We start from the raw sequence: 461,373 nt of genomic DNA, 5'->3' as shown, positions 1-461,373 counted from the left end.
TACAATTTAATTAAAGGCGTTGACAGTTACCCGACTGCGCCTTCCGTCACCGGTAACGCCGGCTGGACTTTCTCTGCCTGGACGCCTGCTTACGGTTTAAGCGGTGTTGTTCCGACCAGTGCAAGTGACGCCTCTTTCACGGCCACTTATGTCGAAAACGCAGCTGACCGTATCACCGTCACATTTGATTTGGACGGCAACGGCACAACAAGCGACGCGCTCAGTTACAATTTAATTAAAGGCGTTGACAGTTACCCGACTGCGCCTTCCGTCACCGGTAACGCCGGCTGGACTTTCTCTGGCTGGACGCCTGCTTACAGTTTAAGCGGTGTTGTTCCGACCGGTGCAAGTGACGCCTCTTTCACGGCCACTTATGTCGAAAACGCAGCTGACCGTATCACCGTCACATTTGATTTGGACGGCAACGGCACAACAAGCGACGCGCTCAGTTACAATTTAATTAAAGGCGTTGACAGTTACCCGACTGCGCCTTCCGTCACCGGTAACACCGGCTGGACTTTCTCTGCCTGGACGCCTGCTTACGGTTTAAGCGGTGTTGTTCCGACCAGTGCAAGTGACGCCTCTTTCACGGCCACTTATGTCGAAAACGCCGCCGATCGTATCACCGTCACATTTGATTTGGACGGCAACGGCACAACAAGCGACGCGCTCAGTTACAATTTAATTAAAGGCGTTGACAGTTACCCGACTGCGCCTTCCGTCACCGGTAACGCCGGCTGGACTTTCTCTGCCTGGACGCCTGCTTACGGTTTAAGCGGTGTTGTTCCGACCAGTGCAAGTGACGCCTCTTTCACGGCCACTTATGTCGAAAACGCCGCCGATCGTATCACCGTCACATTTGATTTGGACGGCAACGGCACAACAAGCGACGCGCTCAGTTACAATTTAATTAAAGGCGTTGACAGTTACCCGACTGCGCCTTCCGTCACCGGTAACGCCGGCTGGACTTTCTCTGCCTGGACGCCTGCTTACGGTTTAAGCGGTGTTGTTCCGACCAGTGCAAGTGACGCCTCTTTCACGGCCACTTATGTCGAAAACGCAGCTGACCGTATCACCGTCACATTTGATTTGGACGGCAACGGCACAACAAGCGACGCGCTCAGTTACAATTTAATTAAAGGCGTTGACAGTTACCCGACTGCGCCTTCCGTCACCGGTAACGCCGGCTGGACTTTCTCTGCCTGGACGCCTGCTTACGGTTTAAGCGGTGTTGTTCCGACCGGTGCAAGTGACGCCTCTTTCACGGCCACTTATGTCGAAAACGCAGCTGACCGTATCACCGTCACATTTGATTTGGACGGCAACGGCACAACAAGCGACGCGCTCAGTTACAATTTAATTAAAGGCGTTGACAGTTACCCGACTGCGCCTTCCGTCACCGGTAACGCCGGCTGGACTTTCTCTGCCTGGACGCCTGCTTACGGTTTAAGCGGTGTTGTTCCGACCAGTGCAAGTGACGCCTCTTTCACGGCCACTTATGTCGAAAACGCAGCTGACCGTATCACCGTCACATTTGATTTGGACGGCAACGGCACAACAAGCGACGCGCTCAATTACAATTTAATTAAAGGCGTTGACAGTTACCCGACTGCGCCTTCCGTCACCGGTAACGCCGGCTGGACTTTCTCTGCCTGGACGCCTGCTTACGGTTTAAGCGGTGTTGTTCCGACCAGTGCAAGTGACGCCTCTTTCACGGCCACTTATGTCGAAAACGCCGCCGATCGTATCACCGTCACATTTGATTTGGACGGCAACGGCACAACAAGCGACGCGCTCAGTTACAATTTAATTAAAGGCGTTGACAGTTACCCGACTGCGCCTTCCGTCACCGGTAACGCCGGCTGGACTTTCTCTGCCTGGACGCCTGCTTACGGTTTAAGCGGTGTTGTTCCGACCAGTGCAAGTGACGCCTCTTTCACGGCCACTTATGTCGAAAACGCAGCTGACCGTATCACCGTCACATTTGATTTGGACGGCAACGGCACAACAAGCGACGCGCTCAGTTACAATTTAATTAAAGGCGTTGACAGTTACCCGACTGCGCCTTCCGTCACCGGTAACGCCGGCTGGACTTTCTCTGGCTGGACGCCTGCTTACAGTTTAAGCGGTGTTGTTCCGACCAGTGCAAGTGACGCCTCTTTCACGGCCACTTATGTCGAAAACGCCGCCGATCGTATCACCGTCACATTTGATTTGGACGGCAACGGCACAACAAGCGACGCGCTCAGTTACAATTTAATTAAAGGCGTTGACAGTTACCCGACTGCGCCTTCCGTCACCGGTAACGCCGGCTGGACTTTCTCTGCCTGGACGCCTGCTTACGGTTTAAGCGGTGTTGTTCCGACCAGTGCAAGTGACGCCTCTTTCACGGCCACTTATGTCGAAAACGCAGCTGACCGTATCACCGTCACATTTGATTTGGACGGCAACGGCACAACAAGCGACGCGCTCAGTTACAATTTAATTAAAGGCGTTGACAGTTACCCGACTGCGCCTTCCGTCACCGGTAACACCGGCTGGACTTTCTCTGCCTGGACGCCTGCTTACGGTTTAAGCGGTGTTGTTCCGACCAGTGCAAGTGACGCCTCTTTCACGGCCACTTATGTCGAAAACGCAGCTGACCGTATCACCGTCACATTTGATTTGGACGGCAACGGCACAACAAGCGACGCGCTCAGTTACAATTTAATTAAAGGCGTTGACAGTTACCCGACTGCGCCTTCCGTCACCGGTAACGCCGGCTGGACTTTCTCTGGCTGGACGCCTGCTTACGGTTTAAGCGGTGTTGTTCCGACCAGTGCAAGTGACGCCTCTTTCACGGCCACTTATGTCGAAAACGCAGCTGACCGTATCACCGTCACATTTGATTTGGACGGCAACGGCACAACAAGCGACGCGCTCAGTTACAATTTAATTAAAGGCGTTGACAGTTACCCGACTGCGCCTTCCGTCACCGGTAACGCCGGCTGGACTTTCTCTGCCTGGACGCCTGCTTACGGTTTAAGCGGTGTTGTTCCGACCAGTGCAAGTGACGCCTCTTTCACGGCCACTTATGTCGAAAACGCAGCTGACCGTATCACCGTCACATTTGATTTGGACGGCAACGGCACAACAAGCGACGCGCTCAGTTACAATTTAATTAAAGGCGTTGACAGTTACCCGACTGCGCCTTCCGTCACCGGTAACGCCGGCTGGACTTTCTCTGCCTGGACGCCTGCTTACGGTTTAAGCGGTGTTGTTCCGACCAGTGCAAGTGACGCCTCTTTCACGGCCACTTATGTCGAAAACGCAGCTGACCGTATCACCGTCACATTTGATTTGGACGGCAACGGCACAACAAGCGACGCGCTCAGTTACAATTTAATTAAAGGCGTTGACAGTTACCCGACTGCGCCTTCCGTCACCGGTAACGCCGGCTGGACTTTCTCTGCCTGGACGCCTGCTTACGGTTTAAGCGGTGTTGTTCCGACCGGTGCAAGTGACGCCTCTTTCACGGCCACTTATGTCGAAAACGCAGCTGACCGTATCACCGTCACATTTGATTTGGACGGCAACGGCACAACAAGCGACGCGCTCAGTTACAATTTAATTAAAGGCGTTGACAGTTACCCGACTGCGCCTTCCGTCACCGGTAACGCCGGCTGGACTTTCTCTGCCTGGACGCCTGCTTACGGTTTAAGCGGTGTTGTTCCGACCAGTGCAAGTGACGCCTCTTTCACGGCCACTTATGTCGAAAACGCAGCTGACCGTATCACCGTCACATTTGATTTGGACGGCAACGGCACAACAAGCGACGCGCTCAGTTACAATTTAATTAAAGGCGTTGACAGTTACCCGACTGCGCCTTCCGTCACCGGTAACGCCGGCTGGACTTTCTCTGGCTGGACGCCTGCTTACGGTTTAAGCGGTGTTGTTCCGACCGGTGCAAGTGACGCCTCTTTCACGGCCACTTATGTCGAAAACGCAGCTGACCGTATCACCGTCACATTTGATTTGGACGGCAACGGCACAACAAGCGACGCGCTCAGTTACAATTTAATTAAAGGCGTTGACAGTTACCCGACTGCGCCTTCCGTCACCGGTAACGCCGGCTGGACTTTCTCTGCCTGGACGCCTGCTTACGGTTTAAGCGGTGTTGTTCCGACCGGTGCAAGTGACGCCTCTTTCACGGCCACTTATGTCGAAAACGCAGCTGACCGTATCACCGTCACATTTGATTTGGACGGCAACGGCACAACAAGCGACGCGCTCAGTTACAATTTAATTAAAGGCGTTGACAGTTACCCGACTGCGCCTTCCGTCACCGGTAACGCCGGCTGGACTTTCTCTGGCTGGACGCCTGCTTACGGTTTAAGCGGTGTTGTTCCGACCAGTGCAAGTGACGCCTCTTTCACGGCCACTTATGTCGAAAACGCAGCTGACCGTATCACCGTCACATTTGATTTGGACGGCAACGGCACAACAAGCGACGCGCTCAGTTACAATTTAATTAAAGGCGTTGACAGTTACCCGACTGCGCCTTCCGTCACCGGTAACGCCGGCTGGACTTTCTCTGGCTGGACGCCTGCTTACGGTTTAAGCGGTGTTGTTCCGACCAGTGCAAGTGACGCCTCTTTCACGGCCACTTATGTCGAAAACGCAGCTGACCGTATCACCGTCACATTTGATTTGGACGGCAACGGCACAACAAGCGACGCGCTCAGTTACAATTTAATTAAAGGCGTTGACAGTTACCCGACTGCGCCTTCCGTCACCGGTAACGCCGGCTGGACTTTCTCTGCCTGGACGCCTGCTTACGGTTTAAGCGGTGTTGTTCCGACCAGTGCAAGTGACGCCTCTTTCACGGCCACTTATGTCGAAAACGCAGCTGACCGTATCACCGTCACATTTGATTTGGACGGCAACGGCACAACAAGCGACGCGCTCAGTTACAATTTAATTAAAGGCGTTGACAGTTACCCGACTGCGCCTTCCGTCACCGGTAACGCCGGCTGGACTTTCTCTGCCTGGACGCCTGCTTACGGTTTAAGCGGTGTTGTTCCGACCGGTGCAAGTGACGCCTCTTTCACGGCCACTTATGTCGAAAACGCAGCTGACCGTATCACCGTCACATTTGATTTGGACGGCAACGGCACAACAAGCGACGCGCTCAGTTACAATTTAATTAAAGGCGTTGACAGTTACCCGACTGCGCCTTCCGTCACCGGTAACGCCGGCTGGACTTTCTCTGCCTGGACGCCTGCTTACGGTTTAAGCGGTGTTGTTCCGACCAGTGCAAGTGACGCCTCTTTCACGGCCACTTATGTCGAAAACGCAGCTGACCGTATCACCGTCACATTTGATTTGGACGGCAACGGCACAACAAGCGACGCGCTCAGTTACAATTTAATTAAAGGCGTTGACAGTTACCCGACTGCGCCTTCCGTCACCGGTAACGCCGGCTGGACTTTCTCTGGCTGGACGCCTGCTTACGGTTTAAGCGGTGTTGTTCCGACCGGTGCAAGTGACGCCTCTTTCACGGCCACTTATGTCGAAAACGCAGCTGACCGTATCACCGTCACATTTGATTTGGACGGCAACGGCACAACAAGCGACGCGCTCAGTTACAATTTAATTAAAGGCGTTGACAGTTACCCGACTGCGCCTTCCGTCACCGGTAACGCCGGCTGGACTTTCTCTGCCTGGACGCCTGCTTACGGTTTAAGCGGTGTTGTTCCGACCGGTGCAAGTGACGCCTCTTTCACGGCCACTTATGTCGAAAACGCAGCTGACCGTATCACCGTCACATTTGATTTGGACGGCAACGGCACAACAAGCGACGCGCTCAGTTACAATTTAATTAAAGGCGTTGACAGTTACCCGACTGCGCCTTCCGTCACCGGTAACGCCGGCTGGACTTTCTCTGGCTGGACGCCTGCTTACGGTTTAAGCGGTGTTGTTCCGACCAGTGCAAGTGACGCCTCTTTCACGGCCACTTATGTCGAAAACGCAGCTGACCGTATCACCGTCACATTTGATTTGGACGGCAACGGCACAACAAGCGACGCGCTCAGTTACAATTTAATTAAAGGCGTTGACAGTTACCCGACTGCGCCTTCCGTCACCGGTAACGCCGGCTGGACTTTCTCTGGCTGGACGCCTGCTTACGGTTTAAGCGGTGTTGTTCCGACCAGTGCAAGTGACGCCTCTTTCACGGCCACTTATGTCGAAAACGCAGCTGACCGTATCACCGTCACATTTGATTTGGACGGCAACGGCACAACAAGCGACGCGCTCAGTTACAATTTAATTAAAGGCGTTGACAGTTACCCGACTGCGCCTTCCGTCACCGGTAACGCCGGCTGGACTTTCTCTGGCTGGACGCCTGCTTACGGTTTAAGCGGTGTTGTTCCGACCAGTGCAAGTGACGCCTCTTTCACGGCCACTTATGTCGAAAACGCCGCCGATCGTATCACCGTCACATTTGATTTGGACGGCAACGGCACAACAAGCGACGCGCTCAGTTACAATTTAATTAAAGGCGTTGACAGTTACCCGACTGCGCCTTCCGTCACCGGTAACGCCGGCTGGACTTTCTCTGCCTGGACGCCTGCTTACGGTTTAAGCGGTGTTGTTCCGACCAGTGCAAGTGACGCCTCTTTCACGGCCACTTATGTCGAAAACGCAGCTGACCGTATCACCGTCACATTTGATTTGGACGGCAACGGCACAACAAGCGACGCGCTCAGTTACAATTTAATTAAAGGCGTTGACAGTTACCCGACTGCGCCTTCCGTCACCGGTAACGCCGGCTGGACTTTCTCTGGCTGGACGCCTGCTTACAGTTTAAGCGGTGTTGTTCCGACCGGTGCAAGTGACGCCTCTTTCACGGCCACTTATGTCGAAAACGCAGCTGACCGTATCACCGTCACATTTGATTTGGACGGCAACGGCACAACAAGCGACGCGCTCAGTTACAATTTAATTAAAGGCGTTGACAGTTACCCGACTGCGCCTTCCGTCACCGGTAACGCCGGCTGGACTTTCTCTGCCTGGACGCCTGCTTACGGTTTAAGCGGTGTTGTTCCGACCAGTGCAAGTGACGCCTCTTTCACGGCCACTTATGTCGAAAACGCAGCTGACCGTATCACCGTCACATTTGATTTGGACGGCAACGGCACAACAAGCGACGCGCTCAGTTACAATTTAATTAAAGGCGTTGACAGTTACCCGACTGCGCCTTCCGTCACCGGTAACGCCGGCTGGACTTTCTCTGCCTGGACGCCTGCTTACGGTTTAAGCGGTGTTGTTCCGACCAGTGCAAGTGACGCCTCTTTCACGGCCACTTATGTCGAAAACGCAGCTGACCGTATCACCGTCACATTTGATTTGGACGGCAACGGCACAACAAGCGACGCGCTCAGTTACAATTTAATTAAAGGCGTTGACAGTTACCCGACTGCGCCTTCCGTCACCGGTAACGCCGGCTGGACTTTCTCTGGCTGGACGCCTGCTTACAGTTTAAGCGGTGTTGTTCCGACCGGTGCAAGTGACGCCTCTTTCACGGCCACTTATGTCGAAAACGCAGCTGACCGTATCACCGTCACATTTGATTTGGACGGCAACGGCACAACAAGCGACGCGCTCAGTTACAATTTAATTAAAGGCGTTGACAGTTACCCGACTGCGCCTTCCGTCACCGGTAACACCGGCTGGACTTTCTCTGCCTGGACGCCTGCTTACGGTTTAAGCGGTGTTGTTCCGACCAGTGCAAGTGACGCCTCTTTCACGGCCACTTATGTCGAAAACGCCGCCGATCGTATCACCGTCACATTTGATTTGGACGGCAACGGCACAACAAGCGACGCGCTCAGTTACAATTTAATTAAAGGCGTTGACAGTTACCCGACTGCGCCTTCCGTCACCGGTAACGCCGGCTGGACTTTCTCTGCCTGGACGCCTGCTTACGGTTTAAGCGGTGTTGTTCCGACCAGTGCAAGTGACGCCTCTTTCACGGCCACTTATGTCGAAAACGCCGCCGATCGTATCACCGTCACATTTGATTTGGACGGCAACGGCACAACAAGCGACGCGCTCAGTTACAATTTAATTAAAGGCGTTGACAGTTACCCGACTGCGCCTTCCGTCACCGGTAACGCCGGCTGGACTTTCTCTGCCTGGACGCCTGCTTACGGTTTAAGCGGTGTTGTTCCGACCAGTGCAAGTGACGCCTCTTTCACGGCCACTTATGTCGAAAACGCAGCTGACCGTATCACCGTCACATTTGATTTGGACGGCAACGGCACAACAAGCGACGCGCTCAGTTACAATTTAATTAAAGGCGTTGACAGTTACCCGACTGCGCCTTCCGTCACCGGTAACGCCGGCTGGACTTTCTCTGCCTGGACGCCTGCTTACGGTTTAAGCGGTGTTGTTCCGACCGGTGCAAGTGACGCCTCTTTCACGGCCACTTATGTCGAAAACGCAGCTGACCGTATCACCGTCACATTTGATTTGGACGGCAACGGCACAACAAGCGACGCGCTCAGTTACAATTTAATTAAAGGCGTTGACAGTTACCCGACTGCGCCTTCCGTCACCGGTAACGCCGGCTGGACTTTCTCTGGCTGGACGCCTGCTTACGGTTTAAGCGGTGTTGTTCCGACCGGTGCAAGTGACGCCTCTTTCACGGCCACTTATGTCGAAAACGCAGCTGACCGTATCACCGTCACATTTGATTTGGACGGCAACGGCACAACAAGCGACGCGCTCAGTTACAATTTAATTAAAGGCGTTGACAGTTACCCGACTGCGCCTTCCGTCACCGGTAACGCCGGCTGGACTTTCTCTGGCTGGACGCCTGCTTACGGTTTAAGCGGTGTTGTTCCGACCGGTGCAAGTGACGCCTCTTTCACGGCCACTTATGTCGAAAACGCAGCTGACCGTATCACCGTCACATTTGATTTGGACGGCAACGGCACAACAAGCGACGCGCTCAATTACAATTTAATTAAAGGCGTTGACAGTTACCCGACTGCGCCTTCCGTCACCGGTAACGCCGGCTGGACTTTCTCTGCCTGGACGCCTGCTTACGGTTTAAGCGGTGTTGTTCCGACCAGTGCAAGTGACGCCTCTTTCACGGCCACTTATGTCGAAAACGCCGCCGATCGTATCACCGTCACATTTGATTTGGACGGCAACGGCACAACAAGCGACGCGCTCAGTTACAATTTAATTAAAGGCGTTGACAGTTACCCGACTGCGCCTTCCGTCACCGGTAACGCCGGCTGGACTTTCTCTGCCTGGACGCCTGCTTACGGTTTAAGCGGTGTTGTTCCGACCAGTGCAAGTGACGCCTCTTTCACGGCCACTTATGTCGAAAACGCAGCTGACCGTATCACCGTCACATTTGATTTGGACGGCAACGGCACAACAAGCGACGCGCTCAGTTACAATTTAATTAAAGGCGTTGACAGTTACCCGACTGCGCCTTCCGTCACCGGTAACGCCGGCTGGACTTTCTCTGGCTGGACGCCTGCTTACAGTTTAAGCGGTGTTGTTCCGACCGGTGCAAGTGACGCCTCTTTCACGGCCACTTATGTCGAAAACGCAGCTGACCGTATCACCGTCACATTTGATTTGGACGGCAACGGCACAACAAGCGACGCGCTCAGTTACAATTTAATTAAAGGCGTTGACAGTTACCCGACTGCGCCTTCCGTCACCGGTAACGCCGGCTGGACTTTCTCTGGCTGGACGCCTGCTTACGGTTTAAGCGGTGTTGTTCCGACCGGTGCAAGTGACGCCTCTTTCACGGCCACTTATGTCGAAAACGCAGCTGACCGTATCACCGTCACATTTGATTTGGACGGCAACGGCACAACAAGCGACGCGCTCAGTTACAATTTAATTAAAGGCGTTGACAGTTACCCGACTGCGCCTTCCGTCACCGGTAACGCCGGCTGGACTTTCTCTGCCTGGACGCCTGCTTACGGTTTAAGCGGTGTTGTTCCGACCGGTGCAAGTGACGCCTCTTTCACGGCCACTTATGTCGAAAACGCAGCTGACCGTATCACCGTCACATTTGATTTGGACGGCAACGGCACAACAAGCGACGCGCTCAGTTACAATTTAATTAAAGGCGTTGACAGTTACCCGACTGCGCCTTCCGTCACCGGTAACGCCGGCTGGACTTTCTCTGCCTGGACGCCTGCTTACGGTTTAAGCGGTGTTGTTCCGACCGGTGCAAGTGACGCCTCTTTCACGGCCACTTATGTCGAAAACGCAGCTGACCGTATCACCGTCACATTTGATTTGGACGGCAACGGCACAACAAGCGACGCGCTCAGTTACAATTTAATTAAAGGCGTTGACAGTTACCCGACTGCGCCTTCCGTCACCGGTAACGCCGGCTGGACTTTCTCTGGCTGGACGCCTGCTTACGGTTTAAGCGGTGTTGTTCCGACCGGTGCAAGTGACGCCTCTTTCACGGCCACTTATGTCGAAAACGCAGCTGACCGTATCACCGTCACATTTGATTTGGACGGCAACGGCACAACAAGCGACGCGCTCAGTTACAATTTAATTAAAGGCGTTGACAGTTACCCGACTGCGCCTTCCGTCACCGGTAACGCCGGCTGGACTTTCTCTGGCTGGACGCCTGCTTACGGTTTAAGCGGTGTTGTTCCGACCGGTGCAAGTGACGCCTCTTTCACGGCCACTTATGTCGAAAACGCAGCTGACCGTATCACCGTCACATTTGATTTGGACGGCAACGGCACAACAAGCGACGCGCTCAATTACAATTTAATTAAAGGCGTTGACAGTTACCCGACTGCGCCTTCCGTCACCGGTAACGCCGGCTGGACTTTCTCTGCCTGGACGCCTGCTTACGGTTTAAGCGGTGTTGTTCCGACCAGTGCAAGTGACGCCTCTTTCACGGCCACTTATGTCGAAAACGCCGCCGATCGTATCACCGTCACATTTGATTTGGACGGCAACGGCACAACAAGCGACGCGCTCAGTTACAATTTAATTAAAGGCGTTGACAGTTACCCGACTGCGCCTTCCGTCACCGGTAACGCCGGCTGGACTTTCTCTGCCTGGACGCCTGCTTACGGTTTAAGCGGTGTTGTTCCGACCAGTGCAAGTGACGCCTCTTTCACGGCCACTTATGTCGAAAACGCAGCTGACCGTATCACCGTCACATTTGATTTGGACGGCAACGGCACAACAAGCGACGCGCTCAGTTACAATTTAATTAAAGGCGTTGACAGTTACCCGACTGCGCCTTCCGTCACCGGTAACGCCGGCTGGACTTTCTCTGGCTGGACGCCTGCTTACAGTTTAAGCGGTGTTGTTCCGACCGGTGCAAGTGACGCCTCTTTCACGGCCACTTATGTCGAAAACGCAGCTGACCGTATCACCGTCACATTTGATTTGGACGGCAACGGCACAACAAGCGACGCGCTCAGTTACAATTTAATTAAAGGCGTTGACAGTTACCCGACTGCGCCTTCCGTCACCGGTAACGCCGGCTGGACTTTCTCTGGCTGGACGCCTGCTTACGGTTTAAGCGGTGTTGTTCCGACCGGTGCAAGTGACGCCTCTTTCACGGCCACTTATGTCGAAAACGCAGCTGACCGTATCACCGTCACATTTGATTTGGACGGCAACGGCACAACAAGCGACGCGCTCAGTTACAATTTAATTAAAGGCGTTGACAGTTACCCGACTGCGCCTTCCGTCACCGGTAACGCCGGCTGGACTTTCTCTGCCTGGACGCCTGCTTACGGTTTAAGCGGTGTTGTTCCGACCGGTGCAAGTGACGCCTCTTTCACGGCCACTTATGTCGAAAACGCAGCTGACCGTATCACCGTCACATTTGATTTGGACGGCAACGGCACAACAAGCGACGCGCTCAGTTACAATTTAATTAAAGGCGTTGACAGTTACCCGACTGCGCCTTCCGTCACCGGTAACGCCGGCTGGACTTTCTCTGGCTGGACGCCTGCTTACGGTTTAAGCGGTGTTGTTCCGACCAGTGCAAGTGACGCCTCTTTCACGGCCACTTATGTCGAAAACGCAGCTGACCGTATCACCGTCACATTTGATTTGGACGGCAACGGCACAACAAGCGACGCGCTCAGTTACAATTTAATTAAAGGCGTTGACAGTTACCCGACTGCGCCTTCCGTCACCGGTAACGCCGGCTGGACTTTCTCTGCCTGGACGCCTGCTTACGGTTTAAGCGGTGTTGTTCCGACCAGTGCAAGTGACGCCTCTTTCACGGCCACTTATGTCGAAAACGCCGCCGATCGTATCACCGTCACATTTGATTTGGACGGCAACGGCACAACAAGCGACGCGCTCAGTTACAATTTAATTAAAGGCGTTGACAGTTACCCGACTGCGCCTTCCGTCACCGGTAACGCCGGCTGGACTTTCTCTGCCTGGACGCCTGCTTACGGTTTAAGCGGTGTTGTTCCGACCAGTGCAAGTGACGCCTCTTTCACGGCCACTTATGTCGAAAACGCAGCTGACCGTATCACCGTCACATTTGATTTGGACGGCAACGGCACAACAAGCGACGCGCTCAGTTACAATTTAATTAAAGGCGTTGACAGTTACCCGACTGCGCCTTCCGTCACCGGTAACGCCGGCTGGACTTTCTCTGGCTGGACGCCTGCTTACAGTTTAAGCGGTGTTGTTCCGACCGGTGCAAGTGACGCCTCTTTCACGGCCACTTATGTCGAAAACGCAGCTGACCGTATCACCGTCACATTTGATTTGGACGGCAACGGCACAACAAGCGACGCGCTCAGTTACAATTTAATTAAAGGCGTTGACAGTTACCCGACTGCGCCTTCCGTCACCGGTAACGCCGGCTGGACTTTCTCTGGCTGGACGCCTGCTTACGGTTTAAGCGGTGTTGTTCCGACCGGTGCAAGTGACGCCTCTTTCACGGCCACTTATGTCGAAAACGCAGCTGACCGTATCACCGTCACATTTGATTTGGACGGCAACGGCACAACAAGCGACGCGCTCAGTTACAATTTAATTAAAGGCGTTGACAGTTACCCGACTGCGCCTTCCGTCACCGGTAACACCGGCTGGACTTTCTCTGCCTGGACGCCTGCTTACGGTTTAAGCGGTGTTGTTCCGACCAGTGCAAGTGACGCCTCTTTCACGGCCACTTATGTCGAAAACGCAGCTGACCGTATCACCGTCACATTTGATTTGGACGGCAACGGCACAACAAGCGACGCGCTCAGTTACAATTTAATTAAAGGCGTTGACAGTTACCCGACTGCGCCTTCCGTCACCGGTAACGCCGGCTGGACTTTCTCTGCCTGGACGCCTGCTTACGGTTTAAGCGGTGTTGTTCCGACCAGTGCAAGTGACGCCTCTTTCACGGCCACTTATGTCGAAAACGCAGCTGACCGTATCACCGTCACATTTGATTTGGACGGCAACGGCACAACAAGCGACGCGCTCAGTTACAATTTAATTAAAGGCGTTGACAGTTACCCGACTGCGCCTTCCGTCACCGGTAACGCCGGCTGGACTTTCTCTGCCTGGACGCCTGCTTACGGTTTAAGCGGTGTTGTTCCGACCAGTGCAAGTGACGCCTCTTTCACGGCCACTTATGTCGAAAACGCAGCTGACCGTATCACCGTCACATTTGATTTGGACGGCAACGGCACAACAAGCGACGCGCTCAGTTACAATTTAATTAAAGGCGTTGACAGTTACCCGACTGCGCCTTCCGTCACCGGTAACGCCGGCTGGACTTTCTCTGCCTGGACGCCTGCTTACGGTTTAAGCGGTGTTGTTCCGACCAGTGCAAGTGACGCCTCTTTCACGGCCACTTATGTCGAAAACGCAGCTGACCGTATCACCGTCACATTTGATTTGGACGGCAACGGCACAACAAGCGACGCGCTCAGTTACAATTTAATTAAAGGCGTTGACAGTTACCCGACTGCGCCTTCCGTCACCGGTAACGCCGGCTGGACTTTCTCTGGCTGGACGCCTGCTTACAGTTTAAGCGGTGTTGTTCCGACCGGTGCAAGTGACGCCTCTTTCACGGCCACTTATGTCGAAAACGCAGCTGACCGTATCACCGTCACATTTGATTTGGACGGCAACGGCACAACAAGCGACGCGCTCAGTTACAATTTAATTAAAGGCGTTGACAGTTACCCGACTGCGCCTTCCGTCACCGGTAACACCGGCTGGACTTTCTCTGCCTGGACGCCTGCTTACGGTTTAAGCGGTGTTGTTCCGACCAGTGCAAGTGACGCCTCTTTCACGGCCACTTATGTCGAAAACGCCGCCGATCGTATCACCGTCACATTTGATTTGGACGGCAACGGCACAACAAGCGACGCGCTCAGTTACAATTTAATTAAAGGCGTTGACAGTTACCCGACTGCGCCTTCCGTCACCGGTAACGCCGGCTGGACTTTCTCTGCCTGGACGCCTGCTTACGGTTTAAGCGGTGTTGTTCCGACCAGTGCAAGTGACGCCTCTTTCACGGCCACTTATGTCGAAAACGCCGCCGATCGTATCACCGTCACATTTGATTTGGACGGCAACGGCACAACAAGCGACGCGCTCAGTTACAATTTAATTAAAGGCGTTGACAGTTACCCGACTGCGCCTTCCGTCACCGGTAACGCCGGCTGGACTTTCTCTGCCTGGACGCCTGCTTACGGTTTAAGCGGTGTTGTTCCGACCAGTGCAAGTGACGCCTCTTTCACGGCCACTTATGTCGAAAACGCCGCCGATCGTATCACCGTCACATTTGATTTGGACGGCAACGGCACAACAAGCGACGCGCTCAGTTACAATTTAATTAAAGGCGTTGACAGTTACCCGACTGCGCCTTCCGTCACCGGTAACGCCGGCTGGACTTTCTCTGCCTGGACGCCTGCTTACGGTTTAAGCGGTGTTGTTCCGACCAGTGCAAGTGACGCCTCTTTCACGGCCACTTATGTCGAAAACGCCGCCGATCGTATCACCGTCACATTTGATTTGGACGGCAACGGCACAACAAGCGACGCGCTCAGTTACAATTTAATTAAAGGCGTTGACAGTTACCCGACTGCGCCTTCCGTCACCGGTAACGCCGGCTGGACTTTCTCTGGCTGGACGCCTGCTTACGGTTTAAGCGGTGTTGTTCCGACCGGTGCAAGTGACGCCTCTTTCACGGCCACTTATGTCGAAAACGCAGCTGACCGTATCACCGTCACATTTGATTTGGACGGCAACGGCACAACAAGCGACGCGCTCAGTTACAATTTAATTAAAGGCGTTGACAGTTACCCGACTGCGCCTTCCGTCACCGGTAACGCCGGCTGGACTTTCTCTGGCTGGACGCCTGCTTACGGTTTAAGCGGTGTTGTTCCGACCGGTGCAAGTGACGCCTCTTTCACGGCCACTTATGTCGAAAACGCAGCTGACCGTATCACCGTCACATTTGATTTGGACGGCAACGGCACAACAAGCGACGCGCTCAATTACAATTTAATTAAAGGCGTTGACAGTTACCCGACTGCGCCTTCCGTCACCGGTAACGCCGGCTGGACTTTCTCTGCCTGGACGCCTGCTTACGGTTTAAGCGGTGTTGTTCCGACCAGTGCAAGTGACGCCTCTTTCACGGCCACTTATGTCGAAAACGCCGCCGATCGTATCACCGTCACATTTGATTTGGACGGCAACGGCACAACAAGCGACGCGCTCAGTTACAATTTAATTAAAGGCGTTGACAGTTACCCGACTGCGCCTTCCGTCACCGGTAACGCCGGCTGGACTTTCTCTGCCTGGACGCCTGCTTACGGTTTAAGCGGTGTTGTTCCGACCAGTGCAAGTGACGCCTCTTTCACGGCCACTTATGTCGAAAACGCCGCCGATCGTATCACCGTCACATTTGATTTGGACGGCAACGGCACAACAAGCGACGCGCTCAGTTACAATTTAATTAAAGGCGTTGACAGTTACCCGACTGCGCCTTCCGTCACCGGTAACGCCGGCTGGACTTTCTCTGCCTGGACGCCTGCTTACGGTTTAAGCGGTGTTGTTCCGACCAGTGCAAGTGACGCCTCTTTCACGGCCACTTATGTCGAAAACGCCGCCGATCGTATCACCGTCACATTTGATTTGGACGGCAACGGCACAACAAGCGACGCGCTCAGTTACAATTTAATTAAAGGCGTTGACAGTTACCCGACTGCGCCTTCCGTCACCGGTAACGCCGGCTGGACTTTCTCTGGCTGGACGCCTGCTTACGGTTTAAGCGGTGTTGTTCCGACCGGTGCAAGTGACGCCTCTTTCACGGCCACTTATGTCGAAAACGCAGCTGACCGTATCACCGTCACATTTGATTTGGACGGCAACGGCACAACAAGCGACGCGCTCAGTTACAATTTAATTAAAGGCGTTGACAGTTACCCGACTGCGCCTTCCGTCACCGGTAACGCCGGCTGGACTTTCTCTGGCTGGACGCCTGCTTACGGTTTAAGCGGTGTTGTTCCGACCGGTGCAAGTGACGCCTCTTTCACGGCCACTTATGTCGAAAACGCAGCTGACCGTATCACCGTCACATTTGATTTGGACGGCAACGGCACAACAAGCGACGCGCTCAATTACAATTTAATTAAAGGCGTTGACAGTTACCCGACTGCGCCTTCCGTCACCGGTAACGCCGGCTGGACTTTCTCTGCCTGGACGCCTGCTTACGGTTTAAGCGGTGTTGTTCCGACCAGTGCAAGTGACGCCTCTTTCACGGCCACTTATGTCGAAAACGCCGCCGATCGTATCACCGTCACATTTGATTTGGACGGCAACGGCACAACAAGCGACGCGCTCAATTACAATTTAATTAAAGGCGTTGACAGTTACCCGACTGCGCCTTCCGTCACCGGTAACGCCGGCTGGACTTTCTCTGCCTGGACGCCTGCTTACGGTTTAAGCGGTGTTGTTCCGACCAGTGCAAGTGACGCCTCTTTCACGGCCACTTATGTCGAAAACGCCGCCGATCGTATCACCGTCACATTTGATTTGGACGGCAACGGCACAACAAGCGACGCGCTCAGTTACAATTTAATTAAAGGCGTTGACAGTTACCCGACTGCGCCTTCCGTCACCGGTAACGCCGGCTGGACTTTCTCTGCCTGGACGCCTGCTTACGGTTTAAGCGGTGTTGTTCCGACCAGTGCAAGTGACGCCTCTTTCACGGCCACTTATGTCGAAAACGCCGCCGATCGTATCACCGTCACATTTGATTTGGACGGCAACGGCACAACAAGCGACGCGCTCAGTTACAATTTAATTAAAGGCGTTGACAGTTACCCGACTGCGCCTTCCGTCACCGGTAACGCCGGCTGGACTTTCTCTGCCTGGACGCCTGCTTACGGTTTAAGCGGTGTTGTTCCGACCAGTGCAAGTGACGCCTCTTTCACGGCCACTTATGTCGAAAACGCCGCCGATCGTATCACCGTCACATTTGATTTGGACGGCAACGGCACAACAAGCGACGCGCTCAGTTACAATTTAATTAAAGGCGTTGACAGTTACCCGACTGCGCCTTCCGTCACCGGTAACGCCGGCTGGACTTTCTCTGGCTGGACGCCTGCTTACGGTTTAAGCGGTGTTGTTCCGACCGGTGCAAGTGACGCCTCTTTCACGGCCACTTATGTCGAAAACGCAGCTGACCGTATCACCGTCACATTTGATTTGGACGGCAACGGCACAACAAGCGACGCGCTCAGTTACAATTTAATTAAAGGCGTTGACAGTTACCCGACTGCGCCTTCCGTCACCGGTAACGCCGGCTGGACTTTCTCTGGCTGGACGCCTGCTTACGGTTTAAGCGGTGTTGTTCCGACCGGTGCAAGTGACGCCTCTTTCACGGCCACTTATGTCGAAAACGCAGCTGACCGTATCACCGTCACATTTGATTTGGACGGCAACGGCACAACAAGCGACGCGCTCAATTACAATTTAATTAAAGGCGTTGACAGTTACCCGACTGCGCCTTCCGTCACCGGTAACGCCGGCTGGACTTTCTCTGCCTGGACGCCTGCTTACGGTTTAAGCGGTGTTGTTCCGACCAGTGCAAGTGACGCCTCTTTCACGGCCACTTATGTCGAAAACGCAGCTGACCGTATCACCGTCACATTTGATTTGGACGGCAACGGCACAACAAGCGACGCGCTCAGTTACAATTTAATTAAAGGCGTTGACAGTTACCCGACTGCGCCTTCCGTCACCGGTAACGCCGGCTGGACTTTCTCTGGCTGGACGCCTGCTTACAGTTTAAGCGGTGTTGTTCCGACCAGTGCAAGTGACGCCTCTTTCACGGCCACTTATGTCGAAAACGCCGCCGATCGTATCACCGTCACATTTGATTTGGACGGCAACGGCACAACAAGCGACGCGCTCAGTTACAATTTAATTAAAGGCGTTGACAGTTACCCGACTGCGCCTTCCGTCACCGGTAACGCCGGCTGGACTTTCTCTGCCTGGACGCCTGCTTACGGTTTAAGCGGTGTTGTTCCGACCAGTGCAAGTGACGCCTCTTTCACGGCCACTTATGTCGAAAACGCCGCCGATCGTATCACCGTCACATTTGATTTGGACGGCAACGGCACAACAAGCGACGCGCTCAGTTACAATTTAATTAAAGGCGTTGACAGTTACCCGACTGCGCCTTCCGTCACCGGTAACACCGGCTGGACTTTCTCTGCCTGGACGCCTGCTTACGGTTTAAGCGGTGTTGTTCCGACCAGTGCAAGTGACGCCTCTTTCACGGCCACTTATGTCGAAAACGCAGCTGACCGTATCACCGTCACATTTGATTTGGACGGCAACGGCACAACAAGCGACGCGCTCAGTTACAATTTAATTAAAGGCGTTGACAGTTACCCGACTGCGCCTTCCGTCACCGGTAACGCCGGCTGGACTTTCTCTGGCTGGACGCCTGCTTACGGTTTAAGCGGTGTTGTTCCGACCAGTGCAAGTGACGCCTCTTTCACGGCCACTTATGTCGAAAACGCAGCTGACCGTATCACCGTCACATTTGATTTGGACGGCAACGGCACAACAAGCGACGCGCTCAGTTACAATTTAATTAAAGGCGTTGACAGTTACCCGACTGCGCCTTCCGTCACCGGTAACGCCGGCTGGACTTTCTCTGCCTGGACGCCTGCTTACGGTTTAAGCGGTGTTGTTCCGACCAGTGCAAGTGACGCCTCTTTCACGGCCACTTATGTCGAAAACGCAGCTGACCGTATCACCGTCACATTTGATTTGGACGGCAACGGCACAACAAGCGACGCGCTCAGTTACAATTTAATTAAAGGCGTTGACAGTTACCCGACTGCTCCGACTGTTGTCGGAAATACAGGTTGGATCTTCAACAGCTGGTCTCCGACTTACACCTTAACAGGTCAAGTCCCAATAGGCGCAACCGATGCAACTTTCAAAGCATTGTATGTTCCTGACACAGGCGGACATGTTTTGACCTACTGGTCAGAAACGGCAGGCAATTATCATCTGACATCTTTACTGGCAGGTGAAACCCACCAACTCCTCAACCAAACAGAAGTCGGTTTCTCAAAACTCGGCAGTATCTTAATCGGTTGGTCTACAACTCCGTCAGCAACTACTCCGGAATATCACATCGGAAGCATTTTCACAATGCCTGCCAATAACGAAGACCTGTATGCTGTCTGGGATGACCCGACAACTTACGACTATTCAATAAACTACTATCCGAATGGCGCTGATGTTCCGGCAGGAAATCCGGGTACACCGGTTGTTGTTTATTACACCGCCAAAACAAATGTTAATATCATCAATGCCGCAGATGCGGGCTTTGTTAAAACAGGTTACTTCTTGAAAGGATGGAATGATGATCAATCTTCGATTGTCCAATACGATTCCGGCGAACAAGGCGTTGACATGAGTCTTGAATCCGCTGCAACCAATTTATACGCAGTTTGGGAAGAAGGCGAATACAAGGTCACTTACACGACAGATGCGCCGAATGATGTCATTGGAACTTTGCCGGCAGAAGTCAGATATAGCGAAGATGATCTTCTGCCTGTTGAAAATGGTACTGATTTGATTAGAGTCGGTTACGAATTCGACGGTTGGAAATCAAATGTCGTTGTTGATGTTAACGGCGGTTCTTCGACTGACACATTTGTAGGCGACGGGTCAGAGTTTATCTTTATGCCGGATTCTGATCTTACTTTCGAAGCGATTTGGATTGACAGATCAATGGAAAGCTTCACAATTGCGTATGACGGCAACGGTTACACAGGGTCAGGCATTCCGCCGACAACATCCAGTTACAGTTACAATTATGAAACTTCCGTTCTTTCCAACACAATGGATTATGAAGGCCACATCTTCAAAGGCTGGACTATGGATCAAAACGGAGCCGGAACACTTTACAGAACCGGTGATTTGTTCAGAGTTACCGACGATATCACTTTCTATGCGCAGTGGTACAGAACAGGATCCGACGGCGGCAGCGGAACCGGCAACGCAACCGTTGTCGACCCGATGCCCGGAATTCCGGAAGAGCCTGAGCCGCCCGGACCCGGACCGGATCCGAGCCCCGGACCCGATCCGGAACCCGAGCCCGAGCCGATGAACAACGCAATATTGTGCTTGGTGTACATCATTTCAATTTCAGTTTACGCCTTCTTCTACAGAAGAGCAGACGAAATTGACAAAGATTACGACGCAGAAATGGAATCCGAATAAGCGGATTTCATTTCTTCTCTATTTTTTAAAACAGAATCTTTTAAATCTCAATTTAAAGAATTTTTTATTTGGAAATATTTAAAAATCTTTGAAAACGGATTTGAAATTTTAATTTGATTTTAAAATTAAAACGAAACATCTTCTTTTCTTCAAATAAATCAAAAATCGAACTCCGTTTTTCATTCATCAAAAAAAGTGTTTGAATTTTAACGGGAGTTCGGGTTTAAGAAAACAAATTAAAACCGATGTTTCGGTTTAAACAAAAATAGAAACAAAGCAAAATGATTTGTTTATTACATGAAGTCTGTCAATGAAGTTTTTTTAATTTTATGATTCTCAAACGTCTGAATGATATCCTGTTCCAAAAGTTCAATCCGCTCCAGCGTGTATTCCGAAACGTGATACTTAATCGCGACTTCTTTTGAAACTTCAACGTATTTTCGAACCGCGCCTTCGTGAACCGTTAAAATAATGTTTCCGCCGCCGCATTTCGGGCATGTTCCGGTCAGCGGCGGGCGCCGGTATTTCGCTTCACATTTGATGCAGCGGAAAGTTTGCTTTGAAAACGCGCGCAGATTGCCCATAATATCCGGCAGGAAATGCGATTTTAAAACCAATTCCGCGACATTCGATTCATCGACCGCGCGGATTTTCTCGGCCAGCTGAAGCTGCGCTTCCATTTTGTCCGTCATCGAATCAAGCGTTTTGTACGCGGAAAATGCGGGACCTTTTGCAATGTCCGTCGTTCCGTGCGTGAACATGAAATTTTCGTATTGATCCGGCGTTTTCAAACGACCGCTGACCAAATCCATAATTTTTGAAATTTCGGCCGGATTTTTGTATTCTTCCGTCGCCAAGTAAAATTCATGCGGATAACGCGCGCACATATCAATATTATGCGCTTCCTTATCGATTTCATTCGGGTCAATCCGAATCGTTAAAACAAGCGGCGCATCCATTTGACCGCCGCGTTTGTCCGGCAAATATTCGCGCGAAAAGTTGAGCATGCCGTCTAAGAGAAGCATCACGCAGTCCTCGTCACCGTCACAGTTTCTGCGCTTAGACGCGTGGAAATACGGGTGGGCAAAGCCGACAGACGCCTTCGTGAAGCCGACAATGCGCCCCAAAACGCCTGCGGACGTGTGCGGCGCAAGACCGATGACCATCACGCCCAGCAAATCTTTGATGGTTTCGCAATTGTAATACGGTTCAACCCCGTAATACCGTTTCAGAAGATCATCGACATACTGCGTCGTTTTCAGCAAATATTCGGCGCAGTCAACGGAAATGACCAAATCCTGAACAAACAGGCAAACCACCTGATCGTCAGACACCAAATCTTTGCCGTAAATGTCTTTTTCATAGCCGAGATTCTTTAAATCCGCCGCCGTGATGCCAAGCTCGTCGGCGCGGATGTGCGTGAGCGGAATGTCGGACATGTCGTAGCGAACCGTTCCGTCTTTGAAAATATAAACTTCATGAAGCGCGCGCAAAATTCCTTTTTCAAGCGGCTCAGGCGTTTTGGCCCGGCTCATCAATTCTTTGACGCCTTTAATCAAATCGAAATTATCGCGAACGCCGAGCCGTTCGATGGCTTCTTTGTAAATCGGCCGGAATTCGATGGATTTCTTTCGGCCGCCCATCGTTGGTCTTTCACATTTCGGGCATTTCGGGGCGGATGTTTCAATCGCGCAGCGCGGACAAAACAGCCGCTCAATCGTGAACTCGCCGCAGCCGCAGCGCCATTTGTGCGTTTCCCGGCCGCAGCGCGGACAGACGCGCATGCCGATTTTAATCTCAAACTTTCCGGTTTTAGCGTTCATGTCCTCGCGGTATTCGGAAGCGTTGACGAGGTTTCTTGTTTTTCCGCCGTGCTCTCCGATCGGGAAAAGAACTTGAGCCGCCGGCGACATTTTTCGAAGCGCCGATTTTTCGGGGCGACCCATACGCGCGCCGATTCGAGAAGGCGCGCGCGGTTTTACCGGCATTCCTGAAATCCGGCTGACGGCATCAACCGTTAATTCAATGCCGGCGGCTTTGATTTCATCAATTTCCCATGTTTTTCTCAGCGTTCCGTCTTTCTCAACATTCAAGCCGAGACATTTTAAAATATGAGTCGGCGGCGCAATTAACAAATGTTTTTCATCGCCGATTGTTCGAACGATGTGCAAAATCAAAATGTTTTCAAGCAGCGGCTTAATTCCTTCATCGATTGATTTTTCGTAAGGCAGCGCCAGCCATGTTTTTTCTTCGGCTTCGCCTTCGGAGTTGCTGTTTACGGATTCTGTGTCCGCGTATTCGACCAGCCGGCCGTTTTCGGCGGCAAATGCCGCGATTTTGTCAAGCTCTTCTAAATACAAATCGTGCCATAAGTAATTGTAATCGGGATGAAGCGGAATCCCGTTTTCCGCAAATAAAAGCGCGTTCTCTTCCGAGACGTGTTTTAATTCTTCGGCGTTTTTCGGGCTCGGGAAACGGGAGAGATCCTTTTTTTCCTTTTTCAAACGGTTGTATTCGTTTTCATAATCATAAAGCCACCATTCAAAACAATAAGGCGACGGCATTAATTGATGATTGTTTTCCAAAAAGTCGCCGTAATTGAACAAAATTTCGCCGACATCAATGATTAAATCAATGTCGGGTTTGACGGCGAGCGCGGTTTTTTCATCATCTGCGCGAAGCACGTCGCCGTTTGTCAGGCGAACGGTCGGACCTTCGATTGAGTCAACGGCGGCCATTCCGGCTGCTTTTCCGGGACGCTCCACTTTCAATTGCGTTCCGTTTGTGATGAAATCACCGAGAATGAACATCGAAGCGGGGCTGATTCCTGCGGCGGCAAACGATGTGTTTCGGGAGCGGCCGTATCTGAGACGAAATCCGCCTTCACGCGACGGGTGGGAAAAAAGAGGGCGGCCGGCAATCAAATCCTGAATGTATTTGGTTTTGGGTTTGATTTTTAACGTGACGGCTCCGGGCTTTCCGGCGGCGGCCGGGGAATCATCGCCTTTTTTATCTTCCGTTTTCGTTCCGGCGATTAATTTATCCAGAAATTCCCAGCCGTCCATTTTCAAATTATCGACGTGCTTTTTCACTTTCGGCGCCTTTAAAATCATGCCTTCGGCAATCACAAGAGCCATGCCGCCGCGAAGGCGGTTTCCGGGGATCTCCGGCATATTTCGATAGCCTTCGACTTCCGCTTCTTCCGTCGAATCACCGTCAACGCAAACCGGACAGTTTTCGACAATGAGACGGATTTCATCATCCGTCGGCGAATATTGAAGCGACGCCGTTCTTTTGTAAATTCGAATTTCTTCGGCGTAACGTTCCACCAATTCTTTGCGCGGTTTAAAACGGTCCAAGCCGAGACTGCGGCGCACATAATCGCCGACCAAAACAGAAAGCGCTTGCGCGGTTCCGCCGGCGCTTCGAATCGGGCCGGAATAGTAAATTCTTAAAAATTCGGAACCGTCGCTGTTCTTATCAATTTTAACTTCGGCAATCCCTTCAATGGGCGCCGCGACGACGCCTTCTGTAATAACCGCCATTGACACGCGAATCGCGGCATCAACCGCCTGTTCTCTTGTCGTAAAGCCGCCGACCTTTCCTTCCGCGATTTCCTTGCCGATTAAAAGCGCGGCTTCTTCACGGTTTTTTCCTTCGTCTTCGATTTCGCGAAGACGTTTTGCGACACCCTTGACGCCGATTAAATTCTCGACACGGTCCGCCAAGTCTTTCGCAAGCGGAATCTCAACAGCCGGGTGCGGATCTTCGCCTCGGGCGCGCGCAGCGTTCGCTATTTCCATTTCTTTGGTTAATTTCTCTTCCAGCGAATCGAAATATTTTTGCATAAACGCGCTTTGCGCCGGTTTTTTTTCCATTTCTGACCCGAACCGATAAAAAAGTAAAAATAAAATTATATGTTAAAGTTTGCCGCTTCTCATTTTGCTTGCCAGCATCAGCTGAAAAACAATTGTCAAAACGATCAGAAACGCGCCTGCCATGATTAAGCCTTGGCCGATTTTTGTCATCAGCGGACTGAGATTTAAAATCATTAAAAAAAAGCCGCCGACGATAATCACCAAATTGATGATGTTAATGGTTTTGACGGTTTCCGTAATCTGTTTTCCTTGCGATTTGCTTCTGACTTTCGCTTTTTTCTCAGCATTCATTCTGTTTCCCCAATCCATTCTTTAATTTCTGATATATCTAATCCGCCTTCTCTTAAAATTTTCGGCGGCTGAACTGTTAAGTCAATGATTGTTGACGGTTTTTGAATCAAAGTGTCGCCGCCGTCAATTAAAATGTCAATTTTTCCGTCCAAGTCTGCCAAAACATCTGCGGTCGATTTCGGCTCTCGGCTGCCGGATAAATTCGCGCTCGGGCATGCCAGCGGTCCGCTCAGGCGAACGATTTCAAGTGCTGCCGGGTGCGCCGGAACGCGCAGTCCGACGGTTTCTTTTCCGGCCGTAATTTTGTTTGAAATTTCAGCCTTTTTCTTTAAAATAATTGTCAGCGGTCCCGGCCAAAATTTTTCCGCGAGGATTCTTGCGGTTTCCGGGATTTCAGCCGCGATTTTTTCCATGTCATCCACGGATGAAATTAAAATGCTGAGCGGTTTTTCGGGGACGCGCCCCTTTGCTTTATAAACCTTTAAAACAGCGTTTTCATCGGAAATGCGCGCGCCGAGACCGTAAACCGTTTCCGTCGGAAATGCCGCGATTTTTCCGTTTAAAAGCGCGTTTGCCGCCGTTTCCGTCGCGGTTTTAAAATCGTTCAAAGAATAAATTTCGGTTTTCGGCATTTCATCACGATTCGTGTTTATTCGGCGAAAAACCGGCCTTAAAGGCCGGTGTTGTATCTTAAAACAGCGACAATGCCGCCGAAAGCGGACATCAGCTGATTGCCTTCATCAAAGTCGGTTGAAATGAAATGAACAACCGCGTTGGATTTGTCCGCAAGCTCGGAGAGCTCGTCAACAACATCTCTGATTTCAACGTCGGACAATTCCGCGCCGCACTTCGTACACGTTCCCAAATCAGGAATGTGTTCGCCCGGGCGCCATGTACGCGTTTTCTGGTTCAGCTCGCCGCAGCTTTGGCACGTTGCCGTCATTCTTTCCGCTCTCAAATCTTCGGACAAAATCAGCATTTCAACAGAGTTAATTTCCAAATTCGCGCGGACGCTTTTTTCACCGTAAGACGCGCGTCCGGATTCGGCAATCAATTCCTTGAAGAATTGCTTCATGATGTTTTTCTGCTCCATCAGCTCTAAATCCATGAGCTTTTCGGCAGCCGCGTTCACAAGTTCGTGAAGGCCGGATTCATCGGTGTAAGCGATATCGAAAAGACCGAGAACTTTTCTTTGAAGTTCGTGGTGGAAAAATTCACCGTCATAAAACTCTTCTTTGGTCGGCGACGGGCCGCCGATGAGAATGCCTTTGAAATCCTTCGGATCAATCGTCAAATAAATTTCACTGGCCGCGTCACCGATTCTTTTGTAGAAATCATGAATCGCAATCAATCTCAAACTCTGGAAACGCTGGGCACTCTGACCGCCTTTGCGCTGCTTTCCCGGAACTGTTGACGTCAGCCTTCGCTGCGCCTCAATCTTCTTGCCGACCAGTGTTCCGATCGTCGCTTCTCTTCTGTCCATTACAAGAAGACCAAACGTTCCCTTTTCTTTGAGCATATACTCAAGCGGCTCTAAATAAAATTCGGAATTGCAGTGATATTTATAAGTAATAATCGGCTCGGGCGGATGAATGACGTAACTTTCCATGTTCGTTTTGTTCGCGCCGATGTCAACTGCGCCCGTAAAATAAACAATGCCGTTTTCGGGAACTTTGTCCAAATATCTGAGCTTCGCAAGAAGCGAGTCAATCGCGCCCTGCACATTCGTTTTCGTTAATTTGGATTTGATGTTTGACGCCTGACTGTGTTCTTCTCTTAAGTCCGCTGCCACGTCTGAAATCTGTTTGTCCGCCGGAATATAAAGCGAAACCAATTCCGTGCTTCTTCCTTTTTTGTCACGGATTGTTTCAAGCGTTTTTTTAAATTCATATTTGTCATGCGCTGACGTTTCTGCCATAATAAATGTACTCCGATAATTATTTGATAATTTTAAAATTCTAATTTGTAAAAAATAATACAGTTAAAACTCAGTATTTAAATTCCTTTGACAGCTTTTTCCGATCAGCTGTCCTGAGTCTGTCAACCGTTTCTGAAATAATTTTGCGTCATAATTTCATCAATTTGTTCTTTTGAATTTGAAACTTAAAAGAACTCATAAATTATAAACTAATCTGAAAAGCAATTTGAAATCTCAAAAGTGAATCTAATTTAAAAATGAAACAATTCAAAACAAATAAAAAATCTGTTAAAAAAGCGCCCCGACTGAGACTCGAACTCAGGTCGAAAGCTCCGGAGGCTCTCAGGATATCCGCTACCCTATCGGGGCTTTTATATATTTTTTAAAATTTTGTAAAAGAATTGTTTGTATATAACAAAAAAGGCGGTCATTTCATAAAAACGACCGCCTTTCTTTTTTAGCGTCCCGACTGAGACTCGAACTCAGGTCGAAAGCTCCGCAGGCTTCCAGGATATCCACTACCCTATCAGGACACGCTGAGATTCATGAATAGCTGATATAGAATATAAACCTTATTATCGGAGTCAATGAGTACATCAATCGGATTTTGTATTTCAAATGCATTCATGATTTTTATCGCAAACCGCATTCATCCTTCGTCTAAAATCGCTTCGTTCGGGTCGGTCGGATCGGGATACATGGAAACTAACATTCTGTAACAAGCGGTCAATATGATTTTACAGAAAATATACAGCGGGACTGCGAAGATTAACCCGAAAACGCCTGCGATTTTCAATCCGGCAAGCGTTAAAATAACAGCTGTAAACGATCCGATTTTGACGGTTTTCATAACCATATTCGGCAGAATGAAGAAATAATCGAAAAACTGAATCACAACAATGATGCCGATGACGGCGAGCATCACTTCCGTTCCGAGCGTGTACGCGTAAACGGTGACCGGAATCGCGGGCAAAACAAAGCCGACGTACGGGACAATGTTAAACAACCCCATTAAAATTCCGGCAAAAAGCCAATGCGGAATGCCGACGACATAAAATCCGGCGCAATAGAGGAAAATAATCACAATCGCTTCCAATATTTTCATAATAGTGTACGCGCCCATGTCGCTGACAACGGTTTGAATCGTCGTGCTGACCGATTCTTTGTATTTGTCCGGGACGACAACAATGACTTTGTTGCGGATTTTTCCTTTTTCTTTAAAATAATAGCCGGCCATGATCGGGATAATCAAACAGGACGCGAACAACGTTGTTCCGATGAATGAAATCGTTCCCGTCGTTGATGTCATGATTCCGCCGCCGGATGTTAAAATCGATTGGATGATACTTGTCGTACTCATATCAAAACCGAACATCGTTGTGTTCGCGGCGTTTGTTGTATTTGAAGCGTCAGGCGGCGGGTCTGACGCGTCCGGATTGGAATCGCTTTCCGGATTGGGGCGCGCTCCGCCTTCTCCGATGATAATCTGGCGGTCATCAAACGAAATATTCGTAATGTCTTCGGCCATGTTTTCAGCGGTTTCATTGTACTGTCCGGTAAAATCTTCCAGAGAAGCAATCACCGCGTTAACGTTTGTTAAAAGATTCACGGTGCCGGCAAAAGCCAAAATGCCGATAAAAAGAATTATTGAAACGGTGCTGATAAGCGCGATTCCTTTTCGCTTTGCGGTTGAACAGTTTTTCGTCACTTTATTGAAAATTTCAAAAATTCTGTCCAAAAGAACCGTTGCTAAAACACCAAGAACAAGCGCGATAAAAACGGGCTTGATGTAGAAAAGGAATGAAATAACAAGAAGGAGGAGTGCAGTTGCAATCAGCATGTACTGCCACACTTTTTTATTAATTGACAAACCCATTTTATTCTCAAACCTTAATATTCGTTTTCCGTTTTATCTTACTGATTCTCTTATTGAAATGGATTAGGGTGTTAATCCTTTTATAGTTTTCATATGATAAAAACAATTTACATTTTAATTTTTTTATCCCCGTAAAAACTTTAAATCTTACAACCCCTATTCATCTTTTATGTCAATGACTTTAGGGCTTGCAGGAAAACCCAACGCCGGTAAATCTACGTTTTTTAAATCCGTCACCATGGCGGACGTTGAGATTGCAAATTATCCTTTTACGACGATTCACGCCAATCACGGTGTCGCCTACATCCAAACGCCCTGTCCGTGTACGGAACGCGAAACGCGCTGCGGCAAATGCAAAGACGGCATTCGTTATGTTCCGATCGACATTATCGATGTGGCCGGTTTGGTTCCGGACGCGCACAAAGGAAAGGGTCTCGGCAATTCGTTCTTAGACGATCTCAGGCAGGCGCAGGCAATTATTCATGTCGTCGATGCATCCGCGTCAACCGATGCCGAAGGAAATTCGATTGAGCCCGGCTCCGGCAACCCGGTGGCAGATATTGAATTTTTGGATTACGAACTTGAAATGTGGATGTTTGAAATTTTAAATCGCAATTGGGCAAAACTTTCCCGGAAAATCCGCGCGGAAGGTTTGAAATCCGAAGAAGCCGTCGCCGATCAGCTCAGCGGCGCGGGCGTAACAGTCGAGCATGCGAATTACGCGCTTCATGAAACGGATTTGTATTCCGTTGATCCGGCGAAATGGACGGAAGAAGATATGATTCGTTTGTGCCAAAGCATTCGAAAAGAAAGCAAGCCGATGATTATTGCAGCCAACAAATTTGACGCGCTCGAAGGACTCGGCATTTCACCGGTTGAGTCGGAAGACAAAACAATTATTCAAACCAGCGCCGCCGCCGAACTTGCATTAAAATCCGCGGCGAAGGCCGGTGTTATTCATTATACGCCGGGCGCCGAGAATTTTGAAATCGCAGGCGACATCAGCCCGGCGCAGGAAAAAGGACTTAACGCCGTGAAACAGCTGCTTGAAACGCACAAGAGCACGGGCGTTCAGGAATGTATCAACCGCGCGGTTTTCGAGCTTTTGGATATGATTGTGGTTTATCCGGTCGAAGACGAAGGCAAATGGACGAACAAAACCGGTGACATGCTGCCGGACGCTTACCTGATGAAGCGCGGTTCGACCTGCAAGGACATGGCTTACAAAATCCATTCCGACATCGGCGACCATTTCTTGTACGCGGTTGACGCGCGAACCAAGATGCGCCTCGCGGAAAAGCACGAGCTTCAAAACGGCGACGTAATTAAAATTGTTTCAACGGCGAAATAATTCGGCGGCACTGCGCGCAATCACGACGAATCACAACAAAATCACAACAAAATCATTTTCTTGATGATTGAATATGAAAACGGAATCCGGAAACAAACTTGAGACGCTTCTTCTGATTTTGAATGAAAGCGACCTTTTGGACGCGGGAAGCATTGAAAATCTGTTTTCCCGATTTTCCGTTATTGAAAATGAAGGCGTTTTGAATTTGATTATTTACGTTGATTTCTTAAAAACAATCAGCACCGAAAGGAAAAATGATTTGATTCAATATTTTAAAAACCAAATTCAAACGGTTTCAAAAAAAATAGCTTTCGATTCCGAAAGGCTTGCGATTGTTGAAAATTATGACAATTCCGATTCGGTTCAATTCGAATCCGGATCCGAATCCACATCCAAATCCGGTCAATTATCGGTTCTTTTTGTTTTCGATCTCGGCGGCCGTGATGAATTGAAACGCATTCTTTCTGATTTCATTGTAAAATGTGAAAAAAATGAAGCAAATCCGAATGAAATGACTTCAAAATACATTTCGTCTCAATTGAAATTGCCGTTCGAACCTGATTTTGTGATGTCTCACACCAAAAACACGCTGACGGATTTTATGCTTTGGCAAACTGTTTATTCCGAATATTATTTCTTTGAAAAAGATATTCGCCGTTTGACAGACGCGGATTTTAAGAAGGCTTTTGACAGTTTTTATAAACGGGAGCGTCGTTACGGCGCCTGATTGGTGATTTAATGTCTTGGTATGTTTTTATTTGTCCGAAATGTCAGTCTCAAGCGCAGCTGTGGCAGCCCGGACACAAAACGGTCGCCTGTCAGAAGTGCGGCGCCAAACTCCAAACGGACAGCCTGCGTTTCTTCGGCCCGTTTGAAACACAAGCGGAAGCAGTTGAAAAACGCTCCGTTCTTCAAGCCGAACTCAGCCAAACACCGGGCTCACTTTCGGCTTCCGCTCTGACAGCGCCTGTCGATAAAGAAGTTTTAATCAAGCCGATAAAAGTTAAGAAACCGCAGCAAATCATTTTGGATATTCTCAAAGAAAACGGCACAATGATTGTCGCCGATTGTGAATTTTACTGCGGCGAGCGCGGTGTTGACGGCGACGATTTTCATAAAATATTAGATAAATTAATTCAGGCCGGTGAAGTTTATCGGCCGGATAAAGGATTAATCGCGCTTGTTTGACGGATGCGCCGTCGCGCGCGAGTTGCATCGTTTTCAAAAATGATTTGAAATTACGAGCTCGGGTTAATTATTCATTTTTAACAAGAAGCGTTTCTCCCGTCATTTCTTCCGGAATTTCCATTCCCATTATTTCTAAAAGTGTCGGCGCGATATCGCAAAGCCTGCCGCTGTCTCTTAAACTCATTTTCGGCTTTCCGGCCTCGTCCAAATTATCTTTATCGGCGTAAATCATTTTGACAGGATTGGTCGTGTGCGCCGTGCAGGGCGAGCCGTCCGCCTCTTCCATTTGTTCCGCGTTTCCGTGATCCGCCGTGATGAACAACGCGCCGCCTGCAGCAAGCACTTTGTCCGCCAGCTTTCCGACGCATGCGTCCACCGCTTCGACTGCCGCTTTTGCAGCGGCAATATCGCCGGTGTGGCCGACCATGTCCATGTTGGCGAAATTGAGGACAATGAAATCGTATTTGCCGCCGTCGATTTTTTCAAGCAGCGCATCGGTGACTTCATACGCGCTCATTTCCGGTTTTAAATCATATGTCGCGACTTTCGGCGACGGAATCAAAACGCGGTCTTCGTTAATGTTGGGCTCTTCAACGCCGCCGTTAAAGAAAAACGTCACATGCGCGTATTTTTCCGTCTCGGCAATTCGAAGCTGGCTTTTGCCGTTTGCCGCCAAATATTCGCCGATTGTGTTTTTCAAATCTTTCGGCGGATACGCGACCGGAATATCTAATTCTTCATCATACGGTGTCATGCCGACAAAATGCGTTTTCGGGAAATTTTTCCGCTTAAATCCGATTTTTGAATCCGGCTCGACAAACGCGTAAGTCAGCTGACGCGCGCGGTCGGGGCGGAAATTGAAGAAAATGACGGAATCGCCGTCGCCGATGAATCCGACTCTTTTTCCGCCGTCATCTAAGAGCACAATCGGCTTGACAAATTCGTCCGTTTCGCCTTTTTCAAACGAATCCGAAAGCGCGTTTTCCCACGAATTTGTTAAAACGATGTCGGGATCCCGTTTCAAATCTCCGGTTTCAAGCGTTAAAGCGTCATACGCTTTTTCCGTCCGGTCCCATCTTTTGTCGCGATCCATTGCGTAATATCGGCCGGTGACGGTCGCAAGTTTTCCGATTTTCTCATCGCTCATGAATTTTTCAAGATCTTTAAGATCGTTCATCGCGGATTTCGGTGAAACATCTCTGCCGTCTAAAAACGCGTGAACGTAAACGTGATCTAAGCTTTCTTTTTTCGCCAGCTTCAAAAGCGCTTTTAAATGATTCATATGGCTGTGAACGCCGCCGTAAGAAACGAGCCCCATCAAATGAAGCGCTTTTCCGTTTTCCTTAGCGGCCGTTACCGCTTGGAGAAGCGCGGGATTTTGATAAAAAGTTCCGTCTTCGATTTCTTTGTTAATCAGCGTCAAATCTTGATACACGATTCGGCCGGCACCCATATTCAGGTGCCCGACTTCGGAATTTCCCATTTGACCCTCGGGGAGCCCGACATCTTCTCCCGAAGTTGCGCCAAGCGCGGTCGGATAATTTTTTTCAAGGCGATCCAAATTCGGCGTATTTGCTTCAAATACGGCGTTTCCTTCCGTTTTCGGGTTGTACCCCCAGCCGTCAAGAATCATTAAAAGAAGAGGTTTTTTAGAAAAATTTGTTTTTTGATTATTCATGGGATAATTAAAAGAAAAGAAATGATTAATATTTTTGGTTATATGCAGTATTTTTGCGGCAGTGCGCCGCGCGCAAGCCGCACAAACTTTACAAAAAATAAAAAACCCAATTGCGTTTTTGAAAAAATGCAGAAATTTATTCCTGCATTAATTTTTCAATATCAAAATCCAAATATTTGGCGTTACTCTTTTGAATCAGCGCGCTGCAAACTTCGGCAGGGTCGCCGTCCATCGCAATTGCGCCGCTGTCAATTAAAATCGCTCTGTGGGAAGCTTCTTTGACGAAATCCATGTGGTGGCTGACCATGACGATGGTTGTTCCGAATTCTTTGTTGATGCGCTTGAGTGCGTTTGTCACATCGCGCAGCGTGACCGGATCCAAGTCGCCGAACGGCTCGTCCAAAAATAAGTAATCGGGTGATGTTACCAAACTGAGCGCGATAAAGGCGCGAACGTGTTCGCCGCCGCTGATTTGGTCGGGTTTTTGATCCAAAATTTCAAGCGGCAAGTCAAGCGCTTTGAAAATCGGCGCCGCGTATTCATCGACATTAGAAGACGGGAAGACGGGGAAAAGCTGAGAAAAAATGTCTTCGGGAATTCCGAGTTCGCTCATGACTGTGTCTTTTTCTTCCGTTGTCATGTCGGGCAAACGATAAATGATGTCTAAAACCTGCGGCGGAATTCCGAATTCGGCGGCGCGGTCTTTCGCGACATCAATGGAATGTCTCGTTTTCATGCTCAAACGGAATCGAATCTGGTCGCGAACGGTGGAGTTGACCGACATTGAAAATTCCTGATTCATGATGCTGATGACGCTTCGTAAATAAATGCGGTTTTCGTTGTAAGCGCCGATGTCAATCCATTTGCCGTCCGATTTTGCGCTGCCGTTTTCATGCTCGCGATAAAGGATTTCAATCGTTCCCGATGTCGGCGGCACCATGCCTTCAAGCAGCTTCATCACGGTTGTTTTGCCGGCGCCGGAACTGCCGATAAAAGTCGTAATTTGTTTTTCATAAATCTCAAAATTCAAATTCTGAATGTTTAAAACTTCGCCGACGCGAATCAGGCTGTAGCGCTTGGAAACGTCTTTCGCGCGAACGCACGGCGCAAGCTCAGAAACGTTGAGCAAAGGCTCTTTCGGTTCCATGTCTTTCAGGAATGATTTAAGAACCGTTGCGGGGTCGCCTTCCATTGCGATTTTGCCGTCTTCTAAAAACAAAACGCGGTCGGCAAGGTATGCGTGAACTTCGGGGAGGTGAGAAACGACGAGAATCGGAATGTTAAGCTTTTCTTTTAATTCCAAAATCACGTCTAAAATTTCCTGTTTCGTGTCGGGGCCGGTCATCGTGACGGGCTCGTCCAAAAGCATAATTTTCGGGCGCGCGGCAATCTGGCGAGCCAAAACGAGACGCTGTTTTTCGCCGCCGCTGAGATGGTCGGTCGAATGGAGCGCTTTGTCTTCTAAGTGAACCATTTTCAAAATGGAAAGCGCCTCATCGTAAAGGTCTTGATAAGTATAGTGATCGGGAAGCGGAAGGGCTTCGGTGCCGACAATATGAAAATTCAATCTGCGGATAATGTTTTCAATGGCGGGGCCGCTCCAAAGTCCGAAATTGCGCTGAAGATGAATTGCGGTCGCCTGGCGAAGAATTTTCTCGCCCTCTTTTCCGGAATCGGGCAAAATGGTTTGACCATCGATTTCAATCGCGCCGCCGTCAAAAGATTCAACGCCGCGCAGAATTTTTAAAAGAGTTGTTTTGCCTGCGCCGCTTTTTCCGGTAATTCCGACAATTTCGGCAGCAGATACTTCAAAAGACAAATCATTCAAAACACGTTTTTCTCCGTGAGCCGTCTGATATTCTTTAACGAGATGAGAGACCTTCAGCACACTAAAACCTCCGCAAAGGAAAAGTAAATGTCAAAAAATAAAATTAAATAAAAAAAGCCGCGAAAGCGGCGAATATTAATGATAATAAATAATTTTTCGGCAAAATTAAGCTTTTTTGCCCATTTTGGCACCCATGACGATTTCAGCCGTTAAGGCTTTGACATCATCGGCTTTTTCAATCGCCGTTCCGGTCACGATGATATCGGCACCGGCTTTCGCGCAGATTGCTGCCGCTTTACCGTCGCGGATTCCGCCGCCGACGATTAAAACGCTGTCTTTTAAGACGTGTTTGACCGTTCCGATCATTTCGGGGGGAAGCGGTGAGTCTGCGCCGGATCCTGCTTCGAGGTAGGTGTAGCGCATGCCGTAGTATTTGCCGGTCAAAGCGTAGGCCGCGGCGAGTTCCGGCTTGGCGCGCGGAAGGAGTTTCGCGTCTCCGACCCAGCCGACTGTTCCGCCGGGCTCGCAAACGAGGTACGCCATCGGAATGGATTCCATGCCGGTTTTGTAAAGCGTTAAAGCGCCGAGCATTTGGTTGCCGACGATATAATGCGGATCGCGGGAGTTCAACAGACTCATGAACAAAACGCAGTCCGCGTTGGTTGTAAAGCCGGACGTGCTGCCCGGGAAAAGGATGATGGGGACTGAGACGTTCTCTTTGATCATCTTGGCGGTAAGGTCCAAAAGCTGGCCGCCGGCATCGGTTGAGCCGCCGAGCATAATCGCGTTTGTTCCGCCGGCAACAGCTTCGGTTGCCAAACGCACCGCCTCTTCGGGTTTTTGGGAGGCCGGATCGATCAGTGTAACGTGAGCGATGCCTTCCTTTTGGATGATTTCCGAGAGGTACTCTTCCACCGTCATTACGCAATCACGCTCCGCTCTTGTCCTTTGCCTTCAATCTGAGGTTCGGATAGTTGCATTTTCTGCAGCGGGTTGCGCGGATAGAATTGCGCGCGTTACATTTCATACAAATCTTTTTCTTTAATAAGCGTTCGTCTGCTTCCGGAAATTTTCCCATAATAATTCACCTGAATAAATTGAATAATTGTAAAATTATGAATTTAAGTTAAAATGCATCAGCTGAACCGCAAAACCGATTCAATAAAATATCAATTAACTTGTTGTTCAAAGGAATGATAACTATCACTTAATACATATAAGAGTTTTGGATATTTTCCGTTGAACACATTAAATTTATATCTGTATTAAACATCAAGGCTATTTTCACTATTATCATTTACTATCAATATTATTATCAAATTATGATAACGGAGCAAAAGAAATGCCTATCCATCCGATTGAATTCCGTTACGGAACAAAGGAAATGAAAGACGTTTGGACTCAAGAAAAAAGACTTCAAACGCTTGTTGAAACAGAAATCGCGCTTTCCCGCGCCGAAGCCGATCTCGGAATGATTCCCAAAGACGCCGCGCTTGAAATCGGAAACTCTCTTCCGCATGTCAAATGGGACCGTGTCGATGAAATCGAAAACGAAATCAACCACGATATGATGGCTGTTGTCAAGGCGATTGCCGAACAATGCCAAGGCGATGCCGGCAAATGGGTTCACTTCGGCGCGACTTCCAATGATATATTAGACACGGCAACCGCGCTTCAATTCAAGGAAGCTGTCGCTGTCATGGAAGACAAACTTTATCGTTTGCTTGCCATTTTGGTCAAACAGTCGGTAGACCACAAAAACACCGTCTGCTGCGGTCGAACGCACGGACAAATCGGCGTTCCGACAACTTACGGTCTCCGCTTTGCGATTTGGGCGTCCGAAGTGGACCGCCACATCGACCGCCTCGGCGAACTCAAACCGCGCCTCTTGGTCGGCCAGATGAGCGGCGCTGTCGGAACGCAGGCGGCTTTCGGCAAGAACGGCATTGAAATCCAAAAGAAAACGATGGAATATTTGGGCCTCGGCTCGGTTGATGTTTCCAACCAGCTGATTCAAAGAGACCGCCATGCGGAATTTGTGATGTGGATGGCCGGCGTTGTGACAACGCTCGACAAAATCGGAACCGAAATCCGCTCCATGCAGCGCAGTGAAATCGGCGAGCTTGAAGAAGGATTCGGCAAAAAACAAGTCGGCTCTTCAACGATGCCGCACAAAAGAAATCCGATTAAATCCGAACAGATTTGCGGTCTTGCGCGCATTGTCCGCGGATTTGTTGAAACGGAACTTTTAAACAACACGCTTTGGGACGAACGCGACCTGACGAATTCGTCGGCCGAGAGAATTGTTTTCCCGGAAGGCTGCATTTTGGCGGATCATATTATTAATCTCGGCATCAATGTTTTGGAAAATTTGAGATTCAATCAAGCCAACATTGAAAGAAATTTAAACCTTCTCAACGGCTTGAATATGGGCGAAGCCATCATGATCGAACTCACGCTTCGCGGTGTCGGCCGCCAGGAAGCGCACGAAATTGTCCGCTCGGCCGCCATGAAGTCCGTTGAAGAAAACGTTCACTTCAAAGATGCGCTGCTCTCGGACAAAGAATTGGCCGCCGTTTTAACCGGCGATGATATTGAAAACTTGGTCAACCCGTACAAATACATCGGAACGGCGGTGGAACAGGTTGACAATTTGAATCAAAAATTAAAAGCGAAATACGGAAATAAAATCTGATTTTATCTTCCGTTTTATATTTATTTCTTTTTTTACAGGTTTTATCTTGCTGTTTTTGTGTTTGCCGTCTCGCAGCAGTTGCGCTGCCGCCGCGCGCGAGTCGCACCGGTTTTAAAAATTTGAAAAAACAATCCCTGTTTTTTTAAAAAAAGTATTGAAAAAACAAGCTGCCGTTTTTAAAAAAAGTGAAAAGACGAATTTCGCCTTTTCATTTTGTGTTTTTAAAAATCAACTCAATCTTTGTCTTCTTTTCGCCTGTAACAATACGATGCGATTGCAAGCGGGAACAGCAAAACAATAATAATCGGCGTTTCAACTTCCGTTTTAAATCCTTCCGGTGTTTCTTCAACGCCGCCCATCGGCGAACTCGGATTGATGGTCTTGCCGCCGCCGGAAGATGTCGACGTATTATTTCCGGGATCTTTTTCAAAAAGCGTGTACGGGAACAAATAAATCGGACGGCTTGAATCATCCACTTCAACGATTCCGTATCTTAAAAGCTGACCGTATCTGATAATTCTCAATTCGGCATTCGAAAGTGAATCTTCATCAAAATAATACCAGTAATCTTTTGTTTTTAAATCGTGAAGATGAATGAAAACCTCGTCAACAGTGTCGGTTTCCATCTCGCCGGTGCCATAAATTTTGCCGCCGGTAATCGCGGTTCCCGAAAGTTTCAAAACAGAATTGACAACATTTGAAACATCCGTCGGATTTGCAATATTGTGATATCCGCCGAGATACAAAACATCAATTTCTCCGCCGGAAGCGTTGATTGTTGAATTGTTGACGGTAGAATTGTAACCGCCGCCGTATAATGTGTTGACGGTGCCGTTTATCATTTCTATGCCGGCATTGTTGACTTCCGATCCGGAAGGTCCGCCTGCTCTTAATTTTGTGACCTCGGATCCGTTCTTAATTATGACAGACGAAGAATTTGTATAACCAAAACCGCCGCCGAAAACATCATTCAGATGTGCGCCGTCTATGATAATTTCAACACTCCCGGTGCGAGAGCCTGCTTGAGCGCCACCGCCGTAAATGATCGGAATAGTTGAGCCCGGATCTTTTCCGATGTTCGGCCCGACATAAACCGTGGATTTATTTATCAAAACCGTAGAGAAATCATTACCGCCGGAAAATACATAAGAAATGTTGCCGCCGTTGAGATAAATAGTCGTGTTTTCCGTGTGGGAATGGTCAAAACCGCCCCCTCCGTATAATGCAAGAATGGTGCCATTGTTTATAATCACCTCAAAATTTCTTAAATAGCCTTTCTGATTGCTGAGGAGGTAATCAATTGTTCCGTTTTCGACAATAACGGTTGCTTTTGTATCGGTTGTTTCATCCGGGGCATTGTAATTATTCCACCAATAATGCGTTGATGTACCGCCGTATACTGTATACGATTTTGCGTTTTCTTTGATTATTGTTGTAATTTCACCGCCGACACCGCCAAATTCACCGCCGCCGTTATATTGATATGAATCCGTGTTGCCGCCAAGGATGGTATTCACATTTCCTTCGGCAACCAAACCTTTGTAACTGTAATAACCTGCGGCGCAGCTCCAGTAAAAGTAAGTTTTTCCTTTAACAATTAACGTTACATTGCCGCCGTCTTCGGTCGGATTTCCAAGTCCGTCAAGAACTTTTCGAACATTTCCTTGACGTCCGCCGCCCATCAAACGATAATCAATTCGTGTCTCTCCGGCAACAACAAGTTTTGTGTCACCGTAAACGTTGGCGTAATTGATTTCCGGATAACGCGTCGCACCGATGTTGTCTCCGCCGCCGCCGATAACCGTATTATATGTATGAACGATTCCCGGTGTTGAGTTTAAGCAAATGTGCGGTGCCACGTCTTTTTCACCTTCGTCGCAAATCGGACAAGCGTTGAGGTGGAAGACAACGTTTCCGAAAACTTCACCGTATTCGGAAGCGCCGAATGCAACGTTTCCCGATGTGTTTTGGAAATGAGAATTGATGTTGCCGTAAATGTTTCCGGTGTGACCGAAATGAACAACACCCGTTCCGCCGCTTTGGAAAGCGCCTTTGCTGCCGCCGTGGAATAATGAAATATTTGAATCAATCGCTGAAACAGAAATGTTCCCTGTAATGTTGCCGGCTTTACTGCCGCCGTAAACTGTGGGGATTATTGAATTTCTGACGTTAACGTTGATTTCGGAATTTCCGGCTCCGCTTTCAAAAATGTGCCCGTGGTCGCTGCCGCCGTAAATTATTCCGATTTTTGAAGTTGCAGTGTTAGCGACATTGTTTGTCGTTACGGAAAGGTAGCTGTTTAAAATGTCTCCCGTGTCGCTGCCGCCGTAAATCGCGTTGACTGCGCCGTTTGTATAAACGATATGAAGCATGCTGTTGTTTAATGTCCCGTCCATATTGCCGCCGTAAACGGTGTCGGCATTACCGCCGGTAATCGTTATGACTGTATTCAAAACGGCTTCGCCGGATGAGGGGATTCCTCTGTTGCCGCCGTAAATGTTGCCAACGGTTCCGCTTTGAAGCGTGATGAGTGTCATCTCTGCCATCCAGCCCGCGCCGTAAGAATTGTCTTCGGAGCCGCCGAAAATTGCGTAACCGTCAATTGCGAGTCCAAATGTTTTTGAATCGTATGCAGGATATCCGGGGGCGGTTTTGACATAAGTGCTGCCGCCGTCTTCGTAAATGATGATCGGGTTTCCATTCGCGTAAACAGCTGAATCCATTTGGTTAACGTCAACGGGATCCGCAGCGATTGCCGGGAGTGTTAAAAAAGTCAAAATTATTGTAAGTAATATAATGTATTTAATGAAACCATTTTTAGTTTGAAACATAGAATCTAATGTAATCAATTATTAGTTTATAATCATTTGCATTTATTAATATTAAAATATATGATTGGACTTAAAATTTATACTTTATTTACAAATAGTTTTATAAAAATGTGAGTTTGGCGGCAGCACATTTTTATTTTCAATTTCGGTTGGTGTCTTTTTCAAATCTTGTTTTATTTTCAATTTTATAGAAACATATTTATTCTAATCTCTGTTAAAATTATAACAGATAAGCGCGGAAATCAATTGTAATTTTTGAAATCAAAAATTTAAATCAAAAATTATAATAATTTCAGGATTTCAGCAGAAACTCTTATCAACAATTACTCCTATTAAGGAGTTTGTTTGAATAAACGTTTTATTCTGAAAATTCAAATCGAATTTTCGGTATTCAAACAAAAAAAATTAATAAAAACTCAAAAAGTGATTCTAATGACAGAAGAATACTGTGATTGCTGGGAATATGAAGAACCTGTATCCCTTCCTTTAATCGGCGATGACGCGCCCGAATTTGAAGCGCAGACGACAACCGGATTTGTTAAATTTCCGGCGGATTACAAAGGAAAATGGGTCATCTTGTTCAGTCACCCGGCGGACTTCACACCGGTTTGTACAACCGAGTTCATTACATTCGCAACCATGCAAGACGAATTTAAAAAATTGAACGCCGAATTAATCGGTCTTTCAATTGACAGCATCACCTCTCATATCGCATGGCTCAAAGATATCAAAGACCATGTCGAATACAAAGGTCTCAAAAACGTTGAAATCAAGTTCCCGGTGATCGCGGACATTAAAATGGAAGTTGCCAAGAAATACGGCATGCTTCAGCCCGGCGCATCCGACACAAAAGCGGTTCGCGCAGTTTTCATGATTAATCCGGAAGGTAAGATTAAAGCGATTCTTTACTATCCGCTTTCCGCCGGCAGAAACATGGAAGAAATCAAGAGATTGCTTCAGGCGCTTCAGGTCAATGAAAAAGACGGCGTTTCAACGCCTGCCAACTGGATGCCCGGCGACGATGTCGTGATGGGCGCGCCCGAGACATTTGCCGGCGCGCAGGAAAGAGACACCTGGGGAAGCGACGGCGAAAAGACTGTCCATTCTTGGTTCCTTGTCACAAAAAAGCAAAAGTAATATTTGATTAAAATCCTGATAAATTTCAGACATTAAAAAAACAGGTAGCAAACAAAATCAATTTTGCTGCCTGTTATAAATTTTATTTTAGAAATACAATTCATTTGTCTTCGATTTCTTTTATCTTACAGTCGTTTTGTAATACATGTCGCTGCTAGATTTTATTTTCTGTTGGTTACAATTTGTAACGAACTGACTTCTTTCACAAAAACAATCCCGATATTTCAAAAATTTTCATCAAAACACAAGCTAAAATCCCGAACACAATCGGAATAACCAAATTATCATCAATTTTAATCTGCTTGCTGTAAATTTCAGCGACGGCAACAACCGGGATTGAAATTAATGAAGCAACCGCAAAAGCTGTTCCGGCATCCGGCAGCAGCAAAACAAATCCTGCTAAAAACAGCCACGAAACGGCGATGAAACCGAGCGTTCCTTCCAATGATTTTCCGTTTTTAAATTTGTGTTTCCCGAATCGCATGCCGATGAGCGCGGCAAACGCGTCGCCGAAAATCAAAACGGTGATTCCGAGCATTGCCACATATTTCGGGAAGAGCAAAACGGAGAGAAAACAGCCGAGCAAAAACCAATTGGAGCTGATGTATCCGTATTTTTCATCGTCGCGCAAAAGGAATGAAAAATATTTGACTTTGATGTCGTTGATGAGCGTGAATCGGGAAGATAAAATCAAAGTGTTGCCGATGAAAAGCAGTGCCAAAAGCGCGCCGATGACAATGCAGGCGGTCAGCCGATTCGCGAAATAAATGAAAATGACAATCAAAAACGAACACATATGAAGAATTTTGCGCGCGATTTCATTTCTGTATTTTTTTTGAAAAGCTTCATCTGCCGGCATTTCACACCTCTTTTAAATTTGAGGTGAGTACGAAGCCGACACATAAAAAACCTCTGTTGCGGGAAAGCGGCGGTGGCCGCTGCCGGCAGCACCGCCGCCGTGCCGTACCGTGCTGCGTCGCGCGTGTGTCGCACCAACTTTCAATTTTGTCATAAACAAATCCCGATTTTTAATTTTTATTGAAAATCGTTTTTGGATCTTATTTATTTTTTTTGAAAATGAATCGTTGTATGAATCATTTAATTTGCAAAATCTTTTTTTTTAAAATTGGTATGCGCTGCCTTTTCAACTCAACTAAAATTGTGTTTGGCGCAACTAAAATTAATGAAACATTTAAATGAATTTAAACGCATTTTCCAACATTCACATTCAAACATGAGGAATTGTGAAAGGTTGTTTTTTGGCATTTTCAATTGATTCAAAAGAACAGCCCTTAAAAACGGGTTATTTTAATCTCAATTGTAAAAAAAATACAGGTGAATTTTTATGAATATGTTATCTATGTTTGGTATTTGCCTGGCAATTTACATTTTAGTGTTGCTTGCCATCGGCTGGTACTACAGCAAAAAACAGAAATCCGTTGTTGATTTCTGGCTTGCCGGAAGAAAAATCGGCTACATCCCGATCGGTTTCTCCGCAGCGGCCTCCTGGATTACGGGCGGCGGCATTTTAGCGGTGACAGCGTCTTATTTGCTCGGCGGTCTCGGTTCAATCTGGACATTCGCAGCACCCAACGTTATTGCTCTTTTCGTCATCGGTCTTTTGGTTTCCAAAATCAAAAGTTTGCCGGCGATTACACAGCCCGAACTTCTCGAACAGAGATATGCCGGCTCCATTCGTTTACCGGTTGCAATCATTGTTGCAATCGTCATGATGCTTTTCGCGGCGGCTGACGTTTCCGGTTTAATGTTGATCTTCAACGTTTTCTTCGGCTTAGACCCGATTTACGCAGCGATTTTAATCGTCGTTGCCGTTTCCGCTTATGTTTTGCTCGGTGGTTTATCCGCTGTCGTTTGGACAGATATTATTCAGTATCTCCTCTTGGCAACGGTTGTCATCGTCTTGACAATTGCCGTTTTGTTCACAGCATCCGACATCAGCGCGCTTTCCATCGGTGACTTTGTCGCCTCCTCTCAGTCCGGAACCGGATGGTGGAATCCGTTCTCAATTGGTATCCCGCTTGTGCTCATTTTCTGTATCGCAATCATTCCCGGATGGATTTCCGAACACGATCAGTGGCAGAAAGTTTGGGCCGCAAAAGATGAAAAGAACGCCAGAAACGGTTTCTTCTTCGGCTCATTCTTGATCTTCCTCATTTTCGGCGTTTGCTGCTGTCTTTTGGGTCTTGGTCTTCGCTACCTCTTCCCGGAGATTTCAAATATGGGCGAAGCAGAAATCGCTCTTTTGAGTTATTCCTTAAACAACTTCTCAGGAATTGTAATCGTTTTGATTTCACTCGGTTTGACCGCTGCCGCAATGTCTTGTATGGACACGTTTGCGACATCCGGCGGTTCCACGATTTCTCGTGACATCTACCAGAGATACATCAAACCCGACGCAACAATGAAAGAATTGAAAGTCGTCAACAGAATCGCCGTTTTGATTATCATCTTCGGCGCAACGGGAATTGCGTTTACCAGCATCAACATCATCGAATACATCCACATCGCAACCTACATTGCCAGTGCCGCTTACTTCTTCCCGCTCATGGTGGGATTGTTCTGGAAGCGCGCGACCAAAGAAGGTGCTATCGTCTCCTTAGTTGTCGGCGGTGTCTGTCAGATCGGCATGGTTTTAATCGACATGTACATGGGAACAAACGCAGCAGGCGTTTACTACCTTGAAACATTCAGTCCGATTTTGACCTGCCACGGTGTGATTGTCAGTATGGCGCTCAGTGCCGCAGCAATCATTGTCGTTTCTTTGATGACGAAGAAATCTTCCGTTTACAACTTGGCACCCTTCTTCGAAGACGAAGCCAAAACGCTTGAAACCGATGAAGTTTCCCGCGTTGACACGCTTTCTAACGAATACGGCGGCTACAAAGATGTTCTCCAAGCGGAAGTCAACGGCGAGCGCGAACACTTGCAGTTGGATTTGAAAGCATCTGTGCCTTTGAACTGGGACCGCTTCATTGAAGAGCTCAGAGCAAAGAACACGGCTTGGTTCACTTCATCCGGAACAAACGCCGTCTACCGTCTCACCCACGCAGACTTGTTGTCCTGCCCGATGATTTCACGCGGCAACAACGAACAGGAAGTTTGGATTTCCGCTGAACCGCGCGTTGAAAGCACAACAACCGCACAAGTTGAAATTTACTTGGCTTACAAAGAAATCATGGAAACACTTCAATCCATGGGCATTTTGACCGACTTTATCAAGCCGGAAGAAAAGACAGCCATTTAAATTGAAATAAACGATTAAATTAAAACAGAAAATAGAACGAATTCTTCGTTCTATTCTTTTTTTATTTTTCAATTTGCGTTTTTCTAATGTTTTTTTTCATTTGTTTTTTCACTTAATCTTTTCATTTGTTCTTTTTTTGATTTACTCTTCGTCTTCTTCTTTCGTAACCGCTTTTTTAATCATATAAACAATCGGTATCGCCAAAAACGGAATACCGAGGAAAAACTGGAACAAGTTTTCCGAAGGCATGCCGTTTTCAATGGCTGTGCCGCCGTTCATTATGGAATAAATTGAAACGCTGATATTGAACAAACCCAAGATCGCAAAGAGAACAAGCGACCAAGTGTAACTTTTCATTTGCGCGGAGAAATAAGCGCCTTTCCAAACGGCGCGAATCAAGAAATAAGTTGTCGGAATCGCAAGCAAAATCATCATCTCGGTATTTTCCGCTGCCCACGGGCCGTAAGCGAGTTTAATCATGCCGTTTGCAAAGATGAGAACAAAAGTCAGCATCAAAGTTTCAAATGAGATTCTGTATCTGTCAATCAGCTGTCTTTCATCATAATGTTTTGAATTATAAGAATTATTTTTCGAATTTGTTGTCATTTGTTTTATTCCTCCCAGAAGAGTTCGTCCAATGTTTTATCGAGCGCTTTGCAGATAGCAATGCACAAATTGAGCGTCGGATTGTAATCGCCCGCCTCAATCGCGTTCATCGTTTGCCTTGTCACGCCGACCGCTTCCGCCAAATCTTTTTGCGTCATGTCTTTGGCGGCGCGCGCGGCTTTGATTTTGAGATTTTTTGTCATGTTTTCACATTCTTTTCGAAATATTTCAATGAAAGTTGTGTCACATATACGACAACAAATGTCAAATATATAAGACTTTTTGTTTGAAAAAGAAGACATTTTGTCGGAACAGAAAAACCGGAATGACAATTATATAAACAACTGACGGCGGTTTCAAATACTATTTATAAGGAGATGTAATACGTGAAAACATATGATACAGACCACACTCATGAAAGAATGTCAAAACGGTATCGTCGGCGAAACAATCAAAGCGGTTGCAGAAGCGGAAAAAATTGATCCTGAAAAACTCTGCTCTCTTGTTGCCAAAGGGCTCGTGACGATTCCGAAAAACGCGAATCGCGACACGCTTCCGACAGGAATCGGCAAATTCATGAGCACAAAAATTAACGCAAACATCGGCACCTCTCGTGATTATATTGATGCCGAAGATGAAATCAGCAAGGCGAAAATTGCCGTCAAATATGGTGCCGGTGCAATTATGGATTTGTCAACCGGCGGTGATTTGGACGCGATTCGAAAACAAATTCTGTCCGAAATTTCCGTTCCTGTCGGAACGGTGCCGCTTTACGATGCCGCCGCAACCGCGCCGATGGTTGTCGAGATGACTGCCGATGACATGTTTAACGCGGTTCGCCGCCATGCCGAACAGGGCGTTGATTTTGTGACGGTTCATGCCGGAATCAATCAAAATACGGTTGACAAACTGATGAAAGCCGGCCGGATTACGGATGTCGTCAGCCGCGGCGGTTCTTTCACCGTTGCCTGGATGAGCCACAACGATGCCGAAAATCCGTTTTACGCCGAATTTGATTATTTGCTTGAAATCGCGCAGGAATACGATGTGACGCTCAGTCTCGGTGACGGCATGCGCCCCGGCTGCATTCACGATGCGGCCGACGCGCCGATGTTTGAAGAAATTCTCGTGCTTGGCGAACTCGTTAAACGCTCGCGCGAGGCTTTTGTTCAATCTTTCGTCGAAGGCCCGGGGCACGTTCCGCTCGATAAAATTGAGATGAGCGTTAAATTCATGAAAGAAACATGTCATGACGCGCCGCTTTATCTGCTCGGCCCGATTGTGACGGACATCGCTCCCGGATTTGATCACATCACCTCCGCAATCGGCGGCTCCATCGCAGGCGCTGCCGGAACGGATTTTTTGTGCATGGTCAGCCCGTCCGAACACCTGGCGCTGCCGACGGCGGATGACATTAAAGTCGGCATGCAGGTCGCGCAGATTGCCGCGCACGCAACGGACTTGGTCAAAGACGGCGTGAAAGATCGGGCAAGAGAGCGCGACAACGCGATGGGTCTTGCGCGCAAAAATCTGGATTGGGAAATGCAGTACAGTTTGGCGCTTGATCCCGAACACGCCCGCGCCGTCAGAGAAGCGCGCAGTTCCGGGTCGGAAGCGTGTTCCATGTGCGGCGATTTGTGCGCGATGAAAATTGTTGAAAGGGAACTTGAAAAAGGGAGGCAGAAAGCGGCAAGGAAGATTGAAAATGTAGAGTGAAACTTTTGAGGAAATTTTTACTTATGTCGGGCAAGCACCTGAACGAACGCCTGAAGAAAAAGCCGAACTTGAAATCCAATTAGAAAGAATGCGCAAAGCATTCGATTTACAAATTGAAAGAATTCAAAAAGGATTGAGCGGAGACGGGATCGAATATAGTGAAGAAGAAATAAAAAGATCTGATGAGAGAGCTCGCGAAATCATGACAAAACTGAGATCTGAAGTCGATATTGAAGGTGAACTTAAAAGAAAAATGATGAAAAATGAATTTAAAGACGAATAATGAAAAATCATTTGAAATTTTACAATTTCGTCTGCATTAAAATTTAAAAAACATTCAGAGATTTAACTGAAAATAAATCACAATTTGATCTCATTTCTCAAAATTGAAACCGTTTCATTCAAATTTTCATCTTCCGGTTTCAATTTTTGAAGCTCTTCAAAAACAGAGAGTGCTTCTTTGAATTTTCCGATATTTTGAAGGGAAACGCCGTAAAAATCCAAAACTTTGGCGTAGGAAATGCCGTTTTCTTCGGCAGCCGTTTCCTGAATTTTGGAAAGTGCTGCCGCTGCTTCTTCATATTTTTCTTCTTTCATGAAAATCAGCGCTTTGTTGTAATGCGCTTTCGGAGACGAGGGGTCTAACATTTCGGCGCGCGTCAAACATTTCAATGCGAAATCGTTGTCACCTTTTTTGGAATAAATTACGCCGGTTAAATTCATGATTTCGTAATTGAACGGGTCTTTGATTTGAGCGTCGGATAAGAAAGAAAGCGCGGCTTCAAAGTCGCCGGCGTTAAATTTCATTTTCGCCAAATGTTCAAAGACCGGGACAAATCCAGAGTCTAAACGGAGAACTTCGTTAAAAGCGTTTTCAGCGTCGGCGAGGTCGCCGAGCGTCAGGTAAATCTTGCCGATTTCGTAAAGAACGCTTAAATTTTCAGGCTCAATCGCTAAAACGTCGTTCAGCGTTTCAAGCGCTTTTTTGAACAAATCGTTTGCGGTTTCGGTGACTTTGCCGGCAGTTTTGACTTCCGTCTCGGCGGCTTTTGTGTAAACCAATCCCAAATTGATGCGCGCGGCCGTAAAGTCCGGCTCGTGTTCAAGCGATAAGTTGTAAGAAGAGGCGGCTTGCTCGTACTTGCCGAGTGCGTTTTGGACCAAGCCGAGGTAATAGTAAACGCGGGATTTCTCGTAATCGAATTCAAGCTCTTTTTGTAAAATGTCTTCCGCTTGGCGGAACGCGCCGAGTTTCATGTATGAAAAGGACAGGTAACTGTAAAGGCGCCAGATATCTTCTTTTTGAATCATTTCGGATTCTTTGCCGAAGAGCTCGCCGCCACGTTCAAAGTACTCCGATTCGGTCGGCTGCGCGTGGTCTGTGAAATCTTTGAAACGGTCCAAATATTCCAAGCAGGATAAAATAAGCTCGTCATAAATGCCGAGCGTCATCAGGCAAAGGCATTTGTAATCGGCTGCGGCAAAGAAGAACGGGTCGATGTCGAGTGCTTTGTCAAACCAGCCGATCGCTTCGTTCAATCTTTTTTTGCGGTAAAGGACAAATCCTTTGGAGTAAAGGAATTCGGCGTTTTCCGGCTCGTATTTGAGCGCTTTTTCAATGGAATCAAGCGCCGCATCAAGCTGTCCCGTCTTTTCTTCTAAAACGGATTTTTGATATAATGAGAAAGCGTCTTTCGGGTATCGAATTAAAATTTCTTCGTAACAGCGCGCGGCATCGGCGGAGCGGCCGGCCGTGACGTAAGCGTAGGATAACTTCTCCCAGGCTTTTTTAAATTTCGGCATGTCTTGCGTCAGCGATTCTAAAATCGTAATCGCTTCATCAATTCTGCCTTCCGACAAAAGGGCCTTTCCCTGTTCATACCGCTTATCTGTGTGATTCATTTTTAAGAAACCTTAATCGTTGAAATGATAAAGTCTGCCGCGCGGGCAACGCGCAAGCATTTGGAAAATCTTATTTAATCAGAGTCATGCAAGATTGATAAATTTTTTTGTCGATTTTCTTCCTTTCAGTTCAACCGAATCTTTTTGTTCAAAAGGTATTTATTTTTCAAGCAGCTCTTTAACGAGGTTTAATCCAAAATATTCAATTTATTATATTTCAAAATTTAAGGTGATTTTTTTGACCAAAAGAGCACTGATTAGTGTTTCCGACAAAACAGGCATTGCAGAATTCGCAAAAACGCTTATTAAAAACGGTTTTGAGATTATTTCAACGGGCGGCACATCCGCGCTTTTGAAAAAGGAAGGAATCGACGTCAAAGACGTGTCAGACATCACGGGATTTCCCGAAATGATGGACGGCCGCGTGAAAACGCTTCATCCGAAAGTGCACGGCGGACTTCTTTATCTGCGCGAAAATCCTGATCATGTCAAACAAGCCGAAGACAACGGCATTACGGCAATTGATATTGTCGCCGTCAATTTGTATCCGTTTAAGGAAACGGTGGCAAATCCGAATGTGACGCTGGAAGACGCGATTGAAAACATTGACATCGGCGGCCCCACGCTTCTTCGGTCCGCCGCGAAAAACTTCGCGTCGGTGACCGTCATTTGCGATCCGGCCGACTACGTCGCTGTCGCAAACGAACTCAATCAGGACGGCGACGTTTCTTATGATTTGAAGAAAAAATTGGCCGTCAAAGTTTTCCGCCACACGGCGGATTATGACAGCGCGGTTGACACGTTCCTCAGCAAAGCGCTTTTGGGCGAAAAAGTCAAGCGCCTCTCTTTTGTCGGCGGCGAAAAACTGCGCTACGGCGAAAACTGGCATCAGGAAGCAACGTTTTATAAAGATTTAAACGGCAGCGGCCCGAACATTTCAAACGCCAAGCAGCTTCACGGCAAAGAACTTTCCTACAACAATTATATTGACATCGACAACGCGCTTTTGACGCTCAAAGATTTGAACAGCAAAGACCCGTCGGTTGTCATCGTTAAACACAACAATCCGTGCGGCCTCGCGACTGGCAAGACGCTCAAAGACGCGTTTCTCGCCGCGTGGGACGGCGACCCGATTTCCGCATTCGGCAGCATTGTCTGCGTCAATCGCGTCTTCGATGTCGAAACGGCCAAATTGCTGGACAAAAAATTCATTGAAATTATCGTTGCGCCGGGATTTGATCCGGCCGCGCTTGAAATGTTGAAAAACAAAAGCGAAGGTCTTCGCCTTTTGGAACTTGAAGGATTCGATCAGCCGTTTGGCAGCGAATTTGTTTACAAACATGTCACCGGCGGTCTTTTGGAACAAACCCGTGACATCGGTCTTTTCGAAAAATGGGATGTTGTGACAAAAGCGCAGTTCCCCGATTCCAAAAAAGGTCTTTCCGAATTCGCGATGAGCGCGTGCAAATGCATCAAATCTAATTCGATTTCAATCGCCTACGAGTACGAGCCCGGCTGCTACATGCTGCTCGGCATGGGCGCGGGCCAGCCCAACCGCGTCGACTCTATCGGCAAGTTGGCGGCGCCGAAAGCGCGAAACAACTTAAAGGAAATATATGATCGAAACGAAGCGCTGCAAAGCGCGATGACTTACGAAGAATATGTGACGCAGGTTTTCTCCGAGTGTGTCATGGCGTCCGACGCGTTCTTCCCGTTCGATGACAGTGTCGTTTACGCGAATGAATTCGGCCTTCGGTATATTTTGTCTCCGGGCGGCTCGATTCGTGACGCAGAAGTCATTGAAACGGCGGACCGGCTCGGGGTTTCGTTGGTGTTTACGGGAATGCGGCATTTCTTGCATTAATTGAACAAAAAAAGCTAATGAAGCCATGAAACAGACTTTTGCATAAAGCAATCTTGAAGAAAGTTCAACGATTTCCAAAATGGAAATAGTTCAACATGAAGGAAACAGAGCAAGGGACAGTGACCACAAAACATGGCTGACAAACACGCCTTAATGGGCAGCGGCAGTATCAACAAAGCCTTGGCCTGGCTGGCGGCGCCGGCAATAATCGGCCTCGTCATTCAGACACTTTACGGTTTAATTGATTCCGTTTTTGTCGGGCGCGGTCTCGGTGATGACGGCGTTTTAGGGCTTGCCGCGCTCGCGGTCGCCTTTCCGGTCTCGCACTTGCTGCTCTCGGCAGCAGCCGGTGTCGGTGTCGGCGGCTCGTCTTTCATTTCTCGCGGCTTCGGCGCGGCGGACTCGGCGCGCGTCAAAAAAGGTGTCGGCAACATGCTGATTATGGCGTTTGTCGTCGGAATCATTTGCACCGTTCTCGGTCTTGTTTTTTTAAAGCCGATTTTACTCGTCTTCGGCGCGACAGAATCAACGATGCCGTTTGCTTATGATTACATGTATTGGATTATTCTCGGCTGCACGTTTCAAATTTTAACGGTCACGATTAACGCGATTGTGATGGCGGAAGGCAATTCTTTTTACTCGATGGGCATGTACACGATTTCAAGCGTCACAAACATCATTTTAGATTACATTTTCATTTTTGAATTCGGCTGGGGCATTCAAGGCGCCGCAGTTGCGACGATTCTGTCTCAAATGCTGAGCGTCGTCATTTTGATTTTTTATCTTTACAAAATCAGTAAGCTTGATTTCGGTTTGAAATGGCTGAAATTCGATAAACCGGCGTTTTTGGAAATCGGCAAAGTCGGCATTTCCGAATTTCTTCGCGAAGGGTCGCTTGCGATTATGTTTATCATCGTCATTTTCAATGTCAACCTTTACGGCGACGACTCTTCCGTTGCGATTTACGGTTTAATCAACCGCATTTTCGGATTCGTGATTATTCCGGCGATGGGCGTCGTCCAAGGCATGATTCCGCTCACCGGCTACAATTACGGCGCGAAAAATTATGAGCGCGTCAGAAAAATCTTAAAAACCGCGTCGATTTGGGCGATTGCGATTTCATTCGTTCTCGGCGCGCTGACTTACATTTTCACGGCGGAACTGTTTTCTTTGTTCATGACCGACACCGCGTTGATTGATGAAGCCGTCATTGCTTATTGGATTGCCGATCTCAGCATCCCGATTGTCGCGTTTCAAATCGTCGGCTCCGCTTTCATGCAGGCGCTCGGCCAAGCGCGCGCGTCTTTCATTTTGGCGCTCATCCGCCAGTTTTCAATCATTCCGGTGCTGGCAATCATTCCGTATTTCATGGGACTGATGGGTGTCTGGGTTGCGTTTCCGATTGCAGATGTCCTCGCAACCGCGATTACGCTTTGGTTCGTTTGGCGGCAATTGAAATCGCTGAAAAAAGAAGAAAAAATGCACGCAGTGTATGATAAAAATCCTGCGGCATTTTAAACGCCTTTTTCTTTTTCCCCAAAATCGAATCTGCCTTTTCAATTTTCTGCCGCTGCCGTTTCTTCTCATTTTCTCTCTTTTTTTACTCGGCTCGGCAGAGAAACATTTTAATCTTTTTATCTCCTCATGAATGAACAAGGTGAAACTTATGAGTTCGGAATTATCCCCTCAAATTCAAAATCAAATTGCACAAATTCAACAAGTACAGCAGCAGGCGCAGGCGCTTGCAATGCAGAAATCACAAGTCGATGTCATGGTTAAGGAAACGGAAATGGCAATCGAAGAGCTGGCAAAAGCAGCTGACGATGCCGTCGTTTATAAGTCCGTCGGCGAATTGATGATTAAATCCGACAAAGCGTCTCTTTTGACTTCTTTAAAAGAGCGCCAGGAATCATTTTCTTTAAGAGTTCAGTCGATTGAGCGCCAAGAAGAGCGTTTAAACTCCAGGTTTAAACAGCTTCAGGAACAGCTTCAAAGCATGGTCGGAAATTCCGGCGGCGGCGAGGACGAAGATTAATCTCAGCCGTGACATCTATGAGGGTCAACGATTTAGAATTCTTCAATCGCCTCCTGGATTATCGGAACATACTCTACATTTGCCACAGAAACGCGGATCCTGATGCGATCGGCAGCGCTTATACGCTGGCGGAAGCTGTCGGCGGAACCATCGGAGTCGTTGATGACTGCAACCGAGTGGCTGCAAATCTCATCGACAAATTGAACATTCCGGTCGTTCTTTGCCCGGATCCGAATGACTACGACATGACAGTCGTCGTTGACACATCGACGCGCGGTCAGCTCAATGATTTAAAGCTTGAGAAGTTTTGTCTCATTGACCACCACGCGACAACGGCGCTTTTGGATGACGCAGAATTTTATATTCACGAAGAAACCACGTCAACCGTTGAGATTATTTTCAGAATTCTCAACGCGGCGGGCATTCACATTTCCCCGAAAATGGGTTTAGCCATGATTACGGGAATTATCACGGATACCGGTCATCTGAAACACGCCAATTCGAGCACGTTCAAAACGCTTTCAGGAATTATGGAAGTGAGCGGCGTTGATTATTTCGACGCTTTGGAATTGATGGCGGCAACGCCGCAGGATATTTCAATTCGCATCGCGATGCTCAAAGCGGCAATGCGTTGCGAAGTTGAGCGTGTCGGTGACTGTTTGATTGCGACCACGAATGTCAGTTCGTACGGCGGCGCGGCAGCGTCCATGCTGACCAACATCGGCGCGGACATCGCTTTCGTCGGCTCCTCCAAGAGCGATTCAAGCGTGCGTGTCAGCGGTCGGGCAAAAAGAGATATGATCCTATCCGGCGTGAATCTCGGAAAGCTGATGGAAGACGTCGGCGACAAATACAACGGAACCGGCGGCGGTCACAGCGGCGCGGCAGGCATTGATGCCAACTGTCCGCTTGAAACGCTGATGGGCGACTGTAAAGATTATGCCAAGAAACTTCTTGCCGGCGATGACAATGTGTCGCTCCCGTGCAAAGGAATCTCAGCCGACCAGCCCGACGAAGAGTCGGAGTATTTGTCCGATGTCAGTGATTGAATGAGTTTCTCATTTAATCCTTCTTTTTTCTTTTATGATAAGCGATAGCTTTTTTATTTTCATTTTTAAAATCAAGGCCGCGTTTTCAAGTTCTTTCAAAAGGTGTGGTTCATTTTTCAAATTTTTAAAATTGAGGCAGCTCGCGCGCGACGGCTGCAGAATTTTTCAGCGAACTGTTTCTTTAATTCGTTTCTTTTCAATTCGTTTCTTTTCAATTCATTTTTTATATTCGCGTGCCATTTTTTAGCATACAGAAATCTATTTTTAGTTTCGCAATATTCTCTCAATTTCCCGTCGGCGGCAAACAGGAGGAATATTTATCGAAAATTCAAACTCAATCGAAAATCAAAATCCGTTTGCAAACTGGAAACAAAAAACCGCTCTCTTCTTTGGGAGCCAGGCGATTACACTTTTCGGATCGTCTCTCGTTCTTTATGCAATTATTTGGTATATCACGCTGACAACAGAATCCGGCGTTATGACGATGATGATTGTCATTTGTTCTTTTGTCCCGCAGTTTCTGATTTCATTTTTTTCAGGCGTTTGGGCGGACAAATACAATCGGAAAACACTTATTATACTCGCGGACGGCGGCATTGCAATTGCAACACTTGCGCTTATCGTTTACATGATGGCCGGCTACACGTCCGTTGCCGCGCTTTTGTTCATCGCGGCGGTCAGATCGGTCGGCGCAGGTATTCAGATGCCGGCCGTAAACGCTATCATTCCGCAAATTGTTCCGGGCGAAAAGCTGATCAAAGTCAACGGCATCAACGGATCGCTTCAATCTATTGTCAACTTAGCAACACCCGCCGTTGCCGGCGCAATTATGATTTACGGTGAAATTTACAATCTTATGATGATTGATGTCATTACTGCAGTCATCGGCATTTCAATTCTGCTTTTGATTTCGATTCCGAAACATAAAAGAGCGGAAACGCCGGTCAAAACAAGTTATTTTGCAGATTTAAATGAAGGATTCAAATACAGCATGCATCATCCTTTTTTGAAACCGCTTTTCATCATTTATGCATTTTTCACGATTTTGTGTGTTCCTGCATCTTTCTTGAATGTTTTGATGGTCACGCAGGTGTTCGGCGGCGATTATTTGTATCTGACGCTGAATGAAATGTCATTCTTTATCGGAATGCTCATCGGCGGCCTCCTCATCGGAACATGGGGCGGATTTAAAAACCGCGTCAAAACAATGTGGGTCGGTCTGTTCTCTTTCGGCGCTTTAACAGTCGGATTCGGTCTCACAGATACGCTTTGGATTTATCTGATTTTAATGATGCTTGTCGGATTAACGATGCCATTTGCTAATTCACCGATGATGAGTATGATTCAGGAAAAAGTCGAGCCTGACAAACAAGGACGTGTTTTTTCACTGATGCAGATTCTCTTCTCATCGCTTATGCCGCTTGCTATGCTGTTCTTCGGGCCGCTGGCGGATTATGTTCCTGTTCAAACAATTGTTGTTTACTGCGGCATCGGCATCGTGATTATTTCAATCGCTGTCCTGTTTGACAAAAAATTCTATCGGCAGGGTTTGTTTGAAGCAAAAACAGGAAATGAATTTGAAGAAAAGAAAGAGGAAGTTTTAGAATAAATTATGTTTTTTGAAGAGCTTTTAAAGCTCTTCTTACTGTTAATAAAGTTGAAAATTCAAATATTAAAAATTGAGAAAGTTAAAAATTCAAATATTAAAAATTGAGAAAGTTGAAAAATGAAAACTCAAATGAGTTTTCAGTTTAATTTTTTAAATTTGCTTCCAAATCCGTTTCTCAAAAGAGCACTTAACTCTTCGGGCGTTCCTTCAATAATATCTTTTTTCGGCAAAAGAAACACCTGCATTTTCGTCACATAAATTATGAATTCATTTTTCTTTTCTTCGGCGCTGTCAAGCATCGAATATTTGTATACTTTTGTTTCAAGAGCGCCGTTTTGCCGCGTTACATTTTGAATCAGTTCGGTTTCTGTCAATTCGTATTCAATAACGGTATTGTTTTCTTTTTTCATCAAAAGGTTCCGCATATTTTTTTGAATAATCGGCGCTGTAATATATGAAAATGGAATCAGTAAAATTCCGAGAACGATTAACAATATTGACATTCTTCTGACAACGCTGATATTATAAAACAGAAACAGGAATATTATTCCCGGAAGAATTAAACAAAGCGAAGGTATGACAACAGCGCCGATTAAATGAATTTTGTACTTTTCGGCCATGAATGTTTCCATTTCCCCGACATTTAATCCCGTTTTGACTTTAATACTCATGTTAATCGTAATGATTTGCAATTATTTATATGTTCAGAATTCTTTTGATTTTATTTTTTATCTCTCGGGAATCATTTGGTTTTTATATCTCTTCTTTCATTCTTTTTTTGCACTTGAATTTGATTCATTTCCAAATTCATTTTGCCGAATACAAAGGAGTTTAATTTATGCCTTACCGAAATCAAGAAATTGAGACGATGGATCCGAGAGATCTGCGTCAAATGCAAAGCGAAAAGTTGGTCAAGCTTGTGAAATACGTTTATGACCGCTCCCCTTTTTACAAAAAGCGCTTTGACGATTTTGGCGTCAAACCCGAAGACATTAAATCAATCGACGATATCGGCAAGCTCCCGTTTACCAAAAAACAGGATCTCCGCGACACTTATCCAAACGGCATGTTCTGCGTGAAAAACACGGATGTCGTTCGCTATCACGCATCTTCCGGCACAACCGGAAAGCCGACCGTTGTCGGCTACACGCAAAATGATCTCGACGCTTGGGCGGAATCACTCGCGCGAGGAATGACTGCGGCGGGCCTGACTCAGGACGATATTATTCAAGTCAGCTATGGCTACGGCTTGTTCACCGGCGGCCTCGGCGTTCATTACGGTTCCGAAAAACTCGGCGCGACAACTTTGCCGACGAGTTCCGGAAACACAGAGCGTCAAATTACGCTCATGAAAGACTTGGACGTGACCGCGATTTGCTGCACGCCGTCTTATTTCTCTTATCTGATTGAAGCAGCCGAACACATGGGCTGCAGCATCAAAAACGACACCAAACTCCGCGTCGGCATTTTCGGCGCCGAGCCGTGGTCGGAATCTCTCCGAAAACGCATTGAAGAGCGTTCCGGAATCAAAGCGTTTGACGTTTTCGGCACATCCGAACTCAGCGGACCGCTTTTCATCGAATGCGAAATGCAGGAAGGCATGCACATTTGGAGCGACATGTTCTTGTTTGAAATTTTGGATCCCGAAACGAACGAGCCTGTTCCCGACGGCGAGATCGGTGAGTTGGTTGTAACGACGCTCGTTAAAGAAGCGCTGCCGCTCATCCGCTACCGTGTCGGCGATTTGGCGTCGCTTGATGCGTCCGTTTGCAAATGCGGTCGAACACACCCGCGCCTGATGAGACTTAAAGGCCGGTCGGACGACATGGTGATTGTCCGCGGCATTAATGTTTTTCCGGGGCAGGTGGAATATGTTTTGGTTAAATTCCCAGAAGTGTCGCCGCATTTCATGATTCTCATCGATCGCGACGGTGAAATGGACAGTATGAAAGTTCAAGTGGAGCTCGCGGATATGGCATCGGACAAGCTTGATGATTATTACAAGCTCAAATCCCGAATCGAGCACGAACTCAAATCCATTCTCAACCTTTACGCCGAAGTCGAATTTGTCGCGCCCGGAACCATTCCGAGATCGGAAGGGAAGGCGAAAAGAGTGACGGACAACCGTACGTTTTGAAGAATGATTGAATATTTATTGAATTACGGTGTATTGAATTTATTGAATTATATTAAATTTCATTAATTACGAAATAAAAATCAAGGAGTGATTCCATGACAAAAACAATCAAACAGATTTCCCTGTTTTCTGAAAACAAGCCCGGCCGTTTGGCAAAAATCGCCGACGTTTTGGGAAAGGAAAAAATCAACATTCGCGCGTTTACGATTGCAGAATCCGGCGATTTCGGCATTGTCCGCCTTGTCGTGGATCACCCCGAGCAAGCGCATGATGTTTTGAAAAAGGAAGGCTTTACGGTTTCTGAAACCGATGTCATCGGCGTTGAAATTAACGACGAGCCGGGAAGCATGAAAGATGTCGCCGAACTCTTCGCGGAAGGCAGCATCAACATCGATTACGCTTATGCGTTTATCGGCCGAAATCAAAAAGCGGTTTTGATTGCGCGCGTCAGCGATTTGGAAAGCGCGCTGGATTTCCTCAAAAGCAAAGGCGTTTCTCTCTTGGAAATTAATGATTTGCTTTAATTTTTGAAAAATAAAAAATGAATTTTGAATTTTTTATTTTCAATTTATTTTTCAATTTTCATTTCTTTTTTGATTTTTATGTCTCCTCAGCCTGACTCTTGGAAAAGCAAACGCGGCGGTATTCACACGACAATTATCGGTGAGCGAAAAGGCCGCAAGGTTGCGTCTTTGGTCGCGTCGCATGAGGCGGTTAAAAAAATAATTCCCGGAATCATTCAAAGCAAAGGCCCTTCCGGCGGCTCTTTTCGGGCGAAAGTTCTTCGGCCGGACGCGCGCGGAAACCTTCGTCTTTTGTTTACACAAGGGACGAGTTATCAGGAAATTATTTTGGTGACGACAGCCGCCGATTTGGCGGAAGGCGAAGCGATTTCGGATGCTCTGAATGCTTTGATTGAAAAAGAATTGGGCGAACAATGAACAGAAAAGAGGGGACGATTTGATTTTTTTAGGCGTTGATCACGGGACAAGCGCGATTCGGTTCGCGGTCATGTCTGATGATTTGGTTCGGCTGTTTGAAATTCCGAGAGCGAAAGCCGGCGCAATGACGCTTGATGAGCTTCAGCGGTTTATTGAAAACAATCTCGGAATGTCGCTTTCTGAAATTGATTTGGCATGTTTGACTTATTCGATGGGCGACGGCATTTCTGAAATTTGTGATTTGCGGTTTGTTCAAAATCGCGGCGTTCTTGAAACGTCGGGCGTCGGCGAAAAAACAAATGCAGGGACAAAGGTTTTTGATTTGTTTGCGAAAGACTTGTGTCCCGCGATTCTTTTGCCGGGTTTGCATCAGAATGTTCCGGTCACCGACGCGCGGATGCAGCATTTTTCGCATCAGGCCAGTCCCGAAAAAATCGGCATCGCGTTTCATGCATATTCTCTCGGCCATCGGCGTTTCATTCTCTCCGACATCGGCTCAAACACGGTCACGATGGCGGTTTTAAATAATCAGATTCTCGGCGCCGTCGATGCCGCGATTTTCGCGCCCGGAACACGCCACGGACCGTTGGATGTCAACGCGATTCGCGCGGTCGATTCGGGAACACAAACGGCAAACTACGCGTTTTCATCGGCCGGCGTCGGCGATGATAAAAAGGCGCTGGCGTTTTTTGTCGCGATGGAAATTTCCGCGCTGGACGTTTTAATGAAAGATTACAGCGCGAGTGATTACGATATTTTGGTTGCCGGCAGCGGCGGCGAAGAGATTGAGGTTCGCCGCGAAATCAGCCGTTTGCTTCAAAAACCGGTTGAATCTCTCGGAAATCGGGCGGCGGCAATCGGGTGCGCCGAAATTGCGCGCGCGGTCATTTTCGGCGAAAAAAGCATTTTCGGAATTCCCGTTAATTTCGATTTGACGGCGTGGGAAATTCGGCAAGGGTACGGGCTTGAAATTTAAATCAAAAGCCGTTTTCTCGTTTTTGATTTGTTTTTGATAAAATCAAACATCGTTTTTTCATAAATATTTTTAAAAACCCGAACCCCCTTTCCTTTCTTTTTTTAAATGAAGGCGGGGTTCGGTTTTTTATTAAATTTAAATAAACCGATGTTTAGGTTTTTGAAAAAAATAGAAAACAAATCCGGAATTAAAAATAAAATAAAACAAAATAGAAAAAAGTTAAAAAGTTTTAAAAATTGAAAAAAACAAAATGAATCTCAATTTCATCAAATATCATCTAAATTGAGATTGTCGTCTTTGCTTTTAATGACTTCAAAGCGGCGCTGCTTCGGCATTTCGATGGCATGATCGTCATCTTTTTTACTGATCTCAATGTCTTCCGCATCGATTTCTTCATCGACCGTCAGCAAATGAACTTCGCCGTCTTCGTCTTCATACGCCATTTTCGCGTCTTTGAGTAAAATCACATAATCGGCGGAATTTTTCAAGGCGATTGAAAAGCCCGGCTGAATGCCGAAAATAATTGTTTCTTTTCCCTTTTCATTCGCTTTGTTGAGAAGCGGTTTAAAATCGGCATCACGCGTGACAATTGCAATCGTGTCGATGTTTTCGTTGTAAACCAATTCCATGCCTTCAACGGCGAGGCGAACATCCACGTCGCTGGAACAAATAATCGGCTCCAAACCGTGATTTTCGATCGCTTCAATCAATTTGTTAGACGCGTATTGGTTAATGAAAACCTTTCCGATTTTCACGTTGCCGTATTCTTTAAGAGCGTTTTTAATTTCATAAAGGTCAACGTTAAACTCCTTGCGAATCACGTTCGGGCCGTCAACCAAGAGGCCGATCCGTTTTCGTTCGTTTTCCTTTTTTGAAGATAAGTATTTTGTAATAGATCCGAATCCGGATTTTGTATTTGCCATAATTTCAAGACCCGTATAATGATTACTTGCCGGTCTCGCCTGACAGTGGCACAGCCGCACAATTCATATAATGACAACAATAACCGCAAAAGCGGAATGACACATAATAATAACTCAATATTTCCGTTTTCTTAAATATTGATAAAAAGATAATTGTTATTTTTCTTATTTTAATTGTTCCGTTTAAAAAATCCGATTGAAGAAGAAAATCTTCAAATTAAGTCTGCCGCCGAATGTTTTCGAACCGGTGCGCCCGTATTTTTTTTCGGCCGGAAATCAAAATATTTTTTCATCCGCCGCCCTTCTTTTCGCCGATAAAAGAAAAGTTCGCCGCCGTACGTTGAAAACAACGAATAAGCCGTTTCGAATTCTTTAAAATCCTCATCAACCAGCTCAATTAAATATTTCGCGTCAACGCTGAAAACTTCCAGCAAAACAACCTCACGAATGCGTTTTAGTTCTTCCGTCTTCGGTTCGTCTTCAAAATAAAGCGTATACCGAAGGCCCGGAAGCCAGCAGGCATACGTTCTTTTGAAATCCAAAACCACAATCGGAACACGAACGTCCTCAGGCGGTTTTAAATAACCTCTTCCGATATACGGCGACTCTGTCATTTCAGCATCACGAATGATAATTTTGTTTCATTTGATTTCTTAAACGGTTGCGGTAATAATAGCCGAATGCGAGGCCGACCAAGAGTCCGCTGAGATGCGCCGCGTGCGCAATCATGCTGCCGTCGCCGATGAACAAAACGCTGATCAGCGCGTAAAGCACGACCATGTATTTGATTTTCATCGGAATAACAAACACAAGAACCTGAAGATTCGGATTTATGACGGCAACCGCGCCCAAAACACCGAAAACCGCGCCGCTTGCGCCGACCAATCCGACGCCCGTATTTCCTTCAATTAAGACAAATCCGAGCGCGGCAACAATGCCGGATATCAAATACATCATCACGAAAGATTTGTTTCCGATTAACTTTTCCAAATATCGGCCGAAAGAATACAGCACAATCATGTTAAACAGAATGTGGAAAATATCCGTTGCGCTGTGGAGGAACATGTGTGTAATGAGTGTCCAAGGCCTTGCGATAATGTAGCTCCAATCGGAATACAAAACCATTGAATTATAAATGTATATGAGAATCGGATTGTCAAAAATGACCGCGCCAAGCGCAATCATCTGCATGAATGCGCAAATGAGAATAATTATGTAAGTCGGACTGCTTATGATTTTTTTCCAAAGCGGCGGTGATCGGGTTGCCGTGTAGCCGAAACGATGTTCGAACTGATCGTTATCGTAATAGTCCGCTTTCGGCGGATTTGTTTCTTTGGCGGCACCGCTGCCGTAAGTTTTTGTATAAACGCGCGTTCCGCCCATATTCACACCGCGCGGGTCGACAAAACAATTGTGATTTTGTCTTGAAATGTGATCGGAACAATATGTTTTTCCGCAAACGCTGCAAATTGACTGCGCCGTTTCCTCTTTTCCGCATGCTTGGCATCTTGTCATGATAAAACTCCGTTATTTGAAATCGGATTTGTTTAATCCGTTTCGATTTTAAATAAAACGCCTGTTCCTGCTAAAGTCAAATGCGTTTTGTCGCCGAGTCTTAAAACGTCGTCAAGCGTTGCGGTTGATTCCCAGTCGTAAACATAATCGTAAGGGCCGCGAACGAGATTAAATCCAAGCGACATCAGACGGCTGTTCACTTCCGACGGCGGAGAACAGTTTCCGTCACTGTTGTACCAGATTTGGAGATAAGTTTTCATGCTTCTTTATTTGCCCTCTTTATTTATTATCTTATTCTTCAAAATTAAAAAATAAAAAGACAGCCGAAACTCCGATTTATCGGCAGTTCGGCGGTTTTATTTAATTTTAGTTTAATTCAATTCGCTGAAATCGCGTCAAGCGCCTGAACAATCATTTTCCGATATTCCGAAAATTCCGGCATATAATGTTCGATCGCGTTTTTGATGTTTTCATTTGTTTCCGTCTCGGGTTCAGCGGCTCCGGCCGCTTCGACTGCAACAATCCGCTCATACGTTTTTTCAGCCGTTTCAAGCGTCCAAATGTTGCGGTCCTTTTCATCCGAATTTTGAATGTATTCCGGGCGAATCGAAAGAATCGTGTTGCCGTCATCCGTTTTAAACGACGTTACTTTTCCGACAATCGTCACAAACGACGGTGTTTGGGCTTCCGACAAAAAGCGGGCAGCTTCAGCTTGGTATTGCCCGGCGTAAACCGTAAACGTTCCGGTCGGATCCGAAATTCTGGCACGGTAATATTCCGCGCCTGTTCCGATATTTTCAACTTCCGTCAAAACGCCTGAAATCAGGATGCGGTTTGCTTTCGCGCCGGTCGGCGTCAGCACATACTGCGGCGCGTATTGTTCCTCTTCTTCGCGATAAACCAAATCTGAATCTTTCAATTCTTTCGCAAACATTCGAACGGCAATTTCTCTGAAATATCCCGGCATTTTAGATCACCTTGATTTCTTCAATTTCAAATTCATTTGTTTCAAACTCGGTTCCATTCTCGGTATCATCAAATGAGTTCAGCATTTTTTCAAACTCTTCAAAATCCGAATTTTTCAACTCATCGATTTTTTCATCAACACTCTCGCAATCATTTTCAAATTTTTCATCATTTTCATCAATTTCTTCTTTTTGATTTGTTTCCCGAACGAGTTCTTTCAGCCAAAAAATCTTCTCAACATCCGCGGGTTCCGCGCGTTCAACATTTTCGGCGATGATGTAGCGGTCGGTTTTCGCGCCTCTGACGCTGTAATATTTGCCGATGAATTCTTGTTTTATAATATCGTTAATACATTCGGGATCCAAAGTTTCCGTCGTCATTGAAACGGCGCTTTCCAAATCCAAATTCAAGAGTTTTTGCGTTAATTCGCAATTGATAATTGTTTCATACGCTTCGATACCGTCATCGAATACGGCTTTGATACGCAAATCATATTTTCCTTTGACTTTGCCGTGTTCGGCGCATATGCCTTTTGACATGACTTTATTGCATTCCGGACATCTTCGAATCAATCCCGATCCTGCCTGAATGTCAACGGCGCAGCCGCGCACTTCAAACGAAGACGGCTTCGCAATGATTTCTTCATCAATTTCTTCGACTTTTCCGGCGCGGTTCACTTCAACGGAAAAATTGCCGTTCCATTCTTTTGTGATGACATTTTTGAATAAATATGACTTTCCGGCTTCGATATTTTCAATTTCCGCCGTTTTCCAAACGGTAAAACGCATCGTTCCGGTTTCGTCACCGAGAACGCCGGCAAACGAGATGCTTTCATGCGTTTTTTCAAAAATTTGAACGACATTCGCTTTCAAATCCGTCCAAATTCCGCCTTCCCGAAGTTCGGCAACCGTTCTGATTTCGTTTGTTCTGTCTTTTGCATCGCCGGCTGCGTTTTCATTTGATTTGACGGTTTCAATTTCTGTTTCCGAAACCGAGATTAAAGACGCTTTGTTCAATGTAATTCCGGCTTTGTCGTTCCATGATTTAACGACCACGTTTTTGAAATCATATGTTTTGTTGAGTTCGAGCGGCTCAATTTCCGTGTTGCTCCAAATCGTAAATTTAACAATTCCTGTTTCGTCTCCGACCAAACCGACTTGCGCGATGCTTTCATGGCTTTTTTCCCAGATTTGAATGACTTTTCCCTTCAAATTTACCCAAGTGTCGGGCATGTTAATCATTTCCGAAATCTCGGCAATCTTTTTGGTTGCCGCCGTTCCTTTTCCTGCGAAAACTTTGGTTTTTGAAATGTCATACTTTTTCAAGAACGCGTTTGTAACGCTTCGCTGAGCTTCCGCGGCCGGAACTTTAAAAATATTCATCATTTCTTTTAATTTCGTTTCGATTTCTTCGGCGGAAACCTCCGCTCCGTTTTCTTCAAGAAGTTTGTGAATTGCGGCCGCGCGTTCAGAAATATCATTTGAAATATTGTTGTCGTTATTGTTTTTGAATTGAATTGATTCCTGCGAATCCATGAGTCCTGTTTCGTTCATGTCTGTCACCTTTTAGACCTCCGGTTATTTTCGATTTATTTGACAGTTTTTGGGAGGCAGGACACTTTAAAACTCGAAAATATAAAGGGAGGAGCGAAGCCGAGTGAAAGTATTAATCAAATTTTGCTCGCTGCGCTCGCAAAATTTCAGGGGCGCGTTGAGGGTGGTGTTTGCAGAAAATTGTTCGCTTCGCGAACAATTTTGATGGCTTCGCCGTCGATTGGGGGCGGTGTCGGCAGAAAAACCGACTTGCTTCGCTCGCGGTTTTTTATGGCTTCGCCTTGTAAAACAGTTACGGATTAGCAGCCTTGGCAGGACGGGCAGAAAAGACAGTTGCAGAATGAGACTCGGCAGGGACAGAATGAAATAAAACAATCAGTTTTCCGGGTCGTATTCCGCTTTTTTGATTCGCATTTTTTCTTTTTGTTTATAATATTCTCGGACGATTGCATAAATGCAAATCGGAATAATCAAAAGATGAATCAGCGGCAAATGCGTTATTAAAATTAATATCGCCATCAGTATCGCAAATAAAAGAATGAAAATGCGCTTCGGATTTTGGAGGAATTTTTTCCATCTCTGTCCGAGCGGATTTCGTGCGGCTTCAAGTCCGTCTTTTTTCGCTTCTTTTATTATTTCATAAATAAATAAAATAAAAAGAAAAACAATGACGGCAACGATTAATATTAGTATAGCAATATCAGTCGTCATCGTTCTCATCTTCTTTTGACGGCGGTGTTTTTATTTTTTCATTTTCCGCTTCCAAAATTCCTTTTTTGACGGCATTCTTTACAATATAGTAAAGCACAATCATAAAAATTGCAACCGGAATCAAATACAAAAGCAGTACCAGAAATATTAACAAAATTTCAGCAACGGCAAACATTTTTACACATCTTTTTCTTTTTCAATTTTTAATTCGATTGCTGCGGTTTTCATCGCTTTTTGAACAGCTTTCCCGATTATAAAATAAAGCGGAATCAATGATAACAAAAACGGAATCATGAATGACAGATATTGTTCCGGATCGAATCCTATATGTTCTGTAATCGGAATCATTTTATCAGTTTCATTTAATTTAACATGTTATATTAATCATTCGTGCTTCACAACACAATTCGAAAGCCCCGTAATTTCAACAATGTCGCCGTTGTCCGGACTGTGAATAATCATTTGACCTTTCTTTAAATAAGGCACTCTTTTTTCATATTCAAGCGGCACTTTAACGGCGTTAATCGCCGCGTCGTTATTGAGATTCAAAACGATTTTTGTATTGACCTGTTTCAAAATTTCGGTTTCAATGTCCTGCGGATCTTGCGTAATCAGGAACAAGCCGAGTCCTTCTTTTCGACCTTGTTTCGCGGCTTCGGCGAATTTCGAAATGATTTTGCCAGACAGTGTTCCCGCGGAACTTGAAAGGTAGCGGTGGGCTTCGTCGAGCACCAAAATAATCGGCGTGTTTTTCACGTCTTCGTCGCCGGATGTGCTGAGTTTGTTGTCAACGATTACCGTCATCATCGTGAGAACAATCAAATCGCGGATGCGGGAATTGTTGATGTATTCCGTCGGGAAAACGGAGACTTGTCCCGGTTTGAAAACGGTTTTGAACAATTCCGAAATCGGTTTCGCGTCTTTATCGAAAATGCGCTCGTAAGTTTTGTTGAGCGCTTTTCTGACAATTCCGCCGTAGGAGGACTCGTGAATCTTGTCGGTTTCTTCGGTATAATGTTCTTTATTGAACGGATCTTCAACGAATTCCTTAAAACCGACATATGTCGGCGTTTGGTTTTTGGCTTTCGCATTTTTGAAATAATCGGCGATGAGAATTTCAAGACCGTTGCGTTGGTTTTCCGTGAGTTCTGCCGATTCCAAAATCCACGGATTGTACTGAACAAACGAAAACGGAATCGTAAATTCAACCTGCTCCGCCCTTGATTTTCCGGCGTAGCGCTCGCCGTCGACTTTCGCGGTAAACGTTTTTGTATTGCGGATGCCGCCGTAAGCGACTTTTTCGGAATCGAAATTAAATCTGTCGGCATCAGTCAGCGTATTGTCTTCATACAATTGAGAATATTCATCCTGCGGATCCATGACCACAAGACACGGCATATTTTGAATGCTGTGATCGCTGCGCTGTCTGTAACGGCTGTTTTCCGTCTCAAATTGGCGCAAAATATTTTTGGTCAAAAACGTCTTTCCCGTTCCGGTGCTGCCGCAAACGAGCATGTGGCGGAAAATGAGCGGGTCGCCCGAGGAGTAATCGTTTCTCATGTAATAAGCCACCGTCGGCGGAGATGATCGGGTTTTGACAAGTTCGCCGCCGACACTGAGATGACCCAAGAAAATTCCTTCTTTGGGGATATTCAAGCCGGTTTGAACCATTTCTTTATCAAAAACAGGGAGAATCGGCGTTGTCGGTTTCGGGATTCTGTCCGCCATCCGTCTTTCGAGTCCGCCGTTTTTCTTTTCGTATAAAATGCAAATCGGATCAATTTGAGCAAGCAATTTATAATCTTCTTCATGAATGCGCCTCGCGCTTGTTTTATCCGAAAGCATTCGGCCGGCATGAATTTCCGTCGCGTCATCAACGGTAAATTCCTGGCGGTATTGAAGTTTCGTGAATTTGGCGAACAAATTTTCATTCTCGTAAGGCACAATTACATACGTTCCGAGGCGCACTTTTTCTCTTTGAGCCGCGGCGATGTATCCGATAATTTTTGACCCGGTTCCGGCAATTTCAATCGGCTCAACGCCGGTTGTGACAATTCCGTACGCTTCTTTTATTTCATCGGATTGCCCGGCTTGTTCAGCTTCCGTTTTGGTTGAATTTTCCGAAACGCTTCCATTTTCATTCCTTTCATTTCCGGATTCCATATTTTCCAAATCTTTTTCAAACTGATTAAAATCAAATTCATCAGACTTTTTTTCAAACTGCTCAAAACTCATCTAAATCTCCCCATCGAATTTCGTTATATGATTTTTCCGCCATATCTTTCGTGAATAATTCTTTAATTTCCCTTTTCTCATCGACGCTGATTTTCGCAATCGAATCCGCTTTTAAAAGCGTTTCCGGAATCTTTCCGACAGCCAATTCAAACAATATTTTTTTCGTTATCTTTCGCCTCATGTCGTCGTCTTTGACGAGGCCGTATAAACTTTCAATCTTAAACACAATTTTATTTCCGTCCACAGGAACGCGAACCATAAAGAAAACCGGCAGATAATCGTCTTTTTCAAATTTACCGTTCAACGATTCGTCAACAAGCGGCGAATTGGTTTTCATTTCATTGTCATAAACCTGATTCGGCTGAATGAACCAATTCGAATACGTTATTTTGAATCGGCTTTCACCGTTCTCCTTTTCAGGCTTCAGGAACGATTTGAACAGCTGCGTGTCGGTCGCCCACGGCAGTTCCGTAAATATTTTTTCGTCCTTTGCTTTTTCCCGAAGCAAATTAATAACCTGAGTCTCCGCCGGATTTTTTACAAAACCGACGACCGGCATTTTATTTTCCAAATGAAAATCCATGATGTCAATATAATTCTGAAGAATCTTTTTCGCATTCCGATCATGCCGAATGAGCACTTTATCGGAATTCGTCCCCATCCAATACATCAATTGTTTCGGATAAATCGGGCCGTCCATAATCATAAAACCGGATTTGTCCATGTCCGGCTGCGTCCATAAAATATGTTCGGATTCGGACGCGTAAATCGAATAATCATGAACCATTCGGCCGGCTCTGATTTTTAACATCGACGGATCGATTTGAATCACTTTGCTTCGCCCGAACCCTTCGTCAAACGTTTTCCAGCCGGTGCTTTCGGGAAGTTTCGTCTTATTTCCCGACGAAAATCCCGCGCAGACAATCGTTCGTTTGCGGTGCAGATTTAAATCCGTCGGCGTGGACGCCATTGCCGAGTGGCAGATGTCTAAAAAAAGTCCGCGCTCGAAAAGAATCGGGTTCGTGCTGCCGCTGTCCGAAGAATAAGTCATTTTGAATTCGTCTTCCGTCAAACTCATTTTCCGGGTGTCGACCGCGGATCTGAAAAGTTTGCCGATTGACTTTAAGATAATTTTATCGTCTCTTCGAAGTTCCGATAAAAGTTTGAAAATTTCAAAAATATCCTGCGACTCTTTTTCCGTGTTTGAATACTCAATTTCTGAAACAATGTCAGAGATTTCTTTCATGTGAACAGGCTCAAGAGTCATATGAAAGGACAAACGCTGTTTAAATATAAAAGTTCTTCAAGCGCGGTGAAAGTGGTTTCCGGAATGGCCGGGTTTTAAACTTTTTTAATAATTGTTTTTAAAATAATTTCTTTAAAAATTATGTAAATCTATTTATAAAAATAACCCCTTTCTATTTTAACGGATTATCCGGAGGATTAAATATGGCTGTAAATTATATTGAATTGCCTTATGAAACAGACGCGTTGGAACCCGTTATCACAAAACGGACGATTGAATTTCACTACGGCAAGCACTTAAAAACTTATGTCGACAAAACGAATGATTTAATCAAAGGCACCGAATTTGAAAATATGTCTTTAGAAGACATTGTCAAAAAAGCGGACGGCGCGCTTTTCAACAACGCCGGCCAAGTTCTCAATCACAATTTATATTTCATGCAGTTTGAGCCGCAAGGCAGCGGAAAACCCATCGGCAAACTGGAAAAAGCGATTGATGAAACCTTCGGCTCGTTTGAAAATTTCACCAAAGAATTTGAAGCCGCAGGCATCAGTCTGTTCGGCTCCGGCTGGGTCTTTTTAATCAAAGACAAAGACGGCAAACTCTCAATAGAAAAAGGACAAAACGCCGAAAATCCGATTACAAAAGGCATGAAAACCGTTTTAGTCATTGATGTCTGGGAACACGCCTATTATTTAGATTACCAAAACAGACGCGCTGATTATTTGAAGCTCGTTTGGAATATTATTGACTGGGACGAAGCCGAAAAAAGATTTGAAGTTTAATTGCCGAAATATCGGCAATTCTTTTTTTGTTTTAGATTTATTTTTTGTTTATTTTTGTTTTAGTCATTATATTTCCAAAGAACATATGCCGCAAACAATCCGAATGCTGCAATCATCAAGAAAAAAAGATAATCTGCAAGCGGAACGCCGCCGGCATTCAGGTTTTTCCATGTGATATATTCATGTCCTGAAAGTTCTTCCGTTATGTCATTTTTATCGGCGTCAAATATTTTGATATGGCCAAACCAATGTCCGCCGAAATAATAATCTTCGTAATTGTAAACATCAATGAAATTCGGCTCTTCAATCTCTTTTTCAAAATATGTTTCCGGGTCAACAGTTGAATACGCGACATATTCGTAAGATGCAGCAGGTTCCGTGCAATTGATGCCGCCGATTAAGATGTATATTCTTTTGTTTTCGACCGTCACCGGAAAATTTCCGATCGGCGCGGTTTTTTCAAATGTTATGTCTGAGACGCGCCATTTTTGATTCATTCCCTTGGAAAGCGCCGCCATTCCGACAACGGATTCGTCATTTTTATCCGTAAACAAAACAGCCGTATATTTGTCAAATCGTTTTGTTTCAATGACTTGAATCTGAATTTCTCCGTTCGCGTAGTCGGTTAATTCATTTTCCAAATTACTGAAATTATGCCGAATCGGATAAATCGAAGAATACAAAAAGACCGCCGAAACAATAATTGCAGCCGTTATGAGAATGGAAACAATTTTGCAGGTGTCAAGTTTCATGATTTTCATTCCTCTTCTTCTTTCTTTTCAGGCGCAATCCAAAACGCCCACGCGATAAAAAATCCGAGAATCAAAATTGCCGATGCCGCGAATAATGTATGCCGTCAGCTTATTCCAATTGAGTTTTTTGCGAGTTTTTGATTCTGCCATTTCAAATTCGTTCCTTTTTTATTTTTTTAAATGTAATTGCCGAATCTATATAATCTTTTTTTGTTTATCGTTCTGATTCAAAAGCAATATATAATATCTCAGCGGATTATATACATCTTAAATCTGTATTATTTCACTGACAAATTTGGTTACATGAGGTCGACCCTTATATGAAAATTGAAGAATGGGATGAATATCAAACTTTTATAAACGCGATCAGCGAAGCGGTTTCGAATATCTCTTCGCTGCCGTCTTTAACAAAAATAACGAGCCATGTGTTTAATGCAAGCGGCAAGAAGCTGCGCCCGTTGGTTATTACACTTTCATGCGGTGCCTGCGGCGGCGATTACAAGGAAGCAATCAACGCCTGCCTCGCGATTGAAGGCATTCACACGGCATCGTTGGTTCACGATGACATTTTGGACGAAGGCATGATGCGCCGCAATCAGCAGACGCTTCACACGCTTTACGGTCCGGCCGCGGCGATTTTGTGCGGCGACTTTTTGATTGCGAAAGCGATTGAATGGATTTCCGTTTACGAAAAGCAAATCGTTTGGGACTTTGGTCATTCCGGCGCGCTTCTTTCCGAAGGCGAAGTTCTGGATGCCGGAATCAAACGCGGCGAAATGACAATGGATGAATATACCGACTGCATTTACCGAAAGACCGCCGCGCTTTTTGAAATCAGCGCAAAAATCGGATCGCGCATCGCGATTCCGGGTGATGAGGAAACGATTGAAAAATTCGGCCGTTTCGGTTACGAATTCGGCATGGCTTACCAAATCATTGACGATTTGCTCGAAGATTTCGGCGTTTACGAAGACAAAGAATCAGGTGTCTTGTCCGACAGTCTTTTTTCCATTTACCTTCGTTCGATGGACGCGGATGACGCGGCCAAAGAAACGGTCGGCGTTGCCGAAGCTTACCTGCTTCGCGCCAAAGAAGAATTGTCAGGCGTTGCCGACTCGCCGTCCAAAGAAAAATTGTTCGCGCTTGTTGATTACGTGAACGATTTAATGGACAGCGTCAGATTTGCGCCGTCTCAAAGCTGATTTTCCCTTCTTTTTTATTTTCTTTTTTTAACGCCAGGCGCGTTTTATTGTTTTTGAAAAGCTGTGCGGCTCGCGTGCGGCGGCGCTGTCGATAGGCGCAGTAGTGCAATTTCCTCAGTTCCATTCCTCTTTTTTTATTTATTTCATTTTACTGTTTCTTTTTGCAACAGTTTTTATATGTGAAGTTTGACAATTTACGTTCACATTCAACGAGAGGTTTATTATGCAAATTTATGATTACAAAGTCGTTAAAATCAACGCCGATGTCGTTAACGGAAAAGTTGTTCTTGAAGCGACCGGTCCGCTTTCAATTGCGGCAAAGCCGATGATTAATAAAATCAACGCGGTTTTTCAGGAAGAAAAACCGATTGCTGTAACGGATGACAAGATTCTTTTCTCAACCTGGATTCCGGAAATTCCGAGCCCGGCTTTCAGCCGAATGATTAATTCTCAAATCGGATTTTCATTGCTCAACAAAAGAACACCGGACCAGCTTTCCGTCGGTGTGACACCACGCTGCCCGAACAAATGCATTCACTGCGGCGCCGCGGACATGATGGCGCCAAACAATGAAATGACGGTTGAAGAAATCAACAACGTCATTAATCAAGCGCTTGACATGGGCACTTATCTCATTACAATCGACGGCGGCGAGCCGATGGTTCGAAAAGATCTGCCGGAAATCATCGCAAACATTGACAAAACAAAGACAACGGTTTCCATGTTCACATCCGGCTTCCGCCTCAACGACGAGCGCGCCGCAGCGCTCAAAGACGCCGGCTTAACTTCTGTGAAAGTCAGTTTTGACAGCGCCGATCCCGAAATTCACGATAAATTCCGCGGCCGAAAGGGCGCGTTTGACGATGCCGTCGCCGCTGTGAAATCCGCGAAAAACGCAGGCATCCTGACGGACATGTATCTTACGATTTCACCGTACAACATCGACAACATTGATGATTTGTATCAAATGGCAACCGATCTCGGAATGGATGAAATGTCCATGACCGGAATCATCGCCGTCGGCAACTGGAAAGAGCACGAAGACGAAGTGATGACGCGCGTTGACGCAAAACGCTTAGAAGCCTTCCACAAAAGCAAAAACGCCGCCCTCGAAGGCCCGCGCGTGACTGCGCTGCCCTACCTTCTCGGCCCGGACATGTTCGGCTGCTTTGCCGGCAACCGCTGGATGCACGTCGCGTCCACAGGCGACGTTCTGCCGTGCCCGTACACGCCGCTTTCATTCGGAAACATTCGCGATGCGCCGCTTTCCAAAATCTGGTCCGACATGGGCAAATTCCCGGCTTACAAAAAACAGTCGATGGTTTGCCTCATGAGAGACCCCGAATTCCGCAAACAATATATTCATACAATTCCGAAAGACGCGCAATTGCCGTATTATTCGGGACCGAGAAAGAATTAATTCTTTCTCAACATTCTTTTTTTTAGGTGTTTCGATGAATAAATTAATCTTGTTTATAATCATCTTGGTGCTTTTTTCGATAAATTTTCCGATATGTGGTGCGGATTATGTTCGCGACCCCGAAATCTATCAATTTCAGCAGCTTCATCCGGCGGATTTCGGAGAGCCGCTTTGGTCTGAATCCGGGATCGACATCAATAATGTGACCGTTTACCGAACAGAAGATCCCGAAATCATTCGTCAAATGATTGAAAAAGGATTGGTTGACGTTCCCGAAGAATACGGTCAGATCCAAATAAATTCCGACGGGTATACCGATCGGGTTTTCATTGAAGCGCCGGAAATATCTTATGAAATCGTTTGGGTTGAAACCGTTTTTATTGAAAATCATAATGCGCCGAATATCGTTTTGTCGGAAAACCGTTATCTTCAAAATTTAAGTTCAAGCGAAAATTGGCGCTTCAAATTGTTAACATCCGGCGCTGTTCGGGCAAACGGACCTGGAACCGTCGGCACATATATTGATGAAACCGTTCATCTGCAAATCATATCAGATGCTTTTCTCCTGAACCGGACGGTTTCTAAAAGCGTCGATTTTAATGTTTCTGAATCATATTCTATGAAAACAGATTCTTTTTCTTATGATATTTCGGAAAATCAATGGATTGACATTACAAAATGGGAATTGTACGATCAAATCACGTTTGACGCTTACAATTATTTCGGATTTTCAAAAGGATCGGGAACAATTTTAGTTCCTTCCGGATATCTGATTCAAGTTGTTGAATTTAAAGAAGTTTGATTCTGATATTTCAGTCAAAACATTTTTATAAACTCCCTGCTGATTTAACGCTATGGAAATCTCGCAGGAAAAACTTCTCCGGTATCTCGGCATCGGTCAAATCTTGGCAGCTTTATTGTTTTTCGTTTATTTTGAACATCTCGGATACAATGTTTCATTTTCCGAATTGATGATTGCAGGCACATGTTTTGCAATCGGTATTGAAAAAACGGTTTTGCCGAATTATTGGAATAAATTATTTCTTGCGCTTTCCGCTTTCTTTTACATTTACGCCGTCGCAACGACATTTTTGAATTTCGGAATCCTTATTGACAGGTATGTCGGATTGGTTTCAGTTCTGTTGGTAGTTGTTTTGTCTTTCGTTTATTTGTATGTCAGACACAAAGCGGAAAAGAAAGCAGGCATTAAAAAAACACCGGAATTTAAGAATTTTTAATTTGCCATAGCTTCGGATTGAACATTTTAATCAGCCTGTCCTTCGCGCGCGCCGCCGCGACCTTCGCCGGCAAAAGACATTTTTATCATCAGCGCCATGTTGTTGTGAGGTGTGATGTTTTATGGAGATTAAAAAAGAATCCAAAATTTCTGCGGCAATCTTTCTAATATTGGTTGCGGTTGGCTTCGCCGTTAATTATTATTTCGAAATTGTTGCCGAAGGCTTCAGTTATTTTTCGCTCGGCATTATCATTATCGTTCCCGTTCTTATCGCGTTCGCGTATTCCGGCTTGAAATATTCGACAAAATGGATGACCGGTGCGATTGCGTTTTCTATCATTTTGTACGCCATGTATTTGTTCGGTGCGGATTGGCCGAATTGGATTCAAATGCTGGTCATTTTAATGTCAGGCGTTTATTTAATCGGCATGGCTTATTTGAAATCGAAGGCTGAAAAAGAATTTGGTCAGACGGAATGATTTATTTTAATCATTTCATTTGATTTTTTGATGATTTCATTTATTTTTTTGGTGATTTTATTTGCTAATCTCATGATTTGAAAATTTTATTTTTCGGCCGAACCGATACCTTTATTTAATATACATTTGAAAGATATTTGTTATGACATCTCCAAAAAAACAGAAACCCGATCTTCCGACATTGTTCATTTTAATGGCTATCGGTGTTCTTGTTGTTTGTTATCATTCTTTTTATTTGGGTCACTCTGTGGAATTTGTCGTCTTGCCAATCACGCTTGCGCCTATGCTTATTGCATGGGCGATGATACCTTCTAAAACTTCTCTTTGGTGGAATTTCGGATCGATTTTAGCAGCGGTCGGAGCTTATGGAATTTACTTCTTCGGACAAAATTTGAGTTTACGATACTTTCTCATTTATTGTATTATCGTTATCATTTTCGGTCTTTTTTTTGATATGCAAAATAATGCAGCTTATTGGAAACGTTTTAAAAATTGGAGCTCTAAAAAATCTAAACTTGAGAAAGAAGAATAAACAAAAAAGAAAAGATAAAGTATAATGAAAATGAAAGATTTTTACAATGAAAAAAGATTCAAAAATCAGATTACTTTTTTTAATTCCGCTTCTGCTTATTCTTGTTCAGCTTTTTTGCAGTTGGCATTTGGATATTTACGTGCCTTTCAGTATACCTTTGGTAGGTATTTGGGGCATTTTGCTTCTTCTTTATGTTGTTCTTGATCCTAAAAAAACCCGAAGCCCTGATTATTCTAGAATTTTGAGTTTTGTCGGATTAATGATCTCATTTTGTTCTCTCGGTGTTTATTTTTCTTATTATTTGGGGGTCTCTTTTAACGATGATATTTTGTTTTTAATTTTCTTAATCGCAGGCGTTTACGGTATTTTTTTGACTTGGTATAAAAACGGTGTGTGGGGTTAACGCTCGAATCTGTTTTTCAAAGTGAAATCTCTTTTTCTTTTCGAATTCCTCACGATTTTAAATGACCGTGTCAATCGTTTACATTTCATCTGGCCGTTGCTGTTTCTTCAAAATTGGCAAAACCTTTTTAATATAGTCTTTCTTTATTCGTTTTGCATTTTGGAGCTTTTTGCTTAAAACATATGTCAGAGGCATAGTTCCTGCCGCAGGATTTTATCACGATTGTTCATGGTTGAGTCCGGCAGCAGTTCAAAACCGGTTTAAAAATCATTATAAACCAATTGTTTTAACCAATTTGCTTATATATGGGGTAATGAATTGACTACTTTACCCTTTATCTGACGCGTAATTATTGCAATTGCAGTGATTATTCGTTAAAATAATATAGAGACGGTATTCGCATGGCTAATAATGAAATCTTATCTGAAATTAAAAAGGCAGAAGAAGATGCAAAAAAAGCGGTAAGCGAGGCCACCGAATCCAAGAATCAAAAAATTGCGCAGGCACGCACAGAAGCACGCCAAATCATCGAAGACGGTGAAGAAGACGCGGTGAAAACCGCTCAGAACGCCCTTCGTTCCGGCGAAGCTGAAATTGATGCCAAACGCAATGAGATTGTTGAAGAAGGTGTTCGCGAAGCCGAATCTGTAGCTATGAAATCCCAATCAAATATTCCAAAAGCCGTTAATTTTTTACTCGAGGAATTTGAAAGGGAGATACGCGTATGAGTTACCCGAAACGAATGACAAAGGTTTTGGTCGCCGGTCACAAGAGACATCTTGAGGCGACTGTTGACGCTTTATATGAGGCGGATTTGCTTCACGTAGAGGATTTTGTCGAAGGTGACAACTCTGATTTTGAAATCGGCATGCCGATTGAATACGGTGAAGAAGTCTCAAGAAAGCTCGTTAAAGTCCGTTCGATTGCAAACGTTTTAAACATCAAGCCGACCGCAGATACCGCGCCTTTAGCGGCGTCCGATATCTCAAAAGAACTTGATGCGAAATTGGAAGCAATGGACAGAGAAATTGACCGCAATTCAGAAGAATTAGCGAACCTTGATGCTCGCGTCAAAGATATCGAATCCGCTGAGAAAGAGCTTGCGCCTTTCCTTGCGTATGACATTGATTTGGAGTATTACAACGGTTACAATAATTTAGCTGTTTTTTCCGGTACGGTTTCCTCTCTTAACGAATCACGCATTCTTGAAATTACGGATGCCTACCAGCTTTTCACTGACCCGAGCTCTAAATTCTTCGTTTTGTTTGTTTCGAAGGAGTTCGAAAAGGACATTCAATCCGTCCTTGCCGACATGGGCTTTAGGGAAATGAAAGCGCCCGATAAATCCGGCTATCCTGCCGACATTTACGCCGCGCTTGAAGCTGAAAAATCAGAAATACAAGCACAGATTGAATCTTTAATTGCAGAGCGTGCGGCTCTTAACGAAAAATACGGAAACTTCATCCTTGCAAGCGATGAATTCCTCAGTATTTTGAGTGAGAAGGCCGAACTGCCTTTAAGAATTGCCACGTCCGAACACACGTTTGTCATTGAGGGGTGGGTCCCGACGAACAACTTTGATGAATTCACCGCGGCGGTTTCTGAAAAAACCGGTGACGGCGTTTACATTACAACACTTGAGGTTGACATGCATGACGAAAAAGAGATTGCAAAGATCCCGGTGGAGTATGAAAATTCAAAGTTTGCAAGTCCGATGGAAACGGTCGTTGATTTATATTCAAGACCGAGGTACAATGAAATTGACCCGTCATCTATTTTGGCCATTTCCTTCCCGTTAGTCTATGGTATGATTCTCGGCGATATCGGTTATGCGCTCGTTTTGATGGCCTTATCTCTTCTCGTGATGAAGTTCATGAAGTCGGACGGTGTTAAAAAATTAATGTACGTACTTATTTATTGTCAAATCTCAGCTTTGTTCTTCGGTATCATTTATGGTGAGTTTATGGGCTTCCCGCTTGCGGGGTTGATGTCTCACGGCGAGTATATTCCCGGTCTAATCCCCGGTCTTGAAACAATCGTCTTTGATTTCGGCTTGTTCCCGGATGAACCGTTTACGTTCCCGATTCACAGAACACACATGATTATGACATTTTTGATCGCAACAGCGGCGTTCGGTTTCTTGCATCTTAACGTCGGCTTTATTGTCGGATTCTTCGACATCAAAGGCCAGCACGGTGTTAAGCACGCGGTTCTCGAAAAGCTCAGCTGGATCGTTCTTGAAATTGGTGTCATCGCAGCAATCGTTGCATGGTACCTTGGACTCGGTACGGTCGGCATTGCCGTCGGTGCCATTATTGCAGTTATCGGTGTCGTTATGCTCGCTAAGGGCGAAGGTATCAAAGGACCGATTGAAATTCCGGGTCTTCTCGGAAACATTTTGTCCTATACGCGTATTATCGCGGTTGGTCTTTCTTCTATCTACATCGCATCAACTGTCAACGACATCGCCTTCGGCGGTCTTATTTGGACCCCGGCGGATGGTTTTAGTGTCATGATGTTTATCTCTATTTTGATTTTCATTCTTGGACACGCATTAAACTCTGTTCTGAGTATCATTGCTCCCGGTTTACACGCACTCAGATTACAGTATGTCGAATTCTTTGGCAAATTCTATGCCAGCGGGGGCAAAATTTACAAACCGTTTGGTCATTTAAAGAAATATATTTTGGAGGAATAAAATCATGGAATTTACAACAGAAGGTCTCGCAGCATTATCAAAAGCAATCGCAATCGTCGGTACAGGTTTCGCATCCGCATGGGCTGAAAAAATCATCGGTACAGCAGCGGTCGGCGCAATGGTCGAAAACGAATCCCTTTTCGGTAAGGCACTCGTTTTGACCGTTCTCCCTGAAACAATCGTTATCTTCGGTCTTGTCGTTGCAATTCTTATCTAAATTCAAAAAGTTAAGAGCGGGGACTTTATGTTCTCGCCCTTAATTTTTAAGGTGTTAGCATGGGATTGGAAATCGTATTAAATGATATTACTGAGGGCGCCAAAGCAGATGTCCGACGTATTAACGAAGAAGCAGAATCCGCTTCTGAGTTGATTATCGGAGAAGCTCGCCAGGCTTCCAAGGAAGCTCTGGGATCCCGTCTTGCCGAGGTTGAAGAAAAACTTGAACAACAACGCCAACAAGTATTATCAAGTGCCAATTTAGAGGTAAGACGCATTGCTTTAAACAAGCGTAAAACCTTGTTGGATCAAGTTTATGATCAAGCCCTTGAACAGATTAAAGAATTGCCTGCAGACAAAAATGAAGAATATCTCAAAGTCTTGATTGAAGCGAACGAAAAAGACGGTCATAGAATTTATTCAAACAAAGAATCTGAAAAAATCGTTAAGAAACTTTCTTCTTTGGAATACGGCGGAAACATTGATTGTATCGGCGGTATTGTCATCGAAAGCGAAGACGGAACGATTCGCTTGGATTTCACATATGATTTGATTGTTAAGAATACTTATGACAAATCATTAAAGTCTATTTCCGATATACTGAACGGGTGATTGCTGATGCTGAATGCGCAAAAGATTCGGGAATGCTCTGAATATGTCCAGGGGAAACTTCCTCCGCAAATTTCAAAGTATGTTCCTTCTCGTCTTCCGACATTCGGAAAAAGCTCTTCCAATTATCCGTACGCTGTGACACGTGTTCGTGCAATGAGAATCAAACTTTTCCCCCGCGATGCTTATCCCAGATTTTTAAACATGAGTTTGGATGAAATCACGCGTAAAATCGGTGAATCCGAATACAAGCGTGACATTGATGAACTCTCCCGGGAATACAGCGGCATTAATTTGATTGAACATGCATTGAACAGAAATATGGCAGAATCTTTCCAAAAAGTTTTGCAGATCACAGAAGGTGAACCGCATGAACTCGTTATGGAATATCTCCGTATTTTCGATATTGAAGATATTAAAACCATTCTCAGAGGAAAAGTGCACAACATTCCCGAAGACCAAATCTTACAGACTTTGGTGACGGGCGGTGTTCTCAGATACACTTTCTTGTCCGGTTTGGTTTCTAAATCTGTTGAAGAAATTATTGCATCATTCAAAGATTCTCCGTACGGACCGATTCTCAGTAAATTTGACGGAACAAACCTTCCGGAAATTGAAAACGAATTGGACAAATTCTATTATGAGAGTCTTTTTGAAGCTATCGGAATGCCGAGTTCTGCAGACCGTAAACAGTTCGATCAGTTCGTTCGAAGAGAAATCGACATCAAAAACTTAAATTTGCTTCTTCGCGTTAAAAAATACGAAGCCTTTGAAAACGCAGAAAACGCTGACACTCAGTGTATTGTTGAAGACGTTTCTTCAATGATGATTCCGCACGGTCTTTCATTGGACACGGACAAGCTGAAAAATTTATGCTATGATGATTTCGTTGAAGCGCTGCGCAAAACTCCTTACTGGGAAGTTGTCGGCACTGTTCTTGAAAACAAGGATCTTAAATCCGTTTCCTTGACAGACGTTGAAGCGCGCCTCTTGAAATACAATTTAACAATCGTGACTGAAAATTCTCGTCGTTTCTTAATCTCAATTATTCCGATTTTGGAATTCATCATTTACAAATCCAACGAAGTCCGCAATTTAAGAATTATCGTTCGCGGAAAATCGGTTGGCATGGACAATGAGTTAATCAAAGACCGGTTGGTGATTCTTTAATGGAAATTTCAGTTGTTGGAAGCAGTGATTTCGTTACGGGTTTCCGGCTTGCCGGTATCCGTAAAGTTTATGAAACGGATACGACAGGGGTAGAACCTGTTGTCCGCGCCGTTTTGGAAGACAAAGATGTCGGCATTCTTGTAATGCACAATGACGATGTTTCGAAACTGCCGGAGTCATTAAAAGCGTCTTTGAACGCTTCCGTTCAGCCAACCGTTGTGACGCTTGGCGGATCGGGTGAAGGCTCGACGAATTTAAGGGATAAAATAAAACAGGCGGTAGGTGTTGATCTTTGGAAGTAAAAGGTAAAGTTTATCGAGTGGCGGGACCTGTGGTTACCGTGGTCGACTTAGACACAAAGATGTACGATGTGGTTAAAGTCGGTCATGAAGGACTCATGGGCGAAGTCATTAAAATTGTTGGAAACAAATCCGTTGTCCAGGTTTACGAGGAAACCTCCGGTATCAAACCCGGCGAACCTGTCGAAAATACAGGCCTTCCTCTTTCTGTCGAACTCGGACCGGGTTTGCTTGAAAGTATCTACGACGGTATTCAGAGACCTCTCAGCGTCTTAAAAGACGAAATGGGCAACTTTATTAAAAGAGGTGTGTCCGCTGACGGTCTTAACCACGACAAATTCTGGGAATTTAAAGCATGCGTCAAAAAAGGCGACACTGTGAAGCCCGGAGATGTCATCGGTACCGTTCAGGAAACCGAAAACATTGAACACCGTATTATGGTGCCCCCGAACATGGCAGGCGGCGAAGTCGCTGAAATCAAGAGCGGCAAATATACGGTCGAAGATGTTGTTTGTAAATTGAAAGACGGAACGGAACTTAAAATGTCACACAAGTGGCCGGTTAGAGTTCCGAGACCCGTGACGAAAAAATTAGCTCCGAAAATCCCCTTGATTACCGGTCAGCGTGTCCTTGACGCAATGTTCCCGGTCGCAAAAGGCGGTACGGCAGCTATCCCCGGACCGTTCGGTTCCGGAAAGACTGTGACGCAGCAGCAGCTTGCAAAATGGTCTGACGCAAACATTGTGGTCTACATCGGCTGTGGTGAACGCGGCAACGAAATGGCGGAAGTTTTGAACGAGTTCCCGGAACTCGAAGACCCGCAGACCGGACGCCCGCTCATGGAACGTACGGTTTTGATTGCCAACACGTCCAACATGCCTGTGGCCGCTCGTGAAGCATCCGTTTATACCGGTATCACAATTGCCGAGTATTTCCGTGACATGGGTTACGACATTGCTTTGATGGCCGACTCAACTTCCCGTTGGGCCGAAGCTATGAGAGAAATTTCATCCCGTCTTGAAGAAATGCCCGGTGAAGAAGGTTATCCGGCTTACTTGTCCGCTCGTTTGGCAGAATTCTACGAACGTGCCGGTGTCGCTCAGTCCTTGAACGACGCGGAAGGTTCGATTACCGTTATCGGTGCGGTTTCTCCGGCCGGCGGTGACTTCTCCGAACCTGTGACGCAGAACACGCTCCGTATCGTGAAAGTGTTCTGGGCTTTGGATGCAAAGCTTTCTCAGAAGAGACACTTCCCTGCGATTAACTGGCTCAACAGTTACACGCTTTACATGGACACACTCGCTCCCTGGTACACGGAAAACGTGGCGCCTGACTGGAACGACCTCAGAGGAAAAGCAATGGAAATCCTCCAGCTTGAAGCAGAACTTTTAGAAATCGTTCAGTTGGTCGGATCCGACGCATTGCCGGAATCTCAGCAGGTTTCAATGGAAGCTGCTCGTATGATTCGTGAAATCTTCCTTCAGCAGAACTCTTTCCACCCCGTTGACACATACTGTTCATTTGACAAACAGTACAAGCTCCTCAAGAGCATCATGAGATGGAACGAACTTGCCGAGAAGTATTTGACAGACGGCGCGCCCATTAAAGACTTGGTCGCAATGGATTCCAAAGCAGAACTTGCCAAGATCAAGTACGAAGAAAACTTCGATGCAATGTTGGCTGATGTCATGAACAAGATGGAAGCGGAATTCGCAGAAATCGGTAGCGGAGGTTATTAAAATGGTCAAAGAATACAAGACGATTACACAAGTCGCAGGTCCGTTGATTTTCGTTGAGAAAACAGAACCTGTCGGTTACGGTGAATTCGTGAACATCCGCTTGGCTGACGGCACAATCAAAAGAGGAGAAGTTTTGGACACCTCCGAAGATGTCGTCGTTGTTCAGGTTTACGAAGGTACCGGCGGTCTTAACAAAGACTGCGCTGTGACTTTCACCGGTGACAGTTTGAAACTTCCGGCATCTATTGACTTGCTCGGAAGAATCTTGTCCGGTTCCGGCCAGCCCAGAGACGGCGGTCCGCAGATTGTCCCTGAAAAGATGATGGACATCTACGGCGCTGCAATGAACCCGTATTCCCGCGCACAGCCGGAAGAGTTCATTCAAACCGGTATTTCTACTATTGATGGTACCAACACTTTGGTCCGCGGTCAGAAACTTCCGATTTTCTCAGGCGCAGGTCTTCCCCATATGGAAATCGCCCTTCAGATTGCCCGTCAGGCACAGGTTCCCGGTTCCACCGAGAAGTTCGCTGTCGTTTTCGCGGCAATGGGTATTACCAACGAAGAAGCGCAGCACGCAATGGCTGACTTTGAGAAAACCGGCGCTCTTGAGCGCGCAGTCGTTTTCCTCAACCTTGCGGACGACCCGGCTGTCGAGCGTTTGATTACGCCGAAAATGGCCCTCACAACTGCCGAATATTTGGCTTATGAGCACGATATGCACGTTCTCGTTATCTTAACGGACGTGACAAACTATTGTGAAGCTCTCCGTCAGATGGGCGCAGCGCGTGAAGAAGTTCCCGCAAGACGCGGTTACCCGGGTTACATGTACACTGACTTGGCCGGTATCTATGAGCGTGCCGGTGTTATTAAGGGCAACAAAGGATCCGTTACTCAGATCCCGATTTTAACAATGCCCGGCGATGACATCACACACCCGATTCCCGACTTGTCCGGTTACATTACCGAAGGCCAGATTGTGGTTTCTCAGGAATTGCACAGAAAAGGCATTTATCCGCCGATCAACGTTTTGCCGTCCCTTTCCCGTTTAATGAACTCGGGTATCGGTAACGGTAAGACCAGAGAAGATCACAAGGCGGTTTCCGACCAGCTTTATGCCGGTTACGCCGAAGGCCGTGACCTCAGAGGTCTCGTGGCAATCGTCGGTAAGGAAGCTTTGTCTGAACGCGATAAGAAAATTTTGGAATTCGCTGATTTGTTCGAAGACCAGTTCGTTCGTCAGGGACGTACCGAAAACAGATCTATTGAAGACACTTTAAATGTCGGTTGGAACATTCTTTCCAGTTTGCCCAAAGCTTACCTTGGAAGAATTGATAACAAGTACATTGACAAGTATTATCCGGAAAACAATGCTGAGTGATGGCAATGGCAGTTCAAGATGTAAAGCCGACTCGTTCCGAACTTCAGGATCTCCAAAAGAGAATTAAGCTCTCTCAGAACGGTTATAAACTGCTCAAAATGAAGAGAGACGGTTTGATTTTGGAGTTCTTCAAAATCCTGAATCAGGCGCGAGGGGTTAGAGAAGAGTTGGATGCAGCGTACACAAACGCTGTTGAAAAAGTCAACTTGGCCTCAGCCGTAGACGGGTCTTTTACCCTCAAATCGGCCTCTTTCGCTGTCGACGCCGTTCCGACCATTGAACTCAAAAGCACGAACATTATGGGTGTCGTGGTTCCGAAAATTGAAGGATCCGACGTCCACAAGGCAATCCACCAGCGTGGTTACGGTCTTGTCGGTACCGACTCCTATATTGACGATGTGGCTGACGCTTATGAAATTCTCGTCGAGAAAATCATCGTCGCCGCCGAACTTGAAACAACCATGAAAAGACTCCTTGACGACATTGAGAAAACCAAGCGCCGTGTTAACGCCTTGGAATTCAAAGTTATCCCCGAGTTTCAGGAACAAGTCAAGTTCATCCGTCTCCGCCTTGAGGAAATGGAAAGAGAAAGCATGTCAAGTTTAAAGAAAATTAAGAAGAAAAAAGCCGCTCAGGCTTAAACGCAGAAGAATTTTATTCTTCTGTTTTTCTTTTCTCTTTTTTGGATTAATTTTTCGTAAGCATTTTTGTTTGAACTTTTTTCGTTTTTAATCAATTTTATTCTTGATTAATCTATTCAAAAATCATTTTTAATAAAGATTTGTTTCAGGACAATTTCTGCCGTTCTTTTTTTGATTATTGTTCTTTCTAAAAAATTACTTGTTTCTTCTCCAGAGCTTTTATATAATATTGGACAAATGATTGACTGTGTGAAATATTTTTTGAAAATGCAGTTTGACAGGTATCGGGTAAAAATGACAGGTCTTTATAACCAAAGCGAAAAAACCAATACAATTGTTTTCATAATCCTCGCAGTTGTTTACGTTATTTGTTTTTCCGTTTATTTCAAATCATATCATTTTTCTCATACTTATGAACGGGTTGCTCTTGGAATTTTTACAACAATTTTGATTTTCGGACCGGTATTGTACGGATTGTATTCTCAAAATGTCAAAAAATCGTTTTTATTCGCTATCTTGACAGCCTGTCCTTTTTTAGTGTCGGCTTTCTTGGGATTATTGGCAATGATAAACGGTGATTTTTTTAATAATTTTTATCTGTTTGTCGGCTCTTATCTGTTTTCTTTTGCCGTTTTTTTAGTCACCGGTATTTTGACGGCTTGGCTTGGCGCAACTTATCAGCCGGGAAAAGTCATTGAGATTGGCTTCAGCTCTTATAAACTTCCGGTTTACAGTTTGTTATTCTTGGCAGGGCTGATTGTTTTTTCATTTTTATTTTTAATCACGGGATCGCTTTCTTTCGGCATTCATATTCATTAATTGCGGAGAAATTTTTATGGCAGGGCTATTCAATCAATCGGAAAATCGAAATAATTTGATTTTTGCCGGACTTCTTTTACTGTTAATTTTATGTTTTTTGATATTGCCGTATTTGTTTTTCTTTGTTCTTTTTTTCGGGAGTTTGGGCTATGCCGTTTACTCTCAAAATCGTTTGAAATCTGTGCTGCTTACAATTTGCATGCTTCTGCTTTTCTATTCTTACATTGTTGTTTTAGGAACTTCCGAACGGTCTGAAATATGGATGTTTGCCGAAAATTTAATTTCAGTGTCTCCTTTCGTGATCCCCTTTTGCCTTGCAGTTTTTTTTGCCGCCGATGGAAATTCGGACGGCAGAAAAAAAGTTTTTAATTATTTGTTTACCGCCGGAATGATTGCATTTATTGGGATTGTTTTCCTTTCGGGAATTAATTGACAACAATGGATGATACAGAATACAATCAATGTACTTTTAGACATTTTTCACATATTCTTTTAATTTCTACACTTTTGTATTATTATTTTGCCGAGTTGCACAACTCTTATATAACATTTGAAAAATCTTTAACGACAAGGGTTGTTTTTAGAAAAAGGAGCTGTTTCATCACTCAGTTTGACAATTTAAATTCGTTTTTGGTGATTTCAATGAATATTCAATATTTAAAAGAAAATAAAAAATATTTTTTTGCAGGACTGGTATTTCTCTTCCTTGTTTTGTATATTCCTCTTTATTTTATTCATTCCGAGATTTTTGTTTTAATTATATTATTGTGTTCAATTTCTGTTGTTCTTTTTGGCGGAGCCCTTTACGGACTTATTACAAAAGATAAATATGGGGCGGCATTGCTCGGGTTTTTATTTCCAGCAATGCGCGGCATTTTTGATTTATTGACTTTCGAGCCTGGAATTGATTCTTACGTGCGCGATTTTCTAATTTATTGCATTGCTTTGTCAACTGCTCTTCATTTCTTTGTCATAGCTTTACTATGCGCTGCTGCCGGGTGGTTCGCTTCGGTGACAAGTGAAAATAAAAATTATCGCATTCTTTGTTATGCTGTTACGATTTTGTTATTGGCAGGATCAGTTTATTTTGTTTTCAATCCTTTGGATTCTTTCTTTTTTTCGATATCTGAAATGATTTTGATACGCATTGGAGTTCCATATTGAAAAGTATAAAATATTAGATTTATGAGATTTTTCTCAAATTTTTAATTTTTTTAGTTAAAGGCAATTGGTAATTATGAGTCTCTATAAAATTTACACAGTTATGGCATTTCTTTTGCTCTGTTTCGTCATTTACATAGCGTTAAGTGACGAATCTGCCGTTCACAATTTACCGCATTTGGCAAATTGGTCTATTCTCTTTGTCTCTACTTTCTTCTTTAAACCGGCTGTCGAGTTATTAAACCAAAAAGACAAAGAGTTGTCTTTCTTTGTCCGAACATTTCTTTGCAGCGTCGTTGCTGCTTTGTGGGGCATTTTCTTAATTTACGTTAAACGCTCGGATCTGTTGGACTACAATGAAGCTTACTCTGTCGGACGGTTTGTTTATGTTTTCGGAACCGTTGCAGTGAGTTGTTTAATTGCTTTTGTACCGATGAAGATTTTATTCGGTTCAAATGTCAAAAAAGCCGTTTAAATGAATAATGGAAGAGGTTTTAATGATTGATTTAACAACGGAATTTACGATTGCTTTAATCAAAGCTTTCGTTATTCTTTTTGTTCCATGGATTCTTGCCGCCGTTTTTTTAATCCTTTTGTTTTTCATCATTAAAAAAATGAATCAAAAAAACCTTGAAAAAATACGCTCAAATTTGATTGTTTTCCTTTTAGGAGCCGCAGCGTTTTGCCTTTTTATCTTTCTCAAAAGCGGAATCATTCTTCTGTTTGTCATTCTCGGGCCGCTTTTATACGGTCTCTTTTCAAGAAACAGAATTCTTTCAGCTTTGTTCGGCGCGTTACTGCCTTCGATTTGGATTCTTTCTTATTTATTCATCAGCGTTGATGAATTCAAAAGAGCGTTTATGCCTTATTTTTTCGTGATTATTGTTTTGTCCGGTCTTTCCGGATTCTTTGCCGGCGCGTCTTTCATCGAAAATGATGATCTCTTGAAATTCAATTATTTGGCGGCGATTGCGTGTACGGTGGCCACCATTTTTTGGATACTGACAGGAATTAATTAAAGGTGAATTCAATGAAAATTTCAAAAAATAAAGAAATGTTTAATCTTTTGCTTTTCATCAGCTTGCTCTTTATTCTTTTCATTCTGTCATATCTTTTTGTTACGTATGAGCTCATCATTCTGTTTGTTTTTGGTCTTATCATTCTGCTTTTCGGAAGCTTTCTTTACGGCTGCTTCTCAAAAAATCAAATTTTTTCAGCACTTTTCGGATTTTTAATTTATCCTGTTTTTTTGGCAGGAGGCGAATTCAACAATTTGCTCAACACCAATCTGGATTTTGAATTTATTATTTCCTGTATCTTCTCAGAAATTATGCTCATGTCGATTCTAAACGCAGCAATCGGATGGCTGGCAGCGTCAGATCTCGAAGATCGCGATAAACAAATGTTTCGATATATGACAGCAGTGTTCCTGTTTGTTTTTTATTTGATGATTTTTACGGGCGCGTTTCATCCGAATTAAATGAAAACAGTCATATAAGATTGAAGAATTGATGAAAACATGGAAACCGCGTTTAAAAATAAAGATTTGAAAAACTTTGTATTGTCTGTTGTGTTGGTTTTGGCTTGTTTTTTGGGATATGTTTCTCATTCCGTCTTTTTCTTTGGCCAAATTATTTTTTTGATATTGCTTGTCGTCAATCCGCTTTTGTTCGGCTACGTATCAAAACGCCCAATCATGTCTTTTATTGTCGGTTTTCTGCCGCTTTTCCTGATGATTCTTTATCGTCTTCCGTTCGCGGCTGTTTTCCCTTCTCAGCCTCTTGATGATTTCATTCTGCTGATGCCCGGCGCTTTGTTGTTGGGCGCCGCCGGATATTTTGAGGCGCAGCAAAAGATCGAAAAGAAAACACAAAATTTGTGTTATCTCCTTTCCGTTTTATTGGTTTTAGCCATGATCGGTTTTTATTTGTTTATCTTTTTTAAATAAACAGGATTAAAGGATGATTTTATGGAACTCAAAACAAAAAAATTCATTGCCCTTTTTGTAAGTCTTGCCATATTTTTAGTGATTTGTATTTCAAGCGTTTACGCTTATTCAAATCCTGATGATACGTTCTTTGCAACATCGTTTTCCGTTTTTGCAGCTCTTTTCGTTCCGTTTTATTATATGTGGAAAGGTAAAAAAGAAGAACGACAAAAACATTTCTTGATTTCGATTCTGATTTTCGTTTTCATTCCGATTATTCAAATTATCATTACAACATATCGTTGGTATGTCGGCCTTCCTTCAATTTTGATAGCCGACGGTCCGATATCCGCGTTTTTGATTGTTTGGGCAGATGCGTTTGTTAATTTTGTGTGGGGTATAACGTTCGTTATTGCCGCTTATCATACGGATGAAATTGTTGAAAAACTGACGAAATCAAAGAATTGAATTGAATTTTGATATTTTATCCGATTTCATCCGTATCCCACTTTCATTTTTTTTATTTTTCATTTTTCTTTCTTTTTCCGATTCGTATTTTCTTTCGTTTTTATTTTTTCTTTTTCATATCTTCTCAAAAAATTTAAAAACGCATTTATCTGACTTGTTTCTTTCTTATTTTTGTGACTCTTTTTAAAAAACAAAGTCATCTGTTTTTACAACTGTCAAACGATTGTTTAATATACTTTAAAAAATACTTAGGAAGTGAAGTTAGATGAAAAATAGTCTCTTCAAGTCAATGTCCGTTTTTTTCGTGATGTTGATGATCAGTTTGGCTTTCGCGCCGATTGTCAGCGCGCAGGCCGACCAACAAAAAAATGTATTGATTGAAAATGAAATTGCTGACATTATGGACGCCGCTGTCATTTTAAAAGATGATGCCGAATCCAAAATTGCCGCTGTCGAGTCCGACGGTTTCGTTCTTTATGCCATGAGCTGGAACGATTCCGAAGTCGAAGGCAGAGTTAATTTCGCTCTCATTTCTGAAGAAGATTTGATTTCGAAAGGATATTTGAACGCTCAGGCTTCCGAGCTTGTTTCAAACGCTGATCTCATTTCTGCCGTCACGCGCGCTTCCGCATCTTTTTGGTACGGCAGCTACGCGCAGACATATGGTAATTCGTTGACCGGCGGTGTTCAAATTCACTTCTCTCAAAGAGATGCGTTAATGGTGACAACCGTTGCTCCAGGAGTCGCCGGCCCCGTTATCGGTGCCGCAATCGGATCAGTCGTTCCCGGATTGGGCACCGGCGCAGGCGCTGTTGTCGGCGGTTTGATTGCATCTTTAGTTCCGATTTATTACTGGCGCGCTCAAAACACAGACGGAAGTTTGGATGTGACAATTTCGTACGTTACAATTAACGCAATCGCATACGGTATTCCCGGCGCCGGGCATTTCATAATGCTTGGCAGAATTTATCATTACTTTAAATAAGTTTGATAATCGAAAAAATCAATACTCTCAAATCTATAGGTAAAAAAGTCAAATAAAATCAATCAAAAAGATTCAAAGGCGGACATTTGTCCGCCGATTTTATTTTTTAATGCAATGGTGATTGAAATGAATTCAAATTACAAAAAATATACAATTCTCAGTTTAGTCGCGTTTTTGGTTATTCTTTGCGCCGGCGCGTATTCGGCTTATGTTATGACCGAATCTCTCTTCTACATCTTTATGTTCACAACAATCGCATCGGCGGTCGCAGGCGGATTTATTTTCGGCAACTGCAAAGTCAAACCGAAAAACACAGGCGTTCAAATTATTCTTCTTGCCGCGGTTACAATTGTTTATTTGTCAATCATAATCGGATTCCTTTGGACGCATCCGCTTTTAGAAATCGCCGACTCAAAAATTGCTGCTTTAACTGTTGCCGGTTTCGGATTGCTGACATATATTATAGTGTCTTCGTTTTCCTTCATTTCAATTTATACCGATAAAATTGCCGGAATTATTTTGCCGAATGCAAAATAATTCTGATTTATTTCAATTTTTAAGCGGTTAATTGTTAACCATTAATCATCCCGAAATCTCAAAAAACCAAAATCCCATAACTCTCAGGTTTACAATACCGTGACAGATTCATATCTTTGAAACATTGTAAACGATTAAATTTATTAACAATAAAAAAATTCAATGTTTTGAGGTTATAATTATGGACGCCAAAAATTACGTCGAAAGGGTTTTGGAAGATGTTAAAAGAAGAAACCCCGGTGAAGTTGAGTTTTACAATGCGGTGGATGAAGTTCTCCACTCTTTAATTCCGGTTCTCGAAAAGAAACCCGAATTAATCGAAGCGGCAATTTTAGACAGAATCGTCGAGCCCGAACGAATGATTTATTTCCGTGTCCCCTGGATGGACGATTCCGGAAAAATTCAAGTGAACCGCGGATTCCGCGTTCAGTTCAACGGCGCGATCGGCCCTTACAAAGGCGGTATTCGCTTCCACCCGACTGTGAATCAAAGCATCGTGAAATTCCTCGGCTTTGAACAAATTTTCAAAAACTCCTTAACCGGCCTTCCCATGGGCGGCGGCAAAGGCGGTTCCGATTTTGACCCGAAAGGCAAATCCGACGCGGAAGTCATGCGCTTCTGCCAATCCTTTATGTCCGAATTATACAAACACATCGGCCCCGACGTTGACGTTCCGGCCGGCGACATCGGTGTCGGCGGCAGAGAAATCGGTTACATGTACGGCATGTACAGAAAAATTTCAAACTCCAGCAGCCAAGGCGTTTTGACCGGAAAACCGCTCACATTCGGCGGCAGCCTCGGAAGAACTCCCGCAACCGGCTACGGTCTTCTTTATTTCACAAACGAAATGCTCAAAGACAAAGGAACGTCTTTTGAAGGCAAAACAGTCGTCGTTTCCGGCTCCGGCAACGTTGCCATCTACGCGATTGAAAAGGCGCAGCAGTTCGGCGCGAAAGTCGTCACCTGCAGTGACTCCGGCGGATACATTTACGACGAAGAAGGCATCGACTTAGCCGTTGTCAAACAGCTCAAAGAAGTCGAAGCTCGCAGAATTAAAGATTATCTCGAATTCAGACCGGGCGCCAAATACGTCGAAGGCAGCACCAAAGTCTGGGAAGTCAAGTGCGACGTCGCGCTCCCCTGCGCCACGCAGAACGAGCTTGACAAAGCGTCCGCTGAAATCCTTATCAAGAACGGCGTGAAGTTTGTTGCCGAAGGCGCCAACATGCCGACAACGCTTGACGCGGTCGCAGCATTCCAAAAAGCCGGCATCTATTTCGGCCCCGCCAAAGCCTGTAACGCAGGCGGCGTCGCCTGCTCCGGTCTTGAAATGACGCAAAATGCGCTTCGTTTGGCTTGGACTTTTGAAGAAGTTGATGAAAAGCTCCAAAGCATCATGAAAAACATTTTCACGGCAGCCAAATCGGCCGCCAAAGAAATCGAAGATGAAGACAACCTTTTGGCCGGCGCAAACATTGCCGGATTCTTAAAAGTCGCTGATGCGATGGTGAAGCAAGGCCTCATCTGAAAAATTATAACTCCAAAAAACATTGCCGGATTTTTTGCGAAATCCGGCTTTTTTTATTTGATTTTTTTAAAAACAACTCTGCTAATCTCGTTTCTCAAAGCAGATCCATTTATTCTTTGAAATTCAGCGGCCGCGTTTCTTTCAATTTTTCAGGTTCATAAAGCCGCTTCCCTTCTCTAAAAAAGTCCGGAAGCCGTTTATTTTTTGATCCGAGAAGCTGAACGCAATACGAAATGCCGCCGATTCTCTCGCCTTGCAAACCGTGAACGCGGTGAACCCCGATTAAATTAATGTAGTCTTCCAAATCATCTTTTTCCGTTTTCATGTGTTTGACAACTTCGCAAAGCGCTTTGACATCGTCAATCGCGCGGTGAGAATTTTCAACCCCGACAATTTCATAATAAACAATTGCGTCTTTCAAAGAATGCGGGTAAGCCTTCCGATCTTTTAAAACGGTAAACGTATCCAAAATATCAAACGAAACGGGAATGCTTTTCTCGTATTTTTCAAGCATTTTCAAAACAAAAGACAAATCAAATTGCGCGTTGTGCGCGATAATCAGCGTTTTTTCCGCCGGATAAATGATGTCTAAAAATGCGTCAACCGCTTCATTTTCAGAAATTCCTTCGCTCTCAAGCATTTCATCAGTTATATGCGTCAGCTCAACGATTTCTTCGGGATTTTTCTCGCCGGCGGGCAGTTTCACCAAAAGATCAATTTCTTTTTCATCCGCGAGGCTGCCTGATTCAAAACGGCGGACGGCGGCAAGTTCAATAATTTGATTTTCTTTAACCGAGAGGCCTGTCGTTTCAACGTCAATAAAAATAATCTGTTCGTATCCCGAAAAAACAGTCGGAATATCGCAATTTTGTACGGTCATGGGAGATTTCCGTAAATATTTCAAATATTTTTAACTTTTTTGTATCTTAATCTTTTTTGAAATTAAAGCCATTTCGGCCATTTCACGCCAAACGATTCCGCCATTTCAGAAACCGTATCATGAATGGCTTTATCAACTTTGAGCATAATCAATCCGTAAAGCAAACCGCCGACGGTAAATGCAATCAAAAGCAAAATGACATTGTCAATCGGCAGCACATATTTAAATCCCAAGAGGAAAACGCACATCAAAAGAGACGCGATAACCATTTTTGAAATGGATTTCCAATTGTAGCGGACAGCAATGACTTTTCTTAAAAACAAATACGCCAAAACCGAATTCAAAAGCATCGCGATGACTGTTCCAAGCGCCGCGCCTTCCATTCCGTAAATCGGAATCAGAATCATGTTTAAAATGACGTTTGCGATAATGCCGACAGCGATCGACAAAAACGCATATTTCGGGTGGCTGATCGCGTTTAAACAAATGCCCTGCAAATACATGAAAACCGTGATGATTTGGATAAACGAAAGCAAAAACAAAGCCGGAACACCGGCAACATACGCGCCGCCATAGAAAAGATTGATGAAATCATATCCTAAAATCAAAAAGCTGAAGAAAATCGGAATTGCCAGCATTAAGGAAAGAGATGTTCCGCTTTTGAGTCCTTCGGTAATGTTTTCAAATTGCTTTGACTCGTTCCACGCGCTGAATTTCGGATACAAAACCGCTTTAACAGACGTTGCCGCAAGTCCGGCAAGCATTGAAAATTGGTACACGATTCTGTAAATGCCGGCATCGGCTTCGGTCATGTAGCGGCCGATGAAAACAACGTCAATATTCTGATAAACCAAATAGCTGCTCATCACTAAAAATATCAGAATTGCATACGTTGAAAGGCGTTTGAAGTTTTCATTTGAAAATTTCACCAATTTCAATTGGTTGTATCGGTGCGCGAAAATCGCGGCAAAAATCATGCCGATTAAAAATCCGCCCATCAAGCCGAACGAATGGTAGCCGAGGTAGACAAAAACGATTTGAAACAAAGAGCGAACCGCCGTGTTTAAGAAAAGCGAGACCTGAAACGCGTTCACTTTTCCGTCGGCGTAAGCCGCATAAATCCGGCTGTTGTAAAAATAATCAATCAGAAGCGCCGCGACAATCCACCAAAAAATTCCGGTTTCCATGACGGTTGACGACGGGAAGAGAATCGCGGAAACGAACAGCAGCGCAACGCACAAAATCAAATAAACGGCGCGAAGCGTCATTGACGCGGTATAATATTCGTTTCTTTCTTTTCCTTCGCTGATCAGTTTGACGCTTGACTCTCCGATTCCGCTTTCAGAAAACAGATAGAAAAGCGCGCTGTATGAAAAGAATAAAAAGTAAACGCCGACGATAGACGGGTCAACGGCGCGCGTAAAATAAATCGTGCTCAAAAAACCGATGGCGGTGAGTCCAAATTGAGACAAAAGGGAGACGAAAGTTTGAGAATGAACGGCGTCTTTATCGCCGCCTTTGCCGTCGCCTTTCTTTTTTCCGATATTTGAAAAAATATCCGCCGTTTGAGCCATACTCCTAAAAAGTATCGGCTGTATTTAAAATCTTCATTTGTTAAAAAACAAGAACCGTTTTTCATTCTTAAAAAAAGTGCAGCTCGCGCGCGCAAGCCGCCGCAAAAAATTAAATTTCATAAAACGGCTTTTTAAACAATTCGGAATAATTTTGCGGATTCACCAAAAAGTCCAATTTTTCCAAATCATTTACCAAACCGTACATGTCAACGCCGGAATACAATCCGATTTCAGGATAGCTTTTCGGTTTTCCGTAGGACACCGGCGGCATTTTATCGTAATTTCCGTTTTGCGCGATTCCGTCTTCCGTCATGTAATACGCGAGACCTGCTTTGGCGCGGATTGGCTCGTACTCGGAATCAAACGCGTCTGACACCCAATTGGCCATGACAAGCTCATCGCTCTCGGCGTTTACCGTGACGTGCCCGTAATTCGGCGGAATTAAAACAACATCGCCTTCGCCGGCTTCAACGATGATGAAATCAGATAAATCGGATTTTTGAAGCAAATAAGTCGCGGTTCCGCGAATCACTTGATAAACTTCCGGATATGAAATCATCTCGGCCGCGCAATATTTCGGGCACGGATGATAATGGCCGGCGGTTTTGACATATTCCGGGCCGAGCATCGCCGGCGGAATCACCGTTATGTCATAGCGGAGCTGCGCTTCTTTCATTTTTTGAAGCTCGTCGCCGGATAAATGAACCTCGCGGTACATGTCGTAAAGGATTTTGTCCGGATACGTTATCCAGGTCTGATCCATCAAAACATCCGTCATATCTTTGATTTTTCGAGTGCTGTGGGCCGTTGAGACTTTTGAAAAGTCGGGGTGCGCAAACATGTGTTTTCTCCAACTTCGTTTGAATGATTTATAATTCTTAAATTCTAAATCTGTATCTCTGTATGTTTTGATTTTTATAAATATTTACTCTTCAACATTTTACTCTTCGAAACGCTTCCGAATCGCTTCCGCGTGTTCAAAAAGTCCTTCCGTTTCCGCCAAATCAATGACGGCGTCTTTGATTTCACTTAATCCTTCCTTGCTGATTCTTTGGATTGTAAACGACTTCAAAAAATGCGCCGTGTTCAGTCCCGAATACATTCGAACGTATCCGGAAGTCGGAAGAACGTGATTTGTTCCCGACGCGTAATCACCGGCCGGAACGGGCGCGTAATTGCCGACGAAAACGGACCCGGCATTTTGAATCTGATTCAAAACGGAATCTTCGATTTCGGGATTGACCATAATTTGCAAATGTTCGGGTCCGAATTTGTTTGAAAACGAAATGCATTCATTCATATTTTTCGTCACCAAAATCGCGGAATTTTCAAGTGACGCGTCAATAATTTCTTTTCTTTCGGCGCTTTCAGCTTGGTTTTTCACTTCTTCCATGACGGCTTTTGCGAATGCTTCTGACGGCGTCACCAAAACGGAAACCGAATTCGGATCGTGTTCCGCCTGCGCCAAAATGTCGGCGGCGGTCATTTTCGGATTCGCGAAATCATCGGCGATAATTAAAACTTCACTCGGGCCGGCCGGGAAATCAATTTCGGCGTAATCGCGAACTTTCATTTTTGCGTAAGTCACAAAAACATTTCCGGGGCCGACGATTTTATCCACTTGCGGAATGCTTTCTGTTCCGTAAGCCATTCCGGCAATCGCCTGGGCGCCGCCTGTTTTGAAAATTTTGTCAACGCCTGCAATCTTGCACGCGGCAAGCGTCAGCGGGTGAACAGTTCCGTCCGCGCGGGAAGGCGTGCAGACAATCACTTCCGAGACGCCTGCAACTTTTGCCGGCAGCGCCGTCATCAAAACCGTTGACGGATAGCTGGCGCGTCCGCCGGGCACATAACAGCCGACTTTTTCCAAAGGAATCGTTTTTTGTCCCAAAACGATTCCGGGCGTATCTTCAATGTACCAGATTTCCTTGGGCAGCTGAGCCGCGTGGAAGCGGCGAATATTTTCCGCCGCCTGACGCAAGTGTTTCAGCAAATTCGAGTCGAGCGACGCAATCGCCTCTTCCGTTTCGGCAGGCGTCACCAACAGCGTTTCCAATTCCGCTTTGTCAAACTGTTTGGCATATTCCAAAATCGCCGCGTCACCGTTCGTTTTCACATTCTCTAAAATCGCGTCAACGGACGCGCCGACATCCGCCAGCCCTTTTCCGCGCGAAAGCAATTGGTTTAAATCCGAGTCGGAAAGCTCGGATAAATTTTTGAAAATCATAATTGAAACAATGCCTGAACTTTCATAAACTTTACTCTTTTTTCAAAAACGAAAAACTTAAAGGGGAGGCGAGACAGGTTAAAATTAAATAGCTTGTATAGAATTATTGTTCTATTTATTTATGGTGTTTGATTCACTTTTGCCGCTTTGCATTTTCAAACGGCGTGAATGAATGCTTTTATCGTATCATTGAGGTTATTATCTTGGCGAAAAGAACTATCCGTAAACAAACTTCTGAACGCCGCGCTTCTGATGATTCAATTACGGTTACGGAAGAATGTACCGTTGAAACAACCGCGGATGCGGATTCCGTAACGACAGTCGAATCATGCGAAGTCAGCGTCACAGGAGCGGCAGCGTCGCCGGAAGACGTGAAAAAAGAGTCCGAGAAAAAAGGATTCTTAGATGAGTATAAGGACAAAAACAATTTGATAAGAAGTGCGCTTTACGGCATCGGCGTTTTGATTTCCGCATTGCTTGCTTTTTACATCCGTATTCTTCCCAAAGACGGCGTTTTCCTCTCAAACGGCTTTATCCGCTTCGGCGAAAACGATCCGTGGTATCACTGGAGAAACGTCGAATATTTGCTTGAGAATTTCCCGAGTTATCTTTGGTTTGACCCGGCAACGACTTATCCGTACGGAACGCCTCAGGCATTCGCGCCTCTTTACGATATGATTCTGGCCTCCGTCATTAAAATCCTTCAAGCGATTACAGGAAACGCGACCGAAGAATTCGCGATGACGATTGCCGCTTACTGGCCCTGCGTTCTCGCAGCAGTTTGTGTCGTTATCGTTTACTTTGTCGCGAAGACACTTTTCAACAGCAGAAACATCGGTTTAATGTCCGCTTTCCTTTTGGCAGTCGCGCCCGGTCAGTTCCTGTCCAGAAGTATCATCGGCTTCAACGACCACCACGTCGCCGAAGTTCTTTTCAGCTCACTCGTGATCTTGTTCTTGGTTATGACGCTTTTGAAAGCGCGTGATAAAATCATCACCTTTGAAGACATTTCCAAAGGAAAGCTTTCCGCGTTCAAACCCATTTTGCCCTATGCGATTTTAACCGGTCTTGCCATGGGAACTTACACTCTCATTTGGGAAGGCGCACTTTTGTTCGCGTTTATCATCGGTGTTTTCATTACCGTTCAGATGATGATTAACCACCTCAAAGGCGAAGGAACGGCTTTCATCGCCGTAACCGGTTTGATTATTTTCATCATTGACTTGTTGTTCATTTTCGTAACGCCACAGATTGGTGAATACAAATCGCTTCACTTAATGGCACTCGGCGCAGGTATCCTCGCAATGGTTTTCATGGCGGTTCTCTCCTACGCGCTCGAAAAGAAAAACATGAACAAACTCTATTATCCGGGCATTCTCGCAGGAATCGTCGCAATCGTTGCGGTTGTCGGCAGTTTGGTTTCATCCACCGTTAAAAATGCGCTTCTCGGTTTGATCGGTTTCTTTACAAGAACCGGCGGCGCTTTGACAATCGGCGAAGCATCTCCGTATTTCGGAAACAGTGTCAGCCCGTTATTGTTCACGATCCTGATTGCAATTTTCCTGATTCTTTTGCCGTTTATGGCAACCTCTTACATTCAAAAAGCAAGCACCAAAAAATACTTGCTCATCGGCTGGACGGTTATCTTTTCCTTGCTGGTTTTGGCTTCCGGAAGCGCATTCAGCTTATTCACGACATTCTCTGTCATGGGATACATCTGGATTATCGCTTTGCCGATCATGGCTTATGTTGCCGTTAAAAACAACAGCATGGAAAAAATCCTCTTGGTCGTCTGGACGGTTATTCTGCTTTGGGCTTTGGTTCAGCAGAACAGATTCAGTTATTACTTCGTCGTCCCGGTTCTCATTTTGACCTCCTGGCTCTTCATGGAACTCGCGCGCGCTGTTAAAGCCGACGAAGCATGGGATCTTTTGAAGAAAAATTTCCTCTCCAAAGACGCTCGTGCAAAGAAAGACGAATCTGCGCCGGTTTATTCTTCCAAACAGGACAAAGCACAATCACGCCGCGATTCTTCAAAAGTCAAAGCAAAAACAGCGGACAACGGCAATGAAAAAATCGTCGTTGCAGCGGTTGTTTTGGTTATCGCGTTCGGTTTCCTTTTGGGTCCGACTTTCTTTATGACAAACCAATATATCGGCGGCACAGGCGGTCCGAATGAAGCTTGGATTGACGCGTCACTCTGGCTCCGCGACAACACGCCCGAAATCGGTTTGGACTGGGCCGGCTTCTACGAAGAACCGCTCCAAGACCTTGACGGCGACGGTGTTGCCGATTCGACATCGGGTATCGGTATTGAACACTTCGAAAATCAGGCCAGTGTTGTTCCGTTTGATTATCCGGGCACCGCTTACGGTGTTCTGTCTTGGTGGGACTACGGTCACTGGTTAGAAGTCATCGGCGAGCGCATGGTCAACGCCAACCCGTTCCAATTCGGTGTCGGCGGCCGCCGCGGCGACATTAATGACGACATGATCCCGGGCGCTGCACCGTTCTTCGTTGCAGAATCCGAAAAGGAAGCCACCGGTTATTTGATTGACATCGACCCGCGCGACGACAAAGTCGGCGCTCGCTACATTGTGACAGACATTGAAATGGCATCCGGTATGAGCAAATTCTATGCGATGACCGCGTGGACTTTGGACACTGAAGACTATTATGTCACGTACAATTTAAGCGGCCAGCAGTCAACATTCATCGGCAGCGACCGTTATTTCGACTCGATGGTTTACCGTTTGCATATGTTAGACGCTGTCGGTATGGAACAGTACCGTATGGTTTACGAATCCTTAACTTACAGCCCGAACGACTCTATGTCAAGACAGGAAATCTTCTACAAGCAGCTTTACAACCAGCTTTATTCCAAGAATCAGGTGGAAACAAACACCGGTTACGTTAAAATCTTCGAATATGTGGAAGGCGCTGTGATTTCCGGAACCGCTGCTCCGAATGAAACGGTTGAAGTCGTTTTAACGCTTCAGACCAACCAAAACCGTGTCTTCAACTACAACCAAACGGTGAAGGCAGGCGCTGACGGGCAGTTCTCCGTCACAGTTCCGTATTCGACAACCGGCCCGAAGTCCGGCGAAACCAATTTCGCCGTTAAACCGATGGGCAGTTACACTGTCAAATTCGGCGGCATCGAAAAATTAGTCGAGATCAGCGAAGATGATGTTTTGAACGGCAAAACCGTCAAAGTCTGAACTGATTCGAAATCAATCAAATTAAAATAAAATCGAAACGGAAAAATTTTCCGTTTCTTCTTCTTTTTTTAAAAACAATAAAAATAGTCAAAATAAAATCAAATCGCTTTTTAAGGACTGATTTGAGCCGTTAATTTTTCATTCATGAATTTCCAAAATTCTTCATTTTGAATTTCCGCGATTTCTTTTTCTCTTAAAACGTTATAGCCGTTTTTCATTGAATCACGAATGTGCCGCCCCAATGCGGCTTCTTTGAAAATCATGTCTTCAATCAAATATTCGGCCGTTTTGTATTTTCTCGGGACTTCGGCGACATACCTTTCATTTTCAATCGCGAATGAAAACGTGGCCGGGTTATTTTTGTATTTTTTACAGAACGACTCCGCATTATTTTCATTCCAAACCGGCGGCCCGACTCTTTTTTGAAGCGGCGGAAGCACGGTATTTAAAAGTTCGACAAAAACGATGCTTTCTTTGTCATCTTCCGACCACGAAAAAGTGTTGACAACTGTAAACTCGTTTCGCGCAAGCAATTCTTCCAATGACTTTTCCATTCGAAAAAGCTGCGGATAAAGCGTGTCCTCGGCTTTGTCCGGCGTTTGAAATGAAATGCCGATGAGTTCCGTTCCGCGTGCCGCCATTGTTCTTTCAAATCCGTCAGCCGTCATCGGCAGATATTCCTTTGGCGTGAAATATTCCAAATTCGGATTTTTTAAGAACGCGCGCGCACGGTCAATGAAAAGCGCGAATTTGGTAAGCGACAAAGCGGCGGCGACGTTTCGCTTCGGATCCGTCGGGTCGACGACGACAAGCGGATTGTCATGTTCCAAAGACTGATGATCCGCCAAATCAATTACTACGCCGTATTTCCAATTCGAGGCGTGTTCTAAAACGCCTTCAAAACCGCCGTAATAAATCGTTAAAATTTCCGTCAAATATCCGGAAAAACCGCCGGTTCGGACTTCCGATCCGTAAACGCCGATGCCTTTCATAAATTGCTTTAAAATTAAAACGTCGTTTTCCAAACCGTTGATGTTTTCTTTAATAAAAGCGCAATGAAACGGCGTTCTGTCAACGGCGGATTTAATTTCCGCGCCGCTTTTCACGCGGAAGCAGGGAACCAAATCCACTTCGAATCCTTCCTTCTGAATGTGAATGTAAGGGTGTTCTGAGTGACGGTCTTCCCAAGTGTCGCCGGTTTTTGCCATTTCCGTTAAAATCATGCGGCTTCTTTGGAAAAATTCATCTTCGGGAATGTCTTCCGGATATGAAATGAAAACGTCGATGTCGTGGTTGCCATGAAGCCAGGTGTTTCGCTCGGCAGAGCCGACGGAAAGCGGCAAGATGTCGCATTGTCCCTGCGCGTCGGCGATTCTGACAATGTCGTCAATAATTCCTTTTCGAACCGATTCAAGTTTTGTTTTTTCTTCGGCGGTCGGACGAACGCGTTTTAAAACTTCGGCGCGAATTTCCGCAATTTTTTCTTTTTTTGAATCGGCAGTCATAATTTATCCTTTTATTTTTAAAAATTTAATTTCAATTGGGTTTGAAAAATATTTATAATTAGTTGTCGGTGCTGACACGCTGCGCCTCGCGCGAGCCGTGCAATTTTTTCAAGAATGAATCAAAACCGGACTTCGTTTTTTGAATTTTTTTCAAATGATTTGAAACGCTTTTATAGGATTGAATATTTAGGTCAGTCGAGGTTTTTATTCATGGACTATAATCTTTTGTTCGTTTTTGTTTTTTGGATGATTGCAATGACAATCGTCACAATTTCTTCGGTTCAGATTGTTAAAAAATATCCGGCCTACGGGTTTGCGGCGCTGACGGCGTTTTACGTTGCTTACCTGCTCAGCTCCCAAGTAATTGCAACAAAGCTTGCGACATTTAATTTCGGAACATGGTTCGGCTACAGTATCATCTTATCAACACCCGCCGCCGCGATTTTGTATCCGTTCATCGCGCAGGTTTTGGATATGATTAATGAAGTGTACGGCAAAAAAAGAGCGGTTGCAGCGGTTATGATTGCTTTGGCAACACAAGTTCTTTACGTCATGTTTATCGCGATGGCCGTTCAGATTCCGGCCGCGCCGTTTTACGAATTGGACGAAGCTTGGACTTCTATTTTCGCGCTCAGCGTCGGTGTGACTTTTGCAAGCTGGATCTCCTTCTTGGTTTGCTCGCTGCTCGACACTTATATGTTTTCCTACATCAAGCGCAAGCTTCGCCCGAGAGAATTGGCTTTCAAAGGCGACGCATTCTTGAACCCTTACATTTGGCTTCGCTCGCTCTTGACTGACGCGTTCAGTTTAGCGATTGATTCCGTTATTTTCGTGTTCATCGCGTTTTACTTAGTCGGCGGCATGCCATGGGAAGTCGTCACAGGCTTAATTGTCGGACAACTCGTTGTAAAGGTGGTTATCGGTGTCACCGACACGCCTTGGTTTGTTCTTTACAAGCGCATGCTCGGAAAAACCGATTTGTCTGACACGAAATTTGTTGAAGAAAAGTCTGTTTGATTTTTCTTCCTTTTTTAATTTTATTCAAAGCCGTTGCTTGTTTTTAACAATAAACTAAAGCCCGGCATATTCGCGCGTGTCGGCTCGCAAGCACTTTCATACTTTCACCCTGCTTGTCATAGATTTATATACACTTTTGCCGATTCTTCTTTTATGATTTCGGACGGAGAAAGCACGGCGGTTGAAACAAACATACGCCTTCGGGATATTTCGGGAATCGGCTCGATTTTGGAGAAAAGATTGGTCACCTGTTTCGGCAGCGAAGAAAAAGCGCTTGAAACGTTAGTCAAAGGTGACGTTCACGAATTGTGCCGCGTGGAAGGCATGACGCGCAAGTCGGCGCAGTCTTTGATTTTGAATGTTTCAAGAGAGCAGAACGGCGTTTCAGTTGACGATTTTTTGAAAACGAAAGAAGCGGAAGCGCTTTATTCCGGCATTCAAAAAATCATGAAAAAGCATTGCTGCACCGAATATTCCGCCGATTTCATTGAACGTTTGGTTCCGTATCCGAAAAGAAGATTGGATTTGGCGTTTGATATTCGTGAAAAAATCGAAGGGCATTTGGCGATTCTTCAATCGTTTTCACCCGACGAGCGCGAAACGATTCAATCTTTGCTGTCCGCTGTTTCTCCGGCAAAAGAAGGCGCGGCTCAAAAGATTCGTGATCGCGCTGTTTTGGCGTTTTCAGAAAATGTTTATCTTGAAGCTCGCGAAAAATTCGGCAACCTTCTGCCGGTTCATTTGGTTTCGGATCAGCAGGAATGCGCGGATTTCTTTTTCTCCTATCACTCCGTTATTTTATTTGATTATCCCGATTTTGATTTGCCGGAATCCGGCTACGATTATTTCCGCGACATCGACGCGGTTGAAATCGAACAATTGGTTCCGGAGCTTGCGCTTTCTTATTTCGTTAAAAATTTGAAAAGCTTTGACGCGTCTCTTTGCCTTGCGGAAATTCTGGCGGCAGGATCGGCCGACGGGGTGTTTTCTCAATTTTCGGCAGAAGGCGCGCTTGAACTTCGAACACTTCTTAAAAAACTGAACGCCGACGGAAGTATCAATCCCGGAACGGATCCTGAATCCGATCGGTTGAAAAACATTTCCGTCTCATGTGACGAAACGCTTCTTAAAAAAGCGGCGGAACTTTCCGATAAACTCAAAAACGTTCTGACCGGAAACACGCTGACGCTTGACGGCGACCAGTTGATGCACATTTTGTCGGGCGCGGATCTCAAACAAATCGTGACGGCAAACGTTTCAAAGCCGTATCGCGAAATTTTAAAGGAAACGCTTGCCGAAATTACGGAAACGCTTTCGCTGAAAAAGGATGAAGAAATGATTTTATCCGACATTTACGGCGACGAAATCGCATGTCCTGTAACTTTAAATTTGGATTCTTTAACGCGCTTCAAAAGAGAAATTTCTTCAAAAGCACTTGAGATTGAACAGAAACAAAAAAAGCAGCTTTCAAAGGAATTGGCCGGCAAAAAAGAAGCTGTTTCCGTCTTGGTCAGCGACTGCCTTGAATTTGATTGCTGGTATTCGGCGGCAAGCTTCGCAAATGCTTATCAAATGACGTTTCCGGTTTTCGCAAAAGCGTCGTCTCAATTGAATTTAGATTTAAATTCTGATTCGGTTGGCGCGACAGATTCTGTTTATTTCAACCTCGAAAACGGCCGAAATCTTTTCCTGTCATCAAAATACGGTTTTGATGAAATCACGCCGGTTTCTTATGACGTTGAAAACACCGTTCTTTTGAGCGGTGTGAATTCGGGCGGCAAGACGACGGTTTTGGAGCTCATCGGCCAGTGTTTGATTTTGGCGCACATGGGGTTCCCCGTTCCGGCCGAGCATTTTGAATTTTCGCCGATTGAAGAGTTTTATTATTTCGGAAAATCCAAAGGAACGTTGGACGCCGGCGCGTTTGAAACAACACTTCGCAACTTCTCAATCGTTTCCGAAAGCAACGGATACGAACGCGCGGTTTTTGCCGACGAGCTTGAATCAATTACAGAACCCGGCGCGTCCGCCAAAATCATCGCCGGTCTTCTGGAAACATTTTGCGAAAACGGCAAAACGCTTTCCCTTTTCGTTTCCCACTTGGCCGAAGCAATCATGGAAAACTGCGACATCCCGATTCGGGTTGACGGCATTGATGCCGACGGGTTGGATGAAAATTTGAATCTGATTGTAAACCGCAATCCGATTAAAAATCATATTGCGAAATCGACACCGGAATTGATTGTTGAGAAATTGTTCTTGACATCGACGGGAGTTGAGAATGCGTTTTATGAAAAGTTGAAGAAGAAGTTTGAAGGGAAGAATTGAATCAAATTTTTAAAAAACCGATGGTTGGGTTTGAAATTAATACAGCAAACCCCACTTCAAATTACGAATTTTGGGTGGCGCGAAGCGGCGAACAAAATCGGAATTTGGAGAGGTTTTTCAAAAAAAAGAAAATTTAAATGAATCAAATCCTCCTTTTTGAAATTCAAATTAATTAACTATGGTTTTTCATTGAATTTTTGGGGTGAATCTCCAACGTCTCATTTCACTCGCTGCGCTCGAGAAATTCGTCGTTGGAGGATGTTGTTTTGGTTTTCCAATCATTTTCAAAAAGAGAAACATCGTTTTTCTTTAATTTTATGAAAAACGAACTCCGTTTTTTCTTAAAAATTCAAAAATTTTTAGGATTTTATCGGAGTTCGGGTTTTCAATATTTTCTTCAAAAAACCGATGTTTGGGTTAAATCGGCAAAACCAATAAACCCAAAGCAATCGCCGCCATCAAAACAATAATTGCCAAAACCGCAGCAATCATCAAAATATCGGCGGCCTTGTACTTGATTTTTCTTTTATTCTCCGACGCTTTCCGATACCCGCGCATATCAATCGTCAATCCGAGCGTATCCGCTTTTGACAATGAATTGAGCATCAGCGGAAGCATCACGGGCCCGGTTTGCTTAATCTTTCCGATTAAACCGCCGCCGGGGTTGTATCCTCTTGAAAGCTGCGCCTCATTAATTCGAACCCCTTCGCGCTGAAGCGTCGGAATAAAGCGAATCGCAATCAAAAACATCAAAGCGTAATCGCTCGGCACGCGCAGAATGTAAAGCGCGTTGACAAGTTCGCTCGGCTGCGTTGAAATAACCAGCATCTGGAATGATGAAATCAAAACCGCGAATCGAAGACTCATTGTCACGGCGAAGAGAATCGCGCCCGTCGTCACCGGAATATAGCCGTCACCGATCGGAATCAAATTAAAGAGCGTGTTCCCGTCTTTCATCGTCAAAACCGTCAGCAGAACCAAGAGAACGCTGAGAATGATTAAAATCGGAAGCTGTTTTAAGAGCGCTTTTCCGAGTCCCGAAACCGCTGCAAGCGCGACAATAAAGACAATCATCGCCGCCAAAATGTATTGGTTTTCAGTCATCACAGCCGCAATCAGCATGCCGACGGCAAAAATAATCTTTGTCATCGCATTCAGGCGGTGGAACAAACCGTTGCCGGGCGTGTACTGCATAATGTCGTCCATTTCAGACACCCCCTTCTGTTTCGGTTTCTGCAAGTTCGATGTCGGTGCTTTCGATGATTTCGCCGGTCAAATATTTTGTTCCGTCAATGATATTCGTAATCTTGCCGCCGACCATTTCAATAATTCTGTCCGCCGCAATTTCCGCGATTTTCGGGCTGTGCGTCACCATCAGAATTGTTTTGCCTTCGTTTCGAATCTTCATCAAAAGTTCCATGATTTCAAAAGATTCCTGCAAATCAAGGCCGGTCGTCGGCTCATCTAAAATCAGAATCGGCTGTCCCATCGCCAAAACACAAGCCAGCGCCAAACGTTGACGTTCGCCGCGGCTGAGATAGCGCGGATTGATGTTTTCTTTATTTGAAAGACCAACCTCAAAAAGCGCTTTTGAAACCGCCGCTGAATCGTTTTTACCGATATTTTTCAAACCGAATTCGACTTCTTTTCGGCAGGTATTTTCAAACAGCATCGTATCCGGATTTTGAAAAACCAATCCGACGTTTTCGGCAATTTCCGGAACGCGCATGCCGTCAATATTTTTCCCGAATATTTCAACCGCGCCCGAAGTCGGGCGAAGCAAACCGTTCAAGTGTTTAATCAAAGTCGTTTTCCCCGATCCGTTTTCTCCGACAACGGCAATAATCTCGCCGGCGTACAAATCAAGAGAAACATCATCGAGCGCTTTTAAATTGTTGCCGCCGTAAACGTGAACCAAATTCCGAACCGATGCAATCGGTTTTTTTGAATTTGATTCCTCTGGTTCTGAATATTCCGCCCTTTCAAAAGCCGGAATTGTCGCCGAATCTTTAACAGGCTTGCCGTCATAAACGACTTTTCCGTGTTCCAATCGAATTTGGCGCGTCGCGTAATCGACGGTTTCATCGACCATATGCTCGACCAAAACAACGGTTTTGCCGCTGTCCGCCAATCCTTTCAAAACGGAATAAACTTGTCTTCGGGCGTTTTTATCAAGTTCGGAAGTCGCCTCGTCCAAAACCAGAATCGGCGTTTCCTTTGAGAGCGCCGCCGCGAATGCGACGCGCTGCTTCTGGCCGCCGGAAAGCGCGTGAGGCGCGCGGTCTTTAATTTCGCCCGTATTCGTCAGCGCGTACAAATGATTCAATTTCTCGGAAATTTCCGCTTCCGATAATTTTCTTGTTTCAAGCCCCGTTTTGATTTCCTCTTCGACCGTCGTAAAAATCAATTGCGCGTCGGCGTCATCAAAGACCATGCCGACTTCAAGGCTGAGCTCTTCCATGTCTTTATAATCGTCCGCGTATTTTCCGCAAACGGTAATGTCACCCGAAACCGTTCCGCCGTAGGAATGCAAAATGATTCCCGTCACGGTTCGGCAGAATGTGGTTTTTCCCGAACCCGACGGACCGGTCACGACAACAAATTCGTCTTTTCCGATTTGAAGAGAAACATTGTCAATCGAAGGGTCCAACGCCGTTGATTGAGCTGAGGTTTGATTGTCTGCCGTCTCCGTTTGACCTTGTGCCGCGCCGTATGTAAAACTGACATTTTCAAGTCCGATGATTGTTTCGGAATTTGCCGGCTTATCGTGTTTTCCTTTCAAAATCGGCTGCGTTTTTTGCATCACGGTTGTTGCCGGCATCGCAATCACCTGAACGATGATTGAATTAACAATTGTTGCGACAAGAACAATCGGCGTGAGCGAAATTGCAAACGAAAGCATCGTCGCAGGCGTTGCGTCTGTTGTTGCAATCATCACCAAGCAAGTGATTGCGACAAATGACAAACCGCTCGCGGGGGTTGCAATCGCTGTTGTAATTCCCGGCGCGAGTTTTGTTTTATTTTGAATGACTTTGTAAACCAAAAGACAAACGAACGCGCCGATTGGTTCTGATATTAAATTTCCGAGCGGGAAAATGGAATGGCTGAAAACGGCGCAAATGATACCGGCCACCAACCCGATTCCGAGCGTTTCCTTGAATTTTGGGACCACCAAAATGATTGCGAGGCAGTAAAAAGCGATTGTCAGATTCGCGACAATCGCGCCCGGAATGAAAAGTGAAATGTATCTGGCAATGGCGCCCGCGGCAAGCAAAATGCCGACAAGCGCAATATCTCTGGATTTCATGTAAGATCTTAATTCCTAAAATGTTCCTTCATTTTGATTTTTAATGTTTTGAAATGAAATGAATTTGAAATGAATCGTAAAATTTCATAAGCGATGCTGTCCGATGTTTAAAATCACAATGGGGAAATATTGCCGATTTTCTTTTTTCAATATTTTATTGAATTTGTTCAATTTTTTTGATCTTGGAAAATCGGTTCATATTTCGCCCGGAGTTCCCTGCGGAGCAGTTTCCATCCGTTGACGCGCGGCAATTCGCTCACGCTCAAGATGTGTTTCGGAACTTTGTAACCGGCCAAATGCTCTTTTGCAAAGTCTGAAAGCTCTGCAGGGCTCTCGCAGCCCGCGCGCCAGATGATTGCGGCAACAGGCATTTCACCGCGGTGCGGATGCAAAACGCCGAAAACGGCTGCATCGGACACATCCGGGTGCTGAAGCAAAACGTCTTCGACTTCCGTCGGGTAAATTTTCCAGCCCGACATGACAATCATATCTTTTTTCCGGTCCGTCAGACAAAGGCGCAAATCCGCGTCCAAATAGCCGATGTCGCCGGTCAAAAACCAGCCGTCGGCTAAGAAAACTTGCTTCGTCTCTTCCGGCATGCCGTAATATCCTTTGGCGACAGCCGGCCCGCGAAGCGCGATTTCGCCGATTTCGCCCTGTTCAAGTTCGCGGTCGGAATCGTTCTCATCAACGATTTTGACTTCCGAGAAACAAACCGGATGTCCGACGCTTTGGAATTTGTCGGCGGTCGCGTAATCGACCGGACGAATGACGGTTCCCGTTCCGATCACAATCGTTTCGGAAAGGCCGTAAGCGTTGACGACGGGAATATTGTAGCGGTGGTGAAACGTTTTCCAAACTTCATTGTGAAGCGGGCCGCCGCCGGAAATGATTTCGCGAACGGTTTTGACGCGCTCTTCCGTTCCTGCGGGGCAGTTGACAAATGAATGAATCACCGGCGGCATTCCGGAAAGTGCCGTCACTTTATGCGTTTCAATCAAATGCAGATAATTTTCAAGCTCGTAGCGCTCCATCATGATGTAAAGCGCGCCCGATCGAAGTGCCGCAATGCCCCAGCTGAGACCGACGTGTCCCATCGGGTAAATGCCCAAATAGACATCGGATTCCACGAATTCCATGACGTCGACTTCATTGGAAATGGCGGCCAACCAGTTGCCGTGCGTGAGCATCGCGCCTTTGGGCTTTCCGGTTGTTCCCGACGTGTATTGAATCTGGCACAAATCTTCGGGATCCGTTTCCGTCGGCGGCAAAATCGGATGATTTCTCATCTCTTCAATGCCGGCCGGAACAAAAACCGAGCAGGACGAATTGTCTTCAAAAAAATCAACGCCGTCTTCATCGGTAATAACAAGGCGAACGCCGGCGTTTTGAATCATATAATCCAATTCGAATTTCGTGTAAACGCGATTTGTCGGGACAACGACGGCACCGAGTCTCCAAATCGCGAAATAAGAAAACAAATATTCCGGCGAATTGTTCAAATAAATCAAAACACGGTCGCCTTTTCCGATTCCTTTTTCTTTCAGTTTCTCTGCAAGTCCCGAAGCGATCGAAAGAATTTCGGCGGAGGTGTAATATGTTCCGCGCTCCGGCGAATGAAAGACATTTTTAGAAAGGCGGCGCATGTTTGCGTCCAAAAATGTGGTAATGTTTAACATAGTTAATGTTCCTTTAAGCTCTATAATGGACAAATATGTGCATTGTATATAAACATTCTCATTTTATTGGCAATTTAATTGAAAATAAAAAAAGTTTAAACAATCCTTTCAGATTTGTTTTTATGATTTGTTTTAATCAAGTCTTAAATTTCTTTTATCAAAGAAACAGAATTGCAGTCCGGATATTTGGAACAATTCACGCAGTCTGCCCAGATTTTCCACGGAAGTTCTTCTCTTTTGATTTCCGTAAAACCTTTCTTTTTGAAAAACTCGGGACTGCTTGTTAAAACAAATAATTTCCGGAGACCGATTGTTTTTGCGTCTTCAACACAGGCATCTAAAAGGAGCGTTCCGTTTCCCTTGCGCGTGTACGGTTTTGCGACCGCGAAGGAGACAACTTCTCCCAAATCTTCCCAATCCGGATGCACGCCGCAGCAGCCGACAACTTTTCCGTCGTCTTCCATGATTGCGAAATCACGGATATTCGTGTAAAGGCTGTCTAAGGAGCGCGGAAGCATACAGCCGTCCGTCGCATAGGAATTAATCAATTCCTTCATTTCAAAAACGTCACTCATCTTTGCTTTTCGAATCAAAACGCCACCCCGGCAGAATTGGTTGAGTTCAAATTATCTGTGAGGATAAAAAACAATCGGTAATATCGGTTTTAAAATGACAAAATGCAAGAAATGAAATAAATGAAAAACAAAAAACCGAAAAACAGAACAAAATCAAAAAATGAAACAAACAGAAAAAAACAAACAGAAAAAAACAAACAGAAAAAAAACAACAGAATGAAACAAAATAAAGCTAAAAATAAAATGAAATGCGAGCGCGGGAGGATTCGAACCCCCGGCCTGCAGCTTAGGAGGCTGCTGCCATATCCGCTAGGCCACGCGCCCGGTGTGAGTATTTCTTTAATGTTTTGTCTTACATATTAATATTATGTTTTGCTGACGTTCATTCATATTTTTTGTTTTTAATGTCTCTCTCTACGTTTTTTAATTCTCAAATATTTTTATATACGTTTTGCTCATTCATATTCATTAATTATGTCGGATTTTTCCCGATGTATCTGTTTATCGTTTTAACAAAGTAGGTTATTTTACAACGAAATTTTATAACGAAAATTTAGGGGATAAAGATGCATTCCAAAATTGCAAAAACACTTATCTTATCCGTTTTGATTTTGTTCCTTTTCACAAGCGTTGCGGCCGCCCAGGAATGGGTTGTGACGTCCGCGGGCGACACCGGAAAAGTCAATCTCAGCACGGTTGATCTCAGTAATATGACGCTGCGTGAAGCAATCGCGAAAGCCAATTCCGGCGACACGATTGTTTTCGCGGACAACATCACCGCCGTCTCACTCATGAACGGTTCTTTAAACATTTCTAAAGATTTGACAATCGGCGGCAGCTCAAAAGTCACCGTCAAACGTGATTCCAGTCCGGTCACGCAAGACATGACGATTTTTACCGTCTCAGGCAGCAATGTTGTTCTCAGACAGCTGACCATTGAAAACGGTTACACAATGAACGGTACCGGCGGCGCCGTTACGGCTGACCGCGCAAATGTCACGATCGAATCCTGTACGATTCAGAGAAACAAAGCCGATTTCGGCGGCGCGGTTTATGTCTCAAACGGCAGCAATGTGAAACTCGTTTCCTCTTCCGTTTACAAAAACAACGCGACTTCCGAAGGTTCCGCAATTTATGTCAAAAGCGGCAACGTCGAGCTTCAAAACTCTGTGATTGACAGCCATTCCGACAAATACAATGTTATCCAGCTGGATCAGGGAAAATTGATTGCTTCCCAATCTCGTTTCATTAACAACGAAGTTACTTCCAAAGGCAGTCCTGTTACCGCTTCTTCCGGAACGATTGTTGAAATCAGAAACAGCACCTTCTCCAACAACACAGCAACGGAAAGCGCAGGCATTACCGCTTACGGCACGCTTCTCGCGGAAAATTGCGCCTTTGACGGCGGCAAATCTTCCGGCAGCGGCGGCGGCATTTCTTTGAAGAACGGTTCTGTCGGCAACATTAAGTATTCCGTTTTCTCAAATGCGAACGTTACGGATGACGGCGGCGGCGTTCACATCGATGTCGGTGCAACGGCAACGATTGACACCTGCACGTTCCTCAACAACATCGCAAATTACGGCGGCGCTTTCTTCAACCGCGGTACGTTGGACGCAAAATCCGTCACAGCCGTCAACAACACGGCAAAATTCTTCGGCGGCGCAGCTGCTTTGTGGAATGACGGCAATGTGACATTGACGAAATCCGTTCTTGCCGGCAACACCGCAAAATCCAACAACACTGCAAAGGATGTCGGCGGCGGCGGAATCAACGTTTCCAACAGTCAGGCAACGCTTTCAAGCAACGTTATTGTCGGCAACACCGATCCGAGAGAAATTGATTTCGGCGAAGGAAATGCGACTGTCAGAAGCGGCGGCAACAACCTTGTCGGAACTTACAGAGGATCCGGCAGATTCCCGATTGAAGCAACCGATGTCGCAGGCATTCAGATGTCTGACGTTTTCGTCATTGAAAACGGTCTTCCGGCTTTGACAAAATCAACCGGGTACACAGCCGGCTACGACAAAGTTCAGGTTTACACCGTTGCTTTAAACAGCAGCGCAAACAATCCTGCGGCAGGCATTCTCGGCGACTATACGCCGGCACCGACGCCGACGCCTGAGCCGTCTGAGCCCGGAACTGTCACGCCCGAGCCCGAACAGCCTTCCGCCGGATCCGGAAGCAGTTTGGTGACCTATTTGGTTTACGGTGTCATCGGCATCGTTCTCTTGGTTATCCTTGCGGTTGTCGCGGTTCTTTTGTGGAAATACAATGAAAAGAGAAAATACAAATTCGGATAATCCGAATTTCTTTTTTTCATTTAATCGTTAAGGGCTTTCGCCTTTAACGCTTCTCTTTTATTTCGTGTTTTTCGGCGGTCGGGGCGCCGCGCGCGTGTCGCTTCATTTTTTCAAAAACGAATTGAAAATTTGCACTCGTTTTTTCGTTTTTAATTTTAAGAGTCGAATTTTTAAATCATTTGTTTTATTCATATTATTCTTATCAAATTCAGGTGAAATCAATGACAGAATTAAATGTTGTAAACAAAACGCAAAAACAAAATCAGCCGTCTCGCGCTGTTCCGGGAATTGACATGAGCCGCATTAAAAACGTATTTGTCGTCATGAGCGGCAAGGGCGGTGTCGGCAAAAGCACTGTCGCCTGCGCGCTTGCAGCCGGTCTTGCTGTTCGCGGCAACCATGTCGGTTTAATGGACTGTGACATTCACGGGCCGAGCGTTCCCGCAATTTTCGGAATCGGTCAGGAAGATTTGCAAGTCGTCGATGAAAAAATGATTCCGGCAAAACCCGAGGCGAATTTGAATCTCGGTGTCATTTCAATCGGTTTGCTTTTGCCCGATGACGATACGCCGGTGATTTGGCGCGGTCCGGCAAAAGCCGGCGCGATTCAGCAGTTTTTCACCGATGTCGATTGGGGAAATTTGGATTATTTAATTATTGACCTGCCGCCGGGAACCGGAGACGAGCCGCTTGGAATCATGCAGCTTTTGCCGAAAAACAACGGCGCAATCATTGTTACAATTCCGCAGGACATCGCGCTGACAAGCGTCCGCAAATCTTTGACTTTCCTTCAAAAAATGGACGTTCCGCTTGTCGGAATCGTCAGCAACATGGACGGTTTGATTTGTCCGCACTGCGATGAAAAAATCGATCTTTACGGTGCGAGCGGTCTTGACAAGGCGGCAACTGATTTCGACGCGTCCATTCTGGCGCGCTTGCCGATGGACCCGGCTTTCTCACAAGCCCAGGAAAATGGGAAAATGGTTGAATGGATGATGAAAGAATCCGAATGGACGAAGGAGTTCCAAAAAGTTTTGGACACGGTTGAAAAGAACAGTTTAAAACAGTAAAATCTCAGATTTTTTCTGTTCTTTTTTTGTTTTTATCTATTTATACTTCTCTATTTAATCGCATTCGGGAGATTACTTTTTTTGAAATTGCACTTTTCATAAAATATTTATAGCTGAATGTAATTGTTTACTCATTGGGAAATTTGGGTTTACAATGGTTTCTTCTGATGACTTTCCGATGATTTTTTCTGAACGTTTGTCGGATGATTCTTTCTGATGATGCATGATTTCGAATATTTTTTGATATTCGTTGTGTTTTGTTTGTTTATGGCTGTTTTCAGACAAACGGTGTCGGGTGAATGAAGTTTGTAAATCTTTGGGTTAAATGTGATATGTTATGGACGAAATTTCTGATTATAATTCTGATCCCGTCAAAATCAAAAAAATGGTGTTGGCCGCGCTTTTTGCAGCTTTGATTGCCGCCGGCGCGTTTATTAAAATTCCGCTGCCGTTTGGCGTTCCGATTACGCTTCAGACATTTTTTGTTCTGCTGGCGGTGGTCACGCTTGGCAGAAATTGGGGAACGCTCAGCATTATTGTTTATCTTCTTGTCGGATTCATCGGCATTCCTGTTTTTGCAGGCGGTGCCGCCGGAATTCAAATCCTTGCCGGACCGACTGCCGGCTATTTGTATTCATTCGTTGTCGTCGCGTTCATTGTCGGCTGGCTGAGTGATCTTGTTTCAAAAAAAACGCCGCCTGTCATGTTCGGGCTTGCCGCGCTTGGAAGCATTTTAATTCTGACAATCGGCTCTCTCCATTTGGCATTCTTCAGCTCGATTTCTTTGCCGGCGGCATTCTTGGGCGGTTTTGCGCCGTTCTTTGTCGGTGACATGATTAAATCAATCGCAATCGGTTTGGTTGCGCCGGCGCTCATTCGCAAAGTTAATTTCAAAGCGATTTGATTTCAAATCGCAATTTTTTATATTTCATGAAATCAAAATAAAATTAAATCAAAAACGAGTATCTTCGGGGATACAATCGAGGGGACACAAATGACAAACGACGCGGAAATATCCGAAACGAAAGTTTCCGAACAAAATCCGGATTTAAAAGTAAATGCGGATTCGGATAATTCTTCAAAAGAATCTTCAAACGAAAATTCAAATGAGAAATCGAATGAAAACTCAAACGAGAAATCAAGTGAGAACTCAAATGAAAATCCCGTTGACAATTCCGTTGAGCCTGAAATTGCTTTTGAAGCGGATGCTCTCTCATTTGCCTATCCCGGCGGTTCCCCGATTCTTAAAAACATTGATTTGAAAATTTATAAAGGCGATTTTACAATTATCGTCGGCTTGAACGGTTCCGGGAAATCGACATTCGCTTACCACTTAAACGGTCTTTTGCGCCCGACATCCGGCAAAATGAAAGTTTTCGGCAAGGATACGAAAGAGCGAAAGAACGCGTCTGCCATTCATCGTGAAGTCGGCATTGTTTTCCAAAATCCTTACACGCAATTTGTCGGAAATACGGTTGAAGAAGACATCGCGTTCGGGCCCGAAAATTTAGGATTGGACCGCGAAGAAATTAAAACGCGCGTCTCCGGTGTTTTGGAAGCCGTTCACCTCAAAGAGCTCGCTTACCAAGATCCGTCGACGCTCAGCGGCGGTGAAGCGCAGGCGGCAGCGATTGCAGGCGTGCTTGCGATGGATCCTGAGTGCATCGTCTTTGATGAAATCACGTCCATGCTGGACATGGCGGCAGAAGACCGCATTTTAAAATTAATCGACCGCCTTTACGAGCGCGGCAAAACGATTGTTTACATCAGCCACAACCCGAAAGACCTTTTAAAAGCCGACAGGATTATTGTTTTCGATAAAGGCGAAATCGCTTTTGACGGCGACCTTTCCGGATACATCGCGTCCGGCAAATACCGCCTGCCGGATATGGTTGAGCTTCTCAAACATCTTCGCGAAGGCGGCGTTGAAATTTCTGAAACAATTTCAGATCCGAAAGCGGCGGCGGATGAAATTTTAAAACAAATTCAGCAATCAAATCAACAATCCGGTCAACAATCAAATCCGCAATCAAATCAACAATCAAATCTATAAAATACAAAAACGGACGGTAGAGATGTATAAACAGTTCTTGAGTTACGTCAGCGGCAATTCTTTTTTGCACAAATTGGATCCGCGGACAAAAATTATTACTTTGATGATTTTAAGCATCATCATTTTCAATATTAACCGCATCTGGAGTTTACTCTCTCTTCTTGCTTTATTTGCGATTGTTGCGCTGGTCGCTCGAATTCCGATTAAAAAATTGGTTTTATCCGTTAAACCGCTGCTTTTTTTCATCGTCGTTGTCTTTTTGCTGCATTTCCTGTTCGCGCCGACGCCTGTTTTTTCGGACATTTCACTCTCCGTCAAAATCATGGACGATCAAATTAACAATCTGGATCCGCAATACATGTTCGCGGCAAAAGAACTCGAACATGAAGTTCAATTTTATCAGCTTCAATATTTCGAAGGATTTTACGAATATCCGCCGGCTGATTTTCACAATAACGGCGATTATCATTATTTAATTCTCTCAGGACCGCCGCCGAACGGCTCTTTTGATGTCGAAGGTCCGGCTCGGTTTGAAGTCGGCAGTTTCAGAATCGAGCGCATTCCGTACGATCAGATTCCGGAAGATCATTTCAATAAACATTATTTTGAACCGATTCCGGCGGATGATCCGAACAGGCGCGTTCATTTAAGCAAGCCTGCGATTTATGAAATTAAAGTCACGCCGGAGACGAGTTTTTCAATCTACCCGAGCATGTACAGTTTCATGACCGGCCTCGGCGTCGCTTTGAAATTCATTTTATTGATTTTGTTCGCGTCTTTGATGGCGGCGACAACCAAACAGTCCGCGCTGATTCAGGGCATTGAACGAATGGTTCGTCCGATTCCGCTGAAATGGGCGAATATCACATCTCAGGACTTGGCGCTTATGGTTCTCTTGACCATTCGGTTCATTCCGCTTTTGACTTCCACGTCCTCTCAAATCAAAGTGTCGGCGCAGTCCCGCGCTTTTAATCCCGGCAAACACCCGTTCCGCTCGATTAAAATCGTTTCAACATCGCTGATTAATTCCATCATTGATTTCGCCGATGACGTTTCAAAAGCTATGATTAATCGCGGATATACCGGCATCGGCAAGACTTCCATGAGCGAATTGAAAATGACGCGAAAAGACGGCGTTTTCTTCTGCGCCTTCCTTTTTGTCATGTTTTTCATCATTGTCAGTGTCGGCTGGATGCAGATTTCACTCGGAACACACATTTGATTCGTGTTCCTTTTCTTCATTTTTATTCTGATTTTTCCAAATCTTTTTATAGAAACGCATTAATCATTTCAGTATCTTTTTGATACTAATCTGTTTTATAGAAATATGTCCAAATAATGACAAATAGAACAGTTTTTCAGAATCTTTTTATTTCTCAAATCATTTGGGATTACATTTATGGTTTATTCAGAATATTTCAGGAGTCAAAACGATGCTTCAAATTGAAGATTTATATGTGGAGGTGGCAGGGCGGCCGCTTCTCAAAAATGTATCACTGACGGTGGAAAAAGGCGAGACGACGATTTTGTTCGGCCCAAACGGTGCCGGAAAATCCGCGCTTTTGAGCACGATTATGGGTTATTCCAATTTTAAAGTGATTTCCGGGAAGATTTTTTTCAAAGGAAAAGACATCACGGAAGCGCCGATTAATGAGCGCGCGAAAATGGGAATCGGCATCATGTCTCAGCGTCCGCCCAATATCGCAGGCGTTAAGCTGCGCGATTTGGTGGAAATTGAAGCCGGCGGCAAATCTTTGGATTTAAACGAAATGGCGCGCGCAATTGACATGGAACGCTTTTTGGATCGCGATATCAACGTCGGTTTTTCGGGCGGCGAAATCAAACGCTCGGAACTGCTTCAGCTCAGTGTTCAAAGTCCCGATTTTTATTTGTTGGACGAGCCGGAATCCGGCGTCGATCCGGTCAACATGGCGCAAGTCGGAAACACGATTAAAAAGCTGATCTGCAATCACAAAGCCTGTTCTCACGCGCCCGATCGCAAATCCGCGCTCGTAATCACGCACACCGGCGAAATTTTGGATTATTTGGCCGCCGACAAAGCGTATATTTTGTGCGACGGAACGGTCATGTGTTCCGGAAACCCGGCGCGTCTGCTTGATGAAATCAAGACGCAGGGCTATGAAGAGTGCATTCGCTGCAAAGTCAATCCGATACAGCTGGAGTGAGGGAAATGACGGACAAAAGCACAATCAATAAAGAAACCGCGGAACGCGCAAAAAAATCATTGGATAAAGAAGCGATGTACGGCGGTCATGTGGATTTGAAACAGTATCATATCCCCGATGAATCTTTGGAAGTCAAAAAAATGACTGATTTGGATTCCATGATTAAATCATCACTCACGAATGTCGGAATCTCAGCCGACGGCGATGCCGGCGGAAATTTCTTGATGTTTAACAACAAAGTTTCCCATCGCTCGTCTTCCGAAGATGGTTTGGAAATCATGTCGGTCAAAGAAGCAAAAGAGAAATACGACTGGCTGGAAGAGTATTGGTGGAAGCTTGTCAGCCCCGAAACCGACAAATACACGGCGGAAAGCTATTTGGAAGACTCCGACGGCTATTTCATTCGCGTTCTTCCGGGCGTGAAAATCACGTCTCCCGTTCAATCTTGTTTGATGATCGGGTCCGATGCCGCGCTTCAAACGGTTCACAATATTATCATTGTCGAAGAAGGCGCGGAGCTTGAAGTCGTGACCGGCTGCCTGACACACGACGATGTCAACCGTGCGCTTCACATCGGCGTTTCTGAAATGTATGTCAAAAAGAACGCCAAGCTCACGTTTTCCATGATTCACGATTGGAGCGAATCGGTCGAAGTTCGGCCGCGAACAGGCGTCCGCGTTGAAGAAGGCGGTCAGCTGACGAACAATTACGTTTGCATGAAACCGGCAAAATCCATTCAAACAAATCCATCGACTTATTTGGAAGGCGAAGGCGCTGCCGCGTACTTTAACACGATTGCGGTCGCTCATCCCGGTTCCGTTTTGGACATGGGCAGCAAGGTTTACTTAAACGCGCCGAACACCAAAACCGAGATTATTTCCCGAACGATTACAATCGGCGGCGAAGTGATTTCTCGCGGCGACATCATCGGAAACGCGCCGCAGGTTTACGGTCATTTGGAATGCAACGGTTTGGTTTTAAACGAACACGGCTCTCAAAAAGCAATCCCTGCTCTTGAAGCGCACGCAATGGACGTTGAGATGACGCACGAAGCGTCTATCGGCAGAATCGCACGCGACCAAGTGGAATATTTGATGACGCGCGGCTTAGATGAAAACGAAGCGACCGGTTTAATCGTTCGCGGATTTTTAAGCGCCGGCATTGAAGGGATTCCGGAGATCTTAAAAGAAGATATTGATGAAATTATTAAGAAAACGGCGGATGCTTCTTAATCCGCTTTCTTTTCTGTTTTTTCTTGCGAGCATTTGCGCGCGCGAGCGGGCAAGTTTTAATTTCATTGGATTTTTCCGGGCTCGAATTTTAATTTTTGTTTTAAACCATTGATTCGAAATCATTAATATTCGTGACAAATCTGTGGTTCGCCTCATCTCTTTTTTGATTTACAGCGCGTCAATATAAGCAAAACCCTTTTATACATTTTCCATAAAGGTTGGAACTGCATACTGGTTTCGAAATTCTTCGAATCATGTATGAATCAAATTTGTAACTCGTTTTGTTTTTGAACAAGTGAAATTTTTGATTTTTAATATAAACGAGGTTAAAAACTATGTTAAAAAGAGAAACTGCAACCAAACTCTGTATGGTATTTTTCATGTCGTGCGGCATGTCTTTGATTGAAATGATTTTCAACACAAGGCAAATTCCGACATTGTCCGCTTGGCTTGAAGCGTGGGCCATCGCATTCGTCTTCGCTTTCATTTTGACGAGCTTTGTAACGCCGCTGGTGCTTACAAAAATCATTCCCTCGCTTTATAAAAACAATATGCAGAATCACGGAAGTATGCAAACTCCGGAAACAATCTCTTCAGCTGTCGAATCTGCGGAATAATTCCGGCGGCAGCGTATAATCGATTCAATGTTTATTTTACATTGTTATAAAATAGAATTAAAGAATAGAATTAAAAAAGGAGTTTTAAAAGAGAGGATTTTTATTCCTCTTCTTTTTCTTCTCTTTGTTCTTTTATTTTTTCGCGTCTTTCGTTTTTCTCTTTTTCTTTTTCCATTTGCTTCTTTTCAGCCACTTGCTGCTCATAAAGCGCTTTCTTTTCTTCGTTTGTCAAAACGATGTCCGTTTGGCCGATGAATCTGTTCAAAGTGTTCGCAGTCGTAAAAACTTTCTCACGCGCGCCTTTTTGGTTCACCATCACGCCTAAGAAGACGAGCGCCAATCCGAGAAGGTTCATTGTCGGAATCAAAAACAGGCCGACTAAAACGAGTGAGGACGCGATGATTCCTTTAAACGCGCCTTTTCTGTAAGAAATGTAGCCGGTTCTTCTGAAAATACGCATGTCCCGAAATGTCAGGAATAAAATCGAAAAGTAGGCGAAAACGCCGATTCCGAGATATATGAGTGTCAAAGTATCATAATCGAATGCCATATTTTTCCTCTTTTGCTTTTTATTAAACCGTTCCCTAAACTAAGTTAAAACCGTCTTGATTCTATTAAAATATGGTGCAAGAATTTTTTCCAAAACTGTTCGTTCGAACCGTTCTCAAAAAATTGTTTCCAAATCTGTTTTTTAAATATATTTATATCAAATGGGATTCCTTTTACGTTTATAAAATTACAGTTTTTTATTTTCAAAACAGAATCCCGATTGAGATTCTTTTTTAAGAGTTGCGTAAATTATGGAAATTCCTTTGGCATTTTGGTACATCCTGCTTTTTATTTTGCTGGTTTTGTCTTCTTTTTTCTCGGCAACCGAAACGGCTTATTCAACAGCGAACAAACTTCGATTAAAAGCGATGGCCGAAGACGGAAACGCAGCCGCCAAGCGCGTCTTGAAGCTGACGGCGGATTATGATAAATTCATTTCAACCGTTTTGGTCGGCAATAATATTGTCAACATCGGATCGGCATCAATTGCCACGATTCTTTTCAGCAGGCTGCTTCCGGAAGAGACGGCTGCCGCGGTTTCAACCGTTGTCATGACAATCGTTGTTTTAATTTTCGGCGAAACGCTTCCAAAAAGCATCGCGAAAGCGAATGCCGAAAAATTCGCGATGGCAACATCCGGAATTGTCAGCTTCTTTATGATTCTGTTTTCTCCGATTGTTTACGTTTTGGTTAAATTGATCGGGTTTCTTAGCCGCAACAAAGAACCCGAAGGACCGTCAGTCACGGAAAACGAATTGAAATACATTATTGAATCCATCGAAGAAGAAGGCATTTTGGAAGAAAACGAAAGCGATCTCGTTCAATCCGCTTTGGATTTCGATGAGACAACTGTTCAGGAAATCATGACGCCGCGCTCGGATATTGTTGCAGTCGGCATTGATGATTCTTTGGATTCGGTTGTTGCTAAAATTGTTCAGGAAGGGTACACGCGAATGCCGGTTTTCAATGAAAATCTGGATAACATTTTGGGTTTTGTCAACGCGAAAGACGTTTTGATTCGCGTGGCAACGAACCGGCGCTTTAATTTAAAATATTTAATGAAACCGGTTTCATTCGTTTACATCACGAAAAATATCTCTCAATTGCTTTCTGAAATGCGCCAATCCAAATCGCATTTGGCAATCGTGGTTGACGAATACGGCAGCACCAAAGGCATCGTGACGATGGAAGATATTTTAGAGGAGCTTGTCGGCGAAATTTGGGACGAGCATGATGAAATCGTCAGCGAGATTGATGAGGTTGGTGCGGATGTTTATGAAGTCAGCGGCAACATGAATTTAGACGATTTGTTTGATTATTTGGATATTGACAATCGGGATTTCGAATGCGATTACAATACGGCCGGCGGTTGGGCGCTGGATGTTTTTGAAAGGATTCCGAAAGTCGGCGACGCGTTTTCTTATAAAAATCTGAGAGTGACAATTTTAGAAGCGGACGAGCAGCGCGTCACGAAGCTTAAAATCGAAAAAATGAATGAGCCGATTTCAGATGAAGAAACAAAATGCGGCATTGAAGAAAAATCGGAAGATCCATTCGAATAATTTCTTTTTTTCAAATTAAATTTTTCTTTTTATTGCTTCCTTTTGTTGCTTCGTTTTATTGCTTCGTTTTATTGCTTCGTTTTTGTCCTCTTGCTTCTGTTTTTATAAATCTTCTTGGGGGAACTTTTATATAGAAGCGTTGACATTAGTTTAATTCCAAATCTGAGTTACAGATGCGTAAAGCAGCCCCTCTCAATTATGATTTTGTATCGGCTGTTTTATGAGTTTTAGAAACGGCTTTATTTTGATTTTTTTCAAAATGCCGCTTGTTACACTTATTTGTCAAATGACGTTCATCTTACAATTTATTCAAGGAGGATTTAATTTTGTCTGGACAACCCATCTTTATTTTAAGTGAAGGCAGCAAAAGAACAAGAGGTTCCGATGCCCAAAACAACAACATTATGGCTGCAAAAGCAGTCGCTGAAGCGGTCAGAACGACGCTCGGTCCCAAAGGAATGGACAAAATGCTCGTCGATTCCATGGGCGATGTCATCATTACAAATGACGGCGCCGCGATTTTAAGAGAAATGGATATCGAACATCCGGCTGCAAAAATGATTGTCGAAATTTCCAAGACGCAGGATGCCGAAGTCGGTGACGGTACAACAACCGCCGCTGTTTTGGCAGGCGAGCTTTTGGCAAACGCCGAAGAGCTTTTGGAAGACGGCATTCACCCGACTATCATTTCCGCAGGCTACCGCTTGGCTTCTGAAAAGGCGCAGGAAATTGTCAACTCAATCGCGCTCAGCGCATCCGTTGACGATGTCGAAACTTTGAAGAAAATCGCAGCAACCGCAATCACCGGCAAAGGTGCAGAAGCCCACAAAGACAAATTATCCGAACTCACAGTCGAAGCTGTCCGCTCCATTACAAAAACCGATGCGCACGGCAAAATCGTTGCCGACACCGACAAAATTAAAGTTGAAAAGCGTGCCGGCGGCAGCATTGACGATTCCGTTTTGATTGACGGCGTTATCATTGACAAAGAGCGCGTTCACCCGAACATGCCGACAAGCATCAAAGACGCGAAAATTCTTCTTCTCGGCGCGCCGATTGAATACAAAAAGACGGAAACCAAATCCGAAATTAAAATTACTTCTCCGGACCAAATGCTCAGCTTCATCGAACAGGAAGAAGCCATGCTTAAAGAACTCATCAATAAGGTTCTCGCCTCCGGCGCAAATGTCGTTTTCTGCCAGAAAGGCATTGATGATTTGGCTCAGTATTATTTGGCAAAAGCAGGCGTTTTGGCCGCGCGCCGTATCAAACAGAGCGACATGACCAGACTTTCCGAAGCAACCAACGCGAAGATTTTGACAAACATTGACGAAATCAAAGCGGAAGACCTCGGCGCAGCTGACCTTGTCGAAGAAAAAGAAACAACCGGCTCTAAAATGATTTACGTCACAGGCTGCCCGGGCACAAAAACCGTTTCACTCTTCCTCCGCGGCGGAACCGACCACGTCGTTGACGCTTTGGACCGCGCAATCGAAGACGCAATCCGTGTCGTCGGTGTCGCGATTGAAGATCAGAAAGTTGTTGTCGGCGGCGGTTCACCCGAGATTGAAATCTCACTCCGCCTCCAGGAATACGCGGCAACGCTTTCCGGCAGAGAACAGCTCGCTGTCGCTAAATTCGCTGACGCGCTTGAAATTATTCCGCAAACGCTTGCCGAAAACGCAGGTCTTGACCCGATTAATATGCTTGCCGAAATGAAAGCGCAGCATGAAAAAGGCAACAAGAATGCCGGTCTCAACGTTTACGAAGGCAAAGTTGAAGACATGTATGAAAACAGTGTTCTCGAACCCTTGAGAATTAAAACACAGGCAATCAATGCCGCAACCGAATCCACCGTCATGATTCTCAGAATCGACGATGTGATCGCATCCGCAAAAACAATGCCGATGCCCGGTGGAATGCCCGGTATGGGCGGAATGCCGCCCGGCATGATGTGATGTAAAAAAATTTTGCTCATCTCGCCTATCGGCGAGATTCACAAAATTTCAACGGACTGCGTTGGGGCGGTGTTTGCAGAAAAATTGTTCGCGAAGCGAACAATTTTTACGGTTTCGCCGTCGATTTCATCAGGCGTTTGCTAAAAATCGCTTCGCGATTTTTGGCGGCTTCGCCGCTTTTTTTTGGCCTGCGCGTAAACTGCGTTTGTTTTGGCGCGTTTGTTTTTTCAACCTTTTTAACTCTCTTTATCACCAACACTCTCCATTCTAAAAAGGCTGATTTTTCTTTTTTATTTCATCATTTTTCAAAAACGCAGGGTTTGGATTTTTTTCATTGTAATCTTTTATGGTTCAACATTTTCTCCATTTTGTTTTTATATTCTTTTTTTTGATTTTTAATTTAGTTTATTTTATTTTTTATTTGTTATCCTCTTGTTCTTTTTTATTTTTTGGTTTTGCCGCTTCTCTTTTTGTTTTGCAATATCTTTATATATTTTATTTCACTTTATTTAATTCTACACAATTTTACTTGTTTTGAACTTGGTGTCTGTGCGTGGCGGCGAGTCTCTGCTTTTGGCAGAATTGCTCAAAGGCTTCGCTTTTCATCTCAAAATGAATGGTTGTGTATGCCTGAATCAAAAACATACAATCCTTCGGGAATCTGAAAAAATGTTTCTCCGAAAGTTCAAATCGCGAAATACTCGCGAGACAAATTTGAAACCATATTTGTAAACAAAACACACAAACATAAACTTCGTTTCGATCTGAACGAACAAAAAACTTAAAACAGGTGATGTCGGCCGCCTTACACTCGGCCGGCATCAATGCCTGAATTTACCGTACGCGAAAGTAAAGCAAACAAAGGCAACAGTGGAATGTCTCTGAAATATAAAAGGATTTTCAGGATTCCCGGCTCTTTTTTGCTTTTCTTAAAAAACGGCCGACGGCTCGGCAATTTCAAAGCCGCGATGCAATCGATCAATCCATTATCACAATGTCGCCTGACGGCCGAAAAATCATTGATTTTTCAGGCTTGTTCCCTTGGAACACTTTTCGGTTCAATGCCGACAGGCGGCAAGGAAGCAGAAACTGCGTGCAGTCTTGCCTGTCTTACAGAGGCAGGACTGCCGCTCTCCGTTTCAAAATCAGCAAATAATCAAAAGGTTTGGGTGAAACCCGTACTCCAAAAAAGAAACCCTGTCTTTTGATTGCTGCCTCACCCATTTGACAAACCCGAAATTCAAATCATAAATTCAAACCCGAATTTCGGTTTTTTGTCTGTTTGCCCCCGCGAAAATTCCAAACAGCCGAGGAATTTTCATAAGCCACCTCTCGTATCCCAAAAAATTCAACCATTAAAACGGGGGCAAACAAAAAACGGTGACGGTTTGCTCATAAATTAAAAAATCAAGTTCAAACGAAACTAATAATCGAAAATAAAACAAAATCCATCATGCCGCTTTTGCTTTTATGAAGCAAAGCGATTCTTCAATTGAATCAAGCGGCTCAATCTGTAATAACAGAATCAATCCGATAAAAAAGAAATGCTTCGACCATGTTCCAGCATGGCCGAACCGAAATTCAAGGTTTGCTTGAGCGAAAAATTGTTATTGTAATAAAGAACGACTCTCAATAAGGATTTGTATTTTATAAATCTTTTCCTGAATTTCGTTTTTCCGATTGCATTTTTCTTTCAATTTTCTAAAAGTTTCGGTTTCATTTTCCTCAATTTGGGGAAAATTCGGGGCATTTCCGCCCCTATCATCCCTTGTGGGTTTTGCCGAGATTCCTTCGGGAATCTCGGTGAAGTCCTTGAGGGGAAAAGGGACTCGCGATGCGGTTTTGTTTTTGGATTGGATTATCTAAAAATTAAATTTAAGGAGAAATTTAACTATGAAATATAGTAAAATGTTATTGGCTGCACTCGCAGTCATGATGATCTTCGCAGTTGCTCCTTTAGCAAGTGCAGAAAAAGGTGATATTAACGATCCGTATACCGTTCTTTATGTCGGATACAATATGCCTGGGGCATATACAGACATGCTTGGTGGACCTGTTGTTCTTAGTAACGTTATCAGTGACATTACTGGAAATCCTGTGTACTATACTACGGCTTATGTAGCAATTGAGTACAACGCATCTTATATCCCCACTTCGGCCAGCATTAACGCTGCGGCTGATGCGGTTAATAATTCCAGTGCTGACATTCTCATCGCTGATATGGCTTACACAGACTATGATTACGGTGGTGCCATCAGCACAGCCCAGGCTAATTTCAAAAATGCCTCCTGTTCATCAAATATTACATATAAGGCATCTATCTACAGCGATAATGGTACTGCTTCTCCCGCACCGCCATGTTTTGACTTCAAAGACAAAATGGCCTATAGCAACCCTCTCAATTCGTTTGCTGTCAAAATGAATAATGGTTTAGAAGCTCTGAGTGATGATCCTTATTATTATCCCTCATCCGTTGATGATTACGAAATCATATTGTCTTATTTGAACTGATGAATTGGAGTTGTGATATAACACCGTCTTATTCGGCTGTTTTTCTCACAGACACCATTAACAATTTAGATGATGCTTTTGCATCATCTTTTATTTTTTAAAAAATATGAGGGATGTTATTATGGGATATCATATTAAGAAAATAAATTTTAATTTGTCATTTTTTACTCTGTTATTTCTATTATTGGTTTTTTCAGTTTCTGCAGCTTCCGCAGCTGTTCCTGAAATGAGCGAATCTGTAAATATTACTTATGTCGGTTTTAATGATTCTGACAGTTTTGCGATTGAAGTGTTGATGGAAGACTATCTCGGTCCGGAAAGGGATTATTTAAATCGGAATACATTAAATCATGCGAATTCTCAAATTTTTAAAGTAAATTATCACTATATTAACAACAGTTATGGGACACCTTATGATACTTCTGAATTGAAAGTGTTTTCCAATCCTGATACTGGGAATATTGAGGATCAGGATATTGTCATCATTGACATGCTTTGGGTTTATGAAAATCCGGATCTTGTGAGTAATTTAAAAGCAGCTAAAATAGCCAATCCCGATTTAAAATTAATTCAAATTCGCAGCGATGAGGTGGATCGTGATGGTATTTTTGATTCACAGGAAGATGCTGAATTAATAGCTTTAATTAAACAAGATTTTATTGCATATGATCTTATGAGCGATACAGATTATGCAATATTTGTAGAGGCTTTGACTTATAAAGATGATTGGACTAATCCTTCAAATCCTGCTTTCGGATCGTTTCCTACATATGAAGGTTTTTTAACTTATCTGTATGATGAGGCAATAGGATCTCGTGAGTCAGATGCTGCCAGTTTGGCAATGCTTATCACCTGTCATCTTTTGAAAGAATATGCTCCGCCTGAACGAATTGAGGAACTGAATTTTGAAAAAACAAGAATTTTGTATGTCGGATTTGATCCTGGGACTGAAACATCAAATTATTCCGGTGTTGTTGCCTTTGATACGGTAAAAAATCTTCTTGAAAATTCTATTTACGGGAATTATGTGGAAATTGATACAGTTTCTTTTGGAAAAGTTCCCGATTCTTCTTCAAATGTTTATCCTCAACTTTCTAATACTGATTGGTATTCCCCTGATATTCTTTATGATAACATGGAAGAAAAAGGTATTCAATTTGAAAATTATCATGTTATTTTATTTGACGGGTTCTTTACAACCGAAATAATTGACATGTTTGATGATGTTTTTACGGATGCATCTGATGCAGGTGCAGCTCTTCTCTTCCAGCTAAGATATCTTAATACGGCTGATGGTACGACTACTGCTAACTTTCCGAAAAGTAATTTGCCGGCCGGTGCTTATGATATCTCTTCTTCTCGCTTTGTCTTGAAAAGTGAATCTGCTTTCTTTGGTTCGACAATTAATGATGTCGTAAAGACTGGGGTAAAAGTCAAACATATAGGTACCCCATTTCTCTATAATTTCATTTACAATCCGTCATATGCAACTCTTGGGTTCGGGGGCGTTCTTTATCATCCGACTGAACCTATAAGACAAAGTTCAATTGAAGATTATATGGATGCCCATGAAAAATTTGAATCTATTCATAATCCCGGAGCACCTTATGTTGCTATAATTGGTTTTCAAGATTATACAAAAAACATGCACGAATTGTCAAAAATTATTGAAGACCAAGGGTATAATACAGTCGTGGTTGCCAGCAATGGTTTTGACTTCTATTCAAATATGGATCAATATTTGAATAAAACGAAATTCAACTCCGATATTTCTGATATTGATAACGGACGTTACGTTACTTCTATTATTTCTTATAAAAACTGGGCGTTGGATTATGCCAATCAGGCAAACGGTGTTTACAATTTAGAACAGTTGAATGTACCGGTCATCAAAGCCGTTGGCAGCTATGCAGACCCGGCCAATGGTGAAGTTTATGACACCGGTTCCGGCGTTATTTCTCAGCATTTTACATGGATGGGTTCGTCTTCAAATTTGGAAGGTATGATTGATTTTATTGGTACGACTGATGCGCCGATGCATTCCAAGAATTTAGAATGGGTGGCAGACAGGGCAATGGCATGGGCAAAATTAAGTGAAAAAGATAATATTGCCAAAAATGTCGCGCTCATGTATTACAACTATCCGCCGGGCAAAGAAGAAATCGGTGCCAACTATCTCAATGTCATGAGAAGTTTGGCAGGCGACGGCGCAAAAAGTTATGTTGCCGATCCCTCTTTGTCAATTGATTCAATCGGCAGATACACGTCTTATCCGGGAATTATTCGTGAACTGAGAAGCGAAGGCTACAATGTCAGTCTTGATGATTTGCCGGTCGTTACAATCGGCTCGGGCGGTGAACATATTTTTGACTACACCGTTTCAGATGAAGATTTAATTCTCAACGAAGTGAATTTGGTCAATCTCATCTATACGCAAGGTATCAATGTCGGTTCTTATGCACCCGGTGTTTTGGACATGATGGTTCAGGAAAGAATTGATTATATCAACGATGATAATCCGCGCCACAATTCAAGCAGTTGGTGGGGCAGTGAATTGATTCCTGTTTCCGATTACTTGAAATGGATTGACCATGAAATTAACGTCAACGAAACAATGAACGCTTCCCTTTGGGAAGAAGCCGTTAAAGTTTGGGGCGAACCTCAAGTGTTTGGCGTCATTGACGACGAGACATATTGGGGCGGAATGATCTGGACAGACACAAAGAACCAGATCGGCGGCGGTCAAAACCGCAACTACATTGTTGTCCCAATGATTAAATTCGGCGATGTCCGCATTATGCCCGAGCCCAACAGGGCGTTGGCAAGCGACAAAGCATTAAGTTCTGCTGATTACCACGGCGATTTGCCTCCGACACACCAGTACATTGCGACCTATTTCTGGCTGAATCGGGGAACCGATGACAGCACAGGCAGCGGCACAACCGGCATTGTCGGCGGTGATGGCAGATGGAAAGCAGATGCGCTCATTCACTTCGGAACGCACGGCACACAGGAATGGCTTCCCGGCACATCTCTCGGTTTGTCCCGAACGGATGACTGGGGGCCCGTTTTGCTTCCGACACTTCCGAATATCTACCCCTACATTGTTGCCAATGTCGGAGAAGGTTTAACGGCAGAATACAGAGGCAATGCGCTCATTATCTCGCACATGACACCGCCGATGATTAAAACGCAGTTGTATGATGATCTCATTGAAATGGAAACCGCCATTCGCGGTTATCAGAAAAATGTCGCCGCCGGCAGCAGCGTCGAAGAACTTCTCGGTGCATATCGTTCCATTATCATCGGATACACCTTTGATTTTGGCTGGAACGATGCATTTGTTGATGTCTTTGAAAGCTACAGAAAACAAATTGTTGCCGATACGGATTACCCCGCGATTACCAAAACAAGCGATGTCACCGATAAAATTCTTCAGGAATATTTGATTTCCAACAAGAACGGCGTGTTTGACAACTTCTTGGAAAACCATTTGCATAATTTCGTTGAAGGCATCCGTGAAACCAGTTTATCATATGGTACACACGTTTACGGGGCTTTTGAAGATAAACAAGTTATTCCGATGGTTTGGAATATGTGGAGTCGTCAAGGCTTTGATGACATTATGCTTGAAACTTACTTCGATGATCTTCCAGACGGATCAAGCATTCCCACAGGTCAAACAGCGACAATTACCTTTGACAATGGGGGAACTGTTATTACAATCACTCCGGCAGACAGCGGTGAATACAAATACAGCGAAGATGACATTTTAGAATTTGTCACGTTGGTTGTGAATCACGGTGAAGGAATTACGGCAACCGATATTCGCAGTTACTTGGACCAAGTCTTTACAGATGATGTAGGAAACGCAGCTTATCAAAACAAAGTTGTTCTTTTCCTTCTCGGTCCCGGATACATAATGACGGATGATATTATCAATTTCAGCGGTACCAACAACAACAGCGTAGCTAAATTGAATAATACTTTACAGAATACAGCTGACCCTGAATTGCAGGCAATTGTTGACGAAATGGCGGAACAGTTATTTGACTTCTATTATTACTATAGTGTTCCTACATCTTTGCGATCTGCAACACCGACAGAATACAAAGCGGCAGATGGAACGTATATCACTAAAGCGAATATGGTTCTAAAAATTGCCAATACAACATTTGAAACCCGCAAGTATATGACGGCGAACGACGGCATTTATTCTTATGAAGCCGTTGAATCGGGATTAGGAACTGCATTTGCAACCGGAATCAGCAGACCTTGGTATAATGAAGACATGGTTCATTACATACGCGGAAATGATCGTATTGATTATGCTCAAAAAATATTGGAGTGCGGCGATTCTGAAATGAACGCGCTGAAAAGCGCGCTTTCGGCAGGGTATATCTCTCCGTCTTCCGGAAATGACCCTGTTTTGAATCCGTATGTGCTTCCGACAGGACGTAATTTCTACGGCATTGATCCGTCAACTTATCCGACGCCGGCCGCATGGAAAGTCGGTCAGGCAATGGGTGAACAAATGCTTGTTCATTATTATGAAACTCATGGATCATGGCCTGAAACGATTTCAATGATGCGTTTCGGTGTTGATTTCATTCAGGATGAAGGCACGCTTGAGGCATGTTTGTTCTATCTTCTCGGCTGTGAACCTGTATGGGGTTCGGGCGGTAAATTGGACGGCACAAATATTGTCACATATGGAACCGGTGATGATGACAAGTATAACGATATGTTTTTGCTGACAGTCAATGGGGAACAAAAATATCGTCCGCGTGTTGACGTTGTTTACAACAGTGCCGGCATGCGTGACGGTTTCGGTACAATTCTTGTCAAAATCGATAAGGCCATTAAAGAGGTTGCTGCTTTAAAAGACGGTGATCACCCTCAAGTTTCCAACAGCATCCGAAAGAATTCTTTGGAGCTTGTTGAACTTTTAGGCGGTGATGAAAATGATGCCGTTCTTTGGGATCTTGCAACATCGCGTATCTTTGCTCAAGCATTGGGAACTTATGAAATCGGAACCGGCAATCTTGTCAGCGCCAGCGGCTATTTAGATCCCGATGACCAAGACAGCATCAAAGCAATTGCGGATTTGTATCTGGAAAAAATGTCGTATCTGTACTCTCAAAATACGTGGGGTGCCAGTTCTGAAGATATTTCGAAACTCTTGACGGCTCTTCTCGGCAGAACGGATGCTTCTGTCTTTGCCAGCGCGGGTAATCTCTATGATTCCCTCGACAATGACGATGTCTACCAGTATTTCGGTATCATGAATATGGTTTCTTCAATGTATGACAAAGATGGAAATTATATCGAGAACAAGGACGACTGGAAAACGCCGCAGATGTATATTGCCGATACAAGCAATGTTGACACCTATAAAACAGGCACAAAAATCGTTTACACGGCAAGCGAATACATTCAAAAAGATTTGGCTGCCCGTTACTTGAATCCCGAATGGGTTCAGGGACAAATGGAAGCCGGGTACAGCGGTGCTGCGTTGATGGCCGAGTTCATTGAAAACCTCTACGGTTGGTCAATTGCGACAAACGGTGAAATCATCAGTTCGGCAACTTGGGACAGAGTCTTTGAAATGTATACAAGCGGCGAAGTGAGCGAATGGCTTTCACATACTTCTCCCTATGCGTTGCAGTCAATTAATGCCAGAATGGTTGAAGCGATGCGAACCGGTGCATGGTCTCCGAGTCTTGCTGGATTGCCGTCACTCGAAGTTGATGCCGCTTTGAAAGCGCAGCAGGAGAAACTGGATCAACTGGCTGAGAACTATGCCCGTTCCGTTATCGAATCCGGCGTCGCATGCTGTCACCACACTTGCGGCAATCCGGTTTATGACAGTTTTATTGAAGGATTGATTTCTTCACCGTTGTTTACGAAATTAACAGAGGAAGAAAAAGAAACCTATCGCAATATTGTCAAAGCCGCAACGGAACCGCCGAAAAAACTAACCGAAAGCAAGTCTTCCGGATCCGGTGTCGGTATGGCTTCGGTTGTCGAACTCAGCACCGATCCTGATGCCGGTGAAGATGAAGACGGCGAAGAAGCGCAGTCTGCCCAAAGCCCCGGTGTCGGTGTCGATGGTACGGAAACCGGAACGCCGACAGATGTTTCAGGGTTTGAAATGACCGTTTCAAGAGTGGCTTCTTCAGTCAGAGATTTCATTAACGATCCGACTTTCTCAACCTCAAGCATCATCGCCATCGCTTTTGTGATATTGGTGGTCGGCGCAGTCTTCTACGGCTCAAGAAAGAGAAATCTGTAATGAAATGAATTCGTAAAGTAAAATCAAAATGAATTGCCGGTTTTTCGGCAATTTTATTTCTTTTTTTATTTCATATTTTTTTGTTTTTTATGTCCGTTTATTTTGTTTTTATATTTCTTGTTTTTATGTTCCGTTATTTCGTTTTATGTTTCGTTTATATTTCATTTTAGAGTTCATCTTTTAAATTAAATCCATTTTACATTATTTTTAATTTAATTATTTCATTTTCTTTTATTTTCCCATGGTTATATCTTTCGTTTTGTTTGAAAAAATAAACTTTATATATGATTGGATTATATTCATTTTTGCACAATTTTACTTGATTTAAGTTCGATTCAACTTACCTCCATTCGAATTGACTTAAATCTTCTCGATTTATTATCGGTCGGAAGAGGCAGTATTCTGTTTTTTTCTTTTTTTCAAAAATTGTGCCGGATTTACATTCATCAAATCCGTACAAACCACAATACACACACAAAAACTTTCAGGTTTTGTCCCCACGATATCGCATCCCCCCTGTAAATGCGCCTGGAAGCAAAAAAACGATTAAAAGGCAACGGCGGTTTTTCAATTTCCCCGAATATGAAAACCGCCGAATTGCCGGATTTTTGGTTTTGTTTTTTATTTCGTTTTTGTTTTTGTTTTTACTTTTGTTTTTGTTTTTACTTTTGTTTTCATTTAACTCCTCTTTTTATTTTCATTTCCGGGGGCGGAATCAGAGCTTTAAAATAAGAATAAGGTCTCATTGTTTGCATGAAATACATTGTTATTATCGGGGACGGCATGGCTGATCTTCCGATTCCCGAACTGGGCGGAAAAACGATTTTGCAGGCTGTTGAAAAACCCAACATTGATTATCTTGCCGAAAAAGGGCGGACGGGACTTGCGATTACTGTTCCGGACGGCTATCCGCCGGGAAGCGATGTCGCCAACATGTCCATTTTCGGCTATGACCCTGCCGTTTATTACACGGGGCGCTCGCCCTTGGAAGCGCTCAGCATGGGTGTTTCGCTTCACGGAAATGAGTTGGCTTTTCGAACGAATCTGATTACAATCGGAAACGCCGACGGAATGGTCGGGGCGGACGGGCCTGTTTTGGATGACGCATATATTGTCGATTACAGCGGCGGCCACATTACTTCCGAAGAAGCCAAAGAATTAATTGAAGCGGTGGATCGGGAACTCGGAAACGAGCGATTCAAATTTTATCCGGGAATCAGTTACCGCCATTTATTGGTCGCGCAGGAAAATTACGGCAAAGAGCTTTCGTTTACGCCGCCTCATGATATTACGGGGCAGAAGGCATCGGATTATTTCCCGAAAGGAAACGGCGGCGCGCAGGACGCGGCGGCTCAAACGTATTTGGATTTGATGGCGGCATCTTACAATATTTTAAAAGATCATCAGGTGAATCAAAAACGCGTTTCTGAGGGCAAACTTCCTGCAAACTGTATTTGGCTTTGGGGGCAGGGAAACGCGCCTCAGTTTGAATTGTTTGAAAAGATTCATCATAAAACGGGCGCGGTTATTTCCGCAGTCGATCTTCTCAAAGGCATCGGCATTTGCGCCGGGCTGGATGTGATTGAAGTCGAAGGCGCGACCGGTTTTCTGGACACGAATTATAAAGGGAAAGCGGATGCTGCAATTGGGGCGCTGAAATCGCATGATTTTGTTTTCGTTCATATCGAGGCGCCGGATGAATGCGGACACATCGGCGATTATCAAAAGAAAATGCAGGCGGTTTTCGATTTGGATTCAAAAATCGTCGCGCCGCTTTTGAAGTTTGCGCAGTCGCTGGACGAGCCGTGTCAAATTCTGATTATGCCGGATCATCCGACACCGGTTGCTTTGAAAACGCATACGAATGATCCGATTCCGTTTGCGTTGTATGATACGCGCGAGACAAATGCAGATGACGTTCCTTGTTTTGATGAAGAATCTGTCAAGTGCGGCAGTCTCGGGACGGTTTACGCGCCGGAATTAGCGGCTCTCATGATTAAAAGCGAGAGAGAATAATATAAAATGAATAATTTGAAGCATGTTTTGAAATAGATTAATATATTTCAAACTCTTCTTTATTCAAAAATAATATGAAAATTATTTTTTTGGTTTATTCATAATTACAAAAACGTCCGTAACAGGAGGGATGAGGGGAAATGAATCCGTTCCATAAAAAACAATCTAAAGAAAAGGACATCGAACAAGAGCCTGAATCTGACGGCAAATCGTCAATGAATCAAATTTTCAGCAAAATTACGTCGCTTGGAAAGAACACCAAAGAAAACGCTTTCGGTGAATTCCGGCAGACACCGCTGATGGATTTGATTGAGCGCAAGAACGATATTGTTTTAAAAGCCGATCTTCCGGGCGTGACCAAAGATGATGTCACGCTTGAAATTCAAGACCGCTTGCTGACGGTGCGCGCCGAATGTTTAACCGATATTGAAGAAGGTATTTACATCCGCCGCGAAAGGTTTTATCGCAAATATGAAGGTTCTGTCAACATTCCCGTTCAAATTGATGAAGAAAAAGCAACGGCGAAATTGGCAAACGGCGTTTTGACCGTTTTCCTTCCTAAAAAAATCGACACGATTGAAGTCGAAGATTAATTTTATTTTAAAATTCATTTCCCATTCTTTTTTTTGTTATTCGATTTTCCGAACATCGGGTTTTAATAATATAATCAAATCCGAACTCCCTCTTTTATTCTATTAATAAAGAAAAGGCGGAGTTCGTTTTTTCAAAATATTATGAAAAAACGATGTTCGGGTTAAAATAATCGTTTTCATTTCTTTTTTATTTTTGAATTCAATTGAATATAATTTAATAGTTTCACTTCGCGGGCTGATTATTTATAAGAATAAGCATCATAGAGCTATAACCTAAAAATCAATAAACCGTTCGGAGACAACCATGTCGGAAGAGACCGCCGCCAAGCAATTCATCAAACATCCGCTGATCTTGGAAAACGCCGTTGAGCAGCGTTTGTATCAGCTTAACATCGTTTCGGGATGCACGATGAAAAATTCGCTTGTCGTTTTGCCGACATCTCTCGGAAAAACCGTCGTCGCGCTTCTTGTCATGGTGATGCGCCTTGAAAAAATCGGCGGCAAGGTTTTGCTTTTATCGCCGACAAAACCGCTTGTCGAGCAGCATTTTGATTTCTTTTCCCGCGTTATGAAACTGCCCGAAGGCAAAGTCAAAGCGTTCACCGGAAGCATCTCTCCCGAAAAACGAAGTCATATGTGGGAAGGCGCGGACATGATTATCGCAACGCCGCAAGTCATTGAAAACGATCTCCTCAATTCCCGAATTTCTTTAGAAGACGTTTCATGCATCGTTTTTGACGAAGCGCACCGTTCGACCGGCAATTACGCTTACACTTACATCGCCGAAAAATACGCGGCAACGGCAAATTCGCCTTTGATTCTCGGAATTACAGCAAGTCCCGGCAGTGAAAAAGAAAAAATCGATGAAGTCTGCGGCGCGCTTTTCATTGAAAACGTCGTCGTGAAAACGGAAGACGACGCCGACATCAAACCTTACGTTCATAAAAAAGAGCTTGAATGGATGACTTTGGATCTTCCGAAGGAGCTTGTTGAAATTCGGGAAGCGCTTAAAAAAATCTTAAACGAGCGGCTGATTAAACTGGCTGATTTCGGTTATCCGCTGGATCAAAAGTTTTTGGCCAAACGCGATTTGCTCGCGCTTCAATCGGGGTTGATGGCTGAATTGAAAAACGAGACGGCCGATCCGAATGTTTATCAAGCCGTTTCCGTCATGGCTGAAATTATGAAAATCGAGCACGCCGTTGAATTGATTGAAACGCAAGGGACGAAAGCGCTTTTGGCGTATCTGAAAAAGATGGATGAAGAAGCCGGAACATCGGGGGCGAGCAAGGCCGTTAAACGAATTTCCGCCGATCTTTATTTCAGGCAGGCGCTTCACTTAACCGAAAAATGCGTCACCGAACACCCGAAATTTTACGCGGTTCAAAGAATTGTCGGCGAACAGCTTTCTAAATTTCCCGATTCCAAAATTATTGTTTTTACGAATTTCAGAGAAACGGCAAACATTGTCAAAAAAGCGCTTTCCGATGTTTCTGATGTCCGTCCGGTCCGTTTTGTCGGGCAAGGCTCGCGCCATAAAGACAAAGGCTTGACGCAAAAACAGCAAACGGAAATCATTGAACAGTTCCGCGCGGGCGTTTACAATGTTTTAATCGCGACATCCGTTGCCGAAGAAGGATTGGATATTCCCTCAACCGATATGGTTTTGTTTTACGAGCCGGTCCCGTCCGAAATTCGAAGCATTCAGCGAAAAGGACGAACCGGCCGTTTCCAAACCGGCCGCGTCATCATGCTTGTCACGAAAGGAACGCGTGACGAAGCTTATCGCTGGAGCAGCCAAAATAAAGAAAAGCGGATGCTTTCCGAAATGAAAAGCCTTCAAAAAGCATATTCAAACAATTCGGATTCGTTTTCAAAAAGCGGCGAAAATCAAAGAACCTTTTCGGATTTTGAAAAGGATTTTAAAAGCAAATATGAAAACAAGCGTTCGACACCGGCTTCAAACATCGAACTTGAAGCAGAGTCCGATTTTGTTATTCCGATTGCAGCCGATTCTCCTTCAAATAAGCTGCCGGCCCGGTCTCATACTTTTTCGGAAAATTTCGAAGATTCAAGCGCCGAAGAATCTAAATTAAAAATTTTAGCCGACACGCGCGAAATCAAAAGCGGCGTTTTGAAATGTTTGGACAATTTCGGGATTGAACTCAAAACGATGAAGCTTGACGTCGCCGATTACGTTGTCAGCGACGACATGGCAATCGAACGAAAAACAATCGCCGACTTTAACGCATCTTTAATTGACGGCAAACGAAATTTGTTTTCACAATTGGTTGACCTTTCGCGCACTTATAAAAAACCGGTTTTAATCATCGAAGGCGACGAAGCGCTGGCATCCGGAAACATGAACGAAAATTCCATTCGCGGCGCGCTTCTTTCTATCGAAATTGATTTAAACGTTTCGATTTTCTATACAAAATCTGAAGAAGAAACAGCGCTGCTCTTAAAAATGATGGCCAAAAAAGAGCAAATTCATGAAAATAAAACGGTCAATCCGCACGGCAAAAAACCGGCGAAAACAACGCACGAGCAGCAGGAATACATCCTTTCATCAATTTCAGGCGTCGGCCCGCACGCCGCGCAAATTCTGCTTCACGAATTCGGCTCACTTAATAATATTTTTAATGCATCCGAAGATGATTTGTGCCGCGTCAAAGGCATCGGCAAAGTGACGGCAAAACGCATTCGGGAAGTCTTGGGCGCCGAATATAAAAAGTAATTTTTTGAAAAAAGATTTGAAAAAACAAAAAATAAACAAAATTACAAAAAAATAAAAGATTAAAAAAGCTCAATAGAGCCTTTCAATCAAATCCAAGCCTTTTTCAATCATTTCCAAATATTCAAAAACGCGGCGCGGATCGTTTTCATTTTGCATATCTTCGGCAATCGCGGTGAGTTTGAGAAGAATTAATTCGCGCAATTGTTCTTCCTCAACGGAATAAACGGTCGGCTCAATCGTATAATTTTTCAAGTCTTCAAGGGGAGTTCCTGATGCGGTTTGCTTTTTGCTTTCTTTTTTGTATTTTTGAGGCGCATTCGCTTTTTTGGCAGGAACGCCGGGGGAACAAAATACGGGCGCGGCTTCATTTGAAACCGGCGCAGGTGTTTCATTCGTTTCAACGCCGCTGCAAAGCGGGCAAATGATTTCTCCTTTAAATCTGAATAAAGGCGCGCCGCAATTGTCGCAATGGTTGGCAAGCATCGTGCCGCCGTTTTCAAGGAAACGGGCAATCTTTTTTACACTCTCGTCTGACATTTTTTCACCTGATTTAATAATGATAATTTTAATTGAATTGAATTTTCTGAAATAATAATTGGAGTAAAATTGGGCTTTTTTCTAATTAACCTTTCTAAATGTTTTATTTTTTATTTTCGATTTTTCGACAACTGTTTTTATTGCGTTTATAGGTTAAATTTAAATGAGAGTTCTCTCTACTAAAGTTAAGTCCAAAAGACGATATCTATACATAAAGTAATTAATCCATGAAGTTTTATTTTACTTTATTAAATCTAATCTAAATTTATTAAGAGTTCGAATCGGATTTTCATAAACAAGATGTTTGGATTGAAAAAACCGACTCGCTGAGTTCATTTTACCTTCATTTGGTTCTCTTGCTTGTTTTTAAAATCTGTCAGGGGCTAACGGCAGGTTTTCTTGGTTCGACTCTGATTCAGGTGATATTATGGCAGCCGATGAATACCAAAAAACTATTGATCAATGTATTGCGGAATTAGATATGATTGCAAACGACACATCCGTTCCGAGAAATATCAGACGTTCCGTTACGGAAATTATTGAAGTTCTTAAGGACGGAAATCAGGAACTTTTCCTGCGCGCCGCATCCGCGCTCAAAACGCTTTCCGATGTCAGTTATGATCCGAACCTTCCGATGCACACCGGAACATACATCTGGAGCATCCTCGGAAAGCTCGAAACCATTCCGCCGGAAGCTTAAATTCCGGTAATTTTCATTTTTCTTTTCATTTTTTTCTTTTTCATTTCGTTTTTTTCTGTTTTGTTTTTGATTTCAGCTTTTTTTTCAATTTTTCATCTTTAATCTGTTTCATTTTTATTTTTCATTTTTATTCCTGTCTTTTGTTCCGATATCATTACCTTGTTTTTGAAAATCATTATATAGTTTCGGCTCTTCTTTTTATTCGCGGTTGAATATGTTTTTTCAGCCGGTTACTCTAATCATTTAAAAACGGGTGGTTAAATGAGTTTAGGAAAACGATTATTTCATAAATCGAATCTGAAAATGAAACAGTTTACAGGCGATAACGGCGGCAACGCAATGGTCGGGATTCCGGAAAACGCGGAATTTGAGCTGATTAACGGCACGTTTGTTTCGTCAAACACGTCGGCTCATTTGGAAATTACTTGCCGGAAAGATCCGTATCAGGATTTTCAGGCGGTTGACAACGAATTGAAAAAAGATTGTCCGATTCTTCAAGTTAAAAAACTTCGGGAAGGCGCGATTGTTCGTGTTCTTCCGATGAAAAGCGGATATGAAGCCGATATTTACAACGAGCGAAACGATCAAGCCATTTCGATTTTGGCCGGCCCCGAAAACCGGGATCATTTGGATCTGCTTCTTGAAATGATTAAGTCCGCCAAATTCATTTAAAATCATTTAATATGTTTCAATTTTATATTTATAAAATGGGAGATATTATAATAAAATATTATTTATATGAGTTGTGAAAATTATTCTATATTGTTGAGAAATCAACACTCCAAATTAAATTTCTAAAAAAAGGTGATTCAAAAATGAAAAAATTACTTGAGCTCTTGCTTATTATTACAATCCCTATCGCCATCATTGCTCTTCTGACACACCACCGCGACGGCAAAGGCTGCTGCTTATGCGGAAAAAAGAGTAAAAAGGACGGCAAGAAAAAGAAACATCACATTTGGTAATCCGATTACCGAATTTTATTTTCTTTTAAATTATCTTTAAAATTTCCTTTTAATTTTCATGATAAATGCGGAAAATGAAAGTCATTTTCCGATTCATCTCTTTTTCATTCTCGTTTTTAAAATTTAATGCTGAATTTTCAATTCGTTACTCTTTATTTTTTAGACGCTTCGCGCGCAAAAATAAATTCACGCATTAATTTTGTCGCCAAAATTGCGGATTGTCCGTTGTCATATTCCGGCGCGATTTCAACCACGTCAAAGCCAATTGTTTTTGGCGCAAACGCGCGCAGCACTTCACGCACTTCGCGGTCGGTCATTCCAAACGGCTCGGGCGTTCCGAGTCCCGGGCAAAATGCCGGATCAATCGCGTCCATGTCCAGTGACAAATAAATGTGGTCGCTGTCTAAGTATTCCATCGTTTCTTTGATGACTTCTTTAATTCCCATGTCAAAAACGTCATCGTTGGAATAGAATTTTACGCCTTCATTTCGCGCGTATTCCCATTCTTCCTGCGGGCCGCTGCGAATGCCGATGGAAACATATTTTTTGGTAATATTTTCAAGAATGTGGCGCGAAACGCAGGCGTGATTGTTTTTCAGGCCGCGGAATTCGTCTCGAAGATCAAAATGCGCGTCCAGCACCAAAACGGCGAAATCGTCTTTTTCATCGCACGCGTCATAGCACGCTTTGACCGGCGCGTATGAAAGCGAATGTTCGCCGCCGATCATAATCGGAAATTTGCCGTCGTCAACGATTTGTTTCGCGTCTTCGTAAATCCATTCCAATGTTTCGTCGATGTTGACGGAAACATAGGAATTGCCGGCATCATGAACCAAAATGTCGGTCATGTCCAAATTATATTTCGGGCTGTACGTTTCAAAATTTATTGCCACTTCTCTCATTCTGTCCGGCGCCCAGCGGCTTCCGGCTCTAAAAGAAGATGTGTTGTCAAACGGCGCGCCGAAAATAACGTATTCGGCGTCTTCATATTCGTAAATCGCATCAAAGAAAGTAGTCGGTGCAAACATTACTTATGTTCCTCTTAAATATTCAAAAACCGAAATCACAAAAATATGTAATTTGCGGGTACTAACAAATGAGTAAAGAAAAGTTCTCTATTTAAAAATTCGTTTTTTAAATTTTGTTTGGTTTTTCCCGTTTGTTCAAAAAACAGGATTTGTTTTTTAATTTTTTCAAAAAATGAGGGTCATTTTTCGTTTATTTTTGAAAAACCCGGCAGCTCGCGCGCGGCGGCCGGCGCGGCAGCGGCAGCAAACGGCTGCTCTAAAAAGAGGCAGAGACACGCGGAAAACACAGGAGGCGCCGGACATAAACGACACAACAAAAGCGGAAGTTCCGGTTTGCAGCGCAGTAATGGAATAAGGAGCTGAAACGAAATGAAAAAAAGTAAAAGTAAAATTTAAACTTGAAATTATTGAAAAATAAAAAAGAAAAGAATCGGCTGAATCAAAAATGATTACAGCCTGTCTTCTTTATGAACCACTTTCAAAATGGAATGGTTGACAGCGTTTTTCGGACAATTCGTGATGCAGCGTTTGCAGCTTGAGCCGAGACATTTTTGGCTGTCAATGACGATATAATTGTCGGGCTCACTCTTGTGAACCGTAATCGCGTTCTCCGGACAGGATTTCTCGCATTTGTGGCAGAAAATACAGCCGTATGCCGGCGCTTCTAAGAACACGCCGATGTGTTCGACCATTTTAACGCCTTCTTCACCGACATCATCAATGTCGCGCACGACACGGCGTTCGACATTCGGATCCGGTTCGTTATGCGGGAACGGTTTGAGTTTGAACATTCTCAGCATTTCGTCATACATTTCCATCGGCATGCCCTGTTCCCAATAAGAAAGTTCGCAAACGTAAATGTCTTTGAATGTCTGAGAGGTCGCCATCATTAAGTGGTCGGCCTGAATCTTTTTCGCCATTTCTTTGATTTCATCAAGCTGTTCAGGGTGAATCGCAAGTTTGCGCGCAAGACCGATTGAGGTGTTTCCGAATTGAATGACATTTTTTGCGTAACTCGGAACCGATCCGAGATAAGCTGCTTTTTTGCCGTCGACGTACGTGCCGGTCGCGCCTGAAATGTAGGCGTATTCGAGCTGGTCGTAGTTGAGGCCTGCCGCTTCCATCAGCGTCAGCTGCGCCGCGCGAATCGCGCCGATTGCTTTTCCAATCTCAACGACATCTTTTTCTGTAATTTCAATGCCGTCACCGAGAACGACTTTGCCGTTCGGGAGTTTTGGAATTTTCGTCATCAATCCGCTTTTTAACATGATTGACATGCAGGAAATGACACCGGTTCCGGTAATGCCGACCGCGTCAATTTCGCCTTTCTCAATGATTTCGCCGGTGACAGGGTTGACCAAATCGCCTTTCCCGGATTGCATCATCTCATCCAAAACCGTTAAACGCCAGTAATCGCCTTCGATGTTGACATCGCTGATGGCGCCGGGCGCGGCTAACATGCCGCACGGAATGCCCTGCCCTTCAATGGACGGGCCGGCAGCGGCACTGGCAGTAATAATCTTGTCGCCGACTTTAATCGCCATTTCCGCGTTGGTGCCGTAATCCGTTACCAAACACGGTTTTTCCTGCGTGTAAAAATCGGTTTCCGTCATCATAGCGAGCGCATCGGCGCCGATTTCGTGTTTAATCGCAGGCGGAACAATGATTTGACAATTCGGCAAATCCGCGACGCCTTCAAATAATTCGTTTGCCGGGAAAATACGCGCGTCGCGCTGAACATTCTCAACGCCGAGCTTTTTCTGTTTCGTCTCGCCGGCGTAAGCCAAGTCGCGGATTTCGATATTCTGAAATAATGAAAGCTGAATCGGGTTGCCGCAAATTGAAATGTATTGGATGTCTTTTAAATCGACTTCTAAAGCGTCAAGAATCTTTTTGACTGTCTGAAGCATGACTTCGTTCGCCACATCTTCGCCGGTAACAATCGCGAATTCCAAATGGTCAATCACATTGCCGCCCGGAAGCGGGTGTCCCATCGTAATGACGGTTTTCAATGTTTCGTTTGTCTTTTGATCGATCAGCTGAGCCCGAAAGCCGCTTGTTCCAAGGTCAAGTGCAATCACATACATTCTTTTTAATCCACCATAGTGCATTTATTAATGCATTTTTTTGTTTTTATTTTGTTTTTTTAAGTACTCATATAATCTTTCCGAATCAGTTTAAATCTATCGGATAAAGGCGGGGACAGAAAGCTTGCAAAAATCAAGCCAATTGTATTTTTACAACGACTTTATAATTTTGCTTTCCCCTCTCGATTTCATTTGTCTTTTCCTTCAAATTTAGGATAAATTATAAGAATCTTTAATGTTATTATGAATTAAGTTTATCCGTTCGATTGGGTTTTTGAATTTTTGATTCCAATTTTTGTGAAATCAATTTAATTTGAAAATCGCGATTTAATCGTAAAATGTGCCGGATGAACACAAAAACACGACATTTTGACGGTTAAATCGTCGAAACGGTTTACTGCTCGATCTTTATTTTAAGATCCGGGCCGGCAATCGTGTCTAAAACGATACATGTGAATTATGTAATTTTCAAAACTTTGACCTAAAATCCATTTTGGGGGAGATCAAGTTATGACAGAATACACACCTAAAGAAAGATTATACCGCGCGTTAAAGAAAATGGATGTTGACAGAATGCCTGCAGTTTGTTTCACACAGACTGCAACTGTCGAACAAATGGAAGCATGCGGCGCCTTCTGGCCCGAAGCAAACGAAGAACCTGAATTAATTGCAAAATTGGCAGAAGCAGGTCACACCGTTATCGGTTACGAAGCAATTCGTGTTCCGTTCGACATCACAGCAGAAGCAGAATTCTTCGGCTGCCAGATCAAAGAAGGTACACGCGAGCAGCAGCCCTCTGTTGTCGGCCACGTCGCAGCAACACCCGAAGATGTTGACAGATTGAAAGACTTCGCATTCGGCGGCACAGCACGTGTTGACAGAATCGTCAAGTCCATCGCCATCCTCAAAGAAAAATACGGCGACGAAATCCCGATTATCGGTTCCATGATCGGTCCTTTCTCCCTTGCACAGCACCTCAACGGTGACAACTGGTTCATGGGACTCATGACCGACGACCCCGTCATCCAGCCCTTGATTGACATGACCACCGACTTCTGTGTCAGATATGCACAGGAAATGGTCAAAGCAGGCGCAAGCTGCATGGTCATCATTGACCCGACAGCCAGCTACGAGCTTCTCGGCGACGACTTCTATGCAAAATTCGCAATCCCCTACCACAAGAAGATTGCAGAAGCAATGAAAGCAATGGACGTCCCGACTGTTCTCCACATCTGCGGTGACACAACAAAAGGTATCTATTTAATGGACCAGGCCGGCGTTGAAGGTATCAGCGTTGACCAGAAAGTCGATGTCGCAAAAGCAGCAGAAACCGTTAAGGAAGCTGTCATTGTCGGTAACCTCGACCCGGTTCAGCTCTTGTGGAAAGGCACACCTGCAGAAATCAAAGAAGAATGCGCAAAAGTCTATGAAAGAGGCGCAAGAATCGTTACTGTCGGCTGCGGTACTGTTTCCGCAACTCCGACCGAAAACTTGAAAGCACTCGTTGAATACGCTCAGGCTTCAAAATACTGATTTTAAAATTCGTTTTAAAATTAACACATAAAGATTCGGAATGATTTTCATTCCGATCTTTTCTTTCTCTTTTTACGTTTTTTCGGCTTTGCATACCCATTTCATTTTATTTTTGTGTTCGCTGTTGTTGGGGCTTCTATTACTATTTGTGTTGTTACCATCTGCATCGTTACCACCTGTATCTCCATCGTTACCACCTGTATCTCCATCGCTTGCATCGTGTACTGTTTGTTTTCCGCGTGCATCTGCTCTTTTTCATCACATCCGTTCGCTTCGCGAACGTGGCGCAGCTACCTTGCCGGGTCTGTTTGCGGCCGTTACCTTCAGGTTTGCATTTTCCGGTGTCACCTCCAGGTTTGCCGGTCCGCCACCGTGTCTGCGCCGGTCGCCGCGTGCGAGTTGCCCGGTTTTTCAAAAAATAATTGAAAACGACTCTTCATTTTTCAAAAAATTATTAAAAACGACCTTTCGTTTATCAAAAAAATATCGGAATTTATCGGTTGTTTTTCAAAAAAATAATCAAATTTCGACACAAAGTATCTTAATTTAAGATTCAATTGCTGTCGTCTTGTTTCATCATTAAATTATTTTCATTTGCGGCGATAGATATCTATATAAAATTTATGCCATAACGGCTGACATAAATATTTCAAAAATTTTGATATGATGTTTTTGCGGGTTTTTTTCGGTTTTTTATTTTTTTCAAAAATGTTTCGAAAATGATTTTTTCTTCATTTTTTTCGCTTTTTTTGACTTTTTTATTTGATGTTTTTCTTCGCCGATTGCGTTTTTCTTCGTTTTGATCTTTGTTTTTTTAAAGAACCATGTCTGTTTTTCATCGGGTTGTATCTTTTCTAATGCTTTGTTATTTTATAAACATCTTGTTAATTGTATAAAGGGTTTGAAAATTTCTTTTAGATTTAAGTTATATATGAATTTCTCCCATTTAGAATGAGTGGATTACTATCGTAATTCATACAAAAAGCAGATTGAAATGGGGATTTTAGTCTGTCAAAAATTTTGTGTCATTTTGCATAAACCGATATAATGGAGTAGATTTTCAATATATTCTGTTATATGAATGATATGCGAAATGAATGTACGAAAATTACGTACATGTTTTGTACGGAGGTAAAAAATATGTCAGATATCTTTAAGGAATTAGCAGACGCCGTTATGACTCAGAACATTAACGGTACCGTTGAGAAAACCAAAGAAGCACTTGCAAACGGAACACCCGCTCTCGATATTATTCAGAAGGGCCTTTCCGAAGGTATGAAAGTCGTCGGTGAAAAATTCGAAACCGGAGAACTTTTCTTACCCCAGATTATGATGTCCGCAAAAGCAATGAACGGCGCAATGGAAATCCTCCAGCCCGAACTTGCAAAAGGCGACGGCTCTGAAAGTGCAGGTCTCTGTATCTCTTTCGTTCAGGCAGGCGACATCCACGACATCGGCAACAGACTTGTTTCCACAATGCTCGGCGCAAACGGCTTTACAGTCAAAGTCCTCGGTGTTGACATCGAAAACGAAGTCGTCGTTGAAGAAGTCAAGAAAGCAGACGCTGACAAAGTTCTCCTCGTCGGCTCCGCATTGATGACCACATCCATGCTCGGCCAGAAAGACTTAATGGTTATGATCGGCGAAGAAGGCATCCGCGCAAAAGTTAAATGTATGTTCGGCGGTGCACCCGTTTCCCAGGGCTGGATTGATGAAATCGGCGCTGACGGAACAGCCGAAAACGCAGCAGAAGCAGTTATTGTTGCAAAGAAAATTATGGCCTGAGGTGGTTATAAATGGCATACAAGAGATCAATTGATGCATACGAATTCTACAACCGCGCAAAGACCGGTGAGAAATGTTCACAAGACGACTGGGACTTAATGCACATCCCGATGAAAGCAATGGAATTGAAGCAAAAATACGGTCTTGACTTTAAAGGCGAGTTTGTTCCGACAGATTCCGACATGATCGAAAAACTCTTCAAAGCCGGTTTTGACATGCTTCTCGAAACTGGTATCTTCGTTACAGATACCAACAGAATCGTCAAATACACAGAAGATGAAATCTGGGATGCAATCCGCAACCCCATGCCCGAATTCCAGCTCGGTACCGGCAGAGACGCCGTTACAATGAGAAAGAGAAACATCGGCGACAAGAGAGGCCCCTTGATTCAGGGCGGTCCGACCGGTTCCCCGATTTCAGAAGACATCTTCTACGAACTTCACATGTCCTACGCACTTGAGAAGGAAGTCGACACCATCGTTAACGGTGTTATGATGACCGTCCGCGGCTACCCGCCGGTTCCGAAGACACCCTTCGAAATTCTCGCAGCAAAGACAGAAACAAGACTTATCAAACAGGCAGCAGCAGTCGCAGGCCGCCCCGGCATGGCCGTTTAGGGCCCCGAAACCTCACTCTCCGCACAGGGTAACATCAGTGCAGACTGTGCAGGCGGTATGATCCCCTCCGACAGCCACGAAGTTTCACAACTTAACGAATTGAAGATTGACCTCGAAGCAATCTCTGTTATCGCTCACTACCACGGCAACAGCGACCTTATCATGGACGAACAGATGCCGATTTACGGCGGTTACGCCGGCGGTCTCGAAGAGACAGCAATCATCGATGTCGCATCATCCATCAACGCATTCGTCATGTCCGGCGCAAGCTGGCACCTTGACGGTCCGGTCCACATCAGATGGGGTTCCACCAACACAAGAGAAACCCTCGCTGTCGCAGGATGGGCATGCGCTGCAATTTCCAACCACACTGACTTCATGATGGGTAACCAGTACTACCCGTGCGCAGGTCCGTGTACAGAAATGTGCTTCCTCGAACTTGCCGCACAGGCAATGACCGACTCCGCATCAGGCAGAGAAATCCTCTCCGGTGTTGCAGCCGCAAAAGGTGTCGTGACCGACAAAACAACAGGTATGGAAGCCCGTATGATGGGCGAAGTCGCAAGATCCGCAGCAGGCGTTGACATTGCCGAAATCAACAAGATTTTGGACAAACTCGTCGCAAGCTACGAGGGCAACTACGGCAACGCTCCTGCAGGCAAGACCTTCCAGGAATGTTACGACGTCAAGACCGTTACACCCACTGACGAACACGTCAAAGTCTATGAAGGCGCAGTTAAGAAACTCGAAGACTTCGGTCTCGTCTTCAAATGATTTTGCCAAATGCTTATTTCTTAAAAATAAGCTTTCGGTAATCGTCGTCGGCGATTTATTTCGCCGGCAAAATTGCCGTAAGGTGAAATACCTGACATAAAATTCATAAATCAAAGCCGACCCGATTTTTCGGGTCGGCTGCAATTTTGCATGATCTATGAATCGGTCAGGAATTTGTAACGGCTATCAAATCAATCGTTTTAACGATTATCAAATATCGAAATGTTAAATTCGTTTCATTGAACATTTAAGTGGTTAGATGTTCGCCGGTTTTTTGTGGTTCCGGCTTGACGATTTAACAGCATTTCGATTCTTTTTCCGAAAGGAAAATGAGTACAGAATAAAATCGATTCGTAAAAATCGGGGGTTTGTTGTCAATTTATTGACGGTTGTGTGTGTCAATTTTGAATATATGGGAATAGTTTTTCAGCGTGTGGTTTAATCATCAAAAGTCTTTGCACTTTTATCGAATCTCAAGTTTAAGAGATGGTAAATATTTCACAGTGAGTGGAGAGTATCGTTAAATGCGATTTGAAATGTCGTAAATGCGATTGAGAAGATTTGTAAAATCTTTGGAAAAAATCGTTTAATTCGATACCGGTTTATTTTGTGAAATGCTTTCATCGTGATTTCGTGTTGCAATTTTGTATTTTGATGATGCCTTTTTATTTTCAATTTATTTCCCTTTTATTGATGCGACTGCTGTATTTGCCAACCCCCTCATTTCGAAATGAGGTGCATATGATGGATACAGGAACTATCATTAACTTATTGATTTACTTATTAGCATTCGCCATCATCGGCTACATGTGCTTGGATGCGTACAGAGTTTCGAAACTGAAAAAATCAGGAGAGTGAAGTCGTATGACAGAACTTGAAAAGAAACTCCGTCCGTATCACGTTTGGGCACTCGGTGTCGGTATCGTGTTGGTCGGCGAATATATGGGCTGGAACTTTACGGTTGCAAAAGGCGGTATTATCGGCGCTCTTTTCGCAATGCTTGTTGCCGGTTTAATGTATATCGTTGTCTCAATTTGCGCCAGCGAACTGGGATCTTCAACTAAATTGGCCGGCGGTCCGTACGACTGGGTCCGACTTTTCGTCGGTCCGGGCGCGGCTGCGATTGTCGGTCTGGCGGTATATATGGAATATATCGCACTATCGGCCGGTGACGCCATTGTCGTCGGTCAGCTGCTCACGGCTTACGTCGAATGGATCGACGTGAAAGCGGTTGCACTATTAATTCTCGCGATTTTGACGCTTATCAATTATCGCGGCGCGGTTACAGCTTTGACGCTGAACTTCTTCCTCACTTTCGTCGCGGCTGCGGCTATCGTGATTTTCTTCCTGTCCTCTGCGACGGGAATCGGCGTTGTCAATTTCAATTACGAAAACATGTTCCAAGGCGCAATGCCTTACGGTTTGGTCGGTGTGTTTGCCGCCATGCAATTTGGTCCGTGGTTCTATTTGGGTATTGAAGGCGCTGCGATGTGTGCGGAAGAATGTAAGAGACCGACGCGTGCCGTCCCCTTGGGTCAGCAGGCCGGTATGATTACACTTCTGTTGATGGCCGGTATGACACTCTTTATCTGTTCCGGTTTGATTGGTGTCGAAGAACTCGGCGCATCTGTTTACCCGCTCTTTGAAGCGGCGCAGAACAGCGGTGTCGGCATCATCGTCTTGCTGCTTGCGGTCGGTACACTCTTTACCTGTCTTGCAAGTTCCAACGGCTGTATCAACGACTCTTCCAGATCTTGGCTGGCGCTGTCGCGTGACGGTTTCATCTCGGACTGGTTTGCGGATGTCCATCCCAAATACAAGAGCCCGTACAAAGCGGTTATCTTTACCATCCCGGTTTCTGCCGGTTTCGCATTCAGCGGTTATCTTGACCAGGTGATTACGTTCTCCATTATGTCGGGACTTGTCTGCTACGTGCTGATTCCGTTCGCATTGATCCGGTTCAGAAAGATGTATCCGACAACGAATTCCTTGGTTCGCCCGTACTTCGGTCCGCTCCAACCCTGGATTTCCTACCTCGCAATGGGTATCGCAATTCTGATTATGTCCACTTTCTTCTGGGCATATATGCTGAATTTGCTCTTCGCATTGGTCTTCTACATCATCGCCTACTTCTACTTCAGCTGGCGCTATAAGAAGATTAAGCAGGAACGTGCAAAAGAATTCAGCTGGCAGGACAGACTCGGATGGCCGGACCCGGAAGTCGCGCACGGTCAGAAAGGCGCAGCAGCACAAGCAGGAGGCGGCAGCAATGAGTAACATTGACGAAGCAAAGTACAAGAAATGGTTCACATTGGACTCCATCTTGATTCTTTTCATGTGGAGTTTCCTTGTTGTTTCCGAAACGTTTGTCACGTACACGATTCTGAATGCCGCGATTTCTCGCGGTTTGGAAATTCCGACGGTTCTGCTTGCCGCATTCGTCATCATTCTGTGTCTGATGTTCTTCATCAACGGCATGGCTTGTTTGAACGTGTGGAAATCCATTAAGCAGCACATGTATGAATTCGAATATTACGACTGAGGTGAGAAAAAATGACAGAAAAAGTTTCAGAAAAGCAAGGCCTTGCAATGAAAGTGTTTGACATTGTCTTCATTTTCGCATTGGCTTTCGCTTGTGTCGTTATTCCCGTCTTTATTAAAGGCGCCACCATTGTCGGTGAAGGCGGTTCCGGTATCGGCGACCAAATCGTTTGGAACGCACCCGGCTACTTCGGAACCCTCTTGGTAATCCTTGTCTTCTTCATTGTGATTCTTTATCACTCTGTGAAGAATTATGATTACTGAGTCTCCGATCGGTCACGACTGATTACAACTTTGACGAATCCGCCGGCTTGGCGGGTTCGTCTTTTTTTTGGCATGCCGCATTGCTGCGCCGGCTTCTGCGCGCGAGTCGCTTCGTTTTTTCAAAAAGTTTGAACAAAAACCGTGATTAGGTTATTCTTATATTTTCAATTTTTTCCATATTGTTTTATTCAATCGGCTCTTTTTATTCTCAAATGCAAAAAGGGAAATTATGAAATTTTCAGAATTTAAACCGGAACACATTCCGGAAGTTTCGGATTTGTTTATCAAAGCGTTTAACGCGCCGCCGTGGAATGATACTTGGACCTCAGAAACCGCTGCAAAACGGCTGGCGCAGCAAACAAGCTCGCCTTACACTTACGGTCTCATTTGCGAAATCGACGGGCAAATTGCAGGCATGATTGTCGGAAATGAAGAGCAGTATTGCGACGAACTTTGTTTTGAGATTCGGGAATTTTGTACAAGCGTTGATTATCGCGATCGCGGTGTCGGCAAAAGTTTGATTCGTGAACTTGAAGCTCGGCTCAAAGAACGCGGAATTACAAAAGTGACGCTTGCAACGATTCACGGCGAAAATACCGTCGGCGTTTACCAAAAAATGAATTATGAAATTTCGAATGATATTGTTATGATGGAAAAAAAGATTTGATTTTTATATTATTTTTAAATATTTATGGTAGGAATATTCTTATTAATTACAGTCATTCAACAAAGTTAAAGGTGTAAAAATATGAGTAAAGTAATTACTTTCTATAACCACAAAGGTGGTGTTGCAAAAACAACAAATGTTTTCAATTTAGCTCAATTCATTGCAGATTCCGGAAACAAAGTGTTAGTTGTAGATGCTGACCCTCAATGCAATGCGACTGAGTTGTTATTAGCTGAGAGATTGAATGAAATGGATGAAAAAGAATCTACAACACATGAAGAGCAAATATTGCCAGGTACGAGTTTATTAGATATTATGAAACCACGAATAGAAGGGGCAGTTCCTGAAATTAATATTGAAGAAATAGAGGTCATCAATATACGAGACAATTTAGATTTAATCAAAGGGGATGTGGCTTTAACGAGTATTGAGGATGCCCTTTCAGAAGCTCATTCGCAAAGACATGCTACAAAAACTCATGAAAGACGTACATATTGTGCATTTGGTGATTTATTAACTCGGTTTGGAGATAAAAACAATTATGATTATATTCTAATTGATTTGGGTCCAAGTTCTGGTGCTCTTACACGCAGTTGTTTTTTGGCATGTGATGCATTTTATATTCCTGTAAATCCTGATAGGTTTGATGTTCAGGCTATTTCGACATTATCGGAAATTATTGATCGATGGATGGCTGAACATGCTGAAATCTATGGAACTTATAAAAATGTGGGACTTCCTATTAAACACGGGAAACCTCAATTTTTAGGATTAGCAATTCAAAATCTTAAAATGGTTAATGGAAGACCCAAACCAGGTTTCAAAATGTGGGTTGATAGAATTCCACAAAAAGCAATTTCTAATCTTTTTCCTGTGTTACAAAATCATTCTGATAGTGATCATGATTTATTATTTAATATTGACAGTAAATCTTTAGTTGCAGCTGAAGTTCCAGATTTTGGAAGTTTAGCACCACTTATGCAAGAGTTTGGAAAAGCAGTTTATTCAATCACAAGGGATGATACTAAAAGGGCAACAGAAACGGGAATCTCATGGGGTGGGGCGACATGGAATGATGCCCAACGCCGCATGGAGAAATACAAAGGGGTATACTCAAAAATGTATGACCGTCTGGAATGGATATAATGCAAGTGAGCCTAAGTAATTTAAAAGATCATTTTGTAGCTTATATTGATATATTGGGTTTTACTGATATGGTGAAAAATGATTTTTTAATAAACCCTAAAAATCCATTATATATTACGAAATTATATGATTTTCATAAATCCATGCAATCATTAATCACAAATGAGTCGGAAGATATTGGATTTATTCAATTTTCAGACTCAATTGTCATAAGTACTGAATATGATAAATCAAAATTTGTAAATTTTGTTAAATTAATATCTAAATTTCAATATGATTTATTTTGTGAAGGTATATTCTGTCGGGGTGGAATTGCTTATGGGAAACATTTTTTTGAAAATAATTTTATGTACAGTCATGGTTTAATTGAAGCTTATATTATTGAAAACGAGATTTCAATAAACCCCAAAATTGTAATTTCTTCTGACCTTTTTGAATTATTATATCCTTATAACAATGTCGATTCAAATCTCTGTGTTTTAAAAGATGAAGATGGTACAATTTTTATTGATTATTTAAAAAATTATGACTCTGCGGATTGTGATAAAATACTTTCAGCTGTTACTCTTCGTAAAAATACTAATCCTAAAGTTATTTCGAAATATCGATGGTTAAATCGATATATTAATTTTAAACAAATCTCAACACAGAACACAAATGTGAGTACATTTGAAGAAGTATGATTGAATCTCAAAGATTATTCATCAAAATTCGCAATCAAATTCTCAAGCTGAATTCTTTCATTCGACGCTTGTGAAAGCCGGCTGTCGCATTCAGCGATTTGAATCAGCCGTTTCGCGGTTTTGATTTCATCGCCGCTCTTTTTCTCATCGGCGATTGCGGCGGTTTCAAATCCTTCCAGAATTTCGCTGCCGGTCATGCCGTCGTCAATTAAAAGCGTGTCCAAATGATTGCGCGCCTCCGCGAAATTTTTGGTTTGCGCGGCGTTGAATAATTCCGTCATTTCGCTTTCTTCTTCCAATTGGAATTGCATCTGAATCATGGAAACGGTGAGTTCCGTTCCGATTTCCTGCGCTTCCAAAAGCGCGGTTTGAAGGGTTTCTAAAGATTTTCCGACATTGCCGCGTGTTTGATACGCAATTTCATAAAGAACGTCTTCTTTGACGCTGAATCCTTCCTTTTCAATGACGGATTGCATGAACGGCACGAGTTCTTCGGGCGTTACCGGGCTGAAAAAGAGCGTGACGCCTCTTGAGCGCAGCGGCGGAATGATTTTTGAAACGCTTTTTGAAGATAAAATGAAGCGGCAGGTTTTGGAATATTTTTCCATGATCCGGCGAAGGGCTTGCTGCGCTTCCATTGTGAGCGCTTCGGCCGAGTCGATGCAGATGATCTTGTAATCCGCGTTCATCGGCGCGATTGCCGCGTATTCGTTAATGATGTCTTTAAAAATGTTAATCACGCTTTTTTGAATCTTTTTCGGATCATCGGTTCCGAGAATCCGATAGAAGCGCGGATCTCTGACGAGATAGTTTTTGCCTTGTTCAAAAAAGTCGGACGCGTTGAAATAAACAAAATTCAGCTCGGCTTCGTTGCCGTAAAGCTTTTTTGAAAGCGCGAGCGCAGCCGTCATTTTGCCTGAATTTTCAGGGCCGAATAAAATCAAATGAGGCAAGGAACCTGCCGCCGTCAGACTGTTCAGCGTCTCAAGGGTTTGACGGTTTCCGAGAATTTCATCAAACGAGTCGGGGCGGTATTTCAAAGTCCAAACGTCTTTCATTTTTATTCTCCGTCAAAATCAAAAAGCTTTCAAAAAGTGAAAATTAGGAAAAATCAGATAAACGAATGATTTGATTCGTTTTGAATCTTTTCATTCGTTTAATTTATATTTCGTTTTTTGTTTCGTTTTTGTTTCATTTTTATTTTACTCAGTCAATTTTTCATCAACCATTCCGCGCTTTGTCAAGATATATCTTAAAATCGCGGAATAAGCCGGACGCGCGATTAAAACGCCGATAAAGACGCCGGCAATCGTTACAATCGCGAAGCCTTTCAGCGTTCCGAATCCGAGAGAGGCGAGCGGCACCATTGCGATAACCGTTGTCGCCGCCGCGCCGAAAATGATCATGAACGCTTTTCCGATACGCGCCGAATAAACTTTGTCCGACGGCGTTTTGCCTTCGTGAACGACTTCTTCGGTAATAATCACCAAATGGTCAATTCCCGTGCCGATCACCGCGATAATACCGGCAATCGCCGCCAAGTCCAAATCTTGCATGATCAAAACGGAAAAACCGACCAGCATCACGACTTCACTGAGAGATGTCGCAATCATGGGAATCGCGATTTCCGCGCGTCTGTAACGGTTGTAAATGATAAGCGCAACCGCGATGAGCGCGAGTGCGCCTGCCAAAATCGCGCCTCTTAAGAAGCCTTGACCGAGCGCCGCGTCAATTTGTCCGGCACTGACGATTTCAACGTTGACCGGGAGTGCGCCTGCACGGAGGTGAATCTGAAGCGTTCGCGCTTCGTCCTGTGAACTTGTTCCGGCTTGCCAGGAGTAAATCGGCGCGCTGTTCAGCTGCCCCGCCGCGCCCGAGCTGAGCGGGGCTGCGTACACGACTTCGTCGTCTAACATCATAATCAGTTGGTGCATGTTCGGATTGACCGTCGCGCCTGCGCCGATTGCAGCTTGCTGAAGCGCTTTTGCGCCGCCTTCGTTTAACGTAAACGGCACATAATAAACGCCGGTTTGCGGGTCGTTTCCGACAACACCGACACTTTCAATCGCGTCTCCGTAAAGCACGTGCGCGGTTTCTTCACCTGTCGTCTGGATTCGAATTTCGAATTTGCCGGGGCTTGAAACCAATTCTCTCGCATCCGCCAAATCAACGCCGGCAAAATCAACCTGGATGTATTCATCACCAATCGCCCGAATCGGAAGGTCTTTGACACCCAAACCGTTTCCGAGTTTGCTGTTCAAAACATCAATTGTGGTTTGCATTGTCTCTTTCGTCGTTCCGTCTTTGTAAAGCGGTTGTCCGGAATTATCCGTTAAAATCTTGCCGCCGATGGCTTTCATGTAATCGGAAAGTTCTTCTTCGGTCGTTGCCATCCGAATTTCATATTCAATTCCGGAAGACGTCGGATACGGGACAACTTCCGTTCCGTAAACCTGTTCCAAATATGAAATGATGAAGCCGGCTTGGCTTGATGAAATATTGACTTGGGACACGTTATTGGCAGTGCTGATGTGAATGTCGCTTGTGCCGAACATGTATTCCAATTTCGTTTTGTTGACGGAATCGGCGGTTCTGAACGCAACGTACGCGGAACCGTCGTCTCTCACGGCGGAGCCTGTGATTTCAATGCCGCTTGGGAATTCCGATTTTGTCATATCGGTGACAATATCTCGGGGCGCGGCATCAACTTGCGCGACGGCGCCGTTTAATTTCAAATAAATGGTTGAGCCGCCTTTAATGTCAAGGCCGTAGTGAATATTTGTCAATCCGCCGTCTTCTTCGAAATAGCCGAACGGGCTGAAAATCGCGAAAACGGAAATGAGAAGCGCGACCGCTAAGAGAATAATTCTGTAATCCTTGTAAAGAGGCTGTTCTTTCTTTTCTTCAATCATGCGCGTCTGCCTCCTTTCTTAGCTTTCGATCTTGTTTTCGGATTTGTCAAATATGTTCTGAGAATGCCGACGTTTAAGAACCAGGTGTTTAAAATGTCTGCCAAGAGACCGATTAAAACAATCAGGGAAATCTGAGACATCAGCGGAATCGGCGGGATTCCGGGAATAATGTAATGCGCGAATGTGGAAACCAAAAACATCACCAAAAACGCGGCGGCAGTCGTTGTTGTCATCAACATTCCGGTTCGCATGACGCCGGAAATTTTGTCGTCAAGGTTGCCGCTCCTTTTTAAAACTTTGTTTGTCAGCAAAATATCGCTGTCAACGGAATAACCGATGAGCATCAGGAGTGCTGCGACCGTTCCGAGTGTGAGTTCAATGCCGAAAATGTTCATAAATGCAATCGGGATAATAATGTCCGCCGCTGCCGATAAAATAACCGCGAGTGACGGAATAATCTGCCGGAAGATGATGAATACGACAATGGCCATGCCGATGAACGATAAACCAATCGCAAGCAACGCTTTCCTTTGAAGGTCTTCGCTGTAAATCGGAGAGACTTGCTGCTCTTCAATGTCTTTGAAAGCCGAATTGCCGCGTATTTCTTTTTCAAGCGCGTTCAGCTCGTCCGTTTCCATCAGGCTGAATTGAAGGACGGCGCGGTTTCCCGAAATGCGTATGTCGTTTAACGGATATGCCGAAAACATATCCTCAAGCTGTTCCTCCGTCAGGGTGGTCGTTACCGAAAATTGCGTTCCTCCGACGAAGTCCATACCGAGAGCAATCGGGCTTCCGGTTTTTATTGTCGTAAAAGCGATAATTAAGAGCGCAACGGCCAAAACCGCCAACGGGATTGCGATTAATTTTTTATTCTCCGTTTTTTGAATAAACGGATGAAGATAATTGTAGAGTTCAAATCTCATGGTCAATCCCATTTTCTATTTTGCTAAAGAATTAATAAATTCAAATTAAATCCAACTCAAAATAATATTATTAAAATACTAAAAATGAACGTAAAAAGAATGTTTCAATTATTTTCAAGTAATTTATATATCTTTGTCTTCCTTTTTCTTTTATTATGTCTGATGAGAGTTTGAATGATGAGAGGTTAACGGCGGATGAATATTTCGTTGAAATTGCAGAAACCGTTGCCAAGCGAGCGACTTGCCTTCGAAATAAAGTCGGCGCCGTGATTGTCCGCGACAATCGGATTTTGACGACCGGCTACAACGGCGCGCCGCGCGGACTGGCGCACTGTTTAGACATCGGCTGCATTCGCCAGCAGGAAAACATTCCGTCGGGAACGATGCACGAAAAATGCCGTGCTGTCCACGCCGAACAAAACGCCATCATTCAAGCAGCTGTCCACGGCGTTCAAACATCCGGCGCAACGCTGTACTGCACGCACCAGCCCTGCATTCTCTGCACGAAAATGATTATCAACGCAGGCATCAAACACGTCGTTTATGTCAACGCTTATCCCGATCCGAATTCGATGGGATTCTTTGAAGAAGCCGGCGTAACGATTGAGCAGTATAAACAAAAATAATTGAATCCGATTTTTGAAATTTGGGATATTGTTTTGAGATTATTTTTTAATTATTTTTTAATTATTTTTTGAAATTGTTTTGAAATTTGAAGATTATTAATTATTTTTGAAATCTGATTTCTCATTCATAACTCTTTTTTTATTTTCGCGGTTCTATTTCTTGTTTTTATATTCTTTTAATTTAAGAACCGTAAACGTTTTTATAGAACGGTATACATTTATTCGCCAAATACTGTTTCTTATTCAATTGCAGGAAGGTTTGGAGGCGAATTTATGGGTGTTGCCATCGGTGATTTACTGGAAAGGGATGAAATTTCCCGCTCGGATTTAAAAGGCAAAATCGTTGCGTTTGACGCGTATAATGTCATTTATCAGTTTATCACAACCGTTCGCGGCCGCGACGGAAAACCGCTGACGGACTCCAACGGCAATTTAACTTCTCACCTTTCGGGCGTTCTTTACAGAACCTCCGGCTTCGTCGAAGACGGCATCAAACCCGTTTTTGTTTTTGACGGCATTCCGCCGGAATTGAAAGCGGAAACGCTTGATAAGCGCCGGGAAATTCGCGAGGCGGCGCACGAGAAATGGGTGCTTGCGGCAGAGCGCGGCGACTCGGCCGACATGCTCAAATATTCGCAAGCCGCCGTCAAAATCGATCCTCAAATTGTTGAAGAATCGAAAATGCTGCTTTCCATGATGGGCATTCCCGTCGTCGAAGCGCCGTCGGAAGGCGAAGCGCAGGCGTCGTACATGGCGGACAAAGGCGACGTTGATTTCGTTTCATCTCAAGATTACGACGCTTTTATTTTCGGCGCGAAAACCGTCATTCGAAATTTAACGGTTTCGGGCAAGCGCAAACTTCCCGGAAAAAGCGTTTACGTCGATGTTTTGCCGGAAAAAGTGAATTTGAATCAAAATTTGGAACGTTTGGGGCTGACTCAGGATCAGTTTATTGATCTCGCGCTTTGCGTCGGTACCGATTTTAACAAAGGTATTGACCGCGTCGGCGCGAAAACCGCGCTCAAACTGGTTAAAGAATACGGCAGCTATGAAGCGATTTTAAAATCCAAGGGGATGGAAGATCAAATCGAAAGGTACGCCGCGGCAAAAGATTTCTTCAAAAACCCGCCGACAACCGATGATTATACGATTCAGTGGACGAAGCCCGACAAAGAAAAAATGATTGAATTTTTGTGTTCCAAACGCGATTTTTCAATCGAACGCGTGACATCCGCCTGGCAAAAAGTAAATACGGCGTTTGAGACAAAAACAAAACAGCCGACGTTGGATCAATGGTTCTGATTTATTGATTGATTTATTATGATTTGGTTTATTGATATTTATTATTTGATTTAATTCGATATTGTTTTTTATCATTTATTATTCATTTATTTATTATTCATTTTATTGATTTTTTAGAGGAAAAAAATGTCAAAAGTTTTTGAAATTATTGAAAAAGATGCGGCCGGAAGAATCGGTCGGCTGAAAACGCCGCACGGTGTTGTTGAAACGCCGACCGTGATGCCGGTGATTAATCCGAATCTGCGGATTGTCGACCCGGCGGAAATGCGCGCGTTCGGCGCGGAAATTTTGATTACCAATTCTTATATCATTTACAGCAAACCCGAACTTCGGGAAAAAGCACTCAAAGACGGCCTTCACGATTTAATCGGTTTTGACGGTCCGATCATGACGGATTCCGGCTCTTTTCAGTTGTCGGTTTACGGCGATGTGAATGTTGAAAATCATGAAATTATCGCTTTTGAGCAGGCGATCGGCACCGACATCGGGGTTCCTTTAGATATTCCGACGGCGCCCGATGTCCGGTTTGATCAAGCCAATGAAGAGCTTGACATCACAAACGAAAGACTCGCGGAAGCGCGCAGGCTCGTTGAAGAACGCCGGGCTCTGGCGGCTGAAAACGCGGCAAACGGACTTGAAAAACAGCGCGGCGATGACATGCTTTTAGCCGGCCCGATTCAGGGATCAACTTATTTGGATTTGCGCGCAAAAAGCGCCGCATTCGTTTCCGACTTGGATTTTGATGTTTATCCGATCGGCGCGGTCGTGCCGCTCATGGAATCCTACCGCTACGAAGATTTGGTCAACGTCGTCGCCGCGGCAAAATCAACGCTGGACCCGACGGTTCCGGTTCATCTGTTCGGCGCGGGCCACCCGATGATGTTCGCGCTCGCCGTTGCGCTCGGCTGCGACCTGTTCGACTCCGCCGCATACGCGCTTTACGCGAAAGGCGGCCGCTACATCACAGTCAACGGCACTTATCCGCTTGAACGCCTCAAATATTTGCCCTGTTCCTGTCCGGTTTGCGCCAACAACACCGCAGAAAGCATGCAAAAAGCGGCGAACAAAGAAGAGCTGCTGGCGCGCCACAATTTGTATGTCACGTTTGAAGAAATCCGTTTGATTAAGCAGGCGATTCACGAAGGAAAATTAATGGAGCTCGTCGAGCTGCGCTGCCATTCTCACCCGCAGATGGTGAGCGCGCTTTCCGCACTCTATAATCATGTCGATTGGCTTGAAAAGTGTGATCCCGCCGTTAAATCCACGTTCTTTGAATGCAGCGCCGAGTCCGCGCGAAGGCCGGAAGTTTTCCGCTACGGCAAACGCCTGAATCGCTTTTTATTGTCGGGCAGAGTTCTCATTCGCCCGGCGAAATACAACAAAAGTGGTCTCAAAGATGCCGATTTCGATCACGTTCTTTATTTCAAACCGCCGTTCGGCGCTTTTCCGGCCGAACTTGAAGAAAATTATCCGTTCAACGCGGAAGTTCAAAACAGGCCGTCTGCGCTTTCTTTAAAAACAGCGCTTGAAAACACCGCCGCGCTGATTCGCGAAAATCCGAACGCAGAATTTACTTTCATAAAAGGAAAACGATTGAGCGCGTTCGAAGATTCGTATTTCGAAGAGCTCGCGGAAATCTGTTTGATTGAAAATTCGTTTGATAAAATCGTTGATGAAAATGTCGATGAACTCGCCGATGAATTCGTCGATGAAAACGCCGGCGAAACTTTTGATTAAAAGCGTCGAAAAAAAGCCGAGAAACAGCTGAATCCTAACGACAAATGCCTGAAAAATAATTTGCAAAACAACGCGGTTGCAAATAGATTTAAATAATTCAGCTGTTACTTTGGTTTACATACAGTTTACATTTCATTATTTTTGTGGTTTCAAAATGTTTTTTTCACTTGGGAAACCGGTTCAGGTGATACTTTGTCAATAACGAGTAAATTTAAAGCTTATATTACGTTTCTCAGGCCGCCCATCATGTTTATGGATATTACGCTTCCGGCGGCCGCGGCAATTCTTGCCGCTTATTTTGCAACCGGCGCGTTGCCTGAGTTTTTGCCTTTTGTTTTAGCGACAATCGGCGGTTTTTGCGCGATTACCAGCGCTTACACTTTCAATGACGTTATTGATATCGATATTGATGCCATCAACTTGCCGAACCGCCCGCTTCCGTCCCAGGAAGTGACGCAGCGTTCCGCTTTCTTTTACGCGCTTCTTCTCGGACTCATTTCGGCCGCTTGCGCGCTTTACCTGAATCCCGAAGCATTTGCGGTTTTGATTATCGCAACGGCGGTCATCACGCTTTACACGGTTTATTTCAAAAGACACACGCCTTTCAGTTTCATTCCGGTCGGCATCGCTTACGGTTTGGTCCCGATCGGCATTTGGCTGGCAATGGATCCGGCCGGCATTCTCATGCCGTCACTCAGCCCGTATTTCCTGCCGATTCCCGGGATTTTGTTCGGCTTGATGATTTGTATGACCGACTGGGGTTTTACGCTTGCAGGCGTCTGCCGCGACGTTGAAGGTGACCGCGCGAAAGGCGCGCCGACGCTTCCCGTCACTTACGGCATTCCGATGACTTCCAAATTCATTTTAGCGATTTGGATTATCGGCGTTTTGATTTCGCTTGCCATCGGATACACTGCAAATCTCGGCCCGATTTATTTCATTGTCGCGTCGGTTTCCGGTATTTGGATGATTTGGCGCTGCATTCATTTCATTAAAAATCCCGAACCCGAACTCGGCGGCAAATTGTTCGTCGAAGGTTCCAATTATCGCGGCGTTATGTTTTCGGCGATGATTATTGACGTTATTTTGCTGATTTACGTAAACGGCTACGGCGGTTTGGTCAGCATGATTTTCGGATGATGATGCCCGATTAAAAAATAATAAATAACAGTAAAAACGATTTTAATTATCAATTTTATTAAAAACAATAAAACCAAAAACGATACAAGAAACACATTTTTAAAGGCGATTTATATGGCGATAAAAACTGATATTGCGGTTATCGGCGCGTCTCCTGCCGGTTTGATGGCAGCCCGACACGCGGCGCTCGGCGGCGCGAAAGTGACGCTATTTGAAAAGAAAGAAGAAATCGGCAAAGACCCGCACCCGGCCAATTCCGTTTACAAGGGAATGATGAACGTGACGGGAGAGCAGGTCGATTCTTCCTATGTTGTTCATGAAATCAAAGGCATGAAACTGATCTCACCCGGCGGTCACAAGATTAAAGTCAAAACACCCGGCTACGCGCTTGACAAAGGCGCATTCGATCGCTTTTATGAAAAGAAGGCGCTTGCAGAAGGCGTTGAAATCAAAACCGGGACGGAAATTGTCAGCTTGCGCCGCAAGGATTCCGGCGTTGTCTTAAAAACATCCGACGGCAATTCCGAAAATACAGACCGCATTAAAGCAAAAATCGTCATTATCGCCGACGGCATTCTTTCTAAAAACGCGCAGGCGGCGGGGCTTCAAACAATGAAGCATCCCGACGACATCGCTTGGGGAACGGAATTAACAATCCGCGCGCCCGGAATCGGCGAAGCAGACTACGCCGACTATTTCGTCGGAAGCCATGCCCCCGGCTGGAAATCCACTTATCTTCCGCGCGGCGGCGACGAAGCGGCCATCGGTGTTTATGTCCGTCACCACGGTCAAAATGTGGCGCCCTTTTTAGATTCCTGGGTCGCGCGCTTTAAGGATTTAAAGAATATCGCCGATGACGAATTTGAAATTATCGAAAGCAAAAGCGCCGGCGATCCGATTGTCACAATCCCGAACAAAACTTACACCGACAACATTATGGTTGCGGGCGGCGCTGCCGGACAATCCGGAATCGGCTACGCGATGCACGCCGGACAAATCGCCGGAAAAGTCGGCGCAATGGCAATCGCGAAAGGCGATTACTCCGAAAGAACGCTTTCCAAATACAGATCCGATTGGCGCAGCTCCCTTTACACCGAACACGTTTTCGGCCGTATCGGTCTTGAAACGCTTCGAAAAATGGAAGACGACGAAATCGACGAGCTTTTTGAAATCTTTGAAGACGAGGACGTTTCTTCTTTAATCAAAGGAAACACGGTCAATCAAGGCTTATCCGTTCTTTCGTTGATGCTTCAGAAAAAACCGTCCTCGATTTTAAAAGCGGGCGCGTTCTTCAGAAATAAATAATTTTATTTTTTTGGTGACAGAATGAAATATCCGATTTACAAAAATCCTGTTTTTCGAGTCGATATCGAACCCGCCGCAGGCAAAACGAAAGTGACGGCCGGCGGCATTCTGTCTCCCGTTCTCAGAAAAGCGGTCACGCAGGAAATGGCGTTTTTTGATAATCAAAAATACATCGCCGAATTGAATGAAAATTCAAAATCAGGGCCGTTTTCAAGTTATTACGACAAATACGGTGACTCTTTAATCTATTCGACATGGATGCCGCCGATTCCGTCTCCAGCTTTCAGCCGAATGGTTAAAAGCCGTATGAATGCGGTCTTCGGAAAATATCAGCCTGAACAGGTCACGATTTCAATCACGGAAGAATGTCCGAATCGCTGCCTGCACTGCGCGCTTCCGAATAAAAACAATCATTCCAAATTGACTGTCGCGGAAACAAAAGACGCGATTGGCCAAGCAATTCGCGCCGGCGCGACAAATATTATTTTTGACGGCGGCGAACCTCTCGGCTATGCCGGCTTGGAAGAATTGATTTCTTACGTTGATCCGAAAAAAGCAATCGCCTGCATGTTTACATCCGGTGTCGGTTTAACCGAAGAAAAAGCGAAATCATTAAAGGACGCCGGTCTTTATTCCGTCAGCATCAGCATTGACAGCCCGATTGAAGAAAAGCATGATTACATGCGCGGCGTTTCCGGCGTTTTTAAAAACGCGGTCGCCGGTATTCAAAATGCGCTTGGGGTCGGTCTTTTGGTAAATGTTTATGTGGTTTTGGCGCCGCATAATGTTTATGATTTGGACGCGGTTTACGAATTCGCGAAATCGCTCGGCGTTCACGAACTTTCGTTTTACGAAATTGTTCCGACAGGTCGCTGGATTGACAACACGACGGAAATTTTAACGGCCGAGCAGCATGACATTTTCAAAACGTTTGTCGCGAAATGCGATGCCGATTCGTCCGGGCCGAAATTGTTTTCGGGGCCGCTTGTCATTGACGAGTTCGGCTGCATGGCCGGGCGGCAATGGATGCACATCACGCCGGAGGGCGATATTTTGCCGTGCTCGTGCGTTCCGATTCCGTACGGAAATGTCAAAACCGGATACGATGCCGTTTCAGCCGCTTGGAAAAAAATTCGAAAGGATTCGGCTTACAAAGGCGGCGGCTGTCTGATGCGCGATTCAGAGTTTCGGGAAAAATACGGAAATCAATTCCGATAACCGTAAATATCGGGAGATTTAATTTTAATTTATCAAATCAGGGGAATGAAAATGGAGCCGTCGGAATTATTGGATATTTTGGGAAATGAGAACCGCCGTAAAATTCTTGCGCTTCTCGCCGACCGTCCTTATTTTGTCAGTGAAATTTCGGCGCGCCTCGGCGTTGCCCCGAAAGCCGTCATCGGGCATTTGTCATTGCTCGAAAGTTCCGGTTTGATTGAAAGCAGCGTCGATGACCAGCGCCGCAAATATTACAGCATTTCTAAAAGTTTGCTTTTGGAAGTTTCTGTCTCGCCTTACTCTTATTCCGTTCACGTGAACAACATTAAATTGGAAATTCCCGACGAGCCGGTTTATTCGCTTTCGGTTTCATTCGGCGCCGACCAAAAAAAGTCGGGCCGCCGCAAAAAACGAAGAAAAGACAGAACGCTTCCGACAAGTCCTGTGATTCATTTGGCTTCTTCTTATTCGAGTTTGCCCGATGGCGGATTTAAAATTGAAATCACCGGTCCGAACAATTTGGATTACGGTCGGCTCGGTTTGCTTTCCGGAATCGAGAACAAAAAATTCCTGTCTTCCGGAAAGGACGAAACGGTTTTTGATGCCGAAAGCGAGCGGTATTACGAAGAGGAATTAAACACCGTTTACGAAGATTCCAAAAATGAGAAAAAAATCGAGCCGGAATTTATTTTCCCGGATTCAAACGGCAATTCCGATGAAATGCCTGAATCCGACGGCCAATTAAAAAGCCGCGAAGGCTATTTCTTGTCCCGAATTTTCCAAGTCCGCGATGATTTATCGGATTTGTGGGAAGAGCAGGAAGAACTTTCCCGAATGCAGGAAAACATTTCCATTCGGCAAAATAATTTGATGCGTTCTTTTGTCCACTACGCGACACAGCTTTCCGAAGACAAAGTCGATTTGGACATTTTATTCCGCTTATTAAAAGAAGACATGAACACCGCCGAATTGTGCCACGCAACAGGACATCCGCCGGCTTCCGTTCTTCCGCGATTGAAAGCGTTTGAAGATCAGAAAATGGTCGAAAAATACCTCCAAGACGGAGATTTTGTCTGGCGTTTAAAAGACGGCAGCGATGTTTAATTTTTGAAAAGCCAATCATCGTTTTTCATATTTTTTTTGAAAAATCAATCCTATTTTTCAATATTTTTTAAAATTGGTGCGGCTCGCGCGCGGCGCAGCGGCCGGCAGCGCAGGTGGCAACCAGAGCGGCGCACAAAAATTGTTCCTGTTAAAGCTGCGGCAAAAATGAATTATTGCAAGTTCCGCTTTGAAAATCATAAAAAAGATAAGCTACACTCTTTGTAAAATTAAGTTAAAATAAATAAAAAAAGTTGTCAGAATAATTATTCTGCTTTTCTTTCTTTGGGAACGTTTGTGAATTTCCGGTCGAAGTCCGGGAAATTATCATAATTCGTGGCCAATTCTTCATAAATGTGATCGTGGCGCGGACTGATAATTATGATATGCGCCGGCGGATGGATTTTCTTTAAGTTGCTGATTGCGGCGCCCGGGGGTGTTTCTAATCTGACCAGCGAAGCTGCGCAGCATTCTGTTTTCAGCGTCACGCTCATGACGCTTGTTAAAATCTGGTCCGCGTATTTGGTCGCGATATTTTTCGGATTTTCACTGAACTGCATATGACCGTACGTTTCTAAATCGTGTAAAGCAATTTTGACTTTGTCAGGGTCATCTGCCCGAATTAAAGCGAAAGATTTCATTTTTTCCACCATATTTTGTGCACTGTTATTCTACCAAAATAACCACTAAACGATGTTTCTGTTTTTTGATTGCGGTGCATTTGATTAAATATTGTTTATCCCTTTGAACAAAGGTTTACGTTTTCCGTTATGTTTTTTCGTTTTTTTCTATCCCCATTTTTCAAATGGTGGCTTTGAAAGTTTTTGAAATACACATTTATAATGTTCGGCAAATAAATGACACAAAGAAATTTAAACTTTTTCCGTTTTTTTAATCTTTTTTCTGTTTATTTGTCATTCTTTTATTATTACAAATCTGCTGTTATCTTGACGGTTAATTAATTTATAAAGATTACTCTCAAATATTATTGGGATTTTTTATTTTATCTATTTAAATACAATTTCATTGAAATCAAAAGGTATATTTAGCGTTGTTGTTTTTCTTTACGCATATTTAAATAACTGTTCATTTCGACGAATTGAGGATTATTTATGGAAAATCAAATGCAGGAAAAAGCGTCTGCCGCAAAGGCCGCATCCGTTTTGCTGGCAAACGTTTCAACCGAGGCGAAAGACAAAGCGTTAGAAGCGATGGCGCAAGCGCTTGAAAAGAACAAACAGCTTATTTTCGATGCCAATCAAAAAGACTTGGATGCCGCAAAAGCGATGACTGAGGCCGGCGACATGTCAACCGCGCTTTATGACCGCCTGAAATTAAGCGACGCGAAATTCAAAGACATGGTTTCCGGCATCCGCGATGTCGCAAAGCTTGAAGACCCCGTCGGAAAAACGCTTTCAACGCTTGTTTTGGACGACGGTTTAACGCTTTATCAAGTCAGCTGCCCGATCGGTGTCATCGGTGTGATTTTCGAAGCGCGCCCCGATGTCGTTCCCCAGGTCATGTCGCTTTGTTTAAAAAGCGGCAACGCAACCATCTTTAAAGGCGGCAGCGAAGCGAAAAATTCCAACCGCGCGCTTTTTGATGTTCTCACCGAAGCGATGGCAACAGTTCCCGAAATCCCTGTCGGCGCGTTTCAGCTGGCCGAAAGCCGCGAAGATGTCGCTGAAATGCTGAAACTGGATCAATATATCGACCTTCTCATACCGAGAGGTTCAAACGAATTCGTCAAATACATTCAGGACAACACGCGAATTTCCGTTCTCGGCCACACGAGCGGCATCTGCCACGCGTACGTGTCCGAGTCGGCCGACTTGAACACCGCGTACACCGTCTGTCTGGACTCCAAAATCCAATATCCGGCCGCCTGCAATGCGATTGAAACGCTTCTTGTCAACGACAAAATCGCCGAAAAATTCCTGCCCGAAATGTCCCGCATTTACCAAGAAAACGGCGTCGAACTTCGTTTTGACGACGCTTCCTATAAAATCGTGGAAAATGCAGGGCTTTCCGATTTGAAGAAAGCGACAGTTGAAGACTGGGACGCCGAATACAATGATTTGATTCTTTCCGTTAAAATCGTTGACTCCGTCGGCGAAGCGATTGCGCATATCAACAAACACGGCTCTCACCATACCGATATTATCCTTTCAACCGATCAAAAAGAAATCGATCAATTTGTCGGTCTTACAGATTCTTCAAGCGTTATGATTAACGCTTCCTCTCGATTCGCCGACGGTTTCCGCTACGGCAAAGGTGCGGAAGTCGGCATCAGCACCAACAAAATTCACTCGCGTGGGCCTGTCGGAATGGAAGGTTTGATGATTTACAAATACATCCTCGTCGGCAACGGTCATATCGTTAAAGATTACGCCGGCGACGGCGCGAAGTCTTACAAACATGAAAAGACGCAGGAAAAATATTGCCGATTGCAGTAACGCAGAAAGAAATGCGGCAGCAAAATACGGCAGCAAAGAATTGATGCAAAAGGAAATTGTTATGAATAAAACAAAAGATCGGAAAACGCTGTTTAAAGATGTCTCCCGTGTTGTTATTAAAATCGGGACGACTTCGGTGATGGCGGAAGACTCCTCCGTCAACACGGCTTTTTTGGAAAGCGTTGCCGCGCAGATTGCGGCGCTTTTAAAGGAAGAGAAAGAAGTGATTATTGTCACGTCGGGAGCAATCGCTGTCGGCTTACATCTTCTCGGCATTCCGACAAAGCCGCGCGAATTTCCGATTCGTCAGGCGGCATCCGCGGTCGGTCAGGGTGAATTGATGCGCTACTGGAGCGAAGCTTTTCACAAATACGGTTTGACTTCCGCTCAGATTTTGCTTTCTTATGATTTTTATTCCGACCGCGTCAAATATCTGAATCTCAGGAACAGCATCGGAACGCTTCTTGAATACGGCGTCGTTCCGATTGTCAATGAAAATGACAGCACTTGCACGAATGAAATCGACGCGGTTTTCGGTGACAATGATCGCCTCTCGGCGATGGTTGCCAGCAAAATCGAAGCGGATCTGCTGATTTTGCTTTCTGACATTGACGGGCTTTACGATAAAAACCCGAAACTTCATGACGATGCCGAATTGATTCCGTTCGTTGAAAAAATCACGCCCGAAATTGAAAAATACGGCGGCGACCCGACGAGTACAAAAGGCGTCGGCGGCATGCGAACAAAAATCATCGCGGCGAAAATTGCCGAAAAATCCGGCTGCCATATGATTATCGCGAACAGTCAGGTCGAAAACGTGATTCAAAAAGCGGTTTCGGGCGAAGAAATCGGCACTTTGTTTTACGCCGGAAGCGGCAATGTTTCCAATAAGAGCCGCTGGGTTTTATTGTCCAAATCTTCCGGAACGATCACGGTGGACCGCGGTGCGATGGACGCTTTGATGAAAACAAGCGGCCTGCTGCCGAAAGGAATTGTCGCGGTAACCGGTGATTTTGAGCGCGGCGACGTTGTTGATATTGAATGCGGCGGCGCGGTTTTCGCGAAAGGAATTACGGATTACAATGCGGATGACCTTCAGCAAATCAAAGGGCTTCGCACCGATGAAATCGAAAACGTTCTCGGGCATAAAAATTACGACAACGTGATTCGAAAAGAAAATCTGGCGCTGTCGGATTGATTCTCATTTCATTATTTTGTTTTTATTTTTCATTTTAATTATTTTTTAAATTAATTCAAAGGATTTAGATTTAAATGACATTAAAAGAGCAGAAAATCGGTTTCTTAGGCGCCGGAAAAATGGCGTCCGCAATCATTAAAGGACTTTTGAAATACGGCATCTCTCCGGAAAACATCGCGGCCGGCGAACGCTGGACACCTGCAGCGGAAGCCGCGCGCAAAGATTTCGGCATTTTCGTAACGGACGACAACGCGGATGTTGTCAGACGCTCCGACATTTTAATTATCGCGGTCAAGCCCAAAGACATCGCGGAAGCTTTGTCAACTGCCGGCGACACGGAACACAAACTTTTCATTTCAATTGCGGCCGGTGTGACAATTAACAGTTTGGAAAAATTGGTCGGCAGCAATGCGCGCGTCATTCGTGTGATGCCCAACATTTGCGCGACCGTTCTTCAAAGCGCGACCGGAATCAGCCGCGGCACAAACGCGACCGCAGATGACGCCGCAATTGCGATGGAAATTTTTTCCGCAATCGGTGTCGCTTTAGAAATTAACGAAAATCTGCTTGACGCGGTCACCGGTCTTTCCGGAAGCGGTCCCGCATTCATTTTCCAAATCATTGAAGCGATGGCGGACGGTGGGGTTTATTCCGGCCTTGACCGCGCAACCGCGCAAATGCTCGCCGCGCAGACCGTTCTCGGCGCCGCGACGATGGTCGTTGAAAGCGGCATGCATCCGGGCGCACTCAAAGACATGGTTTGCTCTCCCGGCGGAACGACGATTGAAGGCGTTGCCGTTTTGGAGCAGCGCGCCGTTCGCGCCGCGTTCACGGATGCCGTGATTGCCGCAACCGACAAATCGGAACAGCTCGGAAAGAAAAAGTAAAACGCTTTCGCGGCGGCATCGCGCGCGAGCCGCTGAATTTTTAAAATTTAATCAAAAATGTGTAATGTTGTTTATTTTATAAAAGAAAAAGAGAAAAATAAGATTTAATCTTATTTTTTCTTCACAAACGCGATATCTCCCAAAGTTGCGCCGCCTGTGCTGCGGTTTTGGAATGTTTCGCTTGAATCGAATGATTCGGTCAATTTGATATTCAGCTCTTTTTCAAGCTTTTTCATGACGGATTCTTCCGGGTGAATTTCCTTGCGCTCGATTTTTTTAATCAAAGAAGCCTTTTCTTTAATTTTCAGCGCCAAATCTTCCTGGCTGAGACCTTTTGCCTCACGCGCTTTTTTAATCACCGCGTCATAATCTTCAACAAGCTCGTTTTCAAGACCTGCAAAATAATTCTTTTGTCTCGGCTTTGTTGACACGCCTTGGGGCGCGTAACGGATCGGCGCAGGCGTTCCGTAAGCTTTGCCCGTTTGAGTGACAGGTCTTTTCTCAATCACTGTTCCAAGCTTCGTGCAGTCAGAACAAGCCTTAAATTCCGCGCCTTCAACTTTTACGGCGGTCGTCGGGAATTTCGTTTTTTTGCCGCAAATTTCACATTCATAAGATTCCATCGGATCTTCCATCCTTGTTTTTAATTTATTTTCAATTTAATTATCGTCTATGAAATTATTCGTGAAGCAATAGAATTGTGCGATTCAATTCATTTTAAATTTTTGGTATAATTCAAAGATGAATGAACAATCGGTTAATTCATCATTCATTCTTTTTATTATTCCGATTTTTTATAATTCCGATAAGTTCTAATACAATTGTAATTTCAGAAAAGTATATATTTTCACTTAGCGAATTAAAATATACAGCAGTCATCTGGAAAAACAGAACAGCTCATCAAATAAAACGGCGAAGCTTTGCGCTTTGCTGATGTCGGCAGTCAAATGCACGGCGATTTACAGAGGAGTACAAAAAATGGAAAAAATGGTCAAACCGAAGGATAAGCCGGTTTATTCAACCAAGCGCGTATCCGATATGGCTGACATCAAAATGTCCGAGTCAGATCTTGATTCGGAAATCGAACGTCTTTCAGCTGAATTAAAGAAGGCGGAGACGCTCTTGAAGAGGACGAAAACAATTTCGGCGCAAAGGCTCGAAGAAATTAAATCTTTAAAAGAGTCTGCCGTTTCTGAAAAAAAGAGACTTTTAGAGGATGTTGAAAAAAGCAGAGCCGTTTATGACGCGCTTCAATCCGATTACAACAAATTGATTGAAGAAAAAGCGGAAATCCAAGCCGCGCTTGACAAATCCGGAACGGAACTTGCCGCCGCGAAAGACAGTTTAAACAACACGCGCAGCGAGCTTGTCAAGAGCCACAAAGATTTGCATATCACACGCGAAGAGGTCATCCTCTCGCAAGGTATCATTCAGCAGCTTGAATCTCAAAAAAAGTCTGTCGAATATGATAAAATTCATTTCGAGCGCGAAACAAAACGCCTCCGCGTTGAACTGGACCGCATGAAAACGACGCCGCTTTTGATGGGCAGCGTTGTGAAAATGATTGACCACGATCACGTTGTCATCCGCAGCTCGGCAGGGCCGCAGCTCGTCGTGAGCGCGCCGACAGACATGACCGAAGCGCAGCTTGCGCCCGGAACGAATGTCGCGCTCAATCAGCAAACTTTCTCCATCGCGGAAGTCTTGCCGATGCTGGAAGAGCCCGAGGTGTCCGCGCTTGAGCTGATTGAATCAACGGAAATCACTTACGATCAAATCGGCGGTCTCGGAGACCAGCTTCGTGAAATCCGCGAGGTTGTCGAGCTGCCGCTCATCAAACCCGAAATTTTTGAACGCATCGGCATTGAACCGCCGAAAGGCGCGCTTTTGTACGGTCCGCCCGGCACCGGCAAAACAATGATTGCCAAAGCGGTCGCCAACAAAACGAACGCGACTTTCATTCGCGTCGTCGGTTCCGAACTGGTTCAGAAATACATCGGCGACGGCTCAAAAATGGTTCACGAACTTTTCGAAATGGCTCAAAAGAAAGCGCCGTCGATCATTTTCATCGACGAAGTGGACTCTATTGCCTCTCGCAGAACGGATGATACCACGAGCGCCGACCGCGAAATTCACAGAACGCTCATGCAGCTTTTGGCGGAAATGGACGGTTTTAACCGCCGCTCTAATGTAAAAATCATTGCCGCGACAAACCGTTTGGACATTTTGGATCCGGCGATTTTGCGTCCCGGCCGTTTTGACAGAATGGTTTTTGTGCCGCTTCCCGATGCGGAAGGCCGTGAAACGATCTTTAAGATTCATTCCGCGAAAATGACGATTTCAGGCGACGTCGACTTCAAGGAGCTTGCTAAGATGACGGAAGGCACAAGCGGTGCCGACATCAAAGCCGTCGTCACGGAAGCCGGTATGTTTGCCGTCCGCGGCGAAAAAATGTCGATTGATAAATTGGATTTCATTGACGCGATTCACAAAGTGATGGAATCCAAGAAAAAGGAAGAATTGCCCGTTCCGGAAAATATGTTCTATTAATTTTTCCGAAAAAGGCTTCTCCTTTTCTTTTTTTATTTTTATAGCTCTAAGTTTGTTTTTCATTTCTTTCCTTTTTTAAAATCGGTGCGATTCGCGCGCGCAAACGGCGGCATGCTCGTTGCGGCGGCGTGTTCAAAGTAAATCGTTTTATTTTCAAATTTCAGAGGATAAATTTATATTGAAACCGTTCGTTTTTCTTTTGTCATGACAGACAACGAGGCTTTTGAAAATTTAAAGAAAAGACTTGCCGAAAAAATGGCGGGCGAAATAACGCTCTCCGAAAAACCCGGCGAATGTCTCAAAAAATGGCGATTGAATTTTGAAGTTTCTCAAACGGACATTTCGAATTCTTTACAGGTTTCGCCCTCGGTTATCAGCGATTATGAATCCGGCAGGCGTAAATCTCCGGGAACGCTCATGGTCAGCAAAATCGTCGAATCGCTGCTCGCAATCGATACGGAACGCGGCGGCCAAAAGATTCACGCTTATGAAACAATGCTGACGGCTGACAGTTCCAAGGAATCCATTTATTCCACTTACGAATATTCCATTCCGATCCAGTTCCAAAAATTGGTTTCTCTTTTGGATGCGCAAGTCCTTTACCGCGGCATGGAACGTCCGCTTTACGGTTTTTCCGTTGTCGACAGTAAGCGCTCCATTTTGGAAATGACGTCTTACGAATTCCAGCGCCTTTACGGCTGGAGCACCGACCGCGCGATGGTTTTTACAAAAGTTTCCACCGGTAAATCTCCACTTGTCGCAATCCGCGTGACAAACTTAAAGCCCGGCGCAATTGTTTTACACGGACTTTCCAAAGATGAAGTCGATCCGATGGCGATTAAAATGGCGGAAGTCGACAGAATCCCGCTTTTGTGTACGACGAAAGATTTGGACGAAGCGATTGCCGAGTTGAAAAAATACGGTCAGTATTCAATTAAAGGCATTTAATCTGCCTTTTGTTTTCATTTTCTTTTAATTCATTTCTTTTTATCATTTTTCTTTTTACATTTTTCTTTTTTTGTTTTCGCTTCTTTTGTTTTTGTTATTTGGTGTGTATCGAATCGACTGCTGCTTGTTGCTGTCGATTGGGCTGCGTTTACATTTGCGTTTGTGTTTGTGTTTGCGTTCGCATCAGCTCTTTTTTATGACAGCCGAACGCTACCGCGAACGTGGCACTGCTACCTCCAGGTTTGCGTTGCTGCTGTCCTCAGGTTTGCATTTCCGCCGCTGTCACAGGTCGCTGCCGCCTGTCCCTGCCGGCCGCGCAGGCAGCGCCGCCACGCGCGGCTCGCCCGGTTTTTCAAAAAGTTTTTCCAAAACCCAATCCCGGGTTTTGATAATTTCTGCGGCAATCGCATCTCGTTTTTTCAAACAAATTGTCAATGAATCTCGTTTTTTAAAATTAATTTATTTCTTTTTTCTTGTTTTTTGCTTTGAAATGAATCTGTAATGATTTTACCGTTATTTGTTTTACTTATCAAATAGCCGTATTTTTTGATGCATTTTCTTCCTTTTTCACGTCGATTAACGAAATCGCCTACGTTATGTTTATATATCACGATTTCATCTTTTGCAGTAAGTGCTTCGGAGTATGTTGCTTTGATTTTTCAAAGGGCATCCGAAGTCTAAAGAGGTAATGCTCTAAACAGACAGAAATGGTTTAAAAACACAAAAACGGTAAATGAGGAAAAAACGAAAACATTTGACTAAACAGCCGCCGACTCGACTTCGAACCCTTGTCGGAATCGGCGGCTTTTGGTCTGTTTCAAAGCCATAACATAAACAATTAATAAATCCGTAAAATCGGCTCTTTTCCATTTTCCGATTTCGCCACAGAGGAATATTAATTCGTTCTCGGTTGGCATTCTATTTTCGGCTTTTGGCAGCGCTTGATTTTATTCTATTAATTTCTGTTTATGCGCACAGAACAGTTCAAAAAGAGCTGAAACAACCACAACCAAATATGAATGACTGCGCCTTAATTGATTATTTTGCAGTCATCTTTGACATAAAAGGTGAATAAATTGACAGTTGGAATTGTTTCCTACGGCGCTTACATTCCCCGCTACAGAATTAAAACCGAAGAAATTGCTAAGGTTTGGGGCGGAGATGCCGAAATTTTAAAGAACGGTTTAAAAGTCTATGAGAAATCCGTTCCTGATGTTGACGAAGATGCGGCAACCATTGCCGTGTCCGCAGCAAGAAACGCCGTCAACCGTGTCGGTCTTGACACACAAAGAATCGGAGCGGTCTACACCGGTTCCGAAAGCCACCCGTACGCGGTGAAACCCACCAGTACAATTGTTGCAGAAGCAGTCGGCGCAACACCCGACATGACAGCAGCAGACTTCGAATTTGCATGTAAAGCAGGTTCCGCAGCCGTTCAGGTCTGCATGGGTCTTGCCGGCTCCGGCATGGTCGACCTCGGCCTCGCAATCGGCGCTGACGTCTCCCAAGGCGCTCCGAACGACGCACTCGAATACACGGCAGCAGCCGGCGGCGCAGCGTTCATCATCGGCAGCAAAGAGTCCGAACTCATCGCGATTATCGAAGACACATACTCTTTTACAACCGACACGCCCGACTTCTGGAGACGCGAACACCAGCACTATCCGAAACACGGCGGCCGTTTCACAGGCGACCCCGGTTACTTCAGACACGTGACAAGCGGCGCAAAAGGTCTTCTTAAAAAGATGGGCACAAAACCCGAAGACTACGACTACGCAGTTTTCCACCAGCCCAACGGCAAATTCCCCGAAAGAGCCGCGCAGATTCTCGGCTTCACAAAGGAACAAATCAAACCCGGACTTGTCGTCCCGAGACTCGGAAACACTTACTCCGGCTCCTGTTTGATGGGTATCGCCGCAACGCTTGACATCGCAAAGCCCGGAGACAGAATCTTCGCAACCGCTTACGGTTCAGGTGCCGGCTCCGATGCGTTCAGCATCCGCGTCACCGACAAAATCGAAGAATTCCGCGGCACAGTCCCGACAGTCGAAGAATTGCTCGCTGATCCGATTTACTTGGACTACGGTAAATACGCGCACCACAAAGGTAAGATCAATTTCGGATGAGGTGAAAAAATGAGAGAAGTAGCAATTGTCGGTGCAAAGACAACCGAATTCGGAGAACTCTGGGAACAATCCTTAAGAGACATTGTCGTTGAAGCCGGTGTCGGCGCCATTGAAGACGCAGGCATCAGCGGCGAAGACATTGATATGATGTACGTCGGCAACATGAGCGGCGGAAAATTCATTGAGCAGGAACACTTGGGCGCATTGATTGCGGATTATTCCGGTCTTGCAAAAGGCTTGAATGTCGCATCTACGCGTGTTGAAGCGGCCTGCGCTTCCGGCGGTCTCGCCCTTCGTCAGGCGATTCAGGCAGTCGCATCCGGCTACAGCAATGTGGCAATCGCGGCCGGTGCCGAGAAGATGACGGACATTGACGGCTCAGGCGTGACAGACGCGCTCGCAGCCGCAGCAGACCGTGAGTGGGAAGGCATTCAGGGCGCCACATTCCCGGGCATTTACGCAATGATTGCGAGAATGCACATGGAAAAATACGGCACGACCAGCGAACAATTGGCCGCAGTCGCCGTGAAAAACCACGCAAACGGCATCAACAATCCGATTGCTCAGTTCAAGAGCAAACTCACGATTGAACAGGTTTTGAAATCGATTATGGTTTCCGATCCGCTTCACATTTTGGACTGCTCACCGGTCTCTGACGGCGCTGCCGCAGTGATTGTTGTGCCGGCTGACGAAGCGCACAAATACACGGACACCCCGATTTACATCAAAGCCAGCGCTCAGGCAAGCGACACCATCGCGCTTCACGACAGACGCGACATCACAACGCTTGATGCTTCTGTCGCGGCAGGCAAACGCGCTTATGAAATGGCAGGCCTCGCGCCCAAAGACATCGACTTTGTCGAAGTCCACGACTGTTTCACAATCGCCGAAATCTGCGCGATTGAAGACCTCGGATTCTTTGAGAAAGGACAGGGCGGCCCGGCTTCTCTTGCCGGCGAAACCGCGCTCAATGCAAAGATCTCTGTTAACCCCTCCGGCGGTTTGAAATCAACCGGTCACCCTGTCGGTGCCACCGGTGTCAAGCAAGCTGTTGAAGCTGTCCACCAGCTCCGCGGCGAGGCCGGCAAACGCCAGGTTGACGGTGCAAAGTACGGTATGACACACAATGTCGGCGGTTCAGGCGCAACAGCTGTGGTTCATATTTTCTCAAACGAGAGGTGATTTACATGACAGTACCAAGATTCTGGAGAGAGCAGCAGAGCAGATACAACCTTGTCGGCTCCCACTGCAAAACATGCGGCAACTATTATTATCCGATCAGAAACCTCTGCCCGGAGTGCCGCCGTGACGGCGATATGGAACAGTACAAATTCAAAGGAACCGGTAAAATCGTGACCTACACAATCACGCACACCACATCCGACGAATTCGCCGACTTGGTTCCGTATGCGCTTGCCATTGTCGAACTCGATGAAGGCGCCAAGCTCACAACGCAAATCGTTGACGAGCCTGAAAAAGTCGCAACCGGAAAACGTGTTCACAGCGTTTTCAGAAAACTCGGAAGCGACGGCGATGACGGTATCATTTACTACGGTACCAAATTCGAACTCGACAAAGAATAATTCTGTCAAGAATGATTCAATAAAATGGGTCAAACTATTTTTTCCGAAAACTTTCAATTGAATTAAAAAACGAAAGCCCCGATTTATCGGGGCTTTTTTTTGGTTTACCTTTGTTTTGAACTCATTTGTTTTTTCATCTTTCAAAAACGTTTTTTAAATTCTTATCTTCAACTGATTTTGAACCTTCAGAAACAATTATATATTTTTATAGTCTATTTAATATTATTATGTGCAGTATAATATTTATTTGCACATCGCATTCATAATATTTTATGAACAAAAGGAGTCTTCTCTATGAAAAAACAATTCTTCTTAATCGGGCTGTGCCTTGTTTTAGGCGCGGTTTTGGTTGCCGGCTGTCTCGGCGGCGACGACGCGGGGGATTCAAACGCAACCGTTCCGGCCGAGCCGATTGCGCCGCCCGCGGACGCGGCGAGGTATCGCGGCAATGTGACAGGCATTTCAGTGACGAACAATGAAACCATTATGACTTTAGAAAAAGTCAAAGGAACGGGCGGCGACGCAAGCATGAATTTCGTCTTCGGCGACAATTCAAAAGCAAACTTCAATTTGACGGATTTGAAAATCGGTCAATACATCGAAGTTTATTACGGCATTCCTGCCGGTGATGTCAAACCCGATCCGGCAACCGTGATTGTCGCGAATGTTCTTCAAAATGCGGACATGGTTGTTTACAGCGGTGAAATCGTTAATGTGACGCCTGCGGTTGATGTCAACAACTCAACCTACGTCGGAAAACTTGAAGTCAAGCTCGAAAACAACACGACAATGATTTTCAATTGCGGCAATAGCACTCAATTTTACATGAATATGTCTGATGTGACGGCCGGAACAAAGGTCAGCATTTACGCGAACTGGATTATCCAGACAAGCATGCCGCCGCAGACAACGGCTTACGAAGTCAGCAAATACGTTGATTAAACTCAATGCAATCGAAAGGAAATCTTTTGATTTCCTTTTTTCTTTTTAATTTTTCAGCTGTTCGGGTTTCGCGGCGGTCTTCGCGCGCGAACTGCACCCGTTTGAAGAAATTGCTTAAAAATTCGATTTCAATCTGTTATAAAATTTTTGAATTTATCGACAATTTCTTATTTTTTCGACAATTTTTCTTTTTTGAGTCTGTCAAATTTCTCATGATTTATCATTATCTTTTTTTGAAAATAATTGATCTTTTGAAGTTGTTTTGTCATTTCAACAAAACAATTTGGTCGTCTGTCGTTGAAATTATTCTGTTCTGTTTCGAAATCTGTCATTTCCAAATGTTAAGTGTTAACCCCTTTTTCCGATTTCGTCAGTAAACGAAACCCATATATACGGGTGGGAGGTTTATCGACTAATAACGAACAAAGAATCGTTGTGGTTGATGATTCTTGTTTAATTTGTGTTTATGTTGTTTGATGAATAACGGATTTCATATTGATTTCCGAATCAAAATTGGGTTGGCAAAAAACTATGCTCATGACAGTTGAACCGATTGGAAGTATCAGAAAATCGGCGAATAAAACAGAAATTCTCATTTATTCCGAATTTGAACAAGTTGTTTCAAACATGGTTCAGAAATTCGGCGATAACCCCGAGAAAGGGCAAAAACTTCTTGTTGTCCATAAAAGCAAAGACGGCATCAATCAATTAAAAGTCACGGAAGCGACATTGATTGAACGCAACGGCAATTTACTCACTGTTTCTAAAATGGATGCCTCCGAAGGTCCGGTGGTCGACATCTCAACGCAGCCTTCAAGCTGAAAACTCTTTTTCTAAAAATCAATTATTAATGAAAACTTTCTCTTCTTCAAACATTTCTTCAAGATTTTCAATTCCGTTGATTCTGAATTTTATCAATTCAAACGGATTCAAATCTCATTTTCCGAATCTTTTTCAAAAATATCTTCGAATCCTTCTTCGAAATTTCTTCCCAAATTTTCTTCAAAATCCTCTTTCAAATCTTCTTCACCGTTGACGTTTTTTCTCAATTTCAGGACGTGATTGTACAAGCTTTCAATATCTTTGATTTCGCGTTTTGAATAAAAAAGTAATTTTTCGCGTTGCGACGTGTCAACCGCAACATCCAGATTTTTCAATTGAATTTCCAATCGGGAAGCCAAAATGGCGCCTTTTCGATCCCAATCGGTTAAAATGATCGCGGTTTTTTTCATTTCGGCGATTTTTTCACAAAATTCGGCGACGGGTTGATTCGCGCAAGGAAAAATTTCGGCCGTGATTCCCAAATTTCGAAGAGATGCGACGTCCCGCCGCCCTTCGACGATGATTATGAAAGAGCCGGCCGAAATTTCATCAATCTTTTCGATTTCAGTTGAACCGTCGCCGCCTTTCAATTCTTCTAAAACCGTTTCAATGGCTTCTAAAGCGATAATATCTCGGTTTTTGGTTGTTTGGGATTGCATAAAATCACTTTAAAAATATCGAAAACCCGAAAAAATTGTTCAGATTTTTTCTCCCAATCTCTTTTTAATTTCCGACAAAACCGCGCCTTCAATCTTCACCGTTTTTTTCGAACTCGTCATTCCGTTTTCAATCGAAACCAAACTGTTTGAAACATTAAACAGCTTCGCGATTTCTTCAATAATCTGCTCGTTCGCTTTTCCTTTTTGCGGCGCCTGCGTTATTTTAATTTCAATACGCTTACGCCACTCGTTATAACCGCTCGGAACCAAAATGACTTTTGATCCGGGTGTCACTTCCAAATCAATAAAAACGGCGCCGTTTTTTTCCCGAAGCGCTTCTTCAAAAGACATAATCCGGCTCTTTATTCAATTTAAAATTTCAGCAGTGCTTCTTTTCCGGTCATGCCGATTCTGACACCTTTCTATTCCGCTCTTTTCGTGACGGCGATAATTTCTGCTGTCAGCATATCATCAAAAGTTTGAACGCCTCTGACTTTTGCGGCGCAGGCGGACAGGCTGTCGGCTGCGGCAATATCCAAAAAACCGCACGCCAAAAAAGATTTGTCGGCCGAGCGGATAAGCAGAAACGGCGCAGCATCTAACGAAATCGAATACGCGTCAAACTCTTTGCCGTCGATGCTTAATTTTTCCGATTTCATTTTTCGCCTCCGTCCGGTCTGCGTTTTCAGCCGCGTGTTGTCACTTCGCAGCCGTCTTCCGTGACGATGAGCGTGTGTTCCGCCTGCGAAACCAAACCGTTTGCAACTTCCGTCAAAACAGGGTAGCTGGTGATGATGCCGTCTTTTTCCAGCTGATTCAATGCCATGTCCAATTTGTCGCCGACAAGCCAGCGCTTTGCGAAAGGAAGGCCGTTGTATGTGCTGATCTGATCCAAAACTTTTCGGACAAACGGAATCCTTGTCGGTTTCAGTTTTATTTGGGAATAAATTTCTTTGAGGTGACCGTTGTCGATAAAACCTTCGCCGTCGGTTGCAAACGGTTCAATCGCGATTGTGTCGCCGACGCGCAGTTCTGCGCCGAAACCCGAATGCCTGACATTCGGAACGGACGGCTCGGCGTGTGCCGTGTACTGCGCAAGTCCGTGTCCCATCAGGTTTCGAATCGGATTAAAACCGAGACCGGTAATCGTGTCCTCGACCGCCCCGCCGATTTGCTGTGTTGTCGCGCCGGCTTTGACCGTGTCAATCGCCGCTTTGAGCGCTTCTTCGCTGGCTTTGACGAGATCGCCGTGCTTTCCCGACAAATCAATCGTCATCGCGCCGTCGGCAATGTAGCCGTCAATATGGACGCCGACATCAATTTTCACGACATCTTCGCCGAAAACGCGCGTGTCGTTTAAAAGCGGCGTGTCATGCGCCGCGTCTGCATTGAAAGAAATGTTGACCGGAAACGCCGAGCCGTCGGCCAGTTCAAGAATACGCTCGTCAATGAAGCGCGCGTATTCGTAAACATTCATTCCGATTTTGATTTTGTCGCGCGCTTCTTTCATAATCTGCTGATGAACGACACCGGCCGCGCGATATTTGTCGAGAACCTCTTCCGTGTTGATTGGATTAATTTCCGGTTTCATAATTTAAATTCCTGAATTTGAAAAAATAAAAGTAAAATAATTAAAAATAAATTGAAATTTTAAAGATAATTCTAAAAGTCATTTTCTTTTATAAATTATATCTCAAAAATTTTCGGCAATGTATTCAGGTTTCGACAGCCGTCCTCCGTAATTACAATTGTATCTTCAATCCGAATGCCGCCGATTTCGGGATAATAAAGCCCCGGCTCAATCGTAATCACGTTTCCCGGCTCCAAAACGTGCGGATTGTCGGAAACCGAAGGCGATTCATGAATGTCAAGTCCGACACCGTGTCCCGTCGTGTGAATGAATCCGACTTTGGATCCGCCGCGATAAGTGTGATACCCGGCATCTTCCAAATAATCACAAACCGCATTGTGAACCGCAGCGCACGTAACGCCCGGCTTTGCCGTGTTGACGCCGACTTCCTGCGCACCTTTCACCGCATCGTACATGCGCCCCAACTCTTCAGAAACTTCACCGCGAATAACGGTTCGTGTCATGTCGCCGAAGTAGCGGCTGTATTTGTGCTGCGGAAAAATATCAATAACAATCGGATGATTCGCGTAAAGCGCGCCGTATGTTTTCGCGTGCGGATCCGCGCTGTCCGGGCCGCAGGCGACAATCGTTTCGTCATCGGCACAATCATTTTCCATTAAAACGCGCGCGATTCTTGTGAGAATCATTTTTCCGGTCAGCACCTGCCCGTCATAAACAAGCTTTCCGCTTCCGGTATCGTCGGTCGATGACAATCGAATCATTTCAATTGCCGCGCTCATTGCTTTTTCGGCGGCTTTTTGGGATTTTTCGATTTTTTCGATTTCATCGGCGGTTTTGATTGAACGTGGTTTTTCAAACGGCGACTTCATTAAAACGACGCTGACGCCTTCTTCTTGAAGCGCGTTGTAATAATACGCCGGAAAATCATATGAAACCGCGACTCTTTTCGTGTTTTTTTCCGCCAGCAATTGCTTTAACACCAGCGTGTACGCGAGGTTCGCATCTTTCTTTTCCTTTGCAAGTTCGCGGTAATTATAATCGGATGTCGTTTTTATTTTTTCATTCCCAACGCGGGATTCGATTTCGGCGCGGCCTTTTTCCATGTCGGAAATCAGCAGTGTTTCATCGCCGTTTTCAAAAAGAACATACGAAAACGCATCGGACGCTAAAAAGCGCGTCGCGTAGTAAATGTCGCTGTCATGAAGGGCGCCGTGCATCAAATAAGCGTCGGCACCGATGTTTTTTAACGCTTCCGAGATGTTTGTCGGGTTCGTTTTCTTTTGTTTTTGCTCCGTCATTTCAAATTCCGAAATGTCTTCTAATAATTCCATATTTTTATAATAGTCTCTTGTCGCTTAAATATGTATTTAAGTCGGCGCAAAATCTGAAAAGAGATTCAATAAATGAATCTCGGAAGAATGAAATTCAAAAGAAAGTGAAACCTGAAAAATGAACGATAAAAGTTCAAAATAAAAATCAAAAAAATTGAAAAGACCAAAAAAACTGAAAAAAATCAAAGAAAAAGAAAAAATGATTTTTGAAAAATCATTCAAAAATCTCGGGAACAAGTTTTCTTGCAACCGTTTCATATGCTTTTGTCAAATCGCCTTTGTCGAATCTGAAAATGTCTTTATCGAATGATTCTTTGGTGACTTTGTCCCAAATGCGGCAGGTGTCGCATGAAATCTCGTCGGCGAGAACGATTTCGCCGTTCACGCGACCGAATTCAAGTTTGAAATCCGGTAAAAGGTAGCCGTTCTTGTCGAAATACGGAACCAAAATGCTGTTGATTTTAAGTGCCGTTTCTTTGAGGTACGCCATTTCTTCGTAAGTTGCGACACCGAGCGCGGCCGCGATGTCTTCGTTAATCATCGGGTCTTGGTATTCGTCACTTTTGTAGTCAAAGACGACAATCGGCTTTTCAAAAACTTTTCCGGCCGGCATCGGATATTTTTTTGTAATAGAGCCGGCCGCGATGTTTCTGACAATGACTTCTAATTTGACGATGTCAACGATATCGACAATCATGTCAACGTCTGACGCCATTCCTTTGTAATGGGTTTTGATGCCGTTTTCTTCAAGCATCTCAAAGATTTTTCTGGAAATCTGAGCGTTGTAATAGCCTTTCTTCGGCGCTTCGCTTTTCTTGTCGCCGTTAAAAGCAGTCAAACTGTCGCGGAATTCGGAAATGTATTTGCCGGAATCGTTTGTTGTGTAAATTGTCTTGGCTTTGCCGGAATAAATCGGCTCGAGTTTTTGAATGTCGGACATGTTAAACACCAATTTAATTCAATTAAATAAAATCGTAATCAAATCATAAAATAATTTTCTGATTTATTGTATAAATTAAAAATCTTGTTTAAAAGATGAATGTATTTAAAGCGTTTGGAAATGAAATTTCCGGCGAGTCGATTGAAATAAATTCCGTTTAAAAAATGCAAAATTTTATTATTATTGACGCTATAACTTATCCTTTCAAATTACCTATTTAAAACAAATACCCCCAAAGGAAAAAATGATACAATGGCCTCCTCTGAAACTTTAGATGTTATTGAATTGCTTTTAACCGCCGAAATCTACAATGATTACAAAAACGAGTTAATCGTCAATAATATTCCGCCGAAAATCCGCCGCACGCTTTGGAATGCAAAAACCCGCGACGTGCCGACGCCGATTAAACCCAGCAAATCCATGATTAAAAAAATGTTTGACATTGACAACGTGGAAGACGCGCTCAAAGTGAACGGAAAGCCGTTTGCATATGTCGCGCTTGATGAATATTCCGGAAGCGCTCACATCACGGAAGGCAGTTTGGATTCCGCTGCCGAATGGTTTAAAAAACAAGATGGCGCGCGTGACAGAATCTTTGAAAATTCCGTTTTGGCTTATTATTATGACAATGTCGCCGATGAAAACGATGTCGGTGTCAGCTACAATGATGTCGCGTCCAAAACGCCGCCGAAAGAAGCGTCAAGAGAGTGGATTGAATCCATCATGGATGAGCTTTCGGAAGGCAAGGACAATGGCCGCAAGTGGCTGGACCTCGCGTACATCAAAGCGCCTGAAGAAATCCGCGAATCTATGGACGAATTGATTTTAACGGAACGCCAGAAAAATGAACTTCAGAAGATTGAACTGACGATTAAAAACAAAGACCATTTCAAAAATATCGGTCTTTACGATATCGGAAAAGTTCTTTTCGTCGGTCCCCCGGGAACCGGCAAAACTTCGTTCGCGCGTGCGCTTTCGAAAAATCTGTCCATCCCGATTATTGAAGTTCGCTTGTCAATGATTACCGATCAGTATCTCGGCGAGACATCGAAAAACATCGACCGCGTTTTCGATTTGGCCAAGAAATTTGATCCTTGTATCATGTTTATTGACGAGTTCGACTTTATCGCGACATCAAGAACTGCCAACAACGAACACTCCGCGATTAAACAGGCGGTGAATACGCTTTTAAAAGCAATCGACAACACAAGCCTTGTCGAAGACGGCGTTTTATTGATTGCCGCGACCAATCACACCAAAAAACTCGACGGTGCGGTTTGGCGCCGGTTTGACGAAATCGTTGATTTCGAACGCCCGACGATGGATATGAGAAAAGATATCTTGGATACGATTCTCCGGAAAATCGAAGGCGATATCAACACGGAAGCCATCGCCAAAACGACGGAAGATTACACCGGATCCGATTTGAGAATGGTTGTCCGCGAAGCCGTTTTGTCCGCTCTTCTCGATAATCGTTACAATTTGGTTCAGGAAGACTTGGAAAAAGCCGTCAAATCTTTTGACAGAAGATCGGGATTGAAAATGACGGCGTTTATTGATGAATAATCAATAAACACAATTTCCTTTTCTTTTTTTATTTTTTTGTAAAAGGTACGCCTTTTTTGAATCATCGTTTAAGTCGTTCCTTCCTTTTTTCATTATTTTTTGAAAATCTGTGCGGCTCGCGCGCGGCGGCGGCTGCTGCTGTCGGCTGCGCGCTGCCGACTGTAAATCGAAAGCTGAGGGTGGCGGCGGCAAACACAAACCTGACTCCAATCGGAAACAAACACCTGTTGGCAGCCGTGCCCCGCTCGCGAAGCGAGCGGATACCCTGAGAAAGAGCAGATGCAAGCAGAAATGCAAACCGAAAATGCAGATGGCAGCAACAGATTGAATATTCAAAAAAATCAAAATATCAAGTTAAAACAAAAAATGTAAAAACCGAAAACAAAAGTCTCAAATAGAATTGAAGAAACATATTGAAAACAATGTCAATGAAAATTACGCTTTTGGGAACGGGCGATGCGCCGGGAACGCCTGAAATCGGCTGCTCCTGCGCTGCGTGCGCGGATGCGAAGAACGGAACGAAAAGCAACCGAACCCGTTTTTCGATTTTGGTTCAAACCGAGCAGGGAAACGTTCTGGTCGACACGAGTCCCGACATGCGTATTCAGCTTCTGAGGGCAAACATCGGTCACATTGACGGCGTGATTTGGACGCACGGACATTACGATCACTACGGCGGTTTTCCGGAATTTTATCGCATTCAGCGCGAGGTTCATGTTTACGGCTATCCGGAAACGGTGGATTACATTTCCGAAATGGTTCATTTCCTTGAGCCGGTGAAACATTACGCGAACTTTTACGAACCGTTTTCTTTGATCGGTCTTGAATTTTCATTGTTTGAAGTCGTTCATCCGCCGGAAACACATCCCGCCGGCGTTATGATTTCGGACGGAAAAAACAAAGTTGTCATCAGCGGCGATTCGGAAAAAGACATTTCAGAGAAGAGCTTGGAATACATTCAAAATCCGGATTTGTTCATCGTCGACGCGATTGTTCCCGCGCATATGGAAGTCAACAAACACATGAATTCGAAGCAGGCGCTTGAGATTGCGGAAAAGATCCGCGCGAAACGAACAGTTTTAACGCATTTGGGTCATTTTTATAAGCCGCATGACATTGAAGTGAAAGAAAATAAACTGCCGCTTGGGTATGACGGAATGGAATTTGAGTTTGAGTGATTTGGTGTAAAAATGAAAGCAGTAGAAGTTAAGATTGAAAAGTTTTTAGATAATCCGAATACACAATTCATAATTCCTGTATATCAACGAAATTATGATTGGACGAAAGAACAATGTAAACAGCTTTTAGATGATGTCTTAGAAGTTGGAAGTTCTGAAGAAATGTCTTCACACTTTATCGGAAGTATCGTTTTCATTCATGATGATGTGTACACATCTTCAGGCATAAGGGAATTGACAATCATAGACGGTCAACAGCGTTTGACGACGTTGACACTCATTTACTTAGAGATATATAAGCTGATGAAAGAGCTGAAAAACGAAAATCTTGAAAATCGCATTTATGAAATGTACCTCATAAACAAGTTCGCGCCAGAAGATAAAAAATTAAAATTAAAGCCGACTGAAAACAATGAAAAAGTTTTGAAATATTTGTTGAGAGACTGTGAGGATGAAGAATATTCCGAATTTTCAAAAATGATTGATAATTTTAACTATTTGCGTGGCAGAATCACAGAAGAGAATTATCAAACAGTTTTGAAAGGATTAAGCAAACTAGTGTTTGTTGAAGTTTCCCTTGATCGAGAAAAAGATGATCCGCAAAGGATTTTTGAAAGTTTAAATTCAACCGGCTTAGAATTGACTCAAGCCGATTTAATTCGAAATTATATTTTGATGAGAATGAATCGGCAAGAACAGACTAAGATATATCAAGATTATTGGGAAATAATTGAAAAACAAGCTCGAGATGAATCTTCCAATATGAGTCTTGTTTCAGATTTTATTAGGGACTATCTGACACTTGAAAACAAAAAAATCCCGAACAAAGGAAAAGTCTATTCGGAATTTAAGGCGAGATATCCGGAAAACACGCTTGAGGATTTAGAAATTGTATTAAAACAAATGAAATCGTTAGCCAAGCATTATAATAAATTGGTAAACCCCAAAAACGAATCAGACAAAGATGTTCGAAAACAATTGGAATATATCAACAAACTTGAAATTAATGTCGCTTATCCTTTTTTAATGAAAGTTTATGATGACTATTCAAAAGGGGTCATTGACAAAACAATTTTCATAAATGTTTTGGAACTTATTCAATCATTTACATGGAGACGTTTTATTCTCAGTTTGCCGACAAATGCTTTGAACAAAATTTTTATGAATTTGTATGAAAAAGTCGATGAAAATGATTATTTGTATTCAATTCAAAAATCATTACTCCAAAGAAAGGGTGTTCAGAGATTCCCAAGAGATATTGAAGTGATTGATGCTTTAAAAATAAAAGATGTTTACAATATCAAATCTAAAAACAGAACATACTTGTTAGAAAGGCTTGAAAATTTTGAAAATAAAGAACCTGTCATGATTGAAGGAAATTCTGACATTACGATTGAACACATATTCCCACAAAATCCGGATTCGAAGTGGAAAACAGACCTGGGCTTCGAAGAATATAATGAGATTAAAGAGAATTATTTAAACACAATTGGGAATTTGACTCTTTCCGGCAACAATGGAAAACTTGGAAACAAATCATTTATTGAAAAAAGAGATTTACCCGGAGCAGGTTATTCAGACAGCAGATTTTGGTTAAATAAATATATCGCAAACCTTGACAAATGGAACATGATTGAAATTGAAAAAAGGTTCAAATTAATTTCAGAACGGTTTTTAAGAATCTGGAAAATTCCATCCATCGATTTAAATGAAAATGCTGAAAACGATGAGATCAATATATTTGATGCCGAAGAACCGCAAGGCAAAAAACTTGAATATGCGATCTTTTTTGATCAGCGAATCGAAATTAATCAAATCTCAAAATTATATGTTGAAATTCTGAAACAATTGTTTGACCTTCAACCGGAAACATTTTTTACAACCGATCTTGCTGAAAAAATATGCTTGGTTAAAACATCAAAAGAAGGAAGTTTAAAACAACCCGTAGCAATTAATGAAACATATTCAATTGAAGGTACTTTTGGAAGCAATAAAAAATTTGATAGAATTAAATATGCATTGACAGTCTTTAATCTTGAAGAGGAATTAATGATAAAATATTCAGGAACATCGTGAATTACTCTCATTTGAAACGGAATATATTTAAATAAAGAAAAGTATTTGAGCAACCTTTACGATGAGTTTTGCAAAAAGTATAAATCAAAACGAACCCTTCAATCGTAAACTTTCGGTTTGATTTATAAGAAATCAGACGCGTAAGGCGCGTCACACGTTTCATTCATTAAATCATCATTTCACAATCATCATTCATTTATGATTCAAATAAAAACGGCAAGAGAAAGATTAACATAAATTAAATTAAAATCATTAAAACTAACAAAATCAAGAGAGGATAACATGGGAAATATTAGACACTCCAACATCAAAACCATTTCATTTAAACTTTTAAACAACTACGGCGACGTTTTCACCGAAGACTTTGACCAGAACAAAGCGCTTGTGACCAAATACACAACCATTGAAAGTAAAACCATCCGCAACAAAGTTGCCGGATACGTCACAAGAAAAGTCAGACGCGCACCCAAATACTAATTTGGGTTCTTTTCTTTTTTCACTTTTTCTTTTTCATTTGTTTTTCAAAAACAGCTTTTGCTGTCGATAATTTAATGTTCGTATTCTTTTAAAAGTCGTTTAAAAATAATGAATACTTTCACCCCCCAAGCCAAAGTCCTTTTAATCGTTTGAAACTTTAAAAAAGACAATAAATTAATCATCAATCAAAAAGAGTTTTGAAAAAATGGCAGCGTCAACAACAGAAATGCATACGGTTCTTGAGAAAAATTTCGGATATACAGCGTTTCGTCCGAATCAGGAAGAAGTTATCAGCGCGCTGCTTGACAATCGCGACGTTTTTGTTTTAATGCCGACAGGCGGCGGCAAATCTTTATGTTATCAAATTCCCGCGCTGATGAAAAACGGAATGGCGGTTGTTGTTTCTCCTTTGATTTCGCTCATGAAAGATCAGGTGGACAGTTTGGTTTCAAACGGCATTTCCGCCGCTTTTTTAAACAGCACGCTTTCGGAATCGGAAAGTGCCGATGTGAAGCGCCGGATTCTTGACGGCGATTTAAAAATTCTTTATGTCGCGCCTGAGCGTTTGATGATGTCTTCTATGATTTCGCTTTTGAAAAAGGCAAACGTCAGCCTTTTCGCAATTGATGAAGCGCACTGCGTTTCCGAATGGGGACACGATTTCCGCCCGGAATATCGAAAATTATCGGAACTCCGCGACAAGTTCCCGAACGTCTGCATCGCGGCGCTGACCGCAACCGCAACCGAACGCGTTCGAAAAGATATTGTTCACGTTCTTCGCCTGCGCGATCCCGTTATTAAAGTTTCCAGTTTCAACCGCCCGAATTTGTCGTATCAGATCGTTGAAAAGAAAGATGTGATGGACCAGTTGGAAGGTTATATTCGAAAAAACCGCAACAAGTCCGGCATCATTTATTGCCAAAGCCGCGACGCTGTCGAACGGCTGGCCGCGCGCCTGAACAAACTCGGCTTTTCGGCGCTGCCGTATCACGCCGGCCTTTCCGATGACAAACGCGCGCGTCATCAGGAAAAATTTATCCGTGACGATGTTGATATTATTGTCGCGACCGTCGCTTTCGGTATGGGGATTGACAAACCCGACGTCCGTTTCGTGATTCACTACGATTTGCCGAAGAATTTGGAAAGCTATTACCAGGAAACCGGTCGCGGCGGCAGAGACGGGTTGGAATGTGAATGTATTTTATTTTTCAGCCGCGGCGACTGGCACAAAATCCGTTTTTTGATTGAGAAAAAGCCGAGCAAAAAAGAGCGCGATCTCGCGTTTCAACAATTGTCTCAAATCATCGGCTACTGCGAAAGCACAGACTGCCGCCGCAATGTTCTTTTGCGTTATTTCGGCGAAGACATCAAGGAGCCGTGCAACAATTGCGATTCCTGTTTCCATCCGCGAACGAAAGTGGACAACACGGAAGAGGCGCGTCTGCTTCTGGAATGCGTGAATCAGACGGGGCAGCGTTTCGGCATGACGCATGTCGTTGACGTTTTGTACGGCGCGCGGACACAGAAAGTCAAAGACATGCGCCATGACAGATTGAATGTTCACGGCTCCGGCAAACATATTTCTAAAAACGAATGGAAGAGAATCGGCAACGAATTGGTTCAGTCGGGATATTTGAGTGTCGGCGGCGACCGTTTTCCGATTGTTAAATTAAACCCGAACAGCCGAAAAATCATGTCGGGCGAACTCAGGGTTGAGCTGACCGAAGCGCCGATTTCAAGAATTTCAAAAGGAAGAACCGTTCTTCCGAACTCTGTTTCGGCGGAGGCTGATTCAAATGCGGGCGCTTATGTCGATGAAGCCGAGGATATTTTCGGCGGCGAAGATTTTGAATCGGAATATGAAACGGCTGAAAGCAATGATTATGCCGAAAACGCCGGCGGTTCCATTGTTTACGGCGGGCGAAAATCGGTTTTATCGGACGGTATTGGCGATTATATCAAACCCAAACCCCAAGCCGCGGTTCAAAAAACATTTGAAGCCGAAGAAAAACCCGTGTTGAAGAAAACAAAATCCGCCGCCGCGCTTCCGAAAAGTATTGAAAAAGGAAAGTTTGATTCGATTTTGTTCAACCGTTTGAGAGATTTAAGAAAGCGGATTGCAACGGACAAAAACTTGCCGCCCTATATTATTTTCGCAGACACCAGCCTGCGCCAGATGGCAACCGATTTCCCGACCGACGATTCGTCTTTTTTGAAAATCGCGGGCGTTGCCGAATATAAGCTTCAAAAATACGGCGGCTTATTCATTAACGAAATCAGCGATTACATCGGAGAAGTCGAATCTCCGGTTTCAATCAAGCCGGCAGAACCGACAGAGCCGCCCGAATCCAAAGTCGAACCGAAACAAATCGAAGAAACGACGATCGAAGCTGAATCGGAAGACGGTTTTTCTGAAACCGATTTGAAACAGACGCAAGGTTTGTTTTCCCAAGGACTTTCCGTCAGCGAAATTTCTGAAATTCGCGGCATTTCGGTTTTAAAAATTATTGAACATTTGGAAGCGCTGATTGCTGCCGAAAAAATTGATAATTTGGATATTCTGATCGCGGACCAAAAACAAAAAGAAATCGCGGACACGATCGGGAAACTGCAAATCGAATTTACGGAAAAATTGATGAATTCGGAAATTATTGAAAAAACCGATTTGAAATTATCCGAAGAAGAAGTGCGTTTGATGAAAGCGGTGATGATTGCGGAAATGAAACGAAAACGCAATTAATTTTTATTTTTTTGAAAAAACGGTCGCCGTCTCTTTGAAATTTTATTCAAACGGGTGCAGTTCGCGCGCGGCGGCGCAAACATTTGCTCAGAAAAGCAAACCGGATTCGATGCAGCTGATTGAAACAAAATAACCGCCTGCAATCGCCGGCAAAAACGGAAACCTTTTTTTTAAAAATTGTTTGAACAAATTGCAAGCATCTTTTTTTGTTTTCAGCCGCCTGTTAATACAAGCGGAAACACTCGTTTTGATGAATAAAATAAAAATGAAAATGAGTGAGAGTAATAAAGAATTCAGTAAAATGATAAATGAAAACGGCAAGACAAAATTGTTAAAGCCGCCGCCCGATAAAATCATTTGAATCGGAATCGGAAAACCAATCGCAATTAAAAGAAACGCTTTGCAGTCGGCGCCGCCGAAAATTTGAGTTGAAAAACAAAGCGCGGAAAATATGAAAAATAAAATGAATGAAAATAAAATGTCAATCAAATGAGAAAAACCGGCGGCGGATGTTTCAAGAAGGATTGCCGGAATCAGCAATAAAAACGACGTCAGCCACAATTTGTCGGAAACCGTTCTTGATTTCAAATCTTGAATTGAAGCGATGAACAAAACAGTTAAATAAAGAATTATTTTGAAAACCGCGGCGATTGTTAAAATTTCTGTTTCATTCATAATTCTAAAAAGGAGTTTGGCAGATTAAGTTTTTTAAATATTTTCAAAAGGAATGAAAGGATTTTTATTAAAAGTATGTAACGATAATACATTTACAAAAACGTTCATATAATATCTCTTTGATACGATTATAACTACAAAGCATATATTTAAAGGAGTTTTTGAAATGGAAAACGTTCAGGAATTTATTGATACCGAAATTGAAAAAATCAAAAGTCAAGTGGATGGGACGGCTTTGATTGCGCTCTCCGGCGGCGTTGACAGTTCCGTCTGCGCTGAGCTTGCTTACCGCGCGCTCGGCGACAGACTTTACCCGCTTTTCATTGATACGGGTTTTATGAGAAAGGGCGAGCCGGAACAAGTGAGAGAAGCGTTTTCTCACATGAATCTTCAAGTGATTGATGCAAGCGACCGTTTTTTTGAAGCCATCAAAGGCATCGAGGATCCCGAACTCAAAAGAAAAGCCGTCGGCGAAACATTCATTCGCGTTTTTGAAGAAGAAGCGAAAAAAATCAACGCCGATTACTTAATTCAGGGAACGATTTACCCCGACGTTTTGGAATCTGAAAAAGGCATCAAAGCGCACCACAATGTCGGCGGCATGCCTGAGAAAATGGAATTTAAAGGCGTTATCGAGCCGCTTTACTACTTATACAAAGACGATGTCCGCGAAGTCGGTCGTGCGCTCGGCCTTGCCGTTGCGCTTTCCGAGAGAATGCCTTTCCCCGGTCCCGGACTTTCCGTTCGCGCCTGCGGCGAAGTGACGCGCGAAAAGGTTGCCGCTGCTCGCGAGGCAAACGCAATCGTCGAAGAAGAAGTCATGGAAGCACTCAAACCCTGGCAAGCGCTTGCTGCCGTCATTGGTAAAGGCACCGGTCAAAAAGATGAAAAGCGCGTTTACGGCTGGATTATCGCAATCCGGATCGTGAATTCCGATAACGCAATTACGGCTGAGCCTTTGGAAGTTCCGTATCCGATTTTAAAGAAAATTCAGGAAAGAATTACAACCGAAATTCCCGATGCCGTTCGCGTTGTTTACGATGTGACGCCCAAGCCGCCGGGAACGATTGAATTCGAGTAATCGAATCTATTTTTATTTTTGTTTTTAAAAAAATTATGCTGAATGAAATTTTTCATTCGGCATAATCAATAAGAAAATCATTTAAGCGATTTTTTCAATTTCGCGCTTTTGTTCTTTAAAATTTTTAATTTTGCATTTAATTTTTTAATTTTTGAATCCGTTTTTTTGATATTTCTCTGAACGGATTTTTCTGTTTTTTTGGATTTATTTTTTGACATATAATTGACCTTCCTTTTTTCATTTGTAATTTATTTTTTAATTCAAAAAATAATTCATTTATTTTAGTCTTCGATTTTTATAATTCTAAATATTGATTTGCAATTACGATTGCAAAAATATTATAAAAATCAAAGATTAATAATCAATAGTGTCTCGTGTCTATAAATAAGTTCGTTCCGGTTCTGCTGTCGGCAACAGTTGCCGCCGTCGCCACCGCCGCCGCGCGCGAACCGCATCATTTTTTCAAAAATCAATTCAAACGCTCCGTCATTTTTGAAAAATAAAAATCATTCAAAAACGACAGCGTTTTATCTCTGTTCTTCTTTTGAAGTGTATAAATTCGACTTTTTAGGAAAAATTATGTCTCTCAATCAAACAGTTCTTGAAATCCGCGAACGCCAGCGGATTAAATCCAAACCGTACGACGAGCCGGCGGCTTTTTGGATCAGCAAAGACAATCTGCGCGGCGATATCGTCGATGTTTTAACAATCATCTTTCAAACGTCCGGCTGCTACTGGGGAAAACAAGGCGGCTGTACGATGTGCGGCTATGTTTATGACAGTTCGACGGGCGAGCCTGCCGATTCCGACATCATGGCGCAGCTCGACAAAGCGCTGGCACAGGCCGAGAGGAGAAAACTTGAGAGATTCATGGTCAAAATTTTCACATCGGGCAGCTTTTTGGATCAACGCGAAATTTCGACGGATCTTCGAAAACAAATTTTAAAGCGATTGGCAGACGATGAACGAATCGTTGCTGTTTTGGCGGAAACACGCCCTGAATTTGTAACGGAGGAGGCGGCCCAAGATTGCCTTTCCGTGATGGGCGGAAAACCCTTGGAATACGCTTACGGTCTTGAAACGACATCGGATAAAATCCGCCGCGAATCTATTAATAAAGGATTTTCGTTCGCGCACTTTAAACGAGCGGCGGAAATCGCAAAACAAAACGGTATCTTTACAAAAGCTTATTTGATGCTCAAGCCGCCGTTTTTATCGGAAAAGGAAGCAATGGAAGACATTTTAAACAGCATTGATGAAGTTGCGCCTTACGCCGAAACCGTTTCAATTAATTTGTGCAATGTTCAAAACGGCACCTTCGTTGAGAAACTTTGGGAGAACAAAGAGTTCCGCCCGCCGTGGCTTTGGAGCATTGTCAAGATTTTAAAAGAAGCCAAAACAAAACACCCCGATTTGTATTTGATGTCCGACCCCGTCGGCGCAGGCGCAAAACGCGGCCCGCGCAATTGTAAAATTTGCAGTCGGGATGTCGCCGATATGATTCGTGAATTTTCAATCACGCAAAATGTCAAAACGCTTGAAAATGTCGACTGCGACTGCAAATTACTTTGGGAGAAAGAATTGCTTTTAGACGATATCACATTCGGCGCGCCGATTTTAGAATAAGGAAAGGGGAAGAGAAAATGTCTCAAAAAAAGATTTTTGAAAAGAAAATGTCAACCGACAAAGACGGAAGACGTTTTGCAACGCCTGAGCCTGTCGCCAAATACAGAGCCGCGCGCCTGACATGCAATACGATTGCCGACATCAGCTGCGGCATCGGCGGCCAAACGATTTATTTCGCGCAGCGTTGCAAACACGTTTACGCTGTCGAAATTGATCCGCAAAAAATCGAATACGCCAAAGAAAATTGCGCGAAATTCGGTCTTGAAAATGTCACTTTCATTTGCGGTGACGCGCTTGATCCGGCTGTGATTGCGCAAATCCCCAAAGTTGACATCGTCTTTTCCGATCCGGCTCGCCCGCCCGAAGAAGAAACGCGCCAGGCGGGCAGTTTGCGCCCGGGAATCCCGGCCGTCATGGACGCGTACGCCGAAAAAACAGAAAACTTTGCGTTTGAAGCGCCGCCGCAAATGCCGCCCGAACGCATTGATTTCGATTGCGAGAAAGAATACATTTCTTTAAACGGTCAGCTGAATCGCCTCACGCTTTATTTCGGCAGAATCAAAAAATACAACCGAATTGCGGTTGCGCTTCCCGCAGGAAACGCGATGGTGGATGCGCCTGTTGAATTGCCGCCGACAGTTGATGCCGAAAAGCCGATGCTTTTCATGTTTGAGCCCGATCCCGCTGTTATTGCAGCCGGCCTTCTCAATGAGCTCGTTGATGACATGATTAAAGCCACCGTCGGACACGTCCGCGTCATGAAAATCGACAAAAAAAGAACATTGCTGACCGCGGATTTGCTGACTGTCAACCCGATGAACAAAAACAATTTCATTGTTCTTCGAACCATGCCGTTTGAAACAGAAAACGATTATGCAGAAATCAACGAATTTTTGAAAAAGAGCAACGTCGGAAAAGTCACGCTTCGCGGAAGCATCGATCCTCAAGATTACTGGGGCATTCGAAATCAATTGGAAGATGAACTCGACGGTTCGAAGAAAGTGCATCTCTTTTTGAAAGAAAACGACTCCGGGAAAACGGAAGCGATTCTTTGCGAATTGATTTATGAATAAAAAAGAATTTGTGTCAACAGTGTTGGCACAAATTCATATTTTCAAAAATTCAGGTTCTGTTTACGATTTTGATTTCTTTTTAATGAAGTTGAAATTGTGTCGACAGTGTTGACACAAATTCATATTTTTCAAAAATTCAGTTTCTGTTCACGATTTTGGTTCCTTTTTAATGAGATTGAAATTGTGTCGACAGTGTTGACACAAATTCATATTTTTCCCTCTACTTCTTTTTTATTATTTCATATGTCGTGAATTATTTTCATAATTGTTTGAATCATTTGCGCGAGCCATGCGCGCAGCGATGCCGGCATAGGCGTATCGGCAGTTTTTCTGTTCACGAACTTTTTTATTCTTTGGAATATTTTACAAAAATCGTAATTATTTTATTTTGTTATTTTTTGTTATTATTTTACTTCGGATGTTATCATTATGCAAAACGAAAATTATGACGTTATTGTTATCGGCGGCGGCATCAGCGGTTTGATGTCTGCGCTTGCGCTCTCAAAACATGGTAATCGTGTTCTTGTTCTTGAAAAAGAAGAAATTGTCGGCGGCAACTGCCGCAGCTACCAAGTGGACGGTTTTACGGTTGACACGGGGCCGCACGCGATTACGGCGCTTCGCGGAAACGGTCCGCTGCCGCTTCTGATGGATCAGTATTACGATACGGTTCCCGAATTTCAGCCGTACGGCAATTATTATATTCGAACGCCTGACGCGTCTTTGGTGCGCTGCCCGACGAATGTTCGCGATTTTTTGCTGTTTGATTATCTGCCGGTCTCGGACAGAATGAAACTTGCCAAAACAATCGGCGGATTTATGTTAAAAGTCAGCCGCGGCGAAGACTTTTCAAACAGTTCCGTTTACGAATGTCTCCCCAAAGGACTCGGACCCGAAACGCTTGGCTTTGCCAACACATTTTCTATGTTCATGTCCGGGCGCGGCATGAAAGAAACGTCCGTTCAGCGCATGGCGGCAGGCGCGGGCATTGCCAAAGAAAACAACAAGCTGACACCGGAAGAATACAAAGCGATTGTCAAAGGAAAATCTCTTCAAAAAGATGGAGAAAAAGAGGAAAAAGACAAGAAAAGCAAAAAGAAAAACGATGCGGTGGGAGACAGCAAGACGAAAGACGGCAAGTCAAAAAGCGATAAATCAAAAGGTGACAAATCAAAGGGTAATGCCAAAAAGAAAAAGTCTGAATCCAAATCTGAAAACAACGATTCGGTTTTTGCCGCGCTTAAGAAAACAATGATGCACAAAGGCGGTTTTTCGACGCAAGGTTATCCGATCGGCGGTGTTCAGGCGATTACGGATTGCACGCTTCGCTCCATGCCGGCATCGGTTCAAATTCAAACCGACGCGCGGGTTTTAGACATTTTAACCGAATTTGATTCCGAAACGGATAAAGACCGCGCGGTCGGGGTTGCGACGGCGGATTCGGAATATTACGCCGATTTGATTATCCATTCGGGATTTGCAAGCGCTCTGCCGCAAATGATGGACCTTCCTGTTGAATATGTTAATCAGCTGAAGGGAATTGATCACACCGTCAGTTTGAGCGTTTGGCTCGGGCTTGATGAAATGCGCCCCGAATTTGATTACGTCGGCTCGGAAGTTTGGTACAAGGATATGCCTTACTGGGGCGGCCCGATCAGCAATTACGATCCGAATTTGGCGCCGGAAGGCTGTCAGTCGGTCGGGTTCGCGTTCATTCCGCAGCAAAAAGATGTTCGGGCAAAAGTGAACGATGCTTACGACCAACTTTTTGAAATCATGCCGAAAATTGAAAAACACGTTGCGATGCGCCATGATCAAATTACGATTCCAGAAAAGGCGGCGATTACCGTTCGCGGCGAATTCGCGGATATCCGCTCTCCGATTGAAAATCTTTACATCGCCGGAACCGACACCGACAAAAGAAGCATGGGTGTCACGCGTGCCGCATATTCCGTCGTCGAGCTTCTCGGAAAATTGAATGCGGACGGCAAATTGAAAAGACAAAACGATTTCAAAGGATACAATTTTAAAAGAAATTATTTGCCGCCGATTCCGGAATAATTTCTTTTTTCCTTTCCTTTTTAATTTATTTTAATAAAAAATCCATTCCTTTTTTTTCTTCATTTTTTTAAAATTCGTTCCCTCTTTTTCTTTTAATATTTATTAAAATGGGTGCAGCTCGCGCGCGGCGGCGACAGCAGCACAGTGCCGCTGTCCGGCCGACAGCAGCTGCCACAGCGCAGTTTGCCGGCAGCCTGGCAGGCGCAGACAGCCTGCGTCTCGGCGGCCGGCTGCAAACAGCTCACCTCAAAACGACTGTTGCAGACTGTTTGCGTTGCCGGTCGGTCGTGTTTAATTCGGCGCAATTGTTTTAATCAAGCAATAATTTTAATTACTTCTATACTTTAATTTTTGAAAAGCGCGATTTATCATTGATATTGTTTATCAATCTCAAAATCGCTGAAAAAACATGCTCCTTTTCCTCGTCGGAGCGCGTTAAACCATTTTCAATTGCAAGGTTGGTGCAAAATATGAGTCAAAAGTTTAGGGGCGTTATCCCCGCGTTAATTACGCCGTTTACGGCGGACAATCAAATTGATGTCGAAGGGTTCAGAAGAAATATCGAATTCACGATCAAAGGCGGCGTTTCCGCGATTGTTCCGTGCGGTACGACAGGCGAATCCGCGACAATGTCCGCAATCGAACACATGCAAGTGACAGACGTCGCAATCGAAACGTCATCCGTCCCCGTCATCGCCGGAACCGGTTCAAACAATACCGCAGAAGCGATCGAATTTACCAAACACGCGGCCGATTCAGGCGCCGCGGCTGCTCTTGTTATTACACCTTATTACAACAAACCGACCCAAAGCGGTCTCAAAGCTCATTTTGAAAAAATCGCGGATTCCGTTGACATTCCGATGATTCTCTACAACGTTCCGTCCCGAACAAGCGTTGACATGAGTGTTCCGACGATTGTTGAGCTCGCCAAACATCCGAATATTGTCGGCATCAAAGAAGCGACCGGCGATATGAATAAGGCGACTGAGATTATCAGCAAAACCAAAGACGAGGATTTTAATTTGCTTTCGGGTGACGATGTGGCAACGCTTCCGCTCATGTCCATCGGTGCGTCCGGCGTGATTTCCGTTATCGCAAACATTTTGCCGGAAAAAATGTCGCGCATGGTCGCGGCGTTTGAAGCCGGAAATCTGTCTGATGCAATGGCGCTTCACTACGAACTCGCGCCGCTTATGAAAGCGCTGTTCATTGAAACCAACCCGGCGCCGATTAAAACCGCGGCAGGCCTTGCCGGTCACGCGGCGGGTCCCCTGAGACTTCCGCTCGTCCCGCTTCAGCCGCTCAATCTCGAAATTTTGACAAACGAACTCAAAAAGTCCGGGGTGTTAAAATGAGCGAAGTCAGAGCCGCCGTCATCGGCGCCTGCGGCCGCATGGGATCGCTGATTATTCAGCGCATCACGGCAACGGAGGGAATTACGCTTTCGGCAGCGTTTGACGTTGCTTTTATCGGCGAAGATGTCGGCGATGTCATTCGTGTCGGCAAAATGGGTGTTCCTGTTTCTGATTCCAAAGATTTGGCAACCGTTTTAAAAGAAACGAAAACGGATGTTGTCATCGACTTTACGATTGCCGCGGCAACCGCTGTTAATGCGCCTGCCGCCGCGTCCGCCGGTGTTAATCTCATCATCGGCACAACCGGCATCAGCCCGGAACAACGCGCCGTAATTGACGAAGCGATTGTTCAAAACAACATCGCTGCCGTTATTTCTACAAATTATTCCATCGGCGTCAACGTTTTCTTTAAATTGCTCGAAGAAGCGGCCAAATATTTAAGAGACGATTACGACATCGAAATCATCGAAGCGCATCACAATCAAAAGAAAGACGCGCCCAGCGGAACCGCGATGACCGCCGCTGAAATTTTAAGCGACGCGCTCGGCGGCAAAGACTTGGTTTTCGGCCGTGAAGGCATTTGCCCGCGCGGCAAGGAAATCGGCGTCCATGCTGTTCGCGGCGGCGATATCATCGGCGATCACAACGTCATGTTCATCGGAAATTCCGAACGCATCGAGCTCAGACACCAAGCACATACACGCGAAATCTTCGTCGGCGGCGCGGTTTTGGCTGCCAAATGGATCAATTCGCAGGAAAAAGGAAAAGTTTACGATATGGCAGATGTTTTGAATTTCTGATTCTGCCTTTTCTTTCTTTTTCACCTTTTTTAAAAATCACATCATTTTCCGATTCAAAACAAAAATTATAATTCAAAAACAAAATGGCGGCAATTCATGAAAATTTCGGTTCTCGGCCCGGCAGGTTCTTATTCTGAAATTGCGGCGCATGCTTTTCTTTCAATCGTTTTGGATGCTCAAATGCCCGAACTTTTGTATTGCTCGTCCATTGAAAACACGGTGCTCAGCCTTTTTGAAGATCCCTGCAGCGACAACGGCGCCGTTTGCGCCGTCATTCCGATTGAAAATTCAATTGAAGGCGCGGTCGGCGTCAGCATGGATTTGCTCCTCGAAAAAGACGTGTCAATCATCGCCGAACTGATTCTTCCGGTCAATCACTGCCTTTTGGTGCCGCGCTCGGCGGCGCAAAAACCCGATTTTTCGCCCGACAAAATCGAAGTGGTTTATTCTCATCCGCAAGGCTTGTATCAATGCCGAACTTACATCCGAAATCATTTGAAAAACGCGTCCCTGATTGAAGTTGACAGCACATCCAAAGCGGCGACGCGTGTCGCTGAAATGTCTGCGGGTGCCGGCCTCGGCGCAGGTGCCGGCGCAGAATCTGTTGCCTGTTCCGGTGCAGATTTAACCGCCGGCTCAGCTGCCGGTTCAACTGTCGGCTCAGCTGTCAGTTCGGCCGGTGCGGATAAAATCCGCGCGGCAATCGCGTCCGCCGCTGCCGGCGAGAAGTACGGATTAAAAGCAATTGATTGTCATATTCAGGACACGCCGAACAATTCGACGCGTTTTCTTTTTTTGGCTCGGTCAGAAATGCTGCCGCATTTGAAAGCGTACGCCGATGATTTTAATCTTCATATTCTGCCGGAAAATCTGTCTCAAACCGGAAGCGGAGCCGTTTTTTATAAAACGTCCGTCATCGTTTCTCCCGTTTCGGATAAACCCGGCGCGCTTTTCAAAATTTTGGAAGCATTTTCCGATCATGAAATTAATTTGACGCGGATTGAATCGCGCCCGTCCAAAAAATCTTTGGGCGAATACAATTTTTACATTGATTTCGAAGGCAGCCCGTCGGATAAAAATGTAGCCGACGCTTTAAATCTTGTCAAAAAACGCTCCGCGCGGTTGAAAAATCTCGGAACCTACGGGCGAATTTTGTCGGGGCGGCAATAACTTATTATGGCAGACAATAACCTTAATAATCATTGTGTGAATGATATTGATTGAAAAAAGTGTTTGAAATCCCTTTTTCAAACAGAAATATTTAACGGCGAGAGGTTTGACGTTGACAAAAGATTTCTTTACGATTGATGATTTTGATATTTCGGGAAAAACAGTTCTCTTAAGAGTTGATTTTAACGCGCCGATGGGGCCCGACGGCCGAATCTTAGATGATTCCCGTATTAAAAGCCACATTCGGACGATCAGCGATTTGAAAGAGGCGAAAGTTGTTCTTTTGGCGCACCAGAGCCGTCCCGGAAAATCAGATTTCATGACAATGCAGTCGCACGCTAAAGTTTTGTCTCAGCTTCTCGGAAGAGAAGTCCGCTATGTGGACGATATTTTCGGCTCTTACGCGCGTTCCTGCATTTCTTCAATGGAGCCCGGCGACATTATTTTACTTGAAAATGTCCGTTTTTACTCCGAAGAATCACTTGAACGAACCGTCAATGAACACGCCGAATCTTATTTTGTTAAAAAATTATTGCCTTTTATCGATTATTTCTTCAACGACGCTTTTGCCGTCTCCCACCGCTCTCACCTCTCCGTTGTCGGTTTCACGCGCGACGTCCCGTGCGGCGCCGGCCGAATCATGGAGTCTGAGATTCTCAGTCTGGACCGCGGCTTAGATGGCGAGCGCCCATGCGTTTACGCGCTTGGCGGTGCGAAAGTGGACGATTCGCTTCGTGTTGCCAACAACGTCCTGTCCAAAGGCAGCGCCGACATCGTTCTTTTCAGCGGCATTGTCGGAAATGTTGTGTTGGCGGCAGCCGGCTTTAACATCGGTCAGACCAACATGGATTTGATTGAAAAATTAGGCTACGCGTCTTACATTTCTCCCGTCCGCAACATGCTCAAAGAATTCGGCGACAAAATCCGCTATCCGACGGATGTCGCGTTAAACATTGACGGAAAACGCGTTGAAGCAAACATTAAGGAAATGGGAAAATCCCAGTATCCGGCAAACGATATCGGTCTTGAGACCATTGTTTCTTATACTTCTATTATCGAATCCGCGGGAACCGTCATTTTAAACGGGCCGGCCGGCGTTTCCGAAAATCCTGATTTTGCAATCGGAACGCATGAAATTATCCGCTCAGCGGTTAACGCCAAATTCTCAATCATCGGCGGCGGCCACATTTCCGCCGAGGTTCACCGCCTCGGAATGGACACGCAGTTCTCACACATCAGCACCGGCGGCGGCGCTTGTATCGAATATTTGTCCGGAACTGAACTTCCCGGCATCCGCGTTCTCAGAGAAGCGGCGGCACGCAGGCGAAATGATGATTCCGGCGATTCTGAATAATTTTTCGGGTGTCAAAATGTCTAAAAATATTCTTCATAAAAGCGAAGGCGTTCTCGCCGTTAAAATTGCGCGAAAAGTAATCGAAAACGTTTTGGACGGCAAAGATCCTGAAGATGATTTGCCTTCCGTTCCCGTTATTTTTTCCGAAAAACGCGGCGCGTTTGTCACGCTTGAAAAAGAAGGCGTTCTTCGCGGATGCATCGGTTATCCTTATCCTGTTTTGCCGCTCAAAGAAGTGCTTGTGAAATCGGCAATTGCCGCGGCTTTTGAAGATCCGCGTTTCTTCCCGATTGAGAAAGAAGATTTTTCCAAGATTACGGTTGAAGTCACGACTTTAACGCTTCCCGAAGAAGTCACCGGCGCTTTTACAACGTATTCTAATCAAATTCAAATCGGAAAACACGGTTTAATGGCCGAGTACGGTGAAAACCGGGGTTTGCTTTTGCCGCAGGTGGCAACGGAACAAGGCTGGGATGTGATTGAATTTCTTTGCCAGACCTGCATTAAAGCTGAAATGACGCCGATGATGTGGAAATACGGCGCGAAGATTTACAAATTCGAAGGTCAGATTTACCACGAGACTGAGCCGGGTGGGGCGATTGTTGAAGGGGAAGAGTAATTCGTTTATTACTTTAGTTTGTATGAGGGCAATATATGGAAGTTATTGACAATGTTAACAGAACTTTGAAAGATGATCTTTTGATTACTGTTGACAAAAACAGTCACATTTCAATCGCTTCCGCTTGTTTTTCTATCTTTGCTTATCAAGAGCTTAAGAAGCAATTTGATAATATTGAAGAATTAAGATTTATTTTCACTTCTCCCGCGTTTGTTGCCGAAAAGGCACCGAAAGAAAAAAGAGAGTTTTATATCCCGCAACTGAATCGGGAAAGAAGTCTTTACGGCACCGATTTTGAAATAAAACTGCGCAATGAACTCTCTCAGAAAATGATTGCAAGAGAATGTGCAGAGTGGATTCGCTCAAAAGTTGAATTTCGTTCAAATGTCACCGGTGGATCAATTAATTCAATGCTGAATGTTGTCAATCAACAGTCCGGTTTTTCTTATTCTCCTGTGAATGCGTTTACAACAACAGAATTAGGATGCCAGCGCGGCGATCATATTACAAATCTTGTTACTAAAATTTCTCATGAAGAAAGCACTCAATACATTCAAATGTTTGAACAAGTTTGGAATGATAAGTCTCTTTTAAAAGACGTAACGGATGATGTCATTGAAAGCATCACAGCAGCTTATAATGAAAATTCTCCGGATTTTCTCTATTTTATTACGCTTTATAATATTTTCAATGAATTCCTTGAAGATATTTCCGAAGATGTATTGCCGAATGAAGCAACGGGATTTAAAGAAAGTAATATTTGGAATATGCTTTATTCATTCCAAAAAGATGCGGCTCTTGCTGTCATTAATAAACTTGAAAAATATAACGGTTGCATTTTAGCGGACAGTGTAGGGCTCGGCAAGACATTTACGGCGTTGGCTGTTATGAAATATTATGAAAACAGAAATCGGTCTGTTTTGGTTCTTTGTCCTAAAAAATTATCGGACAATTGGAACACTTTTAAAGACAATTATGTCAATAATCCGATTGCTGGCGATCGTTTGAGGTATGATGTTCTTTATCATACAGATCTTTCCAGGGAGAAAGGAAAGTCAAACGGATTGGATTTAGACAGATTAGTTTGGAACAATTATGATCTTATTGTGATTGATGAATCACATAATTTCCGAAATGGCGGCGAAATTTCCGGTAAAGATGCGCGTGAAAATCGATATTTGCGTTTACTCAACAAAGTCATTCGGTCGGGTGTTAAAACAAAAGTTTTGATGCTTTCGGCAACACCGGTCAATAATCGGTTTGCGGATTTAAAAAACCAGCTCGAGCTTGCTTATGAAGGAAATCCGCATTTGATTAATGACAAACTCAATACTTCCAAGTCTGTTGATGAAATTTTCCGAAATGCTCAAAGGGCTTTCAACTTTTGGGGGGGTTTGGAACCCGAAGAACGTACAACCGAAAAACTTCTTAAAATGCTGGATTTTGATTTCTTCGAATTGCTGGACAGCGTAACGATTGCTCGCTCTCGCAAGCATATTGAAAAATATTACAATATGGCTGAGATTGGTGCTTTTCCGGAAAGATTAAAACCGATTTCTTTACGCCCTCAGATGACGGATATTGATGATGTCAATTATAATAAAATTTATGAAGAATTGGTAAAACTCAATCTTTCGGTTTATACGCCGACAAATTATGTTTTTCCGAGTAAGCTTGATAAATATGTAGATTCTTCCGTGAACATCAATCGTTCGGGGCGCGAAGAGGGAATCCGCCGTTTAATGAGTATTAATTTGCTGAAACGGTTGGAAAGTTCCGTTTCTTCGTTCCGGTTGACATTGGGGCGGATTCAAAAACTTATTCATAAAACAATTTCTGAAATTGATGAGTTTGAAGCCGGCGGCACTTCCGTTATTGAATCTTCTGAAGTTCGAGAGGATACTGATTTTGATTTGGATGACCAAAATATGGATTTCTTTTCAGGCCGAAAAATCAAAATCGATCTCAATGATATGGATTATAAGACATGGCGTTCCGAACTTCAAAATGATTTTGATATTTTAGAAGCGCTTGGAGAAATGGCTGATCTTGTAACGCCCGAGCATGATACGAAACTTCAAACGTTGCTGCAAATGATTTCAGATAAAATTGAAAATCCGATCAATGTGGGCAATAAAAAAGTTATTGTTTTTTCTGCGTTTTCTGATACGGCTGAATATTTGTATGAAAATGTCAGTGTTTATCTGAAACAAAAATATGATTTAAACACAGCGTTGATTACGGGATCTATTGACGGCAAGACAACAATTCCGAAGTTTAAGCCGACTTTTAACAATGTTTTGACTTGTTTTTCTCCTCTTTCTAAAGGAAAAGATTTGTTGATGCCGGATTTTGACGGCAGTATTGATGTTTTGATTGCAACAGATTGTATTTCTGAAGGTCAGAATTTGCAGGATTGTGATTTTCTGGTGAATTATGATATTCATTGGAATCCTGTTCGAATTATTCAGCGTTTCGGGCGTATTGATCGTATCGGCAGTAAAAATTCTGTGATTCAGCTGGTTAATTTCTGGCCGGATTTGACATTGGACGAATATATCAATCTCAAAAGCCGGGTTGAAACGCGTATGAAGATTTCGGTGATGACTTCAACGGGCGATGATGACTTGATTAATTCGGAAGAGAAAGGCGATCTTGAATATCGAAAAGCTCAGCTTAAACGATTACAAGATGAAGTCGTTGACATTGAAGAAATGTCTTCGGGTATTTCTATCATGGATTTGGGATTGAATGAGTTCAGGCTGGATTTATTGGAATACTCTCAAAAACACGGCGACTTGGATAAAACGCCGTTTGGTCTTCATACGGTCGTTTCTGCTCAAAATGAATATCCTGCCGGTGTTATTTTCATTTTGAGGAATATTAATGGCGGTGTCAATATTGATAATCAGAATCGTCTTCACCCGTTTTATATGATTTATATCGGGGATGACAGCGATATTATTTGCAATCATCTTTCTCCGAAAGAAATGTTGGATACGATTCGGTATTTGTCTAAGAATCAAACCCAGCCGGTTGTTGATTTATGCCGCAGTTTTAATAAGGAAACGAAGGACGGCAAAGATATGAGTCATATATCGGAATTGCTTCAAGATGCCATTCATTCGATTGTCAGTGTCAAAGAAGAAAATGATATTGCCAGTTTGTTCAAAAGCGGCGGTACATCGGCGTTGAATACAACCATCACGGGATTGGATGATTTTGAATTGATTTGTTTCTTTGTCGTGCGAAATGAATGATTGGAGGTATTGATGTTGTTGAATTTGCCGGAAACTACGATTTATGGTAAAAAAGTTCCGAAACAGAATTTTTATGAAAATCCCTCTATGACGCCTGCTTTGAAGCGATTGTTTATTGATCAGGTTCATTCAATTGTCTGGCAAAATAAGATTTCTCCGTTTACGGTGAATGTCGGAACCGGCACCTATGTTTCGGAAATTGAAATCATTCATATCCAATTAAACAGTTACGATTTGGATAAAAAAGTGCTTCAATTCATTGATAAAACCATTCCTTACCACATTTTATTTTTGTTGGAATATCGGAATGAGATTCAAGCTCGGATCAGCTTTAAAGAAGAAAGTCAAAAAGCAGGAACTTTCAAAATCGGAACTTATTATCAAACGGATTGGCTTTCACCAAGCCAATTTGATCTTCGCCTTGAAGGCTTGAGTATGGATTCGGTTTATGAAAATTTTGTTTATCAAATTGCCGGCGATCGTTTAAATTTTGATACGGATGCCGGCAAAACAGAACCCGAAACGCTCAAAGATGCTGTCATTCTTGACGGCAAGCGGCAAAAAATTCTGAATGAAATCGCTGCCTTGAATAATAAAATTGATAAAGAGAAACAATTCAACAGACAAACCGAGCTTTTCAGTCAGGTTAAACTCAAAAGAAAAGAATTAGAGGAATTATAATGGATAAAATGCATTTTGAAACCTCGGATTTTGCATCCGAACTCGCCGAAAAAATCGCGGCTCTTGCTCCGTCAGTCGTCACTGAAAAATCCAATGGGGGGGGGGGGAATCAGCAACAGTCGACACTGAAACGTGCGATTAATTTTGACCTTTTACGAACTCTTTTGGGCGATGATGTCGCCGATGATGAAGCTTACGAATTTACTTGGGTCGGTAAAAGAGAAGCTGTTATGGAAGCGGGAAAACCAATTCGAAAAACTTTAAGGCCGTGTCCTGAAGAAAGCAAATCCTTTGATTCTACTGAGAATCTGTATATTGAAGGCGATAATTTAGATGTTCTTAAATTGTTGCAGGAAAGTTATCTTGGGAAAGTGAAGATGATCTATATTGATCCTCCCTATAACACAGGGAACGATTTTGTTTATCGTGATAATTTTACGCAAAGCCATGAAGAATATGAAGAGGAAACCGGTGTTTTTGATGAAGATGGGGAGCGATTGTTTAAGAATACTGAAAGCAATGGACGTTTCCATTCTGATTGGTGTTCCATGATTTATCCAAGGTTGGTCTTGGCGAGAAATTTGCTTTCGGAAGATGGTGTTATTTTTGTCAGTATTGATGATCATGAAGTTGGTAGTCTTCGAAAAATCTGTGATGAAATTTTTGGTTCACAGAATTTTGCCGGTGAAATCATTCGAAAAACAAAATCGATGACGGGGGATAGTGGCATCGGCTTTAATCTTCAACATGAAAATTTATTACTTTATGCAAAAAATATTAATCATCTTGTTCTTAAAGGTGAAAAGAAAGATTATAGTAATTATTCTAACCCTGATAATGATTCTAACGGTGATTGGTGTATCGGTGATCCCAGTGCAAAAAGTGGTGGGCAATCCACATATTTCGAAATTATGAATCCTTATACAGGCAAATCTGATTTTCCGCCAAATGGCAGATATTGGGCTTTTTCAAAAGAAACGCTTCAAACTTATATTAAATCGGGAAAAATAACCTTTAAGAAAAATTATTCCGAGAACGAAAGAGGTTTTATTTTCAAGCGTTATAAAAAGGATGCTTCTTCAATGACAAATCCTGTGAATAGTTTATTTGCAGTTGAAAATAATTATATGAACCAAAATGCAACAACTGAGCTTTCAAAACTTTTTGGTGTTCCTTATTTCAGTTATCCCAAACCTGTTCTTTTTATTTATGATTTGGTTAGATTTTCAACCAATAAAGAAGATATTGTCCTCGATTTCTTCTCCGGCTCTGCCACCACTGCTCACGCCGTTATGCAGCTCAACACCGAAGATGGCGGCAACCGCAAATTCATCATGGTTCAATTGCCGGAAAAAATTGATGAAAATTCTGAAATCTATAATGCTGGTTACAAAAACATTTGCGAGATCGGAAAAGAACGTATTCGCCGTGCCGGTGATAAAATCAAAGAAGAAAATAAAGCTAAAGAAAGTATTGAAAACTTAGATATCGGTTTCCGCGTTCTCAAATTGGACGACAGCAATATGAAAGATGTTTATTACGCTGCCGGCTCTTACACTCAAGATTTACTTTCTTTAACAGAATCCAATATTAAAGATGACCGGAACGATATGGATTTGCTTTACGGCTGTTTGTTGGATTGGGGATTGCCGCTTTCACAATCTCATAAAACGGAAGAAATTGACGGTGTTACCGTTCATACTTACAATGACGGTGATTTAATAGCTTGTTTCGCTGATAAGGTGAGTGAAAAGGCTGTTAAGGAAATTGCGGAACGTCAGCCTTTGAGGGTTGTGTTTAGAGACAGTAGTTTTTCGAGCAGTCCCGATAAAATCAATGTTGAAGAAATCTTTAAGTTAATGGCGCCCAATACTACGATTAAGGTCATTTAACCAAACGGTTTTTATGAATAATTGTTTATTTTATTCATAATCATCTATTTTCTACTCAGGTATTAAAATGATAGAAGAAAATCAAAAATTTATATGCATTAAAAAGGCATATGCTGAGGAGTACGATAACAACGATATGAAAACAGGTCGTATAGTTAATACTCCTATTGGTAGTATGTGGGCAAAATCCGAATCGTATGTAAAGCCTTTTAAAAAAGGCAATATCCGATTGTATATGATTGGTCACGAAGAACAATGGTTCGAAATCCCAGAATCAACTTTAGAAGAATGCTTTAAATCAATAAAATAAGTATTAAATGGAACCCCCTAAGGGACAAATTCATCAGTTACTTGGTGTTCTACCAAATTACTGCTCCCCAAAGCACCAAGATGCCTAGCCCTATACGAACTATACAGTTTCGCAAGTTAATTTGGCAATTCCATCCCCACTGTTGACAGTAAACTAAGCTCCTTAGTGTAACTATGGACAAAGCCCTTGACTCTCATCTTCATGATTATCATCTCCTTTTGCGATGGATTGAAATAGAGCTCCCCTGGTGGTGGTCAATTAGACAATTAAAGTCCATTAATAATGTATATAATTTTTGAAAAATAAATGGTGATTATTAATTTCTCTTTCCCAACATTTCAATAGGGCGACTTATAACATATTGACCACAATATATAGGCCAATTTGTTTGGTAATATTCTTCCATTTGTTTTAAAAATTCAGCTTCTTCAAGAGCTAATTCTCTTATTTCATTATTTTTTGAATCAAAAATTATATTATTTTCAATTTTATACCTATTTCCTTGCTCATCTTTGACAAATGGACCAGAAGTTGTTACAACAAATATATCTATTTTAAATTCAGAATTCATGTTAAATCACCAATTATAATAATTTTGATAAGATATAATTAATTATTGGTTAATATTTATAAATATCCTCTTTAAAGAATCTGCTTACAATCGATATACTATTCATTCAGGAGCTTACAATCATGGAAAAAATGCGTTTTGAATCACCCGATTTAACATCCGAAAACATCGAAAAAATTGCGGCACTCTTCCCGTCAGTCGTCACTGAAAAATCCCATGGGGGGGGGGGGCGAATCCGCAGCAGTCGACATTGAAGCGTGCCATTAATTTTGACCTTTTACGAACTCTTTTGGGCGACGATGTCGCCGATGATGAAGCTTATGAATTTACTTGGGTCGGTAAAAGAGAAGCTGTGATGGAAGCGGGAAAACCGATTCGAAAAACTTTAAGACCGTGTTCTGAAGAAAGCAAATCTTTTGAAACGACTGAGAATCTGTACATTGAAGGCGATAATTTAGATGTTTTGAAACTTTTGCAAGAGAGCTATCTTGGGAAAGTGAAAATGATCTATATTGATCCGCCTTATAACACGGGGAACGATTTTGTTTATCGGGATAATTTTACGCAAAGTCGTGATGATTATGATGAAGAGGCAGGCGTTTTTGATGAAGATGGCGAACGACTTTTTAAGAATACTGAAAGCAATGGAAGATTTCATTCCGATTGGTGTTCGATGCTTTATCCAAGGTTGGTTCTAGCACGGAATTTGCTTTCAGAAGATGGTGTTATTTTCATTTCGATTGATGATAATGAAGTGGAAAATCTAAAAAAAATATGTAATGAGGTTTTCGGTGAAAAAAATTTCGTTTCCTTGATTAATTGGAAAGGCCGCGGTGGTCGACAGGATAGTAAGCATTATGCTGTAATTCATGAATATATCTTATGTTATGCAAAAAAACTTAATGAATTTAAGGCTGGTGAAGAAGTAAAGATTGGAACGGTATATCCAAAGTACGATGAATCTAAAAAACGTAATTATAAGACCCAATTGGCACGCAAATGGGGGTCAAATAGTAAACGCACAGATCGTCCAAATTTGTATTATTCAATCGTTGCCCCTGATGGTACTAATCTTTTTCCAATGATAAGCTCTGATATCGAAGGGCGTTGGCGTTGGGGTAAACAGAGAATGGTAATAGAAATTGAAAATGGAAATGTTGATTTTTCTAAAAATTCAGGTGGTCAATGGATCGCATATGAAAAAATATGGGAACCTTTAGATGGTGAAGAATCTACAAAAAAATACACTACTTGGATTGATGATGTTGGTTCAGGAGCGAATGTAATCAAACAACTTTTTAATACAGTTGTATTTGATTATCCTAAATCAATTGATTTGTTGATAAAATTCTTTAAAATGGCATCGCTTGAAGATGGAGATTATATTCTCGACTTCTTCTCCGGCTCTTCCACCACCGCCCACGCCGTCATGCAACTCAACGCTGAAGATGGCGGCAACCGCAAATTCATCATGGTTCAATTGCCCGAAACCACAGATGAAAATTCCGAAGCTTACAAAGCCGGTTACAAAAACATTTGTGAAATCGGAAAAGAACGTATTCGTCGCGCCGGCGATAAAATTAAAGAAGAAAACAAAGACAAAGAAAATATTGGAAATTTAGATATCGGTTTCCGTGTTCTCAAATTAGACGACAGCAATATGAAAGATGTTTATTATGCTGCCGGCGCTTACACTCAAGATTTGCTTTCTTTGACAGAATCCAATATCAAAGATGATCGGAATGATATGGATTTGCTTTACGGCTGTTTATTGGATTGGGGACTTCCGCTTTCACAATCACATAAAACGGAAGAAATCGACGGCGTTACTGTTCATACTTACAATGACGGTGATTTAATAGCATGTTTTGCTGAAAAGGTAAGTGAAACAGTTGTTAAGGAAATTGCAAAACGCCAACCGTTAAGAGTCGTTTTCCGTGACAGCAGTTTCTCAAGCAGTCCTGAGAAAATCAACGTGGAAGAAATCTTTAAATTAATGGCACCCAATACTACAATAAAAGTTTTGTAATCGTTTAATGTCTTTGCAATGAATTGAAATTGAACAAAATCCGGGTGTATTGAAAATGACCGTTCTAAAAAATAAATTGGGAATTACAAACCAAGTCGAATTAAATCGAGAAGAGGAACGGCTCAGTAAAACAAATGCAAAACGCCTTTACGACAGCGGCGATATTTCCAAAATCGAAGTCGGCACATTTGAAGGATTGAAACAAATTCATCATTATTTGTTCAACGATATTTATGAATTCGCAGGCGCTATTCGCGATGTCAATATCTCAAAAGGAAATTTCAGATTTGCGCCGCTGATGTATTTGGAGCAGTCTTTAATTTACATTGACAAAATGCCGCAAACGACTTTTGATGAAACTATTGAAAAATACGTTGAAATGAATATTGCTCACCCGTTTCGCGAAGGAAACGGAAGAGCCTCGCGCATTTGGCTGGATTTGATTTTGAAAAAGGAAATCAAGAACGTTATTGACTGGGATCTGATTGACAAAAATGATTATCTTTCGGCGATGGAAAGAAGTCCCGTTAATGATCTTGAAATCAAAACGCTTTTTAAGAACGCTTTGACCGACAAAATCAATGAACGCGAATTATTTATGAAAGGCATAGATGTGAGTTATTATTACGAAAATTATTCTGAATTTAAAATTGAGGAATTATAAATGGATAAAATGAAATTTGAATCTCCTGACTTAACCTCGGAAAACATTGAAAAAATTGCGGCACTCTTCCCGTCAGTCGTTACCGAAAAATCCGGGGGGGGGGGGGGGGGGGGGGGGGGGGGGGGGAAATCAGCAACAGTCGACACTGAAGCGTGCTGTTAATTTTGACCTTTTACGAACTCTTTTGGGCGATGATGTCGCCGATGACGAAGCTTACGAATTTACTTGGGTCGGTAAAAGAGAAGCTGTGATGGAAGCCGGAAAACCGATTCGAAAAACTTTGAGACCCTGTCCGGAAGAGAGTAAATCTTTTGATTCAACTGAGAATTTGTACATTGAAGGCGATAATTTAGATGTTTTGAAACTTTTGCAGGAGAGTTATCTGGGAAAAGTGAAAATGATCTATATTGATCCGCCTTATAATACTGGTAAGAATTATATCTATCGTAACGATTTTTCTATTGATACAGAAGATTATCTTGAGGAATCTGATGCTGTTGATGAAAATGGTGCTAAACTTATTTCCAATCCCCGAACTTACGCAAGGTTCCATTCTGCTTGGTTGACTATGATATATTCTCGTCTTTTGATTGCACGAACTTTACTTTCTCAAAATGGCGTGCTTGTGTGTGCTATTGATGAAAACGAATTCTCTTCTCTTTCTATTATCCTTAAAGAAATATTTGGTGAAACAACATATGAACATTCATATGTTTCAGTTGTCCATAATCCGCGTGGTCAACAAGGAACCAATTTTTCATATGTCAATGAATATCTAATTTTTATATATCCAGCAAATGGCAAAAAATATCTTTCAAATTTTCCTAAAGATGAGGTTGATTCACGTTCATTACGTGATAGTGGGACTGAATCCGATCGCGGAGATGCACGATCATGTTTTTATCCTTTTTATATACAACACAATAAAATAGTCAAAATCGGTGAAGTGCCTGATGATACTTTCCATCCTTTAAGTTCCAACATTCATTTGGCTGATGGTGTCATTGAAGTTTGGCCAATGACAGATGATGGGGATGAAAAAAAATGGCGTTATGCCCGACAAAGTGTTGATGGTATACTTGACAAATTAGAGCCAAAAATGGGGCGTAATAGCCTCCAAATTATATACCATAAAGATGAAGGGACGATGAGAAGTGTATGGGCGAATGCAAGATACGATTCAAGCGAATATGGTACCAAACTGCTTGATAAATTATTTGGTGGGGCATCATTTACTTTCCCCAAAAGTATGTGGGCAGTTTATGATTGTATTAAGGCAGCGGTTAAAGATGATACACATTCTATTATCTTAGATTTCTTTAGTGGCTCAGCCACAACAGCTCATGCAGTTATGCAATTAAATGTCGATGATGGTGGGAGTCGTAAATACATTATGGTTCAACTACCTGAAGATCTGGATGAAGCATTGACGAGAGGGGTAGATGCAAAAACCAAAGCTTCAATTAAAGAATCAATTGATTTTTTAGATAGTATTGGTAAAGCTCATAATATTTGTGAAATCGGAAAAGAACGAATTCGCCGCGCCGGTGATAAAATCAAAGAAGAAAACAAAGACAAAGGGGGAATTGAAAATTTAGACATCGGTTTCCGTGTTCTCAAATTAGACGACAGCAATATGAAAGACGTTTATTATGCTGCCGGCGCTTATACTCAAGATTTACTTTCTTTGACAGAATCCAATATTAAAGACGATCGGAATGATATGGATTTACTTTACGGCTGTTTATTGGATTGGGGTTTGCCGCTTTCGCAATCTCATAAAACGGAAGTAATTGACGGTGTTGCCGTTCATACTTACAATGACGGTGATTTAATAGCCTGTTTTGCCGATAAAGTCAGTGAAGCGGTTGTTAAGGAGATTGCAAAACGTCAGCCTTTGAGAGTTGTGTTCAGAGACAGCAGTTTTTCGAGCAGTCCCGAGAAGATTAATGTTGAAGAAATCTTTAAATTAATGGCACCCAATACTACGGTAAAAGTCATTTAAAGGGATTAAAATGGACGATAAAGCTGAAGAAATCGGAAACATTCTCATTTATCAAAATGAAAGCGGGGATACAAAAATCGATGTTTATTTTGAAGATGATGATGTTTGGATGAGCCAGAAAAGCATTTCTCAGCTTTATCAAACAACACTTCAAAATGTCGTTTATCATATTACAAATATCTACTCTGACGGGGAATTGGATGCGGGAGCAACTATAAAGGATTACTTTATAGTTCGAAACGAAGGTGGTCGACAAGTCGAACGCCCGATTAAACATTACAATTTTCAAATGATTCTGGCAATCGGTTATCGCGTCAGATCACACGTCGGTGTTCATTTCCGCAATTGGGCTTCCAATGTATTGACGGAATACAGCCGAAAAGGTTTTGCTTTAAATGATGAACGCTTGAAAGATCCAAAACCGTTTGGAGAAGATTACTTTGATGAATTGCTTGAGCGTATCAGGGATATTCGCGCATCTGAAAAAAGGTTCTACTCCAAAATACGAGAGATCTTTACAACTTCCGTTGATTATGATTCAAAAGCAAAACAAGCACAAGTTTTTTTTGCAACAGCGCAAAACAAAATACATTACAGCATTCACGGGCATACAGCCGCAGAACTCATTGCCGAACGCGCGGATTCTTCAAAACCGAATATGGGACTTACAAATTTTAAAGGAGCTGTCGTCCGTAAAACCGATGTCGATACAGCTAAGAATTATTTGAATCAAGAAGAAATCGAAAATCTGAATCGATTGGTTACAATGTATTTGGATTTTGCCGAAGATCAAGCACGGCGGAATATCCCGATGTATATGTCTGATTGGGAAAAAAAATTGGACGAATTTTTACTTTTCACAGGACGGGAAGTGTTGGATAATCCCGGAAAAATTTCCGCTGAAGATGCAAAGCAAACGGCTGAACAAGAGTTTCAAAAATATGAGCAGCACCGTCATGAATTAGAACATGAATCAGACATGGACATATTAAATCAGGATATTAAAAAAATCGGTAAAGAAAAGAGGAATCTTTGATGAGATTACAATTTAAGCACCAAAAGTTTCAGGCGGACGCAGCAAAGGCGGTTTGTGATGTTTTTGCAGGGCAGCCATGTTTGACGCCGTCTTACATGATGGATAAAGGCATTCTTGCAAAAGGACAAACAACAATTGTTGAAGGTCAGGAAATGACCGGATTTGGAAACCAACGGATTGTTCCGCAATTGAACGACAATATCATTTTAGAAAATCTTCAAAAAATTCAGCGCGATTTTCAAATTGAACCCTCCAAGGCTTTAGAAGGCCGATACAATCTGACGGTTGAAATGGAAACCGGTGTCGGTAAAACTTATACCTACATCAAAACAATGTATGAGCTTAACAAACGCTACGGTTGGAGCAAATTTATCATCGTTGTTCCGAGTGTTGCTATCCGTGAAGGCGTTTACAAATCTTTCCAAATGACGGAAGACCATTTTGCCGAAGAATACGGCAAAAAAATCCGATATTTCATCTACAATTCTTCTCAATTAACCGAAATTGACAGGTTCGCATCCGACAGCGCAATCAATGTCATGATTATCAATTCACAGGCGTTTAATGCCCGCGGCAAAGACGCGCGCCGCATCTATATGAAATTAGATGAATTCAGAAGTCGTCGACCGATTGATATTATTGCAAAAACAAATCCGATTTTAATTATTGATGAACCCCAGTCGGTTGAAGGAAAAGTGACAAAAGAAAGATTGGTTGAATTCAATCCTCTCATCACCCTTCGATATTCGGCGACGCACAAAAAAGACAGCGTTTATAATATGATTTACCGCCTCGACGCGATGGAAGCTTACAACAAAAAGCTTGTCAAAAAAATTTCCGTCAAAGGAATTACGGTAACCGGCGGAACTGCAACGGAAGGATATGTTTATTTGGAAGGATTAAACCTTTCCAAAGGAAACCCGACAGCAACGATTGAATTTGAAGTCAAAGGCAAAAACAGCGTTCGAAAAGAACGGCATATCGTTAACGAAGGCTACAATCTTTATTCAAAATCCGGAGAATTAAATGAATACAAAGACGGATTTACGGTTCTTCGAATTGACGGCAGAGACAGTTCAATCGAATTTACAAACGGCATTAAATTATTTGCCGGTGATGTTATCGGAGAAGTTAACGAAGACCAGCTTCGCCGTATTCAAATTCGTGAGACAATTCTTTCCCATTTGGAGCGCGAGAAACAGCTTTTCTATAAAAACATCAAAGTTCTCTCCCTTTTCTTTATTGACGAAGTCGCCAAATATAAACAATATAATGAAACCGGTCCGTTTAACGGTGAATATGCCGACATTTTTGAAGAAGAATACAAAGCGATTGTTGAGAATTTAATCAACGAATCTGAAGAAGATGAATATATCAAATACTTGAAAACAATTTCTGCCGGTCAAACGCATGCCGGATATTTTTCGATTGATAAAAAAAGCAATCGTATGATTGACAGCAAACTCGGCGACAAAAAAGAAAGAACTTCCGATGATGCTGACGCATATGATTTAATTATGAAGAACAAAGAACAGTTGCTTGACAGACGCGAACCTGTTCGTTTTATTTTCTCTCATTCGGCTCTTCGCGAAGGCTGGGACAATCCAAATGTCTTCCAAATTTGTACACTTAAACAAAGCGGCAGCGATGTTCGAAAACGCCAGGAAGTCGGTCGCGGTTTACGTTTGTCTGTTAATCAAAGCGGCGAGCGTATGGATACAAATGTATTAGGCGAAGATGTTCACAACATAAATGTTTTAACCGTTATCGCAAACGAAAGTTATGAATCCTTTTCAAAAGGACTTCAAACCGAAATTGCCGAAGCCGTTGCCGATCGCCCGCGCGCAGTGACAGTCGATTTGTTCAAAAATAAAGTTTTCCGAAATGAAAACGGTGATGAACAAGTGGTTGATGTCGAACTGGCTCAAATGGTTTATGAAAGCCTTATCGGAAATAAATATGTTAAAAAAGGCGTTTTAACGGATGATTATTTTGAAGCTAAAAAGAATGATGCACTTGTTTTCGATGATGAAGTTGCCGAATATCAAGATGCCATTATTGCCGTTTTAGATTCAGTCTATGACAGTCGCGGCTTGGGTCTTGAAAATGCATTCAAAAATAATGTCGAACTGAGTTTGAATACGGATAAATTGAGCAGCAAAGAGTTCAAAGAGTTATGGTCGCGTATTAATGTCAAATCCGTTTATACGGTCGATTTTGACGAGCAGGAACTCATTGAAAAATCAATTTCCTCACTCAACAAAAATCTTCACGTTTCTTCGATCTTTTTCAATGTTGAAAGTGGAAGTATGATTGATATTGAATCAAAAGAACAGCTTTCACTCGGTGACTCCTTTATTCGCGAAAGCCGTGAGGCATATAATGTTAAAACCGTTTCTAATTCTTCCGTAAAATATGATCTTGTCGGAAAAGTCGTTTCTGAAACAGGTCTGACCCGAAAAGCAATCGTCAATATTTTACAAGGAATTGAAAAATCGGTATTTGATCAGTTTGCTCACAATCCCGAAGAATTTATTATTCGTGCATCTGCGCTTATTAACGAACAAAAAGCAACCATCATTATCCAGCATATCATCTATAACAAAATTGATTCTGTTTATGATACGCAAATTCTCACAGAATCAACAATGAGGGGACAGCTCGGTGTCAATGTAATGGAAACAAAAAGGCATTTGTTTGACCATTTGGTTTATGATTCTGATACCGAACGCACTTTCGCGGAAAATATTGATATCAGCAAAGAAGTTGCAGTTTATGTTAAATTACCGAAAGGATTCTACATCAATACACCTGTCGGAAAATACAGTCCGGATTGGGCTATTGCTTTCCACGAAGGAATGGTGAAGCATATTTATTTTGTTGCCGAAACCAAAGGTTCTTTATCAACATTGCAATTGCGCAGTATTGAAAAAGCAAAAATTCATTGTGCAACTGAACATTTTAAAACAATCAGCACCGACTCTGTCATTTATCATGCTGTTGATAATTATGAGAAATTAATGAGTCTTGTTAAGCAATAAAAAAGATTCAGCGCGGTTTTTTCAACCGTGCTGTTTATTTTTCATAATTCAAAATTGAATCGGAAATAAAATCAATTCTTAATTCCCTGAGCAACGCCTTCCGGAACCATATGTTCCGCCAATTCTGCTCTTTTTTCTTCCGGAATCGGTGTCGTCGTGCCGGCTTTAAAATCATAGTGAACAACAACGGCGCGGCCGTAGGTGCAAAGGCGTCCTTCCTGCCAGGCTTCATGATAAACGGTAAAAGATTTTGTGCCGATTTTTTCAACGTAGGTGCGGAGTTCGACGTCAAATTCGAAAAAGAGCTCGCCGACAAAATTAAAATCGGTGTACGCCATGATAAGCGGCCAAACGTCGTGAGATAAATTCAGATTCGGCTCAAACATGCGGAAAATCGGGTTTCTTGCCATTTCAAACCAGCGCGCAAGGACTGTGTTGTTGATATGGCCAAGTCCGTCAACTTCTCCAAAACTGGGCGTAACTGTTGCAGTAAACATGTTTCTCTCTAATTTTATAGAATATATTTAAATCTATCATTTAATCGGAAAAACTGAAAAAGGTCATTGCATTTTACGGTCGTGACATTTCTCTTATTGTCATGATAATCAATGACAAATTTATGAAAACATATTTAACGCATAAATGATTTTTCTGTTTTGATCGGTTTTAAATCGGCGTTTCCGATGAAGCCGACCGATATCATTGTAAAAAGAGGGGATTATATTATTCGAAAATCTGCGTTTTCTTGATACGACGCTCCGCGACGGTGAACAAACGCCGGGCGTAGCGCTCTCGACCGATGACAAATTAAAAATAGCGACAGCTTTAGATGATCTGGGCGTTCACATTATTGAAGCCGGATCCGCGGTGACATCCGCAGGGGAGCGCGCCGCCATCAAAGCGGTTGCCGATCTCGGTCTGAACGCCGAAATCTGCAGCTATTGCCGCATGCGCACATCAGACATTGATCTCGCGCTTGAATGCGATGTCGATTCGGTTCATCTCGTTGTTCCGTCTTCCAATCTTCATATTGAAACGAAGTTGAAGAAAGATATTTTTGATAAAAAAGACCGCGAAGACGTTTTAATGATGGCGGGCGAGGTCGCCGAATACGCGAAATCTCACGGGCTGATTGTTGAATTCAGCGCGGAAGACGCGTCTCGAGCCGATTTTAAGTTTTTGAAAGATTTGTACGCGAGCGGCGTTTCGCACGGCGCGGACAGACTTTGCTATTGCGACACCGTCGGCATGCTCACGCCTGAGAAAACTTTTAACATTTTCTCCGAGTTGGCTTTCTCGGCCGGCGCACCTGTCAGCGTTCACTGCCACAACGACTTCGGTCTGGCTGTTGCCAATACGGTTGCCGCGTTTCGGGCCGGCGCCGCCGAAGGGCATTTGACGGTTAACGGAATCGGTGAGCGCAGCGGAAATGCGGCGCTTGAGGAAGTGATTGTTCAGCTCGAACATCTTTACGGCGCCGATACCGGCATTAAAACCGAAAATCTGTATCAAGTTTCCAGATTGGTCAGCCGGTTGACGAATATTCCGGTCGCGCCGAACAAGGCGCTTGTCGGCGGCAATTCGTTCACGCATGAAGCCGGTATTCACGTTCACGATCTTGTCAAGAATACGGCGTCTTACGAGCCGATCGTTCCTGACTTCGTCGGAAGAACGCGCCGTGTCGTTCTCGGAAAACACGCCGGCGCAAGTTCTATTGAGTTGGCTTTAACGGAATTGAAGCTTGATGCTAATTCCGCGCAGAAAGAGGAAATTTTCAAACGCGTCAAAGAAATGGGAGATAAAGGTCTCCGCGTAACCGATGCCGATTTGCAAACCATTGCCGAATCCGTTTTGGAAATCCACTGCGAGCCGACGGTTAAATTGAAATCGTTTTCGGCGGTTTCCGGTCGTCCTTCTATTCCGATGGCTTCGGTTATTTTAGAAGTCAACGGCAAGGAAGAAGTTTGTGTCGATACAGGCGACGGTCCGGTTGACGCGGCGATTCGCGCGATTCAGCGCGCCGTTGCATCTGTCGGTGATATCGTTTTAGAAGAATATCACGTCGATGCGATTACGGGCGGAACAGATGCCTTGGTTGAAGTTACGGTTAAAATGTCCAAAGACGGTAAAGCGATTACCGCCCGCGGCGCCCGAACCGACATCATCGAAGCGTCAGTCGAAGCGGTTATTAACGGCATGAATCGGCTTGTTTAAGTCGAGTTTGTTGTTTGGCGCGGAAGTGTTTCAAATTTAAACGGAATCGTTTCAAATTAAAATGAAATGGTTTCAAAAAACGATTGAGCCGATTTTTAAATCGGCTTTTCGTTTTCAATTTGAAACGGCTTTTTTGATTTTTCAAGTCTCTAAAGTTCATTTTTCCGCGTTCGTAAAACAAGCGTTAAATATCATGCCTTAATATTCTGTTCAAAATTATTCAAAATTAAAAGCCGTTTTTTTCAATTTGATGCGGCGGAATTATAAATCAAACAAACTATTCAATAACAAAAGAATTTGCCGTCGGACATAATATTTTGCCGCGCGTAAATTCGGATCGAAGAAGCCGATTTCGGCTGAAAATTACAGGAGATGCTGTTTTAATGACAAAAAATTCTGCGGAGCAGATGAACGGCGCAAAAGCGTTCATCGAATCTCTCAAAAAGGAAGGCGTGGACACCATATTCGGATATCCCGGCGGTGTTTTACTCCACATTTACGATGAGATTTACAACTGTGACTTGCGCCACATCCTTGTTCGCCACGAACAAGCGGCAGCCCACGCGGCTGACGGCTATGCCCGCGCAACAGGTAAAACAGGCGTCTGTCTCGCAACATCCGGGCCGGGCGCCACGAATTTGGTTACCGGTATTGCAACCGCGCACATGGATTCCGTTCCGATGGTCGCGTTTACCGGACAAGTCACAAGCTCGCTCATCGGAAACGACGCGTTCCAGGAAGCCAACATTACCGGCATTACGCTCCCGATTACAAAGCACAATTATCTCGTTCAAAAAGCGGAAGACATTCCGAAAAGCATTAAAGAAGCTTTCTACATCGCATCAACAGGACGTCCCGGTCCGGTTTTGGTCGACATTACGAAAGATGCGACCTCGGAAGAATTTAAATTTTCGTATCCGGACAAAGTGGAACTTCGCAGCTACAAGCCGACCGTGAAAGGCAACATTCAGCAAATTAAAAAAGCGGCGGCGATGATTGCGGCAGCCAAAAAACCTGTCATTTACGCAGGCGGCGGCGTTGTCGCAGCAAACGCGTCTTCAGAATTATACAAGTTGGCGGAACTCGTCAATGCGCCTGTTACGACCACGCTGATGGGCATGGGCGCGTTTCCGACAGACCATCCACTCTTTATCGGCATGCCCGGCATGCACGGCACAAAATACGCGAACTTCAGCATTCAAGATTCCGATTTGTTAATCGCAGTCGGCGCGCGCTTTGACGACCGCGTCACCAGCAAAATTTCATCATTTGCGGCCGGCGCGAAAATCATTCATATTGATGTCGACCCCGCCGAAATTTCCAAAAATGTCGCCGTTGATTTACCGATTGTCGGCGATGCTAAATGCATTTTAACGGATTTGATTCCGGCGGTTTCCGAAAAACTCGTTTCGGGAAAAACGTCCGACTGGTTAAACCGCATTGCGCAATGGAAAAAAGAATATCCGCTCGGATACATTGACGACGGTTCCACTATCAAGCCGCAGTTTGTGATTGAAACGCTCTGCGAAGTCGCGCCTGATGCGATTGTCGCAACGGAAGTCGGTCAGCACCAGATGTGGACGGCGCAGTATTTCAAATTTAAACAGCCGCGCAAACTGATTACATCCGGCGGTCTCGGAACAATGGGTTACGGCCTTCCGGCAGCGATGGGCGCAAAAGTCGGCTGCCCCGACCAAGTCGTTTTCGATGTCGCAGGCGACGGCTCTTTCCAAATGAATTCTCAGGAATTGGCAACGCTTGTGTCCAACGACATTCCTGTCGTTTCCGTAATTTTAAACAACGGTTACTTGGGAATGGTTCGCCAGTGGCAGGAACTCTTCTACGATTGCCATTATTCACACACCGATATCATTGACAGCGTTGACTTCGTCAAGCTGGCCGAAGCGTACGGCGCGCTCGGCATTCGCGTTGAGAAGAAATCCGAACTCAAAGAAGCGGTTCAAACGGCGATTAAATCCGGCCGTCCGGCTGTGATTGATGTTCGCATTGATCGCGGCGAAAACGTGTTCCCGATGGTTCCGGCAGGTGCTTCCATTAACGAATTGGTTGATGAAAGAAAGTACGGGGGGATTTAAATGGCTGAAATGCAATCTCACACGCTTTCGATTTTGGTTGAAAATCATTTCGGTGTTTTGACGCGTGTCGCCGCGCTTTTCGCGCGCCGCGGCTACAACATTGACAGTTTGGCTGTCGGCCGAACCGAAGATCCGGATGTTTCCAGAATGACGATTGTCGTTTACGGCGACGATGCCGTGATCGAGCAAGTGATTAAACAGCTTTACAAGCTGATTGAAGTCATTAAAGTCGTTGATTTGAGCAAAGAAGAACACGTCGATCGCGAACTTGCGCTTATTAAAGTGGCGGCAACGTCTGAGACGCGTTCCGATATTTTGCAAATCGTTGAAATTTTCCGCGCCAAAGTCATTGACGTCGGCACCAATACGCTGATGATTGAAATCACAGGCGGCAGCGACAAAATTTCTGCGATTGAAAAATTGCTCCGCCCGTTCGGCATTAAAGAACTCGCGCGTACCGGAAAAGTCGGTCTTTTGAGAGGCGCGAAGGATACGGCAAAGGAAAAATAAGCAAATAAAAAATTGAAACATAAAAATGAATCGAAAGCTTAATGAGTTTTCATCATTTTTTTAATTTCAGTTTTTTAAATTTTATTTTTATTTCATTGATTTGATTAATTGATTTATTTGATTATTAGGAGTCATCATTATGGCACAAATGTACTACGACAAAGATGCAGATTTGAATGTATTGAAAGGAAAAACAATCGCCGTCATCGGTTACGGCAGCCAGGGACACGCGCAGGCAATGAATTTGAAAGATTCCGGCCTTGACGTTGTCATCGGTTTAAGACAAGGCGGCCGCAGCTGGAAAAAAGCTGAGTCTGACGGCATGAAAGTCATGGAAGTTCCGGACGCTGTCAAAGCGGCCGACATCGTTCACATCTTGGCGCCCGACGAAGCGCAGTCCAAGCTTTACTATTCCGAAATTGAGCCGAACTTGAAACAGGGCGCAGCGCTCTCTTTCTCCCACGGCTTTAACATTCACTACAACCAAATCGTTCCGCGCCAGGATTTGGATGTCTTCATGGTCGCCCCGAAAAGCCCCGGCCACATTGTCAGAAGAACCTATTCCGAAGGCATCGGCGTCCCCGGTCTTGTCGCCGTTTATCAGGACAAGAGCGGCAATGCCAAAAAACTCGGTCTCGCGTTCGCAAAAGGCGTCGGCTGCACGCGCGCCGGCGTTTATGAAACAACTTTCAGAGAAGAAACCGAAACCGATTTGTTCGGCGAACAAGTCGATTTGTGCGGCGGCGCCGCCAGTTTGATGAAAGCGGCTTTTGACATTTTGGTGGAAGCCGGCTACCAGCCCGAAATGGCTTACTTTGAAACCGTTCACGAATTGAAATTAATCGTTGATTTGATTCACGAAGGCGGTCTTGAAAAGATGTGGTATTCCGTCTCCAACACCGCAGAATACGGCGGCATGACTGTCGGCCCGCGCGTCATCAACGCAGAATCCGAAGACGCGATGTACGAAGCGCTTGAACGCATTCAAAACGGCGAATTCGCCAAAGAATTCATTTTGGAAGGCATGGTCAACCACCCGACCTTAAAAGCAATGGAACGCCACGAGAGCGAGCTTGAAATCGAAATCGTCGGCAAAGAAATCCGCTCCAAGATTCCGTGGCTCAACAAAGGAATTGACGAAGACTGATTTTTCAGTCTTTTCTTTTTCATTTTTGAATTTTATTCAAATATTCTCCGCTACCGGCAGCGGGGTTAAAAATAGCCGGGACCAAATATTTTCCGCTTACCGGCACGCGGAACAAATAAATTGCCGGGATCAAATTTTTGTTAATTTCATTTTTTATTTTTATATCATGATTACTTTCACCGTGTTCTGATTCTTTATTTACTTTGTTTGCTTTTTTCTTTTGCTCAATTGGGCAAGGAGAAATTTTATGGAATACTTACCGGCTTACAATCGAATTTTAAAGGAAGGAGGAATCATCGCTTTATCAACTTCCGCAAACAACAATCCGAACGTCCGAATCGTCAATTATTGCTTTGATGAAAATAATCCGTCTGTTCTTTATTTCTCAACAAGCAGCGACAGCAACAAAATCGCGGAACTTACGGGAAATGAGAAAACCGCTTTTACAACAATTCCTACATCTCATGACGACACGCCGCACGTTCGTTCGCACAACGCGTTTGTTCGAAAGAGCGATTTATCACTCAATGATGTCAAAGACATGTTTTTGAAACAAACGCCGGATCTTGCGGAAATGTTTGAAGCGGTCGGGAATTTCCTTGATATTTATGAAATCCATGTCAAAGAAGCAGATGTCGTTGTTTCGATGGAAGATGCCGGAATCATAATCTTCTGAAAATTAAGTCTTTTAAATAAATCCAAAAAATATTCAAAATCAAATGGTGACCAATATGGAACAATCCGAAATCCCTGAAAATATGATATTTTGTCAGTGCTGTGCAATGCCTTTAGACGAGTCCGGCGAATTTAACGGGACAGAAGCTGACGGCAGCAAAAATGAAGAGTACTGCGTTTACTGCTACAAAGACGGCGCATTTACGGCACCTGACGCAACAATGGAAGAAATGATTGAATTCTGCGTTCCGCATATGGTTTCTGCAAATGAAAACATAACTGAGGATGCGGCGCGTGAAATGATGCAAAAATATTTCCCCGAATTGAAACGCTGGAAAAAATAAAAATGATTTGAATTTAAATTTTGTAAATTCATTTTTAAAAGGAAGCGGATTGAAATTTCAATCCGCATTTTTGACTTAAGCCATCATCGAAAACGGAACGGCGATTCCGATGAAAATCAGGAGCACAAAAAGCACAAAGATTACGAAAACAATGAACGGCAACAACAGGAATCCGATGATTTCCCAAACGGTCGCTTCTTTGAAAGGCAGTTCGCCTTTATTGATTTTGTCGGCTTCGGTGTACGCGTCATAAATACTCCAAATCCATACGGCAATGCCCGGAACGATCAAAAATGATCCGACAAAAGCGCCGACCATGAAACAAAGCCCTCTGCCGAATTTGCCGTTGTAAACCTGACCGAGACCGGCCATGAAGAATGATAAAATTGCAGCAAAAAATGTGCTTTTTTCTTTTACCGGCACGTATCTCGGAATTTCTTCGCCGCAAACGTGCTCGGCGTTTGCAGATTCATTCGTGTATTGTGATTGTTGCGACTGATATGATTGGTCTGTTCCGTCTTGATTTTCTCTGCCTTTGACAGGCGTTCCGCAGCTTGAACAGACGATTGCGTATTCTTTTAAAGGTTCTCCGCAATTGGAACAAAAATTGTTTGCCATAATTTTCCTCTTTTTTATTTTGTTTTCGTTTTTATTCTTCATTTTTCTTTCTGTAACCTTTTTGATTATCTGTCATCAAACTTATTTATATTATTTGAAGTCAAAATATTACCAAATATTGGGATTCATTTAATTTTTATTAATTTTTGATTTATTTTTTGGAGTGATTTTTTGATTCAAAATGAAATTACTGAAAACATTTATTCTCGCCGAAGCGTTCGCAAATATACGGCGGATCCGGTTTCGAATGAAGCCGTTTTAACAATTCTTGAATGCGCCCGATTCGCGCCGTCGGGTTTAAACAATCAACCGTGGCGGTTTATTGTTGTTGATGATTCTGAAATCGGACGGCGGCTTTCAACGCTGACGCATTACTCGGAAATTGTCGCGTCAGCGCCGCTTTTAATTGCCGTTTTCTTAGACACGGCGGCCTCTTACAATCGTGAAAAAGATTTAATGGCAATCGGCGCAAGCATTCAAAATATTTTGCTTGCCGCGCATTCTCTGAAACTCGGAGCGGTTTGGCTGGGCGAGATTTTGAAAAACAAAGACGAGGTTTCAAAAATATTAAACGCACCGGAAAGTTTTGAATTGGCGGCTGTTGTTGCAATCGGCCATCCGATTGACAATTTTTCAGAAACCGCGGATCGAAAACCGTTAAATGAACTCGTTTTTAAAAATAAATTCTAAAATGAATCAGCCGCAATAGCCGATTCATTCTTTTTCTTTTCATCAATTCAGATGAATGCCAGCGGTATCATCATTAACATGAAAATGACAATCATGACGACAAAAACAATGATCCAGAAGAAAATGAATACGATGATTTCCCCAAAACTCGGGTTTGCAAAAGGAATGAGCCCCTTGTTCATTTTATCGGCATCGTTGTACGCATCCCAAAGGCAAATAAACCACACAATCAGCCCCGGAATCAGCAAGAGCAATCCGATGATAAAACTGATTTGAAACAGAATGCCTTTCCAGAATTTTCCGTTGTAAAGCTGACCCAGCCCGACCCAGAAAAAGGACAAAAGCAATGCGATGAATGGGCTTTTTTGATCTGCTTGAACATATTGTGCTCTCGGCGGCGCGTTATAATTCGGCACTCCTCTCGGCGGTTCGTTATAATTTTGGTTTTGGCCGGATGCAGACGGTCCGGATGAAATCGGCTCGTCTTCCGTCAGCCGCGCACCGCAATTATAACAAATTTTTGCGTCTTCTCTGAGAACGGATTCACCGCAATTTGAACAAAAATTATTTCCCATGAATTTATCTCCTCTCGATTTCGGTTCAATCTAATATTCATGAACTCAAAAACAGATTTTAGATTTGAAATGAATTAAAGCTATAAAAACTAAATTTATGAATTAAAACTGAATTTAAAGAATTTTAAAAATTAACGAAAAAAGAAAAAATTAAAATGCGAATTTTAAATCCGCATTAAATTATGTTTAAAGCATCAACAATCCAAAAAAGAAGCCGATGATGAAGAATATGATGAAGAACCCGACGAGCAATCCGATAAAGACACCGGCGTAAACCAAAGCGTCCTGCATTGTCGGTTCGGGACCTGCCGGAACCTGTCCTTTGTTGATTTTGTCGGCTTCGGTGTACGCGTCATACAATCCGTAAAGCCAAACGAAGAACGAAATCGGGAAGAAAATGTATAACGTGATGATTGCTGCCGTTTCAATCATAATACCTTTTTTCAGGTTGCCGTTGTAAACTTGTCCGGCACCCGGGAAAAAGAATGAAAGAATGATTGAAATAAACGGATTTTTAATTTGAGGATAAGCCTGTTCGGGGCGCGCATACGTTCTGTTTTCGTACCGGTTTTGATTTTGCGTGCTTTCGTATTGGTTTTGCGTGCTTTCGTATTGGTTTTGTGTACTCTCGTATTGGTTTTGTGTACTCTCGTATTGGCTTTCGTTGTCCGTACGATAATCGTTTCCTGCGTTTTGGTTTTCCGCATTCTGATTATTTTCATTTGAAGTCGATTCGGTTTGAGCTGATTGAAGCGGTTTTCCGCAGTTGACACAAACTTTTGCATCAAGGTTTGCAATCGGTTCTCCACATTCGGAACAGAAATTGTTTGCTATTTATTTGCCTCTATAGTTGTTAAATCCGTGTAAAACCAAAGTACGTTTTTATGAAATAATTGACACAGTCTCCTATAAATAGCCATTGGGCAAAGACATTTTCAAATCATAATTCTAAATTTTCAAAAAAACGAAAAAAAACATTCGTTTGAAAACAGGGCTGGTTGAGTTGTTTTTAAAAATTTCAAAAAATATTTTGAAAATTTCAAATTTAAAATAATGAAAAATAAATGGTGAAGTAAACGATGAAGTAAACGATGAAGTAAACGATGAAGTAAACGATGAATAATGAAAATGAGATTTGAACAAAAATAAAACAGCAAAGGAATTTTTCAAATCCCTTTTACTGTTTTTATTTCGTTTTTATAATTAATCTTAGTCGTCACTTTCTCTTTCAGCGAGTCTCTTTTCAATGGCGAGAATTGACGCGACATCGTTTTTGGCGAATGCCAAATCGTCAACGATGTTGGATGTCTGGCTTTCTTCTTCGACTTGTTCGGTAACGAACCATTGAAGGAAAACTTGAGACGCGTAGTCTTTTTCCTTGACGGCAGCATCCATAATGTTGTTAATGGAGGCGGTCACTAACTGTTCGTGTTCGTAAGCCTGCTTGAAGAAATCCAAGAGTGTTTTTCCTTTGATGTCCGGTTTTGCAATCGGCGTTAATTCGACGCTTTCGGATTGTTCGGTAACGTAATCATAAATTTTCATAGCGTGTTCGATTTCTTCTTCGGCCTGAATTCGAAGCCAAGAAGCAAAACCGTCTCTGTTCATATCCGTACATTTGGCAGACATACCTAAATAGAGGTAAGCGGCGTAAAATTCCTTATTAATCTGCTCGTTTAATAATTTCAATACGGGTTTTTTAATCATTTTTATTTCTCCTGGTTATCAGCTTTTGCATCTCTGCGTTTTTGCAGGTTTGTGCAGTTTTGCAGATATGTCGGCAAAATAATATTATCGTTCTCTTTTTATATATAAGTCCCGTCATTATTTTTATTATCTTCTCTTGGGGGTTTGTTATATTCTTTAGGCTGTTTGTTATAACTTCCCAACTGTTTGTTATAGTCCTCCAATCATATCTTATATTGTCAACCTCCTGTTTTTAAAACGGTTGACATTGGGATAAATTTAAATCAATTGGATTCCGTCACACTGTATTCGTAAAATTATTGATATTAAAGAAAAAAGGTGTTTTTTTGACAACCGAAAGCAAATCCGATAGCGGTCATCAAGATGTCGTCGTTGAAGTTCGCGATGTCTATAAAAGTTATTTTTTAGGACACGAAGAAGTGCCGATTTTAAAAGGCGTGAATTTCAAAGTTCATAAAGGCGAATTTTTAGCAATCGTCGGCCCGTCCGGTTCCGGAAAAAGCACGCTCATGAATTTGCTCGGCTGCTTGGACCGCCCGACTTCCGGCTTGATTTCCGTTAACGGTCAAGACATCAATCAGCTGGACGACAATGAGCTCGCGCATTTGCGCGGCATGGAAATCGGATTTATTTTCCAGCAGTTCAACCTCATTCCGAGATTGACGGCTTACGAAAACGTGATGCTTCCGACTTACGCCAGCAAAAAAGAAGGTATCAACTACCCTGAAAAGGCGAAAGGGCTTTTGAAAATGGTCGGTCTCGAAGAGCGTATGAAACACAAACCCTCGGAACTCTCCGGCGGTCAGAGTCAGCGCGTCGCAGTCGCGCGCGCCTTAATCAATGATCCGGCCATTCTTCTCGCGGACGAGCCGACCGGAAATTTGGATTCCAAAACCAGCGTCGAAGTCATGGATTACTTCCGCGAGCTCAACAGAAGCGACTCGACAATTATCATGATTACGCACAACAACGAATTAGCGGTTCAAACAGACCGCGTGATTACCATTCGCGACGGTCAAATCACTTTGGACGTCCCCGCGGTCGAATTTGTTCAACATATGAAAGAAGAACAATTGGCTGTCATGGAACAATTGGCCGCTCACGAAACGCATGAATCGGCGTAAAGCTGATTCTTTTTTTTATTTTTATTAATTTCTTTTACGCGTTTTTTCTTTTTTGTTTGATGCAAAATCCGAAGTCCGTTTCCGTTTGCTGTCCCATTGATGCCGTGTCGCAACGTATTGCATTGGTGTCGTGTCACCTGTCTGCCGTGCATCGCGGTTTGCGTTTCTGCGTGCATCTGCTCTTTTTCATCACATCCGTTCGCTTCGCGAACGTGGCACAGCTACCTTACCGTTGCCGTTTGCGCAGCAGGTAGCTGCCGCCGCCGCGCGCGAGCTGCACAGTTTTTCAAAAAAATTAACAAAATTCCATCTCCGTTTTTTCAAAAAGATTAACGAAAACTCAGCTTCATTTTTCCAAAAATTCATGAAACCTCAGCCTTGTTTCAAAAAAAATAAACAAACAAATCTCGATTTTTAATCCGCGTCAAAATACAATGTCATGACGTAATCGTCCATGAAAAATCCGTTTCCGATATCGGTCACAATTTCTTCTTCAATTGTAAATCCTGTTTTTTTGTAAAATTCAATTGATCCGAGATTTCCTTTATTGACGGTCAGCCAAAGGCAAGGCTGTTTCCGGTTTGTGTCAAAGAGTTTTTCCGATTTGACGGTGGCTTTCGCGAAATCCAATATGAAATTCATCATCAGAGTCGCAATTCCCTTTTGCCGATATTCTTTTAAAACATAAATTTTGCTGACAAAAACACCCTTTTCATCAGGGCGAAGCGCGAAATAACCGATTTGTCTGCCCGGCAAAGCGTCGTCATAAGCTGCGAAATAATTGTAATTTTGATCGGCAATGTCTTTTTTGATACGCTCGGCAGATTGGAAAACGTCAATCATGTACGCGGTTTGTGCGGCGCCGATGAGGGGCGTGTAATGTTCCGTCCAAATCTCGCTTGCCAGCGCGGCGACATCTTCTAATTCTCGAGTCGTTTCAAGTTTTTTAATTTTAAACGTCATACATCTCATTTTTATAATTGATTGAGGTTTAAGCATTTTGAAATTTTATATTACGTTTTCATTTTCAATTTACTTCATTAACAGGGAAAATTATATAAAGTTTAATTGTAAACTACAAAATCTTAAAAGGTAAACATTAGAACTTTGGAATAGTGTTTTGGTTGCAAAGTTTTAGTTTTTATTCGGTGAAAACATGTCTCATAAAATTAACTCTGCCTTTCGAGTATTCATCGCGTTAATGCTCATCCTTTCGATTTTTTCGGGAATCGCAACCGCCGCTCCCGGATTGAAAATCACGCTGGTCGACCAAACACCATACCCCGCGCAGCCGGGACAGCAAATCCGCTTCTGGATTCAAGCCGAAAACATCGGCGACGGAACATTAAACAACGTCACCGTTCAAGTCGTCTCCGACGGCGTCTTTTCAGCCTCGTCATCCGAATCGACAAAGACGTATTCAAACATTTACGCCGGCTCCAAAGTTTATCATGAATATGTCATGTATGTCGCAAGTGACGCGCCTGACGGCCCTCGCGATTTGACGGTCCGCTACAAAGAAGGTAACAACAGCAACTGGATTGAACAGAAATTCACAGTCGGCATCGGCGGCATTGTTGACACCGACAACCGCGGAACGCTTATTATTGAAAATGTTACCAGCAATCCCGAAGTTTTCATGCCGGGGGATGAAGGTATCATCTGGGTCACCTTGAAAAACAACGCGACCAACCAAACGGTTTCAACATCCAACAAAAGCACTTACATGACAAACGCCAGAATCCAATCGGCCGATCTCTATTCAAAAGATGATATCATTGTTAAAAGCGAAGCCGTCAACGATCTCGGAATTATCGCGCCCGGTGACACAATCAGAATTCCGTTCCGCGTCAGCATTCCTGAAGACACAGCCGACGGCACTTATCTTTTGACATTAAACGTCACCGGCAGCTCTTACGAGTATAACATTAAGAGAAACATTGAAATCAAAGTCGATTCTGCCGGCATTAAAGCCATTCAATCCAAGGCGGCTTACACATCTGCTGCCGGAAAAACCATTGAAATTGACATTGTCAATTATCATCAGGGATCTGTTCGCGGCGTTTCCATCGTTCCGGTCGCAGAAGGCATGTCCTTTTACCCGACCGAATACTTCATCGGCGAAATGAAGCCGGATGACTTATTCACCGCGAAATTTAATATTACGCAAGGCGCAGGCGATTCAGACGTTGAGTTTAAAGCCGTTTACTACAACGGCGACAACGCGCACGAAGACAGCATTACGCTTGACATCGGACAAGTCGTCAAACAGTCTTCCGGTGTCGGAACATACATTGTTTATTTGATTATTATTCTTTTGATTGCCGCGGTTGCTTCGCATTTCTATTTGAAGAAAAAGAAAAATGTCTCTTTGATTGATTATTTGAAACTTCAGAAAGCTCAATTCAAGGAAAAAAGAGATGCCAAAAAGAGCAAAAAAGAATAAATGATTCTAGTTTATTTGCGTTGCTTGCCGTTTTGAACGGCAGCAGTTTTCATTTTTTTTCAAAACAATTCTCATAAATACGCTAGAGGCTCGATAAATGATCAGTTTGTCTCACTGCATTTCAATGGCGGTTGCCAGCTTAAAAAGTTCCAAGCTCCGGTCAGGGCTGACGGCGCTGGGCATTATTATCGGAATTGCCGCTGTCATCACTGTTTTCACACTCGGCGACAGCATGAGCGGTTACGTCAATACGCAAATGGATCAAGGTCCGCCGTACATTGAAATTTATTCCACAAAAGAGCGCATTTTTTATCAGCAGCAGGCAGATCTTGTCGCGAATACCGCCGGCGTTGAAAGCGTCACAATCGAATGGGGCGCGACAAGCGTTGTCCGGTTTTCAAACGAAGAGCAAAATATATCGATTATCGGAACGAATGAAAGCATGGCTGACGTCATGGAAATGAATTTTACCGACGGCCGTTTCTTTACGGACAAAGATTCCTACGTTGCCGTTGTCGGAAAAGGAATTGCCGAAGATTCGTTCCGAAATGAAATCGGTGTTCGTAGTTCCGTTGATATTTCCGTTTACAATTATGACACCAAAGACTACGTGACCGAATCTTTCCAAGTGATCGGCATTGCCGGTTCCGATTCCGAACTCGGTTATTCTTACGGTCAGAATTCGATTTTTATTCCGATTCAAACGATGCAGAAAATGTCCGGCCGGACGGATTTCAATGTCATGACTGCCATTGTTGACGATGTGAATACAATTAACGATACAGAAAACGAAATCAAAAGGCGGTTGGCTCGCAATTTGGGCGTTTCCGAACGGGACATTGCAGAAAATGACAGTCAGGTGCCGTTTACGACGTTCAATAAAATCGAAATGTTGGAACAATTCCAAACCGTGACGGCAACGCTTCAGTATTTCCTGGTCGGCATCGGCGGCATTTCTCTTATTGTCGGCGCTGTCGGCATTATGAATATTATGATTGTCACCGTTACCGAACGGACGAAAGAAATCGGCACTTTAAAAGCGCTCGGCTATTCGGCCAGGGATGTTCTGATGATGTTCGTCATCGAATCCATCATTATCAGCATTCTCGGCGGCATTATCGGAACAGTTGTCGGCTTGCTTGCGGCTTACATTCTGACGGCGCTGTTGGGTGTTCCGATGGGCTTTCCGGTCACCAGCATTTTAGCAGGCGTTGGCCTGTCCGTTGTCGTCGGCGTTTTGGCCGGCGCTCAGCCGTCGTACCGCGCGGCTAAAATGAATCCTGTTGACGCACTGAGGGATCAATGATGAGATCTGAAATTTACAGCGGCCGAGAAAACGAAGGACAGAGGATACATTATGATTGATCTGACATACGGCATTGACATGGCGGTTGCCAGCCTGAAAAGTTCCAAACTGCGTTCGGGGCTGACGGCGCTCGGCATTATCATCGGCATTGCCGCCGTTATTGCAACACTCACGCTCGGCGGCAGTTTCAGCGATTATTTCAACAGTGAAATGGATGCCAGCGGCTCGAATTATATTGCCGTCGGCGCGACCAAAGCGGATTTGCTCCATGAGCAGCAGATCGATGTCATCCGTAATTCCAAAGGCGTGGTGGATGTTTCCCCGCTGATCAGCGCGTCGGCTGATGTTGAATTTATGGGGGAGACAAAAACGATTGAAATATACGGTGTCACCGAAGATTATCAAAATGTGACATCCGTTACCATTGAAGAGGGCAGTTTCATTAATGACAAAGATACGTTTATGGCTGTTATCGGCCATGACACAGCGGTCGATGAATTCAAGAATGAAATCGGAACAGGCTCCCGTATTACACTGACCGTTAAAAACGAAAACAATGAAGATGTGACGCGGACTTTTACGATTAAAGGCGTCATGGAAACGCCCGCATCCCTGGTGACAATCGGTTCTTACAAAACCATTTACGTACCGATCAGCGTTTTGCAGGAAATGACCGGGCAGGATTTTTACAGCAGCGTTTACGCAACGGCCGAATCGATGGAAGCGCTTGACGAAACCGAAGAAGAAATCAAATTGAATTTAATGCGCAATTTGGGCATTTCTCAGCGCGAATATGACAACAGAAGTGCTGTTCCGTTGTATTTTATCAATCAGGCGGATTTGATTCGGGAAATCAACACGATGACAACGACGATTCAATACTTTTTGCTTGCCATCGGCAGCATTTCGCTCATTGTCGGCTCTGTCGGCATCATGAACATTATGTTTGTCACCGTCACGGAAAGAACGAAAGAAATCGGAACGCTCAAAGCGCTCGGCTACACATCCAAAGATGTTTTGACTTTATTCCTGGTCGAATCCGTGATCATCAGCGGCGCAGGCGGTTTTATCGGCGCGCTCATCGGCCTGATTATCTCCTATTTCGGCGCTTCTCTGCTCGGCATGCCTTCCTCTTTCCCGCTCAGTATGCTGCTTCTGGGACTCGTGATTTCCATGATCATCGGCATCATTGCAGGCGTTTATCCGGCCAGGCGCGCGGCAAAAATGAATCCGGTTGATGCGCTTCGGACGGTTTAATTTTGAAAAATTTTTAATAATAATGCAGTAAGGAGGTTCATTTTATGTTATGGCTCGTAATAGTGCTGATTGCTGCGGCCGCAATCTTGATTTTTTTGATTAAATCCGGCAGGAAGCTATGGAAGGCGTATCTGTCCGATGTGAAAACATCTTTTGCCGAAATGAACAGTTGCAATGCATCCAATGCATCTAATGTATCCAACGCATCTAATGCATCTAATGTATCCAATGCATCAATGGAATTATTTACTGAAACCGGAATCTGCGGATTGCCCGCCCTGCTTCAGAAACATATCGCCAACGGCGGTTATTTGAACAAGCCTTTAATGGATAATATGCTCATTCGTTTTCATAACACAAAGTTCCGAATGTCGCCGGATTCGAAGCCGATGAATATAGAATTTATGCAGGTCAATTTTGCATACAGGCCCGATCGTCACGCGTTCCTCACAGGCCGAATGGCCGGGCTTCCGCTAAACGGCAAAGACAGTATACTTGACGGACACGGGTCAATGACGGTTACATTTGCTAAAGTGTTTCAGCTTTTCCACGTCACCGGCCCTGAAATGGATCGGGCCCAGCTTGTCACCGCCCTTGCGGATGCAGTCTTTATGCCGTCGTTGTTCTTGCAGGATTTCATCACTTGGCGTGAGACGGACGACCATACTATCGAAGGCGAGATTAGCTGGAAAGGTGTCTCTTCAAAAGGACGATTCTCTTTTGACGAATGCGGAAACATCATTCGCTTTGATACGGATGACCGCTATATGGACGACAACGGCAAGGGCGGCGCACTGATGCCGTGGTATGTTATTTATTCGGACTACAAAGAACAAAACGGTTACTTTCAGCCGGGCAGCGTAAGCGTGAACTGGTCGCTTCCTGACGGAGACGATAACTATTTTGTGAGTGACAGCATTGAAATCCGATATTCGGTTAATGAAGAAATCTTATGATGTAAAGGAATAAATTTTGCAAAAAAAGAGGAAAAAGATTATGGAACGAGTCATGCTGCAAGTCTACGTAAACGGTGCCGCGGATGCAATCAAACTATATGAAAAAGCATTTGGCGCAATGCTATTGGAAATCCACAACACAGATGATGGAAAAGTTTTTCACTCCGAATTAGAAGTGGATGGTTATATTTTGTCGGTGGCCGACAGAGATGACAGTGACGGAATCAATGACAACACCGGCAACATCATGCAGTTTTGTCTCCATTACGAAAAAGGAAAAGAGTCATTTGTTGCAGCGGCGTATGAAGCATTGTGCGAAAACGGTGTTATCCGCGTGCCGTTAGGGCCGTGTGTTTTCAGTGACTGTATGGCGGATGTTGTTGATCGGTTTGGGGTGCGGTGGTGTATTTTCACGGCGTAAGCAGATGTGCGCCGGGCAGCGGACGGGTTTATGAGGTGTGTAACGTTCAATTGTTAATCACATCCGCCAACCGTGTATTTCTGCAACTTGTATTTCCGGCTCCGCAAATTCTGTGCGGAAACTTTCGATATTTTTGAGAGATTGGAAGAGCCTCCTGTACGCAAAATTCATTTTTTCATAATCCGTCCTGCCGCGGCAAATGCAGCGCATACGGCACGAGTCGGCAGATTTTTGGGAAACAGCGCTCGTTTATGTCGTTATTTTAGCGGCAGTCCTATACCTGATTTTGTTTCGTTTGTTTCGTTTGTTTCGGTTAATTCGTTACAGAGAAGAATTTATGAAGAATGAACTTCTCTAATCAAGAGCCTAACCGTAAATAGAACGGCGTTATCCGCCGATAAAAGAGTTATCCGAAATGATCAGTCTGTCTTATTGTTTTAAAATGGCTGTTGAAAGCCTGAAAAGCGCCAAACTCCGCTCGGGACTGACGGCGCTGGGCATCATTATCGGCATTGCCGCAGTGATTGCGACTTTTACGCTCGGCAGCAGTTTTACGGGTTATTTTACGGAACAATTGGACACGCAGGGATCGAATTATATTATGGTCGGCGCGTCTAAACCGAATCTTTTTTACGAATCTCAATTGGATATCGTTCGTAATACGCCCGGCGTGACAGGCGTCGCAACGGAAATGTCGCAGACGGGGGTGATTACGTTCGCCAACGAGGCGAAAAATCTGACGGTTCTCGGGACGCAGGAGGATATGATAGAAATCCTGTCGCTGCCGATTTATGAAGGTCAGATGTTTTCCGATAAAGATTCTTACGTTGCTGTCGTCGGCAAAAATATTTCCGAAGAAGAATTCCGAAAAGAAATCGGTCTTCGCAGTACGATTGAAATTACACTTTACAATTCCGAAACCAAAGAATATGTGACGGAATCGTTTAAAGTAATCGGTATTTTGGGCTCGGACGAAACCAGTCTGGTGACGGGCGGCAGCGAAAATACGCTGGTCGGAATCCCGACGCATATTATGCAGAACATGACCGGCAAGACCGATTATAATGTGATTTACGCGATGTCTGATTCCCGCGAAGACATTAACGCGACGACAGATGAAATCGAAAGGCGGCTTGCGCGCAATTTAGGCGTTTCCGAGCGGGATTTGGACGATGATGAAAAAATTCCGTTTATGACGATGAATCAGGCGGAACTTTTGGAACAAATCGGGACGCTGACAAGTACGCTTCAGACATTTTTACTGGCAATCGGCGGCATTTCATTAGTTGTCGGCGCTGTCGGTATCATGAATATTATGATTGTCACGGTGACGGAACGGACGCGCGAAATCGGAACGCTGAAAGCGCTCGGGTATTCTTCTCGGGATGTTTTGATGCTTTTTGTTGTTGAATCGATCATCATCAGCGCAATTGGCGGATTGATTGGAACGATCATCGGCTTGATTATCGCGTACATCGGCGCGAGTTTACTCGGCTTGACAATGGCGATTCCGTTTTCAAGCATTTTGGTCGGCGTCGGTTTGTCTGTTGCTGTCGGCGTTTTGGCCGGCGCTCAACCGTCGTACCGCGCCGCGAAAATGAATCCGGTTGAAGCTTTGAGGGATATTTAAGGAGTGTTTTTATGATTAGTATTTCTCACAGCGCGAAAATGGCGGTTGAAAGTCTGAAGAGTTCTAAACTTCGTTCGGGCTTGACCGCGCTTGGAATTATTATCGGCATTGCAGCCGTTATTGCAACTTTTACGCTCGGCGCCAGTTTCGGCGCATTTTTTTCCGAGCAAATCAGTTCCAGCGGTTCGAATTATGTCATGATTATGTCAACGAAGGAAAATCTGTTCTTCGATCAGCAGGTTGACGTTGTTCGAAATACGCGCGGTGTCGTTGCGGTTTCTCCGATTCTGGGCGTTGACGGAACGGTCACTTTCATGGGCGAGTCCAAGGATCTGCGAATAATCGGAGTGCTTGAGGATTATCAGGAAATCGGCAACGTGCCGCTTCTGGACGGCGTTTTCATTAGCGATCAGGATACTTCCGCGATTGTTATCGGAAAAGATGTCGCAAGGGACGATTTTAAAAATCAGATTACGACGCGCAGTTCGATTGAAGTGACCGTTTACAATAACGATACGCATGAATATGTGACGCGAACGTTTCGAGTCAAAGGAATCGCCGGCTCTGAAAATACAAGCATTGTGACGGGTGCGGATTCCAATACCGCGATTTACGTGCCGCTTGCAGTCGTCAGAGAAATGACGGCGCAGCAGGATTATCGCAGCATGTTCGCGATGACGGAATCGGATGAGACGGTCAAGGAAACGAATGATGAAATCGAGAAGAATCTGGCGCGCAATTTAGGCGTTTCCGAGCGCAATTTGGATAACAGCGACTTGGTTCCGTTTTGGACGATGAATCAGGTTGAAATCTTAGAGCAAGTCAGCACAATGACGCAGACAATGCAGTTGTTTTTAATTGCGATCGGCGGCATTTCATTGGTTGTCGGCTCTGTCGGCATCATGAATATTATGATTGTGACCGTGACGGAAAGAACGAAAGAAATCGGCACCTTAAAGGCGCTCGGCTACACTTCCATCGACGTCCTCGTTCTGTTCATCATCGAATCCATCGTCATCAGCGTAATCGGCGGCATCATCGGAACTGGTTTGGGTCTGCTGATCTCTTACATCGGCTCGTCCCTTCTTGGAATCAGCATGTCCTTGTCATACGGCGCAATTGCCGGTGCAATTCTCATTTCGGTTGCGATCGGCGTGATTGCCGGCGCGTATCCGGCAAAGCGAGCGGCTGACATGAATCCGGTTGACGCGCTCCGAACGGTTTAAACCGTTCCTTTTTTTTTCTTTAATTTTTTTTAAAAATTCATCTGCAAGTTTTAATATTTTTTTGAAAATCCATTCGGCAAGTTTTGATATTTTTTGAAAAATTTGTGCGGCTCGCGCGCGGCGGCGGCAGGCAGTTGCCGCTGCAAACGGCAATGGCAAGGTAGCAGCGGCAAACAGAAACGGCGAGGTAACGGCGGCAAAAATAAATAGAAAAAAAGTTAAAGTAAATTTTCCGCCGTTTTCCAGGATTTTCGGACGTAATCGGGGAAATCGCCGTGTTCTTTCGCGTAGTTTTCCAAAAATTGTTTCGTTTTCGGGTCGGACGGATAACCGCTTCCGAAATCCACTTTTTCTTTCTTTTTGATTTCTTCAATCAACTCATCGCGCCGGGTTTTTGCAAGAATTGAAGCGGCCGAGACGACAGGGCTTAATGTATCCGCTTTATGTTTTGACACATATTCGATTTGGTCAGCGCGCGCCTCATATTTTTTAGCATATTCGTCATGAACGCGGCGCGCGAATCTTTCTTCTGAGACATCGGCGGCATCCAAAAATACAACATTAAACGCTTCGTCTTCCGGAATCGAAAGTTCTTCCATGACTTTTGAAAAACACAAAACCATGATTTCATTCATCGTCATAATTTTGCGCAAATCATCAATTTGCTTCGCTTCCACTTCATAAACGTACCACGAAGTCACGTATTTTTTAATCGAAACCGCTAATTGCTCTCTTTTTTTAGCAGTCAGCTTTTTCGAATCGGCAACGCCCAGATTTTTAAGTTTAATTTCCTGCTCTTCGGTTGCGCAAACGCCGGCAATACACATCGGACCGATGACCGGCCCTTTTCCTGCTTCATCAATTCCCAATCTTATATCCGGCATTTTCTCTCTCCGTCTTTTTGAATGATTAATATTGTCCCTTTTCTTTTATGCTTTATGGTTTTAACAAAAACGGCTTTTTTTAATAGGAGAAAGGTCTTAGAAGATTTATATGACTCGTATTATTCCGGAAGATGAGCGCTCATCCGAACCGCTCGACACTGAAAATATTATTCATCATCCCGATATGGAGCGCGCGAACGAATGGATCGTGACCGAATACGAAATTCCGTCGCGCAAAATTTGTATTTTTGTACCGTGCTCCAAAAAAAAGCCGTATCATACGAGTCCATCCCATCAAAAATTTGATGAAATTATTTACTCCATGCTGGGCGAAGAAGACGTTCACATCGTCACATTCGGAACCTGCGGCGTCGTTCCGCGAGAATTGGATGTCGAATATCCGTTCATGAATTATTCTTTCATGATGGGGCAATGCAATGTCGCCAAAGTCAAGCGCGACTTCTTAAAAACCGAAACCAAGCGCATTTCGGAATATTTGGAAACAACCAAAGACAATTACGATTACCGAATCGCCTATTGCATCGGCGATTTCAGGGAAGCGATGACAAGAGCGTCTGAGCAAACCGGAATTCCGGTAGACATTGTCCCCAAACCCGAAACGATTGAATCAAATATTCAGCCGAATAAAAAATTTATTTACAACAGCTTATCCTGTTCCGATTATTTGTCAGACTTTTCCGCGGCAATCGCAAAAGCAATGAATGCGGTCGGAATTTCCGGCAAGGGCGATGCAATTATTAAAAACGAAGACGCCGATTTCGAAGATCCGGAATGGTACGAATCTTAATTTTTTAATTTGATTTCAAATTAAATCCTGTAAATTTCATTTAATTTCAACAAATTCAATTTCATTGATTTTTATTTTAATCAATGATTTTGAATTAATTTCATATTCTAATTTTTTTCAATTATTTTGATTTTATTTTGATTTTATTTTGGTTTTTATTTTGATTTTTAGTTTCATTTTTTCCATCTTTTCTAATTTTGTTCTTCTGTTCTTCTTTTTCAATTTTATTTATCTGTTTTTGTTTGAATTTTACAGCGGTTTTATTTTTTTCAAATCCTGTTTGAAATCTTTAAGACCGAAATATTCATAAATAATATTTACATTTAGCAAATCCGTTCCGTTTTCTCTAAAAAACGTATTCTAATGGCATTGTAATTTCCGTTTGAGCCTCAAAAATCGCTCTCTTTTCTAATTTTATAATCGAAACATTAAAATCTAATCCACTCAATTATAACAGTGGTGTTAATTCGGGAAACATTCATTGACTATTTTCCGCAATTTATAAAACGAACTGAAAAAGCGTGCTTACACCGATTTGTCATGGAAAAGGGGAATTTTTCTTTTGATTTTTCAGCCGGCTGCACGTTTTAAAAAACCGTTACTTTGTTGATGTTATGGAGGTTACATCAATATGAAATCGTGTTTAATTGATACAATTTTTCTTTCCGATAAACGGAAAAACTTACTCCTTCTTTTGCTTGAGGGGCCGCAGACATCTGACGATATCAAAGATAAGTTAAATGTCAATTGGGGCGCGATGATTCCGCAGATTAAGAAGTTGGAAGAATGGGATTTAATTACCAGTAAAGACCGCGTCTATTATCTGACCGATATGGGCCGCGCAATTGCCAACAATTCAAAACAGCTCTTAAATATTCTTTGCGTTTACGAAAACAACCAAAAATATTGGGCGACGCATGATTTGTCAGGCATTCCATCCGCACTGCTTGACCGCATCGGCGAGCTCGGACCATGCAAATTGTTGGAATCTGACTTGGCGCACGTTTTTGACGCCAACAAAGAAGTCGTCGAAGCGATGAATAATGCGAAAGTATGTGTCACGCTGTCGAATTTTTTCCAGCCGCAGTACAATAAAATGTATAACAGCATGATTAAGAGCGGCTGTGATTTGACGCTGATTTATTCGCAATCCGTGTTTGACAGAATCTTGTCCGAATACGTTTATGACGGCACTTCAGAACTTGACGATGTCAAATTCTTGGACTGGAAAAATACAAAATTCTATGTCATTCCGGACGGTCTCGGCATCACGGAAATTTCCGTTACAAACAATATCACACTGCTCGGTCTTTTTGACAGCGACAACAGATTCGATTCCCGATACATTTTAAGCCAGGGCGACCGCGCCCGCAACTGGGGGATGGAACTCTGCGACCATTTGGCAAAAGGCAGTAAAAGAATTGAAACAAATGTTAAAGACTGAATTTTTCAGCTTTAACTCTTTTTTCGTTTTTTAAAATTGACTTTTTTTATTTTTCATTATTCAAATCCTTCCGACAACATTTGACGGCATTTTTCCAAATCCTCCGGCGTATTGACATTCATTGCCAGCCGCGGGTCATCGACAATATAATTGTAATCCGGCTGTTCGTTGTTGATGTCCGACGCGTCCAAAATATTGATTCCGGTCGGCACGATTAGTTTTGTATTCTTATGAAACACGGTATCCGGGCGGATTCCGATTTTTTTGCAAAGCGCAATCGGCACATAAACGGAAAGCGCCGGCTCTTCACACATTTCGTATTTTTCCAAAACTTCGTCAATAATGTCAGCGCGGACAAGCGGTAGATCGCACATGACAACCATCACCGGGCCGATCAATTTCGCTTCTTTAATCGAAAAAATCATGTCGCCGACATAACTGCCTTCGGCCGCCTCAATCAAACAAAGGTCGGGATAGTCTTTTTCAATTAATTTTTTCGTTTCGGGTGTTGCCTGCGTGACAGAGACGTAAATCTTGCCGATGCCTTTTGCGTCTTGAAGTGCGCCGATGATGTATGAAATCAGCGGCTTGTCGTTGAGTTCGATGCAGGATTTTTCACCTGACCCCATGCGCTGCGCAAGACCGCCTGCCATGATTAAAGCGTCCAAAACATCCCTCCGTACACTAAATAGAGAATGACGGCAACCGCCGCGATTGAAATGATTCGGCCGACTTCGTTGGCCGTTCCGATTCCGTCACCGTTTAAGCCTTCGAAATGACGGTTGCTGATCTTTAAAATGATGAGCGCTGCAAGTGTGGACGCTGCCAGCGCGGCAAGTCCGAGGAGGCCGAGCAGGGCGATTGACACCGCCGCCGTAAACAGAATGCCGATTGCAAAATTCTTTTTCGTGCCGCCGGCAATCGTCATTGATCCGAGTCCTTCGCTGAATGATTTTCCGAATGTCGCGATTGTCAGCATCGCTTGTTTGCCCTGCGTTTCGGCAACGATAACCGCCGCAGACATGAGCGCCGCTGTCGTCAGCGCGCCGCTCCAAACAGGTGTCAATCCCGCATTTGAAATCGTGGCGCAAGCGATTGAAAAGAGTCCGGCATACGGAACCGCGCCGGCAATTCCCGACATATTTTCAAGAGCTGTCAGCGACGAATAAAACAAAAGCATCAAAAGCGCCGCGAAAGCGACGCCGCCGATTCCGAGCGACATGTCTTTGAGCGCTTTTCTTTTCTTTTCAAGCGATCCGTGTGCGGTCATGCCGTCGCCCAAATCGGAAACGCCATCCAAATGGTTGAACCAAATGAGACCGTATGTCGCAAGCATAATCGCGATAATTGTCAGAGGTGCCGGGAGAACGATTTCCGCGGCGAACGTGACGATGCCGATGAGGATTCCGAGACAGAATCCGATGACCGGATACATGTAAAGACGCTTCATCAGCGCGTCAATGCCTTCCATCGTGATTCCGACGGGAATGACGGATAAAAACCCGAAACCGGCTTTGAAAGCTTCCCAAATCGTCATTTTGTTTCCTCCGCTTCCGCCATCGCGCGCGAATACATGTTGGCCGACACGCCGCCGAGCAGGCCGCCAATGATGTCGTCCATAAACATTCCCAGACTTTTCAAGATTCCTGGCTTGTTTTTGTCAAAGCGGACAAATTCAAATTTGCCTTTGGTGCCGCCGATATATCCGGCAACGGCTTCGCCAAGAATTTCATCGGCGATAATAAAAGAAAGGTCCTGCTCAAATGATTTTTTGCTGAGGCCGGGGAGGTTGCCTGTTTTTCCTTCTTTTTCCAAAAGGATTGCCGTGTAAATCAGGAGCTGAAGATTGGAATCCGTAATCGCGTAATCAAATTCTCTTTTGAATACGGCGCGCGCTTTTTCTTCGGTTTCGATGCCCGGATGCGGCACATAAAATTCCATCGCGGTATTTTCCAAATCCGCGTACATAATGCCGAATTCATTTAAAACGTCCATGATGTTTTTGGACGCTTCTTCCTCAATGACATCCGGCTGCTTTTTTTGAAAACCGTCGTCAATATTTGATAATTTCATATTCTCCCTCTCTTACAGATTTGTTTTTATTTCCTTTTTTTTTTACATAAATGAAACCAATGAAACAACGTATCCGATGAAACCGATTGCCAGCGTTCCGACGGCTGCGGTGATGACGGACGTTATGATGATTAAAATTGAAACGCGTGAAATGTCGGCGGCTTCGGGTTCTCTGTACTCGCTTCCGATGACGTAAGTGTCCGGCTTTTCAAATCTGATGTTAAGCGCGCCTGCCGCGGCCGCCATCGGCCAGCCGGAATTCGGTGACGGTGTCACTTTGTTTTCTTTCAGCGCCAATTTAAATCCGTCAATCGGTTTTAATTTTTCAAGATTGCCTGTCATAAAGTTTGAAAACCCGGCGCCGACTGCAATAAATATCGGTGAAAGGCGCGCCGGAATGAAGTTTAAAACATCGTCAAATTTGGCGGAAAACCAGCCGAGCTTGATGTATTTTTCATTTTTGTAGCCGACCATCGAATCAAGCGTACTGGCCGCTTTAAACAAATAAGCAGCCGGAAGCCCGAGCGGACCGAACACGACATAGAAAAACACAGGCGTCAGCATGGCGTCAACATAATTTTCGGATATGGATTCGACAACTGCGGAGATGATTTGTCCTTTACTCAGGTTTGACGTGTCGCGGCTGACATAAGTCATCAAATCCTTTCGAACCGTTTCGATATCGTTGTCCAGTTTTTGCTGAATTTCTTTTGCCGGCTGAACCATACATTTGATGGCAAATGTCGCTTTCAAGAAGACGGCTTGAATCAAAATGCCGATCGCGTAAGGCATATATTCGTGATGCGCAATCAAAACAACAACTGTTGCCAGCAAAACCGCAAAGCAAATGACAGCTGCCGCCATAAGTGCGCCGTAAAGTTTTCTGTAATTTTTCGGCGCGCGAGATTTTAAAAATCCGATGCCTTTTCCGATCCAAACGACCGGATGGATTGCCGCGGGCGGCTCTCCGAATATCAAATCGATAAAAACCGCCAAGAGCAAAATCAAAACAAGCTCAATCGGCGTGTATGTAAAAGCCGCTGATAAATATTGACATAAAGCTGTTAAAACCATACTTCGGCTCCGAAAATAAAATTAATTCTTGGCGGCTTTGCCGTTTTCTTCTTTTATTTTCCGGCAAACGGCAAGAACATGATTCGCGTCTCTTTCTTCCATAATCGGCAGAATGATTTCTTCCCATTCTTTTTTCAGGATGTCTTCCGTCTCACCGTCTTCCATTAAGCCTTCCAGCATTTTTTCAACAACGGGCGGAATGTGGGGGACGTAGCAGTCAACGCAGCTCCAAACCTGTCCGCCTTTTGAACTTTGAATGTATTTGCCGCCGCCTCTTTCGTCTTTGCACGGGTAGAACGGGCAGTAGCAGAAAGTGCAGTCTTGGCCGTCAAAATGGCACGGGTAGTATTCGCACGTTTCTCTTTTGTTTTGCGTCTGTCCGTTTTTGTGCGTCGTCAGCGCGGTTTTTAATTCGCTGTCCGCGAAGTCTTTCGCCCATTCGTCAAAAACGACGGCAATCGTTTGAATAAATTTTTCATTTTCGGGGCGTGTTCTGACAGCGATTCGAATATAATCTTCGCCGAGGCCGTTAAATGAAATGCAGTTGCGGACCAGTATGCCGTTTTTCGCGAACCGTTCGACCAATTCGGTCGATTTAATTGTTCTTTCGCTGATGTCGACAAGCAGGAAATTCGTTGTCGCGACACCCGGTTTAAAGCCCCAAATTTTGGATAATTCGTCTTTTAAGAAATTCGCTTCTTTTAAAATCAATTCTCTTGATTTTTGAAGATAATCGCTGTTGACACCGCCGTCCATTGTCATTAACGCGGCGCCGACATTTTCCTGAAGCGGGCTGAGATTCCATGACAAACGCGCGTTGTTAAGCGCGTTCGCGATTTCGGGGTGCGCGATGCCGAATCCGAGTCGGATTCCTGGGATTTCAAAACATTTCGTCAGCGAGCGCATGACAAAAATGTATTTGCTGCCGGCAGCCAAATCACAAACAGACTCTGCCGGGTCGGAAAGTTCGATGAACGCTTCGTCCATGAAGAGAACCGTTTCCGATTCCTCGCAAATTTTCGCCAATTTTATTAATTCCTCGCGCGTTCGAAGAACTGCGGTCGGATTGTTCGGATTGCAAATAAAAAGGATTTTCGCGCCGATTTCTTTGAGTTCGCCGGCGGTCAGGGTTTCGATTTTTTCCTGCGGCAAATAAACCGGTTCCGCATTTTGAAGACGGCACTGGATTTCGTATTCACCGAATGTCGGATATGGGAGGATGACTTTGTCTCCTTCGTCTAAAACGCATTGGCAGAACAAGCGAATAATTTCAGTGGATCCGTTTCCGGGAATGATGTTTTCCATAGTCAGGCGCACATCAGATGTGATTCCGGAGTTTAAGAACGAAGCGGCAGCTTCCCGGAATTTGAGATAACGGTTGTCAGGATAATTGTAAGATTCGGGATACGATTCCGCGGCCAGTTTCATGAAATCCAAACCGTATTCGGGATGATCGAACGGTGTTTTAAAAGGATTGAGATTGGCGCTGAAATCCAGTATCTCGTTTTCGGAAAGTCTGTATTTCTCGGCGTTTTCCTTAATCAGTCCCCCGTGAAGACAACCTTGAAAACTCTGAATGTGTTTTTTTAACGGATTCTGACTCATGGTTTCTCTGCAATGAAATTGGATTTTAACGTATATTAAGCTGTTCGTATGATTCATTTTAATTGTTTTTTTGGCGGCGCATTCTGAAAATGATTCATCTTTAAATCCAATCCGCTTAATTTTCATTTTTATTATTTTTAAAAAGAATCACAACTTCTATATCGGAATACAGCTTTTTCTTGTCATGGCTCGCTTCTTGGGAATTGTTTCAGACATTGACGGCACGATTACGCACAGTGATCGCCGTTTATCGGTCGAAGCGCTTCGGTCGGCGCACATGATTTCGGGGCGCATTCCGTTTGTTTTGGCATCCGGCAACACGCTTTGCTTTACGCGCGCTGTTTCTAAGATGCTTGGGACGCGCTCTCCGTTGATTGCGGAAAACGGCGGTATTCTGCTTCCGTCTTATGATGCCGATCCGATAATGGCTGATCCGTGCCGGAACGAATTAAACGCGGCCTTGAATCTGCTTTTGGAACATTTTGATCTGAACGTTTTTGATTCTCGCGATCGCGTGACAGATGTTTCTTTTGCAAAAACAATTTCCAAAGACGAAATTCTGCCGTATTTGTCGGATTTTAAAAATATTGAATTTGTTGATGCCGAATACGCTTTTCATTTAACCGATAAAAATATTTGCAAAGGCGGCGCGCTTCTTCAAATGTCTGAATTGATGGGCTTAAAGCCCAAAGATTTCGTCGCCGTCGGCGATTCCAATAACGATATTGATTTATTCCGCGCCGCCGGTTTATCTTTTGCAGTGGCGAGCGCAACGGACGCGGTCAAAAAAGAAGCGGATTATGTTCTTCAGAAAGGATACGGTGACGGCTTTGCCGAAATGGTTGATTTCTTGATTCAAAACGATTGGATTGAACTTGAAGACGAGCGCCGCGATTTTTATGTTTGATGTCTCGTTGTTTTCACTGCCGTCCTCGCATGCGCAAGCCGCACAAACTTTTGATGAAATTAAAACGCTTCGCGTATTTTGAATTATTTTTTTAAAAAAGAGATAAAAGAATGATGAGAAATTATCTCATCATGAAAGCCTTGGCTTTATCTTTGTCGACAATGATGTAGTCTTTGACAGCACTGACGGCGCTGAACGGGATTAAAATGTAGTCTTCATCTTTTTGATATTTGGCAAGGTCGACGCCTTCTGCCGGGCTGACAACCAAATCCATGATGGCGCCGGTTTTGGCATTGATATGAATGTCTTCAAGCGTTCCGAGTTCTTTGGCATCCGTTGACATGATTTTTTTGTTGTCAAGAAGACGCTTTGCGTAGTATTTCATTTCATTTCCTCTTTGAATTGTGAAAAGTGAATTATAAAATTCTGTTATTTGCTTTATTTAATTCACTTTTATTTTATATACATTTTCATTTCTGAAACTTTTTTATGATTAATTATAAGCGGTGAAATAATCGTCGTCAGGTTCATCTTTGTGTTTGATGAAGTCTTCCATTTTTTCATATTTCTCATTTAATTCTTCGCCGACGGACGGGCGAATCGTATCCAGCGCCGCATCGAAATCGGCTGCCGTCACCGATTGAACATTCATGTCTGTTCGAAGCGCGGTCATCACGGCTTCACGGCAAACGGCTTCAATGTCCGCGCCGGTGTAGCCGCGCGTCGTCTCGGCCAGCTTCTCAATGCTGACATCGTCGGAAAGCGGCGTTTTCTTCAAATAAATTTCAAAGATTGATTTTCTGCCGACTAAATCCGGAACGCCGACGTAAACCATTCTGTCCAGGCGGCCGGGGCGAATCAATGCCGGGTCCAGTGTGTCGGGGCGGTTGGTTGCGGCAACGACGAACACGTCTTTGAGGCGCTCAATGCCGTCCATTTCGACAAGCATCTGATTGAGCGTGCTTTCGGCGACAGAGCGCGTTCCGCCGGATCCGCTTTCACGCGCGGTTCCGAACGCGTCGATTTCATCGAAGAAAATAATTGTCGGCGATGCTTGTTTCGCTTTTCTGAATATTTCTTTCATCGCTTTTTCGGATTCGCCGACCCATTTCAAAAGCAGTTCCGTGCTTTTGACGCTGATGAAACTGGTTTCGCATTCGTGGGCGACGGCTTGCGCGAGCATCGTTTTGCCGGTGCCGGGCGGGCCGTAAAGCAAAATGCCTTTCGGCGGCTCGATTCCGAATTGTTCGAATTTCTCGGGATATTTCAACGGCCATTCCAATGTTTCAATGATTTGCCGCTTGACGTTTTCAAGGCCGCCGATATCGTCCCATGAAATTTCGGGAATCTCAATGTAAATCTCGCGAAGCGCGGACGGCTCACTGTTTTTGAGCGCGCGTTCAAAGTCTCTGTTGGTGACGACAAGCGTTTCTAAGATTTCGTCGCTTAAATTTTCGTCCAAATCAACCGTCGGCGCGATTCTTTTGACGGCATTGAGCGCGGCTTCGCGGCAAAGCGCGGCCAAATCCGCGCCGACATAGCCTTGCGTTTGCGCGGCCATTTCTTTAAACAACGTTTTCGCGTTCATTTCGTACTGCTCTTTTGCAGCAGCCAGTTTTTTAGTGTAATCGGAAACCGTGTCTTTGTCGGCGGATTTTGTTTCCTCATCGGTTATGCCGTTTTCCGCGTCATATTTCGCTTTTTCCTTTGCTTTTCTGAGCGCGGCCTCAATCATTCTGATTTTCGGATAACCTTCCAAAGGCATTGCGCGCGCATGGATTCGGATGATTTCTTCTCGGCCGGCGGCATCGGGCGCGCCGATTTCAATTTCTCTGTCGAATCGGCCGGGGCGGCGAAGCGCGGGATCAATCGAATGGATTCTGTTGGTTGTTCCGATGACGAAAACTTGTGTCGTGTCCATCATGCCGTCCATGACGGTCAGCAGCTGCGAGACGATTCTGCGCTCGACTTCGCCGGATTGTTCTCTTTTCGGCGCGATTGAATCAATTTCGTCAATAAAAATAATGGCGGGCGCGTTTTTCGCGGCTTCCGCAAAAAGTTCGCGGATTTTTTCTTCGCTTTGACCGTAGCCGCTTTTCATGATTTCCGGGCCGGCAATGTAATAGAAATTAGCGCCGATTTCATCGGCGACTGCGCGCGCGATGATTGTTTTCCCGGTTCCCGGAATTCCGTGAAGAATCAATCCTTTCGGCGGGCTGATTTTTAATCTTTTAAACAGGCGCGGCTGCTTCATCGGAAGTTCAACCGCCTCGCGGATTTCCGCAAGTTTATCGCCCAAGCCGCCGATGTCTTCGTAAGAAATGTGTTTTTTGCGGTAGCCTTCTGCGCTCTTTTCAAAAGAGATTTGTGTTTCGTCTGTGACGACAACCATTGATTTTGACGGCGTGACTTGTGTCACCATAAATTCAACGGTTTGCTTTTTCATTTCCGGCTGCGACACATCGTTTAAGCCGAGCATGTCTTTTCGAACGGGAACAATGTCTTCTTTGACCAAATAACGCTCTCTTAAATTGTATCTGATTTTGTCTTCAATCTCACCGTTCAGCGCCAGTTTTTCTTCTTCAAGCGGCGCAACCGTTATTTTTTTGGCGGGAACGACTTTTGCTTTTCGAATTGTCACCTTGTCGCCGACGGTGACTTTTGCGTTGTAGCGGATAAATGTGTCAATGCGAACGGTTTCATCGGTTGACCCGTCCAAAATGTTTGCTTTCCAAACGCGTGCGACCGTTTTTCGTTCGCCTTCGATTTCAACCGGCTCGCCGACGGAAAGTCCCAGCATTTCCATGACTTCCGATGTCAGCGGAATGATTCCTTTGCCGAAGTCATCGGTCGGATATACTTTTTCGACTTCCATTTGGAGTTCGTCGACGATTTTTGCAGGTTTTTTCAAAACAGGCGTTTCCGATTCGATGATTTCATTCTTTTTCATAAATTTTCCCGCTTTAATTTTGACTGCCGCAATCGTTTTTCAAAAAACGGCGGCGTATCTTCTTTATTTTACTTGTTCTATAATACGTCCGTTACAATTTATTTCTTTCTGTATTCTTTTTTAGGAAAGATTTAAAATCTGATTCGACACACTCTACATATTATGACCGCCGCCAATTTCTCCGTTCCCAAACCTTTTCAAGAATTCGACTCCGCCGCCGTCGAATCAAAAATCATTCGATTCATTCGAAAAATCGTCAAAGATTCCGGCGCGAAAGGCGTTGTCCTCGGCCTTTCCGGCGGCATTGATTCGGCGCTTGTCGCGGCGCTCTCGGCAAAAGCGATGGGCGCAAAAAACGTGCACCCGTTTTTCTTTTACAATTCTGAAACGAATTCCTTCAATTCTGAAGATTTGCAGGATGCCGTTTTGCTTTCCGAACAATTCGGCCTTAACCTTCAAAAAATCAATTTGCATGAAACAATTGCCGCCGCCGAATCCTCATTTCAAGATTCTGATCTCTCCATTTCATCTGACTCTTTCATCCCATCCGGAAATTTGAGATCCAGGCTTCGCATGTCTTTGCTCTATTATTATGCCAACGCCAACAATTTGCTTGTCATCGGGACGAAAAACAAAACGGAACGCTTAACCGGATATTATACGAAATACGGTGACGGCGGTGTTGATTTGGATCCAATTGCGGATTTGTACAAAACCGAAGTTCGGCTGCTGTCAAAATTTTTGAATTTGCCGGAATCAATTTTGTCAAAAGCCCCGTCCGCCGGTTTTTGGAGCGGCCAGTCGGATGAAGAAGATCTCGGCATTCGGTATGAGCAATTGGATTATTTGCTTTACGAACTTGAAAAAATCGGTTTGAATAAAGTTTTGAAAATGAATTCGGGTGATGAAGATTTCAAAATTGTGAAAAATGTTTTGGAAAATGCGAAATTGACCATCGATCAATATGAATCGGTAAAGTCTCGAGTGAAGTCGGCCGAACATAAACAAAAATTGCCGAAATATCCAAAATTTTCTTAATCTTATTATATTTTTCTATTCTATCAGTTCCTGAATAATTTAATAAAGTATTTAACGCTGGTGTTTTATTTACAAAAATAATAACAACGGAGTTGATACAATGTTTTCAAATTTATTTGATGATTGTCCTGTTTCTGTCATCCGGGACATATCATTGTTTCACGGAACTTCTCGTGAAAATATTGATAAAATTGTTTCTGAAGGTTTTAAATCATCTTCAAGCGAGGACAATTACTTGGGAGCAGGTGTTTATTTTTATGACAGTGAATTCTTTGCAATTTGGTGGAAATTCAACAGTGATTCGTATTTGAAAGGTCCGATTCAAAAAATCTCTGTGGGAGTTGATTTGACTGATGATGAATTGAATGAGCTTATTGCAGCATTTCAAGCTCAATACGGCGTTATCGTTGCCGAAATGACTGATGTCAGTTATTTAGATATGGACAATTTTAAAGTAAAAGAAATGTTCAATGAAGTTTATGAAAATTTATATGATATTTGTAATACTGATAAAATATTTTACACTACTGTATATGATTACCTTTTCGAAAAAATGAATTTTCAAGATAAATATGATATGGTGGTGCTTACTGCAAATCTATATAAGTTGACAAACAAACCAAATTTTAGAAATAAAGCTCCTCAAGCATTAATTCCCTATAGAATTTATTGCTTGAAGAATTATGAAAAAATTAAAACTGTTTCAGAATATGTTATAAATAAAAAACACATGGATACATTTATCCGATTCGTAACTTTGAGAAAGACTCCTTCTTGGTGATAATTATGGATGAAATTATGAGAAAATAGGCAGAAGATCGCATGGTAAAAGACATGGAAGAAGCTTTAGAAGCAACAAAAGCTCTTCTCGCCACAATGACTCCCGAAGAGGTTGACGCGATGCTTATTGAGTTAGGCAACGATAAAGCTGCTCCAGGATCAATGTTTATGTCAAGAGAAGATTTCAAGATGAAATCGAAAAACAATAATTCTGAAGTTATCGGCAAATACGGTGAAATCATTTGATTTTCAACTCTCCGATAATCTTTCCTTTTTTTATTCTTCTTCCTCTCTTCTTCATTCTTCTTTTCATTTTCCTTTTTTTCTTCAACTGAAAAAAAGAAAAACGCCAAAAATTTCTTTTTCTATTTTCCTATTCTTCTCTTTGGAATCCATCGACAAAATTAAATCAATTTACGACATTTTCCAAATCCAACACAAAAAAAGTCGAAATTTTGGTCAAATTTCGTTCTTAATCATGCACTTTCAATCAAAAAACGCAATCATTCGATAACTTTAATTCAAACGATAGCCTTACTGCTCTCAAAAATCCTTGTCGTCGATTATCGACTTATCAATCGTTTTAAAGTGTAATTCCAAGTCTTTTTTTATTTAAGTGACCGCAAAAGTTTAATAACCCTTTTGTCAGTTTTAACCTCTGTATAAGCTCGGGTATTCGTGACTATCATTGTATTCAGCCATTGGTCGGATATTTCAATGATTTTTCGAACACATTTCACACTTTCGTTGAATTTCGTTCTTTTCCGAATGCAAAGCCCGTGTTTACCATTATAATATGGAGGAAAAATAAATGCAAATGAAACACTTATTAGTGGCATTAGTACTTCTCCTCGCCCTCGTCGGAACTGCAGCAGCAGCTGATGAAGTCGAAATCAGAAGCACTATTCTTCGCTACAATGCAGAAGCATACAACGGTGAGTATGCAACTCTTGCACCCGGCACAAACGATGCTTGGGTCATTGATGCAACAAGCTGGGCAGGTCTTTACTATGACCTTGACACAAACATGTCTACTGAAAAAATTGGTATTAAAAAGAACGGTACCAATGTCGTTGACATCAAATACTTTACAGAAGTTAAAGCGCAGGAATATGATTATACAAAATCTACTGACTGGGCTGGCACTAACAGATATGCAGTTATCGGCTTCTTTGCAGAACCGTATGTTGCTCTCTCTAAAATTGACACAGACACTACTTTGACTAATGTCAGTGCAAACAAAATTGCAAAACTTGTTATCGACTCTAGTGACAGATATACTTTGAAAACCGGTGCAACCCTTGAACTCGGCGAAGGCTATTCCCTCGTCGTTGATCAAATTGATGTTGACGGCAACAAAGCATATATCAAGTTCATGAAAGACGGTAAAGAACTTAACTCCAGTATCGTTACAACTGATTCTTCACTTGGAGGCGACTGGTTCTTTGATTTAAAAGTTCTTAACAATGACAAAACACAGGTTCTCAGAGTCCATGTCAAGAGCGTTTTCCAGGGCACACAAGACAGCCTTGTTGAAATCGAAGGTCTCTGGCTTATCGACTACATGAACGCTTTCGAAGTTAAGTCCGATGACAAATACGGTAAATTTGAAGATGCATCTATTACTTCTAAAAACCTTACATTCTATGCAAAAGAAGTTTCAATCTCTGCTGATTCTGATGTTGATCTCGGAAGAGGTATCTACTTGAAGTCTGAAAAAGAATTCGGAGACTTCACTGCAGGAACTCCCGCAACAGCTGACAAAGATAAATTCTATCTTGTTAAAACCTATACAGATGCAGGCGAATACGAAATCCGCAGTAATGTTCTTAGTTACAATGCACAGTTAACTGGTGCAGCAAACGATGGTCTTTTCAACTACACCAATTTCGCAGCATTCTTCTATGACATTGACTCTAATGTTTTCACAGAAGAGTTAATCCTCAAAACAGAAGCTGACAAAAAGACGGTTAAAGAAACATCTGGTTTAGTCTACACCACTGAACCCAAGAAAATCGATTACGACTATACCAAAACAACTTGGACCAACGCCGGTGACAATGCTCAATACTTCGTTATGGGCTTCTTCGGTGAAAAATACGTTCCGTTGAACAAGATTGGTAACACACCCTCTGACGACACAACTCTCGCAAAAGCTGAGAAGATGGCAAAACTCGTCATTGACTCCGGCGACAAATATGTTTTGAAAACCGGTGCAACCCTTGAACTCGGTGAAGGCTACAACCTCGTTGTCGACCAGATTGATGTCGATGGTAACAAAGCTTACATCAAATTCATGAAAGACGGTAAGGAACTCAACTCCAGCATCGTTACAACCGACGGTTCTGACGGTGGCGACTGGATCTTTGATCTTAAAGTCCTCAATGAAGACAAGACACAGGTTCTCAGAGTTCACGTCAAGAGCGTTTTCCAGGGAACTGAAAGCAGCCTTGTTGAAATCGAAGGTCTCTGGCTCGTTGACTACTTGAATGCAACTGAAATTAAGAATGATGACAAATTCGGCGCAATGAAATTCCAGAGCGGCGGAAACACCATCTTGAAGTTCGTTCTCGACAGTGAATTCACAATTGATGCAGACATGGACAAGCAGATTGCCAACAACATGTACTTGAAGACTGCAGATAGTGAAGATGCTGATAAAAAGAACCTTTACTTCTATGTTACACAGACAATTGGCGAAGGCGACGGACCCACTCCGACACCGGAACCCTCCGAACCTGCAACACCCACAGAAACACCCGCACCCACACCCACCGAAGTGAAACCCACTCCGACTGAAGAAGGACCCAGCGGCGAAGACAAGGAACCCGGTTTCTTCCAGAAATACATGTGGCACATCATCATTGCGATCGTGTTGATTATCATCATCGCAGGTGCAGCATACTACTTCATGGTCTACAAGAAACAGGCATAAGCTTGTTCTGTGAAATCTAAATTTAAGTAAGAATTTCTTCGGAAATTCTTTACTTTCTATTTTTTTAAGAATCATTTTTGGAACAGCTCTTGCTGTGTCTTTTTGTTTGTTTTTCGTTTGTTTACTTTTTCTGTTTTCATTAATAATTTCAATTCGGCTCGTATTTCATTAATTTCTGTCATTATGTTATTCGTATATTTTTGACGTTTTGTATTATAATATATTATTTCACAATACTTTTATATGCTTGTTTCTCATTTTGTTTTTAAATTCGGAAAATGTTTTTTCGAAATTTTTCTGCTTGCAGAGAATTACAAAAACAAAAACAATTTGGAGATTTTTATGAAAAACAGATACTTTTTGGCGGCAGCGCTGATTCTTTTATCATTGGTCAGCCTGTCTTTTGGCGCGGTTTCGGTTGACGATTCCGTCGAAGAACGAAGCCCGATTTTGTATTATAACGGCGTTTGGGACGAAGAGGAATTTTATTTTTACGCGGATTATATTGTCCCACGCAATTTCAGCGTGCTGTATTTTGACTTGAAAAATAATATTTCAACAGAATCAATTGCGATTGAAGGCATGCATCCGGATGCTGATTATAATCAGGTTCTTAATGCGCCGGGTCACGTGGACATCACTTATTCGACAAGCCCCGCGCTTCAAAAATTTGAATATAACTGGACGACTTTTGTCATCGAAAATGAAGGAACCGATTGGGAATATGAATATATTTATTCAGCCGCTTTCCCCGTTCTCGGATTTTTCGGCGAGCCTTATGTCGCGCTCAGCAATAAAACGGTTTATTCCGATTATTATTATGAGACTCAGCCCTATAAAGCGAATAAAATCGCGCCGCTCGTGATGAACGACGACGAAAGATATACTTTGAAAGTCGGAGATGATATTGATTTGGGACGCGGTTATACGCTTTACGTCGATCAAGTCGATGTCGGCGGCAACAAAACAAATCTCATCTTAAAACACGACGATGTCGAATTAGGATCCGGCATTGTCAACGCGTCCGAATCCGGCAACTGGATTTTTGAGACAAATATTCTGAACGAACAAGGCGTTCAGGTTTTGCGCGTCCACGTCAAAGACACATTCCAAAGCGTAAGCGGCGCAGCCGTTGAAATCAACGGTTTGTGGCTTGTCGATTATTTGAACGCGATTGAAGTCAAATCCGACGTCGATTACGGCAAATGGAACGCAACGACAATCAACAGCGAATCTTTGACCTATGTTGCCGAGGACATTGTCCTCAGCAGCAACGCAGTCATTCCTCTGGGAAAAGATTTGTTCATCAGAGTTCAGGACGGCTTTGAAATTCCGCCGGCAGACGTTGATGAAACATACGATTCTCAAAATCGGTATTATCTTTTCAAAGAGCATACCGCGCCCGGAACATACAACATAAAAAGCGAAGTTTCTTTCTTCGGAACCGTGTACACCTATTCCAATTTCGGCGCGTTCTATTACGATTTGGATCAAAACTTGGCCACCGAAATTTTATACACCTATCCGAATCCCGACAAATTCGAAAAAGAAAGTCAGTCATTCATGTATTTGACAACTTACATTCATACAAATTATGAATATCTGCCAAACACGGGACTTGATGATGATGAAAACCTTCTTAATTCCTGGGATTCCGGCTACGACGTCATGGGTTATTTCGGAGAGAAATACGTTCCGTTAAACGTCATCGATTCAAAGGGTTTCTATATCGCGGACAGTACAAAATTGGATAAATTCGCGCCGTTAGTCACTGATGACGATTCGAAACACACTTTGACAACAAAAGAATGGATTGAATTGGGCCGCGGCTATTCCCTTCAAGTCGATCAAATCGATGTCAAAGGAAATCAAGTCAACCTGGAACTTTACAAAGACGGCGTTCTTGTCAATTCAAGCATCGTGACAACAAATGCCGGCGACGGTTCCGGAGATTGGATTTACAAAGACACAATTCAAAATGTCAAAGACGTTCAGCTTTTGCGCGTCCACGTCAAGGATGTTTTCCAAGGAAACAAAGACGCAGTCGTTGAAATTGACGGCATTTGGCTGACAGACTTTAAGAATGTCACCGATTTGAAAGCGGACGACAGAGTCGGTCTTCTGAAATACGACGGTTTGCATTCCATGGATGAGTTCCGGTATTATTTTGATACCTATGCAAATTCGGCTTTCAAAAAACTTGATGCCGAAAGCGTTTTGATTTTCTATCTCGCGAACAATCTGACTTTATCGGATGATATGGATTTGCATATCGCCGAACAAATATATTTGAAAATTTACGAAGGCGGCGGCAATATTCTTCATAGATCTGCCGTTCAGCCGTTTGCGTTGAACCCCGGCGGATATCGTTATCAGTTCTATGTCGTCAAAGAAGTCGGAAACCTGTCTTCCGGCGGCGGTGACGATGGCAACGGCGGCGGTGACGGCGGCGGCAGCGGTGGTTCCGGCGGCGGTGACGGCTCAGACTGCACCGATCCTGAAACGGATGGCGGCGAAAGCAATGCTGTGCCGACAATGTTGGGCGCGCTTGCCTTGGGCTTGTTCCTGTTGGTTGCAATTTTGGTTGCGGCATATCTTTACAGACGCTATCGGGCAAGAAAAATTCAACCGCCCGGGGCGAGTCCGGAGTAATTGATAAGGAAATGTGATAAAATATGAAGCGGATTTCTTTGAAATCCTTTCATTTTTCACATCTTTTCCTTTCACCTCATTTCCTTTCACTCTTCTTATTTCGTTTTGTTTTTTCTTGTCGTCAATTATCGACGGTTCAAACGTTATATCATGTAACAGATTGCGTTTTTCAAATTTTGTGACCGCAAAACTTAATAAAGGGTATTTCGTGATTTGCATCTATACCAAGCGCGGTAATGGTGGTTTATAGAATTTTCAAATGCTTCTTGGCATATTGAAAAGTCGCCGCGCTTGACGGATTATCAGGAATGGGGGGATTTGATTGAGCAAAAAAAGTTTACTTGTTGCAGCCGTTTTGGTTTTCTTGCTGATTGCAACTGCAATGGCACTTGAAAACAAAAGCGCGAGTGAAAATTTCACAAGCCAAGAATACTTGAATGCCAAATCAATTGAGTCGGCATCTTCCGTATTTGAAGATGGTGCAGAAGCTTACAGCTTACAGACAAATCCCGATCGGTGGACCGGCATGTTTACAGCGCTCCAGCCGTATTCGGGGAACGAAACACAATAATACAATTGTGTTTTTAGATTGAAACAAAACAAACAAGTGATACAATGAAAAAAAGCATTTTAATCGTGCTGTTGGTCGCTCTTCTCGCTGTCGCGGTCGGTGTTTCCGGCTGCTTGGGCGGTGACGACAACACACCTGACAACAACTCAACAAACGGTTCCACAAACGGCACCGACAACTCATCTAACGGTTCCAACACGAATGGTTCCAATACAAACGGCACTGACAACTCATCAAACGGCACCAACACAAACGGCACAAACAATTCCAGCAACGTGACACCCGAACTCGCTTTCAACAACAGTTCCGTCATCGTCAGCTCATTGCCGTCCGGCTATGAACTTTTGGCTGTCAGAAACGTGACCGCAGACAATGAAAACATTGACGGCATCAACGATGCGCTCAACGGTTTCTCCGGTTACTACTCCGTTAACTCAACCAACGTTTACCTTTCCGCTTTCCAAACAAAGAACGACAGCGCTGCAAAAGGATACGTTCAGGCAATGATTGACGCGAACAAAGCCAAATATCCGGAATCAAGCAACGTCACAACCATCACAATCCATGATCACGACGCAACTTTGATTACGACACCGACAACCGCAGGCGGCAGCACAATCGAGAGATACACACTCGCCTGGGCAAACGGCGACAAACTCGTCGTTGTCAACGGACCGGCAACACTTGATGAAATCAAAACAATTGCCGAAGCGTCCGACCTTTAATTTTAAAAATCAACAATTTAACGGGAGGCTAACGCCTCTCACATTTCTTTTTATTATTCCAATAATTTTGTGATTTATTCGTTTTCTTATATCTACAATTCTGATCTTTATGGCAAAGCACTGGTTCCCCGTTTTTTCTTCCGATAAATGTCGCCGCTGCGGCGCTTGTCTTCTCGCGTGTCCGCACGATTTGCTCAAGCAAAACGATTCCGCGCCGATTCTTGAAAATTCAGATTTGTGCCCCGTCAATTGTTTTATTTGCGCCAAAGCCTGTCCGAATGATGCCGCCGGAATTATCCGCCCGGCAAAGCCGTGTGACTGCTGTTCTTTCTAAAAAATATTTTCCGGCACGCGGTTAATATAATATTAAAACCATTTCTGTACGGCTGATTTGCTCAGCTGTTTTTCGATTTAAATATTCAGGTAGGGGATTTTATGAAAAAAATATCAATCTTATTGCTCATGCTCGCCGTTCTTTTGGCGGTCGGCATTTCCGGCTGTTTGGGCGGCGACGCGGATGACGAAATCGTCGCCGATGATGATTCGTCGAAAAGTTCGTTTACGGATGATGATTTAAATTACAGCACAAACATTGTAACCGTTCGGGATTTGCCTTCCGGTTTTGAATTCCTGTCTACGCAAAGCGTCAAATCTCACGGTGAAGGCGTCGGAATTACGGATGTTTTGTACGGTTACAGAGGCTATTACAAATTTGAAAACGACACCGTTTCAAACGGAACCGTTTATTTCTACTGTTTCAAAACAAATTCAACCGGCGATGCCGAAAGATATTATCAGCAAATGAAAAATTCATATGAATCAAGCAACGGTGACAACGCCGATGTTTCGACGGTGACAATCAACGGCCACGATGCAACGAAATTCACAACCGCCAACGGCTCGGGAACCGACATGATTGCCTGGACGCGCGGAAATTTGATTTTTGCGGCAAAAGGACAAGTCGCCGGTCAAATCGATTATGAAACTTTAAAATTTTTGGCGGAAGCATCTGAACTTTGATTCCGATTCGAAGGTGGGAACATTTTTCGTTCTCACTTTGTCTTTTTTATTACCTATGGCCGTTGTCTTTTATTCCGATTTCTTAAAAGATCACGCTCCAATCTCTTTTATAATATAATTGAGTTATACTACTCAAAAGGAGGATTTTTTAGTGAGAAAAGCACTTTTAATTTTAATTATTCTTCTTGCTGTCGGTTTTGTCGGCGTTTCCGGATGCTTGGACAACGGCGGCACTGACAACAACACATCCGTCGATGACAATACTTCCGATATTGTTTCCGAACCGCCCGTCGAAGAATCAAACAATTCTTCAAATCAATCCGATGCCGGTTTGATTACAAACTTTAACGGCAGCGTCGTTACCGTCGATCCGCTTCCCGCAGGATTTACGCATTTGGCGACGCGCTCAATTACCGCGACAAACGAAAGAATCGGTATTGCTGACGCGTTAATCGGGTACAGAAACATGCTGACTTACGACAATTCAAACGTTTATCTTTCCGTTTTCAGATGCAACGCTACGAAAACGTCTGAAGATTACGTTTCGGAAATGATTGCGTCTCACGCATCCAAATACGGCAGTGACAGCGTCAGCTCAATCGTCACGGTCAATGGTCACGATGCGGTTTTGCTCGAAGCAACTGTTCAAGACACGCCGCAGGAAGGCCGTTACATTTTGGCTTGGTCCAACTGGTCCGGCGACGAATATGACGACGGTTACGTGGTTGCCGTTTACGGTCAGGTCAATTATTCTGTCATTAAAGAACTTGCGGAAGCATCTGATCTTTAAATAATTTCAATTATGAAATCATAAATTGAGGCAAAAACATGAAGAAAAACATTCTTGTTGCGTTTCTTCTCCTCGCTGTCGTTTTCGCAGTCGGCGTTTCCGGCTGCCTCGGCGGCGATGACGCAGACAACGCGACAAACAACACCAATACGACCGACAACACGACTGGCAACAACACGGGAAACACTTCAAATGAAACGGACAATTCAAGCAATGAATCCGTTCAAAAACCCGTTCCGCCGTTTGATGCGAATTTGACTTTGGTTCACCCCGTTCCCGAAGAATTTGTTTTCTTCTCAACGGCGACCGTTAAGTCTCACGGACAGCATATCGGCGTCACGGACGCGCTGTACGGCTACCAAGGCATTTACCATTACGGATCAGCCGGAACACCTGTTTTCTTGACATATTACGATGTCGCGATTGCGAACACGACCAAAACGCCCGACTCTTACATTCAGATGATGAAAGACAGTCACTCCAAAACATATGGCAGCGACAGCAACATCACAACGATTCAGTTCAACGGTCACGATGCGACTTTGTTCGCGGCCGAAACCGATGAGGCGCCGCAGTACGGCAAATACATGGTGGCTTGGGCGCTCGGCGACAGCATGTTTGTCACCGTCACGGGGACGGTTGGCGATGACGCGCTCATTACGCTGGCAACCGCAACCGGATACTGACAGCTCATCATAAAACAGTTGAGAGACTTATTGTCTCTCTTGTTCTTTTATTTTCTTTTTTTAAAAATGTTAAAGAATTTTGCAGGCTTCGGCGAATTTAAATCTGTCATCGCGCGGATGCAGCTTGCTTTTATCGCCGATTCCCAAATTGCATAAGAAAATCGATTTAAAGCGCCCGTCCGGGAAGAACTCTTTGTCGACGCCGGCGTTGTCAAAGCCGCCCATCGGCCCGCAGTCGAGTCCCAAAGCGCGCGCGGCAATGATTAAATAAGCGCCTTGAAGCGACCCGCTCAAAAGCCCGGCGCGTTCTGCAAACGTTTCGTCTTTTGAAAACATTGTGTAATAATCGCCGTGCGGATACAGGCGCGGCATAAATTCGTAGAATTTTGAGTCATACGCGATAATCACTGTCGCCGACGCTTCCTCAATTTTTCTTTGATTTGTTTCGCCGACATGCGGAAGCAGCCGGTTTTTGGCATCTTCGCTTTTAACGAAAACAAAGCGCCCCGATTGGCAATTTGCCCACGTGGGTGCCATTTTGAGTTCGTCGTAAATTTGAGTCAGCAAGTCGTCTGAAATTTCTGTTTTTTCAAAATATTTGTGCGTTCGGGCTTCATCAAAGATGACGTCCATTGAGCTTTTGTCCAATTTCATTTTATCGCCTTCGTTTTTGTTTTTATTGTTTTTCATTGATTTGTTTTATTTTTGTTTTAAATTTTGTCGACGGTTGCTTCCGCCCGCTTGATAATTTCCGGTTTTGACTGAACCGCGCCTGCTTCCAGTACGCCTTTTGCGACGATGATGTCTGCGATTTCAACGCCGATATAATCAAATGCGTCTTGGTACATTCCAATCACGTGCGACGCGGTTTTGTCTTCCGTATCTTCCATCGGAACAACTAAAATCACTTTTTTGTTTTGGTATGTCTCGCGCGGGAGGCCGTACCATCTGTCCATGAAAACTTTCATTTGTGCGGTCGGCCCCCACCAATAAACCGGCGTTCCGAGAACCCAGACATCGGATTCTTTCAATTTTTCGCCAAGTTCCGTCATGTCATCTTTTTTAACACAACCGTTGCCGCTTTTATGACACGCGTCGCAAGCTTCGCAAAAACCGATGTCGGCTTTGTTGAGCAAAACAAAATCGGTTTCCCAGCCTTTGTCCGCTGCGCTTTTTAAAATCGTTTCCATTAAAAAATTCGTGTTGCCGTTTTTTCTGGGGCTTCCGGAGAAGCCTGTTATTTTTGCCATTAATTTTCCCTCTCTTGTTTTTATTTTCAATCCTAAACTTGAAAGCATTTTTTAAATAAGTTCGGCTTTTATTTATATTTTTATAAAAATGTCCTGCTCAAAAATATCAATTTCAATCAATATCTTTTAATATCAAAATGTTTATTTTAGTGCATCCGACAGCCCGGATAGCCTAGTTGGTTGGGGCGCCAGACTCATAGGGAAAATAATGACGGCGTCTTGTTGGAATTTCAAAATTCCTGAGACATCTGGAGGTCGCGTGTTCGAGTCACGCTCCGGGCATCTTTTTCTTTATTTTTTATTCCGTAAAATGAAATTTTATTTTTCTGTTTATTCTCTCATTTTGATTGTTTCTTTCTTTTCTTTTTTCAACGGTTTACAAATATCCATCATGTATATATATGACAAAATTTTCAACTTTGAGTAAGCCCTAATTGGCTGTCATTATTCATGGAGGATCAAAAATGTTTGATTTAACAGGCAGAGTTGCCGTTATTACCGGCGGTTCATCAGGAATCGGCGTTCAGTTCGCGAAAGCGCTCGCTGAACAAGGCGCAGATGTTGTCATCATCGCGCGCAGAATGGAAAAGCTTGAAGCGGTTGCAGAAGAAATCCGCAAAACCGGACGCAAATGTCTGCCGGTTGCCGCCGACTTATCAAAAGAAGATGAGATTAAAAAAGCGGTTGCTGAAATCGTTCAAAAATGCGGCAAAATCGATATTTTAGTCAACAATGCCGGAACAAGCGCGGTCGCACCGGCCGAATCCATGACCGACGAAGAATGGAATCGCGTCATGGGATTAAACCTGGATTCCGTCTTCTTCGTTGCTCGTGAATTCGGGAAAGAAATGATTAAGAACAAATACGGCCGCGTCATCAACATCGCGTCCATGTACGGCCTTGTCGGAAGCAACAATCCGTCCGTTCCGACCGCCGTTTATCACGCGTCCAAAGGCGGCGTTGTCAACCTGACACGCGCGCTGGCAGCTGAGTGGGCCAAATATAACATTACGGTCAACGCCATTTGCCCCGGCTTCTTCCCGTCCGAAATGACCAATTCGTTGTTTGACACCGAAGAGTTCCAAAATTATCTGAAACAAACAACACCGATCGCTCGCGGCGGCCGCGAGGGTGAACTCAATCCGGCGCTGATTTACTTAGCGTCCGATGAGGCAAGTTATACAACCGGATCCATGGTCGTTGTCGACGGCGGAACAACCGCAATTTAAGGAGGAAAAGAATATGTTTGATTTAACAGGAAGAGTTGCCGTCATCACAGGGGCATCATCAGGATTTGGCGTTCAGTTTGCAAGAGCATTGGCCGGACAGGGTGCGGATTTAGTCATTATCGCCCGCCGCAAAGACAAATTAGAAGCCGTTGCCGAAGAAATCCGCAAAACCGGGCGCAAATGCCTGCCTGTTGTTGCCGATGTGACGAACACGGAAGATATCAAAGTCGCGGTTAAAGCAGCCGTTGACGAATATGGCAAAGTGGACATTTTAGTCAACAATGCCGGCATCGGCGGTGAAGATCCGGCCGAAGTCATGCCCGACGAACAATGGTACCGCGCAATGAATCTGAACATCAATGCGATGTTTGTCGTCTCCCGCGAGTTCGGAAAAGTTATGATTGAAAACAAATACGGCCGCATTATCAATGTCGCTTCCATGTACGGATTGGTCGGCAGTTACAGCGGGGCGGCATATCACGCTTCCAAAGGCGCTGCCGTTAATTTTACACGCGCGCTCGGTGCCGAATGGGCGAAATACAACATCACCGTCAATGCCATCTGTCCCGGTTTTTTCCCGACAGAATTGACGGAAGCCGCGCTGAATACGGATGAATTCCAAAATTTCATGAAAGTAACCGTTCCGATGAAAAGATACGGCAAGGACGGCGAACTCAACACCGCGCTTCTTTATTTGGCGGCGGATGAAACCGGTTACACGACAGGAACTGCCGTTGTCGTTGACGGCGGAACAACCTGCGTTTGATACATCTGTTTTGAAAAAGAATCGGTTTGGTTCTTTTTCTTTTTGTTTTTTTGTATATCTTGTAAAACCCGGGTGCTTTTCTTTCGTTAATTTTTTAATTTTGTACATACGCGCGCGGCTGCTCCGGTGCGGCATTATCTGAATTTTAATGCATTTCGTTTTCTCCAATCCAAAAAGGATATATTAAATTAAACGAGTTAATATGCCGATATGAATTTTCAGATTCTTGACGCAGACTATAAATTAATCGGCGATGACGAGCCGGTGATCCGGCTTTTCGGAAGAGGCGACGACGGCAAAAGCGTATGCTGTCTGATTCCGGGGTTCGAGCCGTTTTTCTATGCCGAAAGCACAAATCCTGAGGCGACTCAAAAAGATTTAATGGAAAAGTTTCCGCAAATTGTCCGCGTTGAGGTTGTCGAGCGCTACGGTCCGGTCGGTTATCAAACCGAAATGTCGCCGTATCTGAAAATTATTGTAAAAGCGCCGAGAAACGTTCCCGAAATCCGTGACGATGTCGCGAAATTGCCGGGCGTGACCGCGCTTTTTGAAAGCGATATTTTATTCCGCAACAGATTCCTCGTTGACATGAATCTCGGCGGTTTTCAATGGGTGGAGGCGGAAGAAGATACAACTTTGGACCGCGAGCACCTGATTAAAGAAATTCCGATTAAATCCGATACGATTATCTGCGCCAAATCGGTGACACCGATTGACCGCATTGCCAACGCGCCGCTGCGCTATCTTTCTTTTGATATTGAATGTCTGCCCGATCACGGCAACATGCCGACGCCTGAAAAGTCGCCGGTGATTTTAGTCAGTTTTGCGTTTGAGCCGGCTTGGAACGGTAAGAAAACGCTTGTTTATGTCGGAAAGCCGAAGCCTGACGGCTTTGATTATGAAACGAGTGATGCCAACGGCGATACAATTTGGCTGGAAAATGAAAACGAGTTGATGGCAAAAACATTTGAAACCATCAATCAATTTGATCCTGATTTCATTACCGGTTATAACATCGGCGATTTCGATATTCCTTATTTGCTCCGCCGCGCCGACGTTTTAAAGAAAAAAGGCGCTGCGATCAGGACCGGACTTGCGCGCGACAACAGTCCGATTTTTTCCAAAAAATTCGGCCTGACGGTCAAAACCGAAATTACGGGGCGCATTGTCTCCGACGTTTTACCGCTTGTCCGCCGCAATTTCAGCCTGAAGCAGTACACGCTTCGAAACGCCGCGAAAGAATTGCTCGGGCGCGAAAAATTAGACGTTCCGGCCGCCGAAATGGAAAAATATTGGTTTGATTCCGGCGAGCTGCTGGCGCAATTTATCAATTATTCCCGGCGCGATTCCGAGCTTGCAATCGAGCTTTTGCTTCATCTCAAAATTTTAGACAAATACGTCGCGCTTGCGCGCATTACAAATTCCGTCGTTCAGGAAACGCTTGACGGCGGCCAAACTTCAATGGTCGAGCAAGTCATGCTCAAAGAATACGGCAGGCATCAGCGCGTCATGCCGGTCAAGCCCGACGGCGAAGCGTACGAGGAGCGCGACGGCGACGACGAACTCAAAGGCGGCGCCGTTTTGGATCCCGTGCGCGGTCTTCATGAAAACGTCATCATTCTCGACTACAAATCACTTTATCCGACAATTATGATGGCGCACAATCTGTGTTATACGACCATCATCAACGACATGCGCGATTTAGAACCGCTCGGCCTTTCTGAAAACGATGTCGAAGTCACGCCGACAGGCGGTATTTTCGTCAAACAAAATATTGTCAAAGGAATCGTTCCGTCCATTTTAGAAGATTTGCTTCGCCGCAGAATGGAAACCAAAAAACTGATGAAGCAAACCGACGACGAACAGGAAATCCTGGCGCTTGACGCAACGCAGATGGCGCTTAAAATTCTGCTCAACAGTTATTACGGCTACACCGGCTACGCGCGCGCGCGCCTTTACAGCATGGCGATGGCAAGTTCTGTGACAAGCATCGGCCGTGAGAATATTATCAACACCGAACACATTATCACGCAAGTCATCGGCAAAATTTATCTTTACGAAAACAAAGCGTGGCTCGAAGCGGAAATCAAAGACGATTTCAAATCCAAAGGAAAAACGGTTGACGCCGATTTCGATTCCGGCAATATTTCCGATTTGGATTCCGCGGTGATTAACGGCGACGTCAAAATCGTTTTGCTTTCCGTCGTTTACGGCGACACAGACAGTGTTTTCATGCATTGTTCTGCCGAGTCCGGCGAAGAATTTACGCCCGAGCAGTTCACTTTGGAAGATGCCGAGCTGGTCGGCTCGAGAACGGCCGCAATCGTGACCGCGTCGCTGCCTGCGCCGATGGAACTGGAATTTGAAGCTGTTGCGAGACGCGCTGTTTTGATTGCCAAGAAACGGTATGCGCAATGGCTTTTTGAACGCAGCGGTTCCGGCTGGACGAACAAAATTAAAGTCAAAGGCATGGAAACCGTTCGCCGCGACTGGTGCGAGTTGACGTCTGAGACGCTGACACGCGTTCTCGAACTCGTTTTGATGGAAGGTAACGTCGACGAAGCGATTAAGTATGTCCGCTCCGTCACAAGCGAGCTTCGCAATTTGAATTTGCAGGAAAATCCGGAATTCATCAACAAATTAATTCTCACAAAAAATTATTCCAAGAAAACGGACAATTATAAAAACAAACAGCCGCACCTGACGGTTGTTGAAAAAATCAAATCCCGCACGGGAATTTCAACGCCGATTGGGACACGCGTTCCGTTCGTCATTATTTCCGGGAAAGGGTTATTCGTCGAACGCGCCGAAGATCCCGAATTTGTTTTAAAACACAACATTCCGATTGACACGGAATATTACATCAAGAAACAAATTTTGCCGCCGGTCGAGCGCATTTTAGAAGTTTTCGGCGTTGACGGCGGTTCGCTTGACAAATATCAGCAAAAAGGTCTTTTTGACTTCGCCGATTCCGATCCTGCGCCGAAGACGGAGCCGGTCGTCCGATCCGTGTCAGATGTCGCGTCCAATAAAATTGATCCGTCGGCCGCGCCGAAAGGGTTGGATGTGTTCGAAGACACCGGTCCGTCAAAAGCACCCGTTTACAAAGAAGAAGCCGCCGAAAATGTTTCCGAAGCCTTTTCCGGTGATTTGTCAGGCGAATTTGAAACGCAGGTTTCCGAGCCGGATAATTCTGTTGAACCTGTTTCAACCGATTCTGTCGAATCGGCAACCGACCAATCGGCTGAAAAGCCGACTGAAACTCCAATTGCCGAATCTGTTGGCGAATCGGCTGATGAATTCGCTGATAAACCGGTCGACGAACCTGTCGAAAATGTCGGCAGCGTTTCCGATTCCAAAACCGATGACAAAAAGAAACCGCAGAAATCTTTGTTTGATTTCTAAAAGTTTTCTTTTTTCTTTTCTTTTTTCATCGTCAAGGTCGGATTTCATTTTATTTTTAAAATTGATGCGGCTCGCGCGCGGCGGCGCGGACGGAAACAAACTTTTTTCAGGTAGAATTTATTTAACTTGAAAGACAATGCTTGTTTATGCCCGATGTTCTTATTCAAAACGCACGAATTCTTGAAGGCGGCCAACTTGTGCCGGCTGAAATTTTAATTGAAGATGGTAAAATTAAAGGAATCTCAAAAGAATTCCGTATTTCCGCTTACGACGAACGGATTAATGCCGATAAAATGGTTGTTATTCCGGCCGGCATTGACGGGCACGTTCATTTTCGAGATCCCGGTCTGACTTACAAAGAAGACTGGTATTCCGGTTCCTGCTCGGCCGCGGCCGGCGGCATTGCAACCGTATTGGAACATCCGAATACGCTTCCGCCCGTCATTGATAAATCCGGTTTTTCTCAAAAACTCAAACACGCCAAGAAGAAATCCGTGATTGATTTCGGAATCAACGGCGGCGTTACAAACAATATCGATCAGCTCAAAGAAATTTGGCGCCTCGGCATCAGTGTTTTCGGCGAAATTTTCATGGCGGAGTCAACCGGCGGACTCAATATCAGCAACGATCTGCTTGGCGCCGCGCTTTCCAAAATCGGTGAATTGGACGCGCTTGCCTGCATTCATGCCGAAGATGAATCCATTCGCCTGGCAAATGAGGCGTTTTTGAAAAACGATAACGAAATCGATGTTCATTCTCGGATTCGTCCGAATGTCTGCGAAGAAGTCGCCGTTCACGATTGCATTAAAATCAATAAAGATGCGGCCGTTCCGGCAAGACTTCATTTCTGTCACACAAGTACGCCTGAAGCGGTCAAGCTGATTGAAAAAGCGCGAAAAGAATTGCCGCCCGAGAGCAACGCAAGCCGAATTACTTGCGAAGTCGCGCCGCATCATCTTTTCTTGTCAACAAAAGATTACAAACAGTTGGGAACGCTCGGCAAAATGAATCCGCCGCTGCGTTCTTCGGAAGATGCAGCTTACATGATTCAAGCTTTAAATTCAGGGTTGGTCAACGCGGTCGCCTCCGATCACGCGCCGCACATGCTTTATGAAAAAGAAGTGCCGATGCGCTCGGCGCCTTCCGGTGTTCCCGGTGTTGAAACGCTGATGCCGCTGATGCTTGCAGCCGTTCGCAAAAATTGGCTTTCGCTTGAGCGCGTCATCGCGGTCACCAGCCGCAATCCTGCGCGCATTTTCGGTTTGGATCGCCTCGGAAAAGGGTCGATGGCGGAAGGCTGTGATGCGGATTTGCTTTTGTTCGATCCGAAAAACGTTGTGCCGATTAAATCCAAAAATCTGCATACGCATTGCGATTGGACGCCGTACGAGGGAATGGACGGCATTTTTCCGGGCATGACGCTTTCCCGCGGCGATGTGATTTGGGATGGCGCGCAGGTCATTGCGAAAAAAGGGCGTGGTGAATTTTTGCCGGGCGCCGGAATGAAAACGGATGAAGACGGCAAAATCATTTTGGAATATGATGATGACGACGAGGAATAATTGATGAATGATTTACTGCTCAATCTTGATAAAGTTCATACGACCGATTTGGGAATTGTGCGGATTAAACGAAATCTGGCGTTGGATGTTGAGGATGTTGTTGCATGGTGTCAGCAAAAAATCAAAAACGCCGAGCATTTCTCTAAAAAAGGAAAAAATTGGTACGTGAATGTCGATAATATTGAAATCACTGTCAATGCTCACAGTTTTACCATTATCACGGCGCACAGAATCAAAATATGAATGATTAAACGAGCTGCATCGCGCGCGCAAACAACAATTTCGATTTTAATAATTTTTGGTAAAAACGATTTGTAAGATTAAAAAACAAAATTTTAAAAAACGTGAAATTAAAAAAATACAAAAAAGGAAGAATGAAATTTTATTCTTCCTCTTGTTCTGTTTCTTCTTCTTCCGCATCGATATATTCAATGGAATCCATTTGCGAACGAATCAAATCGTCATGCTTCTTTTCAAGGAAACTGTAAACGGTTCCGTGATTCACGCCGTTAATCAGCATGTCAACGGCCGTTCTGATAATTGTGGTCTGCTCCGGAAACCCGATGACGCTGACAGTTTTTCCGTAAACTGAAATTTTGACATTGATGAGTTTTTCGGCGATTTCTCTTGTCTTACCTTCGCGCCCGATGATTCTGCCTTTGAGGCGCGCCAATTCTTTCGGCGTTGACGCAGCTTCCGACAAATCAATAATGTCCAACGTCAGGAAATCTTCATAAAACAATTCCATCGCTTTTTCCGGTGAAAATCCGCGCGCGATTGCTTTGATGACTTCCATTGCGCGCATGCCGGCAACCGGATCTTCTTCGTCTTTGATTTCAATGCGCCCGTCTTCACTGTTAATTTCCAGTTTCAGCTTGGCGGCTTCTTCGATTTGTTTTTTAACGGCACCGCCGGGGCCGATGATGACTGCGATTCTTTCTTTGGGGACTTTTACAAATTGGGTCATTTTTATTCTTCCTTTATTTCATTTTCAGCGGCAGCAATTCCATTTTCGCTGCCGATGTCTTCGTTTTTAATATCATTATTTTCATTTTCAATGCTGTTTTCAATTTCCGCGGCATTTTTATCCGTTTTGATTTCTTCTTCGGAATCCGGCTCGATAATGGTATCTTCTTCTTTTTTCTGTTTGATCCGTTCCAATATTTCTTTGGTTCCTTCTTCAATGCCGTATTTTTTAAAGAAGCGCTTGATGTTTTCAATGTCTCTGATTAAAAATTCGCGCGCGTTCGGGTGATTTAACGTCACCGCCTGGCCGACGTCGATGATAACGGCTTCTTCTTTTTCAATGTCAATTAAAATGTTGTATTCGCTTAAATCGGCATGTACCAAAGAAGCTCTGACATACATGCGGCGTATATTTTCAATAATTTGATCATAAAACACGCGCGCATCTTCATCATCCATTTTCACTTCTTTGAGCGACGGATACGCGACGCCGTTTTCGCCCATGAATTGCATAATCAGCACATTCCTGTCGCAGGTAATCGGTTTTGGCGCGCGGATTTCTGCTTTATTAATTCTGAGCAAATTTTGAAACTCTTTTTGCGTCCATGCGAAAATGATGTCTTTTCGGCTGTGGCGGATGTGGGTGAATCTCGGATCTTTGAGAATGTACGGATCCATCGCTTTGAACGTGCTTGAATTTATTCTGTAAATCTTGACGGCGACTTCGCCTTCATTTCCGGTCGCGTAAAAGACGTTCGCTTCCTTTCCCGTGCTGATTGAGCCGCCGAGTTCGTTAATAAATCCTTTGTTGGCGAAAGAATAAAGCAATTTCAATGTCGGGACATCAAAAACATTTTCTTCAGCTTTGAGAAAAGATGAATCTTTCTTAAATATGCGGCCTTTAGCGCGCTTATCTTCGATTTGTTTCATCTGTTTATCAATCTTTTTTTGACTCATCCGGTCACCTTAAAAATCGGGGTGGAGTTGATTTTGATTCCGCTGTTCGCGAAATCTTTGTAATAAAAACGGATTGTATAAATTGAATTTTGAGAACGTTATGTTCTCAAATAGCCTTTTTTGTCCAGCCAGTCCACTTGCGGGCGAGTGTATTTCCAAATGATGTCTGCTTTTTCGTCCTGGAAATCCCACGGGACTGCAATGACGACATCGCCTTCGTGAATCCAAATCTTCTTTTTCATGGATCCGGGAATGCGTCCCAAGCGGACAACGCCGTCCATGCATCTGAGTTTGAGATGGTTTGCGCCAAGCAAACTTTCAACAATTGCCAACACTTCTCTCTCCTCTTTTTTAGGGATTCTGACACGAATGACCTGTTCGCCATCTGTGGGGGCAGGTCCTCTTCTTCCGTTTCTGTTATTTTTAAAATTTGCCATAAATTTGCCTTCTTGATAAATTATTGTAAAAATGCCTCTTACAGCCGAGGCGAGAATAAACATTTCATTTTTTATAAAATTACAAATGCTGATTTTTATGTAAGAATAATGTTTTCCTGTTTAAATGTTGTGTCCGATTTCATTCTTTCAAAATGCAATTTTTCTTTTTTTCATGATTTTTAATTGATTTTTTCAGACTCAGTCACAACCTTTATATACGAAATGTGATATTGTTTGGATTCGCTCAGTTCGAGTCTTTCAAAATTCGAATTGATTGAAATTGACATTTCCAATTTAAATTAATTAAGTACGGATTTTATTTGTCCGGTGCTTTTTTGAAGTTTGGCTTCAAGTCAAAATCATTAAATACAATGTCAGCTTTATAATGTATTCCGCGTAATTTACTGGATTTTTTTTCAGTCAAATTCGTGAATTTTACATTCATCTAATAATGAAGTCCGGAGTTTTTTCCGTGACTGATATGTGACCTGATGTTTCGGTAAACTTCGGCGGTGATTTTCAAACTTTCATCTTGTTTTCAAGGTGAATCTTTCAATTTGCTTTGCAAATTGAATCAAAATTGTAAATCATCGTTACGAGATTTACAGGAATATCAAACTGTGTACAAAGGAAAGCAACTCAAAAATCTAAGAACTAAGTGTGAATAGCGCTTTATTCGTGGTTGACAAGTTTTTTCCGACAATTCTGATTATTCAGCAATGTTTGCAGTATTTCCAAAACCAGCTATTAAAAGCAACATCAAGTGTGTACAGGATTACATTGAGAATGCTCACAGCGTTTGAAATGTTAAATTCAAATATAATTCCGGTTGATCCTGCCGGAGGTTACTGCTATCGGTGTTTGACTAAGCCATGCGAGTCAAATGTTCTTCGTGAACATGGCGTAATGCTCAGTAACACGTGGATAACCTGCCCTTAGGTCCGGCATAACCTCGGGAAACTGAGGATAATTCCGGATATCTCTTCTCTGCTGGAATCGCTTGAAGAGACAAAGAATTTCGCCTAAGGATGGGTCTGCGGCCTATCAGGTTGTAGGGGGTGTAATGTACCCTCTAGCCGACAACGGGTACGGGTTGTGAGAGCAAGAGCCCGGAGATGGATTCTGAGACATGAATCCAGGCCCTACGGGGCGCAGCAGGCGCGAAAACTTTACAATGCAGGAAACTGTGATAAGGAGACACCGAGTGCTCGCATCAAATGCGGGCTGTCCACATACCTAAATCGTATGTGTTAGCAAGGGCCGGGCAAGACCGGTGCCAGCCGCCGCGGTAATACCGGTGGCCCGAGTGGTAGCCGCTTTTATTGGGTCTAAAGGGTCCGTAGCCGGTTCGGTCAGTCCATTGGGAAATCCGGATGCTCAACATCCGGGCTTCCAGTGGATACTGCCGAACTTGGGATCGGGGGAGGTAAGAGGTACTACAGGGGTAGGAGTGAAATCTTGTAATCCTTGTGGGACCACCTGTGGCGAAGGCGTCTTACCAAAACGAGTCCGACGGTGAGGGACGAAAGCTGGGGGCACGAACCGGATTAGATACCCGGGTAGTCCCAGCCGTAAACGATGCTCGCTAGGTGTCAGGCATGGCGTGACTGTGTCTGGTGCCGAAGGGAAGCCGTGAAGCGAGCCACCTGGGAAGTACGGCCGCAAGGCTGAAACTTAAAGGAATTGGCGGGGGAGCACAACAACGGGTGGAGCCTGCGGTTTAATTGGACTCAACGCCGGAAAACTCACCAGGGGAGACAGCAATATGTAGGTCAAGCTGAAGACTTTACCTGAATCGCTGAGAGGAGGTGCATGGTCGTCGCCAGTTCGTACTGTGAAGCATCCTGTTAAGTCAGGCAACGAGCGAGACCCGTGCCCACAGTTACCAGCGGCATCTCCGGATGGCCGGGTACTCTGTGGGGACCGCCGGTGTTAAATCGGAGGAAGGTGCGGGCTACGGTAGATCAGTATGCCCCGAATCTCTTGGGCTACACGCGGGCTACAATGGACGGGACAATGGGTAACTACCCCGAAAGGGGATGTTAATCTCATAAACCCGTTCGAAGTTCGGATCGAGGATTGAAACCCATCCTCGTGAAGCTGGAATCCGTAGTAATCGCGTTTCAACATAGCGCGGTGAATACGTCCCTGCTCCTTGCACACACCGCCCGTCAAACCACCCGAGTGGGGTATGGGTGAGGGTATGGACATCGTGCCGTATTCAAACCTGAATTCCGCAAGGGGGGTTAAGTCGTAACAAGGTAGCCGTAGGGGAATCTGCGGCTGGATCACCTCCTAAGAATAAAACACCGCCGAATGCCGAAAAAACATCAGGTCACAACACAAAAACCAATAAAAGATAAATTGATCGAGCAAGATCCAAAATAAATCGGGCAAAGCTCGAAATTATACAGTTGGGCTTGTAGATCAGCTGGAAGATCGCTGTCTTCGCATGGCAGAGGCCTGGGGTTCAAATCCCCACAAGTCCATTTTATTGGTTCCGATAAACAATCGGAAACAAAATCGGCCGGAAAACAAATTCGGTTCCGGTTTAATAAAATCAGAAGCGCGTTTAAAAACGCGCCGGGGTGCAATTCCTCTCACAAGTTTATAATGCACTCCGCGATTTCTCGCGGGGGAAGGACGGATAAATCGTGTGCCAGCACGGAATTTAAGTGATGTCATGTAAAGGTTGAAGAAGATAAACAACAACAAATCAACAAGTTGGACAGATATATCAGACGCTAACTGAAAAATCGGTTAAGCGAATGGTGTTACGCCAACAGGTGGATGGCTCGGCTCAAGAGCTGATGAAGGACGTGCCAAGCTGCGATAAGCTCAGGGTAGACGCAAGGAATCTATGAACCTGAGATCTCCTAATGGGAATCCTGTTATCCGTGAGGGTAACGATCAGTCATGATCGGGAACGCCCCGAATTGAAACATCTTAGTAGGGGCAGGAAAAGAAATCAATAAGAGATGCCGTTAGTAAAGGCGATTGAAACCGGCAGAGTTCAAACTGAATCCTTTGTAGTAATATAAAGGAGATGTGGTTTACGGCTGACATTATTTTCCTATTTCATTGAATCAAACTTGCCTGAAACGGCAGACCACAGAGTGTGATAGTCACGTCGATAAAGATGAAAGGAAAATCGTCATGTCCTGAGTAGTGTGGGTCGGAAATCTCGCACGAATATGGGGGTCACCAATCTCCAAAACTAAATACTCCTTGAGTCCGATAGCGAATTAGTAGGGTGACCGAACGCTGAAAAGTACCCCGAGAAGGGAGGTAAAAAGTGCCTGAAACCTGTTGGTTATAGAACGATGGGGCGTGAAAGGATCTTTCTTATGAAGGAAGAAGCTGCGAGGCTTTTGTACGAATAAGATTGCCGATGTTCCATCTTAAGTTTTGAAGAACTGGCCAGGGAGTTTATCTTGGTGGCGAAGGCTAACTGTTCTTACAGGCAGCCAAAGCGAAAGCAACATGTGCGCAACTCTTCGAGTGAGGCACGGCGTATACAAGTGCGCGGAGTCACCGGGATAAGACCCGAAGCCGGGCGATCTAGGCGTGGGCAGGTTGAAGCGTGGCGAAAGCTGCGTGGAGGACCGCAAGTGGTATTGATCTGCAAATCATTCACGTGACCCACGTCTCGGAGTGAAATGCTAATCTAGCCCGGCATCCGCTGGTTCCCTCCGAAACATGTCGTAGCATGACCTGACCCGAGGTCGTTGGTGGAGTAGAGCACTGATTGGGGAATCCGGGGAAGAAATTCTTCGCTCTTCTGTCAAACTCCAAACCCACCCACACCGTAGACGGTCGGAGTCCGCACTGCTGGGGTAAGCTTGTAGTGCGTAAGGGAGACAACCCTGCCCGTGGTTAAGGTCCCCAAGTGTCGGCTAAGTGTAAACACTAAAGGGCGTCCCAAGCCCAAAACAGCTGGAAGGTTAGCTTAGAAGCAGCTATCCTTTAAAGAGTTCGTAACAGACCACCAGTCGAGGTTTGGGGCCCCGAAAATTGACGGGGCTCAAGCCGACCACCGATACCACGGAGTACCGTATAGGTAATCTCGTAGGAGGGCGTTGTGTTCGGGCAGAAGCAGGGCTGTGAAGTCCTGTGGACCGTTCACAAACGAAAATCCTGGTAATAGTAGCAGCATAGTCAAGTGAAAATCTTGACCGCCGAAGGGGCCAGGTTTCCTCGGCAATGATCATCAGCCGAGGGTTAGTCGGTCCTAAGACGTACCGTAATCCGAGTACGCCGAATCAGGGAAACAGGTTAATATTCCTGTACCGTTCGACAATAATCCTGACGCTTCAGGGCAGGCCGAGCGGCGTTGTCGCGCCGTTTAAGCATCGAAGTTCGTGGAGAGCCGTAATGGCGAGAAGCGAATGAATATGTTATGACGAAAGTCGGCTGCACCCCGGAGCCCGTGAAAAGGGGTCGAAACGTCCGTACCAAGATCTGACACAGGTGCCCCTAGCTGAAAAGGCTAAGGCGTGACGGAGTAATTCAGTTTAGGGAATTCGGCAAATTAGCTCCGTAACTTCGGGAGAAGGAGTGCCTGCTGTGAAGACAGCAGGTCGCAGTGACCAGGGGGCTCCAACTGTCTAATACCAACATAGGAGATCGCAAATCCGTAAGGATGAGTACGATCTCTGAATCCTGCTCAGTGCAGGTACCTCAAACCCCGGTTCAACGGGACGAAGGGCCTGTAAACAGCGGGGGTAACTATGACCCTCTTAAGGTAGCGTAGTACCTTGTCGCTTAATTGGCGACTTGCATGAATGGATCAATGAGAGCCCTACTGTCCCAAACTGGAATCCGGTGAAGCTTACATTCTAGTGCACAGTCTAGAGACCTCTAGGGGGAAGTGAAGACCCCATAGAGCTTTACTGCAGCCTGTCGTTGAGTTGTGATTTCGAATGTACAGTGTAGGTAGGAGACGTCGAAGCGGGCGCGCCAGCGTTCGTGGAGTCAAAAGTGGGACACTACCCTTTTGGAATTACGATTCTCACTCTCTTCTGAGAGGACCCCGATAGGTGGGCAGTTTGCCTGGGGCGGGACGCCCTTGAAAAGATATCAAGGGTGCGCAATGGTTGACTCAAGTGGGTCGGAAACTCACTGAAGAGTGCAAGAGCATAAGTCAGCCTGACGTTATTTCGCACAACAAGGAATGACGAGACGAAAGTCGGTTCTAGCGAACTTTTGAGCCCGCTTGGTGCGGGCCAAAAACTACAGAAAAGTTACCTTGGGGATAATTGTGTCGTTGCCGGCAAGAGTACATATCGACCCGGCAGCTTGCTACTTCGATGTCGGTTCTTTCCATCCTGGCCGTGCAGCAGCGGCCAAGGGTGAGGTTGTTCGCCTATTAAAGGAGATCGTGAGCTGGGTTTAGACCGTCGTGAGACAGGTTGGTTACTATCTACTAGAGGTGTTTGATGTCTGAGGGTAAGTTGCTTTTAGTACGAGAGGAACAAAGCAACGGTGCCTCTGGTCTACCTGTTGTCTGACAAGGCATCGCAGGGCAGCTACGCACCAAAGAATAAGAGCTGAATGCATCTAAGCTCGAAATCCCACCTAAATAAGAGACATCGTCAAGGACACTCGTAAAAGACGAGGTTGATCGAAACGGGATGTACGCACCAAGGCAACGAGGTGTTGAGTCCGCGTTCACGAATAGTCCGTGCCGCCGCGAGACTGATTTTTCAGGCGATATCTGATTATGTCTGAGTCATCCGTTTGTTGAAATTATTAAAATGTTGTTTATCAAAAATTGAGCAAATGCAATTTATGAATTGTTTGAATTCATTTGATTTGCATTGTTTGTTTTTCAATCATTACATGGCAGTCATGTTTTTCTTTTCAGGAAAAACATTAAATATCAATTATCCGTTTCATATCTCACGCTATAGAGAAAGTCTTTTGGCGGCCATAGCGGCGGGGCGACTCCTGTACCCATACCGAACACAGAAGATAAGCCCGCCAGCGTTCCCTGTTGTACTGAAGTGTGCGAGCCTTCGGGAAGCTTGGATCGCTGCCATGAGTCTTTCTTTATCATTCTTATTTTGTAATTGTTTTTTGAAGTGAAAAGCGGAAGCTTTGGTTTTTATTATTTTATGATTTCTTTTAATTTTGTTTTATTTTTGTTTGCCGTTGGCATCAGGTTTGCGTTTTGTACTTGGCGTCAGGTTTGCGTTTTGCCGTTGGCGTCAGGTTTGCGTTTTGCCGTTGGTGTCAGGTTTGCGTTTTGCGCCGGCTGCCGCCGCCGCGCGCGAGCCGCATCATTTTTTCAAAAATGTTGGAAAAGTGGGTCAATCGTTTTTCAAAAAATTTGGGGAATCGAGGGACGTTTTTTTAAAATTGGAAAAATGAACAATCATTTTTCAACTTTTCGTTTTTCCCGATTCAGAAGATTATTTATGTTCAGGCGGTATGTAGTGGTCATAAGCACTTTTCATTAATGCTTTTAAAAGGAGGTTTATTTATGGAACACGAACACGGTCCCGACTGTTGCTGTGGGGAATCAAACACCGTCACAATTGAATTTGAAGACGACACAGCTGTCGAATGTGAAATTATCGGAACATTTGAAGCCAACGGCAAAGAATACATTGCATTATTAAAACAAGACGAATCCGAAGACATTTTGATCTACGGATTTAAAGAACACGAAGACGATATTGAATTAATTGACATCGAAGACGAAGAAGAATTCCAAAAAGCAGCTGATGTTTTAGATGAACTTCTCGGTGATGAATGATTGATTTTTATCAATCAACTCAATTATTTTAACATTTTTAATTCATTTTTCAATTCGTTTCATCAATCAATTTTATGATTTCATTTATTCCGTTTTCATTCAGAATTGAATTTTTTATTATTGCAGCATTCGGATTTATTTGCCGGATGCTTTCTTCAATTAAATTCAATTCCTTATCATTCACCAAATCAATTTGATTTAAAACAACAACTTCTGAAACAATAATTTGATCGAACGACATTTTCTTTTTTTCTTTTATATTTCTAAAAAATTGAGCGCAATGAATCAAAGTCAAAAGCGGCGCAAATTGATATTCTTCCGATCTGCTTTTCAATGATATTCTTTCCAGTTCGTCTTTAACAACCAACGGCGAAACCGTTTCCTTCGGCTCGATAAATAAAACATCCGGATGAGCTTTTTCAATCAATTGCTCAATTGCGGCTGACATAACTTCTTTTAAATTGCATGTCACACAAGCAGCCGTTATTTCTTTCGTATCCAGGTCATATCCGATTAAATCGCCGTCAATGATTTCTTCACCGATCTCATTTGTAAAATAAGCAGCCGTTTTTCCGGAAGCTGCATAATGTTTGGCAAGCGTTTTAATTAAAGTCGTTTTGCCGCTTCCTAAAAAGCCGCCGACAATAACGATTATCGTCATGTTTTCATTTTGCTCGTTTGAATGTGTCATTCTTTTGCCTGAAAGTTGTCAATTCGTTATAATTTCATTAATATCTTCGATTGATTAAAATCTCTCCGTTTCTTTTAAATATTAAAAAATCATTTATGAATCTCTCCCAACGGAGATTCTTTTAATCAATTGCCAACGTGGCAGAGCGGCTATGCGTTCGCCTGCAGAGCGAATCTACTTCGGTTCAAATCCGGACGTTGGCTTTCGTTTTTAAAAATAAACGGAAGAGATAACTCTTCCGTTTTTTATTGCTTTGTGTTTTTCTGTTATTCCGTTTTTATTGTTGTTTTTTATTTGTCATTTTATTTTTTGTTATTCTAATGTTTGCTGTTTTAATTTTATTATTTATTTCTGTTAATTTGCGTTTTCTGATTTCATCGTTTGTTCTTTTCAACGAAATAATATGCTGTTCCGCTGATCAATACGACAAATGCGGTGATAACGCTCAAATTAACCCACAGAGTTCTTGTATCTCTTGTGTCGGCAGAGTTTTGTTTTTCATTTTCGTTATTTGTTTGATTATCATTTGCGGTATTTTGGGCCGAACTTGCAGACGAATTATCTTTCGTCTCGGTTGCATTTGAGTTTGCGCTTGCATTCGCATTCGTGTTCTCATTTGTCGGCTCAACAACTCTGGCAGAACCTGTTCCGCTTCCGCCGCTGCTGCTCGTCTTTCCATCGCCGGTTGTAATGTCTCCGTCGGTTTCAATGACGACATCGATTCCGCGTGTCAATGATCCGATCAATCTGACACCATCGCCTTCAAGGGTGATGCTTGCCGGAACTTCGGTATCGCCGATATTGTAAGATCCGGTCGGAACTTCAATGACATTTCCTTCAACCGCGCTTTTCAAAATGCCGGCCAAAATCTGCCCGTTTTCATCAGGCGTGTTCTCGGGGTTCAGCAATATGAATCTGGATGTGATGACACCGCCGTCAATTCCGTTTTCATTGGAGACGACAATTGAGCTCGCAGCCAAGTCAACGCCTGCCGGCGGTGTGATTTGGGAAACATCGTTTTCCGGGGTTACCGCACTGTATTGTTCCAAAACAATCGGCATCGTTTCTTCCGAAGCAACGCCGGACACATCAATTCCTGTCGTGCTGATGTCTGAAGCATCGTTCTGCTGCTTGTTATTGACGTTTAAGCCGCCCCAAGCATTGTTTTGCGTCGTTCCGGAAACCGTTACGCTTTCTCCTTGCGTCATCGTAATTCCGAAACCGCCGTTATTGAATGCGGTAATGTTTGTATAAACGGCATTTGTGTTTCTGCTGATGTCAAATGCCGTTTTGTTCATATTTGTCGCGGCAACGTTTTCAAAAACCGTTCCGTTCACGGCTTGAACGCGGAATCCGTAATCTGCGACTCCTGTTCCGTTTAAAGTTATGTTTTTGATCGTTGTTTGATCGGCTTGAATTTTAAAACCGTCACTTTTGCCGGTCAGCCGGACTTCGGGCGCAACACCCGTTTCGTTTGTGACGGTGATGTTTGTTTTTTGATTCGATATGAGATACTGATCGGCGGCGTAAATTTCACCTGAGAGGATGATTGTTGAATCGCTTTCAACAGAGACGAGGACTGATTTCAGCAGTCCGCCGGCTCCGTCGGAAGTCAAATGAACGACATCTCCGATTGCAGGCGTCCAATCCGCAAAATCTGCTTCACCGCTGATTGTAATTTCATCTGCGGCCGCAAGTGATGTTCCGAATGCCAATACCATTGTGAGTGTGAATAAAACCAATTTTAATGTCAACTTTTTAAACATTTTATTGCCTTCTTCGATTACAACTGAAATAATGTTATAATCATTCACTACTAATATGTCATAGCTATATCAAACTCTCCTGTCAAAAATTTCCTTTGAATATCTTCACGTTTTTATAAAAATCTAAATTGATTTAAATAGAAACAAATTCAATTTCATTTCGGTTTTGGGCAAATCTGTCTTTTAATCTTTTCAAATTGAGGAGATTCCGATCAATTATTTTTATAATCGGTTTTAATTGGAATGAATTTTTCATCAACAATTCATTTTTTAAAAAGGGGATTGGCTTCAAAATTTTCATCACAATATCGGAAGGGAAAATATGAATTTTAAAATGGGTTTACTATTCGTTTTGGTGTTTGCTGCTTTGGCATTTTCGGGCTGTCTCGGAACGGAAGATGTCGGAGGGGAAGGCGAAGGCAGTTTAGCTGTCATTAACAAAACTCTCATCAACGACGAGACAATCGTCGGTTCATGGGTTCAGCCATCGACCGGCTGTAAATTGGTTTTCTTAAGCGATCACACATTTGTGCGCATTTTCAACAACAGTTATTATAACGGAACTTGGCGGATTGAAAACAGCAACATGTTGATTTTGACCATGGAAACTTGGGATTTCAGCGAAAACATTTCCGGTGAATACCTCGGAGAAGACGATGTTTCTTTCGGGACCGTCAGCAACAATGTTTTAACATTCACGTCAATCAATGAAGATTTTGATTCCGGATTCCCCTCCGGCGAGTTTTTGCCTGAAGGCGTTTCAAATCAAAGTGTTTCTTCGGGAACAATTGCAGCCATTAACGACGGAATGATTGTCGGCACCTGGGATCATCAAGGATCGAATTGCGAGCTGGTCTTTTCAAGCAATCATACATTTGTTCAAACCGTCAATGGTCAAAGCCACGACGGAACTTGGAGAATCGAATACGATAATCTGTTGATCTTGAATATGAAAACCTATGACCGCCGGAACAATTACCTCGGAAAAGAAGACGTGTCTTACGGGTCCCTCAAAGACGGCGTATTGACGTTTGATTCGATTAACGACAGTTTCGCAATCGGTTTCCCGGCAGGAGATTTCGTTAAAGTTTAACTTTGATTTTGCTTGATATTGAAATAAAATTAAATTTAAATCAATCAAATAAGATTTAGTCAAATTAAAGTTAGTCAAACTAAGATTGATCAAATTAAAAATAGTCAAATTAAAATTAATCAAATTAAGATTAGTCAAATTAAAATTAATCAAATAAATTAATACGGCTCGGCAATTTGCCGAGCCTTTTTTTTGAATTTATTCCGATTTTGCGGGATAAAAATCAAATTCTTATTCATTATTTGAAAAAATAAAAATTGTTAGTTGGAAAGCGCTAAAATCGCTTCAGCCAAATCGCCGTTATTTTCTTCGAGTGCTTTTTTGGCGGCTTCTTCTGAGACGCCGGTTTGCTCGCAAACCAAACGAACATCTTCGTCCGGAATCACTAATTCTTTCGGCGCGGTTTTGACATCGCCGTTGATTTGATAAGTGTCAACGCCTTGCGCACGCATAATTGAAATTGACGGATTGTCAATAATGATATCGCCGTCGGTTGTTTTAATAATGACTTGTTCCGCATTGTCGATTTCACTCATTTCAATGCCGAGTTGCTTCATCATTCCTTGCATTTTTTTCGGATTCATTCCGCCGCGTCCGCCGCCCATTCCCGGAAACATAATTCTTCACCTGGATTTATTGTTCTAATTTGAATTCATGAAAATAAAAAAAAGCACGATACGACAGCGATGCTGTGTTTCGTGCTGACTGTGCTGTTGCCGGCCGGATTAGTGGCAGCCTGCGCATCCGCCGCCGCAGGGCTCGGCTGTCGGGTCTTCGATGACGAAGCCTGTTCCCATTTCGTTGTCAATGTAGTCGATGACCAAATTTTCAACGGTTTTTTCAAGTTCCGCATCGTAAATGACTTTCGTTGCGCCGATTTCGGTCGTGATGTCCGCTTCGCCGACATTGTCTTCCAAAGCTAAACCGAAAGACGGGCCGCCGCATCCGATGCCTGCGATAAAGACGCGGAGGTAGTGATCCTTTTTGTTTTGTTCTTCCAAAACATCATTTAAAGCAGCAACGGCTGCATCTGTAATTGTTACCATGTTTTTTCTCCTTTTGTTTTTTAATTTTATATTGAACGATTATTCAATACAGAACATAGCGATAAATCAAATATAAATCCTTTTGCAGTTTTCAAACATTTTATACGAATTCCGCGCCGTCATCCGCCGGATTCGAAAGCGGCTGTCCGTTGTAAGCGTTGATTTCCAAACATTCTTTTTTGCCCTGAACTTCCCAAACGGACGCGAAAACTTGCGAGATTTTGATTTCAAAATCCTTGTCCTGCGGACGGAAAGTTTTGTTCTGATAAATGATGGATTGCGCGTCCATGTCGTTGGATTTGACTTCCTGCGTATGTTTGCGCTTCAATTTCTCCAAAATCATTTTTTGAACTTCTTCTTTGGGTATTTTCGGCTGCTTCATGACATATTCAATGTCCGGAATTTCGGTTTGCGTGCCGATGTCGCCAAGTTCAATGTCGTCTTCGATTCCGTTGACTGCGTTGTACAATCCTTCGCCCGATGCCGCCATTTTAACATGATCGCTGCCGATTTTTCTGTCAATATTTAAGGTGTAAGTGTATTTCCAATACGGAACGAACTTTAACACAACATCTTTGACTTCGCCGAATGATGATTTTCCGGCAGCGGCCGCACGCTCAATCGGCATGTTGATGGCAGACGCGCGAATGCCGAGCGTTTCCTTTTTGTCGGCGTGGAATCTTTCGGGCTCAGGCTCGGGAATGTCATAAGATTGCGGCAAAGGTCTCGGCGCTTCAATGTATTCCGTTTCTCTGCCGCGCGAAGCGTCGACCGCCGCGCCGAATATGGCGGCCGTATAGTCTTCTGATTCTTCGGGCGCTTCAAAAATGCTGCCGAAATCATAATTTTCAAGCGGCGCGAGATTTTCCGGCTGCGTTTTTTCATAAAATTCAGGCATTGTGCCGCTGGCCGGGTTTTTGGAATTTGCAAAAGCGCTTACAGGGTCAAAGTTTTTTTTTTGATCCAAAAGAGATTCCAAACAGTAGTTGCCGACAACGCTTTCCAAAGTTTCGCGGCTTAAATTCGCAACCATAAACGCGCCGACATAACGCGCGAGCGCGTCTCTGTCCCAAATCATAACGCCGGTGTCTTCCGCATATTTCTGAACGGTTTCTTCGCCGCCTTTAATTTTCTTGGTCGTGATGTAAAGGCTGTTTTTTCCGTTCGCCTGCTGCGTAAATCTTTCAAGCGTGTTCAAATTGCCGTCAATATCGCATTTGACCCAAATTTCATAATCTTGGCGCTTGCCGACGATATCGCAAAAAGTGCCTTCGCTCGTTTCGTATCCGTAAGACTTAAACATTTCCAAAAGAAGCCGCGTCAGTTCCTGTTTCATATTTCTAATCTCTGAATTTTTAATGGAATAATTTATGTGAATTGTGTCAAATAAATGTGAATTTAAATGAAATAATATGTAGTAAACACATTTTATTATAAATACATTCAGTCATATCCGCTTCGGCTAAATCATTTGATATTTTATTCAACTATTCTGGTATATGCAAAAACCGTTTTCATATACTCTTTGTTTACTTTGTCATATCAATCGTTGAAAAATAAACTCTTAGAAACTTATATATTTTTTAAAAAAATATTTCCTTTACTTAAGTTATCCTCGTTTTTGCGGAAAATCCGCATCAATCGTTGGTAATTTTATTCATTTCGCTGGTTCTCGGAATCGGCTGTAAATTATCCTTGGAGGGGTTCATATCGCTATTAATGATATTTTAGAAACCGTGATTCCTTATACGGAATGGCAGGTTTCCGATCTTTTGTTTGCAATTATTATCCTGATCGTGGCGTTCATTGTCGCTCGCGTTTTAGTCAGCATCTTTAAACGGCTTTTGAACCGTACAAAAATTCCGGAATTGGCGGCAAGCTTTTTGGTTCAGTTAATCACGGCGCTTTTGTACGTGGCGGTTTTGCTGGCGTTCTTCTCGGCGCTCGGCATCACGGTCGGCTCAATCATTCTCGGACTTTCCGCTGTCATCGGTTTAATCTTGGGTTTTGGTATGCAGGACACTTTGACAAACTTGGGCGCAGGCATCTGGGTTGCCGTTTTGGAGCCTTTTAAGAAAGACGATTACATCACGGTTTCCGGTCAAACCGGCTACGTCAAAGACGTCGGCTTGATGTCCACCGAATTGATTACGCCCGATAACGTTTATATTATGCTTCCGAACAAAATGGTTTGGAACAGCGCGATTATCAACATGTCTCACTTGCCGACGCGCCGCTTTGAATTGACGATGGCGTTTAAGCTGCTCGGCGACGCAGACAGCACAATTCGTACGGTCATGGACGTTTTGAAAAAGAACCCTGACGTTCTTCAAAATCCTGAACCGAAGATTTACATTTCGAATTTGACGGATGCAACAGTCGATTTACAGATTCGCGCTTGGGCCGGAACGGAAGATGTCGGCTTGATGGCAACAACTGTCAAAGAAGAATTGCTTCGCGAATTTGATGAAAAATGATTCAAAAATCGTAAAACAATTCTAAATTAAAAAACTTAAAATTAAAAAAGCTGAAAAATTTGAAAAACAGAATTGAAAAATGTTTGAAATGAAACAGTTGAATCAAAGATTATTTAACTGTTTTTCTTGATTCAATTTTCTTTTCGTTTTTTTCATTTCTTTTCAGTTTTATTTATTGTTTCATTTTTTCGTTTTATCGTCTCTTTTTCATTTTCTCTTTCTTTTGCTGCGGTTTTGATGTGTTTTCTCGTTTTGTTCCGTCCGAATGATTTATATATATCTGAATTTTAAATTTGGAATTGGTAACATTTATAGATGATAAATGTTGGTGATAAATCATGAAGATTGCAATTTTAGGAGGAACCGGTAATATCGGCAAAGGATTTGCGCTCCGCTGGGGACAAATCCACGATGTTATTGTCGGCTCGAGGGAAAAGGAGAGAGCACAGGAAGCAGCGGCTGAGTACACTGCTTTCTTGAATGAAAGATCAATGCCGTCGAAAATCACGGGCGACGAAAACAAAGCGGCAGCCGAGGTTGCGGATATTGTCGTTATTGCAATTCGCTATGACCAGATTCCGACCGTTATGGAACACATTAAACCGGTTCTTTGCAACTGCCAAACCGTTTTATCCGTTGTCGTTCCGATGATTAAAGACCGTTGCTACCTGAACATGGGAACAGAACCGGTCAAAATCGAAGTCGACCCCGAAGAATACAATGCGGATTACTTCTGCTACGCGCCCCCGAAATCCGGCAGCGCCGCAAAAGAAATTCAAGCGCTTCTTCCGTCGGGAATTGATTTGGTGGCATCGTTTCACAATGTTTCTGCGAAGCGTTTGGAAGACTTTGACAAAGACATGGACTTGGACATTGCCGTTTGCGGCAATAACAAGCAAACCAAAGACGTTATCATGCAGCTTGTCCGCGACATTCCCGGCTTAAACCCCGTCGATGTCGGCCCGCTTGAGGCCGCCGCGCTGACCGAGCCGATTACGCCGCTTTTGCTCAACGTCGCGAAAATGAATAAAGAACTGCGCCACGCAGGCATTAAATTTGTTTAATTGAGAGGTTTGAATGTTGAAAAACATTCAATTTTAATTTTTAAATTAATTAAATATCATTCAAAACAAAACGAAAAATTAAAAACAAAAACGGAAAACGACTTAAAAACGATTCCAAAACGGTTTTATTTTTATGCTTTAGTTTTTACACGTTTGTTTTTATTTTTCATTTTTTTATTTTTGCTTTCCTTTTTATTTCATTAATTTGTTATCCGATTCTCGGTTTTATTTTCATTTTTGAAATATGCGGCAGCTCGCGCGCGGCGGCGGTGCGGCCGACGGCAGACGCAAGCGCAAACGCAGGACACAATTCCGGACTTTTATGGTGCAAAATTTTATACTTGTAACAGGTTTATACTTTTAATTCATTTAATGATTAATTTTAACGAGTGTTGATTATGGCTCAATTTACAACGATTTCAGAAATCCTTGAGGCTGTCGAAGAAGAAGGGATTGATTTTGTCAAGTTTCATTTTTCCGATGCTGACGGCATTTTTAAGGAAATTGATGTTCCGTCTGCGCTTCTCGAAAACGCTTTTTCAAAAGGACTTCCGTTTGACAATTCCGTCGGCGGAACTTTCAGGCCGACAGGCGCGGATTTGATGTTAAAGCCCGACCCGAGAACATTTTCCATTTTGGATGCCGGCGCGAAACAAAAATACGGGCGCGTCATTTGTGAATTAACGTTTTTGGACGGCCAGGCTTTTGACGGTTGTGTCCGCAGCAATTTGAAATTGTTCATCCGCAAAATTTACCAGTCCGGCTACACCTTTTCCGTTTCGTCGTCTCTCAGTTTTTATTTGTTTGACGCTGATTTTAAAGGCGATGCGCCGCTTTCCCTTTGTCCCGAAACGGTTTTAAAAATGGAAAATGTCAAGCGCGACATTTTATCCGTTTTTAACAACGCCGATATTGATGTCGTTTCTCTTCGCCAAACATATGTCGGCGGTCCGATTTCAATGGTTTTCAAAGAAGGCAGCGTTCTTCGAATCGCCGATAACATGATGACCGCCAAATACATCGTCAGCGACGTCGCGCGCCGTCACAATCTGCACGCTTCGTTCATGCCGAAGCCGGCGACATCTTTGGAAGGACTGGCTGTCACATTCGGTTTTACGTTGATGAAAGAAGAATTCAATGAATTTTATCATCCTGATCAGGATATGATGATTTCCGATAAAGCACGCGGATTTATTGCCGGAATTTTCAAACACATCCGCGCGATTTGCGCCGTTACGAATCCGACCGTCAACTCTTACAAAAGAATTGTTCAAAAAGGAAAGGCGCCCTATTATGTTACTTGGTCCGCCGTTGACCGCAATTCGCTGATCCGCTTGCCGTCTTCACGTGGGCGCGCAACCAAAATCGAAGTCCAGAACGCCGATTCGTCCTGCAATCCGTATCTTTCATTGCTTGCGCTTCTCGCCGCCGGCATTTCCGGCATGGATGAAAATTTAACCCCGATTGCCGCGGTCAATTTTGAAACGCATGATTATTCCGATTCCGAAAAGCAGGCGCTTTCGGCAGGCGCGCTTCCGAACACGCTGCGTGAGGCGCTTCTTGCTTTTAACAGCGACGATCACATCAAAGACGCGCTTGGCGAATCCATTTCAACATCCGTTTTCCAAACCGGAACGATTGAGTGGAGCAATTACATTGGCTGCGTTCATGCTTGGGAGCTCGAAAAATATCTTTAATCGGCTCCTTTTTTAATTATTGATTTTTAATTCATTTTGAATTTATTCAATGAATTTCAATTATTCAATTTTATTTTTTAATCTTTAATTTTTAATTTAAAATTCTAAAAAAGAAAACGAAGTGATTTATTTGACAAATGATTCCGAATCTTTTGACGCGATCGCGTCTCTTCTTGAAAAGTATTCAAACGCGCACGGTGTTTCCGGAAACGAAGATGAAATCGGCCGCCTTTTAAAAGAGGATTTAAAAGGGTGCGCGGATGAAATTAAATTCGATGCGCTCGGCAGTTTAATCGCTGTCCGAAAAGGCAGTTCTCCAAACGGACCGACAATTATGCTGGCGGCGCACATGGACGAAATTGGCCTGATGGTCAAATACATCGATGAAAACGGCTTTTTGCGTTTTGCGAAATTCGGCGGCTGGTTTGATCAAACGCTTCTCAACCAGCGCGTAATTGTTCACGGCAGCAAAGGCGACATTTACGGTGTCATCGGATCCAAGCCGCCGCACGTGATGACGCCCGAAGACGCGAAATCTCCGGTCAAACACAAAGATATGTTTATTGATGTCGGCGCGAAGAATGCCGAAGATGTCAAAAATCTCGGGATTGAGCCGGGTACTTACATCACAACCGACCGCAGTTTCGCGAAACTTGCCAACAATCGTGTGACCGGCAAATGTTTTGACAATCGCGCCGGTGTCGCGCTCATGGTTGAAGTGATGCGCCGCCTGAAGGGAAAAGACATTAAAGCGACTGTTTACGCAGTCGGCACCGTTCAGGAGGAAGTCGGTCTCAAAGGCGCCAAAACGGCCGCTTACGCGTCCAACGCGGATGTCGCGCTCGCGCTTGACACGACTGTTCCGGGCGACCATCCGGGAATTACAAAATTGGATTCACCGCTTGAAATCGGCAAAGGCCCGATTGTTGCGATTTCAGACGCTTCCGGTCGCGGTTTAATCGCGCACCCGCAAGTGGTAAAATGGCTGCGCGAATCTGCCGAAAAAATCGAAGTCGACGTTCAGCTCGGCGTCGGCGAAGGCGGAACGACAGACGCGTCCGCGATTCATTTAACGAAAGAAGGCATTCCGACCGGCACTGTTCAAATCGCGACAAGATACATTCATTCCCCTGTTGAAGTGATTGATTTGGCCGACATCGAAAACAGCGTTCAGTTGGTTGTCGCGGCAATCGAAAGAGCGCACAAGTATTTTACAAAAAAGAATGAATGATTTCGGCATTCATTTTTTTAACAAAAAATCGTTTATTCTTTTCCATTAATTTTTCCATTTGCGATCAGGTGCCGTTTCCGCATGTATCTGCTTCTTTGAACAGCCGTTCGCTTCGCGAACGTGGGCGCGCGCTAATCAGGTTGTGTTGCTGTCGCCGCCACCGACAGCCGCTGCCGCGCGCGAGCCGCACCATTTTTATTATCATTTTCAAACGCATTCGCCATTTTCATTCATTTTTTCAAATATGCCTCGTTTTTTTATTTTTGAATCTCTGGGTTTGAGCTTTCCAAAATCTTTTAATTTTTGACTGCCTTTTCTTCTCATATTCTAAAATTTATATTTGGAGGAACAAGAATGGGGTTATTTAATTCCGAAATGACGCCGCAGAAAGCCGTTGAGGCGCTCGGCTCGGACAAAGAAGTGAAAGTGGAAAAAGGCATTGAATTTTTACAAGAAGGCGGCGCGGAAATGCTGCCGTTCATGGTCGAAAAATTCCAAACGATTGTTCCGCAAGCCGCGCGTTCCAAAAAGCACGCCGCCGTTGCCGAACATCTTTACACGCTTTTGTGCGAAGCCGATTTGCCGGCCGAATTGTGCACGCCGTTTGTCGAAACGCTTATCCAAGCACCCGAAAACATCGACTTTTCTTTCAGCGAACTCCCGGCCGCCGTTGTTATCAACAGCTATCCCCTCCTTGAAACAACTCTTCAGGACGCTGATGTCGAAACCAAGAAAAAAGTCGTTCCATTCTTTGATAAAATCCATTTACCGCCTTCTATTCTTCCGGTTCTCGCCTCCTTCTTAAACCGCGAATCCGGATTCGCCGAAGAAGCCTTGCTTTTGATTCCGCAAGTCGACGGCGATTTGTCTCCCGTCTCCGATGCGCTTTACGACATGCTTGACCTGTATCCGCTTGGCGACGCCGCAGCAGAGTCCATTTTACAAATGCGCGGCAGACTTTTACCGAATCTTGAAAAATTGAATCAGTATTTGATGGATTTCAGTTCCCAAGTTCAAAAACGCGCCATCCGCGTCTCCGTTCCGCTCGCCGAAGACAATTCCGCCGTCTACGCGCTCCTTCAAAAAGCCATTTTGGCCGACGAATCCGCGCGCGTTCACATCCTCGAAGTCTTGGAGAAAAAAGAAACGCTTCGCCCCGATCAAATGGATTTGGTCTGGATGATTCTCGTCAATTCCGATTCGGCTCTCACGGAAGAGCGCGGCATGAAGTTTTTCGGCAGAATCGAAAAGAACGTTCGCCCGCTCATCATTCATTACGCTCAAAACGGAACGACGCAGGAAATCGCCCGCGCTTTCAAATGCATCGGCTTCATGAAAGAAGAAGGGCCGCGCGTTTGCAGAGAACTTCTCGGCGTTTACACATCAAACGACGCACTCCTTTTTGACCGCGCCGGCTATGCCGCGTTTCCCGTCATTGCCGAAATGATGAAAACCAACTGCGCCGACGATGCTTTGACAGGCGTGCTCGCCAAAAAAATGCGCGATTACTGCACGCAAAACGAGCTTGAAACGCCGACCGAAGTCATGGCGCTTCTCGCCCCCGAGGAACTTTCCGATGTTATCGAATGGTCTTTTAAACGCATTTTCGAAACCTACGGCATCGGCTACACGCCGCAATACGCCGAAGAAATGCTTTCCGGAATTTCAGAACTGGTCGCCTTTGACATTCCCGTTTTGAATTCGTTCATCAAAGCCATCGGCTTTTCCTACACATACGAAAGCGGCGAAAACCAGCCGACAATTCTTCACAAAGAAACAGCGGCCGCAATCAACCGCCTGCGTTCGGCGAACACACCCGCGACAAGCAACATCCTGCATTTGATTTCCCGCAAAAAAGATTTGGAAATTCTTCAAAACGATCCGTCGGGAACAACCATTTCCTCATTCACGCTTTCTTTTGAAGAACACAGAAGACTGGCGCTTGATGAATTGGAACGCCGCGGATTCCCGGCATACGCGCCGATTAATTATTTAAAACAGGAAAGACCGCGTTATTAACGGTTTTTCTTCTTTTCTTTTTTATTTATTCGTTTAATTTTTTTCTTTATTTTGAATTTTCTTTTAACATAAAACCGGCCCACAGCCCGTCGTATTCCGGTTCGTTTTCTTCCCAATACAAAATCCGGTCAATGTATTGCGCCATTCGTTTTTCAACAGGCTCTTTGCAATCGTCAATCCCGTAATGCCGAACAAGTGCGGTTAATTCGTATATCGGAAATCCCGGCGCGTGTCTTTTCGTATGCACCGTGCCGCACGCCTGTCCGACGGCATGGCAAAGCGCGATGTCTTCCGGCGATTCAATTTCTTTGGCAAACGCATGCACGCCCAATATGGCTTGCTTCGCCTCAGGCATTTTTATGCGGCCTGCCGCCCACTCTTTAGAGTGTGTCAGCGATAAACTCGGCCTGTTTTCATTCGGATAGCGTTCACTTAATTTTTGAACCGCGTCTTCCGCAAATTCAAACGCCCACAAAACAACTGCTCGCCGATTCTGCTTTTCTATGAGCTGTGTCAGCTCTTGCAAGTATTCGCTGTCTTTTGCGAACAATATTTGATTTTTTCTTGAAATCTTTTCCTTGACTTCTTCAATCCAATCCATAACAATCTTTCACATTTTGCTGCCATTTGAGGTTTACGCCGCTTGCAGCCGCCGCTGCGCCGCGCGCGAGCCGCACAAGTTTTTCAAAAAAAGAAAACCGTTCCCGGTTTGTTGATTTAGTTTCATCATCAATCCGGGGCCGTTTTTCTTCTTTAATGATTAATCAAATCATTTTTCATCTTTTTTTCATTTTACCGATTATTTTTTATGTCACTTTTGGTTATCTTTTTCATTAAAAAATTCGGTGCTTATTATGCAGGAAAAAATTATTGAAATTGCAAATCGCATTAAGGAACTTCGCGAAGTTTCCGACATTGCGCCCGATGAGATTTCTTCCGATTTGGATATTTCGGTTGAAACTTATTTAAAATACGAAAACGCGGAAGTTGACATTCCGGCCAGCATGCTTTTGGAAATCGCGAATTATTTCAAAGTTGACATGTCCCTTCTTTTAACCGGTGAAGCGCCGCGCATGAATGTGTTTACAGTGACGCGCGACGGGAAAGGCGTGTCTGTTGAGCGCCGCAGTCAATACAAGTATCAGGCGCTCGCGGAGAAATTTATCGGCAAAAAGGTTGAACCGTTCGTTGTTGTCGCCGAACCCAAAGAAGAAGAGCCGACGCTTCATTCTCACCCCGGACAGGAATTTAACTACATTTTAGAAGGCAGTTTAAAGCTTTACATTCACGGAAACGAAGTCATTTTAAATCCGGGCGACTCGATTTACTTTGATTCCAACTATCTGCACGCGATGAAAGCGCTTGACGGCAAGCCGGCTAAGTTTTTGGCAATTATAATGTAAGCCGTGTCTATTTGTATCGTTTACAACATTTATCCTAATTATTGAGAGTTATTTATGACGAATCTTATCCATCATTTTGTTCCGAAAACCGATTTTGAATCCTACGAAGATTTTAAGAAAAACTTCAAAATCGATATTCCGGAAAATTTTAATTTCGCTTTTGATGTGATTGACCGCTATGCTGAAGTCGATCCGAAAAAAGTCGCATTTGTCTGGTGCGACGATTCCGGCAACGAAAAAATCATGACGTTCGGCGCGCTGAAAACCGAAACCGATAAAGCTGCCAATCTTTTCAAAAAACATGGCATCCAAAAAGGATCTGCTGTCATTTTGACACTGAAAAGCCATTATACGTTTTGGATTTGCCTGCCCGCGCTTCACAAAATCGGCGCGGTCGCCGTTCCCGCAACGCACATGCTCAAAGAAAGAGACATCGTTTACCGCCTTGAAAAGTCCGGCGCAATCGGTGTCGTCGGAATCAAAGAAGGCGGTCTCGACTTGATTTTTGATGCGGCGCTTCAAAGCATGGGAAAAACCGACTTTTTGAAATTCAATGTCGGCGGCAATTCCGAAGGTGCTGTCGGCTGGCTTGATTTTGAAGCTGAATTGGCAGAATCCTCCGCCGATTTTGTTCGTCCGACCGGCGATGATGCCGCCAAAAACACCGATGACATGCTTTATTATTTCTCATCCGGAACAACCGGTTTTCCGAAAATGGTTTGCCACAATTTTTCGTATCCGCTCGGACACATTATCACGGCCGGCTACTGGCAAAATGTTTCCGATGACGGTTTGCATTACACGATGGCTGACAGCGGCTGGGCAAAATGTGTCTGGGGCAAAATTTACGGCCAATGGATTTGGGGCACGTCGGTTTTCATTTACGATTACGACCGATTCGATGCCGGCAACATGATGGAAAAAATCGCGCAATACGGCGTCACAACATTCTGCGCGCCGCCGACGACTTATCGTTTCTTCATCAAAGAAGATTTATCCAAATACAATTTCAGCACGCTCCAGTACTGCGTTGTCGCGGGTGAGCCGCTTAATCCGGAAGTTTATGAAAAATTCAAAGAATTTACCGGCATGCAGTTAATGGAAGGCTACGGGCAGACGGAACTCATCGTTTGTATCGCGACTTTCCCCTGGATGACTCCCAAACCGGGTTCCATGGGAAAACCCGCGCCGTGTTATGATATTAAAATTATTAACCGCGAGGGCAATGAATGCGATGTCGGTGAAGAAGGTGAAATCGTTGTTGCGGTTTCCGAAAATCCGGGATCTGCAAACATTTCGGCGCTGCCGCCGGGATTCTTTTCGGGCTACAAGTTCGATGACGAAAAAACCGAAAATTCCTGGCACGACGGTTATTATCACACGGGCGACACCGCCTGGAAAGACGAAGACGGCTATTATTGGTTTGTCGGCAGAACCGATGACATTATCAAGAGTTCCGGCTACAAAATCGGTCCGTTCGAAGTCGAAAGCGCGCTCATTCAGCACCCGGCCGTGTTGGAATGCGCAATTACCGGCGTTCCCGATCCCGTTCGCGGACAAGTTGTCAAAGCAACTATCATTTTGACCAAAGAATACAAAATTAAAGCGTCTGACGAGCTTAAAAAAGAGCTTCAGAATCACACGAAAAAGATTACGGCGCCTTACAAATATCCGCGCATTATTGAGTTCGTTGACGAACTCCCGAAAACAATCAGCGGAAAGATTCGCCGCGTTGAGATTCGCAATGAAGACGAGCATGTGAAAGAAGATTGATTTCAATCTTTTTTCGCGTGCCGCCGCGCGCGAATGGTGCCGTTTTTCAATAAAGAATTGAAATGCTGCGATTCGGTTTTTCATTTTCTTCTTTTCATTCTCTTCTTTTTTATTTTCCATTGTTTGCGGTCGTTTTGATTTGTCATTTGAATGACAATCCTTGTCTCTCATTTTCATTAATTATAAATACAGTTATTTCTTCCAATAGTGTTAAAATGAAGAATTTGAATTCTTTTTGAGTTATTTTTAAGAGAGGTGGATGAATGTCTGAAGCACAAGAAAAACAGTCTCCTTATCCGGTTATTCACGCGCTGGAATGCAAGGCCTGCGGCCGCTGCATTTTGGATTGCCCGAGAAAGGTTTTGGAGATGGGAACGGTTTTGAACGAACGCGGCTACACTTATGTGGTTTACAAAGGCGAAGGCTGCAGCGGCTGCGGCAACTGCTATTACATGTGCCCCGAGCCGAACGCGATTGAAGTTCACGTTCCGAAGAAAACGAAAACGGAGGCTTAAATTATGACAGCTCAATTAATTAAAGGAAATACGGCGGTCATCGTCGGCGCAATGTATGCCGGCTGCGATTGTTATTTCGGTTACCCGATTACGCCCGCCAGTGAAATTTTGCATGAAGCGTCTCACTACTTCCCGAAAGCCGGGCGCAAATTCGTTCAGGCGGAATCCGAAGAGTCCGCAATCAATATGGTTTACGGCGCCGCCGCAACCGGTCACCGTGTTTTGACGGCATCTTCCGGCCCCGGCATGAGTTTGAAGCAGGAAGGCATTTCCTACTTGGCCGGCGCGGAACTTCCCGCAGTCATCGTCGACGTTCAGCGCGCAGGCCCGGGTCTCGGCAACATCGGTCCCGAGCAGGCGGACTACAACCAGGCCGTTAAAGGCGGCGGTCACGGCAATTTCAGAAATATCGTTCTCGCGCCGAATTCCGTTCAGGAAATGTGCGATTTGACGTACAAAGGATTTGAATTGGCTTTCAAATACAGAAATCCTGTCATTGTTTTGTCCGATGGTGTTTTGGGTCAGATGATGGAGCCTGTCGTTTTCCCCGAAGTCGCGGTCAATCCCGAAATTGACACATCTTGGGCGGTTTGCGGAACGGCAGACACGAAAGAGAATCTGGTTTCTTCGATCTTTTTGGATTTTGCGCAGCAGGAAGAATTCAACCTCAAGCTTCAGAAAAAGTATCAGGAAATCGCCGAGAAAGAGCCGTTTTTTGAAGAATATATGACGGATGACGCGGAAATCATTTTGGTTTCTTACGGCATCAGCAGTCGCATTTCTAAGAGCGCGGTTGATGAAGCTCGAAAAGAAGGCTTAAAAGTCGGTTTGTTCCGGTTGATTACGCTTTTCCCGTTCCCTGAAAAGGCGCTTCAAAAAATTGCCGAGCGCGACTGCACTTTCATTGCGGTTGAAATGAGCGCGGGACAAATGCGTGACGATTTAATGCTTGCGATTCGCTGCAAGCGCCCGGTTGAGCTCGTCAGCCGTCTCGGCGGAAACATTATCGAGATCGGCAAAGTGATGGAAAAGATTCGCGAAGTCGCGGAAAAAGAGGTGTGATGATGTTGGATATGGTTCCTAAAAAATGCGCCTGCGCTTCTAAAAACACGGAAGAAAAAGTGTTTAAGAAACCCGACAGCATGAATGATGTTTATTTCAGAAAAGGCGGCGCTGCGCCGACAGCAACGCATTACTGCCCCGGCTGCGGCCACGGTGTGATTCATAAACTCATCGGCGAAGCAATCGACGATCTTGAAATTCAAAACCGCAGCGTCTTGATCAGTCCGGTCGGCTGCGCTGTTTTCGCGTACTACTACTTTGATTTCGGAAATGTCCAAACCGCTCACGGCCGCGCGCCGGCAGTCGGAACAGGAATTTCCCGCGCCCAAGACAACGCTGTTGTCATTTCCTATCAGGGTGACGGCGATTTGGCGTCCATCGGCCTGAACGAAACAATCCAAGCCGCGAACCGCGGCGAAAAGATGGCTGTCTTTTTCGTCAACAACACGGTTTACGGCATGACCGGCGGCCAGATGGCGCCGACGACTTTGGTCGGCGAAAAAACCGTGACCTGTCAGGACGGCCGCGACCCGAATTACGCGGGCTATCCCCTGCATATGTGTGAAATTTTGAGCAATTTGACCGCGCCTGTTTTCATTGAGCGTGTTTCAGTCTCCGACATGAAACATATTCGAAAAGCAAAAGTGGCCATTAAAAAAGCGCTTGAAATTCAGCGCGACGGCAAAGGTTACGCTTTCGTTGAAATCTTGTCGGGCTGTCCGAACAACTTGAAACAGGACGCGCAAGGTTCGATTGATTTCATCAACGAGCAGATGGAAAAAGAATTCCCGCTCGGCAATTTCAGAGACAGAATCGAAGAAACCGCGTCCGTGATTCGTCCCGACAGCGATTTCTCAAAGAAAACCCTTGATGCGATTTTCGATGTCAGCGAAAGCGCGGAAACCGCAAACCCCGATCCGGATTTCAAAGATTGTTTGGTTAAAATCGCCGGTTTCGGCGGTCAAGGCGTTCTTTCAATGGGCATTATCCTCGCGGAAGCCGGCATTTCCGGCGGCAAAAATGTTTCCTGGTATCCGTCTTACGGTCCCGAACAGCGCGGCGGCACATCCAACTGTTCCGTTGTTTTGTCGGCAAACCCGATCGGATCGCCGATTGTTTACACGCCCGACATTTTGGTTGCTTTGAACAGACCGTCTCTTGAAAAATTCGAAAATGATGTCAAACAAGGCGGTTGGCTGATTTATGATTCTTCGATTGAAGGCTATACGGCGCCTGCCGGCGTGAATGCAATTTGCGTTCCTGCGGTTGAAATCGCGACGAAAGGCGGTTCTGCAAAAGCTGCTAACACTGCTATGTTGGGAGTCATTTTGGCTTTGGACTTGGCAGGACTGACTGAAAAAGAGTTTGGAAAAGCGATTGCGGAATCTTTTGCCGAGAAGCCTAAGTTGATTGATATGAATCTTGCTGTTTTGAAGGCAGGATTTGAGTGGGCGAAGGAGAATTTGTAAATTTTTATTAATTTAATTAAAAGTTGGATGATAATATGGTTTCAGTTGCAGACGGTTCTCCTACAAAAGAATTTTTTATAAGTATGTTGACACGCGACATTGAATTGAATGATGCGATTTTAGATTTATTGGATAATTGTTTGGATGGGGTTGTCCGGATTAAAGGGTCTGAAAACAAACGCGATGATTTACAATATTATTCGGGATATGAAGCACATATTGTAATTACTTCAACTTCTTTTTCAATTAAAGATAATTGTGGGGGTATTCCTCGCAAAATTGCAGAAGAAAATGCTTTTAGAATGGGGAGTACTTCTACAACTAATACTGGATCCGCTACTGTAGGTATCTATGGAATTGGGATGAAAAGAGCTATTTTCAAAATCGGGAAAACTGCTAACGTTATTACAAAACATAATGAAAAAGTTTATCGGGTCGACATTGAAAAAAATTGGGCTGATAAAAATGAATGGTCTTTTCCAATATCTGATCTTTCTGAAACAGAAATGGATCTTGAAGGAACTCATATTTCTATTACTGACTTAAATGAAGGGATTAAAATTCAATGGGATTCTGAATCTGAATTAAATAATTTTGTAGATCATTTAAGGGCAGATATTAAAGCATGTTACAGCTTAATTATTGAAAAAGGGTTTCATATAACTATTAATGGATTAGAAATAGATGCTTTACCAACACAGTTATTAGTCTCAAAAGATAACGAATTTAAACCGTATATTTATCAATGTGAATATGGGGATGTTTTTGTAAAAGTAATTATTGGATTTTATGCACCTCTTATTTCAGATGAAGAAATCGATGATGAAAATGAATCTAAACGTTCTTCGGGTGATGCCGGATATACTATAATTTGCAATGATCGTGTAGTTTTATACAATGATAAAAGCCATTTGACTGGGTGGGGGGTTGCAGGCATTCCTCGATATCATACGCAATTTATAGGGATTAAAGGGTTTGTAATTTTTGAAAGTAACAACCCTGCAAATTTGCCTATGACTACCACAAAAAGGGGAATTGATTTATCATCTCCTATTTATTCTGATGTTAAAGATCGAATGATGGAAGGTTTACGCCTTTTTATAGGATATACGAATTCATGGAAAGGTAGGCTACAACAAGAAAAACAATATTCGAAAAATGCAGAATCTTTGCCTTATACAAAAATATTGGATAATAGTAGTAAAATCCAAGATACATATGGTATAAAATTATCTAAAACACGAACAACTCCTGGGGTACTATTTAAACCAAAGTTACCCGAACCGCCAAATGAAAAAAAATACATAAATATTAGATATACAAAACCTGTAGATGAAATTGACATTTTAAAAAGATATTTCTATAATGAATTGTCTGATGAAGCAAAACCCTCAACTGTTGGGGAAAAAAGCTTTGATAAAGTATTGGAAATTGCTCGGGGGACAAAAAAATGAGTTCTCAACCATTTTATCATTTAAGACCCAATAAATATATTGATCGTCATCTTTTTGTTCAAGTTTTGCAGCAATTAAAACTTGAATTGGATATTGTAAATTATTCTTATGTTGGATTTGGATCTTTTCTCTTCGAAGATTTTAAATTAATACATAATCAACTCGACATATGCACTATGTATTCATTAGAAAACGATTCTACAATTTATGAACGAGCTTTATTTAATAAACCGTACGAATGTGTAAATATTTTAAATACATCTAGTCAGAATTTTATCAATAGCTCTTCATTTGACGACCCACTAATAGTTTGGTTGGATTTTACTTCCCCTCGAAATTTGTCAATGCAACTATCTGATTTTTGTGGATTTCTCAGTTTAATGGGAAGACATGATATTTTGCGAATAACACTGAATGCTAATCCAAAAACATTAGGTGAGAAAAATGATGATGATTCTGATGAGGATATAAAAGATAAACGGTTCAAAAAATTATCTGATAGAATTGGTCGTTTTTTACCAACGGATGTTAAATCTGATGATATTACATTAACGAATTATCCATTATTATTATTGCGATGTTTAGAAAAAGCTGCGCAGGATACACTTAAACAAACTGAAATAAAAAAAAAGTATTTTTGTCCTATTTTTTCAACTATATACAATGATGGCCCTCACCAGATGGTTACTTTGACAGGAATAATTTTGGATGATAATGAAGATGAAACAAATGTCAAATCGTGTTTAAATAAATCAGATTTCGTTTCATTTAGGTGGAATGAACCGATTTTAATAAAAGTACCTTCATTAACAACAAAAGAAATGTTGCATATTAATCAATTATTCCCTGACTCCGGAACAACAAAACAGCAGATTGTTGATAATTTTTTTCATTTCTTTGATAACGATGATGAAAAAGTTCAAAGCTACCTACAGTTCTATAAACAATATCCAAATTTCCATCATGTCAGTTTATGATAAATTACCGATAGTAACCTTTCAGCAACAATCGGGGATACACTATTCCCGATTTGCCTAAAACTATGCCATATTGTGGGCTGGAATATGAACCAATCCGGAAATCCTTGTAATCGTGCAGCTTCTCTTGGGGTGATTACTCTTGGAATTTTGTAATGGATTGGCCGAACAGCTTGATAACTTCCTTTTTCTGGCCCTGTTCCTGCTCTTAATGTTGGGCAAAGTCCGGTTGGGTCCAATTTTGTTGATTTTGATATTGGATCCATTTTACCGAATTCCAGTTGTTTATATCTCTGTTTGATCTTAGTGGAGTGGGCTGTGGGAAAGCAGCCTGTTACAACTCCTTTTTTGTAGTCCTTGATCGTTTCTCGATGTCCTATTCCTTTCGGAATTAATCCTTGAGCTCTTCTATGGAAATAAGATAATTCTTCAGAGTTTTTTATATATTTAGAATCAATTACTCCTTTCCCATTTTGACATTTACTAATATCAACGGGTAATCCCTGTAAAGCATTTTTTACATTTATTTTATTATGTGGCATTTTTGCATTGATAATATCATTTTCATTTAGTTGCATTCTTTCCGGATCATACCCAATAAAAAAAATTCTTGTACGGGAAGTAGGTGCTCCATATTCATTTGCTTTAATCTTTAGAGGTGGAAGTATAGTATAATTTTCTACTTCTTTGAATGCGTTGCTGCGTATTGAATCATATTTTGATTGCATAATTCCTGTTACGTTTTCAGCCACAAAAAAGGCAGGATTAATTTCCTTAACTAATTGAAAAAAACGTATAAACAAACTATTTCTATTATCATTTACACAACCGTGTCCGATCGCACTAAATCCTTGACAAGGTGGTCCACCAATTACTCCTGTAATATTAGAATTTTCTTTAAGTCCGCAAATGTGTAAAAATTCTGCAGGATTCACTGTTTCCAAATTTAGTTGGAAATGTTTTGATTTCGGGAAATTTTTTTCATGTGTTTCTAAAGCCCTTTTATCAAAATCCACGGCATAAGCTACATCAAATCCTGCACGGGCTGCACCCAAACTTAATCCTCCTGCTCCGGCAAATAAATCTATTACAGTTGGTTTCTTTGAGTTCATCACATTCCTCATTTTGTTGTAGTTAATGAGTAAAACATATGGGATCTATGTTGATTTTATGTATACATATGTCAATTATTTCATTTTGAATTAAAGAAGTCATAAATAAAGGTGTTCCCAATACAGGTCGATTTCACTCTTTGTAAATCCCATATCTTTTATCAAATCTGGAATTGCTTCTTCATTCCATGGATTTATTACAAATATGAAATGGCGAAGGCATGATTTTACAAGTTTATCATTCGGCTCATCAAAATCTGATCCGTATAGTTTAATTTCTTCCTTACTTTTCTCGATTGTCCATAAATCACTTTCAGTTTCTGTCCAATCTGTTAGATAATCTAACAATAAAAAAGATAATTCTTGCTGTCTATTCATCCTTTCACTTCATTATCCTTTAAAAACAACTTCGTTGTGATATTCAATAAATTTTTCATCTGGAATAAATCGGTTCGGCAATGATATTTTTTTACCTGAGTATTCTCTAAGCGTTCTTTCTGTAAATTCATCTGTATAATCATCCAATTTATCGGAAACAATGATCTTGTAATCTAAATCAATTGTAATGTAGCCTCTGTCAAATGCTGTATCGTGTAAAACGTTCAATAACAAACCGTTTTGTGGATTCGTTTTTTCATTTATATCATTTGATTTAGACCATGGTTTGATGTGTGATGCCCTTAATAATTCAGGAATTGAAAGTCCTGTAATACAACATTTTCCATCATAGGCTGAAAATAATGATTTTCTAAAAAATGTTTGACCAACTCGTATTTTTTGAATGGTTAATTTATCATATCCATTTGGCACGCAAAATTCTGTAGATTTATCGATAAGGGGGTCTGTTGATTCTTTTGTTTCTAAATGATATTGTTCTTTAATTTTGTTTGCTTCAAAAACCAAAGAATCCCAATTTTGAAGAAAGTCTTTGACAATTTCTCCATCTAATTTACTGCCATGGGATAAGCCGATTCGTCCATCTCGGGTATAGGAGGGGTCGTAACTTTTAAAATTCTGCAATTTCAGTTTTACGCTATTGGGTGTTCTTCCAATCGCATCTGCTAAACCTTTTATTTTCTCATTCTCTTTTGTAACTTTACTGCTTGGAATTGTGCAATACAATTCAAAAGCGAGAATCGTTTCATCACGAGTCCAGTCTCTTCGTGGTTCAGTCATTGTACTTTCATTATCATTTCATCTTTTTATAATTGTTCATGAATGAATTCATTCAATTCATTAAACTTTTTTCAATTCCAATATTCCAATCTCAAAAAACTTCACCTCTTCACACTTTTTTCACCCTCACTTGCCGCGAATCTTTAAATACTCAAAACTCCCATTATCTTAATTGTAGAAAAAATCGCCATGCAACCGATCATAAACAAGTCTCTTCAAAAAAAATTATTTTGATCTTTCCTCGGACGTTTTGAGAGAACCGGCAGCAAATAACGATTTTTGTGTGTACTATTCCTAAATAAATCATTTAAAAAATGCATTCATACTTTACGTAAAAAAAGGAGATGTGTTATAATATGGTTCAACAAATGACAGCAGTAGAGAGAGCCTTGGCCGCAGTTCGTGGTCTGGAAGTAGACCATACGTCGTCCGCGAATGGTCTTGTAATGACAACCGTTGAAATGATGAACGCTGTGGGCGCCACTTACCCCGAAGCGCATCACAATCCGAAAATGATGGCCGACATGGCCGCAGCGCCTTATGAAATGTGCGGCGTTGACGGAACAACGCTTCCGTTTGACATCTCTTTGGAAGCCGAAGTGCTCGGCGCGGAACTGGATTGGCGCAAAATTGACCGGCCGCCGATTAAAGTTCATACCGTTACGGATCCCGACGATTTTACGATTCCCGAAAATATCGAAGAGCTCGGCAGAATTCCGGTTGTTTTGGAAGCGATTGACATTCTCAAAAACAAATACGGCGATGATTTGGCAATCCTGCCGACAACCGTTTGTCCGTTTACGATTGCCGGTCACATGGCAAGTGTTGACGAACTTTTCATGTGGATTCTGGCCGACCCGGACAAAGTGCATACGCTTGTTGATAAAATCACCGATTTTGTCATTGATTATCAAAAACTTCTCAAAAGTTACGGCGCGGACATTTTGTTTGCAATCGATCCGACGTCGTCGGGTGATTTGCTTTCCGGAGACATGTACGCCGAATTCGTTTTGCCGTCGATTAAACGCATGAGAAAAGAAACCGGCGCGCCGACAATTCTGCATATTTGCGGCAACACGAAACCGATGCTTGAGCATATTGCGTTTTCCGGTGTTGAGGGTTTTTCGTTTGACAAAGCCGTTCCGGTTTGGCACGCCAAGCAAAAGCTCGGCAGCGTTTCTGCTTACGGTAATTTGGATGTCATTGAACTTTTCCCGAATGGGACGCCCGAGGATGTTTATAACGCGACGGCTGAAATTATTCGTCAGGGAATTAATATTGCCGGTTCTGCTTGCGATGTTCCCGAAACGACGCCGCTTGAAAATATTTGCGCGTTTGTCAAAGCGTGTGAAGAAACGCCTGTTCCTTCCAAAAACGATGCCGCAGCATACGGTAAACAGTTGGCGGCGGAAGCGGCGGACGTTGAATGATTCATTCAATTATTGTTCGCGCAATCAAAACAGTGAGCGGCTTAAACGCCGCTTCTTTTTTTCATTTTTAATTTTTTCAGCTCGGTTGTATCCAATTCGATCCAAATGACGCTGAAGAAAACAAATGCTGCGCCGACAATTTGAAGCGGAAGCAAAACTTCGCCGTAAACGATGAACGCGAAAATCGCGCCGAAGATCGGCTCCAGCGCGAAAATTAATCCGATGCGGGATGCGGATGTGTATTTTTGAACCACGATTTGAGCCACGCATCCGAATGCGATTGAAAAAATTGCCAGGAAAAAGATCGCGAACCAAACGGTTTCGTCTTGCGGAATGATCGGATCTTCAAAGAGAAACGTGCCGATTCCGGCATAAAGCGCCGCGAATCCGAGCTGGGCAATTCCGAGGTTGAGCGCGTCAATTTTTTTATTGCCGACAAATTTCTTCGTGAGAATAATATGGATTGCGTATGCGGCGGCGGCTAAAATGCAGAGAACGTCGCCGAAGCCGAAGCCTGAAATGCCGGTCAGCGTCAGCAGCGCGATGCCGATTGCAGCGCCGAGCGTGCCAATGAGGATTTTTTTATCCGGCAGTTTCCGGTAAATGATTGTTGAAAAAATCGGGACAAAAACTGCCGTCAGACTGATTAAAAAAACTGTGTTTGAAATGGAAGTTCGCAGCAACCCGTAATTCGTTCCGGTCAGTGTCAGGAACAGGAATAAGCCGATGACTGCGCCTGCAAAAAGCGTTTCTTTGTTGATTTTTGAAAATGATTTCATGCACAAAAGCGCGGCGATGATAAAGCCGAGTGCCATTCGGATTGCCATGAAATTAAAAACCGGGAGGTCGAACAGGCCGTAACGCGTTAAAACGTAAGAGAGACCCCAAAAAAGAACGGCAATAATCATGATGAAATCCGCTTTTCTTTGAGTCAGCATACTTTCTCATTTCCGCCGAAAGTTAAATAAGTTTTCGTAATAAATTAAAAGACTAATTCTTACCCTTCCGGGTCCGTTTTTTCTTTTTTCAATTCTTTGAAATCAATTTCAACATACAAAACGCTGAAAAACACAATTGCTGCGCCGACAATTTGTATCGGCAAAAGCTGCTCGGATGTAAAAATATACGCGAAAACGGATGCGAAAACGGGTTCCAACGAAAAGATTAAACTGACGTGGGTCGGCGTTGTGTATTTCTGCGCGACAACTTGTCCGACAAAACCAAACGCGGTACAGAAAACGGCGAGGAAAATGACATCCGCCCAAGTATTCGCAGCTGTCGGTAAATGCGGCGTTTCAAACAAAAATGCGCAAATGAGTCCGTAAACGAATGTGAAGCCGAGCTGAACAATTCCGAGATTCAGCGCGTCAATTTCTTTGACATTTGTCAGCCGTTTCGCAATTAAAATGTGGCAGGCGTAGGCGACTGCCGCGAATATACAAATTAAATCGCCGATTCCAAATCCTGTTCGGCTTTCCAAAGTCAAAAGCGCGATTCCGACGGCGGCTGTCATGCTTCCGATTAAAACTTTCTTTTCCGGCAGTTTCCGATAAATAATTGCCGAAAAAACGGGGACGAATATGACTGTCAAACTTCCGAGAAACCCGGCGTTTGAAATCGTTGTGTATTGGAGTCCCAAATAAACACAGGCGAGCGTCAGAAATAAGAAAAATCCGAGAATTGCTCCTCCAAAAATCGTTTTCCGATTGACTTTGGAAAGGTGTTTTGCAAAAAGAAGCGCTGCGATTAAAAATCCGAGTCCGAATCGAAGCGCCAAAAATGTAAACGGCGGAAGCGTTTCAAGACCGTTTTTCGTAAACAAATAAGACAATCCCCAAAAGAAAACCACCAAAAGCAACAGCAAATTCGCTTTTTTCATCGGAGTTAATGTCGTTGTCATTGTTTCACGGTCTCTTTCGATTTGTATTTTGTTTTAATTTATTAAATCTATAATAAAGCATGGGTTAGATTTTGATTTTTTTTTAAAAAGCAGGGCGTGTTTTTTATTCGTTTTTGAAAAGTTGGAGCGGCTCGCGCGCGGCAGGCGGTGCGGTTGCCGGCAGCAGCGGCAAAACGGAAACCTGAAGGTGGCAGCGGCAAAACGGAAACGGCAAGGTAGCAGCGCCACGTTCGCGAAAGCGTTCGGCTGCTCTAAAAAGATGTTAGTGTACGCGCGGAAATTGTACGATACATCCCGGTTGTAAAAAATCATTTTTAAAATTTGGCTTGACACCAAACTTTGGGATACTTTTATAAATCCAAATCTCCTTTTTGTTTCAATGACAGAAAACACAAAAAACGAAGAAATCACCGGACTTGAACTCAGCCCGCGTAAGGTTTCTTATTTGAAATTCCTGCTTTCCAAAAATGAAACGGTTCGGACGACCGAGATTTCAGAAGAGTTTGACGTCGATCCGTCAACGGTGACAAAATTAATCGCGGAACTTTCCGATGACGGTTACATCGATCATATTCCTTATCGCGGCGTTAAATTGACCGATTCGGGACGTGCCTACGCCGAGTTTTGTCTCAAACGTCATCAAATTCTCGGTTTGATGTTTTCGCATTACGGTTTAACGCCGGAAGAATCCTGCGATGAAACCGCGCGAATCGAGACATTCGTTTCCAAAAAAGCGATTGACCGCATTTGCTCTTCCATGGGGCACCCGACGATTTCGTGCTGCGTCAAAGAGGACAGTGCTCGAATCAATCACGATTCTTGTTTCCATGAGCGCCGGCCGAATCTGATAAAAAAGCTGTAATTCAAAAACCGGATCCGCGCAAATTTTAATGTCTTATCTTGTTTCGCGTGATGTTTTCGCGCAAAATTCAATTTTTGGCATGATGCCAAAAATTCTGTGCAATTTCCAAAAAAAATCGATCGACCCGATTCAATTCATTATTCAATTTCATTCATCATCAATTAAACAATCAAAAATTAAACAAATTCAAAATCAAATCAAAGAGACCAACTATGAAATTTCAAAAATCAAAATCAATTCTTTTTGCGTTTCTCGCCGTTCTTCTTATCGCAGCCGTTTCGTTTTCGGGCTGTCTCGGCAGCGATGACCATGATGGTCACAGCCACGGCGACCCGAACGCATCGTACGATCCGCTTGACAATGAATCTGTCAACAAAATCGTAAACGGCAGCAAAATTCTCGTTGCCGCAAGCGTTGTTCCGCAAACCGAATTCATTGAAAAAGTCGGCGGCGACAATGTCATCGCTATTTCGATGATTCCGCCCGGTGCCGGCCACACTTACGATCCGTCGCCGCGCCAGTTGGAAGATTTGTCCAAAGCCGATCTTTACATGCAGCTCGGTTCCGGTGAGCCGTTTGAATCGAACAACATGAACACGTTTATTGAAATGAACCCGAACATGACAGTTATCAATTCATCTGCCGGCATCATGCTGATTCAAAGCGGCAGTTCAACCGATCCGCATATTTGGACTTCTCCGAAATGCGCGATTGTCATGGTTGAAAATACATACAAGGGACTTGTTTCCGTTGATCCTGCAAACGAATCTTATTACCGCGCAAATGCCGACGCTTACATTTTGGAACTTGAAGCGCTCGATGCCGAGCTCACGGCTGAGCTTTCCGATTTGAAAACGCGCAATTTCATGACGTATCATCCCGCCTGGGGTTATTTTGCGCGCGATTATAATTTGACGCAAATTTCCGTTGAAGTCGACGGCAAAGAACCGGCACCCAAAGACATCGCGAAGTTCATTGACATCGCGAAAGAAAACAACATTTCCGTCATTTTCGTTCAGGAACAAGTCAGCGTCACAGGCGCGACCGCAATTGCCGAAGGATTCGGCGGCGAGGTTTTTGTCATTGATCCGCTCGCGAAAAATTATGTTGAAAATATGAAATCTGTCGGCCGGATTTTGGCCGAAGAAATGTCTTGATGAGGGCCGACAATGTCAAAAGCAAAAGAATTCGATTCAGCCGCGCCTGTTTTAGATGTCGAGCATCTTTGGGTTAAATATGACACACACACCGTTCTCGAAGACGTTTCGCTTCGAATCGACGGACCGGGCGAAATTCTCGGAATCATCGGGCCCAACGGCGGCGGAAAAACAACGTTCTTGAAGTCGGTTCTCGGTCTCATTCCGATTTCAAAAGGAAGTATTTCCGTCTTCGGTCTGCCGCCTGAGAAAGCGCGTCAGTATATCGGGTATGTGCCGCAATACAGCAAATATGATTACGATTTCCCGATCAGCGTTCTTGAAGTCGTTTTAACGGGCCGGCTCAAACGCGCCGGACTTTTCCGGCGCTATTCCAAAGAGGATAAAGCGGCGGCAACGGCGGCTCTTGAGACAGTCGGCATGGCTGAATTTAAAGATTCTCAAATCGGCGAACTTTCCGGCGGACAGCGCCAGCGCGTTTTCATCGCGCGCGCGCTTTCAAACGACCCAAAATTCCTGCTTATGGACGAGCCGAATACCGGTTTGGACACGTTTATGCAAGACGAATTGTACCGAATTTTAGACGAGCTCAAAACGAAAATGGCGATTATCGTCATCAGTCACGATATCGGCGCGGTTTCCGCGCACATGGATAAAATCGCGTGCATGAATCGCCGCCTTTATTTCCACGACAGCAAAGAAATGTCACGCGAAGACTTCATCGCCGCTTACGGCTGCTCCATTGACTTGGTCGCGCACGGCATGCCGCACCGCGTTCTTGAAACGCACCTTTACGCGCACGGTGCAGACGACAGCGCTTGCGGCTGCGGCTGCAGCTGCACGCCGATTCCAAGCGCGCGCATTGCAAACGCCGAGCCAAACACGACCGACACGGCAAACGCCGACACGGCAGCGGCTGATGCGGCCGGCACACCGGAGGCGAAATAATGCTGGAAATTTTAGACGCGCTCCAATACACTTTTATTCAGCGCGCGATTCTCGCGACGATTTTAACATCCATCGCCTGCGGCGTCATCGGCGTTTACGTCGTCACGAAAAAGATTGTTTTCATCGCCGGCGGCATTTCTCACGCTTGTTTCGGCGGCATCGGCCTCAGCTTTTATCTCGGTCTCAATCCGCTTCTCGGCCTTCTGCCGTTCAGCGTTTTGTCGGCGGCCGCACTCGGATTTTTGAGCAAAAAAACAAAAGTTTCCGAAGATTCCGCAATCGGTATTTTGTGGTCGCTCGGCGTTGCAATCGGCGTGATTCTGATTTACCTGACACCCGGCTACGCACCCGATTTGATGACATATCTATTCGGAAACATCTTGACCGTTCCGGCTTCCGATATTTGGCTTATGGTCGCAATTGACATCATCATCTTAATCGTCGTCGTTCTTTTCTTCAAAGAATTCCTCGCGATGTGTTTCGATGAAGAATATACGCAAGTGGTCGGCGTTTCTGCCGATAAAATCTATCTGCTTCTGCTTTGCCTGCTCGCGCTTGCGACGGTTGCCATGATTAAAGTCGTCGGCATCATCTTAATTATCGCGATGCTTTCGATTCCGGCATCCATCAGCCGCAAGTTTTCACATAATATGAAGACCATGATGATTTATTCAAGTGTGATCGGCGCGGTTTTGAGCTTGGTCGGCTTGGCTTTGTCTTATCAGTTTGATTTGCCGTCAGGCGCGACGATCATTTTGGTAATGAGCGCCGTTTATTTGCTGGTTGTCGGCATCGGCGAAGTTCAAAAAAGAATTCAAAGAAAAAATGTTGACACGGATTTTGATTAATTTCAAATCCGCCTCTCATTTTTTTACTTTTTAAAAATTGGTGCTGCTCGCGCGCGTGGGAAGCGCGACTCATTTTTCAACCGGCAATCCTGAAGATTCCCAGCCGGCAATACCGCCTTCAATCATATACACGTCTTTGAATCCGGCATCAACCGCTCTTTGCGCGGCGGTTTGGGAACGGTTGCCGGCGCGACAGTACAAAACAAGCGTTTTGTTTTTGTCAAGCGCGTTTAATTTTTGATTGAAATCGGGACCGCGAATGTCAATATTCTCAGATCCTGCGATGGAGCCGTCAGAAATTCTTTCCTGCGGTGACCGGACATCAATCAGATTGACATCTTTTTCAGCCATCAGTTCTTGAATTTTTTCAGGTGATTCTCTTTTGTAACTCATTTTTGTTCAACTCCTTTTTGTTTTATCTTTATTGATTTTATTCATTGTATTTTATAATTCTCTTTAATTTATATATTTTTGTTTATTTTTCAACTATTTTTATGTTTATTCTGTATTTTTGAGTCATTCGTCTTAAGGCATTTATATCATGAACAAGAATACATCTGTTTTATACTTCTAATCTTATTTGCTAAAACGGCAAATAAATTCGAAACAGGTGCAAGCATGGGGAATGATGATAACAATATTGACGGGTCTGACGCGTTTGAAAATTACGCCGATTGCGTTATTGAACCGCGAATTTCGAAATATCTCCGATATTTCGTTTGGTTTGTTTTACTCGCGAGTATCGCTTTAATCGCAATCAACGTCGTTACCGGACTCGAAGAAGGCGTTACGCTGGACGATATCTTCCAGGAAAATATCTATTATTTCTTCTTCATCATCATGACTTTAATTTACATGTCGCTTCCCGGTTTTATTCAAAAAAGAATGGGATTTGTCGTCGACCAGCGCTTGCTTGTCGTGATTACGGTTTTCATTTTTGCAGGCTCTTTCCTCGGCCAGGCGCTCAGCTTTTTTGACCGTTTCGCTTGGTGGGACACGATGCTTCACACGATTTCAGGTATCATTTTAGGTTTGATCGCTTTTGCGCTGACATCCGCGCTCAACGATTCCAAGAAAGCGAATTTGGATTTAAATCCGTTTTACGTCGCACTTTTTTCATTCACTTTCGCCGTCGCAATCGGCGCGCTTTGGGAAATTGCGGAATATTTGATGGATTGGCTTTTCCAAACCACAATGCAGTGCTGGGACGAAAATGCTGCCGATTATCTGACCGGAAATCCGGCTTATCAAAGCGCGGCAATCATTGATACGATGGAAGATCTGATTGTGGATACGGTCGGCGCTTTAATCGTTTCCGTCACCGGATATTTCTATCTCTCAAGCGGCAAACCGTTTATGGGCGCAAAGAAAATCCGCGGCAACGGCGGCAGCAACAAAAACAGCAATAAAAACAGCAACAAAAACAGCAATAAAAACAGCAACAGCAACTCCAAATCTAAAAAAGCTCAACGTCAATCAAGCAAAACCAAAAAGTGAAACAAAAATAAAAATGAAGTCAAAATTAAAACAAAATTAAAATTAAAAACAAAATCCGAAGAAACAGAAATAATATCGGAAAAATAAGAAAGATTTAAGACCAAAGCCGAATAAAAAGGAAGCATCGGTTTGATTCACTATGACTTATGAACTCATTGTCATTCTCATTTTAATTTTGATCAACGGACTTTTGTCTTTATCGGAAGTCGCAATCACATCTTCACGCAAGTCGCGTCTGAAAAGCGCGGCGAAAAACGGAAATGCCGGCGCTTTTAAAGCGCTTGAGCTTGCCGAAGATCCGTCTCGCTTTTTAGCGGCCGTTCAAATCGGCATTACGACCATCGGCGTTTTTCTCGGCATTTATTCCGGTGTGACGCTGTCCGGCGATTTGGCAGTCATTCTTTCCGGATTCGGAATTCCTGATTTATACGCGCTCATCTTGGCGGTTTTAATCGTCGTTTTAACGGTGACTTATTTCTTAATCGTACTCGGCGAGTTAATTCCGAAGAAAATCGCTCACTCTCGTCCGGAATTTATTGCCGGTTTGATTTCGCGCCCGATGAATTTCATTTCTGTTTTGCTGTCTCCCGTTTCCTGGTTTGTGAACGGGTCCGCGAATTTGATCGGAAAGATTCTCGGCATTAAACCGTATGAGCCGGCGACAACCGAGGAAGACGTCATCGCCATTGTTCAGGAAGGGATGGAAGGCGGCGCGATCGACGAAACCGAACAGGATTTGGTTGAGCGCATTTTCAGTTTGGACGACCGCAAAGTCAGTTCGCTTGTCACACATAAAAATGATATCGTTTCAATTCATGTTTCAGCTTCTCAATCCGATGTTTTGAAAACAATCACGGAAACGCCTTATTCCGTTTATCCGGTCATTGACGGCGATATTGACAACATTGTCGGCGTTCTGCCCGTTAAAAAATTAATCGGAGAAATCAATCATCCCGATTTCAGTATTGAAAATGTCATGGAACCCGCTAATTTCCTGCCCGATAACATGACGATTTTATCCGTTTTGGAAAATTTCCGCGAAGCGCAGAATCAATACGCGCTCATCACAGATGAATTCGGCAGCATTTTGGGATTGGTGACGCTCAACGACATCTTTGAAGCGCTTGTCGGCGACGCTTCCACGCGCTCGTCTTCTCACGAAGAATACGAAATTATTCAAAGAGCGCCCAACTCCTGGTTGATTGACGGTCAGTATCCTTTTTACGACTTTTTGGAATATTTCGATTTATTGGATTTCCGAAACGAATACGATTACAACACGCTCAGCGGCATGATTTTAGAAAAACTCGGCAGAATTCCGAGCGCCGGCGACAAATTCGATTGGCTTCATTATGAAATCGAAGTTGTCGACATGGATATGGCGCGCATTGACAAGGTTATCGTCACTGAAAAAGATCTTTCTGCTCCGTCCGTTGAATAAAATCCATGAATGGTTGATTGCCGATAAATCTCTAATGGTGTTGATGAATATGATTTCTGATTCAAAAGATGCTGTTCTTCCTTTTTCCGAATTGCCGGTTCAATACCGACAAGGCGCAGAGCCGCGGCCGATTGAAAAAGATGAATTCGAAACCGCTGAAAAATTATTGGAAAAGGCGGTCGCAGTTTACAACGAAAAAACATCGGAAGACTTCGTTACATTTATGGCGGAAAATCCTGCGTCAAACTGGGCGCAGACGGATTTGTTCATCGAACTCAATAAATATTATCGTCAATACATTTCATTTTTCAACGAAAAAGGCGACCGCTGTCTTTGGATTAATTTGTTCTGCCGCCCTGTCGGCGACTGGAAAACCCACCGCGTTCACGTCGAAGGCGGCGGCGTTTGTTTTTTCTCAATCGGATTAAATCTGGACACCGGAAAGCGTTTTGATTTTATTGTCAACGATAAAAAGTAAAAAAAACAAAAACAAAACAAACGAAAAAAACAAATAAAAACAAAAATGAAAGAACAAATTTTACAAAAAACAAAGAGATAAAATAAAAACGAAATTTTTTCGAATAACTTTATATAATTACGAGCCACATTTCATTTTATAATGTCTGTCGGTTTTGCCGGTTTTAAAAACAAGGTCAAAATGCTTTTTTGATTTCAATCTCAAAAACAGTTGGCAGCATTCATTTATTTAAAAAACGATTTCAAAACGAATCGGATTATACTAAAAAATCTCACAAATTTTGGAGGAAAAATCTATGGCAGTGATTATTGACAGAGATGAATGCACAGGCTGCGGCCTCTGTGTTGACGAATGTCCGTCCGAAGCGCTCAGTCTTGATGCGGAAGGAATTTCTACCGTTGATGCTGATGCCTGCGTCGAATGCGGTGCCTGCGTTGATGTTTGCCCTGTTGCAGCCATTACGCTGTAAGACTTTTTCAATTTTAATTTTTAATAATCGCGCAGACTTTTGTCTGCCTTTTTTATTTTTTCAATTATTCTCTTGAGCCCTATTTCTTTTGATTCTATTCATTTTGATTTTCATTCATTTTGAATTTCATTCATTTTGAATTTCATTCATTTTCTGATTTATTATTTTCATTATTTGTTATTTCGTTAATGCAAATATTTTTGTTTATCCGCTGTTTTTTCGTTCAGTCAACAAAAATAAAGCCGGCCGACACTTTTTTGTAAAAATCCTTTTATAGTAATTTTTCATTTTATCCTTTACTTTATTTCGGAAAATCTGCTTTTTCGAATTATTCAGTTATTGGAGGATTAAATTATGTTACCCGTTGTAAACAAATCTGAATGTACCGGCTGCGGTATTTGTGTTGATGACTGCCCGTCCGGAGCAATTTCCTTAGACGACGCAGGCATTTCCGTTATTGACCAGGGTGCTTGCACAGAATGCGGCGCATGCGTTTCCGGATGCCCGGCTGAAGCAATCACAGAATCCTGATTTCAAAGCTGATTCATTTCGAATCAACTTTAAATCTTTTTTCTTGTTTTTTATTTATTTTCATTTTCGTTTGTTTTCATTTTCGTTTGTTTTCATTTTTGTTTAATTTCCGTTTTTGGTGTTTTCATTTTTCCTGTTTGCTGTTTTCTTTCTTTTCGTCACGATTTTGATTCCTTAGCGAAAGCATTAATTACCCCTGACATTTAGTTTATTTATTTAATACGAATTGAGTTCTTGAGGTTTAATTATGGCAAAAATCAAAGTTGGTATTTTAGGCGCGACCGGCAACGTCGGACAGCGTTTCATTCAGGCATTGGACAACCATCCGTGGTTTGAAATTTCAGCGCTTGCAGCATCCGAGAGAAGCGCCGGCAAAAAATACGGCGAAGTCGCCGATTGGAAAATCGGCACCGAAATCCCGGAAACCGTCGAAGACATTGAAGTTGTCACAATCGATCCGAAAAAAATCGATGCTGACATCGTTTTTTCCGCATTGCCCGCAGATCTTGCGATGACGGTTGAGCCGGCTTTCGCAAAAGAAGGCTTTGTTGTTGCCAGCAACGCTTCTGCTTTCCGAATGGAAGAGGATATTCCGCTTACGATTCCCGAAGTCAATCCGGATCATTTAGAATTGATTGACGTTCAGAAGAAAAACAGAAACTGGGACGGCTGCATCATTACAAACCCGAACTGCTCCACCATTATGATGGCGGTCACCTTAAAACCGCTGCTCCAATTCGGCATGGAATCCATCAACGTCGCGACCATGCAAGCGATTTCAGGCGCAGGTTACAACGGCATTTACGCGATGTCCATTTACGACAACGTCGTGCCTTACATCGGCGGCGAAGAAGAAAAAATAGAAACCGAAACCTTGAAAATTTTCGGCGAATTTGACGGCGGCAAAATCAAAAACGCGCCCTTCAAAGTCAGCGCATCCTGCAACCGCGTGCCGGTCATCGACGGTCACACCGAAGCGGTTTGGGCAACGCTGAAAGACGACCCGAAACCCGAAACCGTCCGCGATGCTTTCCTGAAATTCGATCCCGGACTTTCACACCTTCCGACGGAGCCCAAACATCCGATTATCGTTCGTGATGAACCGGATCGCCCGCAGCCGAGGCTTGACCGCGACATGGGCAACGGCATGAGCGTCTCGGTCGGCAGAATCAGAGAAGGTATCCGCTACGTCGCGCTCGGCCACAACACCATTCGCGGTGCCGCCGGCGCCAGCGTTTTAAACGCGGAATTGCTCAAAGAAAAAGGCTATCTTTAACCTTTTTCATTTTTTCTTTTTTCTTTCATTTTTCAAAAACGGGTGCGTCTCGCGCGCGGCATCGCCGTCAAAATTCCGCACAATTTTTCAAAGATTGTAATAAATTTTGTATTCATCATTATTTATCTAAACAATTAATTTTGATTTCTCTTTTTTATTACTTCGGCCCATGACATTTTTGATTTTTTCAATTTCAAAATCAATTTTTCAAATTGAATTCTTCTTTCATTAGGGGAAATCCTTATTTGTTCGAATCGCGAAGTTTCTTTCAGTAACGATTCAATTCATTTTATCTCATTTCAGTTCAGGTGAAAACATGACCAAAGGATTCTTAATTGCGGCAACGAATAGCGGCGTCGGGAAAACGACTTCTTCCATGGGCTTAATGGCTGCGCTTCGAAAGCGCGGCAAAGTCGTTCAGGGATTTAAAACCGGTCCCGATTACATTGATCCGGCTTACCACGCTGTTATTTCCGGCCGCCCGTCTTACAATTTAGACACTTACATGATGGGGACCGACGCTGTTGTCGATCAATTCGAGCGCGCATCCGCCGGATCCGACATTTCCATCGTCGAAGGCGTCATGGGTCTCTTTGACGGCATGGATTCCACCGAAATCTCAGGCGCCGCCCATGTCGCAAAAACGCTGGACATTCCCGTTTTTTTAGTCATTAACACACACGGTATGTCAAGAAGCGCCGCCGCGATGCTGAAAGGATACGCTGAATTTGATCCCGACGTTCATGTCGCCGGTGTCATTCTGAACAAGATCGGCAGCCCCAGACATTTGGAACTTATCAAGGGCGCGCTGGATGATAAAATTCCGATTGTCGGCGCGCTTCCGAGAAATCCCGACATTGCCGTTCCCGAAAGATACATGGGGCTTCACCTGCCCGAAGAAAAAGATTTGGATTATTCGCAATTGGCTGAATTTGTTGAAGAAAATATGGACATTGATTTAATGCTTCAAATCGCCGCCGATTATGAAAAAGAACGCCCTGCGCCCGAAGAGATCAAACTCCAAGAAGCGGACGTCACAATCGGGATTGCGCGCGAACCTTCTTTTTGTTTCCACTATCCGGCGATGTTTGACGCTTTTAAAAACGCCGGCGTAACAATTAAATTTTTCAGCCCGACCGCCGGCGAGCTTCCGGAAGCCGACGGTTATTATTTTGCAAGCGGCTACCCCGAATTCCATATCAAAGAACTTTCGGAATCGCCGGCAACAAAAAAATTAAAAGATTTAGCCGCCGACGGCGTTCCGATGTTCGGCGAAGGCGCAGGCCTCTCCTATCTTTCCGAATCTTACGAAACCGAAGCCGGCGTTTTCAAAATGGCCGGCATTCTTCCGGCGGAATCAAGAATTACAAAGAAACTCCAAGGCCTCGGTTACGCCGAAGCAAAACCCCTGTCATCCGATTTCGGAACCAAAAACATCCGCGCGCACGAATTCCATTATTCCGTCACCGAGCCGGAAAAAGACGCGAAATTCGCCTACGAAATGCTTCGCGGAAAAGGAATCGCAGATAAAAAAGACGGTTTACATGAATATAATGTGCTTGCAGGTTATATGCAAATGCATCCGGGCTCTTTTCCGATTGTGGATTTTGTTGAAAAATGCAGGGTGAATAAGAGGAAATGAATAAAACAGTAAAGATTCATAAAAAACGAAAAACTGGAATCCATTGATTCCATTCATTATTTTTCTTCATAATGACCCTTGCATCTTAATATGAGAAGATTCTGATTATCATCCAATTTGTAAATTAATCGATTTTCCAAATCAATTCTTCGGCTCCAGCATCCCGAATATTGATATTTTAAAGGTTCGGGATTCCCTTCGCCTTTTGAAAATCCATTTCTTTGGATTTCCGTAATCAGTTTGTTAATCTTTTTTAATTGCCGCAGATCATTATTATTTTGGAATAATGTATATTCTTTCCATGCCTTTTCCGAAAAAATAACTTTCATTTTTCAAAACTCGCAGCAAGTTCTTGTAATTCTTCAAGGGTTTTAACGACTATTTTTCCGTTTTCAATCTGTTGAATGGATTCGTCTAAGTCTTTTAAATATTCTATATTTCTCAATCTTCTTTGTTCTTCCATTATAGCATTGTATTCATCCAATGACATGAGTATGGAATTTTTGTTATCTTTTCTGGTTATTATAATCGTTTCAGAATTTTCATTAACTTTATCCAAATACGTTTTCAAATCTCTTCTTAAAGTGGAATAGTTAACCGCCAACATATTTTATCCTCTTTTTGCAATTTATACAAAAAACCGGTGCGTTTTGCAAATTTTATTTGAGATTTGTACAAACTGTTGTACTAGTTATTGTACAATTTACTGTACATATTGTTGTACAATTTATTGTACATATTATTGTACGTATATCTCAAAATAAAGCATGTTTGCCATCTATTTATAAATTTCTTAATTTTGTTTTTCAAAAACTTTTTAAACGGTTTTATTTTCAATCGGTTCCGATTCCGTTTTATCTTTAATTTCCGGTTCTTCATCTTTCCCGAACTTTTCTTCTTCAGCTTTCCGTTTTGCCGCCAAAAGCTTCAAAACACTGTAATATCCGAGCGGATGACGGACTTTCGCGCACATATTGTCTCGGCCGACACAGTTGCCGTAGGTCTGCATTGTCGTGCAAGACGGTGTTTTGTACTGATTGTTTGCGATGTGTTCCACTTGATAGCGCGTTTTTTCTTCACTGAAGTCGGGCGAGACGTTGAAAACGTTGACGACATCGTCAACTTGCATGCCGACGTTGAGCAGAAACGACACAAGCGCAAAACGCATGGAATGCGCCAAGTTGACACCTTCTCTGACGTTTGAAAGCGCTTTGTTGACGCACGGCGGAAACATGGAAAAGTCCACTTCACCCAAATCGGCATCACCGAGATTTTGGCGTTGCTCTTCGTATTTTGTTTTCAATTCGGCAACTTGCGACGTACATGCGTCTCGAATCTCGTCGGGAATTTCGGGAATCGGAAGCGAGCTTTCAATTCTTTTTCGAACGGCTTCCTGAAGCAGGCGCGCGAACTCTTCGCGCTGAATCGTCACGTAACCGTGTTCCATGTGCCGATTAATCAATTTCCAGGAAAGATCTTTCATCGACAGAGAATAGCGAATGTAGTCTGAAAAGTAAATGCGGACGTGTTCGTCGGATAATGCGGCGGAAACGCCGAAATCTCTTCCGATGTCTAAAACAAAATCGGGATCTTTTTCAATCTTTTTTTTCATAATTGAATGCACGGCGGTCGCTTCGGCCAGCGCGTAGCGGCGCGTAAACGCGGGTTCGCTGACGCAAGAAACCAGAATGCGTGCGTACGGGTAAGACAAAAGTTCCGACAGCACTTCTTTATCGTTTCCGAAAGACGGTTTTGAAACTTCTCCGTCAAAAGCCTGCATGACACGCTCAAAGCCGCGTCTTCTGACGGACTCAAAAGCGATGGAAGTCATCAGCGAGTCAAGTGAAAAGTCCAATTCCTCGACATATTCTGATGTTTCCGTTAAAAAAGGAAATAATGCAAGTTCTTCCGGAGACATGATGTACTGTCTTGGTTCTTGAATTATAAAATGATTATGCCGATGTTCAAAAAAAGGTCTGCTGCTGTTTTATGCTGAAACAGATTCGGGTTTTCAAAAGTTGATTGAAATTATTCAAAAATCACGATTTATGAAAAAACAGGTTGGGTGATTAAGATGAAAGCGGTAAACCGCTTTCATTTAAAATAGGAGGGACGTATGAGTTTGTATAAAATCACGCGTCAACAATGCCGTCTCTTGTGACAGATAAAACCGCTTCGCCTTCCGGCAAGTTCGGGGAGTCAACCAATTTGACAATTCTCTTGTCACCTTTGGATTTGCGGATGTATAATCTGAATGTTGCGGTGTGACCGAGAATGTGCCCGCCGATCGGTTTTGTCGGGTCGCCGAAGAACGCGTCGGGCTTTGACATAACTTGGTTTGTCACCAAAACAGCCGCGTTGTTTAAGTTTGCGAAACGCTGAAGGCCGTGCAGGTGTTTATTTAATTTCTGCTGGCGGTCGGCGAGTGTTCCGCGGCCGATGTATTCCGCTCTGAAATGCGCCGTCAACGAGTCGACGATTAAAAGACGGACCGGTTTGTCGGAATCTTTGAGTTCGTTTGCAAGATCCATCGCGGAGTCAACAAGCAAAATCTGATGGTTTGAGTTAAAAGCGCGAGCGACGTGAATATTTTTTAAGAATTCCTCGTAATCCAATTCAATGCCGAGTTCGTTGGCTTTGCCTTCAACCATCTGCTGAATTCTGTCGGGACGGAATGTGTTTTCCGTGTCAATGATGATGACCGAACCGTCGAGTCCGCCTTGTTCGGCCGAGAGTTGAACATTGACGGCCAACTGGTGAGCAACTTGCGTTTTTCCGGATCCGAATTCGCCGTAAATTTCAGTGATTGACTGACTTTCAATGCCGCCGCCCATCATTTCATTGAATTCAATACATCCGGTTTTGATTTTGCCGATGTGCTGGCGTCTTTCAAAGACCATGTCTCCCGTCTCAAAACCGCCGATGTCGGCTGCCTGCCGAGCGGCGTTGATGATTTTTGCGGCGGTTGCCTCACCGATTTCGGCGGTTGCGCCAAGTTCTGCCGGGGACGCGACGGCGACGGCCTCAATGGAATTAAAGCCGGCCTCTCTTAATTTTTCAGCCGTTGCCGGACCGACGCCGGGAAGATCTTCTAAAAGCATTTCAGTCATGTTATTTTCTCCTACAGATGCACAGTTGAATTTTAATGAATTGTTTTGTTTTTATAAGTATAATTCTGATTATTTGATATTGCGATTTTTTAGCAATCGCGGTTTTAATAATTACGATTTTTATGATACAGGTGCATTGTAAGCGCTAAAACACCGATTTTTTATAAATAGCCGCAGTAAGCGTAGTGAAAGTATTCGATTTTGGAATGATTTCAAAATCAATCGAACTCCCTTTCTATTCTTTTTTTGTTTTTTTTGGTTTTTGATTTTATTTTTTTGTTTTTTTTGGTTTTTGATTTTATTTTTTTGGTTTTTGATTTTATTTTTTTGTTTTTGTTTTCTTTTTTGATCTTTATTATTGACCTTTTTTGAAATTGAATCCGATTTTTAATCAATTTCATTTTTTGCTCTTCCTTTCCATACGCGGCTGTCTATTTCAATTTTTTTAAATTTTTTAATTTATGATTTATTTCAAATATATTTTAAATCATTTTCAACCGCCAAAACATTAATAATCCCACGCGCTGTTTTTTGTTCATGGTTAAAGTCGTTTTAGGCGGAACTTTTGAATCTTTGCACGCGGGGCATTCCGAATTGATTCAAGAAGCGTTTAAAATTTTAGAAGAAAACGGCGGGGGTGTCGTTCATATCGGATTAACTTCCGATGAAATGGCATCCTGGAAAAATCATGCCGTTTCCGATTATTCAGCGCGGGAAAAAATGCTGAACGATTTTATTTCCGACTTATTGGCGGAGTTGAAACTTTCGTCTGATTCTTATTCTTATTTGATTACTTGTTTAAACGATTCTTTCGGGCCGGCTGTTTCCGGCGATTACGATTACATTGTTGTTTCTCCCGAAACTCGGAGCGGCGCCGAAAAAATCAATGAAATTCGCCGTCAATCCGGTCTTCCCGAGTTGGCTGTTCGGGTTGTCGATTTTGTTTTGGCGGAAGATACGATTCCGATTTCAACGACGCGGATTTACAACGGCGAAATTGACCGAAACGGTCATCTTCGAAAATAACGTTTTTATGATTTTATGAAAAGTTAATATAGCGGCTTTTCCCATTCTTATTTTACAGATTTATTTACAAAATTGTTTGACGATTTATGCTATCATTTATTTGTTTTGGAGGATATTTCATGGGCCGCGTTTTTTCAGAAAAAGACAATCAAATTTTTAACAAATTGGCGCCTGAGGCCGGCGGCAGCACGGATTCCGGCGCAGGTCATTCTTTTCCGTTCATTTTAAGACCGATTTCTCATCGTTTTGCCGAAAGCGGTGAAGATTTCAGAGAGCGGCTTTCTCGATTGGATGCCGACGAAGTCGAATATTTGGCGGATTTGGTTTTATCCAATCAGGAAGAAATCACAAGTTTGGATGAAGAAGACATGGAAAGTTTCCTGAATCTGGTTGAAGAAAAAATTTCATTTAACAAACGCAAAGAAATTACGCATCATCTCGGAATTGTGGGATAAAAATGGTCAACACAAAGAAATTAAAATTGCATGACAAATTGCTGTTCGGAACCGCCGGCGTTCCCGTCAGCTCCAAGGGCCGCAGCACGGTTGACGGCATCGCGCGCGTTCGCGAACTCGGTTTGGATTGCATGGAACTTGAATTTGTGCAGGGTGTCCGAATGGGCGAAAAAACCGCTGAAGAAGTCAACGGCGTCGCCGCCAAAGAAAATGTCGCGCTCAGCGTTCACGGTCCTTATTACATTAATCTCAACGCGGTTGAAAAAGAAAAACTGGACGCCAGCGTTCAGCGCATTTACGATTCCGCTCGAATCGGAAATATCTGTTCGGCGACAAACATCGTTTTCCATCCGGCTTTTTATTTGAAAGATGACCACAAAGTCGTTTATGATCGCGTTTTCGACCTTCTCAAAGCGCTTGCCGCCCGATTGGAAGATGAAAACATTCCGGTTACGCTTCGCCCTGAAACGACCGGAAAAGCGACGCAGTTCGGCGATCTTGACGAACTCCTTTCAATTTCCGCCGGGATCGACGGCGTTTTGCCCTGCATTGATTTCTCCCACGTTCACGCGCGCGACGGCAAACACAACACCTACGAAGAATTCCAAGAAATTTTTGAAAAAATCGAAAAAACGCTCGGAAAAGAAGGTTTGAAAACAATGCACTGCCATATTTCCGGCATCGAATACACCGCGAAAGGTGAGAAGAATCATTTGATTTTAGAAGAATCCGATATGAATTACAAGGATTTAATGAAAGTTTTCAAAGAATTCAAAGCCTGCGGAACGATTATTTGCGAAAGCCCGAATATTGAAAGCGATGCGCTTTTGATGAAAAAAACGTATGAATCAATTTGATTCCTTCTTTTTTTCTTTTCATTTTTTAATCGATGTTTCGTTACACAATTTATTTGAAAATTTCAAACAACCGTTTTTCAATTTTTCCGGTTCTGTTAGCCGACAGCAGAGTATTCGCGCAAGCATCTGCTTTTGTTTTGAACAGCCGTTCGCTTCGCGAACGTGGCGCTGCTACCTTACAGTTTGCAGTTTGCCGCTGCTACCTTCCCGGTTCCGTTTGCCGCTCTCTGCCGGCAGCCGCGTCGCCGCCGCGCGCGAGCCGCACCATTTTTATCTTAATTTTTTGAAATTCGTGTCTTAATTAATCATTTGATTTTTGAAAAAAACCGACCTGATTTTATTTTTTCATTTTTATCAAAAAATCCGTCTTTCTTTGCGGTCATTTATTTATATTTTAATCAATTTTTACAAAATAGTTTCATTTTTCCGCGCGTCAAATTCGCAGCGGAAATTCAGTACAAATTTAATATTGAGAGAATTGATGTTTATGTCTTACATTCAAAAAGAAGACCCCGATATGGCAGCCGTTTTTGAGCGCGAGCTCAACCGCCAGGAAACACGTTTGGACTTGATCGCTTCCGAAAATTACGCAAGCAAAGCCGTCATGGAAGCCATGGGCAGCGTTTTGACCAACAAATACGCCGAAGGCTACCCCGGAAACCGTTACTACGGCGGCTGCGAGTACGTCGATGAAGCCGAAAATCTGGCAATCGATCGCGCCAAAAAACTCTTCGGCGCAGACCACGTCAACGTCCAGCCCCACTCCGGATCCGGCGCCAACATGGCCGTCTACTTCTCCGTTTTAAAACCCGGAGACACAATTCTTTCCATGAATCTTTCCGAAGGCGGCCACCTGTCCCACGGCAGCCCCGTCAGCTTTTCAGGACAGCTTTACAACATCGTTCCCTACGGCGTCAACCGCGAAACCGAAATGATCGACTACGACGAACTCGAAAAACTCGCCAAAGAACACAAACCGCAAATGATTGTCTGCGGCGCATCCGCTTATTCCAGAACAATCGACTTCAAAAGATTCAAAGAAATCGCGGACTCCGTCGGCGCTTATTTACTCGCCGATGTCGCGCACATCGCAGGCTTAATCGTTGCAGACGCGCACCCGAGCCCTGTTCCGTACGCCGACTTCGTGACAACGACAACGCACAAAACCCTTCGCGGCCCGCGCGGCGGCATGGTCATGTGCAAAGAAGAATTCGCAAAAGCGATTAACAAATCCGTTTTCCCCGGCATTCAGGGCGGTCCCTTGATGAACACAATCGCGGCAAAAGCCGTCGCCTTCAAAGAAGCGCTTTCCGATGACTTCAAGAAAGACCAGTTCCAAACTATCAAGAACGCCAAAGTCGTCTCCGACACGCTTTCCGAAAACGGTTTCAGAATTGTTTCCGGTGGCACCGACAATCACTTGATGCTCATCGATCTCACGTCCTTTGACATCACCGGAAAAGACGCCGAAGCCGCCTGCGCCAAAGCAGGCATCGTTCTCAACATGAACACCATTCCGTTCGACAAACAAAAAGCATTCATTGCAAGCGGAATTCGCGTCGGAACGCCGGCAGCGACCACCCGCGGCATGAAGGAAACCGAAATGACTTTCATCGGCAACGCGATTTCCCGCACCATCAAAAACGCAGGAAACGATGCCGAACTCGAAAAAATCAGACTTGAAATCAAAGAACTTTGTGAACGTTTCCCCGTTTACAAATAATTCTTTTATTTTTCGTTCATTCTTATTCGGCCGGATTCTCCGGCCTGTTTTACATTTTTAACATTTTAATCAATTGACATATTTTTAAGTTTATTTTCAAATAATTTTTAAATAATTCTCAAATTCTCAAGGTGATTTTTTGTCCGATATTGACACTTCTAAAATTATTGACGGAAAAGCTGTTGCCGCGAAAGTCGAAGCCGAAGCTTCCGCCGCCGCTCAAAAACTCAAAGACAACGGAATCATTCCGAAACTCGTCACCGTTTTGGTCGGCGACAACCCCGCTTCTCAAATGTATGTCCGCATGAAACACAAAGCCTGCGAACGTGTCGGAATTGCAGCCGAAGACTGTTTGCCGCCGGCAGACATTTCCGAAGCCGAACTTTTAGACCTCATTCACGGTTTAAACGAAGACGATTCCGTTTCTTCCATTTTGGTTCAGCTGCCGCTGCCTGCGCACATCAACGCGCAGACGATTATGAACGCGATTTCGCCGATGAAAGATCCCGACGGCTTCCACCCGTTTAACATGGGCAATCTGATGATTAACGAAGAAGGACTCGTGCCGTGCACACCGAAAGGCATCATTCGCTTGATGGAAGAATACAACGTCGAAATCAAAGGCAAGAACGCCGTTGTCGTCGGCCATAGCAACATCGTCGGAAAACCGATGGCGGCAATGCTTCTTAATCGCGATGCGACGGTTTCAATCTGCCACGTTTTTACAAAAGATTTGAAATTATACACAAAGGAAGCCGACATTTTAGTTGTCGGAACCGGTGTCAAGCATTTGATTAAAGCCGACATGGTCAAAGACGGCGCCGCGATTTTCGATGCCGGTATCACGACGGATGCGACCGGAACTTACGGCGACGTCGATTTTGAAAATGTGATTCAAAAAGCGTCTCTCATCACACCGGTGCCGGGCGGCGTCGGGCCGATGACGATTGCAATTTTGATGACGCACGTTGTCAAATGCGCCGAAATGATCGCGCAAAAATAATTTAATTCGCGATGAAATATTTTTATTTCATTGCGTTTATATAATTCGTGATCGCAATTTAATTTATTGTGAAAAACAAAATCATAAACAGAGTTGTCAAATAAAAACAATCTCGAATAAAAACATTGGTGCTCTCATGACTTTTACGGCAAAAATGTGCGGCTTGACATTCGGCGAAAACCATCCGCCGCATGTGATGGGTATTTTAAATCTCAGTCCCGAATCGTTTTACAAAAATTCCGTTCGCGATTCTTCTTCAATTTTAGACGCCGCGCAGAAAATGATTGACGACGGCGCGACAATGTTAGATGTCGGCGCGCGATCAACATCGCCGTGGGCGGAAACAATCAGCGTCGAAGATGAAAAAACGCGTCTCTTTTCAGCGTTAAAAGAGCTTTCCGGAAACATTTCCGTTCCGATTTCCGTCGATACGATGTACGCAGGTGTCGCCGAGGCTGCGCTGAGTCTCGGCGCCGAAATCATTAACGACATCTCCAGCCTGAAAAACGATCCGCTCATGGGAAAAGTGATTGCCGATTACAACGCCTGCGCGGTGCTGATGGCAACGCAGAAAACGCCGGGCGACCCGCTCGGAATGGACGCGGTGATGTCTTCTCTTTCAAACGCGATTTCCAACGCGGAAAACGCCGGCATTGATCCGCAGAAAATTATTCTTGATCCTGCCGTCGGACATTGGATTCCCGAAAAAACGGCGGCGTATGATTTTGACGTGATTAATCGCTTCGAAAAGTTCGGCGTTTTTGAAATGCCGATTTTAGTTGCCGTTTCCCGAAAATCTTTCTTAAACGAAGTCATTGAAAAACCGGCGGAAGATCGGCTGATTTCAAGCTTGACCGCGGCAACGATTGCCGCTTACAAAGGCGGCCATATCATTCGAACGCATGACGTTTCGGAAACAGCCGATGCTGTTAAAGTCATCAGTGCCATTCGAAATCAAAAGGAATTGTGATTTTTGACGAATTTATTTCACCATTTTTCTCCAAAATCGAATTAATTTCGATTTACTTTCTTTATGTTTTTTCTATCTTTTTATTTTTTTTGTCTCTTTCATCTCTTTTTTATTCTATTTTCTTTTAAATCAATTTAATTTGTTTATTTTCACCAATATGCTTATATTTTAATTAATGTATTCTATCTTGTTGAATGAAGTAAAAATGTTTGAGTTTTATTCATTCTTGAAACTGTTTAACCTTTCATTGGTATTGGTTTTTAATTAAAGGATTTGATTTTATGAGAAAAATTTTTTCATTGACCCTTGTTTTGTTATTTATGCTCGCTATGGTTATGCCGGCGGCGGCGCACTCGGTTATTGTTTTTCCGGGCGCTGACCAGGCAAAATCCGTAAACGTTACTGCCGATGATTTCTATTTCAATGTCGGCGACACTGCCAAACTCTATCTTTATATTATTCACCCCTCCGAAGCAAATTATGCTGAAATTGGTGAATCATTTAATATGTCGCAGCAAGTCATTTATCCGAACGGCACAATTGCGCCTGTTACGTTGACACGCTCAACCTCCAACGTTTCCTACGATGTCGGCGACGACACAATCGTTACGGCAAACTGGTATTCTTCCAACATCAAACTTGATCAGGAAGGCGTTTACTACGTTTACAGCGACCAGAAAGCCTATGACGACAACGGTGTCCAAACACGCGAAAGAACATCCGTTACCGTTCTTTATGCAGGCGACAGCTCAACCGGATGGGACAACTTGGGAAAATCCGGTCTTAAAACAGGCGCGTCCGTTGTTCTTAACCCGACGGCAGATCCGAGAAATATTCAGGCCGGCTCTTCCCTGTCTTTTAAATTAACCGGCGACATGAAATTCTTCGAACAAGAAGTGACAGACCCCAAAGACATTCTTAATCCGCTTCCCGTCGAAGTCGGCATCTATACAACGCCCTCTCAGATGAAAGCAAACGGTCCGGGCGCACACACGCTTGTTCACGTTAAATCTAATGCGGACCCGACATTTTCAGCAGGCGTCCCCTCAGAAGGCGTTTGGACTTTTGTCGCGCTGAACCAGGAAGGCGAAATCGGTGACGATCAATATCAAGCCGTTTTTGTTATGCCGGTTTCTGCAAAGAACTCCGGAAGCGGCAGTGACAGCGACGACGACGGCAGTATTCCCGGTGTCGGCGTTATCGGTTTAATCGCTTGTATCGGCATCGCCGGCGCTTTAATTATGAGAAGAAAACAATAATTGTTTGAATTTTTAAGAAAATGACTTTTCATTTTCTTTCTTTTTTATTTTTCATTTTTCTGTGTTTGCTTTCATTTTTTTGTTATTTCATTTTTCTGTGTTTTGTTTTTCGGTTCGTTTTTATTCTCTCCGATTTATTTTATTTATTTTCGAGTTATTTTTCTTTTAACTTTATATACAAATAAAGCATATATCATGATATTCTGATTTTCGATTTTGTCAAAATTTTCCGTCTTTTAAGCGGCGGTTTTTTCATAAATTCGAGCCAAAAACGATTACAATAAACCATTTTAGATCTGCTATGATTATTACCAAAGCGAAGCCGTTTGAAGAAATTCTCCCTTTTGTCGAAGGGCGGAATAATATTTTCATTGTCGGCTGTAATGTCTGCGCCGCAAAAATGAAGACGGGTGGCGAGCCCGAAGTCTTAGAGCTTGCAGACCGCTTGGAAAAAGCGGGTCATCCGATTCTCGGCTGGGCATTACCGACGGCGGCTTGCAGCGTTCGCTCTTTTGACCATTTGATTGAGAAAAATGAAAAAATCAAAGATGCCGATTGTATTTTGGTCATGGGCTGCGGCAGCGGAACTTCTGTTGTTTCTTCCGTCACCGACGTTCCCGTTTCCGGAACGAATGAAACCATGTCGCTTGGCGGCTGTTTGGGTTTGCATCCTTCCGAAAATCTTTGTATTATGTGCGGCGAATGCAACATCGGCGACTTCAGCGGAATTTGCCCGAATGCGCGCTGCCCGAAATCTCAAATGAACGGTCCTTGCGGCGGTTCCAAAAACGGCAAATGCGAAGTTGTTCGCGAAACCGATTGCGTTTGGTATTTGATTGAACAAAAAATGGATTCGATTCATTTGATTCCGACGCTTCAAAATATTCAAACGCCGAAAAATCATAAAATATAACTTTTCAAAAAGGTGTGTCATTTATAAAAATCAGGAATCAAGCGCGCAAATTTGGGGAATATTAAGCGCGCATTCCGGGGTTAATATGGGTTCGAAAGGATTTAAAGAGAAATTAAAATCGCCGAAATTTATTGTCACCGGCGAAGTTTCACCGCCGAAAGGCATCGATTGTTCATCAGCAATTGAAAATATGAAACTGATTCAAGGATTCACCGATGCGATTAACGTGACCGACAACCAATGCGCGACGCTTCATATGTCGTCTCTTGCATTTGCGCGCCTGATGATTGAAAACGGTTGCTCCGATCCGGTTATGCAAATGACTTGCCGCGACCGAAACAGAATCGGCCTCCAAGCGGATCTGCTCGGCGCAGCAGCACTCGGCATTCCGAATCTCCTTGTCATGAGCGGCGACCACCCGCGCTGCGGCGACCACCCGACTGCCAAGCCCGTTTACGATTTAGATTCCGTTCAGCTTTTGCAGACAATTGCGCAGCTCAAAAGCGGGTTTGATTTTTCCGGGAACGCGCTTTCCGGCGCACCTGATTTCTGCGTCGGCGTCGTTTCAAACGCGGACCCGAACGAACGCCTGCAAATCATGAAGCTTGAGAAAAAACTTTCATTTGATGTTGATTTTATTCAAACGCAGGCGATTTTTGACATTGACAAATTCAAGGAATTTTTAGAAAAAGTCGACACCGACGTTCCGATTATCGCCGGAATTATTCCGATTCGGTCGGCTCAAATGGCGCGCTACATGGACAATAATATTCCGGGAATTACGATTCCTGATGAGATTCACGCGCGGATTCAAAACGCGGAAGATCCCGTCACGGAAGGAATGGAAATTGCCGCTGAACTCATCAAGCAGCTCAAGCCGGTTTGCCGCGGCATTCATATGATGCCGGTCGGCGCGCACACTTATACCGAAAAAATTCTGAAAACAGCGCGCGTTCTTTGAGTCAAATTGAAAAAACGTTTATTTTTTCATTTTGTTTTTCATTTTTCGTCTGATTTCTTATTTTTTGTTTTATTTTTCATTTTCTTCCGCTTTGTTTTTCCGCAATTCTTTTAATGAATGGCGGATTTTGTTATTGTTTACCGTTGTTAATTTTATTCAATTTTGAAAGGTTTTTTCATGTCACATTCTCAAAATTCGAATCGGCCGCTTGAAATTTTCGGTCTCAAAAGTGATTTAATTCATCCCGGCGATGATATTTTTTCAAAAATCAAAGTCGCGTTTTCGCGCGCGGACGTTTTTCCAAAGGATTCCGATATTTTCGTTATCGCCGAATCCGCGTTGGCAACTGCTGAAAACCGCGTCGCTCATTTATCAACTATTCAGCCGAGCGCGAAAGCGCTGGAATTTGAAAAATTATATCAAATCGACGCGCGCGAAGCCGAGCTTGTCATTCGCGAGTCCGATGTGATTTTCGGCGGTGTTTTCGGCGTTCTCCTGACGCTCAAAAACGGTTTGCTTTGCCCGAATGCCGGGATTGATAATTCCAACGCGCCGAATGATTGCGTTATTTTGTATCCCGAAAATCCGACAAAAAGCGCGCGAGAGATTGCGAAATTCATTCTTGATGAGTTCGGGGTTTCCGTCGGCGTTATCGTTGCCGACAGCCGAACGCAGCCGCTTCGCCTCGGATGTACCGGCGTTGCAATCGGCGCCGCCGGCTTTTTGGCAACCGTTGACAAACGCGGTGAAACGGATTTGTTCGGGCGGCCGCTGTCCGTGACGCGCGTCGCCGTTGCCGACAACCTGGCATCCGCCGCCGAAGCCGTGATGGGTGAGAGCAATGAAAGCACGCCGTTTGCGCTGATTCGAAACGCGAACGCCGTTTTTGATTCAGAGGCGTTCGGGATTACGACAATTTCGCCCGAAGAATGTATGTATTGGGGCGTCCTTTCAAAAAGTGAAAAAGAACCGTAAAGAAAAACAAAAGTTATTTAATGATGTACATAATTTTATTTAATTATCTCTTATTAAAATACAGGTGAGAAAAATGAGTTTAGAAGTTATTGATTTCACTGCCGCCTGGTGCGGTCCCTGCAAAATGCAAAAACCGATTATCGAAGAATTAGAAGCCAAATACAAAGACACTGTCGGATTCCGCGTCATCGACGTTGACGAAAACCAGGAAATGGCGCGTCAATATTCCATTCACGCCATCCCGACAATCGCGATTTTAAAAGACGGCGAAATGGTCAGCAGTTTCGTCGGTTTGACATCCAAAGATAAATTGGAAACGGAAATCGAGAAATATCTCTGATTTCATTTTCTTTTTTTATTTCATTTCTTTTTTCAAATGCAAAAGTCATTTTTTCAATTTCTTAAGTAAGCTTTGCTTTTTCATTTCTTAAAATTCAGGGTTTCGTTTTTCCAATATTTTTGAAATTGCGGCATACGCGCGCGGCGCAGGCGGCGCGGCTGCCGGCCGGGAGCGGCAAGGTAACAGCGCAAAACGGAATCGGCAAGGTGGCCGCAGCAAACAGAAACAGTAAGGTAACATCGCCCCGTTCGCGAAGCGAACGGCTGCTCTTAAAAGAAACAGATGGCATGATGACAGCACCCGACTTGTGATGTCTTTAAAAAATTTCAAAATTGCATTTCGTTTTTATTTTTCGTTTTAAAATCAATCATTGCGCCAATTTGTATCTCAAAATCGCAGCGATTCCGCCGAGCGAATTTAACTTTTGGCCGGGTTCAAATTCCGTGCTGAAAACAATGATTTTTCCTTGGCCGGCTTCAACGTCTTTCATCATTTTCTCAATCGACAAATCATTCGCATTCGCGGCTGTTTCTCTTTCTTCGCGCAATTTCTCATCGGCGACCAACAGCGTTTCAACCGCGCCGTAATCAATCGCCGTTTTCACTTCCGCCGGCCCGTAAGCCGCTTTGCCGTCGATTGCAATTTCTTTGAGCAGCTCGTCCATCATCGCGGCTTCGCGAGAAAGACGGGATTCCTGCATGATTTTATCAATCGAGCCTTTCTTTAAAACTTCCAGGAAACCCGGAATCCCAATCATCGAGCTGTCTTCAACAGCGGTTTTGGACGCGATTTCCGGATACGCTTTCTTGAAATGATTCATAAAATCATCCTTCGTAAAACCCGGACCGCAAACGATAACGGCCGCGTTTTCATCATACACGAAATTCAGTTGGTCGGCAACTTCCTTAAAGAAAACATCGCGAAGACCGTTTTCTCTTTTTCCGGAAGATTGGCGAATGTGAGAATACGGCTCAATCCCGTAGTGGCGAACAAGACCGATGTCGGCGTCACCCTCTTCAATCCCGACGATAATGACCGACGGCTGCTTGCCGGCAATTTCCGCTTCCTTAATACGCTCCAACTGATCGTTTTTCCATTCATCTTTGACGATTGATAAATTCATGCCTTCTTCAATGTTGAGCGTGTGATGCATTCCGGCATCCATCCCCTGCTCAATCACACCTTGAATACGCAGACGGTTCGCGAATTTGTGAAACTCCACCTTTTCAACGCGAATCCCGAGGCGAACCGTGACTTTTTCCAATTTTTCCGGGCGAATCTTATCACCCGCGCCTTCCGGCTTTCTTTTCGTGAGCGCGAAAATCAAATCATTCGGATCGATAATGTATTTCAAGTGCCAAAGGTCTTCCAAAGTCTCCGCTAAAAGTGAAATCTCGCCGCTTCTGCCTTTCAAATCTTTTTTGAGCACTTTCATTTTATCGTCCGTTATTTTTGATTTTGATTATTTTTTTGGTTACGTTTGATTCTTCTTTTGATTATTCTGATTGGTAAGCCTGAATCCGTTCTTCAAAATTAATCTCGCGGACAATTTCATGCAATTGCCAAATCAATCCAAACACATCTGAAAACATCGCCGTCTTAACGCCGTGCGTTTCAATTTCAGTAATCGGCGAAATTTCGGTACATTCTGCTTTCATCGCTTTTTCAAACGTTTCAGAAATGTCAGGCACAAGAACATTTATCCAAAACGGTTTCGGATCTTCGGGATTTGCCGCAATCATGCCGTAATCGGGATTTTCATCCAAGAAATGAAAACGCGTGCCGTAAATCGTAAAAACGGCTTCGTTTAATCCTTTTTCAAAACTTGTGTTTTCGATTCTTTCAACATCAAAGATTTTTTCATATAATTCCAGCGCTTTGATGCTGTCTGTTACGATAATATCAATTTCTACGCCGTTCATAATTTTGCCTCTTAATTCTGTTTGTCTGTTCACCGCCGCGCGCGAGGCAGCATTTTCATAATTTTTATTTTGAGTTGCTCACTCATTTTCAATCTTTTGATTCGATTTTCCGCCGTCAGGACCTTCCCTTATATCCGATTCCCCAGGCGGCATGACCATCGCAATTAAATCCGGAGACGCGATTTGTTTCAAAAACTTCTGGTCCTTGATTAAATCCGTGTACGCGCGATATATTTTCTTCGACAAATCGTTCTGGTTGAATTTTCCGGGGATTATTTCGCAAACGTAAGAGCCGTTTTTCGTGACGGCTGAAATCGGACCGCCGATCGCTCTGGTTTCGGGCTTGAATTCCAAGCCGACGGCAAGTTCAAGCGTGACATCTTCAAAGTAGCGGCGCTCGCCTCTGATGATGAAAGATCCTTTCGGGACATATTCGCCGGTTTCCGGCGTTTTTGAAACTTGGTCGCCTTTAATCATGTAACAGTCGCCTGATGCGCTGCCGCTTTTCCAAAGCGTTGAGTGGGAAACGGCAAACGTTGCCGCTTCTTGCAGCGTGCTTTCGGGAACTTCTTTTCCTTCGCTTTTGACAACCGTCAGCGGCGCGCCGGGGTATTGGGTGTGGAAAACGTAGTCGCGCTTTTCCATGTATTTTTTGAAAATTTCTTCGTTGGAATCCGAATCACGGCCGCCGACAACCAAAAATCCGTCAGAAGAGATGAACCATTTGAAACGGTCATACCAGTGCTTCTTTCGTTTGAGCACGAATTCCGTTCCTTTGGATTTGTCTTCCTTCTTTTCCTTTTCTTTCTTTTCAATAATTGCCTGCGTGTCGGCAAGCGCTTTTTCCGCGCCGTCTTTCTTTTTCTCAAACTTCTTCGCCTGATCGTAATAAACGTTCGCGTTCTGCGGAATCGTTTTTCGAATATCGAGGACGGCTTTAAACTCTTTCAAATCCACTGTCACAGACGCTTCAGCCGGCTGAATCGAAAGGATTGCTTTCGCGGCTTCGTTGGAGTTTTCTTTTTTCGCGGCCTCAATAATTTTCTTAATTTCGTCCCACGAATAACCCTTATCGCGCGATGCGTTTAAAACATTCAGAATCGACTCGACAAAAGCATAATTGGAATAAATCGCCTCGGCGACTTTTGTATTCTTTTCAATCTCTCGATTGAATTTCTCAATCGTTTCTGTTTGCTGTTTCAAGCGGCGCTCGTAAATGCCGAGTTTTTTGTCCTGCTTGACCTCTTCCTTTTTCGTTTCAACAACCTTTAACGCGGCTTTGCCGAAAGCTTCGTCAAGCGCTTCCGAAAACGTTTTGAATTCAATAAAAGGCAAATCTTTGTATTGCGCCAAATCCAAAGCGACAACGTCGGCAATTTCCATATTTTCGGGTAAAACGAATTCCGGGGTTTCCGCTTGCGCGCCGGTGTCGGCTGCTGCCGCGCCGCCGGACAGGTTTGCGCTGTCTGTGTTTGTGCCGGCAGGATCAGGTGCTGTCACTGCGCCGCTGCCGTCTGCTGCCGCGCCGCCTGCCACAGCCAAAACCGCGCCGGGGTTTTCCAATTTTTCTTCCGCGCTTGCCTTCGATTTTTCTTTCTTTTCCTTTAAAATCAAGCGCGGGCTGAAATTTCCGGTTTGAATCGGCGCGAGCATTTCATTAATCGTGTCATAAATAATTTGGATTTCGCCGTCCGTTAAATCGGCGGCCGGTTTTGTTTTATCAATCTCGCATCTTTTGAAAACTTCTTCGGAATAAAGGCCGCCGAGATTGAATTGATTCGCAAGTGTTCGAATCGCGTCTCTGTCCGATGCCGACAAAATTTCTTTCATCTCTGCGATTGTCGTTTTCATCGGATTGATTTGGTTTTTCGGAAGCTCGTAGATTTCGCCTGAGCGAATTCTTCGCTCCTTAAACGTGATCGGCTTCATCGGCAGAATGATTTTTCCTTCTTTGTCCGTTAAAATGACATTTCCTTTCGAGAAAAGTTCGGCGATGAGAATCGTTTCTTCGCCGCCGCGCATCATGCCGATTTTAACAATTCTGTCAAATTCGTGCTGCTCGATTGAAATAATTCTTGCGCCCATAATATATTTTCGAAGCAGCATCGGAAAACTCTGCGCCACTTTCGGTGATTCTTTCAGATACCTGCTCATGTGCAGACGCTTGCCGCTTTCAATAATTAAATTCACGCGGCCTTGGCCTCTGACAAATAAATTTAAGCGGATTTCATTTTCGTCCGGCTGATAGATTTTTTCGACTTTCGCGTCAAGCAATGTCGTTTCGCCGGCCGTTAATTCCGCAACAATCGCCGCCACATCGGCGCTCGTCATTTCCTGCTTCATTAAAAGATATATAATAACAAAATGTCTATAAATATTATCAACATTCAGAGTTCAAAGTTTGAAAAAATTTAAGCATTCAAAATTTCATATTCCATATTTCATTTCAAAAACAATTTTTTATTCAAGGCGGTACGATAAATGGACGAGCTGACAAAGCGTTTCTTAAAAGCGAGATTTCAATCGTATTACAAGAATTTAGATTTTCAGATGCCGCCGTCGTTTACGTCTCGCGAATGGGGTTTTATTTCATTTGACCCGATGCCCGATGTTGTTATGAAACGCCACAAATATTTCGGCTCTTTCAACGAAGTTTCCGAATATTTAGTCGGCATGGCGCCGGCACATGTTTATTATTCCGTCGCGTATTACGATATGCCGGGCGCGCCGCGCATGGATCAAAAAGGCTGGAAAGGTGCCGACCTGATTTTCGATTTGGACGCCGACCACCTGCCGGGCGCGAAAATGACGTATTCCGACATGCTGGATCACGTCAAAGCGGAATCGCTCAAACTCGCCGATTTCCTGGTCGATGACTTCGGATTTTCAGAAAACAACATCGAACTCGTCTTTTCAGGCGGGCGCGGTTATCACTTTCACATTTATGACGATAAAATTTCTCAGCTCGACAGCGCCGAACGCCGCGAAATCGTCAATTACATCAGCGGCCGCGATTTGGATTTCAAATTTTTCTTCAAAGAAGTCGCAATGGTCGGCGATGCCGGCGCAGGCTCCAAAGAATTTATGGGCAAGCGCGGCAAAATCCCGACGAAATGGGTTTTGGAAGGACATGAAAACGGCTGGGGGAAACGAATTGCCGGCTATGTCACAGATTATTTGAGATCCGAAGCGGAAATCGGAAAAGAAAATCCGAAGGAAATGTTTAAAGACTTAAAGGAAAATAAAATCGCGGGAGATACGACTCTGAAAAAATTAGCCGTTCTGGCTTCCGATGAAACGCTGCTTTCCGAAATTATGGAAAAAGGCCGTTTGGATTTTCCCGTTAAAGATTTTAAGACGATCATTGAACACATCATTCAGAAAACCGTCGCGGAATTCGGTGTCGATGCCGGCGCGAGCGTTGACGAGCCTGTGACGGGCGACATCAAAAGACTCATCCGCTTCCCGGGATCGCTTCACGGCGGCTCCGGTTTTGAAGTGCAGACGCTTTCATTCGATCAGCTTCCCGGTTACGATCCGCTGACCGATTCGCTGGCATTTGACGACAAGCCGACAAAAGTTCGAATTCAGCGTCCGTTTTCGTTCCTGCTGAACGGACAAGAGTTTTCCGTCACCGAAGGGAAAGAAGAACTTCCCGAATACGCCGCTGTCTACTTAATGTGCAGGGGAGTTGCAAATTATGGATATTGATAAAACGCTTGAAGAAGTCAAACAAACGGCTCGCAGAGAAAAGGCGCGCGATTTAAAGCCGATCCCCTCCGATTTCTATTCGACGGCAGCAACCGCCGCTAAAAATCTGGAAGCGGAAATGATAAAAATCGGCCGCCCGAGATCTGTTGAATACAAGATGTTGGAAGACGAACTTTCCGGACTTGTGACCGATGCCGAAACCGTCTTCATGAAACGCGCCGGCAAAGTCGTTGAGCGCGCGACATCGGGTGCATTTACCAATTCTAAAAATATTCTTTTGAAAAAAGATGTCGATAAATTATTGCCGGCCGAACAGGAACTTTACGAAGATGTTCTTCAGGCGATTTTAAAAGCGCGAACGGCTTTAATCGCAGAGCTGGTTGACGCGGACAAAGACGACGAAAAACCGGTTTTCAAAACAAATCAAAAAGGTCAGATGCCGATTCAAAAAGAATCCAAATCCGAAAAGCCGAAAGAAACCAAACCGGAATCAGCATCCGGATCAAACTCCACCGACTCTGCGGCAAACGGTTCCGACCCTGCAGCGCCGTCTGAGGCCTCCGCAAATCTTATAAATGAGAATTACGTTCTTGTCCGAATATTAAAGGATTTACCTGAATTTATGGGCGAAGATAAACGTACTTATCAGCTTCATGCGCAGGATGAGGTCGAATTGCCGGCCGCAAATGCGAATTTGCTGATTAAGCGCGGCGTCGCCTTAGGTATAACCGGCAGTTCCGAAGGCAATCCGGAGTCTTGATGTGTTTTTAACAGCTTCCCGACTCGGATGTGCGTCCCGATATAAATTGTGAGAAACGGCGTATTGTTTTTCAAAAGCGCGCGACCGATTGTATCATTCCGGCAACGGATCCTTTTATATTTTACAAATTCCGCGCGGGCTTATCCCGCGGATGTTATAAGGAATCGCAGGTGAACATCATGAAGATGCCCAAGAACATTAAAACATACTGCCCGTTCTGCAAAAAGCACACGGAAATCTCTTTGGAGAGAGTTAAAAAAGGCAAAGCCTCCTCTCTTACAATGATTGCCAGACAAAAGAAAAGACAAACCGGTATCGGTAACGCCGGTAAATTCTCTAAGGTTCCCGGCGGTGACAAACCGACCAAGAAAGTCGCGCTCAAATACAGATGCACGGAATGCAAAAAAGCGCACCAGAGAAAAGGCTTTAGAGCAAAGAAATTCGAATTTGTGGAGTGAGGCAAATGACAGATTATACAAACAAACCCAAAAGCAGATTCTTGCGCGTGAAATGCAACGACTGTGAAAATGAACAAATTATTTTCGGCAGCGCCAGCAGAAAGGTTGTCTGCAACAACTGCGGAAGAGTTTTATCCGAATGCACGGGCGGCAAATCCAACATTACCACCCACATTCTTGAAGTTCTCGAATAATTCGAGACTTCTTTCATTCTTTTTTTATTTTTTTGAAATATTTTATTGTACAGCGAACGCTTTTTTAAAAAACAGAGGTTGATTTTCGATTCATTTTTTTGAAAGTTAGAGATTGATTTTCATTTCTCTTTTTTGATAAATCTGTGCGGTCGCGCGCGGCGGGCACCGCTGCGACAGCAGCGTAGTGCAAACCTGACTCCAATCGGAAACGCAAAAAAATCAATGATTGAATTTTTTAAGCACGAAATTCAAAAAACAAACGCCCGATTTCATCCGTTTTCTTCAAAATGGTCGTCTTCACGCGCGCGCCGCCGCTCCCGCTCAAACACATAAATCACAATTGCGGCAACGGCTATTCCGATTGCAGCGCCGGCAATTACATCCGACGGATAATGAACCAATAAATAAATTCGGGCAAGGCCTGCAATACAAGCGGCGAGAAAAAGCGGCACCGCCCATTTTCTGAAATAATATGCGGCAACGGCGGCGGTTGTAAAAGCGGTTGCCGTGTGTCCTGATGGAAATGAAACGTAGGGGCGCACTTGTATCAATATGTCTGCCGCGCCCAATCCGAGTTCAACGTACGGGCGCGGGCGCGCGACAATGTCTTTGATGATTCCGGTTGTGCCGCTGCTTGCGAGGAGCGCGACTGCCAATATGAAAATCAGCGGTCTTGTTTCTTTTTTCAGGGCGAATATAATTGCGAGAAGAATTGCGCCGGCTCGGAATGTGCCGAGGTAAGAGAGCAAAACGGCGGCAAAATCCAAAAATGAATTTCCGCCGGCAAGATAAATTTGCATCATTGCGGCGGTGTCAATCATTTGAATATATTCGATTAAGTTCATCATTTTTCGAGCCTTAATGTTTCGGTTTTGTTTTTGTCGTTTTCTATATGAGTTTTCTATTTATATTTGAAGTGTATAAATAAAACCATATTGAATTTACATTTATTATTTAAAATAAAAATCAAGATTCAATCCGGAATTGAGTTTTGATTGAGGGAATATATTTGATTTATCAACAAATTAAGGTGTTAACTATTTAACCGCAACTGAAATTTAAATTGTATTGAATTATTGAATTATTTATCTGACATGGTTGAATTGGAATCTCTTCCGAATTCCGAATTTTTTAATCATGATCAGTATTACTTGTCGATTCTTTTGACGTTCATTTTCGACAACAATAACGGAGAGTATATATTATGACTGATGAAACCCCGAACAGACCGAGAGCAGACCCTACGTTTGAACACAAGCGCCACGGCGACAGGAAACCGGACAGCGCGCGTGATGACCGCGAGGAATGGGTTTGGGTTTTGGATTATCTCCCGTACGGCAGGGAAACGGACAACCGTCCGGTTTATCAGAAAAAACCGCTTATTCACGCACTCGGCGACAACAAATTGATTTTGATGGAATTGATTCCGATTGAAGGCAAAATTCCGCCGCTTCATATTAAAACGCATATCGGCGGAAAAGATGAGGAATATGTCGAGCGTGTTAAGTCGCGCATTCCTTACGACGATCTTTCCCACGGCGCGAAGCTGGAGCTGCCGCTCGTTTTGGAAGATTATGTCGTTGCGAACGAAGACCGTTTTGTTCAGTTTTTCAGTGAAGCGAAGCCGCTTTCCATGCGCCAGAACAGTTTGGAATTGCTTCCGGGCGTCGGCAAAAAGCTGATGCTTGACGTTTTGGAAGAATCCAAAAAAGGACCGTTTGAAGGATTTGCCGATTTAAAAGCGCGCGTTCCCGCGCTTCATAATCCCGAAAAATTGATTGTCCAGCGCGTCATCGAAGAAATGAAAGGCGGCCAGAAATACTACGTCTTTGCGGCGCCTCCCTCTCGTTCAATGATGAATCCGGAAGAAGGCGGACACCAAGGCGGCAGCGGCAGCAGACACGGCGGCGGCAATCGCAGCGGCGGGCGCGGCAGCGGTCGGCGAGAGTTTTGATTTAATTTTTTTCAAACCCGATCCGACAATTTAATTCAAAAACTGAAATCGTTCATTCGATTTCTTTTATTTTATTTGTTTTTTACATTTTTGAATTTTTATTTATTTTTAACGAAAACGATTGAGATTATTATGGTTCGTCAAATCCTGAAAGAGTTTAATGTCAAAGGCGGCAAAATGGATCAGCATTTTTTGATTGACGCCGCCGCTTTAGATGAAATTGTTGATGCCGCTCAATTAGACCCTTCCGATATTGTTCTTGAAATCGGCGGCGGCATCGGAAATCTCAGCGAAAGAATTGCGCCGCGCGTCTCCAAACTGATTATCATCGAATTGGATCCGCAAATGATTCACGTTTTAAAATCTCGTTTATCCGTTTACGAAAACATTGAAATCATTCACGGAAACGTCATGGATGTCGATTTATCAAAACTGCCGTTTAACAAAATCGTTGCCAATTTGCCGTATTCCATTTCTTCGGATGTCACGCTTAAACTCCTGCAATCGAATTTCGATCTTGCCGTTTTGATGTATCAATACGAATTTGCGGAGCGCTTGGTTGCAAATCCCGGCAGCAAAGACTACGGCCGCCTTTCCGTTCATGTTCAATACAAAGCGGACGCGTCCTTTGTTCTGAAAGTTCCGAAAAGTTCCTTTGAGCCCGCGCCGAAAGTCGATTCCGCCGTCATTCAACTCATTCCGAGGCCGGCCGCGTACGCCGTCGCCGACGAAGACTTTTTCTTTTCGGTCACGAAGGCGCTGTTTTCACAGCGCCGGAAAAAAATTAAAAATACGCTTCTCGGAAGTCCGTTAAACACGGAAATTCCGAATCTGAAAGACATTTTAAATCAAATTTCGGATCAGCCGTTTGATTCAAAATCTGATCCATCCGCGTCTTCCGTTTCCGATAAACTTTCGGGTAAAACCGTCGGCGACGTTTTGTCGATGCGCGCCGAAGAATTGTCGCCGGGAGACATCGCCCACTTTTCGAATTTGCTTTATCTTAAACTCAGAAGCTGAACTCTTTCAATTAATCAAGAATTAACTTTGAATAAATTTATTTTGAATACTTTCACTGTATGTGGTTTAAATTTAAATCCAAACATTGTGTATTACGTTTATGTTCATCATCAATAAGTTCATCAATTCCAATAAGTTCAATAAAAACCATTTCCGGAGATGCCTGGTATGATTCCGATTGATGACATCCCTTCCGAAAATCAAGAACGGATTCTGAATCTCATAAAAGATCTTGAAATGATTGTCGCGGAACGAAAAGACTTGGAAAACGCGGAATATGAATTGAGGGAACAGTTGTTTTTTGAAATGGGAGAAAATCAAGTTGATTATGCCGAAACTGAGTTCTCCAAAATTCAATACGTTCCGCCTAAAACGACTCCGAAATTTGATTCAAAAAAGCTGAAACAAGATCATCCCGAAATTTACAAACAATATTCATACGATTCTGAAAAGAAAGGATTTATCAAAATTACAATTAAAAAATTATAATTAAAACGACCAAAAAACAGAGGCATTTGAATGACTGACGAAACCGTTGACAACAAAACACCTGTCATTGTCACGAAAGTGGAATACAAAGGAACAAAAGTATCCGTTTTGGAAGACGTTTACGAGCCGGCCGAAGATACTTTTTTGCTGGCGGACTGCGCGGTTTCCGAACTTTCAGCACAATTCGGCGGCAACGAAAACGGCAGCAATAGCAACGGCAGCAAGAACAATTTCGATGACTTTTTCGCTCTTGAAATCGGCTGCGGTTCGGGGTTTGTTTCCGCTTTCGTTCAAAATCATTTTCCGAATCTGCAATTGATGGCGGTTGACATCAATCCGAATGCGGTCGCTTGTGCTAAGATGAACGGCGTTCGCGCTTTTGAATCCGACATGTTTGAAATATTTGAAAAACCGCGCCTTCTTCGTTCGATTGACACGCCGGTTGAAGACGCGCCGCCTGCAAAGCCCGCGCCCGGGTTTGATTTAATTTTATTCAATCCGCCGTATTTGCCGACATCCGATGATGAAAAAGTCGGTGGTATGCTGAATTATGCTTTTGACGGCGGCGCTGACGGGCGTGACAGCATCAATCTTTTTTTAAGCCAAGTCGGTGCTTATCTCAAATCAGACGGTTTCTTTTTGCTTTTAATTTCCTCCATTACGGGGCTTGATGAAGTGATTGCAGAAATGGAAAAATACGGTTTTTCAGCGTCAACAGTGGGTACTAAAAAATGTTCGTTTGAAGAGTTAATCGTTTTGAAAGGAAAACGGCTTTAAGTTTTCCTGTTCTTTTCTTTTTGATTTTATATCTTACAATTTTTATCATGAGAGGGTTAATCATGGCATCTAATGTTTATTTTACAAATTTCCGCGCGCGCAAAACGTCGGACAGCAAAGTCTGCAAAATCAAACGCTTATTCAAGGCGGCCGGTTTTGACAATATGTTTTCCGCCGGCGATTTGACGGCAGTCAAACTTCATTTCGGCGAACGCGGCAACGATGGCTACATCAATCCTGTTTTTGTCCGCGCGGTCACGGACTGCGTCAAAGAAGCAGGTGCGTCTCCCTTTGTGACGGACACGAATACGCTTTACATCGGTTACCGCAGAAATGCGGTCGACCATGTTGAAACGGCGCTCTTGCATGGTTTTAATTACGCGGCGCTCGGGGTTCCGGTCATTATCGCAGACGGCTTAAAGGGCGACAACGAAATTTCCGTTCCGGTCAACCTGAAAGAATTCAAAGAAGTCAAAATAGCGGCCGACATCGTAAACGCGGATGCGATGGTCGTTTTAACGCATTTCAAAGGCCACGTCATGTCGGGCTTCGGCGGCGCTGTCAAGAACTTGGCAATGGGATGCGCTTCCGTTCGCGGCAAATGGGAACAGCACGAAGCGGCGCAGCCGGAAGTCGATCTCGGGAAATGCACATCCTGCGGCGCGTGCATGGACGCGTGTCCTGCAAATTCCATTGAAATGACGGATGCCGGCGCGCACATCATCGGCGCGACTTGTCTCAGCTGCGGCCACTGCATGATTTGTCCGGAAGATGCGATTTTTCACGACTGGAGCCGTGTTCCGGCATTTATCGACCGCATGACGGAATACGCTTACGGCGCGGTCAAAGACAAAGCGAAAGCCGGAAAAGTGTGTTACATGACTTTTGTCATGAACGTGACGCCCGACTGCGACTGCGCTTCCTGGAGCGACGCGCCGATTGTACCCGACATCGGCATTTTAGCGTCAACCGATCCGATTGCCTTGGACCAGGCGTGTTTTGATTTGGTGAACAAAAGCCGCGGGTTTGAAAACAGTAAACTGAGACACAATCATAATTCCGGCGAAGACAAATTCAAAGGCATTTGGAAAGATGTTGACGGCCGCCGCCAAATCGAATACGGCGAAGAAATCGGTCTTGGGACGCATGAATATGAATTGATTGAAGTTTAAAAACTTCAATTTTTATTCATGCCGTTTTATGCTTTTTTCACAATGTTTAAATATAATTGCAGGCTTTGAGTATTTCACTTCAAGACCGTGAGCCGCCTTAACTCAGATGGTAGAGTGTCTGGCTGTTAACCAGAATGTCACAGGTTCGAGCCCTGTAGGCGGCGCTTGATTTTTGTCTGTTTCTTTAATTTTCAATTCTCTTTCTGATGGGCCTGTAACTTAGTTGGTTAGAGTGCTCGGCTCATAACCGAGTTGTCACTGGTTCAAATCCTGTCAGGCCCACTCAAAAACCTTATATATTTCATAACGGAATGTATGAATTATAACTGTTAGTAATATAATCAATTGCTGACAGTAAACAAAATGTGCCGCCTTAACTCAGATGGTAGAGTGTCTGGCTGTTAACCAGAATGTCACAGGTTCGAGCCCTGTAGGCGGCGCTGATTTTTATCAAATTGAAAATAAACGAAACCGATTTTTCATTTCGTTTTTGTCATAAAATTTATATACAATACAACATTCTTTCAAATCGGCTTATGCCGCCTTAACTCAGATGGTAGAGTGTCTGGCTGTTAACCAGAATGTCACAGGTTCGAGCCCTGTAGGCGGCGCTTTTCTTTTATTTTTTACTTCGTTTTCATTCTATTCTTTTATTTGCTTTCGTTTTTATTGTTTTTCATTTCTGCCGTTTTCATTTTTGAAACTTTAAAGCGCCGTTCCTTTGGAAGGCACGGTAAAACGCGACATGTCAACACCTTCATGTTCCAGCAACTCAATTTTCTTGGCGATACCGCCCGCGTATCCCGTCAAACTGCCGTTTGAGCCGACAACCCGATGACAGGGAATAATGATTGAAATCGGATTGTGTCCGACCGCGCCGCCGACCGCTTGTCCGGACATGCTCGGCTTGTTCATTTGAACGGCAACTTTTTTCGCGATGTCGCCGTACGTGATGCATTCGCCGTACGGAATTTCACACAAAATCTTCCAGACTGCTTGGCGGAATTCGCCGCCGATCGGCGCGAGCGGCAGATCGGATGCGGTCGGCTTTTCGCCTTCAAAATATCTGTCCAGCCAAGTTTTTGCCGCGGCAAAAACGGGCAAATCATCGTTTTGAACCAGTTCTCCGGCGGTGCCGCCGTAATATTTTTGTCCTTCCAGCCATAAACCGATGATGTTTTCACCGTCACTTGCAATTGTTATCATTCCGACCGGCGATGAATAATCTGTTGAGTAATGCATTTTCTGATCTCCATTTTCTTATTTCTTTCTTACTTTTATTTATTCTTTTAATGAATTCCATAAATTGATTGTCGCGTAACTGCGCCACGGTTTCCAATCCAAAGCCAATTCCGTCATTTCTTTTTCCGTGCGCGGCGCCAACGCTTTTTTAATGCCGGCATCGGTTTCAAGAAACGCATCCGGCCAGCCCATCGTCCGCATCGCGATATATTGCGCCGTCCAAGGGCCGATGCCCTGAATTTTCAATAACTTTTTCATTTCAATTTCCGGCTGAGCGCAAAAGTCAAAATTGACAGTGCCGTCGGCAAACGTTTGAGCCAGCGCCAAAATCGTTTTCGAACGCGCCGAAATAATTCCTAAAACGCCTAAATGTTCCGTGATTGAATCGCTTAAAGCCAAAATGTCTTCCGGGGCCGGAAATGTGTGCGTCAGCTCTTCAATTCCGGTTTGAATCGGTGTTCCGTACGTTTCCGCCAGTCGTCCGGCCAGCGTGCGCGCCGCTTTGACGGTGATTTGCTGTCCCAAAATCGCGCGAACCGCCGTTTCAAACGAATCAAAACATCCCGGAAGCCGCGTTCCCAAAACGCAAAGTCCTGGTTTAATATCATTCATTTCGGCAAGCGTTTCGTAAACGATCTCCGGATTACAATGCAAATCAAATAAATGCCGTATTCTGAAAAGAATATCCGGTAGCGCCGGAAGCAGGTTTTCGGAAATCGTGACCGTTAAGACATTTTTGTCCGGGCGGTTGCCGACGCGCACCCGGCCGTACAAGTGCTGCGCCTCTGCGGTCATATGCACGGTACGCAAATATTCGCCGTTTCGGACGATTTCAACACCGGGAGCCGCGCGCGCTTCCAAAAATTCAAGAATTTGCTGCCATTGATATGGCGGCCGGTAGCCTAATGCCAATGTGATTGTTTCCGATTGTTTTTTGTTGTCGGCGTTTTGGCGAAACATTGTCGGTGAAAGCCGGTATTGATCTTTAAACAATGCGTTAAAATGCCGCAAACTTCGAAAACCCGATGCTTTCGCGACTTTTTGAATCGGCAGATTTGTCTCCGTAAGCAGGTTTTTCGCAAGAAGCAGTCGACAAGTTTGTAAATATTGAATCGGAGAAACATTATATTCCGCCGTAAACACCCTGCGCAGATGGCGGCCGGTGCAGCCGAGACGCGCGGCAAGCTCCTCCACGCTTTGTTTGCTTCCGCATTCCTTTTCCAAAAGTTTTGCTGCGCGGCGGGCAAGATCTGCTGTCGCGTCGGTGGGGGCGGCAGAAACGCCGGGCGCAATCTCGGGGCGGCATAACAGACACGGCCGAAATCCTGCGTTCTCCGCTTCCGCCGCCGTTTTGAAATATGTGCAATTTTCGGCTTTGGGCATTTTCGCGCGGCAAACCGGGCGGCAGTAAATTCCGGTCGATGATACGCCGACAAAAAAACGGCCGTCGAATCGACTGTCCTTTGATTTAAAAGCCGTGTATAACTCTCGATTGTCTTCTTCTGTCATCTGTTTTTTCTCCGTTCTGCCTTCTGATTTATTTCTTCGCTTCTATTTAATGATATTCGGTTTTTTTCGGACATGGAATTTTTCAATTCATTTTTTCAAATTTCAAAATCTTTCATTCTTCTGAAATCGGGATTTTTCAGAGATGCCGTTTCTTTTTTCAACTAACAAAATGCTTTAATAATTCCCGTTCTATTACCAATATCTTATAATTTTTCAAATTGTTTTTGAAAATATTCATTGACTGTTATTGTTTTATTGAATTCGAGGTTTTGTTGATTATGTCTCTCATTTCAGAAAAAGATGTTTTAGTTCCTTTAGACGTGCTTGCCGATTTTCGTGACGATTATATCGCCAACTATCTTCGCGCGACGCAGAACAGCGGCCGCTTAATGCTTTTTGCAGGCGATCAGAAAATTGAGCACTTAAACGACGATTTTTACGGCGACGATATTCCCGAAGAAGACAACGATCCCGAACACTTGTTCAAAATCGCTCAAAACGCGGAAATCGGTGTTTTCGCAACGCAAATGGGACTTCTCGCGCGCTACGGCATGGATTATCCCGATTTGGCTTATCTTGTCAAAATGAATTCCAAAACGCACCTCGTCAAAACATCTCAAGACGATCCTTACAGCGGTCAGCTCTACAGCGTCGACCAGTTGATGGAATTTAAAGGAAACAGCAAGTTAAATATTGTCGGCATCGGCTACACGATTTATCTCGGCAGCGAATACGAATCCGACATGCTTGCCGAAGCCGCTCAATTGATTTACGAAGCGCACAGATTCGGTCTTCTTACCGTTTTGTGGATTTACCCCCGCGGCCAAGCCGTGATTGACGAAAAAGATTCTCACCTCATCGCCGGCGCAACCGGTGTTGCCGCGTGTTTGAATTCCGATTTCGTTAAAGTCAACGCGCCGCGTGCAAAAGACGGACAAGATTCCGCCGTTTTGCTCAAAGAAGCCGTTCAGTCGGCCGGCAGAACCAAAGTCGTTTGCGCCGGCGGATCCAACGCCGCGCCCGAAGATTTCTTAAAAGAATTATACAAACAATTAAACGTCAGCGGTGCCGCAGGCAACGCAACCGGCAGAAACATTCACCAAAAATCGCTGGAAGAAGCCGTTCGCATGTGCAATGCGATTAACGCGCTCACCGTCAAACGCGTGCCGATTGAAGAAGCCATTAAAATTTACAGAGGGGAATAATCTCCTCTCTTTTCTTTTTTTTATTTTATTCCAAAAAATCCTTTTTCAATGAAAAGCTCGATTTTTCAAATCTTCTTCTCCGATTCTTGAAGTCTCTTTGAATTGATTTTATCAAGTCAATATTTTTATAGGAGAAAAATGATTTTGCTGTATAGTTTAAGGGTAATAAGGTTTATTCAATCTGATTTATTTCATATTTTTAATTATTTTTATTAAGGTGTTATATTATGCAAGAAGAGAAAAGCAAGTGGGTTAAATACGGCTCACTGTTCGCGATTATTATTATGCTCGGCTCCGTTTTCGCTCTTGTTCTTTACGGCAGCTGGGACAGCTTGACCGGAAACGACAGCGCGACAACCGAATATCCTTTCGCGGATGTTCCGGGAACGCATACGAATTTTACGTTTAAAAACGCGAAAGACGCGGCAAAATACGTTCCCGAAGGTGTTTTAGGAATCAACATTCTCAAAATATATGAAAACGATTCGATTGATCAAAAGCTTCAGGAAAATTTCCCCGGCGCGGAAGCCTCTCGCGTGATGACCGCTTCTTATTCGACCGGCGGTCTTGAATACTATCTTTTGGACAGCGAAGAGAATGTCAGCATCGTTCTTAACAGCAGCAAACCGCAATATGAAAACTATGAAGGTCACAACATTATCTTCATCAGCCCCTATCAGCGTGTTGTTGTCGGAAATCCGTTTGTTATCGCGTCTTTCTTCAATTATGTTGACAACACCTTAGCCAAGAATGCTGTTGATGTTTTTGAAGGCAAAGCTTCCGGTTCCACAAACTTAAATGACATTTTGGCGTACGCGGAAGATACCGACAATTATGACGAAATCATTGTCTACAAAGCGAATGACGGCAGCAATTACACCAAATACTATCAGCGTTCCTCACAATATTTGAACATGACAACTTTCCAATTGTCTTTCCAGTTGGAATCCATCATTTTAAATCCCAGCGATGAAATGAAACAGGATGTCCGCGACCTCGCCGAAAACGCAAATGCCGGTGTTGAATTTACAATCACCGAAGAAGGCGACGTTATGAAAACGTATGTTGACGGTTCTGATTACACGTCTTTCATGACCGACACAAACGCACTTTACAAGCTCGTTTCCAGTCACACAAAACAGAGCAGCACAGTTTAATTTTAATTTCCGTTTCGAAAGAAACGGCTTCTTTTTTTATTTTATTTTTTTAAAGAGCGAATGCTTTCGATTATTTTTTTGAAAATGAGATTTCATTTTTGAATCTATTCTGAAATTGCAATTTCGGTTTTGATTTATTTTTTGAAACCCCAAGCGTTCGCGCGCGTCGTGGGCGCGGCACAGCAAACGGAAACCTGAAGGTTGCAGCAGAAACAGAAACCTGGAGGTAGCGGCACCACGTTCGCGAAGCGAATAGCTGTTAATAAAATGAGGGCAAATGAAGTCAAATATGTCTTTTGAGAATTTATTTCAGAAACCTTTATATGCAATATTTCCTTCTAAATCCTGTTTTAATCTGAGACTTGATTTCGATTTACATTTGATTTGCGCTTTATTCTTTTTACAATAAAGCGGTTATTCGATTACGATTCAAGATTTTAGTCAATAAAACAACTATGAATAATGAAAGTTGGGAGTTGTTTGATTTCTGTTTTCAGCCATCGTCGGCTTTGAAATCTTGAAAAAACATTATTTTCCCGTCTTGAAGGAGATTGATTTATATGGCAATTGCAAAATTCGAAGCCCCTGAAGAACTTCAAACGAGCGCATTAGAAGCTGTGGAAACAGCAAGAGACAGCGGTAAAATTAAAAAAGGCACCAACGAAGCAACCAAAACAATCGAAAGAGGAACTGCAAAACTCGTTGTCATCGCCGAAAACGTCGAACCCGTTGAAATCATTGCTCACCTCGGTCCGCTCTGCGAAGAAAAGGGTGCCGCATATATTTTCGTTAAAGAACAGAAAGACCTCGGAGCCGCATGCGGTCTCTCCGTCGGCTGCGCAGCAGTCGCAATCACAGACGCAGGCAAAGCATCCGAATTGGTTGATGATGTCGCACAGAAAGCTGCCGCTCTCAAAAACTGATTTAATCGCAGGAGAGATGAATTATGGCAGAAGAATTTAACAACGTCAACGGTTTTCCGGCCGAAGTGATTGAAATCATCGGAAACACAGGTATGCACGGTGAAGCCAGTCAGATCCAGTGCAAAATTTTGGAAGGACGCGACAAAGGCCGTGTCATTACCAGAAACTGTGTCGGACCTGTCCGTATCGGCGACATTTTGATGTTGATTGAAACATCACGTGAAGCCAAGAAATTGAGCATGAGGTAAACGGTGATTCAAAATGGAACAAAGAAAATGCAGTTTTTGCGGGGAAATGATTGAACCCGGTACCGGTAAACTTTACGTCAAGAAAGACGGCGCAACATTTTTCTTATGCTCTTCCAAATGCCAAAACAATTTGACAATGGGAAGACTCCCGAGAAAAACCATCTGGACCGAAAAGGGCCGCGCCGAACAAAAGAGAAAGTAAGTCTTTGGACTTCTTTTTCATTTTTTTATTTTTGACTTTTATTTATTCGGGATTAATTAACGGATTAACCAACGGGTTACTCAACGGATTAATTCATCTCGGATTCATTTAAGTCGTTTTGAAATTTATTTTGTTAATTTTTACTTAAATTCAATATCAATTAATGGTGATTTTTTATGGAACGCACATATGTTATGATTAAACCCGACGGCGTTGCACGCGGTTTGATGGGCGAAGTTCTCTCAAGAATTGAAAAGAAAGGCCTTAAAATCGTCGGCATGAAGTTTGCCGTCATGGAAGAAGCAAAAGCAAAAGAACACTACGCAGAACACGTCGAAAGACCGTTCTTCGGAGGTCTTGTGGAATTCATTACATCCGCTCCGTCTTTGTCTTTGGTTGTTGAAGGCGGCGACTCAATTAAGATTATGCGCGCAATCAACGGCGCAACCAAACCGGCAGAAGCAGCACCCGGCACCATCCGCGGTGACTTCGCGGTCGACACAGGCAGAAACCTCGTTCACGCATCCGACTCACCTGAGGCGGCAGAACGCGAAATTAAAATCCACTTCGGCGACGCTGCGCTCGTCTCCTACCCGAGATGCGACGACGCGTGCTTGTACGAATAATTATTTTTTGATTTGAAAAGCTGAAGCTTTTCAATTTCTTTTTTGTTTTTCGTTTTTCAATTTTTCGTTTTTCAGCCTTTTGTTTCTCATTTTCCGATTTTTGTTTTTCAGTTTTTCGCTTCTTGGTTTTTCAGTTTTTTGTTTTCTTCTTATTAATTTTATTTTGTTTTCCTCTTATTAATTTTATTTTGTTGCCGTTAGCGTTTCAAATTCTTCTCAATTTTCCTTTCCTGCTCTTGCCACTCTTTTTATCTGTCATTTTGTTCTTTTGGAAATGCAAACGTATTTAATATACTGAATATTAATGACAATTCGGAGGTCTTAAATTATGAAAAACTATTTCGATCTGACAGGTAAAGTTGCAGTTGTCACCGGCGCTTCCAGCGGTTTAGGTGTTCAATTCGCGAATGCATTGGGAAACCAGGGCGCAAAACTCGCGTTGGTTGCAAGAAGAGCCGATAAATTGGAGGCCGTTAAAAAAGATTTGGAATCTAAAGGGTTTGAAGTTTTCACGCAGATTTGCGACGTGACTGATTCCGAATCCGTCAAAAACGCGGTTTCCGCAATCGCCGGCCATTACGGAACGATTGACATTTTGGTCAACAATGCGGGTCTCGGAATCGGTGAGCCGGCCGACACAATGTCGGATGAAGTTTGGAATCAAATGATGGAAACCAACATCAACGGCGTTTATTTCTTTGCCCGCGAAGTCGGAAAAATCATGCGGAAAAACCAATACGGCAGAATCATTAACTTAGGTTCAATTCATTCCAGAGTGGCGATGCCTTTCTCAAAAATGATGACGGCTTACGCGACAACCAAAGGCGCGGTTTTCATGATGACAAAAGCGCTTGCCAACGAATGGGCGCGCGAAGGCATCACGGTTAACGCGATCGGTCCTGCTTATTTCGAATCCGAAATGACAAGCGAAATCCTGAAAGCCGACGAATTTAATAAAATTCTTGACACCTATTGCCCGATGGGACGAGCCGGAAAAGCCGGAGAATTGGACGGTGCGATTATTTATTTCGCTTCGGACGCTTCGACATATACAACCGGGCAGCTGCTCAATGTTGACGGCGGCTGGACTGCGATTTAATTAATTTTTGCAAACAATTTTAATTTTTTTAGAAGGCGGCTGTTTCTATAATTTTAAATAAAATGCCGCCTTTTTTGAATTATGATTCAAAGTAAATATCGTTTGGAAAAAATTGAAAAAAACGGCAATGTCCGATACAATTTAGTTAAAGACATTCGCTTTAAAGACCAAAAAGCAAAGGTCAGAGTTCCGATTTCAGATCCTCAAAATGTCGACATTTTGAATATGGATTTGGAAAAAAAGGCTGTTTTAAAAAAAGTGGAACTTTCTTCTGATTATTATATTTCCGATTATTTGGAAAAATCGGATGTTTTGTCTTTGGAAGAAAAAAGATGGATTTATAAAGAATTTTTCAAACAAGTTTCGATTGACGAAGCTTCTTATTTTGAAAAAAAATTTGAAACCGATTATATTCACGGAACGACGGCGGTTGAAGGAAACACGCTCACTCTTGCCGAAGTGAATGATCTTTTGGAATACGGACTTTCGCCGAAAAAAGATTTGCGGGAAATTAATGAAGTTCAAAATTATGTCAAAACGCGTTCGTTTACAAGCAATTATAACGGAAAAATAACGGCTGCCTTTATCAAAAAAATTCATTCGTTGATTATGGATAATATTCTTGAAAATTCCGGTCAATTTCGAAACGCAAATGTCGGTATCGTCGGGTGCGATTTGCAGCATACGCCGCCCGAACTCATCGAAGATGAATTGAATGAACTGATTCAGATTTTTTATGAAAATATCCAAAATCAAAAATATCCTTTTGAACAAATTTTGATTTTCCATTATCGGTTTGAAACAATTCACCCGTTTTTAGACGGAAACGGAAGAGTCGGCCGCGAAGTTATGAATTATTTACTTCGAAAAGAAAAGTTTCCTCAGTTTTTAATCGGAAATGAAAACCGCTCGGAATATCTTTCAGCGTTGCGGTCAGGCGATGAAGAAAAACTAAAACAGATGATACAAACTTTTTATCAAATGTATCAAAATCAATTGACAAAAATTGAAGACGAATTTAACAGGCTTCAGTAATATTTTTGCTGCCACCATCCCAGGTTTGTATTTATCGCTTGGTGTCAGGTTTACGTTTACCGCGTGGTGTCAGGTTTACGTTTGCCGGTTGGTGTCCGGTTTACGCTTACCGGTTGGCATCAGGTTTGCGCTTGCCGCCGCCGACTGCCGACTGCCGGCAGCAGCCCGCCGCCGCGCGCGTATGGGCTCGTTTTTCATAAAATTTGCAAAATAACGCATTTCGTTTTTCAAAAAATTTGTAAAATGACGCATCTCGTTTTTCAAAAAAATTTCCGATTGAAGCGGATTTTTTAACATTTTTCTTTCTTAACAGTGACGTTTTTATAATGAAAAGCCGTTGCTGTACTTCTGTTCATCAACTTCGTAATTTATGCCGCTTCAAGTTTTTTATACTTCTTTGGCATATTTTACAGCATACAATTTTATGATTTATTTTCTCAATCCAAACGATATTTCGGTTGAGGGGTGATTTTTATGGCAGAGGAAAACCAAAATTTAAGAACGCCGATTGTCTGCGTGATGGGTCACGTCGATCACGGCAAAACAACGCTTTTAGATCAAATTCGAGGAACGGCTATCGTTAAAGGCGAAGCCGGCGCAATTACGCAGCACATCGGCGCAACAGAAGTGCCGATTGACGTGATTGTTGAGAAATGCGGCGACAAGCGCCTTGCCGACAAATTCATTGTTCCCGGCTTGCTTTTCATTGACACGCCCGGCCATCACGCTTTTACAACACTTCGCAGCCGCGGCGGATCGCTTGCCGATTTAGCGGTCGTCGTCGTCGATATTAACGAAGGTTTTAAGCCGCAAACGATTGAAAGTTTAAACATTCTCAAACGTTTCAAGACGCCGTTCATCGTCGTGACCAACAAAATCGACAGAATTTTGGGCTGGAAAGTCCACGAAGGCGAATCTTTCTTATCAACCTACAATAAACAAACGCCGGAAGTCCAAGGTCTTTTTGAACAAAAATTCTATGATGTCATCGGCCACCTTTACGAACAAGGATTCAGCGCCGACCGCTTCGACCGCGTCACGGATTTCCAGAAAACGCTCGGCGTCATCCCGATCAGCGGGTTGACCGGCGAAGGCATCCCTGATGTTTTAATGATTCTTCTCGGTTTGGCGCAGCGCTTTTTGGAATCTTCGCTTCAATATGACATCAACGGTCCCGGTGTCGGAACCGTTTTGGAAGTGAAAGATGAAAAAGGACTCGGAACCACAATTGATGTGATTTTGTACGACGGAACACTCAAAAAAGGTGATACGGTTGTCATCGGCCGCCTCGGTGAGCCGATTGTCACCAAAGTCCGCGCGCTCTTAAAACCGCGTGAACTCAGCGAAATCCGTTATGAAAGCAAGTTCCAGCCGATTCAAGAAGTCGCGGCAGCAGCCGGTGTTAAAATTTCCGCACCCGACATTGACGACGCGCTTGCCGGTGCCCCGATCATTTCGGCAACGCCGGAAACATTGGATGCCGTCATTGAAAAAGTTAAATCCGAAATTGACGATGTTCAAATCCAAACCGATACGGACGGTGTTATGATTAAAGCCGACACAATCGGCTCTCTTGAAGCGATGGTTCACGAATTTAAGAAAGCAAACATCCAGATTCAAAAAGCGGAAGTCGGCGACATAACAAAACGCGATATTATGGAAGCCTCCACAATCAACGATCCGAAGCATTCCGTTATTTTAGCGTTCAACATCAAAGTTAATCCCGACGCGCAGGAAATGCTGGATGAAACGCTTGATCTTCGCATGTTCAGAAATGTCCGCGTCTTTAAAAACGATGTCATTTACCGCATTTTAGACGAATATCAGGACTTTGTCAAAGAACAGGAAGAAGAGCTTGAAAAGCTTCGCTCCGATACGCTTATCAAACCCGGTCAATTCAAAATTCTTCCGGGCTGCGTTTTCAGACAAAGCAAACCGGCTGTCGTCGGCGTCCGCATTTTAGGCGGCGTTGTCAAAAACAACACCGATGTCATGCTTCCCGACGGAACCGTTGTCGGAACCGTCAAAGGGCTTGAACTTAACGGAAAAAAGGTTCCGAAAGCCACCGTCGGCATGGAAGTTGCAATGGCGCTTGACGGCGTTACCGTCGGCCGCCAGGTCAAAGAAGAAGACATTTTGTATGTTCACATTCCGGAAAGCGATTCCAAAGTTTTGGAATTTGAAATCTTTGACACGCTGACACCGGATGAGCAGGAAACGCTTGAAAAATATCTGGTCATCCGAAGAAAAGACAAACCGTTTTGGGGAAAATAATCGAATTATTTTCCTTTTTATTCGGCTTCCGATTCTTATTGACTTTTTGTTTTTTAATCATTTTCTTATTATTTTTTATTTTTCATTATTTCTATCATATTTCTTAAAATTCGGAAATGAAAAATGGCGCGAAGAACTTTCAGTCTTTCCAAAAAAAGCGGCAACCAAAGAATTGCCGTCACTTTTCAGAGAAATAAAACGAGAACCAATTGCGTTTTGAATCAAACGAAAATATGGATTTTCGAAGACGGCGGTCCTTTTGAACTGCTTCAGTTCTCTTCAAAATCAAAATTGGAATTGTTTAAACCGCTTCCTTTGATTGCTTTTTATGACGGCAGCATTTACACAATCGAAAACCGTCTCTTCGAAGTTTCTTCGTCTCACAAATCCTTTAAAAAAGCGTTAGAAGACATGGAACTTCAAATTGATGCTTTATGGAACGATTTTGTTTTGACGGATCAATTCGCCGCCGATGGTCTTTCTCTTCAGAAAAACATTCTGGCTTATGTTCGGGAAAAAAGGGCGGTGGGATTTTAAAAAACAGATTAAATCATGTTTTTGTTTGATATTTATTTGCTTGATGCTTATTTACTTGGTTTTATTTTCTTTATCCTATTTTTCTATTTTTATTTTTCTTTTATTTTTGAATTCCTAAAAATTTAAAAAGTTATAAATGATTCTCAGATATTGCAGGTGGTATGACTCAAATGGCTCGAAGTTTTTCAAAGAAAGGATTTGGCAACAATTTCTCTTTGTTGCCGCGTAACGGCCGTAATACACAAAAACACAACGCGTCGGTCATTTTTAACATATATGAAATATCCGATTTTTCGAATCCCGAAATTCCTTTAAAATTGCTTCAACCTTTAAAATTTGATATCATTTTGGATCATCAACTCTATATTGTTAAAAACGCGCTTTTTGATATCTTTTCTTTTAATGAAGATTTAGAAGAAGCCAAAAAAGATATCGAATTGCAAATCCTTGATTTGTGGGAAGATTTTGTTTCGGTTGATATTGAAATTCTTGCGCCGTCCGGAATTGCTTTTCGAAATCTTTTAAAAAACTATTTGGCGGATGAGTATGCGTTATAAATGTCGAGAGATTGAACACGCTCTTAAAAAGAAAGGCTTTGTCGAAATCCGCTCGCATAATCATAAAAAATTTTATTTTCAAAATCGTTCAGGACGTTTCCCGATCAAAACAATTACAAGCCACAGCAATCCCGAATACAGCGGCATTTTACTCTCTCAGCTGATTCATCAGCTTCACCTTTCTCCTGAACAATTTCATGATTTGATTCAGTGTCCGCTCAGCAAAGAAAAGCTTGAAGAAATTTATGTTTCGAAATTTTCGAAATGAATTTTAACATTTCTATTTTTTCGTTTTCTGTTTTTCAATTTCATTTCTTCGTTTTTTCACGAAAAACATTTATAAACTATGAAGCGTTTTTAGGTATCCACACGACGACGGAATTTATAATTCTTGGAAATTTTTTGTTCATTTCGAACAGCAATTGACCGGTTCTTTTGAATCTGATTTTTCGGCTCAGATCTCATTTTATGATATCGTCTACTGCATTCGTTTTTTGAGCATCTCAATTTTATTCTCATCTTTCATCTTTGAATATTTTTATTTTATTCAAAAAGGAAATTTACTTTACATTTAATAATTACTAACAATTCGGAGTTAATATAAATGGCAATGAAAATCGTTCTCGCAGACCCGAAAACGGGCAAATCTTACAAAATCGAACTCGACGCAGCACAAGAAAAAGAAATGTACGGCAAAACAATCGGCATGGAGCTTGACGCAGGCAATGTCGGTCTTTCAGGCTACACCATGAAAATCACAGGCGGCAGTGACAAGAGCGGCTTCGTGATGAAAGGCGACCTTCCCGGACCGGCAAAGAGAAAAATCCTCGGCGCAAGCGGTGTCGGTTTCTCCCCGAAGATCAGCGGTCAGAGAAGAAGAAAGTTCATCCGCGGCAACGAAATTTCCGTTGACACAGCTCAAATCAACGCAAAAATCATCGCCTACGGCGACAAAACCGTTGAAAAATTACTCGGCCTTGAACCCGAGGAAGAACCTGTTGCAGAAGAAGCAGCTGAAGAAGTTGCAGCAGAAGCAGCACCCGCAGAAGAGTAATTTTACTCTTCTTTTTTTACACTTTTTTGTTTTTCGTCTTTTATTTTTTTAATTACTACTCATTCGTTTTTTGCCAATTATTCGTCAAATCGTTTGATGATTCATTTGGATTGATTTTATTCATTTTTTCAATTGAATGAGTCGTTTTTCTGTTTTTCGGCTTTTAAAATTTTTATATTATTCCTAACATTACCGGTACAAGCACTATCAGGAAGATGATTGTGTCTAACAGGAGATGAATTGCGTAAGAGACAAGAATATTTTTTGTTTTTAAATACGCGTACATCGTGAAAATTGAACCGAGTCCCTGAAGGAACAAAACCGAGATGAGACTCTCATATGCCGGCAAATGAAGCAAAGCGAAAATCAAAAGCGATAATGTGGTTGCGATGACAATGCTCATTTTTCTGTTTTTTGTGAATTTATAAAACAGCATTAAAAATACGATAAACGGTATAATTTTGATAAGTTCTTCACCAAAAATCTGAAACGGGAATACCAACCATGTTGAAATTGATGTTAATTGGGAAATGACAGGATTATCTTGGGCAACAACGCCGAAATAAGTTAACGCGAAATTTAATACAGATGAAAACACAAATTCTGCAATTAACAGGATCACAATCAGTTTAAAATCGCCTTTTTTAAATTTTTTACAGATTAAACCGAATTTCCAATCCACGGCAAATCCGAATCCGAGAACCGGAATTATGAAATACAGAATTCTCTTGTATATTCCCAATTCGGATAAGAAATCCAAAGGAACCATAATTAAGAAAATCGTTAAGGCAGCCGATAATATCATGACAGCCCATTTGCCGGCGCTAATGTGCGGATTATCATTGTACAGCGGAAAATCCTGCGTTTCATTTTCAAATTTAAAATAATCATCTTTTTGCATTTTATCAGTCCGTCCTTGATTATGATATGTAATTGAATGCAAATATTAATTATATAATTTCTGATAAAATTAAATGTTGATTATTTGAAAAATAGGGTTATCGTTCAAAATCATGAGAAATTGAAAAAATTATCAATTATACAAAAAATAGTCAAAAGTTTGTACAAAATAAAATTTACAATTTTTGGATTTATATTTTGTAAATTGTTTATGTAAAAAAGAGACATAAAAAAACAAAACGGAAAAATGAGTTTTCCGTTTGTTGTTTTATTAGAACTTATTTCGTTTTATTCTTTATTAAATTCGATATCGCCTTTTTCAATCAAAGCGCCGAGGTCTTCTAAACTGAGACGGCCGTTGCTCTTCAATTTTTCTTTGGCGCTGTTGTGAATCTTGTCGACGCGCTTTTCATCTCTTTCATTTTGGAAGTCTTTCATTCTGTCCAAATAGATGTCAAGCTCTCTTCGGGTGATCGCGATGTTTTTCTTCAGCGGGTCGATTTTTGCCGTTGTCGGCTTAATCAGCGCGTATCTTTCCGTCAGGCGTCTGTGGTATCCGTCGGCTTCTTTTCTGAGCTCATCAACCTTTCTGAAAACTTCAATCATTTCAACATGATATTTTTGAGATTCTTCGGAAAGTTGTCTGATTTCGGCGGAAAGCTCGTCGCTTTTCGTGTACATGCCTTTGTTTTCATTGTAAATTTCCTGAATCTTGCCGTGAAGTTCGTTGGCTTCTTTCGTTGCTTTAACGCGTTCGGTCAAGTCTGTCAAGCGTTCAAAAAGGTTTTTCTCGTGATCCAAATTGATGTCGTCTTCGAGGAATTTTCTTAAATTCTCGCTGTAGTTTTTCATCAAAATGTCATATGTTCCTTTTGAAATCTTGTTGTATTCGTCTCTTTTTGTTTTGAGCTGGTTGATTTCGTCAGATTTGGATTTGGTTTTTCCCATCTCTTCGCTTCTTTCCGCTTTCAAAGCCGCGATTCTCTGATTCACTTCATCTCTTTTGGAACGGCTTTCCTGAGCCGTTTTTGAAATCTCTCTGACTTGAGCGTTCAATTCGTCTCTTTTGGTTTTTAAGTCGTCGCCGTCGGTTCTGTGATTCTTCAATTCGCGGAAAATCGCTTTCAAAGTTTTTTCATCGCGCTCAAGAACGTTTCTCAGCTGATTGGATTTGTTTTTCGCTTCCTGTTCTGTCATGTTGGCAACTTCAGCTTTTAATTCTTCCAAACGCTTTTCAACGGCTTCCGGATTCTCTTTTAAAATCTCTTCCTCCGCTTTTTCTTCGGCTGCAATTTCATCGACTTCGACCGGTTTTGTTTCGGCGGCCGTTTCGGTTACTGCGTCCTGTCCTTCAGCTGTTTCCGGCTCGGTTGCGGTTTCAACTGTGTTTTCAGTTTCTGCCGCAACTTCTGTATTTTCCGTTTCTTCCGGCTGTGCTGTTTCGGTCTCGGGCATCATTTCCGCTTCCAAAACATTTTCTGTTTCCGGATTTTCCGTGTAAGTTGTATTTTCTTCAGTCATTGTCAGCCCTCATTTCATTCCTTTCCAATATTCCAAGGACTCTTTATGGCTGTCAATTCTTTTAAAAAGCCAGTCCGCTCTTCTGTTTTCTGTAACTTCGCCTTGCTTTTGAGAAAGCAATTCCTTGTCGGCATCAGTTGTTTCTTTTAAAGTGTGCTCTTCCGTGTACGCTTGGTATGCCGCGTCAACTTTTGCCAAAAGAGCTGATTTGTCGCCGCCTTCCGCGCCGGAAATGTCCGTGCGCAATGCATCGTAAACAGTTTTTCTTTCTTCGGCGGAATCGGATATTTTTGAAGAGGTTAAAGCAGCAATGCCTGCTTTAATTTTATCGTTGTCCATCGGTTTTAAATTTAATTTTTCCAATTCGATTTCCGCGTCACGGCCGTAGTGGTGCTTTTTTTCATCATCCACTTCTGTTTTTTCTTCGTTTTCAGCAATACGCTTTTTCAAATCTTCAATTTCCGTATCCAAAGCAGTGGAAGTTGTTGTCAGCGCATCGTATTCCGCCTGATATTCCGCAATTAAGCGTTCGTGTTTTTCAACAACGGCAGAAATGAGTTCATTTCGTTCTAAGATTCTGATTTCTTCAGTTTGCACACTATCACCTGATAGGCAATACTTTGAAAAACGGTCGGCATATCGATTGTTTTACGATTTATGCAGCCGTTTCCGGTTGTATTTAAATTATTATTGTAAAGTTGAAATTGTATTTTGTAAAGTAGAAATTTATAAGTCGGAATTTGTAAATGTTGAAAGTAATAGAAATTGTATTTATTGAAAATATTAATTTTTGAAAAATAATATCATTTTGTTATTTTAATTCAAGTTCTATCGAACCGTTTTTCAATCAAAAAATGAGTTTTATTGTATTCTCGTCCGTTCTTTACTTTTTGTAAAAAACGGATATTCTCTTTCATTTTTTGGATTAAGATTCGATTCTGATTATTTAAATCCTTTGATTCCGCAAACGGTTTTGATTTTATAATGTAAAATACAGCGCATGGGGGGTGTCATCAAAATAAATCACCGAATCCGGATCAACGATCTCACATTTGACGGCGCAAGCAACCGCTTTTTTGCCGACTAAGTTTGCCGTTGTCGCTTGCATCAGTAAATCTTCCAACACTTCTTCCGTTGCTTCTTCGCCTTGGTAAAATGAAGCATTTATTTTCATTTCACATTTTTCATTTTTGAGGGTTTGGCCGATCAACTCTTTATCGCAAGCGGCGACCATGAAATGTTTTTCGGTTTTGTAGGTTTTAATGTACATATTTTCTCATTTTCTCTTTTGAATATTCAGCGGCGAACCAGTTTCAAGTGATCCAAATCGGGTTTAATGAGTTCTCCGCGCTTGCTCATCTGATCGACATAAACATCTAATTCATCGGCAACAATTCCTGATTTTTCGGCTTCGGCATACACTTCTTTGCGTGAAGCTTTATGTCCTTCGCTTCTCTCGGCAATCATTTTTATGATGTCGCGGACAATTTCGATTTTGTCGCGCTGAGATTTGCTGATTCCTGACGCAATGATGTCGGCATCAAGCATTCCGGTTGCCGGGTCAATGCCGACGTTTTTCAAACATTCCATCGTAATGTCTGTCGTTCGAATCGCGTCGTCCATCGTGACTCTGTTGCTTAAGCGAACGCGCGCGCTTGCTTCTGCCAGTCTGACCAGCGCTTCCAACTGACGCGCCGTCACGGGGACAGGCGTGTTTTTACCTTCGCCTTGTTTTCTGAGACTGGTGTAAAAGTCAACCAAATGCATTCTGGCATCTTCATCCATGATCGGGTAAACGTTTCTTCTGGAATATGCGACATATTTTCGAAGCAAATCCGGATCAATCTCGGGAACGATGTTTATCAATTGATCGTTGATAAATTCCTGCGAGATGTCGGAAGATGAAATATTGCTTTTGTGCTGAATCAGTTCGCCGGCGTAATGCGTTTGAAGCAGGTGGTTTGCGATTTGATTGTCCATTTTGCTTTCGGGAACGTCAAGCAGAATAAAAATCAAGTCAAAACGGGAGAGAAGGGCGGGCGGCATGTCAATTTGATCCGCCAAGCTTTCGTAGCGGTTGAAACGCCCATAAACGGGGTTTGCGGCGCCGAGCAGCGCACATCTGGATTTGAGCGTTGCGATAATTCCGGCTTTCGCGATACTGATTGTCTGCTGTTCCATGGCTTCGTGAAGCGAACTTTTGTCTTCGTCGCGCATTTTGTCCATCTCGTCAACGGCCGCAATACCCATGTCGGCCATGACAAGCGCGCCACCTTCAATCGTCCAGCGCCCATCACCGAGATCGTCGCGAACCGCTGCCGCCGTCAAACCGCTGGCAGAAGCGCTTTTGCCTGACGCGAAAACGCCGCGCGGTGAAAGTTTGACAATATACCGAAGCAGCTGACTTTTTGCGACACCGGGGTCACCGACTAAAATGACGTGAATGTCGCCTCTTGTTCGCGTTCCGTCCGGGAAATACTTTGTCACGCCCGAGAAAAGCTGGTACATAAGAGCACGTTTCACGTGCTCGTTGCCGTAAATCGTCGGCGCGATGGATGAAACGATTTTATCGTAAACGGCGGGATCGCGGCTGAGCTCTAAAATTTGTTCCTCTTCTTCGGCGGTAATGTCCAATTCGTCATATTCCTGGTCCAGCCGCTCAATGGAATTGGCATCTAAAACCAAATCGTAAAACGTGGATTTTCCTTCGCGAAGCGCGCGCGGAACGGAGCGGAGAATACCGTTGACAATGACACGGTCGCCCGGCGAAATTTGTCCCGTTAAATCGTCGTTAAAGTTTATTTCAATACTCTGCGGATTGGATCCGCCTTTGAGACTTTCCGGCGATTCCTGAATCTGTCCTTTCTGAGAATCGATAAATTCGGATTGCTCGACCACAAGCTTAAACGGTCCGCGCTTGCCGCAGTTTTCATTTTCACAGCCGGAATACGGCTCATCCAATTTATTTCCGGGCTGCTCAACATAAGTCACCGTGTCGCAGCGCATGCATTTAAACGCCGCTTTCGTAATGCGCGGTCGAACTTCCGTTGCTCTTCTAATCATGCCTTCGATGGCGATAAATTTGGAAAGGTGTTTGCTTCTTAAATCACGAATCGGAATCCGGTTCGGGATATTGACGACGCGAACGTGCGCGTTGTCTAATTTTTTCGACAGCGGCAAATCCATGTCTTTGAGCGCGAATTCCAAGGATAAAATCACGGATTCCGGATCTTCCACCAAATCGTGCGCGATATCACGGTCAAAAACTTCCAGCTTATCGTAATTCACGATCAAGCTGCGCTTATCGGGATAACTGTTCGCCAGTTCCAAGATGTCATCCTGATGATACCGTTTCAGGAAGTCTTTTAATTTTTTATTCCATTTTTCATCAACGACCATGTTGTCACCGAAAATCCAAGAAAATTATTGATAAATTTGAGCAAATTTTGGAATTGTGTAAATGTTTCAATCCTATGATAAACCTTTTTAAATTTTCTTTCAAACAATTCTATTTTTCAAATAAATATTGGGTATGTGCGGTGAAACTATTTCTAAGCTTAAAGCTAAATTTCTAAAACCTCAAATTTCAAAACTTAAAAGTATTTATATGAAAAACGGTATTAACAAGAAACGCTGAGACTTTTTGAGTTCTCCGTTTTTTAAAAATTTATATCATTTTCATGCCCGGTTAGTCTAGTGGTAAGGCGGTGGTCTCGAAAACCACTTCTTCTTCGAAGAGCGCAAGTTCAAATCCTGCATCGGGCGCTATTTTCATTTTTTTAAAATTTAATCTCTAATATTTTTTTTGTACTTCCTCTAATATGTGTTTGCCGTCTGTTTGTGTTTGCTGCCATCATCCTCTTCTTTTTAGAGCAGCCGTTCGCTTCGCGAACGGGGCGCTGTGCTGTTGCGCTTGCTCGCCGCCGTGCGCGTCTCGCACCAGTATCAATTCATTTTCATCAAAAATCGCGATTGATTTTTCATTCTTTCATCAAAAACGAGGTTGAATTTTTATTAATTTCCCGAAAAACCGCCATCCGATTTATCATTTATGAGTTTTTCGATTTGCGCTTTTTAAGAACTTTTATATAGACCCGCATTCATAATTCGGAATCAGAATGTCTCGAGATATCCTTGCCGACCAGACCATTGAAGTGCTTCGGCACGCAGGGTTTCTGGTCTCCGATAAATGCGACATCCGGCCGCGCAGTTTTGATATTGCCGCCCGCCGCGGTGAGACGCTTCTTTTATGCAAAATTTTACTCAATCTCGACGGCTTAACGGAAGAAACCGCGAACGAAATGCACGTTCTTTCTGAAATCCTCGGCGGAACGCCGCTTGTTATCGGCGAAAAAACACGCGACCAGCCGCTTGAAGACAATGTCATTTACACGCGCTACAAAATCACGGCCGTGAACATTCAAACCTTTTATGATTATTTCATCGAGAACATTCCGCCGATGGTCACCGCATCGCCCGGCGGTCTTTACGTTCCGATTGACGGCAGCGCGCTCAAAGAAGCGCGCATTGAAAACAACTTGTCGCTCGGATCGCTTGCCGGAATCGTCGGCGTGTCCCGCCGCACAATCAGCAAATACGAAGACGAAGGAATGCACGCGTCAATTGACACCGTTTTAATTTTGGAAGATTTGCTTCAAATCGAACTCGCACAGCCGATTGATATTCTCAATCCTGCCGCTCTTCAAACCGCGCAAAAAACAATTTCGGATTCTTCAAATCCGTCTAAAATCGGCGGCATTAGCAGCGTTGCGCCCGCCGCCGAGAACAAACCAACCGTCGAAACCGCCGCGGAAAATGAAATGCTGACTTACGTCTCAACACTCGGTTTCGATGTCAAAGAAACCGCGCACGCGCCTTTTCGCGCCGTCTCCAAAGACAAAAATTCCATTATTTTGACCGGTGTCAGCAAATACAACGCGTCAACGCTCAAGCGCGCGCATTTGATGAGCAGCATTTCAGACGTTTTGCAAACCGGTTCCGTTTTTTTAATCAACGGCAACTCCAAAGTCAAATCCGTCGAAAGCACCGCGTTCATTGAGAAAAAGGAGCTTGTTCGAATGAGCGGCCCCGAAGACTTAATTGAAACGATTGAAGAGCGAAAAGTGCCGGAAAAGAAGTAACGAAGAGTTCAATCAGCTTTTTTGAAAAACCGGGTGCGTTTTTCATTCATTTTTTGAAAAGCTGTGCGGCTCGCGCGCGGCGCAGGCGGCAGAAGCGGACAGGCGTAAGCGCAGCAATGCGGCAGACCGCCGCAGCGCCGCCCCGTTCGCGAAGCGAACGGCTGCTCAAAAAAGATGTAAATGCAAACGGTGTCGGCAGAAAACAGCATACACGCAGAATCTCAACAATCAAAAATGGGACACAGAAAATGAATTACGTTAATGATTAAAAAAAAGAGAGAAATGAAACAAATCCGTTTCATTTCTTTTTAATTTTCAATATTTTTGATTTTTCAAATCTCAGCAAACGTCCGATCCCGGTTCAAGTTCCTGATCCGGCATCAAAAGAGACACTTTTCCGCTGCCGTCGTCGGCCGCCAAAATCATGCCCTGTGACTGAACGCCGCACAATTTGGCAGGCTTTAAGTTGACAATGACACAAACGGTTTTGTCGACTAATTCTTCCGCTTCATAATATGCGCGGATTCCCGAAACGATTTGACGCGGTTCGGGTTCACCGACATCGACCATAATCTTGTAAAGCTTTGTTGATTTTTCAATAATCTCGGCGGAAATGATTTTTCCGACTTTGATTTGCGCTTTAAAGAAATCATCAATCGTAATTTCAGGCAATAATTCCGTTTCGCTCTCAACATTTTCGGTTTTGTTTTCTGCATCCATTTTTTCACCCGCGGCGCACGCGCATTTCGGTGCTTTGCCGCCTTTTTTATTCTTCTTATTTTCTTCAATCAATTTTTCTTCATCCGGAACCAAACCGGCTTCCTTCATTGCCAAATGAACGCGTTTCTTGGCGATTTCATCCATCTCGGAAATCTTATCGTCTTCCAATTTCGTAAACAAAATTTCAGGCGTTCCGAGTTTGGCGCCGGGCACAAGCGGCACAAGCGCCTCATCGTAAAGCACATCCGCGACATTTCCGGAAAGGCCGAGCTGAGCCCACGCTTCCTGCATTTTGCCGGGCGTCACCGGCTCGAAGAGAACGGTCAGCGCCTTGACAAGCTGAAGACAGTTGTAAACGACTTCGCCGCACTTTTCCTTGTCGGTTTTAATCAGCGCCCACGGCTCATGAGACTGGAAATAGCTGTTGGCGTAAGAAGCCAGCTCCATCACGGTGTCGGAATATTTCTTAAACTCATATTCTTTCAGCGCGTCAATCGCATCTGCCGTCGTTTGTTTAATCCTTTTCAAAATTTCCGGCTCAACCGTTCCGTTCGGGATTTCGCCGAAATTTTTGGATGCGAATAAAAGCGATCTGTAAAACAAGTTGCCGAGGACGGCGACGAGTTCTGAATTAATCTTTTCCTGAAGCATGTCCCAGCCGAAATTCAATTCTTTCGTGTGAGACGTGTAGCTCGATAAGTAATAACGGAGCAAATCGGGGTGGAATCCCTGGTCCAAATAATCCTCGCCGACCCAAACAACATAACCGCGGCTCTTTGAGAATTTTTTGTCTTCGATTTTCACCATTCCCGAAGCCACAACATCGGTCGGCAGGGAATAGCCGGAGCCTTTGAGCATCGCCGGCCAGAAAATGCAGTGGTGGTAGACGATGTCGCCGCCGATAAAGTGAACGATCTCGGAATTTTGAGAATCAATCGTTCCTTTCGATTCCGCTTTCCAGAATTTTTCCCACGAATCGTTGTTGGCTTTTGCCCATTCTTCCGTAAATGCGATGTAGCCGATCGGCGCGTCCACCCAAACGTAAACGACAAGACCATCGGTGCCCGGGAACTTCACGCCCCAATCCATGTTTCGGGTAATGCACCAGTCTTCAAGACCCTGCGTCACCCAGCCTTTGGCGTAGTTGACGGCGTTATCCGTTCCGCGAAGCGTGTCTAAATATTCTTTTAAAAACCCGTCAAATTCGGAAAGTTTGAAGAAATGATGTTCCTGGCTTCTGTATTCCGCCGGATTTTTACAAACGGCGCATCTCGGGTCAATCAATTCGCCCGGGAAAAGCGGTTTTTTGCAGCCCTGGTCGCATTCGTCACCGCGCGCAATCACGCCGCAGTGCGGGCAGGTGCCTTCCACGTAGCGGTCCGGCAAGAAACGGTCACAGCTCGGGCAGTAAGCGATGTCGATATTTTTCGTATAAACATAACCGCCGTCAATTAATTTCTGAACAATGTCCGTTGTTCGGTTATGATTCTCTTCATCGTCCGTCGTTCCGTAAGCATCGAAATGAACGCCCATGCGTGCGAAAATTTCGGAAAAGTGTTTGTGGTAAATCGTGACGAGTTCTTTGGGTGTAATGCCTTCTTTTTCCGCGTTGACGACAACGGGTGTTCCGTGCGTGTCGGAGCCGCAAATGAAGACAACCTCACGTCCCTGTTTTCTTTGGGAGCGAACATAAATGTCCGCCGGCACGTAAGTGCGCATGTGACCGAGATGTGCCATTCCGTTCGCGTACGGAAGCCCACAGGTGACAATCATCGGTTTTGTGTCCTGATCCATTTTTATTCCTCGAAAAAATGTTAAATTTGAATTTTTAATAATTTTGATGTTAATATATGCTATGAGTTTGTTATGAAGTCCCCCCGAATTTATAAAATTTTGCGTGCTTCATCGTTTTTGCGGAACGGCGTTTTATTTATTTTAACAGAGAAATATTTAATTTAAGACAGCGTATTTCATTCCAAGGTTTTGGCTAATCATAGGAGGACTAAATTAATTGACTCAAAAAACTCCCTCGGACTCTGTTCCGTCCGGTTCCAGTTATCGGCCGTATTACAGCTACGCGCCTGAAATGAAACCGATTGAAAACGTTTCTCGGAATGCCGCGGCATCTGCGCCTGTTACGCCTGCCGCTCCGGCAGCGCCGAATGCGCAGGCAGCAAGGCCGGCACCGAGACCCGCCCCGCGCGCAGCACAGCAGCCGCCCGCGCCGCCCGCAAAAAAATCCAACAAAGGTTTTTGGACGGTTGCCGCTCTTGTTCTCATTCTGGTTGTTTTCGTCTCCGCCATTTACATTGCGGCAGACGGATCTTCCGGCAGCATCAGCTCCGGCAATAAAGTTGCCGTGATTCATATTTCCGGCCCGATGTACACAGGCGAATTGCCGTACGGTTCCGGTTACGCGGGTTCGGACTCCATTGCCGCTCACATTCGGGCAGCGGTCGATAACAGCAGCGTTAAAGCGATTGTTTTAAGAATTGACAGTCCGGGTGGTACCGGTTCCTGTTCGCAGGAAATTAACGCAGAAATTGAACGGGCTCAAAGTTCAGGCAAACCTGTCGTTACTTCTATGGGTGACCAGGCGACAAGCGCGGCTTATTATGTCGCTTCTCAAACGGATTATATCTATGCGACACCGTCAACGATTACCGGTTCCATCGGTGTTTACACCGTTCATTATGACAAATCCGCAGCTTATGACGAAGCCGGCATTGATGTCACGATGATTAAAAGCGGTGAAATGAAGGATACCGGTGCGGATTTCCGTCCGATGACCGCGGCTGAAGAGAAATATTTGCAAAGTGTTATTGACGATATGTTCAGAATTTTCGTTAAAGACGTTGCCGAAGGCCGAAATATGTCTTATGAAGAAGTTTTGTCATTGGCTGATGGCCGCTACTACACCGGAAACGCGGCAAAAGAAAATGGCTTGATTGACGATTTTGGAAACCTTTATGCTGCGACAGATAAGGCCGCGGAACTTGCGGGACTGAACAGCTACACGCTTTATTATCCCGACAATTTGACTTTGTCTTCTTTGCTGTTTTAAATTTGAAGGGTTGGACTTTTTCAATCCTTTTTTTTCATTTTCTTTTTTTGATTATCCTGTCTTTCATTTCCGTTTTTTAAAACCTAATGTGCTGTTTTAATACATTTTTTAAAGTTCCTGCAGCTCGCGCGCGGCGGCGGCCGCAGCTGCTGCCTGCAAACTGCGTGGCTGTGCGCGGCGGCGTTTGGCAGCAGTAATCAGAATCTAAAAATAATTTGCCGTTCTTTGACATTTTAATGCTGATCGGAATTGACGATACGGATTCAAACGAAGGAATGTGCACGACTTATTTGGCGGCGCTTCTTGCGGATGAGCTGAAAGCTTTCGGAACCGTTTCCGATTTTCCTTATTTGGTTCGGCTGAATCCGTCAATTCCTTACAAAACGCGAGGAAATGCGGCGCTCGGGATTGAAATCTCTCTCTTTGACGAGAGTTTGGAATCCAAAAAAGAATTGATTTCTTTTGCGACAAATAAAATTGAAGAGTACGCCGATTTGTCTTGTGAAAAAACAAATCCCGGCGCGGTTTTTATTTTTGATGAAGCATACGTTTCCTTGCGCCGGCCGCTCAATGATTTTTTTAAAAAAGCGGTGACCGATGTCGTTGAAATTGAAGAAGCGGCCGCGTTTTTAAAATCCGCCGAATCCGATTTTTCCAATTCCGTTTTTCATATCTCGATGAAAAACGGCCGCGGTTTAATCGGCGCGCTTGCGGTTTGCGGGGCTGTGCTCAATCCCGATTGGGACGCGACTTACGAATATTTGGCTTACCGCCTGCCGAAAAATTGGGGCAGCAACGGCGGTCCGAAACGTTTCGTTGAAACGGAAAGCTTGATTCTGGCTGATAAAACAACGGCGCCGGAAACCTGGGATACGATTGATTACGATAAAAAAAGCAAACCGTTTCCGGTTTGCGTTCCCGGCGGCAACGATCCGGTTTTGTTCGGCATCCGCGGTGATTCTTCCGATGCAGTTTTGAAAGCCGCGAAATGCGTTGTTTCCGAAGAAATCGAGCGAAGCCGCGTTTTTAAAACAAATCAAGGGACGGACGCGCATTTGATTCTTGCCGAATCGTTTTCAGACATGCTGCCGCTTCATTCTTATCTTTCAAAAGGGACCGTTTCTTCAAAATCCGAAACGATTGAAGGCGGCCATGATATCTTTCAAATTCAAGACGATTACGGCAATTTTTTAAAATGCGCCGCTTTTGAGCCGACCGGCGATTTCAGACACATCATTCGAGAACTCATTCCGGGCGATGAAATTCGCGTTTGCGGCAGTTTCAAAAACGAGACGCTGAATCTTGAAAAAATTAAAATTTTAAAGCTTGCCGAAGAATTTGAATCGGTCAATCCGAATTGCCCGATTTGCGGCAAAAAAACGGAATCCGCCGGTGTCGGTCAAGGATTCCGGTGCAAAAAATGTAAAACAAAAACGGAATCCAAAGCCGAAGTTTTAATTCCTCGAAAAATCAGCGTCGGTTGGTATGAAGTCTCGCCGTCGGCGAGACGGCATTTGTCAAAACCGTTAATCCGATATTCAAAGGATGAGTTAATTTCTTGAAGAAATATTTGTTCATCTTTAAATTACACATTTATTTTTGTTAACTTAGCTACAGCGTTTTTTTTAAAACGGCAACTGTTAAATATAATTTCAGAATTCGTATTGATGAAGTTATTCAATTCATTTTTTGGAAATGTTAACATGAAAAAAGAAACAAAACACGGAATTTTTGCTGTTTTTTTAATTGTCTTTTTGTATATCTGCGCATATCTTTTTTCTTATTTTACGAATTACAATACAGTTGATTCGATTATCTTTTTTGTGGCTTTTCCATTGATGGTCTTGGCAGCTTTGCTTTATAATATACCAAAAATCTGGAAAGTCGTAACTCTTGTATTAGCATTCGTTACATTGTGTTTTCCGCTTTTTGAGTCACCCAAATTTTCATCTGTTGAGTTCATATTTTTCTCATTTGTAATTGTATATTTGATCATTGTTTGTTATTGTAGTGAAAAAAATAAGAGAAAAAAAAATTGATAATCGAATTAGATTTGATTATTTTCTGTTTTTAAATGTGATTTCGATAAAACAAAAAAGAGGGTGAAAGAATGTTTATTCTTTTTGTCCCTGATACATCCGCTCAATCTTTTCAATCGTGTCGATTTCTTCAGCGGTTTTATCGTCTCTGACGCGAACCAAACGCGGGAATCTGAGCGCGTATCCGGCCGGATTGTTCGGGCTTTTTTGGATTTCTTCAAAAGCGATTTCAAAAACGACTTCGGGTTTTATTTTCAGCGTCACGCCGTTTTCGGCTTCAATCAAATCCGCGAATTGTTCCGTCAGCGCGTCCAAAAGCTCGTCACTGAGACCGGTTCCGACGCGCCCGATCTCCAAATAAACGTTTTTAATATTGTCATAACACGCCAAAACATATGAGCCGATTTTGTTTTTGCGTTTTCCCGAACCCCATTCGCCGCCGATGACAACCAAATCAAGCGTGTCCATCACCGGTTTTTTCTTCAGCCAATTTTTACCGCGCTTGCCCGGCGAGTACGGCGAACTCGGATTTTTAATCATAACGCCTTCATGACCGGCAGCAAGCGCCGCCTGATAAATTTGCGCGGCAACTTCGGGATCTTTTGTAATCGTTAAAGTGTCAACGCTGATTCCGATCGCATCGGGTTTGACGATTTCAGATAATTTTTGTCGTCTTTCCGTCAGCGGTTTTTCAATGCAGCTGACACCGTCGGCATAAAGCAAATCAAATAAATTCACGTGAATCGGGATGTCTCTTGACGTCGTTTCAACATCGTATTTGCGTCGGAAACGGCGCAAAATGTCCTGAAACGGCCGCGGATTTCCGTTTTCATCAATCGCGACAGCTTCGCCGTCTAAAACGGCATTTTCGGCAGTTACCGAATCCGTTACTGCTTTGACAACATCAGGGAGCGAGTTCGTCACATTTTCCAGCCGGCGCGTAAATAATTGAATATCATCGCCGTTTTTATGAATTTGAAGCCGCGCGCCGTCAAATTTCCATTCGACAGCCGCTTCGTCCAGCTCGGCAAACGCCGCCTCGATGCTGTTTGTCACCTGCGCGAGCATCATCTTGACGGGACGGTCCACTTGAATGTGCTGGTGAGAAAGCGCTTCCGCACCGCCTTTCTTGGAAACGGTCGCAACATCACCCAAATCATTGGTGACCATGAACGCGAATTCCACTTGCGCGACGGGAACATCAAACGCTTTGGCAATCGAATCTCTGACAATGCCTTCCCCGATTCCGATACGAAGTTCTTCAAGCGCAATTCTTGAAATATATTTTGCTTCTATCGGCGCTGATTCCGAAAAAAGATATTGAAGGCTTTTGATTTTTTGAGACTGCGCGCCTTTTCCGGAAGCATCGGCAATTTCTTTTAAACGGTCGTATACTTCGCGAATGGAAAGTTTTCCTTTGGCGCCGCAAGCGTTTTCATCGGTGTCTTCCGCTTCAAAAAAGCTTGAAAAAGTTGATTGGCTTTTCGTATCTTCACAAAGCGCGCGGTATGTTGTTTCGCCGACATCACCGGTTTCGCGAAGAAGCGCTTTGATTTTATCAAGTGATATTCCGGCTGCTTTTGAAAGTGCCGCATAAAGGAGATTCGGACCGAGACCGAGTTTTTTGCCGGTCCACGCCGGGAAAATCTCGCCCATCACCATGTAACAGGAAACGGCAAGTTCGTCGTCATCGACTTCTTTTAAAAATGAAGCGAAAACATCCGTCATTTCCAATGATCCCGGAATGTTTTCAATTTTTATGCAAAGGTCGGTGAATTCTGAAAATTGTGTCATATGTTTCCCGTTCTTATTTTGATTTTTGCGGATGATTTTTATTTTTATATTTTTAATTAATCCGCTTTGTAAATGGAAATAATGTCGCTTAAAATCGCGCTGGCGGTTTCAATGGAGCCCGCGCCTTTTCCGGTGACCGTAATCTCGCCGGCCAAATCCGTTTGAACCGACGCGACGTTTAAGGTGCCGCTGACGGAAAGCGGATGTCCGATCGGAACGAGTCTCGGCGACACCGTTAAGCTGCCGTCTTTTCGAACTTCGCCGATTAATTTAATCGTCTTGCCGTTTTTCGCGCTCATTTCGAGCGCTTCATATGTAATTTGCGTAATTCCGGTTCTGTCGACATCATTAATCGTTTTGTTCATTCCGAAAACGGCGTTTGCCAAAATGACGACTTTTCCGGCGGTGTCGATTCCTTCAACATCATAAGTCGGATCGGTCTCGGCAATTCCCAAATCTACCGCCTCGGTTAAAATTTCGGAATAGGACGATTTTTCCTCAAGCATCCGCGTTAAAATGTAATTGCAAGTGCCGTTGAAAATGCCTTTGATGCTTTCGATTTCATTGCCGGCCATCACTTCTTTTGTCAAATTGATAATCGGCATCGCGCCGCCGACGGTTGCTTCGTATCTGAAAGCGCATCCTTTTTTCTCGGCAAGTTCGTTCAATTCTTTAAATTTCAAAGTCAGAGGACCTTTGTTGGATGTCACGACATCCCGTCCGTTTTCAAACGCTGCCTGCATGTTTAAAAGACCCGCGCCGCCCGTAATCACATCAGTCGGCGTTGCTTCGATTACCAAATCATGGTCAATTTGATTAATCACATCAAGTCCCGTCATTTCTTTTTCGGCAACGGTTCCTTTGTCGGCTTTTATTGCCAAGCATTTTTCCAAATCCAAACCGTTTTCATCAATCGCGGCGCCTTTGGAATCCGTAATCGCAACGACTTTGATGTCGATGCCTTCCTTATTCAAATATTCTTTTTTCATTAAAAGGACGCGTGCGACGCCTTGTCCGATTGATCCGAATCCGATAATTGAAGCTTTCACTGTTTTCATCATTCTTCCTCCTCATTCCAGTTCAATCGGCAGCACCAAAAGCAAATCTTTCTCTTTCGTGATCTCTTTCAAAAGCGAAACCACTTTTTTCAATTCTTCTTTTCCGATCGCGTTAATCGTAATCGCGGCGGATGTGGGCTCATTAATTTCGGGCATGGAAAGCGACATGTCCGTCACTTCGGCGATGCCTGTTTCATCAATTCGGCTGATTGTGTCTCGAATATCGGTGTTCACGACGTGTCCGATCATGACAACGGAAATCGTTTCTCTGTATTTTTCTTCCCCGATTCGAAGGACGCGGATTCCGGTTTTTTCCATGTCTTCTTTAATTTTTTGAATCACGGGGCTTTTCGCGTCAAGAACGAGCTGAACCTGAACCTTGTCGCCGCCGGCTTTTGCCGCGCCGTTTGTTTTGTGATAATGAAAAACAGAAATTAAATTCGCTTTATTGCTTGAAATCGGTTCAAGCGCCAAAATGAGCTGTCCCGGCTCATCTCTCAGTTCAATGTCCATCGTGACTTTCATAATATTTCCTCTTGTAAATACGATTGTTATAATCCGCTCTTTATTTATTTTTGATGGTTTACGTTTTTAATTCAAAAAATGAGGACGATTTGAAATCAAATAAAAAACAGGGTTGGTTTTTCAATATTTTCTTAAAAAACGTGGCAGCGCGCGCGGCAAGCGCAGGCTGCGGCGGCAGCGGCGCAGGCAGCAGTGTAAACGGCAGGTAGCAGCGGCAACACAAACAGCAGGCAGCAGTACACACGTTCGCGAAGCGAACGGCTGTTCTAAGAAGAAGATGCTGATGGCAACACGCAGACAGATACACACGGCAGTAGACTTGGAAGCAGACTTGGAAGCAAACAGAACACACTTGACAGCAAAACAAAAAAAGTAAGAAATAAAAAAATGAAATACAAATTTTCATTTTCTCAATTTATTCATCAAATCCGTACATGTTTTCACTTCTTCTGTGAGAAGTGTCGCAAAACGGCATGTTTTTAGATTGACCGCAACGGCAAAGCGTCATTCTGTTTCTGATTTTATATTGCCGCCCGTCAGAGCCCTCGACAGGAATGCCGCCCTTAACCCAAAGCGGCCCACGGCAATTCGCAGCCGTATCCTGAACCAAACCGATTTCCTGATCTAATTTCGGCTCATAAACGTTTCCTTCTTTATCGACAACAGTCAAACGCCCGGCGGCGCAATCACAAGACTCTTCAATCGCCATTTGCTTCAAATAATCCTCATCCGAATGCAAAACAGCATTCCAGACACGCGGTCCGCGATCACAGAAACGCAGTGAAGCGCACAAACTTTCTTCATCAATCAAAGTCAGCTCCGGCCCTTCATAAATGCGCGTATTCAATTTATCGCTGTCATGCGTCGCAACTTCCGTTCCGTCAAATTTCTTCCTGTAAGCGCCGGTTTCTTTTTCATGAGACCCGTCGCAATACGGCTTGTTTTCAGAACGGCCGCAGCGGCAAAGGTGGTAAGGTTCGTTTTGTTTGGGATATTCCTTTCCGTTTTTCCAGCGCATAGAAGTTCCTTCCCCGTCGATTTCAATAATTGATTGAACCAGCGGAATATCGGGACTCACCTCATACGGCCCGTTTTTAATAATTTTGATCTTTTTTTCCATTTTTGATAACTCCTTTGAACAGTTTGAAACTGTATCTTCTATAATTATATCCGAATTATTATAAATAAATTCCATTGTCAAAAATGAAACTGAAAGTAAACAAAAAACAAACAAAAGCAAACAAAATAAAAAAGCAAAAAATAAGAAAAAAACAAAAATAAAAAATTAAAATGGAGAAATAAATAAATTCAATTTAAAATTAAAGTTCAAACGTATTCTTCCACAATCCGTGAAGATTACAATAAGAAACCGCGCCAAGCGCTTTGAATTGCTCCATTTCCAAAACCTTAAACGTCGCCGTCGGCTCGGTCACGGTCGGCGTAAATTCGGCGCGCCCGATAAAAATGACTTGATCGTTTTCTTTTTTAATACCGTAAAGTTCAACCCAAGAAATATGATGTTCAAGCGTGTTCGGGTGCGGCGTTTCCTTTCCGATCGTGACAATAACGACATTGTCGTGCGTGCCGCCGTGTCCGCTTCCGCGCTCAATCACAGGGACGTGTTTTTCCTTTCCTTCCGCTTCGGGGCTTTTCATTAATGTTGTAAAATCCATGTTTTTCCCTCTCCTTTTTGATATGATTGTTGATGTTATTGAATTTTAATGAAGATTTTTATAGATTTTAATAGATTTTAGATGAAAGTTTGATGAAACCAAAATAAAGATTAATAATGAATTGAAGAAAAACATCCGGATTTTGTTTCATTTTTCAGAGATTCGTTTTTATGAATTTTTTGGGGTTGAATTCATTGTTGATAGTTCTGTAAAATTTGTGGAGATTATCCGATTGATTGTTTTTGATTTCGTTTTAATCTGCGATTCAAGCAGTCCGTTTTTGAATTGTTGCTTTCATCAAACAGCGTTTTTGTTTTTCCGGATGTTTCATGGAATTCAAAGATGAGATTCCAAATTTTAAATAGAAATAATTATTATTTAAAATTAATGTCTATTATTGAAACTTTCATCAATTCAAATTAAACTGTCATTAAATTCTCATTAAACTGTCATTAAGCTTCGTAAATCATTCGACTTTATCTTTTTTCCAAGAGTCAGATATTTATATTTAATAATTATTACTATTAAGTATTCATTTCGGTTTACCTATCTCTTTAATTAAGGGATATTGCGCCGGAATTGAATTAAATATAAATATCGGTCTGCTAATAATATTATTGAAAATATATTTATCTTTGGTATATTTACCGCTGATAAAATATTTCGGTATTATTTCAGTGCCAACTGATTAAACTTAATCTTTAATGTTCATTCAGATTTGTTTTCGTTCAAATTTGAATCTTATAAATGTTAATGCTGTTCATGATTGAAACAGGTGGTCTTTATGATAGAAGATATCGTCTTATTAAGTCGGCTTCAATTCGCGATTACGATCTTCTTCCACTTTATTTTCGTTCCGCTGACGATTGGTCTCGGCGCGATGGTGGCAGGTTTTGAAGTCAAATATTGGAAAACACAACAAGAAAAATGGAAGAAGTCGGCTCAGTTTTGGGGCAACCTCTTTAAAATTAATTTCGCATTCGGTATCGTTACCGGTTTCGCAATGACTTTCCAGTTCGGAACGAATTGGGGGCAGTACGCCGAGTTCATGGGCGACGTTTTCGCGTCCCCGCTCGCGCTTGAAGCGCTCATCGCTTTCTTCTTGGAAGCGACATTCTTCGGCATTTGGCTTTTCACAAGCCACAAAAAGCCCGCGCTTAAAGCGATTTCAATGGTTTTGGTTTCTGTCGGAACCATGATTTCCGCGATTTGGATTATCACGGCAAACGCGTTCATGCAAAATCCGGTCGGTTATCAAATGGCCGCAGACGGCAGCAAAATCATTATGTCTGATTTCGGCGCCGTTTTAGCAAACCCGTACCTTTGGTACATGCTGATTCACACGTTACTTGCAGCATATCTCCTGTCCGCGCTCTTCATGGTCGCCGTCAGCGGATACTTCCTGCTTAAAAAATCCAATGTCGATATGTACCGCAGCTCCATGAAACTCGGCGTTTATGTCCTCGTCATCGCCGCGATTCTTTTGCCGACGCTCGGCATGTTTTACGGTCATTATGTCGGCGAAGTTCAGCCCGTCAAAGCCGCCGCAATGGAAGCGGTCTGGGAAAGCGGACCTGACAGGCCGATGTATCTGTTCCAGATTCCGTCCGACTCCCAAGAGCGCAACTTGGTCCAAATCATCGGCATTCCGTATGTCGGAAGCTTCTTGCTGACGGGTGATCCGCACGGCGAAGTCACCGGCTTGAACGATATTTCCGAAGAAGACCGGCCGCCGGTTGCGATGACATTTTACAGTTTCAGAATCATGGTGATTCTCGGTATTGTCTTTATCTTGGAAGCCTTGGCCGGCCTTTATCTTGTTCGAAAAGATCCGACAATGGAAAATTCCGCGTCACGCAAATACATGAAACTCATGCTTTACAGCATTCCGCTTCCGTATTTGGCGATTATGTTCGGCTGGGCCGTCGCCGAAGTCGGCCGCCAGCCGTGGATTGTTTACGGACTTTACAGAACATCCGAAGCGATCTCAGGCGTCCCTGCGATTCAAATCCTGTTTTCGATGGGACTTTTGGTTCTCTTCTATTTGCTTTTGTTCGTCCTGTTCCTTTACTTGATGAAAAATGCAATCGTCGCAGGCCCGGAGGTGAAAGAGCATGCTTGATTATGAACTTCTCATCAACATTTGGTTCGTCCTTTGGTGTGTCATTTGGGCGATTTACCTCGTCGTCGATTCGTTCCCGCTCGGTGCCGGAATGCTGGCCGCGTTCCTGCCGAAAAACATGGCGCAGACGCTCCAAGTCGCCAAATCCGTCGGCCCGTTTTGGGGCGGCAATCAGGTTTGGCTGATTTTGGCAGCCGGCGGCACATTCGCGGCATTTCCGCTCATCTTCTCCAAGATGTTCACTTGGCTTTACATTCCGATGATGCTCCTCTTGATCGCGATTATTTTGCGCGGCATTTGCATTGAATTGATTTATCAAGACTCAAATGCAACGCTTCAAAAAATATTCCGCTACGGCTGGGCACTCGGAAGTCTGCTGATTACGGTCGTCTTGGGCGTCGCGTTCACCAACTTCTTCAGAGGCATGGTCATCAACGCGAATTACGTGTACGAAGGAACGCTTCTCGGACTCTTCAATGTCCACGCTTTGCTTGGCGCATTGCTGTTCGTTTTGCTTTTCCTGACATCGGGCGCCTTTTGGGTCGCGCACAAAACATCCGGCGAAATTTCCGGAAAGTGCGCTGATTTCGGCAAAAAATCATCCGTCGCGGTCGCAATTGTCGCGCTGATTTACATCCTCGCACTTTTCAACACGGACGGATTCGCTGTCAACTACAACGCTTACCCGATTTTGTACGCGATTCCGCTGATTGCGGTTGTCTTCGCTTTGGCGTGCATCGCGCTTGCGTGGAAGAAATCCAATCGTCCGCTCTTTGCATTCCTTGCAAATCTCGGAACAATTTTCTTCGGCGCGGCGACCGGCGTTGTCACGCTTTACCCGTACATCTTGAAGTCAACCATCAATCCCGAATACGGTGTCAGCATTTTCGCGGGCGCGTCCAGTCAATTGACGCTTTCGCTGATGTTTTACGCCGCTTTGATTTTCGTTCCGATCGTCATCATTTACCAACTCTGGTCTTACACGAAATTTAAAGAGAAGATTCCGGAAAACGGTGGCGAAGTAATCGATTAAATCTGAAAAAGATTTGAAAAATATCTAACAAAAATCTGTAAAAAATTTATACAGAATTTAAAGAACTCATAAAAAATTCATAAAAATCCATAAAAAAAGCGGGCCGAAATTTCGGCCCGCTTTATTTTGTTTTTTGCTACTAATAGTGTTTTGATTTCAATTTTGTATTGCGAAATGCAATACCGTTTTTGCTTTAATTTATTTTTTTATTCCGCGCTTTTTAACTTGACGTTAATCGGCAACAGGATAAGCTTGAACGGAAAGTTCGGCGGCCATCAGCGGACCGGCGTCTTCCCCAAATTTGATATAATGCGGCTCTTTTGTATGTTTGTCCAGCATTTCCGGGTTTTCCCATTGTTCAATCATCATAAAAGAATTTTCTTCTTCACAGCTTTTGTAAAGCGCATAACCGAGACAGCCTTCATCTTTGCGGCTGGCTGTAATCAGCGGCTGAACTTTTTCTAAAAACTCTTTCTCCGTTCCGGGTTTAATTTTGATTACTGCATTGACAATAAGCATAGAGCTCACCGTTTGAATGTAAAATCTATGTGTTTATAAATCTTACCGTAATCTATCATTGTTAACGATGAAGAAAGTTAGGCGGTTCGAAAAATCACAACAGTAAAGTAAAAAAAATTCGAATAAATCAAAAATTAAAGATTGAAAAAATGAAAACAATATTGAAAAATAATTTAAATCATTTCTCCGATTCGTCTTCAAAGTCCGCGTCAACCGCGCTTGCTTTGGATTGAACGTGCTTGTTGTGTTCGCGCGCGTGCTGTTCCTGCGCTTCTTTAAAAGACATGTATTCGTTTCTTCTTTTCATCAAACGGTACACGTTTCTGATAATCATTATCAGGAAAATCGCAATTAGCAGAATTAAAATCCAGTCCGTCCAGCCGAAAGCTTCCCAAAATGCCATAAAATTCCTCTGATTTGTTTAATTTTCATTTTTCAATTGCACGTTTTTCTTTTTCAATTGCACGATTTTATTCGTTATGACCGTTAAGGCTATATTTAATTATTCTCTTTTAGGCAACGAAGATTCAAAACATTTATTACTTTTGAATTTCCTATTATGTTTCCTGTTCGCATTAACGAACAGAAATACCAGATAAAACAATTGAGGGGCTGTGGCCTAACCTGGTAGGGCGATGGGCTCCAGCGGATATTTAATGATGAACAACGGGTCAACCGAGCAATTCCCGACGGGGAAATGCGATGAGGAACCGTTGGAGCGCTGAAAGTGCTCGAAAGAGTGTTGATATAAATCGACAATTCGGAGAGACCCGTCGGTTGTGAGTTCAAATCTCACCGGCCCCACGTTTTATCTTTTTAATTTTGTTTTTTAATTCTCGTTTTTTTAGTTTTAAGTCAAAAGAATAGCGGTAACTTTGGATTTTTTTGTCTTATTTTGGTCCCTTTTTCAGATATATTTAATTGCTTTTAACTTCTATTGAATATGATTCATTCAAAGAAACAGGTGTGAAAAATGCAGGCGCTCAAACAAAAACTCAAAAAAGCGGAGGAAAATAACGATCAATTATTGTCGTTTCGACCGCTGCCTGAAGAAACTTTTAAATCTCTTAAAGATTACTACCGCGTCGGTTTAACCTATTCAAGCAACGCGCTTGAAGGGAACAGTTTGACAGAATCTGAAACCAAAATTGTTATCGAAGATGGTTTAACTATTGGCGGAAAACCGCTTCGCGAAATTTACGAAGCGATTGGTCATGCAAAAGCGTATGATTATTTATTTCCGCTTGCAGCTCAGAAGGAATTAGATGAAAATGATATCTTAGAGCTTCACAAACTTTTCTATGGAATGATTGATTCGAATCAGGCCGGAATTTATCGAAAAGTTCCGGTTTTTATCAGCGGCAGCCAATATCCTGTCACGCCTGCCGAAAATATTCACGAAGAAATGAAAACGTTCACGGAATGGTTTAATCAAAATGAACACCAATTGCATCCTGTTGAATTTGCGGCTTTGGTTCATAAAAAATTCGTATTTATTCATCCTTTCGTCGACGGTAACGGACGAGTGGCAAGATTGCTGATGAATTTGGTTTTGCTTCGAAATAACTATTCAATTGCTATTATTCCGGCAATTTTAAGGTCCGAATATATTCGTTTATTGGAATTAGCACATACAAACGATGAACCGCTTCAGGAATTTATTGCTGATAGAGTTATTGAAACACAAAACGATTTATTGAGGCTTTTTAAAAATTCGGGAATATCCAAAAATTAAATCTTCTCTAAAAAAGAACGAAAAGGATATTGCAAAAATATCCAATCGTTTTAAGTTTCCTATTTTTATTTGTTTTATTCGTTACCTGTTTTGTTTTCTTGCCGCCGTCGCGTTTGCCATTGCAATCATGTCGCCGGTGTCAGTTGTATTGGTGACGACAATCATATTCTTTTCACGTGCGATTTCCGAAAGCGTCTGCAATTCTCTGAGGCGGATTGCGACCGGAATTTCATCATAAAGGGCAGCTGCATCGCGCATTTTTGTCGCGGAAATGTGTTCGCCTTCCGCTAAAATAATTCTGGAACGCTTTTCTCTCTCGGCTTCAGCCTGTTTTGCGATTGCGCGAAGCATCGAGTCGGGGAGACTGACATCGCGGATTGTCACAGAGGTGACGCGAATGCCCCACGGGTCTGTGTCTTTGTCCAGCAGGCGCTGTAAATCCGTGTTCACTTTTTCACGTTGCGTCAGCACTTCGTCGAGTTCCATCTGGCCCAGAACATCACGCAAAGTCGTTTGCGCGAGCATGGATGTCGCATATTTGTAATCTTCAACTTCCGTGATTGCCATTTCCGGATCAACCACTTTGTAATAAACGATGGCATCAACTGTAATTGTCACATTATCTTTTGTAATAATGTCTTGTCTTGGAACGTCAATCGTTACCGTTCTCATATCAATCTTTTCGGTTCGGTCAATAAACGGCACCGTTAAAAACATTCCCGGTCCTTTGACACCGTTTAATCGTCCCAATCTGAAAATAACAACGCGCTCGTATTCTTTTATTATATGAATCATCGTTTACCTCTTTTTGTATTCATTATTTTAAATTAATACCTTGAACTCTTAAACTTTTTTTCTTTTATAATTTTCCTTCCACGCTTCAATCAGTTTTTCCGCTTCCGCTCGCGGGTTATCCGCCTCAGAGATTGCGGAAATGACAAAAAATCCGTCAACACCCGTTTCGGCAAGTTGCGGAATGTCAGCTAATTTGACGCCGCCGCCGACAACAATCGGAATTGAACTTGCTTTCGCCAGTTCGGCCAGCTCTTCAAAACTTCGTGTAATGACTTTTCCGTCCGCGCCCGTTCCGCAATCCGGCTTCGTTTCCGTCTCATGCAAGGGACCCGCGCCGAAATAATCAATCAAACTGACATCCGCCGTTTTGATATAATCAAACAAATCGTGCGTTCTCGCCGATAAACCGATAACTGCGTCTTCTCCCAAATACGCGCGGCAGATTTCAACGGGAATATCCGATTGCCCGACATGAATTCCGTCTATTTTTATGCCCATTTTCTTGGCGGCCAACACAACATCCAGGCGATCGTCAACGAGAAGCGTTACTTCGTCGGCGCGGCCGGCTTTTTCAATCACATCGGCGGCTTCTTTGGTCAATTCTATTAATTCAAGAGCGGATGCCGTTTTCGATCGAATTTGTATGCAGGTGTAACCGGCATCCACGACATCTTTAATTATCGGCGCGACCGGTCTGTTTTTTGTATTTTCGGGGCCGACGACAAAATACGCCGAAATGTCTAAATTACTCCGATTGCTCACGTTTGTCACCCAAGATGTTGTCCACTTTTTTGACTTTTTCGGAAATCATATTCGCATAACCCGGGCGAATGTCGGCTTTGAGAACAACCTCCGTCCGAATGCCTTTTTCCGCCAAATAAAATGTCGCTTCCTTGACGACGCGCATCACATCATCCCATTCGCCTTCGATTTCGGTGAACATCGATGTTGTTTTGTTCGGCAGGCCCGATTCCCGAATAATTCTGACAACTTCCGAAACTTCCGGCGCCAATTCATCACCGATGCCGAGCGGCGCAATCGCAACCGCAACAAGCGTATTCATAATTTAAACCTCCTCAATTTCGAACGGATTGTTCGCGACATCTTCTGCCGAAACATTATGTAATTCATCTAAAAATTGAACTTGGAAACTTCCCGGCCCTTTCGCTTTTTGCGCGGCGGCGCGTCCGGCAAAGTTGTAAATTGCCGTTGCGGTCAGCGCGGCGGTGAAAGGATCAGCTTCTGCCGCATAAACCGCAGCAACGCCGCCCAACGAGCAGCCCGATCCCGTAATCTTTTTCATCAAATCAGAGCCGCCGCGTGAATATGCAATCACCGCGCCGTCCGTCACCAAATCCGTCTCTCCGGAGACGGCAACCGCGCCGCCTGTCCATTTCGCAAGCGCGACAGCCGCCGCCTTTGCCGCAGCAACCGGGTCCGTCGAATCCACGCCGCGCACATTCGATTTGTTTTCGCCTTCCAATTCCCAAAGGCCGGCCAAAGCGATAATTTCGGAAGCGTTTCCTCTGATGATGCTTGGTTTAAATTCTTTGGATTGTAAAAGGAATTTTGTTCGAATCTCTCCGATTCCGATTGCAACCGGGTCCAAAACCCACGGAATTTGATTTTCATGAAGCACTTGCGCCGTCAACGGCAGCGTTTGTTCATAAATCGGCAGAATGCCGCCGACATTTATGTAAAACGCGCCGCCCGCTTTTGCCAAAAATTCCGCTTCGTCGGGAAGGTAAACCATCGCGGCAGATCCGCCGACGGCCAGCTGCGCGTTTGCCACAAAATTAATTGTAATCGTGTTTGTGATTGAGCCTGCCATCGGATTATTTTCCCGGACAGCATTAACGGCTTTTATGATGCCGTTTTGGATTTCGGTTTTGCTTTTCATCAATTGCGCTCCATCTTTGTTCTTCATCTTGTTTTTTATATTGTTCTTCATATTATTATCGCTTTAATTTTTTGAATTTATTAATTCTATTGCGGATTTTTATTCCAATGTTTTTTCAGAAGAACTTTTTCCTTAAATTTTTTCCTCTTTTATTTCTCAAAAATTATATACGCTTCCACTTCCTATTCGGCTTATGCTTATCAGACAAGAAACCGGGGCGGATTTTCCGCAAATTTATGAATTTGTCAAAACCGCTTTTCAAACCGCGTACGTTTCCGGCGGTACGGAACAGGATTTTGTCAATAAAATCAGAAGCGACGGTAATTACATTCCGGAATTGTCTCTTGTCATGATTGACGATTCAGATGATGCAAACAACAAAATTGCCGGACAGATTGTCGGGCACATCATGCTTTCCAAAATCGCAATCCACGGCGTTTCGTCCATGCCAAAAAATATGTTTGAAATTCTTCTCCTCGCGCCTGTCGCAATTGGCAGCGATTATCGAAACAAAGGACACGGTTCGGCTTTGGTTAATGAAAGTTTAAAGCGCGCCAAATCGGAAGGTTACGCGGCCGTTATTCTTGTCGGCGACCCGCATTATTACGAACGGTTCGGATTTGTTTCGGCAGCAAAATTCGGGATTAAAAATAAGCAAAACATTCCCGATGAAAACGTTATGATTTTGGAGCTCGCGCCGGGTATTTTAGACGGGATTTCGGGGACGGTTGATTTTGATTAATTTTTCAATTTGTTTCAATTAATTTTTTTCAAAAAAAGAACAAAATCACGGTTTTTGATAAACATGAACGATGCAAACCGAGAATGGAATGACCACTGCGCCAAACAGGCGAAAATGACCAACTTTCAAACAAGCGCTAAGCATTTTTCGGTTCAAAAAAACACGGATCATATGCTGAAAAATTTAATTTCGGGAAATGTCGAGCGCGTGAACGACCAATTGGCGCGTCTGCAGTTTCCGCCGGACTCAACCGTGCTGGACATCGGCGCAGGACCGGGGACGCTTGCCGTTCCGTTGGCCGCTGCCGGCTGCAAAGTCACAGTCGTTGAGCCTGCGCCGCCGATGCACGAAGCGCTTGCCGAATACCTAAAAATAAAAGGCGTTTCCGCCGATATTCCGATCATTTCAAAAATCTGGGAAGATGTCAACCCCGATGAAATCGGAAAATTCGATTACATCGTTTCATCTTTTGCAATGGGTGTTCCCGATTTGAACGAAGCGCTTCTCAAAATGAACACCGTCGCCGAAAAAGAAGCTCACATCTTTTGGTTTTTAACAGACCCACCGTGGGGCCGCATTAATGCAGCGCTTTGGACGAAACTTCACAACGAAGATTATTACGGCCGCCCGCTCTCAAATCTGATTTGGAATGCTTTGTATCAAGCCGGCATTTACGCGAATTTGGAAGTTTTGCCGCTGCGCGATTCTCATTCTTATGAAACATTTGAAGAAGTGTCGGAAGAATATCTCGGCAGATTGGGCGCAAAAGAAGATTGGCAAATTCAAATGGTTGAAGATTATTTGAAACAAGTCTTTTTGGAAATTCCCGGAAAAGGATTTATTTTACCGGAAGACGGGTTGTACGCGCATATTTGGTGGGAGAAGTAAACACGTTTTTCAATTTGTTTTGTTTTTCAAAAAATGGTTTGTTTTTCAAAAAGTAACTTTTATTTCTTTCAATTATATTTTTTGTTTTCAAATACAATCGGATTATTTTCAACAAAATCTTCCTCAACTTATTTATACAATTAGTTGAACATTGAATTGTCGGCAAATCGCCGAAATTCGAATATAAAGCTTGCGTTTTTTAAAAAATCAGAACGTATAAACTCGATTAAAATAATTCCATTTCATTAAGCAAAAGGAGGTTTAGAAAAATGGCTACATCGTCATATACTGACAGAATCATTATTACAGATAAAAAGGCAATTCAAACGCTGAAAAAAGTGATGTTTTCATCTGAACCTCACAATGATGTTGAGGTGGATGTTCTTGAGGAACTGCGCAAAGGAAGAGAACTTCTCTGATCCTTCTTTTCTTCACATCCATTTTTTTCATTTTTTCAAATAACAACTTTTCAGATAATTACTTAATCTTTGCCGTCGCTGATTAATTCTATGATTCCGTTTAAAGAAGATTTTAAGCCGTCGCCGCAGTACAAACCGTATTTGTTCATTACGACCTTTGTTTCAATATTGGTCGCTTCCGGTTTTACACTTGGCGCAATTGTTTTTCCGTTTTTGCTGACCGGACTGTTTCCCATCGCGATTGCCGGATTTGCTTTCATTCTTTTAATCATCGCCGTTTTCGTTTTCATTTGGATGCAGCGTTATTACAATTCTATTGTCTACCATTTAAACGACACTGAAATGACTTGGAAACGCGGTGTCTGGTTCAAGAAAACCGGTATTGTGCCGTACAACAGAATCACGAATATTGACATTTCTCAAGGGCCTGTCATGCGAATTTTTAAAATTTCCAACCTTCAGATTCAAACGGCCGGAAATTCGGGCGGTAAAGCCGGCTCCGAAATTTCAATTATCGGCATGGAAGATGCAGAACCGCTTCGTGCGTTTATTATGGATTTTGTTCGCGGAACGGCACCGGTAACGGCTGTTACGGGCGGTAATGAAACTGCTGGCGTATCTGTTGCATCTTCATCCGTTTCAGCTTCTGATATGGCTCAATTGATTTCCGAGGTCGCAGCAATACGAAAACTTTTGGAAGAGCAAAATAAATAATTGTTTTACCTTCCGTTCTATTTCTGTTTTTAATTCCATTTTTATTTTATTTTTTGTTCTTCTGATTTTGTTTTTATTCGTTTTTTATTTCTTCCAACGCATTCTGTATTCCGGCTCGCCAGTTTCATCATCCGTTTTTTCAGAATCAACCACGAAGCCGTTTTTCAAGTAAAAGTTCACCGCGCGGGTATTTTTGACGTAAACATCCAGTTCCAAATAATCATATTTCTTTTGGCAAAATTCAACCAACTGTTTTCCGATTCCTTTTCCTTGACTTTTCTGATCCGTAAACAGTCCGGCGACATACCTGTTTTCAACGATTCCAATAAAACCGTAAATCTTTGAGTTTTCTTTGAATACATAAATATCCGAATCGGGCAGCATTTTTTTCACGTCTTTTAATCGGTTTTTCCAGTATGTTTCTGGAATAAAAATCTGTCCTGTCAGATTGGTTTTCAGCCACAGCTCGGCGATTTCATTCATTTCATCCGGATTTGCTTTTTCAATCATTATCGGCAAGATGTTCCTCATTTTATTTTCCTTTTTCTTTCCCTCCTCTTTGCAATACTTTATATTCTAAAATCCGTTTTTTATTTCCAAGTGAAAAATTATGAGTGAAAAATGTCCTAACTGTTACGGCCAAGGTTTTAACATTACAGAAACCGGCCCGTGCCCGAAATGCAGCGGCGTTGTCAGCGCGGGAAAGCCGAAATCCATTAATTTGATGGATCTTTCCGATAAGAATCTTGACTCTTTTGTGAACGGTGTCTGCGATGTTTGCGGCGGCTCGGGAATTTACGAGAAAAAAGAAAAATGCGAAGAATGCCGCGGAAAAGGCGAGCTTTATCATTGCGCGCGCTGCGGAAAACAAATTCCGTACCTCAATGACAACGGCGAAGAAATCTGCAACGCTTGCCTTTCTTCCGGCTGCGTTCACAAACTTGACAATTCCTGCGATTACAACGATTTAGCAAGCGGCAAGCTTTATATCGGCATCGTCGACGGAATGGTTGAAAATCTCGGCGCGTTCGTCAAGCTCAACGACGGCATCAAAGGTCTTTTGCATGAGAAAAATTTCGATTCGGCTTGTCCGTCCATGACGAAAGGCGATGAAATTATTATTCAAATTAAAAATATCAATCGCTCCGGCCGCGACGTTAAATTGGATTTGGTTCCGAAGCGCCCTGGGAAATATGAATTGATCGAAGTGGAAAAAGAGTTTCCGCTGACTTCAATCGGCGACATGACGTCACGCGACAACGGAAAAGCTGTTAAATTCGCGGGCGAGGTTTTGCAAATTAAACAAACCGGCGGGCCGACGATTTTTACAATTTCAGATGAAACCGGACAAGTTCCGTGCGCCGGATTCTCGACAGCCGGCCAGCGTTCTTACCCGGAAATCGAAGCCGGAATGGCTGTGTCCGCCGTCGGCGAAATCAACATCCGCGACGGCGCGATTCAAATCGAATTGATGAGCTTGAAACCGCTTTCCGAGGACGAAGCCGCGATTTTGATTGAAAAAATCGAAGCAGCCGTTGACAAACGCGCCGAAGCCCACGACATTCCGTTTTTGGTGAAAAGCGATGTTTTGGAAAAGTTGAAGCCGGCAATGCTTCAGGCCGCCAAAGAAATCCGAAAAGCGATTTTGCGCTCGCGCCCGATTATTCTCAGACATCACGCCGATGCCGACGGCATCACTTCAGCGATTGCAATTGAGCGCGCGATTTTGCCGCTCATTCGCGAAGCCGGTGGTCCCGACGCCGAGCACCGCGCTTACAGAAGGTCGCCGTCCAAAGCGCCTTTTTATGAATTAATGGACGTTGTCAAAGACGTTTCCTATGCCGTTGAAGACGAAATCAGGTTCGGTCAGCCGATGCCGCTCATCGTAATGGTGGACAACGGCTCCACCGAAGAAGATGTTCCCGCGTACAAACACACGCAGGTGTACGGCATGGATGTCGTCGTCATCGACCACCACCACCCTGATGACATTGCGGACGATTATTTAATCGCGCACGTCAATCCCTACAAAGTCGGCGGCGACTTCGGTCTCACGGCCGGCATGCTTTGCGTTGAGACGGCGCGTATGATTCGCCCCGAAGTGAGCGACGAGATTGCCCACTTGGCAGCCGTTGCCGGTGTCGGCGACCGTTCCGAATCTCCGGAATGCGCGCAGTACATTGAAATGGCGGCCGACAAATATTCGCTTGATCATCTCAAGAAAATGGCGCTTTCTTTGGATTACGAACAATATTGGCTCAAGTTCGGAAGCGGCGCCGGAATCGTTGATGATATTTTGGATCTTCGCGACCGCGAAACCCACCTTCGCCTCGTCAATATGCTCACAGAACAGGCAAACGGCATGATTAAAGATCAGCTTGAAGTGTGTCTTCCGAATGTCAAAATGACGGAACTCAAGAGCGGCGCAATTCTCAACACAATCGACGTTGAAAAATTCGCCCACAAATTCACGTTCCCGCCGCCCGGAAAAACATCCGGCGAGATTCACGACATCATGTGCAATCAGAAATATATTGACAAGCCGGTCATCACACTGGGATTAGGCCCCGATTTCGCGGTCATCCGCTCCAAAAAAGTCTTAATGAATATTCCGCAGATTGTCAGAGAGCTGCGCGAAGAATTAATCGGCAGCGGCGTCAACGGCGGCGGCCACTTGGTTGTCGGCAGCATTAAGTTTGTCGAAGGCGCGGCCGATGTCGTAATTCCAAGATTGATTGAAAAATTAGCGGAAGCGGATGTTGAAAAATAATAACATCGCTTCAACTTTTTTTTTATTTTAAAAAAACGTTTATTTGTTTTTCTATTTCTCATTTTTAAAAAGCGTGATGCTTTTTTCTTTTTTTCAAATCCTCAATTCGTTTTTCGTTTCATTTTTTAAAAATTGCGGCAGCTCGCGCGCGGCGGCGGCTGTACCGGCGCAACGGTGAGATGCAAAGGTAGCGGCAGCAAACGGAAACAGTAAGGTAGCTGTGCCACGTTCGCAAAGCGAACGGATGTTATGAAAAGAAGCAAATGCGCATGGAAAACGGCAGGCGTGTGAAAATAAATTCATAGCTGTGGCGACAGAAAAAGTCTTGTTAAATCATTGGAGCGAATCCGCAAATAAACGAATTTTAAATAAACAAAAAAAAAGAAAGGCAAAAAATGAAACAAGATGTTGAATTTCAACATCTCATTTCCGGTTTATTTTAAATTTATTTGAAAATTTATTCGTATTTGTAACCGATTTTCATCGCTTTTTCAATTGAAGCGGACGCGTCATCGATTTCTTCTTTGGTCAAAACGATTTCTTCTTTGCCGGTCTGAATCTTTAAACCGCCACCTGCAACAGTCTTTCCGATAACCGTACACGGAATGCCGTTCATGATTTCGGCAATCTTGTTGGTTGATTTGACTGTGAGAATTGCTCTTGCCGGGGATTCGGAGAAGAGAAGTTCGTCTGCGCGGTCAATTGAAAGCGCTGTTAAGTCAATTTCTGCGCCGACATCGGTGAGCATTGAAGCCAAAGCTTTTGCAAGACCGCCTCTTGAAATGTCGTGAGCGCTCGTCACGTCGCCGGTTGCACAGGCTTTGGTGATTGCTTCAACAATCTTGTCATAGTTTTCGGGAACTGTCGGGACTGTTCCTGCATCTTCTAAATCCGAGACGCGGTAGTATTCGCTGCCGCCGAGTTCGGGTTTGGTTGTGCCGATGAGAAGGACGGTTTCGCCGGCTTCCTTGAAGAATGAAGACGGGACCGGTTTTTCAAAGCTCACGATGCCGAGCGCGCCGATTGCGGGCGTCGGAAGAATGGCGGTGTCAAATTCCGCGCTTTCGTTGTAAAGGGAAACATTTCCGCCGACGACGGGGATGTTTAATTTCTTGGCGGCATCGGAAAGGCCGAGGACGGACTGTTTCAAGTACCAGTATTGTTCGGGTTTGTTGGGGTTGCCGAAGTTGAGGTTGTCAACGAGGCAGAGGCCGAGCGCGCCTTTGACGGCGAGGTTCATCGCGTTTTCAACAACGGTCATCACGGACCCGGTGTACGGGTCCAAAAGACAGATGGCAGGCTCGCAGCCGCAGGTCATCGCAACGCCTTTTTGATCTGTCACTTTAATGATGCCGGCATCGCCGCCGCTTTCACCGCAGACAATCGGGAGTGTTGTTTTCGCATATTTTTCCCAAACGGATTTGCGGGACGCGAGGTTGTAAGAGGAAAGCATGTTGAGGATGCAGGCTTTCATGTCGGCCGGAAGCGCGGGTTTCTTTGAAAGGAGCGCTTCGGTTCTCGGCGCGGGCGCCTCGGACGGAAGTTCGCATTTCGGAACGCCGCTGACGATAAATTCAATCGGAAGTTCGGCTTCGACTTTTCCTTTATAGGTGACGCGGTAGATCGGATCTTCTGTTAAATAACCGACATCGGTTGCCAAAACGTTGTGCTTTTTCATGATTTCCATGACGGCTTCCATGTTTTCGGGCTTGACTTCGGCAAGCATACGTTCCTGCGTTTCGGAAAGCATAATTTCGTAAACGGTTAAATCGTCAAAGAAAAGCGGAACGTCGTCAACAATCATCGTAAACCCGAAGCCGCCTTTTTCGGCCATTTCGACGGTTGCACCGGTTAAACCGGAAGCGCCGAGGTCGCGGCAGCATTCGATGAGTTTCTTTTCGATAATTTCCATTGTCGCGTCAATCACGCGTTTTTCAAGTTCGGCATCGCCGCTGGGGATCGTTTCTCTGGCAGGTGTGTCGTCTTCTGACATGTCCGCTGACGCGAACGCTGCGCCGCCGAGTCCGTCTCTTCCGGTTTTGGAGCCGAAGAGAATGAATCTGTTGCCGGGCGTTTTAGAAATTGAAGTCATCAAATTGTCTTTCTTGCCGAGGCCGACGCAGACAACGTTGACGAGCGGATTGCCGTTGTATCTTTCATCAAAATAAGATTCGCCGCGGATGCCGGCGACTTTAATCGTTTCGGCGTAGTCGGCCGAGCCTTGAAGAATGTTGTCAAAAATCCATCTGTTTTTGTCGGAGTCCAAGGGGCCGAGGTAGAACGGCGCGAGGACGGCGACCGGGAGCGTTCCCATGGAAATGACATCGCGGACAATGCCGCCGACACCGGTTGCAGCACCGCTGTAAGGATCAATGTAGGACGGGTGGTTGTGGCTTTCCATCGCGATGGAAAGGATGTGTTCGTCATCAAACTTGACGACGGCAGCGTCATCGCCGGGGCCGATGATCACATTTTCGCCGGTCGTTTTGAAATTCTTCAAAAGCGGCCAGCTGGAACGGTAGGAGCAGTGTTCGCTCCAAAGGTTCAGGAAAATGCCCTGTTCCAATTCGTTCGGCTGACGGCCTATTTTTTCAACAACAAGTTTGAGATCTTCTGCGGGTAACATGTCTTATTGAGCCTCTTTTTGCGTTAGAATTATCAGTCTTTAAATTAAATTTAAAGATTTTTCCGATTTCATGTGATTTCGGAATTTTTTTTAAAATCAAATAAAAAAAATCTCAATAATTTAAAAGCCTTCCCATTGACTGAAAAAACGCCGCTATTTATCATAATTTATATTGACAATATCATTTCGAAATCACAGGGAGTTATTTTTTAATTTCAAAAATATTACTTGCATTTATCACGATTGTTACAATCTTTTTTGAAAAAAAATCCTTCAAGTTTGGGTTTGCAGTATAACGGTATCGTCGGCCATAGTATCTAGTATTTATACTTCGGATTCATAAAATGTCAAAAAATTCTCACTTTTTGTGACATCCGAGGCTCAAAAATGGATATTCAAAAAATATTGGAACAATACCGCCGCAGCGAAATTGATTTGGCGGAAGCGGAGGAGACAATTCGCTCGATGGGTTTTTTATCCGTCTCAGACATTGCGCGCGTCGATACTTTCCGCTGCCGACGGACAGGCGTTCCGGAAGCAGTGCTGGCCGAAGGCAAAACGGATGAAGATTTGTTGGCAATCGTCCGCGCGCACGTTGACGCTGCCGGCCGCGTTTTGGTAACGCGCCTCTCCCCTGCTCAAACGGCGCTGCTGGAATCGGCTTTTCCAAACGGCGTTCAAAAAAGCCGCGCTCAAACGATTTGCGTCGTTCATTCCGAAGGGCGGTCTGAGCCGCCGAAAGGCGGCGGTGTTGTCGCAATCATTTCGGCAGGAACGGTGGACATCAAAGTCGCCGAAGAAGCGAAAATGACCGCCGAAGAAATGGGCTGCAAAACGATTGAAATTTACGATGTCGGCGTTGCCGGCTATCACCGCTTAATTTTGGAAATGGAAAAGCTTCGCGAAGCCGGTCCTGACGCGATTGTTGTCGCCGCCGGCAGAGAGGGGACGCTTCCGACGGTTGTTGCCGGAATCATTGACGCGCCTGTTATCGGCCTTCCGGTTTCCTCCGGCTACGGCGCGGGCGCGAACGGCGAGGCGGCGCTTTTGTCCATGCTTCAATCCTGTTCCGTCATCAGCGTCGTTAATATCGATGCCGGATTTGTTGCAGGCGCGTACGCGGCGCGAATCGCCAACCGAATGCAGACGGCAAGAGCCGGCCGTGCGCACGGAAATCACGGGGGAAATCATTCATGAAAGCGATTTATTTTGAGCCGTTTTCGGGGGCTTCGGGCGATATGATTCTCGGAACGCTTATTGATTTGGGCGCGTCGGCATCTTTTATTCAAAAACATATCGAAGCGATTGCAAACGTTTCAATGACTGTTCGAAAAACGAATAAAGGCGGAATTGTCGCAACCGATGTGTCGATTTCCGAAAATTCGCCGAACAACGCGCGTCATTTTTCAGAAATTTGTGAAATCGTCGCAAGCACGGGGTTACCCCAAATCGTTGAAGAAAACGCGCTTGCCGTTTTTGAAATTATTGCAAAAGCCGAATCCGCCGTTCACGGAAAATCGCTGAATGAATTGCATTTTCATGAAACCGGTCAAGACGACGCGATTGCCGACGTTGTCGGCTGCTGTCTCGCTTTTTATGATCTTAAACAAAACCCGAAAACCGCGTATGATGAAATCGTTTGCGGCGATATTAATGTCGGCGGCGGTTTTGTCAATTGCTGTCACGGCAAGCTTCCCGTTCCGGCACCGGCAACGCTTGAAATTTTAAAATCCGGCGGACTTTCATTTTACGCTGACGGCGATCGCGAACTGCTGACGCCGACCGGCGCGGCATTGCTTTCTCATTTCGCAGCGCCCGCTCAAATGCAAACGCAATCAAACAAAATCGTTTGCATCGGATACGGCGCAGGCGATGCCGACACGGAAACGCCGAATGTGCTGCGCGCGTCACTGATTGAATATTCCGGCTGCTTACCGTTTCAAAAAGAACAAATCGAAGTTTTGGAAACGAATGTCGATGACGTCACCGGTGAAGTTCTCGGAAATTTGGTTGAAAATTTGATGGCGTCAGGCGCGCTCGATGTTTCCGTTTTTCCGATTTATATGAAAAAAGGACGGCCGGCACATATGATTAAAGTGATTTCAAAAGTTGAAAATTCGGAAATGCTGGCGCGGCAAATCATTCGCGAAACCGGCTCTTTAGGCGTTCGCGTCATGCCGACCAAACACAGATTATCCGTCAAGCGCGAAATCGTTTCGGCAGCGGTCACGTTCGGCGGCAAATCATATGAAATCCCGTTTAAAATCGCCCGATTCACCGACGGGGAATTGATTACAATTTCAGCCGAATATGAAAATTGCAAACAAATCGCCGCCGGCACAGGTTTGCCGCTGAGAGAAGTTCTGCGGCGCGCGGAAGATGAAGGGCGGCAATTTTTCTCTTAATTTTTCTTTTTTTTAAGCAGTTTTTCAAATTTAATTTGTTTTTGTTTTTAATGAACAATTGATTCCACATTCGTTTTTCCATTTTTGCAGAACCTCTTTTTTTCGTATTTTTACGCATGCCGTTTTTTTGATTTTTCAAAGACGGGGGTCGGTTCACGTAAACAGATAACTATATATACACCTGTAATAATTAGAAACAAATAGGGTTAGGTAAACATAAGTTGTTTTACACTTTTTTGTCTGACGACACCAACCTCCGTAAAACAATCCTTATCATAACCGTAAGCAAAATGTTGACCCCCAACAACATTTTGGTTCAAATTATACGCCGCCGGAAAATCCCCAAAATAATGCCCGGCGGCAAGTTTTAAACCTCACATTTTTACTCGAAAAGATTTTCCTTTTTTTAAAAATTCAACTAAATTTGAGTTTTATCGTTATTATTTCTGTTGAAATATTATTTTTTCAAAAAAAGAAATTAATAAATGAGATGATTCAAAAATGAAATCGTTAAAAAACGAAAATAGTAAAAGATTAAAAAAAGTAAAAGATCAAAAAACGCACATCAAAAGTGAAATTATTTTAAATTTAATTAAAAAAAGAAAAACGGATGTAAAAAATATGTCTTTTGATTAGAAAATCAAAGACATATCCGCTTCAAATCCGATAACGGCGTAGCCGAGTTCAAAGGACGTTAAAACGCCCGGATGGAATTCTCCGAAAACGCCGATCTTTTTATCGCCGACGTAAATGTCGGCGGCTCTTCCCGAAAGGAACGCCGGATCGTCGGATTCTTTTAATTCGTATTCCGTTTTCATTTCTCTCAAAAACGCGTCGACCGTTTCGGACATTTCCGTAAAGTTCGCGGCGTGATGAATGGAGACGGCGGCAATTTTTTGATTATTTTTGCCGTTTACAGCCACTTCGCCGACTTCAAAAATCTTTTGCGGCAATTCCCGATGACGGTTCAATACTAAAATTTCCAAAAGTCCCGGAAGCAGCGTCGTTCGAATCATAGTTTGATCTTCGCTGATCGGATGCACGACATACGTCACGTCTTTTGTAATCGGGCGGCGCATGTTTTCAAAATGAATTTTTTCGCTTGTCAACGTAAACGGCATGACTTGGCTGTAACCGAGGCCGATCATAGCTTCGCAGGCTGAAAGTCTCGCGATTGACAACGGGTGAGATTTGCCGGCCGTATATGTTTCCGGTAATTTTGCCGGAATGTTCGCATAACCGTAACCGATTGCAACGTCTTCAATAATGTCATATTTGTGTAAAATGTCCGCGCGGTAGGCCGGCACGGTCACATCAAACGTCATCGGACTTTTTGAAATCACGGACGCGTCAAAGCCCATTTTCGCAAGGGATTGAATGACTTCATCGTCGGATAATTTAAAGCCGAGGTGCGTTTCGATTTCTTCAAGCGTGATTGTGTAAGCGGTCGGCTCCAAATTCGGAAGAATTATTTCGGAATCTTCTTTGTCCGCGCTTTCATCAATGATTTTGACGGCTTCAATCGTGCCGCCGCGCTCCGCCAAAGCGGTTACGACAATGTTTAACGCTGTGTAAACTTCTTTGCTTGTGCCGGTCACGTCAATGAATAATTCTTTTGTGGATTCCGTGACGGTTGTCAGGGTTCCGTTGATAATCGGCGGGAATGACAAAACGTTGCCGTTCGCGTCTTTGATGATCGGGTATTTTTTCATATCCTTAACAAGATGCGCGAATTTGACGCCTTTGGCGTGTTTTTCCAAAATTTCCGTCATCGTCATCTTTTCGGTATGATCCAGCGGAACAAAAGCGTAATCCGGTGATTCGGTCGTGTAGGTAAACGGCGCGGTGATGCCGGCCATGTCGTGGACGCCGATGGAAACTTTTTTGCGGCCGCGGCCGAGTGCCCAGTGCAGGTCTTCCTGCAAATCCATGAGCGATTTGATGGACGCGGATGTAAAAGACAAGTTGTGGACGACAGCGCAGCCGAGAACGGGGCGCACGTCTTTAACGTCCTTTTTAATTGTGATTTCAATTTGCGGCGGATTGACTGTGTATTTTTGAAGTCCGGGCGTTATGCCAAAAAATGCTTTCATTGCGCGAGAAACGCCTTCCGTGCTGTAAAGGTCGGGGCGGTTTGGGAAAAACTCGATGTCGATGGTTTCTTCTTCTACGCGTTCCACTTCGGCGCCGATCATTGAAACGTTGTCAATGATTTTCTGCCGGTCGATGCCTGAAAGCGTTTCCAGGTCCTTTGAATCAACAGTAATAACGGGCATAATTAATCAGATTTGAATTTTGAATATAAATAGTAATATTTTGAATAAATCGAAATTATAATTATTGTAATTTTGAACGAATGGTTTTAATAAACGCTTCCTTTGATATATGAATTATTCCGTTTGTTTGTTGTTTTCTTTTCGTAATTATTTTGTTTTTTAATTTTCGTTTTGTAATCGTTTGGCTTTGCTTTTTTAGTCGGGCGGACTGATTCAAAAACGTTTTGTGTCTCCTTTGTTTTTCTGCTGCTGATTTGCTTTTAATACCGACGGTTTTTTATAGAACTTTTATCAGTTATTTGTTAGATTTCTATTCGAAATTTCATCTTTTTCAAGTTCTTTTTGTTTTTTAAAACATCGCGATGCATCTTGAAAATTTTGTCTTTAATCTTTACGTTTATTTTTATCATCTATTCAATTATTCAAAAATCAGGAGACATATGAATGGCAAAAACAGGTCCGATTATTGTCTTAGACCCGGGAAAAGAAAGAACAAAAGGAAATGAGGCGCTCTTTATGAACATTAACGCGGCAAAAGCGGTCGCAGGTCTTGTTCAGAGCACGCTCGGCCCCAAAGGCATGGATAAAATGCTGATTAATAAAGTGGGCGTCGTCAGCATGACAAACGACGGCGTGAACATCTTAAAAGATATCGGCATCGAGCATCCGGCCGCTAAAATGATTGTCGAAGTCGCTCGCTCCGTTGAATCCACAGCCGGCGACGGAACGACCAGCTCCGTTATTTTCTCCGCCGCGCTTTTGGACAAAGCCGAAAAATTGGTGAAAAAAGGAATCCATCCTTCCGCAATTGTTAAAGGTTACAGAATCGCCGAGACAAAAGCGCTTGAGCTTTTGGAAAACGGTGCGATTGATGTCGCAAAAGGCGACCGCGAAGATATTCTGAAGAAAGTCGCGATGACATCGATTACCGGAAAAGCACCGGACGCACATAAGGAACATTTGGCGGATCTTTGTGTTCAGGCCGCGGAAATCGTTGAAGAAAACGGTTTCGTGGATGTTCGAACCAAAATCATTCGCGTTGTCGAGCTTCAGAGAAGAATGGAAGAATCCGAAGTGATCGAAGGCATCGCGTTGAACACGGGCGCGCTCAGCAGAAAAGCGCCGAAAAGAATCGAAAACCCGAAAATCGTTCTTTTGGACACGGAAATCATTGCCAACAAAACCAAAACCGGTTCTAAAATGGTTGTCAGTTCCCCTGAAGAACGCCAAAAAATCATTGACAGCGAAAGAAATGATTTGACCGCGATTGCCAAAAAGATTGTCGACACCGGTGCAAACGCCGTTTTCTCAACAAAAGTTGTCCGCGGTCCTGTTTTGGAATATTTCGAAAAGCATGATGTTTTCGTTTCCCGCCCGATGGAAGAAAAGGACATTGAAAACGTTTCCTACGCGACCGGCGCGAAAATCATCCGAAATCCCAAAGAAATCACTGAAAGTGATTTGGGCGGCGCCGATTTACTCGAGCGCGACACAAGAAACGGCGGCGGCAAAACATTCATTCGCGGCGGCCACAACTCAAAGGTCGCAACGATTGTCGTTCGCGGCGAAACGCTTCAGCACGCTGACAGCGTTGACACAGCGCTTGACGATGCGCTTTGGGTGATCAAGTCCGTCATCGAAGACGGCAAAATTGTCGCAGGCGGCGGCGCAAGCGAGATGGAAGTCGCGCTCGGCCTCTCGGCCTTCGCGCCCAAAGCAGGCGGCTACGACCAGCTCGTTATCGCAGCGTACGCTGCTGCGTTGGAAGAGCTTCCGAAGACATTAATCCGCAACGGCGGTTTAGATGTCATCGATCTTTCATTGGCGCTCCGCGCCGAACATTCCAAAAACAAAAACGCCGGCGTGAATGTTTTCACCGGCAAGATCACGGACATGTTTAAAGACGGCGTTGTCGACCCGTTCAGAGTCAAAGCAAACACCATCAAAGCGGCGACTGAAGCCGCAGTCATGATTCTTCGCATTGACGATATGCTTCGCGCAACCGTCACACGCGAGATTCCGGACGCGCCCGCCTCTCAACTGGCAGCCACCTACAACGGAATGGCACCGCCGCAGATGAACGAGCGCAGATAAGCAAGCGCAAAAATAAACATTTTTTAAAGACTGCTTTTGCAGTCTTTTTTTCGTTTTTCATTTATTTTGTTTTATTCCGTTTTCGTTTTTTGATTTTTTTCTCTTTTCGATTTTGTTTATTTATTTCAAAACCGCAGGCGTTTTTCAAATTGAGAAAGCGCCGCTTTGAAAAAGTCGGGATTCGGCTGTAAAAAAAGAATGTCTTCTGTCCTGCAAATTTTCAATAAAAAAGAACGAGAAATCGGAAATTCCGATTTCAATTATTTTAATTTTAAAGTCTGTCGAGGTTGATGACGCTGACACTTTCCGCTTCGGGAATTGCGTTTAATGCGTCTTCGACGGGTTCAATGCCGCCTTCGTCGTCTTCGACAATGACGGTCACAATCAATGCTTTCAAACCGAATGCAATGGGTTGCTCTTCGATCTCGCCGTTGAGTTTTCCGCTTGCAGGCATAGCTGCTTTGATTGCTTCTTTGAGTGCGTTTAAGTCTGTGTCAGCATCTGCCGGCATAACTTTAATTGTTGCTGCAACACCGCTCATAATTTCACCTTTTATTTTTAGTTAATGTTTTAAATTGCTCGCTCAGGGTCCGACGAATCCGCATTTTGTGCATTCGTAGGTGTTTGCGAGGACACGGCAGCTTTGGCATCTTCCGATTCCTTCGCCGCATTTCGGGCAGGGGAATCTGACGTTTCCGTCTTCGACGAGATTTTTGCCGCATGTTGTACAGTTATCGACTTTTGTCATCTTCTCTCTCCTATTTGATTATTGAATAAAATTGAATTAGAATTCATAAGACTGCAAGCACGAAAGCCGTCAGCCTGAATGTCTGCAATAATGACTCTGAAAAGATATCTTATGATTTAAAGTTTATTGCAGGATTCTTTTTTTGAAATCGCCTTTTGTTTTGTTATTTTCATTTTTAGCCGTATCCGTCGGACTTTAGTGCTGTGTTTGTTTTGACGGCGCAAGATAATTTTTAATAGTTGTATTTCTATCCCTTTATTTACTTCATTTGCCGGCCGCCATATTTGCCGGTAACGCTTTAGTTTTTAATTCACACAATTTCATGTCAGGTGGTGTTGTTTATCGCGCCGAGAAAATATTCAAAGAATAACAAATCGAGTTTTTCAAAACTCCCGTCATTAGGTAATAACTATTTAAGAACGTTTTTAATTTCATTGGCGATGGCTCTCTTCCTCGTTTTTTCCTTCTACGGGATTTACGGGATGATTTCTGAGTGGAGCAATCCGATTCCGATCGCGCTCGTTGTTCTCATCTTCGCCGTTTTGTTTGTCGTCGGCTACGAATTTTTTAATTCGCGCTTCGTTCGAAAAACGACCGCGCTCGTCGTCGCGTTTTTGGTCTCATTTTGTTTGACCATTATCATTATGGCGCTTGTCAAATTCGTCAAAATGGTGATTGCCGGAACCGTCATTGAAATCGGCTGGGAAATCTTTGTGATTGCAACCGCATTTTGTTTAATCGGCTCCGTTATCGTTTTGAAATATTTGGAAAATCTCTGATTTTCCTTTTCTTTTTTTTCTTTTCTTTCGTTTAGTTTCGTTCCTTTTTCATTTCTTTCTCTCTTCTCTCTAATTTTTCTGTTTTTCATTTTCCTGTTTTTATTTTCATGATTCTATTTTCATTTCTTTATTATTCGATTTTCGATATGTTTTTAATTTCCGATTTGAATACTAACCAAAGGTTATTCTTTTCATTGCATTCGTTTATTTTTGTAAAACTTTCAAAATATTGGAAATGCTTATATACATTTAATTTCTTGTATAATTCTGTTCAATTTATTTCTCTTTAGGAATTTAGGATGGAATTACATGAATTATACAGAAGAAAATGATGAATTCGTTTACACCGATTCTCCCGAATCGGCGGAATATGACGATTCTTTCATGTCAGAATGCATCCCCGAAGAGGACGGCGGAACAAACGCTGCGGACGACTCTGTCGATACCGGCCAAAGCGAAGCCACATCTTCCGAAGCCTCGGAAGAAAACGCCGCCTTATTAAAACGGGTGGAAGATTTAACTTCCGCGTATCTTACGCTTGCGGCTGACTTTGAAAACTACAAAAAACGCAACCAAAAACACATCGAAGAAGTTAAGAAATTCGCGAGCGAGCCGCTCATGTTAGACATGATTGAAGTCGCCGACAATTTCGAACGCGCTCTCGCGTCCGCCGAAAAAGAAACGGCTGACAAGGAATCTTTAATGGAAGGCGTGAAAAACACGTATCGCCAATTTATGACTTTCCTTGAAAACAACGGCCTTTCTAAAATTCCTTCAAACCCCGGTACGGAATTTGATCCGCATCTTCACGAATCTGTCGCTCAGATTCCGACAGCGGAATATCCCGACGAAACCATTCTTGAAGTTTATAAACCCGGCTACATTTTAAACACCCGGGTGATTCGTCCGGCAACGGTGACTGTTTCAACGGAGCCCGAAGACTGAAATCTCACACATTTCAACATTCATTATCAATCAATTCACACATTTCATTCAATTATCATTTCAAAATAATAAATTCATAAATTTACAAAAAATTTGTAATTTCTACTATATAATAAAAACAAAAAAAATAATAGGTGAATCAATATGGCAAAAATCTTAGGTATTGACTTAGGTACAACCAATTCATGTATGGCAATTATGGAAGGCAGCGAACCCACCGTTCTCCCGAACGCAGAAGGCGGCAGAACAACGCCGTCCGTCGTCGGGTTTTCAAAGAAAGGTGAAAAGCTGGTCGGCCAAATCGCCAAAAGACAAGCTGTTTCTAACTCCAAGAACACTGTCCAGTCCATTAAAAGACATATGGGTGACGCAAATTACAGAGTCACTTTAAACGACAAAGACTACACGCCGCAGGAAATTTCCGCGATGATCCTTCAGAAATTGAAGTCCGACGCAGAAGCGTACCTTGGCGAAACCATCACACAGGCTGTCATTACAGTTCCTGCGTATTTCAACGACGCGCAGAGACAGGCAACAAAAGACGCCGGCACAATCGCAGGCCTCGAAGTTTTAAGAATCATCAACGAACCGACAGCTGCCGCATTGGCTTACGGTCTTGACAAAGAAGAAGGCACAAAAGACCAGAAAATCCTCGTTTACGACTTGGGCGGCGGAACATTCGATGTTTCCATTTTGGAAATCGGAGACGGTATCTTTGAAGTTTTGGCAACCAGCGGTGACACCCACCTCGGCGGCGACGACTTTGACAACAGAATCGTTGACTACCTCGTCACGGAATTCAAGAAATCCCACGGCGCCGACCTTTCTAAGGACATGGCAGCTCTTCAGCGTTTGAAGGACGCCGCGGAAAAAGCAAAAATCGAGCTTTCCGGCGTGACCACCACAAACATCAACTTACCGTTTATCGCGCTCGGTCCGGACGGAGACCAGCTCCACATGGACATTGACATCACACGCGCGCAGTTTGAAAAGATGACCGAAGATCTTCTTGAGAAAACGCTTGTTTCCATGCGCCAGGCACTCGAAGACTCCAAATTGGAAATCGGCCAGATTGACAAAGTCATTCTCGTCGGCGGTTCTACAAGAATGCCGTCAGTTGTTGATTTAATTGAAAAATTCACAACCAAAAAACCTTACAAGAACATCAATCCCGATGAAGCCGTCGCAGTCGGCGCAGCGATTCAGGGCGGTGTTTTGACAGGCGACATTAAAGACATCCTTCTCTTGGACGTTATTCCGCTCACACTCGGTATCGAGACTCTCGGCGGCGTTTCCACACCGTTGATTGAAAGAAACACAACGATTCCGACGAAGAAGAGCCAGATCTTCTCAACCGCGGCCAACAACCAAACTTCTGTTGAAATCCACGTTCTTCAGGGCGAGCGCAGTGTCGCTTCCGGCAACAAGACGCTCGGCAGATTTATCTTAGACGGCATTCCGCCGGCACCGCGCGGCATTCCGCAGGTTGAAGTGACGTTTGACATTGACGCAAACGGTATCCTTCATGTTGATGCCAAAGACCTTGGTACCGGCAAGAAGCAATCCATCACAATCCAAAAACCGGGCGGCCTTTCCGACGATGAAATCGACCGCATGGTCAAAGACGCGGAACTCCACGCCGAAGAAGACAAAAAGAGAAAAGAAGAAATCGAAATCCGCAACAACGCCGATTCTCTCTTAAACGCGGCCGAGAAAGCTGTCTCTCAAGCACCGGCAGACATCGGCGTGACCGAAGCTCAGAAGAAAGCTGTTGAAACCGCAATGGCCGATCTCAAAACAGCTCTTGAAGGATCCGACGTTGACGCGATTAAAGCAAAATCCGAAGCCTTGGAAACCGCTGTCTATCCGATTTCCGAAGCTTTGTACAGAAAAGCATCCGAAGCCTCTCAATCCGCAGGCGCTGACGCAAATGCAGGATACGATGCGCCGCAGGAAGACTATGCGCAGGCTGAATACACGGAAGCCAACGACGAAGTCGTTGACGCCGAATACGAAGAAGAGCCGGCTGAAGCATACAACGATGCCGACGCGTACGAAGAAGCCGCAGACGCAGCTGACGAAGACGCTGAAAATAAAGAATAAATAAAAATTTAAGCGAAATTAAAACTCGCGCAGCACTAATCGCAATTTGAATTCATCCGGATTCGATTTATCGAATCCGGTTTTTCGCGATTTAAAATTTATGTCCGCTCTTAAAATATCGAAATAATCATTTCGGTTGACTCGACGGATTTCACGAAAGCTTTGATTCGGCTGATTTTTCAGCCGGCGATGTCTTTCATCACGCTTATTCGGCGTGAGGCAATTTCAGATTCATTCGAATAAACATATGCATACCCCATGCAAACCAAATATCATGTAAACCACCCTGTAAAACCAAACCAAATTCGAATGATTCCGGATTGTTTTCTTTAATCGCCGGGTAATACCAAAAACGTGCCCAAAAGCACGATCACATCAAAAAAAGGTTAAAACCAACGAAACAACAAACCTTTCAAAAACGAAAAAAATGTCCCAAAACGAATAAAATAGACCGTGTATGAAGAGTATCCGCCGGTTGATTCAGCGGATACTTTCATTAGGTAGGTTATTTGACGGGATTTGATGTTCGTGTTTTTGGGTAAATCCTGTCGAATGCTTTTCGCATTCAGGCTTATAATAAATATTACACCTATTTCAATATTTCAGGTCAATATGACCGCCTTACCGAGACAAATGCCGATTTAACTCAATCTTTTATCGTCAATCATCGAATATATTTGAAAATCTTTAAAGTTTATTAAAAAGTTATGATTTATTAAAAAGGGATTTTAAATCTGAATTATTCTATAAATCAAATCTGAATTATTCTATAAATCTCATAAATTATTTGTCTTTCATCTTATCATCCATCTTATCACCCTCTCACTTCCACTTCACCACATTCATTACTACATCCATTACTACATCCATCTCACAATCCATCTCACTACCATCATCATTATATCAATGCAAATTGCTTGCGTTATTCATACTATCATTTATTTACATCATTTATTAATTTTAAAAAAGGGTTTCTTATGACATCGAAATCAGATTATTATGAAATTCTCGGCGTTTCAAAAGACGCATCCGACGACGAGATCAAAAAAACTTACCGCAAGCTTGCGATGAAATACCATCCCGACAAAAACGACTCTCCCGAAGCGGAAGAAAAATTCAAGGAAATTTCAGAAGCTTACGCGGTTTTATCCGATTCTGAAAAACGCGCTTCTTATGACAAATTCGGCCACGCCGGCTTTGACAGCCAGTATTCTCAGGAAGATATTTTCAGAGGCGCCGACTTCAGCGATTTCGGTGATATTTTCGGCGACATTTTCGGAAATATTTTCGGCGGCGGTTTTGGCAGCACTCGAACACGCGGTCCGCAGCGCGGTGCGGATTTACAATATGAACTCCGCTTAACGCTTGAAGAAGCGTACAAAGGAAAGACGGTTGAAATCGAAGTTCCGAAAATCATTACGTGCGATAAATGCTCGGGCACCGGCGCCAAATCCGGAACGGTTGCAAAAGCTTGCCCCGAATGCCGCGGCAGCGGAAATGTGCAGCGCACAATCCAAACGCCTTTTGGCAACATGATTTCTCAATCCACTTGTCCGACTTGCCACGGCAGCGGTCAAAAAATCGACACGCCTTGTCCGAAATGCTCCGGCAAAGGAAAAGTGCGCTCGACAAAGAAAATGTCTGTTGCGGTTCCGGCCGGCGCGCCAAACGGTATGCGTCTGCGCTACCCCGGTGACGGCAACGTCGGCGATCCGGGCGCTCCTGCCGGCGACTTGTATGTCGTTGTCCGCATCACGCAAGACGGGTATTTCGTTCGCGAGGGTGATGATGTTTATGTCAATGTCGATTTGAATTTTATTCAAGCCGCGCTCGGAACGGAAATTACAGTCCGAACGCTTGGCGGCGACGTCATGATGACGGTTCCCGAAGGCACTCAAAACGGCAGCACTTTCCGTTTGAAAGGCAAAGGTTTCCCGCGCGTTAACAGCAAATCCGTCGGCGACCAATATGTGACAATCAATTTGATTACGCCCGACAAGCTTTCTACCGATCAGCGCAAACTGCTCGAAGATTTCGCGAAAACATCCGGATTTGACACAACCACAAAAGCCGGTGTGAAAAAGAAAGAGAAAAAAGAGAAAGGCGGTTTTTTCAAAAAAGTGAAAGAAGCTTTTGAAGAATGATTCAATCGAATCATTCTCATTTTATTTTTTGTTTCTGTTTTTTATTTAACTTTTTTTTAATTATTTTTAATTATTTTTAATTCTTCTGTTTTTGATTTCTGATTTTTCAATCATTTTATTTTTTCATTTGTTTTGCCGCTGCCATTTCCGCGCGGTCAAAGTAAATACTTTTGCCGGACATTGAAAGCGGAATCGCGTACGCGCATTCGGCATCAATTAATCCGATTTTACAAGCCGCGGCGCCGGCCGAGTACATAATTCTGTTATCCAAACACATGTCTTTCGCTTTTGCGGCGGCCGAGCCGAGCGCGATTCCCAAATCAACGGATTTGACGGAACAAATCGGGCCGACAAACGGCGTGTCTTTGGTTTGTTCGTGTTTTTTAAAATCGGCGCACGTTTCAAATCCGCAAGTGCCGCAATTGAGTCCGATCGGGCGCGATTCTTTCAAACCAATCATCACAACGGCATCGGAATTTCTTAAATTTTCAGCGTCGCGGATTAAAAACGCGCCGAGTTTTTCGGCAAGATTTTCCATCGCGGCGGCAACGGTTTCAATCTCATCGCCTTCCAAAAGGTAAGTTACGATATTGTCAAAACCCTTCGCTTTCGGCGCGGTTCTGGCGGCCGCCAAAATTTCAAGCGCCATCTGTTCAATTCCGTCTTTTTCGCAGTTAACTCTCATAAACCGAAAATGATTCGTTTTCTTATGAGCTTTTCGTTTTCCGGTTTTTATTTGGCCGGCTATACAAAAAGTTTCTAAATCCGAACCGCTTATACTTCGTTCATGCTTGATGACACATTAAAAGTATTCAAAGAATTAACGCCGCGAGATTTTCGAATTTTAACGGGCATTGAAATCGAAATGAAAAATTTTGAATGGGTTCCCGTTCCCGAACTTCAGAAATATGTCGGGCTTCCGGCCGAAAAACTGGCTTTTCATTTAGAACGTCTGCGCCGCAAAAAAATGGTCGTCAGCACCATTGATCCTTACATCGGCTACAAAATTTATTTCGAAGCCTACGACGCGCTTGCGCTTCACACTTATGTTCAGCGCAAAACAATTGCTGCGGTCGGCAGTGAAATCGGCGTCGGCAAAGAATCGGTTGTCATCGAAGTGCTCAAGGAACCGGAGATTGAAATTGCCGAGCCGGAAGTTTTGATTCTCAAACTTCACCGCGAAGGCCGAACCAGTTTCAAGCAAGTCAAACGAACGCGCGAGCATTTGGTCGGCAAAGAGCATTTTTCATGGATTTACGCGGCAAGATTGGCGGCGAAACGCGAATTTACGATTATGAAAAGTCTGTATCCCGACATTTCAATTCCGAAGCCGATTGACCAAAACCGGCACACGATTGTGATGGAAGTCGCCAAAGGCAGCGAGCTTTCAAAGACAAAAGTGCTGGATCCGGAATGGTATTTAGATGAAATTCTCAAACAAATTCAGCTGATTTACGCGAAAGGAATTATTCATAACGACCTCAGCGAATACAATATTTTCGTCTCCGACGAAGGCGTTCAAATCATCGACTGGCCGCAGTATATCACAAAAGACCATCCTCACGCCGAAGAACTGCTTCGCCGCGACATTGAAAATGTTTTGAACCATTTCGCGAAAAAATATATGGTTGAGCGCGATGCCGATGAAGTTTTGAAAAACATTTTGGAAAACACGACATTTGAAGGCGACATCACAAGCGAGCCCGGAATCGAAGATCTGGTGACCGGCGATGATTTGGCAAACGCCGAAATGATGACGGAAGATGATTTTAAAGAAGGCGAGTTCGCCGAAGATTTCGATGATTTTACGATTCAAGAATAAAATGTAAAAAACAGAAACTCAAAAATCCAAGTCAAAAATGTTTCAGTCAGCCGCGCGTCAAAGGTCGCGCCGGCTGCAATATTTTTTAAAAACGAAAAAGGCCGGCGGATTTTAATCCACCAGCAAAAGTCCCCACCATTTGACTTTGTCGCTGACGGGAAATTCTAAATTCATATCGACATTTTGAAGCGTTCCGACAACGTCAACGCCGACGGCTTCCATTGACGGTCTTGCTTTGTAAGGCGTTTTGCACTCGCCGCCCGTTTTCACGCACCCGTCGCAATAATGGCAGCTGCCGCCCGTAAATCCGGCGGCGAATCGGTATCCTTTTTGAAGTGAAACGGCTTCCATTTTTAATAATATTTCAGACAAATCCGTTGATTTTTTGCGGATTTCGTTGGAAACGTCTTCGGAATCAATGAGTGACGCCGGTTTCGGCGGATTGTCATATTGCGTTGAAAGCAAAATCGCGAATCGGTAAAGCGATAAATATTTTCTGAATCCATCCGGTGTCGGCACATTCGGCGGGCAGACCAAGTCGCCGTAATGGCGGCAGAGCGGAACAAAGCATTTCAAACGAACGCGGTCGTCAACGATGATGTCTTCCGCGTCAATGTAAAGCGCTTCAACCGCGCCGGCACCTTTGGCGGCTTGAAGCAAAACGGCAACGTTTTCCTTATCCGTTTGGCTGAGCTTTCCTTTATTTTTGCTTTCCTTTGACATTCTGTCCCTCTCACATTCGTTTTTATTTCGCTTTTCCTTTTCCGGCCGGCTTGTCGATGATTTTTAAAATGTCTCTTGAATACAAACTGAGGCGGATGTAATCGTCATCTTCCAGCGGTGTATGATGCATAATCGCGTTTCTGATCGGGTCAAGTTCTTTTAAACGCTGAATAATCCAGCCGCGGTCAGGGAAATATTCTTCAAAAGCGTCCCAGGCAAACGGATTGTTGATGATTCTGCGGTAATCGCTGAAACTCGCGTAATTAATCAGCGGCTCGTTCGTGCTTCTTTTCTTGTCTGCGTTCGTTCGGTCATTCATGATTCGGCGTTCGTTCCAGCGGTCCGCCAAAAAGCTCATGTCGGTGCCTTTCCACCATTCTTTTCCGAAACGCGCTTCAACGCGATCGGAAACAAAAGAGCGCAATTTTTCTTCAAGCTCTTTGAGAATCAAATAACTGCTTTCGGAATCCGCGGCTTGTTTGGAAGATGTTCTTTTCGGCGCGGTCTCACCGAGCTTTTCGATTTTTTCCGTCACAGGCTTAATCGCTTCTTCTTCCATGTACAAATTTTTCAAATCATATTTGACGGTTAATTTGGAATTTGCGCCGCCCGGCGGCTTAATATCTGTAATTTCAACGTCATACAAACGGTCGATTCGGGTTTTCATCGCCGATGTCACGGTCGGCATTTCGGATTTCAAACCCATATCGGTATGAACATCGCCGGCAATCAATGTGATTTTGTTCTGCCCCTTTAATTTCGCCGGCTTAAAATAATTCTGATAAATATAAAGACGAACATTGTCCGCTTTTGTCATATTTTTTGAAAATTCGATCGGTGCTTTTGACGCGGGCGCGGCGGCCGAGACCGGAGCGGCAGTCGTCCGCTTGGCGGCGGCAGGAATCGCTTTTGCCGCGGGCTTGACCGCTGCTTTTGCTGCCGGCTTGGCTGCTGCTTTTGCTGTCGGCTTGGCTGCTGCTTTTGTTGCCGGCTTGGCTGCTGCTTTTGCCGCCGGCTTGGCTGCTGCTTTTGCCGCCGGCTTGGCCGCAGCTCTTGTCGTCGGCTTCGCTGGTGTTTTCGCTGCGCTTTCTTCCTCTTCATTCTTTTTAAGCGCGAACGCTTTTTTCAAAAAATTGCCGACTCCTTTTTTCTCTGCCATAATCTCTCTTCCAAAAATAATAATCTAAAATAAAAATGATTTAAAATATTTCTTTTGTTATTGAAAATCTGTTGTCGCCAACACTTTTCAATTGATTTCTTATCCATAAAATAGGTTATCTGATATATAAAAGGATAAGGGCTGAATACAAACAGCGAAATCAAAAAAGGGGGCGGCGTTAAGCCTTTAATTAAAAAAGAAAAATATGAAAATGATTGAAAATCAATCATTTCGGCGCGTAATAACATCTCTTAGGGGAGTCGACAAGTTCCAGTTTCTTTAAAGACGCAATGATTTTGCTGACTTCTTTGCTGTCAATGCCTGTCGCTTCGGCGACATCGCCGGGTCGAACGGGTTTTCCGATGTCTTTCATCGCTTTGAGAACTTTTTCTTCATCAGGGGTCATTTTATTTCCTCGCAAATTTTATCGAACAAAAATGTTCTATTCATTATCGTTTCTTTTGTTTTTATATTTATTCGTTTACAAGTTCATTCGGCATTGCTCTGTCAAGCGCGTTTAAAATCAGCGTAACGCACTGGCTTGAAAGCAATGAAATCGGCCCGACGGAAATCTTAGACGCGCCTGCGCCCTCAATTGTTTTCTCATCGTCTTCAAAAACGCCCTGATTGTCGCCCAAAATGTAAACGCCGTTTTCCAAAAGCGCGGCGGACTGCTGGTTTTGAATCATTTCAAAAACATCCGCGCCGTCTTCTTTTAAATAAAACAGCGGGCGCGATTTTTCAGAAATTTCTCCAAGCAGCTGCTCCAACTTTCCGTATCTGACAAAAACACCCGGAGTCGATTGTTTCTCAACATCCGCCGCGTCAATCAAAAGCGCCTTTTGAATCAGCGACCCCGAACTTCTTTCATCCGGATTGAGCATGCGCATGGTTTCTCCGTTAAACCGAACGATTTTATCCGGTCCCGGTTCGCCTTTTAAAATCAGCCAAACATTCACGTCGCGTCTCATTCCAAATGAAATGAAAAGCGCCGACGTGACGCAGCGGCACAAAACATCCATTCTTCCGGCCGAGCCCGGCAGATCATTTAAAGAAATCTTGCCGCCGTTCACGGCTTTGTTTCCGATAATCACAAAATCTTTCATGGCGATAATTCGACAGTCATCTATAAAGCCGTATCTCTCGAAACGGTTGAGATTAAAAAAAGAAACGAAAAAAGAAAAGAAATATGAAAATGTGAAATTATTCACATTTTTATTTCAATTTTTGGATTTACTTTGTTTATCTTCTGTCGCCGAAAATGCGAAGGAGATTGATAAACAGGTTGATGAAATCCAAATAAAGATTCAAAGCGCAAATGATTGCCAAGTTTTGAGAGTACGGCGCGCCGTATTCAATCGACTGCCCAATCTTTTTGATTTTTTGCGTGTCATACGCCGTCAATCCTGCAAAAATCAAAACGGCGGCGACGCTTAATATGAAATCCATAATCACAGCCGTTCCCGGCGCAATCATATATAATATAATGTTAACAAGCGACGCGAGAATCAAGCCGATTAACGCCATTAGGAAGAATCTTCCAAGGCTGCTCAAATCTTTTTTAATGAAATAGCCGATCAAACTCATGCCGACAAACATTCCGGCCGTAATCAAAAAGACAACGAAAACGGAGCTGAGCGTGTAATACATGATAATCGGCGTCAATGTAATGCCGCTGACAAGCGCGTAGAAAATAAATGCCGCCGTTGCCATTCCGGGCGACATGGATTTAATTTTCCAGCTCAAAAGAATAACAATTGCAAGCTCGACAATCACTAAAACAAACATCAGCATTGTCCCGAGAAACATTGCCTGAAGCGACGGGCTTGAGTAAATCGCGTAAGACGCGACAGCTGTAATGATCATTCCGACAAACATCCACAAATAGACTTTTGACAGAAACTGATTTCCGGAAACGTCCGGCGCGTAATTATTTAAGCTCATTATTTTTAACCTCCTAAAGGGGTATCGTTTTTTGTTTTGTTTTTATGTTTTTGCTTGTTTTTCTTTTCGATAATTCGATTAAAATGATAAATTCGGCGCGCGAAAAAAGCGCCCGTTCTCTGATAAATACGCGCTTCCTTTTATAAAATTTATTGCACGCCTTCAAACAAAAGCTTAAAACAAAGAACAACTTTCATTTTAACAACGAAAGAAAACGGGGAATTTTATGATTTTTGCAACGATTGATGTCGGGTCCAACGCGATTCGTTTGCTGCTGACGGATGTTCGTGCCGTCGAAGACGAAGTTATTTTCGAGCGCATGACAATGCTCCGCGTTCCCGTCCGCTTGGGCGAAGATGCTTTTTCGCGCGGCAAAATTTCGGATGACAAGGCGAAAATGCTGATTAAAACCATGTGCGGCTTTCGCGAAATCATTGACGGCTTTCAAGTGGCCGACACAATGGCGTGCGCCACGTCTGCTCTTCGAGAAGCGAAAAACGGTGACGCGATTGTTCAAAAAATCAAAAATAAAGCCGGCGTTGACTTAAAAATCATTGACGGCAAAAAGGAAGCTAAGCTGATTTACGCGAATCATATCGAACAAAACTTCGATCCGCGCTATTCTTATCTTTATATCGATGTCGGCGGCGGCAGCACGGAAGTGACTTTTGTCGGCGGCGGCAAGAAAAAATCCAAATCCTTTAACGTCGGCTGTATTCGTTTAAAAGAAGGATTTGTTTTAAAAGAAACTTGGAACGAAATGGACAAGTGGCTGAAAAAAACCGTTCGCGGCAAAAGTGTCGTCGGGATCGGCAGCGGCGGCAACATCCGCAGTTTGTATTTGCTCGCGGGAAAAGTCAACAATGAGCCGCTGAGGGTTTCCGATTTGAGCGGTGTCAGCAAAATGCTGCAAAATTATTCCCTTGAAGAGCGCGTCACCGAACTCGGGTTAAAACCCGATCGTGCCGATGTCATCGTTCCGGCCTGTTACATTTATCGGCACATTTTAAAAGTGTGCGGTATCAAAAAAATCTATGCGCCTGTCATCGGTTTGTCTGACGGCATGGTGCACGAGCTTTACTCAAAACACAAGAAAAAGTTTATGGAATAAATAATGTTGAGAATTTATTTCCTGAATGATCTGTTTTTCAGCGACAGTATTCTCTTTTCATTTTTATTTCTTTCATATCAATTTCATTTCCTTTTATTCATTTTCATCTTTGAACACTTTCACATCGGTCATTAAGAATTAATATAAGAGTGTACAATTTTTCAATTCAATTGAATTTTCAATTATAGTATTATCATTTAATTTCATTTATTACAAAAAAACGAAAGCTGTGGAATTTATGGACTCAAAAAAAGATTTGGAAATTAAAACGCGTAAGCGCGATTCGCCGCCGTTTAAACTTGTTTCTGAAATGTCTCCGAAAGGCTCTCAGCCGGAGGCGATTGCTCGATTAGCCGAAGGTGTCAATCGCGGCGACCGTTTTCAGACGCTTCTCGGCGTGACGGGTTCCGGAAAAACGTATACGATTGCAAACGTTATTGAAAAAGTTCAGCGGCCGACGCTTGTCATCGCGCACAATAAAACGCTTGCAGCGCAGCTTTACAACGAATTTAAAGAGTTTTTCCCTGAAAACCGCGTCGAATATTTCGTTTCTTATTATGATTATTATCAGCCGGAATCTTATATTCCTGCAAAGGATCAGTATATCGAAAAAGACGCGCAGATCAATCCGAAAATCGAACAAATGCGTCTTGAAGCGACCGCGTCTTTGGTTTCCAGGCGCGATGTTATTGTCGTTGCTTCCGTTTCCTGTATTTACGGTCTCGGCAACCCTGAACGGTTTGAGCAGATGGGCGTTGAAGTTTCTGTCGGCATGCAAATGAAGCGAAACGATTTGATCGGCCGGCTGGTTGACAGCCAGTTCGAGCGAAACGATTTGGATCTTGCGCCCGGCCGCTTCCGTGTCAAAGGCGACACGGTTGACGTCATGCCCGGTTATTACGAGAATATTATTCGAATCGAATTTTTCGGAAACGTTATTGATAAGATTTCGGAAATTGACGGCTTGAACGCGACGAAAAATTTTGACATGGATTCTTTTTTCATTTATCCGGCGCGTCACTACGTTGTTCCCGATAATGAAGTGGACCGCGCGGTTAAAGCGATTTTGGAAGAATTGGAAGAGCGTCTTCCCGATTTGGATATGTTAGAAGCGCACCGCTTAAAACAAAAAACGCTTTACGATATGGAAATGATTCGAGAAACCGGCAGCTGTAAAGGAATTGAAAATTATTCGATGCACTTTGACGGTCGAAAACCCGGCGAGCAGCCGTATTGTTTGATTGATTATTTCCCTGATGATTTTATGATTGTGATTGACGAGAGTCACCAGACGCTGCCGCAGGTTCACGGCATGTACAACGGCGACCGCGCTCGTAAAAAATCTTTGATTGATTACGGGTTCAGGCTTCCGAGTGCGTTTGATAATCGTCCGCTTCGGTTTGAGGAGTTCGAAAATTATATGAAAAATACAATTTTCGTTTCGGCAACGCCCGGCGATTATGAAATCGAACAATCGGTTCAAGTCGTTGAACAAGTGATTCGCCCGACAGGGCTTGTTGATCCGATTGTCACGGTCCGGCCGATTAAGGGTCAGGTCGATGACATTATTTCAGAAATTCACAAAGTTATTGCAAACGGCGACCGCGCGCTTGTGACGACGCTGACAAAACGGCTTGCGGAAGAGTTGACGGAATATTTGGCGGAAGCCGGCATTAAGACCCGATATTTGCATTCCGATATTAAAACGATTGAGCGGACGGAAATTATCCGCAATCTTCGCCTCGGCAATTTTGACGTTTTGGTCGGCATTAACTTGCTTCGTGAAGGATTGGACATTCCCGAAGTCGGTTTTATCGGTATTTTAGATGCCGACAAAGAAGGTTTCCTGCGAAATTCTCGAAGCCTGATTCAAATTATCGGCCGCGCCGCGCGTAATTCCAATTCAAAAGTCGTTTTGTACGCGGACAGGATGACCGGATCCATTCAAAACGCGATGGAAGAAACAGAAAGGCGCCGTAAAATCCAAATGGACTTTAACGAGGAACACGGCATTACGCCGCAAACAATTATTAAACCGATTCGTGAGCAAGTGGCCGAGATTTCGGATGTCAAATATGTTCCGAAAGCCGAAATTCCGAATTTAATCATTCAATACGAGGCGGAAATGAATCTGGCGGCGGAAATGCTGGACTTTGAGCGCGCCATTCAAATGCGCGATATCGTTCGGGATTTGGAACGGAAATTGCGCGGCGAGCCCGACGGCGGAAAAACAAAAGGCAAAGGCAAAAAGAATTCGGCCGAAGACGACGGTGCAGTCGGTATCGGTGCCGGTAACGCAAGCGCAGGCAGCAATTCAAAAAAACCAAGCGCTTCAAAATCTCGAAAAAAGAGAGCGGATGCAGAATTGAATGAATCTTAATTGATTGGATGATTGATTCATTAATTGATTTAATTGATTCATTTAATTAATTGATTTAATTGATTGATTTAAGATTCATTTAATTGATTCATTTAATTAATTATTAATTGATTGATCTGATTTTTTCTTCCAAATAATAATCTTTTTCATTTAATTTAGGCTTCAATGAAACGGTTGAAAAAACAAAGTTCAAATATATAGAAAACCATTCTAATTATAATATTACGATTATTAGAAAAAGGGTGGTTCAATACATGATAACTTTTTCTAATCGGGGGCCGAGCTTCAGCCGGCGTGAAAAACGTTAAAAACGGTTTTAAACAAATTTGAAACAAGTCTTATTCGGTATTATTCTTAATAAGTATAATCTTGTTTCATAAAATTTAAATATATATTATATTATAGGATATAGAGTAACAATTAATTTATTATTGAATACATTCTTATTCGATAAAAAAACTCAATTGGGGTTATTCCCATTAAACGGAGTATTTGGAATGCGGGTAGCTTTAAAAATGGTATGTTTCGTTGCGTTATTTCTTATTATGGCCGGGTTAGTGAGCCCTGCCGCCGCTATCAACGATATCAGATATTCTTCATACCACAATATGACGGCAGAAGAAATTCAGAGAATCGTGGATGAAACGACCGGAACACAAATCGACAGATTCGATTCCATGTTTGAAAATAATCCGGATGCTTTGGCTGCTTACGGGACAATTCCCGATAAAGCCAAAGGAATCGAAGCTTATGAATATTGGCTTCAAATGGGTAACATTTCAAGAGCGTTGGCTGACGATGAGGTCATGCAAAGTTTGCATTACGCAAACGGCGGTGTCATTATCGGTCAGGGAACGCAGTGTATCTGTTACACTTCTATTATGATTTTAGACGAGCGCGTTGATGAGTTTACGGAAAAAGATATGCTTGCCGTAAAGGCACGCGTTGATTATTACGCTTCTTTGGAAGGCCTTGAAGATGTGCCTTTGGCGTTCTTCAAAGGAAAAATGATTGATTCTTATTTGACCGAAGAGCAATTGCTGTATCTTTGGGAATCCGGATATGACGGTCTCAGAATTTATGACGGTCTTGAAAATTTGACAAGCCTTCGCGCTGAATACAGTCCGGTTACAGTTACAATGTCTTCTGACAATTACGCTTTTGACAACGAAGCGCTTTCAAATGAAACGTCTTTTATTGATCGCATTCTTGCGCTTTTCAAAGGCCCGTCCGATTCTGTCAGTTTGCCTGCTGCTTCATCCGGCAATCTTGAAGGACTTGCATCTGAAAAAGTGCGTCCGGTTGTCGGCGGCTTGATGATCGCGACTTCGACAAGCGGCGGAACTGTCGGTTACGCAGCCAAAGACGTCAGCAATACAAGTGAACGCGGAATTGTTACAGTCGCTCACGTTTTCCACTTTGAAAACACCACTTCTTATCAGCCGAGACAATCTTACGGATCCAATAACGAACTCGGCACATTCTCGAGAATGAGTAAAGTCGGCGATTCCGTTTTCATTCCGATGAATTCATCCGATGTAAAGGCTGTTATCTATACCGGCGACGGCGATGATCGGTTGTTGGACGTTATCGGTTATGAAGGTGCCATCAGCAGTGGTATGCGTCTCAGCAAGTCCGGTGTCGTTTCAGGATACACGGAAGGATCTTACTATGGTGTTCGCTACAACCAGACATTTACGGTTAAGAACGGCACAATCAATTATACCGTCAATCATGTCGGTGTCATCGAAGAATTGTCTGATGAATCCTACTCTGTTCCGGGAGACAGCGGCGGTCCGATTTACGTCAAAACTGTTGCGACGATAAACGGCGAACAGCGCGATGTTGCGGTTCTTCTCGGCATTCTTGAAGGCGGTGACGGAAACGGCACAGTTTACTATGTCCCGTGTACGGAAATCAAAGATCAGCTGGGCGTTGTTCCGTTGACAATCAATGATCGTTGAAGTAAAAAATAACAGTTATTATTTTTTATTTTGATCTTTTCATTTTTTTTCAATTTAATTGATTTCAATTTTTAATTTTAGCTTTTGATTTATTTTATTTTGGTTTTTTAGTTTAATCTCTTTTAATTTTCATTAATTTTTTAAGTTTTAATTTTTGATAGATGATTTGGTTTGAATTTTGTTATCCGGTTTAATTGTCATTACAATTGGAAATAATCCTATTTGACAATTTTTCCTATTTGGTTTATATTTCTAAGTCCTTCATGCGGATTATTCTTAAATTCTCTGTTTTTTTCTTTTTAATAATCTTTTTTAATAAGCCTCCCGATTTGTAATATTCTTACATTACAAATTTCCTTTTTGATTCACTTTTAAAGATAATCTTTTTATACTACTATGTCTTTATTTCGTGTTTAGAAGTGAATTTTATAATAATTCTTTTCAAATGTTAACATTTTATCATTGAATTTCGTGAATTGAAGGGATGAATCATGATTGCAGAAAAGTTATTGCGGAGCTGTTATTCTCGACGAGCGTCCGTCTTTTTTGTTCTGCTTTTGCTTGTTTCTCTTTTCGTTCCTTTAGTTTCAGCATCCGGTGACGAAGTAACTTCAAGTTATTTACCGGCGGAGTATGTCCGATCAGTTATCGACAATACGCCTGCGACAAACCCTGCATTAATTGAGCAGGCTTCTTTAAATTCTAAAACTGTCGCGGCTTTCGGAATAATTCCGGCGCTTCCCCAAGGCGAAGAATCATATCTCTGGGGACTCGTCCTTCAAGACATTTTAAAAGACATTCATAACGGCGATTTATTAGCGTCTTATCATTGGGAAAACGGCGGTTTTATTATCGGTTACGGGTATCGGAATGATCATATTTATGTTTCCGTTAACGCTGATTCTCAATTTGCAGATGAAGAAATTGAATCGGTGATTAAAATTATTCAAGATGCAGGCAAAAAAGCAGACATTAATGATTTACCGATTATTATTGAAGAAAGCGTTCACGCGCAAGCTTTTAAACCCTCCGGCGCATCTTCTGCCGAAACCAAAACAATTCCGGGCGTCGGTCTCGGAGTTTGTGTCTTCCTTCTCATTGCAGTCGTTTTATCGGTTCGCAAATTTAAAAAATAATTCTGTTTTTTCAAATGGGTTTCGGTATGCCGAATTCTCTTTCTTGCTGTTGTTTTTGAGACTGTTTGTTCTTCGTAATATTTATATATCCCTTTGACTTTGTAGTAAATATTACGATTTATATTCTCTTTGAAATATTAATCTATTGAAGGTATAACTATGGCTGAAATTACAAAAAACAAACCTGCAAAAACAATCAGCCGGCTGGTCATCTTCACAGCGCTGCTCATGTTACTTCTTTCTTCCGCGCTTCCTGCAGGAGCTTCGGAATCCGATACGAGCAGTTATTTCTCTGAAGAATATATCCAAGATATTATTAACAACACCCCTGCAACGGATGTTTCTTATTTTAAACAGGCTTCTTTAAACGCCGACACGATTGCCGTTTTCGGAACCCTTCCCGCTTTTTCGAAGGGCAGGGAGTCTTATGAATGGTTTGTCTTGCTTCAGGGCGTTACGTCAAAGCTGAATGAAGACGGAAAATTAGCGCCTTATCTTTGGGACAACGGCGGATTTATCATCGGTTACGGGTATCAAAATTCTGTCATTTTAATTTCCATTCATTCCGAATATTCGGACGAAGAAATGAATGCCGTTATTCAAATTATTGAAGAAGCAGGTCAATTTTACGGCATTAGCGACATTCCTATTATCATTGAACAGAATACACATGCACAAGCATATACTGACAATGCGGAACCTGAAAAAACAATTCCCGGCGTCGGATTGGCAGCATGCGCCTTATTATCTTTATTTGTCGTCCTTTTCATCCGCAAATCCAAGAATTGATTCAAAACGAATTAATCTTTTGATCTTTGAAAGTTTATGCAGCCAAGCTACTGATTTTATGAGTATTCTATCTTTTTGATTATTTTATCTTTTTTAAAGATTTTAAAAAAAGTCTGTCAATTGCATTTGATTGACATCTGTTTTTTTCAGATTTGAAACACCGATATTGATTTGCTTAATCTTTTTATTTCCATTATTCGCCGTCAATTCTTCAAGCATGTCCAAAGCATGGCGTTTTAGGAAATACACATCGGATGTGTGAACTGTATGGCTTTTGGATTTTGTAACGGTTGTGAAATCCGCATATCTGATTCCGATTGTTATCGTTTTGAAAAACATCTTTTTCTGAATTAAAATCGCGTGAACTTCTTCACAAATCGATTCCGCGCCCATTTTTATGATTGCCGAGTCATTCGTGTACGGATTCAGGGAATGGAATCGGCTGATTGATTTTGCATCGGCGGTTTCCATCACTTGAGATGTGTCAATGCCGTTTGCGATATCCTGAAACGCCATTCCGCTTCGGCCGAGTTTTTCATAAATTCGGCGTTTATCCGCCTTTGCCAAATCACCGACGGTTTGAATTCCCAAAAGATCAAACGTTTCCGCCGTTTTTTTGCCGACGCCCGGAATTTTTGTAACCGGTAGCGGCGATAAAAAGTCGGATACATTTTCGGGCAAGACAACCGTTAAACCGTCCGGTTTTTGAAATCCCGAAGCGATTTTCGCAACCGATTTGTTCGGCGCAATCCCGACAGAACACGTTATTCTTTCGGCGGCTGCGATTTCCGCTTTGATTTTTCGGGCACATTCGGCAGCGTCTTCGTAAGTTTGAATGTCTTCTCCCGGCAAAACATACGCCTCGTCGATGCTGACTTGCTGTACCGTTTTGACATGTTTTTGAATAATCTTAATCACGTTGTCTGAAACTTGTTTATACAATGTTTTGTTCATCGGCAGGCAAATCACATCAGGACAAAGTCTTTTTGCTTCCGAGAGCGGCATTGCCGAATGCAGGCCGAACTCGCGGGCCGGATAGGATGCCGCGCTGACAACGCCCCTGGACGTGTCTTTGTGCAAATGGTATGTCTTAGAGCAAACAACAACAGGTTTGTCCTTTAAATCGGGATTATCGCGGATTTCAACGGATGCAAAAAAGCTGTCCATGTCAATATGCATTACAATTTTATCGGCAGCCATTTTCATTCGTCTCTTTGATCTTTTTGCTCAAATTGTTTTTGAAATACGGCGGCTGCTTTTTCTTTAACGTCTCTGAACAAATCGTTGCCTTTGGTATCTGTTCCGACAATCAGGGGACCGAAATTTTCAACCTGAATTTCCCATACGGCCTCCGGCATTCCCAAATCTTCCCACGAAACATTTTGAACGTTTTGAATCATGTCAACGGCTAAAGCCGCGCAGCCGCCTGTGTATGATAAATAAATGCATTTCCGCTCTTTCATGGTTTCGGCAAGCCCGATCATACCGCCTTTTCCGATTAAAACATGAATGTCATGATTTTTCAAAACGGCCGGCGTCATTTTTGTCATCCGGTCACTCGTCGTCGGCCCTGCCGCAACCGCTTTCCATCCGTCTTCTTTCTTTTCCATGACCGGTCCGCAATGATAAATCACGGCGCCCGATAAATCAAAAGGAAGCGGTTTGTTTTCCGCGTCGTATTCCAAAATTCGAAGATGCGCTTCATCGCGCGCGGTGTAAATTGTTCCGGTGATGTAAACAACGTCGCCGGCGTTCACGGATGCGATATCTTGTTCAAAAAGCGGTGTTTTCAGGTTATGCGTTGCCATCAGTCGTCACCTTCAAAGATTGCTGTCGCATGCCTGTTGGCCCAACATTGAACGTTGACAGCGACGGGAAGCGACGCGGTGTGGCAGGACGCTTTCTTAATTCGAGCGGAAAGCGCGGTTGTATCACCGCCGAGTCCCATACATCCGATTCCGAGGCTGTTAATCGCCGTTAAAATTTCTTTTTCAAAATCATCGTACGCGTCCGAGCCTGTCGATTCCGGATCTCTTAATTCTTCCAAAAGCGCTTCTTTTGCAAGTTTCGCGGATTGGTTGAACGAACCGCCGATTCCGATTCCGAGTATGATTGGCGGACACGGTTTGCCGCCGGCATCCATAACGGTTTTGACAATGAATTCTTTGATTTTCGGAATTTCGGTCGGCGTAAACATTTTCAGCGCGCTCATATTTTCAGAGCCGGCGCCTTTCGGCGCAACGGTTATTTTCAAGTTTCTGCCGGGGACGAAGGAATAATTGATTTCGGGCAAACCGTCGCCGAGGTTATTTTTTGTGTTGTGCCGTGTCAGGGGGTCAACGACATTCGGGCGAAGCGGAATGCTTTCGGTCGCTTTCGCGCACCCGTCTCGGATTGCGCCTTCCAAATCGAAATCGAGGTGAATCTCGCGCCCGATTTCAACGAAGAAAATGAAAATGCCGGTGTCTTGACAAATCGGAACCTGTTTGGCGCCTGCGATTTCAATATTTTTTAAAATGGATTCCAATTGCGCTTTTGCAATCGGATTTGATTCTTTTTCGGCGGCGCGGGTTAAAGCAATCATTGTGTCTTTCGGAAGCGTTGTCTCCGAAATTTTTAATATTTCTGAAACGGCTTTTGATACCGTTTCAAATGACAGCTTTTCGATTTTTACGTCCACGTTGCGCCTCTTTTTAATTTCATGATGATTCAATCGTTTTTTTCAGTCTGTTCTGATTGTTTTTATGATTTCAAAATGTTTTCATGATTTATATTGATAACCCCGAAAAATTCATTTTTTCGGCTCATTGCTCTTTTTTTTGAATTTGTTCGTTCTCATCACTTATATATCTTAACCGTTATTTTGTATTATTTTATATTGAGGTTTTAAAAATGTCTGAAGAAAACAAATTAAACATGTTCATTCCGGCCGACGATGACGCATTTTCATGCCCGTACGCGGACGGCGGCGAAGAGGTGAGCGCGCAGAAATGGCACAAAATCGCCATGGATTTGGCAGCAGATGCCGCTGACGATGAGGCGCTTGACGCTGCGATTGAAGCGTTTGACAGCGGTCTTGAGCTGGAGCCTGAGAACACTGTTCTTTTACGCAGCAAAGCGGCTGTTTTGAGCCGATTCAACCGAAAAGAAGAAGCTTATCAAGTTTACTTAAAAGCGCTTTCTTTTTATCCCGACGATGCTGTTTTTTCAAACGGCGCGGGCTTTGTTTTAATGGAAAGCGGCAGAGCCGCCGAATCGCTTCAGTTTTTTGACCAAAGCATTGCTTCCAATCCGCAATTCCAAAACCCGTGGCTCGGCAAAGGAATCGCTTACGGCGAACTCGGCAATTTTGAAAAGGCAATTGAATCTTATGACAAAGCAATTGCGCTGCGCGCTGATTATAAAGAAGCGCATTTCGGAAAGGCGGTTGCGCTCGGCGCGCTTGGCGAATACGGTGCCGCGATTCCGGAATTTGACAAAGCTCTGGAGTCCGATCCGGAAAACGCGGATGTTTGGTATTACAAAGCGCTTGCTTTTGATTCCATGGGCGATGCAGACAACGCGCTTGCCGCATACAAAAAGACCGTTGAAATCCGCCCGGAATCCGACGACGCGTGGAACAATATGGGCATTCTCTTAAACGCGCTCGGCCGATTTGCAGAAGCGCTTGAATGCTTTATCAAAGCTTCCGAAATCGACGGCGAACAAGTTGATGTTTGGTTCAACCGCGGCTACACGCACGCTGTTTTGGGACAATTTGATGATGCCGCCGGCTCTTTCAGAGAAGCGATTGAAATCAATCCGAATTTTGTTCCGGCTTATATTGAAGCCGCATTCGTTTATGTTCAAACCGGATTCCCCGACGAAGCGGTTCGCTTGTATGATCAGGCAATTGCGATTGAACCTTCTGCCGAAGCTTATTTCGGAAAAGGCATTGCGCTTCAGGTCATCGGCGATAAAGAAAAGGCGGATGAAGCATTTGAAAAAGCGTTTGAAATGAACCCGGAATACCGGGAAATTTTTGAAGGGCAAAAAGAGAGTTAATTTTAATTGAAATGTGAAAAACACTCTTGAAGTGTTTTTCATTTTTTTTTTTTTTTTTTTTTTTACTTTTTTATTTTTACATTTTTGTTATTTCTTCGTCATATGCTTTTCAACATAATCTTTCAAAATCACGACGTGGTTGTACACCGGATCTTTGGCGGCGTAAACAAACGTTACGTTTCCTTTTTTGAGTTTATCGGAAACGGTTTGAATAAAATCGGAAACTTTCGGATTTGTTTTCAACTCGCCCGAATATTCTTCTTTAAAATGCGGAAACAAAGTCGGATCATGATGAAATTCTTCGCGGATATCGGTCGTCGGTGTTATGTCTTTTGCCCAAAGATCAATTTGCGCGCGTTCTTTGGAAACACCGCGCGGCCATAATCTGTCAACGAGAATGCGGTATCCGTCATCATCCGATACATCATCATAAGCACGTTTCAGCTGTATTTTATGAGTTGTCATTTTAAAACTCCGTTTTTATTTTTGCACAATTTTTATTTTTATATAATTGCTATGAATAATTACTGTTCTCAATTATATAAATATACACTTTCACTCCGCACGGCAATTTCGTTTATAATATCCTTTCTTTAAATTTCTCAAAAGATTGGAGTTTTAAAGAATGGAATATGAACTGATGATTTTAGTTGTGCTTATCGCCGCCGTTTTTCTTTTAATTTTAAACATTGTTTTGACATTATTCAAACGCGGCGGCGGATCCGGATCAGATTCCGGTTTGGATTTCGGCGCGTTTTCAAAAAAAACGGATGAGCAAACTGCATTTATTCGCAACGAATTTGACCGCGACATTTCTCGGCTGGATTTGAATTTGAGAAATGAAATCGCTCAAAATCGCGAAGAGCTCGGCCTTTCCTTAAATCAAAATCGAAAGGAAATGACAGCAGCGCTTTCCAATTTTCAAATGTCGCAGGAAAATAAATTTCAAACTTTTGAAAAGCGGCAGGCGGAGCTGAATCAAATAACGGAAGCGAAGCTTGAAAAAATTAGGGAAACAACGGAAATCCGAATGGTTCAAATGCAGGAGTCCAATGCCAAAAAATTGGATGAAATGAAAAATGTCGTTGATGAAAAACTTCAGGAAAGCGTTGAAAAACGTTTCAGTGAATCGTTTAAAGGAATCAGCCAGCGGCTGGATGACGTTTTCAAAGGCCTTGGCGAGATGCAGACGCTTGCAAACGGCGTCGGCGATCTCAAAAAAGTGCTGACGAATGTGAAAACGCGCGGAAATCTCGGAGAAATTCAGCTCGGCGCGATTTTGGAAGAAGTTTTGGCGCCGGATCAATTCGATAAAAATGCGGCTGTTCGCCCGAATACGGCGGAACGCGTGGAATACGCGGTCCGCCTCCCCGGAAAAGACGGCGACGGACCGATCTTTTTAGCGATTGATTCCAAATTTCCGATTGAAGATTATCAGCGGCTGCTTGACGCTTACGAAAACAATCCCGACGACATTGAAAATTGTTCTAAACAATTGGAAATCGCGGTTAAACGAAACGCGAAAACGATTCAGGAAAAATACATTTGTCTGCCGCATACGACAGATTTTGCAATCATGTTTATTCCGGCGGAAGGACTCTATGCCGAAATTCTGCGCCGGCCGGGCTTATTTGAATTTGTTCAGCGCGAATATCGTGTTGCGATTGTCGGGCCGACGACTTTGGTCGCGTTTTTAAACAGCCTGCGCATGGGTTTTCAAACGCTTGCCGTCGAAAAACGAACCGGGGAAATTCAAAAACTTCTCGGCGCGGTCAAAACCGAATTTATCAAATTCGGCGAACTGCTTGAAAAAACGCGCAAAAAGTTAGACGAAGCTGCAAGCGTTTTGGATTCGGTGGATTCAAAAACGAGAAACATCAACCGCAAACTCAAACAAGTTCACGAACTGCCGGAAGCAGATTCTTCAAGATTGCTCGGCGACGGTTTCGAAAACGATGATTTTGAATTATATGAATTGTAAAAAGAAAAAAGATTAAAATTGAAAAGTCAAACTTTTCAATTTTAAGAATTTAAAGCGCGCTCCATCACAATATCGACAATTCTGTCGTCTGCGCCGAGCGGTTTTTTGTAAACGATTTCAACATCCTCGGGGATGTCGACCGGGTCGCCGTGGTGGTGATGGTGGTGGCCGTGATGACCGTGGCCGTGTTCATGATCGTGGTGGTGCTCATGGTCGTGGCTGTGGTAGCTTTCCTCTTCTTTTAAAAGACCGAGAATTCTCGGAATATCTTTTTCCGTGTGTGTTCCGGGCGCCAAAAAGACCGGAACGACAATGATTCTTTTAGAGCCGCCTTCAATGATTTTCTTCAAAGCATCGGGAATGGAGGGTTCGTTGAATTCCATCAAACCGATTTCGACATTTTCAAATTCATTTCTTGCTTTCACTTTTTCAGCAATATCTAAAATCAATTGTTTCGAGTACGGAAGCTTGCTGCCGTGACCGACCAATAATAAGGTTTCTTTAACCATAATGATTCTCCCAATTTTCTTTTATTAAGCAAATACAATGATTCCAAGAGGGTTTTATGTTATATAAGAATTATGAATACACACAAAGTATGAAAATTTGAACGATTATTAACATTTATGTTGAAAAACGATATGTGTTTCATTTGAGCGAAAACCGTGAAAAACGTTTAAATATTTTAAAATAGGATATATGAAATAATTTTCTGTATTATGAATATTTTTCAGAGAACTTTAAAAATATTCACTTTAAAAGGATTTAAAACGAAATTAAAGAAAAAGAAGGTTTTTCATATGACAACCGAAAGAAAAGAAGATTATTTGAAAACAATTGATAAAATCGTCACTGAAAAAGGGTATGCTCAAGTCAAAGATATTTCTCGCGAACTCGATGTCGGCCCGTCAAGCGTTACGGGAATGCTGAAAAAATTAACGGACGAAGGTTACATCAATTATGAAAAATACGGCGGCGTCACGCTCACTCAAAAAGGTAAAGAAACCGCGAGCAGCACCAAGAAAAAATACACAACGATTAAAGATTTCTTAATCGCGCTCGGTGTTGCCGAAAATGTTGCGGAAGATGACGCCTGTAAAATGGAACACATCATTACGCCTGACACCTACGATATTTTCCTCCGGTTCTGTGAATTTTCAATCACGGAAAAAGGCACCAACCAAATGGAACATTTCAAAAAATACTGTGAAACCGGTGAAGTCGACAAATGCACTTGCGGCGCGCCGAAAGTTCATAAAATTGAATGAAACGATTCGTCGTTTCAATTCCCTTCTTTTTTATTTTTACTGGATATTTTTGATAAGTTTAAAATTCGGTTTGTTGTTTCTCTTTGATTAACTTGATTTGGTTTTTTGATTCATTTGATTTTTTTTTTTTTTTTTTTTTGATTACTTTGATTTGGTTTTTTCATTATTTTTAGTTTATTTTTTAATTATTTTGAGTTTATTTTTTAATTATTTTGAATTTCTTAATTCTAAAGAAACCGCTTGCTATCCGTTAATATTATATCCATTTACCTTAATAAGAAAAAAAGATGAGAGCAATCAAAACCGTTATTCCGTTCAAGCCGGACAATCCGAAATCGCGATTATCTCCCGTTTTAACGGAAGAAAAACGGAAAGCTTTCGTCGGTCTTTCTCTTCAAAACGTTTTGGCTGTTTTAAAAGAGTCGGGAATCAAACAAGTCGATATTTTATCCAAAAGCGCATTGGACAAATCCGATGAAAATCGTTTGGCGGCAATGTCCGGGTCGGATTTTGAAATCAAAATTTTGATTGACGAATCAGATTTAAACACGGCGGTAAACACGTATTTAAAATCCTCCGAAATTCCGGTTTTAATCGTGATGGCGGATTTAGCGCTTTTAAAAAAGGAAGATGTCGAAGCAATGACAAACCCGGCGGCCATGAATCGCGAATCTGCATTTGTATCTGCGAATTGCGAATCCGAATTTATAGCTGCATCCGTATCCGAAACCAAAGCGGCAGCCTGTCCGGATATTGTTCGAATCGCTCCCGGAAAAGACGGCGGCACAAATATGATGTATATCAGCACGCCGGCCGATTTCGAAGTCAATTATTACGGAGAAAGCTGTAAAAAACATCAAGAAGAGGCGTTGAGGCGGAGTTTTATCTGTGAAATTCATAAATCATTTTATGCAGCGGCTGACATGGATGAGCCAAGCGATTTAAATGACATTTTGAATCACGGTTCCGGAGAAATTTTTGAATTTATCTCAAAAGTACTCAAACCTTAATGATAATTAATGAAAATGAGTAATGGCGTGCTATATATTAGAGATAAAATTAAATAGGTTCCAAGTCTCATTTCAAAAAACGGCTGAAAGATTATGCTTATTGATTTCGGTGTAAATCCCGTTAAGGAAACGCATATATAAAATAATTTATTATCAGTCATTATCTGTTTCATATTTATTATATTTTTATTTTTAAAATCCCCATTACAGGTGACATAAGTGACAGTAATTGTTAATAGGAACAAGTGCGGCTATTGCGGTGCGTGTGTGGCAGTCTGCCCGACGATGGCCCTTGATTTAAAAGAGGTCTGGATTGATGTTGACGACAGTCTTTGCAACGGCTGCTCAACCTGCAAAAAAGTATGTCCGATCGGCGCAATCGAGGTGCAAAGATGAAAGATGCGTATGATGTGATTGTTGTCGGCGCAGGTCCTGCAGGATCGGTCGCCGCGAGATTTGCCGCAGAAGGCGGCGCGTCCGTTCTTTTGATTGAAAAGCGTCAGGAAATCGGAGACCCGATCCGCTGTGCGGAAGGTGTCGGAACCTACGAGCTGGACAGATATTTGGATTACGAGGACCGCTGGGTGGCAGCGCCCATTAAAGGCGCAACGATTTATGTTCCGAACGGCACGCCGATTAAAATGCGCGCAAATGATGAAAACCAGATTTACGGCTACATTTTGGAAAGAAAAATCTTTGACCGCGCGCTTGCCGAAAGAGCTGCGAAGGCCGGCGCCGATGTTTATACCAAAACAATGGCAACCGGTTTAATCATGAAAGACGGCAGAGTCGCCGGCGTTAAAGTTAAACGTTTCGGCGTTGAAAAAGAAATTTCCGCAAACATCGTCATCGGCGCAGACGGCGTTGAATCCAAAGTCGGCAGATGGGCCGGCATTAACACGACATTAAAACCGTCCGATATCGAAACCGGCGTTCAGTATTTGATGACCGGCATTGACATCGATCCTGATAATGTTGAATTCTTTATGGGCAATCAATTCGCACCCGGCGGCTATGTTTGGATTTTCCCGAAAGGACCGGGGCGCGCAAACGTCGGCATCGGCCTTCTCGGCAGCAAAATCAAAGACGGCGGAAGACCGATTGATTATTTGAACAAGTTTGTTGAAGAGCGTTTCCCGAACGGTAAAATCATTGAAATGGATTACGGCGGCGTTCCGGTTTCCGGCGGCATTGACAAGATTTACGGTCCGGGGATTATGCTTGTCGGCGATGCCGGACAATTGTCTGATCCGATTACGGGCGGCGGCATCAAACACGGCCTTTGGTCCGGGGAGATGGCAGGAACGATTGCGGCAGACGCTGTTAAAGCCGGTGATTTCACAGAAAAATTCCTCAAAAAGTATCAGAAAAACTGGGAAAGCAAATGTGGTAAAATCATGAGCCGCGATTTAATTTTGAAGAATTATTATATTGACATGACGGATGAAGAAGCAAACAATCTTGTCGAATCTTTGAAAGATGTTGATTTTACCGGCGTTTTAGATGTCGGCCATCTTGTTAAGATTCTCTCAAAAGTCGATAAAAAATTATTGCTCAAGTTGGGTGTGAATCAGCTCGGTTTATAAGCCGACTGATCTAATTTCTTTTTTATTTTGATTCTCAATTTGATTCTCAATTTGATTACGGTTTTTGATATATTTCGGCATTATCATGAAAAACGAATACGATGTCATCGTTATCGGCGCAGGTCCGGCCGGATCAATCGCCGCGAAAACGGCAGCAATTCGGGGCTGCAGCGTTCTTTTGATTGAAAAGCGTCCGGAGATTGGCGTTCCGGTTCGCTGCGCTGAGGGAACGTCAAAAACGGAATTGATGAAATTCGTTGACATTGATCCCGCTTTTATTTGTAATGAACTGCATGCGGCAGTTGTTCACGCGCCAAACGGCACGTCGTTTTCGGTGACAACAAATATGTCGGGAATCGACAGCGAAGCCGGCATTATTTTGGATCGAAAGATTTTTGACAGGCATTTGGCAAAACTTGCGGCGGATGCCGGCGCTGATGTTTATACAAAAACGGCGGCGACGGGTTTGATTATTGAAGAAATCAATAATGAAGAAAAAACCGTCGCCGGTGTTGTTCTCAATCATCTCGGCGAAGAGATAAGGATTCGTTCCAAAATCGTCATCGCCGCTGACGGAATTGAATCGAAAATCGCGCGCATGGCCGGTATTGACACAACTTTGAAATTAAACGACATCGAATCCGGTGTTCAGTTCTTGATTTACGATGAATCAATTCGCCCGGCCGAATGCGAAATATTCCTCGGAAACGAAATCGCGCCGGGCGGCTACATTTGGGTTTTTCCGAAAGGGAACAACACGGCGAATGTCGGCATCGGCATTTCGAAAAACCGCAACGGAAAGAAAGCAATTGATTATCTTGAAAGTTTTATGTCAGAGAAATTCCCAAACGCCAAAATTCTCGGAACATTTTTCGGCGGCGTTCCCGTCTCCGGCGGACTCGAAAAAATCACGGCTAACGGTTTGATGCTGGCAGGCGATGCCGCGCGCCAAACCGATCCGATTACGGGCGCAGGGATTCGGTACGCGACTTACGCCGGCGAGATGGCCGGACGAACGGCAGCAGAAGCGATTGCCGCCGGCGATTGCAGTGACAAATTTCTGAAAAAATATCAAACCGAATGGGATCAAACGCTCGGAAAAACAATTAAACGCAATTACAAAATTAAAAAAGCGTATGATTCATGGACGGATGAAGAAATGAATCACATCGCGAAAATGGCGGCCGCATTGCCGCTTGAAGATTTTGAATTGAAAGAAGCGATAGTTGCCGTTTTAAAATCGGATAAGAAATTAATGTGGAAGATGAAAGGCGTTTATTACGATTTGCTGAAGTCTTTGATTTAATCGGATTCATTTTGATTTGTTTTATTTTTTATTTTTTATTTTTTATTTTTCAATTGATTTTTCATTTTGACAGGATTCCGAACTTATTAATAAAATTGAATTTATTGGAAATCTAATGAATTGAAAAATTTAATGAATGAAAGTTGGAGACAAAATATGAAACAAATCAAAATAATCTCATTAATTTTTCTTTTGTTTTTAGTTTCGGCTGGCCCGGTTCAAGCGGACTCAATGATTGCGCCGATACCTTATGAAATTGATTTTGAAGATCAGGATCTTGTTTTTCGGATGGTTCCTTCAGATAATTACGATATGAATCAAAGCGTTCCTGAAGAATCCGGCTTGTATGTGAAATCGACCGGAGAGAAAATCTACACTGTCAACGAATATTTTTATCAAGAGCTTTACTTCTCAGCGGACAGGATGAGTTTTGCCGCAATGACCTGGCAGGAAACAAATGAAGACAGAGGTATTGTTTTTTGTAATAACGGGACAATGAATCCGGTTCGAGTAACAGATTTGATGAAAGATTTAGATGCCCGAAAACATACAGTGAGCCACTATACTTGGGAACAATATAATGAGCGTGTTTATGATGAAAAAAACAGCACGTTATCCGTATTAACAAACGACGGAATTCGCTACACATTTGATATTAATACGGGAGAAATCATTCAAACCACCGATAAAAGAGCAACATTTTTGCCGGGCAACATGTGGTTATCAATTTCAATTCTGGCAATTGTTTTAATCGGCAGCGTTTTCATTTTGTATTTTTATTGGAAAAGAATTGGAAAGAAATGATTCTTTTCATTTTCCTAATAAACAAACATCCATTTTTTTCCAAATTTTATCAAACCCGAACTCCCGAAAATCCAAAAAAATGTAAAAAAATTAATGAAAACCGGAGTTCGACTCTTTTTCAATTTTTGAAATAAAAACGATGTTTCGGTTTAACACAATAAATGAAAACCAAAACAACCGCCTCCAATCGTGAGTTTTGTGAGCGGAGCGAGCAAAAGGAACGATTGGAGATTCGCCACCATGAGTCAATGAAATTTCAAAAACTGATGTATTAATTTTAATTTCTATTTGCAATTGCGTTTGTGCTTTTTGTTCGTGTCTGCGTTTGCACATGCGGTTTGCGTTTGCGCGCGTATCTGCTCTTTTTTAGAAGCAGACAGTTAGAGTCCGAACCCAAAAATGGTAAAATGTTTATCTTGTTACTGTTTTTTCGAATCGTCGAAAACGTTGAATGTGTTTATTGCCGCAGGTAACCAACCGTTTACGATTTCGAATTTTTCTTTTGTGTCCGGAATGCGTAAAATCGGAATGTAGAGATTGTAGACCTTTTTTAATTCGCGGTAAGTGATTTGATAGTACCAATCTTGAATAGCGAAGAAGCTCCGTTTGTCGCCCCTCATTTCGGCAATATACGCAATCGGCATACCTAATTCCCTCATTGTTTTTGTAAAAAAGTGTCTGAATGTGTGAGCTGTTACCTTTTCGTAACTTTGCGCGTCGGGGCTTGGGTTGTGAAGTCCGCAGAGCGTGCCTATTTTTTGAATTTGTAATTGTAAGGTTTTGTCAGTCAGTCTTCCTGTTCCGAGCTCGTTTAAGAAAAGTGGTGAGTTTGACGTAAGAATTTCGCCGCGCTGTTCACGCAAGAAGAGATAAGCGTTTATCGCATCTACAATCTGCCTGCTGACTGGTATAATTGTGTTTGTTCGTTTACCTTGTATCTTGTTCGGTTCTCCGAGGTGGATAAAACCGTTTGTGTGGTCGTAATTGTAGAGGTTGAGGGGGATTAGTTCATTAATTCTAAGTCCTGTTAATGAAAATGTTAGAATTATTGAAATGTATTTTTCTATGTTTATTTCGTCTTTAAAATTCAGTTTTGGGACGGTTTTTATCAGCAGTTCGACATCTTCTACCCCGAGGTCTTGTTTTGGCGCACATGGGGGGTTTTTGAAGATTCTAATGTAACGTTTCCGAAATTGGGGAATTGGATTAAAAGAAATTATGCCGTTGTCGATTAAGTAAAGAAATGTATTGTTCAATGCGTTGAAATGTGTTTTAATTGTCGGAAAACTGAATCCGGAGTCTCGGCAGAAATTGAGATAATCAATAAGAGATGGTTTAAAATCAAGATATTTTGAGTCGTGGTTGAATAATGTGGGGTCTATGATATCGCAGTAGTATTTCGTCGTCGCTCTGTATTGTCGTGCCGTGTTCGGGGCAACGCCGCGGATTAGTCCGTCGTCGTAAACGGCGTTAGGTAAATTGTTGAAGTCAAACCTTAAATAATTAAATTGCGTTTGATTGTTTAAGTCAATCATTAGAATCACCAATTTCAAATGATTGACCTTTTTTTATAAATTCTTTTCTATCTCATTATGATTCGCTTGCTGTCGCTTTTACATAGTAAAAGCGAATAATCAAGTAAAATTGTTTTGGTCGTTTTTTTAGTCGATTTTTTGCCGATAGCGTTTTTGTTCGTTGCCGGCGCGACGATCCGGACGAATTTCTCCCGGTTTTTTGCGGATCGGAATTGTGGCCACATCGAACCGGGCAAAATGAAAAAAGAAACGGTCGGATTAGTCAGTAGATTTAATGAAAAAAATAAGGTGAAAATCAAGATTTCTTGATTTTCATTTTTTGTTTGTTTTGTCTGTTTTGTCGTCATTTTCCGAGCAGATACGCCGAATAAACAGTAATGTATCCGGCAGGAGCGCCAAGCCCACGAAAGAAGCCTGTCAGCATGCTGTAAAGCTCTTTGAGGGGGTCGGTGCTTTCGGGGAAAGTGACCGACAAAATCGCGACGAGGAAAAAAGCCGCTGCGAGAATGCCAATAATGGCGAGTTTTATCTTAGTCATGGTGTCCCCCAAAGCGGATTACAATCCCACCAGCGCGCTTGCACGGAAAAAGACGAGGTTGCAATAACGGAGATGTTGAGGTTTTCGAAAACGTCTTCAAGAGTGATGTCCGGATAGTTTGTCAGAACAGCAGGTAACAGCACGAAGCCGCGCAAATATGTTCCGCGTGGGATTATGTCAGTCCAACGCATGAGTTCTTTAACTTCCGTTGGCGAGGTCATGATTGAAACGGCGCGGATTTTTTCAGGTGTTAGGTCTGCCGGGAGAAGACTTGTTTGCGGTGATGCGGCAACGATTGTCACGTAGTTGGGGCGATTAGTCGCCGCCGCCCTTACTCCAGTTGCGTTGTTTGACAATACCGTTTGTGTTGTTGTTCCGAAGTTTTGACCGCCTTCACTGCTGTTGATTTTTGTGTACAGCGGTTTACCGTTAAAACGCATTAAGCCGTCTGCGTCGGGATAAAGTCCATCTTTCCAAACGCCTGTTTCGTAGCAAACGTATTGTTTTTCGGTATCGGTTGCAATATACACGTTGCCTTTTTGGGGGTGCGGAGGTTTCTCCGCGTCCAATCCGGCAGGTGTACTGAAACGTGTTCGGGTTGAGTAGCCTACGCCCATTATCTCAAACCTCCGCCGCCGCCGCCGATGCCGCCGCTGCCAAAACTGCCGCGGCTGAAACTTGACGGAAGTTTTAATCCGCTTGCTGCTTTTTTGCCTGCGTCGGAAACGATTTTTGCCCCACCGTAACCGCCGCTGCTGCTTTTGTTGCTGCTGCCGCTGCTGACTGTTGCTTTTCCTGTGTTTCCGCTGTTGCCGCCTCCGCCGCCACCGCCGCCGCCTGCGGCAGGGCTGTTGTCGTAGCCGCCTGCGTTGCTTCCGCCGCTGTTGCCTGTTTGGCTTAACAAGTGTCTTTGGTTTGCGAGCGCGCCTGTTCTCGTTGGCGCGAACGGAACATCGACTTGGAAGAAGTCGTTGCCGGGTGCGTTCAGCTGAGAGTCGAGAATTGCCAATTTCGTGAATGGGTCGTTGAAGTCGATGTTTTCGCCCGAAATGAACAGTTGCGGCGTTGGGGTGGTTGTGGGAACGTCTTCGGTGAGGGTTTGCAGATATTCTGCCAAGTCGAAGCCTTCGCCAATACCGCTGCCGCCGCCGACACCGCCGCCAAAGCCCCAACCGTCGTCAGAGCTGCCGCCGCCTGTTGCATATAAAGCGATTGCGGCGGCTGCAATGATGCTGCCGCCGATTAATAGGGTTTTCTTGTTGTTTTTAGTGCTTTTTTTGTTTTCGTTGCTCATTTTAAGACCTCCGGCAGAACGACGACCGCCACAACTGCCGCGACCGCGCCGAGAACGAGAACGGCAGGGTTAATCCCGGTGCCGCCGTCTTTGGCTTCCAATGCTGATGCGGTTTCCGTGGTGATTTTCGGGCTTGCAGTTGGGGAGCTGATGACGCCCGAACTGTTAAGCGCGAAAACGGGCGCGACAATGTGGTTGTTTGTCGTTTGGTTGCTGTATTGGTATGAATTTTGGTTTTGTGTTGTGTGGTCGTCGGTCGAAAAGTCAATAGCACTGATGCGGTCGAACGTGTAATTCATGTTAAGAATTTGTGATAAACTCTTTTGATTTTGGTTTGTGCTGCCGTTAAACAATGCCATTTACTGGTCGCCTCCGCCGACGGCAACGATTTTGCCGTATTTGGTTTCTTTTTCTTTTAGGTCGTAATAGTCGCGCAGGAGGTCGTGGCTGCTGAAAATCGTGATGTGAATGTCAGAGCCTGCGATTGGTTCTTCGCCTTTGTTGATGAGGTTAATATCGTTCATCACGAAGCCGGAGAAAATCTGTTCGTGTCCTGCGTCGATAACGTCGCCCCTGTCCTCGTTTCCGTTGAAAAAAACCTGTAACGCTGAACTGTCGCTTGCGTTGTAGATTTTGCAGCCGAGAAACGGCAGTGTGCCTGCTTTAATCGAACGACTAAGCTTGACACCGCCGTATTTCAATTCTTTATTTTCGCCCGGCGCGAGGTTTTCGGGTTGGTTTACGCCTTGAAAGGTCGTCCACGATTCTTTAATCGTTGTCATGGGGAATCACCCCGTTTAAGGTGCGTAAGGCACGATTAAGACACGGTCGTTGTTTTTGTCGAGACCGTTAGCGGTCAAGTGTCCGAGTTTGACTGCTGTTTTCGGTTTTGCGATGTATTCGCCGAGAGAAGTCCAAGTCTGCGGATAGCAAGTGACGTTTCCTGCGTTGATTTTGTCGAAATCGGCGGCAGTCATGACAAGGTTCGAGGATTTTTTAGTGCTCATGTTTTTCTTTCTGTAAGGAATGAAAATCTTTGTGAGCGTGCCGCTGACGATTTGGTTTGTTGCAAGGGGGTTGTACATTTCAAGTCTGAGTTTGTCATACGGTTTTAAAGATGCGCCGAGTGCTTCTGCTTCGAGCCATTCCCTTTCCGTTGGGGTTGCTTCCGCAGCGGTGGACATCTGAACGTCAACGTCCCATTCTTTGACAACGCTTGTGTCGTCGCCTTCGCTGTCAGTTCTGACGAGGCGAATTTTTGTGTTTGCGATTCTTGCCATCAGAAAGCCTCCTCGCTGTTTGCGCCGCCGCCGCCGGACATGAACGCTTTACTGCCAATGCCGAGCGCGCCGAGGTAGTCTTCGACTGCGTCCATGCCAAAAGCGATGCCGACTGCGTTACCCAAGAAAGGTGATGTGTCGCCGATTAATTCCGCGCCGACAACTGCGCCGACGGCTTTAACTGTACCAGATACAAGATTGCCGTCGCCGACAATGCCTGCCAAAAGAGATTCTTCGAACGGTTTAATGAGTGCAGCCGCAGCGATTGTGCCGAGCCCCACTTTGCCCGTTGTTACATCAGTAGAGAGTTTCATTTTGATATCTTCCTGCGGTGTTTTGTTTCCGCAGGAGGACATACATTTTCGAGAGCAATATACACGGCTAAGTTTAAGATATACTGCATTTTTGTTTTTTAGTGTTGTTTGAATGCGTTTTTGTATGTTGGTATCTTGTAAGGTTCGTTTTCGTTTTCGTGAACGAATAAAAAAGTACGTTCGGGGAGTTCTCTTAATATTGTTTCCGTGTGTCGGCGGTCTTCGGAGTTTGTGATTTTAACAATTTCTTCAATTGTTCTGTTGCCGTTTTGACCGCTCAGCAGGTAGCCGTCGCAGAGTTCGAGCACGCTTTTATCAACGCCTTGCGGACGTTGTGATGCCATGATGACGAAAATACCGTAGTTTCTGCCGTTTTTGACAAGGAAGTGGAAGTTGTCACTGATTTTGCCGCGTTCCGGGGCAATGTCTGCAACTTCGTCAACGAGAACGTACAGTTTGCCTGTTGTCTTTTTTGCGTGGTTTAAAATAAATTCACAGATTTTGTCCGCTTCGGCGATCAGTTCAGACGGTTTGACCGCTGAAAAGTTGATGACGTGTTTTTTCAGTTTGCTGTTGTCGAATTTATTAATAAAAGCGGTTGGGTTTTCGTAGTAGCGGCTTTTCGGGATAACTGCCGTTTTGTACTGCGCTTCGGGGTTGTAAACGCCGAGCATGTCGAAAACGATAACTTCGGGGAGGGCATCGGCGCAGGAGGCAATAACAACACTTTTGCCGCTGCCTTTTTTGCCGAGAATGCCGAGCGTTTTATACGTTGTCATTATTTGCCGAATTTGAGCGGCTGTTAATGTTTTCATTTCGGTCATGCGACCACCCGGACAAATATACCGCCACAGTGCAGACATGAGCCAACCGCGTACCGCGGAGTGTTTGCGTAAACAAAAAGAATTGAAGATTTACAATCCGGGCATGTCGACATTTCGCCCCTTCGTGCGTTTGCGTTTATTTCCAAAATTGCCACCACCTTTTATTCGCATTCGTCGGGGATTTCTTCGGGGGTTGGTTGCACATTGTTGACCGCCTGTATTCTTTTTTTGTCTTGGTCGTGCACGATTTGGATAAACCCGTTGCGCAGTTCCAGATAGTCCGCGTCGTTCAAGTTGTCGATGTTTTCAGAAACGAGAACGAGAGGGTCAAACTCCATGCCGAAAAATTTTAATTTCATGCTTTGACCGCCTTTTGTTTCTTTTTGTTCCAACGTTTGAATTTCGCGTCGCGGTTTTCGACGACGGAACAGCAAAATTCAATTCCGTTGTACAGTCCGACTGAGTAGTCGTCCCAGATGTTGTCTTTTTGGATTTTTCGGTATTCGTTCAGTTCTTTTGCTATCTTTTTTTGTGTTTTATTCATTTTTATTCCTCCAAAGCAAGTAAACGATGACGGCAGCAATGACCGCCAATATAAGTAAAAGTAAAAACGACATTAGAAGTCCTCGTATTCGTCGATTTCTTGGTTTTTGTTCTTTCCTTTGCTGAATCCGTTGCCGACGGCTTCGCCGAGTTTGTGCATAAATCCGGCGGCAGCTCCGAGCAGTTGCTGACCTTCGGGCATGCCGAGAGCTTTCTCGGCGACAGGTGCCCATGCGTCAAAGTTTCGCGCTTGTGTTGCGGCCGGGGCGGCAGCTTCGCGTACAATTTCAATTGTGTTGCCAAAATCGGTTTGCATTGTTTCAACCTCATTTTTTTGTTCTGTTTGTTCCGGCTGCGGCAGTTGTGCCGTTGCAGGGGGTTGGTTAATTTTGGGTATTTGTGGTAGTAAGGGGGGTAGTGGTAAAAGTTGGGGGGTTTCGTTGTTTTGTTCGTCTGTCGGTTCGTTGGGTTCTTCGTGTGGTTGGTCGTTCGTCGGTTCGTGGGGTTGTTCTGTTTCTTCTTTACGGTTTTTGCATGTTGCTTCGTGCACCGGCAAGCCCCTTGCGGTGAACTCGTTGCCGCAGTGGCGGCAAGGTGTACGTTTCACGGCAGGGTTACCGTCGCAGTAACGTTCGTGCATGGCGATACCGCGCTGTTGCAGCGTTTTGCCACAGTGTTTGCAAGTTCTCATCAGTTCGTCCAGTGTGGGCGTAATAATCACCTCATACGGGTATTGCTGTTTGGGGCTGTCAATGTTTGTTTTTGTTTGGGGGTACTGTGGCAATCCCAAAAAGCTTAAACCTGTTTGCTTCTTACAGCCGACCGCGCGCGAGGGTGGGCTCGCCCCCACCCGAGCGAGAAAGCGGGCGGCGTCGAAACGGCGGCGGCAGCTTCGCTGCCTATGCCGCCGCCGTTTCGCCGTAATTTTTGTGTAGAGAGGTGTACCTTTTTATACAAGGTACGCATACAGATACATGTAGAGAGGTGTACCTTTCTTTTTTTTTCAAAAAAAGCAGGTGCAGGCGATTTATTCAATTCGTTTTTATAATAATTATAGGGGGCGCAAAAATCGAAAATATTTAAACCCTCACATATCTTCGCAGAAATTAGTACCTCGGGTACAAGTGAAATTAAAATGATGTCGCTTGCTTATTGATTTTCGTTTTTTGGCAAAAAGTAGAAACGGGTGCGGACGGTGCTTATACCTCAGGTACAAGTTGAGTTGAAACTTGTACCTCAGGTACAAGCTGAGCCAAAAAAAGAAGAACGATACTAAAACGGAGGTTTTTTAGTATCGTCAAATGTCGTTTTAGAATTGTTTTTTTATGATGTGCAAGTGTGCCGAATGCGTTTTTTTAAGTCCTGTTTGGTATTTGAACGTGCCCGGGTATGCCCGGCACAATTTCAGCGCGAATTTGCGTGCGTTTTTGTTTTGCGTGAATCCGAGCATGTTTTTTAAATCAGTCATGCTGAACCAATCGTGTCCTTTGTTGATTTCTTCAACGAGAATATCAATTCGCTGCCGCTCCGTCGTTCTGATTGTCGGCGGCATTCGTGGATTCCTCTTTGAAAGTTAATGTTGCATTTTCAGATTTTTTGTTATTTCCTGCGTTGTAATCGAAGGTTTCGGGTCGTTTTGTGGCAATGCTGCGCATTGCTGCACAAGCTCCCTGTTTCGTTGTGTAACCTGCGATTTTCATAACTTCTTCCGATGAGACCGTGCCGTATTTCATCGCTGCACGTTCAATCAGATAGTGACTCAGTTGCGTGCTCATTGTGTCGCCTCGTCGTCTTTTTCTTTGGCGAGAAGTCCGCGTTTCAGAATGTCGCATTTGACAACCGATAGGGCGTGAGAGATTTTTATCAAAAAGTCCGCGGTTGCCGTTCCGTCATAGACGGCGTCAATTGTCCCGTTTGCGTTTTCAGTCAGCGTGATAACGATTTTGTTTTCATCGGTCATTCGTCTTCCTCCATCGCATTTCTAAATTCGAAACGGAGAGGGATATAAGAAACGTTGAGTTCCAAAGAACACGCGACTTTTTCCCAATAGTGCAGTTCGTTGAGGTTGTCAGCTAAAATGCGTTGTTGATTGTCCACGATTTCGCGATATTCTGCAATATTTACCAGTGCGGCGTTGTATTGGTCTTTAAAATGCTTTTCTGCGAACTCTTCGAGTTCGTCGATTTTATAGCCTGCGCTATATGATTCTTGATTTGTCATTTAAGTTAATCCTTTAATTGGTTGCGGTTTTTGGTTAGAAAACCGTGATGTAAAAAACGATTAGATAGATATAAATAGTTTTCTTGCGTCTTATAATATAAGACCGAGCCCGAGCGGCTGGTTACCGTTAATATAATTCCTTATGATGCCGTTTTCTGTTAATCCTGCGGCGATTGTATGCGTTTATACGGGTTCGGACTCTTCAATTTACTATCTGCTCTTTTTTATCACATCCGTTCGCTTCGCGAACGTGGGCACGGCTACCTTTCCGTTTCTGTTTCCGCTGCTACCTCTCCGTTTCCGTTGCCGCCATGGCCGGCAGCAGCTGCCGCCGCCGCGCGCGAGCCGCTCCGCTTTTCAAAAAATTATGAAATCCTATCCCGGCTTTTCAAAAAAAATCTGAAACCGGTTCTCGTTTTTCAAAAAATAAAATGAAAAACGGTTTTACCGTTTCCAAAATTCTCTCGTGAACAGCAAAATAACGGTGTAAATTTCAAGTCTGCCGATCCACATGTTGGCGACCATGATGACGCGAGCGAGGACGGGGAAGTCGGCGAAGCTGTCAAACGGACTGTTCATGCCGAAAATCGGGCCGATGTTTCCGAGCGTTCCGATAGATGTCGTTGCCGCCGTAATCAGATCAAGTTCCAAAATTCCGAGGAGGACAGTGCTGATGACGAATGCCAGGAAATACAAAATCATGAAGGAGATTGTTGAGTTGACAACTTCTTCGTTCAGACTTCTGCCGTTGAATTTGATCGGTTTGACGGCGTTCGGGTGCAGGAATTTAAAAATATCGCGGCGCGCGTGGCGCAAAAGAATAATCCAGCGAACGAACGTCGGGCCGCCGGCTGTTGAGCCCGAGCAGCCGCCCGTAAACATCGCAAGGAGAAGCAGGATTTTGGCCGCGTCGCTCCAAACATTATAATCCACAATCACAAAACCCGTTGTTGTGATAATGCTGCTGATTTGGAAAAACGCGTATCGCGCGGCCAGCGTTAAACTGTAGCCCATGTCGCGGACTAAAATGATTGTCAAAAGCGCCGAGACAATCAGGAAGAAGAAAATGTATGTCCGGAACTCTTCGTCCTTTGTCAGGTGACGAATGCCTTTCGTTGCCGCCTTGTAAATCAGCGCGAAATTCGTTCCGGCAATCAGCATGAAAATGATAATGACGATTTCCGTTTTAAAATTCATAAACGGCAGAATGCTTGCGTCATAAGGCGCAAAACCGCCGCTTGACATCGTTGTCAAAGCAAAAATGACCGCGTCGTAAACCGGAAATTCCAAAACGAACAAAATGATTGCCAAGAGAATCGTTGCGCCGATGTAAAAATTCCACAAAATCTTTGCCGTGCTGCTGATTTTCGGACGGATTTTGTCTTCGGTCGGTCCTGAAAATTCCATTTTATAAAGCTGGCGCCCTCTCATATTGACCTTCGGAATCACCGCTAGGAAAAGCGCGACAACACCGAGACCGCCGAGCCATTGCGTTAAACTTCTCCAAAACAGGAGACTTTTCGGCCAAGCATCAATTTCCGTTAAAATCGTCGCGCCGGTCGTCGTCACACCCGACATCGCTTCAAAAAACGCGTCAAACGGAGACAAACCGGACAGCAGAAACGGAATCGCGCAGAAAACAGCGGAAAACAGCCAGCTGAGAGCAACAATCGCGTAACTTTCGCGAACCGTCCACTCGCTTTCGTTATCTTTTGTATAATAACCGAAAATCAAACCGAAGAAAACGGAAATCAGAATCGAAATCAAAAACGGCCAAATGGATTCATTGTAATAAAAAGCGATTCCGAGAGGAACGATTTGAACAAGCGCGAGCAAAAGTAAAATCCTGCCGACAATTGAAAAAATATTTTTAAAACTGATTCCTCGCGCCATTTTTCGACCTGCCGGTTTATTTAAACAATTTATTCAGCTTGGAATAAGCTTCAGGCTTTGAAAAAACAATCACGCGGTCATTCGGAAGAATTTCCAAATCGCCGGTCGGAATAATCGGATCGCCGTCTCTGACAATCATGCTTATTATCGCATCCGAGGGGAAATGAAGCTCTTTGACCGGCTTTCCGACAATTTTGGATTGTTCCGTCACCAAATACTCCAAAATTTCAGACTGCGCCTGCGGAAGCGCGCGCAGCGTCTCAATACTGGTTCCGAGCGTCAGGCGCAGCACTTCATTAATCGTTGCGTTTCGCGTGCTGAGCGCGATGTCGATTCCGACCATTTCAAAAACCGGAATGTAATCGGGATGCGTTGTTCGGCCGATAATCTTTTTCGCGCCGAAATGTTTGGCCATCAAACCGCACAAAAGATTTTTTTCATCGCTGTCGGTCACGGAAACAACAATGTCGGAGTTGCCGGCGCCTTCTTCTTTCAAAAGATCGATGTCGGTTGCATCGCCTTTTAAAATCAAGGAATGCGGGAGCAAATCAACGACCTCCAGGCAGCGGTCTTCGTTTTGCTCGATAATTTTTAAATCAATCCAAGGATCTTTGTCAATCATATTCGCCAAATAAAAACCGACATCGCCACAGCCGATCAGCAAAATGCGTTTCTTTCTCTTTTTTGAAGATTCGGCTTCGGGCGAAAACAACGCTTCCACCTTTTCAACGTCGTCGGTTTTAACGATGACGATTATGTGATCATCCGGCATCAGATAACTGTCGCCGTTTGGAATTATAACATCGCTTTCGCGCAAAATCGCGCCGACTGTACACACTTGGTTGAGGCGCAGTTCCTTAAATGATTTGCCGATGAGCTGATTGGATTCGGAAATGATAAATTCAATCATTTCGACTTTTCCTTCCGCGAAAACTTCGACGTCAACCGCGCCGCGAATGTAGAGCAACTCGGCGATTTCGGACGCCAACGAGAGTTCCGGACAAACCATCACATCGACGCCGACTTCTGGTTTTTGAGAAACCGGCTTTTTGATGTAATCCGGATTGCTGACACGCGCAATCGTTTTTGCTTTATTTTGAGAAATTGTTTTTGCCGCAAGGCAGGAAAGAATATTGATTTCGTCGTTGCTTGACACCGCGACAAAAAGATCAAAAGCCGGCAATTCTTTTAAAAGATCAACATTCGCGCCGTTTCCGACCATCACCTGGACGTCTAATTCGTTGGCGCGCGCCGCACGCTCAGAATCTTTGTCGATGACAATGACATCGTTTTTATCCGACATGACTTTGGCGATATTGTAACCCACTTCGCCTGCGCCGATAACAACCACTTTCATGGAAATCTTTCCCGTATTTGATTAATATAAAAAGAACTGAGTCCCGATTCAATATGCTGATTGTGTTATGTTCGATTTCAAATCGAAGAACGAAATCGGGATAAATGCTGACAAACCAATGTGAAATAAAGAATGTGTTAATATATATAATTTAAACCCTTTGTTCTGACATAAACCGAAACGAAGAAACAGATTGAAAAAAAGTTGAATTCAAAAATTGAAAAAAGAGAGGGAAAGATTTGAAAGAAAACGATTCGCTTATCGTCGCTGATTTGGTTCAAGGCGGTTTTCCGTATTTGGAGCAAAAAATACAGGAATGTCAAAAATGCGCGCTTCACGAAACCGTCACAAATAAAGTGATTTCAAAAGGATCACAACATCCGAAAGTTGTTTTCATCGGCGAAGCACCCGGCAAAAATGAAGACGAAACCGGCGTCCCGTTCTGCGGCCGCGCCGGAAAATTGCTGGACAAATTCATCGAATACATGGCATTAAAAGACGGTGAGTGGGCGGTCATCAACACGCTGAAATGCCGCCCGCCGGCAAACCGGACACCGACAAAAAAGGAAATTGAAATCTGCCGCCCGTTTATGGAAGCGCAGCTTGAACTGATGAAGCCGAAAATCATCATTCTTCTCGGAAACACCGCCGAAAAAGCGTACGGCGAAACGCTTGAATGGGGCGAATCAAAAATTGATGAAAACGGAACGTATATTGTCAAAATATTCCACCCGGCGGCACTGATTTATCAAAGATCGAGAGAAGCCGAACAATACGGATATTTGGATAAATATCGGTATTTGTGGGAAGAGTAAGAGTTTTTACGTTTGCTGCCGCGCCACCGCGCGTGAGCCGCTCCGATTTTAAAATATTTCTGAAAAACAAGATGCTGTTTTAAGATAATATGAATAATAAAAAAGTGAAATGAATATGTTCAATTTTGCATATTCATCTCCAAAACCTTCATCAATCGGAATCGCCAACAATCATATGAAGCCCGATAACTGTTTTTTCAACGTCTTGCGCCGGAATCGAATACAAAAGTTCGCTCGGCATAATTTTAGTGTAAGCGCGGCTGCCGCTGCAGCCGACGGTGACGTTGGGTTTTCCGGTTTTAATGACTTGAGCGACGGCATCGGAACAAACGCTTTGTTTTCCCGAAAACGCGGCTTCGATGCGACCGCCGTCTTTGTATTCCCACCCTTGCGTCAGGAGCATGGCTTGCTCGGGGTTGCAGATGAAAATGATAATATCGGGCTCAAACGCTGCTTTTTCAAGCGGCGCGTAAAGCACAACGGAATTGGAGTTCGGCGCTAAAAACGTAATCATGTCAACCGTTTTTTTAGCGGCTTCAACCGTTTCAAAATGATGGAGGCCGTCGCAGTAAAATTCGCCGCTTTTGACTTTGTCGGAAAGCTGCGTCAGGCCAAGTGCCGCCGCGCCGCCTTTGCATTGCTGCTCGCTCAGCGTCGTGTAAAACATTTCGCCGGTGCGGCGAACGTGATCCGTGATTTGGCAATGGCGCATTTGACGGTCAAGCTTTTCAAATCGTCCTGTCACTTCATCTTCGTTGCCGGCCGGAATTAACTTAACGGCGACCGGTGATCCTTCCAATTGAAGAAGCATTTTGAGGTCGGCACCGTAAGCATTCATTTGCTCCAAATTCATTAATAGTACCCTCTTGTTTTTGAATTGCTTAGAATTTTAAAATTGTTTTTGATAATTCTTGTGATCGCGCGGTAAAAATTTACGCAAACGCAATGTTAATTCATTATTCAGCTAAATATATAATGATTTGTAATGAATTGCCGGCGTATTGCATAAACAATCCGAAATTTTAAAAACCGATTCAATTGCCTTTGAATTGAACGCTTTTTTCAAAAAAACGTAAATAGAAGAATAACCGCTTGATTTCGGTTTTATTATAATTCGCGGACAACCTTCACCACAAGGCTTTTAAAGAGAGATGAAATTGTAAAAAATACTGAATCAGGTGATTTTTTTAAAATTTAGAATTACAGCGCAAAATTAACCATAACATTTATCACGATAAATCGTTTTGAAAAAGCTGAAAATCCGGATTCAGAGAGGATTACAATCAAAAACGAAAGAGAGGTTTATCCCGCGAATACCGGCGATAAAATAGGTGATTGAATGAGTAAAACAGTAGAAATTAAACCGACAACCCGACATGAAGGCCATACGAATTTGGTCCTGACGGTCGATGATGAAGGTATCGTCGAGTCAGGCGCCTATCACAGCGTGACGCCGGTCAGAGGTTTTGAAAAATTCTTATACGGAAAAGTTGCGGAGTTCGCGCCGATTGCAGTTTCACGTTTCTGTGGCATTTGCCCGACAGCGCACTCGACTTCTTCCGTTGAAGCGCTCGAACGCGCCTGCAACATGGAACCGTCCAAAGACGGATTGATTTTAAGAGAGTTAACGGCAATCGGAAACAAGATGCATTCCCATCCGCTCCACCAGTTCTTAATCGCGCCGGACTATGTTCCGAAAGACGATTACGCTGAAGTCGTTAAAAGAATTCAGGAAATGAGAAAAATCGGTCAGTATTTCGTCGACACAATCGGCGGCGAAGCGATTCACCCCCCGAACATCAAGATCGGCGGCATGGCCAAAAACATCACGCCTGAAGCAAAAGGAAAACTCATTGACCGCGCGAAAAACTACTTGGAACTCGCGGCTGTTCAATGCGATTACATGATGAATATTTTTAACGAAGGCAAGCTCAACGACGGAACGGAACTCCCCGATACATTCGGCTACCACGATTTCCCGCTGCTTGCAACCAGTTTAACCTACGGCGACATTTCTAAATTCGATTATTCTCAAGCGGTTGAATATTCACCCTTTGAAGAATATCCCAAAGAAGTCGCGCTCCAAGCCTGCACAAACATTCCGAAATACAAAGGAAGTTTAGTCGAAGTCGGCCCGCGCGCCCGTATGGTCACATTTAAAGATTTCAAAGAAACAAAAGGCGCGCTCGGCATTCACAAAGCAAGAGCTTTGGAAATGGCATGCTACGCCGAAAGAGCACTTGAACTTTTGGACGAATTAAACACCAGCGGCGCCCCGTATTGTACGGATCCGATCGTCGGCGACGGCGAAACAATCGGTGTCGGCGCAATCGAAGCGGCTCGCGGCCACAACGTCCACGCCGCAGTCGTCGGAAAAGACGGAAGAATCGTTGAGTACAGCGCAATTGTCGCAACCACCTGGAATATCCCGGTCATCGGACGCGCAACCGTCGGCAACCACTACAAGTTCGCCGAACACGTTGTCCGCGCATACGACCCGTGTGTCTCCTGCGCAACGCACATGATTGCAAAAGACTATGACGGAAACACCGTCGGTGAAAAGATCTTTAAATAAAAGTCCCGCAAAGTATTTTTCCAATGATTTCCATATTATACAATCCATATAAATAAAATTTCGATTTATACATAGATAAAAACCAGGTGACTTTATGCCGGAATACCTTGAAAAAGAAACATTAATTCTGGGTTGCGGAAATATCCTCTTAGCAGATGACGGATTTGGATTCGCAGTCGTTCAGCGTTTAAATGAGCTGAAAGAATCAAACCCGAAACTGAAGTCAGAAGATGTCGGAATCATTGATGCAGGAACAGGCGCTTCACACTTCATTCTTTCTTTGATTGATGAAGAATCGAGAGTCAAAAAAGTAATCATTGCTGATATTATTGATTATGGTTTATCGCCGGGCGAGCTGACAAGGCTTTATCCGGAAGATTTGCCGAATATCCCGAAATATCACATTGATGCGCACGATATGCCTCTTGCCGGAATGCTGAATGACATCCATGACAAATACGGAATCGAAGTTGTCGTCATCGGATGCCAGTACAAGTATTTGTCCGCGCCGGATGTCTGCGTTGAACTTTCCGACGAAGTGACCGCCGCTGTTGACAAAGCCGCCGAAATGGTTTTGGAAGAATTGGAGAAATAACGGGACAGAGTAAAAGCACATTCGCTGAAATTGCGCGAATGGATTTGAAATGTAAAATCGGGTGATTATATTGGTAAAAATCTCACATGTCCACATGAGCGGATGTACGGGCTGCTTAATTTCATTTGCCGACACGTACGAAAAGCTCCTTGACATTTTAGGTGCCGTCGATCTCGTTTACGCGATCACGCTGGCCGATGAAATGACAAAAGTAACGGAAACGGAAGACAAAATCGTCATTGAACGCGTTTATCCGGATGAAGTTGATATCGCATTGGTGGAAGGAAGTATTTGTTTGGACGACCACCATGCTGTTGAATTAATTAAAGAAGTGCGCGAGAAATCAAAAGTCGTCGTTTCGCTCGGCGCCTGCGCTGTCACCGGCGGTGTCACGCGTTTCGGACGCGGCGGTCAAAACCCGCAGCCGACGCACGTCTCTTTTGTTCCGGTCGCGGAAGTCGTTAAAGTCGATTTCGCGATTCCCGGATGCCCGCCCTCGACGGACTCCATCGTTAAATTCATAATGGCGGCGCTTGAAGGCGACACGGATTATTTGGAAATGTATGCCGAATTTGTCAAATATCAGGACGCCAGCGGCGAAAACTTGGTCAAACAGGTTATCAGCCAGGGTCTTTGCATGGGCTGCGGCACTTGCGCGGCAGCGTGCCAGATGCGCGCGGTTGCGATGTATGACGGCAAGCCTGACATTCGCATGGAAATGTGCATCAACTGCGGTTCCTGCGTTTTGCAGTGCCCGAGAATCAGAATGCCTAAGCTGAAAGGACTTTTGGAGGTGTGAAAATGATCGGAGAATATATTGAAATTATTTCCGCGCGCTCCACCGACCAGGAAATCTTAAAGAGATCTCAGGACGGCGGAATTGTAACGGCGGCCTACGTTTACGGTCTTGAAAACGGTCTTTTGGACGGCGTGATTGTCGCCGACACAACCGAAGGATTCAAGCCGATGCCGAAAATCGCAAGAACCAGAGATGAAATTTTGTCCGCGCGCGGCACAAAATATTCGCTCAGCCCGAATATGTCTCTTGTCAAAAGCGCCGTTAAGGAATACGCTCTTGAAAAGCTCGGATTTGTCGGAACGCCCTGTCAGGTCATTGCGATGAAGAAAATGATGCAGTATCCGGCGGCTTTCCGCGGCACGGTTGAAAACATCGGTCTTGTCATCGGCATTTTCTGCATGGAAAACTTCCCGTACAACGGCATGAAAACGTTAATCGAAGAATACGCCGGCGTTAAAATGGACGACGTTTTGAAGACGGATATCGGTAAAGGAAAGCTTTTCGTTTACCCGAAAGACGGCAGTGAAGCCATCGCAATCCCGATTAAAGAAACGCATCCGTTTGAGCAGAAATCCTGTCACGTTTGTATGGATTACACATCCGAATACGCAGACTTTGCAACCGGATCGGTCGGCTCGCCCGACGGCTGGAGCACGGTCATCATCAGAAACAAACGCGGAAAAGATTTCATCGACAAAATGATTGCGGCAGGAAAATTGGAAACAAAGCCGATCGACATGGAAGACAAAGTCGGATTCCCGATGCTTGAAAAATTGTCCGACGCTAAGAAAACCAAAAACGCCCAAGAAATCGAACACCGCATTGAAATGGGACTTCCGGTTCCGTATTAAGATAAATTACGAGTTGAACTCATTAATGAATCGAAGTATTAATCAATAATATTAATCGAAACATTATCGAAAGTATTAATCAATAATATTATCGAAACATTAATCGAAAGTATTAATCAATAATATTTATCGAAACATTAATCGAGTCAATTCAAAGGAAAGGCTTTGCCTTTCCTCGTTTTTATTATTTTTAAAATTCGATGAGATACTTTGATTTTTTTATTTTGAAATCATTCATATTGAGTTTAATTTCGATTTCATTTTTGATTTGTCTGTTTTTCATTTCGTTTTTGATTTCAATTCTTTCTTTCATTTTGATTTATTCGTTCTTCGTTTCGTTTTGATTTGATATTCGGTGCAACCAATTTTATAAAATAAATAATTTTAAAAAACAAAATATGAAATAAAGTATATAAACATCGAAACAATACACTACAAATATTATTTTACACGTTGAAATAACGCCTAAAAACAGATAATCGGTGATAAAAACTATGGCAAATTTCTCAAAATATTTAGGAAAAGAAGAGCGTGTCCTCAATTCAATTGACATGAAGGACGAAACGGTGTGGTCTCATAACAACATGGCCGCATCGGAATACAAAAGCTGGACAACGCTTGTGCTGACGAATAAACGTCTTTTCTCGTTGAATAAAAGAAAATTGAACATGAGAGAATTCCGTTTGGAAGATGTCGTTTCAACGGGCTGGTCTTATCGCCCGCAATGGGGAAAAATCCTTTGGGGATTTGTGCTTTTGGTTGCGGCGGCTTTAATTTACATTAACGCCGGAACAATCGGTTATTATTTGGCGCAATACGGCGCGATTTATTTCGGCACGCACACGGATGCTGAAGTTGTTGCCATGCTGACGCAATGGTCGGTGTATTTGGCAATTATCATCGGTATTTTGGCAATTATCAGTTTATTTTCTTATTTCCTGTTGAAAAGAACAACTTTTTCAATGACGACAAAAGACGGACGCGAATATAAGTTCCTTCTTCGCGGCAGACGCGGTCACATTGACGAATTCCGCATGGCGGTTCAGGACGCCAAAGACTTGTATCTCGAAGAAACCGAAAACCGTTATTTCGACAAGATGAGAACGGTTTTGTTCGATCAGTCCAATTACGAATACGCTTTAAACAACGCCCAAAACACGCAGCAATCAGGCATTCCGATGGATGAGGGCGACATGGCGGAAAGACTGAAAAGAGAAGAATATATGCTTTGGGAGCGCAAAAACGCAAAGCTTGGCGGCGCGCCCGAGAGAGACCAGATTGGCGGCGGCGGACAGAACATGCTGCCCGGCGCGACCATGCAATTGAACGCGGACGGATCTCTTCAGCTTGAAGCCGGCGGCGCGTATCAGCTCACCGCAGACGGTCATTACCTTTTAGATGACAGCGGCAATTATTTGCTTGACTCAAAGGAAAATTATTTGTTGAATCCGGACGGCTCTTATCAGCTCAATCCCGACGGCACGCGCCGTTTGAATCCGAGTTCCATCAAAGCGCTTTCAAGCGGAGGCGCGCACCAATTGAAATCTTCATCGAATTTGGTTGAAGCGCCGCTGGCTGTCAAAGCCGCCGATTTGTTTGAGCAGATGGGCTTTGAAGTGTCTAAATTATCAACGGACGACGCAGATTTGCTTTTGTACAAAGACAATCTCCGCTACATCGTCGTCGTTGACAATGACGAATTCGGCACAATTACAAACAGAAAAATCGAAAAAGCGATTGACGCGAAAAACCATTACAAAACGGATTTCGGTCTTTTCATTTCAGCCGGCGACATGACGGATGAAATCCAGGACTACGCGAATAACAACAACGTCAAAATCGTTTACATCAGAAAAGCGGAGTAATCCGTTTTTCCGTTTCTTTTTTTATTTTGATTTCATTTTTTGATCTGTTTTAATTTCGTTTTTTAATTCGGTTTAATTTTTTTTGATTCCGTTTTAATTTCGTTTTTAATTCTGTTTAAATTTTATTTTCATTTGATTCATTTAATTTCATTTTGACTTTCTCTGTCGATTGATTTTTATTCTGTTTCGGTTGTTTTGAAGAAATTTTATAAATCAGCCGAACCTTACTTTTATTATGTCAATTTACAATCAATTACAATCTCTTCAATATGAATTTGAAAAATACCGCGATGCCGACACGGACAAACCTTCTTTTTATTATTTTGTCGAGCATTGCGGAAAAGTCAAAGCGGTCATTGACAAGCTTTTTGAAGATATTTCCGAAATCGGTTCTGAGCCACCGACTATCGGAAATAATTCAAGAACCGTTCGTTTGATTCGAAAAGTTGCCGGAAAAGCGATGGCTGAGCAAAAGCTGGTCGCGAAAGCGACGGAATTGCCGATTACCAAAGCATGGACGGCAAACGGAATCACGGAAACGATTGCCCGAATTAAAAAGCTGGAACAAAAAGCTGCGCCCAAAATTGAAAATTTGACGAAAATCGAAACCATGGTGACAACGACGCTGACAGTCGGAAATTACAAATCCGTTCAAAAAATGGTTGTCGATGGTTTGAAAATGAAAAAAGAAAAACCGGGCGCATCTGTTGAAACAATGATTCCGATGAAATATCGGGTTTTCATCAGCAAAGAAGATATTCAAACCGTTGACTCGCTTTTGAATTTCGTCGCATCAGACATCACGGATGAAGACATCAATGAAATCGCGAACATGAATTACATCAGTTTCAAATATTCCGTTTTGATGATGATTACGGCGCTTCGATTGACTTATGAATTCCCGCCGAATTATGAAATTTACAGATTCTGTTCCATGCTTCCGAAAAATCCGAATGAAAATTCCGAATTGATTCAAAAGCTGGAAGACATGATTACGTTTACCGATTCCAAAATGTCAAACATTATGAAGCTGGCAAAAACGTATGACAAATACGAACAATATGAATCCAAAGTTCTCGGCGGAAAAGAATAAGCGCCGCCACTCGAAAATAAAATGAAAAATGTTCGATTCGGGTTGCGAAAAGATTAAAATAGAATGCTAATGAAGTGTGACTTATGAATAACAGGGTTTTAATTTTATTATTGACAATAATTTTGCTGTCTTGCGGTTTGTTCGCTTCCGGCTGTCTCAGCGGTGAAAAACAACAGGTGCCGGACAATCACATCATCAGCGGCGCAACTTTTTACATTGATGATTTTGACATGGAAAAAGCATCGGATGAAGAAGTTGTTGCAACGCTTGCAAAAATCATCCGCAATTTCGATGTCATCGGTCTTCAGGGAATTAAAGATGAAAACGGCGAGGCGATGCAAATTTTGATTGATGAAATCAACAATGGTTTTGATGAAAACGGGGACCCGTACAATTATCAGTTCAATTTAAGTGAAATTGTCGGGCGCACAACCTGCTGCGAGGAACAATACGCGTACATTTACAACAGAACCGTACTGTATCCGTCTTCCGTTCCGCGCACTTATGCCGATGACGATGACGTTTTTAACAGAGACCCGTATTTAGTCGCGTTTCGCGCCTACGAAGGCCAGGGACAGGTTTTGTTTGTCTTGCTGACAACCGACAAAAACAATGTCAAAGAAGAGATTGACGCGCTTCCGGCCCTCATCGAAAAAATCAAGACGGAATATGCCGGACACGATACAATTACCGTTGTCGGAAATTTGTATTCCGACGCGCCGTATTATGATGAAAAATCCGATTCGCCGCTCAGATCAAGCGAATATGTTTGGATTATAACAGACGACATGGTGACGTCAACAGAAGGCGATTATACATATGACAGAATCATCGCGACCGCGAATTTGAAAAATTATTACGGCGGAAACGCAGGCGTTTTCAATTTCAGCGAAGAATATGGTTTGAATAAAACGGAAACGGAAAAGATTTCAACACACTATCCGGTGTTTGTGCAATATTACATGTATCCGCCGGGACAATAATTACAAAATATCGTTAAAGAAGCGCACTTGCGCTTCTTTTCTTCTTAATTTTATTTTTGTTTTAATTTTATTTTTGTTTTAATTTTATTTTTGTTTTTAATTTTAATTTTATTTTTACTGAGTTCCGTTTTTGAATTTGCAAAATATTTTTAACAACAATTTTTATTAAATTGTATAATTGTTTTTTTGAAAATGATAATTACAAACAAAATAAATAAATTCCATAAAAACAATACATAAAGCATGGGATTTAAAAACAGAGCATATTTGGGTTTGTTTTTATTGATACTGTTGGTATCCGCATTTTCCGGCTGTTTGAATCAGTCCGGTAATGAATCGTCCGATTTGAAAGATGACACCGGCGAAGGTGTCGTTGTCGTTGCGACTTATTACATTGAGGATTTCAATGACGCAAAAGTATCCGATTCGGAAACTTTAAGCATTCTTGTCAAAACAATCCGCAATTTTGATATTATCGCGGTTCAGGGAATTGGCGACCCGAACGGAACGGCAATGGAAACGCTTGTCAAGGAGTTAAACAACGGAACCGATGAAAGCGGTAACGCTTACTTCTATCAGTACAATTTAAGCGGTCAAATCGGTCCGTCCGGTGACAAAGAACAGTACGCGTTCATCTACAACAGAAATCTTGTTTATCCGGCAAGCATTCCGCGCGTTTATTCGGAGCCGAACGGCGACGTTTTCAAATGGGAGCCGTACATGCTTGCGTTCCGCGCGCACAATGGGACAGGCGACATTTTGTTCATCAACACCCATGTTAATGAAAACAATGCAGCCGATGAGATTGATCAGCTTGCAGCTCTTGTCGATTATGTTAAAACGATTTACGCCGGGCAGATGAATATGACGGTTTTAGGAAACCTTTATGCCGACGAGCCTTACTACAATAATCAAAGCACGGACTCGCCGCTGAAATCCGACGAATATGTTTGGGCGACAACCGACAGATGCCGATCAACGCTTGACGGCAAAGCTTACGATAAAATTATCGTCACGGAAGAAATCAGCCATTTCCTGATCGGCTCAAAAGGCGTTTTTAACATCACAAAAGAATACAATTTGACGCAGGAACAGGCAGAAGCCGTTTCCTCTCACTATCCGGTTTACGCCGAATATTGGAGATACGCGCCGAGAACATAAAATCAAATTTTAAAAATTTGATTTTATCTTTTTTGTTTTTTTCGTTTCACTTTTTCGTTTTTTCGTTTCACTTTTTTCGTTATTTCATTTTTTGTTTCGTTTTTTATTTTTTCATTTCTTCTATTTCATTTTTTCAGTTCATTTTTATTTCATTTAAAAACCAAACACCGACGAAAATAAATAAATGCGGTAACGTGTTTTTAGAATTATGAAATCGAAATCTGCGATTTTAAGCGTTCTTTTGACTGTATTGCTTTTGACTTCTCTTTTTGCCGGCTGCATCGGCGCGGACACGGAAATTCCGATTCCTTCGACTTCGAATGAATGTCCGCCGGGCGATGTAATTCCGCCTGAGCTGAGTGAAATCAATGAAACGAATAAAACAAACGATTCTCAAACCCCGGCCGCCGCCAAAGATCAAATTTCGATTGCGGCGTTTAATATTCAAATCTTCGGGCAGTCCAAAGCCGCCAAAGACGACGTGATGGATGTTTTGGCAAAAACAATCCGCCGCTATGATGTTGTCGGCATTCAGGAAATTCGTGACGCGAGCGGCACGTCTTTGCCGAAATTGGTTGAATTGATTAACGAAGGAACAGATGAAAACGGCAATCCTTACAATTACGATTACGTTGTCAGTGACCGCCTCGGCCGATCATCCAGCAAGGAACAATACGCTTACATCTATAATGCGAGCAGCATGCTGGTTGCAAGCGAGCCGCTGGTTTACCCCGAACCTGACGGAACAGACCCGTTTGAGCGCGAGCCTTACATGGTGACTTTCAGAGCGCAGGCCGGCGATTTTGACGCGCTTTTCATTTTGATTCACACCAAACCCGATGACGCGAAAAACGAGGTCAACGAGCTTGACAGCGTCGTTCAATACGCCAAATCCATTTACAAAGGTCAGGAAAATTATGTCGTGATGGGCGACTTTAACGCCGACGGCAGCTATTTCAATGAAAGCGGCGCTTCCGCCTTTAAATCCGACGAATACATTTGGCTCATCGGAAACGAAGAAGTGACGACAACAAAAACCAAGAACACATATGACAGAATCGTCATTACGGCAGCGCTTGCGCCTTACTTTACAAACACATCCGGCGTTTTCAATTACAGCGCGGAATACGGTTTAACGGAAGACGAAACGTATGCGGTTTCCGATCATTATCCGGTTTACGCAGAGTTTTGGACGGTTGTCGGCAATTGGTTCAGAGTGATGTTCGCGCATATGAATTATGAATAAACTAAATCAGACAAATCCGAATCAAATTCGGATTTGATTTTCTTTTTTTTGAAAAACAATTCTCGATTTTCAACGATTTTGAAAAAACGGTGCGGCTCGCGCGCGTCGGCGCAGCAGCAAAATAGCCTTAATATTTCCGATACCCGTCAGCATCGCTCAATTTCTCAATCAAAAATTCAGTTTCCTTTCCGAACCAACCGCTTTTCACAAATTTTGGATGAACCGGAAGCCGTTCTTTAAATTCATATCCTTTTGAACTCAAAAGTGTTTTCAATTCTTCGATTTTCGGCCATGCGGCTTCCGGATTTATATAATCAATCGTCACCGGCGAAATGCCGCCCAAATCCGTTACGCCGTATTGAATCAATTCAAGCGGCGACATCAAATTCGGCGCGACCTGTATTGAAATGTCAGGCGTCAGCGTATTTTTTGTTAAAAGAATCAAATCAATCATGTCTTCTTTCGTCGGCGGTTTCAAGTCTTTGATCGGATTTTCCTGACCGCTGTTGGGTGTGTAATTCTGCAAAATAATTTCTTGAATGTGACCGTACTTTTGATGCAATTTTTGAATTTCGGCAAGCGATTCCGCCCAATCTTGACGCGTTTCGCCGATGCCGATTAAAAGTCCCGTCGTAAATGGCATTTTCAATTTGCCGGCATTTTCAATCATTTCAAGACGCGCGGCCGGAATTTTTCCGGGACAATCCGCGTGCGCCGAAACAATTGCCGTCGTCTCAAGCATGAGTCCCATGCTCGCGTTCAGCGGCGCAAGCAATTGAAGTTCGTCAAAAGAAAGAACGCCGCCGTTCACATGCGGCAGCAATCCGTAATCCAAAGCTAAGCGGCAAAGATGCGCCGTGTATTCGATGACGGTTTTAAAACCCATCTCATTCAATTGCTTTCCGAAACGCGCGTTAAACGCCGCGTTTTCTTCGGGGGATTCGCCGAACGCGAACATCGCTTCCGTGCAGCCGGTTTCAGCTCCTTGTTTTAAAATCGCGGCGACTTCGGCTTCCGTCATTAAAAAAGCGTCCTTATGTTCTGCCGGGCGCCGAAAACCGCAATAGACGCATTTGTTTCGGCAGACATTCGTGACGGGAATAAAAACGTTTTTGGAATAAGTAATCGGGCGGTTTTTCATGTTTCTTCTCCGATTCTTACCTCTTATTGATTTTTAATAATTTTCAAAGCGTCGCGGACACCAAATGTAATTCCTTCGATTTCAATGCCGCCTTCGCCTTTCGCGCCGTCGCCGACAACAATCAAATTCGGAATCGGTGTTTTGTTTCCGAAATCCGTTCCCGAAAACGCGCGGTTGACCGGCCATCTGCCGTGATGAACCTGAACCATTAAAATTTCAACATTTTTGTCGGGGAACAAATCCTTGACATCTTCAAGACCGAGCTCGATTTCTTCATCAATTTCATCCAGTTTGTCAAGCGCCGTTCTCTGGTGGCACATAATCAAATGCTTTCCGGGCGGCGCAAGATTGGGATCCGCAATCGTCACTTCATTTAAACCGTTAATCCGGCGCGTGTAAGGCGTCAGCATTAAGCTGCAGCCGTCGGGCAGAATCTGCTCATCCGACGCAAAACAAATCTTCAAGCCGGCAGACGGTTTCATTTCGGCAAGCTTGTCTTCGTATTCTTTAAACACGGGAGACGAAAGCGCGAGAACGTGAGATGCCGATTCACCTTCGACACCGTCAATTTCGCAAATTTCCCAAGCTTCTTTGTGACCGATGTCGCTAATCACCAAATCCGCCGAAATTTCTTTTCCGCCGACGACAACGCCGGTTGCTTTTCCGTCTTTGACAACAATCTTCGTCACTTCGGATTTTGTGTGAATCGTTCCGCCGTATGAGGAAAGGATTCGAACAAGTTCGTCAATTACGGTTTGACAGCCGCCTTTCAAAATTCCGGGACCACCATATGTATAAACGTTGTTAAAGATTTTAAAAACTTCACGCGTCGTGACCTCATCGGCGGTCGTGCTGAGCGCCCAGCCGGTAAAAGAGTCGGCGCAGCGATCGATTCTGTCATCGTGAATGTATTTGGAGTACCACGTTTTGAAACCGACTTTGGTCGGGCGAATGATACCGGCTTTAAAGCCGAGCGTTAAAAGAACCATCATCAGTTTGTTTTTAGACGTCAGATGCTTCTTAAAATCCAAGTAAGAAATGTCTTCGTAACCGTTCTTATAATCCGTCTCTTCCGCATTTTTCGGCATTCGGACGGTTGCCATCGGTGTCGATTGAACGATTTCAAAATCCGCGCCGAGAGCTCTGAGCATTCTTGCAAGCGGGCCGTCGGTGCCGTGCGGAACCATGTGAAGTGCGCCGGTTGAAAGCTGGTAGCCGTTGTATTCGATATTCGCGAAACGGCCGCCGATTAAAGCGAGCCTTTCATAAACGTCGACATTCCAGCCGTCTTTGGCAAGCTGTGCCGCCGTCAATAAACCGCCGAGGCCTGAGCCGATCACAATCGCTTTTTTGTTTTCCGTTGTCATTTACAGGCCTCCCGTTCCCGGCTGAATCGCTTTCATCGGACAATACGACGTACAGAAGTTGCATTCTTTACAGTTTTCCGTAATCGTTGCCCGTCCTTTGGCAACAATCGCGTCATGTTTACAAAACGCGACGCACTGACTGCAGCCGACACAATTGCTATTGACATACATTTTATAATACACCGATTAATTTTTCCGCCTGCAAACGCAGGAATTATTTTCAAAAATGTGAGATGAAGCCTTATTTATTTTGACTTCATATAAAAACTTATCATTTTTTAAATCCGTTTTGAGCGGTTTGACTCAAATTAATTGTTCGGATCCAAAGCTTCCATTTCCGTTTTCGGGCCGAACGCGTTAATGCCGTATTTTCGAATCACTTTAATGCAAGCCAAAGCGCCCGCGGCAATATTGACGTAATACGTAATCGCGCGCCAGGCAATCACCGTCACGCCGACAAGCGAGGCCGGAATAAACAAAGAATACAGCGTGTAAGCCGCAAGTTCCGTGATACCGCTTGCGCCGGGCGTTGCCGGAATCACCATGATGATGGAGAGCACGATTTGCGTTGCGAACATCAGCGGCAGATTTGGATGAACGTTTAAGCCGAGCAGGACCAGCCACAAAACGGAGAAGTGAACCGCCCAGTAAATAATTGTATAGAAAACGGCGACAATCAGATTCACTTTTCCGACTGAAAGGAACCGTCTGAAACTGGATTGGAAAAGATCAATTTCATTTTCCGACGTGATCATCATCTTATTGATTCGCGCTTTGTATTTCTCAGGCGCTTTCTTTTCCGCAAATATCAGAATTTTGCGGCTCAATTTCTTCGCGAATTTCGGGCGAATGATCGCGTAAATCAAAACCGCCAGGAGCGCGAACAAAATCACGATTCCGATGATGAGAAGCGTGTCAATGCCCCAAATGCCTCGCCCCTCTTCACTTCCCAAGAAGGAACGAAGAACAAACAAAGACGGAATCAGGCAAATGAATATGATAAACGCATCTAAAAAGCGTTCCATAAAGATGACGGCGGTCGCTTTTCCGACCGGCACTTTCGCGTTTTTGCGGAGCAGAAGAATCCGAACCGGCTCGCCGCCGACAGAAGACGGTGTCAGCGAGGCCAGCAAAATACCCGTTAAAACGTTTTCAAGCGCCTGGGATGTTTTAATTTGGTAGCCGAGAGAGCGCAGCAAAAACTTCGTCTTCCGCGCCGTCAAAACATAAGAAAAAAGCTGCAGCAAAAGTGCGGCGACAATAAATTCTAAGCGAATCTGTTTCAACGATTCAAGCGTTTCGGCATCTGTCGTCAGGAAAATGATGGCAATCGCTGAAATTAAACTGATTGCCAAACTGATTATGAAAAATTTCTTGTAATCAACCATTTTTTAAAACCCCTGTACAGAACCCGCTTTTTTCCGATTTTGTTTTTATTGTTTGTTTTTTGTTTTGCTTTTCTGTTTTTTGTTTTACAGTTTCCGATTTTGTTTTCGCTGTCTTGTTCAGGAGCCGCTGACATCCGTTCCGTATTTTTCATTCAGCCGGTCGTCTTTAACGTTTTCGCCTTTTGAAATCACGGTTTCCGGCCAAAGTTTCACGCCGGAGTGAATTGTTACATTTTCTTCGAGCTTGGCGTTCGGGCCGACAATCGTTCCGTTTTCAAGGCTGCTGTTTGCGCCGACAGAGGAGTCGCCGTCAACAATCGCGCCTGAAAGCGTTGTTCCTTTACCGATTTTTGTGCCGTCGAAAACGTAAGAAGAAAGAATTTTGACATCGTCTTCAATGACGCAGTTTGAGCCGATGACCGAATACGGGCCGATAAGAACGCGCTCGCCGATCACGGTGTTTTCGCCGATGACAAGCGGTCCGACCAGCGACGAATTCCCGCCGATTGCAACGCCGGAGCCGACATGAAGCGGTCCCTGGATTTTGCCGTTTGAAATGAAATTGCCTTCTAAAACCGTTTCGGTCATGTCGTCCAGCATCCATTTTTGAGCGTCGCGGTACGCGCCTGCGCTTCCGACATCCGTCCATTTGCCGCGGACTAAAACGCCGTTGATGCGCTCGTTGTTATTAAGCATCGTCGGAAACAGGTCTTTCGCGAAATCGAATTTCTCGCCTGTCGGAATTTTATCAAAAATCGACGGATTGCAAACGTAAATGCCGGTGCTGGCAAGATTACTGAAAATTTCGCCGGCTTTGGGTTTTTCAAAGAATCGTAAAATGCGGTTGTTGATATCCATGTCGGCGATACCGAATTCTCTCGGATCGTCAATCGAAAGCAATCCGATTGTGACATCCGCCTCATTATTTTGATGGAAGCGGAACATTTCCCGAAGGTTCAGCGTCATCACATGGTCGCCGCCGACAACGATAAACGGTTCGTTGCCGAGAAACTCCTGCGCGTTCTTAACGCTGCCGGCCGTTCCGAGCTTTTCCTTTTCATAAACGTAATCAATGTGCACACCGTAAACGCTGCCGTCACCGAGTTCTTCTTCGACATCTTCGCCTTTATAACCGAGCGTGATGACGATGTCGTTGAATCCTTCTTTTGACAAATGTTCAATCAAATGAAGCACCGACGGTTTGTTGGAAATCGGAATCATCGGTTTGGGCCGTTTAAATGTCAACGGGCGAAGCCGTGTTCCGGTTCCGCCGCACATGATGCACGCTTTCATGATTTTTAATACCCCTTTTCGTTTATATAAATTCGCCCATGAACATTTCCATTTTTAAATCCGTTTCATCAAAGCCATTTTTAAAATTATATAATACTTTACGTTTCCTTTCATTTTTAATTTCTTTTATTTATTTTCTTCAACTTTGTTTTCTTTTTTCTAAAAAGGTTTAATTGGTTTATCTCCCTATTTATTCTGTTTTTAATTTTAATTCAAAAAACGGCAAACGCTCTTTTCGGGGGAATTGAGCGATTCACTTTTGCCGATATTGAATCATAACACATCACACATCAGGAGGTTGATGGTTTGTCAGACAATATCTCACTCGGAATCGATGCGGGCGGCACATATACGGATGCTGCGCTCGTCGATATGGATGGCCGCGTCATTTTGGAATCCAAAAAAGCGCTCACGACTTACCCGAATCCGCTCGGCGGCATTCAAAATGTTTTGGATCTGCTGGATTCCGAAACTTTAAAACGGGTCAAACTGCTCTCGGTTTCAACGACGTTTGCAACCAACACAATTTTGGAGAAAAACGGCGCGCCGGTCGCTTTAATTTTAATCGGCTCTCAAAAAATTCCCGAACATCTCAAAGACAATTGCGCGGTCGTCAAAGGCGGTCACAATTACCGCGGCGCAGAAAACGAAGAATTGGATTTAGACGCCATTCGGGAATACGTTTTATCGGTCAAAGATAAAGTGTCGGCTTTTGCCGTTTCATCTTTTTACAGCATTTTAAATCCCGATCACGAAAAAGCAGCTCGTAATTTGATTCATGAACTGACGGGTTATCCCGTTGTCTGCGGCTACGAACTTGCGCACGCGCTCGGCGCTTACGAGCGCGGTGTCACGGCTTACTTAAACGCCTCACTCCTTCCGGTTGCGCGCACATTCCTTGAAGCCGTCGCCGAAGAGACAGAGCGCCGCGGCATGAGCGTCAAAACCACTATGCTCAAATGCAACGGCGCAGTCGCGATGTTTTCCGAAGTCATGGAACGCCCGGTTGAAACGATTTTCTCGGGGCCTGCGGCCAGTGTTCTCGGCGCGTCTTTTTTGTCGGGCAAAGAAACTTGTCTCGCGATTGATGTCGGCGGCA

417 protein-coding genes, 12 tRNA genes, 3 rRNA genes and 2 pseudogenes (2 of these 434 running past the window's edge) are annotated in these 461,373 nt (G+C 43.9%); 272 read left to right on the top strand and 162 right to left on the bottom strand.

Annotated features, from left to right (window positions below; translation table 11 throughout):
• Positions 1 to 20,781 carry the 3' portion of an InlB B-repeat-containing protein gene (locus tag MmiEs2_RS06625; RefSeq protein ID WP_316559089.1) on the top strand. It extends 8,091 nt beyond the left edge of the window, so 20,781 of the gene's 28,872 nt are visible here — the last part of the coding sequence; its start codon lies off the left edge, out of view; its stop codon occupies positions 20,779 to 20,781.
• Positions 20,782 to 21,074: 293 nt separating this feature from the next.
• Here the strand turns inward: MmiEs2_RS06625 and MmiEs2_RS06620 are convergent, their stop codons facing one another.
• From MmiEs2_RS06620 to MmiEs2_RS06590, 7 genes are all read right to left on the bottom strand, one after another.
• The gene (locus MmiEs2_RS06620) at positions 21,075 to 24,659 is read right to left on the bottom strand and encodes a DNA polymerase II large subunit (protein WP_316559088.1); all 3,585 of its coding nucleotides are present in this window, start codon (positions 24,657 to 24,659) and stop codon (positions 21,075 to 21,077) included.
• Between the two features lie 42 nt (positions 24,660 to 24,701).
• The gene (locus MmiEs2_RS06615; protein ID WP_316559087.1) at positions 24,702 to 24,950 is read right to left on the bottom strand and encodes a hypothetical protein; all 249 of its coding nucleotides are present in this window, start codon (positions 24,948 to 24,950) and stop codon (positions 24,702 to 24,704) included.
• Positions 24,947 to 25,582 carry an L-threonylcarbamoyladenylate synthase gene (locus tag MmiEs2_RS06610; protein WP_316559085.1) on the bottom strand — a complete coding sequence of 212 codons (636 nt, stop codon included), beginning with the start codon at positions 25,580 to 25,582 and terminating at the stop codon, positions 24,947 to 24,949. The genes MmiEs2_RS06615 and MmiEs2_RS06610 overlap by 4 nt, the downstream gene beginning before the upstream one ends.
• A 38-nt stretch (positions 25,583 to 25,620) precedes the next feature.
• Positions 25,621 to 26,868, bottom strand: a complete 1,248-nt coding sequence (gene prf1, locus MmiEs2_RS06605) for a peptide chain release factor aRF-1 (RefSeq protein ID WP_316559084.1) — start codon at positions 26,866 to 26,868, stop codon at positions 25,621 to 25,623.
• 297 nt (positions 26,869 to 27,165) lie between these two features.
• A tRNA-Arg gene (locus MmiEs2_RS06600) sits at positions 27,166 to 27,237 on the bottom strand.
• A gap of 92 nt (positions 27,238 to 27,329) precedes the next feature.
• A tRNA-Arg gene (locus tag MmiEs2_RS06595) sits at positions 27,330 to 27,401 on the bottom strand.
• Positions 27,402 to 27,517: 116 nt separating this feature from the next.
• Entirely contained in the window at positions 27,518 to 28,744 is a 1,227-nt protein-coding gene (locus tag MmiEs2_RS06590; RefSeq protein ID WP_316559083.1) for an AI-2E family transporter, read from the bottom strand.
• A gap of 169 nt (positions 28,745 to 28,913) precedes the next feature.
• Between MmiEs2_RS06590 and MmiEs2_RS06585 the strand changes: the two genes are divergently transcribed.
• The 3 genes from MmiEs2_RS06585 (at position 28,914) to MmiEs2_RS06575 (ending at position 31,283) form a co-directional block, all read left to right on the top strand.
• Positions 28,914 to 30,095, top strand: coding sequence for a redox-regulated ATPase YchF (locus tag MmiEs2_RS06585; protein WP_316559082.1), 1,182 nt, complete (start codon positions 28,914 to 28,916; stop codon positions 30,093 to 30,095).
• 73 nt (positions 30,096 to 30,168) lie between these two features.
• Positions 30,169 to 30,822: an undecaprenyl diphosphate synthase family protein gene (locus tag MmiEs2_RS06580; RefSeq protein ID WP_316559081.1), complete on the top strand. Its 654-nt coding sequence runs from the start codon at positions 30,169 to 30,171 to the stop codon at positions 30,820 to 30,822.
• 11 nt (positions 30,823 to 30,833) lie between these two features.
• Positions 30,834 to 31,283: a DUF5817 domain-containing protein gene (locus MmiEs2_RS06575; protein ID WP_316559080.1), complete on the top strand. Its 450-nt coding sequence runs from the start codon at positions 30,834 to 30,836 to the stop codon at positions 31,281 to 31,283.
• Positions 31,284 to 31,350: 67 nt separating this feature from the next.
• On the opposite strand, the gene gpmI is transcribed toward MmiEs2_RS06575, so the two are convergent.
• The 4 genes from gpmI to MmiEs2_RS06555 all read right to left on the bottom strand — a co-directional run bounded on the left by gpmI (position 31,351) and on the right by MmiEs2_RS06555 (position 35,867).
• The gene (gene gpmI / locus MmiEs2_RS06570; RefSeq protein ID WP_316559079.1) at positions 31,351 to 32,961 is read right to left on the bottom strand and encodes a 2,3-bisphosphoglycerate-independent phosphoglycerate mutase; all 1,611 of its coding nucleotides are present in this window, start codon (positions 32,959 to 32,961) and stop codon (positions 31,351 to 31,353) included.
• A gap of 136 nt (positions 32,962 to 33,097) precedes the next feature.
• On the bottom strand, positions 33,098 to 34,849 hold the full coding sequence (locus MmiEs2_RS06565; RefSeq protein WP_316559078.1) for an ATP-binding cassette domain-containing protein: 1,752 nt from the start codon (positions 34,847 to 34,849) through the stop codon (positions 33,098 to 33,100).
• Between the two features lie 105 nt (positions 34,850 to 34,954).
• Positions 34,955 to 35,710 carry a phosphoglycerol geranylgeranyltransferase gene (locus tag MmiEs2_RS06560; protein ID WP_316559077.1) on the bottom strand — a complete coding sequence of 252 codons (756 nt, stop codon included), beginning with the start codon at positions 35,708 to 35,710 and terminating at the stop codon, positions 34,955 to 34,957.
• Between the two features lie 7 nt (positions 35,711 to 35,717).
• Positions 35,718 to 35,867 (bottom strand): 50S ribosomal protein L40e, encoded by a 150-nt coding sequence (locus tag MmiEs2_RS06555; protein ID WP_316559076.1) that lies wholly within the window; start codon positions 35,865 to 35,867, stop codon positions 35,718 to 35,720.
• 264 nt (positions 35,868 to 36,131) lie between these two features.
• On the opposite strand from MmiEs2_RS06555, the gene purB reads away from it, so the two are divergent.
• The gene (gene purB, locus MmiEs2_RS06550; protein ID WP_316559075.1) at positions 36,132 to 37,484 is read left to right on the top strand and encodes an adenylosuccinate lyase; all 1,353 of its coding nucleotides are present in this window, start codon (positions 36,132 to 36,134) and stop codon (positions 37,482 to 37,484) included.
• A gap of 233 nt (positions 37,485 to 37,717) precedes the next feature.
• Here purB and MmiEs2_RS06545 read toward each other — a convergent pair whose 3' ends face one another.
• Entirely contained in the window at positions 37,718 to 40,207 is a 2,490-nt protein-coding gene (locus MmiEs2_RS06545; RefSeq protein ID WP_316559074.1) for a hypothetical protein, read from the bottom strand.
• Between the two features lie 540 nt (positions 40,208 to 40,747).
• Here MmiEs2_RS06545 and MmiEs2_RS06540 point away from each other — a divergent pair.
• A complete protein-coding gene (locus tag MmiEs2_RS06540; protein WP_316559073.1) occupies positions 40,748 to 41,452 on the top strand; it encodes a peroxiredoxin in 705 nt (234 codons plus the stop codon).
• Between the two features lie 202 nt (positions 41,453 to 41,654).
• Here the strand turns inward: MmiEs2_RS06540 and MmiEs2_RS06535 are convergent, their stop codons facing one another.
• A complete protein-coding gene (locus MmiEs2_RS06535) occupies positions 41,655 to 42,311 on the bottom strand; it encodes a diacylglycerol/polyprenol kinase family protein (protein WP_316559072.1) in 657 nt (218 codons plus the stop codon).
• A gap of 486 nt (positions 42,312 to 42,797) precedes the next feature.
• Between MmiEs2_RS06535 and MmiEs2_RS06530 the strand changes: the two genes are divergently transcribed.
• Positions 42,798 to 44,717, top strand: coding sequence for a sodium:solute symporter family protein (locus MmiEs2_RS06530; RefSeq protein ID WP_316559071.1), 1,920 nt, complete (start codon positions 42,798 to 42,800; stop codon positions 44,715 to 44,717).
• A gap of 141 nt (positions 44,718 to 44,858) precedes the next feature.
• Here MmiEs2_RS06530 and MmiEs2_RS06525 read toward each other — a convergent pair whose 3' ends face one another.
• Both MmiEs2_RS06525 and MmiEs2_RS06520 read right to left on the bottom strand, forming a co-directional pair.
• Positions 44,859 to 45,323 (bottom strand): DUF6773 family protein, encoded by a 465-nt coding sequence (locus MmiEs2_RS06525; protein WP_316559070.1) that lies wholly within the window; start codon positions 45,321 to 45,323, stop codon positions 44,859 to 44,861.
• 5 nt (positions 45,324 to 45,328) lie between these two features.
• Complete coding sequence (locus MmiEs2_RS06520; RefSeq protein ID WP_316559069.1) at positions 45,329 to 45,526, bottom strand: helix-turn-helix transcriptional regulator; 198 nt, start codon at positions 45,524 to 45,526, stop codon at positions 45,329 to 45,331.
• 193 nt (positions 45,527 to 45,719) lie between these two features.
• Between MmiEs2_RS06520 and thiC the strand changes: the two genes are divergently transcribed.
• Both thiC and MmiEs2_RS06510 read left to right on the top strand, forming a co-directional pair.
• Complete coding sequence (gene thiC, locus MmiEs2_RS06515; protein ID WP_316559068.1) at positions 45,720 to 47,039, top strand: phosphomethylpyrimidine synthase ThiC; 1,320 nt, start codon at positions 45,720 to 45,722, stop codon at positions 47,037 to 47,039.
• An 88-nt stretch (positions 47,040 to 47,127) separates the two neighbouring features.
• Positions 47,128 to 47,322, top strand: coding sequence for a hypothetical protein (locus tag MmiEs2_RS06510; RefSeq protein WP_316559067.1), 195 nt, complete (start codon positions 47,128 to 47,130; stop codon positions 47,320 to 47,322).
• A 77-nt stretch (positions 47,323 to 47,399) separates the two neighbouring features.
• Here the strand turns inward: MmiEs2_RS06510 and MmiEs2_RS06505 are convergent, their stop codons facing one another.
• A complete protein-coding gene (locus MmiEs2_RS06505) occupies positions 47,400 to 48,941 on the bottom strand; it encodes a tetratricopeptide repeat protein (RefSeq protein WP_316559066.1) in 1,542 nt (513 codons plus the stop codon).
• Between the two features lie 238 nt (positions 48,942 to 49,179).
• On the opposite strand from MmiEs2_RS06505, the gene purH reads away from it, so the two are divergent.
• From purH to MmiEs2_RS06480, 5 genes are all read left to right on the top strand, one after another.
• A complete protein-coding gene (gene purH / locus MmiEs2_RS06500; RefSeq protein WP_316559065.1) occupies positions 49,180 to 50,805 on the top strand; it encodes a bifunctional phosphoribosylaminoimidazolecarboxamide formyltransferase/IMP cyclohydrolase in 1,626 nt (541 codons plus the stop codon).
• Positions 50,806 to 50,937: 132 nt separating this feature from the next.
• On the top strand, positions 50,938 to 52,323 hold the full coding sequence (locus MmiEs2_RS06495) for an MATE family efflux transporter (RefSeq protein WP_316559064.1): 1,386 nt from the start codon (positions 50,938 to 50,940) through the stop codon (positions 52,321 to 52,323).
• A gap of 148 nt (positions 52,324 to 52,471) precedes the next feature.
• Positions 52,472 to 52,840, top strand: coding sequence for a prefoldin subunit beta (locus MmiEs2_RS06490; RefSeq protein WP_316559063.1), 369 nt, complete (start codon positions 52,472 to 52,474; stop codon positions 52,838 to 52,840).
• A gap of 17 nt (positions 52,841 to 52,857) precedes the next feature.
• Entirely contained in the window at positions 52,858 to 53,889 is a 1,032-nt protein-coding gene (locus tag MmiEs2_RS06485) for a DHH family phosphoesterase (protein WP_316559062.1), read from the top strand.
• Between the two features lie 277 nt (positions 53,890 to 54,166).
• Positions 54,167 to 55,498 carry an MFS transporter gene (locus tag MmiEs2_RS06480; protein WP_316560238.1) on the top strand — a complete coding sequence of 444 codons (1,332 nt, stop codon included), beginning with the start codon at positions 54,167 to 54,169 and terminating at the stop codon, positions 55,496 to 55,498.
• Between the two features lie 137 nt (positions 55,499 to 55,635).
• Here the strand turns inward: MmiEs2_RS06480 and MmiEs2_RS06475 are convergent, their stop codons facing one another.
• Entirely contained in the window at positions 55,636 to 55,908 is a 273-nt protein-coding gene (locus tag MmiEs2_RS06475; RefSeq protein ID WP_316559061.1) for a YcxB family protein, read from the bottom strand.
• 428 nt (positions 55,909 to 56,336) lie between these two features.
• Between MmiEs2_RS06475 and MmiEs2_RS06470 the strand changes: the two genes are divergently transcribed.
• From MmiEs2_RS06470 to MmiEs2_RS06455, 4 genes are all read left to right on the top strand, one after another.
• Positions 56,337 to 57,635: a phenylacetate--CoA ligase family protein gene (locus tag MmiEs2_RS06470; RefSeq protein ID WP_316559060.1), complete on the top strand. Its 1,299-nt coding sequence runs from the start codon at positions 56,337 to 56,339 to the stop codon at positions 57,633 to 57,635.
• Between the two features lie 95 nt (positions 57,636 to 57,730).
• Positions 57,731 to 58,159 (top strand): ACT domain-containing protein, encoded by a 429-nt coding sequence (locus tag MmiEs2_RS06465; protein WP_316559059.1) that lies wholly within the window; start codon positions 57,731 to 57,733, stop codon positions 58,157 to 58,159.
• A gap of 78 nt (positions 58,160 to 58,237) precedes the next feature.
• Positions 58,238 to 58,576, top strand: a complete 339-nt coding sequence (locus tag MmiEs2_RS06460; protein ID WP_316559058.1) for a DUF2103 domain-containing protein — start codon at positions 58,238 to 58,240, stop codon at positions 58,574 to 58,576.
• Between the two features lie 19 nt (positions 58,577 to 58,595).
• A complete protein-coding gene (locus MmiEs2_RS06455) occupies positions 58,596 to 59,552 on the top strand; it encodes a methanogenesis marker 12 protein (RefSeq protein ID WP_316559057.1) in 957 nt (318 codons plus the stop codon).
• Positions 59,553 to 59,818: 266 nt separating this feature from the next.
• On the opposite strand, the gene MmiEs2_RS06450 is transcribed toward MmiEs2_RS06455, so the two are convergent.
• From MmiEs2_RS06450 to MmiEs2_RS06400, 11 genes are all read right to left on the bottom strand, one after another.
• Positions 59,819 to 60,475 (bottom strand): TIGR00288 family NYN domain-containing protein, encoded by a 657-nt coding sequence (locus MmiEs2_RS06450; RefSeq protein ID WP_316559056.1) that lies wholly within the window; start codon positions 60,473 to 60,475, stop codon positions 59,819 to 59,821.
• Between the two features lie 212 nt (positions 60,476 to 60,687).
• Positions 60,688 to 61,089, bottom strand: a complete 402-nt coding sequence (locus MmiEs2_RS06445; RefSeq protein ID WP_316559055.1) for a hypothetical protein — start codon at positions 61,087 to 61,089, stop codon at positions 60,688 to 60,690.
• Between the two features lie 7 nt (positions 61,090 to 61,096).
• Entirely contained in the window at positions 61,097 to 61,990 is an 894-nt protein-coding gene (locus MmiEs2_RS06440) for a rhomboid family intramembrane serine protease (protein ID WP_316559054.1), read from the bottom strand.
• Positions 61,991 to 62,022: 32 nt separating this feature from the next.
• Positions 62,023 to 62,250 (bottom strand): hypothetical protein, encoded by a 228-nt coding sequence (locus MmiEs2_RS06435; protein ID WP_316559053.1) that lies wholly within the window; start codon positions 62,248 to 62,250, stop codon positions 62,023 to 62,025.
• Positions 62,251 to 62,366: 116 nt separating this feature from the next.
• Entirely contained in the window at positions 62,367 to 62,957 is a 591-nt protein-coding gene (locus tag MmiEs2_RS06430; RefSeq protein WP_316559052.1) for a DNA-binding protein, read from the bottom strand.
• A gap of 1 nt (position 62,958) precedes the next feature.
• Entirely contained in the window at positions 62,959 to 64,509 is a 1,551-nt protein-coding gene (locus MmiEs2_RS06425) for a replication protein A (protein ID WP_316559051.1), read from the bottom strand.
• Positions 64,510 to 64,884: 375 nt separating this feature from the next.
• A complete protein-coding gene (locus MmiEs2_RS06420; protein ID WP_316559050.1) occupies positions 64,885 to 65,220 on the bottom strand; it encodes a hypothetical protein in 336 nt (111 codons plus the stop codon).
• The gene (locus MmiEs2_RS06415) at positions 65,210 to 65,323 is read right to left on the bottom strand and encodes a DUF6019 family protein (RefSeq protein WP_316559049.1); all 114 of its coding nucleotides are present in this window, start codon (positions 65,321 to 65,323) and stop codon (positions 65,210 to 65,212) included. Before MmiEs2_RS06415 ends, MmiEs2_RS06420 begins: the two co-directional genes overlap by 11 nt.
• A gap of 74 nt (positions 65,324 to 65,397) precedes the next feature.
• Positions 65,398 to 65,568, bottom strand: coding sequence for a hypothetical protein (locus MmiEs2_RS06410; protein WP_316559048.1), 171 nt, complete (start codon positions 65,566 to 65,568; stop codon positions 65,398 to 65,400).
• A 36-nt stretch (positions 65,569 to 65,604) separates the two neighbouring features.
• Positions 65,605 to 67,455, bottom strand: coding sequence for an ATP-binding protein (locus MmiEs2_RS06405; protein WP_316559047.1), 1,851 nt, complete (start codon positions 67,453 to 67,455; stop codon positions 65,605 to 65,607).
• On the bottom strand, positions 67,445 to 68,701 hold the full coding sequence (locus MmiEs2_RS06400; protein WP_316559046.1) for a DNA double-strand break repair nuclease NurA: 1,257 nt from the start codon (positions 68,699 to 68,701) through the stop codon (positions 67,445 to 67,447). Before MmiEs2_RS06400 ends, MmiEs2_RS06405 begins: the two co-directional genes overlap by 11 nt.
• Positions 68,702 to 68,904: 203 nt before the next feature.
• Between MmiEs2_RS06400 and MmiEs2_RS06395 the strand changes: the two genes are divergently transcribed.
• Complete coding sequence (locus MmiEs2_RS06395) at positions 68,905 to 69,486, top strand: superoxide dismutase (RefSeq protein ID WP_316559045.1); 582 nt, start codon at positions 68,905 to 68,907, stop codon at positions 69,484 to 69,486.
• A gap of 59 nt (positions 69,487 to 69,545) precedes the next feature.
• On the opposite strand, the gene MmiEs2_RS06390 is transcribed toward MmiEs2_RS06395, so the two are convergent.
• A complete protein-coding gene (locus MmiEs2_RS06390) occupies positions 69,546 to 70,247 on the bottom strand; it encodes a hypothetical protein (protein ID WP_316559044.1) in 702 nt (233 codons plus the stop codon).
• 18 nt (positions 70,248 to 70,265) lie between these two features.
• A complete protein-coding gene (locus tag MmiEs2_RS06385; protein ID WP_316559043.1) occupies positions 70,266 to 70,388 on the bottom strand; it encodes a hypothetical protein in 123 nt (40 codons plus the stop codon).
• 170 nt (positions 70,389 to 70,558) lie between these two features.
• On the opposite strand from MmiEs2_RS06385, the gene MmiEs2_RS06380 reads away from it, so the two are divergent.
• The 26 genes from MmiEs2_RS06380 (at position 70,559) to gdhA (ending at position 91,689) form a co-directional block, all read left to right on the top strand.
• Positions 70,559 to 71,440 carry a polyprenyl synthetase family protein gene (locus tag MmiEs2_RS06380; RefSeq protein ID WP_316559042.1) on the top strand — a complete coding sequence of 294 codons (882 nt, stop codon included), beginning with the start codon at positions 70,559 to 70,561 and terminating at the stop codon, positions 71,438 to 71,440.
• A gap of 223 nt (positions 71,441 to 71,663) precedes the next feature.
• On the top strand, positions 71,664 to 72,860 hold the full coding sequence (locus MmiEs2_RS06375) for a radical SAM protein (RefSeq protein WP_316559041.1): 1,197 nt from the start codon (positions 71,664 to 71,666) through the stop codon (positions 72,858 to 72,860).
• Positions 72,861 to 72,894: 34 nt separating this feature from the next.
• Positions 72,895 to 73,662, top strand: coding sequence for a hypothetical protein (locus MmiEs2_RS06370; protein WP_316559040.1), 768 nt, complete (start codon positions 72,895 to 72,897; stop codon positions 73,660 to 73,662).
• A 52-nt stretch (positions 73,663 to 73,714) separates the two neighbouring features.
• On the top strand, positions 73,715 to 74,098 hold the full coding sequence (locus tag MmiEs2_RS06365; protein WP_316559039.1) for a hypothetical protein: 384 nt from the start codon (positions 73,715 to 73,717) through the stop codon (positions 74,096 to 74,098).
• Positions 74,099 to 74,219: 121 nt separating this feature from the next.
• Positions 74,220 to 74,576, top strand: a complete 357-nt coding sequence (locus tag MmiEs2_RS06360) for a hypothetical protein (protein ID WP_316559038.1) — start codon at positions 74,220 to 74,222, stop codon at positions 74,574 to 74,576.
• 142 nt (positions 74,577 to 74,718) lie between these two features.
• Positions 74,719 to 75,108 (top strand): hypothetical protein, encoded by a 390-nt coding sequence (locus MmiEs2_RS06355; protein WP_316559037.1) that lies wholly within the window; start codon positions 74,719 to 74,721, stop codon positions 75,106 to 75,108.
• Between the two features lie 46 nt (positions 75,109 to 75,154).
• Positions 75,155 to 75,511: a hypothetical protein gene (locus MmiEs2_RS06350; RefSeq protein WP_316559036.1), complete on the top strand. Its 357-nt coding sequence runs from the start codon at positions 75,155 to 75,157 to the stop codon at positions 75,509 to 75,511.
• 401 nt (positions 75,512 to 75,912) lie between these two features.
• On the top strand, positions 75,913 to 76,239 hold the full coding sequence (ahaH, locus tag MmiEs2_RS06345; RefSeq protein WP_316559035.1) for an ATP synthase archaeal subunit H: 327 nt from the start codon (positions 75,913 to 75,915) through the stop codon (positions 76,237 to 76,239).
• Positions 76,236 to 78,209: a V-type ATP synthase subunit I gene (locus MmiEs2_RS06340; protein WP_316559034.1), complete on the top strand. Its 1,974-nt coding sequence runs from the start codon at positions 76,236 to 76,238 to the stop codon at positions 78,207 to 78,209. Before ahaH ends, MmiEs2_RS06340 begins: the two co-directional genes overlap by 4 nt.
• 4 nt (positions 78,210 to 78,213) lie before the next feature.
• Positions 78,214 to 78,426 carry a V-type ATP synthase subunit K gene (locus MmiEs2_RS06335; RefSeq protein WP_316559033.1) on the top strand — a complete coding sequence of 71 codons (213 nt, stop codon included), beginning with the start codon at positions 78,214 to 78,216 and terminating at the stop codon, positions 78,424 to 78,426.
• A gap of 59 nt (positions 78,427 to 78,485) precedes the next feature.
• A complete protein-coding gene (locus MmiEs2_RS06330) occupies positions 78,486 to 79,037 on the top strand; it encodes a V-type ATP synthase subunit E (protein WP_316559032.1) in 552 nt (183 codons plus the stop codon).
• Between the two features lie 6 nt (positions 79,038 to 79,043).
• Positions 79,044 to 80,204: an ATP synthase A1 subunit C gene (gene ahaC / locus MmiEs2_RS06325; RefSeq protein ID WP_316559031.1), complete on the top strand. Its 1,161-nt coding sequence runs from the start codon at positions 79,044 to 79,046 to the stop codon at positions 80,202 to 80,204.
• Complete coding sequence (locus MmiEs2_RS06320; protein ID WP_316559030.1) at positions 80,204 to 80,506, top strand: V-type ATP synthase subunit F; 303 nt, start codon at positions 80,204 to 80,206, stop codon at positions 80,504 to 80,506. Before ahaC ends, MmiEs2_RS06320 begins: the two co-directional genes overlap by 1 nt.
• Positions 80,497 to 82,242, top strand: coding sequence for an ATP synthase subunit A (locus MmiEs2_RS06315; RefSeq protein WP_316559029.1), 1,746 nt, complete (start codon positions 80,497 to 80,499; stop codon positions 82,240 to 82,242). Before MmiEs2_RS06320 ends, MmiEs2_RS06315 begins: the two co-directional genes overlap by 10 nt.
• Before the next feature lies 1 nt (position 82,243).
• Entirely contained in the window at positions 82,244 to 83,623 is a 1,380-nt protein-coding gene (locus tag MmiEs2_RS06310) for a V-type ATP synthase subunit B (protein ID WP_316559028.1), read from the top strand.
• A 5-nt stretch (positions 83,624 to 83,628) separates the two neighbouring features.
• Positions 83,629 to 84,264, top strand: coding sequence for a V-type ATP synthase subunit D (locus tag MmiEs2_RS06305; RefSeq protein ID WP_316559027.1), 636 nt, complete (start codon positions 83,629 to 83,631; stop codon positions 84,262 to 84,264).
• A gap of 294 nt (positions 84,265 to 84,558) precedes the next feature.
• Complete coding sequence (locus MmiEs2_RS06300) at positions 84,559 to 85,083, top strand: hypothetical protein (protein WP_316559026.1); 525 nt, start codon at positions 84,559 to 84,561, stop codon at positions 85,081 to 85,083.
• Between the two features lie 429 nt (positions 85,084 to 85,512).
• The gene (locus MmiEs2_RS06295; protein WP_316559025.1) at positions 85,513 to 86,247 is read left to right on the top strand and encodes a hypothetical protein; all 735 of its coding nucleotides are present in this window, start codon (positions 85,513 to 85,515) and stop codon (positions 86,245 to 86,247) included.
• Between the two features lie 73 nt (positions 86,248 to 86,320).
• Positions 86,321 to 86,719, top strand: coding sequence for a hypothetical protein (locus MmiEs2_RS06290; protein WP_316559024.1), 399 nt, complete (start codon positions 86,321 to 86,323; stop codon positions 86,717 to 86,719).
• Between the two features lie 22 nt (positions 86,720 to 86,741).
• Entirely contained in the window at positions 86,742 to 87,263 is a 522-nt protein-coding gene (locus MmiEs2_RS06285) for a hypothetical protein (RefSeq protein WP_316559023.1), read from the top strand.
• A gap of 11 nt (positions 87,264 to 87,274) precedes the next feature.
• Entirely contained in the window at positions 87,275 to 87,724 is a 450-nt protein-coding gene (locus tag MmiEs2_RS06280) for a hypothetical protein (RefSeq protein WP_316559022.1), read from the top strand.
• A 39-nt stretch (positions 87,725 to 87,763) separates the two neighbouring features.
• Positions 87,764 to 88,192, top strand: coding sequence for a hypothetical protein (locus tag MmiEs2_RS06275; RefSeq protein WP_316559021.1), 429 nt, complete (start codon positions 87,764 to 87,766; stop codon positions 88,190 to 88,192).
• 21 nt (positions 88,193 to 88,213) lie between these two features.
• Entirely contained in the window at positions 88,214 to 88,639 is a 426-nt protein-coding gene (locus tag MmiEs2_RS06270; RefSeq protein ID WP_316559020.1) for a hypothetical protein, read from the top strand.
• Positions 88,640 to 88,946: 307 nt separating this feature from the next.
• Positions 88,947 to 89,624, top strand: coding sequence for a hypothetical protein (locus MmiEs2_RS06265; RefSeq protein ID WP_316559019.1), 678 nt, complete (start codon positions 88,947 to 88,949; stop codon positions 89,622 to 89,624).
• Between the two features lie 126 nt (positions 89,625 to 89,750).
• The gene (locus tag MmiEs2_RS06260) at positions 89,751 to 90,161 is read left to right on the top strand and encodes a hypothetical protein (RefSeq protein ID WP_316559018.1); all 411 of its coding nucleotides are present in this window, start codon (positions 89,751 to 89,753) and stop codon (positions 90,159 to 90,161) included.
• A 181-nt stretch (positions 90,162 to 90,342) separates the two neighbouring features.
• Positions 90,343 to 91,689, top strand: coding sequence for an NADP-specific glutamate dehydrogenase (gene gdhA / locus MmiEs2_RS06255; protein WP_316559017.1), 1,347 nt, complete (start codon positions 90,343 to 90,345; stop codon positions 91,687 to 91,689).
• A 109-nt stretch (positions 91,690 to 91,798) separates the two neighbouring features.
• On the opposite strand, the gene MmiEs2_RS06250 is transcribed toward gdhA, so the two are convergent.
• The 4 genes from MmiEs2_RS06250 to hisD all read right to left on the bottom strand — a co-directional run bounded on the left by MmiEs2_RS06250 (position 91,799) and on the right by hisD (position 96,370).
• Entirely contained in the window at positions 91,799 to 92,569 is a 771-nt protein-coding gene (locus tag MmiEs2_RS06250; RefSeq protein WP_316559016.1) for a 3'-5' exonuclease, read from the bottom strand.
• 62 nt (positions 92,570 to 92,631) lie between these two features.
• Positions 92,632 to 94,143, bottom strand: coding sequence for a flippase (locus MmiEs2_RS06245; RefSeq protein ID WP_316559015.1), 1,512 nt, complete (start codon positions 94,141 to 94,143; stop codon positions 92,632 to 92,634).
• 109 nt (positions 94,144 to 94,252) lie between these two features.
• The gene (locus tag MmiEs2_RS06240) at positions 94,253 to 94,984 is read right to left on the bottom strand and encodes a glucose-6-phosphate isomerase family protein (RefSeq protein ID WP_316559014.1); all 732 of its coding nucleotides are present in this window, start codon (positions 94,982 to 94,984) and stop codon (positions 94,253 to 94,255) included.
• 99 nt (positions 94,985 to 95,083) lie between these two features.
• On the bottom strand, positions 95,084 to 96,370 hold the full coding sequence (gene hisD / locus MmiEs2_RS06235) for a histidinol dehydrogenase (RefSeq protein ID WP_316559013.1): 1,287 nt from the start codon (positions 96,368 to 96,370) through the stop codon (positions 95,084 to 95,086).
• Between the two features lie 203 nt (positions 96,371 to 96,573).
• Between hisD and MmiEs2_RS06230 the strand changes: the two genes are divergently transcribed.
• Positions 96,574 to 99,591, top strand: coding sequence for an STT3 domain-containing protein (locus MmiEs2_RS06230; protein WP_316559012.1), 3,018 nt, complete (start codon positions 96,574 to 96,576; stop codon positions 99,589 to 99,591).
• Between the two features lie 110 nt (positions 99,592 to 99,701).
• Here MmiEs2_RS06230 and cca read toward each other — a convergent pair whose 3' ends face one another.
• A complete protein-coding gene (cca, locus tag MmiEs2_RS06225) occupies positions 99,702 to 101,096 on the bottom strand; it encodes a CCA tRNA nucleotidyltransferase (protein WP_316559011.1) in 1,395 nt (464 codons plus the stop codon).
• Between the two features lie 210 nt (positions 101,097 to 101,306).
• Here cca and MmiEs2_RS06220 point away from each other — a divergent pair, with 210 nt between their 5' ends.
• Both MmiEs2_RS06220 and MmiEs2_RS06215 read left to right on the top strand, forming a co-directional pair.
• Positions 101,307 to 102,113, top strand: a complete 807-nt coding sequence (locus MmiEs2_RS06220; protein WP_316559010.1) for a queuosine precursor transporter — start codon at positions 101,307 to 101,309, stop codon at positions 102,111 to 102,113.
• Between the two features lie 153 nt (positions 102,114 to 102,266).
• Positions 102,267 to 104,441, top strand: a complete 2,175-nt coding sequence (locus MmiEs2_RS06215; RefSeq protein ID WP_316559009.1) for a helix-hairpin-helix domain-containing protein — start codon at positions 102,267 to 102,269, stop codon at positions 104,439 to 104,441.
• A 417-nt stretch (positions 104,442 to 104,858) separates the two neighbouring features.
• On the opposite strand, the gene MmiEs2_RS06210 is transcribed toward MmiEs2_RS06215, so the two are convergent.
• The 5 genes from MmiEs2_RS06210 to MmiEs2_RS06190 form a co-directional block, all read right to left on the bottom strand.
• A complete protein-coding gene (locus MmiEs2_RS06210) occupies positions 104,859 to 105,647 on the bottom strand; it encodes an energy-coupling factor transporter transmembrane component T family protein (protein WP_316559008.1) in 789 nt (262 codons plus the stop codon).
• Between the two features lies 1 nt (position 105,648).
• Positions 105,649 to 107,748, bottom strand: coding sequence for an ABC transporter ATP-binding protein (locus tag MmiEs2_RS06205; RefSeq protein WP_316559007.1), 2,100 nt, complete (start codon positions 107,746 to 107,748; stop codon positions 105,649 to 105,651).
• 167 nt (positions 107,749 to 107,915) lie between these two features.
• Complete coding sequence (locus tag MmiEs2_RS06200) at positions 107,916 to 109,427, bottom strand: class I adenylate-forming enzyme family protein (protein WP_316559006.1); 1,512 nt, start codon at positions 109,425 to 109,427, stop codon at positions 107,916 to 107,918.
• 143 nt (positions 109,428 to 109,570) lie between these two features.
• Positions 109,571 to 110,020, bottom strand: a complete 450-nt coding sequence (locus MmiEs2_RS06195) for an N-acetyltransferase (RefSeq protein ID WP_316559005.1) — start codon at positions 110,018 to 110,020, stop codon at positions 109,571 to 109,573.
• 233 nt (positions 110,021 to 110,253) lie between these two features.
• Positions 110,254 to 110,326 (bottom strand) — tRNA-Arg (locus MmiEs2_RS06190).
• Between the two features lie 242 nt (positions 110,327 to 110,568).
• Between MmiEs2_RS06190 and MmiEs2_RS06185 the strand changes: the two genes are divergently transcribed.
• From MmiEs2_RS06185 to MmiEs2_RS06150, 8 genes are all read left to right on the top strand, one after another.
• Complete coding sequence (locus MmiEs2_RS06185) at positions 110,569 to 112,305, top strand: hypothetical protein (RefSeq protein ID WP_316559004.1); 1,737 nt, start codon at positions 110,569 to 110,571, stop codon at positions 112,303 to 112,305.
• 221 nt (positions 112,306 to 112,526) lie between these two features.
• Positions 112,527 to 113,375, top strand: coding sequence for an Mrp/NBP35 family ATP-binding protein (locus MmiEs2_RS06180; protein WP_316559003.1), 849 nt, complete (start codon positions 112,527 to 112,529; stop codon positions 113,373 to 113,375).
• A gap of 337 nt (positions 113,376 to 113,712) precedes the next feature.
• Positions 113,713 to 114,279 carry a biotin transporter BioY gene (locus MmiEs2_RS06175; protein WP_316559002.1) on the top strand — a complete coding sequence of 189 codons (567 nt, stop codon included), beginning with the start codon at positions 113,713 to 113,715 and terminating at the stop codon, positions 114,277 to 114,279.
• 90 nt (positions 114,280 to 114,369) lie between these two features.
• Positions 114,370 to 115,428, top strand: coding sequence for an ATP-binding cassette domain-containing protein (locus tag MmiEs2_RS06170; protein ID WP_316559001.1), 1,059 nt, complete (start codon positions 114,370 to 114,372; stop codon positions 115,426 to 115,428).
• Positions 115,429 to 115,450: 22 nt separating this feature from the next.
• Positions 115,451 to 116,650 carry an energy-coupling factor transporter transmembrane component T family protein gene (locus MmiEs2_RS06165; RefSeq protein ID WP_316559000.1) on the top strand — a complete coding sequence of 400 codons (1,200 nt, stop codon included), beginning with the start codon at positions 115,451 to 115,453 and terminating at the stop codon, positions 116,648 to 116,650.
• A gap of 211 nt (positions 116,651 to 116,861) precedes the next feature.
• Positions 116,862 to 117,614, top strand: a complete 753-nt coding sequence (locus tag MmiEs2_RS06160; RefSeq protein WP_316558999.1) for an ABC transporter ATP-binding protein — start codon at positions 116,862 to 116,864, stop codon at positions 117,612 to 117,614.
• Between the two features lie 5 nt (positions 117,615 to 117,619).
• A complete protein-coding gene (locus MmiEs2_RS06155) occupies positions 117,620 to 118,846 on the top strand; it encodes a SufB/SufD family protein (RefSeq protein ID WP_316558998.1) in 1,227 nt (408 codons plus the stop codon).
• Positions 118,847 to 119,181: 335 nt separating this feature from the next.
• The gene (locus tag MmiEs2_RS06150; protein WP_316558997.1) at positions 119,182 to 119,463 is read left to right on the top strand and encodes a DUF2798 domain-containing protein; all 282 of its coding nucleotides are present in this window, start codon (positions 119,182 to 119,184) and stop codon (positions 119,461 to 119,463) included.
• Between the two features lie 100 nt (positions 119,464 to 119,563).
• Here the strand turns inward: MmiEs2_RS06150 and MmiEs2_RS06145 are convergent, their stop codons facing one another.
• Complete coding sequence (locus MmiEs2_RS06145; RefSeq protein ID WP_316558996.1) at positions 119,564 to 120,013, bottom strand: hypothetical protein; 450 nt, start codon at positions 120,011 to 120,013, stop codon at positions 119,564 to 119,566.
• Between the two features lie 250 nt (positions 120,014 to 120,263).
• Here MmiEs2_RS06145 and MmiEs2_RS06140 point away from each other — a divergent pair, with 250 nt between their 5' ends.
• The 8 genes from MmiEs2_RS06140 to MmiEs2_RS06105 all read left to right on the top strand — a co-directional run bounded on the left by MmiEs2_RS06140 (position 120,264) and on the right by MmiEs2_RS06105 (position 137,684).
• A complete protein-coding gene (locus MmiEs2_RS06140; RefSeq protein ID WP_316558995.1) occupies positions 120,264 to 121,574 on the top strand; it encodes a hemolysin family protein in 1,311 nt (436 codons plus the stop codon).
• Between the two features lie 326 nt (positions 121,575 to 121,900).
• On the top strand, positions 121,901 to 123,532 hold the full coding sequence (gene thsA / locus MmiEs2_RS06135; RefSeq protein WP_316558994.1) for a thermosome subunit alpha: 1,632 nt from the start codon (positions 121,901 to 121,903) through the stop codon (positions 123,530 to 123,532).
• A gap of 824 nt (positions 123,533 to 124,356) precedes the next feature.
• A complete protein-coding gene (locus MmiEs2_RS06130; RefSeq protein WP_316558993.1) occupies positions 124,357 to 124,740 on the top strand; it encodes a hypothetical protein in 384 nt (127 codons plus the stop codon).
• A gap of 685 nt (positions 124,741 to 125,425) precedes the next feature.
• Positions 125,426 to 126,043 (top strand): hypothetical protein, encoded by a 618-nt coding sequence (locus MmiEs2_RS06125; RefSeq protein WP_316558992.1) that lies wholly within the window; start codon positions 125,426 to 125,428, stop codon positions 126,041 to 126,043.
• 226 nt (positions 126,044 to 126,269) lie between these two features.
• On the top strand, positions 126,270 to 132,338 hold the full coding sequence (locus MmiEs2_RS06120; protein ID WP_316558991.1) for a cobaltochelatase subunit CobN: 6,069 nt from the start codon (positions 126,270 to 126,272) through the stop codon (positions 132,336 to 132,338).
• Between the two features lie 753 nt (positions 132,339 to 133,091).
• Positions 133,092 to 134,354: a cofactor-independent phosphoglycerate mutase gene (locus tag MmiEs2_RS06115; protein WP_316558990.1), complete on the top strand. Its 1,263-nt coding sequence runs from the start codon at positions 133,092 to 133,094 to the stop codon at positions 134,352 to 134,354.
• Positions 134,355 to 134,494: 140 nt separating this feature from the next.
• Positions 134,495 to 134,947, top strand: a complete 453-nt coding sequence (locus MmiEs2_RS06110; protein WP_316558989.1) for an Hsp20/alpha crystallin family protein — start codon at positions 134,495 to 134,497, stop codon at positions 134,945 to 134,947.
• 304 nt (positions 134,948 to 135,251) lie between these two features.
• Positions 135,252 to 137,684, top strand: coding sequence for a DEAD/DEAH box helicase (locus tag MmiEs2_RS06105; protein ID WP_316558988.1), 2,433 nt, complete (start codon positions 135,252 to 135,254; stop codon positions 137,682 to 137,684).
• Between the two features lie 69 nt (positions 137,685 to 137,753).
• On the opposite strand, the gene MmiEs2_RS06100 is transcribed toward MmiEs2_RS06105, so the two are convergent.
• Positions 137,754 to 138,221: an Sjogren's syndrome/scleroderma autoantigen 1 family protein gene (locus MmiEs2_RS06100; RefSeq protein WP_316558987.1), complete on the bottom strand. Its 468-nt coding sequence runs from the start codon at positions 138,219 to 138,221 to the stop codon at positions 137,754 to 137,756.
• A gap of 427 nt (positions 138,222 to 138,648) precedes the next feature.
• Here MmiEs2_RS06100 and MmiEs2_RS06095 point away from each other — a divergent pair, with 427 nt between their 5' ends.
• From MmiEs2_RS06095 to MmiEs2_RS06085, 3 genes are all read left to right on the top strand, one after another.
• The gene (locus MmiEs2_RS06095) at positions 138,649 to 138,921 is read left to right on the top strand and encodes a stationary phase-response protein (protein ID WP_316558986.1); all 273 of its coding nucleotides are present in this window, start codon (positions 138,649 to 138,651) and stop codon (positions 138,919 to 138,921) included.
• Positions 138,922 to 139,182: 261 nt separating this feature from the next.
• A complete protein-coding gene (locus tag MmiEs2_RS06090; RefSeq protein ID WP_316558985.1) occupies positions 139,183 to 139,593 on the top strand; it encodes a hypothetical protein in 411 nt (136 codons plus the stop codon).
• Between the two features lie 143 nt (positions 139,594 to 139,736).
• Positions 139,737 to 139,886 carry a hypothetical protein gene (locus MmiEs2_RS06085; protein WP_316558984.1) on the top strand — a complete coding sequence of 50 codons (150 nt, stop codon included), beginning with the start codon at positions 139,737 to 139,739 and terminating at the stop codon, positions 139,884 to 139,886.
• A gap of 152 nt (positions 139,887 to 140,038) precedes the next feature.
• Here the strand turns inward: MmiEs2_RS06085 and speB are convergent, their stop codons facing one another.
• Positions 140,039 to 140,914: an agmatinase gene (speB, locus tag MmiEs2_RS06080; RefSeq protein WP_316558983.1), complete on the bottom strand. Its 876-nt coding sequence runs from the start codon at positions 140,912 to 140,914 to the stop codon at positions 140,039 to 140,041.
• Positions 140,915 to 141,363: 449 nt separating this feature from the next.
• Positions 141,364 to 143,001: a methylamine methyltransferase corrinoid protein reductive activase gene (locus MmiEs2_RS06075; protein WP_316558982.1), complete on the bottom strand. Its 1,638-nt coding sequence runs from the start codon at positions 142,999 to 143,001 to the stop codon at positions 141,364 to 141,366.
• A gap of 510 nt (positions 143,002 to 143,511) precedes the next feature.
• On the opposite strand from MmiEs2_RS06075, the gene mtbA reads away from it, so the two are divergent.
• From mtbA to MmiEs2_RS06025, 10 genes and pseudogenes are all read left to right on the top strand, one after another.
• The gene (gene mtbA, locus MmiEs2_RS06070; RefSeq protein ID WP_316558981.1) at positions 143,512 to 144,534 is read left to right on the top strand and encodes a methylcobamide:CoM methyltransferase MtbA; all 1,023 of its coding nucleotides are present in this window, start codon (positions 143,512 to 143,514) and stop codon (positions 144,532 to 144,534) included.
• A gap of 40 nt (positions 144,535 to 144,574) precedes the next feature.
• The gene (locus MmiEs2_RS06065; RefSeq protein WP_316558980.1) at positions 144,575 to 145,084 is read left to right on the top strand and encodes a hypothetical protein; all 510 of its coding nucleotides are present in this window, start codon (positions 144,575 to 144,577) and stop codon (positions 145,082 to 145,084) included.
• A 590-nt stretch (positions 145,085 to 145,674) separates the two neighbouring features.
• Positions 145,675 to 146,319, top strand: coding sequence for a methyltransferase cognate corrinoid protein (locus MmiEs2_RS06060; RefSeq protein WP_316558979.1), 645 nt, complete (start codon positions 145,675 to 145,677; stop codon positions 146,317 to 146,319).
• An 11-nt stretch (positions 146,320 to 146,330) separates the two neighbouring features.
• A pseudogene (locus MmiEs2_RS06055) lies at positions 146,331 to 147,710 on the top strand (monomethylamine:corrinoid methyltransferase).
• 864 nt (positions 147,711 to 148,574) lie between these two features.
• Positions 148,575 to 149,987, top strand: a complete 1,413-nt coding sequence (locus MmiEs2_RS06050) for an APC family permease (protein ID WP_316558978.1) — start codon at positions 148,575 to 148,577, stop codon at positions 149,985 to 149,987.
• Positions 149,980 to 150,252 carry a hypothetical protein gene (locus MmiEs2_RS06045; protein WP_316558977.1) on the top strand — a complete coding sequence of 91 codons (273 nt, stop codon included), beginning with the start codon at positions 149,980 to 149,982 and terminating at the stop codon, positions 150,250 to 150,252. Before MmiEs2_RS06050 ends, MmiEs2_RS06045 begins: the two co-directional genes overlap by 8 nt.
• An 11-nt stretch (positions 150,253 to 150,263) precedes the next feature.
• Positions 150,264 to 150,515 carry an AcrB/AcrD/AcrF family protein gene (locus MmiEs2_RS06040; RefSeq protein ID WP_316558976.1) on the top strand — a complete coding sequence of 84 codons (252 nt, stop codon included), beginning with the start codon at positions 150,264 to 150,266 and terminating at the stop codon, positions 150,513 to 150,515.
• A gap of 229 nt (positions 150,516 to 150,744) precedes the next feature.
• Positions 150,745 to 151,182, top strand: coding sequence for a GNAT family N-acetyltransferase (locus MmiEs2_RS06035; RefSeq protein WP_316558975.1), 438 nt, complete (start codon positions 150,745 to 150,747; stop codon positions 151,180 to 151,182).
• A gap of 81 nt (positions 151,183 to 151,263) precedes the next feature.
• Entirely contained in the window at positions 151,264 to 152,328 is a 1,065-nt protein-coding gene (locus tag MmiEs2_RS06030) for a ParA family protein (protein ID WP_316558974.1), read from the top strand.
• Positions 152,319 to 153,011 carry a hypothetical protein gene (locus MmiEs2_RS06025; RefSeq protein ID WP_316558973.1) on the top strand — a complete coding sequence of 231 codons (693 nt, stop codon included), beginning with the start codon at positions 152,319 to 152,321 and terminating at the stop codon, positions 153,009 to 153,011. The genes MmiEs2_RS06030 and MmiEs2_RS06025 overlap by 10 nt, the downstream gene beginning before the upstream one ends.
• Positions 153,012 to 153,025: 14 nt before the next feature.
• Here the strand turns inward: MmiEs2_RS06025 and MmiEs2_RS06020 are convergent, their stop codons facing one another.
• The 3 genes from MmiEs2_RS06020 to MmiEs2_RS06010 form a co-directional block, all read right to left on the bottom strand.
• Positions 153,026 to 154,069 carry an AAA family ATPase gene (locus tag MmiEs2_RS06020; protein ID WP_316558972.1) on the bottom strand — a complete coding sequence of 348 codons (1,044 nt, stop codon included), beginning with the start codon at positions 154,067 to 154,069 and terminating at the stop codon, positions 153,026 to 153,028.
• A gap of 144 nt (positions 154,070 to 154,213) precedes the next feature.
• Positions 154,214 to 155,923, bottom strand: coding sequence for a preprotein translocase subunit SecD (locus tag MmiEs2_RS06015; protein ID WP_316558971.1), 1,710 nt, complete (start codon positions 155,921 to 155,923; stop codon positions 154,214 to 154,216).
• A complete protein-coding gene (locus MmiEs2_RS06010) occupies positions 155,920 to 156,846 on the bottom strand; it encodes a protein translocase subunit SecF (protein WP_316558970.1) in 927 nt (308 codons plus the stop codon). Before MmiEs2_RS06010 ends, MmiEs2_RS06015 begins: the two co-directional genes overlap by 4 nt.
• A gap of 155 nt (positions 156,847 to 157,001) precedes the next feature.
• Between MmiEs2_RS06010 and MmiEs2_RS06005 the strand changes: the two genes are divergently transcribed.
• From MmiEs2_RS06005 to MmiEs2_RS05975, 7 genes are all read left to right on the top strand, one after another.
• Positions 157,002 to 157,472 (top strand): deoxycytidylate deaminase, encoded by a 471-nt coding sequence (locus tag MmiEs2_RS06005; RefSeq protein WP_316558969.1) that lies wholly within the window; start codon positions 157,002 to 157,004, stop codon positions 157,470 to 157,472.
• 273 nt (positions 157,473 to 157,745) lie between these two features.
• Positions 157,746 to 158,774, top strand: coding sequence for a flap endonuclease-1 (gene fen, locus MmiEs2_RS06000; RefSeq protein ID WP_316558968.1), 1,029 nt, complete (start codon positions 157,746 to 157,748; stop codon positions 158,772 to 158,774).
• 126 nt (positions 158,775 to 158,900) lie between these two features.
• Positions 158,901 to 160,511, top strand: a complete 1,611-nt coding sequence (gene tgtA, locus MmiEs2_RS05995; RefSeq protein ID WP_420891220.1) for a tRNA guanosine(15) transglycosylase TgtA — start codon at positions 158,901 to 158,903, stop codon at positions 160,509 to 160,511.
• A gap of 246 nt (positions 160,512 to 160,757) precedes the next feature.
• Positions 160,758 to 161,651 (top strand): UbiA prenyltransferase family protein, encoded by an 894-nt coding sequence (locus MmiEs2_RS05990; RefSeq protein WP_316558967.1) that lies wholly within the window; start codon positions 160,758 to 160,760, stop codon positions 161,649 to 161,651.
• A 114-nt stretch (positions 161,652 to 161,765) separates the two neighbouring features.
• Complete coding sequence (locus MmiEs2_RS05985) at positions 161,766 to 162,956, top strand: NAD(P)/FAD-dependent oxidoreductase (protein WP_316558966.1); 1,191 nt, start codon at positions 161,766 to 161,768, stop codon at positions 162,954 to 162,956.
• Between the two features lie 21 nt (positions 162,957 to 162,977).
• On the top strand, positions 162,978 to 164,174 hold the full coding sequence (locus MmiEs2_RS05980; protein WP_316558965.1) for a radical SAM/SPASM domain-containing protein: 1,197 nt from the start codon (positions 162,978 to 162,980) through the stop codon (positions 164,172 to 164,174).
• Positions 164,175 to 164,225: 51 nt separating this feature from the next.
• Entirely contained in the window at positions 164,226 to 165,278 is a 1,053-nt protein-coding gene (locus tag MmiEs2_RS05975) for an ArsR family transcriptional regulator (protein WP_316558964.1), read from the top strand.
• 263 nt (positions 165,279 to 165,541) lie between these two features.
• Here MmiEs2_RS05975 and MmiEs2_RS05970 read toward each other — a convergent pair whose 3' ends face one another.
• Entirely contained in the window at positions 165,542 to 165,916 is a 375-nt protein-coding gene (locus tag MmiEs2_RS05970; protein WP_316558963.1) for a DUF356 domain-containing protein, read from the bottom strand.
• A gap of 471 nt (positions 165,917 to 166,387) precedes the next feature.
• On the opposite strand from MmiEs2_RS05970, the gene MmiEs2_RS05965 reads away from it, so the two are divergent.
• From MmiEs2_RS05965 to proC, 3 genes are all read left to right on the top strand, one after another.
• Positions 166,388 to 167,731: a glutamate-5-semialdehyde dehydrogenase gene (locus tag MmiEs2_RS05965; RefSeq protein WP_316558962.1), complete on the top strand. Its 1,344-nt coding sequence runs from the start codon at positions 166,388 to 166,390 to the stop codon at positions 167,729 to 167,731.
• 61 nt (positions 167,732 to 167,792) lie between these two features.
• The gene (gene proB / locus MmiEs2_RS05960) at positions 167,793 to 168,929 is read left to right on the top strand and encodes a glutamate 5-kinase (RefSeq protein ID WP_316560237.1); all 1,137 of its coding nucleotides are present in this window, start codon (positions 167,793 to 167,795) and stop codon (positions 168,927 to 168,929) included.
• Between the two features lie 74 nt (positions 168,930 to 169,003).
• Complete coding sequence (gene proC, locus MmiEs2_RS05955) at positions 169,004 to 169,816, top strand: pyrroline-5-carboxylate reductase (protein ID WP_316558961.1); 813 nt, start codon at positions 169,004 to 169,006, stop codon at positions 169,814 to 169,816.
• A gap of 110 nt (positions 169,817 to 169,926) precedes the next feature.
• Here proC and MmiEs2_RS05950 read toward each other — a convergent pair whose 3' ends face one another.
• Entirely contained in the window at positions 169,927 to 170,439 is a 513-nt protein-coding gene (locus MmiEs2_RS05950; protein ID WP_316558960.1) for a multiprotein bridging factor aMBF1, read from the bottom strand.
• A 310-nt stretch (positions 170,440 to 170,749) separates the two neighbouring features.
• Here MmiEs2_RS05950 and MmiEs2_RS05945 point away from each other — a divergent pair, with 310 nt between their 5' ends.
• On the top strand, positions 170,750 to 172,366 hold the full coding sequence (locus MmiEs2_RS05945; protein WP_316560236.1) for a proteasome-activating nucleotidase: 1,617 nt from the start codon (positions 170,750 to 170,752) through the stop codon (positions 172,364 to 172,366).
• A gap of 204 nt (positions 172,367 to 172,570) precedes the next feature.
• Positions 172,571 to 173,314: a helix-turn-helix domain-containing protein gene (locus MmiEs2_RS05940; RefSeq protein WP_316558669.1), complete on the top strand. Its 744-nt coding sequence runs from the start codon at positions 172,571 to 172,573 to the stop codon at positions 173,312 to 173,314.
• Positions 173,315 to 173,596: 282 nt separating this feature from the next.
• Here MmiEs2_RS05940 and MmiEs2_RS05935 read toward each other — a convergent pair whose 3' ends face one another.
• Positions 173,597 to 173,749 carry a hypothetical protein gene (locus tag MmiEs2_RS05935; protein WP_316558959.1) on the bottom strand — a complete coding sequence of 51 codons (153 nt, stop codon included), beginning with the start codon at positions 173,747 to 173,749 and terminating at the stop codon, positions 173,597 to 173,599.
• A gap of 496 nt (positions 173,750 to 174,245) precedes the next feature.
• Here MmiEs2_RS05935 and MmiEs2_RS05930 point away from each other — a divergent pair, with 496 nt between their 5' ends.
• From MmiEs2_RS05930 to MmiEs2_RS05905, 6 genes are all read left to right on the top strand, one after another.
• Entirely contained in the window at positions 174,246 to 174,389 is a 144-nt protein-coding gene (locus tag MmiEs2_RS05930; protein ID WP_316558958.1) for a hypothetical protein, read from the top strand.
• A gap of 1 nt (position 174,390) precedes the next feature.
• Entirely contained in the window at positions 174,391 to 175,440 is a 1,050-nt protein-coding gene (locus tag MmiEs2_RS05925) for a hydroxymethylglutaryl-CoA synthase (RefSeq protein WP_316558957.1), read from the top strand.
• A 9-nt stretch (positions 175,441 to 175,449) separates the two neighbouring features.
• Complete coding sequence (locus MmiEs2_RS05920; RefSeq protein ID WP_316558956.1) at positions 175,450 to 176,622, top strand: acetyl-CoA acetyltransferase; 1,173 nt, start codon at positions 175,450 to 175,452, stop codon at positions 176,620 to 176,622.
• A 5-nt stretch (positions 176,623 to 176,627) separates the two neighbouring features.
• Entirely contained in the window at positions 176,628 to 177,023 is a 396-nt protein-coding gene (locus tag MmiEs2_RS05915; RefSeq protein WP_316558955.1) for a Zn-ribbon domain-containing OB-fold protein, read from the top strand.
• 294 nt (positions 177,024 to 177,317) lie between these two features.
• On the top strand, positions 177,318 to 177,965 hold the full coding sequence (locus tag MmiEs2_RS05910) for a hypothetical protein (protein ID WP_316558954.1): 648 nt from the start codon (positions 177,318 to 177,320) through the stop codon (positions 177,963 to 177,965).
• A gap of 531 nt (positions 177,966 to 178,496) precedes the next feature.
• A complete protein-coding gene (locus MmiEs2_RS05905) occupies positions 178,497 to 178,787 on the top strand; it encodes a hypothetical protein (protein WP_316558953.1) in 291 nt (96 codons plus the stop codon).
• Positions 178,788 to 178,894: 107 nt separating this feature from the next.
• On the opposite strand, the gene MmiEs2_RS05900 is transcribed toward MmiEs2_RS05905, so the two are convergent.
• The 6 genes from MmiEs2_RS05900 to purC form a co-directional block, all read right to left on the bottom strand.
• Entirely contained in the window at positions 178,895 to 179,446 is a 552-nt protein-coding gene (locus MmiEs2_RS05900) for a toprim domain-containing protein (RefSeq protein ID WP_316558952.1), read from the bottom strand.
• 39 nt (positions 179,447 to 179,485) lie between these two features.
• Positions 179,486 to 179,797: a DUF167 domain-containing protein gene (locus tag MmiEs2_RS05895; protein ID WP_316558951.1), complete on the bottom strand. Its 312-nt coding sequence runs from the start codon at positions 179,795 to 179,797 to the stop codon at positions 179,486 to 179,488.
• Between the two features lie 71 nt (positions 179,798 to 179,868).
• Positions 179,869 to 180,105 carry a DUF1805 domain-containing protein gene (locus MmiEs2_RS05890; RefSeq protein WP_316558950.1) on the bottom strand — a complete coding sequence of 79 codons (237 nt, stop codon included), beginning with the start codon at positions 180,103 to 180,105 and terminating at the stop codon, positions 179,869 to 179,871.
• Between the two features lie 26 nt (positions 180,106 to 180,131).
• On the bottom strand, positions 180,132 to 181,037 hold the full coding sequence (gene map, locus MmiEs2_RS05885) for a type II methionyl aminopeptidase (protein WP_316558949.1): 906 nt from the start codon (positions 181,035 to 181,037) through the stop codon (positions 180,132 to 180,134).
• Between the two features lie 95 nt (positions 181,038 to 181,132).
• The gene (locus MmiEs2_RS05880) at positions 181,133 to 182,335 is read right to left on the bottom strand and encodes a M24 family metallopeptidase (protein WP_316558948.1); all 1,203 of its coding nucleotides are present in this window, start codon (positions 182,333 to 182,335) and stop codon (positions 181,133 to 181,135) included.
• Between the two features lie 247 nt (positions 182,336 to 182,582).
• The gene (gene purC, locus MmiEs2_RS05875; RefSeq protein WP_316558947.1) at positions 182,583 to 183,308 is read right to left on the bottom strand and encodes a phosphoribosylaminoimidazolesuccinocarboxamide synthase; all 726 of its coding nucleotides are present in this window, start codon (positions 183,306 to 183,308) and stop codon (positions 182,583 to 182,585) included.
• A 252-nt stretch (positions 183,309 to 183,560) separates the two neighbouring features.
• On the opposite strand from purC, the gene MmiEs2_RS05870 reads away from it, so the two are divergent.
• The 6 genes from MmiEs2_RS05870 to recQ all read left to right on the top strand — a co-directional run bounded on the left by MmiEs2_RS05870 (position 183,561) and on the right by recQ (position 191,345).
• Positions 183,561 to 184,874, top strand: coding sequence for an AAA family ATPase (locus tag MmiEs2_RS05870; protein WP_316558946.1), 1,314 nt, complete (start codon positions 183,561 to 183,563; stop codon positions 184,872 to 184,874).
• A gap of 56 nt (positions 184,875 to 184,930) precedes the next feature.
• The gene (locus MmiEs2_RS05865) at positions 184,931 to 185,143 is read left to right on the top strand and encodes a hypothetical protein (RefSeq protein WP_316558945.1); all 213 of its coding nucleotides are present in this window, start codon (positions 184,931 to 184,933) and stop codon (positions 185,141 to 185,143) included.
• A 159-nt stretch (positions 185,144 to 185,302) separates the two neighbouring features.
• Entirely contained in the window at positions 185,303 to 186,052 is a 750-nt protein-coding gene (locus MmiEs2_RS05860; RefSeq protein ID WP_316560235.1) for an MBL fold metallo-hydrolase, read from the top strand.
• A gap of 12 nt (positions 186,053 to 186,064) precedes the next feature.
• On the top strand, positions 186,065 to 188,128 hold the full coding sequence (locus MmiEs2_RS05855) for a DUF262 domain-containing protein (protein WP_316558944.1): 2,064 nt from the start codon (positions 186,065 to 186,067) through the stop codon (positions 188,126 to 188,128).
• Between the two features lie 282 nt (positions 188,129 to 188,410).
• The gene (locus MmiEs2_RS05850) at positions 188,411 to 188,605 is read left to right on the top strand and encodes a 30S ribosomal protein S17e (protein WP_133517497.1); all 195 of its coding nucleotides are present in this window, start codon (positions 188,411 to 188,413) and stop codon (positions 188,603 to 188,605) included.
• Positions 188,606 to 188,810: 205 nt separating this feature from the next.
• Positions 188,811 to 191,345, top strand: coding sequence for a DNA helicase RecQ (recQ, locus tag MmiEs2_RS05845; RefSeq protein WP_316558943.1), 2,535 nt, complete (start codon positions 188,811 to 188,813; stop codon positions 191,343 to 191,345).
• A gap of 87 nt (positions 191,346 to 191,432) precedes the next feature.
• Here recQ and MmiEs2_RS05840 read toward each other — a convergent pair whose 3' ends face one another.
• Complete coding sequence (locus tag MmiEs2_RS05840) at positions 191,433 to 192,020, bottom strand: prepilin peptidase (protein ID WP_316558942.1); 588 nt, start codon at positions 192,018 to 192,020, stop codon at positions 191,433 to 191,435.
• Between the two features lie 166 nt (positions 192,021 to 192,186).
• Here MmiEs2_RS05840 and guaA point away from each other — a divergent pair, with 166 nt between their 5' ends.
• From guaA to MmiEs2_RS05775, 13 genes are all read left to right on the top strand, one after another.
• Positions 192,187 to 193,101, top strand: coding sequence for a glutamine-hydrolyzing GMP synthase (guaA, locus tag MmiEs2_RS05835; protein WP_316558941.1), 915 nt, complete (start codon positions 192,187 to 192,189; stop codon positions 193,099 to 193,101).
• A 579-nt stretch (positions 193,102 to 193,680) separates the two neighbouring features.
• The gene (locus tag MmiEs2_RS05830) at positions 193,681 to 194,727 is read left to right on the top strand and encodes an archaeosine biosynthesis radical SAM protein RaSEA (RefSeq protein ID WP_316558940.1); all 1,047 of its coding nucleotides are present in this window, start codon (positions 193,681 to 193,683) and stop codon (positions 194,725 to 194,727) included.
• 17 nt (positions 194,728 to 194,744) lie between these two features.
• Complete coding sequence (locus MmiEs2_RS05825) at positions 194,745 to 195,800, top strand: methyltransferase domain-containing protein (protein ID WP_316558939.1); 1,056 nt, start codon at positions 194,745 to 194,747, stop codon at positions 195,798 to 195,800.
• Positions 195,801 to 196,229: 429 nt separating this feature from the next.
• Positions 196,230 to 197,861 (top strand): phytoene desaturase family protein, encoded by a 1,632-nt coding sequence (locus MmiEs2_RS05820; RefSeq protein ID WP_316558938.1) that lies wholly within the window; start codon positions 196,230 to 196,232, stop codon positions 197,859 to 197,861.
• Between the two features lie 470 nt (positions 197,862 to 198,331).
• On the top strand, positions 198,332 to 199,216 hold the full coding sequence (dapA, locus tag MmiEs2_RS05815; RefSeq protein ID WP_316558937.1) for a 4-hydroxy-tetrahydrodipicolinate synthase: 885 nt from the start codon (positions 198,332 to 198,334) through the stop codon (positions 199,214 to 199,216).
• Complete coding sequence (gene dapB, locus MmiEs2_RS05810) at positions 199,213 to 200,016, top strand: 4-hydroxy-tetrahydrodipicolinate reductase (protein ID WP_316558936.1); 804 nt, start codon at positions 199,213 to 199,215, stop codon at positions 200,014 to 200,016. The genes dapA and dapB overlap by 4 nt, the downstream gene beginning before the upstream one ends.
• A 96-nt stretch (positions 200,017 to 200,112) precedes the next feature.
• The gene (locus tag MmiEs2_RS05805; protein WP_316558935.1) at positions 200,113 to 201,186 is read left to right on the top strand and encodes a prephenate dehydratase; all 1,074 of its coding nucleotides are present in this window, start codon (positions 200,113 to 200,115) and stop codon (positions 201,184 to 201,186) included.
• A gap of 106 nt (positions 201,187 to 201,292) precedes the next feature.
• Positions 201,293 to 202,540, top strand: a complete 1,248-nt coding sequence (locus MmiEs2_RS05800) for a phosphoglycerate kinase (RefSeq protein WP_316558934.1) — start codon at positions 201,293 to 201,295, stop codon at positions 202,538 to 202,540.
• A gap of 16 nt (positions 202,541 to 202,556) precedes the next feature.
• Positions 202,557 to 203,159 (top strand): TIGR00296 family protein, encoded by a 603-nt coding sequence (locus MmiEs2_RS05795; RefSeq protein ID WP_316558933.1) that lies wholly within the window; start codon positions 202,557 to 202,559, stop codon positions 203,157 to 203,159.
• Between the two features lie 35 nt (positions 203,160 to 203,194).
• Positions 203,195 to 206,419: a helicase-related protein gene (locus tag MmiEs2_RS05790; protein ID WP_316558932.1), complete on the top strand. Its 3,225-nt coding sequence runs from the start codon at positions 203,195 to 203,197 to the stop codon at positions 206,417 to 206,419.
• Between the two features lie 12 nt (positions 206,420 to 206,431).
• Positions 206,432 to 207,100, top strand: a complete 669-nt coding sequence (locus MmiEs2_RS05785; protein WP_316558931.1) for a DUF4391 domain-containing protein — start codon at positions 206,432 to 206,434, stop codon at positions 207,098 to 207,100.
• Entirely contained in the window at positions 207,100 to 208,992 is a 1,893-nt protein-coding gene (locus MmiEs2_RS05780) for a site-specific DNA-methyltransferase (protein WP_316558930.1), read from the top strand. The genes MmiEs2_RS05785 and MmiEs2_RS05780 overlap by 1 nt, the downstream gene beginning before the upstream one ends.
• A 67-nt stretch (positions 208,993 to 209,059) precedes the next feature.
• Complete coding sequence (locus MmiEs2_RS05775; RefSeq protein ID WP_316558929.1) at positions 209,060 to 209,302, top strand: hypothetical protein; 243 nt, start codon at positions 209,060 to 209,062, stop codon at positions 209,300 to 209,302.
• Between the two features lie 316 nt (positions 209,303 to 209,618).
• Here the strand turns inward: MmiEs2_RS05775 and MmiEs2_RS05770 are convergent, their stop codons facing one another.
• The gene (locus tag MmiEs2_RS05770; RefSeq protein ID WP_316558928.1) at positions 209,619 to 209,873 is read right to left on the bottom strand and encodes a hypothetical protein; all 255 of its coding nucleotides are present in this window, start codon (positions 209,871 to 209,873) and stop codon (positions 209,619 to 209,621) included.
• A 122-nt stretch (positions 209,874 to 209,995) separates the two neighbouring features.
• Here MmiEs2_RS05770 and MmiEs2_RS05765 point away from each other — a divergent pair, with 122 nt between their 5' ends.
• The 7 genes from MmiEs2_RS05765 to MmiEs2_RS05735 are packed head-to-tail and all read left to right on the top strand — an operon-like array spanning position 209,996 to position 218,648.
• Positions 209,996 to 210,127, top strand: a complete 132-nt coding sequence (locus tag MmiEs2_RS05765; protein ID WP_316558927.1) for a hypothetical protein — start codon at positions 209,996 to 209,998, stop codon at positions 210,125 to 210,127.
• Entirely contained in the window at positions 210,124 to 211,902 is a 1,779-nt protein-coding gene (locus MmiEs2_RS05760; RefSeq protein ID WP_316558926.1) for a site-specific DNA-methyltransferase, read from the top strand. Before MmiEs2_RS05765 ends, MmiEs2_RS05760 begins: the two co-directional genes overlap by 4 nt.
• A 55-nt stretch (positions 211,903 to 211,957) precedes the next feature.
• Positions 211,958 to 212,566: a protein adenylyltransferase Fic gene (gene fic, locus MmiEs2_RS05755; RefSeq protein WP_316558925.1), complete on the top strand. Its 609-nt coding sequence runs from the start codon at positions 211,958 to 211,960 to the stop codon at positions 212,564 to 212,566.
• The gene (locus MmiEs2_RS05750) at positions 212,567 to 212,728 is read left to right on the top strand and encodes a hypothetical protein (protein ID WP_316558924.1); all 162 of its coding nucleotides are present in this window, start codon (positions 212,567 to 212,569) and stop codon (positions 212,726 to 212,728) included.
• 22 nt (positions 212,729 to 212,750) lie between these two features.
• Positions 212,751 to 214,571 (top strand): site-specific DNA-methyltransferase, encoded by a 1,821-nt coding sequence (locus MmiEs2_RS05745; protein ID WP_316558923.1) that lies wholly within the window; start codon positions 212,751 to 212,753, stop codon positions 214,569 to 214,571.
• Between the two features lie 10 nt (positions 214,572 to 214,581).
• Entirely contained in the window at positions 214,582 to 215,607 is a 1,026-nt protein-coding gene (locus tag MmiEs2_RS05740; RefSeq protein WP_316558922.1) for a virulence RhuM family protein, read from the top strand.
• Positions 215,607 to 218,648: a type III restriction-modification system endonuclease gene (locus tag MmiEs2_RS05735; RefSeq protein ID WP_316558921.1), complete on the top strand. Its 3,042-nt coding sequence runs from the start codon at positions 215,607 to 215,609 to the stop codon at positions 218,646 to 218,648. The genes MmiEs2_RS05740 and MmiEs2_RS05735 overlap by 1 nt, the downstream gene beginning before the upstream one ends.
• 71 nt (positions 218,649 to 218,719) lie before the next feature.
• On the opposite strand, the gene MmiEs2_RS05730 is transcribed toward MmiEs2_RS05735, so the two are convergent.
• Positions 218,720 to 219,145: an acyl-CoA thioesterase gene (locus MmiEs2_RS05730; protein ID WP_316558920.1), complete on the bottom strand. Its 426-nt coding sequence runs from the start codon at positions 219,143 to 219,145 to the stop codon at positions 218,720 to 218,722.
• 220 nt (positions 219,146 to 219,365) lie between these two features.
• Here MmiEs2_RS05730 and MmiEs2_RS05725 point away from each other — a divergent pair, with 220 nt between their 5' ends.
• The 6 genes from MmiEs2_RS05725 (at position 219,366) to MmiEs2_RS05700 (ending at position 225,634) form a co-directional block, all read left to right on the top strand.
• Positions 219,366 to 220,862: a 2-isopropylmalate synthase gene (locus MmiEs2_RS05725; RefSeq protein ID WP_420891242.1), complete on the top strand. Its 1,497-nt coding sequence runs from the start codon at positions 219,366 to 219,368 to the stop codon at positions 220,860 to 220,862.
• 383 nt (positions 220,863 to 221,245) lie between these two features.
• Positions 221,246 to 222,958 (top strand): acetolactate synthase large subunit, encoded by a 1,713-nt coding sequence (locus MmiEs2_RS05720; RefSeq protein WP_316558919.1) that lies wholly within the window; start codon positions 221,246 to 221,248, stop codon positions 222,956 to 222,958.
• The gene (gene ilvN / locus MmiEs2_RS05715; protein WP_316558918.1) at positions 222,959 to 223,468 is read left to right on the top strand and encodes an acetolactate synthase small subunit; all 510 of its coding nucleotides are present in this window, start codon (positions 222,959 to 222,961) and stop codon (positions 223,466 to 223,468) included.
• Between the two features lie 139 nt (positions 223,469 to 223,607).
• Positions 223,608 to 224,615, top strand: coding sequence for a ketol-acid reductoisomerase (ilvC, locus tag MmiEs2_RS05710; RefSeq protein ID WP_316558917.1), 1,008 nt, complete (start codon positions 223,608 to 223,610; stop codon positions 224,613 to 224,615).
• A 247-nt stretch (positions 224,616 to 224,862) separates the two neighbouring features.
• Positions 224,863 to 225,291 carry a pyridoxamine 5'-phosphate oxidase family protein gene (locus MmiEs2_RS05705; protein ID WP_316558916.1) on the top strand — a complete coding sequence of 143 codons (429 nt, stop codon included), beginning with the start codon at positions 224,863 to 224,865 and terminating at the stop codon, positions 225,289 to 225,291.
• A gap of 55 nt (positions 225,292 to 225,346) precedes the next feature.
• Positions 225,347 to 225,634, top strand: coding sequence for a zinc ribbon domain-containing protein (locus MmiEs2_RS05700; RefSeq protein ID WP_316558915.1), 288 nt, complete (start codon positions 225,347 to 225,349; stop codon positions 225,632 to 225,634).
• Between the two features lie 75 nt (positions 225,635 to 225,709).
• Here the strand turns inward: MmiEs2_RS05700 and MmiEs2_RS05695 are convergent, their stop codons facing one another.
• A complete protein-coding gene (locus MmiEs2_RS05695; RefSeq protein ID WP_316558914.1) occupies positions 225,710 to 226,252 on the bottom strand; it encodes a zinc-ribbon domain-containing protein in 543 nt (180 codons plus the stop codon).
• A gap of 171 nt (positions 226,253 to 226,423) precedes the next feature.
• On the opposite strand from MmiEs2_RS05695, the gene MmiEs2_RS05690 reads away from it, so the two are divergent.
• Positions 226,424 to 226,942 carry a nitroreductase family protein gene (locus MmiEs2_RS05690; protein ID WP_316558913.1) on the top strand — a complete coding sequence of 173 codons (519 nt, stop codon included), beginning with the start codon at positions 226,424 to 226,426 and terminating at the stop codon, positions 226,940 to 226,942.
• Positions 226,943 to 226,989: 47 nt separating this feature from the next.
• On the opposite strand, the gene MmiEs2_RS05685 is transcribed toward MmiEs2_RS05690, so the two are convergent.
• The 4 genes from MmiEs2_RS05685 to MmiEs2_RS05670 form a co-directional block, all read right to left on the bottom strand.
• Positions 226,990 to 227,517: a zinc ribbon domain-containing protein gene (locus MmiEs2_RS05685; RefSeq protein WP_316558912.1), complete on the bottom strand. Its 528-nt coding sequence runs from the start codon at positions 227,515 to 227,517 to the stop codon at positions 226,990 to 226,992.
• 186 nt (positions 227,518 to 227,703) lie between these two features.
• The gene (locus tag MmiEs2_RS05680; RefSeq protein ID WP_316558911.1) at positions 227,704 to 227,949 is read right to left on the bottom strand and encodes a hypothetical protein; all 246 of its coding nucleotides are present in this window, start codon (positions 227,947 to 227,949) and stop codon (positions 227,704 to 227,706) included.
• A gap of 11 nt (positions 227,950 to 227,960) precedes the next feature.
• Positions 227,961 to 228,314, bottom strand: a complete 354-nt coding sequence (locus tag MmiEs2_RS05675) for a hypothetical protein (RefSeq protein ID WP_316558910.1) — start codon at positions 228,312 to 228,314, stop codon at positions 227,961 to 227,963.
• A gap of 412 nt (positions 228,315 to 228,726) precedes the next feature.
• Entirely contained in the window at positions 228,727 to 229,224 is a 498-nt protein-coding gene (locus MmiEs2_RS05670) for a ferritin (protein ID WP_316558909.1), read from the bottom strand.
• Between the two features lie 326 nt (positions 229,225 to 229,550).
• Here MmiEs2_RS05670 and MmiEs2_RS05665 point away from each other — a divergent pair, with 326 nt between their 5' ends.
• Both MmiEs2_RS05665 and MmiEs2_RS05660 read left to right on the top strand, forming a co-directional pair.
• Positions 229,551 to 230,348 carry an ABC transporter ATP-binding protein gene (locus tag MmiEs2_RS05665; protein WP_316558908.1) on the top strand — a complete coding sequence of 266 codons (798 nt, stop codon included), beginning with the start codon at positions 229,551 to 229,553 and terminating at the stop codon, positions 230,346 to 230,348.
• A 130-nt stretch (positions 230,349 to 230,478) separates the two neighbouring features.
• On the top strand, positions 230,479 to 230,766 hold the full coding sequence (locus MmiEs2_RS05660) for a hypothetical protein (protein WP_316558907.1): 288 nt from the start codon (positions 230,479 to 230,481) through the stop codon (positions 230,764 to 230,766).
• Here the strand turns inward: MmiEs2_RS05660 and MmiEs2_RS05655 are convergent.
• Positions 230,763 to 231,311 (bottom strand): GNAT family N-acetyltransferase, encoded by a 549-nt coding sequence (locus tag MmiEs2_RS05655; protein WP_316558906.1) that lies wholly within the window; start codon positions 231,309 to 231,311, stop codon positions 230,763 to 230,765. The genes MmiEs2_RS05660 and MmiEs2_RS05655 overlap by 4 nt on opposite strands.
• A gap of 193 nt (positions 231,312 to 231,504) precedes the next feature.
• On the opposite strand from MmiEs2_RS05655, the gene MmiEs2_RS05650 reads away from it, so the two are divergent.
• The 7 genes from MmiEs2_RS05650 (at position 231,505) to MmiEs2_RS05620 (ending at position 239,590) form a co-directional block, all read left to right on the top strand.
• The gene (locus MmiEs2_RS05650) at positions 231,505 to 232,794 is read left to right on the top strand and encodes a COG1361 S-layer family protein (protein ID WP_316558905.1); all 1,290 of its coding nucleotides are present in this window, start codon (positions 231,505 to 231,507) and stop codon (positions 232,792 to 232,794) included.
• Positions 232,795 to 232,891: 97 nt separating this feature from the next.
• Positions 232,892 to 234,100: an ABC transporter permease gene (locus tag MmiEs2_RS05645; protein WP_316558904.1), complete on the top strand. Its 1,209-nt coding sequence runs from the start codon at positions 232,892 to 232,894 to the stop codon at positions 234,098 to 234,100.
• Between the two features lie 51 nt (positions 234,101 to 234,151).
• Complete coding sequence (locus MmiEs2_RS05640; RefSeq protein ID WP_316558903.1) at positions 234,152 to 235,357, top strand: ABC transporter permease; 1,206 nt, start codon at positions 234,152 to 234,154, stop codon at positions 235,355 to 235,357.
• A 44-nt stretch (positions 235,358 to 235,401) separates the two neighbouring features.
• Complete coding sequence (locus MmiEs2_RS05635; RefSeq protein WP_316558902.1) at positions 235,402 to 236,313, top strand: DUF6544 family protein; 912 nt, start codon at positions 235,402 to 235,404, stop codon at positions 236,311 to 236,313.
• Positions 236,314 to 236,353: 40 nt separating this feature from the next.
• The gene (locus tag MmiEs2_RS05630) at positions 236,354 to 236,734 is read left to right on the top strand and encodes a VOC family protein (protein ID WP_316558901.1); all 381 of its coding nucleotides are present in this window, start codon (positions 236,354 to 236,356) and stop codon (positions 236,732 to 236,734) included.
• A 415-nt stretch (positions 236,735 to 237,149) separates the two neighbouring features.
• Positions 237,150 to 238,364, top strand: coding sequence for an ABC transporter permease (locus MmiEs2_RS05625; protein WP_316558900.1), 1,215 nt, complete (start codon positions 237,150 to 237,152; stop codon positions 238,362 to 238,364).
• An 11-nt stretch (positions 238,365 to 238,375) separates the two neighbouring features.
• Positions 238,376 to 239,590: an ABC transporter permease gene (locus tag MmiEs2_RS05620; protein ID WP_316558899.1), complete on the top strand. Its 1,215-nt coding sequence runs from the start codon at positions 238,376 to 238,378 to the stop codon at positions 239,588 to 239,590.
• A 218-nt stretch (positions 239,591 to 239,808) separates the two neighbouring features.
• On the opposite strand, the gene rnhB is transcribed toward MmiEs2_RS05620, so the two are convergent.
• On the bottom strand, positions 239,809 to 240,474 hold the full coding sequence (rnhB, locus tag MmiEs2_RS05615; protein ID WP_316558898.1) for a ribonuclease HII: 666 nt from the start codon (positions 240,472 to 240,474) through the stop codon (positions 239,809 to 239,811).
• A 109-nt stretch (positions 240,475 to 240,583) separates the two neighbouring features.
• Here rnhB and MmiEs2_RS05610 point away from each other — a divergent pair, with 109 nt between their 5' ends.
• Together MmiEs2_RS05610 and MmiEs2_RS05605 are read left to right on the top strand one after the other, a co-directional pair.
• Positions 240,584 to 241,282: a DUF5591 domain-containing protein gene (locus MmiEs2_RS05610; RefSeq protein ID WP_316558897.1), complete on the top strand. Its 699-nt coding sequence runs from the start codon at positions 240,584 to 240,586 to the stop codon at positions 241,280 to 241,282.
• A 631-nt stretch (positions 241,283 to 241,913) separates the two neighbouring features.
• Complete coding sequence (locus MmiEs2_RS05605) at positions 241,914 to 242,726, top strand: helix-turn-helix transcriptional regulator (protein ID WP_316558896.1); 813 nt, start codon at positions 241,914 to 241,916, stop codon at positions 242,724 to 242,726.
• A 56-nt stretch (positions 242,727 to 242,782) separates the two neighbouring features.
• Here MmiEs2_RS05605 and MmiEs2_RS05600 read toward each other — a convergent pair whose 3' ends face one another.
• Genes MmiEs2_RS05600 through MmiEs2_RS05580 form a run of 5 tightly spaced genes read right to left on the bottom strand, consistent with a single transcriptional unit; the run spans position 242,783 to position 247,478 of the window.
• Positions 242,783 to 243,394: an NTP transferase domain-containing protein gene (locus MmiEs2_RS05600; protein WP_316558895.1), complete on the bottom strand. Its 612-nt coding sequence runs from the start codon at positions 243,392 to 243,394 to the stop codon at positions 242,783 to 242,785.
• A complete protein-coding gene (locus MmiEs2_RS05595; RefSeq protein ID WP_316558894.1) occupies positions 243,382 to 244,263 on the bottom strand; it encodes an adenosylcobinamide-GDP ribazoletransferase in 882 nt (293 codons plus the stop codon). Before MmiEs2_RS05595 ends, MmiEs2_RS05600 begins: the two co-directional genes overlap by 13 nt.
• Positions 244,260 to 244,799: a phosphatidylglycerophosphatase A family protein gene (locus MmiEs2_RS05590; protein WP_316558893.1), complete on the bottom strand. Its 540-nt coding sequence runs from the start codon at positions 244,797 to 244,799 to the stop codon at positions 244,260 to 244,262. The genes MmiEs2_RS05595 and MmiEs2_RS05590 overlap by 4 nt, the downstream gene beginning before the upstream one ends.
• Positions 244,800 to 244,841: 42 nt before the next feature.
• The gene (locus tag MmiEs2_RS05585) at positions 244,842 to 245,873 is read right to left on the bottom strand and encodes a cobalamin biosynthesis protein (RefSeq protein WP_316558892.1); all 1,032 of its coding nucleotides are present in this window, start codon (positions 245,871 to 245,873) and stop codon (positions 244,842 to 244,844) included.
• Positions 245,874 to 245,894: 21 nt separating this feature from the next.
• Complete coding sequence (locus MmiEs2_RS05580; protein WP_316558891.1) at positions 245,895 to 247,478, bottom strand: aminotransferase class I/II-fold pyridoxal phosphate-dependent enzyme; 1,584 nt, start codon at positions 247,476 to 247,478, stop codon at positions 245,895 to 245,897.
• 184 nt (positions 247,479 to 247,662) lie between these two features.
• Between MmiEs2_RS05580 and MmiEs2_RS05575 the strand changes: the two genes are divergently transcribed.
• Entirely contained in the window at positions 247,663 to 248,385 is a 723-nt protein-coding gene (locus MmiEs2_RS05575) for a phosphoglycolate phosphatase (protein ID WP_316558890.1), read from the top strand.
• 121 nt (positions 248,386 to 248,506) lie between these two features.
• On the opposite strand, the gene MmiEs2_RS05570 is transcribed toward MmiEs2_RS05575, so the two are convergent.
• Both MmiEs2_RS05570 and MmiEs2_RS05565 read right to left on the bottom strand, forming a co-directional pair.
• Positions 248,507 to 248,770: a PRC-barrel domain-containing protein gene (locus MmiEs2_RS05570; protein ID WP_316558889.1), complete on the bottom strand. Its 264-nt coding sequence runs from the start codon at positions 248,768 to 248,770 to the stop codon at positions 248,507 to 248,509.
• A 108-nt stretch (positions 248,771 to 248,878) separates the two neighbouring features.
• A complete protein-coding gene (locus MmiEs2_RS05565; RefSeq protein WP_316558888.1) occupies positions 248,879 to 251,335 on the bottom strand; it encodes a CDC48 family AAA ATPase in 2,457 nt (818 codons plus the stop codon).
• Between the two features lie 162 nt (positions 251,336 to 251,497).
• On the opposite strand from MmiEs2_RS05565, the gene MmiEs2_RS05560 reads away from it, so the two are divergent.
• The 11 genes from MmiEs2_RS05560 (at position 251,498) to MmiEs2_RS05510 (ending at position 262,532) form a co-directional block, all read left to right on the top strand.
• On the top strand, positions 251,498 to 252,373 hold the full coding sequence (locus tag MmiEs2_RS05560) for an NAD+ synthase (protein ID WP_316558887.1): 876 nt from the start codon (positions 251,498 to 251,500) through the stop codon (positions 252,371 to 252,373).
• 100 nt (positions 252,374 to 252,473) lie between these two features.
• Positions 252,474 to 253,154 carry a poly(ADP-ribose) polymerase family protein gene (locus tag MmiEs2_RS05555; RefSeq protein ID WP_316558886.1) on the top strand — a complete coding sequence of 227 codons (681 nt, stop codon included), beginning with the start codon at positions 252,474 to 252,476 and terminating at the stop codon, positions 253,152 to 253,154.
• Between the two features lie 41 nt (positions 253,155 to 253,195).
• Positions 253,196 to 253,399, top strand: coding sequence for a hypothetical protein (locus MmiEs2_RS05550; protein WP_316558885.1), 204 nt, complete (start codon positions 253,196 to 253,198; stop codon positions 253,397 to 253,399).
• 565 nt (positions 253,400 to 253,964) lie between these two features.
• Positions 253,965 to 256,088, top strand: coding sequence for an S-layer protein domain-containing protein (locus tag MmiEs2_RS05545; RefSeq protein ID WP_316558884.1), 2,124 nt, complete (start codon positions 253,965 to 253,967; stop codon positions 256,086 to 256,088).
• Between the two features lie 342 nt (positions 256,089 to 256,430).
• Complete coding sequence (locus MmiEs2_RS05540; protein ID WP_316558883.1) at positions 256,431 to 258,740, top strand: S-layer protein domain-containing protein; 2,310 nt, start codon at positions 256,431 to 256,433, stop codon at positions 258,738 to 258,740.
• A 322-nt stretch (positions 258,741 to 259,062) separates the two neighbouring features.
• Entirely contained in the window at positions 259,063 to 259,311 is a 249-nt protein-coding gene (locus MmiEs2_RS05535) for a hypothetical protein (protein ID WP_316558882.1), read from the top strand.
• 44 nt (positions 259,312 to 259,355) lie between these two features.
• Positions 259,356 to 260,036, top strand: a complete 681-nt coding sequence (locus MmiEs2_RS05530) for a hypothetical protein (protein ID WP_316558881.1) — start codon at positions 259,356 to 259,358, stop codon at positions 260,034 to 260,036.
• Between the two features lie 109 nt (positions 260,037 to 260,145).
• Positions 260,146 to 260,370 (top strand): 4Fe-4S binding protein, encoded by a 225-nt coding sequence (locus MmiEs2_RS05525; protein ID WP_316558880.1) that lies wholly within the window; start codon positions 260,146 to 260,148, stop codon positions 260,368 to 260,370.
• A gap of 101 nt (positions 260,371 to 260,471) precedes the next feature.
• Positions 260,472 to 261,056, top strand: coding sequence for a DUF4367 domain-containing protein (locus MmiEs2_RS05520; RefSeq protein WP_316558879.1), 585 nt, complete (start codon positions 260,472 to 260,474; stop codon positions 261,054 to 261,056).
• A gap of 151 nt (positions 261,057 to 261,207) precedes the next feature.
• Positions 261,208 to 261,846 carry a hypothetical protein gene (locus tag MmiEs2_RS05515; RefSeq protein WP_316558878.1) on the top strand — a complete coding sequence of 213 codons (639 nt, stop codon included), beginning with the start codon at positions 261,208 to 261,210 and terminating at the stop codon, positions 261,844 to 261,846.
• Positions 261,847 to 261,884: 38 nt separating this feature from the next.
• Positions 261,885 to 262,532, top strand: a complete 648-nt coding sequence (locus MmiEs2_RS05510; RefSeq protein ID WP_316558877.1) for a hypothetical protein — start codon at positions 261,885 to 261,887, stop codon at positions 262,530 to 262,532.
• 69 nt (positions 262,533 to 262,601) lie between these two features.
• On the opposite strand, the gene MmiEs2_RS05505 is transcribed toward MmiEs2_RS05510, so the two are convergent.
• Together MmiEs2_RS05505 and MmiEs2_RS05500 are read right to left on the bottom strand one after the other, a co-directional pair.
• Complete coding sequence (locus tag MmiEs2_RS05505) at positions 262,602 to 263,186, bottom strand: malonic semialdehyde reductase (protein ID WP_316558876.1); 585 nt, start codon at positions 263,184 to 263,186, stop codon at positions 262,602 to 262,604.
• A 56-nt stretch (positions 263,187 to 263,242) separates the two neighbouring features.
• Positions 263,243 to 263,782: a flavodoxin family protein gene (locus MmiEs2_RS05500; protein WP_316558875.1), complete on the bottom strand. Its 540-nt coding sequence runs from the start codon at positions 263,780 to 263,782 to the stop codon at positions 263,243 to 263,245.
• 161 nt (positions 263,783 to 263,943) lie between these two features.
• Between MmiEs2_RS05500 and MmiEs2_RS05495 the strand changes: the two genes are divergently transcribed.
• From MmiEs2_RS05495 to MmiEs2_RS05470, 6 genes are all read left to right on the top strand, one after another.
• A tRNA-Met gene (locus tag MmiEs2_RS05495) sits at positions 263,944 to 264,064 on the top strand.
• Between the two features lie 182 nt (positions 264,065 to 264,246).
• Entirely contained in the window at positions 264,247 to 265,011 is a 765-nt protein-coding gene (locus MmiEs2_RS05490) for an SDR family NAD(P)-dependent oxidoreductase (protein ID WP_316558874.1), read from the top strand.
• 13 nt (positions 265,012 to 265,024) lie between these two features.
• Positions 265,025 to 265,777 carry an SDR family NAD(P)-dependent oxidoreductase gene (locus MmiEs2_RS05485; RefSeq protein WP_316558873.1) on the top strand — a complete coding sequence of 251 codons (753 nt, stop codon included), beginning with the start codon at positions 265,025 to 265,027 and terminating at the stop codon, positions 265,775 to 265,777.
• 210 nt (positions 265,778 to 265,987) lie between these two features.
• A complete protein-coding gene (locus MmiEs2_RS05480) occupies positions 265,988 to 269,182 on the top strand; it encodes a DNA-directed DNA polymerase (protein WP_316558872.1) in 3,195 nt (1,064 codons plus the stop codon).
• A gap of 146 nt (positions 269,183 to 269,328) precedes the next feature.
• Positions 269,329 to 270,744: a dihydroorotase gene (locus tag MmiEs2_RS05475; RefSeq protein WP_316558871.1), complete on the top strand. Its 1,416-nt coding sequence runs from the start codon at positions 269,329 to 269,331 to the stop codon at positions 270,742 to 270,744.
• A 3-nt stretch (positions 270,745 to 270,747) separates the two neighbouring features.
• Complete coding sequence (locus MmiEs2_RS05470; RefSeq protein WP_316558870.1) at positions 270,748 to 270,987, top strand: DUF3781 domain-containing protein; 240 nt, start codon at positions 270,748 to 270,750, stop codon at positions 270,985 to 270,987.
• A gap of 139 nt (positions 270,988 to 271,126) precedes the next feature.
• Here the strand turns inward: MmiEs2_RS05470 and MmiEs2_RS05465 are convergent, their stop codons facing one another.
• From MmiEs2_RS05465 to eif1A, 3 genes are all read right to left on the bottom strand, one after another.
• A complete protein-coding gene (locus MmiEs2_RS05465) occupies positions 271,127 to 271,711 on the bottom strand; it encodes a KH domain-containing protein (RefSeq protein ID WP_316558869.1) in 585 nt (194 codons plus the stop codon).
• 2 nt (positions 271,712 to 271,713) lie between these two features.
• Positions 271,714 to 272,667: a serine protein kinase RIO gene (locus MmiEs2_RS05460; RefSeq protein WP_316558868.1), complete on the bottom strand. Its 954-nt coding sequence runs from the start codon at positions 272,665 to 272,667 to the stop codon at positions 271,714 to 271,716.
• Between the two features lie 98 nt (positions 272,668 to 272,765).
• Positions 272,766 to 273,104, bottom strand: coding sequence for a translation initiation factor eIF-1A (eif1A, locus tag MmiEs2_RS05455; RefSeq protein WP_316558867.1), 339 nt, complete (start codon positions 273,102 to 273,104; stop codon positions 272,766 to 272,768).
• An 822-nt stretch (positions 273,105 to 273,926) separates the two neighbouring features.
• Between eif1A and MmiEs2_RS05450 the strand changes: the two genes are divergently transcribed.
• The 5 genes from MmiEs2_RS05450 to MmiEs2_RS05430 all read left to right on the top strand — a co-directional run bounded on the left by MmiEs2_RS05450 (position 273,927) and on the right by MmiEs2_RS05430 (position 279,864).
• Positions 273,927 to 275,401 (top strand): 16S ribosomal RNA (locus MmiEs2_RS05450).
• 119 nt (positions 275,402 to 275,520) lie between these two features.
• Positions 275,521 to 275,593 (top strand) — tRNA-Ala (locus tag MmiEs2_RS05445).
• Positions 275,594 to 275,869: 276 nt separating this feature from the next.
• Positions 275,870 to 278,800: ribosomal RNA gene (locus MmiEs2_RS05440) — 23S ribosomal RNA — on the top strand.
• 225 nt (positions 278,801 to 279,025) lie between these two features.
• A 5S ribosomal RNA gene (gene rrf / locus MmiEs2_RS05435) occupies positions 279,026 to 279,147 on the top strand.
• The 16S, 23S and 5S rRNA genes sit together here with 1 tRNA gene alongside, the layout of an rRNA operon.
• Before the next feature lie 441 nt (positions 279,148 to 279,588).
• A complete protein-coding gene (locus MmiEs2_RS05430; protein ID WP_316558866.1) occupies positions 279,589 to 279,864 on the top strand; it encodes a DUF1292 domain-containing protein in 276 nt (91 codons plus the stop codon).
• A 49-nt stretch (positions 279,865 to 279,913) separates the two neighbouring features.
• On the opposite strand, the gene MmiEs2_RS05425 is transcribed toward MmiEs2_RS05430, so the two are convergent.
• Entirely contained in the window at positions 279,914 to 280,555 is a 642-nt protein-coding gene (locus MmiEs2_RS05425) for a GTP-binding protein (protein ID WP_316558865.1), read from the bottom strand.
• Between the two features lie 131 nt (positions 280,556 to 280,686).
• Between MmiEs2_RS05425 and MmiEs2_RS05420 the strand changes: the two genes are divergently transcribed.
• A tRNA-Cys gene (locus MmiEs2_RS05420) sits at positions 280,687 to 280,758 on the top strand.
• 171 nt (positions 280,759 to 280,929) lie between these two features.
• Here the strand turns inward: MmiEs2_RS05420 and MmiEs2_RS05415 are convergent.
• A complete protein-coding gene (locus tag MmiEs2_RS05415) occupies positions 280,930 to 282,321 on the bottom strand; it encodes a right-handed parallel beta-helix repeat-containing protein (RefSeq protein ID WP_316558864.1) in 1,392 nt (463 codons plus the stop codon).
• A gap of 322 nt (positions 282,322 to 282,643) precedes the next feature.
• Here MmiEs2_RS05415 and MmiEs2_RS05410 point away from each other — a divergent pair, with 322 nt between their 5' ends.
• Positions 282,644 to 283,414, top strand: coding sequence for a hypothetical protein (locus MmiEs2_RS05410; protein ID WP_316558863.1), 771 nt, complete (start codon positions 282,644 to 282,646; stop codon positions 283,412 to 283,414).
• 260 nt (positions 283,415 to 283,674) lie between these two features.
• On the opposite strand, the gene MmiEs2_RS05405 is transcribed toward MmiEs2_RS05410, so the two are convergent.
• The 3 genes from MmiEs2_RS05405 to MmiEs2_RS05395 all read right to left on the bottom strand — a co-directional run bounded on the left by MmiEs2_RS05405 (position 283,675) and on the right by MmiEs2_RS05395 (position 285,796).
• Positions 283,675 to 284,031: a nascent polypeptide-associated complex protein gene (locus MmiEs2_RS05405; protein WP_316558862.1), complete on the bottom strand. Its 357-nt coding sequence runs from the start codon at positions 284,029 to 284,031 to the stop codon at positions 283,675 to 283,677.
• Positions 284,032 to 284,139: 108 nt separating this feature from the next.
• A complete protein-coding gene (locus MmiEs2_RS05400; protein ID WP_316558861.1) occupies positions 284,140 to 284,460 on the bottom strand; it encodes a HesB/IscA family protein in 321 nt (106 codons plus the stop codon).
• Between the two features lie 100 nt (positions 284,461 to 284,560).
• Entirely contained in the window at positions 284,561 to 285,796 is a 1,236-nt protein-coding gene (locus MmiEs2_RS05395) for a hypothetical protein (protein WP_316558860.1), read from the bottom strand.
• Positions 285,797 to 286,232: 436 nt separating this feature from the next.
• Here MmiEs2_RS05395 and MmiEs2_RS05390 point away from each other — a divergent pair, with 436 nt between their 5' ends.
• Together MmiEs2_RS05390 and npdG are read left to right on the top strand one after the other, a co-directional pair.
• Positions 286,233 to 286,937, top strand: a complete 705-nt coding sequence (locus MmiEs2_RS05390) for a mechanosensitive ion channel family protein (protein WP_316558859.1) — start codon at positions 286,233 to 286,235, stop codon at positions 286,935 to 286,937.
• Between the two features lie 338 nt (positions 286,938 to 287,275).
• On the top strand, positions 287,276 to 288,001 hold the full coding sequence (npdG, locus tag MmiEs2_RS05385; protein WP_316558858.1) for an NADPH-dependent F420 reductase: 726 nt from the start codon (positions 287,276 to 287,278) through the stop codon (positions 287,999 to 288,001).
• 208 nt (positions 288,002 to 288,209) lie between these two features.
• On the opposite strand, the gene MmiEs2_RS05380 is transcribed toward npdG, so the two are convergent.
• Positions 288,210 to 288,332 carry a hypothetical protein gene (locus MmiEs2_RS05380; RefSeq protein WP_316558857.1) on the bottom strand — a complete coding sequence of 41 codons (123 nt, stop codon included), beginning with the start codon at positions 288,330 to 288,332 and terminating at the stop codon, positions 288,210 to 288,212.
• Between the two features lie 67 nt (positions 288,333 to 288,399).
• Between MmiEs2_RS05380 and MmiEs2_RS05375 the strand changes: the two genes are divergently transcribed.
• The 3 genes from MmiEs2_RS05375 (at position 288,400) to MmiEs2_RS05365 (ending at position 292,948) form a co-directional block, all read left to right on the top strand.
• Positions 288,400 to 289,698 carry a glutamine synthetase family protein gene (locus MmiEs2_RS05375; protein ID WP_316558856.1) on the top strand — a complete coding sequence of 433 codons (1,299 nt, stop codon included), beginning with the start codon at positions 288,400 to 288,402 and terminating at the stop codon, positions 289,696 to 289,698.
• Positions 289,699 to 289,828: 130 nt separating this feature from the next.
• A complete protein-coding gene (locus MmiEs2_RS05370; protein ID WP_316558855.1) occupies positions 289,829 to 290,929 on the top strand; it encodes a M42 family metallopeptidase in 1,101 nt (366 codons plus the stop codon).
• Between the two features lie 354 nt (positions 290,930 to 291,283).
• Positions 291,284 to 292,948, top strand: coding sequence for a hypothetical protein (locus tag MmiEs2_RS05365; protein WP_316558854.1), 1,665 nt, complete (start codon positions 291,284 to 291,286; stop codon positions 292,946 to 292,948).
• Between the two features lie 46 nt (positions 292,949 to 292,994).
• On the opposite strand, the gene MmiEs2_RS05360 is transcribed toward MmiEs2_RS05365, so the two are convergent.
• Complete coding sequence (locus tag MmiEs2_RS05360) at positions 292,995 to 293,549, bottom strand: putative immunity protein (protein WP_316558853.1); 555 nt, start codon at positions 293,547 to 293,549, stop codon at positions 292,995 to 292,997.
• 253 nt (positions 293,550 to 293,802) lie between these two features.
• On the opposite strand from MmiEs2_RS05360, the gene MmiEs2_RS05355 reads away from it, so the two are divergent.
• The 7 genes from MmiEs2_RS05355 (at position 293,803) to MmiEs2_RS05325 (ending at position 301,601) form a co-directional block, all read left to right on the top strand.
• Positions 293,803 to 294,351 (top strand): helix-turn-helix domain-containing protein, encoded by a 549-nt coding sequence (locus MmiEs2_RS05355; RefSeq protein WP_316558852.1) that lies wholly within the window; start codon positions 293,803 to 293,805, stop codon positions 294,349 to 294,351.
• Between the two features lie 54 nt (positions 294,352 to 294,405).
• The gene (locus tag MmiEs2_RS05350) at positions 294,406 to 296,124 is read left to right on the top strand and encodes an AMP-binding protein (RefSeq protein ID WP_316558851.1); all 1,719 of its coding nucleotides are present in this window, start codon (positions 294,406 to 294,408) and stop codon (positions 296,122 to 296,124) included.
• A 263-nt stretch (positions 296,125 to 296,387) separates the two neighbouring features.
• On the top strand, positions 296,388 to 296,639 hold the full coding sequence (locus MmiEs2_RS05345; protein WP_316558850.1) for a 4Fe-4S dicluster domain-containing protein: 252 nt from the start codon (positions 296,388 to 296,390) through the stop codon (positions 296,637 to 296,639).
• 3 nt (positions 296,640 to 296,642) lie between these two features.
• Entirely contained in the window at positions 296,643 to 297,701 is a 1,059-nt protein-coding gene (locus MmiEs2_RS05340) for a 3-methyl-2-oxobutanoate dehydrogenase subunit VorB (protein WP_316558849.1), read from the top strand.
• The gene (locus MmiEs2_RS05335; protein ID WP_316558848.1) at positions 297,701 to 299,170 is read left to right on the top strand and encodes a 2-oxoacid:acceptor oxidoreductase family protein; all 1,470 of its coding nucleotides are present in this window, start codon (positions 297,701 to 297,703) and stop codon (positions 299,168 to 299,170) included. The genes MmiEs2_RS05340 and MmiEs2_RS05335 overlap by 1 nt, the downstream gene beginning before the upstream one ends.
• A gap of 35 nt (positions 299,171 to 299,205) precedes the next feature.
• Positions 299,206 to 300,624, top strand: a complete 1,419-nt coding sequence (locus tag MmiEs2_RS05330; protein WP_316558847.1) for an ATP-binding protein — start codon at positions 299,206 to 299,208, stop codon at positions 300,622 to 300,624.
• Complete coding sequence (locus MmiEs2_RS05325; protein ID WP_316558846.1) at positions 300,621 to 301,601, top strand: O-methyltransferase; 981 nt, start codon at positions 300,621 to 300,623, stop codon at positions 301,599 to 301,601. The genes MmiEs2_RS05330 and MmiEs2_RS05325 overlap by 4 nt, the downstream gene beginning before the upstream one ends.
• Here the strand turns inward: MmiEs2_RS05325 and MmiEs2_RS05320 are convergent.
• The 3 genes from MmiEs2_RS05320 to MmiEs2_RS05310 all read right to left on the bottom strand — a co-directional run bounded on the left by MmiEs2_RS05320 (position 301,586) and on the right by MmiEs2_RS05310 (position 303,889).
• Positions 301,586 to 302,713, bottom strand: a complete 1,128-nt coding sequence (locus MmiEs2_RS05320) for a DNA cytosine methyltransferase (RefSeq protein WP_316558845.1) — start codon at positions 302,711 to 302,713, stop codon at positions 301,586 to 301,588. The two genes, MmiEs2_RS05325 and MmiEs2_RS05320, sit on opposite strands and share 16 nt — an antisense overlap.
• Before the next feature lie 99 nt (positions 302,714 to 302,812).
• Positions 302,813 to 303,091 carry a hypothetical protein gene (locus MmiEs2_RS05315; protein ID WP_316558844.1) on the bottom strand — a complete coding sequence of 93 codons (279 nt, stop codon included), beginning with the start codon at positions 303,089 to 303,091 and terminating at the stop codon, positions 302,813 to 302,815.
• A 12-nt stretch (positions 303,092 to 303,103) separates the two neighbouring features.
• Positions 303,104 to 303,889, bottom strand: a complete 786-nt coding sequence (locus tag MmiEs2_RS05310) for an HNH endonuclease (RefSeq protein ID WP_316558843.1) — start codon at positions 303,887 to 303,889, stop codon at positions 303,104 to 303,106.
• A gap of 368 nt (positions 303,890 to 304,257) precedes the next feature.
• Between MmiEs2_RS05310 and MmiEs2_RS05305 the strand changes: the two genes are divergently transcribed.
• Complete coding sequence (locus MmiEs2_RS05305) at positions 304,258 to 305,319, top strand: MtaA/CmuA family methyltransferase (protein WP_316558842.1); 1,062 nt, start codon at positions 304,258 to 304,260, stop codon at positions 305,317 to 305,319.
• 41 nt (positions 305,320 to 305,360) lie between these two features.
• Here the strand turns inward: MmiEs2_RS05305 and MmiEs2_RS05300 are convergent, their stop codons facing one another.
• Both MmiEs2_RS05300 and MmiEs2_RS05295 read right to left on the bottom strand, forming a co-directional pair.
• Positions 305,361 to 306,257 carry a DMT family transporter gene (locus MmiEs2_RS05300; RefSeq protein WP_316558841.1) on the bottom strand — a complete coding sequence of 299 codons (897 nt, stop codon included), beginning with the start codon at positions 306,255 to 306,257 and terminating at the stop codon, positions 305,361 to 305,363.
• Between the two features lie 59 nt (positions 306,258 to 306,316).
• On the bottom strand, positions 306,317 to 307,219 hold the full coding sequence (locus MmiEs2_RS05295) for a DMT family transporter (protein WP_316558840.1): 903 nt from the start codon (positions 307,217 to 307,219) through the stop codon (positions 306,317 to 306,319).
• A gap of 379 nt (positions 307,220 to 307,598) precedes the next feature.
• Between MmiEs2_RS05295 and MmiEs2_RS05290 the strand changes: the two genes are divergently transcribed.
• The 4 genes from MmiEs2_RS05290 (at position 307,599) to MmiEs2_RS05275 (ending at position 311,034) form a co-directional block, all read left to right on the top strand.
• Complete coding sequence (locus MmiEs2_RS05290) at positions 307,599 to 308,081, top strand: metal-dependent transcriptional regulator (RefSeq protein ID WP_316558839.1); 483 nt, start codon at positions 307,599 to 307,601, stop codon at positions 308,079 to 308,081.
• Positions 308,082 to 308,293: 212 nt separating this feature from the next.
• The gene (locus MmiEs2_RS05285) at positions 308,294 to 309,238 is read left to right on the top strand and encodes a metal ABC transporter solute-binding protein, Zn/Mn family (protein ID WP_316558838.1); all 945 of its coding nucleotides are present in this window, start codon (positions 308,294 to 308,296) and stop codon (positions 309,236 to 309,238) included.
• Positions 309,239 to 309,250: 12 nt separating this feature from the next.
• A complete protein-coding gene (locus MmiEs2_RS05280) occupies positions 309,251 to 310,186 on the top strand; it encodes a metal ABC transporter ATP-binding protein (RefSeq protein WP_316558837.1) in 936 nt (311 codons plus the stop codon).
• 8 nt (positions 310,187 to 310,194) lie between these two features.
• Positions 310,195 to 311,034 (top strand): metal ABC transporter permease, encoded by an 840-nt coding sequence (locus MmiEs2_RS05275; RefSeq protein ID WP_316560233.1) that lies wholly within the window; start codon positions 310,195 to 310,197, stop codon positions 311,032 to 311,034.
• Positions 311,035 to 311,103: 69 nt separating this feature from the next.
• Here MmiEs2_RS05275 and MmiEs2_RS05270 read toward each other — a convergent pair whose 3' ends face one another.
• Positions 311,104 to 311,427 carry a rhodanese-like domain-containing protein gene (locus MmiEs2_RS05270; RefSeq protein ID WP_316558836.1) on the bottom strand — a complete coding sequence of 108 codons (324 nt, stop codon included), beginning with the start codon at positions 311,425 to 311,427 and terminating at the stop codon, positions 311,104 to 311,106.
• Positions 311,428 to 311,652: 225 nt separating this feature from the next.
• Here MmiEs2_RS05270 and MmiEs2_RS05265 point away from each other — a divergent pair, with 225 nt between their 5' ends.
• The 7 genes from MmiEs2_RS05265 (at position 311,653) to MmiEs2_RS05235 (ending at position 318,368) form a co-directional block, all read left to right on the top strand.
• Entirely contained in the window at positions 311,653 to 312,531 is an 879-nt protein-coding gene (locus MmiEs2_RS05265; RefSeq protein ID WP_316558835.1) for a DUF2238 domain-containing protein, read from the top strand.
• Positions 312,532 to 312,670: 139 nt separating this feature from the next.
• Positions 312,671 to 313,972, top strand: coding sequence for a hemolysin family protein (locus MmiEs2_RS05260; protein WP_316558834.1), 1,302 nt, complete (start codon positions 312,671 to 312,673; stop codon positions 313,970 to 313,972).
• Between the two features lie 49 nt (positions 313,973 to 314,021).
• Positions 314,022 to 314,450, top strand: coding sequence for a hypothetical protein (locus MmiEs2_RS05255; RefSeq protein WP_316558833.1), 429 nt, complete (start codon positions 314,022 to 314,024; stop codon positions 314,448 to 314,450).
• Positions 314,451 to 314,745: 295 nt separating this feature from the next.
• Positions 314,746 to 314,919, top strand: coding sequence for a 4Fe-4S binding protein (locus MmiEs2_RS05250; RefSeq protein ID WP_316558832.1), 174 nt, complete (start codon positions 314,746 to 314,748; stop codon positions 314,917 to 314,919).
• A 354-nt stretch (positions 314,920 to 315,273) separates the two neighbouring features.
• Positions 315,274 to 315,450, top strand: coding sequence for a 4Fe-4S binding protein (locus MmiEs2_RS05245; RefSeq protein WP_316558831.1), 177 nt, complete (start codon positions 315,274 to 315,276; stop codon positions 315,448 to 315,450).
• Between the two features lie 247 nt (positions 315,451 to 315,697).
• On the top strand, positions 315,698 to 316,726 hold the full coding sequence (gene asd, locus MmiEs2_RS05240) for an aspartate-semialdehyde dehydrogenase (RefSeq protein ID WP_316558830.1): 1,029 nt from the start codon (positions 315,698 to 315,700) through the stop codon (positions 316,724 to 316,726).
• A gap of 316 nt (positions 316,727 to 317,042) precedes the next feature.
• Positions 317,043 to 318,368, top strand: coding sequence for a cobyrinic acid a,c-diamide synthase CobB (locus tag MmiEs2_RS05235; RefSeq protein ID WP_316558829.1), 1,326 nt, complete (start codon positions 317,043 to 317,045; stop codon positions 318,366 to 318,368).
• A gap of 56 nt (positions 318,369 to 318,424) precedes the next feature.
• Here MmiEs2_RS05235 and MmiEs2_RS08360 read toward each other — a convergent pair whose 3' ends face one another.
• From MmiEs2_RS08360 to MmiEs2_RS05215, 5 genes are all read right to left on the bottom strand, one after another.
• Positions 318,425 to 318,697 carry a Txe/YoeB family addiction module toxin gene (locus tag MmiEs2_RS08360; protein ID WP_420891218.1) on the bottom strand — a complete coding sequence of 91 codons (273 nt, stop codon included), beginning with the start codon at positions 318,695 to 318,697 and terminating at the stop codon, positions 318,425 to 318,427.
• Entirely contained in the window at positions 318,694 to 318,975 is a 282-nt protein-coding gene (locus tag MmiEs2_RS05230; RefSeq protein WP_316558828.1) for a type II toxin-antitoxin system Phd/YefM family antitoxin, read from the bottom strand. The genes MmiEs2_RS08360 and MmiEs2_RS05230 overlap by 4 nt, the downstream gene beginning before the upstream one ends.
• 210 nt (positions 318,976 to 319,185) lie before the next feature.
• Positions 319,186 to 320,286 carry a DNA primase regulatory subunit PriL gene (gene priL, locus MmiEs2_RS05225; RefSeq protein ID WP_316558827.1) on the bottom strand — a complete coding sequence of 367 codons (1,101 nt, stop codon included), beginning with the start codon at positions 320,284 to 320,286 and terminating at the stop codon, positions 319,186 to 319,188.
• A gap of 214 nt (positions 320,287 to 320,500) precedes the next feature.
• A complete protein-coding gene (gene radA / locus MmiEs2_RS05220; protein WP_316558826.1) occupies positions 320,501 to 321,478 on the bottom strand; it encodes a DNA repair and recombination protein RadA in 978 nt (325 codons plus the stop codon).
• Positions 321,479 to 321,696: 218 nt separating this feature from the next.
• The gene (locus MmiEs2_RS05215) at positions 321,697 to 321,879 is read right to left on the bottom strand and encodes a hypothetical protein (protein ID WP_316558825.1); all 183 of its coding nucleotides are present in this window, start codon (positions 321,877 to 321,879) and stop codon (positions 321,697 to 321,699) included.
• A 136-nt stretch (positions 321,880 to 322,015) separates the two neighbouring features.
• On the opposite strand from MmiEs2_RS05215, the gene MmiEs2_RS05210 reads away from it, so the two are divergent.
• The 12 genes from MmiEs2_RS05210 (at position 322,016) to trxA (ending at position 331,960) form a co-directional block, all read left to right on the top strand.
• Positions 322,016 to 322,504 carry a phosphopantetheine adenylyltransferase gene (locus tag MmiEs2_RS05210; protein ID WP_316558824.1) on the top strand — a complete coding sequence of 163 codons (489 nt, stop codon included), beginning with the start codon at positions 322,016 to 322,018 and terminating at the stop codon, positions 322,502 to 322,504.
• Positions 322,505 to 322,623: 119 nt separating this feature from the next.
• On the top strand, positions 322,624 to 322,959 hold the full coding sequence (locus tag MmiEs2_RS05205) for a hypothetical protein (RefSeq protein ID WP_316558823.1): 336 nt from the start codon (positions 322,624 to 322,626) through the stop codon (positions 322,957 to 322,959).
• A 2-nt stretch (positions 322,960 to 322,961) separates the two neighbouring features.
• Positions 322,962 to 323,816: a TIM barrel protein gene (locus tag MmiEs2_RS05200; protein WP_316558822.1), complete on the top strand. Its 855-nt coding sequence runs from the start codon at positions 322,962 to 322,964 to the stop codon at positions 323,814 to 323,816.
• Positions 323,817 to 323,848: 32 nt separating this feature from the next.
• The gene (locus MmiEs2_RS05195; protein WP_316558821.1) at positions 323,849 to 324,103 is read left to right on the top strand and encodes a hypothetical protein; all 255 of its coding nucleotides are present in this window, start codon (positions 323,849 to 323,851) and stop codon (positions 324,101 to 324,103) included.
• Between the two features lie 200 nt (positions 324,104 to 324,303).
• The gene (gene glyA / locus MmiEs2_RS05190; protein WP_316558820.1) at positions 324,304 to 325,539 is read left to right on the top strand and encodes a serine hydroxymethyltransferase; all 1,236 of its coding nucleotides are present in this window, start codon (positions 324,304 to 324,306) and stop codon (positions 325,537 to 325,539) included.
• Between the two features lie 139 nt (positions 325,540 to 325,678).
• Positions 325,679 to 326,542, top strand: a complete 864-nt coding sequence (locus tag MmiEs2_RS05185; RefSeq protein ID WP_316558819.1) for a tetrahydrofolate dehydrogenase/cyclohydrolase catalytic domain-containing protein — start codon at positions 325,679 to 325,681, stop codon at positions 326,540 to 326,542.
• Between the two features lie 136 nt (positions 326,543 to 326,678).
• On the top strand, positions 326,679 to 327,512 hold the full coding sequence (gene folP / locus MmiEs2_RS05180; RefSeq protein WP_316558818.1) for a dihydropteroate synthase: 834 nt from the start codon (positions 326,679 to 326,681) through the stop codon (positions 327,510 to 327,512).
• A 329-nt stretch (positions 327,513 to 327,841) separates the two neighbouring features.
• Positions 327,842 to 328,771 carry a hypothetical protein gene (locus MmiEs2_RS05175; protein ID WP_316558817.1) on the top strand — a complete coding sequence of 310 codons (930 nt, stop codon included), beginning with the start codon at positions 327,842 to 327,844 and terminating at the stop codon, positions 328,769 to 328,771.
• A gap of 301 nt (positions 328,772 to 329,072) precedes the next feature.
• Positions 329,073 to 329,684 carry a methylenetetrahydrofolate reductase C-terminal domain-containing protein gene (locus tag MmiEs2_RS05170; protein ID WP_316558816.1) on the top strand — a complete coding sequence of 204 codons (612 nt, stop codon included), beginning with the start codon at positions 329,073 to 329,075 and terminating at the stop codon, positions 329,682 to 329,684.
• A gap of 85 nt (positions 329,685 to 329,769) precedes the next feature.
• Positions 329,770 to 330,645, top strand: a complete 876-nt coding sequence (locus tag MmiEs2_RS05165) for a methylenetetrahydrofolate reductase (protein ID WP_316558815.1) — start codon at positions 329,770 to 329,772, stop codon at positions 330,643 to 330,645.
• A 177-nt stretch (positions 330,646 to 330,822) separates the two neighbouring features.
• Complete coding sequence (cofE, locus tag MmiEs2_RS05160) at positions 330,823 to 331,620, top strand: coenzyme F420-0:L-glutamate ligase (protein ID WP_316558814.1); 798 nt, start codon at positions 330,823 to 330,825, stop codon at positions 331,618 to 331,620.
• A 64-nt stretch (positions 331,621 to 331,684) separates the two neighbouring features.
• Positions 331,685 to 331,960 (top strand): thioredoxin, encoded by a 276-nt coding sequence (trxA, locus tag MmiEs2_RS05155; protein WP_316558813.1) that lies wholly within the window; start codon positions 331,685 to 331,687, stop codon positions 331,958 to 331,960.
• Between the two features lie 94 nt (positions 331,961 to 332,054).
• Here trxA and MmiEs2_RS05150 read toward each other — a convergent pair whose 3' ends face one another.
• The 4 genes from MmiEs2_RS05150 to rqcH all read right to left on the bottom strand — a co-directional run bounded on the left by MmiEs2_RS05150 (position 332,055) and on the right by rqcH (position 336,213).
• On the bottom strand, positions 332,055 to 332,249 hold the full coding sequence (locus MmiEs2_RS05150) for a hypothetical protein (protein ID WP_316558812.1): 195 nt from the start codon (positions 332,247 to 332,249) through the stop codon (positions 332,055 to 332,057).
• Positions 332,250 to 332,327: 78 nt separating this feature from the next.
• Positions 332,328 to 333,395, bottom strand: a complete 1,068-nt coding sequence (locus tag MmiEs2_RS05145) for an mRNA surveillance protein pelota (protein WP_316558811.1) — start codon at positions 333,393 to 333,395, stop codon at positions 332,328 to 332,330.
• Positions 333,396 to 333,456: 61 nt separating this feature from the next.
• Complete coding sequence (locus MmiEs2_RS05140) at positions 333,457 to 333,882, bottom strand: VOC family protein (protein ID WP_316558810.1); 426 nt, start codon at positions 333,880 to 333,882, stop codon at positions 333,457 to 333,459.
• Positions 333,883 to 333,960: 78 nt separating this feature from the next.
• Positions 333,961 to 336,213, bottom strand: a complete 2,253-nt coding sequence (rqcH, locus tag MmiEs2_RS05135; protein WP_316558809.1) for a ribosome rescue protein RqcH — start codon at positions 336,211 to 336,213, stop codon at positions 333,961 to 333,963.
• A gap of 150 nt (positions 336,214 to 336,363) precedes the next feature.
• Here rqcH and priS point away from each other — a divergent pair, with 150 nt between their 5' ends.
• The 4 genes from priS (at position 336,364) to MmiEs2_RS05115 (ending at position 339,005) form a co-directional block, all read left to right on the top strand.
• Positions 336,364 to 337,593: a DNA primase catalytic subunit PriS gene (gene priS / locus MmiEs2_RS05130; RefSeq protein WP_316558808.1), complete on the top strand. Its 1,230-nt coding sequence runs from the start codon at positions 336,364 to 336,366 to the stop codon at positions 337,591 to 337,593.
• Positions 337,583 to 338,353, top strand: a complete 771-nt coding sequence (locus MmiEs2_RS05125; protein ID WP_316558807.1) for a DNA replication complex subunit Gins51 — start codon at positions 337,583 to 337,585, stop codon at positions 338,351 to 338,353. Before priS ends, MmiEs2_RS05125 begins: the two co-directional genes overlap by 11 nt.
• 179 nt (positions 338,354 to 338,532) lie before the next feature.
• Entirely contained in the window at positions 338,533 to 338,811 is a 279-nt protein-coding gene (locus tag MmiEs2_RS05120; protein WP_316558806.1) for a 50S ribosomal protein L44e, read from the top strand.
• Between the two features lie 5 nt (positions 338,812 to 338,816).
• Positions 338,817 to 339,005 (top strand): 30S ribosomal protein S27e, encoded by a 189-nt coding sequence (locus tag MmiEs2_RS05115; RefSeq protein ID WP_316558805.1) that lies wholly within the window; start codon positions 338,817 to 338,819, stop codon positions 339,003 to 339,005.
• A 269-nt stretch (positions 339,006 to 339,274) separates the two neighbouring features.
• Here the strand turns inward: MmiEs2_RS05115 and MmiEs2_RS05110 are convergent, their stop codons facing one another.
• Positions 339,275 to 339,853 carry a phosphatase PAP2 family protein gene (locus MmiEs2_RS05110; RefSeq protein WP_316558804.1) on the bottom strand — a complete coding sequence of 193 codons (579 nt, stop codon included), beginning with the start codon at positions 339,851 to 339,853 and terminating at the stop codon, positions 339,275 to 339,277.
• Between the two features lie 356 nt (positions 339,854 to 340,209).
• On the opposite strand from MmiEs2_RS05110, the gene MmiEs2_RS05105 reads away from it, so the two are divergent.
• The 9 genes from MmiEs2_RS05105 to MmiEs2_RS05065 all read left to right on the top strand — a co-directional run bounded on the left by MmiEs2_RS05105 (position 340,210) and on the right by MmiEs2_RS05065 (position 345,028).
• Complete coding sequence (locus tag MmiEs2_RS05105) at positions 340,210 to 340,959, top strand: DUF655 domain-containing protein (RefSeq protein ID WP_316558803.1); 750 nt, start codon at positions 340,210 to 340,212, stop codon at positions 340,957 to 340,959.
• Between the two features lie 132 nt (positions 340,960 to 341,091).
• Positions 341,092 to 341,979, top strand: a complete 888-nt coding sequence (gene rsmA, locus MmiEs2_RS05100) for a 16S rRNA (adenine(1518)-N(6)/adenine(1519)-N(6))-dimethyltransferase RsmA (RefSeq protein ID WP_316558802.1) — start codon at positions 341,092 to 341,094, stop codon at positions 341,977 to 341,979.
• Positions 341,980 to 342,147: 168 nt separating this feature from the next.
• Complete coding sequence (locus MmiEs2_RS05095) at positions 342,148 to 342,468, top strand: hypothetical protein (RefSeq protein WP_316558801.1); 321 nt, start codon at positions 342,148 to 342,150, stop codon at positions 342,466 to 342,468.
• A gap of 30 nt (positions 342,469 to 342,498) precedes the next feature.
• On the top strand, positions 342,499 to 343,245 hold the full coding sequence (locus MmiEs2_RS05090; protein WP_316558800.1) for a HemK2/MTQ2 family protein methyltransferase: 747 nt from the start codon (positions 342,499 to 342,501) through the stop codon (positions 343,243 to 343,245).
• 62 nt (positions 343,246 to 343,307) lie between these two features.
• Complete coding sequence (locus tag MmiEs2_RS05085) at positions 343,308 to 344,417, top strand: DUF362 domain-containing protein (protein WP_316558799.1); 1,110 nt, start codon at positions 343,308 to 343,310, stop codon at positions 344,415 to 344,417.
• Positions 344,418 to 344,508: 91 nt separating this feature from the next.
• Positions 344,509 to 344,581 (top strand) — tRNA-Asn (locus tag MmiEs2_RS05080).
• A 44-nt stretch (positions 344,582 to 344,625) separates the two neighbouring features.
• Positions 344,626 to 344,699 (top strand) — tRNA-Ile (locus MmiEs2_RS05075).
• A gap of 85 nt (positions 344,700 to 344,784) precedes the next feature.
• Positions 344,785 to 344,857: transfer RNA gene (locus tag MmiEs2_RS05070), tRNA-Asn, on the top strand.
• Positions 344,858 to 344,955: 98 nt separating this feature from the next.
• Positions 344,956 to 345,028, top strand: a tRNA-Asn gene (locus MmiEs2_RS05065).
• A gap of 94 nt (positions 345,029 to 345,122) precedes the next feature.
• Here MmiEs2_RS05065 and MmiEs2_RS05060 read toward each other — a convergent pair.
• Together MmiEs2_RS05060 and MmiEs2_RS05055 are read right to left on the bottom strand one after the other, a co-directional pair.
• Positions 345,123 to 345,659, bottom strand: a complete 537-nt coding sequence (locus MmiEs2_RS05060) for a methylated-DNA--[protein]-cysteine S-methyltransferase (protein WP_316558798.1) — start codon at positions 345,657 to 345,659, stop codon at positions 345,123 to 345,125.
• A gap of 39 nt (positions 345,660 to 345,698) precedes the next feature.
• Positions 345,699 to 347,168 (bottom strand): AlkA N-terminal domain-containing protein, encoded by a 1,470-nt coding sequence (locus tag MmiEs2_RS05055; protein ID WP_316558797.1) that lies wholly within the window; start codon positions 347,166 to 347,168, stop codon positions 345,699 to 345,701.
• Between the two features lie 278 nt (positions 347,169 to 347,446).
• On the opposite strand from MmiEs2_RS05055, the gene MmiEs2_RS05050 reads away from it, so the two are divergent.
• The 8 genes from MmiEs2_RS05050 (at position 347,447) to MmiEs2_RS05015 (ending at position 353,663) form a co-directional block, all read left to right on the top strand.
• Positions 347,447 to 348,373 (top strand): beta/alpha barrel domain-containing protein, encoded by a 927-nt coding sequence (locus MmiEs2_RS05050; RefSeq protein WP_316558796.1) that lies wholly within the window; start codon positions 347,447 to 347,449, stop codon positions 348,371 to 348,373.
• Between the two features lie 227 nt (positions 348,374 to 348,600).
• Complete coding sequence (locus MmiEs2_RS05045) at positions 348,601 to 349,530, top strand: hypothetical protein (RefSeq protein ID WP_316558795.1); 930 nt, start codon at positions 348,601 to 348,603, stop codon at positions 349,528 to 349,530.
• A 560-nt stretch (positions 349,531 to 350,090) separates the two neighbouring features.
• A complete protein-coding gene (gene rpl7ae / locus MmiEs2_RS05040; RefSeq protein WP_316558794.1) occupies positions 350,091 to 350,453 on the top strand; it encodes a 50S ribosomal protein L7Ae in 363 nt (120 codons plus the stop codon).
• A gap of 23 nt (positions 350,454 to 350,476) precedes the next feature.
• The gene (locus MmiEs2_RS05035; protein WP_316558793.1) at positions 350,477 to 350,701 is read left to right on the top strand and encodes a 30S ribosomal protein S28e; all 225 of its coding nucleotides are present in this window, start codon (positions 350,477 to 350,479) and stop codon (positions 350,699 to 350,701) included.
• Between the two features lie 13 nt (positions 350,702 to 350,714).
• Positions 350,715 to 350,903 carry a 50S ribosomal protein L24e gene (locus MmiEs2_RS05030; protein ID WP_316558792.1) on the top strand — a complete coding sequence of 63 codons (189 nt, stop codon included), beginning with the start codon at positions 350,715 to 350,717 and terminating at the stop codon, positions 350,901 to 350,903.
• Positions 350,904 to 351,079: 176 nt separating this feature from the next.
• Positions 351,080 to 351,529, top strand: coding sequence for a nucleoside-diphosphate kinase (ndk, locus tag MmiEs2_RS05025; protein ID WP_316558791.1), 450 nt, complete (start codon positions 351,080 to 351,082; stop codon positions 351,527 to 351,529).
• A 328-nt stretch (positions 351,530 to 351,857) separates the two neighbouring features.
• Complete coding sequence (locus MmiEs2_RS05020) at positions 351,858 to 352,628, top strand: SDR family oxidoreductase (protein WP_316558790.1); 771 nt, start codon at positions 351,858 to 351,860, stop codon at positions 352,626 to 352,628.
• Positions 352,629 to 352,709: 81 nt separating this feature from the next.
• A complete protein-coding gene (locus MmiEs2_RS05015; RefSeq protein ID WP_316558789.1) occupies positions 352,710 to 353,663 on the top strand; it encodes a Fic family protein in 954 nt (317 codons plus the stop codon).
• Between the two features lie 75 nt (positions 353,664 to 353,738).
• Here MmiEs2_RS05015 and MmiEs2_RS05010 read toward each other — a convergent pair whose 3' ends face one another.
• On the bottom strand, positions 353,739 to 353,960 hold the full coding sequence (locus MmiEs2_RS05010) for a hypothetical protein (RefSeq protein ID WP_316558788.1): 222 nt from the start codon (positions 353,958 to 353,960) through the stop codon (positions 353,739 to 353,741).
• A 177-nt stretch (positions 353,961 to 354,137) separates the two neighbouring features.
• Between MmiEs2_RS05010 and infB the strand changes: the two genes are divergently transcribed.
• From infB to MmiEs2_RS04985, 5 genes are all read left to right on the top strand, one after another.
• Positions 354,138 to 355,937 carry a translation initiation factor IF-2 gene (infB, locus tag MmiEs2_RS05005; RefSeq protein WP_316558787.1) on the top strand — a complete coding sequence of 600 codons (1,800 nt, stop codon included), beginning with the start codon at positions 354,138 to 354,140 and terminating at the stop codon, positions 355,935 to 355,937.
• Between the two features lie 123 nt (positions 355,938 to 356,060).
• A complete protein-coding gene (locus tag MmiEs2_RS05000) occupies positions 356,061 to 356,474 on the top strand; it encodes a hypothetical protein (RefSeq protein ID WP_316558786.1) in 414 nt (137 codons plus the stop codon).
• Positions 356,475 to 356,821: 347 nt separating this feature from the next.
• Entirely contained in the window at positions 356,822 to 357,031 is a 210-nt protein-coding gene (locus tag MmiEs2_RS04995) for a hypothetical protein (protein WP_316558785.1), read from the top strand.
• Positions 357,021 to 357,299, top strand: a complete 279-nt coding sequence (locus tag MmiEs2_RS04990) for a type II toxin-antitoxin system HicA family toxin (protein ID WP_316558784.1) — start codon at positions 357,021 to 357,023, stop codon at positions 357,297 to 357,299. Before MmiEs2_RS04995 ends, MmiEs2_RS04990 begins: the two co-directional genes overlap by 11 nt.
• 336 nt (positions 357,300 to 357,635) lie before the next feature.
• Positions 357,636 to 358,085: a 30S ribosomal protein S6e gene (locus MmiEs2_RS04985; protein WP_316558783.1), complete on the top strand. Its 450-nt coding sequence runs from the start codon at positions 357,636 to 357,638 to the stop codon at positions 358,083 to 358,085.
• Positions 358,086 to 358,257: 172 nt separating this feature from the next.
• On the opposite strand, the gene MmiEs2_RS04980 is transcribed toward MmiEs2_RS04985, so the two are convergent.
• The 5 genes from MmiEs2_RS04980 to MmiEs2_RS04960 all read right to left on the bottom strand — a co-directional run bounded on the left by MmiEs2_RS04980 (position 358,258) and on the right by MmiEs2_RS04960 (position 363,905).
• Entirely contained in the window at positions 358,258 to 358,986 is a 729-nt protein-coding gene (locus MmiEs2_RS04980; protein ID WP_316558782.1) for a CPBP family glutamic-type intramembrane protease, read from the bottom strand.
• Positions 358,987 to 359,273: 287 nt separating this feature from the next.
• The gene (locus tag MmiEs2_RS04975; protein ID WP_316558781.1) at positions 359,274 to 360,506 is read right to left on the bottom strand and encodes a coiled-coil protein; all 1,233 of its coding nucleotides are present in this window, start codon (positions 360,504 to 360,506) and stop codon (positions 359,274 to 359,276) included.
• Between the two features lie 9 nt (positions 360,507 to 360,515).
• A complete protein-coding gene (locus MmiEs2_RS04970; RefSeq protein WP_316558780.1) occupies positions 360,516 to 361,103 on the bottom strand; it encodes a hypothetical protein in 588 nt (195 codons plus the stop codon).
• Between the two features lie 382 nt (positions 361,104 to 361,485).
• The gene (locus MmiEs2_RS04965) at positions 361,486 to 361,776 is read right to left on the bottom strand and encodes a DUF424 domain-containing protein (RefSeq protein WP_316558779.1); all 291 of its coding nucleotides are present in this window, start codon (positions 361,774 to 361,776) and stop codon (positions 361,486 to 361,488) included.
• 26 nt (positions 361,777 to 361,802) lie between these two features.
• Complete coding sequence (locus MmiEs2_RS04960) at positions 361,803 to 363,905, bottom strand: minichromosome maintenance protein MCM (protein ID WP_316558778.1); 2,103 nt, start codon at positions 363,903 to 363,905, stop codon at positions 361,803 to 361,805.
• 283 nt (positions 363,906 to 364,188) lie between these two features.
• Between MmiEs2_RS04960 and MmiEs2_RS04955 the strand changes: the two genes are divergently transcribed.
• Together MmiEs2_RS04955 and MmiEs2_RS04950 are read left to right on the top strand one after the other, a co-directional pair.
• Positions 364,189 to 364,271, top strand: a tRNA-Ser gene (locus tag MmiEs2_RS04955).
• Between the two features lie 353 nt (positions 364,272 to 364,624).
• Positions 364,625 to 365,647: a transcriptional regulator gene (locus MmiEs2_RS04950; protein ID WP_316558777.1), complete on the top strand. Its 1,023-nt coding sequence runs from the start codon at positions 364,625 to 364,627 to the stop codon at positions 365,645 to 365,647.
• Between the two features lie 8 nt (positions 365,648 to 365,655).
• Here MmiEs2_RS04950 and MmiEs2_RS04945 read toward each other — a convergent pair whose 3' ends face one another.
• Complete coding sequence (locus tag MmiEs2_RS04945) at positions 365,656 to 365,856, bottom strand: hypothetical protein (protein WP_316558776.1); 201 nt, start codon at positions 365,854 to 365,856, stop codon at positions 365,656 to 365,658.
• A gap of 130 nt (positions 365,857 to 365,986) precedes the next feature.
• A complete protein-coding gene (gene metG, locus MmiEs2_RS04940; protein WP_338140866.1) occupies positions 365,987 to 368,167 on the bottom strand; it encodes a methionine--tRNA ligase in 2,181 nt (726 codons plus the stop codon).
• A gap of 211 nt (positions 368,168 to 368,378) precedes the next feature.
• Between metG and sppA the strand changes: the two genes are divergently transcribed.
• Complete coding sequence (sppA, locus tag MmiEs2_RS04935) at positions 368,379 to 369,431, top strand: signal peptide peptidase SppA (protein WP_316558774.1); 1,053 nt, start codon at positions 368,379 to 368,381, stop codon at positions 369,429 to 369,431.
• 236 nt (positions 369,432 to 369,667) lie between these two features.
• Entirely contained in the window at positions 369,668 to 370,993 is a 1,326-nt protein-coding gene (locus MmiEs2_RS04930) for a TiaS agmantine-binding domain-containing protein (protein ID WP_316558773.1), read from the top strand.
• Between the two features lie 552 nt (positions 370,994 to 371,545).
• Here MmiEs2_RS04930 and MmiEs2_RS04925 read toward each other — a convergent pair.
• From MmiEs2_RS04925 to MmiEs2_RS04905, 5 genes are all read right to left on the bottom strand, one after another.
• Positions 371,546 to 373,264, bottom strand: coding sequence for an ATP-dependent DNA ligase (locus tag MmiEs2_RS04925; RefSeq protein ID WP_316558772.1), 1,719 nt, complete (start codon positions 373,262 to 373,264; stop codon positions 371,546 to 371,548).
• Between the two features lie 56 nt (positions 373,265 to 373,320).
• Positions 373,321 to 374,322 (bottom strand): homoserine dehydrogenase, encoded by a 1,002-nt coding sequence (locus MmiEs2_RS04920; protein WP_316560232.1) that lies wholly within the window; start codon positions 374,320 to 374,322, stop codon positions 373,321 to 373,323.
• 12 nt (positions 374,323 to 374,334) lie between these two features.
• Positions 374,335 to 374,847, bottom strand: coding sequence for an amino acid-binding protein (locus MmiEs2_RS04915; protein ID WP_316558771.1), 513 nt, complete (start codon positions 374,845 to 374,847; stop codon positions 374,335 to 374,337).
• Positions 374,848 to 375,262: 415 nt separating this feature from the next.
• Positions 375,263 to 375,967 carry a CDGSH iron-sulfur domain-containing protein gene (locus MmiEs2_RS04910; RefSeq protein ID WP_316558770.1) on the bottom strand — a complete coding sequence of 235 codons (705 nt, stop codon included), beginning with the start codon at positions 375,965 to 375,967 and terminating at the stop codon, positions 375,263 to 375,265.
• A gap of 199 nt (positions 375,968 to 376,166) precedes the next feature.
• Positions 376,167 to 376,520, bottom strand: a complete 354-nt coding sequence (locus MmiEs2_RS04905) for a desulfoferrodoxin family protein (protein WP_316558769.1) — start codon at positions 376,518 to 376,520, stop codon at positions 376,167 to 376,169.
• A 784-nt stretch (positions 376,521 to 377,304) separates the two neighbouring features.
• Between MmiEs2_RS04905 and MmiEs2_RS04900 the strand changes: the two genes are divergently transcribed.
• Positions 377,305 to 378,642: a cytochrome ubiquinol oxidase subunit I gene (locus MmiEs2_RS04900; RefSeq protein WP_316558768.1), complete on the top strand. Its 1,338-nt coding sequence runs from the start codon at positions 377,305 to 377,307 to the stop codon at positions 378,640 to 378,642.
• Positions 378,635 to 379,675, top strand: a complete 1,041-nt coding sequence (gene cydB, locus MmiEs2_RS04895) for a cytochrome d ubiquinol oxidase subunit II (RefSeq protein ID WP_316558767.1) — start codon at positions 378,635 to 378,637, stop codon at positions 379,673 to 379,675. The genes MmiEs2_RS04900 and cydB overlap by 8 nt, the downstream gene beginning before the upstream one ends.
• 231 nt (positions 379,676 to 379,906) lie before the next feature.
• On the opposite strand, the gene MmiEs2_RS04890 is transcribed toward cydB, so the two are convergent.
• Both MmiEs2_RS04890 and MmiEs2_RS04885 read right to left on the bottom strand, forming a co-directional pair.
• A complete protein-coding gene (locus MmiEs2_RS04890; RefSeq protein WP_316558766.1) occupies positions 379,907 to 380,194 on the bottom strand; it encodes a putative quinol monooxygenase in 288 nt (95 codons plus the stop codon).
• 178 nt (positions 380,195 to 380,372) lie between these two features.
• The gene (locus MmiEs2_RS04885; RefSeq protein ID WP_316558765.1) at positions 380,373 to 380,597 is read right to left on the bottom strand and encodes a hypothetical protein; all 225 of its coding nucleotides are present in this window, start codon (positions 380,595 to 380,597) and stop codon (positions 380,373 to 380,375) included.
• A 205-nt stretch (positions 380,598 to 380,802) separates the two neighbouring features.
• On the opposite strand from MmiEs2_RS04885, the gene MmiEs2_RS04880 reads away from it, so the two are divergent.
• Both MmiEs2_RS04880 and MmiEs2_RS04875 read left to right on the top strand, forming a co-directional pair.
• A tRNA-Trp gene (locus tag MmiEs2_RS04880) sits at positions 380,803 to 380,998 on the top strand.
• Positions 380,999 to 381,167: 169 nt separating this feature from the next.
• Positions 381,168 to 381,929 carry a Fic family protein gene (locus MmiEs2_RS04875; protein ID WP_316558764.1) on the top strand — a complete coding sequence of 254 codons (762 nt, stop codon included), beginning with the start codon at positions 381,168 to 381,170 and terminating at the stop codon, positions 381,927 to 381,929.
• Positions 381,930 to 382,010: 81 nt separating this feature from the next.
• Here the strand turns inward: MmiEs2_RS04875 and MmiEs2_RS04870 are convergent, their stop codons facing one another.
• From MmiEs2_RS04870 to thiM, 4 genes are read right to left on the bottom strand one after another with little or no spacing between them, the layout of a single operon-like run.
• Positions 382,011 to 382,724 (bottom strand): slipin family protein, encoded by a 714-nt coding sequence (locus tag MmiEs2_RS04870; protein WP_316558763.1) that lies wholly within the window; start codon positions 382,722 to 382,724, stop codon positions 382,011 to 382,013.
• Between the two features lie 48 nt (positions 382,725 to 382,772).
• Positions 382,773 to 383,486, bottom strand: a complete 714-nt coding sequence (locus MmiEs2_RS04865; RefSeq protein ID WP_316558762.1) for a thiamine phosphate synthase — start codon at positions 383,484 to 383,486, stop codon at positions 382,773 to 382,775.
• Positions 383,470 to 383,787, bottom strand: coding sequence for a thiamine-binding protein (locus MmiEs2_RS04860; protein WP_316558761.1), 318 nt, complete (start codon positions 383,785 to 383,787; stop codon positions 383,470 to 383,472). The genes MmiEs2_RS04865 and MmiEs2_RS04860 overlap by 17 nt, the downstream gene beginning before the upstream one ends.
• Positions 383,788 to 383,790: 3 nt before the next feature.
• Complete coding sequence (gene thiM, locus MmiEs2_RS04855) at positions 383,791 to 384,624, bottom strand: hydroxyethylthiazole kinase (RefSeq protein WP_316558760.1); 834 nt, start codon at positions 384,622 to 384,624, stop codon at positions 383,791 to 383,793.
• A 193-nt stretch (positions 384,625 to 384,817) separates the two neighbouring features.
• Here thiM and MmiEs2_RS04850 point away from each other — a divergent pair, with 193 nt between their 5' ends.
• The 4 genes from MmiEs2_RS04850 (at position 384,818) to MmiEs2_RS04835 (ending at position 387,387) form a co-directional block, all read left to right on the top strand.
• A complete protein-coding gene (locus tag MmiEs2_RS04850) occupies positions 384,818 to 385,366 on the top strand; it encodes a GNAT family N-acetyltransferase (RefSeq protein WP_316558759.1) in 549 nt (182 codons plus the stop codon).
• 63 nt (positions 385,367 to 385,429) lie between these two features.
• A complete protein-coding gene (locus MmiEs2_RS04845; protein ID WP_316558758.1) occupies positions 385,430 to 386,254 on the top strand; it encodes a class I SAM-dependent methyltransferase in 825 nt (274 codons plus the stop codon).
• A gap of 269 nt (positions 386,255 to 386,523) precedes the next feature.
• On the top strand, positions 386,524 to 386,673 hold the full coding sequence (locus MmiEs2_RS04840) for a hypothetical protein (RefSeq protein WP_316558757.1): 150 nt from the start codon (positions 386,524 to 386,526) through the stop codon (positions 386,671 to 386,673).
• Positions 386,674 to 386,763: 90 nt separating this feature from the next.
• Positions 386,764 to 387,387: a PH domain-containing protein gene (locus MmiEs2_RS04835; protein WP_316558756.1), complete on the top strand. Its 624-nt coding sequence runs from the start codon at positions 386,764 to 386,766 to the stop codon at positions 387,385 to 387,387.
• An 84-nt stretch (positions 387,388 to 387,471) separates the two neighbouring features.
• Here MmiEs2_RS04835 and MmiEs2_RS04830 read toward each other — a convergent pair whose 3' ends face one another.
• Positions 387,472 to 387,918 carry an N-acetyltransferase gene (locus MmiEs2_RS04830; protein WP_316558755.1) on the bottom strand — a complete coding sequence of 149 codons (447 nt, stop codon included), beginning with the start codon at positions 387,916 to 387,918 and terminating at the stop codon, positions 387,472 to 387,474.
• A gap of 79 nt (positions 387,919 to 387,997) precedes the next feature.
• Here MmiEs2_RS04830 and MmiEs2_RS04825 point away from each other — a divergent pair, with 79 nt between their 5' ends.
• On the top strand, positions 387,998 to 390,157 hold the full coding sequence (locus tag MmiEs2_RS04825) for a DHH family phosphoesterase (RefSeq protein WP_316558754.1): 2,160 nt from the start codon (positions 387,998 to 388,000) through the stop codon (positions 390,155 to 390,157).
• A 457-nt stretch (positions 390,158 to 390,614) separates the two neighbouring features.
• On the opposite strand, the gene purL is transcribed toward MmiEs2_RS04825, so the two are convergent.
• Positions 390,615 to 392,783: a phosphoribosylformylglycinamidine synthase subunit PurL gene (gene purL / locus MmiEs2_RS04820; protein ID WP_316558753.1), complete on the bottom strand. Its 2,169-nt coding sequence runs from the start codon at positions 392,781 to 392,783 to the stop codon at positions 390,615 to 390,617.
• A gap of 387 nt (positions 392,784 to 393,170) precedes the next feature.
• Between purL and larB the strand changes: the two genes are divergently transcribed.
• Together larB and larC are read left to right on the top strand one after the other, a co-directional pair.
• Entirely contained in the window at positions 393,171 to 393,980 is an 810-nt protein-coding gene (gene larB / locus MmiEs2_RS04815) for a nickel pincer cofactor biosynthesis protein LarB (protein ID WP_316558752.1), read from the top strand.
• Positions 393,977 to 395,188 (top strand): nickel pincer cofactor biosynthesis protein LarC, encoded by a 1,212-nt coding sequence (larC, locus tag MmiEs2_RS04810; protein WP_316558751.1) that lies wholly within the window; start codon positions 393,977 to 393,979, stop codon positions 395,186 to 395,188. The genes larB and larC overlap by 4 nt, the downstream gene beginning before the upstream one ends.
• A 632-nt stretch (positions 395,189 to 395,820) precedes the next feature.
• Here the strand turns inward: larC and pheT are convergent.
• Entirely contained in the window at positions 395,821 to 397,464 is a 1,644-nt protein-coding gene (gene pheT / locus MmiEs2_RS04805; protein WP_316558750.1) for a phenylalanine--tRNA ligase subunit beta, read from the bottom strand.
• A 444-nt stretch (positions 397,465 to 397,908) separates the two neighbouring features.
• Between pheT and thsA (MmiEs2_RS04800) the strand changes: the two genes are divergently transcribed.
• Positions 397,909 to 399,558 carry a thermosome subunit alpha gene (gene thsA / locus MmiEs2_RS04800; protein WP_316558749.1) on the top strand — a complete coding sequence of 550 codons (1,650 nt, stop codon included), beginning with the start codon at positions 397,909 to 397,911 and terminating at the stop codon, positions 399,556 to 399,558.
• Between the two features lie 271 nt (positions 399,559 to 399,829).
• Here thsA (MmiEs2_RS04800) and MmiEs2_RS04795 read toward each other — a convergent pair whose 3' ends face one another.
• A complete protein-coding gene (locus MmiEs2_RS04795) occupies positions 399,830 to 400,099 on the bottom strand; it encodes an elongation factor 1-beta (RefSeq protein ID WP_316558748.1) in 270 nt (89 codons plus the stop codon).
• A 42-nt stretch (positions 400,100 to 400,141) separates the two neighbouring features.
• Complete coding sequence (locus MmiEs2_RS04790; protein ID WP_316557606.1) at positions 400,142 to 400,306, bottom strand: zinc finger domain-containing protein; 165 nt, start codon at positions 400,304 to 400,306, stop codon at positions 400,142 to 400,144.
• Between the two features lie 482 nt (positions 400,307 to 400,788).
• Between MmiEs2_RS04790 and MmiEs2_RS04785 the strand changes: the two genes are divergently transcribed.
• From MmiEs2_RS04785 to dnaJ, 4 genes are all read left to right on the top strand, one after another.
• On the top strand, positions 400,789 to 401,085 hold the full coding sequence (locus MmiEs2_RS04785; protein WP_316558747.1) for a hypothetical protein: 297 nt from the start codon (positions 400,789 to 400,791) through the stop codon (positions 401,083 to 401,085).
• A gap of 309 nt (positions 401,086 to 401,394) precedes the next feature.
• Entirely contained in the window at positions 401,395 to 402,030 is a 636-nt protein-coding gene (locus tag MmiEs2_RS04780) for a nucleotide exchange factor GrpE (protein ID WP_316558746.1), read from the top strand.
• Positions 402,031 to 402,174: 144 nt separating this feature from the next.
• Positions 402,175 to 404,133: a molecular chaperone DnaK gene (gene dnaK, locus MmiEs2_RS04775; protein ID WP_316558745.1), complete on the top strand. Its 1,959-nt coding sequence runs from the start codon at positions 402,175 to 402,177 to the stop codon at positions 404,131 to 404,133.
• Positions 404,134 to 405,110: 977 nt separating this feature from the next.
• Positions 405,111 to 406,277, top strand: a complete 1,167-nt coding sequence (gene dnaJ, locus MmiEs2_RS04770; protein WP_316558744.1) for a molecular chaperone DnaJ — start codon at positions 405,111 to 405,113, stop codon at positions 406,275 to 406,277.
• A 115-nt stretch (positions 406,278 to 406,392) separates the two neighbouring features.
• On the opposite strand, the gene MmiEs2_RS04765 is transcribed toward dnaJ, so the two are convergent.
• Positions 406,393 to 406,962, bottom strand: a complete 570-nt coding sequence (locus MmiEs2_RS04765) for a ferredoxin domain-containing protein (RefSeq protein WP_316558743.1) — start codon at positions 406,960 to 406,962, stop codon at positions 406,393 to 406,395.
• Between the two features lie 102 nt (positions 406,963 to 407,064).
• On the opposite strand from MmiEs2_RS04765, the gene MmiEs2_RS04760 reads away from it, so the two are divergent.
• Positions 407,065 to 408,099, top strand: coding sequence for a serine/threonine-protein kinase RIO2 (locus MmiEs2_RS04760; RefSeq protein ID WP_316558742.1), 1,035 nt, complete (start codon positions 407,065 to 407,067; stop codon positions 408,097 to 408,099).
• Positions 408,100 to 408,210: 111 nt separating this feature from the next.
• On the opposite strand, the gene MmiEs2_RS04755 is transcribed toward MmiEs2_RS04760, so the two are convergent.
• The 5 genes from MmiEs2_RS04755 to MmiEs2_RS04735 all read right to left on the bottom strand — a co-directional run bounded on the left by MmiEs2_RS04755 (position 408,211) and on the right by MmiEs2_RS04735 (position 411,925).
• Complete coding sequence (locus MmiEs2_RS04755; protein ID WP_316558741.1) at positions 408,211 to 408,822, bottom strand: DUF2284 domain-containing protein; 612 nt, start codon at positions 408,820 to 408,822, stop codon at positions 408,211 to 408,213.
• 22 nt (positions 408,823 to 408,844) lie between these two features.
• Positions 408,845 to 409,981, bottom strand: coding sequence for a Swt1 family HEPN domain-containing protein (locus tag MmiEs2_RS04750; protein WP_316558740.1), 1,137 nt, complete (start codon positions 409,979 to 409,981; stop codon positions 408,845 to 408,847).
• A gap of 226 nt (positions 409,982 to 410,207) precedes the next feature.
• Positions 410,208 to 410,387 carry a transcriptional regulator gene (locus tag MmiEs2_RS04745; RefSeq protein WP_316558739.1) on the bottom strand — a complete coding sequence of 60 codons (180 nt, stop codon included), beginning with the start codon at positions 410,385 to 410,387 and terminating at the stop codon, positions 410,208 to 410,210.
• A 67-nt stretch (positions 410,388 to 410,454) separates the two neighbouring features.
• Positions 410,455 to 411,087 carry a tRNA (pseudouridine(54)-N(1))-methyltransferase TrmY gene (gene trmY / locus MmiEs2_RS04740; protein WP_316558738.1) on the bottom strand — a complete coding sequence of 211 codons (633 nt, stop codon included), beginning with the start codon at positions 411,085 to 411,087 and terminating at the stop codon, positions 410,455 to 410,457.
• Positions 411,088 to 411,223: 136 nt separating this feature from the next.
• Positions 411,224 to 411,925 carry a Bax inhibitor-1/YccA family protein gene (locus MmiEs2_RS04735; protein WP_316558737.1) on the bottom strand — a complete coding sequence of 234 codons (702 nt, stop codon included), beginning with the start codon at positions 411,923 to 411,925 and terminating at the stop codon, positions 411,224 to 411,226.
• A gap of 226 nt (positions 411,926 to 412,151) precedes the next feature.
• Here MmiEs2_RS04735 and MmiEs2_RS04730 point away from each other — a divergent pair, with 226 nt between their 5' ends.
• From MmiEs2_RS04730 to MmiEs2_RS04710, 5 genes and pseudogenes are all read left to right on the top strand, one after another.
• Complete coding sequence (locus tag MmiEs2_RS04730; RefSeq protein ID WP_316558736.1) at positions 412,152 to 413,036, top strand: Ppx/GppA phosphatase family protein; 885 nt, start codon at positions 412,152 to 412,154, stop codon at positions 413,034 to 413,036.
• A gap of 238 nt (positions 413,037 to 413,274) precedes the next feature.
• Positions 413,275 to 415,245, top strand: a pseudogene (gene uvrB / locus MmiEs2_RS04725) (excinuclease ABC subunit UvrB); the annotation flags it as partial.
• 716 nt (positions 415,246 to 415,961) lie between these two features.
• The gene (locus MmiEs2_RS04720; protein ID WP_316558735.1) at positions 415,962 to 417,380 is read left to right on the top strand and encodes a chymotrypsin family serine protease; all 1,419 of its coding nucleotides are present in this window, start codon (positions 415,962 to 415,964) and stop codon (positions 417,378 to 417,380) included.
• Positions 417,381 to 417,871: 491 nt separating this feature from the next.
• On the top strand, positions 417,872 to 418,516 hold the full coding sequence (locus MmiEs2_RS04715) for a hypothetical protein (protein ID WP_316558734.1): 645 nt from the start codon (positions 417,872 to 417,874) through the stop codon (positions 418,514 to 418,516).
• Positions 418,517 to 418,675: 159 nt separating this feature from the next.
• Positions 418,676 to 419,305: a hypothetical protein gene (locus tag MmiEs2_RS04710; RefSeq protein ID WP_316558733.1), complete on the top strand. Its 630-nt coding sequence runs from the start codon at positions 418,676 to 418,678 to the stop codon at positions 419,303 to 419,305.
• Positions 419,306 to 419,407: 102 nt separating this feature from the next.
• Here the strand turns inward: MmiEs2_RS04710 and dinB are convergent, their stop codons facing one another.
• The 3 genes from dinB to MmiEs2_RS04695 are packed head-to-tail and all read right to left on the bottom strand — an operon-like array spanning position 419,408 to position 421,985.
• Positions 419,408 to 420,505 carry a DNA polymerase IV gene (gene dinB / locus MmiEs2_RS04705; protein WP_316558732.1) on the bottom strand — a complete coding sequence of 366 codons (1,098 nt, stop codon included), beginning with the start codon at positions 420,503 to 420,505 and terminating at the stop codon, positions 419,408 to 419,410.
• A gap of 2 nt (positions 420,506 to 420,507) precedes the next feature.
• Positions 420,508 to 421,113 (bottom strand): FumA C-terminus/TtdB family hydratase beta subunit, encoded by a 606-nt coding sequence (locus MmiEs2_RS04700; RefSeq protein WP_316558731.1) that lies wholly within the window; start codon positions 421,111 to 421,113, stop codon positions 420,508 to 420,510.
• Positions 421,113 to 421,985, bottom strand: a complete 873-nt coding sequence (locus tag MmiEs2_RS04695) for a fumarate hydratase (protein WP_316558730.1) — start codon at positions 421,983 to 421,985, stop codon at positions 421,113 to 421,115. The genes MmiEs2_RS04700 and MmiEs2_RS04695 overlap by 1 nt, the downstream gene beginning before the upstream one ends.
• Positions 421,986 to 422,197: 212 nt before the next feature.
• Here MmiEs2_RS04695 and MmiEs2_RS04690 point away from each other — a divergent pair, with 212 nt between their 5' ends.
• Positions 422,198 to 423,349 carry a tetratricopeptide repeat protein gene (locus MmiEs2_RS04690; protein ID WP_316558729.1) on the top strand — a complete coding sequence of 384 codons (1,152 nt, stop codon included), beginning with the start codon at positions 422,198 to 422,200 and terminating at the stop codon, positions 423,347 to 423,349.
• Between the two features lie 87 nt (positions 423,350 to 423,436).
• Here the strand turns inward: MmiEs2_RS04690 and MmiEs2_RS04685 are convergent, their stop codons facing one another.
• On the bottom strand, positions 423,437 to 423,814 hold the full coding sequence (locus MmiEs2_RS04685; protein ID WP_316558728.1) for a DUF488 domain-containing protein: 378 nt from the start codon (positions 423,812 to 423,814) through the stop codon (positions 423,437 to 423,439).
• A 160-nt stretch (positions 423,815 to 423,974) separates the two neighbouring features.
• Here MmiEs2_RS04685 and MmiEs2_RS04680 point away from each other — a divergent pair, with 160 nt between their 5' ends.
• Positions 423,975 to 425,330, top strand: coding sequence for a DNA recombination protein RmuC (locus MmiEs2_RS04680; protein WP_316558727.1), 1,356 nt, complete (start codon positions 423,975 to 423,977; stop codon positions 425,328 to 425,330).
• A gap of 41 nt (positions 425,331 to 425,371) precedes the next feature.
• On the opposite strand, the gene cfbA is transcribed toward MmiEs2_RS04680, so the two are convergent.
• Complete coding sequence (gene cfbA / locus MmiEs2_RS04675) at positions 425,372 to 425,839, bottom strand: sirohydrochlorin nickelochelatase (RefSeq protein WP_316558726.1); 468 nt, start codon at positions 425,837 to 425,839, stop codon at positions 425,372 to 425,374.
• Positions 425,840 to 426,130: 291 nt separating this feature from the next.
• On the opposite strand from cfbA, the gene MmiEs2_RS04670 reads away from it, so the two are divergent.
• The 6 genes from MmiEs2_RS04670 (at position 426,131) to MmiEs2_RS04645 (ending at position 431,304) form a co-directional block, all read left to right on the top strand.
• Positions 426,131 to 426,598 (top strand): metal-dependent transcriptional regulator, encoded by a 468-nt coding sequence (locus MmiEs2_RS04670; RefSeq protein WP_316558725.1) that lies wholly within the window; start codon positions 426,131 to 426,133, stop codon positions 426,596 to 426,598.
• 287 nt (positions 426,599 to 426,885) lie between these two features.
• The gene (locus MmiEs2_RS04665) at positions 426,886 to 427,608 is read left to right on the top strand and encodes a glycosyltransferase family protein (RefSeq protein ID WP_316558724.1); all 723 of its coding nucleotides are present in this window, start codon (positions 426,886 to 426,888) and stop codon (positions 427,606 to 427,608) included.
• Positions 427,609 to 427,827: 219 nt separating this feature from the next.
• Entirely contained in the window at positions 427,828 to 428,004 is a 177-nt protein-coding gene (locus MmiEs2_RS04660) for an indolepyruvate ferredoxin oxidoreductase subunit alpha (protein ID WP_316558723.1), read from the top strand.
• Positions 428,001 to 429,194 (top strand): NAD(P)/FAD-dependent oxidoreductase, encoded by a 1,194-nt coding sequence (locus MmiEs2_RS04655; RefSeq protein WP_316558722.1) that lies wholly within the window; start codon positions 428,001 to 428,003, stop codon positions 429,192 to 429,194. The genes MmiEs2_RS04660 and MmiEs2_RS04655 overlap by 4 nt, the downstream gene beginning before the upstream one ends.
• An 85-nt stretch (positions 429,195 to 429,279) precedes the next feature.
• A complete protein-coding gene (locus MmiEs2_RS04650) occupies positions 429,280 to 430,500 on the top strand; it encodes a geranylgeranyl reductase family protein (RefSeq protein WP_316558721.1) in 1,221 nt (406 codons plus the stop codon).
• A gap of 231 nt (positions 430,501 to 430,731) precedes the next feature.
• Positions 430,732 to 431,304, top strand: coding sequence for a hypothetical protein (locus MmiEs2_RS04645; protein WP_316558720.1), 573 nt, complete (start codon positions 430,732 to 430,734; stop codon positions 431,302 to 431,304).
• Positions 431,305 to 431,723: 419 nt separating this feature from the next.
• Here the strand turns inward: MmiEs2_RS04645 and MmiEs2_RS04640 are convergent, their stop codons facing one another.
• From MmiEs2_RS04640 to MmiEs2_RS04565, 16 genes are all read right to left on the bottom strand, one after another.
• Positions 431,724 to 432,839, bottom strand: coding sequence for a tyrosine-type recombinase/integrase (locus MmiEs2_RS04640; protein ID WP_316558719.1), 1,116 nt, complete (start codon positions 432,837 to 432,839; stop codon positions 431,724 to 431,726).
• A gap of 343 nt (positions 432,840 to 433,182) precedes the next feature.
• Entirely contained in the window at positions 433,183 to 433,377 is a 195-nt protein-coding gene (locus MmiEs2_RS04635) for a hypothetical protein (protein WP_316558718.1), read from the bottom strand.
• On the bottom strand, positions 433,374 to 433,994 hold the full coding sequence (locus MmiEs2_RS04630) for a hypothetical protein (RefSeq protein ID WP_316558717.1): 621 nt from the start codon (positions 433,992 to 433,994) through the stop codon (positions 433,374 to 433,376). The genes MmiEs2_RS04635 and MmiEs2_RS04630 overlap by 4 nt, the downstream gene beginning before the upstream one ends.
• Entirely contained in the window at positions 433,994 to 434,671 is a 678-nt protein-coding gene (locus MmiEs2_RS04625) for a hypothetical protein (protein WP_316558716.1), read from the bottom strand. Before MmiEs2_RS04625 ends, MmiEs2_RS04630 begins: the two co-directional genes overlap by 1 nt.
• On the bottom strand, positions 434,668 to 435,030 hold the full coding sequence (locus tag MmiEs2_RS04620) for a hypothetical protein (RefSeq protein ID WP_316558715.1): 363 nt from the start codon (positions 435,028 to 435,030) through the stop codon (positions 434,668 to 434,670). The genes MmiEs2_RS04625 and MmiEs2_RS04620 overlap by 4 nt, the downstream gene beginning before the upstream one ends.
• Complete coding sequence (locus MmiEs2_RS04615) at positions 435,031 to 435,453, bottom strand: hypothetical protein (RefSeq protein WP_316558714.1); 423 nt, start codon at positions 435,451 to 435,453, stop codon at positions 435,031 to 435,033.
• Between the two features lie 15 nt (positions 435,454 to 435,468).
• On the bottom strand, positions 435,469 to 435,951 hold the full coding sequence (locus tag MmiEs2_RS04610) for a hypothetical protein (protein ID WP_316558713.1): 483 nt from the start codon (positions 435,949 to 435,951) through the stop codon (positions 435,469 to 435,471).
• Complete coding sequence (locus tag MmiEs2_RS04605; protein ID WP_316558712.1) at positions 435,951 to 436,265, bottom strand: hypothetical protein; 315 nt, start codon at positions 436,263 to 436,265, stop codon at positions 435,951 to 435,953. Before MmiEs2_RS04605 ends, MmiEs2_RS04610 begins: the two co-directional genes overlap by 1 nt.
• 98 nt (positions 436,266 to 436,363) lie before the next feature.
• Positions 436,364 to 437,128 carry an ATP-binding protein gene (locus MmiEs2_RS04600; RefSeq protein ID WP_316558711.1) on the bottom strand — a complete coding sequence of 255 codons (765 nt, stop codon included), beginning with the start codon at positions 437,126 to 437,128 and terminating at the stop codon, positions 436,364 to 436,366.
• 122 nt (positions 437,129 to 437,250) lie between these two features.
• Positions 437,251 to 437,448: a hypothetical protein gene (locus MmiEs2_RS04595; RefSeq protein ID WP_316558710.1), complete on the bottom strand. Its 198-nt coding sequence runs from the start codon at positions 437,446 to 437,448 to the stop codon at positions 437,251 to 437,253.
• Positions 437,445 to 437,633, bottom strand: coding sequence for a hypothetical protein (locus tag MmiEs2_RS04590; RefSeq protein ID WP_316558709.1), 189 nt, complete (start codon positions 437,631 to 437,633; stop codon positions 437,445 to 437,447). The genes MmiEs2_RS04595 and MmiEs2_RS04590 overlap by 4 nt, the downstream gene beginning before the upstream one ends.
• Before the next feature lie 72 nt (positions 437,634 to 437,705).
• Positions 437,706 to 438,182, bottom strand: coding sequence for a hypothetical protein (locus MmiEs2_RS04585; protein WP_316558708.1), 477 nt, complete (start codon positions 438,180 to 438,182; stop codon positions 437,706 to 437,708).
• Between the two features lie 759 nt (positions 438,183 to 438,941).
• Complete coding sequence (locus MmiEs2_RS04580) at positions 438,942 to 439,184, bottom strand: hypothetical protein (protein ID WP_316558707.1); 243 nt, start codon at positions 439,182 to 439,184, stop codon at positions 438,942 to 438,944.
• Entirely contained in the window at positions 439,144 to 439,407 is a 264-nt protein-coding gene (locus MmiEs2_RS04575) for a hypothetical protein (protein WP_316558706.1), read from the bottom strand. Before MmiEs2_RS04575 ends, MmiEs2_RS04580 begins: the two co-directional genes overlap by 41 nt.
• Positions 439,404 to 439,592, bottom strand: a complete 189-nt coding sequence (locus MmiEs2_RS04570) for a hypothetical protein (protein ID WP_316558705.1) — start codon at positions 439,590 to 439,592, stop codon at positions 439,404 to 439,406. The genes MmiEs2_RS04575 and MmiEs2_RS04570 overlap by 4 nt, the downstream gene beginning before the upstream one ends.
• The gene (locus tag MmiEs2_RS04565) at positions 439,589 to 439,852 is read right to left on the bottom strand and encodes a hypothetical protein (RefSeq protein ID WP_316558704.1); all 264 of its coding nucleotides are present in this window, start codon (positions 439,850 to 439,852) and stop codon (positions 439,589 to 439,591) included. Before MmiEs2_RS04565 ends, MmiEs2_RS04570 begins: the two co-directional genes overlap by 4 nt.
• 177 nt (positions 439,853 to 440,029) lie before the next feature.
• On the opposite strand from MmiEs2_RS04565, the gene MmiEs2_RS04560 reads away from it, so the two are divergent.
• The gene (locus tag MmiEs2_RS04560; RefSeq protein WP_316558703.1) at positions 440,030 to 440,287 is read left to right on the top strand and encodes a hypothetical protein; all 258 of its coding nucleotides are present in this window, start codon (positions 440,030 to 440,032) and stop codon (positions 440,285 to 440,287) included.
• A gap of 9 nt (positions 440,288 to 440,296) precedes the next feature.
• Here the strand turns inward: MmiEs2_RS04560 and MmiEs2_RS04555 are convergent, their stop codons facing one another.
• Together MmiEs2_RS04555 and trkA are read right to left on the bottom strand one after the other, a co-directional pair.
• Positions 440,297 to 441,745: a TrkH family potassium uptake protein gene (locus MmiEs2_RS04555; RefSeq protein WP_316558702.1), complete on the bottom strand. Its 1,449-nt coding sequence runs from the start codon at positions 441,743 to 441,745 to the stop codon at positions 440,297 to 440,299.
• Between the two features lie 16 nt (positions 441,746 to 441,761).
• A complete protein-coding gene (gene trkA / locus MmiEs2_RS04550) occupies positions 441,762 to 443,102 on the bottom strand; it encodes a Trk system potassium transporter TrkA (protein ID WP_316558701.1) in 1,341 nt (446 codons plus the stop codon).
• A gap of 239 nt (positions 443,103 to 443,341) precedes the next feature.
• Between trkA and MmiEs2_RS04545 the strand changes: the two genes are divergently transcribed.
• Positions 443,342 to 443,917 (top strand): uracil-DNA glycosylase, encoded by a 576-nt coding sequence (locus tag MmiEs2_RS04545; protein WP_316558700.1) that lies wholly within the window; start codon positions 443,342 to 443,344, stop codon positions 443,915 to 443,917.
• Positions 443,918 to 444,068: 151 nt separating this feature from the next.
• Here the strand turns inward: MmiEs2_RS04545 and MmiEs2_RS04540 are convergent, their stop codons facing one another.
• Positions 444,069 to 444,770, bottom strand: a complete 702-nt coding sequence (locus MmiEs2_RS04540) for a DUF169 domain-containing protein (RefSeq protein WP_316558699.1) — start codon at positions 444,768 to 444,770, stop codon at positions 444,069 to 444,071.
• A 486-nt stretch (positions 444,771 to 445,256) separates the two neighbouring features.
• Between MmiEs2_RS04540 and frhA the strand changes: the two genes are divergently transcribed.
• From frhA to MmiEs2_RS04495, 9 genes are all read left to right on the top strand, one after another.
• Positions 445,257 to 446,492 (top strand): coenzyme F420 hydrogenase subunit alpha, encoded by a 1,236-nt coding sequence (gene frhA, locus MmiEs2_RS04535; RefSeq protein ID WP_316558698.1) that lies wholly within the window; start codon positions 445,257 to 445,259, stop codon positions 446,490 to 446,492.
• Positions 446,493 to 446,586: 94 nt separating this feature from the next.
• Complete coding sequence (gene frhD / locus MmiEs2_RS04530) at positions 446,587 to 447,087, top strand: coenzyme F420-reducing hydrogenase, FrhD protein (protein ID WP_316558697.1); 501 nt, start codon at positions 446,587 to 446,589, stop codon at positions 447,085 to 447,087.
• A gap of 70 nt (positions 447,088 to 447,157) precedes the next feature.
• Positions 447,158 to 447,886 (top strand): coenzyme F420 hydrogenase subunit gamma, encoded by a 729-nt coding sequence (frhG, locus tag MmiEs2_RS04525; RefSeq protein ID WP_316558696.1) that lies wholly within the window; start codon positions 447,158 to 447,160, stop codon positions 447,884 to 447,886.
• A gap of 2 nt (positions 447,887 to 447,888) precedes the next feature.
• The gene (frhB, locus tag MmiEs2_RS04520; protein WP_316558695.1) at positions 447,889 to 448,737 is read left to right on the top strand and encodes a coenzyme F420 hydrogenase subunit beta; all 849 of its coding nucleotides are present in this window, start codon (positions 447,889 to 447,891) and stop codon (positions 448,735 to 448,737) included.
• A gap of 494 nt (positions 448,738 to 449,231) precedes the next feature.
• Positions 449,232 to 450,602, top strand: coding sequence for a restriction endonuclease (locus tag MmiEs2_RS04515; protein WP_316558694.1), 1,371 nt, complete (start codon positions 449,232 to 449,234; stop codon positions 450,600 to 450,602).
• Between the two features lie 235 nt (positions 450,603 to 450,837).
• Positions 450,838 to 451,695, top strand: coding sequence for a hypothetical protein (locus MmiEs2_RS04510; protein ID WP_316558693.1), 858 nt, complete (start codon positions 450,838 to 450,840; stop codon positions 451,693 to 451,695).
• Between the two features lie 110 nt (positions 451,696 to 451,805).
• A complete protein-coding gene (locus MmiEs2_RS04505) occupies positions 451,806 to 452,678 on the top strand; it encodes an exonuclease/endonuclease/phosphatase family protein (RefSeq protein ID WP_316558692.1) in 873 nt (290 codons plus the stop codon).
• A 282-nt stretch (positions 452,679 to 452,960) separates the two neighbouring features.
• Positions 452,961 to 453,839 (top strand): exonuclease/endonuclease/phosphatase family protein, encoded by an 879-nt coding sequence (locus MmiEs2_RS04500; protein ID WP_316558691.1) that lies wholly within the window; start codon positions 452,961 to 452,963, stop codon positions 453,837 to 453,839.
• A gap of 208 nt (positions 453,840 to 454,047) precedes the next feature.
• Entirely contained in the window at positions 454,048 to 455,085 is a 1,038-nt protein-coding gene (locus MmiEs2_RS04495) for an endonuclease/exonuclease/phosphatase family protein (protein ID WP_316558690.1), read from the top strand.
• Positions 455,086 to 455,212: 127 nt separating this feature from the next.
• On the opposite strand, the gene cofG is transcribed toward MmiEs2_RS04495, so the two are convergent.
• The 5 genes from cofG to MmiEs2_RS04470 form a co-directional block, all read right to left on the bottom strand.
• A complete protein-coding gene (gene cofG / locus MmiEs2_RS04490) occupies positions 455,213 to 456,226 on the bottom strand; it encodes a 7,8-didemethyl-8-hydroxy-5-deazariboflavin synthase subunit CofG (RefSeq protein ID WP_316558689.1) in 1,014 nt (337 codons plus the stop codon).
• Positions 456,227 to 456,249: 23 nt separating this feature from the next.
• On the bottom strand, positions 456,250 to 457,593 hold the full coding sequence (locus tag MmiEs2_RS04485) for a phytoene desaturase family protein (protein WP_316558688.1): 1,344 nt from the start codon (positions 457,591 to 457,593) through the stop codon (positions 456,250 to 456,252).
• Positions 457,594 to 457,764: a 4Fe-4S binding protein gene (locus MmiEs2_RS04480; RefSeq protein WP_316558687.1), complete on the bottom strand. Its 171-nt coding sequence runs from the start codon at positions 457,762 to 457,764 to the stop codon at positions 457,594 to 457,596.
• Positions 457,765 to 457,901: 137 nt separating this feature from the next.
• Positions 457,902 to 458,981 carry a lysylphosphatidylglycerol synthase transmembrane domain-containing protein gene (locus MmiEs2_RS04475; protein ID WP_316558686.1) on the bottom strand — a complete coding sequence of 360 codons (1,080 nt, stop codon included), beginning with the start codon at positions 458,979 to 458,981 and terminating at the stop codon, positions 457,902 to 457,904.
• A gap of 117 nt (positions 458,982 to 459,098) precedes the next feature.
• Positions 459,099 to 460,274: a nucleotidyltransferase family protein gene (locus tag MmiEs2_RS04470; RefSeq protein WP_316558685.1), complete on the bottom strand. Its 1,176-nt coding sequence runs from the start codon at positions 460,272 to 460,274 to the stop codon at positions 459,099 to 459,101.
• A gap of 306 nt (positions 460,275 to 460,580) precedes the next feature.
• Here MmiEs2_RS04470 and MmiEs2_RS04465 point away from each other — a divergent pair, with 306 nt between their 5' ends.
• Positions 460,581 to 461,373, top strand: the 5' portion of a protein-coding gene (locus tag MmiEs2_RS04465; RefSeq protein WP_316558684.1) for a hydantoinase/oxoprolinase family protein. The gene runs 1,190 nt beyond the window's last position; the window shows 793 of its 1,983 coding nt (coding positions 1-793); the start codon lies at positions 460,581 to 460,583; its stop codon lies beyond the right edge, outside the window.

It is taken from the genome of Methanimicrococcus stummii (assembly GCF_032594435.1).
GTDB lineage: Archaea > Halobacteriota > Methanosarcinia > Methanosarcinales > Methanosarcinaceae > Methanimicrococcus > Methanimicrococcus stummii.
The sequence above is the reverse complement of the archived record's forward strand: the minus strand, read 5'-3'. Positions and strand labels throughout refer to the sequence as shown.

Excerpts from the sequence above, each read along its gene's own strand:
- MmiEs2_RS06620 (WP_316559088.1), bottom strand. The coding sequence starts at position 24,659 with ATGGAAAAAAAACCGGCGCAAAGCGCGTTTATGCAAAAATATTTCGAT.
- MmiEs2_RS06615 (WP_316559087.1), bottom strand. The coding sequence starts at position 24,950 with ATGAATGCTGAGAAAAAAGCGAAAGTCAGAAGCAAATCGCAAGGAAAA.
- MmiEs2_RS06610 (WP_316559085.1), bottom strand. The coding sequence starts at position 25,582 with ATGCCGAAAACCGAAATTTATTCTTTGAACGATTTTAAAACCGCGACG.
- prf1 (WP_316559084.1), bottom strand. The coding sequence starts at position 26,868 with ATGGCAGAAACGTCAGCGCATGACAAATATGAATTTAAAAAAACGCTT.
- MmiEs2_RS06590 (WP_316559083.1), bottom strand. The coding sequence starts at position 28,744 with ATGGGTTTGTCAATTAATAAAAAAGTGTGGCAGTACATGCTGATTGCA.
- MmiEs2_RS06585 (WP_316559082.1), top strand. The coding sequence starts at position 28,914 with ATGTCAATGACTTTAGGGCTTGCAGGAAAACCCAACGCCGGTAAATCT.
- MmiEs2_RS06580 (WP_316559081.1), top strand. The coding sequence starts at position 30,169 with ATGAAAACGGAATCCGGAAACAAACTTGAGACGCTTCTTCTGATTTTG.
- MmiEs2_RS06575 (WP_316559080.1), top strand. The coding sequence starts at position 30,834 with ATGTCTTGGTATGTTTTTATTTGTCCGAAATGTCAGTCTCAAGCGCAG.
- gpmI (WP_316559079.1), bottom strand. The coding sequence starts at position 32,961 with ATGAATAATCAAAAAACAAATTTTTCTAAAAAACCTCTTCTTTTAATG.
- MmiEs2_RS06560 (WP_316559077.1), bottom strand. The coding sequence starts at position 35,710 with ATGACGGTGGAAGAGTACCTCTCGGAAATCATCCAAAAGGAAGGCATC.
- MmiEs2_RS06555 (WP_316559076.1), bottom strand. The coding sequence starts at position 35,867 with ATGGGAAAATTTCCGGAAGCAGACGAACGCTTATTAAAGAAAAAGATT.
- purB (WP_316559075.1), top strand. The coding sequence starts at position 36,132 with ATGCCTATCCATCCGATTGAATTCCGTTACGGAACAAAGGAAATGAAA.
- MmiEs2_RS06545 (WP_316559074.1), bottom strand. The coding sequence starts at position 40,207 with ATGGATTCAGCTGTTTACGCGAATGGAAACCCGATCATCATTTACGAA.
- MmiEs2_RS06540 (WP_316559073.1), top strand. The coding sequence starts at position 40,748 with ATGACAGAAGAATACTGTGATTGCTGGGAATATGAAGAACCTGTATCC.
- MmiEs2_RS06535 (WP_316559072.1), bottom strand. The coding sequence starts at position 42,311 with ATGCCGGCAGATGAAGCTTTTCAAAAAAAATACAGAAATGAAATCGCG.
- MmiEs2_RS06530 (WP_316559071.1), top strand. The coding sequence starts at position 42,798 with ATGAATATGTTATCTATGTTTGGTATTTGCCTGGCAATTTACATTTTA.
- MmiEs2_RS06525 (WP_316559070.1), bottom strand. The coding sequence starts at position 45,323 with ATGACAACAAATTCGAAAAATAATTCTTATAATTCAAAACATTATGAT.
- MmiEs2_RS06520 (WP_316559069.1), bottom strand. The coding sequence starts at position 45,526 with ATGACAAAAAATCTCAAAATCAAAGCCGCGCGCGCCGCCAAAGACATG.
- thiC (WP_316559068.1), top strand. The coding sequence starts at position 45,720 with ATGATACAGACCACACTCATGAAAGAATGTCAAAACGGTATCGTCGGC.
- MmiEs2_RS06510 (WP_316559067.1), top strand. The coding sequence starts at position 47,128 with ATGCGCAAAGCATTCGATTTACAAATTGAAAGAATTCAAAAAGGATTG.
- MmiEs2_RS06505 (WP_316559066.1), bottom strand. The coding sequence starts at position 48,941 with ATGAATCACACAGATAAGCGGTATGAACAGGGAAAGGCCCTTTTGTCG.
- MmiEs2_RS06495 (WP_316559064.1), top strand. The coding sequence starts at position 50,938 with ATGGCTGACAAACACGCCTTAATGGGCAGCGGCAGTATCAACAAAGCC.
- MmiEs2_RS06490 (WP_316559063.1), top strand. The coding sequence starts at position 52,472 with ATGAGTTCGGAATTATCCCCTCAAATTCAAAATCAAATTGCACAAATT.
- MmiEs2_RS06485 (WP_316559062.1), top strand. The coding sequence starts at position 52,858 with ATGAGGGTCAACGATTTAGAATTCTTCAATCGCCTCCTGGATTATCGG.
- MmiEs2_RS06475 (WP_316559061.1), bottom strand. The coding sequence starts at position 55,908 with ATGAAAAAAGAAAACAATACCGTTATTGAATACGAATTGACAGAAACC.
- MmiEs2_RS06470 (WP_316559060.1), top strand. The coding sequence starts at position 56,337 with ATGCCTTACCGAAATCAAGAAATTGAGACGATGGATCCGAGAGATCTG.
- MmiEs2_RS06465 (WP_316559059.1), top strand. The coding sequence starts at position 57,731 with ATGACAAAAACAATCAAACAGATTTCCCTGTTTTCTGAAAACAAGCCC.
- MmiEs2_RS06460 (WP_316559058.1), top strand. The coding sequence starts at position 58,238 with ATGTCTCCTCAGCCTGACTCTTGGAAAAGCAAACGCGGCGGTATTCAC.
- MmiEs2_RS06450 (WP_316559056.1), bottom strand. The coding sequence starts at position 60,475 with ATGGCAAATACAAAATCCGGATTCGGATCTATTACAAAATACTTATCT.
- MmiEs2_RS06445 (WP_316559055.1), bottom strand. The coding sequence starts at position 61,089 with ATGACAGAGTCGCCGTATATCGGAAGAGGTTATTTAAAACCGCCTGAG.
- MmiEs2_RS06440 (WP_316559054.1), bottom strand. The coding sequence starts at position 61,990 with ATGACAAGATGCCAAGCATGCGGAAAAGAGGAAACGGCGCAGTCAATT.
- MmiEs2_RS06435 (WP_316559053.1), bottom strand. The coding sequence starts at position 62,250 with ATGAAAACTTATCTCCAAATCTGGTACAACAGTGACGGAAACTGTTCT.
- MmiEs2_RS06430 (WP_316559052.1), bottom strand. The coding sequence starts at position 62,957 with ATGCCGGGATATTTCAGAGAAATTGCCGTTCGAATGTTTGCGAAAGAA.
- MmiEs2_RS06425 (WP_316559051.1), bottom strand. The coding sequence starts at position 64,509 with ATGAACGAAACAGGACTCATGGATTCGCAGGAATCAATTCAATTCAAA.
- MmiEs2_RS06420 (WP_316559050.1), bottom strand. The coding sequence starts at position 65,220 with ATGACGACTGATATTGCTATACTAATATTAATCGTTGCCGTCATTGTT.
- MmiEs2_RS06415 (WP_316559049.1), bottom strand. The coding sequence starts at position 65,323 with ATGATTGTGCTTTACTATATTGTAAAGAATGCCGTCAAAAAAGGAATT.
- MmiEs2_RS06410 (WP_316559048.1), bottom strand. The coding sequence starts at position 65,568 with ATGATTCCGATTACAGAACATATAGGATTCGATCCGGAACAATATCTG.
- MmiEs2_RS06405 (WP_316559047.1), bottom strand. The coding sequence starts at position 67,455 with ATGAGTTTTGAGCAGTTTGAAAAAAAGTCTGATGAATTTGATTTTAAT.
- MmiEs2_RS06400 (WP_316559046.1), bottom strand. The coding sequence starts at position 68,701 with ATGAAAGAAATCTCTGACATTGTTTCAGAAATTGAGTATTCAAACACG.
- MmiEs2_RS06395 (WP_316559045.1), top strand. The coding sequence starts at position 68,905 with ATGGCTGTAAATTATATTGAATTGCCTTATGAAACAGACGCGTTGGAA.
- MmiEs2_RS06390 (WP_316559044.1), bottom strand. The coding sequence starts at position 70,247 with ATGAAAATCATGAAACTTGACACCTGCAAAATTGTTTCCATTCTCATA.
- MmiEs2_RS06385 (WP_316559043.1), bottom strand. The coding sequence starts at position 70,388 with ATGGCAGAATCAAAAACTCGCAAAAAACTCAATTGGAATAAGCTGACG.
- MmiEs2_RS06380 (WP_316559042.1), top strand. The coding sequence starts at position 70,559 with ATGAAAATTGAAGAATGGGATGAATATCAAACTTTTATAAACGCGATC.
- MmiEs2_RS06375 (WP_316559041.1), top strand. The coding sequence starts at position 71,664 with ATGCAAATTTATGATTACAAAGTCGTTAAAATCAACGCCGATGTCGTT.
- MmiEs2_RS06370 (WP_316559040.1), top strand. The coding sequence starts at position 72,895 with ATGAATAAATTAATCTTGTTTATAATCATCTTGGTGCTTTTTTCGATA.
- MmiEs2_RS06365 (WP_316559039.1), top strand. The coding sequence starts at position 73,715 with ATGGAAATCTCGCAGGAAAAACTTCTCCGGTATCTCGGCATCGGTCAA.
- MmiEs2_RS06360 (WP_316559038.1), top strand. The coding sequence starts at position 74,220 with ATGGAGATTAAAAAAGAATCCAAAATTTCTGCGGCAATCTTTCTAATA.
- MmiEs2_RS06355 (WP_316559037.1), top strand. The coding sequence starts at position 74,719 with ATGACATCTCCAAAAAAACAGAAACCCGATCTTCCGACATTGTTCATT.
- MmiEs2_RS06350 (WP_316559036.1), top strand. The coding sequence starts at position 75,155 with ATGAAAAAAGATTCAAAAATCAGATTACTTTTTTTAATTCCGCTTCTG.
- ahaH (WP_316559035.1), top strand. The coding sequence starts at position 75,913 with ATGGCTAATAATGAAATCTTATCTGAAATTAAAAAGGCAGAAGAAGAT.
- MmiEs2_RS06340 (WP_316559034.1), top strand. The coding sequence starts at position 76,236 with ATGAGTTACCCGAAACGAATGACAAAGGTTTTGGTCGCCGGTCACAAG.
- MmiEs2_RS06335 (WP_316559033.1), top strand. The coding sequence starts at position 78,214 with ATGGAATTTACAACAGAAGGTCTCGCAGCATTATCAAAAGCAATCGCA.
- MmiEs2_RS06330 (WP_316559032.1), top strand. The coding sequence starts at position 78,486 with ATGGGATTGGAAATCGTATTAAATGATATTACTGAGGGCGCCAAAGCA.
- ahaC (WP_316559031.1), top strand. The coding sequence starts at position 79,044 with ATGCTGAATGCGCAAAAGATTCGGGAATGCTCTGAATATGTCCAGGGG.
- MmiEs2_RS06320 (WP_316559030.1), top strand. The coding sequence starts at position 80,204 with ATGGAAATTTCAGTTGTTGGAAGCAGTGATTTCGTTACGGGTTTCCGG.
- MmiEs2_RS06310 (WP_316559028.1), top strand. The coding sequence starts at position 82,244 with ATGGTCAAAGAATACAAGACGATTACACAAGTCGCAGGTCCGTTGATT.
- MmiEs2_RS06305 (WP_316559027.1), top strand. The coding sequence starts at position 83,629 with ATGGCAGTTCAAGATGTAAAGCCGACTCGTTCCGAACTTCAGGATCTC.
- MmiEs2_RS06300 (WP_316559026.1), top strand. The coding sequence starts at position 84,559 with ATGACAGGTCTTTATAACCAAAGCGAAAAAACCAATACAATTGTTTTC.
- MmiEs2_RS06290 (WP_316559024.1), top strand. The coding sequence starts at position 86,321 with ATGAGTCTCTATAAAATTTACACAGTTATGGCATTTCTTTTGCTCTGT.
- MmiEs2_RS06285 (WP_316559023.1), top strand. The coding sequence starts at position 86,742 with ATGATTGATTTAACAACGGAATTTACGATTGCTTTAATCAAAGCTTTC.
- MmiEs2_RS06280 (WP_316559022.1), top strand. The coding sequence starts at position 87,275 with ATGAAAATTTCAAAAAATAAAGAAATGTTTAATCTTTTGCTTTTCATC.
- MmiEs2_RS06275 (WP_316559021.1), top strand. The coding sequence starts at position 87,764 with ATGGAAACCGCGTTTAAAAATAAAGATTTGAAAAACTTTGTATTGTCT.
- MmiEs2_RS06270 (WP_316559020.1), top strand. The coding sequence starts at position 88,214 with ATGGAACTCAAAACAAAAAAATTCATTGCCCTTTTTGTAAGTCTTGCC.
- MmiEs2_RS06265 (WP_316559019.1), top strand. The coding sequence starts at position 88,947 with ATGTTGATGATCAGTTTGGCTTTCGCGCCGATTGTCAGCGCGCAGGCC.
- MmiEs2_RS06260 (WP_316559018.1), top strand. The coding sequence starts at position 89,751 with ATGAATTCAAATTACAAAAAATATACAATTCTCAGTTTAGTCGCGTTT.
- gdhA (WP_316559017.1), top strand. The coding sequence starts at position 90,343 with ATGGACGCCAAAAATTACGTCGAAAGGGTTTTGGAAGATGTTAAAAGA.
- MmiEs2_RS06250 (WP_316559016.1), bottom strand. The coding sequence starts at position 92,569 with ATGACCGTACAAAATTGCGATATTCCGACTGTTTTTTCGGGATACGAA.
- MmiEs2_RS06245 (WP_316559015.1), bottom strand. The coding sequence starts at position 94,143 with ATGGCTCAAACGGCGGATATTTTTTCAAATATCGGAAAAAAGAAAGGC.
- MmiEs2_RS06240 (WP_316559014.1), bottom strand. The coding sequence starts at position 94,984 with ATGTTTGCGCACCCCGACTTTTCAAAAGTCTCAACGGCCCACAGCACT.
- hisD (WP_316559013.1), bottom strand. The coding sequence starts at position 96,370 with ATGATTTTCAAAAATTTATCCGAGCTTTCCGACTCGGATTTAAACCAA.
- cca (WP_316559011.1), bottom strand. The coding sequence starts at position 101,096 with ATGACTGCCGATTCAAAAAAAGAAAAAATTGCGGAAATTCGCGCCGAA.
- MmiEs2_RS06220 (WP_316559010.1), top strand. The coding sequence starts at position 101,307 with ATGGACTATAATCTTTTGTTCGTTTTTGTTTTTTGGATGATTGCAATG.
- MmiEs2_RS06215 (WP_316559009.1), top strand. The coding sequence starts at position 102,267 with ATGATTTCGGACGGAGAAAGCACGGCGGTTGAAACAAACATACGCCTT.
- MmiEs2_RS06210 (WP_316559008.1), bottom strand. The coding sequence starts at position 105,647 with ATGGACGACATTATGCAGTACACGCCCGGCAACGGTTTGTTCCACCGC.
- MmiEs2_RS06205 (WP_316559007.1), bottom strand. The coding sequence starts at position 107,748 with ATGAAATCCAGAGATATTGCGCTTGTCGGCATTTTGCTTGCCGCGGGC.
- MmiEs2_RS06200 (WP_316559006.1), bottom strand. The coding sequence starts at position 109,427 with ATGTTAAACATTACCACATTTTTGGACGCAAACATGCGCCGCCTTTCT.
- MmiEs2_RS06185 (WP_316559004.1), top strand. The coding sequence starts at position 110,569 with ATGCATTCCAAAATTGCAAAAACACTTATCTTATCCGTTTTGATTTTG.
- MmiEs2_RS06180 (WP_316559003.1), top strand. The coding sequence starts at position 112,527 with ATGACAGAATTAAATGTTGTAAACAAAACGCAAAAACAAAATCAGCCG.
- MmiEs2_RS06175 (WP_316559002.1), top strand. The coding sequence starts at position 113,713 with ATGGACGAAATTTCTGATTATAATTCTGATCCCGTCAAAATCAAAAAA.
- MmiEs2_RS06170 (WP_316559001.1), top strand. The coding sequence starts at position 114,370 with ATGACAAACGACGCGGAAATATCCGAAACGAAAGTTTCCGAACAAAAT.
- MmiEs2_RS06165 (WP_316559000.1), top strand. The coding sequence starts at position 115,451 with ATGTATAAACAGTTCTTGAGTTACGTCAGCGGCAATTCTTTTTTGCAC.
- MmiEs2_RS06160 (WP_316558999.1), top strand. The coding sequence starts at position 116,862 with ATGCTTCAAATTGAAGATTTATATGTGGAGGTGGCAGGGCGGCCGCTT.
- MmiEs2_RS06155 (WP_316558998.1), top strand. The coding sequence starts at position 117,620 with ATGACGGACAAAAGCACAATCAATAAAGAAACCGCGGAACGCGCAAAA.
- MmiEs2_RS06150 (WP_316558997.1), top strand. The coding sequence starts at position 119,182 with ATGTTAAAAAGAGAAACTGCAACCAAACTCTGTATGGTATTTTTCATG.
- MmiEs2_RS06145 (WP_316558996.1), bottom strand. The coding sequence starts at position 120,013 with ATGGCATTCGATTATGATACTTTGACACTCATATATCTCGGAATCGGC.
- MmiEs2_RS06140 (WP_316558995.1), top strand. The coding sequence starts at position 120,264 with ATGGAAATTCCTTTGGCATTTTGGTACATCCTGCTTTTTATTTTGCTG.
- MmiEs2_RS06130 (WP_316558993.1), top strand. The coding sequence starts at position 124,357 with ATGCCTGAATTTACCGTACGCGAAAGTAAAGCAAACAAAGGCAACAGT.
- MmiEs2_RS06125 (WP_316558992.1), top strand. The coding sequence starts at position 125,426 with ATGAAATATAGTAAAATGTTATTGGCTGCACTCGCAGTCATGATGATC.
- MmiEs2_RS06120 (WP_316558991.1), top strand. The coding sequence starts at position 126,270 with ATGAGCGAATCTGTAAATATTACTTATGTCGGTTTTAATGATTCTGAC.
- MmiEs2_RS06115 (WP_316558990.1), top strand. The coding sequence starts at position 133,092 with ATGAAATACATTGTTATTATCGGGGACGGCATGGCTGATCTTCCGATT.
- MmiEs2_RS06110 (WP_316558989.1), top strand. The coding sequence starts at position 134,495 with ATGAATCCGTTCCATAAAAAACAATCTAAAGAAAAGGACATCGAACAA.
- MmiEs2_RS06105 (WP_316558988.1), top strand. The coding sequence starts at position 135,252 with ATGTCGGAAGAGACCGCCGCCAAGCAATTCATCAAACATCCGCTGATC.
- MmiEs2_RS06100 (WP_316558987.1), bottom strand. The coding sequence starts at position 138,221 with ATGTCAGACGAGAGTGTAAAAAAGATTGCCCGTTTCCTTGAAAACGGC.
- MmiEs2_RS06095 (WP_316558986.1), top strand. The coding sequence starts at position 138,649 with ATGGCAGCCGATGAATACCAAAAAACTATTGATCAATGTATTGCGGAA.
- MmiEs2_RS06090 (WP_316558985.1), top strand. The coding sequence starts at position 139,183 with ATGAGTTTAGGAAAACGATTATTTCATAAATCGAATCTGAAAATGAAA.
- MmiEs2_RS06085 (WP_316558984.1), top strand. The coding sequence starts at position 139,737 with ATGAAAAAATTACTTGAGCTCTTGCTTATTATTACAATCCCTATCGCC.
- speB (WP_316558983.1), bottom strand. The coding sequence starts at position 140,914 with ATGTTTGCACCGACTACTTTCTTTGATGCGATTTACGAATATGAAGAC.
- MmiEs2_RS06075 (WP_316558982.1), bottom strand. The coding sequence starts at position 143,001 with ATGTATGTGATTGCACTTGACCTTGGAACAAGCGGCTTTCGGGCTCAG.
- mtbA (WP_316558981.1), top strand. The coding sequence starts at position 143,512 with ATGACAGAATACACACCTAAAGAAAGATTATACCGCGCGTTAAAGAAA.
- MmiEs2_RS06065 (WP_316558980.1), top strand. The coding sequence starts at position 144,575 with ATGATTTTCATTCCGATCTTTTCTTTCTCTTTTTACGTTTTTTCGGCT.
- MmiEs2_RS06060 (WP_316558979.1), top strand. The coding sequence starts at position 145,675 with ATGTCAGATATCTTTAAGGAATTAGCAGACGCCGTTATGACTCAGAAC.
- MmiEs2_RS06050 (WP_316558978.1), top strand. The coding sequence starts at position 148,575 with ATGACAGAACTTGAAAAGAAACTCCGTCCGTATCACGTTTGGGCACTC.
- MmiEs2_RS06045 (WP_316558977.1), top strand. The coding sequence starts at position 149,980 with ATGAGTAACATTGACGAAGCAAAGTACAAGAAATGGTTCACATTGGAC.
- MmiEs2_RS06040 (WP_316558976.1), top strand. The coding sequence starts at position 150,264 with ATGACAGAAAAAGTTTCAGAAAAGCAAGGCCTTGCAATGAAAGTGTTT.
- MmiEs2_RS06035 (WP_316558975.1), top strand. The coding sequence starts at position 150,745 with ATGAAATTTTCAGAATTTAAACCGGAACACATTCCGGAAGTTTCGGAT.
- MmiEs2_RS06030 (WP_316558974.1), top strand. The coding sequence starts at position 151,264 with ATGAGTAAAGTAATTACTTTCTATAACCACAAAGGTGGTGTTGCAAAA.
- MmiEs2_RS06025 (WP_316558973.1), top strand. The coding sequence starts at position 152,319 with ATGGATATAATGCAAGTGAGCCTAAGTAATTTAAAAGATCATTTTGTA.
- MmiEs2_RS06020 (WP_316558972.1), bottom strand. The coding sequence starts at position 154,069 with ATGAAAGACGTTTGGACTTTGAAATACCGCCCCGACTCGTTTGATGAA.
- MmiEs2_RS06015 (WP_316558971.1), bottom strand. The coding sequence starts at position 155,923 with ATGATTGAAGAAAAGAAAGAACAGCCTCTTTACAAGGATTACAGAATT.
- MmiEs2_RS06010 (WP_316558970.1), bottom strand. The coding sequence starts at position 156,846 with ATGAGATTTGAACTCTACAATTATCTTCATCCGTTTATTCAAAAAACG.
- MmiEs2_RS06005 (WP_316558969.1), top strand. The coding sequence starts at position 157,002 with ATGTCTGATGAGAGTTTGAATGATGAGAGGTTAACGGCGGATGAATAT.
- fen (WP_316558968.1), top strand. The coding sequence starts at position 157,746 with ATGGGTGTTGCCATCGGTGATTTACTGGAAAGGGATGAAATTTCCCGC.
- tgtA (WP_420891220.1), top strand. The coding sequence starts at position 158,901 with ATGTCAAAAGTTTTTGAAATTATTGAAAAAGATGCGGCCGGAAGAATC.
- MmiEs2_RS05990 (WP_316558967.1), top strand. The coding sequence starts at position 160,758 with ATGTTTATGGATATTACGCTTCCGGCGGCCGCGGCAATTCTTGCCGCT.
- MmiEs2_RS05985 (WP_316558966.1), top strand. The coding sequence starts at position 161,766 with ATGGCGATAAAAACTGATATTGCGGTTATCGGCGCGTCTCCTGCCGGT.
- MmiEs2_RS05980 (WP_316558965.1), top strand. The coding sequence starts at position 162,978 with ATGAAATATCCGATTTACAAAAATCCTGTTTTTCGAGTCGATATCGAA.
- MmiEs2_RS05975 (WP_316558964.1), top strand. The coding sequence starts at position 164,226 with ATGGAGCCGTCGGAATTATTGGATATTTTGGGAAATGAGAACCGCCGT.
- MmiEs2_RS05970 (WP_316558963.1), bottom strand. The coding sequence starts at position 165,916 with ATGAAATCTTTCGCTTTAATTCGGGCAGATGACCCTGACAAAGTCAAA.
- MmiEs2_RS05965 (WP_316558962.1), top strand. The coding sequence starts at position 166,388 with ATGGAAAATCAAATGCAGGAAAAAGCGTCTGCCGCAAAGGCCGCATCC.
- proB (WP_316560237.1), top strand. The coding sequence starts at position 167,793 with ATGAATAAAACAAAAGATCGGAAAACGCTGTTTAAAGATGTCTCCCGT.
- proC (WP_316558961.1), top strand. The coding sequence starts at position 169,004 with ATGACATTAAAAGAGCAGAAAATCGGTTTCTTAGGCGCCGGAAAAATG.
- MmiEs2_RS05950 (WP_316558960.1), bottom strand. The coding sequence starts at position 170,439 with ATGGAATCTTATGAATGTGAAATTTGCGGCAAAAAAACGAAATTCCCG.
- MmiEs2_RS05945 (WP_316560236.1), top strand. The coding sequence starts at position 170,750 with ATGTCGGCAGTCAAATGCACGGCGATTTACAGAGGAGTACAAAAAATG.
- MmiEs2_RS05940 (WP_316558669.1), top strand. The coding sequence starts at position 172,571 with ATGACAGACAACGAGGCTTTTGAAAATTTAAAGAAAAGACTTGCCGAA.
- MmiEs2_RS05920 (WP_316558956.1), top strand. The coding sequence starts at position 175,450 with ATGAGAGAAGTAGCAATTGTCGGTGCAAAGACAACCGAATTCGGAGAA.
- MmiEs2_RS05915 (WP_316558955.1), top strand. The coding sequence starts at position 176,628 with ATGACAGTACCAAGATTCTGGAGAGAGCAGCAGAGCAGATACAACCTT.
- MmiEs2_RS05910 (WP_316558954.1), top strand. The coding sequence starts at position 177,318 with ATGAAAAAACAATTCTTCTTAATCGGGCTGTGCCTTGTTTTAGGCGCG.
- MmiEs2_RS05905 (WP_316558953.1), top strand. The coding sequence starts at position 178,497 with ATGCTCATGACAGTTGAACCGATTGGAAGTATCAGAAAATCGGCGAAT.
- MmiEs2_RS05900 (WP_316558952.1), bottom strand. The coding sequence starts at position 179,446 with ATGCAATCCCAAACAACCAAAAACCGAGATATTATCGCTTTAGAAGCC.
- MmiEs2_RS05895 (WP_316558951.1), bottom strand. The coding sequence starts at position 179,797 with ATGTCTTTTGAAGAAGCGCTTCGGGAAAAAAACGGCGCCGTTTTTATT.
- MmiEs2_RS05890 (WP_316558950.1), bottom strand. The coding sequence starts at position 180,105 with ATGAAATCGGAAAAATTAAGCATCGACGGCAAAGAGTTTGACGCGTAT.
- map (WP_316558949.1), bottom strand. The coding sequence starts at position 181,037 with ATGAAACCGGAAATTAATCCAATCAACACGGAAGAGGTTCTCGACAAA.
- MmiEs2_RS05880 (WP_316558948.1), bottom strand. The coding sequence starts at position 182,335 with ATGACGGAGCAAAAACAAAAGAAAACGAACCCGACAAACATCTCGGAA.
- purC (WP_316558947.1), bottom strand. The coding sequence starts at position 183,308 with ATGTCCGACATTCAAAAACTCGAGCCGATTTATTCCGGCAAAGCCAAG.
- MmiEs2_RS05870 (WP_316558946.1), top strand. The coding sequence starts at position 183,561 with ATGGCCTCCTCTGAAACTTTAGATGTTATTGAATTGCTTTTAACCGCC.
- MmiEs2_RS05860 (WP_316560235.1), top strand. The coding sequence starts at position 185,303 with ATGAAAATTACGCTTTTGGGAACGGGCGATGCGCCGGGAACGCCTGAA.
- MmiEs2_RS05855 (WP_316558944.1), top strand. The coding sequence starts at position 186,065 with ATGAAAGCAGTAGAAGTTAAGATTGAAAAGTTTTTAGATAATCCGAAT.
- MmiEs2_RS05850 (WP_133517497.1), top strand. The coding sequence starts at position 188,411 with ATGGGAAATATTAGACACTCCAACATCAAAACCATTTCATTTAAACTT.
- recQ (WP_316558943.1), top strand. The coding sequence starts at position 188,811 with ATGGCAGCGTCAACAACAGAAATGCATACGGTTCTTGAGAAAAATTTC.
- MmiEs2_RS05840 (WP_316558942.1), bottom strand. The coding sequence starts at position 192,020 with ATGAATGAAACAGAAATTTTAACAATCGCCGCGGTTTTCAAAATAATT.
- guaA (WP_316558941.1), top strand. The coding sequence starts at position 192,187 with ATGGAAAACGTTCAGGAATTTATTGATACCGAAATTGAAAAAATCAAA.
- MmiEs2_RS05830 (WP_316558940.1), top strand. The coding sequence starts at position 193,681 with ATGTCTCTCAATCAAACAGTTCTTGAAATCCGCGAACGCCAGCGGATT.
- MmiEs2_RS05825 (WP_316558939.1), top strand. The coding sequence starts at position 194,745 with ATGTCTCAAAAAAAGATTTTTGAAAAGAAAATGTCAACCGACAAAGAC.
- MmiEs2_RS05820 (WP_316558938.1), top strand. The coding sequence starts at position 196,230 with ATGCAAAACGAAAATTATGACGTTATTGTTATCGGCGGCGGCATCAGC.
- dapA (WP_316558937.1), top strand. The coding sequence starts at position 198,332 with ATGAGTCAAAAGTTTAGGGGCGTTATCCCCGCGTTAATTACGCCGTTT.
- dapB (WP_316558936.1), top strand. The coding sequence starts at position 199,213 with ATGAGCGAAGTCAGAGCCGCCGTCATCGGCGCCTGCGGCCGCATGGGA.
- MmiEs2_RS05805 (WP_316558935.1), top strand. The coding sequence starts at position 200,113 with ATGAAAATTTCGGTTCTCGGCCCGGCAGGTTCTTATTCTGAAATTGCG.
- MmiEs2_RS05795 (WP_316558933.1), top strand. The coding sequence starts at position 202,557 with ATGTCTAAAAATATTCTTCATAAAAGCGAAGGCGTTCTCGCCGTTAAA.
- MmiEs2_RS05790 (WP_316558932.1), top strand. The coding sequence starts at position 203,195 with ATGGAAGTTATTGACAATGTTAACAGAACTTTGAAAGATGATCTTTTG.
- MmiEs2_RS05785 (WP_316558931.1), top strand. The coding sequence starts at position 206,432 with ATGTTGTTGAATTTGCCGGAAACTACGATTTATGGTAAAAAAGTTCCG.
- MmiEs2_RS05780 (WP_316558930.1), top strand. The coding sequence starts at position 207,100 with ATGGATAAAATGCATTTTGAAACCTCGGATTTTGCATCCGAACTCGCC.
- MmiEs2_RS05775 (WP_316558929.1), top strand. The coding sequence starts at position 209,060 with ATGATAGAAGAAAATCAAAAATTTATATGCATTAAAAAGGCATATGCT.
- MmiEs2_RS05770 (WP_316558928.1), bottom strand. The coding sequence starts at position 209,873 with ATGAATTCTGAATTTAAAATAGATATATTTGTTGTAACAACTTCTGGT.
- MmiEs2_RS05765 (WP_316558927.1), top strand. The coding sequence starts at position 209,996 with ATGGAAAAAATGCGTTTTGAATCACCCGATTTAACATCCGAAAACATC.
- fic (WP_316558925.1), top strand. The coding sequence starts at position 211,958 with ATGACCGTTCTAAAAAATAAATTGGGAATTACAAACCAAGTCGAATTA.
- MmiEs2_RS05750 (WP_316558924.1), top strand. The coding sequence starts at position 212,567 with ATGGATAAAATGAAATTTGAATCTCCTGACTTAACCTCGGAAAACATT.
- MmiEs2_RS05740 (WP_316558922.1), top strand. The coding sequence starts at position 214,582 with ATGGACGATAAAGCTGAAGAAATCGGAAACATTCTCATTTATCAAAAT.
- MmiEs2_RS05735 (WP_316558921.1), top strand. The coding sequence starts at position 215,607 with ATGAGATTACAATTTAAGCACCAAAAGTTTCAGGCGGACGCAGCAAAG.
- MmiEs2_RS05730 (WP_316558920.1), bottom strand. The coding sequence starts at position 219,145 with ATGTTTACTGCAACAGTTACGCCCAGTTTTGGAGAAGTTGACGGACTT.
- MmiEs2_RS05720 (WP_316558919.1), top strand. The coding sequence starts at position 221,246 with ATGACAAAAAATTCTGCGGAGCAGATGAACGGCGCAAAAGCGTTCATC.
- ilvN (WP_316558918.1), top strand. The coding sequence starts at position 222,959 with ATGGCTGAAATGCAATCTCACACGCTTTCGATTTTGGTTGAAAATCAT.
- ilvC (WP_316558917.1), top strand. The coding sequence starts at position 223,608 with ATGGCACAAATGTACTACGACAAAGATGCAGATTTGAATGTATTGAAA.
- MmiEs2_RS05705 (WP_316558916.1), top strand. The coding sequence starts at position 224,863 with ATGGAATACTTACCGGCTTACAATCGAATTTTAAAGGAAGGAGGAATC.
- MmiEs2_RS05700 (WP_316558915.1), top strand. The coding sequence starts at position 225,347 with ATGGAACAATCCGAAATCCCTGAAAATATGATATTTTGTCAGTGCTGT.
- MmiEs2_RS05695 (WP_316558914.1), bottom strand. The coding sequence starts at position 226,252 with ATGGCAAACAATTTTTGTTCCAATTGCGGAGAACCTTTAAAAGAATAC.
- MmiEs2_RS05685 (WP_316558912.1), bottom strand. The coding sequence starts at position 227,517 with ATGGGAAATAATTTTTGTTCAAATTGCGGTGAATCCGTTCTCAGAGAA.
- MmiEs2_RS05680 (WP_316558911.1), bottom strand. The coding sequence starts at position 227,949 with ATGATTGAAACGGCAGCAATCATCACGTTATACATTTTCTTCCCGATT.
- MmiEs2_RS05670 (WP_316558909.1), bottom strand. The coding sequence starts at position 229,224 with ATGATTAAAAAACCCGTATTGAAATTATTAAACGAGCAGATTAATAAG.
- MmiEs2_RS05655 (WP_316558906.1), bottom strand. The coding sequence starts at position 231,311 with ATGACGTTTAAAATTAAAAAACTTGAAACGACTCGAGAATTAGAAGAT.
- MmiEs2_RS05650 (WP_316558905.1), top strand. The coding sequence starts at position 231,505 with ATGTCTCATAAAATTAACTCTGCCTTTCGAGTATTCATCGCGTTAATG.
- MmiEs2_RS05645 (WP_316558904.1), top strand. The coding sequence starts at position 232,892 with ATGATCAGTTTGTCTCACTGCATTTCAATGGCGGTTGCCAGCTTAAAA.
- MmiEs2_RS05640 (WP_316558903.1), top strand. The coding sequence starts at position 234,152 with ATGATTGATCTGACATACGGCATTGACATGGCGGTTGCCAGCCTGAAA.
- MmiEs2_RS05635 (WP_316558902.1), top strand. The coding sequence starts at position 235,402 with ATGTTATGGCTCGTAATAGTGCTGATTGCTGCGGCCGCAATCTTGATT.
- MmiEs2_RS05630 (WP_316558901.1), top strand. The coding sequence starts at position 236,354 with ATGGAACGAGTCATGCTGCAAGTCTACGTAAACGGTGCCGCGGATGCA.
- MmiEs2_RS05625 (WP_316558900.1), top strand. The coding sequence starts at position 237,150 with ATGATCAGTCTGTCTTATTGTTTTAAAATGGCTGTTGAAAGCCTGAAA.
- MmiEs2_RS05620 (WP_316558899.1), top strand. The coding sequence starts at position 238,376 with ATGATTAGTATTTCTCACAGCGCGAAAATGGCGGTTGAAAGTCTGAAG.
- rnhB (WP_316558898.1), bottom strand. The coding sequence starts at position 240,474 with ATGCCGGATATAAGATTGGGAATTGATGAAGCAGGAAAAGGGCCGGTC.
- MmiEs2_RS05610 (WP_316558897.1), top strand. The coding sequence starts at position 240,584 with ATGACTCGTATTATTCCGGAAGATGAGCGCTCATCCGAACCGCTCGAC.
- MmiEs2_RS05605 (WP_316558896.1), top strand. The coding sequence starts at position 241,914 with ATGAAATCGTGTTTAATTGATACAATTTTTCTTTCCGATAAACGGAAA.
- MmiEs2_RS05595 (WP_316558894.1), bottom strand. The coding sequence starts at position 244,263 with ATGACGATTTGGGAAGCTTTCAAAGCCGGTTTCGGGTTTTTATCCGTC.
- MmiEs2_RS05590 (WP_316558893.1), bottom strand. The coding sequence starts at position 244,799 with ATGAAATTATCAAATATTGACGACGGTTTTCAAAAAAAGCAGCCGGAT.
- MmiEs2_RS05585 (WP_316558892.1), bottom strand. The coding sequence starts at position 245,873 with ATGGTTTTAACAGCTTTATGTCAATATTTATCAGCGGCTTTTACATAC.
- MmiEs2_RS05580 (WP_316558891.1), bottom strand. The coding sequence starts at position 247,478 with ATGAGTCAGAATCCGTTAAAAAAACACATTCAGAGTTTTCAAGGTTGT.
- MmiEs2_RS05575 (WP_316558890.1), top strand. The coding sequence starts at position 247,663 with ATGGCTCGCTTCTTGGGAATTGTTTCAGACATTGACGGCACGATTACG.
- MmiEs2_RS05570 (WP_316558889.1), bottom strand. The coding sequence starts at position 248,770 with ATGAAATACTACGCAAAGCGTCTTCTTGACAACAAAAAAATCATGTCA.
- MmiEs2_RS05565 (WP_316558888.1), bottom strand. The coding sequence starts at position 251,335 with ATGAAAAAGAATGAAATCATCGAATCGGAAACGCCTGTTTTGAAAAAA.
- MmiEs2_RS05560 (WP_316558887.1), top strand. The coding sequence starts at position 251,498 with ATGACCGCCGCCAATTTCTCCGTTCCCAAACCTTTTCAAGAATTCGAC.
- MmiEs2_RS05555 (WP_316558886.1), top strand. The coding sequence starts at position 252,474 with ATGTTTTCAAATTTATTTGATGATTGTCCTGTTTCTGTCATCCGGGAC.
- MmiEs2_RS05550 (WP_316558885.1), top strand. The coding sequence starts at position 253,196 with ATGGTAAAAGACATGGAAGAAGCTTTAGAAGCAACAAAAGCTCTTCTC.
- MmiEs2_RS05545 (WP_316558884.1), top strand. The coding sequence starts at position 253,965 with ATGCAAATGAAACACTTATTAGTGGCATTAGTACTTCTCCTCGCCCTC.
- MmiEs2_RS05540 (WP_316558883.1), top strand. The coding sequence starts at position 256,431 with ATGAAAAACAGATACTTTTTGGCGGCAGCGCTGATTCTTTTATCATTG.
- MmiEs2_RS05530 (WP_316558881.1), top strand. The coding sequence starts at position 259,356 with ATGAAAAAAAGCATTTTAATCGTGCTGTTGGTCGCTCTTCTCGCTGTC.
- MmiEs2_RS05525 (WP_316558880.1), top strand. The coding sequence starts at position 260,146 with ATGGCAAAGCACTGGTTCCCCGTTTTTTCTTCCGATAAATGTCGCCGC.
- MmiEs2_RS05520 (WP_316558879.1), top strand. The coding sequence starts at position 260,472 with ATGAAAAAAATATCAATCTTATTGCTCATGCTCGCCGTTCTTTTGGCG.
- MmiEs2_RS05510 (WP_316558877.1), top strand. The coding sequence starts at position 261,885 with ATGAAGAAAAACATTCTTGTTGCGTTTCTTCTCCTCGCTGTCGTTTTC.
- MmiEs2_RS05505 (WP_316558876.1), bottom strand. The coding sequence starts at position 263,186 with ATGAAATTGGACAAAAGCTCAATGGACGTCATCTTTGATGAAGCCCGA.
- MmiEs2_RS05500 (WP_316558875.1), bottom strand. The coding sequence starts at position 263,782 with ATGGCAAAAATAACAGGCTTCTCCGGAAGCCCCAGAAAAAACGGCAAC.
- MmiEs2_RS05490 (WP_316558874.1), top strand. The coding sequence starts at position 264,247 with ATGTTTGATTTAACAGGCAGAGTTGCCGTTATTACCGGCGGTTCATCA.
- MmiEs2_RS05485 (WP_316558873.1), top strand. The coding sequence starts at position 265,025 with ATGTTTGATTTAACAGGAAGAGTTGCCGTCATCACAGGGGCATCATCA.
- MmiEs2_RS05480 (WP_316558872.1), top strand. The coding sequence starts at position 265,988 with ATGAATTTTCAGATTCTTGACGCAGACTATAAATTAATCGGCGATGAC.
- MmiEs2_RS05475 (WP_316558871.1), top strand. The coding sequence starts at position 269,329 with ATGCCCGATGTTCTTATTCAAAACGCACGAATTCTTGAAGGCGGCCAA.
- MmiEs2_RS05470 (WP_316558870.1), top strand. The coding sequence starts at position 270,748 with ATGAATGATTTACTGCTCAATCTTGATAAAGTTCATACGACCGATTTG.
- MmiEs2_RS05465 (WP_316558869.1), bottom strand. The coding sequence starts at position 271,711 with ATGACCCAATTTGTAAAAGTCCCCAAAGAAAGAATCGCAGTCATCATC.
- MmiEs2_RS05460 (WP_316558868.1), bottom strand. The coding sequence starts at position 272,667 with ATGAGTCAAAAAAAGATTGATAAACAGATGAAACAAATCGAAGATAAG.
- eif1A (WP_316558867.1), bottom strand. The coding sequence starts at position 273,104 with ATGGCAAATTTTAAAAATAACAGAAACGGAAGAAGAGGACCTGCCCCC.
- MmiEs2_RS05430 (WP_316558866.1), top strand. The coding sequence starts at position 279,589 with ATGGAACACGAACACGGTCCCGACTGTTGCTGTGGGGAATCAAACACC.
- MmiEs2_RS05425 (WP_316558865.1), bottom strand. The coding sequence starts at position 280,555 with ATGACACATTCAAACGAGCAAAATGAAAACATGACGATAATCGTTATT.
- MmiEs2_RS05415 (WP_316558864.1), bottom strand. The coding sequence starts at position 282,321 with ATGTTTAAAAAGTTGACATTAAAATTGGTTTTATTCACACTCACAATG.
- MmiEs2_RS05410 (WP_316558863.1), top strand. The coding sequence starts at position 282,644 with ATGAATTTTAAAATGGGTTTACTATTCGTTTTGGTGTTTGCTGCTTTG.
- MmiEs2_RS05405 (WP_316558862.1), bottom strand. The coding sequence starts at position 284,031 with ATGTTTCCGGGAATGGGCGGCGGACGCGGCGGAATGAATCCGAAAAAA.
- MmiEs2_RS05400 (WP_316558861.1), bottom strand. The coding sequence starts at position 284,460 with ATGGTAACAATTACAGATGCAGCCGTTGCTGCTTTAAATGATGTTTTG.
- MmiEs2_RS05395 (WP_316558860.1), bottom strand. The coding sequence starts at position 285,796 with ATGAAACAGGAACTGACGCGGCTTCTTTTGGAAATGTTTAAGTCTTAC.
- npdG (WP_316558858.1), top strand. The coding sequence starts at position 287,276 with ATGAAGATTGCAATTTTAGGAGGAACCGGTAATATCGGCAAAGGATTT.
- MmiEs2_RS05375 (WP_316558856.1), top strand. The coding sequence starts at position 288,400 with ATGGCTCAATTTACAACGATTTCAGAAATCCTTGAGGCTGTCGAAGAA.
- MmiEs2_RS05365 (WP_316558854.1), top strand. The coding sequence starts at position 291,284 with ATGGGGTTATTTAATTCCGAAATGACGCCGCAGAAAGCCGTTGAGGCG.
- MmiEs2_RS05360 (WP_316558853.1), bottom strand. The coding sequence starts at position 293,549 with ATGGATTGGATTGAAGAAGTCAAGGAAAAGATTTCAAGAAAAAATCAA.
- MmiEs2_RS05355 (WP_316558852.1), top strand. The coding sequence starts at position 293,803 with ATGCAGGAAAAAATTATTGAAATTGCAAATCGCATTAAGGAACTTCGC.
- MmiEs2_RS05350 (WP_316558851.1), top strand. The coding sequence starts at position 294,406 with ATGACGAATCTTATCCATCATTTTGTTCCGAAAACCGATTTTGAATCC.
- MmiEs2_RS05345 (WP_316558850.1), top strand. The coding sequence starts at position 296,388 with ATGTCTGAAGCACAAGAAAAACAGTCTCCTTATCCGGTTATTCACGCG.
- MmiEs2_RS05340 (WP_316558849.1), top strand. The coding sequence starts at position 296,643 with ATGACAGCTCAATTAATTAAAGGAAATACGGCGGTCATCGTCGGCGCA.
- MmiEs2_RS05335 (WP_316558848.1), top strand. The coding sequence starts at position 297,701 with ATGATGTTGGATATGGTTCCTAAAAAATGCGCCTGCGCTTCTAAAAAC.
- MmiEs2_RS05330 (WP_316558847.1), top strand. The coding sequence starts at position 299,206 with ATGGTTTCAGTTGCAGACGGTTCTCCTACAAAAGAATTTTTTATAAGT.
- MmiEs2_RS05325 (WP_316558846.1), top strand. The coding sequence starts at position 300,621 with ATGAGTTCTCAACCATTTTATCATTTAAGACCCAATAAATATATTGAT.
- MmiEs2_RS05320 (WP_316558845.1), bottom strand. The coding sequence starts at position 302,713 with ATGAACTCAAAGAAACCAACTGTAATAGATTTATTTGCCGGAGCAGGA.
- MmiEs2_RS05315 (WP_316558844.1), bottom strand. The coding sequence starts at position 303,091 with ATGAATAGACAGCAAGAATTATCTTTTTTATTGTTAGATTATCTAACA.
- MmiEs2_RS05310 (WP_316558843.1), bottom strand. The coding sequence starts at position 303,889 with ATGACTGAACCACGAAGAGACTGGACTCGTGATGAAACGATTCTCGCT.
- MmiEs2_RS05305 (WP_316558842.1), top strand. The coding sequence starts at position 304,258 with ATGACAGCAGTAGAGAGAGCCTTGGCCGCAGTTCGTGGTCTGGAAGTA.
- MmiEs2_RS05300 (WP_316558841.1), bottom strand. The coding sequence starts at position 306,257 with ATGCTGACTCAAAGAAAAGCGGATTTCATCATGATTATTGCCGTTCTT.
- MmiEs2_RS05295 (WP_316558840.1), bottom strand. The coding sequence starts at position 307,219 with ATGACAACGACATTAACTCCGATGAAAAAAGCGAATTTGCTGTTGCTT.
- MmiEs2_RS05290 (WP_316558839.1), top strand. The coding sequence starts at position 307,599 with ATGACAGAAAACACAAAAAACGAAGAAATCACCGGACTTGAACTCAGC.
- MmiEs2_RS05285 (WP_316558838.1), top strand. The coding sequence starts at position 308,294 with ATGAAATTTCAAAAATCAAAATCAATTCTTTTTGCGTTTCTCGCCGTT.
- MmiEs2_RS05280 (WP_316558837.1), top strand. The coding sequence starts at position 309,251 with ATGTCAAAAGCAAAAGAATTCGATTCAGCCGCGCCTGTTTTAGATGTC.
- MmiEs2_RS05270 (WP_316558836.1), bottom strand. The coding sequence starts at position 311,427 with ATGAGTTACAAAAGAGAATCACCTGAAAAAATTCAAGAACTGATGGCT.
- MmiEs2_RS05265 (WP_316558835.1), top strand. The coding sequence starts at position 311,653 with ATGGGGAATGATGATAACAATATTGACGGGTCTGACGCGTTTGAAAAT.
- MmiEs2_RS05260 (WP_316558834.1), top strand. The coding sequence starts at position 312,671 with ATGACTTATGAACTCATTGTCATTCTCATTTTAATTTTGATCAACGGA.
- MmiEs2_RS05255 (WP_316558833.1), top strand. The coding sequence starts at position 314,022 with ATGATTTCTGATTCAAAAGATGCTGTTCTTCCTTTTTCCGAATTGCCG.
- MmiEs2_RS05250 (WP_316558832.1), top strand. The coding sequence starts at position 314,746 with ATGGCAGTGATTATTGACAGAGATGAATGCACAGGCTGCGGCCTCTGT.
- MmiEs2_RS05245 (WP_316558831.1), top strand. The coding sequence starts at position 315,274 with ATGTTACCCGTTGTAAACAAATCTGAATGTACCGGCTGCGGTATTTGT.
- asd (WP_316558830.1), top strand. The coding sequence starts at position 315,698 with ATGGCAAAAATCAAAGTTGGTATTTTAGGCGCGACCGGCAACGTCGGA.
- MmiEs2_RS05235 (WP_316558829.1), top strand. The coding sequence starts at position 317,043 with ATGACCAAAGGATTCTTAATTGCGGCAACGAATAGCGGCGTCGGGAAA.
- MmiEs2_RS08360 (WP_420891218.1), bottom strand. The coding sequence starts at position 318,697 with ATGAAAGTTATTTTTTCGGAAAAGGCATGGAAAGAATATACATTATTC.
- MmiEs2_RS05230 (WP_316558828.1), bottom strand. The coding sequence starts at position 318,975 with ATGTTGGCGGTTAACTATTCCACTTTAAGAAGAGATTTGAAAACGTAT.
- priL (WP_316558827.1), bottom strand. The coding sequence starts at position 320,286 with ATGTCTCCGGAAGAACTTGCATTATTTCCTTTTTTAACGGAAACATCA.
- radA (WP_316558826.1), bottom strand. The coding sequence starts at position 321,478 with ATGACTGAAATGCTTTTAGAAGATCTTCCCGGCGTCGGTCCGGCAACG.
- MmiEs2_RS05215 (WP_316558825.1), bottom strand. The coding sequence starts at position 321,879 with ATGAAATTGATTAAAAATCGGATTCAATTTCAAAAAAGGTCAATAATA.
- MmiEs2_RS05210 (WP_316558824.1), top strand. The coding sequence starts at position 322,016 with ATGGTTAAAGTCGTTTTAGGCGGAACTTTTGAATCTTTGCACGCGGGG.
- MmiEs2_RS05205 (WP_316558823.1), top strand. The coding sequence starts at position 322,624 with ATGGGCCGCGTTTTTTCAGAAAAAGACAATCAAATTTTTAACAAATTG.
- MmiEs2_RS05200 (WP_316558822.1), top strand. The coding sequence starts at position 322,962 with ATGGTCAACACAAAGAAATTAAAATTGCATGACAAATTGCTGTTCGGA.
- MmiEs2_RS05195 (WP_316558821.1), top strand. The coding sequence starts at position 323,849 with ATGTTTCGTTACACAATTTATTTGAAAATTTCAAACAACCGTTTTTCA.
- glyA (WP_316558820.1), top strand. The coding sequence starts at position 324,304 with ATGTCTTACATTCAAAAAGAAGACCCCGATATGGCAGCCGTTTTTGAG.
- folP (WP_316558818.1), top strand. The coding sequence starts at position 326,679 with ATGACTTTTACGGCAAAAATGTGCGGCTTGACATTCGGCGAAAACCAT.
- MmiEs2_RS05175 (WP_316558817.1), top strand. The coding sequence starts at position 327,842 with ATGGTTATGCCGGCGGCGGCGCACTCGGTTATTGTTTTTCCGGGCGCT.
- MmiEs2_RS05170 (WP_316558816.1), top strand. The coding sequence starts at position 329,073 with ATGATTATTACCAAAGCGAAGCCGTTTGAAGAAATTCTCCCTTTTGTC.
- MmiEs2_RS05165 (WP_316558815.1), top strand. The coding sequence starts at position 329,770 with ATGGGTTCGAAAGGATTTAAAGAGAAATTAAAATCGCCGAAATTTATT.
- cofE (WP_316558814.1), top strand. The coding sequence starts at position 330,823 with ATGTCACATTCTCAAAATTCGAATCGGCCGCTTGAAATTTTCGGTCTC.
- MmiEs2_RS05150 (WP_316558812.1), bottom strand. The coding sequence starts at position 332,249 with ATGCCATCTGTTTCTTTTAAGAGCAGCCGTTCGCTTCGCGAACGGGGC.
- MmiEs2_RS05145 (WP_316558811.1), bottom strand. The coding sequence starts at position 333,395 with ATGAAAGTGCTCAAAAAAGATTTGAAAGGCAGAAGCGGCGAGATTTCA.
- MmiEs2_RS05140 (WP_316558810.1), bottom strand. The coding sequence starts at position 333,882 with ATGAACGGCGTAGAAATTGATATTATCGTAACAGACAGCATCAAAGCG.
- rqcH (WP_316558809.1), bottom strand. The coding sequence starts at position 336,213 with ATGACGAGCGCCGATGTGGCGGCGATTGTTGCGGAATTAACGGCCGGC.
- priS (WP_316558808.1), top strand. The coding sequence starts at position 336,364 with ATGGACGAGCTGACAAAGCGTTTCTTAAAAGCGAGATTTCAATCGTAT.
- MmiEs2_RS05125 (WP_316558807.1), top strand. The coding sequence starts at position 337,583 with ATGGATATTGATAAAACGCTTGAAGAAGTCAAACAAACGGCTCGCAGA.
- MmiEs2_RS05120 (WP_316558806.1), top strand. The coding sequence starts at position 338,533 with ATGAAGATGCCCAAGAACATTAAAACATACTGCCCGTTCTGCAAAAAG.
- MmiEs2_RS05115 (WP_316558805.1), top strand. The coding sequence starts at position 338,817 with ATGACAGATTATACAAACAAACCCAAAAGCAGATTCTTGCGCGTGAAA.
- MmiEs2_RS05110 (WP_316558804.1), bottom strand. The coding sequence starts at position 339,853 with ATGATGAACTTAATCGAATATATTCAAATGATTGACACCGCCGCAATG.
- MmiEs2_RS05105 (WP_316558803.1), top strand. The coding sequence starts at position 340,210 with ATGACTGATGAAACCCCGAACAGACCGAGAGCAGACCCTACGTTTGAA.
- rsmA (WP_316558802.1), top strand. The coding sequence starts at position 341,092 with ATGGTTCGTCAAATCCTGAAAGAGTTTAATGTCAAAGGCGGCAAAATG.
- MmiEs2_RS05095 (WP_316558801.1), top strand. The coding sequence starts at position 342,148 with ATGATTCCGATTGATGACATCCCTTCCGAAAATCAAGAACGGATTCTG.
- MmiEs2_RS05090 (WP_316558800.1), top strand. The coding sequence starts at position 342,499 with ATGACTGACGAAACCGTTGACAACAAAACACCTGTCATTGTCACGAAA.
- MmiEs2_RS05085 (WP_316558799.1), top strand. The coding sequence starts at position 343,308 with ATGGCATCTAATGTTTATTTTACAAATTTCCGCGCGCGCAAAACGTCG.
- MmiEs2_RS05060 (WP_316558798.1), bottom strand. The coding sequence starts at position 345,659 with ATGCATTACTCAACAGATTATTCATCGCCGGTCGGAATGATAACAATT.
- MmiEs2_RS05055 (WP_316558797.1), bottom strand. The coding sequence starts at position 347,168 with ATGACAGAAGAAGACAATCGAGAGTTATACACGGCTTTTAAATCAAAG.
- MmiEs2_RS05050 (WP_316558796.1), top strand. The coding sequence starts at position 347,447 with ATGTCTCTCATTTCAGAAAAAGATGTTTTAGTTCCTTTAGACGTGCTT.
- MmiEs2_RS05045 (WP_316558795.1), top strand. The coding sequence starts at position 348,601 with ATGCAAGAAGAGAAAAGCAAGTGGGTTAAATACGGCTCACTGTTCGCG.
- rpl7ae (WP_316558794.1), top strand. The coding sequence starts at position 350,091 with ATGGCAATTGCAAAATTCGAAGCCCCTGAAGAACTTCAAACGAGCGCA.
- MmiEs2_RS05035 (WP_316558793.1), top strand. The coding sequence starts at position 350,477 with ATGGCAGAAGAATTTAACAACGTCAACGGTTTTCCGGCCGAAGTGATT.
- MmiEs2_RS05030 (WP_316558792.1), top strand. The coding sequence starts at position 350,715 with ATGGAACAAAGAAAATGCAGTTTTTGCGGGGAAATGATTGAACCCGGT.
- ndk (WP_316558791.1), top strand. The coding sequence starts at position 351,080 with ATGGAACGCACATATGTTATGATTAAACCCGACGGCGTTGCACGCGGT.
- MmiEs2_RS05020 (WP_316558790.1), top strand. The coding sequence starts at position 351,858 with ATGAAAAACTATTTCGATCTGACAGGTAAAGTTGCAGTTGTCACCGGC.
- MmiEs2_RS05015 (WP_316558789.1), top strand. The coding sequence starts at position 352,710 with ATGATTCAAAGTAAATATCGTTTGGAAAAAATTGAAAAAAACGGCAAT.
- MmiEs2_RS05010 (WP_316558788.1), bottom strand. The coding sequence starts at position 353,960 with ATGTTAAAAAATCCGCTTCAATCGGAAATTTTTTTGAAAAACGAGATG.
- infB (WP_316558787.1), top strand. The coding sequence starts at position 354,138 with ATGGCAGAGGAAAACCAAAATTTAAGAACGCCGATTGTCTGCGTGATG.
- MmiEs2_RS05000 (WP_316558786.1), top strand. The coding sequence starts at position 356,061 with ATGGCGCGAAGAACTTTCAGTCTTTCCAAAAAAAGCGGCAACCAAAGA.
- MmiEs2_RS04990 (WP_316558784.1), top strand. The coding sequence starts at position 357,021 with ATGCGTTATAAATGTCGAGAGATTGAACACGCTCTTAAAAAGAAAGGC.
- MmiEs2_RS04985 (WP_316558783.1), top strand. The coding sequence starts at position 357,636 with ATGGCAATGAAAATCGTTCTCGCAGACCCGAAAACGGGCAAATCTTAC.
- MmiEs2_RS04980 (WP_316558782.1), bottom strand. The coding sequence starts at position 358,986 with ATGCAAAAAGATGATTATTTTAAATTTGAAAATGAAACGCAGGATTTT.
- MmiEs2_RS04975 (WP_316558781.1), bottom strand. The coding sequence starts at position 360,506 with ATGACTGAAGAAAATACAACTTACACGGAAAATCCGGAAACAGAAAAT.
- MmiEs2_RS04965 (WP_316558779.1), bottom strand. The coding sequence starts at position 361,776 with ATGTACATTAAAACCTACAAAACCGAAAAACATTTCATGGTCGCCGCT.
- MmiEs2_RS04960 (WP_316558778.1), bottom strand. The coding sequence starts at position 363,905 with ATGGTCGTTGATGAAAAATGGAATAAAAAATTAAAAGACTTCCTGAAA.
- MmiEs2_RS04950 (WP_316558777.1), top strand. The coding sequence starts at position 364,625 with ATGTCTCGAGATATCCTTGCCGACCAGACCATTGAAGTGCTTCGGCAC.
- MmiEs2_RS04945 (WP_316558776.1), bottom strand. The coding sequence starts at position 365,856 with ATGCTGTTTTCTGCCGACACCGTTTGCATTTACATCTTTTTTGAGCAG.
- MmiEs2_RS04930 (WP_316558773.1), top strand. The coding sequence starts at position 369,668 with ATGCTGATCGGAATTGACGATACGGATTCAAACGAAGGAATGTGCACG.
- MmiEs2_RS04925 (WP_316558772.1), bottom strand. The coding sequence starts at position 373,264 with ATGACACAATTTTCAGAATTCACCGACCTTTGCATAAAAATTGAAAAC.
- MmiEs2_RS04920 (WP_316560232.1), bottom strand. The coding sequence starts at position 374,322 with ATGAAAACAGTGAAAGCTTCAATTATCGGATTCGGATCAATCGGACAA.
- MmiEs2_RS04915 (WP_316558771.1), bottom strand. The coding sequence starts at position 374,847 with ATGAAAGTCACGATGGACATTGAACTGAGAGATGAGCCGGGACAGCTC.
- MmiEs2_RS04910 (WP_316558770.1), bottom strand. The coding sequence starts at position 375,967 with ATGGAAAAAAAGATCAAAATTATTAAAAACGGGCCGTATGAGGTGAGT.
- MmiEs2_RS04905 (WP_316558769.1), bottom strand. The coding sequence starts at position 376,520 with ATGGATTTTACAACATTAATGAAAAGCCCCGAAGCGGAAGGAAAGGAA.
- MmiEs2_RS04900 (WP_316558768.1), top strand. The coding sequence starts at position 377,305 with ATGATAGAAGATATCGTCTTATTAAGTCGGCTTCAATTCGCGATTACG.
- cydB (WP_316558767.1), top strand. The coding sequence starts at position 378,635 with ATGCTTGATTATGAACTTCTCATCAACATTTGGTTCGTCCTTTGGTGT.
- MmiEs2_RS04890 (WP_316558766.1), bottom strand. The coding sequence starts at position 380,194 with ATGCTTATTGTCAATGCAGTAATCAAAATTAAACCCGGAACGGAGAAA.
- MmiEs2_RS04885 (WP_316558765.1), bottom strand. The coding sequence starts at position 380,597 with ATGGCATTTTGGGAAGCTTTCGGCTGGACGGACTGGATTTTAATTCTG.
- MmiEs2_RS04875 (WP_316558764.1), top strand. The coding sequence starts at position 381,168 with ATGCAGGCGCTCAAACAAAAACTCAAAAAAGCGGAGGAAAATAACGAT.
- MmiEs2_RS04870 (WP_316558763.1), bottom strand. The coding sequence starts at position 382,724 with ATGATTCATATAATAAAAGAATACGAGCGCGTTGTTATTTTCAGATTG.
- MmiEs2_RS04860 (WP_316558761.1), bottom strand. The coding sequence starts at position 383,787 with ATGAATACGCTTGTTGCGGTTGCGATTGCGCCGCTCGGCATCGGTGAT.
- thiM (WP_316558760.1), bottom strand. The coding sequence starts at position 384,624 with ATGAAAAGCAAAACCGAAATCCAAAACGGCATCATAAAAGCCGTTAAT.
- MmiEs2_RS04850 (WP_316558759.1), top strand. The coding sequence starts at position 384,818 with ATGCTTATCAGACAAGAAACCGGGGCGGATTTTCCGCAAATTTATGAA.
- MmiEs2_RS04845 (WP_316558758.1), top strand. The coding sequence starts at position 385,430 with ATGAACGATGCAAACCGAGAATGGAATGACCACTGCGCCAAACAGGCG.
- MmiEs2_RS04840 (WP_316558757.1), top strand. The coding sequence starts at position 386,524 with ATGGCTACATCGTCATATACTGACAGAATCATTATTACAGATAAAAAG.
- MmiEs2_RS04835 (WP_316558756.1), top strand. The coding sequence starts at position 386,764 with ATGATTCCGTTTAAAGAAGATTTTAAGCCGTCGCCGCAGTACAAACCG.
- MmiEs2_RS04830 (WP_316558755.1), bottom strand. The coding sequence starts at position 387,918 with ATGAGGAACATCTTGCCGATAATGATTGAAAAAGCAAATCCGGATGAA.
- MmiEs2_RS04825 (WP_316558754.1), top strand. The coding sequence starts at position 387,998 with ATGAGTGAAAAATGTCCTAACTGTTACGGCCAAGGTTTTAACATTACA.
- purL (WP_316558753.1), bottom strand. The coding sequence starts at position 392,783 with ATGTTACCCGCAGAAGATCTCAAACTTGTTGTTGAAAAAATAGGCCGT.
- larB (WP_316558752.1), top strand. The coding sequence starts at position 393,171 with ATGGATATTCAAAAAATATTGGAACAATACCGCCGCAGCGAAATTGAT.
- larC (WP_316558751.1), top strand. The coding sequence starts at position 393,977 with ATGAAAGCGATTTATTTTGAGCCGTTTTCGGGGGCTTCGGGCGATATG.
- pheT (WP_316558750.1), bottom strand. The coding sequence starts at position 397,464 with ATGCCCGTTATTACTGTTGATTCAAAGGACCTGGAAACGCTTTCAGGC.
- thsA (WP_316558749.1), top strand. The coding sequence starts at position 397,909 with ATGGCAAAAACAGGTCCGATTATTGTCTTAGACCCGGGAAAAGAAAGA.
- MmiEs2_RS04795 (WP_316558748.1), bottom strand. The coding sequence starts at position 400,099 with ATGAGCGGTGTTGCAGCAACAATTAAAGTTATGCCGGCAGATGCTGAC.
- MmiEs2_RS04790 (WP_316557606.1), bottom strand. The coding sequence starts at position 400,306 with ATGACAAAAGTCGATAACTGTACAACATGCGGCAAAAATCTCGTCGAA.
- MmiEs2_RS04785 (WP_316558747.1), top strand. The coding sequence starts at position 400,789 with ATGATTTCTGAGTGGAGCAATCCGATTCCGATCGCGCTCGTTGTTCTC.
- MmiEs2_RS04780 (WP_316558746.1), top strand. The coding sequence starts at position 401,395 with ATGAATTATACAGAAGAAAATGATGAATTCGTTTACACCGATTCTCCC.
- dnaK (WP_316558745.1), top strand. The coding sequence starts at position 402,175 with ATGGCAAAAATCTTAGGTATTGACTTAGGTACAACCAATTCATGTATG.
- dnaJ (WP_316558744.1), top strand. The coding sequence starts at position 405,111 with ATGACATCGAAATCAGATTATTATGAAATTCTCGGCGTTTCAAAAGAC.
- MmiEs2_RS04765 (WP_316558743.1), bottom strand. The coding sequence starts at position 406,962 with ATGAGAGTTAACTGCGAAAAAGACGGAATTGAACAGATGGCGCTTGAA.
- MmiEs2_RS04760 (WP_316558742.1), top strand. The coding sequence starts at position 407,065 with ATGCTTGATGACACATTAAAAGTATTCAAAGAATTAACGCCGCGAGAT.
- MmiEs2_RS04755 (WP_316558741.1), bottom strand. The coding sequence starts at position 408,822 with ATGTCAAAGGAAAGCAAAAATAAAGGAAAGCTCAGCCAAACGGATAAG.
- MmiEs2_RS04750 (WP_316558740.1), bottom strand. The coding sequence starts at position 409,981 with ATGGCAGAGAAAAAAGGAGTCGGCAATTTTTTGAAAAAAGCGTTCGCG.
- MmiEs2_RS04745 (WP_316558739.1), bottom strand. The coding sequence starts at position 410,387 with ATGACCCCTGATGAAGAAAAAGTTCTCAAAGCGATGAAAGACATCGGA.
- trmY (WP_316558738.1), bottom strand. The coding sequence starts at position 411,087 with ATGAAAGATTTTGTGATTATCGGAAACAAAGCCGTGAACGGCGGCAAG.
- MmiEs2_RS04735 (WP_316558737.1), bottom strand. The coding sequence starts at position 411,925 with ATGAGCTTAAATAATTACGCGCCGGACGTTTCCGGAAATCAGTTTCTG.
- MmiEs2_RS04730 (WP_316558736.1), top strand. The coding sequence starts at position 412,152 with ATGATTTTTGCAACGATTGATGTCGGGTCCAACGCGATTCGTTTGCTG.
- MmiEs2_RS04720 (WP_316558735.1), top strand. The coding sequence starts at position 415,962 with ATGGCCGGGTTAGTGAGCCCTGCCGCCGCTATCAACGATATCAGATAT.
- MmiEs2_RS04715 (WP_316558734.1), top strand. The coding sequence starts at position 417,872 with ATGATTGCAGAAAAGTTATTGCGGAGCTGTTATTCTCGACGAGCGTCC.
- MmiEs2_RS04710 (WP_316558733.1), top strand. The coding sequence starts at position 418,676 with ATGGCTGAAATTACAAAAAACAAACCTGCAAAAACAATCAGCCGGCTG.
- dinB (WP_316558732.1), bottom strand. The coding sequence starts at position 420,505 with ATGGCTGCCGATAAAATTGTAATGCATATTGACATGGACAGCTTTTTT.
- MmiEs2_RS04700 (WP_316558731.1), bottom strand. The coding sequence starts at position 421,113 with ATGGCAACGCATAACCTGAAAACACCGCTTTTTGAACAAGATATCGCA.
- MmiEs2_RS04690 (WP_316558729.1), top strand. The coding sequence starts at position 422,198 with ATGTCTGAAGAAAACAAATTAAACATGTTCATTCCGGCCGACGATGAC.
- MmiEs2_RS04685 (WP_316558728.1), bottom strand. The coding sequence starts at position 423,814 with ATGACAACTCATAAAATACAGCTGAAACGTGCTTATGATGATGTATCG.
- MmiEs2_RS04680 (WP_316558727.1), top strand. The coding sequence starts at position 423,975 with ATGGAATATGAACTGATGATTTTAGTTGTGCTTATCGCCGCCGTTTTT.
- cfbA (WP_316558726.1), bottom strand. The coding sequence starts at position 425,839 with ATGGTTAAAGAAACCTTATTATTGGTCGGTCACGGCAGCAAGCTTCCG.
- MmiEs2_RS04670 (WP_316558725.1), top strand. The coding sequence starts at position 426,131 with ATGACAACCGAAAGAAAAGAAGATTATTTGAAAACAATTGATAAAATC.
- MmiEs2_RS04665 (WP_316558724.1), top strand. The coding sequence starts at position 426,886 with ATGAGAGCAATCAAAACCGTTATTCCGTTCAAGCCGGACAATCCGAAA.
- MmiEs2_RS04655 (WP_316558722.1), top strand. The coding sequence starts at position 428,001 with ATGAAAGATGCGTATGATGTGATTGTTGTCGGCGCAGGTCCTGCAGGA.
- MmiEs2_RS04650 (WP_316558721.1), top strand. The coding sequence starts at position 429,280 with ATGAAAAACGAATACGATGTCATCGTTATCGGCGCAGGTCCGGCCGGA.
- MmiEs2_RS04645 (WP_316558720.1), top strand. The coding sequence starts at position 430,732 with ATGATTGCGCCGATACCTTATGAAATTGATTTTGAAGATCAGGATCTT.
- MmiEs2_RS04640 (WP_316558719.1), bottom strand. The coding sequence starts at position 432,839 with ATGATTGACTTAAACAATCAAACGCAATTTAATTATTTAAGGTTTGAC.
- MmiEs2_RS04635 (WP_316558718.1), bottom strand. The coding sequence starts at position 433,377 with ATGACTAAGATAAAACTCGCCATTATTGGCATTCTCGCAGCGGCTTTT.
- MmiEs2_RS04630 (WP_316558717.1), bottom strand. The coding sequence starts at position 433,994 with ATGGGCGTAGGCTACTCAACCCGAACACGTTTCAGTACACCTGCCGGA.
- MmiEs2_RS04625 (WP_316558716.1), bottom strand. The coding sequence starts at position 434,671 with ATGAGCAACGAAAACAAAAAAAGCACTAAAAACAACAAGAAAACCCTA.
- MmiEs2_RS04620 (WP_316558715.1), bottom strand. The coding sequence starts at position 435,030 with ATGGCATTGTTTAACGGCAGCACAAACCAAAATCAAAAGAGTTTATCA.
- MmiEs2_RS04615 (WP_316558714.1), bottom strand. The coding sequence starts at position 435,453 with ATGACAACGATTAAAGAATCGTGGACGACCTTTCAAGGCGTAAACCAA.
- MmiEs2_RS04610 (WP_316558713.1), bottom strand. The coding sequence starts at position 435,951 with ATGGCAAGAATCGCAAACACAAAAATTCGCCTCGTCAGAACTGACAGC.
- MmiEs2_RS04605 (WP_316558712.1), bottom strand. The coding sequence starts at position 436,265 with ATGAAACTCTCTACTGATGTAACAACGGGCAAAGTGGGGCTCGGCACA.
- MmiEs2_RS04600 (WP_316558711.1), bottom strand. The coding sequence starts at position 437,128 with ATGTCTGCACTGTGGCGGTATATTTGTCCGGGTGGTCGCATGACCGAA.
- MmiEs2_RS04595 (WP_316558710.1), bottom strand. The coding sequence starts at position 437,448 with ATGAAATTAAAATTTTTCGGCATGGAGTTTGACCCTCTCGTTCTCGTT.
- MmiEs2_RS04590 (WP_316558709.1), bottom strand. The coding sequence starts at position 437,633 with ATGAATAAAACACAAAAAAAGATAGCAAAAGAACTGAACGAATACCGA.
- MmiEs2_RS04580 (WP_316558707.1), bottom strand. The coding sequence starts at position 439,184 with ATGCCGCCGACAATCAGAACGACGGAGCGGCAGCGAATTGATATTCTC.
- MmiEs2_RS04575 (WP_316558706.1), bottom strand. The coding sequence starts at position 439,407 with ATGAGCACGCAACTGAGTCACTATCTGATTGAACGTGCAGCGATGAAA.
- MmiEs2_RS04570 (WP_316558705.1), bottom strand. The coding sequence starts at position 439,592 with ATGACCGATGAAAACAAAATCGTTATCACGCTGACTGAAAACGCAAAC.
- MmiEs2_RS04565 (WP_316558704.1), bottom strand. The coding sequence starts at position 439,852 with ATGACAAATCAAGAATCATATAGCGCAGGCTATAAAATCGACGAACTC.
- MmiEs2_RS04560 (WP_316558703.1), top strand. The coding sequence starts at position 440,030 with ATGCGTTTATACGGGTTCGGACTCTTCAATTTACTATCTGCTCTTTTT.
- MmiEs2_RS04555 (WP_316558702.1), bottom strand. The coding sequence starts at position 441,745 with ATGGCGCGAGGAATCAGTTTTAAAAATATTTTTTCAATTGTCGGCAGG.
- trkA (WP_316558701.1), bottom strand. The coding sequence starts at position 443,102 with ATGAAAGTGGTTGTTATCGGCGCAGGCGAAGTGGGTTACAATATCGCC.
- MmiEs2_RS04540 (WP_316558699.1), bottom strand. The coding sequence starts at position 444,770 with ATGAATTTGGAGCAAATGAATGCTTACGGTGCCGACCTCAAAATGCTT.
- frhA (WP_316558698.1), top strand. The coding sequence starts at position 445,257 with ATGAGTAAAACAGTAGAAATTAAACCGACAACCCGACATGAAGGCCAT.
- frhD (WP_316558697.1), top strand. The coding sequence starts at position 446,587 with ATGCCGGAATACCTTGAAAAAGAAACATTAATTCTGGGTTGCGGAAAT.
- frhB (WP_316558695.1), top strand. The coding sequence starts at position 447,889 with ATGATCGGAGAATATATTGAAATTATTTCCGCGCGCTCCACCGACCAG.
- MmiEs2_RS04515 (WP_316558694.1), top strand. The coding sequence starts at position 449,232 with ATGGCAAATTTCTCAAAATATTTAGGAAAAGAAGAGCGTGTCCTCAAT.
- MmiEs2_RS04510 (WP_316558693.1), top strand. The coding sequence starts at position 450,838 with ATGTCAATTTACAATCAATTACAATCTCTTCAATATGAATTTGAAAAA.
- MmiEs2_RS04495 (WP_316558690.1), top strand. The coding sequence starts at position 454,048 with ATGAAATCGAAATCTGCGATTTTAAGCGTTCTTTTGACTGTATTGCTT.
- cofG (WP_316558689.1), bottom strand. The coding sequence starts at position 456,226 with ATGAAAAACCGCCCGATTACTTATTCCAAAAACGTTTTTATTCCCGTC.
- MmiEs2_RS04485 (WP_316558688.1), bottom strand. The coding sequence starts at position 457,593 with ATGACAACGGAAAACAAAAAAGCGATTGTGATCGGCTCAGGCCTCGGC.
- MmiEs2_RS04480 (WP_316558687.1), bottom strand. The coding sequence starts at position 457,764 with ATGTATGTCAATAGCAATTGTGTCGGCTGCAGTCAGTGCGTCGCGTTT.
- MmiEs2_RS04475 (WP_316558686.1), bottom strand. The coding sequence starts at position 458,981 with ATGGTTGATTACAAGAAATTTTTCATAATCAGTTTGGCAATCAGTTTA.
- MmiEs2_RS04470 (WP_316558685.1), bottom strand. The coding sequence starts at position 460,274 with ATGAAAGCGTGCATCATGTGCGGCGGAACCGGAACACGGCTTCGCCCG.